This window comes from Enterobacter sp. MF024, assembly GCF_005843915.1.
GTDB classification, from domain to species: Bacteria; Pseudomonadota; Gammaproteobacteria; order Enterobacterales; family Enterobacteriaceae; genus Enterobacter; species Enterobacter barmai.
Genome location: NZ_VCBB01000003.1, coordinates 57,672 through 519,044, shown reverse-complemented (window position 1 = coordinate 519,044; position 461,373 = coordinate 57,672). Strand labels below are relative to the sequence as shown.

405 protein-coding genes, 15 tRNA genes, 3 pseudogenes and 1 riboswitch (2 of these 424 running past the window's edge) are annotated in these 461,373 nt (G+C 57.5%); of the genes and pseudogenes, 219 read left to right on the top strand and 204 right to left on the bottom strand.

Annotated elements, in window-relative coordinates:
* The 4 genes in view from FFB58_RS08960 to FFB58_RS08945 are tightly spaced (at most 34 nt apart) and all read right to left on the bottom strand, a layout consistent with a single transcriptional unit that may run on beyond the window.
* Positions 1 to 1,206, bottom strand: partial view of an FGGY-family carbohydrate kinase gene (locus FFB58_RS08960; protein WP_138369659.1) — the 5' portion only. The gene continues 294 nt to the left of window position 1, outside the view; only the first 1,206 of its 1,500 coding nucleotides appear in the window; it begins with the start codon at positions 1,204 to 1,206; its stop codon lies off the left edge, out of view.
* 14 nt (positions 1,207 to 1,220) lie between these two features.
* Entirely contained in the window at positions 1,221 to 2,639 is a 1,419-nt protein-coding gene (locus tag FFB58_RS08955; protein ID WP_138369658.1) for an L-fucose/L-arabinose isomerase family protein, read from the bottom strand.
* A gap of 34 nt (positions 2,640 to 2,673) precedes the next feature.
* A complete protein-coding gene (locus tag FFB58_RS08950) occupies positions 2,674 to 3,624 on the bottom strand; it encodes a transketolase C-terminal domain-containing protein (protein WP_138369657.1) in 951 nt (316 codons plus the stop codon).
* Entirely contained in the window at positions 3,617 to 4,447 is an 831-nt protein-coding gene (locus tag FFB58_RS08945) for a transketolase (RefSeq protein WP_039031448.1), read from the bottom strand. Before FFB58_RS08945 ends, FFB58_RS08950 begins: the two co-directional genes overlap by 8 nt.
* A gap of 718 nt (positions 4,448 to 5,165) precedes the next feature.
* On the opposite strand from FFB58_RS08945, the gene FFB58_RS08940 reads away from it, so the two are divergent.
* From FFB58_RS08940 to FFB58_RS08930, 3 genes are read left to right on the top strand one after another with little or no spacing between them, the layout of a single operon-like run.
* Positions 5,166 to 5,708 (top strand): type IV secretion protein Rhs, encoded by a 543-nt coding sequence (locus FFB58_RS08940; RefSeq protein ID WP_138369656.1) that lies wholly within the window; start codon positions 5,166 to 5,168, stop codon positions 5,706 to 5,708.
* Positions 5,705 to 6,049: a putative T6SS immunity periplasmic lipoprotein gene (locus FFB58_RS08935; protein WP_138369655.1), complete on the top strand. Its 345-nt coding sequence runs from the start codon at positions 5,705 to 5,707 to the stop codon at positions 6,047 to 6,049. The genes FFB58_RS08940 and FFB58_RS08935 overlap by 4 nt, the downstream gene beginning before the upstream one ends.
* An 11-nt stretch (positions 6,050 to 6,060) precedes the next feature.
* Positions 6,061 to 6,561: a type VI secretion system tube protein Hcp gene (locus tag FFB58_RS08930; protein ID WP_138369654.1), complete on the top strand. Its 501-nt coding sequence runs from the start codon at positions 6,061 to 6,063 to the stop codon at positions 6,559 to 6,561.
* Positions 6,562 to 6,619: 58 nt separating this feature from the next.
* On the opposite strand, the pseudogene FFB58_RS08925 reads toward FFB58_RS08930, so the two are convergent.
* Positions 6,620 to 6,757, bottom strand: a pseudogene (locus tag FFB58_RS08925) (transketolase); the annotation flags it as partial.
* Between the two features lie 174 nt (positions 6,758 to 6,931).
* On the opposite strand from FFB58_RS08925, the gene FFB58_RS08920 reads away from it, so the two are divergent.
* A complete protein-coding gene (locus tag FFB58_RS08920; RefSeq protein ID WP_039031447.1) occupies positions 6,932 to 7,882 on the top strand; it encodes a sugar-binding transcriptional regulator in 951 nt (316 codons plus the stop codon).
* A gap of 241 nt (positions 7,883 to 8,123) precedes the next feature.
* Here the strand turns inward: FFB58_RS08920 and FFB58_RS08915 are convergent, their stop codons facing one another.
* From FFB58_RS08915 to hypA, 11 genes are all read right to left on the bottom strand, one after another.
* Positions 8,124 to 9,212: an ABC transporter permease gene (locus tag FFB58_RS08915; protein WP_039031446.1), complete on the bottom strand. Its 1,089-nt coding sequence runs from the start codon at positions 9,210 to 9,212 to the stop codon at positions 8,124 to 8,126.
* A 1-nt stretch (position 9,213) separates the two neighbouring features.
* Positions 9,214 to 10,740, bottom strand: a complete 1,527-nt coding sequence (locus tag FFB58_RS08910; RefSeq protein WP_171029945.1) for a sugar ABC transporter ATP-binding protein — start codon at positions 10,738 to 10,740, stop codon at positions 9,214 to 9,216.
* Positions 10,740 to 11,348, bottom strand: a complete 609-nt coding sequence (locus tag FFB58_RS08905; protein WP_138369653.1) for a DUF2291 family protein — start codon at positions 11,346 to 11,348, stop codon at positions 10,740 to 10,742. Before FFB58_RS08905 ends, FFB58_RS08910 begins: the two co-directional genes overlap by 1 nt.
* A gap of 11 nt (positions 11,349 to 11,359) precedes the next feature.
* A complete protein-coding gene (locus FFB58_RS08900; RefSeq protein WP_138369652.1) occupies positions 11,360 to 12,301 on the bottom strand; it encodes a D-ribose ABC transporter substrate-binding protein in 942 nt (313 codons plus the stop codon).
* A gap of 135 nt (positions 12,302 to 12,436) precedes the next feature.
* Positions 12,437 to 13,081 (bottom strand): enterobactin synthase subunit EntD, encoded by a 645-nt coding sequence (gene entD / locus FFB58_RS08895; protein ID WP_138369651.1) that lies wholly within the window; start codon positions 13,079 to 13,081, stop codon positions 12,437 to 12,439.
* Between the two features lie 48 nt (positions 13,082 to 13,129).
* Complete coding sequence (flhA, locus tag FFB58_RS08890) at positions 13,130 to 15,214, bottom strand: formate hydrogenlyase transcriptional activator FlhA (protein WP_138369650.1); 2,085 nt, start codon at positions 15,212 to 15,214, stop codon at positions 13,130 to 13,132.
* Between the two features lie 51 nt (positions 15,215 to 15,265).
* The gene (gene hypE / locus FFB58_RS08885) at positions 15,266 to 16,276 is read right to left on the bottom strand and encodes a hydrogenase expression/formation protein HypE (RefSeq protein ID WP_138369649.1); all 1,011 of its coding nucleotides are present in this window, start codon (positions 16,274 to 16,276) and stop codon (positions 15,266 to 15,268) included.
* Positions 16,273 to 17,394, bottom strand: a complete 1,122-nt coding sequence (hypD, locus tag FFB58_RS08880) for a hydrogenase formation protein HypD (RefSeq protein ID WP_138369648.1) — start codon at positions 17,392 to 17,394, stop codon at positions 16,273 to 16,275. The genes hypE and hypD overlap by 4 nt, the downstream gene beginning before the upstream one ends.
* Positions 17,394 to 17,672, bottom strand: coding sequence for a HypC/HybG/HupF family hydrogenase formation chaperone (locus FFB58_RS08875; protein ID WP_138369647.1), 279 nt, complete (start codon positions 17,670 to 17,672; stop codon positions 17,394 to 17,396). Before FFB58_RS08875 ends, hypD begins: the two co-directional genes overlap by 1 nt.
* Positions 17,663 to 18,535, bottom strand: coding sequence for a hydrogenase nickel incorporation protein HypB (gene hypB, locus FFB58_RS08870; RefSeq protein ID WP_138369646.1), 873 nt, complete (start codon positions 18,533 to 18,535; stop codon positions 17,663 to 17,665). Before hypB ends, FFB58_RS08875 begins: the two co-directional genes overlap by 10 nt.
* Before the next feature lie 3 nt (positions 18,536 to 18,538).
* Complete coding sequence (hypA, locus tag FFB58_RS08865; protein ID WP_039031437.1) at positions 18,539 to 18,889, bottom strand: hydrogenase maturation nickel metallochaperone HypA; 351 nt, start codon at positions 18,887 to 18,889, stop codon at positions 18,539 to 18,541.
* Positions 18,890 to 19,121: 232 nt separating this feature from the next.
* Between hypA and FFB58_RS08860 the strand changes: the two genes are divergently transcribed.
* The 12 genes and pseudogenes from FFB58_RS08860 (at position 19,122) to FFB58_RS08805 (ending at position 31,462) form a co-directional block, all read left to right on the top strand.
* Entirely contained in the window at positions 19,122 to 19,580 is a 459-nt protein-coding gene (locus FFB58_RS08860; protein ID WP_171029944.1) for a transcriptional regulator, read from the top strand.
* 77 nt (positions 19,581 to 19,657) lie between these two features.
* On the top strand, positions 19,658 to 20,263 hold the full coding sequence (locus tag FFB58_RS08855) for a 4Fe-4S dicluster domain-containing protein (protein ID WP_138369644.1): 606 nt from the start codon (positions 19,658 to 19,660) through the stop codon (positions 20,261 to 20,263).
* Positions 20,263 to 22,095, top strand: coding sequence for a formate hydrogenlyase subunit 3 (gene hycC, locus FFB58_RS08850; protein WP_138369643.1), 1,833 nt, complete (start codon positions 20,263 to 20,265; stop codon positions 22,093 to 22,095). Before FFB58_RS08855 ends, hycC begins: the two co-directional genes overlap by 1 nt.
* 2 nt (positions 22,096 to 22,097) lie before the next feature.
* Positions 22,098 to 23,021: a respiratory chain complex I subunit 1 family protein gene (locus FFB58_RS08845; protein WP_138369642.1), complete on the top strand. Its 924-nt coding sequence runs from the start codon at positions 22,098 to 22,100 to the stop codon at positions 23,019 to 23,021.
* 15 nt (positions 23,022 to 23,036) lie between these two features.
* Positions 23,037 to 24,746 (top strand): formate hydrogenlyase subunit HycE, encoded by a 1,710-nt coding sequence (gene hycE / locus FFB58_RS08840; protein WP_138369641.1) that lies wholly within the window; start codon positions 23,037 to 23,039, stop codon positions 24,744 to 24,746.
* A gap of 9 nt (positions 24,747 to 24,755) precedes the next feature.
* Positions 24,756 to 25,301, top strand: a complete 546-nt coding sequence (locus tag FFB58_RS08835) for a formate hydrogenlyase complex iron-sulfur subunit (protein ID WP_138369640.1) — start codon at positions 24,756 to 24,758, stop codon at positions 25,299 to 25,301.
* Complete coding sequence (locus FFB58_RS08830) at positions 25,298 to 26,062, top strand: NADH-quinone oxidoreductase subunit B family protein (RefSeq protein ID WP_138369639.1); 765 nt, start codon at positions 25,298 to 25,300, stop codon at positions 26,060 to 26,062. Before FFB58_RS08835 ends, FFB58_RS08830 begins: the two co-directional genes overlap by 4 nt.
* Positions 26,062 to 26,472 carry a formate hydrogenlyase maturation HycH family protein gene (locus FFB58_RS08825; RefSeq protein WP_138369638.1) on the top strand — a complete coding sequence of 137 codons (411 nt, stop codon included), beginning with the start codon at positions 26,062 to 26,064 and terminating at the stop codon, positions 26,470 to 26,472. Before FFB58_RS08830 ends, FFB58_RS08825 begins: the two co-directional genes overlap by 1 nt.
* Positions 26,465 to 26,920, top strand: a complete 456-nt coding sequence (gene hycI, locus FFB58_RS08820) for a hydrogenase maturation peptidase HycI (protein WP_138369637.1) — start codon at positions 26,465 to 26,467, stop codon at positions 26,918 to 26,920. The genes FFB58_RS08825 and hycI overlap by 8 nt, the downstream gene beginning before the upstream one ends.
* A 453-nt stretch (positions 26,921 to 27,373) precedes the next feature.
* Positions 27,374 to 27,748 (top strand): annotated as a pseudogene (locus FFB58_RS08815) (cell envelope integrity TolA C-terminal domain-containing protein).
* Between the two features lie 208 nt (positions 27,749 to 27,956).
* On the top strand, positions 27,957 to 29,330 hold the full coding sequence (locus tag FFB58_RS08810) for a DUF6602 domain-containing protein (RefSeq protein ID WP_138369636.1): 1,374 nt from the start codon (positions 27,957 to 27,959) through the stop codon (positions 29,328 to 29,330).
* Between the two features lie 527 nt (positions 29,331 to 29,857).
* On the top strand, positions 29,858 to 31,462 hold the full coding sequence (locus FFB58_RS08805) for an ATP-binding protein (protein WP_138369635.1): 1,605 nt from the start codon (positions 29,858 to 29,860) through the stop codon (positions 31,460 to 31,462).
* Between the two features lie 379 nt (positions 31,463 to 31,841).
* Here the strand turns inward: FFB58_RS08805 and FFB58_RS08800 are convergent, their stop codons facing one another.
* The 4 genes from FFB58_RS08800 to FFB58_RS22870 form a co-directional block, all read right to left on the bottom strand.
* Positions 31,842 to 32,297 carry a hypothetical protein gene (locus tag FFB58_RS08800; protein ID WP_138369634.1) on the bottom strand — a complete coding sequence of 152 codons (456 nt, stop codon included), beginning with the start codon at positions 32,295 to 32,297 and terminating at the stop codon, positions 31,842 to 31,844.
* Between the two features lie 441 nt (positions 32,298 to 32,738).
* Positions 32,739 to 34,649 (bottom strand): tyrosine-protein phosphatase, encoded by a 1,911-nt coding sequence (locus tag FFB58_RS08790; RefSeq protein WP_138369633.1) that lies wholly within the window; start codon positions 34,647 to 34,649, stop codon positions 32,739 to 32,741.
* A 243-nt stretch (positions 34,650 to 34,892) separates the two neighbouring features.
* On the bottom strand, positions 34,893 to 35,219 hold the full coding sequence (locus FFB58_RS08785) for a hypothetical protein (protein WP_205735738.1): 327 nt from the start codon (positions 35,217 to 35,219) through the stop codon (positions 34,893 to 34,895).
* A gap of 152 nt (positions 35,220 to 35,371) precedes the next feature.
* Positions 35,372 to 38,698: a peroxidase family protein gene (locus FFB58_RS22870; RefSeq protein ID WP_171029942.1), complete on the bottom strand. Its 3,327-nt coding sequence runs from the start codon at positions 38,696 to 38,698 to the stop codon at positions 35,372 to 35,374.
* Between the two features lie 572 nt (positions 38,699 to 39,270).
* Between FFB58_RS22870 and hydN the strand changes: the two genes are divergently transcribed.
* The 6 genes from hydN (at position 39,271) to FFB58_RS08740 (ending at position 48,575) form a co-directional block, all read left to right on the top strand.
* Positions 39,271 to 39,816: an electron transport protein HydN gene (gene hydN, locus FFB58_RS08765; protein WP_039031421.1), complete on the top strand. Its 546-nt coding sequence runs from the start codon at positions 39,271 to 39,273 to the stop codon at positions 39,814 to 39,816.
* A 38-nt stretch (positions 39,817 to 39,854) separates the two neighbouring features.
* Positions 39,855 to 42,005 carry a formate dehydrogenase subunit alpha gene (gene fdhF, locus FFB58_RS08760; RefSeq protein ID WP_138369632.1) on the top strand — a complete coding sequence of 717 codons (2,151 nt, stop codon included), beginning with the start codon at positions 39,855 to 39,857 and terminating at the stop codon, positions 42,003 to 42,005.
* Positions 42,006 to 42,008: 3 nt separating this feature from the next.
* A complete protein-coding gene (hypF, locus tag FFB58_RS08755) occupies positions 42,009 to 44,231 on the top strand; it encodes a carbamoyltransferase HypF (protein ID WP_138369631.1) in 2,223 nt (740 codons plus the stop codon).
* A 14-nt stretch (positions 44,232 to 44,245) separates the two neighbouring features.
* Complete coding sequence (locus FFB58_RS08750) at positions 44,246 to 45,265, top strand: HoxN/HupN/NixA family nickel/cobalt transporter (protein ID WP_039031418.1); 1,020 nt, start codon at positions 44,246 to 44,248, stop codon at positions 45,263 to 45,265.
* 150 nt (positions 45,266 to 45,415) lie between these two features.
* The gene (gene fdhF / locus FFB58_RS08745) at positions 45,416 to 47,563 is read left to right on the top strand and encodes a formate dehydrogenase subunit alpha (protein ID WP_138369630.1); all 2,148 of its coding nucleotides are present in this window, start codon (positions 45,416 to 45,418) and stop codon (positions 47,561 to 47,563) included.
* A gap of 550 nt (positions 47,564 to 48,113) precedes the next feature.
* Positions 48,114 to 48,575 (top strand): hypothetical protein, encoded by a 462-nt coding sequence (locus FFB58_RS08740; protein ID WP_138369629.1) that lies wholly within the window; start codon positions 48,114 to 48,116, stop codon positions 48,573 to 48,575.
* Positions 48,576 to 49,564: 989 nt separating this feature from the next.
* Here FFB58_RS08740 and FFB58_RS08730 read toward each other — a convergent pair.
* Positions 49,565 to 51,805: a TonB-dependent siderophore receptor gene (locus FFB58_RS08730; protein ID WP_039031414.1), complete on the bottom strand. Its 2,241-nt coding sequence runs from the start codon at positions 51,803 to 51,805 to the stop codon at positions 49,565 to 49,567.
* Between the two features lie 255 nt (positions 51,806 to 52,060).
* Here FFB58_RS08730 and fes point away from each other — a divergent pair, with 255 nt between their 5' ends.
* From fes to entF, 3 genes are read left to right on the top strand one after another with little or no spacing between them, the layout of a single operon-like run.
* Entirely contained in the window at positions 52,061 to 53,266 is a 1,206-nt protein-coding gene (gene fes, locus FFB58_RS08725) for an enterochelin esterase (RefSeq protein ID WP_138369628.1), read from the top strand.
* A gap of 11 nt (positions 53,267 to 53,277) precedes the next feature.
* Positions 53,278 to 53,490: an MbtH family NRPS accessory protein gene (locus tag FFB58_RS08720; RefSeq protein WP_138369627.1), complete on the top strand. Its 213-nt coding sequence runs from the start codon at positions 53,278 to 53,280 to the stop codon at positions 53,488 to 53,490.
* Positions 53,487 to 57,353: an enterobactin non-ribosomal peptide synthetase EntF gene (gene entF, locus FFB58_RS08715; protein ID WP_138369626.1), complete on the top strand. Its 3,867-nt coding sequence runs from the start codon at positions 53,487 to 53,489 to the stop codon at positions 57,351 to 57,353. Before FFB58_RS08720 ends, entF begins: the two co-directional genes overlap by 4 nt.
* A gap of 142 nt (positions 57,354 to 57,495) precedes the next feature.
* On the opposite strand, the gene fepC is transcribed toward entF, so the two are convergent.
* Genes fepC through fepD form a run of 3 tightly spaced genes read right to left on the bottom strand, consistent with a single transcriptional unit; the run spans position 57,496 to position 60,286 of the window.
* Positions 57,496 to 58,296, bottom strand: a complete 801-nt coding sequence (gene fepC / locus FFB58_RS08710) for an iron-enterobactin ABC transporter ATP-binding protein (RefSeq protein ID WP_138369625.1) — start codon at positions 58,294 to 58,296, stop codon at positions 57,496 to 57,498.
* The gene (gene fepG / locus FFB58_RS08705) at positions 58,293 to 59,282 is read right to left on the bottom strand and encodes an iron-enterobactin ABC transporter permease (RefSeq protein ID WP_138369624.1); all 990 of its coding nucleotides are present in this window, start codon (positions 59,280 to 59,282) and stop codon (positions 58,293 to 58,295) included. The genes fepC and fepG overlap by 4 nt, the downstream gene beginning before the upstream one ends.
* A complete protein-coding gene (gene fepD, locus FFB58_RS08700) occupies positions 59,282 to 60,286 on the bottom strand; it encodes a Fe(3+)-siderophore ABC transporter permease (protein WP_138369623.1) in 1,005 nt (334 codons plus the stop codon). The genes fepG and fepD overlap by 1 nt, the downstream gene beginning before the upstream one ends.
* A 111-nt stretch (positions 60,287 to 60,397) precedes the next feature.
* Here fepD and entS point away from each other — a divergent pair, with 111 nt between their 5' ends.
* Positions 60,398 to 61,633 carry an enterobactin transporter EntS gene (gene entS, locus FFB58_RS08695; protein ID WP_138369622.1) on the top strand — a complete coding sequence of 412 codons (1,236 nt, stop codon included), beginning with the start codon at positions 60,398 to 60,400 and terminating at the stop codon, positions 61,631 to 61,633.
* Between the two features lie 180 nt (positions 61,634 to 61,813).
* Here entS and fepB read toward each other — a convergent pair whose 3' ends face one another.
* On the bottom strand, positions 61,814 to 62,773 hold the full coding sequence (gene fepB / locus FFB58_RS08690; RefSeq protein WP_138369621.1) for a Fe2+-enterobactin ABC transporter substrate-binding protein: 960 nt from the start codon (positions 62,771 to 62,773) through the stop codon (positions 61,814 to 61,816).
* 187 nt (positions 62,774 to 62,960) lie between these two features.
* Here fepB and entC point away from each other — a divergent pair, with 187 nt between their 5' ends.
* From entC to entH, 5 genes are read left to right on the top strand one after another with little or no spacing between them, the layout of a single operon-like run.
* Positions 62,961 to 64,136, top strand: coding sequence for an isochorismate synthase EntC (gene entC, locus FFB58_RS08685; protein ID WP_039031405.1), 1,176 nt, complete (start codon positions 62,961 to 62,963; stop codon positions 64,134 to 64,136).
* Positions 64,137 to 64,145: 9 nt separating this feature from the next.
* Positions 64,146 to 65,756, top strand: coding sequence for a (2,3-dihydroxybenzoyl)adenylate synthase EntE (gene entE / locus FFB58_RS08680; protein WP_138369620.1), 1,611 nt, complete (start codon positions 64,146 to 64,148; stop codon positions 65,754 to 65,756).
* Between the two features lie 11 nt (positions 65,757 to 65,767).
* Entirely contained in the window at positions 65,768 to 66,622 is an 855-nt protein-coding gene (locus tag FFB58_RS08675; protein ID WP_039031403.1) for an isochorismatase, read from the top strand.
* 2 nt (positions 66,623 to 66,624) lie between these two features.
* Positions 66,625 to 67,371 carry a 2,3-dihydro-2,3-dihydroxybenzoate dehydrogenase EntA gene (gene entA, locus FFB58_RS08670; protein ID WP_138369725.1) on the top strand — a complete coding sequence of 249 codons (747 nt, stop codon included), beginning with the start codon at positions 66,625 to 66,627 and terminating at the stop codon, positions 67,369 to 67,371.
* On the top strand, positions 67,372 to 67,785 hold the full coding sequence (entH, locus tag FFB58_RS08665; protein ID WP_039031401.1) for a proofreading thioesterase EntH: 414 nt from the start codon (positions 67,372 to 67,374) through the stop codon (positions 67,783 to 67,785).
* 103 nt (positions 67,786 to 67,888) lie between these two features.
* On the opposite strand, the gene FFB58_RS08660 is transcribed toward entH, so the two are convergent.
* Genes FFB58_RS08660 through FFB58_RS08650 form a run of 3 tightly spaced genes read right to left on the bottom strand, consistent with a single transcriptional unit; the run spans position 67,889 to position 70,195 of the window.
* Positions 67,889 to 69,001, bottom strand: coding sequence for a M20 family metallopeptidase (locus tag FFB58_RS08660; RefSeq protein ID WP_138369619.1), 1,113 nt, complete (start codon positions 68,999 to 69,001; stop codon positions 67,889 to 67,891).
* 13 nt (positions 69,002 to 69,014) lie between these two features.
* On the bottom strand, positions 69,015 to 69,479 hold the full coding sequence (locus tag FFB58_RS08655) for a YjiG family protein (RefSeq protein WP_039031399.1): 465 nt from the start codon (positions 69,477 to 69,479) through the stop codon (positions 69,015 to 69,017).
* On the bottom strand, positions 69,479 to 70,195 hold the full coding sequence (locus FFB58_RS08650) for a nucleoside recognition domain-containing protein (RefSeq protein ID WP_039031398.1): 717 nt from the start codon (positions 70,193 to 70,195) through the stop codon (positions 69,479 to 69,481). The genes FFB58_RS08655 and FFB58_RS08650 overlap by 1 nt, the downstream gene beginning before the upstream one ends.
* Positions 70,196 to 70,486: 291 nt before the next feature.
* Here FFB58_RS08650 and cstA point away from each other — a divergent pair, with 291 nt between their 5' ends.
* Entirely contained in the window at positions 70,487 to 72,592 is a 2,106-nt protein-coding gene (cstA, locus tag FFB58_RS08645; protein ID WP_039031397.1) for a pyruvate/proton symporter CstA, read from the top strand.
* A 59-nt stretch (positions 72,593 to 72,651) separates the two neighbouring features.
* Entirely contained in the window at positions 72,652 to 72,849 is a 198-nt protein-coding gene (locus FFB58_RS08640) for a YbdD/YjiX family protein (RefSeq protein ID WP_006809671.1), read from the top strand.
* Here the strand turns inward: FFB58_RS08640 and FFB58_RS08635 are convergent.
* From FFB58_RS08635 to FFB58_RS08620, 4 genes are all read right to left on the bottom strand, one after another.
* The gene (locus FFB58_RS08635; RefSeq protein WP_039031395.1) at positions 72,846 to 73,250 is read right to left on the bottom strand and encodes a helix-turn-helix transcriptional regulator; all 405 of its coding nucleotides are present in this window, start codon (positions 73,248 to 73,250) and stop codon (positions 72,846 to 72,848) included. The two genes, FFB58_RS08640 and FFB58_RS08635, sit on opposite strands and share 4 nt — an antisense overlap.
* Entirely contained in the window at positions 73,231 to 73,527 is a 297-nt protein-coding gene (locus FFB58_RS08630; RefSeq protein WP_039031394.1) for a type II toxin-antitoxin system RelE/ParE family toxin, read from the bottom strand. The genes FFB58_RS08635 and FFB58_RS08630 overlap by 20 nt, the downstream gene beginning before the upstream one ends.
* A gap of 190 nt (positions 73,528 to 73,717) precedes the next feature.
* Complete coding sequence (locus FFB58_RS08625; RefSeq protein WP_138369618.1) at positions 73,718 to 74,461, bottom strand: 3-oxoacyl-ACP reductase family protein; 744 nt, start codon at positions 74,459 to 74,461, stop codon at positions 73,718 to 73,720.
* 59 nt (positions 74,462 to 74,520) lie between these two features.
* Positions 74,521 to 75,618: an oxidoreductase gene (locus FFB58_RS08620; RefSeq protein WP_138369617.1), complete on the bottom strand. Its 1,098-nt coding sequence runs from the start codon at positions 75,616 to 75,618 to the stop codon at positions 74,521 to 74,523.
* A gap of 159 nt (positions 75,619 to 75,777) precedes the next feature.
* Between FFB58_RS08620 and FFB58_RS08615 the strand changes: the two genes are divergently transcribed.
* From FFB58_RS08615 to FFB58_RS08600, 4 genes are all read left to right on the top strand, one after another.
* The gene (locus FFB58_RS08615) at positions 75,778 to 77,280 is read left to right on the top strand and encodes a sugar ABC transporter ATP-binding protein (RefSeq protein WP_138369616.1); all 1,503 of its coding nucleotides are present in this window, start codon (positions 75,778 to 75,780) and stop codon (positions 77,278 to 77,280) included.
* Positions 77,277 to 78,272 (top strand): ABC transporter permease, encoded by a 996-nt coding sequence (locus tag FFB58_RS08610; protein WP_138369615.1) that lies wholly within the window; start codon positions 77,277 to 77,279, stop codon positions 78,270 to 78,272. The genes FFB58_RS08615 and FFB58_RS08610 overlap by 4 nt, the downstream gene beginning before the upstream one ends.
* Positions 78,273 to 78,292: 20 nt before the next feature.
* Positions 78,293 to 79,357: a sugar ABC transporter substrate-binding protein gene (locus tag FFB58_RS08605; RefSeq protein WP_039031389.1), complete on the top strand. Its 1,065-nt coding sequence runs from the start codon at positions 78,293 to 78,295 to the stop codon at positions 79,355 to 79,357.
* 92 nt (positions 79,358 to 79,449) lie between these two features.
* Entirely contained in the window at positions 79,450 to 80,691 is a 1,242-nt protein-coding gene (locus FFB58_RS08600; protein WP_138369614.1) for an LVIVD repeat-containing protein, read from the top strand.
* Positions 80,692 to 80,744: 53 nt separating this feature from the next.
* On the opposite strand, the gene mtnK is transcribed toward FFB58_RS08600, so the two are convergent.
* A complete protein-coding gene (mtnK, locus tag FFB58_RS08595) occupies positions 80,745 to 81,944 on the bottom strand; it encodes an S-methyl-5-thioribose kinase (RefSeq protein WP_138369613.1) in 1,200 nt (399 codons plus the stop codon).
* Between the two features lie 105 nt (positions 81,945 to 82,049).
* Between mtnK and mtnA the strand changes: the two genes are divergently transcribed.
* Positions 82,050 to 83,069: an S-methyl-5-thioribose-1-phosphate isomerase gene (mtnA, locus tag FFB58_RS08590; RefSeq protein WP_138369612.1), complete on the top strand. Its 1,020-nt coding sequence runs from the start codon at positions 82,050 to 82,052 to the stop codon at positions 83,067 to 83,069.
* 102 nt (positions 83,070 to 83,171) lie between these two features.
* Here the strand turns inward: mtnA and FFB58_RS08585 are convergent, their stop codons facing one another.
* Genes FFB58_RS08585 through FFB58_RS08575 form a run of 3 tightly spaced genes read right to left on the bottom strand, consistent with a single transcriptional unit; the run spans position 83,172 to position 85,011 of the window.
* A complete protein-coding gene (locus FFB58_RS08585) occupies positions 83,172 to 83,714 on the bottom strand; it encodes an acireductone dioxygenase (protein ID WP_039031385.1) in 543 nt (180 codons plus the stop codon).
* Complete coding sequence (gene mtnC, locus FFB58_RS08580; protein WP_039031384.1) at positions 83,711 to 84,400, bottom strand: acireductone synthase; 690 nt, start codon at positions 84,398 to 84,400, stop codon at positions 83,711 to 83,713. The genes FFB58_RS08585 and mtnC overlap by 4 nt, the downstream gene beginning before the upstream one ends.
* Positions 84,397 to 85,011, bottom strand: a complete 615-nt coding sequence (locus FFB58_RS08575) for a methylthioribulose 1-phosphate dehydratase (RefSeq protein ID WP_138369611.1) — start codon at positions 85,009 to 85,011, stop codon at positions 84,397 to 84,399. The genes mtnC and FFB58_RS08575 overlap by 4 nt, the downstream gene beginning before the upstream one ends.
* Before the next feature lie 124 nt (positions 85,012 to 85,135).
* Between FFB58_RS08575 and FFB58_RS08570 the strand changes: the two genes are divergently transcribed.
* Positions 85,136 to 86,296: a pyridoxal phosphate-dependent aminotransferase gene (locus tag FFB58_RS08570; protein WP_138369610.1), complete on the top strand. Its 1,161-nt coding sequence runs from the start codon at positions 85,136 to 85,138 to the stop codon at positions 86,294 to 86,296.
* Between the two features lie 64 nt (positions 86,297 to 86,360).
* Here FFB58_RS08570 and FFB58_RS08565 read toward each other — a convergent pair whose 3' ends face one another.
* Positions 86,361 to 87,257 (bottom strand): LysR family transcriptional regulator, encoded by an 897-nt coding sequence (locus FFB58_RS08565; protein ID WP_138369609.1) that lies wholly within the window; start codon positions 87,255 to 87,257, stop codon positions 86,361 to 86,363.
* 688 nt (positions 87,258 to 87,945) lie between these two features.
* On the opposite strand from FFB58_RS08565, the gene ahpC reads away from it, so the two are divergent.
* Positions 87,946 to 88,509, top strand: coding sequence for an alkyl hydroperoxide reductase subunit C (gene ahpC / locus FFB58_RS08560; RefSeq protein WP_032617008.1), 564 nt, complete (start codon positions 87,946 to 87,948; stop codon positions 88,507 to 88,509).
* Positions 88,510 to 88,670: 161 nt separating this feature from the next.
* A complete protein-coding gene (gene ahpF, locus FFB58_RS08555; RefSeq protein WP_138369608.1) occupies positions 88,671 to 90,236 on the top strand; it encodes an alkyl hydroperoxide reductase subunit F in 1,566 nt (521 codons plus the stop codon).
* Between the two features lie 55 nt (positions 90,237 to 90,291).
* Here the strand turns inward: ahpF and uspG are convergent, their stop codons facing one another.
* Positions 90,292 to 90,720, bottom strand: coding sequence for a universal stress protein UspG (gene uspG, locus FFB58_RS08550; RefSeq protein WP_138369607.1), 429 nt, complete (start codon positions 90,718 to 90,720; stop codon positions 90,292 to 90,294).
* A 224-nt stretch (positions 90,721 to 90,944) separates the two neighbouring features.
* Here uspG and FFB58_RS08545 point away from each other — a divergent pair, with 224 nt between their 5' ends.
* Positions 90,945 to 92,186, top strand: coding sequence for a zinc-dependent alcohol dehydrogenase (locus FFB58_RS08545; RefSeq protein WP_039031378.1), 1,242 nt, complete (start codon positions 90,945 to 90,947; stop codon positions 92,184 to 92,186).
* A 70-nt stretch (positions 92,187 to 92,256) separates the two neighbouring features.
* On the opposite strand, the gene rnk is transcribed toward FFB58_RS08545, so the two are convergent.
* Complete coding sequence (gene rnk / locus FFB58_RS08540; RefSeq protein ID WP_039031377.1) at positions 92,257 to 92,667, bottom strand: nucleoside diphosphate kinase regulator; 411 nt, start codon at positions 92,665 to 92,667, stop codon at positions 92,257 to 92,259.
* Between the two features lie 410 nt (positions 92,668 to 93,077).
* On the opposite strand from rnk, the gene FFB58_RS08535 reads away from it, so the two are divergent.
* Positions 93,078 to 93,698, top strand: a complete 621-nt coding sequence (locus FFB58_RS08535; RefSeq protein WP_138369606.1) for a flavin reductase family protein — start codon at positions 93,078 to 93,080, stop codon at positions 93,696 to 93,698.
* A gap of 4 nt (positions 93,699 to 93,702) precedes the next feature.
* Here the strand turns inward: FFB58_RS08535 and rna are convergent, their stop codons facing one another.
* Positions 93,703 to 94,512, bottom strand: a complete 810-nt coding sequence (gene rna / locus FFB58_RS08530; protein WP_138369605.1) for a ribonuclease I — start codon at positions 94,510 to 94,512, stop codon at positions 93,703 to 93,705.
* Positions 94,513 to 94,600: 88 nt separating this feature from the next.
* The gene (gene dcuC, locus FFB58_RS08525) at positions 94,601 to 95,974 is read right to left on the bottom strand and encodes an anaerobic C4-dicarboxylate transporter DcuC (RefSeq protein ID WP_039031374.1); all 1,374 of its coding nucleotides are present in this window, start codon (positions 95,972 to 95,974) and stop codon (positions 94,601 to 94,603) included.
* Positions 95,975 to 96,710: 736 nt separating this feature from the next.
* On the opposite strand from dcuC, the gene pagP reads away from it, so the two are divergent.
* Positions 96,711 to 97,286 carry a lipid IV(A) palmitoyltransferase PagP gene (pagP, locus tag FFB58_RS08520; RefSeq protein ID WP_039031373.1) on the top strand — a complete coding sequence of 192 codons (576 nt, stop codon included), beginning with the start codon at positions 96,711 to 96,713 and terminating at the stop codon, positions 97,284 to 97,286.
* A gap of 190 nt (positions 97,287 to 97,476) precedes the next feature.
* The gene (cspE, locus tag FFB58_RS08515) at positions 97,477 to 97,686 is read left to right on the top strand and encodes a transcription antiterminator/RNA stability regulator CspE (RefSeq protein WP_002439184.1); all 210 of its coding nucleotides are present in this window, start codon (positions 97,477 to 97,479) and stop codon (positions 97,684 to 97,686) included.
* Between the two features lie 219 nt (positions 97,687 to 97,905).
* On the opposite strand, the gene crcB is transcribed toward cspE, so the two are convergent.
* On the bottom strand, positions 97,906 to 98,289 hold the full coding sequence (gene crcB / locus FFB58_RS08510) for a fluoride efflux transporter CrcB (RefSeq protein ID WP_039031372.1): 384 nt from the start codon (positions 98,287 to 98,289) through the stop codon (positions 97,906 to 97,908).
* Positions 98,290 to 98,355: 66 nt separating this feature from the next.
* On the opposite strand from crcB, the gene FFB58_RS08505 reads away from it, so the two are divergent.
* Positions 98,356 to 99,144, top strand: a complete 789-nt coding sequence (locus FFB58_RS08505) for a deaminated glutathione amidase (RefSeq protein WP_138369604.1) — start codon at positions 98,356 to 98,358, stop codon at positions 99,142 to 99,144.
* Positions 99,145 to 99,269: 125 nt separating this feature from the next.
* Positions 99,270 to 99,473 carry a twin-arginine translocase subunit TatE gene (gene tatE, locus FFB58_RS08500; RefSeq protein WP_039031370.1) on the top strand — a complete coding sequence of 68 codons (204 nt, stop codon included), beginning with the start codon at positions 99,270 to 99,272 and terminating at the stop codon, positions 99,471 to 99,473.
* Positions 99,474 to 99,560: 87 nt separating this feature from the next.
* Here tatE and lipA read toward each other — a convergent pair whose 3' ends face one another.
* The 14 genes from lipA to leuS all read right to left on the bottom strand — a co-directional run bounded on the left by lipA (position 99,561) and on the right by leuS (position 114,535).
* A complete protein-coding gene (gene lipA / locus FFB58_RS08495) occupies positions 99,561 to 100,526 on the bottom strand; it encodes a lipoyl synthase (RefSeq protein WP_138369603.1) in 966 nt (321 codons plus the stop codon).
* A gap of 206 nt (positions 100,527 to 100,732) precedes the next feature.
* A complete protein-coding gene (locus FFB58_RS08490) occupies positions 100,733 to 101,686 on the bottom strand; it encodes a YbeF family transcriptional regulator (RefSeq protein WP_039031368.1) in 954 nt (317 codons plus the stop codon).
* Positions 101,687 to 101,988: 302 nt separating this feature from the next.
* Positions 101,989 to 102,630, bottom strand: a complete 642-nt coding sequence (gene lipB / locus FFB58_RS08485; protein ID WP_039031367.1) for a lipoyl(octanoyl) transferase LipB — start codon at positions 102,628 to 102,630, stop codon at positions 101,989 to 101,991.
* Between the two features lie 92 nt (positions 102,631 to 102,722).
* Positions 102,723 to 102,986 carry a DUF493 family protein YbeD gene (gene ybeD / locus FFB58_RS08480; RefSeq protein WP_003022706.1) on the bottom strand — a complete coding sequence of 88 codons (264 nt, stop codon included), beginning with the start codon at positions 102,984 to 102,986 and terminating at the stop codon, positions 102,723 to 102,725.
* 107 nt (positions 102,987 to 103,093) lie between these two features.
* Positions 103,094 to 104,305 carry a D-alanyl-D-alanine carboxypeptidase DacA gene (gene dacA / locus FFB58_RS08475; RefSeq protein ID WP_039031366.1) on the bottom strand — a complete coding sequence of 404 codons (1,212 nt, stop codon included), beginning with the start codon at positions 104,303 to 104,305 and terminating at the stop codon, positions 103,094 to 103,096.
* Positions 104,306 to 104,444: 139 nt separating this feature from the next.
* On the bottom strand, positions 104,445 to 105,569 hold the full coding sequence (gene rlpA / locus FFB58_RS08470; protein ID WP_039031365.1) for an endolytic peptidoglycan transglycosylase RlpA: 1,125 nt from the start codon (positions 105,567 to 105,569) through the stop codon (positions 104,445 to 104,447).
* A 10-nt stretch (positions 105,570 to 105,579) separates the two neighbouring features.
* Positions 105,580 to 106,692, bottom strand: a complete 1,113-nt coding sequence (gene mrdB, locus FFB58_RS08465; protein WP_039031364.1) for a peptidoglycan glycosyltransferase MrdB — start codon at positions 106,690 to 106,692, stop codon at positions 105,580 to 105,582.
* Between the two features lie 2 nt (positions 106,693 to 106,694).
* Positions 106,695 to 108,596, bottom strand: a complete 1,902-nt coding sequence (gene mrdA, locus FFB58_RS08460) for a peptidoglycan DD-transpeptidase MrdA (RefSeq protein WP_039031363.1) — start codon at positions 108,594 to 108,596, stop codon at positions 106,695 to 106,697.
* Positions 108,597 to 108,626: 30 nt separating this feature from the next.
* Positions 108,627 to 109,094: a 23S rRNA (pseudouridine(1915)-N(3))-methyltransferase RlmH gene (gene rlmH / locus FFB58_RS08455; protein WP_003858701.1), complete on the bottom strand. Its 468-nt coding sequence runs from the start codon at positions 109,092 to 109,094 to the stop codon at positions 108,627 to 108,629.
* Between the two features lie 3 nt (positions 109,095 to 109,097).
* Positions 109,098 to 109,415, bottom strand: a complete 318-nt coding sequence (gene rsfS / locus FFB58_RS08450) for a ribosome silencing factor (RefSeq protein WP_032617029.1) — start codon at positions 109,413 to 109,415, stop codon at positions 109,098 to 109,100.
* Positions 109,416 to 109,685: 270 nt separating this feature from the next.
* Positions 109,686 to 110,339, bottom strand: a complete 654-nt coding sequence (gene nadD / locus FFB58_RS08445) for a nicotinate-nucleotide adenylyltransferase (protein ID WP_138369602.1) — start codon at positions 110,337 to 110,339, stop codon at positions 109,686 to 109,688.
* A gap of 1 nt (position 110,340) precedes the next feature.
* Positions 110,341 to 111,372, bottom strand: a complete 1,032-nt coding sequence (holA, locus tag FFB58_RS08440; protein WP_039031361.1) for a DNA polymerase III subunit delta — start codon at positions 111,370 to 111,372, stop codon at positions 110,341 to 110,343.
* Positions 111,372 to 111,938, bottom strand: a complete 567-nt coding sequence (lptE, locus tag FFB58_RS08435; protein ID WP_039031360.1) for an LPS assembly lipoprotein LptE — start codon at positions 111,936 to 111,938, stop codon at positions 111,372 to 111,374. Before lptE ends, holA begins: the two co-directional genes overlap by 1 nt.
* Positions 111,939 to 111,952: 14 nt before the next feature.
* Positions 111,953 to 114,535: a leucine--tRNA ligase gene (leuS, locus tag FFB58_RS08430; RefSeq protein WP_138369601.1), complete on the bottom strand. Its 2,583-nt coding sequence runs from the start codon at positions 114,533 to 114,535 to the stop codon at positions 111,953 to 111,955.
* 215 nt (positions 114,536 to 114,750) lie between these two features.
* On the opposite strand from leuS, the gene FFB58_RS08425 reads away from it, so the two are divergent.
* Positions 114,751 to 115,233, top strand: a complete 483-nt coding sequence (locus FFB58_RS08425) for a zinc ribbon-containing protein (protein ID WP_039031453.1) — start codon at positions 114,751 to 114,753, stop codon at positions 115,231 to 115,233.
* A gap of 73 nt (positions 115,234 to 115,306) precedes the next feature.
* Here FFB58_RS08425 and FFB58_RS08420 read toward each other — a convergent pair whose 3' ends face one another.
* The 12 genes from FFB58_RS08420 to miaB all read right to left on the bottom strand — a co-directional run bounded on the left by FFB58_RS08420 (position 115,307) and on the right by miaB (position 129,482).
* Complete coding sequence (locus tag FFB58_RS08420) at positions 115,307 to 117,097, bottom strand: filamentous hemagglutinin N-terminal domain-containing protein (protein WP_138369600.1); 1,791 nt, start codon at positions 117,095 to 117,097, stop codon at positions 115,307 to 115,309.
* A 69-nt stretch (positions 117,098 to 117,166) separates the two neighbouring features.
* The gene (locus FFB58_RS08415; protein WP_138369724.1) at positions 117,167 to 118,825 is read right to left on the bottom strand and encodes a ShlB/FhaC/HecB family hemolysin secretion/activation protein; all 1,659 of its coding nucleotides are present in this window, start codon (positions 118,823 to 118,825) and stop codon (positions 117,167 to 117,169) included.
* A 357-nt stretch (positions 118,826 to 119,182) separates the two neighbouring features.
* Positions 119,183 to 120,118: a pyrimidine-specific ribonucleoside hydrolase RihA gene (gene rihA / locus FFB58_RS08410; protein ID WP_138369599.1), complete on the bottom strand. Its 936-nt coding sequence runs from the start codon at positions 120,116 to 120,118 to the stop codon at positions 119,183 to 119,185.
* Between the two features lie 122 nt (positions 120,119 to 120,240).
* Positions 120,241 to 120,966 (bottom strand): amino acid ABC transporter ATP-binding protein, encoded by a 726-nt coding sequence (locus FFB58_RS08405; RefSeq protein WP_138369598.1) that lies wholly within the window; start codon positions 120,964 to 120,966, stop codon positions 120,241 to 120,243.
* Positions 120,966 to 121,640, bottom strand: a complete 675-nt coding sequence (gene gltK, locus FFB58_RS08400; protein WP_039031355.1) for a glutamate/aspartate ABC transporter permease GltK — start codon at positions 121,638 to 121,640, stop codon at positions 120,966 to 120,968. The genes FFB58_RS08405 and gltK overlap by 1 nt, the downstream gene beginning before the upstream one ends.
* Complete coding sequence (gene gltJ, locus FFB58_RS08395; protein WP_039031354.1) at positions 121,640 to 122,380, bottom strand: glutamate/aspartate ABC transporter permease GltJ; 741 nt, start codon at positions 122,378 to 122,380, stop codon at positions 121,640 to 121,642. Before gltJ ends, gltK begins: the two co-directional genes overlap by 1 nt.
* A gap of 158 nt (positions 122,381 to 122,538) precedes the next feature.
* Positions 122,539 to 123,447 carry an amino acid ABC transporter substrate-binding protein gene (locus tag FFB58_RS08390; protein ID WP_171029941.1) on the bottom strand — a complete coding sequence of 303 codons (909 nt, stop codon included), beginning with the start codon at positions 123,445 to 123,447 and terminating at the stop codon, positions 122,539 to 122,541.
* Positions 123,448 to 123,862: 415 nt separating this feature from the next.
* Positions 123,863 to 125,401 (bottom strand): apolipoprotein N-acyltransferase, encoded by a 1,539-nt coding sequence (lnt, locus tag FFB58_RS08385; RefSeq protein ID WP_138369596.1) that lies wholly within the window; start codon positions 125,399 to 125,401, stop codon positions 123,863 to 123,865.
* Between the two features lie 5 nt (positions 125,402 to 125,406).
* A complete protein-coding gene (gene corC, locus FFB58_RS08380; protein WP_039031351.1) occupies positions 125,407 to 126,285 on the bottom strand; it encodes a CNNM family magnesium/cobalt transport protein CorC in 879 nt (292 codons plus the stop codon).
* 104 nt (positions 126,286 to 126,389) lie between these two features.
* Positions 126,390 to 126,857 carry an rRNA maturation RNase YbeY gene (gene ybeY, locus FFB58_RS08375; protein WP_039031350.1) on the bottom strand — a complete coding sequence of 156 codons (468 nt, stop codon included), beginning with the start codon at positions 126,855 to 126,857 and terminating at the stop codon, positions 126,390 to 126,392.
* Positions 126,854 to 127,900, bottom strand: a complete 1,047-nt coding sequence (locus FFB58_RS08370) for a PhoH family protein (protein ID WP_138369595.1) — start codon at positions 127,898 to 127,900, stop codon at positions 126,854 to 126,856. The genes ybeY and FFB58_RS08370 overlap by 4 nt, the downstream gene beginning before the upstream one ends.
* A gap of 151 nt (positions 127,901 to 128,051) precedes the next feature.
* Positions 128,052 to 129,482, bottom strand: a complete 1,431-nt coding sequence (gene miaB, locus FFB58_RS08365) for a tRNA (N6-isopentenyl adenosine(37)-C2)-methylthiotransferase MiaB (RefSeq protein WP_039031348.1) — start codon at positions 129,480 to 129,482, stop codon at positions 128,052 to 128,054.
* 136 nt (positions 129,483 to 129,618) lie between these two features.
* Between miaB and ubiF the strand changes: the two genes are divergently transcribed.
* Complete coding sequence (gene ubiF, locus FFB58_RS08355; RefSeq protein ID WP_138369593.1) at positions 129,619 to 130,794, top strand: 3-demethoxyubiquinol 3-hydroxylase; 1,176 nt, start codon at positions 129,619 to 129,621, stop codon at positions 130,792 to 130,794.
* Positions 130,795 to 130,890: 96 nt separating this feature from the next.
* Here the strand turns inward: ubiF and FFB58_RS08350 are convergent.
* The 15 genes from FFB58_RS08350 to nagB form a co-directional block, all read right to left on the bottom strand.
* Positions 130,891 to 130,965 (bottom strand) — tRNA-Gln (locus tag FFB58_RS08350).
* 39 nt (positions 130,966 to 131,004) lie between these two features.
* Positions 131,005 to 131,079, bottom strand: a tRNA-Gln gene (locus FFB58_RS08345).
* A gap of 39 nt (positions 131,080 to 131,118) precedes the next feature.
* Positions 131,119 to 131,193 (bottom strand) — tRNA-Gln (locus FFB58_RS08340).
* 44 nt (positions 131,194 to 131,237) lie between these two features.
* Positions 131,238 to 131,314, bottom strand: a tRNA-Met gene (locus tag FFB58_RS08335).
* Positions 131,315 to 131,330: 16 nt separating this feature from the next.
* Positions 131,331 to 131,405: transfer RNA gene (locus FFB58_RS08330), tRNA-Gln, on the bottom strand.
* Between the two features lie 33 nt (positions 131,406 to 131,438).
* A tRNA-Gln gene (locus tag FFB58_RS08325) sits at positions 131,439 to 131,513 on the bottom strand.
* A 33-nt stretch (positions 131,514 to 131,546) separates the two neighbouring features.
* Positions 131,547 to 131,621, bottom strand: a tRNA-Gln gene (locus FFB58_RS08320).
* A 33-nt stretch (positions 131,622 to 131,654) separates the two neighbouring features.
* Positions 131,655 to 131,729: transfer RNA gene (locus tag FFB58_RS08315), tRNA-Gln, on the bottom strand.
* 23 nt (positions 131,730 to 131,752) lie between these two features.
* Positions 131,753 to 131,837: transfer RNA gene (locus tag FFB58_RS08310), tRNA-Leu, on the bottom strand.
* 8 nt (positions 131,838 to 131,845) lie between these two features.
* Positions 131,846 to 131,922, bottom strand: a tRNA-Met gene (locus tag FFB58_RS08305).
* 225 nt (positions 131,923 to 132,147) lie between these two features.
* Positions 132,148 to 133,812 carry an asparagine synthase B gene (gene asnB, locus FFB58_RS08300; protein WP_138369592.1) on the bottom strand — a complete coding sequence of 555 codons (1,665 nt, stop codon included), beginning with the start codon at positions 133,810 to 133,812 and terminating at the stop codon, positions 132,148 to 132,150.
* A gap of 250 nt (positions 133,813 to 134,062) precedes the next feature.
* The gene (gene nagD / locus FFB58_RS08295) at positions 134,063 to 134,815 is read right to left on the bottom strand and encodes a ribonucleotide monophosphatase NagD (protein WP_039031345.1); all 753 of its coding nucleotides are present in this window, start codon (positions 134,813 to 134,815) and stop codon (positions 134,063 to 134,065) included.
* A 45-nt stretch (positions 134,816 to 134,860) separates the two neighbouring features.
* Positions 134,861 to 136,081: an N-acetylglucosamine repressor gene (locus tag FFB58_RS08290; RefSeq protein WP_039031344.1), complete on the bottom strand. Its 1,221-nt coding sequence runs from the start codon at positions 136,079 to 136,081 to the stop codon at positions 134,861 to 134,863.
* 8 nt (positions 136,082 to 136,089) lie between these two features.
* The gene (gene nagA / locus FFB58_RS08285) at positions 136,090 to 137,238 is read right to left on the bottom strand and encodes an N-acetylglucosamine-6-phosphate deacetylase (protein ID WP_039031343.1); all 1,149 of its coding nucleotides are present in this window, start codon (positions 137,236 to 137,238) and stop codon (positions 136,090 to 136,092) included.
* Between the two features lie 55 nt (positions 137,239 to 137,293).
* Positions 137,294 to 138,094 (bottom strand): glucosamine-6-phosphate deaminase, encoded by an 801-nt coding sequence (gene nagB, locus FFB58_RS08280; protein ID WP_039031342.1) that lies wholly within the window; start codon positions 138,092 to 138,094, stop codon positions 137,294 to 137,296.
* A 324-nt stretch (positions 138,095 to 138,418) separates the two neighbouring features.
* Between nagB and nagE the strand changes: the two genes are divergently transcribed.
* The 4 genes from nagE (at position 138,419) to chiQ (ending at position 144,504) form a co-directional block, all read left to right on the top strand.
* Complete coding sequence (gene nagE / locus FFB58_RS08275) at positions 138,419 to 140,440, top strand: N-acetylglucosamine-specific PTS transporter subunit IIBC (protein WP_138369591.1); 2,022 nt, start codon at positions 138,419 to 138,421, stop codon at positions 140,438 to 140,440.
* A gap of 179 nt (positions 140,441 to 140,619) precedes the next feature.
* Complete coding sequence (glnS, locus tag FFB58_RS08270; protein ID WP_039029308.1) at positions 140,620 to 142,287, top strand: glutamine--tRNA ligase; 1,668 nt, start codon at positions 140,620 to 140,622, stop codon at positions 142,285 to 142,287.
* A 434-nt stretch (positions 142,288 to 142,721) separates the two neighbouring features.
* Positions 142,722 to 144,128, top strand: a complete 1,407-nt coding sequence (gene chiP, locus FFB58_RS08265) for a chitoporin (RefSeq protein WP_138369590.1) — start codon at positions 142,722 to 142,724, stop codon at positions 144,126 to 144,128.
* A 43-nt stretch (positions 144,129 to 144,171) separates the two neighbouring features.
* Positions 144,172 to 144,504: a ChiQ/YbfN family lipoprotein gene (gene chiQ / locus FFB58_RS08260; protein WP_171029940.1), complete on the top strand. Its 333-nt coding sequence runs from the start codon at positions 144,172 to 144,174 to the stop codon at positions 144,502 to 144,504.
* Between the two features lie 144 nt (positions 144,505 to 144,648).
* Here the strand turns inward: chiQ and fur are convergent, their stop codons facing one another.
* The 4 genes from fur to ybfF all read right to left on the bottom strand — a co-directional run bounded on the left by fur (position 144,649) and on the right by ybfF (position 147,262).
* Positions 144,649 to 145,095 carry a ferric iron uptake transcriptional regulator gene (fur, locus tag FFB58_RS08255; protein ID WP_010428651.1) on the bottom strand — a complete coding sequence of 149 codons (447 nt, stop codon included), beginning with the start codon at positions 145,093 to 145,095 and terminating at the stop codon, positions 144,649 to 144,651.
* Positions 145,096 to 145,386: 291 nt separating this feature from the next.
* Positions 145,387 to 145,917 (bottom strand): flavodoxin FldA, encoded by a 531-nt coding sequence (gene fldA / locus FFB58_RS08245; RefSeq protein WP_039029310.1) that lies wholly within the window; start codon positions 145,915 to 145,917, stop codon positions 145,387 to 145,389.
* 155 nt (positions 145,918 to 146,072) lie between these two features.
* Complete coding sequence (gene ybfE, locus FFB58_RS08240) at positions 146,073 to 146,360, bottom strand: LexA regulated protein (protein ID WP_039029311.1); 288 nt, start codon at positions 146,358 to 146,360, stop codon at positions 146,073 to 146,075.
* Positions 146,361 to 146,488: 128 nt separating this feature from the next.
* A complete protein-coding gene (gene ybfF, locus FFB58_RS08235; protein ID WP_138369588.1) occupies positions 146,489 to 147,262 on the bottom strand; it encodes an esterase in 774 nt (257 codons plus the stop codon).
* 183 nt (positions 147,263 to 147,445) lie between these two features.
* Here ybfF and seqA point away from each other — a divergent pair, with 183 nt between their 5' ends.
* Positions 147,446 to 147,988 (top strand): replication initiation negative regulator SeqA, encoded by a 543-nt coding sequence (seqA, locus tag FFB58_RS08230; protein ID WP_039029313.1) that lies wholly within the window; start codon positions 147,446 to 147,448, stop codon positions 147,986 to 147,988.
* 24 nt (positions 147,989 to 148,012) lie between these two features.
* Complete coding sequence (pgm, locus tag FFB58_RS08225; protein ID WP_039029314.1) at positions 148,013 to 149,653, top strand: phosphoglucomutase (alpha-D-glucose-1,6-bisphosphate-dependent); 1,641 nt, start codon at positions 148,013 to 148,015, stop codon at positions 149,651 to 149,653.
* Between the two features lie 108 nt (positions 149,654 to 149,761).
* On the opposite strand, the gene potE is transcribed toward pgm, so the two are convergent.
* From potE to kdpF, 9 genes are all read right to left on the bottom strand, one after another.
* Positions 149,762 to 151,075 carry a putrescine-ornithine antiporter gene (potE, locus tag FFB58_RS08220; RefSeq protein WP_138369587.1) on the bottom strand — a complete coding sequence of 438 codons (1,314 nt, stop codon included), beginning with the start codon at positions 151,073 to 151,075 and terminating at the stop codon, positions 149,762 to 149,764.
* Positions 151,072 to 153,270, bottom strand: coding sequence for an ornithine decarboxylase SpeF (speF, locus tag FFB58_RS08215; protein WP_138369586.1), 2,199 nt, complete (start codon positions 153,268 to 153,270; stop codon positions 151,072 to 151,074). Before speF ends, potE begins: the two co-directional genes overlap by 4 nt.
* Before the next feature lie 253 nt (positions 153,271 to 153,523).
* Positions 153,524 to 153,628: a leader peptide SpeFL gene (speFL, locus tag FFB58_RS08210; protein ID WP_138369585.1), complete on the bottom strand. Its 105-nt coding sequence runs from the start codon at positions 153,626 to 153,628 to the stop codon at positions 153,524 to 153,526.
* Positions 153,629 to 153,906: 278 nt separating this feature from the next.
* Complete coding sequence (gene kdpE, locus FFB58_RS08205; protein ID WP_039029317.1) at positions 153,907 to 154,584, bottom strand: two-component system response regulator KdpE; 678 nt, start codon at positions 154,582 to 154,584, stop codon at positions 153,907 to 153,909.
* Entirely contained in the window at positions 154,581 to 157,256 is a 2,676-nt protein-coding gene (gene kdpD, locus FFB58_RS08200; protein WP_138369584.1) for a two-component system sensor histidine kinase KdpD, read from the bottom strand. Before kdpD ends, kdpE begins: the two co-directional genes overlap by 4 nt.
* Positions 157,257 to 157,832, bottom strand: a complete 576-nt coding sequence (gene kdpC, locus FFB58_RS08195; RefSeq protein ID WP_039029319.1) for a potassium-transporting ATPase subunit KdpC — start codon at positions 157,830 to 157,832, stop codon at positions 157,257 to 157,259. It lies immediately after the preceding gene.
* Positions 157,833 to 157,844: 12 nt separating this feature from the next.
* Entirely contained in the window at positions 157,845 to 159,893 is a 2,049-nt protein-coding gene (gene kdpB, locus FFB58_RS08190; RefSeq protein WP_138369583.1) for a potassium-transporting ATPase subunit KdpB, read from the bottom strand.
* 18 nt (positions 159,894 to 159,911) lie between these two features.
* The gene (gene kdpA, locus FFB58_RS08185; RefSeq protein WP_138369582.1) at positions 159,912 to 161,591 is read right to left on the bottom strand and encodes a potassium-transporting ATPase subunit KdpA; all 1,680 of its coding nucleotides are present in this window, start codon (positions 161,589 to 161,591) and stop codon (positions 159,912 to 159,914) included.
* Positions 161,591 to 161,680: a K(+)-transporting ATPase subunit F gene (kdpF, locus tag FFB58_RS08180; protein ID WP_072036638.1), complete on the bottom strand. Its 90-nt coding sequence runs from the start codon at positions 161,678 to 161,680 to the stop codon at positions 161,591 to 161,593. The genes kdpA and kdpF overlap by 1 nt, the downstream gene beginning before the upstream one ends.
* A 309-nt stretch (positions 161,681 to 161,989) precedes the next feature.
* Here kdpF and FFB58_RS08175 point away from each other — a divergent pair, with 309 nt between their 5' ends.
* From FFB58_RS08175 to nei, 10 genes are all read left to right on the top strand, one after another.
* Positions 161,990 to 162,196, top strand: a complete 207-nt coding sequence (locus FFB58_RS08175; RefSeq protein ID WP_039029414.1) for a YbfA family protein — start codon at positions 161,990 to 161,992, stop codon at positions 162,194 to 162,196.
* A gap of 314 nt (positions 162,197 to 162,510) precedes the next feature.
* Positions 162,511 to 163,923 carry a deoxyribodipyrimidine photo-lyase gene (gene phrB / locus FFB58_RS08170; RefSeq protein WP_138369581.1) on the top strand — a complete coding sequence of 471 codons (1,413 nt, stop codon included), beginning with the start codon at positions 162,511 to 162,513 and terminating at the stop codon, positions 163,921 to 163,923.
* A gap of 10 nt (positions 163,924 to 163,933) precedes the next feature.
* Positions 163,934 to 164,677 (top strand): type 2 GTP cyclohydrolase I, encoded by a 744-nt coding sequence (locus tag FFB58_RS08165; protein WP_039029323.1) that lies wholly within the window; start codon positions 163,934 to 163,936, stop codon positions 164,675 to 164,677.
* 14 nt (positions 164,678 to 164,691) lie between these two features.
* Positions 164,692 to 165,348 carry a 5-oxoprolinase subunit PxpB gene (gene pxpB, locus FFB58_RS08160; protein WP_039029324.1) on the top strand — a complete coding sequence of 219 codons (657 nt, stop codon included), beginning with the start codon at positions 164,692 to 164,694 and terminating at the stop codon, positions 165,346 to 165,348.
* Positions 165,342 to 166,274 carry a 5-oxoprolinase subunit PxpC gene (pxpC, locus tag FFB58_RS08155; protein WP_039029325.1) on the top strand — a complete coding sequence of 311 codons (933 nt, stop codon included), beginning with the start codon at positions 165,342 to 165,344 and terminating at the stop codon, positions 166,272 to 166,274. The genes pxpB and pxpC overlap by 7 nt, the downstream gene beginning before the upstream one ends.
* Positions 166,264 to 166,998, top strand: a complete 735-nt coding sequence (pxpA, locus tag FFB58_RS08150) for a 5-oxoprolinase subunit PxpA (protein ID WP_138369722.1) — start codon at positions 166,264 to 166,266, stop codon at positions 166,996 to 166,998. Before pxpC ends, pxpA begins: the two co-directional genes overlap by 11 nt.
* Positions 166,999 to 167,033: 35 nt before the next feature.
* Complete coding sequence (locus FFB58_RS08145; protein WP_039029326.1) at positions 167,034 to 167,744, top strand: DUF969 domain-containing protein; 711 nt, start codon at positions 167,034 to 167,036, stop codon at positions 167,742 to 167,744.
* The gene (locus tag FFB58_RS08140) at positions 167,741 to 168,736 is read left to right on the top strand and encodes a DUF979 domain-containing protein (RefSeq protein WP_138369580.1); all 996 of its coding nucleotides are present in this window, start codon (positions 167,741 to 167,743) and stop codon (positions 168,734 to 168,736) included. Before FFB58_RS08145 ends, FFB58_RS08140 begins: the two co-directional genes overlap by 4 nt.
* 9 nt (positions 168,737 to 168,745) lie before the next feature.
* Complete coding sequence (gene pcp, locus FFB58_RS08135; protein WP_138369579.1) at positions 168,746 to 169,390, top strand: pyroglutamyl-peptidase I; 645 nt, start codon at positions 168,746 to 168,748, stop codon at positions 169,388 to 169,390.
* Positions 169,391 to 169,402: 12 nt separating this feature from the next.
* Positions 169,403 to 170,194, top strand: a complete 792-nt coding sequence (gene nei / locus FFB58_RS08130; RefSeq protein ID WP_138369578.1) for an endonuclease VIII — start codon at positions 169,403 to 169,405, stop codon at positions 170,192 to 170,194.
* A 117-nt stretch (positions 170,195 to 170,311) separates the two neighbouring features.
* Here nei and FFB58_RS08125 read toward each other — a convergent pair whose 3' ends face one another.
* On the bottom strand, positions 170,312 to 171,598 hold the full coding sequence (locus FFB58_RS08125; protein WP_039029330.1) for a citrate synthase: 1,287 nt from the start codon (positions 171,596 to 171,598) through the stop codon (positions 170,312 to 170,314).
* 640 nt (positions 171,599 to 172,238) lie between these two features.
* Between FFB58_RS08125 and sdhC the strand changes: the two genes are divergently transcribed.
* From sdhC to sucD, 8 genes are all read left to right on the top strand, one after another.
* The gene (gene sdhC, locus FFB58_RS08120; protein WP_039029416.1) at positions 172,239 to 172,643 is read left to right on the top strand and encodes a succinate dehydrogenase cytochrome b556 subunit; all 405 of its coding nucleotides are present in this window, start codon (positions 172,239 to 172,241) and stop codon (positions 172,641 to 172,643) included.
* Positions 172,637 to 172,984, top strand: coding sequence for a succinate dehydrogenase membrane anchor subunit (gene sdhD, locus FFB58_RS08115; RefSeq protein WP_039029331.1), 348 nt, complete (start codon positions 172,637 to 172,639; stop codon positions 172,982 to 172,984). Before sdhC ends, sdhD begins: the two co-directional genes overlap by 7 nt.
* Positions 172,984 to 174,750 (top strand): succinate dehydrogenase flavoprotein subunit, encoded by a 1,767-nt coding sequence (gene sdhA / locus FFB58_RS08110; protein ID WP_039029332.1) that lies wholly within the window; start codon positions 172,984 to 172,986, stop codon positions 174,748 to 174,750. Before sdhD ends, sdhA begins: the two co-directional genes overlap by 1 nt.
* A gap of 15 nt (positions 174,751 to 174,765) precedes the next feature.
* A complete protein-coding gene (gene sdhB, locus FFB58_RS08105) occupies positions 174,766 to 175,482 on the top strand; it encodes a succinate dehydrogenase iron-sulfur subunit SdhB (protein WP_039029333.1) in 717 nt (238 codons plus the stop codon).
* A 227-nt stretch (positions 175,483 to 175,709) separates the two neighbouring features.
* Positions 175,710 to 178,517 (top strand): 2-oxoglutarate dehydrogenase E1 component, encoded by a 2,808-nt coding sequence (sucA, locus tag FFB58_RS08100; RefSeq protein WP_039029334.1) that lies wholly within the window; start codon positions 175,710 to 175,712, stop codon positions 178,515 to 178,517.
* Between the two features lie 14 nt (positions 178,518 to 178,531).
* Positions 178,532 to 179,752 carry a 2-oxoglutarate dehydrogenase complex dihydrolipoyllysine-residue succinyltransferase gene (gene odhB, locus FFB58_RS08095; protein ID WP_039029335.1) on the top strand — a complete coding sequence of 407 codons (1,221 nt, stop codon included), beginning with the start codon at positions 178,532 to 178,534 and terminating at the stop codon, positions 179,750 to 179,752.
* A gap of 87 nt (positions 179,753 to 179,839) precedes the next feature.
* Positions 179,840 to 181,006 carry an ADP-forming succinate--CoA ligase subunit beta gene (sucC, locus tag FFB58_RS08090; protein WP_032617084.1) on the top strand — a complete coding sequence of 389 codons (1,167 nt, stop codon included), beginning with the start codon at positions 179,840 to 179,842 and terminating at the stop codon, positions 181,004 to 181,006.
* Positions 181,006 to 181,875 carry a succinate--CoA ligase subunit alpha gene (gene sucD / locus FFB58_RS08085; protein ID WP_032617085.1) on the top strand — a complete coding sequence of 290 codons (870 nt, stop codon included), beginning with the start codon at positions 181,006 to 181,008 and terminating at the stop codon, positions 181,873 to 181,875. Before sucC ends, sucD begins: the two co-directional genes overlap by 1 nt.
* A gap of 82 nt (positions 181,876 to 181,957) precedes the next feature.
* Here sucD and FFB58_RS08080 read toward each other — a convergent pair whose 3' ends face one another.
* Complete coding sequence (locus FFB58_RS08080) at positions 181,958 to 182,674, bottom strand: GntR family transcriptional regulator (protein WP_138369577.1); 717 nt, start codon at positions 182,672 to 182,674, stop codon at positions 181,958 to 181,960.
* Positions 182,675 to 182,846: 172 nt separating this feature from the next.
* Between FFB58_RS08080 and mngA the strand changes: the two genes are divergently transcribed.
* The 20 genes from mngA (at position 182,847) to pnuC (ending at position 199,889) form a co-directional block, all read left to right on the top strand.
* On the top strand, positions 182,847 to 184,763 hold the full coding sequence (gene mngA / locus FFB58_RS08075) for a PTS 2-O-a-mannosyl-D-glycerate transporter subunit IIABC (protein WP_138369576.1): 1,917 nt from the start codon (positions 182,847 to 182,849) through the stop codon (positions 184,761 to 184,763).
* Positions 184,764 to 184,786: 23 nt separating this feature from the next.
* Positions 184,787 to 187,423, top strand: a complete 2,637-nt coding sequence (gene mngB / locus FFB58_RS08070; RefSeq protein WP_138369575.1) for a mannosylglycerate hydrolase — start codon at positions 184,787 to 184,789, stop codon at positions 187,421 to 187,423.
* Positions 187,424 to 188,090: 667 nt separating this feature from the next.
* Positions 188,091 to 189,659 (top strand): cytochrome ubiquinol oxidase subunit I, encoded by a 1,569-nt coding sequence (gene cydA, locus FFB58_RS08065; protein ID WP_039029339.1) that lies wholly within the window; start codon positions 188,091 to 188,093, stop codon positions 189,657 to 189,659.
* Positions 189,660 to 189,674: 15 nt separating this feature from the next.
* Entirely contained in the window at positions 189,675 to 190,814 is a 1,140-nt protein-coding gene (cydB, locus tag FFB58_RS08060) for a cytochrome d ubiquinol oxidase subunit II (RefSeq protein WP_039029340.1), read from the top strand.
* 14 nt (positions 190,815 to 190,828) lie between these two features.
* A complete protein-coding gene (gene cydX, locus FFB58_RS08055; protein WP_006177208.1) occupies positions 190,829 to 190,942 on the top strand; it encodes a cytochrome bd-I oxidase subunit CydX in 114 nt (37 codons plus the stop codon).
* Complete coding sequence (ybgE, locus tag FFB58_RS08050) at positions 190,942 to 191,226, top strand: cyd operon protein YbgE (protein WP_039029341.1); 285 nt, start codon at positions 190,942 to 190,944, stop codon at positions 191,224 to 191,226. Before cydX ends, ybgE begins: the two co-directional genes overlap by 1 nt.
* Positions 191,227 to 191,374: 148 nt before the next feature.
* Positions 191,375 to 191,779 carry a tol-pal system-associated acyl-CoA thioesterase gene (gene ybgC, locus FFB58_RS08045; RefSeq protein ID WP_032617092.1) on the top strand — a complete coding sequence of 135 codons (405 nt, stop codon included), beginning with the start codon at positions 191,375 to 191,377 and terminating at the stop codon, positions 191,777 to 191,779.
* Positions 191,776 to 192,468 (top strand): Tol-Pal system protein TolQ, encoded by a 693-nt coding sequence (gene tolQ, locus FFB58_RS08040; protein WP_072036639.1) that lies wholly within the window; start codon positions 191,776 to 191,778, stop codon positions 192,466 to 192,468. Before ybgC ends, tolQ begins: the two co-directional genes overlap by 4 nt.
* Positions 192,469 to 192,471: 3 nt before the next feature.
* The gene (gene tolR / locus FFB58_RS08035; protein ID WP_039029343.1) at positions 192,472 to 192,900 is read left to right on the top strand and encodes a colicin uptake protein TolR; all 429 of its coding nucleotides are present in this window, start codon (positions 192,472 to 192,474) and stop codon (positions 192,898 to 192,900) included.
* A 37-nt stretch (positions 192,901 to 192,937) separates the two neighbouring features.
* On the top strand, positions 192,938 to 194,308 hold the full coding sequence (tolA, locus tag FFB58_RS08030) for a cell envelope integrity protein TolA (RefSeq protein WP_138369574.1): 1,371 nt from the start codon (positions 192,938 to 192,940) through the stop codon (positions 194,306 to 194,308).
* Positions 194,309 to 194,441: 133 nt separating this feature from the next.
* Positions 194,442 to 195,734, top strand: a complete 1,293-nt coding sequence (tolB, locus tag FFB58_RS08025; protein WP_039029417.1) for a Tol-Pal system beta propeller repeat protein TolB — start codon at positions 194,442 to 194,444, stop codon at positions 195,732 to 195,734.
* Positions 195,735 to 195,768: 34 nt separating this feature from the next.
* Entirely contained in the window at positions 195,769 to 196,290 is a 522-nt protein-coding gene (gene pal, locus FFB58_RS08020; protein ID WP_032617096.1) for a peptidoglycan-associated lipoprotein Pal, read from the top strand.
* A gap of 9 nt (positions 196,291 to 196,299) precedes the next feature.
* Entirely contained in the window at positions 196,300 to 197,091 is a 792-nt protein-coding gene (gene cpoB / locus FFB58_RS08015) for a cell division protein CpoB (protein WP_138369573.1), read from the top strand.
* 162 nt (positions 197,092 to 197,253) lie between these two features.
* Positions 197,254 to 197,329: transfer RNA gene (locus FFB58_RS08010), tRNA-Lys, on the top strand.
* Between the two features lie 35 nt (positions 197,330 to 197,364).
* Positions 197,365 to 197,440, top strand: a tRNA-Val gene (locus tag FFB58_RS08005).
* A 3-nt stretch (positions 197,441 to 197,443) separates the two neighbouring features.
* Positions 197,444 to 197,519: transfer RNA gene (locus tag FFB58_RS08000), tRNA-Lys, on the top strand.
* Between the two features lie 42 nt (positions 197,520 to 197,561).
* Positions 197,562 to 197,637: transfer RNA gene (locus FFB58_RS07995), tRNA-Lys, on the top strand.
* 28 nt (positions 197,638 to 197,665) lie between these two features.
* Positions 197,666 to 197,741: transfer RNA gene (locus tag FFB58_RS07990), tRNA-Lys, on the top strand.
* Between the two features lie 354 nt (positions 197,742 to 198,095).
* A complete protein-coding gene (gene nadA, locus FFB58_RS07985; protein ID WP_138369572.1) occupies positions 198,096 to 199,139 on the top strand; it encodes a quinolinate synthase NadA in 1,044 nt (347 codons plus the stop codon).
* 30 nt (positions 199,140 to 199,169) lie between these two features.
* Positions 199,170 to 199,889, top strand: a complete 720-nt coding sequence (gene pnuC / locus FFB58_RS07980) for a nicotinamide riboside transporter PnuC (protein ID WP_138369571.1) — start codon at positions 199,170 to 199,172, stop codon at positions 199,887 to 199,889.
* Here the strand turns inward: pnuC and zitB are convergent.
* On the bottom strand, positions 199,886 to 200,824 hold the full coding sequence (zitB, locus tag FFB58_RS07975; RefSeq protein ID WP_138369570.1) for a CDF family zinc transporter ZitB: 939 nt from the start codon (positions 200,822 to 200,824) through the stop codon (positions 199,886 to 199,888). The two genes, pnuC and zitB, sit on opposite strands and share 4 nt — an antisense overlap.
* A 108-nt stretch (positions 200,825 to 200,932) precedes the next feature.
* Complete coding sequence (locus FFB58_RS07970) at positions 200,933 to 201,424, bottom strand: protein YbgS (RefSeq protein WP_039029349.1); 492 nt, start codon at positions 201,422 to 201,424, stop codon at positions 200,933 to 200,935.
* Positions 201,425 to 201,745: 321 nt separating this feature from the next.
* Here FFB58_RS07970 and aroG point away from each other — a divergent pair, with 321 nt between their 5' ends.
* A complete protein-coding gene (aroG, locus tag FFB58_RS07965; RefSeq protein WP_138369569.1) occupies positions 201,746 to 202,798 on the top strand; it encodes a 3-deoxy-7-phosphoheptulonate synthase AroG in 1,053 nt (350 codons plus the stop codon).
* Positions 202,799 to 202,864: 66 nt separating this feature from the next.
* Here the strand turns inward: aroG and gpmA are convergent, their stop codons facing one another.
* From gpmA to modE, 7 genes are all read right to left on the bottom strand, one after another.
* On the bottom strand, positions 202,865 to 203,617 hold the full coding sequence (gene gpmA / locus FFB58_RS07960; protein ID WP_138369568.1) for a 2,3-diphosphoglycerate-dependent phosphoglycerate mutase: 753 nt from the start codon (positions 203,615 to 203,617) through the stop codon (positions 202,865 to 202,867).
* A 212-nt stretch (positions 203,618 to 203,829) separates the two neighbouring features.
* Positions 203,830 to 204,870 carry a galactose-1-epimerase gene (gene galM / locus FFB58_RS07955; protein WP_138369567.1) on the bottom strand — a complete coding sequence of 347 codons (1,041 nt, stop codon included), beginning with the start codon at positions 204,868 to 204,870 and terminating at the stop codon, positions 203,830 to 203,832.
* The gene (gene galK, locus FFB58_RS07950) at positions 204,864 to 206,012 is read right to left on the bottom strand and encodes a galactokinase (protein ID WP_039029353.1); all 1,149 of its coding nucleotides are present in this window, start codon (positions 206,010 to 206,012) and stop codon (positions 204,864 to 204,866) included. Before galK ends, galM begins: the two co-directional genes overlap by 7 nt.
* Positions 206,013 to 206,014: 2 nt before the next feature.
* The gene (gene galT / locus FFB58_RS07945) at positions 206,015 to 207,061 is read right to left on the bottom strand and encodes a galactose-1-phosphate uridylyltransferase (protein ID WP_138369566.1); all 1,047 of its coding nucleotides are present in this window, start codon (positions 207,059 to 207,061) and stop codon (positions 206,015 to 206,017) included.
* Between the two features lie 9 nt (positions 207,062 to 207,070).
* The gene (gene galE, locus FFB58_RS07940) at positions 207,071 to 208,087 is read right to left on the bottom strand and encodes a UDP-glucose 4-epimerase GalE (RefSeq protein WP_138369565.1); all 1,017 of its coding nucleotides are present in this window, start codon (positions 208,085 to 208,087) and stop codon (positions 207,071 to 207,073) included.
* A 206-nt stretch (positions 208,088 to 208,293) separates the two neighbouring features.
* Entirely contained in the window at positions 208,294 to 209,763 is a 1,470-nt protein-coding gene (modF, locus tag FFB58_RS07935; protein ID WP_138369564.1) for a molybdate ABC transporter ATP-binding protein ModF, read from the bottom strand.
* Between the two features lie 68 nt (positions 209,764 to 209,831).
* A complete protein-coding gene (gene modE / locus FFB58_RS07930; protein ID WP_138369563.1) occupies positions 209,832 to 210,620 on the bottom strand; it encodes a molybdenum-dependent transcriptional regulator in 789 nt (262 codons plus the stop codon).
* Between the two features lie 127 nt (positions 210,621 to 210,747).
* Between modE and FFB58_RS07925 the strand changes: the two genes are divergently transcribed.
* The 4 genes from FFB58_RS07925 to modC all read left to right on the top strand — a co-directional run bounded on the left by FFB58_RS07925 (position 210,748) and on the right by modC (position 213,600).
* Positions 210,748 to 210,897 carry an AcrZ family multidrug efflux pump-associated protein gene (locus FFB58_RS07925; RefSeq protein WP_039029358.1) on the top strand — a complete coding sequence of 50 codons (150 nt, stop codon included), beginning with the start codon at positions 210,748 to 210,750 and terminating at the stop codon, positions 210,895 to 210,897.
* A 179-nt stretch (positions 210,898 to 211,076) separates the two neighbouring features.
* Entirely contained in the window at positions 211,077 to 211,853 is a 777-nt protein-coding gene (gene modA / locus FFB58_RS07920) for a molybdate ABC transporter substrate-binding protein (RefSeq protein WP_138369562.1), read from the top strand.
* Positions 211,850 to 212,539 carry a molybdate ABC transporter permease subunit gene (gene modB / locus FFB58_RS07915; protein WP_138369561.1) on the top strand — a complete coding sequence of 230 codons (690 nt, stop codon included), beginning with the start codon at positions 211,850 to 211,852 and terminating at the stop codon, positions 212,537 to 212,539. The genes modA and modB overlap by 4 nt, the downstream gene beginning before the upstream one ends.
* Positions 212,540 to 212,541: 2 nt before the next feature.
* The gene (modC, locus tag FFB58_RS07910) at positions 212,542 to 213,600 is read left to right on the top strand and encodes a molybdenum ABC transporter ATP-binding protein ModC (protein WP_138369560.1); all 1,059 of its coding nucleotides are present in this window, start codon (positions 212,542 to 212,544) and stop codon (positions 213,598 to 213,600) included.
* Here the strand turns inward: modC and FFB58_RS07905 are convergent, their stop codons facing one another.
* Positions 213,601 to 214,419 carry a pyridoxal phosphatase gene (locus FFB58_RS07905; RefSeq protein WP_138369559.1) on the bottom strand — a complete coding sequence of 273 codons (819 nt, stop codon included), beginning with the start codon at positions 214,417 to 214,419 and terminating at the stop codon, positions 213,601 to 213,603.
* Positions 214,420 to 214,572: 153 nt separating this feature from the next.
* Here FFB58_RS07905 and pgl point away from each other — a divergent pair, with 153 nt between their 5' ends.
* The gene (gene pgl, locus FFB58_RS07900) at positions 214,573 to 215,568 is read left to right on the top strand and encodes a 6-phosphogluconolactonase (protein WP_138369558.1); all 996 of its coding nucleotides are present in this window, start codon (positions 214,573 to 214,575) and stop codon (positions 215,566 to 215,568) included.
* A gap of 429 nt (positions 215,569 to 215,997) precedes the next feature.
* Complete coding sequence (gene tisB, locus FFB58_RS07895; protein WP_072036641.1) at positions 215,998 to 216,087, top strand: type I toxin-antitoxin system toxin TisB; 90 nt, start codon at positions 215,998 to 216,000, stop codon at positions 216,085 to 216,087.
* A gap of 53 nt (positions 216,088 to 216,140) precedes the next feature.
* On the opposite strand, the gene FFB58_RS07890 is transcribed toward tisB, so the two are convergent.
* Complete coding sequence (locus tag FFB58_RS07890; RefSeq protein ID WP_138369557.1) at positions 216,141 to 217,424, bottom strand: putative acyl-CoA thioester hydrolase; 1,284 nt, start codon at positions 217,422 to 217,424, stop codon at positions 216,141 to 216,143.
* A 224-nt stretch (positions 217,425 to 217,648) separates the two neighbouring features.
* On the opposite strand from FFB58_RS07890, the gene hutI reads away from it, so the two are divergent.
* The 5 genes from hutI (at position 217,649) to hutH (ending at position 223,915) form a co-directional block, all read left to right on the top strand.
* Positions 217,649 to 218,872, top strand: a complete 1,224-nt coding sequence (hutI, locus tag FFB58_RS07885) for an imidazolonepropionase (protein ID WP_138369720.1) — start codon at positions 217,649 to 217,651, stop codon at positions 218,870 to 218,872.
* Complete coding sequence (gene hutG / locus FFB58_RS07880; protein WP_138369556.1) at positions 218,869 to 219,807, top strand: formimidoylglutamase; 939 nt, start codon at positions 218,869 to 218,871, stop codon at positions 219,805 to 219,807. The genes hutI and hutG overlap by 4 nt, the downstream gene beginning before the upstream one ends.
* A 44-nt stretch (positions 219,808 to 219,851) precedes the next feature.
* Entirely contained in the window at positions 219,852 to 220,583 is a 732-nt protein-coding gene (locus tag FFB58_RS07875; protein WP_138369555.1) for a histidine utilization repressor, read from the top strand.
* Between the two features lie 126 nt (positions 220,584 to 220,709).
* On the top strand, positions 220,710 to 222,395 hold the full coding sequence (hutU, locus tag FFB58_RS07870) for a urocanate hydratase (protein WP_039029368.1): 1,686 nt from the start codon (positions 220,710 to 220,712) through the stop codon (positions 222,393 to 222,395).
* Positions 222,395 to 223,915 carry a histidine ammonia-lyase gene (hutH, locus tag FFB58_RS07865; RefSeq protein WP_138369554.1) on the top strand — a complete coding sequence of 507 codons (1,521 nt, stop codon included), beginning with the start codon at positions 222,395 to 222,397 and terminating at the stop codon, positions 223,913 to 223,915. Before hutU ends, hutH begins: the two co-directional genes overlap by 1 nt.
* A gap of 103 nt (positions 223,916 to 224,018) precedes the next feature.
* Here hutH and FFB58_RS07860 read toward each other — a convergent pair whose 3' ends face one another.
* Together FFB58_RS07860 and bioA are read right to left on the bottom strand one after the other, a co-directional pair.
* On the bottom strand, positions 224,019 to 224,495 hold the full coding sequence (locus FFB58_RS07860; RefSeq protein WP_138369553.1) for a kinase inhibitor: 477 nt from the start codon (positions 224,493 to 224,495) through the stop codon (positions 224,019 to 224,021).
* A 44-nt stretch (positions 224,496 to 224,539) separates the two neighbouring features.
* Positions 224,540 to 225,847: an adenosylmethionine--8-amino-7-oxononanoate transaminase gene (bioA, locus tag FFB58_RS07855; protein WP_138369719.1), complete on the bottom strand. Its 1,308-nt coding sequence runs from the start codon at positions 225,845 to 225,847 to the stop codon at positions 224,540 to 224,542.
* Between the two features lie 69 nt (positions 225,848 to 225,916).
* On the opposite strand from bioA, the gene bioB reads away from it, so the two are divergent.
* Genes bioB through bioD form a run of 4 tightly spaced genes read left to right on the top strand, consistent with a single transcriptional unit; the run spans position 225,917 to position 229,547 of the window.
* Positions 225,917 to 226,957, top strand: a complete 1,041-nt coding sequence (bioB, locus tag FFB58_RS07850; protein WP_138369552.1) for a biotin synthase BioB — start codon at positions 225,917 to 225,919, stop codon at positions 226,955 to 226,957.
* On the top strand, positions 226,954 to 228,111 hold the full coding sequence (gene bioF / locus FFB58_RS07845; protein ID WP_138369551.1) for an 8-amino-7-oxononanoate synthase: 1,158 nt from the start codon (positions 226,954 to 226,956) through the stop codon (positions 228,109 to 228,111). Before bioB ends, bioF begins: the two co-directional genes overlap by 4 nt.
* Complete coding sequence (bioC, locus tag FFB58_RS07840; protein WP_138369550.1) at positions 228,095 to 228,850, top strand: malonyl-ACP O-methyltransferase BioC; 756 nt, start codon at positions 228,095 to 228,097, stop codon at positions 228,848 to 228,850. Before bioF ends, bioC begins: the two co-directional genes overlap by 17 nt.
* The gene (bioD, locus tag FFB58_RS07835; RefSeq protein ID WP_171029939.1) at positions 228,843 to 229,547 is read left to right on the top strand and encodes a dethiobiotin synthase; all 705 of its coding nucleotides are present in this window, start codon (positions 228,843 to 228,845) and stop codon (positions 229,545 to 229,547) included. The genes bioC and bioD overlap by 8 nt, the downstream gene beginning before the upstream one ends.
* On the opposite strand, the gene FFB58_RS07830 is transcribed toward bioD, so the two are convergent.
* Complete coding sequence (locus FFB58_RS07830) at positions 229,507 to 230,211, bottom strand: ATP-binding cassette domain-containing protein (protein ID WP_138369549.1); 705 nt, start codon at positions 230,209 to 230,211, stop codon at positions 229,507 to 229,509. The genes bioD and FFB58_RS07830 overlap by 41 nt on opposite strands.
* Positions 230,212 to 230,956: 745 nt before the next feature.
* On the opposite strand from FFB58_RS07830, the gene uvrB reads away from it, so the two are divergent.
* The gene (gene uvrB, locus FFB58_RS07825; protein WP_138369548.1) at positions 230,957 to 232,972 is read left to right on the top strand and encodes an excinuclease ABC subunit UvrB; all 2,016 of its coding nucleotides are present in this window, start codon (positions 230,957 to 230,959) and stop codon (positions 232,970 to 232,972) included.
* A gap of 569 nt (positions 232,973 to 233,541) precedes the next feature.
* On the opposite strand, the gene yvcK is transcribed toward uvrB, so the two are convergent.
* Positions 233,542 to 234,450, bottom strand: coding sequence for a uridine diphosphate-N-acetylglucosamine-binding protein YvcK (gene yvcK / locus FFB58_RS07820; protein ID WP_138369547.1), 909 nt, complete (start codon positions 234,448 to 234,450; stop codon positions 233,542 to 233,544).
* Positions 234,451 to 234,675: 225 nt separating this feature from the next.
* Positions 234,676 to 234,810, top strand: a riboswitch (molybdenum cofactor riboswitch).
* Here yvcK and moaA point away from each other — a divergent pair.
* From moaA to FFB58_RS07790, 6 genes are all read left to right on the top strand, one after another.
* Positions 234,798 to 235,787, top strand: a complete 990-nt coding sequence (moaA, locus tag FFB58_RS07815; protein WP_138369546.1) for a GTP 3',8-cyclase MoaA — start codon at positions 234,798 to 234,800, stop codon at positions 235,785 to 235,787. It overlaps the preceding riboswitch by 13 nt.
* Positions 235,788 to 235,807: 20 nt before the next feature.
* The gene (moaB, locus tag FFB58_RS07810; RefSeq protein ID WP_039029379.1) at positions 235,808 to 236,320 is read left to right on the top strand and encodes a molybdenum cofactor biosynthesis protein B; all 513 of its coding nucleotides are present in this window, start codon (positions 235,808 to 235,810) and stop codon (positions 236,318 to 236,320) included.
* Positions 236,321 to 236,323: 3 nt separating this feature from the next.
* On the top strand, positions 236,324 to 236,809 hold the full coding sequence (moaC, locus tag FFB58_RS07805) for a cyclic pyranopterin monophosphate synthase MoaC (RefSeq protein WP_039029380.1): 486 nt from the start codon (positions 236,324 to 236,326) through the stop codon (positions 236,807 to 236,809).
* Positions 236,802 to 237,047 (top strand): molybdopterin synthase sulfur carrier subunit, encoded by a 246-nt coding sequence (gene moaD / locus FFB58_RS07800; RefSeq protein ID WP_039029381.1) that lies wholly within the window; start codon positions 236,802 to 236,804, stop codon positions 237,045 to 237,047. Before moaC ends, moaD begins: the two co-directional genes overlap by 8 nt.
* Position 237,048: 1 nt before the next feature.
* Positions 237,049 to 237,501, top strand: a complete 453-nt coding sequence (gene moaE, locus FFB58_RS07795; protein WP_138369545.1) for a molybdopterin synthase catalytic subunit MoaE — start codon at positions 237,049 to 237,051, stop codon at positions 237,499 to 237,501.
* Between the two features lie 58 nt (positions 237,502 to 237,559).
* Positions 237,560 to 238,267, top strand: coding sequence for a Bax inhibitor-1/YccA family protein (locus tag FFB58_RS07790; protein ID WP_039029383.1), 708 nt, complete (start codon positions 237,560 to 237,562; stop codon positions 238,265 to 238,267).
* A gap of 85 nt (positions 238,268 to 238,352) precedes the next feature.
* Here the strand turns inward: FFB58_RS07790 and FFB58_RS07785 are convergent, their stop codons facing one another.
* From FFB58_RS07785 to FFB58_RS07775, 3 genes are read right to left on the bottom strand one after another with little or no spacing between them, the layout of a single operon-like run.
* On the bottom strand, positions 238,353 to 239,315 hold the full coding sequence (locus FFB58_RS07785) for a YbhN family protein (RefSeq protein WP_039029384.1): 963 nt from the start codon (positions 239,313 to 239,315) through the stop codon (positions 238,353 to 238,355).
* Positions 239,315 to 240,556: a cardiolipin synthase ClsB gene (gene clsB / locus FFB58_RS07780; protein ID WP_138369544.1), complete on the bottom strand. Its 1,242-nt coding sequence runs from the start codon at positions 240,554 to 240,556 to the stop codon at positions 239,315 to 239,317. The genes FFB58_RS07785 and clsB overlap by 1 nt, the downstream gene beginning before the upstream one ends.
* Positions 240,553 to 241,314 carry an endonuclease/exonuclease/phosphatase family protein gene (locus tag FFB58_RS07775; protein WP_039029386.1) on the bottom strand — a complete coding sequence of 254 codons (762 nt, stop codon included), beginning with the start codon at positions 241,312 to 241,314 and terminating at the stop codon, positions 240,553 to 240,555. Before FFB58_RS07775 ends, clsB begins: the two co-directional genes overlap by 4 nt.
* 132 nt (positions 241,315 to 241,446) lie before the next feature.
* Here FFB58_RS07775 and FFB58_RS07770 point away from each other — a divergent pair, with 132 nt between their 5' ends.
* Complete coding sequence (locus FFB58_RS07770; RefSeq protein WP_138369543.1) at positions 241,447 to 241,857, top strand: YbhQ family protein; 411 nt, start codon at positions 241,447 to 241,449, stop codon at positions 241,855 to 241,857.
* Here the strand turns inward: FFB58_RS07770 and FFB58_RS07765 are convergent.
* The 5 genes from FFB58_RS07765 to cecR all read right to left on the bottom strand — a co-directional run bounded on the left by FFB58_RS07765 (position 241,819) and on the right by cecR (position 247,535).
* The gene (locus FFB58_RS07765) at positions 241,819 to 242,925 is read right to left on the bottom strand and encodes an ABC transporter permease (RefSeq protein ID WP_138369542.1); all 1,107 of its coding nucleotides are present in this window, start codon (positions 242,923 to 242,925) and stop codon (positions 241,819 to 241,821) included. The genes FFB58_RS07770 and FFB58_RS07765 overlap by 39 nt on opposite strands.
* 85 nt (positions 242,926 to 243,010) lie before the next feature.
* Positions 243,011 to 244,144: an ABC transporter permease gene (locus FFB58_RS07760; RefSeq protein WP_138369541.1), complete on the bottom strand. Its 1,134-nt coding sequence runs from the start codon at positions 244,142 to 244,144 to the stop codon at positions 243,011 to 243,013.
* Entirely contained in the window at positions 244,137 to 245,873 is a 1,737-nt protein-coding gene (locus tag FFB58_RS07755; RefSeq protein WP_138369540.1) for an ATP-binding cassette domain-containing protein, read from the bottom strand. The genes FFB58_RS07760 and FFB58_RS07755 overlap by 8 nt, the downstream gene beginning before the upstream one ends.
* On the bottom strand, positions 245,866 to 246,861 hold the full coding sequence (gene hlyD / locus FFB58_RS07750; RefSeq protein WP_039029391.1) for a secretion protein HlyD: 996 nt from the start codon (positions 246,859 to 246,861) through the stop codon (positions 245,866 to 245,868). Before hlyD ends, FFB58_RS07755 begins: the two co-directional genes overlap by 8 nt.
* Positions 246,858 to 247,535, bottom strand: a complete 678-nt coding sequence (cecR, locus tag FFB58_RS07745; RefSeq protein ID WP_138369718.1) for a transcriptional regulator CecR — start codon at positions 247,533 to 247,535, stop codon at positions 246,858 to 246,860. The genes hlyD and cecR overlap by 4 nt, the downstream gene beginning before the upstream one ends.
* 225 nt (positions 247,536 to 247,760) lie before the next feature.
* Here cecR and rhlE point away from each other — a divergent pair, with 225 nt between their 5' ends.
* Positions 247,761 to 249,119 (top strand): ATP-dependent RNA helicase RhlE, encoded by a 1,359-nt coding sequence (gene rhlE / locus FFB58_RS07740; protein ID WP_039029393.1) that lies wholly within the window; start codon positions 247,761 to 247,763, stop codon positions 249,117 to 249,119.
* Between the two features lie 95 nt (positions 249,120 to 249,214).
* Positions 249,215 to 251,392 (top strand): ATP-dependent DNA helicase DinG, encoded by a 2,178-nt coding sequence (dinG, locus tag FFB58_RS07735; protein ID WP_039029394.1) that lies wholly within the window; start codon positions 249,215 to 249,217, stop codon positions 251,390 to 251,392.
* Here the strand turns inward: dinG and FFB58_RS07730 are convergent.
* The 5 genes from FFB58_RS07730 to FFB58_RS07710 are packed head-to-tail and all read right to left on the bottom strand — an operon-like array spanning position 251,379 to position 256,717.
* Complete coding sequence (locus FFB58_RS07730) at positions 251,379 to 251,879, bottom strand: fimbrial protein (RefSeq protein ID WP_039029395.1); 501 nt, start codon at positions 251,877 to 251,879, stop codon at positions 251,379 to 251,381. The two genes, dinG and FFB58_RS07730, sit on opposite strands and share 14 nt — an antisense overlap.
* 11 nt (positions 251,880 to 251,890) lie before the next feature.
* On the bottom strand, positions 251,891 to 252,877 hold the full coding sequence (locus FFB58_RS07725) for a fimbrial protein (protein ID WP_138369539.1): 987 nt from the start codon (positions 252,875 to 252,877) through the stop codon (positions 251,891 to 251,893).
* Between the two features lie 16 nt (positions 252,878 to 252,893).
* The gene (locus tag FFB58_RS07720) at positions 252,894 to 255,434 is read right to left on the bottom strand and encodes a fimbria/pilus outer membrane usher protein (RefSeq protein WP_138369538.1); all 2,541 of its coding nucleotides are present in this window, start codon (positions 255,432 to 255,434) and stop codon (positions 252,894 to 252,896) included.
* A 14-nt stretch (positions 255,435 to 255,448) separates the two neighbouring features.
* Positions 255,449 to 256,123 carry a molecular chaperone gene (locus tag FFB58_RS07715; protein WP_039029397.1) on the bottom strand — a complete coding sequence of 225 codons (675 nt, stop codon included), beginning with the start codon at positions 256,121 to 256,123 and terminating at the stop codon, positions 255,449 to 255,451.
* Between the two features lie 57 nt (positions 256,124 to 256,180).
* Entirely contained in the window at positions 256,181 to 256,717 is a 537-nt protein-coding gene (locus FFB58_RS07710) for a fimbrial protein (protein ID WP_039029398.1), read from the bottom strand.
* A 288-nt stretch (positions 256,718 to 257,005) separates the two neighbouring features.
* On the opposite strand from FFB58_RS07710, the gene ybiB reads away from it, so the two are divergent.
* Positions 257,006 to 257,968: a DNA-binding protein YbiB gene (gene ybiB / locus FFB58_RS07705; protein ID WP_138369537.1), complete on the top strand. Its 963-nt coding sequence runs from the start codon at positions 257,006 to 257,008 to the stop codon at positions 257,966 to 257,968.
* Between the two features lie 110 nt (positions 257,969 to 258,078).
* Here the strand turns inward: ybiB and ybiJ are convergent, their stop codons facing one another.
* The 5 genes from ybiJ to mcbA form a co-directional block, all read right to left on the bottom strand.
* On the bottom strand, positions 258,079 to 258,339 hold the full coding sequence (gene ybiJ, locus FFB58_RS07700; RefSeq protein WP_039029400.1) for a DUF1471 family protein YbiJ: 261 nt from the start codon (positions 258,337 to 258,339) through the stop codon (positions 258,079 to 258,081).
* Between the two features lie 284 nt (positions 258,340 to 258,623).
* Positions 258,624 to 258,890, bottom strand: a complete 267-nt coding sequence (locus FFB58_RS07695) for a DksA/TraR family C4-type zinc finger protein (protein WP_138369536.1) — start codon at positions 258,888 to 258,890, stop codon at positions 258,624 to 258,626.
* Between the two features lie 72 nt (positions 258,891 to 258,962).
* Complete coding sequence (gene ybiX / locus FFB58_RS07690; protein ID WP_138369535.1) at positions 258,963 to 259,640, bottom strand: PKHD-type hydroxylase YbiX; 678 nt, start codon at positions 259,638 to 259,640, stop codon at positions 258,963 to 258,965.
* Between the two features lie 84 nt (positions 259,641 to 259,724).
* Positions 259,725 to 262,007 (bottom strand): catecholate siderophore receptor Fiu, encoded by a 2,283-nt coding sequence (locus tag FFB58_RS07685; protein ID WP_138369534.1) that lies wholly within the window; start codon positions 262,005 to 262,007, stop codon positions 259,725 to 259,727.
* 273 nt (positions 262,008 to 262,280) lie between these two features.
* Positions 262,281 to 262,541, bottom strand: a complete 261-nt coding sequence (gene mcbA, locus FFB58_RS07680) for a DUF1471 family periplasmic protein McbA (protein ID WP_039029404.1) — start codon at positions 262,539 to 262,541, stop codon at positions 262,281 to 262,283.
* A gap of 241 nt (positions 262,542 to 262,782) precedes the next feature.
* Between mcbA and rlmF the strand changes: the two genes are divergently transcribed.
* A complete protein-coding gene (rlmF, locus tag FFB58_RS07670; RefSeq protein WP_171029938.1) occupies positions 262,783 to 263,697 on the top strand; it encodes a 23S rRNA (adenine(1618)-N(6))-methyltransferase RlmF in 915 nt (304 codons plus the stop codon).
* Positions 263,698 to 263,746: 49 nt separating this feature from the next.
* On the opposite strand, the gene ybiO is transcribed toward rlmF, so the two are convergent.
* The 6 genes from ybiO to rhtA all read right to left on the bottom strand — a co-directional run bounded on the left by ybiO (position 263,747) and on the right by rhtA (position 270,372).
* The gene (ybiO, locus tag FFB58_RS07665) at positions 263,747 to 265,951 is read right to left on the bottom strand and encodes a mechanosensitive channel protein (RefSeq protein ID WP_138369533.1); all 2,205 of its coding nucleotides are present in this window, start codon (positions 265,949 to 265,951) and stop codon (positions 263,747 to 263,749) included.
* Positions 265,952 to 266,098: 147 nt separating this feature from the next.
* Positions 266,099 to 266,821 (bottom strand): glutamine ABC transporter ATP-binding protein GlnQ, encoded by a 723-nt coding sequence (glnQ, locus tag FFB58_RS07660; protein ID WP_039029407.1) that lies wholly within the window; start codon positions 266,819 to 266,821, stop codon positions 266,099 to 266,101.
* On the bottom strand, positions 266,818 to 267,477 hold the full coding sequence (glnP, locus tag FFB58_RS07655; protein WP_039029408.1) for a glutamine ABC transporter permease GlnP: 660 nt from the start codon (positions 267,475 to 267,477) through the stop codon (positions 266,818 to 266,820). The genes glnQ and glnP overlap by 4 nt, the downstream gene beginning before the upstream one ends.
* A 117-nt stretch (positions 267,478 to 267,594) precedes the next feature.
* The gene (glnH, locus tag FFB58_RS07650; protein WP_039029409.1) at positions 267,595 to 268,341 is read right to left on the bottom strand and encodes a glutamine ABC transporter substrate-binding protein GlnH; all 747 of its coding nucleotides are present in this window, start codon (positions 268,339 to 268,341) and stop codon (positions 267,595 to 267,597) included.
* A gap of 361 nt (positions 268,342 to 268,702) precedes the next feature.
* Positions 268,703 to 269,206: a DNA starvation/stationary phase protection protein Dps gene (dps, locus tag FFB58_RS07645; protein ID WP_039029410.1), complete on the bottom strand. Its 504-nt coding sequence runs from the start codon at positions 269,204 to 269,206 to the stop codon at positions 268,703 to 268,705.
* Positions 269,207 to 269,484: 278 nt separating this feature from the next.
* Positions 269,485 to 270,372, bottom strand: a complete 888-nt coding sequence (gene rhtA, locus FFB58_RS07640) for a threonine/homoserine exporter RhtA (protein WP_138369532.1) — start codon at positions 270,370 to 270,372, stop codon at positions 269,485 to 269,487.
* A 356-nt stretch (positions 270,373 to 270,728) separates the two neighbouring features.
* Between rhtA and ompX the strand changes: the two genes are divergently transcribed.
* Positions 270,729 to 271,247 carry an outer membrane protein OmpX gene (ompX, locus tag FFB58_RS07635; RefSeq protein WP_039029412.1) on the top strand — a complete coding sequence of 173 codons (519 nt, stop codon included), beginning with the start codon at positions 270,729 to 270,731 and terminating at the stop codon, positions 271,245 to 271,247.
* A gap of 476 nt (positions 271,248 to 271,723) precedes the next feature.
* Here the strand turns inward: ompX and FFB58_RS07625 are convergent, their stop codons facing one another.
* On the bottom strand, positions 271,724 to 273,307 hold the full coding sequence (locus FFB58_RS07625) for a phosphoethanolamine transferase (protein WP_138369531.1): 1,584 nt from the start codon (positions 273,305 to 273,307) through the stop codon (positions 271,724 to 271,726).
* Between the two features lie 278 nt (positions 273,308 to 273,585).
* Positions 273,586 to 273,711 (bottom strand): manganase accumulation protein MntS, encoded by a 126-nt coding sequence (mntS, locus tag FFB58_RS07620; RefSeq protein WP_039032705.1) that lies wholly within the window; start codon positions 273,709 to 273,711, stop codon positions 273,586 to 273,588.
* Between the two features lie 184 nt (positions 273,712 to 273,895).
* On the opposite strand from mntS, the gene mntR reads away from it, so the two are divergent.
* From mntR to FFB58_RS07595, 5 genes are all read left to right on the top strand, one after another.
* Complete coding sequence (gene mntR / locus FFB58_RS07615; RefSeq protein WP_138369530.1) at positions 273,896 to 274,369, top strand: manganese-binding transcriptional regulator MntR; 474 nt, start codon at positions 273,896 to 273,898, stop codon at positions 274,367 to 274,369.
* Positions 274,366 to 275,475: an anion transporter gene (locus tag FFB58_RS07610; RefSeq protein WP_039032703.1), complete on the top strand. Its 1,110-nt coding sequence runs from the start codon at positions 274,366 to 274,368 to the stop codon at positions 275,473 to 275,475. The genes mntR and FFB58_RS07610 overlap by 4 nt, the downstream gene beginning before the upstream one ends.
* A 103-nt stretch (positions 275,476 to 275,578) precedes the next feature.
* Entirely contained in the window at positions 275,579 to 276,670 is a 1,092-nt protein-coding gene (locus tag FFB58_RS07605) for an HlyD family secretion protein (protein ID WP_138369529.1), read from the top strand.
* On the top strand, positions 276,667 to 278,238 hold the full coding sequence (locus FFB58_RS07600) for a DHA2 family efflux MFS transporter permease subunit (protein WP_138369528.1): 1,572 nt from the start codon (positions 276,667 to 276,669) through the stop codon (positions 278,236 to 278,238). The genes FFB58_RS07605 and FFB58_RS07600 overlap by 4 nt, the downstream gene beginning before the upstream one ends.
* Entirely contained in the window at positions 278,235 to 279,758 is a 1,524-nt protein-coding gene (locus FFB58_RS07595; RefSeq protein WP_171029949.1) for an efflux transporter outer membrane subunit, read from the top strand. The genes FFB58_RS07600 and FFB58_RS07595 overlap by 4 nt, the downstream gene beginning before the upstream one ends.
* A gap of 114 nt (positions 279,759 to 279,872) precedes the next feature.
* Here the strand turns inward: FFB58_RS07595 and ldtB are convergent, their stop codons facing one another.
* Positions 279,873 to 280,793: a L,D-transpeptidase gene (gene ldtB / locus FFB58_RS07590; RefSeq protein WP_039032699.1), complete on the bottom strand. Its 921-nt coding sequence runs from the start codon at positions 280,791 to 280,793 to the stop codon at positions 279,873 to 279,875.
* 218 nt (positions 280,794 to 281,011) lie between these two features.
* Between ldtB and FFB58_RS07585 the strand changes: the two genes are divergently transcribed.
* On the top strand, positions 281,012 to 282,607 hold the full coding sequence (locus FFB58_RS07585; RefSeq protein WP_039032698.1) for an ABC-F family ATPase: 1,596 nt from the start codon (positions 281,012 to 281,014) through the stop codon (positions 282,605 to 282,607).
* 139 nt (positions 282,608 to 282,746) lie between these two features.
* Here FFB58_RS07585 and FFB58_RS07580 read toward each other — a convergent pair whose 3' ends face one another.
* Both FFB58_RS07580 and FFB58_RS07575 read right to left on the bottom strand, forming a co-directional pair.
* A complete protein-coding gene (locus tag FFB58_RS07580) occupies positions 282,747 to 285,110 on the bottom strand; it encodes a glycoside hydrolase family 31 protein (RefSeq protein ID WP_138369527.1) in 2,364 nt (787 codons plus the stop codon).
* Positions 285,111 to 285,127: 17 nt separating this feature from the next.
* The gene (locus tag FFB58_RS07575; protein ID WP_138369526.1) at positions 285,128 to 286,429 is read right to left on the bottom strand and encodes an MFS transporter; all 1,302 of its coding nucleotides are present in this window, start codon (positions 286,427 to 286,429) and stop codon (positions 285,128 to 285,130) included.
* A gap of 270 nt (positions 286,430 to 286,699) precedes the next feature.
* Between FFB58_RS07575 and FFB58_RS07570 the strand changes: the two genes are divergently transcribed.
* Positions 286,700 to 287,791, top strand: a complete 1,092-nt coding sequence (locus FFB58_RS07570) for a LacI family DNA-binding transcriptional regulator (protein ID WP_286172591.1) — start codon at positions 286,700 to 286,702, stop codon at positions 287,789 to 287,791.
* On the opposite strand, the gene FFB58_RS07565 is transcribed toward FFB58_RS07570, so the two are convergent.
* The 4 genes from FFB58_RS07565 to FFB58_RS07550 form a co-directional block, all read right to left on the bottom strand.
* Positions 287,788 to 289,050, bottom strand: coding sequence for a DUF1479 domain-containing protein (locus FFB58_RS07565; protein WP_039032694.1), 1,263 nt, complete (start codon positions 289,048 to 289,050; stop codon positions 287,788 to 287,790). The genes FFB58_RS07570 and FFB58_RS07565 overlap by 4 nt on opposite strands.
* Positions 289,051 to 289,201: 151 nt before the next feature.
* On the bottom strand, positions 289,202 to 290,017 hold the full coding sequence (locus tag FFB58_RS07560; RefSeq protein WP_138369524.1) for a Cof-type HAD-IIB family hydrolase: 816 nt from the start codon (positions 290,015 to 290,017) through the stop codon (positions 289,202 to 289,204).
* A gap of 241 nt (positions 290,018 to 290,258) precedes the next feature.
* A complete protein-coding gene (locus tag FFB58_RS07555) occupies positions 290,259 to 292,691 on the bottom strand; it encodes a formate C-acetyltransferase/glycerol dehydratase family glycyl radical enzyme (protein WP_138369523.1) in 2,433 nt (810 codons plus the stop codon).
* 4 nt (positions 292,692 to 292,695) lie between these two features.
* Positions 292,696 to 293,595 carry a glycyl-radical enzyme activating protein gene (locus tag FFB58_RS07550; RefSeq protein WP_138369522.1) on the bottom strand — a complete coding sequence of 300 codons (900 nt, stop codon included), beginning with the start codon at positions 293,593 to 293,595 and terminating at the stop codon, positions 292,696 to 292,698.
* 127 nt (positions 293,596 to 293,722) lie between these two features.
* Between FFB58_RS07550 and fsa the strand changes: the two genes are divergently transcribed.
* On the top strand, positions 293,723 to 294,385 hold the full coding sequence (gene fsa / locus FFB58_RS07545) for a fructose-6-phosphate aldolase (RefSeq protein WP_138369521.1): 663 nt from the start codon (positions 293,723 to 293,725) through the stop codon (positions 294,383 to 294,385).
* Between the two features lie 135 nt (positions 294,386 to 294,520).
* Here the strand turns inward: fsa and moeB are convergent, their stop codons facing one another.
* The gene (gene moeB, locus FFB58_RS07540; protein WP_138369520.1) at positions 294,521 to 295,273 is read right to left on the bottom strand and encodes a molybdopterin-synthase adenylyltransferase MoeB; all 753 of its coding nucleotides are present in this window, start codon (positions 295,271 to 295,273) and stop codon (positions 294,521 to 294,523) included.
* Positions 295,270 to 296,502 (bottom strand): molybdopterin molybdotransferase MoeA, encoded by a 1,233-nt coding sequence (gene moeA, locus FFB58_RS07535; RefSeq protein WP_138369519.1) that lies wholly within the window; start codon positions 296,500 to 296,502, stop codon positions 295,270 to 295,272. Before moeA ends, moeB begins: the two co-directional genes overlap by 4 nt.
* Positions 296,503 to 296,691: 189 nt before the next feature.
* Between moeA and iaaA the strand changes: the two genes are divergently transcribed.
* The 6 genes from iaaA (at position 296,692) to FFB58_RS07505 (ending at position 303,500) form a co-directional block, all read left to right on the top strand.
* The gene (gene iaaA, locus FFB58_RS07530; RefSeq protein ID WP_138369518.1) at positions 296,692 to 297,630 is read left to right on the top strand and encodes a beta-aspartyl-peptidase; all 939 of its coding nucleotides are present in this window, start codon (positions 296,692 to 296,694) and stop codon (positions 297,628 to 297,630) included.
* Positions 297,631 to 297,641: 11 nt separating this feature from the next.
* On the top strand, positions 297,642 to 299,513 hold the full coding sequence (gsiA, locus tag FFB58_RS07525; protein WP_138369517.1) for a glutathione ABC transporter ATP-binding protein GsiA: 1,872 nt from the start codon (positions 297,642 to 297,644) through the stop codon (positions 299,511 to 299,513).
* 31 nt (positions 299,514 to 299,544) lie between these two features.
* Positions 299,545 to 301,083, top strand: coding sequence for a glutathione ABC transporter substrate-binding protein GsiB (gene gsiB / locus FFB58_RS07520; protein ID WP_138369516.1), 1,539 nt, complete (start codon positions 299,545 to 299,547; stop codon positions 301,081 to 301,083).
* 47 nt (positions 301,084 to 301,130) lie between these two features.
* On the top strand, positions 301,131 to 302,051 hold the full coding sequence (gene gsiC, locus FFB58_RS07515) for a glutathione ABC transporter permease GsiC (protein ID WP_039032684.1): 921 nt from the start codon (positions 301,131 to 301,133) through the stop codon (positions 302,049 to 302,051).
* A gap of 1 nt (position 302,052) precedes the next feature.
* Complete coding sequence (gsiD, locus tag FFB58_RS07510; protein ID WP_039032683.1) at positions 302,053 to 302,964, top strand: glutathione ABC transporter permease GsiD; 912 nt, start codon at positions 302,053 to 302,055, stop codon at positions 302,962 to 302,964.
* A gap of 146 nt (positions 302,965 to 303,110) precedes the next feature.
* Entirely contained in the window at positions 303,111 to 303,500 is a 390-nt protein-coding gene (locus FFB58_RS07505; RefSeq protein ID WP_138369515.1) for a hypothetical protein, read from the top strand.
* Positions 303,501 to 303,671: 171 nt separating this feature from the next.
* On the opposite strand, the gene FFB58_RS07500 is transcribed toward FFB58_RS07505, so the two are convergent.
* Together FFB58_RS07500 and FFB58_RS07495 are read right to left on the bottom strand one after the other, a co-directional pair.
* A complete protein-coding gene (locus FFB58_RS07500) occupies positions 303,672 to 304,349 on the bottom strand; it encodes a type 1 glutamine amidotransferase domain-containing protein (RefSeq protein ID WP_138369514.1) in 678 nt (225 codons plus the stop codon).
* 83 nt (positions 304,350 to 304,432) lie between these two features.
* Entirely contained in the window at positions 304,433 to 306,862 is a 2,430-nt protein-coding gene (locus FFB58_RS07495; protein WP_138369513.1) for a membrane-bound PQQ-dependent dehydrogenase, glucose/quinate/shikimate family, read from the bottom strand.
* 179 nt (positions 306,863 to 307,041) lie between these two features.
* Between FFB58_RS07495 and FFB58_RS07490 the strand changes: the two genes are divergently transcribed.
* On the top strand, positions 307,042 to 307,479 hold the full coding sequence (locus tag FFB58_RS07490) for a GNAT family N-acetyltransferase (RefSeq protein WP_138369512.1): 438 nt from the start codon (positions 307,042 to 307,044) through the stop codon (positions 307,477 to 307,479).
* Positions 307,480 to 307,894: 415 nt separating this feature from the next.
* On the opposite strand, the gene FFB58_RS07485 is transcribed toward FFB58_RS07490, so the two are convergent.
* Positions 307,895 to 308,824 carry an NAD(P)-dependent oxidoreductase gene (locus FFB58_RS07485; protein WP_138369511.1) on the bottom strand — a complete coding sequence of 310 codons (930 nt, stop codon included), beginning with the start codon at positions 308,822 to 308,824 and terminating at the stop codon, positions 307,895 to 307,897.
* Complete coding sequence (locus FFB58_RS07480) at positions 308,824 to 309,516, bottom strand: diguanylate cyclase (protein ID WP_039029630.1); 693 nt, start codon at positions 309,514 to 309,516, stop codon at positions 308,824 to 308,826. The genes FFB58_RS07485 and FFB58_RS07480 overlap by 1 nt, the downstream gene beginning before the upstream one ends.
* 169 nt (positions 309,517 to 309,685) lie before the next feature.
* Here FFB58_RS07480 and FFB58_RS07475 point away from each other — a divergent pair, with 169 nt between their 5' ends.
* A complete protein-coding gene (locus FFB58_RS07475; protein WP_138369716.1) occupies positions 309,686 to 310,414 on the top strand; it encodes an IclR family transcriptional regulator in 729 nt (242 codons plus the stop codon).
* A 36-nt stretch (positions 310,415 to 310,450) separates the two neighbouring features.
* On the opposite strand, the gene FFB58_RS07470 is transcribed toward FFB58_RS07475, so the two are convergent.
* The 3 genes from FFB58_RS07470 to rimO form a co-directional block, all read right to left on the bottom strand.
* Entirely contained in the window at positions 310,451 to 311,785 is a 1,335-nt protein-coding gene (locus tag FFB58_RS07470; protein WP_138369510.1) for an MFS transporter, read from the bottom strand.
* A gap of 343 nt (positions 311,786 to 312,128) precedes the next feature.
* Positions 312,129 to 312,362 (bottom strand): hypothetical protein, encoded by a 234-nt coding sequence (locus FFB58_RS07465; RefSeq protein ID WP_138369509.1) that lies wholly within the window; start codon positions 312,360 to 312,362, stop codon positions 312,129 to 312,131.
* Between the two features lie 338 nt (positions 312,363 to 312,700).
* Positions 312,701 to 314,026 carry a 30S ribosomal protein S12 methylthiotransferase RimO gene (gene rimO / locus FFB58_RS07460; RefSeq protein ID WP_039029618.1) on the bottom strand — a complete coding sequence of 442 codons (1,326 nt, stop codon included), beginning with the start codon at positions 314,024 to 314,026 and terminating at the stop codon, positions 312,701 to 312,703.
* Between the two features lie 247 nt (positions 314,027 to 314,273).
* Here rimO and FFB58_RS07455 point away from each other — a divergent pair, with 247 nt between their 5' ends.
* Complete coding sequence (locus FFB58_RS07455; protein ID WP_138369508.1) at positions 314,274 to 314,873, top strand: hypothetical protein; 600 nt, start codon at positions 314,274 to 314,276, stop codon at positions 314,871 to 314,873.
* A gap of 65 nt (positions 314,874 to 314,938) precedes the next feature.
* Here FFB58_RS07455 and FFB58_RS07450 read toward each other — a convergent pair whose 3' ends face one another.
* From FFB58_RS07450 to FFB58_RS07430, 5 genes are read right to left on the bottom strand one after another with little or no spacing between them, the layout of a single operon-like run.
* Positions 314,939 to 317,041, bottom strand: a complete 2,103-nt coding sequence (locus tag FFB58_RS07450) for a dynamin family protein (protein ID WP_138369507.1) — start codon at positions 317,039 to 317,041, stop codon at positions 314,939 to 314,941.
* Positions 317,038 to 318,018, bottom strand: a complete 981-nt coding sequence (locus tag FFB58_RS07445) for a hypothetical protein (RefSeq protein ID WP_138369506.1) — start codon at positions 318,016 to 318,018, stop codon at positions 317,038 to 317,040. Before FFB58_RS07445 ends, FFB58_RS07450 begins: the two co-directional genes overlap by 4 nt.
* Positions 318,011 to 318,850 carry a hypothetical protein gene (locus FFB58_RS07440; protein WP_138369505.1) on the bottom strand — a complete coding sequence of 280 codons (840 nt, stop codon included), beginning with the start codon at positions 318,848 to 318,850 and terminating at the stop codon, positions 318,011 to 318,013. Before FFB58_RS07440 ends, FFB58_RS07445 begins: the two co-directional genes overlap by 8 nt.
* Positions 318,847 to 320,364, bottom strand: a complete 1,518-nt coding sequence (locus FFB58_RS07435; protein ID WP_138369504.1) for a dynamin family protein — start codon at positions 320,362 to 320,364, stop codon at positions 318,847 to 318,849. Before FFB58_RS07435 ends, FFB58_RS07440 begins: the two co-directional genes overlap by 4 nt.
* Entirely contained in the window at positions 320,357 to 322,018 is a 1,662-nt protein-coding gene (locus tag FFB58_RS07430; RefSeq protein ID WP_138369503.1) for a dynamin family protein, read from the bottom strand. Before FFB58_RS07430 ends, FFB58_RS07435 begins: the two co-directional genes overlap by 8 nt.
* A gap of 317 nt (positions 322,019 to 322,335) precedes the next feature.
* On the opposite strand from FFB58_RS07430, the gene FFB58_RS07425 reads away from it, so the two are divergent.
* The gene (locus FFB58_RS07425; protein ID WP_138369502.1) at positions 322,336 to 322,509 is read left to right on the top strand and encodes a glycine cleavage system protein T; all 174 of its coding nucleotides are present in this window, start codon (positions 322,336 to 322,338) and stop codon (positions 322,507 to 322,509) included.
* Positions 322,510 to 322,532: 23 nt separating this feature from the next.
* Here FFB58_RS07425 and FFB58_RS07420 read toward each other — a convergent pair whose 3' ends face one another.
* A complete protein-coding gene (locus tag FFB58_RS07420; RefSeq protein ID WP_138369501.1) occupies positions 322,533 to 323,453 on the bottom strand; it encodes a LysR family transcriptional regulator in 921 nt (306 codons plus the stop codon).
* Between the two features lie 240 nt (positions 323,454 to 323,693).
* Here FFB58_RS07420 and bssR point away from each other — a divergent pair, with 240 nt between their 5' ends.
* Both bssR and FFB58_RS07410 read left to right on the top strand, forming a co-directional pair.
* Positions 323,694 to 324,077: a biofilm formation regulator BssR gene (gene bssR / locus FFB58_RS07415; RefSeq protein WP_039029610.1), complete on the top strand. Its 384-nt coding sequence runs from the start codon at positions 323,694 to 323,696 to the stop codon at positions 324,075 to 324,077.
* 104 nt (positions 324,078 to 324,181) lie between these two features.
* Positions 324,182 to 325,300, top strand: a complete 1,119-nt coding sequence (locus FFB58_RS07410) for a PQQ-dependent sugar dehydrogenase (RefSeq protein ID WP_138369500.1) — start codon at positions 324,182 to 324,184, stop codon at positions 325,298 to 325,300.
* A gap of 1 nt (position 325,301) precedes the next feature.
* Here the strand turns inward: FFB58_RS07410 and FFB58_RS07405 are convergent, their stop codons facing one another.
* Positions 325,302 to 325,928, bottom strand: coding sequence for a glutathione S-transferase family protein (locus FFB58_RS07405; RefSeq protein ID WP_138369499.1), 627 nt, complete (start codon positions 325,926 to 325,928; stop codon positions 325,302 to 325,304).
* Positions 325,929 to 326,184: 256 nt separating this feature from the next.
* On the opposite strand from FFB58_RS07405, the gene dacC reads away from it, so the two are divergent.
* On the top strand, positions 326,185 to 327,390 hold the full coding sequence (dacC, locus tag FFB58_RS07400) for a serine-type D-Ala-D-Ala carboxypeptidase (RefSeq protein ID WP_138369498.1): 1,206 nt from the start codon (positions 326,185 to 326,187) through the stop codon (positions 327,388 to 327,390).
* A gap of 93 nt (positions 327,391 to 327,483) precedes the next feature.
* Here dacC and deoR read toward each other — a convergent pair whose 3' ends face one another.
* From deoR to FFB58_RS07385, 3 genes are all read right to left on the bottom strand, one after another.
* Positions 327,484 to 328,242 carry a DNA-binding transcriptional repressor DeoR gene (gene deoR / locus FFB58_RS07395; RefSeq protein WP_138369497.1) on the bottom strand — a complete coding sequence of 253 codons (759 nt, stop codon included), beginning with the start codon at positions 328,240 to 328,242 and terminating at the stop codon, positions 327,484 to 327,486.
* Between the two features lie 68 nt (positions 328,243 to 328,310).
* A complete protein-coding gene (ybjG, locus tag FFB58_RS07390) occupies positions 328,311 to 328,919 on the bottom strand; it encodes an undecaprenyl-diphosphate phosphatase (protein ID WP_138369496.1) in 609 nt (202 codons plus the stop codon).
* A gap of 7 nt (positions 328,920 to 328,926) precedes the next feature.
* A complete protein-coding gene (locus FFB58_RS07385; protein ID WP_138369495.1) occupies positions 328,927 to 329,655 on the bottom strand; it encodes a phosphatase PAP2 family protein in 729 nt (242 codons plus the stop codon).
* Between the two features lie 167 nt (positions 329,656 to 329,822).
* Here FFB58_RS07385 and FFB58_RS07380 point away from each other — a divergent pair, with 167 nt between their 5' ends.
* Complete coding sequence (locus FFB58_RS07380; RefSeq protein WP_138369494.1) at positions 329,823 to 331,058, top strand: MFS transporter; 1,236 nt, start codon at positions 329,823 to 329,825, stop codon at positions 331,056 to 331,058.
* Between the two features lie 117 nt (positions 331,059 to 331,175).
* Here the strand turns inward: FFB58_RS07380 and FFB58_RS07375 are convergent, their stop codons facing one another.
* Both FFB58_RS07375 and FFB58_RS07370 read right to left on the bottom strand, forming a co-directional pair.
* A complete protein-coding gene (locus FFB58_RS07375) occupies positions 331,176 to 331,988 on the bottom strand; it encodes a Cof-type HAD-IIB family hydrolase (protein ID WP_039029603.1) in 813 nt (270 codons plus the stop codon).
* Positions 331,978 to 333,195, bottom strand: a complete 1,218-nt coding sequence (locus FFB58_RS07370) for an MFS transporter (protein WP_138369493.1) — start codon at positions 333,193 to 333,195, stop codon at positions 331,978 to 331,980. The genes FFB58_RS07375 and FFB58_RS07370 overlap by 11 nt, the downstream gene beginning before the upstream one ends.
* Before the next feature lie 81 nt (positions 333,196 to 333,276).
* On the opposite strand from FFB58_RS07370, the gene FFB58_RS07365 reads away from it, so the two are divergent.
* On the top strand, positions 333,277 to 333,828 hold the full coding sequence (locus FFB58_RS07365; protein ID WP_039029601.1) for a TetR family transcriptional regulator: 552 nt from the start codon (positions 333,277 to 333,279) through the stop codon (positions 333,826 to 333,828).
* Positions 333,829 to 333,871: 43 nt separating this feature from the next.
* Here the strand turns inward: FFB58_RS07365 and FFB58_RS07360 are convergent, their stop codons facing one another.
* From FFB58_RS07360 to FFB58_RS07350, 3 genes are all read right to left on the bottom strand, one after another.
* Positions 333,872 to 334,909: an acyltransferase family protein gene (locus tag FFB58_RS07360; protein ID WP_039029600.1), complete on the bottom strand. Its 1,038-nt coding sequence runs from the start codon at positions 334,907 to 334,909 to the stop codon at positions 333,872 to 333,874.
* 169 nt (positions 334,910 to 335,078) lie between these two features.
* Positions 335,079 to 336,755 carry a hypothetical protein gene (locus FFB58_RS07355; protein ID WP_138369492.1) on the bottom strand — a complete coding sequence of 559 codons (1,677 nt, stop codon included), beginning with the start codon at positions 336,753 to 336,755 and terminating at the stop codon, positions 335,079 to 335,081.
* Positions 336,752 to 337,492 (bottom strand): hypothetical protein, encoded by a 741-nt coding sequence (locus FFB58_RS07350; RefSeq protein ID WP_039029598.1) that lies wholly within the window; start codon positions 337,490 to 337,492, stop codon positions 336,752 to 336,754. Before FFB58_RS07350 ends, FFB58_RS07355 begins: the two co-directional genes overlap by 4 nt.
* A 525-nt stretch (positions 337,493 to 338,017) precedes the next feature.
* On the opposite strand from FFB58_RS07350, the gene FFB58_RS07345 reads away from it, so the two are divergent.
* The 6 genes from FFB58_RS07345 to crtB all read left to right on the top strand — a co-directional run bounded on the left by FFB58_RS07345 (position 338,018) and on the right by crtB (position 344,316).
* The gene (locus FFB58_RS07345; RefSeq protein ID WP_138369491.1) at positions 338,018 to 338,590 is read left to right on the top strand and encodes a DUF2239 family protein; all 573 of its coding nucleotides are present in this window, start codon (positions 338,018 to 338,020) and stop codon (positions 338,588 to 338,590) included.
* 211 nt (positions 338,591 to 338,801) lie between these two features.
* Positions 338,802 to 339,722, top strand: coding sequence for a polyprenyl synthetase family protein (locus FFB58_RS07340; RefSeq protein ID WP_138369490.1), 921 nt, complete (start codon positions 338,802 to 338,804; stop codon positions 339,720 to 339,722).
* On the top strand, positions 339,719 to 340,747 hold the full coding sequence (gene fni, locus FFB58_RS07335; protein ID WP_138369489.1) for a type 2 isopentenyl-diphosphate Delta-isomerase: 1,029 nt from the start codon (positions 339,719 to 339,721) through the stop codon (positions 340,745 to 340,747). The genes FFB58_RS07340 and fni overlap by 4 nt, the downstream gene beginning before the upstream one ends.
* Entirely contained in the window at positions 340,747 to 341,922 is a 1,176-nt protein-coding gene (gene crtY / locus FFB58_RS07330; RefSeq protein WP_138369488.1) for a lycopene beta-cyclase CrtY, read from the top strand. The genes fni and crtY overlap by 1 nt, the downstream gene beginning before the upstream one ends.
* On the top strand, positions 341,915 to 343,393 hold the full coding sequence (locus FFB58_RS07325; protein WP_138369487.1) for a phytoene desaturase: 1,479 nt from the start codon (positions 341,915 to 341,917) through the stop codon (positions 343,391 to 343,393). Before crtY ends, FFB58_RS07325 begins: the two co-directional genes overlap by 8 nt.
* Entirely contained in the window at positions 343,390 to 344,316 is a 927-nt protein-coding gene (gene crtB, locus FFB58_RS07320) for a 15-cis-phytoene synthase CrtB (protein ID WP_138369486.1), read from the top strand. Before FFB58_RS07325 ends, crtB begins: the two co-directional genes overlap by 4 nt.
* Here the strand turns inward: crtB and FFB58_RS07315 are convergent.
* Together FFB58_RS07315 and FFB58_RS07310 are read right to left on the bottom strand one after the other, a co-directional pair.
* A complete protein-coding gene (locus tag FFB58_RS07315; protein WP_138369485.1) occupies positions 344,255 to 344,791 on the bottom strand; it encodes a sterol desaturase family protein in 537 nt (178 codons plus the stop codon). The genes crtB and FFB58_RS07315 overlap by 62 nt on opposite strands.
* A gap of 276 nt (positions 344,792 to 345,067) precedes the next feature.
* Positions 345,068 to 346,753, bottom strand: a complete 1,686-nt coding sequence (locus FFB58_RS07310; protein ID WP_039029554.1) for an aspartate:alanine antiporter — start codon at positions 346,751 to 346,753, stop codon at positions 345,068 to 345,070.
* 272 nt (positions 346,754 to 347,025) lie between these two features.
* On the opposite strand from FFB58_RS07310, the gene FFB58_RS07305 reads away from it, so the two are divergent.
* Positions 347,026 to 347,415: an inner membrane protein YbjM gene (locus FFB58_RS07305; RefSeq protein ID WP_039029553.1), complete on the top strand. Its 390-nt coding sequence runs from the start codon at positions 347,026 to 347,028 to the stop codon at positions 347,413 to 347,415.
* A 13-nt stretch (positions 347,416 to 347,428) separates the two neighbouring features.
* On the opposite strand, the gene FFB58_RS07300 is transcribed toward FFB58_RS07305, so the two are convergent.
* Entirely contained in the window at positions 347,429 to 347,698 is a 270-nt protein-coding gene (locus FFB58_RS07300; RefSeq protein WP_138369484.1) for a GrxA family glutaredoxin, read from the bottom strand.
* A gap of 180 nt (positions 347,699 to 347,878) precedes the next feature.
* Between FFB58_RS07300 and nfsA the strand changes: the two genes are divergently transcribed.
* From nfsA to FFB58_RS07245, 11 genes are all read left to right on the top strand, one after another.
* Positions 347,879 to 348,601 (top strand): oxygen-insensitive NADPH nitroreductase, encoded by a 723-nt coding sequence (gene nfsA / locus FFB58_RS07295; protein ID WP_138369483.1) that lies wholly within the window; start codon positions 347,879 to 347,881, stop codon positions 348,599 to 348,601.
* Positions 348,602 to 348,673: 72 nt separating this feature from the next.
* Positions 348,674 to 349,576 carry a 30S ribosomal protein S6--L-glutamate ligase gene (gene rimK / locus FFB58_RS07290; RefSeq protein ID WP_138369482.1) on the top strand — a complete coding sequence of 301 codons (903 nt, stop codon included), beginning with the start codon at positions 348,674 to 348,676 and terminating at the stop codon, positions 349,574 to 349,576.
* 61 nt (positions 349,577 to 349,637) lie between these two features.
* A complete protein-coding gene (locus FFB58_RS07285) occupies positions 349,638 to 350,114 on the top strand; it encodes a YbjN domain-containing protein (RefSeq protein WP_138369481.1) in 477 nt (158 codons plus the stop codon).
* A gap of 349 nt (positions 350,115 to 350,463) precedes the next feature.
* Positions 350,464 to 351,576: a spermidine/putrescine ABC transporter substrate-binding protein PotF gene (gene potF / locus FFB58_RS07280; protein WP_039029548.1), complete on the top strand. Its 1,113-nt coding sequence runs from the start codon at positions 350,464 to 350,466 to the stop codon at positions 351,574 to 351,576.
* 96 nt (positions 351,577 to 351,672) lie between these two features.
* The gene (potG, locus tag FFB58_RS07275) at positions 351,673 to 352,806 is read left to right on the top strand and encodes a putrescine ABC transporter ATP-binding subunit PotG (protein ID WP_039029547.1); all 1,134 of its coding nucleotides are present in this window, start codon (positions 351,673 to 351,675) and stop codon (positions 352,804 to 352,806) included.
* Between the two features lie 9 nt (positions 352,807 to 352,815).
* A complete protein-coding gene (gene potH / locus FFB58_RS07270; protein ID WP_138369480.1) occupies positions 352,816 to 353,766 on the top strand; it encodes a putrescine ABC transporter permease PotH in 951 nt (316 codons plus the stop codon).
* Positions 353,763 to 354,608: a putrescine ABC transporter permease PotI gene (gene potI, locus FFB58_RS07265; RefSeq protein WP_138369479.1), complete on the top strand. Its 846-nt coding sequence runs from the start codon at positions 353,763 to 353,765 to the stop codon at positions 354,606 to 354,608. The genes potH and potI overlap by 4 nt, the downstream gene beginning before the upstream one ends.
* 58 nt (positions 354,609 to 354,666) lie before the next feature.
* Positions 354,667 to 355,155 (top strand): YbjO family protein, encoded by a 489-nt coding sequence (locus FFB58_RS07260; protein WP_138369478.1) that lies wholly within the window; start codon positions 354,667 to 354,669, stop codon positions 355,153 to 355,155.
* A gap of 40 nt (positions 355,156 to 355,195) precedes the next feature.
* On the top strand, positions 355,196 to 356,323 hold the full coding sequence (gene rlmC, locus FFB58_RS07255) for a 23S rRNA (uracil(747)-C(5))-methyltransferase RlmC (RefSeq protein ID WP_138369477.1): 1,128 nt from the start codon (positions 355,196 to 355,198) through the stop codon (positions 356,321 to 356,323).
* A gap of 137 nt (positions 356,324 to 356,460) precedes the next feature.
* Entirely contained in the window at positions 356,461 to 357,153 is a 693-nt protein-coding gene (locus FFB58_RS07250; protein ID WP_138369476.1) for a response regulator transcription factor, read from the top strand.
* The gene (locus tag FFB58_RS07245; RefSeq protein WP_138369475.1) at positions 357,150 to 358,604 is read left to right on the top strand and encodes an ATP-binding protein; all 1,455 of its coding nucleotides are present in this window, start codon (positions 357,150 to 357,152) and stop codon (positions 358,602 to 358,604) included. The genes FFB58_RS07250 and FFB58_RS07245 overlap by 4 nt, the downstream gene beginning before the upstream one ends.
* Positions 358,605 to 358,743: 139 nt before the next feature.
* Here FFB58_RS07245 and artJ read toward each other — a convergent pair whose 3' ends face one another.
* The 6 genes from artJ to FFB58_RS07215 all read right to left on the bottom strand — a co-directional run bounded on the left by artJ (position 358,744) and on the right by FFB58_RS07215 (position 363,275).
* On the bottom strand, positions 358,744 to 359,475 hold the full coding sequence (artJ, locus tag FFB58_RS07240) for an arginine ABC transporter substrate-binding protein ArtJ (RefSeq protein ID WP_039029637.1): 732 nt from the start codon (positions 359,473 to 359,475) through the stop codon (positions 358,744 to 358,746).
* A 174-nt stretch (positions 359,476 to 359,649) separates the two neighbouring features.
* Complete coding sequence (gene artM, locus FFB58_RS07235; RefSeq protein WP_039029540.1) at positions 359,650 to 360,318, bottom strand: arginine ABC transporter permease ArtM; 669 nt, start codon at positions 360,316 to 360,318, stop codon at positions 359,650 to 359,652.
* Entirely contained in the window at positions 360,318 to 361,034 is a 717-nt protein-coding gene (gene artQ, locus FFB58_RS07230; protein WP_032617286.1) for an arginine ABC transporter permease ArtQ, read from the bottom strand. The genes artM and artQ overlap by 1 nt, the downstream gene beginning before the upstream one ends.
* Before the next feature lie 6 nt (positions 361,035 to 361,040).
* On the bottom strand, positions 361,041 to 361,772 hold the full coding sequence (gene artI, locus FFB58_RS07225) for an arginine ABC transporter substrate-binding protein ArtI (protein ID WP_138369474.1): 732 nt from the start codon (positions 361,770 to 361,772) through the stop codon (positions 361,041 to 361,043).
* A 19-nt stretch (positions 361,773 to 361,791) separates the two neighbouring features.
* Entirely contained in the window at positions 361,792 to 362,520 is a 729-nt protein-coding gene (gene artP, locus FFB58_RS07220; protein WP_039029538.1) for an arginine ABC transporter ATP-binding protein ArtP, read from the bottom strand.
* 236 nt (positions 362,521 to 362,756) lie between these two features.
* Positions 362,757 to 363,275: a lipoprotein gene (locus FFB58_RS07215; RefSeq protein ID WP_039029537.1), complete on the bottom strand. Its 519-nt coding sequence runs from the start codon at positions 363,273 to 363,275 to the stop codon at positions 362,757 to 362,759.
* A 109-nt stretch (positions 363,276 to 363,384) separates the two neighbouring features.
* On the opposite strand from FFB58_RS07215, the gene FFB58_RS07210 reads away from it, so the two are divergent.
* The 3 genes from FFB58_RS07210 (at position 363,385) to FFB58_RS07200 (ending at position 365,417) form a co-directional block, all read left to right on the top strand.
* Positions 363,385 to 363,708, top strand: a complete 324-nt coding sequence (locus FFB58_RS07210) for a heavy metal-binding domain-containing protein (protein WP_039029536.1) — start codon at positions 363,385 to 363,387, stop codon at positions 363,706 to 363,708.
* Entirely contained in the window at positions 363,705 to 364,535 is an 831-nt protein-coding gene (locus tag FFB58_RS07205) for an N-acetylmuramoyl-L-alanine amidase (protein WP_138369473.1), read from the top strand. Before FFB58_RS07210 ends, FFB58_RS07205 begins: the two co-directional genes overlap by 4 nt.
* 258 nt (positions 364,536 to 364,793) lie before the next feature.
* A complete protein-coding gene (locus FFB58_RS07200) occupies positions 364,794 to 365,417 on the top strand; it encodes a helix-turn-helix domain-containing protein (RefSeq protein WP_039029534.1) in 624 nt (207 codons plus the stop codon).
* 112 nt (positions 365,418 to 365,529) lie between these two features.
* Here the strand turns inward: FFB58_RS07200 and FFB58_RS07195 are convergent, their stop codons facing one another.
* Together FFB58_RS07195 and FFB58_RS07190 are read right to left on the bottom strand one after the other, a co-directional pair.
* On the bottom strand, positions 365,530 to 366,060 hold the full coding sequence (locus FFB58_RS07195) for a hypothetical protein (RefSeq protein ID WP_138369472.1): 531 nt from the start codon (positions 366,058 to 366,060) through the stop codon (positions 365,530 to 365,532).
* A complete protein-coding gene (locus FFB58_RS07190) occupies positions 366,060 to 367,637 on the bottom strand; it encodes a peptidoglycan-binding protein (protein WP_138369471.1) in 1,578 nt (525 codons plus the stop codon). The genes FFB58_RS07195 and FFB58_RS07190 overlap by 1 nt, the downstream gene beginning before the upstream one ends.
* A 303-nt stretch (positions 367,638 to 367,940) precedes the next feature.
* Here FFB58_RS07190 and gspC point away from each other — a divergent pair, with 303 nt between their 5' ends.
* The 15 genes from gspC (at position 367,941) to FFB58_RS07115 (ending at position 384,167) form a co-directional block, all read left to right on the top strand.
* Complete coding sequence (gene gspC, locus FFB58_RS07185) at positions 367,941 to 368,672, top strand: type II secretion system protein GspC (protein ID WP_039029635.1); 732 nt, start codon at positions 367,941 to 367,943, stop codon at positions 368,670 to 368,672.
* 13 nt (positions 368,673 to 368,685) lie between these two features.
* The gene (gene gspD, locus FFB58_RS07180) at positions 368,686 to 370,596 is read left to right on the top strand and encodes a type II secretion system secretin GspD (protein ID WP_039029532.1); all 1,911 of its coding nucleotides are present in this window, start codon (positions 368,686 to 368,688) and stop codon (positions 370,594 to 370,596) included.
* A gap of 11 nt (positions 370,597 to 370,607) precedes the next feature.
* Complete coding sequence (gene gspE / locus FFB58_RS07175; protein WP_039029531.1) at positions 370,608 to 372,086, top strand: type II secretion system ATPase GspE; 1,479 nt, start codon at positions 370,608 to 370,610, stop codon at positions 372,084 to 372,086.
* A complete protein-coding gene (gspF, locus tag FFB58_RS07170; RefSeq protein WP_138369470.1) occupies positions 372,086 to 373,294 on the top strand; it encodes a type II secretion system inner membrane protein GspF in 1,209 nt (402 codons plus the stop codon). The genes gspE and gspF overlap by 1 nt, the downstream gene beginning before the upstream one ends.
* 2 nt (positions 373,295 to 373,296) lie before the next feature.
* Positions 373,297 to 373,740 carry a type II secretion system major pseudopilin GspG gene (gene gspG, locus FFB58_RS07165; protein ID WP_032617298.1) on the top strand — a complete coding sequence of 148 codons (444 nt, stop codon included), beginning with the start codon at positions 373,297 to 373,299 and terminating at the stop codon, positions 373,738 to 373,740.
* Positions 373,740 to 374,225 (top strand): type II secretion system minor pseudopilin GspH, encoded by a 486-nt coding sequence (gene gspH, locus FFB58_RS07160; RefSeq protein ID WP_138369469.1) that lies wholly within the window; start codon positions 373,740 to 373,742, stop codon positions 374,223 to 374,225. The genes gspG and gspH overlap by 1 nt, the downstream gene beginning before the upstream one ends.
* Positions 374,218 to 374,598: a type II secretion system minor pseudopilin GspI gene (gspI, locus tag FFB58_RS07155; protein WP_039029528.1), complete on the top strand. Its 381-nt coding sequence runs from the start codon at positions 374,218 to 374,220 to the stop codon at positions 374,596 to 374,598. Before gspH ends, gspI begins: the two co-directional genes overlap by 8 nt.
* Positions 374,595 to 375,266, top strand: coding sequence for a type II secretion system minor pseudopilin GspJ (gene gspJ / locus FFB58_RS07150; protein ID WP_138369468.1), 672 nt, complete (start codon positions 374,595 to 374,597; stop codon positions 375,264 to 375,266). Before gspI ends, gspJ begins: the two co-directional genes overlap by 4 nt.
* The gene (gene gspK, locus FFB58_RS07145) at positions 375,263 to 376,276 is read left to right on the top strand and encodes a type II secretion system minor pseudopilin GspK (protein WP_138369467.1); all 1,014 of its coding nucleotides are present in this window, start codon (positions 375,263 to 375,265) and stop codon (positions 376,274 to 376,276) included. Before gspJ ends, gspK begins: the two co-directional genes overlap by 4 nt.
* A gap of 15 nt (positions 376,277 to 376,291) precedes the next feature.
* On the top strand, positions 376,292 to 377,437 hold the full coding sequence (gspL, locus tag FFB58_RS07140) for a type II secretion system protein GspL (protein ID WP_138369466.1): 1,146 nt from the start codon (positions 376,292 to 376,294) through the stop codon (positions 377,435 to 377,437).
* Positions 377,434 to 377,919 (top strand): type II secretion system protein M, encoded by a 486-nt coding sequence (locus FFB58_RS07135; protein ID WP_138369465.1) that lies wholly within the window; start codon positions 377,434 to 377,436, stop codon positions 377,917 to 377,919. Before gspL ends, FFB58_RS07135 begins: the two co-directional genes overlap by 4 nt.
* Entirely contained in the window at positions 377,916 to 378,701 is a 786-nt protein-coding gene (locus tag FFB58_RS07130) for an A24 family peptidase (protein WP_138369464.1), read from the top strand. Before FFB58_RS07135 ends, FFB58_RS07130 begins: the two co-directional genes overlap by 4 nt.
* Before the next feature lie 256 nt (positions 378,702 to 378,957).
* Complete coding sequence (locus tag FFB58_RS07125) at positions 378,958 to 381,645, top strand: glycosyl hydrolase family 18 protein (RefSeq protein WP_138369463.1); 2,688 nt, start codon at positions 378,958 to 378,960, stop codon at positions 381,643 to 381,645.
* A 96-nt stretch (positions 381,646 to 381,741) separates the two neighbouring features.
* Entirely contained in the window at positions 381,742 to 382,185 is a 444-nt protein-coding gene (gene iagB, locus FFB58_RS07120) for a type III secretion system invasion protein IagB (protein WP_039029521.1), read from the top strand.
* 137 nt (positions 382,186 to 382,322) lie between these two features.
* Positions 382,323 to 384,167, top strand: a complete 1,845-nt coding sequence (locus tag FFB58_RS07115; RefSeq protein ID WP_039029520.1) for a chitinase — start codon at positions 382,323 to 382,325, stop codon at positions 384,165 to 384,167.
* A gap of 183 nt (positions 384,168 to 384,350) precedes the next feature.
* Here the strand turns inward: FFB58_RS07115 and FFB58_RS07110 are convergent, their stop codons facing one another.
* From FFB58_RS07110 to poxB, 4 genes are all read right to left on the bottom strand, one after another.
* On the bottom strand, positions 384,351 to 385,364 hold the full coding sequence (locus FFB58_RS07110; protein WP_039029519.1) for an NAD(P)-dependent oxidoreductase: 1,014 nt from the start codon (positions 385,362 to 385,364) through the stop codon (positions 384,351 to 384,353).
* A 91-nt stretch (positions 385,365 to 385,455) separates the two neighbouring features.
* Complete coding sequence (locus tag FFB58_RS07105; protein ID WP_138369462.1) at positions 385,456 to 386,892, bottom strand: SDR family oxidoreductase; 1,437 nt, start codon at positions 386,890 to 386,892, stop codon at positions 385,456 to 385,458.
* 9 nt (positions 386,893 to 386,901) lie between these two features.
* A complete protein-coding gene (gene ltaE, locus FFB58_RS07100) occupies positions 386,902 to 387,903 on the bottom strand; it encodes a low-specificity L-threonine aldolase (RefSeq protein ID WP_138369461.1) in 1,002 nt (333 codons plus the stop codon).
* 38 nt (positions 387,904 to 387,941) lie between these two features.
* Positions 387,942 to 389,660: a ubiquinone-dependent pyruvate dehydrogenase gene (poxB, locus tag FFB58_RS07095; protein ID WP_138369460.1), complete on the bottom strand. Its 1,719-nt coding sequence runs from the start codon at positions 389,658 to 389,660 to the stop codon at positions 387,942 to 387,944.
* A 152-nt stretch (positions 389,661 to 389,812) separates the two neighbouring features.
* Here poxB and FFB58_RS07090 point away from each other — a divergent pair, with 152 nt between their 5' ends.
* Complete coding sequence (locus FFB58_RS07090) at positions 389,813 to 390,247, top strand: DoxX family protein (RefSeq protein ID WP_138369459.1); 435 nt, start codon at positions 389,813 to 389,815, stop codon at positions 390,245 to 390,247.
* Positions 390,248 to 390,323: 76 nt separating this feature from the next.
* Here FFB58_RS07090 and hcr read toward each other — a convergent pair whose 3' ends face one another.
* From hcr to aqpZ, 4 genes are all read right to left on the bottom strand, one after another.
* Positions 390,324 to 391,292, bottom strand: coding sequence for an NADH oxidoreductase (hcr, locus tag FFB58_RS07085; protein WP_138369458.1), 969 nt, complete (start codon positions 391,290 to 391,292; stop codon positions 390,324 to 390,326).
* An 11-nt stretch (positions 391,293 to 391,303) separates the two neighbouring features.
* Positions 391,304 to 392,956, bottom strand: a complete 1,653-nt coding sequence (hcp, locus tag FFB58_RS07080; RefSeq protein WP_039029513.1) for a hydroxylamine reductase — start codon at positions 392,954 to 392,956, stop codon at positions 391,304 to 391,306.
* A 143-nt stretch (positions 392,957 to 393,099) separates the two neighbouring features.
* A complete protein-coding gene (locus tag FFB58_RS07075) occupies positions 393,100 to 393,999 on the bottom strand; it encodes a lysine exporter LysO family protein (RefSeq protein ID WP_138369457.1) in 900 nt (299 codons plus the stop codon).
* Between the two features lie 223 nt (positions 394,000 to 394,222).
* Positions 394,223 to 394,876 carry an aquaporin Z gene (aqpZ, locus tag FFB58_RS07070; RefSeq protein ID WP_286172628.1) on the bottom strand — a complete coding sequence of 218 codons (654 nt, stop codon included), beginning with the start codon at positions 394,874 to 394,876 and terminating at the stop codon, positions 394,223 to 394,225.
* Between aqpZ and FFB58_RS23050 the strand changes: the two genes are divergently transcribed.
* Both FFB58_RS23050 and FFB58_RS07065 read left to right on the top strand, forming a co-directional pair.
* A complete protein-coding gene (locus tag FFB58_RS23050) occupies positions 394,770 to 394,991 on the top strand; it encodes a hypothetical protein (protein WP_286172629.1) in 222 nt (73 codons plus the stop codon). The genes aqpZ and FFB58_RS23050 overlap by 107 nt on opposite strands.
* 297 nt (positions 394,992 to 395,288) lie before the next feature.
* On the top strand, positions 395,289 to 396,947 hold the full coding sequence (locus FFB58_RS07065) for an ATP-dependent endonuclease (protein ID WP_138369456.1): 1,659 nt from the start codon (positions 395,289 to 395,291) through the stop codon (positions 396,945 to 396,947).
* Here FFB58_RS07065 and FFB58_RS07060 read toward each other — a convergent pair.
* On the bottom strand, positions 396,944 to 397,900 hold the full coding sequence (locus tag FFB58_RS07060) for a VirK/YbjX family protein (protein WP_138369455.1): 957 nt from the start codon (positions 397,898 to 397,900) through the stop codon (positions 396,944 to 396,946). The two genes, FFB58_RS07065 and FFB58_RS07060, sit on opposite strands and share 4 nt — an antisense overlap.
* A gap of 159 nt (positions 397,901 to 398,059) precedes the next feature.
* On the opposite strand from FFB58_RS07060, the gene macA reads away from it, so the two are divergent.
* Positions 398,060 to 399,175 carry a macrolide transporter subunit MacA gene (gene macA / locus FFB58_RS07055; protein WP_138369454.1) on the top strand — a complete coding sequence of 372 codons (1,116 nt, stop codon included), beginning with the start codon at positions 398,060 to 398,062 and terminating at the stop codon, positions 399,173 to 399,175.
* Positions 399,172 to 401,112, top strand: coding sequence for a macrolide ABC transporter ATP-binding protein/permease MacB (macB, locus tag FFB58_RS07050; RefSeq protein WP_138369453.1), 1,941 nt, complete (start codon positions 399,172 to 399,174; stop codon positions 401,110 to 401,112). The genes macA and macB overlap by 4 nt, the downstream gene beginning before the upstream one ends.
* Positions 401,113 to 401,252: 140 nt before the next feature.
* On the opposite strand, the gene cspD is transcribed toward macB, so the two are convergent.
* Positions 401,253 to 401,474, bottom strand: coding sequence for a cold shock-like protein CspD (cspD, locus tag FFB58_RS07045; protein ID WP_032617324.1), 222 nt, complete (start codon positions 401,472 to 401,474; stop codon positions 401,253 to 401,255).
* A gap of 323 nt (positions 401,475 to 401,797) precedes the next feature.
* On the opposite strand from cspD, the gene clpS reads away from it, so the two are divergent.
* The 3 genes from clpS (at position 401,798) to FFB58_RS07025 (ending at position 405,674) form a co-directional block, all read left to right on the top strand.
* Positions 401,798 to 402,118 (top strand): ATP-dependent Clp protease adapter ClpS, encoded by a 321-nt coding sequence (clpS, locus tag FFB58_RS07040; RefSeq protein ID WP_032617325.1) that lies wholly within the window; start codon positions 401,798 to 401,800, stop codon positions 402,116 to 402,118.
* 30 nt (positions 402,119 to 402,148) lie between these two features.
* The gene (gene clpA, locus FFB58_RS07035; RefSeq protein ID WP_039029507.1) at positions 402,149 to 404,425 is read left to right on the top strand and encodes an ATP-dependent Clp protease ATP-binding subunit ClpA; all 2,277 of its coding nucleotides are present in this window, start codon (positions 402,149 to 402,151) and stop codon (positions 404,423 to 404,425) included.
* A gap of 835 nt (positions 404,426 to 405,260) precedes the next feature.
* A complete protein-coding gene (locus tag FFB58_RS07025; protein WP_286172584.1) occupies positions 405,261 to 405,674 on the top strand; it encodes a hypothetical protein in 414 nt (137 codons plus the stop codon).
* 76 nt (positions 405,675 to 405,750) lie between these two features.
* Here FFB58_RS07025 and infA read toward each other — a convergent pair whose 3' ends face one another.
* From infA to trxB, 6 genes and pseudogenes are all read right to left on the bottom strand, one after another.
* Entirely contained in the window at positions 405,751 to 405,969 is a 219-nt protein-coding gene (gene infA, locus FFB58_RS07020; RefSeq protein WP_001040187.1) for a translation initiation factor IF-1, read from the bottom strand.
* Positions 405,897 to 406,070 (bottom strand): annotated as a pseudogene (locus FFB58_RS23045) (hypothetical protein); the annotation flags it as partial. The gene infA and the pseudogene FFB58_RS23045, both read right to left, overlap by 73 nt.
* 185 nt (positions 406,071 to 406,255) lie before the next feature.
* Positions 406,256 to 406,963, bottom strand: a complete 708-nt coding sequence (aat, locus tag FFB58_RS07015) for a leucyl/phenylalanyl-tRNA--protein transferase (RefSeq protein ID WP_138369450.1) — start codon at positions 406,961 to 406,963, stop codon at positions 406,256 to 406,258.
* Between the two features lie 47 nt (positions 406,964 to 407,010).
* Positions 407,011 to 408,732, bottom strand: a complete 1,722-nt coding sequence (gene cydC, locus FFB58_RS07010) for a cysteine/glutathione ABC transporter ATP-binding protein/permease CydC (RefSeq protein WP_138369449.1) — start codon at positions 408,730 to 408,732, stop codon at positions 407,011 to 407,013.
* Positions 408,732 to 410,498 (bottom strand): cysteine/glutathione ABC transporter permease/ATP-binding protein CydD, encoded by a 1,767-nt coding sequence (gene cydD / locus FFB58_RS07005; RefSeq protein ID WP_138369448.1) that lies wholly within the window; start codon positions 410,496 to 410,498, stop codon positions 408,732 to 408,734. The genes cydC and cydD overlap by 1 nt, the downstream gene beginning before the upstream one ends.
* A 113-nt stretch (positions 410,499 to 410,611) precedes the next feature.
* The gene (gene trxB / locus FFB58_RS07000; RefSeq protein ID WP_039029502.1) at positions 410,612 to 411,580 is read right to left on the bottom strand and encodes a thioredoxin-disulfide reductase; all 969 of its coding nucleotides are present in this window, start codon (positions 411,578 to 411,580) and stop codon (positions 410,612 to 410,614) included.
* A 550-nt stretch (positions 411,581 to 412,130) separates the two neighbouring features.
* On the opposite strand from trxB, the gene lrp reads away from it, so the two are divergent.
* The 10 genes from lrp to FFB58_RS06945 all read left to right on the top strand — a co-directional run bounded on the left by lrp (position 412,131) and on the right by FFB58_RS06945 (position 426,312).
* A complete protein-coding gene (gene lrp / locus FFB58_RS06990) occupies positions 412,131 to 412,625 on the top strand; it encodes a leucine-responsive transcriptional regulator Lrp (protein WP_000228469.1) in 495 nt (164 codons plus the stop codon).
* A 133-nt stretch (positions 412,626 to 412,758) separates the two neighbouring features.
* Positions 412,759 to 416,628: a DNA translocase FtsK gene (gene ftsK / locus FFB58_RS06985; RefSeq protein WP_138369447.1), complete on the top strand. Its 3,870-nt coding sequence runs from the start codon at positions 412,759 to 412,761 to the stop codon at positions 416,626 to 416,628.
* 127 nt (positions 416,629 to 416,755) lie between these two features.
* Positions 416,756 to 417,370, top strand: coding sequence for an outer membrane lipoprotein chaperone LolA (lolA, locus tag FFB58_RS06980; protein WP_039029500.1), 615 nt, complete (start codon positions 416,756 to 416,758; stop codon positions 417,368 to 417,370).
* Between the two features lie 9 nt (positions 417,371 to 417,379).
* Positions 417,380 to 418,723: a replication-associated recombination protein RarA gene (gene rarA, locus FFB58_RS06975; protein ID WP_138369446.1), complete on the top strand. Its 1,344-nt coding sequence runs from the start codon at positions 417,380 to 417,382 to the stop codon at positions 418,721 to 418,723.
* A 93-nt stretch (positions 418,724 to 418,816) separates the two neighbouring features.
* On the top strand, positions 418,817 to 420,109 hold the full coding sequence (gene serS / locus FFB58_RS06970; protein WP_138369445.1) for a serine--tRNA ligase: 1,293 nt from the start codon (positions 418,817 to 418,819) through the stop codon (positions 420,107 to 420,109).
* Positions 420,110 to 420,316: 207 nt separating this feature from the next.
* Positions 420,317 to 422,761, top strand: a complete 2,445-nt coding sequence (gene dmsA / locus FFB58_RS06965; RefSeq protein ID WP_138369444.1) for a dimethylsulfoxide reductase subunit A — start codon at positions 420,317 to 420,319, stop codon at positions 422,759 to 422,761.
* Between the two features lie 10 nt (positions 422,762 to 422,771).
* Positions 422,772 to 423,389: a DMSO/selenate family reductase complex B subunit gene (locus FFB58_RS06960; RefSeq protein ID WP_039029496.1), complete on the top strand. Its 618-nt coding sequence runs from the start codon at positions 422,772 to 422,774 to the stop codon at positions 423,387 to 423,389.
* Between the two features lies 1 nt (position 423,390).
* Positions 423,391 to 424,254 carry a dimethyl sulfoxide reductase anchor subunit family protein gene (locus FFB58_RS06955; protein ID WP_138369443.1) on the top strand — a complete coding sequence of 288 codons (864 nt, stop codon included), beginning with the start codon at positions 423,391 to 423,393 and terminating at the stop codon, positions 424,252 to 424,254.
* 273 nt (positions 424,255 to 424,527) lie between these two features.
* Entirely contained in the window at positions 424,528 to 425,676 is a 1,149-nt protein-coding gene (locus tag FFB58_RS06950; protein ID WP_039029494.1) for an MFS transporter, read from the top strand.
* A gap of 123 nt (positions 425,677 to 425,799) precedes the next feature.
* On the top strand, positions 425,800 to 426,312 hold the full coding sequence (locus tag FFB58_RS06945) for an anti-virulence regulator CigR family protein (RefSeq protein WP_039029493.1): 513 nt from the start codon (positions 425,800 to 425,802) through the stop codon (positions 426,310 to 426,312).
* A 34-nt stretch (positions 426,313 to 426,346) separates the two neighbouring features.
* Here FFB58_RS06945 and pflA read toward each other — a convergent pair whose 3' ends face one another.
* The 4 genes from pflA to ycaO all read right to left on the bottom strand — a co-directional run bounded on the left by pflA (position 426,347) and on the right by ycaO (position 432,647).
* Entirely contained in the window at positions 426,347 to 427,087 is a 741-nt protein-coding gene (gene pflA, locus FFB58_RS06940) for a pyruvate formate lyase 1-activating protein (RefSeq protein WP_039029492.1), read from the bottom strand.
* A 203-nt stretch (positions 427,088 to 427,290) separates the two neighbouring features.
* Positions 427,291 to 429,573 carry a formate C-acetyltransferase gene (gene pflB, locus FFB58_RS06935; RefSeq protein ID WP_039029491.1) on the bottom strand — a complete coding sequence of 761 codons (2,283 nt, stop codon included), beginning with the start codon at positions 429,571 to 429,573 and terminating at the stop codon, positions 427,291 to 427,293.
* A 51-nt stretch (positions 429,574 to 429,624) separates the two neighbouring features.
* Entirely contained in the window at positions 429,625 to 430,482 is an 858-nt protein-coding gene (gene focA / locus FFB58_RS06930) for a formate transporter FocA (RefSeq protein ID WP_039029490.1), read from the bottom strand.
* 404 nt (positions 430,483 to 430,886) lie between these two features.
* Positions 430,887 to 432,647, bottom strand: coding sequence for a 30S ribosomal protein S12 methylthiotransferase accessory factor YcaO (ycaO, locus tag FFB58_RS06925; protein WP_138369442.1), 1,761 nt, complete (start codon positions 432,645 to 432,647; stop codon positions 430,887 to 430,889).
* A gap of 138 nt (positions 432,648 to 432,785) precedes the next feature.
* Here ycaO and FFB58_RS06920 point away from each other — a divergent pair, with 138 nt between their 5' ends.
* The 13 genes from FFB58_RS06920 (at position 432,786) to FFB58_RS06860 (ending at position 447,656) form a co-directional block, all read left to right on the top strand.
* The gene (locus FFB58_RS06920) at positions 432,786 to 433,478 is read left to right on the top strand and encodes a DUF421 domain-containing protein (RefSeq protein ID WP_039029488.1); all 693 of its coding nucleotides are present in this window, start codon (positions 432,786 to 432,788) and stop codon (positions 433,476 to 433,478) included.
* A gap of 162 nt (positions 433,479 to 433,640) precedes the next feature.
* Positions 433,641 to 434,729 carry a 3-phosphoserine/phosphohydroxythreonine transaminase gene (gene serC / locus FFB58_RS06915; RefSeq protein WP_138369441.1) on the top strand — a complete coding sequence of 363 codons (1,089 nt, stop codon included), beginning with the start codon at positions 433,641 to 433,643 and terminating at the stop codon, positions 434,727 to 434,729.
* A 70-nt stretch (positions 434,730 to 434,799) separates the two neighbouring features.
* Positions 434,800 to 436,083 (top strand): 3-phosphoshikimate 1-carboxyvinyltransferase, encoded by a 1,284-nt coding sequence (gene aroA, locus FFB58_RS06910; RefSeq protein WP_039029486.1) that lies wholly within the window; start codon positions 434,800 to 434,802, stop codon positions 436,081 to 436,083.
* A gap of 183 nt (positions 436,084 to 436,266) precedes the next feature.
* Positions 436,267 to 436,950 (top strand): (d)CMP kinase, encoded by a 684-nt coding sequence (gene cmk, locus FFB58_RS06905; protein WP_039029485.1) that lies wholly within the window; start codon positions 436,267 to 436,269, stop codon positions 436,948 to 436,950.
* A 111-nt stretch (positions 436,951 to 437,061) separates the two neighbouring features.
* Complete coding sequence (rpsA, locus tag FFB58_RS06900; RefSeq protein ID WP_032617357.1) at positions 437,062 to 438,735, top strand: 30S ribosomal protein S1; 1,674 nt, start codon at positions 437,062 to 437,064, stop codon at positions 438,733 to 438,735.
* Positions 438,736 to 438,855: 120 nt separating this feature from the next.
* Positions 438,856 to 439,143: an integration host factor subunit beta gene (ihfB, locus tag FFB58_RS06895; RefSeq protein ID WP_039029484.1), complete on the top strand. Its 288-nt coding sequence runs from the start codon at positions 438,856 to 438,858 to the stop codon at positions 439,141 to 439,143.
* Positions 439,144 to 439,356: 213 nt separating this feature from the next.
* The gene (locus FFB58_RS06890; protein WP_138369440.1) at positions 439,357 to 441,621 is read left to right on the top strand and encodes a ComEC family protein; all 2,265 of its coding nucleotides are present in this window, start codon (positions 439,357 to 439,359) and stop codon (positions 441,619 to 441,621) included.
* Positions 441,622 to 441,657: 36 nt separating this feature from the next.
* Positions 441,658 to 443,406, top strand: coding sequence for a lipid A ABC transporter ATP-binding protein/permease MsbA (gene msbA, locus FFB58_RS06885; protein WP_039029482.1), 1,749 nt, complete (start codon positions 441,658 to 441,660; stop codon positions 443,404 to 443,406).
* A complete protein-coding gene (lpxK, locus tag FFB58_RS06880; RefSeq protein WP_138369439.1) occupies positions 443,403 to 444,407 on the top strand; it encodes a tetraacyldisaccharide 4'-kinase in 1,005 nt (334 codons plus the stop codon). Before msbA ends, lpxK begins: the two co-directional genes overlap by 4 nt.
* Positions 444,408 to 444,422: 15 nt before the next feature.
* On the top strand, positions 444,423 to 445,652 hold the full coding sequence (locus FFB58_RS06875) for a winged helix-turn-helix domain-containing protein (RefSeq protein ID WP_138369438.1): 1,230 nt from the start codon (positions 444,423 to 444,425) through the stop codon (positions 445,650 to 445,652).
* 45 nt (positions 445,653 to 445,697) lie between these two features.
* Positions 445,698 to 445,880 (top strand): protein YcaR, encoded by a 183-nt coding sequence (gene ycaR / locus FFB58_RS06870; protein WP_039029479.1) that lies wholly within the window; start codon positions 445,698 to 445,700, stop codon positions 445,878 to 445,880.
* A complete protein-coding gene (kdsB, locus tag FFB58_RS06865; RefSeq protein WP_039029478.1) occupies positions 445,877 to 446,623 on the top strand; it encodes a 3-deoxy-manno-octulosonate cytidylyltransferase in 747 nt (248 codons plus the stop codon). Before ycaR ends, kdsB begins: the two co-directional genes overlap by 4 nt.
* Positions 446,624 to 446,762: 139 nt before the next feature.
* Positions 446,763 to 447,656, top strand: a complete 894-nt coding sequence (locus tag FFB58_RS06860) for a YcbJ family phosphotransferase (RefSeq protein ID WP_039029477.1) — start codon at positions 446,763 to 446,765, stop codon at positions 447,654 to 447,656.
* Here the strand turns inward: FFB58_RS06860 and elyC are convergent.
* Complete coding sequence (gene elyC, locus FFB58_RS06855) at positions 447,633 to 448,412, bottom strand: envelope biogenesis factor ElyC (RefSeq protein ID WP_039029476.1); 780 nt, start codon at positions 448,410 to 448,412, stop codon at positions 447,633 to 447,635. The genes FFB58_RS06860 and elyC overlap by 24 nt on opposite strands.
* Positions 448,413 to 448,536: 124 nt before the next feature.
* Between elyC and cmoM the strand changes: the two genes are divergently transcribed.
* The 7 genes from cmoM (at position 448,537) to FFB58_RS06820 (ending at position 459,175) form a co-directional block, all read left to right on the top strand.
* The gene (cmoM, locus tag FFB58_RS06850; RefSeq protein WP_138369437.1) at positions 448,537 to 449,322 is read left to right on the top strand and encodes a tRNA uridine 5-oxyacetic acid(34) methyltransferase CmoM; all 786 of its coding nucleotides are present in this window, start codon (positions 448,537 to 448,539) and stop codon (positions 449,320 to 449,322) included.
* Positions 449,319 to 450,641 carry a chromosome partition protein MukF gene (gene mukF / locus FFB58_RS06845; RefSeq protein WP_039029474.1) on the top strand — a complete coding sequence of 441 codons (1,323 nt, stop codon included), beginning with the start codon at positions 449,319 to 449,321 and terminating at the stop codon, positions 450,639 to 450,641. The genes cmoM and mukF overlap by 4 nt, the downstream gene beginning before the upstream one ends.
* Positions 450,622 to 451,326, top strand: coding sequence for a chromosome partition protein MukE (gene mukE, locus FFB58_RS06840; protein WP_039029473.1), 705 nt, complete (start codon positions 450,622 to 450,624; stop codon positions 451,324 to 451,326). The genes mukF and mukE overlap by 20 nt, the downstream gene beginning before the upstream one ends.
* Positions 451,326 to 455,774, top strand: coding sequence for a chromosome partition protein MukB (gene mukB, locus FFB58_RS06835; RefSeq protein WP_039029472.1), 4,449 nt, complete (start codon positions 451,326 to 451,328; stop codon positions 455,772 to 455,774). The genes mukE and mukB overlap by 1 nt, the downstream gene beginning before the upstream one ends.
* 184 nt (positions 455,775 to 455,958) lie before the next feature.
* Entirely contained in the window at positions 455,959 to 457,782 is a 1,824-nt protein-coding gene (gene ldtD / locus FFB58_RS06830; protein ID WP_138369436.1) for a L,D-transpeptidase, read from the top strand.
* Positions 457,783 to 457,960: 178 nt separating this feature from the next.
* Positions 457,961 to 458,509, top strand: coding sequence for a YcbK family protein (locus FFB58_RS06825; protein ID WP_039029470.1), 549 nt, complete (start codon positions 457,961 to 457,963; stop codon positions 458,507 to 458,509).
* A gap of 18 nt (positions 458,510 to 458,527) precedes the next feature.
* The gene (locus FFB58_RS06820; protein ID WP_039029469.1) at positions 458,528 to 459,175 is read left to right on the top strand and encodes an MBL fold metallo-hydrolase; all 648 of its coding nucleotides are present in this window, start codon (positions 458,528 to 458,530) and stop codon (positions 459,173 to 459,175) included.
* Positions 459,176 to 459,294: 119 nt separating this feature from the next.
* On the opposite strand, the gene FFB58_RS06815 is transcribed toward FFB58_RS06820, so the two are convergent.
* Both FFB58_RS06815 and FFB58_RS06810 read right to left on the bottom strand, forming a co-directional pair.
* The gene (locus FFB58_RS06815; RefSeq protein ID WP_039029468.1) at positions 459,295 to 460,485 is read right to left on the bottom strand and encodes an amino acid aminotransferase; all 1,191 of its coding nucleotides are present in this window, start codon (positions 460,483 to 460,485) and stop codon (positions 459,295 to 459,297) included.
* A 184-nt stretch (positions 460,486 to 460,669) separates the two neighbouring features.
* On the bottom strand, positions 460,670 to 461,373 hold the 3' portion of the coding sequence (locus FFB58_RS06810) for a porin (protein ID WP_039029467.1). The gene runs 376 nt beyond the window's last position; the window shows 704 of its 1,080 coding nt (coding positions 377–1,080); the start codon falls outside the window, past its right edge; its stop codon occupies positions 460,670 to 460,672.

The following is a 461,373-nucleotide window of genomic DNA, read 5'->3' as shown; positions in this document are numbered from 1 at the left end:
ATGGACGCGCATCGCCTCAACGACATCAGCAATCTGATAGGCAATCGACTCCAGCGCCGCGCGGATCAGGTGCGCGCGTTTCACGCCGCGGCTCAGGCCGTGGATCATCCCCCGGGCATTCTCATCCCACCAGGGCGCGCCAAGGCCGGTCAGCGCCGGCACAAAATAGACCCCGAGCGTCGAGTCCACCGAGCGGGGGAGGGTGTTGAGCTCATGAGCCAGCTCCGCCTGCGACAGTTCGCTTAGGCCGGTGCTGTCCGCCATCCAGGCCACCGCGTCGCCGGTGTGGGGAATATTGCCCTCCAGCCCGTAGACCAGCGAATCGCCGTCATGCCATGCCACGGTGGTGGCCAGGGCGCTGACGTCATTGCGGGCGGAATCCACCGGCGCCATCACCGACGAGCCGGTGCCGTAGGTCGCTTTCACGCACCCTTCCGCGCCCAGGCCGTGGGCAAACAGCGCGGCGTGGGAGTCGCCGATCATCGCCATCACCGGCAGTCCGTCAGGAATGGACGGGCAGCCGCGGGTGTAACCAAACAGGCCGCTGGAGGGTTTGATGTCAGGCAGCGCCGCGCGCGGAATGCCAAACAACGCCAGCATCTGTGGGTCCCAGTCGGCGCTGTGCAGGCTCATCAGCTGGGTGCGGGCGGCGTTGGCGTAGTCGCAGCTGAAGGCGTCCCCCTGCGTCAACTGCCACAGCAGCCAGCTGTCCACGGTGCCGAGGCAGATCTCGCCCCGGGCGGCGCGCCGTGCGCCGTCGGGGGTATTATCCAGCAGCCAGCGCATTTTTGAGGCCGAAAACAGCGGCGCGATGGGCAGGCCCGTTGCCGCCTTGATCTGCGGGCCGTGGCCCTGCTCACGCAGTTGATGACAAAAGGCCGCGGTACGGGAACACTGCCAGCTCAGCGCCGGGGCGATAGGGTTACCGGTCGCCCGATCCCAGCCCACCACGGTTTCACGCTGGTTGCTGATTGCCAGCGCGGCAACCCGTTCCACCCCGACGGTGGCAATGGCGCGGGCCACCACCTCAAGGGAGGCCTCCACCAGCATTTCGGCGGATTGTTCCACCCAGCCTTCGTGCGGCGTCTGGATCGCCAGCGCCCGGGAGAAACTCGCCACCACATTCCCGTTCCCATCCAGCGCCACCGCTTTGGCGTTGGTGGTGCCCTCATCGAGCGCGATGATGATGTCCTTGTTCACCGACATAGCGGCCTCCTGCCTTAGCGATGGAGATAGGTTGAAACGCCGAGGTAGCGGGTGAATGCCTCGTGCAGGATCTCCGCGCTGGCGGAGTGGTTCATCGCCACGTGATGCTCAAAGCCGTTGCGGCAGATCCAGTTCAGCAGGTTCTCCAGATGCGGCACCTGAATCACCGCCCGGCAGCCCACCGTATCCAGCGGATCGTCCACCGACTGGCCCTGGCCCACGTAGGCTTTAATCTCCCCGGTCAGATCGTCGGTGCTCAGACGGAAGTAGGTCAGCGGCCCGCTTTTCAGGCGGCCATGCACCGCGCCGCAGGTGTTCTCTTTCCCGACCGTGGTGCCGATGATGTCGGCGGTGCCCATGTGCGGCGATTCGAGGCTGGAGGCGGCGAAGTTACCGCAGTGGAACAAGACGCATTTGTCGCGATCGTCGCCGAAGTTGTTATTCCAGTCGGCAATCGAGGCGGGGTTCATGTTGCTGCTGGCGAGGGCGAACATGGAGAGCGCGCCCATCACGTCCACTTCACAGGCGCTCGGCATCAGCTGGCCGGACATGACGCTCATGATCGAGCAGACGTTGATCCCGAGGTTCTCCTGCAGGGAGGTCCAGCACTGGATCGCCGTGGTGTCGATGTCGTTGGCGACCACCCACTCGCTGATCACCACAAACAGCTTCGCCATGGTCACCAGCTTCTCCGGTGGAATGCGGCTGGCGTCGGCGTTGTCGATCAGGATCCGGCGTTTTTCATCCACGCGGATGTCGTCATCGCGCAGGGTTTTGATCCGGGTAAAGACTTCAGACAGGTCGAGGGTTTCCACGGCAATGCCCAGGCGTTCCAGTAATTTTTCGCTGTAGCGCACGGTGTTAAAGCCCGCCGGACGGGCGCCAATCGCCCCCACGCGCACGCCGCGCATGCTGCTCACCACGCGGCAGACCTGTTCGAAACGCCTCAGATCCTGCTCAAACACCTCGCCGTTGAGGGCGCAGACGTGCTGGGTGGTGAGGGTAAAGGGAATGCCGTACTGACGCAGGTTATTGCACAGGGAGATCTTGCCGCAGAAGCTGTCCCGGCGGGTCGCCAGCCCCATTTTATCGAGGTTGTCCTCTTCGGCCTGCACCAGCACCGGCACGTTCAGGCCGGAGAGACGCAGGGTTTCGGCGATGGCTTTTTCATCGCCAAAGTTAGGCAGCAGCACCACCACGCCGTGAATGCGGTCGCGATGGGCACGAAACAGTTCGGCGCAGGCTTTGGCGTCCTGACGGGTTTCCACCCCGCCGAGCTCGGTCTGGCTGGGATCGAGCATAATGGTGTTGATACCCAGGCGGCCAAACAGGGCGATGGCCTGCTCGCGTGCTTCCGCCACCAGATAGCTCGGGAAAAATCCGCGGTTGCCGATGACCACGCCCATCGTCAGTTGTTGAGGAATTCGGGACATTGCTTTTCTCTCCAGTAAGATGTTGTTGTTATTTTCAGCAAACCTGTCGCGTCAGCATTTCCCGGGCGTGCTTCACCACCCCAGCGACATCAATCTCATGCCGTGCCCGCGTTGACGCTCTGTCGGCGGCAATCGCGTATTGTCCATCCGGGATCCCCAGACGTTTCAGCGGCACGGCGCAGCCCGCTTCGGCCAGCACTTCGGCCACCAGGCTGCCGACGCCGCCGTTGACGTTATGCTCCTCGACGCTTACCACCGCCTTGCAGGGGGCGAGGGCGGCCAGCAGCTGTTGGGTATCACAGGGACGAATAGATGGAACGCTGATAACAGTGGCGTCAATACCTTCTTCCGCGAGTTGTGCGGCAGCTTCCACAATTTCATGCACCGTCGATCCCATCGCCACCAGCGCCACGTCGTGACCCGTGCGCAGAACGTCAATTTTGCCCGGCGCAAAACGGTAGCTGTCGTCATGCAGTTCCGGCAGGGCTTTGCCGTCGAGGCGGATATAGACCGGGCCGACGTGGTCAAGGGCGTAGTCGATGATCTGGCGGCACTCGTTTGGGCTCGAGGGGGCGTAAATTTCGATATTGCCGAAGCCGCGCATGATGGCGATATCGTCGATGCTGTGGTGGGTACTGGCGAGGGGGCCGTAGCTGGCACCCGCGTTCAGGCCGAACAGCTTCACATTGGTATTGTTGTAGCAGATGTCGACTTTGATCTGCTCGTTAGCGCGGGAAATCAAAAACGGCGCCGCGTTGCAGGTGACGGCAATCTTGCCGCCGATTGCCAGACCGGCCGCTGCGCCAACCAGCGTCTGCTCGGCGATGCCGACGTTCACCAGACGCCCCGGAAAACGCTGAATAAACGGGGAGATTTTTGCCGTGGAGGTCGAGTCCGCCACCACCGGCACCAGGTCCACGCCGCGTTCAACGGCATCAATAAAGGCATCAACCATCACCGTGGCGAGGTGTTCGCTATTACTCATCTTTCAGTTCCTCCAGCGCCAGTTCAACTTCTTCCCCTTTCGGCACCCGGTGGTGCCATTCAGGCCGTCCCTGAATAAATGAAATCCCCGCCCCCTTGGTGGTATGGGCGATCACCACGTGCGGTTTGCCGTTGGGCTTCAGCCCCTCCAGGGTGGCGACCACGTCGGCCATGTCGTTGCCGTCGCAGGCGGTCACTTCCAGACCGAAGGCTTTCCACTTCTCATCCAGCGGATCGGTGTTGAGGATCTCTTTGGTGGAGCCCGCCAGCTGGAGGTTATTTTTGTCGTTGATAATAAAGAGGTTATCCAGCTGGTAGTGGGAGGCCACCAGCGCGGCTTCCCAGTTGCTGCCTTCCGCCAGCTCGCCGTCGCCGGTCACCACAAACACCCGGCGCTTGCTGTTGTTGCGTTTTGCCGCCAGGGCGATCCCCACCGCCACCGGCAGGCCATGACCCAGCGCGCCGGTGTTCAGCTCAATACCCGGGGTTTTATGTTTCACCGGATGGCCGGGCAGGTGAGAGTCGGCGTGCTGATAGGTGGATAACCACTCGACGGGAATAAACCCGGCTTCGGCCAGCACGCAGTAGTAACCGCCTACCGCGTGGCCTTTCGACTGGATGTAGATATCGCGTTCATCGCTCTCCTGAAGTGCCGGGGAGCAGTTCAGGATGCGGAAGTAGAGGGCGGTGAGCAGTTCGACCTGCGACAGATCGGCCCCGGTATGGCCGCCCGCCGGGCTTTCGGCATTCAGCACGATGATCCGGCGACGAATCGAGCGTGCCCGGGTTTCGAGCTCCGCGATGGAGAGCGAAAACGGATTCATAACATACCTCCTGAATTTATAATCTATTGTGAATAATTATTCCAGCCAAGTAAAAGACCGCTCTGCCAGGAATGATCTTTGCAGGTTTCATTCTCTGAAACAGCAGGTTTTTGCCCCTCATGAATATATATTCAGTGCTGATTTATTATTCATAAGATGTAAGATATGCCCAGTCAGAGGGTTTGTCTACGGTTTGAGCGGGCAAATTTCGAAGAAAGGAGAAAAGGATCACATTTGCCTGGCGGACGGAGCGGAATAACGCAATCGCGGTGCGCCATACCGCTGCGTAATACTGTTTTTTACACCAGTTGTTTCAGAATGATCCTCGTCGATAGGGGGACTAATGGCGAAGATTCAGCAGGACACATTTGTCGTTGCAGGGTCGCCGGTCTACATAAGGGCTGTAGAAGGCTATAGAGAAAATGGTTTGGCAAGACCTAAGACAATTGTAGTAATTTTTATTTCAAAGGGTTATGAAGGCAGACTAATAAAACATGTTGACCTCAGTCATGCCGGATTAATGGGCCGTTTAAACACCAATTTGAATTGTTTAAATAGTAGCTATGTTAACGTAAAGATAGAAAGGTGCTCCGTTTAGCCTTTAACGATATGAAATATGATAAACGAGACCGATATATTATCTATTTTTATTCAGTACATAAACAATTGTACATTTTTATGCCAATGATATGATAAACCCTTGTTATTGGAGGGATAAATGTCAAATGGAATAAATCGCGGAGGTCTGCGGTTATTGACCCTTGGTGAAATTAACCTGGCCCGCACGCTCTACGCTTTCAGTATTCGTTATAACGAAGTATGGATTCACCGCAGCAGCTATCTTCCTTTCAATATGCAGGCGAACAACGTCGCCATGGCGCCAAACGGCGAAATATATTTTCAGGAAGGGGTGTATGAGCCTGATATTTCACAGCCACACGTCAAAAATGATCGCATAGGCGGTCAGCACATATTTCTGCATGAAATGATGCATGTCTGGCAACACCAGCGCGGGATGATGGTAAGAATGCGTGGCGCATTCTCATGGGCTGTTGATTACAACTATGAGCTCAATAAATCAAATCTGATGGACTACGGCATAGAAAATCAGGCATGTATCGTGAGTGATTACTGGTTGCTGAAAACCTATGGATTCGGTAATCGAAATGACCTGTATCGCCTCAAAAACTATGACCCGTCAGAGCCTACTCTCAAACTCATGGCTCGATATCAGAAAGTGCTTGGGAGTTTCCCGCATTGAAACGCTACTTATCCTTGATTCTGTTATCTGTAACCCTTGTCGGATGTGGTAAAGGTGATCGTGCAGCCCCCTGGCGCTCTATCATCGTTGATAAGGGGCATGTTTGCTTTTCAGTGGATAAAACCGACGTCCTGAGTCGCTATAACATTTCTTCAATGCAGGGCGGAGAATACAAAGAATTTGCCACTAATGAGCACGTTGCTCTCTCCTATCCAGACTCCTGTTTAAATCTGATGCTTAGGCCAGGTTATACCTATGGCGTGTCGTACACGCTGAATGGTTCAAATTATCGCTACGTGTTCTTTATCGACAACGACTGGAACGTCTCAAGTAATCAATAAGGGAAATAACGATGTCATTACCAGCTTATATGTATCTCTATGATGAAAATGGACAGCTGCTCAAAGGCAGTTGTATGGCGCTAGACCGTGAGGGTGCAATTGAAATTATGAACAGCAGTTACGGTGTGTACCAGAACACATGCCGCAACACGGGTAAACTTATGGGCTCGCGCGAACACAACGCTTTTACCCTGCACAAAGAGATTGATAAAACCTCGCCATATTTTGCGGTTGCAGTCTGCCAAAGTAAGCGGCTGCAAAAGGCAGTAATACACTATTACGACATCAACGAGGCTGGCATTGAATACGAGATTTACAGAATTACGCTTACCAGCATTGTGATCATGTCAGTTAATGCTTCTCATGCTTATATCCCGGGTTCTCGCACACCAGGAATGATGGAGAATATCGCAATTTCCTATTCAGGAATTGAGTGGTTTTATATCGAAGGGAATATCAAGTATGACGATGACTGGAGCCGCCCAGTGGGTTACAACCAGCAGAAAAATTAGCTTGGGGTGCGGAGATAAAGCCGGTTTTCATAATTCCCGCCAGATGGAGATTGCTTTAATCATTGATGATGTACAGGTTATCCAGCTGGTAATGCGCAGAGACCTGCGCGGCTTCCCAGTAACTGCCCTCGGCCAGTTCACCATCCCCGATCGCTACAAACACCCGACGTTTGCTATTGCTGCCTTTCGTCGCCAGTCGGCTCCTTAGCAGGGAGTGCAGCGCCATAACCGGGGTTTGTCTACGGTTTGAGCGGGCAAATTTCGAAGAAAGGAGAAAAGGATCACATTTGCCTGGCGGATCGGGCGGGTGCTTGCTTGTTAAATATTCAGTGATGAATAAAAATAACGACAGCCGATTAAGGGGAACGTTATGTCGAAACAGGATGAACAGCGATTGCTGGTGAAGATCGCCACACTTTACTACAGCGAGAATAAAAAGCAGTCCGAGATTGCCTCCCTGCTGCACCTCTCGCAGTCCTTCGTGTCGCGGGCGCTGACGCGCTGCCAGAAAGAGGGGCTGGTGAAGATTACCGTCGTTCAGCCGACCAATATTTTCGTCTCGCTGGAAAAGGCGCTTGAAGAGCAGTACGGCATCCGCCAGGCCATCGTGGTGGACGTGGGGGAGGACCCGACTAACGCCCAAATCAAACACGCCATCGGCAGCGCGGCGGCGCACTACGTTGAAACCCGCCTGCGCCCGGAAGACCTGGTGGGGATCTCCTCCTGGAGTAGCACCATCCGCTGCATGGTGGATGAGATGCACCCGCAGAATATCCGCGCCGCAGGGGTGATCCAGCTGCTGGGCGGGGTGGGCCCGAACGGCAACGTGCAGGCGACGATCCTCACCCAGCAGCTGGCGGCGCACCTTGGCTGCCCGGCTGGGCTGCTGCCGTCCCAGAGCATCGAACACTCCGTTGAAGAGCGCGCCCGGCTGGTGAGCAGCCCGGACGTGGCGGCGGTGGTGGGAAAATTCGCCGAAGTGGACGTGGCGATTGTCGGCATCGGCGAACTGGAGCCGTCACAGCTGCTGAAAAACTCCGGCAACTACTACACCGAAGAGATGCTCAAACTGCTGGCCGAACGCGGGGCGGTGGGGGATATCTGCCTGCACTACTACGACGCCAACGGCGAGCCGGTGCTGAGCGCGGAAGAAGATCCGGTGATTGGTATGGAGCTGGCGCAGATCCGCGCCTGCCCGCAGGTGATTGCCCTGGCCGGTGGGGAAGAAAAACGCAACGCCATCCGCGGGGCGCTGGAAGGGAAGTATATTGATGTGTTGATCACCGATTACCCGACGGCGCGGAGTTTGTTGAAAGCATAGAAAAATGCCCGGCGGCGCTGCGCTTGCACGGGCCTACAGGGTTTTCCAGGCCGGGTAAGGCGAAGCCGCCACCCGGCACAAAGACCGCACCCATGCCCGGATTGCAGATTTTGTAGGCCGGGTAAGGCGAAGCCGCCACCCGGTACAAATCCCGCACCCATGCCCGGATTGCAGCTTTTGTAGGCCGGGTAAGGCGAAGCCGCCACCCGGCACAAAGACCGCACCCATGCCCGGATTGCTTTTACTTCCCTTCCATCACCGCCTTTTGCGCTACCACGGCTGCTTTCTGCTGCATCCGGTTTTGCATCTGGTCGATGATCACCGCCACGATAATCACTATTCCTTTGATCACCATCTGCCAGAACTCGCTGACGCCCATCATCACCAGGCCGTCGGCCAGAAAGCCAATCACAAAGGCCCCGATCAGCGTCCCGAGAATGGTGCCGCGGCCGCCGGCAAGCGACGTGCCGCCCAACACCACCGCGGCGATGGCGTTCATCTCAAACGCGGTGCCGTTCGCCGGATGGCTCGCCAGCAGCTGCGCGGAGACCACAATCCCGGCGATGGCGGCGCAGAAACCGGACAGGGTATAGACCAGTACTTTCACCTGCTTGACCCGCACCCCGGAGAGTTCTGCCGCACGCTCGTTATCACCGATGGCGTACACGTGGCGGCCAAACGGCAGGCGGCGGGCGATATAAGCGATCACCAGCGCCAGGACGATCATCATCCAGATGGCCCACGGAATGCCGAGCAGCGTTCCGGCGCCAATCTCATCGAAACCGGTATTCCCCAGCTGCGGGTTGCCGGAGAGCCCCGGGAAGGTCTGGCCATCGGAGGTCAGCATCGCCGCCCCGCGCAGCACGTACATGGTGCCGAGGGTGCAGATAAAGGGCGCGACGTTGTAGCGGGTGATGATCCAGCCGTTCATCGCCCCTATCAGGGCGCCAATTAGCAGCACAACGGGCACGATCACCCACACGCTCGGGAAGATGGCGATGCCAAACATCGGCAGCACAATCCCTTTGGTGATCATCCATCCGGCGATCATCCCGCACAGCCCGAGGGTTGCGCCAATGGACAGGTCGATCCCGGCGGTGATGATCACGAAGGTGATCCCCAGCGCCAGGAAGGCGTTGATGGCGATATGCTTAATCATGATCACCAGGCTGCCGGCGGAGAGGAAGCCCGGCACGGTCATGGTGAAGAAGCCGACAATCAGGAACAGCGCAATGAAGGTGCGCATTTTCAGCAGCAGGAGGAGGAGTTTTTCCCGGGAAGGCGCGGCCCCTTTTTGCGGCGTCAGCGCGACAGACTGTGTTGTTTTCATCTTAGAACCCCTGAGCACTTGCGGTTACCAGTGCCGATTCTTCGGCCCGATCGCGAACAATATCGGCGGTGAGTTTGCCGCCGGACATCACCAGAATGCGGTCAGATACCGCCATAATCTCTTTCAAATCCGAGGTGGAAAAGACCACCGCAATGCCCTGCTGCGAGAGCTGCACCATCATGCGGAACACGTCGGCTTTGGCCCCCACGTCGATGCCGCGCGTCGGCTCGTCGAGGAACAGCACTTTCGGGTTGGTCAGCAGCGAGCGGCCAATCACCACCTTCTGCTGGTTGCCGCCGCTGAGCGCCTGGATCTCCACCTCCGGAGTCGAGACCTTAATCGACAGGTTGCCGATGGTGCTGGCCACCACCTCCTGCTCGGCCTTTTGCGCGATGGCAAAGCCGCGCTGCAGCCGACGCCACAGGCTGGCGATGGTCAGGTTGCTGGCGACCGACGAGCCGGGGAAAATCCCGGTGCGCTTGCGGTCTTCCGGTACCAGGCTCATCCCCATGCGGATGCGCTCGGCGGTGGTCAGGCGCTGGGGCACCGGTTTACTGTCGAGCCACAGCTTGCCGAGATAGTTGCGTTCGGTGCCGAGCATGCACTCGAACAGCTCGGTGCGCCCGGCCCCCATCAGGCCGTAGATCCCGACGATCTCCCCGGCGTTCACCTGGAAACTCACGTCGTTCACCACCGTATTCCCGGCGGCGTTCACGCAGGTGATGTGTTCCGCCTCCAGCACCGGCGCGCCAAAGGTGCGGCCCGGCTCGAGGAAGTTGCTCACCGGATCGCTGCCCAGCATCTCGCGCACGATCCAGGGCACGTCGATCTCCTGCACCTGCGCCTCGGCCTGGAACTTGCCGTCGCGCAGAATGGTGATCACATCCCCTATCGCCATCAGCTCTTCCAGCCGGTGGGAGATATAGATGATGGTGACCCCCTGGCGGGTCAGCTCGCGGATCACCCGAAACAGGATCTCCACCTCGGTTTTGCTGAGCGCCGAGGTGGGCTCGTCGAGGATCAGGATGTCGGCGTCCTCGGCCAGCGCCTTGGCGATCTCAATCAGCTGCTGCTGCCCGACCTTCAGGTTGCCCACCAGCTCGCGCGGAGAGATAGGCTGATCGAGGCGTTTTAGCAGCTCTGCGGTGCGGGACTCCTGCTCTGCCTCGTTGATCGGCATGACCCCTTTTTGCAGCTCGCGGCCAAGAAAAACGTTCTCCGCCACGTTGAGGTTTTCAAACAGGTTCAGCTCCTGGTGCACCATGCCAATCCCGTGGCGGGCGGCATCCCGGGTGCTGGCGAACGTCACCTGTTTGCCGTTGAGCCACATCTCGCCGAGGCTCGGCTGCTGGACGCCAGCAAGGATCTTCATCAGCGTCGATTTCCCGGCGCCGTTCTCGCCGATGATCACGTTCACTTTGCCGCGCCAGACGCGGTAATCGACCTTATCCAGCGCCACGGTGCCGGGGAACAGCATCGAGATCCCGCGGGTGCTGAGGATAATGTCATCTGCCGGGCTCTCGCTCATCACGGCGTCTCCTGTTTCAGTTCCAGCGCCGTCGCATCAACCGCTTTGCCCGCGTTCAGGGTGGCGGCGAACAGGACGGTGGCGTCTTTGCCGCTCCAGCTGTCGTCGATTTTCGGCAGATGCTTCACCGCCTCGCGGTTCAGGGCGCGGGAGAGCTGGGCATACTGCACCTGGTTGGTAAATTCATCGAAGCGGAACCCGGCGGCGTCACGGATGGCGTTGCCGCGCATCACCGGCCCGCTCTGGATCTCCACCGGCTGGCCGTTTACCGTCATCACCAGCTTCTGCTCGCGTTCGTTGCTGGCATCCACGCGCTCCACCTTGCCGGTGAGGCGCACGAAGACGCTCTGCGGTTTGGCTGAAGGCGCGTTCAGCTGGGTGGAGAGGGCGCTGGCGTCCAGGGCATGATCCCTGGCGACGTCGAGGATCCGCGGCTGCCAGGTTTGTTGCGCGATCTGCTGTGGGGTCTTGTTGTCAAAGCTCGCTTTGGCATTGGGATCGGCAGGCATAATCGGCTTGCCGAACTCATCCAGATCCACCACGGTGCAGGCCGTCAGCAACAGGGCGGCAGCGCCTGTCAGCGCGGCGCCCCATTGTGTTAAACGCATACTGCCTCCGCTTATTTGCTGAGGTTAAACAGGTTCAGCTTGCTGGCGTTGGACTCGTCGATCAGCACGCAGTCCATCAGCTGCTTCTCGTCTTTTTGCGCTTTGCCGTTTTTCAGGTAGTAGTCGGCCTGCTCAACGGCCATCTGGGCCTGCTGCCAGCCCGGCTGCAGCACCGTGGCTTTGATGTTGCCTTTTTTCAGGATCGAGTCGCGGGTGTAGTCACTGCCGTCAAAGCCGACCACAATCACGTTGTTTTTCCCGGCGGCCTTCAGCGCGGCTTCGGCCCCCAGCGCCATGGTGTCGTTACCGGAGATCACGCCCACGATATCCGGGTTGGTCTGCAGGATAGCTTCCATACGGGTGAAGGCTTCGGTCTGGCTCCAGTTGGCGGTCTGCTGCGCCACCATCTTCATGTCCGGGTAGTCGTCGATCACATCGTGGTAGCCCTGGGAGCGCACGCCCGCGTTGGTGTCCGACGGACGACCCAGCAGCTCAACGTATTTACCTTTGCCGTCCAGCAGCTTGACGAACTTATCTGCACCGAGCTGCGCACCCTGATAGTTGTTCGAGACAATCTGCGCCACCGCCACGCCGGTTTTGTTGATTTCACGATCGATCAGGAAGGCAGGGACGCCTGCCGCTTTGGCCTTCTCCAGCGGACCGACGGTGGCATCTGCCCCAGCGTTGTCCAGAATGATCGCTTTCGCCTTACGGGCGATGGCGGTCTCAATCAGCTGGTTTTGTTTGTTCACGTCATCGTCGTGCGAGGCAACGAGCGTGGTGTAACCCAGCTCTTTCGCCTTCGCCGCCGCGCCGTCGGCTTCAGCCTTGAAGAACGGGTTGTCGTGTGAGGGGGTAATAATCGCAATGAGTCCGTTATCGGCGGCAAACAGAGAGCCGGAAGCGGCGATCATTGAGGCCAGTAAAGCGGATTTTACAAAGGTCTTGTTCATTCTTTTTCTCCACATTGAATATTTATTCAATAATGATTTATTATTCAATGTAACGATAAGTCTGCCTGATTAAACTGTCTACGGTTCAGGCCGCTAATTTGTTTAAAAGGAGAAAAGGATCACGATCCTGAGCAATTATTCATCACAGATCAGGGTGACAACCCTGGCGTCTAAACGCAGCCAGTGCGCGGTAAATGCCTGATTTTGTGCAAAGGGGGGAAGAGGGCGGGTGAGCGTTAGGCTCAGGGTGTCGGCGTTCATGGCCGTGACGCGGGCGGACTCAAACCCCATCCAGGCCAGCACCTGAGGAAAGAGCGCTTTGAACAGACTCTCTTTGGCGCTGAACGCCAGGGTAAAGGCCAGGGCGAAGGGAAGACCGCACCCGGCCAGCACCCGGGCTTCCTGAACATCAATCACTCCGTCCTGAATCTCGCGGGCTTCGCTTTCATCGATAATCGCCTCGCAATCAACCCCAATAAGGCCACTATCGCGGCAGATCGCCACAGCCAGCGTGCCGCTGTGGGAGAGGCTACCGCTCACCCCCACAGGCCACAGCGGTTCCCCGCTACTGCCGATGGCGGGAATGGCCTGGCGGTTCAGGGCATGGAAGGCGGCGATGCGCCCGGCCAGATGGTCGGCTTTGCGCTTGCGCCCGGCGTCAGCCAGCTGGTGGTGATGCGGGAGCCAGAGCAGATCGGCGTCGGTAAAGGTGGCCGGATCGAAGGTGATGCGGTGAAGGGTCTGCCCGGCGAGAAGAAATGTGGAGTGGTGAGTGTGCATGTTCTTCTCGCCGTGGACAAAAGGAGAGGTATTTTAGCCTGGTGTGACTCAGGAGAGGACGTTTTTGTCGATCCCCAGGCGTTTCATCCGCGACAGCAGGGTGGTGCGCTTGAGCCCCAGACGCTGGGCTGCGCCCCGTGGCCCGGCGATCACCCCGTTGGTCTCTTTCAGCACCCGCAAGATGTGCTGATACTCCTCTTCCCCTTCGCGGATATCGCTGACGGGCGCTTCCGGCGCGGCACTGCTGGCGCGCTGGAAATCGATATCCGGCATCGAAAGCTGCAGGACGTTGCCGCGCGTCAGCAGCACCGCCCGCTCAATGACGTTTTCCAGCTCGCGCACGTTGCCGGGCCACTCCATCCGGCTGAGCTGGCGCAGGGTGTCCGCCGGAATGCTGTCGATGTTGCGCCCCAGCCGGTGGGCAATCTTGAAGGTGAAAGATTTCACCAGCAGGGGAATATCTTCCGGGCGCTCGCGCAGCGGCGGGAGGTAGATCGGGAAGACGTTCAGGCGGTAGTAGAGATCGCTGCGGAACTCGCGGTCGGCCACCATCTTCGTCAGGTCGCGGTTGGTGGCGGCAATCAGGCGCACGTCGGTGTGGATGATGCGGTTGCTGCCGAGGCGCTCAAACTCCTGCTCCTGCAGCACCCGCAGCAGTTTGGGCTGGAGTTCGATGGGCATATCGCCCACTTCGTCGAGGAACAGGGTGCTTTTGTCCGCCAGCTCAAAGCGGCCGATGCGCTGGGCGCTGGCCCCGGTAAAGGCCCCGCGCTCGTGACCAAACAGGTCGCTCTCCAGCAGGCCGGCAGGCATCGCCGCGCAGTTCATCTTCACCATCCGCCTGTCGCTGCGTCCGCTCAGGTTGTGGATGGCGCGGGCGATCAGCTCCTTGCCGGTGCCGGTCTCGCCGAGGATCAGCACGGTGCTGTTGCTCTGGGCAACCATCTCCACCTGCTTCATCACCGTCATCATGGCGCTGCTGCGGCCGATGATCTCGCCGAAGTCGGTGGCGACGTTGTTGATCTGCTCGGTCAGGGCCAGGTTCTCGTCGATCAGCCGCTCCTTGAGGTGGCTAATTTCCCGGTAGGAGAGGGCGTTATCCACGGCGATGGCGACACGTTCGGCGATCTGGTTCAGCAGTTTGAGGTTGGTGGGGGTGAACACCTGGGCCTTGCACTGGGCCAGCTTCAGGGTGCCGAGCACGCGGTCGCGGAACATCAGCGGGAACAGGCACAGGGTCTGATCCTGCTCGCCCCACATATCAAACAGCATGCGTTCGTAGGGGGCGTGCTGATCCCGGTGGTGCAGGTTAAGCATCAGCATCTGCTTGTTACGCATCACTTTTTCAGACAGCGTACCCTTTTCATCCACCTCGCTCTGGTCGTGCAGGGGGGCATCTTTGTCCAGATAGTGGGTGGAGTAAACGATGAGCTTCCCTTTACGGTCGCTGCGAAGCACCATGCTGATGGAATCAATGCCGAAGTTGCGCTGAATTTCGCGGGACACTTCCATCACCAGCTCATCAAGGTCGAGCTTCGACAGCACGGCGTTGGTGATGGCGACCAGCAGGCGAAAATCGTTACGCTCCCGCCACAGCAGATCGTAGTTATCGCTGTTGTGCAGCCGGGCCTGGATCTGCTCGACGGCCAGCCCGGCCGCCTGGGTCAGGGTCTGCAGGCGGGAAAAATCAGTATCCGTCCAGGACACATCCCGGGCGCGCAGAAACTCGCAGCCGCCCAGAATGCGGCCGTCGGCGGCAATCGGCGTCAGGCAGTAGTGGGCGAACGAGGGATAGCGGTCGAGGGCGGCCAGCTGCGGCCAGGTCTCCTGGAAGGTCGCCGCCGTGCAGTGCAGCACGTCCGGGCGCGAAAGCATGCGGCGGAAAGGGCCGTTCGCCAGCATCGGCTCATCTTCATAGCGGATATCGCAACCCTGGTCGTCGGTGCAGTAGAGATAAACCCGGCGCGACTCCGACTGCCAGAGCAGAATGTGGACGCTATCGGCGAGGTTTATCTGCCGGACGTGCTGGGTCAGCGCCTGCGCCAGGGCGCAAAGATCGGTCTGTTGCAGCAGGGTACGGGTAATATCGAACAGTCCTTGATCGATGGGATCGTTCGTGGGTGTATACGACATGCGTTATATCCAGAGTATCCAGAAAAATGAGCGGCTTATGCGCCGCCCGAATCAGCAAATACGCGGCAGTGGCTCGCTGTGGGGCAAATTCAGCGTCCGTTTTACGCCGTACAGCCCGGTGAGTCGTACCCCTTTGTGCTCAACCACCTCGCCGATAATGGCGGCGTTCATTCCCAGAGGATGTGCCCGCAGCAGCGCCAGCACCCGTTCGGCGGCCTGGCGTTCCACCACGATAGCCAGCTTGCCTTCGTTGGCGAAGTTGAGCGGATCAAGGCCCAGCAGCTCGCACGCGCCGCGCACGGCGGGTTTCACCGGCAGGCTGCCTTCCTGTATTTCAATCCCACAGCCGCTGCTGGCGGCAAATTCGTGGGCTACGGCATTCACCCCGCCGCGGGTGGCATCGCGCAGGGCTTTGATGCCGGGCTCGCCGCGTAGAGCCTGAATCAGCGGGGTCAGCACCGCGCAGTCGCTCTGCAGATCCCCTTCCAGGCCTAAGCCTTCGCGCAGATTCAGGATCGTGGCGCCATGATCGCCCAGGGTGCCGCTGACCAGTAACACATCACCGGCGTGAATCTGACGCATCCCCCAGTTTAACCCCTCGGGAACGGAACCGATACCTGCGGTATTAATAAACACCTTATCCGCCGCGCCGCGCGGGACGACTTTGGTATCGCCGGTGACGATGGTGATGCCCGCCGCCGCGGCGGTGGCGGCCATGCTGGTGACGATGCGCTCAAGCGTCGCCATCTCCAGCCCCTCTTCGAGGATAAACCCGCAGGAGAGCCAGCGCGGAATGGCTCCGCTTACCGCCACGTCGTTGGCGGTGCCGCAGACCGCCAGCTTGCCGATATCGCCGCCGGGGAAGAACAGCGGGTCAATCACGTAGCTGTCGGTGGAGAAGGCCAGCCGGTCGCCGTGGGCGGTCAGCTCGTGCAGCGGAATGCGGGCCTGATCTTCCTGCTCATCAAGCAGCGGGTTGCTGAAGGCGCGCATAAAAAGCTCGCCGATCAGCTGCTGCATCGCCTGTCCGCCGCTGCCGTGGGCGAGGGTAATCTGTTTCAACTTTCACACTCCTGAGAACGGTACTGATACCAGGCGCTGCACGCCCCTTCCGATGAGACCATCAGCGCGCCAAAGGCGCTTTGCGGTGTACATTTCCCGCCAAACAGCGGGCACTGCGCCGGTTTGCAGCGTCCGGTTAGCACCTCGCCGCAGCGGGCTTCGGGGTCGTCGCACACCGCCTGCGCCTGGGGGTTGAAGTGACGCTCGGCGTCGAACTGGCGATACGCCTCGGTAAGATGCACGCCGGAGTGGGAGATCACTCCCAGCCCGCGCCATTCGCTGTCCCCTTCCACGCCAAACACCTCGGCGATGGCGGCCTGGGCCACGGCGTTGCCCGCTTCCGGTACGATGCGGCGGTACTGATTTTCCACCTGGCTTATGCCAGCGATTTTCTGCTCCACCAGCATCAACACGCCCTGGAGCAGATCCACCGGCTCAAAACCGGCCACCGCCAGCGGGCGCTGATGATCGGCGGGGATAAAATCGTAGGCGTGAATGCCAATCACCATGCTGACGTGTCCGGGGGCCAGGAAGGCGTCGATGCCGTTTTCCGGCTGCTCCAGCAGGCTTTTCAGGACCGGGATCAGCGTGATGTGCTGGCAGAAAAAGAAGAAGTTCTGCACGTTCGCCGCTTTTGCCTGCCGCAGGGTCAGGGCGGTGGCGGGCATGGTGGTTTCAAACCCCAGCCCGAAGAAGACCACTTTGCGATCCGGGTTCTGCTGAGCCAGCTTCAGGGCGTCGGCGGGGGAGTAGATGATCCGCACGTCCGCCCCGCGCATCCGGGCATCCAGCAGCGAGCCGTTTTTGCCCGGAACCCGCATCGCGTCGCCGAAGGTGCAGAAGATCACCTCCGGGTGGCTGGCGATTTCGATGCAGGTGTCGATCCGCCCCATCGGCAGGACGCAGACCGGGCAGCCGGGGCCGTGAATAAACTCAATGTTGTCGGGCAGGAGCTGGTCCAGCCCGAACTTAAAGATGGCGTGGGTGTGCCCGCCGCACACCTCCATAATGCGCAGCGGACGCGCGGCGGTGTAGGTTAAAAGCTCAGCCCTGGCTTTCAGGGCCGCGATCAGCTGCATTACCTTTTGCGGGTCGCGGTATTCATCAACAAAGCGCATCACCGGGACTCCTCGCCAAACAGCAGCGACCCGACGTCCGGCTCCACTTCGAACATATTTTGCAGGGCGGCGAGGGTATCCAGCGCCTCCGCTTCATCAATCACGCTCATGGCAAAGCCGACGTGGACCAGCACCCACTGCCCGAGACGGCTGTTGCCGCTTTCGTCACAATCGCCCACCAGGGTCAGATCCACGTCGCGCAGCACGCCGCAAACTTCGACGCTGGCCTGCATTCCGTCATGAATGGCGCTGATTTTTCCAGGAACGCCTATGCACATCGTTGCGCCTCCAGCCAGGCAAGCCAGGCGTCCATCCCGTCGCCGCGGGTGGCGGAGACGAGCAAAATCTCAATCTCCGGGTTCACTTCCCGGGCGGCGGCGAGGCATTTTTCCACGTCAAAGCTAAGGTACGGCAGCAGGTCGACCTTGTTGAGCAGCATGATCGACGCGGCGGCAAACATATGTGGGTACTTCAGCGGCTTGTCCTCGCCCTCGGTGACCGAGAGCACCGCCACCTTATGACGCTCGCCGAGATCGAAGCTGGCCGGGCAGACCAGATTGCCGACGTTTTCAATAAACATGATGCCGCCATCCGCGAGCGGCAGGCGCGCCATCGCGTCCCCGATCATCTGCGCGTCGAGGTGACAGCCCTTGCCGGTGTTCACCTGAATGGCGGGCGTGCCGGTGGCGCGGATCCGCTCGGCGTCGTTAACGGTCTGCTGATCGCCTTCGATCACCGCGCAGGGCACCTGCTGCTGTAAGCGCTTTAAGGTCTCGGTCAGCAGGGTGGTTTTACCGGAGCCGGGGCTGGAGACCAGATTGAGCGCCAGCTGGTTGCGGGTGCTGAACAGGGTGCGGTTGCGCCGGGCAATAGCACTGTTTTTGCCGAGCACGTCCATCTCGATGTCGACCATTTTGCGCTGGCTGAGGCCGGGCGCATGGGTGCCCGCTTCGCCGTGGCCGTAATGCAGCTGGCCTTCAAGCGGCTCGGCAGGGGCAAAACCCTGAGCGTCCACGCGGGTGATGCGCAGCGCCGGGCGTGTGGCCGGCGCAAAGGGGGCGCTGCGAAAAGCGGAGTGAGGATTATGCTCGTCGCCTTCAATATAGAGGTTGCCCTGATCGCAACCGCAGGTGGTACACATGGTTTACTCCTGTTCAATTTCCAGACGCGTGATATGCAGCCCGTCGTCGGCGACGATATTCAGGTTTGCTCCGCCGCACTGCGGGCAGAGGCGTACGCGGTGGGTCACCAGCTCGACGTACGCTTTGCAATCCTGGCACCAGCACTCCGCCTGCTGCTCTTCGAGATGCAGGGCGCAGCCTTCGGCGACCGTCTCCCGGCAAACCAGCTCAAAACAAAACTGCAGGGCGCTGCTCTCCACGCAGGAGAACGCCCCGACGCGCAGCCAGACGCCCGTCACGCGTTTGGCCTGATGCTGATGCGCCTGTTTTTCGATCAATTCCAGCGCCTGCTGGCAGAGGGTGATTTCGTGCATTGTGCTGTTCCCGGTGAAGTCTGGCCGGATAAAGCAATATTGATGCCATGTTTACGCGATGCGTGGCGAGAGGAGACAGGCCGCGCGGTCAAAGATGACGAAATGACATGTCATTTTTTGTGATCGCGGCGGCTTTAAAAATTATTTTCATTAAAAATCAATAAATTAAAAAATGGCACGAAACGTGCTTAAGGAAGCCAACTCTTTACACATTACGCATCAGGTACGTCACATGACACTTTCCGAATTAAGTGAGAAAGCCAATATCATCGCCGGACAGCAGCGGGTACTTCGCTCCCACTGGAACCACTACGGCAATTCATTGATTCAGGCCATCACGCTCTCTAAAGCCAGCCTGCACCTTACCGTGGGCTGTAACACCGACAATGGGCTTGGCTTCTGGCTGTTCGACCACTTCCTCATCCGCGTGACGCCCGAGCAGGCGTTCAACGGCCACATCTTCAATTACACCGTCGAAGCGCGCGACAACCCGGAGTGCGTGCTGATTGGCCGCGCCCGCCTGAGCGACGACGGCATGCTGGACGACGCGATCAACATCGACCAGCGCGAAGCGGTTCTGGACCATTTCCTGAATAAAATCAGCGGGATTTATGCCGCGCTTTATCAGGCAACGCAACGCGGCGAATCCCTGACCCTCGCCGTACTGGCGCAGCACCACGCTGCGGTCTGAGCAGGGTGTCGACAGGTGTCGAAAATGACACTTCCGCCCGTTTTTCGTCAAAAATGACTATCACCAGAGGAAACCAGGTGAATCGTTTTGTAATTGCTGATCCCTCGCTCTGTATCGGCTGCCACACCTGTGAGGCCGCCTGTTCAGAAAACCATCGCCTGCATGGCCTGCAAAGCCAGCCGCGGCTGAAAGTGATGCGTAACAGTAAAGACTCTGCGCCGCAGCTGTGTCATCACTGCGAAGATGCCCCCTGCGCCCAGGTCTGCCCGGTTAACGCCATTACCCGCGCCGACGGCGCTATCCAGCTGAATGAAAGCCTGTGCGTCAGCTGCAAGCTGTGCGGCATCGCCTGTCCGTTTGGCGCCATTGAGTTTGCTGGCAGCCGCCCGCTGGCGATCCCCGCCAACAGCAACACCTCGAAAGCGCCGATGGCCCCACCTGCCCCGGCCCGCGTCAGCCCGTTCCTCGACTGGGTACCGGGCGTGCGCGCCATCGCGGTGAAGTGCGACCTGTGCAGCTTCGACCCGGACGGCCCGGCGTGCGTGCGCACCTGTCCGACCAAATCCCTGCGTCTGGTGAATAACCAGGACATCGCCCGCGCCAGCAAGCGCAAACGCGAGCTGACGATGAATACGGATCTGGGCGATCTGTCGTTGTTCCAGTCGCAACAAGGAGAGCGCTGATGAATGCCTTTTCGTTAATTGACCTGTCGCTGACGTGGTATCTGACAAGCGCCGTGCTGGCGCTTGTCTTCAGCGCCAACCGCACCCTCAGCAGCGCCGTTACCGGCTTTGGCGGGGCGATCGCCAGCGCCATGGCGGTGATGGCGGGGGCGATTTCGCTGCTCGCCGCGCCGCAGCTTGCGGTGCAACAGGGGCAGATCCCCTGGCTGCACATCGGCATGCAGATGAGCGGCATCCGCGCGGTCTGGCTTATCGCCATCGGCCTGCCGGCGTTTCTCATCAGCCTCTATACCGTCGCCTGGCACCGTCCTGCGCAGTCCAGAAGCACCGGCCTGCTGACCAACCTGCTGATGGCTACCGCCGTTGCCGCGATCATGGTCGATAACCTCGGCTGGCTGGTGGTGATGGCGGAAATCATGGCCCTGTGCGGCGCGTTTCTTACCGGCTGCGCCAAATCTGGCAAGCTGTGGTTTGTGCTGGGACGTCTGGGGACGCTGCTGCTGGCCTTCGCCTGCTGGCAGGCGTGGCGCTACTACGGCACCCTGGATTTCGCGGCGATGGGGGCGATGGCATCCGGACAGGCACCGGGGGCCAGCATCTGGCTGCCGGGTCTGGCGGGCTTTGGCCTGCTGGCGGGCGTCATTCCGCTGCACGGCTGGGTACCTCAGGCCCATGCTAACGCCAGCGCCCCGGCTGCCGCGCTCTTCTCCACGGTGGTAATGAAGGTGGGCCTCTACGGCATGCTGACCGTCGCCCTGAGTGGGGCCCTGCCGCCGCTGTGGCTCGGCGTGCTGCTGCTGGTGATGGGCATGATCACCGCCTTTGTCGGCGGCCTGTACGCTCTGATGGAGCACAACATCCAGCGCCTGCTGGCGTACCACACCCTGGAGAACATCGGCATTATCCTGCTCGGCCTGGGCGCGGGCGTCACCGGCATTGCGCTGCGCAGTCCGCTGCTGGTGGCGCTGGGCTTTACCGGCGGGCTCTACCACCTGGTGAATCACGGCCTGTTTAAAACCACGCTGTTCCTCGGCGCGGGCGCGGTGTGGTATCGCACCGGCCATCGCGATATCGAGAAGCTGGGCGGCATCGGCAAAAAAATGCCGCTGATCTCGCTCTCAATGCTGGTGGGGCTGATGGCGATGGCGGCGCTGCCGCCGCTGAACGGCTTTGCTGGCGAATGGGTGATCTACCAGTCCTTCTTTAACCTCGGCGGTCACGAGGCCTTTGTCGCCCGCCTGCTGGGGCCGTTGCTGGCAACGGGACTGGCGATCACCGGCGCGCTGGCGGTGATGTGTATGGCGAAAGTCTACGGCGTCACCTTCCTCGGCGCACCGCGCACTCCTGAAGCGGAAAACGCCTCCTGCGCACCGGGGATGATGACCTTCAGCACCCTGCTGGCAGCGCTCTGCTGCGTGGCGGGCGGCGTGGCCGCGCCCTGGTTGCTGCCGGTGATTAGCCGTCTGTTCCCGGTGAACGGCGGGGCGGTGAACAACGTTTCCCAGCCGATGATCACCCTCCTGCTGCTGGCGGGGCTGCTGCTGCCGTTTATCGTGCTGGTGGTGTTCAAGGGCAATCGCCTGCCGAACCGCTCCCGCGGCTTCGCCTGGGTGTGCGGGTACGATCACGAGCAGTCGATGGTCATCACCGCCCACGGCTTTGCCATGCCGGTTAAAGAGTCCTTCGCGCCGGTGCTGAAGCTGCACAAATGGCTCAACCCGGTTCGCTTTATCCCCGGCTGGCAGTGCGACTGCACCGCCGTGCTGTTCCACCGTATCGCCCTGATTGAGCTGGCGGTGCTGGTGGTGGTTGTCATCTCCCGAGGAGCCTGAACATGACTTTGATATACGCACTGATTCAGGCGCTGGTGCTGTTTGCCCTCGCGCCGCTGCTGGCTGGCATCACCCGCGTTGCGCGTGCCCGGATGCATACCCGCCGCGGGCCGGACGTCTTCCAGGAGTACCGGGATCTCATCAAGCTGCTGGGTCGCCAGAGCGTGGCGCCTGCCGCCGCGGGCTGGGTCTTCCGCCTGATGCCCTTTGTGATGGTGGGCGTGATGTTTGCCATCGCCTCGGCGCTGCCGGTGATCACCCTGGCCTCGCCGCTGCCTGCGCTGGGCGATCTCATTACCCTGATCTACCTCTTCGCCATTGCGCGTTTCTTCTTTGCCATCGCCGGGCTGGATACCGGCAGCCCGTTCACCGGGATCGGTGCCAGCCGCGAAGCGATGCTCGGGGTGCTGGTGGAGCCGATCCTGCTGCTCGGCCTGTGGGTCGCCGCTCAGGTGGCGGGCACCACCCACATCAGCGCGGTCACGCAGACCATCTACCACTGGCCGGCGGCGCACAGCGTGACGCTGATCCTGGCGATGTGCGCCTGCGCGTTCGCCACCTTCATCGAGATGGGCAAGCTGCCGTTTGACCTCGCCGAAGCGGAGCAGGAGCTGCAGGAAGGGCCGCTGTCGGAGTACAGCGGTGCGGGCTTTGCCCTGCTCAAGTGGGGCATCAGCCTGAAACAGCTGGTGGTGCTGCAGATGTTCGTCGGGGTGTTTATCCCCTGGGGGCAGATGACGCAGTTCTCCATCGGCGGCCTGGTGCTGGCGGTGATTATCGCCGTGGTCAAGCTGGTGGCGGGCGTGCTGGCGATCGCCCTGTTTGAAAACAGCATGGCGCGCCTGCGCTTTAACGCCACCTCACGGATTACCTGGACCGGTTTCGGTCTGGCATTTTTAGCTTTCGTCTCCTTGCTGGCGGCGTGATTTTAGAGAATAACCATGTCTGAAGAAAAAGTTGGTCAACACTATCTCGCCGCACTGCATCAGGCCTTCCCTGGCGTGGTGCTGGATGAAGCCTGGCAGACCAAAGACCAGATCACCGTCACGGTGAAAATTAACTACCTGCCGGAAGTGGTCGAGTTCCTGTATTACCAGCAGGGCGGCTGGCTGTCGGTGCTGTTTGGTAACGATGAACGCCAGCTCTGCGGCAGCTACGCCGTCTACTACGTGCTGTCGATGGAGCAGGGCACCCGCTGCTGGCTCACCGTGCGCGTGGAAGTGGACGCCGATAAGCCGGAGTTCCCGTCCGTCACCCCGCGCGTGCCTGCCGCCGTCTGGGGCGAGCGCGAAGTGCGCGATATGTACGGCCTGATCCCGGTCGGGCTGCCGGACGAGCGCCGCCTGGTGCTGCCGGACGACTGGCCGGACGAACTCTATCCGCTGCGTAAAGACAGCATGGATTACCGTCAACGCCCGGCGCCGACCACCGACAAAGAGACCTACGAGTTCATCAACGAACTCGGGGATAAGAAAAATAACGTGGTGCCGATTGGCCCGCTGCACGTTACCTCCGATGAGCCGGGCCACTTCCGCCTGTTCGTCGACGGCGAGAACATCATCGACGCCGACTACCGCCTGTTCTACGTCCATCGCGGCATGGAGAAGCTCGCCGAAACGCGGATGGGCTACAACGAAGTGACCTTCCTGTCGGATCGCGTCTGCGGCATCTGCGGCTTCGCCCACAGCACGGCGTACACCACCTCTGTCGAGAACGCGATGGGGATCGTGGTGCCGGAGCGCGCCCAGATGATCCGCGCCATCCTGCTGGAGGTGGAGCGTCTGCACTCGCACCTGCTCAACCTCGGCCTGGCCTGCCACTTTGTCGGCTTTGACTCCGGCTTTATGCAGTTCTTCCGCGTGCGCGAGACCTCCATGAAGATGGCGGAGATCCTCACCGGGGCGCGTAAAACCTACGGCCTGAACCTGATCGGCGGCATCCGTCGCGACCTGCTGAAAGAGGATATGATCGCCACCCGCCTGCTGGCCCAGCAGATGCGCCGCGAGGTGCAGGATCTGGTGGATATCCTGATGAGCACGCCGAACATCGAACAGCGCACCCTGGGCATCGGCCGCCTCGACCCGCAGATCGCCCGCGACTTCAGTAACGTCGGCCCGATGGTGCGCGCCAGCGGCCACGCCCGCGATACCCGCGCCGATCACCCGTTTGTCGGTTATGGCCTGCTGCCGATGGAAGTCCACAGCGAGCAGGGCTGCGACGTCATCTCCCGCCTGAAGGTGCGTATCAACGAGGTCTTTACCGCCCTGAACATGATCGACTTCGGCCTTGACAACCTGCCGGGCGGCGCGCTGATGGTGGAGGGCTTTACCTACATCCCGAACCGCTTTGCGCTGGGCTTCAGCGAAGCGCCGCGCGGGGATGATATCCACTGGAGTATGACCGGCGACAACCAGAAGCTCTGGCGCTGGCGCTGCCGGGCGGCCACCTACGCTAACTGGCCGACCCTGCGCTACATGCTGCGCGGCAACACCGTCTCCGACGCGCCGCTGATTATCGGCAGCCTCGACCCGTGCTACTCCTGCACCGATCGCATGACGGTGGTCGACGTGCGCAAGAAGAAAAGCAAGGTGGTTCCGTACAAGGAACTGGAACGCTACAGCATTGAACGCAAGAACTCGCCGCTGAAATAAGGACTTGCCATGTTTACCTTTATCAAAAAAGTGATCAAAACCGGCACGGTCACGGAGTCGTACCCCCTCCAGCCGATTGCAGTGGATAAAAATCTGCGCGGCAAGCCGGAGCACGACCCGCAGCAGTGTATCGGCTGCGCGGCCTGCGTGAACGCCTGCCCGTCTAACGCCCTGACGGTGGAGACGGATCTGCAGTTCGGCCAGTTGACCTGGCAGTTCAACCTCGGGCGCTGCATCTTCTGCGGACGCTGCGAAGAGGTCTGCCCGACCACTGCCATCAGGCTCTCTCAGGAGTACGAGCTGGCGGTGTGGAGCAAAGCGGATTTCCTGCAGCAGTCGCGCTTTGACATCTGCAATTGCCGGGTCTGCAAACGCCCCTACGCGGTACAGAAAGAGATTGATTACGCGATTGCCCTGCTGCGCCACAACGGCGATAAGCGCGCCGAATCGCATCGCGAGAGTTTTGAAACCTGCCCGGACTGCAAGCGCCTGCAGGGGCTGACCCCGGCGGACAAGATCCAGCTGACCCGGGAAATGGAGGAAGCGACACGATGAGCGAACTATTAGGGCCACGTAACGAACAGGGAATGCCGGTCCCGGTGACGGTGGACGAGTCCATCGCCAGCATGAAGGCCTCGCTGCTGAAAAAAATCAAACGCTCCGCCTACGTCTACCGCGTGGACTGCGGCGGCTGCAACGGCTGCGAGATTGAGATCTTCGCCACCCTGTCGCCGATTTTCGACACCGAACGCTTCGGCATCAAGGTGGTGCCATCCCCGCGCCACGCCGACATTCTGCTGTTCACCGGGGCGGTGACCCGCGCGATGCGCTCCCCGGCGCTGCGGGCGTGGGAGTCTGCGCCCGATCCGAAGATCTGCATCTCCTACGGGGCCTGCGGCAACTCCGGCGGCATCTTCCACGACCTGTACTGCGTCTGGGGCGGCACCGACAAAATCGTCCCGGTGGATGTGTACATCCCCGGCTGCCCGCCGTCGCCAGCCGCCACGCTTTACGGCTTTGCCATGGCGCTGGGGCTGCTGGAGCAAAAAATCCACGCCCGCGAACCAGGAGTGCTGGACAACCAGCCCGCCGAGATCCTGCATCCTGAGATGGTGCAGCCCCTGCGGGTACGCATCGACCGCGCCGCGCGCCGTCTGGCGGGCTACCGCTATGGCCGCCAGATCGCCGACGACTTTATGCGTCATCTGATCGAGGGCGACGAAAGCGTGGCGCGCTGGCTGGCGAGCGAGAACGATCCGCGACTGAACGAGATCGTCGCCAACCTCATTGAGGTGGTCGGGCAGGAGCGTGTGTGATGAGTGAGACGGTGGTATTCAGCCAGCTCAGCCGCAAGTTCATTGACCAGAATGACGACACTCCCGCCGATGCCCAGCAGGTGATCTACTACGGGCTGGCCATCGGCCACCATCTGGGGGTGATCGACTGCCTGGAGGCGGCGCTCACCTGCCCGTGGGAGGCCTATCTGGACTGGATCGCCACCCTGGAAGCGGGGAGCGAGGCGCGGCGTAAAATGGAGGGCGTGCCGCGCTACGGGGAGATCGTCATCGACAGTAACCATATTGTGATGCTGGCCAGCGCCTTTGACGCCGCAATCGCGCGCCAGACGGCGCAGCAGCAGGAATGGAGCCGGGCGATGCTCGGTATGCTCCACGCCATTCACCAGGAAAACGCTATCTACCTGATGGTGAGGAGGCAACGTGACTGATGTTTTACTCTGCGTCGGCAACAGCATGATGGGCGACGACGGTGCCGGTCCGCTGCTGGCCGAGATGTGCCGGGAAGCGCCGCGCGGCGACTGGGTGGTGTTCGACGGCGGCAGCGCCCCGGAGAACGACATCGTGGCGATCCGCGAGCAGCGCCCGGCGCGGCTGTTGATTGTAGATGCCACCGACATGGGGCTCAACCCCGGCGAGATCCGCCGCATCGACCCGGACGACATCGCCGAGATGTTTATGATGACCACCCACAACATGCCGCTGAACTACCTGGTGGATCAGCTGCGCGAAGATGTGGGGGAGGTGGTATTTTTGGGGATTCAACCGGATATCGTTGGATTTTATTATCCGATGACGGAGAAGGTTAAAGCTGCCGTCGAGAGGGTTTATGAAAGCCTGCTGGACCGGGATGGGGTGTGGGTGTTTGGGGAGTTGTAGCGCGTAATCACGAAGGTAACTCTCTGGAAATGCCCGGTGGCGGCTAGCGCCTTACCGGGCCTACTTATTGATAGAGCGGGTTTTGTAGGCGTCAGCCGTCGACCGGCAGAAGCGAGCACAATGTTTAAACCAGGTTGCTGACTGCGTGTACCTCTCTGAAAATGCCCGATGGCGGCTTACGAAAAATGCATCAATTATTGATAGAGCGGATTTTGTAGGCCGTGCAAGGCGTCAGCCGCCGCCCGGCAGAAGCGAGCACAATGTTTAAACCAGCTTGCTGACTGCGTGTATATCTCTGAAATACCCGATGGCGGCTTACGCCTTACCGAACCTGTGCCTCTGTTTTTTTTTAGTTCTGATTTTCGTGAAATGCTAAACCGACATTAACTTTGACGGCTATATGAGAATGGGAGTTAAGGCGTGAGGTTGCGTGAAAGCGTAGGAAAGATATTTATGCTTGCCGTTGTTTTCAGCCTGGCGGCAGGTTGTGTGCCGTTACATCCTGCTGGCTGCCATAAAACCACCGCGATGGGTAACTGCGGTTCTGGCCGCTGGGACGATCGGGATGAATGGGGTGCGCAGGCACGGGGAATTAAGGCGGCGATAGAAGAGAAAATCGCTGAGCCAGAACGCTGGAAGGGCTAGAAATGCAGGCTGCATATAGAGTTTGCGCAGGATGGTAGGGCGTTGAAGGTATCAACGAGCGATGGCGATAAAGGGTATTGTGAGGCGGTGAAATTGGCTGCTCAAAAGGCGAAGTTTTCGGGGTTTAGTAATCTGGAAGTTTATCGGGATTTTGAGAAGGTGGGGTTTGATATGCGGGGGTAGGTGGCAGACTGCTAGGGGGATGTCCGCTTCGTGCCAGAAACGGAAGTTGCTAAAACAGTTTGTGTGGATCACGGGGTCATGGTCATTGAGACAGAATCATTGATAGAATGAATAAAAAATCATATAAACAAATACCTACCAATTTATCTTCTATATAAATCCGAAAAGATAGGCAGCAACCCTCAACAAACTTTAGGAAGTTTTTATTATGCTGGAAAACCAAGATAGAAAAAAACGCAAAACAGCTGTACAAAAAAAAGAGAGGGCAGATTTTGCCGAGAGAGAGGCAAGAACCAAGGAATGGATATCAGACCAAGCTACACGTGCGAGTAAACTACGGTCTAAGGATAAGGAGTTCCATGGTTTGGAACGTGAGTTTATGTACCTGCAGAACAAAATGCAGCAAGATTTCGAAATCTCCAGAGATATCAAACACCCCAGAGATGTTGGCACAGTCAGAGAAGAATTGTTAAGGGCGTTTTTTACAGATAATAAGCTTTTACCTCTTAGCTATGGCATTTCAAAATCAAGTGTTCGCGCTGCATCAACTTCTGGACACCTCAGTAATGAAATAGATATTCTTTTTTATGATGCTTTCAATTCTTTTACGCTCATGCAACGACAGGACATCTACGAAGTTTTACCTGTGGAGTATTGCTACGGGGCCATTCAGGTTAAATCAAAACTCACAAAAAAAGAACTGGAAAGCGCATTTAAAAACATAGCCTCATTCAAAAGATTAAAAAGGAATGGGGTTGAGGAAAAATTCATTATTAAATCAGGGAGGGAAATTCAAAATAATGGATTTGGAATTATATTTTCCTATGACACTGATATGGACTGGGCCGATATAGTATCAGAACTGAGAAAACATGCTGCAAGTCATGATAAAAACTTACTTCCTAATGCAATATTCATCCTTTCGAAAGGGTTTTTCTTATATGGTGATGAACGTTTTGCAAGCGCGTACAATTCTGACATGAAGAATTTTGAGAATATAATTGTGTACGGAAATTCAGATCGTCAAGGATGTTGCTTATATCAACTTTATGATATTGTTTTTAGCTTACTCGACAGTACGAAATCACAAAAGGCACTTCCCAGCCAGTATCACAGGCTTCCACTAACTGCTGGTGATTATTCTTATGAATATTCACTCGGTCATTTTGTGGAATTTAGTCACTGTGAAACTCATGGAGATTATGCAAGGACCTTTACTCCAGAAAAACTCGAAAAATTAATCAGTTGGTGCGAAAAGGCGGAGCCGATTAACTGGGTAAAAGCCACAGGCATAGCTTACGGAAATGCGGGTGATAACGATGAAGCATACAAGCGACAACCTGGCAGTGTAATAATTTACAACCCAGAAGACTTACCTCTTAGCGACATCCTGGTTGCAGATAAAAAAATGATCGTTGATGGCAATGAAGTACTCATTAAAGTCCTTGCGTATGACGCAATAAAAAGTAGTGGAATGAACATTCTCATACCTTATTATTATCAATTTACGGAAAGGTTAATTCAATACTGTCCGAAATGTAAAAAACAAGAACAAACGGCAGATTCAGTCAATGAGGAATGACACTATCATTACTTCTTTTAACTAGATAATTTAACTCATAAAAGAGGGGGTTATAAACGTGTTTGGGATATTTGCCACCTATTTAAAATAGTTCACTGCCAATTTTATGAAAGTAGATAAGAATTAATTTGGGTAATAAGACTGGCTGACGCTGTTGTTTTAGAGTCTGTTCTCTAGTGTTGCGATCAGACCTGAGCCGCCAGGCCCGAGATGCACCGTGTAAGGATGCATCTTGGGCCTGGCAGTTAGCGCAGTAAGGCTGACGCCCCGGATAGCCAGAGATCCGAAGGGGCCAAAGAAGTTTTCAGAGGGAATGGCATCTAAGTGCCAGGAGCGGACGTAACCTGCGCAATGTTGCGTTAATATGCTGGAGTTAGATCTCTAACCCTGCGTAAGCATTAACATTTTTTTATTATGGAGATCATTTAGGCTTGATAAAGTCGAAGATTTTGTTACCTTACTCACCGATAATCTAATATGCACCTCTTCCCTAATAAACTTAGAATTTTAAATGGATGAACTAATCTATGCGGATAAAAAAATTAAGATTATTCAATGGATACAAGCGCTTTCATGACTTGACCATTGATTTGGGGGAAAATCCCGCCAGAATTATCGCGTTGGTAGGACCCAATGGATGCGGGAAAAGCAGTGTTTTAGATGGCATTCTTTTTCACCATAGTGCGTTCGGTTCATTGGGTAACAAAGGAAATAAAGACCACGTTTATCATTCTATGCATAATGATCCGTCGTTTAATTATGAAAGCATCTCAATTGAATTTACTAGCGGTACTTATTACAATGCAAGGCAAAGTAGAAAGGGTAAAGAAAATACTTTATTTTCCTTCCGGAGTCCTTATAGATACAATTCTTATTTGAACGTAACGGAAAGCAGAGCAGTTGGTGAGATATATTTAAATAATTATGGTGCATCTTCTGCTTCAGATCTCGACGATAAGATGGAAGAAAACTATCGCAGGCTAAATATCAAGCTTAATAAATACATGCATGATCAAGATTGTAAACCTAGCGAGGCCAAGGAAAAAATCATAGGGGATTTGAATCAATCAATAAAAAACTGCTTAAGTCTTGAGATCGATAATCTAGGAAATATTGAAAGCTCTCAAGGGATGATTTATTTCAGGAAGCATGATCATCCAAAACCATTTTCATTTAATGTACTGTCATCAGGGGAGAAAGAGGTCGTTGACATCCTGCTTGATTTATATTTAAGACAAGATGAATATAATGATACCATTTATCTTTTAGATGAGCCTGAATTACATATAAATACTTCTATTCAGAAAAAACTAATTATCGAGATCAATAGACTTATTGGTAAGGATTGTCAGATCTGGTTAACAACTCACAGTATCGGTTTTATGCGTGCTCTACAGGACGAACTCAAAGACGAATGCCAAATAATATACTTTGATGAGAGTAACAATCTCGCTGCTGAAGTTAAAAAATTAACACCTACTAACAAAAACTCTGACATGTGGCGAAAAATTTTCAGTGTTGCGCTGGATGATCTCGTTCACCTATTAAGCCCTAAACGAATAGTCTACTGCGAAGGGCGTGATAGTCCGGGTCGGGGTGGCATGGAGAGAGGCTTGGATGCCAAAGTTTATAATACCATCTTCAATGGAAAATACCCTGACACATTATTTGTTTCAAGTGGTGGTAACACTGAACTTGATCAAAGAAGTGAAATCGCCATAGCAATCTTATCTAAAGCTTTACCACATTTAGAAGTGTTAGTTTTAAAAGACAGGGATTCCGGTTCTGGTCGTTGCATTTCTGCTGAGGAAAGGAATGTATATCTTGAAACAAACCCTAAAAACCACCGAATGTTAAATCGCTGGGAAATAGAAAACTATCTATTTAGTAAAGATGCCTTGATGAGTTATTGCAAAAAAAATAATTTCATATTTGACGAGGCTGAATATGATAAAACCGTTAATAATATTAATGACGACAGTGTAAAAGAGCTTTCTAGTCACATGAGAAATTTTTGCGGAATAAAGACGAGTTTGAATCCTGAAGTCTTCAAAATAAAAATCTCTGAGTGCATGGATAATACCTCTGATACATATATTGATCTTGAGAAATCTATATTTTTACTCGAGTGATTTATGGTGTTTAGCGCGATTTAAAATAAATCGCGCCTCTTGAGTTTAATCTATGGCTAATTAGTTGTAATAGTAGTTAATAAATACTTATTATATCTATATTAAATGTCACTGAAAATTACCAATTACCACTTGCCGAATTATAGTTCCACACATAATTTAATTTTGCGCCTAATTTTTTTGAGTTTTTGTTAACATGTTTTACAATCAATTTAAATATTAAAACCCCTGCCTCCATTGTATATTCATCATTGTTCATTACGTCACAGTTTTAGGTCCGCTCATCGCTCTTAACGGACACTCAAACGCATTAAGGGGCCTGCCACAGCCCCTTTTCACAACCTCAAATCAGATCGCGTTCACCGAATTCCAGTCAAATTCAATGCACACTAATATAAGGCTCCTTCACAAACTCATCCAACAACCAGACCAGATCATGCAGCAACCCCGCCAGTTCTTTCTCAACACTAGCAGGCAACGTTCCACCCAAAATGGCATGCACCAAAGCCAGCGCATAATCCACCTGGGGAGCGGTATCCTGCCAGCAGTCCGGCATACAGGAGGTGAGTGTTTCCCCCTGGATCAAGTGCGCGAGAATGTGTGGCGGGAGATCCGCATCGCAAAGTTCACGCAACTGGCGCAGGGCATGCAGCAGACGTTCGCAGAGCGCAGTGCGGGAAGAACTGTCGTCACTTTCAATCAGTATGCTCGCCAGCGCAGCGCAGTGATCGGCGACCTCAAAGATATCCGATTCAGCGGTAAGGGGCAGGGGGATGAGGTGATCAATAACGCTTTCGTCAGAGTGACGGTAAGTAAAAGTTTGGGTTGTCGCCATATTAGGCATCCTCTCTGTATTAAATGAATTAACCACCCTAAGAGTTCCTACGCTCAAAGGAGGTAGCACTGACGGAGGTAGGAATGCCGCCTACAGAGGAAAACGGCCAGTCTCGCGACTGCTCCGCCAGTGCCACCGTGATTTTACGGGATATGCACTGTCACGACATATAAATATCGCTCTGTAGAATGCGGGTTCCTACGCCCGGTTGCGGATGTGCCGCAACGCAGTCACTTTACGAGCCTGATAACGGGAATAAAAGCGTTAACCCTGAATTACATAGGGTTACTTTGAGGTTTGCGAGGCGCCTTCCAGAAAGGCCATGCCGGGGGCGCTTCGCTTGCCCGGCCTGGGATGCTACCGGCAATGTGCGAGAGGCAGCCTTAAAGTCTTCCGGCTGCGTTTTCATCTTCGCAACCGGAAAGCCGAATCCGTGAATGATTAAAATGCTATTGCGACGTCTAATTGACCTGTAACACCGTCGCTGTGAGTATCTGCTGAGAGATAATCCACGCGCGTCGCGACCGTGATGTTACGGTATTCCCCGTTAAGACGCAGACCCGCTTTGTACAGATTTTTGCTGCCGAACGAAGAGGTTTGATCAACACCTATTTCATAAAGCGTCCCGTGACTGCTCGCGTTATCGTCATTCAGCAAACGTTCATAGCCCACATTGATGCCCGGCGTTAGCGCCCAGCTTCCCACCTGTTGCGATAACAGGGCTATGCCCAGATCGGCGGTTGCGCTGGTTTGTGTTTCATTAACGCCTGCCATATCCAGCGCCAGTTCACTGCCTTTCTCCTGAAATCCATCAATCGAGAGGTGAGTGACCTGCACTCCCAGCGCGGGATCGAGCGTCAGTGAGGATGCCGTTGTGAGCCAACCTACTGAGGCCCGGCCGCTGTAGTACTGACCACTGCTGTCCCCTTGAGCCGTCCCTAAGCCACCCCCCAGATGTCGCTCGCTCTCATAATCGATGTATCCCGCACTCCCTTGTATACCCGCCCACGGACCGCTATTGAGTGAACGGAAACCATAGCGAGCACCGAGCGTTGCCGAGGTGGTATGCGTTTTCACCTCCCCTCCTGCCGCTGAAACAGAGCCATGGCTGTAACCGATGGCACCGTTAGCGGTTGCGGAGTCATTAAAGCGGTGCGTGACGCCAACAAGCGCTCCGTTGGTATGCTCATTACTGGAACTTGCGCCGTCGTGGCTGTCTGTTCCAAGGTAATTTGTCAGCCCTTGCAGCCAGACCTGAGACTGCTCAGTTTGAAGGTTACGGCCCGTAATCTGTGGGGCAATGGCGTCGTACTGTCGCGATGGCTGACGCAGCAGATAGCTTTCGGCATCAGCATGAACCTGGCCGCCAATTTGTTTTTCCACGCCGCCTAAGGATCTCTGAACGATGGCATTCTGGAGATAATAGTTGTACGCGGTGTAGTGTCCGGAGAGTGCCGAATCCTGCAGAGCATTTAGCACGCTGGCCCCAGCCCCCGCATTACCAGACAGATTTTCCTGACCGGGCAGCGTCAAATAGCGCACCATCTTGCCTCTGAGCACATAAATTGTGGCCTGGTCGAGGCCCAGCCCGTCTTTGAGATAACTGTCCATTGAACCATAGCTGGCGACGACCTGATCCAGGCCTGCCTGTAACCAGTTTGCCCGCACACCCATCAGTGCGCCGTACGTCTCTTTCATCGAGGCCGGGAGCATGGCGACGGTGGCATTAAGGCGTGCTGCTGTGTAGTCGTTGGTGGCGAGATAGTTCGCCATAATATCGTCCTGACTGACGCCGGCTATTGATTGCAACACCGCACTAATCCACCCCGTGCGATCCTTGCCAGCCGTGCAATGATAGAGCGCAGCCTCATCCGCGTTAGCCAGCTCCCGAAAGACTTCGCCGAGTCCCTGACGGGCATAATCGCTGGTGACAAAGTTACGCTCTCCGTCTTCCATCATCGCGTCCACATCGCCGACGGTCATCTTACTGAGATCAATCACGAACGTGCCGTTATTCCCGATGAGATCGATGTTCACATATCGACTGCCATCAGGCAGCGTATCGGCCTGCGCGGCCACTTCCGTCGGAGATCGCACATCAATCACCGTGGAAATCGCCAGGCTGTTGAGCGTGGCAAGATCGTCGCCCTGCGGCGTCAGAGCATTGGAGCGATAGAACACGCCGGAGCGCATCTCACCGTTATAGGTGGTGGTGTAGGCCGTATCGATTCCGGCGACATCACGGAAATTATCGATCCCGGCGAGACGGGGCGTGGTGAGGACAGTTTCAGCCTGAGCGGTAGTGCAGAGCAGGCAAATCAGGACAGCCAGAGGACGTGCGGACGATTTCAAAGCAATACTCCTTGCAATTAAATGTTAACAAGGCGCGGAGTATATTGAGGAAATGTTGCGTTAATGTTGCAAAATAAATCATCTTATTAATTGTGAAGGGTGACGAGTGATGCGCCTTCCAGAAAGGCCATGCCGGGGGCGCTTCGCTTGCCCGGCCTACGATGCTTGCTGCGCCTTCGGCTGCCACAGCGAACGCGCCAGAAATGTCATCATCATAAGTACAGATCAGGAATGGTTGTTAAATCAGCCAATCTTCCAGAACGGGCGACTGCAGATTTTTTTAACATTCCAGTATTTGACCTGGTTGTTGCCATATTTATTGACGACTTCATCGGAGTTTACGGCCGCGTCAGGAACAAAGTCTGCAGGGACCTGAACAGCCTTGTTTCCTGAGACGATATAGTAATACTTTCCAGCTTCGGGAATGATTGAGGAGTGAGTGCTTTGAATAAATCGTCCGGAACTTTCGAGTTGCGACACAGAGTACAGGACATCCGGTTTTACCTTACTTACCACTATGTTCCCTTTAGCCTGAAAAACATTTGAGTCAAGTTCATAGCGATCGGACATATCGTAGCAATTATCTTTGCTGTTGAGGGTATAAGACCCCAGATAGATGGTCCCTACATTAGAGATTATTGTGCAGGCACCAGCACAAGCCTAATAACAAAACTAAAAAATGCAGTTCTGTTGGCCTGTGCTGGCGCGCCTTAGCCTTCCCCTTATCCGATCAGCACAAAATCATGCATATCGACGGTGTTAGCCTTTACGTTCTCCAGCGTAATGATATTGCCATTAGCAGGGTTGCCGAGGGTAATCAGGGTGCTGTTACCCGCTCCCCCGGCAATACTGACGCTGCTGGCAAAATTCGCCGCGCTAATGCCCAACGCACTCAGATCGAGATAGTCCTGTCCGCCGCTGGGATTGCTGTCGAAGCCGCCGGTAATACGGTCTCGCCCGAAGCCTGCGCTAAAAACGAAGGTGTCATTTCCGGCACCTCCGTTCAGGATATCATCACCCTGGCCGCCCTCGAGCCTGTCGTTACCCGCTCCGCCTGTCAGCTTATCGTTACCGGCTCCGCCCTGAAGGTTATCGGCGCCGTCACCCCCATCGAGGGAATCATTTCCCGCGCCGCCGTTCAGCTGGTCGTTTCCTCCCATCCCATACAGCGAGTCATTGCCGCTGCCACCGGTGATGGTGTTGGCAGTGGCATTCCCTCTGCCGGTGAAAGCGCCTGTCCCGGTGAACACCAGGGTTTCAACGCTGGTGGTGAGCGTGTAATTGTTGAGGGTGGTCTGGACAACATCATTGGTCCCGCTATTGAGATCTTCCTTAACGACATCCTTCGCGTTATCGACCAGATAAATATCGTCTCCGGCACCGCCTGCCATGGTATCGGCCCCTGCGCCACCCTCGAGCCTGTCGTTGCCCGCTCCGCCTGTTAGCTTATCGTTACCGGTCCCGCCCTGAAGGATGTCGGCACCGTCACCTCCATCAAGGGTGTCATTACCGCTGCCGCCGTTGAGGCTATCGTTACCGGCTCCCCCGTTCAGCGTGTCGTTACCGGCCCCACCGTTCAGCACGTCGTGACCGATCCCGCCATTGAGGATGTCATTGCCGTTCCCGCCGTTGAGGACGAGGTTGTTGTTGGCAACAACCGGCGGTTTACCGAGCTGGCTGGTCCCGAAGATGTCCTCGGGAAGATTGGTCAGGCCGGTGTTGCGTGCCACGATGGCGGCAAAGCCCTGCTCCTCGAGGACGTCGTAGAAGTCCAGATGCTCCACGCGGTCGATATAGTAGAGCCGGTCACCTTCCTGAATGCGGTCAAGTTGCTCGTGGATGATGACCCAGAAGGTCTGGCCCACCACGCCGCCGTTGATGTGCTTCTCGGCGAGCCCGCCCACGAACAGATCCACCCTGTCGATGCCCTTGACGGTGTTGCCGTTAACAAACTGATAGCCAGGGTTGGCCGCCAGGAAGCCGGCAATCTGTGAATCCTCCAGCACGAGGTCCGGATAGGCCTGTTTGAACTGCGCAATGACGGTGTCGCTGAGGTTGTTCCGGGCCTGGAAGTCCTCCCATGAACTGTATGGCGTGAGATCGCCAGCAAAGCTGACCGCCTCCTTCACGTAGGGATCGCGGGAGGCCAGCAGGTCGGCGCGGATCTGGTTCATCGAACCCAGACCAACGTCCCACTCGCGGGCGACGTCGAAGGCGAACACGTCAGCACTCATGCGCACCAGGTCGTTTCGCACAGCGTCGACGATATTGACGTCGACCTCCTCCGCCGCCTGGACAACACCTCCGGCGATGATCCCGGCGGCACCCAGTTGCTCATAGCCTGGTTTTGGAGAGTAGGGCAGTTGCGATGCAGGGAATTTGAACGCGCTGGTGTCGTTGGTCGGGTTGAGGAACGCGTCGAACAGCGGCACCTCCGTGGCATTGCCCTGCGCGTCGAGCACCGTCAGCGTCTGGCCGATCAGCGAATGACCGAACCGGTAAGCGGCCACCGCGAACTCGTGCGAGACGCGGGCATCCGTTTCCGGGTTGTACTCGACGAAGCCGTGATCGCCTTCGCCTCTCATGCCGCCCAGCAGCTTGTCGGCAAAGTCGGTGTAAATAACGCGCTGATATTCCGCCTCGTTGATGATCTTGGCCGCCTGGAACAGCTCTTCCGCGGTTCCCACAAATCCGGCGTCGAGCAGTCCGTTGACGTGGAAGTTGTGGTTCCGCGCCCAGATGTTGTGCACCGCAGTGAGGGCGATGTTCTCGTTCGCCCGTCCGTCACCCGCCACGTAGTGGTCGAGCAGGTTGATAAAGGGGTTGGTGTCGAGCAGCAGCGCAAAGCCGCTTCCCATGAAATTAGCCGTCATGGCAGGGAGCATCGACTGGTTGATCGTGCCATTGCTGTCGACCAGTCCGGCGTAGTACTCCCGGAAGGTGGCGTTGTGATCCCCCGCCAGCGAGGTGTCGGAGAACAGCGTGTTGTTGTTCCAGTGATGCAGGATCAGTTCTCTCAGCGTAGGCAGCAGCTTAAAGTTCGGATTGGAAGGGTCAAGTCCGCCCTCCAGCAGCTTGCCCGTAAACCCGCCCAGCCCGTCGCCTTCGCGCAGGAACTGGCCGACGAGCTCGTTCGAGCCGTAAGTCTGGTTCTGGTCAGCGAATGGCGAGGTCTTATTGAGATGCTGCGGGATGCCGTTGGCATCAATGCTGTCAACGGTGCCACGCGTCAGGTCCGCAGGATTGGGCACCGAGCCCGGCGCGCCAATCTGGATGGTTCCGTTCCCGCCCTTGGCGAGGAAATCGAGACCGTGATCGAAGTACTGACCGAAGGCTGTGAACAGGCTGTTCACGTTGGCGGCGTTGCCGGAAAGCTCTGCTTCCTGGGTGCCAAGGGCATCGCTGATGGCACGCGGATCCAGCCCGGCGAACAGGGGGTTGATGTCGCGGTTGTGCGTCGTCTCGTTGTAAGCGCCGTAGTGCGCGTCGGTGAGTCGTATAAACGGCTGATCGGCTGAACCATAGTCAAGGTGAGTACGGTTATTGCCGGTGCCTTCGAGATCGCGGATCCCGAGAGCATCGTTGTCTTCACCGCCTTCACGCCCGTTGACGAGCTCCTTCAGGCTGGCGACATCGCTGGCAGTGAGCGGGAAGGCACCGTCGCCGGCTACATCGTCTTCGCCGCCGCCCCCTGCATCATCGTCATCCCCCGATGATTTCTGGCTCGCCAGGATGACGGGGTCGGCCGCTTTTTTCACTTCAACCGTGGATAAGAGGGTGGCGGTCTGGTCAGGGATAATCTTTGACGGCGGCGACGCTGTCCCGGTGTATTCCGCTTTATAGGAGGGAGCAAACAGGCGCTGGAAGCTGTGATCTGTCGTATCAGGCTTGTCCTGTCGTGTGACCAGATTACTGAATCCAACATCCGGGGGGCTCGTACTGATTGGCACCTGACGGAGTATATTGGCGTTGGCGCCGTCGAAATACGCTTGTGTTATCGCGTTCTGCTGGAGGAGATATTTAAGGTCATGCTTTTTGACATTGTTCATGTTCATTACTCTCAATAATGATTATGACAAGGCATGGAAATGCGCAGCCCGCATTACATGCCTGGATTTGCTATATAACAGATGCACTTAGCTTCTCTTGTAATATCGCGACGCGTCCCTGGCTAAATTAATAAAGTCAAAAAGCAACAGCCTTCAATAACTATCCAGCGATCCAATAACAGATGTGAACTTTTCCAGGAAGATATTTGAGGAAACCCCGATAATAATTGATTATTAATTTGGCTGCGTTAAAAACAATAAGATGAAAGTTTAAAGACAGTTCTGATAAATAATACGTTACTATCACCGCTTCGCTGTTATGGCGATACGAACGTATATCCAGGGTAATTATAATAATCGTAAGCGTGCTTATTTATTCGCGAAAATAAGTGAGTGAATAGCGTTGTATTATCACAGGATGGTCATTCACTACCCCAACGTCACTCCTGTCATCGTCACTTCTGACGACGACACCTCCCCATCAAACGAAAACCCTGTAAATTCAATATATTAAAATATGGCGCGATTTATGCATACCTTTCCGCGCTTATAATCATTGCCGGAGTTAAAGGATGAATCGCTTTATCATTGCCGATGCCAGCAAATGCATCGGCTGTCGTACCTGTGAGGTGGCCTGCGTTGTTTCCCACCACGACACCCAGGACTGTGCGTCGCTGACCCCGCAGAACTTCCTGCCGCGCATTCACGTCATCAAAGGCGTCAACGTCTCCACCGCCACCATGTGCCGCCAGTGTGAAGACGCCCCCTGTGCCACCGTCTGCCCGAACGGGGCGATCACCCGCGATAACGATTTTGTGCACGTCCACCAGGAGCGCTGCATCGGCTGCAAAACCTGCGTGGTCGCCTGTCCTTACGGCGCGATGGAAGTGGTGCTGCGTCCGGTTGTCCGCAGTATCGGCAGCGGGCTGAACGTGATGTCGGAAAAAGCCGAAGCCAACAAATGCGATCTCTGCCATCACCAGCCGGACGGCCCGGCGTGCGTTCAGGCCTGTCCGACCAACGCCATTGTCTGCATCGACAGAAAAAAACTTGAGCAGCTGAGCCTGGAGAAACGCCGTCGGGCGGCTCTGGACAATGTCTCTTCCATGATGCTGTAAGCATTGCTTTCTTTTCACTTTTAGCAGGTCTGTTACTGATGAAAAAAATCACCAGCGTTTGCCCTTACTGCGGTGCGGGCTGCAAATTAAAACTCGTCGTTGAGAACAATAAAATCGTCCGTGCCGAAGCGGCAGAGGGCGTCACTAACCAGAATCAGCTGTGCCTGAAGGGCTATTACGGCTGGGACTTTCTCAACGACACCCGCATCCTGACGCCGCGTCTGACGCAGCCGATGATCCGCTACCAGAAGGGCGGCAAGTTTGAGCCGGTCTCCTGGGAGGAGGCCATTCGCTACACCGCCCGGCGTCTGGGGGAGATCAAGGCGAAGTATGGCCCGCGCGCCATCATGACCACCGGCTCGTCGCGCGGAACGGGGAACGAAACCAACTACGTGATGCAGAAGTTTGCCCGCGGGGTGCTCAACACCAACAACGTCGACTGCTGCGCCCGGGTGTGCCACGGGCCGAGTGTTGCCGGGCTGCAGGAGACGCTCGGCAACGGGGCGATGAGCAACTCCATCAGCGATATCGAACACTCAAAATGCCTGCTGATCTTCGGCTACAACTGCGCCGACTCGCACCCCATCGTCGCCCGCCGGGTGATCAAAGCCAAACAGAACGGCGCGAAGGTGATCGTCTGCGATCCGCGCAAAATCGAGACGGCGCGCATCGCCGACCGCCATCTGCAGATCAACAACGGCTGCAACATGGCGCTGGTCAACGCCTTCATCTATACGCTGCTGGAGGAGAACCTCTACAACAGCGACTACGTGGCGCGCTACACCGACGGGCTGGAAACGCTGCGTGAAACGGTGCGCGACTACGCTCCGGAAAATGTCGAAAGCATCACCGGCGTCAGTGCCCGGCAAATCCGCGATGCGATGCGCATTTATGCCGCCGCGCCGTCCGCCACCGTGATGTGGGGCATGGGCGTCACCCAGTTTGGTCAGGCGGTGGACGTGGTGAAAGGGCTCTCGACCCTGGCGCTGCTCACCGGCAACCTCGGGCGCGAACACGTGGGCGTCGGCCCGGTGCGCGGCCAGAATAACGTCCAGGGGGCGTGCGACATGGGGGTCATTCCCAACCAGTTCCCCGGCTATCAGGACGTGACCGACCCGCAGGTGCGCGAGAAATTCGCCCGGGCGTGGGGCGTCGATCCCGAGCGGATGGATGACCAGGTGGGCGTGCGCATCACCGAAGTGCCGCACCTCGTGCTGGAAGGGAAGGTGAAAGCCTATTACATCATGGGGGAAGATCCGCTCCAGACCGAGGCGGACCTGGGCCTGGTGCGCAAAGGCTTTGCGGCCCTCGACTTTGTGGTGGTGCAGGACATCTTTATGACCAAAACCGCCGAGGCGGCGGACGTGCTGCTCCCCGCCACCTCCTGGGGCGAACACGGCGGGGTCTTTACCTGCGCTGACCGCGGCTTCCAGCGCTTCGAAAAAGCCGTCGAGCCAAAGTACGACGTGAAGCGCGACTGGGAGATCGTCAGCCTGATCGCGACAGAGATGGGCTACCCGATGCACTACCGCGACAACCAGCAGATCTGGGACGAGATGCGCGAGCTCTGCCCGCTGTTCTACGGCGTGACGTACGAAAAAATGGGAGACATGGGCCACGTCCAGTGGCCTTGCCCGACGCTCGACCATCCGGGCACGCCGTGGCTCTACGAGGGCAACCGCTTCGACACGCCGAACGGCAAAGGCCAGCTGTTTGCCGCCCCGTGGCGCAAACCTGCGGAAATGCCGGACGCCGACTACCCGCTGGTGCTCTGCACCGTGCGCGAGGTGGGGCACTACTCCTGTCGCTCCATGACCGGCAACTGCGCCGCGCTGCAGGCGCTGGCAGATGAGCCGGGCTTTGTGCAGATGAACCCGCAGGATGCGGCAAATCTGGGTATTCAGGATCGCCAGCTGGTGTGGGTCAGCTCCCGTCGCGGGAAGGTGATCAGCCGGGCGGACGTCAACGAGCGCATCAATCAGGGCGCGGTCTACATGACCTATCAGTGGTGGATTGGGGCCTGTAACGAGCTGACCCAGGACAACCTGGATCCCATTTCGAAAACGCCGGAAACCAAATACTGCGCGGTCAAAATCGACGCCATCGCCGATCAGCCCTGGGCGGAAAATTACGCCCAGACCACCTATCACGACATGAAATCACGCCTGCGTGAGGCGGTAGAGAGTTAATCAATGAGTATAAACGGCACGCTGGTGCGCATTCGCGGCAAAGTCCAGGGGGTGGGATTCCGCCCCTGGGTCTGGCAGGTGGCGCAGCAGCTGGGGCTTAAGGGCGACGTCTGCAACGACGGGGCAGGGGTGGAGGTGCGCCTCGTCGGTGAGGCGCAGGCCTTTATCCGCCAGCTTGCCGAGGGATGTCCGCCACTGGCGCGCATCGACGACATCAGCCAGCAGCCCTGGCGCTGGGCGCAGCGCCCGGTGGACTTCACCATTCGTGCCAGCGCCCACGGCCAGATGACCACCCAGGTGGTGCCGGATGCTGCCACCTGCCCCGCGTGTCTGGCCGAAATGAACGATCCGCGCGAGCGCCGCTACCGCTACCCGTTTATCAACTGCACCCACTGCGGGCCGCGCTTCACCATCATCCGGGCGATGCCCTACGACCGCCCGGCTACCACCATGGCGGCGTTTGCGCTCTGTCCGGCCTGCGAGGCGGAGTACCGCAACCCCGCCGACCGGCGCTTTCACGCCCAGCCGGTGGCCTGTCCGGACTGCGGGCCGCAGATGAGCTGGGTGAGCGGCGAGGCGCGAGAGGAGCGGGAGTCCGCCCTGCAGGCCGCCGTATCAATGCTGAAACAGGGGGGGATCGTGGCGATAAAGGGGCTGGGTGGTTTTCATCTGGCCTGCGATGCGCAAAACCCTGCGGCGGTGAATACCCTTCGCGAGCGCAAACGCCGCCCGACTAAGCCGCTGGCGGTAATGATCCCCGAGCGTCTGGCGGTGTGGCTGCCTGCTGACGTGCAGGCCCTGCTGCGCTCCCCGGCCGCACCGGTGGTGCTGGTGGCTAAACACACGCTGTTTTGCGAGGCCATCGCCCCCGGCCTTAACGAGGTGGGGGTGATGCTGGCCGCCAACCCGCTCCAGCACCTGCTGATGCAGGATCTCGATCGCCCCCTGGTGATGACCTCCGGCAACCTCAACGGCTGTCCGCCAGCGTTGACCAACGACAAAGCCCTGCGCGATCTGGCCGGGATCGCCGACGGCTGGCTGCTGCACAACCGCGATATCGTCCAGCGCATGGACGACTCGGTGATGCGCGCCAGCGGCGAAATGCTGCGCCGCGCCAGGGGCTTTGTGCCGGATGCGCTGCCGCTGCCGCCCGGTTTTGAGCATGCGCCGTCGCTGCTCTGTCTCGGGGCGGATCGCAAAAATACCTTCTGCCTGGTGCGCGGCGGGCAGGCGGTGCTGAGCCAGCATCTGGGGGATCTGCATGACGACGACGCGCAAGCTCAGTGGCAGCAGGCCCTGACCGCCATCCAGGGGGTCTGGCAGTTTACCCCCGAGCGGGTGGTGACCGACGCCCATCCCGGGTATCGCTCCACGCAGTTAGGGGAGGCGATGCCCTGTCCGCAGCATCGCGTGCTGCATCACCACGCCCACGCCGCAGCCTGCATGGCGGAGCACGGCTGGCCGCGCGACGGCGGGGATGTGATTGCCCTGGTACTGGACGGCATCGGCCAGGGCGAGAACGGCGCGCTGTGGGGCGGGGAGTGCCTGCGGGTGAACTACCGCACCTGCGAAAAGCTGGGCGGACTGCCTGCGGTGGCGCTGCCCGGCGGGGATCTGGCCGCGCGCCAGCCGTGGCGCAACCTGCTGGCCCAGTGGCAGGCGTTTGTGTCGGAGTGGCCGACCCTGCCGCAGGCCGCGCTTCTTCAAAACAAACCCTGGCAGCCCCTGGCCCGGGCCATTGAACGCGGGATCAACGCGCCGCTGGTCTCCTCTGCCGGGCGGTTGTTCGACGCCGTGGCAGCGGCGCTGAATTGCGCCCCGGAACAAATCAGCTATGAAGGGGAGGCCGCCTGTCGGCTGGAGGCGCTGGCTCTCTGCGCCGCGCCGCAGAGCCATCCAGTTACGATGCCGGTGCGCGACGGCGAGCTGGATATGACCACCTTCTGGCGGCAGTGGCTGAACTGGCAGGCGTCTGACGCTGAGCGGGCATGGGCCTTTCACGACGCGCTGGCTAAAGGGCTGGCGACGCTTGCGGGCGAACATGCCCGGCGGCTGGAACTTTCTACCATTGTGTGCAGCGGCGGAGTGCTGCACAACCGCCTGCTGCGGGAATGTCTGCAGTTCTGGCTGAGCGATTTTACCGTGCTGTTTCCCGGGCGGCTTCCCGCCGGTGACGGGGCAGTGGCATTTGGGCAGGCAGTGATTGCCGCCGCGATTTTTTCTTGAATCTGGATCTGACTATGTACATGAAATATTTCAATAACCATCCCAAAGCCATGGCGCTGATGCTGGCGTTGATCGCAACCAACATTCTGGCGTGGGCGCTGGCCTTTTACCTCTTTCACGCCACGCCGTCGCTGCTGGCGGCCAGCCTGCTCGCCTGGTGCTACGGGCTGCGCCACGCGGTGGATGCTGACCACATCGCCGCCATTGATAACGTCACCCGCAAGATGATGCAGCAGGGCAAACGCCCCTGCGGCGTGGGGGCCTGGTTCTCGCTGGGGCACTCGACGATTGTAGTGCTGGCCTCCATTGCCATCGCCGCCACCGCCACGGCGTTCAGCCGCAATATGGAGTGGTTCCACGAAACCGGCGGCACCATCGGGACGGCGGTCTCGGCTTTCTTCCTGCTGGCGATGGCGCTGGTGAACCTGGTTATCCTTCGCGATGTCTGGGGCAGCTTTAACAAAATGAAGCGCGGCGAAAGCGTGCCGGATGCGGTGTCGTTTGCGCAGGGCGGGGTGATGAACTGGCTGTTCCGCTCGGCGTTCCGCCTGGTTACCCGCAGCTGGCACATGTATCTGGTGGGCTTCCTGTTCGGCCTTGGGTTTGATACCGCCACCGAGATCGGCGTGCTGGGGATCTCCGCGGCGGGTGCCTCCAGCGGCATGTCGGTGTGGGCGATTATGGTCTTCCCGCTGCTGTTCACCAGCGGCATGGCGATGATCGACACCCTCGACAACCTGATTATGGTGGGCGCATACGGCTGGGCGTTCAACAAGCCGCAGCGCAAGCTCTACTACAACATGACCATCACCGGCACCTCGGTGGTGGTGGCGCTGTTTATCGGCGGGCTGGAAGCGCTGGGTCTGCTGGCGGATAAGCTGGGTCTGGAGGGCGGCCTGTGGAACGGCGTCGCGGCGCTGAACGACAACCTGGGCAACGCCGGGTTTATCGTGGTCGGGCTGTTTGTCGCCTGCTGGCTCATCTCCCTGATTAACTACCGCTTTAAAGGCTACGACGCCCTGGTCGTCCGCTAACGTCATCCCTGTCCGTTCGTCATGACACTTTTGACGAACGGACCTCTCACCTTCATTTATCCCACTATTTTTCAATGGCTTAATTTAATATTTCAGGCTGGCATAGTTAATGCATAGCGCTGGGGACATATTACCAACGGAGTAACACCGATGAAGAAAGTCGTCACGGTTTGCCCCTATTGCGCATCGGGTTGCAAAATTAACCTGGTGGTCAATAACGGCAAAGTCGTCAAGGCTGAGGCAGCACAGGGTAAAACCAACCAGGGCGATCTCTGCCTGAAGGGGTATTACGGCTGGGATTTTATCAACGACACCAAAATCCTCACCCCGCGCCTGAAATCGCCAATGATCCGTCGCGAGCGCGGCGGCAAGCTGGAAGCCGTCTCCTGGGACGAAGCGCTGGACTACGTTGCCGGCAAGCTCAGCGCCATTAAGGCCGAGCACGGCCCGGACGCGATCATGACCACCGGGTCATCGCGCGGCACCGGGAATGAAACCAACTACATCATGCAAAAATTTGCCCGCGCGGCAGTCGGCACCAATAACGTCGACTGCTGCGCGCGCGTCTGACACGGCCCATCGGTTGCAGGTCTGCACCAGTCGGTCGGTAACGGCGCAATGAGTAACTCCATTGTCGGTATTGAGAATGCCGATATGGTCTTTATTTTTGGCTACAACCCGGCGGATTCGCACCCTATCGTGGCGAACCGCGTGATCAAAGCCAAACGCAACGGGGCGAAGATTATCGTCTGCGATCCGCGCAAAATTGAAACCGCGCGCATTGCGGATATGCATCTGGCCCTGAAAAACGGCTCCAACATCGCGCTGCTTAATGCGATGGGGCACGTGATTATTGAAGAACAGCTGTACGACCGCGCGTTTGTGGCGGCACGTACCGAGGGCTTCGAGGAGTATCGCAAGATCGTCGAAGGCTATACGCCGGAGTCCGTTGAGGCGGTCACCGGGGTCAGCGCGGCGGAGATCCGCCAGGCGGCGCGGATGTACGCGGCGGCAGAAAACGCGGCGATCCTCTGGGGAATGGGCGTGACCCAGTTCTATCAGGGGGTGGAAACCGTGCGCTCGCTCACAAGCCTGGCGCTGCTGACCGGCAACCTCGGCAAGCCGTCCGCAGGGGTTAACCCGGTGCGCGGCCAGAACAACGTGCAGGGCGCGTGCGACATGGGTGCGCTGCCGGATACCTATCCGGGCTATCAGTACATCAATAAACCGGAAAACCGGGCCAAGTTTGCCAAAGCCTGGGGCGTTGACTCGCTGCCTGCCCATACCGGGTATCGCATCAGCGAGCTGCCTCACCGGGTGGCCCACGGCGAAGTGCGCGCCGCGTACATCATGGGGGAAGATCCGCTCCAGACGGATGCCGAGCTCTCTGCGGTGCGTAAGGCGTTTGAGGAGCTGGAACTGGTCATCGTGCAGGACATCTTTATGACCAAGACCGCTGCCGCCGCCGATGTGATCCTGCCGTCCACCTCCTGGGGTGAACACGAAGGGGTCTACACCGCCGCCGACCGTGGTTTCCAGCGCTTCTTTAAAGCGGTCGAGCCGAAGTGGGACCTGAAAACGGACTGGCAGATCATCAGCGAAATCGCCACGCGGATGGGCTACCCGATGCACTACAGCAATACCCAGGAGATCTGGGACGAGCTGCGTCATCTGTGTCCGGATTTCTACGGTGCCACCTACGAGAAGATGGGCGAGCTGGGTTATATCCAGTGGCCGTGCCGTGACGAGTCCGAGGCCGATCAGGGGACCGATTACCTGTTCGAAAAAGAGTTCTCCACCCCGAACGGGCTGGGGCAGCTCTATACCTGTGACTGGGTCGCGCCGATCGACAAGCTAACGGAAGAGTATCCGCTGGTGCTCTCGACCGTGCGTGAAGTGGGGCACTACTCCTGCCGCTCGATGACCGGTAACTGTGCCGCGCTGGCAGCGCTGGCCGACGAGCCGGGCTATGCGCAGATCAACACTGCCGACGCGAAGCGTCTGGGTATTGAAGATGAGGCGCTGGTGTGGGTCACCTCGCGTAAAGGGAAGGTCATCACCCGCGCGCAGGTGAGCGATCGACCGAACAAAGGTGCGGTGTATATGACCTACCAGTGGTGGATTGGCGCCTGTAACGAGCTGGTGACGGAGAACCTGAGTCCGATTACCAAAACGCCGGAGTATAAGTATTGCGCCGTGCGCGTGGAGCCGATCGCCGACCAGCAGGCTGCGGAGCAGTATGTGATTGATGAGTATCATAAGCTGAAGACGCAGCTCAGGGAGATGGCGGTTGGGTAACCGGATGGTTTGGGGGGGGGGTATTATTTTGTAAGCCCGTGCAAGCGTAGCGCCGCCGGGCGGGGTTTATTCCCTCTCCCCTCTGGGGAGAGGGTTAGGGTGAGGGGAACACATCGCACCGCAACAACAACGCCGGGTGGCGGCTTCGCCTTACCCGGCCTACAGACGGATGCTGGTTTTGTAGGCCCGTGCAAACGTAGCGCCGCCGGGCGGGGCCTGGCTGTTTCCATGTAATATTTTCTGTTGCTTTAAATCTTTGCGAGGCGGCTTCCGGGAATGGTTTTTCTGGGTTGTCGCCTGAAATATATCGCCGTATCTTCCTGTTGCGCCTGCAAAATCAGGCGTCAGGATTGGAACCCTGACTGACTTTATCGATGACATAAGAGGCCTTATGTCGTACGCTCTGCTGCACTTCAATGGTGGGCTGGCGGGGGCATCGTAAGATGCGCCGGTATCCGATAAAGCCGGTAGTTCCAACCTCGCTCAGTCCACCGCCACGAGATTGGAACCTCTGACGGTGGGTTTAAAAACTTTATCGGAGGCTGCCACTATGGCTACAACCCCAACCCAGGCTCACCCATTATTTACCGTACCTTTCTCCCACAACACTGATTTCACCGTGCTGGCGAATCACTGCGAGCGGTTTGCTCAAAACCTGCTGGAAACCGAAGAACCCGCCGAGAAGCTGGCGCTGTGCGCTCGTCTTTCGGCTTGTCTCGCGCTGTTGCAGCCGACACTCAATGAGCCTATCCCGGCGCACATGGTGGAACATTTCACCCTTACCGATCTGCCTTCCCGACTGCCTGCATTTGAGCCGGAAAGCGACCAGCTTGGTATGTATTGCCAGACTGTCACGCAGCTTTTAATCAGTAATATCCTGCCGCCGGAGATGGGGCGCGTAATGGAAGGGTTGTTGTATGAGCTGGTGAATTTTTACGCCGACACGCTGAGTGCGCCGCGCTGGCTGCAAACGCCGGATGGACGTGTGACAATTGATGTGTTGATCAACTGATTTGTAGGCCGGTTTTGTAGGCCCGTGCAAGCGTAGCGCCGCCGGGCGAGGTTTATTCCCTCTCCCCTTTGGGGAGAGGGTCAGGGTGAGGGGAACATGCGGATGCTGTGGTGGTTCCGTTCACCATACGTTCGCTGCTTCTCTGTAAACCACGTCACCCGTGAACGTGTAAAGGGGGCTATCGCCGCCCCCTTTACAATCCCGGCTCCCGGCAGGAAAATCGCCGCTTCGCGGTGCCCTCGGCTTATTCCCTCCGGCTATCGGGTCGGGCGTGATCCTACATCCCTGTAGGTCACGCCCTCTCGGCGCATCCCTGCGCCTCGCCCCGGCCTACGGTCAACGCCTCAGCGACTTTCAGCCGGACTCTGGCGTCGCTGTAAGTCTATTATTCTTTTCACTTTCTTCATCGCTGGCTTTTGGGCTTGGGGTTTTGTAGGCCCGTGCAAGCGGAGCGCCGCCGGGCAATGCACGGAGCCGCGTGGAGGGAGAGGGGAACACATCGCACTACAGCAACAACGCCGGGTGGCGGCTTCGCCTTACCCGGCCTACGAAACCCGCGGGGAAATGTTTTAGCAATGAAATAATTACAGGATTATAAGAGGCTTACAGCGGCACCCTGGTCCGGCTGAAAATCGCCGAAGCGTTTCCGGAAGGCCGGGGCGAGGCGCAGGGATGCGCCGAGAGGGCGTGACCTACAGGGATGTAGGATCACGCCCGACCCGAAAGCCTGTAGGAATAAGCGGAGGGTATCGCGAAGCGACGATTTTCTTGCCGGTAGCCCGGGTAGCCAGGGCGGTGGCGATTGAGCCGCCCTGGCACGTTCACCGGTTCAGAAGTAACAGAGAAGCACGGCTCTGGAAGTGAACGGAACCACCACAGCAGCCGCATGTTCCCCTCACCCTAACCCTATCCCCAAAGGGAAGAGGGGATAAACCGGGCACGGTGCGATAACAAAGAAAAAGGCAACCTAAGTTGCCTTTTCACGCTCATCAGAACCGCGTATTCACACTCATAAACCAGGTCCGCCCCGGCTCATTATAGGTATACGCCCCTGCACCATACATATACGCCCCCGTCGTGGTATTCCCGGTCGTCTGGGCATTACCCGCACGCCACTGGCGTTTATCGAAGACGTTATCCACGCCGCCGGTCAGGCTCACGTATTTGGTCACGTCCCAGGTCGCGCTCAGGCCGACGATGCTGTACGGGCTCACTTCATCCGTCTCAGACCCGACCGCCGGCTCACCTTTGTAGTTGTATTTCTTCGGCTGCTGCTTGCCGTACCAGGTGAAGGTGGACTGCAGCGACACATCCTGCTGTACCTGCCAGCTCAGGGTGGAGTTCAGCGTGTACTCCGGGATGATCGACAGACGATCGCCGGTCTCCTTGTTCTTGCTTTGCAGCATGTAGGTGATGTTGTTGGTCCAGTTGATGGTGTCGCTGACCGGCACGTTCAGGGTGCCTTCCAGACCTTCTACCACCGCCTTCGGCACGTTTTCCCACTGATAAATATCGGTTTTCGTCTTACCGGCAGAGGTCTGCCCAATCGGCGCGTAGCCCGCTTCAATCTTGTCGCGGTAGTCGTTGCGGAACCAGGTCACGCCCGCCAGCCAGCCGTCGCGTTTCCACTCCAGGCCGATCTCTTTGTTGATGCTGGTTTCGGCTTTCAGATCCTCGTTACCCAGCATGTAACAGCCCACGCCGTCGGCGCTCGCATAGCAACCCTGGCCCTTGCTGTAGAGCAGGTAGTTCGGGTTGGTCTGGTACAGGCTCGGCGCTTTATAGGCCCGGGCGATACCCATCTTCAGGGTGAAATCATCCCCCAGCCCCTGAGAAAGGTTCAGGGACGGGCTCCAGTTGTTGCCAACGATGGAGTGATGATCGAAGCGCAGTGCCGGGGTCAGCATGGTGCTGTCGGTCAGCTCCATGTTGTTTTCCGCGAACAGGGAGAAGATTTCCGCATCGGAGTACGGGCTGCGGTTGTCGGTCATCCCCGGGATCGCACCGCCCTGCAGGGCCTGGCCGTTGGAGGACATATCCTTCATCCGCTGCTGATCCCACTCGGTGCCCAGGGTCAGGTTCTGGTTGACGATAAAGTCGATCGGCAGGTTGATCTCGCTGTGCAGCATCACGTCGGAAAGATCGGTATCGGTGAACTTATCGCTGTTAAACAGCCCCTCCAGTCCGCCCGCCAGCCCTTCGCCCAGACGGGAGTTGCGGGTGTGCTCGTACTGCGCCCAGTTGTTGGTGGTGATACCGTTATCCCAGCCGCCGGTCCAGGTCAGAGCGAAGTTCTGGCGATAGATACGGTTGGTCTCTTTGCCGTAATTTTTCTTCACCAGCCCGTTGCTGCTGTTGTCGTTGTTGGTGTTCTGGGTATCACCGGCATAGAGGTTGTTCTGACGGCTGTAGCCTGCTTCGAACTGCAGGGCCTGCATCGGGGCGAATTCCCAGCGCAGCACGCCGTTAACGTCTTTATTCTCAACGCCTTCGCGTCCGGCAGGCAGCGTGTCGGCATAGGCGCCGGTACGCTCAGACTCATGACCCTGGTTGATATCCCAGGCGTCGGCCTGGGTTTTATCCAGGTTGCCGTACAGACGGAAGCTGAACGCGTCGCCCAGCGGACCGCTGAGGCTGAAGTTAGTGCGTTTGGTGGAACCCTCTTCGTTATGCTCAGGGGCATTCAGGTAGGTGTTCCAGGAGCCATGCCACTCGTTGCTGACCTTTTTGGTGATGATGTTCACCACGCCGCCCGCCGCGCCGTTACCGTAACGCGCCGCAGCCGGGCCGCGGATCACTTCGATGCGCTCGATCATCTCTGGCGGCACCCAGCCGGTATCGCCGCGGGTGTCACGCTCGCCGCGCCAGCCCAGACGGATCGAGTTACGGCTGGTCACCGGCTTACCGTCGATCAGGATCAGGGTGTTTTCCGGGCCCATGCCGCGAATATCAATCTGGCGATTGTTGCCGCGCTGGCCGCTGGTGGAGTTACCGGTGAGGTTGACGCCCGGCATGGTACGGATGATCTCGGACACGTCGCGCGCCGACGGATTTTTACGGATCTCATCGGCGGTGATGGTGGACACGCCCGGCGCCTGCAGGTTCTGCTCGGCGGCAGTGATCACCATCGTATCTTCGTGCCCGGCGGTTTCGGCTGCCATCGCAGGCAGTGCCACACCATAAATCCCCAGATTGACCAGTAAGGCCAGTGAGTGAAGCTTGTTATTCATTGTATGTCCTGCTTTTCGATGCCGCGTTCCCCATGGCTCCGTTCCCGAATGGGTGAGGAGGCGGCAGGATGTCGCCCGCAGTCTGCGAAAACCTCTCGATCCTGAGTCAGTACGCAGCGCATGGCATGGTTATTTAAAGTTCGCGCTTCCCACAGCGCGCCCATACGCTATTGCAAATGAAAATAGTTATCAATAATATTATCGATATTGTTTATCTTTAATCAAAAAAACAGAACAGTTCATGGGGTTAAATCGGTGACGACGCTGGAGACGGGAAGTGATGCCTGGTGGCAGTCGAAACAGGGGCCCGAAGGGGTGCGGGAAGGGGACCATTATCGGGTGACGTTTTACTGGCGCGACCCGAACGGCACGGAGCAGGCCTCGCCGCTGAAAAGGGTGTGGCTCTACATTACCGGCGTGACCGATCACCACCACAACGCCCGCCCGCAGACGCTGGTGCGCATCAGTGGCACCGACGTCTGGCAATGGCAGGGCGAGTTCAGCCCCAACTGGCGCGGCAGCTACTGTTTTATCCCCTCTGAACATGATGACGACTTTGCTGATGCGGTGTTTGCCACCGACCCGCCGGACCGCATGGCCCTGCGCGAAGGCTGGCGCAAACTGCTGCCAAAGGCCATCGCCGATCCGCGCAACCCACAGCACTGGCGCGGCGGCCGCGGCCACCCGGTCTCGGCGCTCGAAATGCCCGAAGCACCGCTCCAGCCCGGCTGGGATCGCCCCGATACGCCGTATCAACCTGCTCAGTGCATTACCTGGCAGAGCGCAAAACTCGGCAACACCCGCCGGGTGTGGATCTTCACCACCGGCGAACAGACCCCGCACGAACGCCCGCTGGCGGTGCTGCTCGACGGCCAGTTCTGGGCCGAGAGCATGCCGGTGTGGCCTGCGCTCACGGCGCTCACCCTTGATGGCCAGCTGCCGCCTGCGGTCTACGTACTTATTGACGTCATCGATACCGCCCATCGCACCCGCGAACTGCCCTGTAATCCCGATTTCTGGCTCGCCGTTCAGGATGAGCTCCTGCCGCAGGTGCAGGCGCTGGCCCCGTTCAGCGAGCGGGCCGATCGCACCGTTGTCGCCGGGCAGAGCTTCGGCGGCCTCTCCGCCCTGTATGCCGGGCTGCACTGGCCGGCGCGCTTTGGCTGCGTGCTCAGCCAGTCGGGATCCTTCTGGTGGCCGCATCGCGGTGGTCAGCAGGACGGGGTGATTATCGAACAACTTAAAAACCAACAACTTTCAGCGCAGGGACTGCGCATTGTCCTTGAGGCGGGGCGACGTGAACCGCTGATTTTTCGCGCCTGTGAGGCGCTTTATGCCGGGCTACAGCAGACACAGCAGCCGGTTTTCTGGCGTCCGGTGGACGGCGGACATGATGCACTTTGCTGGCGGGGAGGGCTGACGCAGGGGCTGATGACTCTCTGGCAGCCGCTTATTCAATAACGGAGTCTGGTATGGAATTCAGTAACCCCTTCGACGATCCGCAGGGTCTGTTCACTATTGTGCAAAACGCCCAACAGCAGTACAGCCTGTGGCCGCAGCAGTGCGCCTTGCCCGAAGGCTGGCGCGTGGCCTGTGAGCCGCAGTCGCAGGAAGCCTGTCAGCAGTGGCTTGCCGCCCACTGGCAAACCCTGATCCCGGCCCATTTTGCACAGGTGAAATCATGAGCGCACAACATCCTCTCGTGGCCGCCCAGCCGGGGATCTGGATGGCGGAACAGCTTTCCGACCTGCCCAACGCCTGGAGCGTGGCCCACTACGTAGAACTGACCGGCCCGGTTGATGCCCCCCTGCTGGCGAAAGCGGTGGTGGCCGGGATGATGCAGGCCGACACCCTGCGTACCCGCTTTAGCGAAGATAACGGCGAGATTGGGCAATGGGTGGACGACAGCCTCATCCTGCCGGAACCGCACATTCTCGACCTGCGCGCCGACGGCGATCCGCACGCGGCAGCCCTGGCGGTTATGCACGCCGATCTCAACCAGAACCTGCGCGTCGACAGCGGCCAGCCGTTGGCCTTCCATCTGCTGATTCAGGTGGCGGACAACCGCTGGTACTGGTATCAGCGCTATCACCATTTAGTGGTGGATGGCTTCAGCTTCCCGGCCATTACCCGCCAGATCGCCGCCATTTATCGTGCCTGGCTGAAAGGCGATGCCACGCCGGATTCACCCTTTACGCCGTTTGCGGAAGTGGTGGAGGAGTACCAGCGCTATCGCGACAGCGAGGCCTATGCGCGCGACGGCGCGTTCTGGGCGGAGCAGCGCAAACAGCTCCCGCCGCCGGTCTCGCTCTCCAGCGCGCCGCTGCCGGGGCGCGCCGCCACGACCGACATTCTGCGCCTGAAGCTGACCGCCGATCGTCACGCCTTCAGCCAGCTGGCAAACGCCAGCCAGAGCCAGCGCACCGACCTTGCGCTCGCGCTGGTAGCCCTCTGGCTCGCCCGCCTGACCGGGCGCATGAACTACGCCGCCGGGTTTATCTTTATGCGCCGGATGGGCTCCGCGGCGCTCACCGCCACCGGCCCGGTGCTGAACGTGCTGCCGCTGGCGGTGAACATCAACCCGCTGGAGACGCTGCCGGAGCTGGCCCAGCGCCTGGCCGGACAGATGAAAAAGATGCGTCGCCATCAGCGTTACGACGCCGAGCAGATCGTCCGCGACAGCGGGCGTGCCGCCAGCGACGAGGCGCTGTTTGGTCCAGTGTTTAACGTCAAGGTCTTCGATTATCAGCTGGAACTCGACGGCGTGCAGGCGGTGACGAACACTCTCGCCACCGGTCCGGTGAACGACCTGGAGATGGCGCTGTTCCCGGACGAGCAGGGCGGGTTGAGCATTGAGATCCTCGCCAACAAGCAGCGTTACGATGAGGCCACCCTGGTGCGCCACGTCGAGCGCCTGCATGGCCTGCTGGCGCAGTTTGCCGCCAACAGCGATCTGCGCTGCGGCGAGGCCGAAACCGTATCAGACGACGAATACCGCCTGCTGCAGAACATCAACCAGACGGCGGTTCCGCTGCCGCTCACCACCCTGAGCGCGCTGGTGGCGGAGCAGGCGGCGAAAACCCCGGACGCCCCGGCGCTGGCCGATGCGCAGGTGGAGCTCACCTACCGCCAGATGCGCGAGCAGGTGGTGGCCCTGGCAAACCAGCTTCGCGAGCGTGGAGTGAAGCCCGGCGACAGCGTGGCGGTGGCACTGCCGCGCTCGGTGTTCCTGACCCTGGCCCTGCACGCCATCGTCGAAGCGGGGGCCGCGTGGCTGCCGCTGGATACCGGTTATCCCGACGATCGCCTGCAGATGATGATCGAGGACGCGAAGCCGTCATTGCTGATCACCACCGACGACCAGCGCCCGCGCTTTGACCATCTGCCAGTAACGATTTTTAGTTACAACACACTATTACCTGTTGCGGACTTTGAACCTCTGCACCTGAGCAGGCCGGAACAGACCGCCTATATCATCTTCACCTCCGGCTCGACAGGGCGGCCGAAAGGGGTGATGGTCGGCCAGACCGCCATCGTCAACCGCCTGCTGTGGATGCAAAACCACTACCCGTTAACCGCCGAAGACGTGGTGGCACAAAAAACGCCGTGCAGCTTTGACGTCTCGGTATGGGAGTTCTGGTGGCCGTTTATCGCCGGGGCGAAGCTGGTGATGGCCGAGCCGGAGGCGCACCGCGATCCGCTGGCGATGCAGGATTTCTTCGCCAGATACGGCGTCACCACCACCCACTTTGTGCCGTCGATGCTGGCGGCTTTTGTCGCCTCGCTGACCCCGGAAAACGTCGCCTGCTGCGCCAGCCTGAAACAGGTGTTCTGCAGCGGCGAAGCCCTGCCGACCGAGCTGTGCCGGGAGTGGGAGCAGCTTACCCACGCCCCGCTGCATAACCTGTATGGCCCGACCGAAGCGGCGGTGGACGTCAGCTGGTATCCGGCCTATGGCCCGGAACTGGCGGCGGTTACGGGCAACAGCGTGCCGATTGGTTTCCCGGTATGGAACACCGGCCTGCGTATTCTGGATGCGATGATGCGCCCGGTGCCGTTCGGCGTGGCGGGAGATCTCTACCTCACTGGCATCCAGCTGGCGCAGGGCTATCTGGGCCGTCCGGATCTGACCGCCAGCCGCTTTATCGCCGATCCCTTTGTCCCTGGCGAGCGCATGTACCGCACCGGGGACGTCGCCCGCTGGCTTGACAACGGTGCGGTGGAATATTTAGGCCGCAGCGACGATCAGCTGAAAATTCGCGGCCAGCGCATTGAGCTCGGAGAAATCGACCGGGCGATGCTGACCCTGCCGGACGTGGCCCAGGCGGTGACTCACGCCTGCGTCATCAACCAGGCGGCGGCTACCGGCGGCGATGCCCGTCAGCTGGTGGGCTATGTGGTTTCTGAGTCGGGCCTGCCGCTGGATCGCGATGCGCTGCTGGCGGCCCTGAAAAGCCAGCTGCCGCCGCATATGGTGCCGGTGGTGATTTTGCAGCTGAGCGCGCTGCCGCTCAGCGCCAACGGCAAGCTGGATCGCAAGGCGCTGCCGCTGCCGGAACTGACGGTTAAAGCCCAGGGGCGCGCTCCGGAAACCGATGCCGAATGGACCATTGCCGCCGCGTTCTCGGCCCTGCTGGGGTGTGAGATCAACGACACCGAGGCGGATTTCTTTGCCCTCGGCGGCCACTCGCTGCTGGCGATGCGTCTTGCTGCCACCCTCAGCCGCCACTTTGCCCGTCAGGTAACGCCCGGCCAGGTGATGGTGGCCTCGACGGTGGGCAAGCTGAGCGCTCTGCTGAGCTCAGAGATGAGCGACGAGCAGGCGCAGCGTCTGGGTTACGAGACCATCTTGCCTCTGCGCGAAAGCCACGGCCCGACGCTGTTCTGCTTCCATCCTGCCTCCGGCTTTGCCTGGCAGTTCAGCGTGCTGGCCCGCTACCTGAGCCCGCGCTGGTCGATCACGGGTATCCAGTCGCCGCGACCGGGGCCGATGCAGGACTGCGCCACCCTGGACGAGGTGATCGAGCAACATCTGGCGACGCTCCGCGCGCAACAGCCGCACGGGCCTTACTATCTGTTCGGCTATTCCCTGGGCGGCACGCTGGCGCAGGGGATTGCCGCGCGTCTGCGGGCACAGGGAGAGGCCGTGGCGTTCCTCGGCCTGCTCGATACCTGGCCGCCGGAGACGCAAAACTGGTCCGAGAAAGAGGCTAACGGTCTGGATCCGGAAGTATTAGCGGAGATCGAGCGTGAGCGGCAGGCGTTTCTCGCCGCCCAGCAGGGTCAGGCGTCCGGGGAGCTGTTCAGCGCCATCGAGGGTAACTACAGCGATGCGGTGCGCCTGCTGACCACGGCGCACAGTTCATCGTTTTACGGCAAAGCGACGCTGTTCGTCGCCGAACGCACGCGAACCATGGATCCGCATAAAGCCTGGGCAACCTGGGTGGGAGAGCTGGAGGTGTATGCTCAGGACTGCGCCCACGTGGACATCATCTCCCCGCAGGCGTTTGAGCAGATAGGACCGGTGCTGAAGGAGATTCTGGGGTAGTTTCCCCTCACCCTAACCCTCTCCCCATAGGGGAGAGGGGATCACACGGAGCCGTCTTTTCACCCTCGCTCCTTTGGGGACGGATCGCACGGAGCCGTCTTTTCACCCTCGCCCCTTTGGGGAGAGGGCCGGGGTGAGGGGATCAGACCGCACGTTTCCCCAGCGGCACTACCAGCGGCGTACCTGCTACCGGATCGTCAATAATCATGCAGCGCATACCGTAGATCCGCTCGATCAGCTCGGGGCTAACAATCTCTTTCGGCGCGCCTTCCGCCACAATCTTGCCGTCGCGCAGGGCGATCAAATGCGTAGCATAGCGGCAGGCCTGGTTCAGGTCATGCAGCACTGCCGCCAGGGTAAAGCCCTGCGTGCGGTTCAGATCGCTCAGCAGTTCCAGCAGGTCAATCTGATGGCTGATATCCAGCCAGGTGGTCGGCTCATCCAGCAGCATGATCGACGTCTCCTGGGCCAGCACCATCGCAATCCACGCCCGCTGGCGCTGTCCGCCGGAGAGGGTGTCGACACTTTGCGCCGCCAGGTCGGTAATACCGGTCGCCTGCATCGCTTTGGTGACCGCCGCCTCATCCTCTTTGCGCCAGCGGGTAAACAGCGGCTGGTGCGGATAGCGCCCGCGCGCCACCAGCTCCTGGACGGTGATATCCCCCGGGGTGGTGGCGTTTTGCGCCAGCAGCCCGACCCGGCGCGCCACCTCTTTGCTGGCAAAGCGCTGGATCTGCTCCCCGTCGAGAAACACGTTACCGTGCAGCGGCGTCATCAGGCGGCTCAGGGTGCGTAACAGCGTCGACTTTCCGCAGCCGTTGGGGCCGATAATGGCGGTGAAGTGGCCATCGGGGATCGCCACCTGCAAATTCTCAGCCACGGTTTTTTTACCGTAGCCGAGGGTCAGATTTTCGCCGCGCAAGCGGGTTGCAGTCTCTGTCATTTCTTGCGGGACTCCTGAACAAGCAAGACGATAAGGTAGATCCCGCCAAGACTGACGGTCACCACGCCCACCGGAAGTTGATACGGCATAAACAGCTGCTGGGCGCAGAGATCCGCCGCCAGCAGCAGCAGCGACCCGCACAGCGCCGACTGGGTTAACCCCCAGCGGGCGGTGCCGCTCAGACGGCGGGCGATGTGCGGCGCGACAAGGGCAATAAAGGAGATCGGCCCGGCGATGGCGGTGGCCGCGGCGGTTAATACCACCGCCACCAGCATCAGCATCAGCCGCGAACGCTCGACGCTGACCCCCAGCGCACAGGCGCTGTCGTCGCCCATCTCCAGCAGGCGCATGCGCTTCACCAGCAGCAGGGCGCAGATAAACATCAGCACGATCAGCGGGGCGGCGGGCAGGGTTTTGGCCCACGTCAGGCCGTTGAGCGACCCGGCGAACCACAGCCCGGCCGAGAGCGAGGTCTCCAGCGAGGCCTGCAGCAGAAGCCAGGTGTTAAACGCCATCAGCATGGCGCGCATGCCGATACCGATGATGATCAGGCGGAAGGTCTCAATGCCGTCGCGCCAGGCCAGCGCCCAGACGACAAGCGAGGTCAGAATGCCGCCCGCCATCGCCGCCAGGGTAATGGCCGTCAGATGCTGACCAAACAGCACCATCGCCACCAGCACGCCGCTCCAGGCCCCGGTGTTAAAGCCCATCACGTCCGGGCTGCCGAGGGGGTTGCGCATCAGCGACTGGAAAATCGCGCCGCTGATCCCAAGCGCCGCGCCCACCAGCAGCGCCATCGTCACTCGCGGCAGTCGCCATTCGTTGACCACCATGGTGATATTGCGCGGGGCACTGCCGGTCAGGGCATTGAGCACCTGAGTGAAGTCAAGCATCACCGCCCCGCTCTTAAGGCTGAATATCGCCACGCCGAGGCTGACCAGCACCAGCAGCAGGCAACTGATAACTAAACGTCGGGACGGGGCCATCACAGGGCACCTCCGCGCTGGCGGCGAACCAGGAAGATCAGCACCGGCGCGCCGATAAAGGCGCTGACCACCGAGACGCGCAGCTCACCGGGCACCAGCAGACGCCCGAGAATATCGGCAAACAGCAGCAGGGCAGGGGTGGCGAGCAGCGTGACCGGCAGGGACCAGCGGTGATCGGCCCCCACCAGCCAGCGCGCCATGTGGGGCATCATCAGTCCGATAAAGGCGATGGGACCCACCACCGCCGTGGCGCTCCCGCACAATACGGTGATGGTCAGCAACCCCAGCAGCTGGGTGCGCGCCACGCGACTGCCCAGGGCGGTGGCCGTGTCGCTGCCGAGGCTCAGGCTGTTCAGCGCCCGGCTTAACAGCAGCGCCACGGCGGCGGCAATCAGCACCGGCACGCTCACCACCTGCAGGGTTTGCAGAGTACGGATATCCAGCGAGCCCGCCTGCCAGAAGCGCAACTGATCGTAGACGTCCGGGTTGAGCAGGGCGATGCCGTTGGAGAGGCCGTCCAGCACCGCGCCCAGCGCCACGCCCGCGAGCGTCAGACGCACCGGGCTGAGCTGGCCCCCGCCCTGGCTGCCGGTAAAGGCCACCAGCAGGGAGGCGGCAAAGGCGCCGCACAGGGCCATCACCAGCTGTTCGCCGGGGGAGGAAAAACCAAACAGCGCCGCGCCCAGCACGATGGCGAAGCTCGCCCCGGCGTTGACGCCGAGAATGCCGGGATCGGCCAGCGGATTGCGGGTCAGGGTTTGCATTAACGCCCCGGCGAGACCGAGGGCGGCACCGGCCAGCAGCCCGGCGAGGGTACGCGGCAGGCGGGCATCCCGCACGATAGTGCAGTCGGCGCTTTGACAGGTGGCGGAGAAGGCATCGACTACCACCGAAAACGGCAGCGGTTTGGCACCCACCAACAGACTGAGGGCGATCGCCAGCGTGAGCAGTAACAGTAAGCCGGGCACGGCAACGGCGCGTGACGCGGAAAGGGAGTACGACATAGCTACATCCATGATTTGATAATGATAGTAATTATCGTTATCTATCTTATTTAGCTATGTTAGCATGTGCGGCCATGGAATTGGTACAAAAGAAACCATTAAGGCTTTGTAATGACCCGACAATCCTGGCTGCTCAATCTGAGCCTGCTGAAGACCCATCCGGCGTTTCGTGCTGTTTTTATTGCCCGTTTTATCTCCATTTTATCCCTTGGCCTGCTCGGCGTGGCCGTACCGGTCCAAATCCAGATGATGACCCACTCCAGCTGGCTGGTGGGGCTCTCCGTCACCCTGACCGGCGGGGCGATGTTTATCGGCCTGATGGTGGGCGGGGTGCTGGCGGATCGCTACGAGCGTAAGAAGCTGATCCTGCTGGCCCGCGGCACCTGCGGGGTGGGATTTGTCGGCCTGTGTCTGAACGCCATGCTGCCGGAGCCGTCGTTGATCGCCATTTACGCCCTCGGCCTGTGGGACGGCTTTTTTGCCTCCCTTGGGGTAACGGCGCTGCTGGCGGCGACGCCAGCGCTGGTGGGGCGCGAGAATCTGATGCAGGCGGGGGCGATTACGATGCTCACCGTGCGTCTGGGATCGGTGATCTCGCCGATGGTCGGCGGGCTGCTGCTCGGCACCGGGAATGTGGCCTGGAACTACGGTCTGGCGGCGGCGGGCACCTTTATTACCACCTTAACCCTGCTGCGTCTGCCTTTACTGCCGCCTCCGCCGCAGCCGCGGGAACATCCGCTGAAATCCCTGCTGGCGGCGATCCGTTTTCTGTTCAGCAATCCGCTGATCGGCGGCATCGCCCTGATGGGCGGCCTGCTGACGATGGCGAGCGCGGTGCGGGTGCTCTATCCGGCGCTGGCGCTGGAGTGGCAGATGAGCGTGTCGCAGATCGGTCTGCTGTATGCCGCCATCCCACTGGGCGCGGCCTTTGGTGCGCTTACCAGCGGCAATCTGGCGCAGAGCGCGCGTCCGGGGCTGATTATGCTGCTGGCGACCCTGGCCTCGTTTATCGCCATTGGCTTCTTTAGCCTGATGCCGGTCTGGGCGCTGGGCGTGGTCTGTCTGGCGCTGTTCGGCTGGCTGAGCGCGGTCAGTTCGCTGTTGCAGTACACCCTGATCCAGACCCAGACCCCGGAAGCGATGCTCGGGCGCATCAACGGCCTGTGGACGGCGCAGAACGTCACCGGCGATGCCATTGGTGCGGCGATCCTGGGTGGCCTGGGGGCGATAATGACCCCGGTGGCCTCGGCGAGCAGCAGCGGATTTGTGCTGGCGTTAGTGGGAGTGATGTTGCTGGTGGTGCTGGCGGAGTTACGCCGGTTCCGGCAGGAAGTTGCCACGGTTTAACGCGGTGGAATGTGCCGGGTGGCGGCTGCGCCTTACCCGGCCTACAAAACCCACAACCGCCCGGACCGTAGGCCCGGTAAGCGCAGCGCCACCGGGCATCAGGCCGCACGGTACAAACCCCGCACCATTCGAATCGTAGGCCCGTGCAAGCGCAGCGCCGCCGGGCATCAACAGGCACAATTACTTAAACAACGTCTCTAAACGTTCTAACACCCGCGTCGCACTGAAATAATCCAGACGGAAAGTCTCCGTGCCCAGCGCCCAGACGCGCTTGTTTTGCACCGCTGGCAGATGGGCCAGCAGCGGGTTGGCGTAAATCGCATCCACGTCCTTTTGGTCGCCGGCAAACAGGAACAGCCCTTCGCCGTTCAGCCCGGCGGCCAGGTTTTCCCCCCCTAACTGCACGATGTCGTGGCGCTTGCCCTGGCTCTGGGACGGGTTCAGCCCGGCGGGCAGGGTGGCAAGGGAGAAGCCCAGCTGTTGCAGCAGCTTGCCCTGCGCCGATTCGGCGGTCCACAGGTTGGCGCTGTGGGCGGCGGCGGTGTAGACGATGGCGTTGACCGGCTGCGGCGGCAGCTTCATCTGCTGCTTCACTCGGGCGAGCTGCTTATCGAACTCGGCAATTCGGGTTGCAGCCTGCTTCTCCTGGCCGGTAATGGTGCCGAGCTGGGTCAGCAGCGCCTGCCAGCTTTTGTCGTCGTAATTGATGATAAGCGTCGGGGCGATGGCGGAGAGCTGATCGTACAGCGCGACGGCAGAATCGCCCCCGGTGGCGCTGATCAGGATCAGATCCGGCATCTGGGCGGCAACGGCTTCTGCGCTCGGCTCGCCGATATAGAGCCGCGCCAGCTTACGCTGTTTCGCGATATCGCCCCACTGGCGCAAAAAGCCCCGATCGTCCGCGACGCGGTTGTTTGGCGTGGTAGCACCGCTGGCGACCACCGGGGCGTCAATCGCCAGCAGGGAGCCGGTGAGGGTCACGCTGGTAGAGACAATGCGCGTCGGTTTGCTCTCCAGAGTGTGCGTTCCACGGCTGTCAGTGACCTGACGCGGCCAGTCGGCGGCGACGGCTGAGGTTAATCCTGAAAGTAAAAGGCTGATTAAAAGCAGGGTGTTACGGCATGCGGCGGGCAGTTTCACTAAGGGGCATCCTGTTTTTGTTGAAGTTAATGCTTCTCATTTTCATGAATGAGGCGCAGGGATGCAAGCGATAGTCGCACAAGTTGCGCGCTCTGCGGTTGACACCATCGCGCTCTGGGATTAGGTTAGCCAGCGAAAATATAAATGATAATAATTCTTACTGCTTTTATCATTTCAGGAGGATGATATGGATACGTCACTGGCTGAGGATGTTCAGCACACCGCGACCCGGCTGCAAAAAGACAGCTTCTTTTTTATGTCGCCTTATCGCAGTTTCACCACGTCTGGCTGTTTTGCCCGTTTCACTACCCCTGCCGTCAACGGCGACGATCCGGCGAGCGCGTTTCAGCAGCAGCTGGCGCAGGCCTTTGCCGATGCCAAAGCTGCCGGGATTGCTAACCCGGTGATGGTCGGGGCCATCCCGTTCGATACTCGTCAGCCGTCGTCGCTGTTTATCCCCCAGCAGTGGCAAAATTTTGCCCGCCCGGCGCGCCAGCAGTCTGCCCGCTATGCCGCCCGGTCGACGCCGCTGACGGTGAAATCCCGCACCGAGATCCCGGCGCAGTTAGCCTTTGAGGATATGGTGGCCCGCGCCGCGGCGCTGACCGCCACCCCGCGCGTCAACAAAGTGGTGCTCTCCCGGCTTATCGACATTGCGACGGCGGAGAACATCGACAGCAGCGCGCTGCTGGAAAAACTGATCGCCCAGAACCCGGCCAGCTTTAACTTCCACGTCCCGCTGGAGGACGGCGGGGTGCTGCTGGGGGCGAGCCCGGAACTGCTGCTGCGTAAAGAGGGAGCGCACTTTAGCTCCCTGCCGCTGGCCGGTTCCGCGCGTCGTCAGCCGGATGACATTCTCGATCGCGAGGCGGGCAACAAGCTGCTGGCCTCGGAAAAAGATCGCCACGAACACGACCTGGTCACCCAGGCGATGAAAGCGGTGCTGGCTCCGCGCAGCCATCAGCTGACCATGCCGGCGTCTCCGCAGCTGGTCACCACGCCGACCCTGTGGCACCTGGCTACCCCGGTGGAAGGCGAGGCGCGCGAGCACGAAAACGCCCTGACCCTGGCCTGCCTGCTGCACCCGACCCCGGCCCTGAGCGGCTTCCCGCACCAGGCCGCGAAAGAGCTGATTGCCGAGCTGGAGCCGTTCGACCGCGAACTGTTCGGCGGCATCGTCGGCTGGTGCGACAGCGAAGGCAACGGCGAGTGGGTGGTCACCATCCGCTGCGCGCGCATTCAGGCTAACAGCGTGCGCCTGTTTGCCGGTGCCGGGATTGTTCCGGCCTCTTCGCCGGTGGCCGAATGGCGCGAAACCGGTGTGAAACTGACCACCATGCTCAACGTTTTTGGCTTGCACTAAGGATTAAACATGACCCTTCCCTTTACCCGCTGGCCCGATGATTTTGCCCGCCGCTATCGTGAAAAAGGTTACTGGCAGGATCTGCCCCTGACGGACATTCTGACCCGTCACGGCGACAGCGAGGCGCTGGCGCTTATCGACGGCGAACGCCGCATCACCTATAGCCAGTTCCGGCACGCCGTCAATAACCTCGCGTCTGCGCTGCAGGCGAAAGGGATCAAGCGTGGCGAAACCGCGCTGGTGCAGCTGGGCAACGTCGCCGAGTTCTACATCACCTTTTTCGCGCTGTTGCAGGTGGGCGTGGCCCCGGTAAATGCGCTGTTCAGCCATCAGCGCAGCGAGCTGAACGCCTACGCTTTGCAGATCAAACCTGCGCTGCTGATTGCCGACCGCGAACATGCGCTGTTTGCCGGCGACGATTTCCTGAACACCTTTGTCGATCAGCACCGCTCCGTGCGCCTGGTCTGGCTGCGCGGTGATGAGGGGGAACACGCCCTGGAGGCGGCCATTGACCGCCCGGCGGAGAACTTTATCGCCACCCCGACCCCGGCGGACGAAGTGGCCTTCTTCCAGCTTTCCGGCGGCAGCACCGGCACGCCGAAGCTGATCCCGCGCACCCACAACGACTACTACTACAGCATCCGTCGCAGCAACGAGATCTGCGGTATCACCGCGCAAACCCGCTACCTGAACGCGCTCCCTGCGGCGCATAACTTCGCCATGAGCTCCCCGGGCACGCTCGGGATCTTTATGGCCGGAGGCTGCGTGGTGCTGGCTCACGATCCGAGCGCCACGCTCTGCTTCCCACTGATCGAAAAGCATCAGGTTACCGTCACCTCGCTGGTGCCGCCTGCGGTCAGCCTGTGGCTGCAGACCATCAGCGAAGGGGCGGGTAACGCCCAGCTGGCGTCGCTGGAGCTATTGCAGGTTGGCGGGGCGCGGCTTTCCGCAACGCTTGCGACCCGCATTCCGGCCGAGATTGGCTGCCAGCTCCAGCAGGTGTTTGGCATGGCCGAAGGGCTGGTGAACTACACCGCGCTGGACGATTCGCCGGAGCGCATCATCAATACCCAGGGTCGCCCGATGTGCCCGGATGATGAAGTGTGGGTGGCCGATGAGCACGGCAATCCGCTGCCGCGCGGCGAGGTGGGGCGTCTGATGACCCGCGGGCCCTACACTTTCCGCGGCTATTTCAACAGCCCGGAGCACAACGCCAGCGCCTTCGATGAGAACGGCTTTTACTGCTCTGGGGATCTGATCGCCATTGACGAGCAGGGCTACATCACCGTGCAGGGGCGCGAGAAAGATCAGATCAACCGTGGCGGGGAGAAGATTGCCGCCGAAGAGGTGGAAAACCTGCTGTTGCGCCACGAATCGGTGATCCACGCCGCGCTGGTCAGCATGGAGGATAGCCTGCTGGGCGAGAAGAGCTGCGTGTATCTGGTGGTGAAAAAGCCCCTGCGCGCGGTCGAGGTGCGCCGCTTCCTGCGCGAGCAGGGCGTGGCTGAATTCAAGCTGCCGGATCGCGTGGAGTGCCTGGAGGCACTGCCCCTGACGCCGGTAGGCAAAGTCGATAAAAAACAATTACGCCTGTGGCTGGCCGAACGGGCGCAGGGCTGAGGAGCAAGACGATGGCAATTCCAAAATTAACCGGTTACGCGCTGCCAGGCGCGGCAGATCTGCCGACCAACAAAGTGAGCTGGACGCTGGAGCCTTCCCGCGCGGCGTTGCTGATCCACGATATGCAGGAGTATTTCCTCAACTTCTGGGGCGATAACTGCCCGATGATGGCGCAGGTGGTGGCGAACATCGCCCGCCTGCGCGACTACTGCAAGCAGCAGGGCATTCCGGTTTACTACACCGCCCAGCCGAAAGAGCAGAGCGATGAAGATCGCGCCCTGCTGAACGACATGTGGGGGCCGGGCCTGACCCGCTCGCCGGAGCAGCAGCGCATTGTCGCACAACTGACGCCCGATGAGGCCGACACCGTGCTGGTGAAGTGGCGCTACAGCGCATTTCACCGCTCGCCGCTGGAGCAGATGCTGAAAGAGACCGGGCGCGACCAGCTGATCATCACCGGCGTGTACGCCCATATCGGCTGCATGACCACCGCCACCGACGCCTTTATGCGCGACATTCAGCCGTTCTTTGTTGCCGACGCGCTGGCGGATTTCACCCGCGACGAGCACCTGATGTCGCTCAAGTACGTGGCCGGTCGTTCCGGGCGCGTGGTGACCACCGACGAGCTGCTGCCGTCCATTCCTGCCTCGAAAGACGCACTGCGGGAACTGATCCTGCCGCTGCTGGATGAGTCCGACGAGCCAATGGATGACGAAAACCTGATCGACTACGGTCTGGATTCGGTACGCATGATGGCTCTGGCGGCGCGCTGGCGCAAAGTGCATGGCGATATCGACTTCGTGATGCTGGCGAAAAACCCGACCCTGGATGCCTGGTGGGCGCTGCTCTCCCGCGAGGTGAAATGATGCTGGATTTCACGGGGAAAACCGTCTGGGTGACCGGGGCCGGAAAAGGCATCGGTTACGCCACCGCCCTTGCGTTTGCCGAGGCGGGGGCAAGGGTGACGGGCTTTGACGTCGCCTTCCCGCAGGCGCGTTATCCGTTTGCCACCGAAGTGCTGAACGTGGCTGACGCTGTTCAGGTAAGCGAGGTCTGCGGGCGCATGCTGGCGACGGTTGATCGTCTGGACGTGCTGGTTAACGCGGCCGGTATTTTACGCATGGGGGCAACCGACCAGCTGTCGCAGGACGACTGGCAGGAGACGTTTGCGGTCAACGTGGGCGGGGCGTTTAACCTGTTCCAGCAGACGATGGGCCAGTTCCGTCGTCAGCAGGGCGGGGCGATTGTCACCGTAGCATCCGACGCGGCGCACACCCCGCGCATCGGCATGAGTGCTTACGGCGCCTCGAAAGCGGCGCTGAAGAGCCTGGCCCTGACCGTTGGCCTTGAGCTGGCGGGCAGCGGCGTGCGCTGCAATCTGGTCTCGCCGGGCTCCACCGATACCGACATGCAGCGCACCCTGTGGGTGAGCGACGACGCCGAGCAGCAGCGCATTCGCGGCTTTGGCGAACAATTCAAGCTGGGGATCCCGCTGGGCAAAATTGCCCGTCCGCAGGAGATCGCCAGCACCGTGCTGTTCCTCGCCTCCGACCATGCCAGCCACATTACGCTGCAGGATATCGTGGTGGACGGCGGCTCCACGCTGGGGGCCTAGATGATCTGGAAACGTCATTTATCGCTGGAGGAGCTGAACGCCTCCAGTCAGAACACCCTGGTGGCGCATCTGGGGATCCTCTACACCCGTATCGGTGACGACACCCTGGAAGCAGACATGCCGGTGGATGCCCGCACCCATCAGCCGTTTGGTTTATTGCACGGCGGCGCGTCGGCGGCGCTGGCGGAGACCCTGGGGTCGATGGCTGGTTTTCTGATGACCCGCGACGGGCAGAGCGTGGTGGGAACGGAGCTCAACGCCACCCACCACCGGGCGGTATCGCAGGGGAGAGTGCGCGGAGTGTGTCAGCCGTTGCACCTCGGGCGCACCAGCCAGAGCTGGGAGATCGTGGTATTTGACGAACAGGGACGGCGCTGCTGTACCTGCCGGTTGAGTACGATGGTGTTGGGGTAGAGTGAGATTGTGCGTGCTGGCCCCTCACCCTAACCCTCTCCCCATAGGGGAGAGGGAACGATTACACCCTCTCCCCTATGGGGAGAGGGCCGGGGTGAGGGGTTTACAACATGGACACCACACGCTTCAACAACCTGATCCGCGGCGCGATCGAGGCAATCTCCAGCCACTCCGCCGGGCTGTGGAATCCGGCGCCGATCGGGCCAAAACCGTCTAAGGTCGGGATGCCCAGCGCGGCGGTATGGTTGGCATCGCTGCCACCGCCCACCGCCTGCCAGGTTATGGCGATCCCTTCTTCGCGTCCGGCGTTTTCAACCTTCTGCATTAATGCCCGGGTGTCGTCGCTGGTGGCCATCGCCGGTTTGTGATTCACACGGGTGAGGGTGGTGGTGACTCCGTCAAGGAAGCCTTTCGCGCATAACCCCTCCAGCGTCTGATGCACCCGGTCATACTCGTCGTTTTCCCAGAAACGCACGTCCAGCTCGGCACTCGCGCTGTCTGCCACCACGTTGCCCGCGCTGCCGCCCTGAATCACCCCGACGTTAAGGGTCGTGCCGCGATCCCAGTCTGTTAACCCGTTAATGGCAATAATCGCATTAGCCAGCGCCGTTATCGCCGAGCGGCCTTTCTCCGGGTCGTTACCCGCGTGCGCCGCCACGCCGCTGAAGTGCAGCTGGTAGCCCGCCATCCCTTTGCGGGCTTTCACCAGCGAGCCGTCGGCGCGCGCCGCTTCACACACCAGCACGCAGCGGGACCGTTTTGCCAGCTCGCCGATCCATTCGTGGGAGTGCACCGAGCCGGTCTCTTCGTCCGGGTTCATCGCCACGGCAATGGACAGCCGCGCTTTGTCAGCCGCGTCCAGCCCGCGCATCGCCCACAGAATATTCAGCAGGCCGCTTTTCATGTCCGAGACGCCAGGGCCGTACAGCCGTGTTTCATCCTGACTCAGCGGACGCGCTGCCGCCGTGCCCGGCGCAAATACCGTATCGAGATGGCCCACCAGCAGCACGTCAAACTGCGCCGCCTGCGGCTGGTTGGTGACAAATACGCCAGGGCCTACCTGGTTGCCGAGATCCACCTGCTCAGCATGCCAGCCTTCGGCCTGCCACAGGCGCTGCATAATGCCCGCCACCGTCGCGACGCCGTCGAGGGTTCTGGTGCCGCAGTCGACGTTGACCAGGGTTTTCAGCTCTTCAATGTAATGTTCAAGGTTCATGCGAGGTCCTTTTTCAGAGAATAATGCGCATCAGCAGCATGGCTAAGAAGGCGTTGATGACGGAGATGCCGATCATCAGCGGAATACGGGTGGCGCGGGTGCCAATCACTCCCAGGATGCGCCCGAGGTACTGCACCTGGGAGCCCATCAGGTAGATGGCCGGGGCGAGGATCGCCAGATGCTCGCCGGTGAGAATGCCTTTATCAAACAGGCCGATGGCGACCCCGATCCCGCCGCCCATCGACATCCAGCCGCCAATCAGCACCGCGGCGGCCTCGCCCGGCAGGCCGAACAGCCCCATCAGCGGGGCGAAAACCATCCCCAGCCCTTTTAACGCCCCGGTGATCTCCAGGGCTTTGATAATGATGAAAGCCATCACCACGTTCGGCAGGGTGCTGCTGGTGGCGATGCTCCAGCCCTTGCGGGCGCCTTCGACGAAGACGTCGGTAATAACAGGATTTGATTGTGGGGCGCTCATCAGGCTTCTCCTTGTGCCGGGGCAGAGGCGGGGGCTTTGTTCTGGAATCTGACTATCAGGCGCATCATGTTGGCGCCGACGATTTTCATGATGAACATCACCCCGATACAGGCTCCGATGGAGGTCGGCACTGCCGCCGTACCGTCGATGGCCACCAGGGTGAAGAGGATCGCGCCGGACGAGAAGAAGTTGGTGATCATCGCCCCGGCGGAGAACTGGAACATGGCGAAAACGTCTTTTTCGTTCTCGGTGATCTGCCCCTCGTCGGCGAGGTTGCGGGTCAGCGACGCGCCCACGTCGGTGCTTTGCAGGCTGCCGATCATCGCCAGACCGGTGGTGCCCGGGATGCCCAGCAGCGGTCGCAGTAGCGGGGTTAGCAATTTACGCGCGGCTCGCAGGGCACCATAGTGCTCCAGCACGTTGATCATGCCGAGCGCAAACATCACCGCCGGAATAAGCCCGAGGGCAAACAGAAAACCATCCATCGCGCCGCTGCCGCCGGTGCCGCGAAAGGCGCTGGTGGCGGTGGTTAAGGTGCCATCATCAAGACTCGCTTTACTCACCACCTTGCCAAACGCGCCGTTGAGGGTGGTGAAATCGAACACGCCGTACCACTCTTTACCGCCCAACAGGCCGGAGAAAAAAACGGCGGCAAACGCCAGAGCAAAATAGGCGCCGGGACCAACCTTGTACTCCTCAGGGTGTGAACTTTTCATTTCCTTTTCCTTGTTTATGTGAGGTCTCGCCTGGCTATTCTGGTGAGAAAGACCACAAAAAAACTGATGTAAATCATCCTGTAATTGCGGATAAGGGGAAATTTGCGCGAAGTGTGAAGTGGGTATTAAGCGAGACGGCGGGCGTACAGGGTGAAAGTGATCGGCTTAACACTGTTATGTAAATGACTGGTTGGATGTCTGTTTTTACGTGTAGTTGAGTTGTTAAATCTTAAGCGAGTGTTATAGATACAAAATGTAACATCTCACTTCTGCGATGATGGAAACCATATCATGAATAACTCAGGGAAATACCTCATATGGGCAGGGCTCTCCGTGGTGGGGGCCTTTGCGTTGGGCTATATCGCCCTCAACCGCGGTGAACAGATTAATGCGCTGTGGATAGTCGTCGCAGCGGTCTGTATCTATCTGATTGCCTATCGTTTTTACGGCAAGTTTATCGCCCGCAACGTGCTCTCGGTTGATCCGACGCGCATGACTCCTGCGGTGCGCCACAACGACGGGCTGGACTATGTGCCAACCGATAAAAAAGTGCTGTTCGGTCACCATTTTGCCGCGATTGCCGGAGCCGGGCCGCTGGTCGGGCCGGTGCTTGCCGCGCAGATGGGCTATCTGCCGGGGATGATCTGGATCCTCGCCGGGGTTGTACTGGCCGGGGCCGTGCAGGACTTTATGGTGCTGTTCGTCTCCACCCGCCGCGACGGGCGTTCGCTCGGCGAGCTGGTGAAAGAGGAGATGGGCCCGACCGCTGGAGTCATTGCCCTGATCGCGACCTTTATGATCATGGTGATCATCCTTGCGGTGCTGGCGATGATCGTGGTGAAAGCCCTGACCCACAGCCCGTGGGGAACTTATACCGTCGCCTTTACCATTCCGCTGGCGATCTTTATGGGCATCTACATTCGCTATCTGCGCCCGGGGCGCATCGGTGAAGTGTCGGTGATTGGCCTGTTCTTCCTGGTGTTCGCCATTATCTCCGGCGGCTGGGTGGCCGAGAGCCCGACCTGGGCGCCGTACTTTGACTTTACCGGCGTTCAGCTGACCTGGATGCTGGTGGGCTACGGCTTTGTGGCGGCGGTACTGCCGGTGTGGCTGCTGCTGGCCCCGCGCGACTACCTCTCCACCTTCCTGAAAATCGGCACCATTGTCGGGCTGGCGATTGGCATTCTGATCATGCGCCCGACCCTGACCATGCCTGCGGTGACCAAATTCATTGACGGCACCGGCCCGGTCTGGACCGGCAACATGTTCCCGTTCCTGTTTATCACCATCGCCTGTGGCGCGGTCTCTGGCTTCCACGCGCTGATCGCCTCCGGCACCACGCCGAAGATGCTGGCCAATGAAAGCCAGGCCTGCTTTATCGGCTACGGCGGCATGTTGATGGAGTCCTTCGTGGCCATTATGGCCCTGGTCTCGGCCTGCATTATCGATCCGGGCGTCTACTTTGCGATGAACAGCCCCATTGCGGTGCTGGCGCCTGCCGGTACGGCGGACGTGGTGGCCTCTGCGGCCCAGGTGGTCAGCGGCTGGGGCTTTGCCATTACGCCGGAGACTCTGACCCACATTGCTAACGAAGTGGGCGAGCAGTCGATTATCTCTCGTGCGGGCGGTGCGCCGACCCTGGCGGTGGGGATGGCCTACATTCTGCACGGCGCGCTGGGCGGCCTGATGGACGTGTCGTTCTGGTATCACTTTGCGATCCTGTTCGAAGCGCTGTTTATCCTGACGGCGGTGGATGCGGGGACGCGTGCGGCGCGCTTTATGCTGCAGGATCTGCTGGGGGTAATCTCCCCGGGCCTGAAGCGCACCGAATCGCTGCCTGCTAACCTGCTGGCGACGGCGCTCTGTGTGCTGGCGTGGGGCTACTTCCTGCATCAGGGGGTAGTCGATCCGCTGGGCGGCATCAACACCCTGTGGCCGCTGTTCGGTATCGCGAACCAGATGCTGGCCGGTATGGCGCTGATGCTCTGCGCGGTGGTGTTGTTCAAGATGAAACGTCAGCGTTACGCCTGGGTGGCCCTGGTGCCAACGGCCTGGCTGCTGATCTGTACCCTGACCGCCGGCTGGCAGAAAGCCTTCAGCCCGGATGCGAAAGTGGGCTTCCTGGCTATCGCCAACAAGTTCCAGGCGATGATCGACAGCGGCAAGATCCCGGCGCAGTACACCGAGTCGCAGCTGTCCCAGCTGGTGTTTAACAACCGTCTGGATGCCGGGCTGACCATCTTCTTTATGGTGGTGGTTGTGGTGCTGGCGCTGTATTCTCTGAAGACCGCGATGGCCGCCCTGAAACAGGACAAGCCAACGGCGAAAGAGACGCCGTATGAGCCGATGCCAGCCAACTATGAAGAGATTGTGACCCAGGCGAAAGGGGCGCATTAACCCGTGTGCCGGGTGGCGCTAGCGCTTACCCGGCCTACATTTTCTGTGAGATAAAAGAAATGTTCGACACCCTATCCAAAGCCGGTAAATATTTAGGTCAGGCAGCAAAGATGATGATCGGCGTGCCGGATTACGATAACTACGTCGAGCATATGCGCGTCAATCACCCCGACCAGACGCCAATGACCTATGAGGAATTTTTCCGCGATCGCCAGGATGCCCGCTACGGCGGCAAAGGCGGGGCGAAGTGCTGTTAACCCTCTTTCGGTAAATACAAACTGATCTGTTCCTGCTTACAGCCATAAATGGCGGCCAGTTTTTCACGGGTGCGTTTTTGCGGGCGGGAGTCAACGGCTTCCAGCTGTGACACGGCGGACTGGCTGATGCCCAGTTTGTCGGCGACCTCCTGCTGGGATAAGCCGCGATGAATGCGCCAGGCTGCCTGCAGGCTGACGTTTTCGCTATGCATCACGTTGCAGACCTCCCCTGGTAAACCCACATTATCGTAAATATCTGATTCGTATGGGATGTCTTCCCATTCGTTTTCATCGTCGTCATCGTACTCCAGCATGGCTAAGCGCATGCGAAAATACTCGCTGTACGGAATGACGGCATATTGCGCTTTTCCTTCTTCATCCTTAATTAACTGAACAGTCATATTCCATATGCTCCTCATGAAGATAGGTCGTTGTTGTTCGACGCTTAACGGATACCACGTAACAGGTATCGCTTTGCTGATTCTCTAACGTGTAGATGACCCTGTAATCACCCACTCGCAAACGATGGTGGTTTTCGGGTGAGGACAATTTTTTTATATCTGCTACGGGAGAGGCGTTGTCATCCAGACCTGCCAGCCTCAACTCAATGCGCTTCCGATAACGGGGATCAATTTTCGCCAGCTGCTTCTCTGCGGTTTTTGACCAGACAATCTTCATCCGTACCTCCACTGTACGCCCACACAAAATATAAGGAAATAATAAGACTATTAGATAAATTCCGAATTACTTATGGGCTACTGTAGGGCGGTGGGCAGGGCGAAAAAAGGGGCAGATAACGGTTCGTCGAGGCGGGTCGAAAACGCCTCTGCCAGAGAACAGAGGCTTACATCAGAACTGCGAGCGGGCGTCAGGCGTTCAGCCCGCCGTCCACGTCCAGACCGGTACCGGAGATCTGCCCGGCGGCGGGGCTGGCGAGAAAGGTTACCGCAGCGGCGACATCATCCGGCTGACCGTAGTGGCCGAGCGCAATAAGCTGACGCTGGGAGGCGGCCTGCTCGCCGTCTTCCGGGTTCATGTCACTGTTGGTCGGGCCGGGGTGGACCAGGTTAACGGTGATCCCGCGCGGGCCGAGGTCGCGCGCCAGCCCTCGGGTCAGCGAGTTGAGCGCCGATTTGGTCATGGAGTAGACGGCAATACCCGGCTGGGCCACGCGGTTAGCCAGACAGCTGCCGATGTTGATGATCCGCCCGCCGTCGGACATATGGACCAGCGCCTCCTGAATGGCGATCACCACCCCGCGAATGTTGACGTTGATAAGGGCATCAATATCCGCCAGGGTCATGGATTCCAGCGGGCCGCCGCGGGCGATCCCGGCGTTGTTCACCAGAATATCCAGCCCGCCAAGGCTGCGCGCCGCCTGGGTGACGGCGTCCTGAATCGCCTCTGCGCTGGCGCTGTCCGCCTGGATCGCCTCGGCGTGCCGTCCCAGCGACCGGATTTCATCCGCGACGGCCTGGGCTTTATCGACGGATTTTTCATAGGTGATAACCACATCGGCACCCGCCCGGGCCAGCGACAGCGCAATGGCACGGCCTAACCCACGGCTGGCACCGGTAACCAGCGCCTTCTTACCTGTTAAATCGATCTGCATGATGACCTCAACTCAAGTGATGAGAACCATCATTAGGTATAGAGGGCGTTTGCCCGACGTCAATGCGCCGGGTGGCTGAGGTTTTCGACTTTTTCAAACGCCGCGCGCAGAACCTCAGGCGACAGGGCGATCGGCAGGGCGTGGATCGACTCCACCGGGCGCAGGGTATGGGCGATCACCCGGTCCAGCTCCTCGCGGTTGTGGATGTCTATCTCCAGCTCGCGCAGGGTGGTGGGCAGGTTAAAGCGCTGGTACGCCGCCGCCAGTTCGCGCAGCACGTCGTCCTGACCAAGCAGGGCGCTCTGCACCAGTATCCCGTACGCTACCTTGGTGCCGTGGAGGAATGGCGCGGTCTGCGGGAGTACCGTTAAGCCGTTATGCACCGCATGTGCCGCCGCCACGCGGGTAAAGCGCTCGCCGAGCCCGCCGACCATCCCGCCGCCCGCGATGATGGCGTCCACCACGTCATGAAATTCCCGGGTCACTTCGCGGCGGGTCTGATCGGCCAGCGCCTGCTCGCTGTGTTCCAGCAGCACGTCGCGGATCGCCAGCGCCCCGTTAATGCCAAGTCTTACCGTCAGCGGCAGGTGTTCGGGCACAGGTGCCAGCACCACCGCTTCATACCATTTCGCCAGGGTATCGCCGATCCCGGCCAGCAGATACTCCGCCGGGGCGTTGAGGACGATCTCGGGTTCAACCAGCACCAGGTAGTTGGCATCGTTAAAGATCTCAAAATGCAGCGCCTGCCCGGCATCGTTGTACCACACCGACAGCGGGGTCCATGCCGCGCAGGTGGCGGCGATGGTCGGAATAGCCACCAGCGGCAGACCCAGACGACGGGCCACCGCTTTGGCGGTATCCAGCAGCGCGCCGCCGCCGACGCCAATCACCACGCTGCGGTCATCCCCCGCGGCCTGCGCCAGGTCATTCACATCGCGCTCGCTGCAGTGGCCTTTAAACAGCAGCTGCTTTGCCCCCGGGGCGTTAAAGCTCTCCGGCAGGAACGGGCGGGCACCGGCAATGGCGCGTTCACCGTAGATCCACACCGCCCGGGAGAGTTGCACCGGGGTGAAAAAATCGTCCAGCCGGGCCAGGGCGCCGCGGTGGGAGTAGTAGTTTGCCGGGCCGGGAACGACGCGGATGTCAGTGTTGCTCATGATGTTGTCCTTTTTGCGAAGCGCTAACCTGATGTTATGTCTGGACATCCGGATGGCTAATACTTTTTTGCTTTATCTTATGCTTTTTCCGTCGTTGCCAGCCAGACAAGGCTGTGAAAAATTCTATAAATCAAACGATTAATTACAGGATAGCAGTGGATGACAACCAGTCGCCTCGAGATGCGTGGCATCAGCCTGGCTTTTTCTGGCTTTCAGGCGTTGTCGCGCGTTGATTTCACGTTGACGGGCGGATCGGTGCACGCGCTCACGGGCGCGAACGGCGCCGGGAAGTCCACGCTGATGGCGGTGCTGTGCGGGACGCACGGGCGCTACGAAGGCGAGATCAGCATTAACAATCAGCCCGTCGCCATTCGCGAGCCGGTGGATGCCAAACAGCTGGGCATCCATCTGGTGCAGCAGGAGGTGGACGTGGCGCTGATCCCCGGCCTCAGCATTGCCGAAAACATCATGCTCGACCATCTGGCGCAGCCGGGGCACCGCTTCCGCTGGGGCACGATGCGCGAGCAGGCCCGCCAGGCACTGGCGCAGCTGGACGTCATCCTCGACGTGCGGCGCTCCATCGACAGCTGCACCCTGGCGGAAAAACAGCAGATTTTGCTGGCGCGGGCGCTCTCCCATCACTGCCGCTTTTTAATTCTGGATGAACCCACCGCGCCGCTGGACGCCCACGAAAGCGAGCGGCTGTTCGCCGTGGTGCGCCGACTGCAGCAGCAGGGGATCGGGGTGGTGTTTATCTCCCACCGCATTCACGAGCTGAAGGCGATCTGCGACACCTTAACGGTGCTGCGTGACGGCAAGCTGATTGAGTCCGGCCCGATGGCGGAGCTCAGCGGGGAAGCGATTGTCGAGAAGATGCTCGGCCATGAGCTGAGCGATATCTACCCGCCAGCGCGACCGCCGCACAGCCAGGAGACGCTGCTCCGCGTGGAGGGGCTGCACGACGAAGGGCTGCTGAAGGATATCTCCCTGCACCTGCGCAAGGGCGAGATTCTGGGCATCGCGGGGCTGGCGGGAGCCGGGAAAACCGAGCTCTGCAAGGCGCTGTTTGGTGCCAGCAAAAGCCAGGTGGCGAAGGGCGAGCTAAACCATCAGGCGTGGAAGCCGCGCGATCCGGCGGATTCCGTCCTGCGCGGGCTGGCGCTGGTGCCGGAAGAGCGGCGCAAAGAGGGCATTTTTATCGATGAGCCGGTGAGCATGAACCTGGCGGTGTCAGCGGATAACACCTTTTCGCGCTGGAGCCTGTTTGGTCATCGCCAGGCGTGGCGCTGGGCGGAAGAGGTGATTGCCCGGGTGGGCGTGCGTGCCCGCGGGCCGGGGCAGGTGCTGCGCCGTCTGTCGGGGGGCAACCAGCAAAAGGTGGCGATCGGCAAATGGCTGCGCGGCAACGCTCAGGTGCTGATCTTTGACGAGCCCACCAAAGGGGTGGACGTGAAGGCCAAAACCGATCTGTTCCAGCTTATTGACGGCCTGGCGCGGGAAGGCAAAGGGGTGATTTACGCCTCGGGGGAGTTTGCCGAACTGGTGGGCCTGTGCGACCGCATCTGCGTGTTGTGGGACGGGCGCATCGTGGCGGAAGTCGAGGGGGCAAACGCCCGCGAAGAGACATTACTTTATTATTCAACCGGAGGAACGGCGTCGTGAGCAAGGCCCTTTCAGTGACGGCGGCGGCGTCTGGCCGTCAGCAAATTTTCGATTTTCTCTACAAATGGGGCATGTTGCTGACGGTGGTCGCGCTGGTGGCCATTTTCGGCGTGGCGTCAGAGAACTTCCTCGATCCCAACAACATCATCAACATTCTGCGCTCCATCGCCATCGTGACGGTGATTGCCGTCGGGGTCTCTGTCTCCCTGACCATCGGTGGGTTCGACCTTTCCGTGGGCTCGACGGCGTCGCTGGCCAATGCGCTGGTGATCTCGCTCTTTGTCTGGCACGGGTTTGGTACCACCGAATCCATTCTGATCACCCTCGCGCTCTGTACCCTGGTGGGGCTGTTTAACGCCTTTTTGATCGTCATCCTGCGCATTCCCGACATGCTTGCGACCCTTGCCAGCCTGTTTGTGATCCAGGGCGTGGCGATGACCTACAGCTACGGCGGGTCGATCACCGAAAATATGGTGCTGCCGAGCGGCGATATGGCGGAAGGGACCATTCCGGCGGCGTTTGGCGCGCTGGGCCAGGTGCCGACCATCGTCATCATCATGCTGGCGGTGACGCTGCTGGCGCAGCTGGGGCTGTCGCTGACCACTCATGGCCGCCGGATGTACGCCATTGGCGGCAACCCGGAAGCGGCGCGTCTGTCCGGCATTCGCACCACCCGTTACAAAGTGGCGGCCTACGTGATTGCCTCGCTGCTGGCGGGCCTGGGCGGCATTCTGCTGGCCTCGCGCATTGGCTCCTCGCAGGTGAACGCGGGCGGGGGCTACCTGATGGATGCGGTGGCGGCGGCGTGGATCGGCTTTTCGCTGGCGGGCTCCGGCAAACCGAATGCGCTGGGGACCCTGGTGGGGGCGGTGATCCTCGGCGTGCTCTCGAACGGGCTGGTGATGCTCTCGGTGCCCTATTACGCGATGGACATTATAAAAGGGCTGGTGCTTGCAGTGGCGCTGGCGATTACGTACGTACAAAAACGCTAACAACACAACGGGATAACAGAATGAAAAAAGTTGCACTCTCTTTGCTGACGCTGGGATTACTGAGTTCACTGCCGGGCTATGCGGCAACACCTGCGCCGGTTCCGGCGGCCATTGCTAACCACGACGGGCAGATCCGCATCGCGGTTATCCGTAACCTCGGCTCTGACGACAACACCACCCAGTTTGTGGCCGGTGCGATCCAGGAAGGGAAAAAGCTCGGCTTTAAGGTCAGCACCTTTTTAAGCAACGGCGACGATGCCAAATTCCAGGACTTCGTTAACCAGGCGATCAGCCAGAAATATGACGGGATTATTCTCTCCCAGGGTCGCGATCCGTACTCCACCGCGCTGGTGAAAAAGGCGGTGGATGCCGGGATCAAGGTGGCGGTGTTTGATACCGCGGTAAACGGTGAGATCCCGGGCGTGACCGTCACCCAGCAGGACGACGCCTCCCTGACCAACCTCTCATTCGGCCAGCTGGTGAAAGATTTCAACGGCAAGGCCAATATCATCAAGCTGTGGGTGGCAGGCTTCCCGCCGATGGAGCGCCGTCAGACCGCCTATCAGGAGCTGCTGAAGCAGAACCCGGGCATCAAAGAGCTGGAGTCCATCGGCGCGGTCTCCTCCGACGTGCAGGGTGACACCGCTAACAAGGTGGGCGCGGTGCTGGCGAAATACCCGAAAGGCAAGATCGACGCCATCTGGGGTACCTGGGATGCCTTCAGCCAGGGCGCGTATAAGGCGCTGAAAGAGAACGGCCGCACCGAGATCAAACTCTACAGCATCGACATCTCTAACCAGGATCTGCAGCTGATGCGCGAAGCGGGCAGCCCGTGGGTGGTGAGTGTGGCGGTGGATCCGAAGCTGATTGGCGCCACCAATGTGCGTCTGATCGCCAACAAAATTGCCGGGGAAGCGACGCCTGCCACCTATGACTTTAAAGCCGCGGCCATTCCGCAGGCGCTGCTGTCGGCCCAGCCGGGTGCGGTGAACGTGGCGTCTCTGGGCAAGATCATTCCAGGCTGGGGCCAGACCGAAGACTTTATCGCCCCGTGGTTCGCAACATTGGAAGCGAAGGCAAAATAAACATTGCCGGGTGGCGGCTGCGCCTTACCCGGCCTACATTTCGCACCTGTATGCCCGGTAAGCGCAGCGCCACCGGGCGAAAGGACTCAAATATGTCTTCATTACCTCAACCCGAATACAGCCGTAATATGCGCTTAATCGGCCACAGCGATCAGGGCGGACGCCCGGACGGCGTGCAGCTGATGGTGCATCGCGGCTTCGCGTATATTGGCCATATGGTGTCCCAGGGCTTTTCCATTGTGGACGTCCGTGACCCGAAAAACCCGAAGGCGGCAGGCTTTGTTCCCGCGCCGCCCGGCACCTGGAACGTGCATCTCCAGGCCCACGACGATCTGCTGCTGGTGATTAATGCCCGGGATCTGTTTGCCGATGCCCGCTTTGCGGACGAAAAGGTCTACTACACCCGCCAGGTGGGAGAGACGGTCAGCGACGTACAGGACAGAGGCTGGAGCGCCGGGCTGCGCGTCTTTGATATCTCCACCCCGGATAAGCCGCGGGAGATCGGTTTTCTGTCGCTGAGTGGTATTGGCATCCACCGCATCTGGTACGTGGGCGGACGCTGGGCCTACGTTTCGGCGCTGATCGACGGCTTTACCGACTATATCTTCCTGACCATCGATCTGGCGGATCCGCGCAAGCCGCAGGTTGCCGGGCGCTGGTGGCTGCCGGGAATGAACCAGGCGGCAGGGGAAACCCCGGACTGGCCGGAAGGCAAACGCTACGCGCTGCACCACGCCATTATCGCGGGCGATACCGCCTACGGCAGCTGGCGCGACGGCGGTCTGACGCTGCTGGATGTGAAAGATCGCAGTCAGCCGAAGCTGATCAGCCATCGCAACTGGAGCCCGCCGTTTGGCGGCGGTACCCATACCGCGCTGCCGCTGCCGGATCGCGACTTGTTAGTGGTGCTGGACGAAGCGGTGCTCGACAATCAGGAGGACGGCGAGAAGTTGATCTGGCTGTTTGATATTCGCGAGCCGTCGAACCCAATCAGCATCGCCACCTTCCCGCAGCCAGCTGAGCGGGACTACGTGGCGAAAGGGGCGCACTTCGGGCCGCACAATCTGCATGAAAACCGGCCCGGGAGCTTTGTCAGCTCGACGCTGATTTTCGCCACGTATCAGAACGCCGGGGTGCGCGCGTATGACATCTCCGATCCGTATCGTCCGGTGGAAACGGGGGCGCTGGTGCCCGCCGCGCCGGAAAAGATGATGGATACGCGGCCCAACCGTCCGCAGGTGATCCAGTCCTGTGATGTGTTTGTTGATGCGCAGGGGATTATTTACAGCACGGATTACAACGGCGGGTTGTCGGTGATTGAGTATTTAGGGTGAAGGAAAATCGTAGGCCCGGTAAGCGTTAGCGCCACCGGGCAAACAGACCGCACCTAACTGTACTGACGCACCCGCGCCAGCAGATCGTCCACGCTGTCGATGCGATCGGCAATCACAATCAGGGCCTTGCCCAGGGTAATGGCGTGGCGCAGGCATTCGTGGCGCATCTCGTCATCACGGATGGTGTCGATATCCGCCACGTGCGACAGGCCCACGCTGCGGCGGATCAGTTCGGTGCCGCAGAAGCCAATGGCGTCATGCCAGACCTTTTTCAGAAACGCGCTGGCATATCCCGGCACGCTGAGCGCGGCATCGCGGGATTTTTCTGCAGCCAGGGCCTGGAAACGTTCGGCAAAGGTGGTCCAGAGCTGCTGAATATCAATCAGACGCTGTTCACGTCCGGCGGCCGCGTCGCGGATGCCCAGATGACCCGGCAGGCCGCAGAAGTTCAGCAGCAGGTTGCCGATGGCCGTGCCGATATCAAACCCAATCGGGCCGAAATAACCAAACTCCGCATCAATGGCCTTCAGGCTGCCCTCAGCGACAAAAATCGAGCCGCTGTGGATGTCGCCATGCAGCAGCGCTTCGGCCTGGGAGAAGAAGCGGTGCTTCAGGGCGGCTACGGCAATTTTCAGCTGATCGTCGTTGCGCAGGGCGGCGACGTCGCTCTCCAGCGCCGCCGGGTAGTTATTACGCTCGTGGATCTGGTACGGATCGTTGAAGAACAGATCTTCGGTGATCTCGCACATTTCCGGGTTGATGAACTGCGCCACCTGCGCTTTTTTGGCGTGCGGGTGCAGGTAGAAATCGCTGGTGTGGAACAGGGTGTGGGCGAGATATTCACCCAGCTGGCGCGCCGCCTGCGGGTAGTAAACGTTGTTGATAAGCTCGCCGCGCCAGATCTTATGACTGGAAAGATCTTCCATCACCATTACCGCCAGCTCCGGATCGAAGTGGTGGATTTTCACCGTATGCTGCGGGCTGTGCTGATAGTGTTCTACCAGGGTTTGCGCTTCGAGACGGGCGCGGTCCAGCGTCAGCGGCCAGGATTCACCCACGCAGCGCACGTAGGGCAGGGCCTGCTTAACGATGATGCGGCTGACGCCCTGGTTATCGAAAATTTTAAATACCAGATTGAGGTTACCGTCGCCTACCTCCTGCGCCTCCACTAGCGAGGAGGGATCATCGAGGCCTCCAAACTGTTGGGCATACGCCACGGCGTCCTGAGCGGTAAAGGTATGGTATTGCGACATTGCCTGTTCCTCATCTGTTCCGGTAATAAAGACATTTAGACGTCTATACATCTGAATTTTATCCTGACACAATGTGCTACAACAACGCAACAGAGAATTAACGACATGCAGAGATTACAGACGACCAGCCTGCGGGTGACGGAAAATCAGCTATTTATTCTCGACCAACAGGCGCTTCCGCAGGAGAAACGCTGGCTGGATGCGACAACGGTAGAGGCGCTGGTGGGGCATATTCACGCCCTGCGCGTGCGGGGCGCGCCGCTGATTGGGCTGTCTGCCAGCCTGCTGTTAGCCCTGCTGGCGGAGAACGGCCAAAGCCGGGATGAACTGGCGTTGGCGCTGGAGACTCTGCGCGCCTCACGCCCGACGGCGGTGAACCTGATGAACAATCTCGACCGCATGAAGCAGGCGCTGTGGCAGGAGAATTTTGTCCCGGCGCTGGTGGCGGAGGCGCTGCGCCTGATCGACGAAGATAAGCAGCTCTGTGACGCCATCGCCCGCGCGGGCAGCGAGCTGGTGAAACCGGGCAGCCGTCTGCTGACCCACTGCAACACCGGCGGGCTGGCGACCGCGGGCGTGGGCACGGCGCTGGGGGTGATTGCCCTTGCGCATCAGCAGGGCAACGTCAGCAACGTCTGGGTGGATGAAACCCGTCCGCTGCTGCAGGGCGGCAGGCTGACGGCCTGGGAGCTCGGCGAGCTGGGCGTGCCGTACAGGCTAATCACCGATTCGATGGCGGCCAGCCTGATGGCCAAAGGGCAGGTAGATGCGGTGTGGGTGGGGGCAGATCGCATTGCCGCCAACGGCGATGTGGCGAATAAAATCGGCACCTATTCCCTGGCGGTACTGGCGAAATTCCACGGCATTCCGTTCTATGTTGCTGCTCCGCAAACGACGCTCGATCCGAACTGCCCGAACGGGGAGGCGATCCCTATTGAACAGCGTGATGCCCGGGAAGTGACCGGCGTAGCGGGGAGCTTCGGGGCGGTGCAGTGGGCACCGGTTGATGCAGAGGTGTATAACCCGGCGTTTGACGTTACGCCTGCGGCGCTGATCAGCGGCTGGGTGCTGGATAGCGGAGTGGTGTGGCCTGAGGATGTGGCGGGCGGGGTGTTTGGGGCATAGTGCGGTCTGAGTAATGCCGGGTGGCGGCTTCGCCTTACCCGGCCTACAAAACCTGGTTTTGTAGGCCCGTGCAAGCGCAGCGCCGCCGGGCATGGCACGTTGCTAGGGCAACCTTGGATACGCATCCGCAATGGCGTCGCCCGTAAACTGCGCCACCCAGCCTTCGGGGTTATCGAAGATGCGAATGGCGGTAAAGTTCGGCTCGGAACCCATATCAAACCAGTGCGGCGTCCCGGCGGGAACGGAGATCAGGTCGTTTTTCTCGCATAAAACCTGATAAACCTGGTCGTCAATGTGAAGGCAGAACAGCCCGGCACCTTCCACAAAGAAACGCACTTCATCTTCGCCGTGGGTGTGTTCATTAAGAAACTTCGCACGCAGGGCCTCTTTTTGCGGGTTATCCGCACGCAGGCTGATCACGTCCCAGCTCTGATAGCCCTTTTCCGCCACCAGCTTGTCGATGGCGTGCTGGTAAGCATTAATCACCGCCTCTGGCGCCGGATCGCGGCCTAAGTCACGGTCGGCTTCCCAGCGCTCAAAGCGGACGCCACGGGCGTTAAGCTGTTGTGCGATGGCGTCGGCATCAGTGCTGTGCCACTGCGGCTGTCTGGCTTCTTTGTCGGAAAAAATGGTCAATGCGCTCATGAAGGGATCTGCTCCGGATTGATGTCGTCAAATTGATGCACCTGATGATGGTGGCTGGCACCGTCATCATCGCCGCGAATCAGCTGCAGGGTACGAAAGCCGGCCTGTTCAGCGGCGTCCAGCTCCTGATGAATATCCGACAGGAACAGGATCTGCGAGGGCGCGACGTTAATCTGGGCCGCAATGTTCTGATAAGACTGCACCTCGCGCTTGGCACCCACGTGGGTATCAAAGTAGCCGCTGAACAGATGAGTAATATCACCTTCGTCGCTGTAGCCAAATAACAGTTTCTGCGCCGCCACGGAGCCGGAGGAATAAACATAGAGATCAATACCCTGCGCTTTCCATTTTTCAAGGGAAGGCAGAACGTCCGGATAGAGATGGCCGGTGAAGTCGCCGTTGAGGTAGCCCTCCTGCCAGATGATCCCCTGCAGCGCTTTCAGCGCCGTGGATTTGCGATCTTCGTCCATAAACGCAAACAGGGTGTCAATCAGTTCGCGGGTGCTGGCCTGCGGCGCGGCAATCTCTTCACGCAGGTTGTCCAGAATGGTGTTGACCGGCTCGGCATACTGCTGCGCATTAACAAACGCGGCCAGCCGCTCGCGCGCGTAGGGGAACAGGACATTATGGACAAAACGAATATCGCTGGTGGTGCCTTCAATATCCGTCACAATCGCGCGAATCATACTCTCTCCAGTTGTCGTAAACGCATCTCGCACTCGAACAGGAATTCGAGGCCTTCAAGATGACGCCGGGCTTCTGCCACGTCGCGTCCCCAGCAGGTTAAGCCATGACCGCGCAGAAGAAAACCATGATTCAGCGGGCGCTCCCGGGCGTAATGGGCGATACGCGACGCCAGCGCGTCGATATCCTGGTCGTTATCAAAGAGGGCTACCGGGACGGTATCCAGATGCGTGGTCTGTCCGCTGAGCGATTTTTGCATCTCAAAGCCGCTGATGTGTAATTCAGGCCCTTTGACCAGCCGTGACAGTACCGTCGCGTTGACCGTGTGGACGTGCAGCACCGCGTTTGCGTCCGGGAAGAGGCGATAGACCAGCGTATGCAGACCGGTTTCGGCGGAGGGCTTTCGCCCGGAGGGGGCGCGGTTGGTGGCAATTTCAACCTGCAGGAAATCAGCGGTTGTCAGGCTGCCTTTGTCTTTACCGGATTCGCTGAGCCAGCACCAGGTGTCGTCCTGGCGTATGGACATATTGCCGCCGGTGGCGGGGGCCCAGCCCTTTGCGCCGATCCAGTGGCAGGCTTCGACCAGGGCGGTGAGTTGCAGGTTGTCTGTCATCTTCCTTCTTACCTCTTCGGTCAGGAATATCATTATGGTTTAGACGTCTAAGCGTCTTGATTGCCAAATACTAGCATCGTGTTATAGTGGCAGCAACATTTGTGTTACATACAGGCCCGTCGAAATGAGTAATAACCCACTGATTCCACAGAGCAAACTCCCCGGTCTCGGCACCACCATCTTTACGCAGATGAGCGCTCTGGCGCAGCAGTTTAACGCCATCAACCTGTCGCAAGGTTTTCCCGATTTCGATGGGCCAGAGTATCTCCAGCAACGGCTGGCTTACCATGTGGCGAACGGCGCAAACCAGTATGCGCCGATGACCGGCGTGCAGCCTCTGCGTGAGGCGATTGCCGACAAAACCGCGGAGCTGTATGGCTACAAACCGGATGCCAACAGCGACATCACCGTCACCGCTGGCGCAACCGAAGCCCTGTACGCCGCCATTACGGCGCTGGTGCGCTCGGGCGATGAGGTGATCTGCTTTGAACCCAGCTACGACAGCTATGCCCCGGCGATTGAGCTGTCGGGTGGCGTAGTGAAACGTGTGGCGCTGCAGCCGCCGCATTTCCGCCCGGACTGGCAGGCCTTTGCAGCGCTGCTTGGCGAGAAAACCCGGCTGGTGATCCTCAACACCCCGCATAATCCGTCGGCAACCGTCTGGCAGCAGGCTGATTTCGCCGCCCTCTGGCAGGCCATTGCGGAGCGTGAAATTTATGTCCTGAGCGATGAAGTGTATGAGCACATCTGCTTTGCCGACGCGGGGCATGCCAGCGTGCTGGCCCATCCGCAGCTGCGGGAGCGGGCTGTAGCTGTGTCATCGTTTGGCAAAACCTTTCACATGACCGGCTGGAAAGTGGGGTACTGCGTGGCGCCTGCGGCCATCAGCGCCGAGTTGCGCAAGGTGCATCAGTTTCTGACGTTCGCCGTCAATACCCCGGCCCAGCTGGCCATTGCTGATATGCTGCGCAACCAGCCGGAACATTACCGCGAGCTGCCGGACTTCTATCGTGCACGCCGGGATCGCTTTATCGACGCACTGAGCGACAGTCGTCTGGAGATCCTGCCCTGTGAAGGCACCTACTTCCTGCTGGCGGACTACAGCGCGATTTCCGATCTGGACGACGTCAGTTTTTGCCAGTGGTTAACCAAAGAGGTGGGGGTAGCGGCGATCCCGTTATCGGTGTTCTGTGCCGATCCGTTCCCGCACAAGCTGATTCGCCTCTGCTTTGCCAAGCAGGAAGCCACGCTGCTGGCGGCGGCGGAGCGGTTAAACGCGCTTTAAAAACAGGATGGGAGGCTGAACATTCAGGTTGTTATTTACTTCAACCGGAATGTTCAGCAATTATTTAATTTATTACCGACTTTATAAACTGGGCAAAGATATCGCTATTAAGCGCCGTTTTGTTATAGAGCATGTATAAATTTGCGGTAGGCAGTTCAATCGGCGTATCGAATTTCCGGATATTCATCGTATGACGGTATTGCTCATAGGTGCTTTCCGGCAATATTCCAATTAAATTTGACGAACTTATTATCGATATTAAGGAAATAAAGGAGTCGCTGCGAAATGCAATGCTTCTGTTCGGCATGACCCGGTCAGCAATCGCATGAAATTCTCTTACCCCTGGTTTATCGCTGATCAGCTGGGTGAACTTTTCATTTTGCATCTCCTCAATCGTTGCGCTCTCGCCAAGGCGCGGGTGATCGTTGCGACACACATAGATAAATTTCATCGTCTTAAAATGGGTGCAAACAACCGAGTGATTTTCTATTGGGGTGAAGTTAAATATCAGGTCTGCTTTTCTGTAGGCCAGTAAATCTTCAGCGCTTTCTCCTGATAACAACACATCCTGCAACTCAACGGTATAGTTGTACTCTTCCATCAGCGAAAGTACCGGGTTCAGTATGTTATGCGGCGTCAGGATCTGCGGGCAAAAGATATGAATCTTCTTTTTCAGCCCGGGCATGTTCATCATGTTAATGGTCTGCTCAATCTGGTTGAGGTTTTGCTCCAGATGCAAATGCAGATTGATACCTACCGTGGTATGCGTAATGCCTTTACCTGACCGGATGAACAGCGGATCGTTAATCTGATTACGCAGTCGTTGTAACGACTGGCTGACGGCAGAAGGGGTGATAAAAAGCGTTTCTGCTGCCTTGCTGATACTCAGGTGCTGATAGATGCACTCAAATATAACCAACAGATTAAGGTCAAACTTTTTAAGATCGTAGAGATTAGCCATGTTTCATCCTGAGTAGACTTTTTGTTACTGCGGTTATATACACAATGATTATAGAAGTTAGTTAGCCATTCACCATCCATTTGATCGGATAACTTAACTGAATTTAAATTCTGACTTAATATATCATGGCTGTAGATTAATGAAATAAAGGCTACGCATTTATTGGAATAAATTTATCTGCGAAACGCTGGCGGAAGTATTGAATTTCTCCCACCCGCCTGGTATTAACGCGATCCCATCATAGTGTTCGATGGTTCTTTATCGGCAAGTCCGACCACCTGCTGTCATTCCTGCTGAACGATCATGTAACAGATTGCCGGGCGAACGTCTGAATTCTTTATAAAACAACGGCAAAGCTGTGATTAGATAAAACCTATCGCAGCCATAGATATTACAACGGCTTTGCCAATTGCCCTTTGGTGGGGTGGGTGGTGTAATCCACTTCGCTGTTACGACCTTGCTAAAGGTGATGTAGAGCGCAACACATCGCCAGCTTTGGCTGGCACCGAAGAGCCCCTGGGTTAGTCGGGTATCAGGGCCGCCGTCAGGCGGCCTTTTTACTTTGGTCCATCAGGGTTTCGTAAAACGTTGTTAGGTATTGCTGATTGATTTGATACGGCAAACGCATTAGCCGGTTTGCTTAAAGTTGGTTACCTTAGCTCTCAACGAAAACACGGAGGAAGTACAGATGTCTTTAATCAACACCAAAATTAAACCTTTCAAAAACCAGGCGTTCAAAAACGGTGATTTCGTAGAAATCACTGAGAAAGACACCGAAGGCCGCTGGAGCGTGTTCTTCTTCTATCCAGCAGACTTCACTTTCGTTTGCCCGACCGAACTGGGTGACGTTGCAGATCACTACGAAGAACTGCAGAAGCTGGGCGTGGACGTTTACTCTGTCTCTACCGACACCCACTTCACCCACAAAGCATGGCACAGCAGCTCAGAAACCATCGCGAAAATTAAATACGCGATGATCGGTGACCCGACTGGCGCCCTGACCCGTAACTTTGAAAACATGCGTGAAGACGAAGGTCTGGCCGATCGTGGCACCTTTATCGTTGACCCGCAGGGCATTATCCAGGCCATCGAAGTTACCGCTGAAGGTATTGGCCGTGACGCATCCGACCTGCTGCGCAAAATCAAAGCGGCTCAGTACGTTGCTTCTCACCCAGGCGAAGTATGCCCGGCGAAATGGAAAGAAGGCGACGCGACTCTGGCTCCATCCCTGGACCTGGTTGGCAAGATCTAAATCTGTAAAGCCCGGCGGCGCTACGCTTGCACGGGCCTACCGATTCGCTTTTAACGGGTGCGTCGCACCCGTTATTCCCTCAACACCATGATGCAAGTTGCATTCAGGCAGCCCGGATAAGGCCGCTTGCATGATGATGTTTTTTAAGCAGGAGATGAATAATGCTCGACACAAATATGAAAACCCAGCTCAAAGCCTACCTTGAGAAGCTGACCAAACCTGTTGAGCTGATTGCCACGCTGGACGACAGCGCTAAATCGGCAGAAATCAAGGAACTGCTGGCGGAAATCGCCGACCTGTCTGAAAAGGTCACTTTTAAGGAAGATAACGGTCTTGCTGTGCGCAAACCTTCTTTCCTGATCACCAACCCAGGCTCCACTCAGGGTCCGCGCTTTGCCGGTTCCCCACTGGGCCACGAATTTACCTCACTGGTGCTGGCACTGCTGTGGACCGGTGGCCATCCGTCAAAAGAGGCGCAGGCACTGCTTACGCAGATCCGCGACCTGGACGGTGATTTTGAGTTCGAAACCTATTACTCGCTCTCATGCCATAACTGCCCGGACGTGGTGCAGGCGCTGAACCTGATGGCGGTACTGAACCCGCGCATCAAACACACCGCTATTGACGGCGGCGTGTTCCAGAACGAAATCACCGATCGCAACGTGATGGGCGTTCCGGCGGTCTTTGTGAACGGTAAAGAGTTTGGTCAGGGTCGTATGACGCTGGCAGAAATCGTCGCCAAAGTGGATACCGGCGCAGAAAAACGTGCCGCAGAAGAGCTGAACAAGCGTGATGCCTATGACGTGCTGATTGTCGGTTCTGGTCCTGCGGGGGCGGCGGCTGCGGTTTACTCCGCCCGTAAAGGTATTCGCACCGGTCTGATGGGCGAGCGCTTTGGCGGTCAGGTACTGGATACGGTGGACATTGAAAACTACATCTCCGTACCGAAAACCGAAGGCCAGAAACTGGCTGGCGCCCTGAAAGCGCACGTCAGCGAATATGAAGTGGATGTGATCGACAGCCAGAGCGCCAGCAAACTGGTGCCTGCGGCGCAGGAAGGCGGCTTCCATCAGATTGAAACCGCGTCTGGCGCAGTGCTGAAAGCGCGCAGCGTGATCATTGCCACCGGCGCCAAATGGCGCAATATGAACGTGCCTGGTGAAGATCAGTATCGCACCAAAGGGGTGACCTACTGCCCGCACTGCGACGGCCCGCTGTTTAAAGGCAAGCGCGTGGCGGTCATCGGTGGGGGCAACTCAGGTGTGGAAGCGGCTATCGACCTCGCCGGTATCGTTGAGCACGTCACGCTGCTGGAGTTTGCGCCGGAGATGAAGGCCGATCGGGTCCTGCAGGATAAAGTACGCAGCCTGAAGAACGTCGATATCATCCTGAACGCGCAGACGACCGAAGTGAAAGGCGACGGCAGCAAAGTGACCGGGCTTGAGTACCGCGACCGCGTGAGCGGCGATGTGCACAGTGTGCCACTGGCCGGGATCTTCGTACAGATTGGTCTGCTGCCAAACACCACCTGGCTGGAAGGCGCGATTGAGCGCAACCGCATGGGCGAGATCATCATTGATGCCAAATGTGAAACCAGCGTGAAGGGCGTATTTGCGGCGGGCGACTGCACCACCGTGCCGTACAAACAGATTATCATCGCTACCGGCGAAGGGGCGAAAGCGTCACTGAGCGCCTTTGATCATCTGATTCGTACCAAAACAGCATAAGAACGTAAGACAACACCTGCAATGTGAAGAGGCTACCCTGGGGTAGCCTCTTTTTTTATCTCACCACCAGCACCGGAATGTAGGCGTGGCGGATGACGTTAGAGGCGTTCGAGCCCAGCAGATGGGTGGAGATGGACGGGTTACGTGACCCGATCACCACGATATCGGCTTTCAGCTCGCTGGCCACCTCGTTGACCACGTCGCGCACGTTACCAAAACAGACATGGGTGCGGATCCGTGAGGGATCGATGCTGAAATGGCTGACCATGGTCTGCAGCCGGGTCTTCGCTTCCTGCTCGATATGCTCTTCGAAGCGGCGCATATCGGCGGCGAAGCGATGCAACCCGAAGGTGGCAGAGCCCGGTAATACATGCAGTAAGTGAATAATGCCATCCTGCTGCGCGAGGAATTCAGCGTGGCGAATCGCCTTGTCGCTCAACTCCATCTCAAAAACATCCACCGGCATAATAATCGTCTGGTACATACCCGTTTCTCCCTGTTATTTACGCTTAATCCATTCAAACACAAAATATAAATAGATTCTGATACCTCGGTGACACTTTTTAATATCGCTTCGTTTGCTGGCGTTTTGCCGCATCGCTTCCTTGCCAGGATTATTCCCAAAGCCGTCCATTTCCCCTGTATATCCCCGGCGATAGCTACCCTTTGAAGGTAAACCCGTCTTTTTTCTCTGAAACCGGAGGTCAAATGAAAGCATTGACGTACCACGGTCCACACAGCGTTAAAGTTGAAACGGTACCCGATCCGGCCATCGAACAGGCTGATGATATCATTCTGCGCATCACCGCAACCGCGATCTGCGGTTCTGACCTGCACCTCTATCGCGGGAAGATACCGAAGGTAAAACATGGCGATATCTTCGGGCATGAATTTATGGGCGAAGTGGTGGAGACCGGACGAGAGGTCAAAAACCTGAGCAAGGGCGACCGGGTGGTGATCCCCTTTGTTATTGCCTGCGGCGACTGTTTCTTCTGCCGCATGCAGCAGTATGCCGCCTGTGAAAGCACTAACACCGGGCAGGGCGCGGCCCTGAATAAAAAGCAGATCCCGGCCCCGGCGGCGCTGTTTGGCTACAGCCATCTTTATGGCGGGGTGCCCGGCGGCCAGGCGGAGTATGTTCGCGTGCCAAAAGGCAACGTTGGCCCCTTTAAAGTGCCGCCGGTGCTTTCAGACGATAAAGCGCTGTTCCTCTCCGATATCCTGCCTACCGCCTGGCAGGCGGCCAAAAATGCCCAGATCACCCGGGGCAGCAGCGTGGCGGTATTTGGTGCCGGGCCGGTGGGGCTGTTGACCCTTGCCTGCGCGCGCTACCTGGGCGCCGAGCAGCTGTTTATTGTCGATCACCACGATTACCGGCTGCGTTTCGCCGAGATGCGTTACGGCGCTATCCCCATCAACTTTGATCGCGACGAGGACCCCGCCGAGAAGATCATCGAGCAGACCGCCGGGAATCGCGGCGTGGACGCGGTGATCGACGCGGTAGGCTTTGAGGCGAAAGGGAGCACCACGGAAACGGTATTAACCAACCTCAAGCTCGAAGGCAGCAGCGGCAAGGCCCTGCGGCAGTGTATCGCGGCGGTGCGGCGCGGCGGGATTGTCAGCGTGCCGGGCGTCTATGCCGGATTTATTCACGGTTTTCTGTTTGGCGATGCCTTCGACAAAGGGCTCACCTTCAAGATGGGGCAAACCAACGTTCACGCCTGGCTTGGTGAGCTGTTGCCATTAATTGAGAAAGGGCTGCTGAAACCCGAAGAGATCGTTACCCACTATATGCCGTTTGAAGAGGCGGCTCGCGGCTACGAGATCTTTGAAAAACGTCAGGAGGATTGCCGGAAAATCATTCTGGTGCCCGGTGCGCAAAGCGCGGAAGCGGCAAAAGATCGGGTTACAGGACTGGTTAACCCTGTGCCTGGGGACACGCTTTTGTAATGAAAGAGAACGGAAAGAGGATGCCCGGGCATCCTCTGGGTAAAGCGCTTAAACGCTTATTCAGATGGGATTAGCGCAGGTATTCGCCCGCCGCTTCAGGCTGCCAGAGCAGTTCCAGCACCTCCAGATGCGTGGCGGTACCGCCCGGCAGCTCCCAGTGGATGGTATCGCCGGTACGCAGTCCAATCAACGCGGCACCCACCGGCGCCAGCACCGACAGCTGCGTGCTGCTGTCGGTCATCTGCGCCGGGTAAACCAGCGTGCGGGTGCGCACTTCGCCGTTGGTCAGATCGCGAAACTTCACCTTGCTGTTCATGGTCACCACGTCGGACGGCATGTCCTGCGGAGCGCACATCTGGGCGCGATCCAGTTCTGCGTTCAGCGCATCCGCGATGGGCAGCGATGCAAAGGCCGGTTGCTCCAGCAGGCGGTCGATACGTTCAGCATCGAGTTCGTTAATGATAATTGTGGGTCTGGACATTATTTACTCCATGTCGTTAATGCTGCGACAGCCGCAGAAGAGATGCCAAAAGAAAACCCTCGCCATCCGGTAGCGAGGGTTTAACTACCCCTGATAATACTGAGTCTGCGCCCGGGTTTGAAGTGATGGTTGTCACATTCATGGCGTGGATGTAGTCCGGGGGCATCAGCTGGGTCGATAGTATGAAATTCAAGCGAAAAAAGTGATCCTTCTGAAATTTGGATTATCCTTCTAATGCGCAGGTTATGTAGCGTGACACACCCATAACAGCAGAACAACGAAGACTGTAGCACCTAATTCAGTCTTACTTTTCTACGGATTGCGTTACGCTGATCCTCTTGGGGCAGGGGGATGAGCGAAGCGTAATCCGTGCCTGCCGGTGTGAATCATGAACCTAACCAGAGAGCGCTATGTACTTCTACCAACCTTCCCAGGGACACGGCCTGCCGCACGATCCTTTAAACGCCATTGTTGGTCCACGTCCGATTGGCTGGATTGCGTCATGCGATCCTGAAGGACGCCCCAATCTGGCGCCTTACAGCTTCTTCAACTGTTTTAACTACCACCCGCCAATCATTGGCTTTGCCAGCTCGGGCTGGAAAGACAGCGTGCGCAATATTGTCGAGACCAAAGAGTTTGTCTGGAATCTCACTACCCGCGATCTGGCCAGCGCCATGAATGAGACCTCGGCCAGCCTGCAGCACGGTGAGGATGAGTTTCTGCGTGCCGGGCTGACCAAGGCCGAAAGCCGGCTGGTGAAGGTGCCGCGCGTTGCCGAAAGTCCGGTCAACTTTGAGTGCCGCCTGTCGCAGTGTATCCAGCTTACTGCCGCCAGCGGCGCGCCGGTCGATACCTGGCTGGTGCTGGGGGAAGTGGTGGGGATCCACATTGACGAAAGCCTGCTGCATGAGGGGATCTATCAGACGGCGAAAGCGCAGCCGGTGCTGCGCGCCGGTGGCCCGACGGCGTACTTCGCCATTAGCGAGGATCAACGCTTTGACCTGGTCCGCCCGGACGCGCGAAAAGGGTAAGGCCTCAGTAGCCGATTTTGTCGATCACAAACTGTTTCCCGCAGTTGCCCGGATGCGGCTGCGGGGCAAATGAGGCTGTGGCCAGCGGGGCGTTGATGCTGGCCGCGGTGAGCGACATCTGCATCTCCGTGAGATACGCCGGGTTGCCGCTGCAGCTGAGCTTAACGGCTTTGACCGTGGCGGGCCCCCAGCTCCTGGCGACCGCGGCATCGAAGGCGCTGCGGGTGACGGTTTTGCCGTAGTTCTCTGCGAGGAACTGCCCCAGCGGGCTGGCTTTCACTTCCTGGTTCATGCGTACCATGGTGCCGAAATAGGCGTCCGGATCGAAGCCGAAGCAGACCCCGTGTTTGGCATATTCGTAACGCTCAAGGCAGGAGTTACCGCCTGCACCGGGCATCACCTCGTTCAGCTTAGCGGCACCGGTCAGCGACAGGCCGGTCTCTGCGGCGTCGCATTTACGGCTGGCTTTTGCCTCCGGCATATTCGGGATGGGGCGGGTTGCGCAGCCATAGCGCATCCAGCGACGATCGTCGACGCCGCGGGCCGCGATAGACTTCGGCAGGCCCGGCCACAGGCCATGCACGGTGAGGATGGTCGTTTTGTCGTCACGCTCTTTTTGCAGGCGACACTCGTCCGGCGCTGCGCGGTTGCGGTCATGCAGGCTCTGGCAAAAACCAGACTGCCATGAGAGCGCCAGGACGTAGCGATCGAAATCTGCATATTGCGTCGCCTGAAGCGGGGCTGCCAGGGCTGGCAAAGCGCACAGCGCGACTGCGGTTGCGCTGACAGGCAAAACGAAATCCTTTCTGAACATGTCAATTCCTGATGGTTGTAAGCAAAAAATTGCTGGGAGTTATTAAAGCACAAAAAGCGCCCGCAGGCGCTTTATGCTGTGGGATGGCTTAACCCACGGCGGTGCCAGGCACCAGCACTTCAGTGGCAATAATGACGATGACCAGCCCAACCAGCACCGGAACAGAGGTGCGTTTCACCACTTCGAACGGCGAGATTTTTGCCATCCCGGCCACGGCGACTACCACGCCGGACACCGGGGAGATGGTACGGCCCAGGTTGGAGGCCTGCAGCATTGGGATGGTGAGATAGGCCGGGTTGATGCCGGACGAGTGCGCCAGCTTCGGGATCATCTCCACAAAGGCATAGAACGGCGCGTTACCGGAGCCGGTGGTCATCGCCGCCAGCATGGTCAGCACCACCAGCACCATCATCAGGATAATGCTTGCTGAACCGAAGGAGGTGGCAATCGAGATCAGGCTCTGGATAAAGCCGATGGTGCTCAGTCCCTGGGCAAAGACCCCGGCCGCAACCAGCAGCATGACCACGCCGGCGAAGGCGTCCGCCATGCCGCGATAGGCCACTTCCAGGCCGCTAAAGACCTTCTGGGTATTGAAGCCGCGCACAAATTCCAGCACCGCGGCAATCAGCATGCAGAGCACCAGGATGGTGATGATATGCAGCTCCGGGCCCCATTTGCCGTCGAAAATCAGTACCCCGATAATCGGCGTGAACGGCAGAATGGCATAGAAGGAAGGGGCGGTAGTGGTGATTTCGCTGACGTCGAGACGCTCGTGAGAGATGTTCTCTTTTTTATCGAGGTAGCGCTGCCAGAAGAAGTGCGCAATCGCCATGCCGATAATGGCGGCAATCGAGATCGGCAGGGTGGTTTTAAAGGCGAAATCGATGAGCGGCATCTCGGCGGCTTTGGCGGCCAGCACCACGTCACCGGAGGTAGGCGAGAGAATTATCGCCGCCGGAGAGGCACAAATAGCCGCTGCCGCACCGCGGCTGATCCCCACGTTGACCATCACCGGGAACAGGGTCGCCATCAGCAGTACGCCGAGGCCGGTTGCCGACGAGACGGCCAGCGACATCAGACAGGCCACGAAATAGGCGGCAATCATCAGCAGGTAAGGGGAGTTGATGTAGCTCAGCGGCTTCGAGGCCAGCTTGACCACCATATCGTTGGCGCCGATGTGGGTCATATAGGCGGCAAACCCGCAGAGCATCATGATCATCATCCCCAGATCGCCACCGCGGCTCATCAGCAGGATTTTGATGTACTCAATGATGTCGGTCGCCGTATAACCGGTGCTGGTGGCGCTGGACGGAAGCACCTTATGGCCCATCAGGGCGCTGACGATCAGCAGGGCAAGACCGCCGACAAACAGCACCCCGGTAGCGGAGTAACCTTTAATGATGTAGCGTGCGACGCCGACAATGACTATCACCCCGATCAGGAGCTCGATAAACGTTAGCATGGATCCCTCTGTTTCCCGCCGCCCCAGAGCGAAAGGATAAATAAACAATGAAAATAAGGTGACAAAATGTGCCGAAATAATGGCCCGGCCTCGCTGACTAAAATCAATAAATCTACTACTAAAGGGGCGTTCCTCCCGATTTTGCTGCTGCTGCGCGATTTATCTGCGCTGGTTGGTCCTGTTGCGGGGCCTTTGTCGCTCGGTGCGGATGACCAGGGGACAGGCAGGGTATTGCGTTGCTGAAAATAGTGCTACTGACATAATAAAGATTATATTTGTGTTGGTTTAGCTGAGGTTTAAAATGTCTTAGATAAACGTGTCATGATGACGAGTTAATGTTTTGTTTTCCGCCGCATAAATTGTGAATTTATCGTGCTCAGAATGCATGGCATAGTTCAGCATTATTATGCTGCTGTATTTAATAAAATGATGATTCATTGAAGAAACCGATTTATACCTCCATGTCCATCTACGGTAGTGCACAGCCGCCTCGATGCCCTAAGGCAGCGGTGGCGGGCCACCGGCAGTGGTGTTAGCTGTACTTTGCTGTATAAGTTGTTGCATCAACATAATATTTCTTAATCAGCGCTTAATTACTCCTTAAGCGTGTGTTGTATTACCAGGAGTATTCTTATCCATTCAAGTTAATAATTAAGATTTACGCCAATGCCGTCAGATTTTCATTCATCTATTCTGTGCAAGAACACGCAGTGAATATGAGAATGGTAATTTTATTGTGAAATTTTTTAATAAGCCTGTCCTTATTTTTTCTTTTATTTTTGCTCAGTTACCTTTTTCTACTGCGGCAACGGCTAAAGACGTACCTCCTCTCAGAGCCTGGGTCAAAACTATCCACAACGATATGGTTGAAACCTGGGAAGAACCCCAGCATTACGATCTTTATGTACCCGCCATCACCTGGCATGCCCGCTTTGCTTACGACAAAGAGAAGACCGATCGCTACAACGAGCGTCCGTGGGGGGCTGGCTTCGGTCAGTCACGCTGGGATGAAAAAGGGAACTGGCACGGCCTTTACGCGATGGCGTTCAAAGACTCATACAATAAATGGGAGCCCATTGCAGGCTACGGCTGGGAGAAAACCTGGCGTCCGCTGGCCGATGATAACTTCCATGTGGGACTTGGCTTTACCGCCGCAGTGACGGCGCGCGATAACTGGAATTACATCCCCATTCCGCTTGCCCTGCCGCTGGCCTCCGTAGGGTATGGTCCGGCGACCTTCCAGATGACCTACATCCCCGGAACCTATAACAACGGTAACGTTTACTTCGCCTGGATGCGGTTCCAGTTTTAACTGAAAAAACTTTACGTACTGGCGATTTAATAGCCAGTTGTTGAATCGTAAAGGATAAAAATTGGGGCGCAAAATTTAACGCGACTTTTGTCACTTTTCTTCAAAAAGGCGCTGGACAAAACCGCTCACAATTGTTGTACTGATACCCGACACAGCATTTGTGTCCAATTTTCATGTAAAGGTAATTTTGATGTCTAAGATTAAAGGTAACGTTAAGTGGTTTAATGAGTCCAAAGGATTCGGTTTCATTACTCCGGAAGATGGCAGCAAAGACGTGTTCGTACACTTCTCTGCAATCCAGAGCAATGGTTTCAAAACTCTGGCTGAAGGTCAGCGCGTTGAGTTTGAAATCACTAACGGTGCCAAAGGCCCTTCTGCTGCTAACGTAATCGCTCTGTAATTCAGACGAGACAGCCAGAATTTCAAAACCCGCTCATTGAGCGGGTTTTTTTCGTTTTGTCTTAGCTGAACAAGTACAGTCTCAAAAAGCTGGCAACGATCGCCAGGCTCAGCAATACCATCCCCGCGCTTGTTATTTTCTCTTTCATGGCGACACCCCTCAGTGTATGTGGTGACAGGGTGCCTGAGAAAAATTAAGCCAACATTAAGGCCTGGGTATTTAATGCGCGTTAACCGCAGAAATTAACCAGAATGCGAGCGCGGTCATCATTAGCGAGCCCAGCAGGTTGACGGCGATGTTCAGCAGCGCCCATGCCGCCCGCCCATCCTGTAACAGAAACACCACTTCTGCTGAAAATGTCGAGAAGGTGGTCAGCCCGCCGCAGAAGCCGGTGGTGATCAATACTTTCCAGACCGGATCGATGTGAGTCATTCTGTTGAACCACGCCAGCCCCAGGCCAATAATAAATGCGCCCAGGAGATTGGCTGTCAGCGTGCCGAACGGGATCTGCTGATGAAGCGGATTAAAGCGCATGCTCAATAGCCAGCGCGCTACGCTTCCTGTGCCCCCACCGATAAAAACGGCTAAAAGTAGTTGAAACACGAACAATACCTGCTGTTTGATGTGTAAGGGCTATGAGTGTAACGCCGTTTAATGCAGGGGGAAAATATGTACGTTGCGGTTGGACAATTTGCAGTAACAGCGGACTGGCAAAAAAATGCCGGAACCTGCGTTTCACTGATGGCTCAGGCGGCAGAGCAGGGGGCATCATTGCTGGTGCTGCCGGAAGCGCTGCTGGCGCGGGACGACAACGATCCTGACCTCTCCGTGAAGTCAGCCCAGCAGCTTGACGGAAGTTTTCTGACGCTGCTGCTGGCGGAGAGCGCGCGTAATAACCTGACCACGGTGCTGACCGTGCATGTCCCTTCTACTGCGGGCAGAGCGATTAATACTCTTGTTGCCCTGCGCGGCGGCAGGATCGTTGAGCAGTACGCCAAACTTCATCTTTATGATGCGTTCAGTATTCAGGAGTCCAGACTGGTTGATGCTGGCTCGGTTGTACCGCCGCTGATTGAAATCGACGGCATCCATCTTGGATTAATGACCTGCTACGATCTGCGCTTTCCGGAGATGGCGTTGAACCTGGCGCTGGCGGGGGCAGAAGTGCTGGTCCTGCCTGCGGCCTGGGTCAGAGGGCCGCTCAAGGAGCACCACTGGTCTACGCTGCTGGCAGCCCGGGCGCTGGACACCACCTGCTATGTGATAGCGGCAGGGGAGTGCGGCAATAAGAATATCGGCCAGAGCCGCATAATCGATCCTCTTGGCGTAACGATAGCGGCAGCCGCCGAGGGGCCTGCGCTGCTGCTGGCAGAGATTAGCCGGGAGCGTATCATCCAGACGCGCCAGCAGTTGCCGGTTCTGCGCAACCGACGCTTCGCGCCGCCGCAATTATTGTGAGTTTTTTAAACAACGCTTGATTCACCTTGTTACAGATTGCTATTGTGTGCGGGCGTCAAATGACCGTTAATAAGGTCGGGTTTTTAAGGCGCGCAATGCAGCCTGTTTACGTCAAGAAGGTATCTATGGGTGAAATTAGTATTACCAAATTGCTGGTGGTAGCCGCACTGGTTGTCCTGCTGTTTGGTACCAAAAAATTACGTACGCTGGGCGGAGACCTGGGTGCTGCCATCAAAGGCTTTAAAAAGGCGATGAATGACGATGACGCAACGGCGAAGAAAACTGCCGACGCGGATATCGCAGCCGAGAAACTCTCTCACAAAGAGTAACGGCAATTGCCATATGGCTTTTGAAAGAAAAAAACCGGCCTGTAAGCCGGTTTTTTTATGGGGGAACTGTAAACTTTTGTGACGGGTTTACTTCACTTCTTCGCCTTTCGCCTGCATATCGGCATGGTAAGAGGAACGCACGAACGGACCGCAGGCAGCATGGGTAAAGCCCATCGCCATCGCTTCGGCTTTCATCTCGTCAAACTCTTCAGGGCTTACGTAACGCTGCACCGGCAGGTGATGGCGGCTTGGCTGCAGATACTGGCCCAGGGTCAGCATGGTGACGCCGTGGCGACGCAGGTCGCGCATCACTTCAACAATCTCTTCGTTAGTCTCACCGAGACCGACCATCAGACCTGATTTAGTCGGGATATCCGGATGGGCTTCTTTAAAGCGCTCCAGCAGCTTCAGCGACCAGTTGTAATCTGCGCCCGGGCGAACCTGACGATAGAGGCGTGGTACGTTTTCCAGGTTGTGGTTAAACACGTCTGGCGGATTGGCGTTGAGGATCTCAAGCGCACGGTCCATACGGCCACGGAAGTCAGGAACCAGCGTCTCAATCTTAATGGACGGGCTCTTTTCACGAATGGCATTAATACAGTCAGCAAAGTGCTGAGCACCGCCGTCGCGCAGATCGTCGCGGTCAACGGAGGTAATAACCACATAGCGTAATGCCATGTCGGCGATAGTCTGGGCCAGTTTCTGCGGTTCATTGGCATCCGGGGCGACAGGACGACCATGGGCAACGTCACAGAACGGGCAACGGCGGGTACAGATGGCGCCGAGGATCATGAAGGTCGCGGTACCGTGGTTAAAGCACTCGGCAAGGTTCGGGCAGGAGGCCTCTTCACACACGGAGTGGAGGCCGTTTTTGCGCATCGCCGCTTTGATTCCCTGAATACGCGAAGAGTCTGCCGGAAGTTTAATTTTCATCCATGCCGGTTTTCTTAACAGCGCTTCGCGCTCCGTAGCCACGTTTTTAACCGGGATTAGGGCCATTTTATCGGCATCACGGTATTTAACACCGCGTTCCATCACAATGGGTTTACTCATAGCGTGCGTCTTCCAGTTGCGAAAATCGAAGGAAAGCGTTTCAATTCAAGGGAATGTTGTATTTATCAACTATTTTTGAACGAACGACAGGCAGTATATCATTGATACGGACGATAAAGCAGCCTGCCCGGTCGCCAAATTGTAAAATAGTTGTTGTTTAGTGCTTTTTGCGTGGTTCTGCGCAACTTTACGTGGGATGGCCCCGATTAAAAGGCCTGGCGGATAACGTTTATCAGATTTTCCAGCACCGGGTCGCGCATGCTCAGCTTATTGTAATACAGCGAGATTTCGACGGACTCGGCATTCAGCGGGGCGAAGGGGATCTGTTCCACCGGCCAGCAGTGACGCACCATATTAAACAGGCGCTCCGGGATGATACCCAGCAGATCGCTACTGCCAACCAGGGCGGCAATGGTAAAAATATTGTAACTGCTGAAATTCACCAGACGTTCCGGGAAAATATCCTGAACGCGCTGTCGCAGCCCGTTGAGGTTTTGCCCCTCCATCAGCAGCAGCGTTTGCTCGTAGCGCTGCAGATTTTCAACCGTAACTTCCTCCTGCAGCGCCGGATGCCCTTTGCGACAGATCAGAAGTAGCTTATCTGCAAACAGCACGTGGCGGCTTAAGGCCCGGGCATTCAGGGTGTTGCTGTCCACGATCAGATCGGTCTGAAACTGGCTGAGCTGCGCTTCGGGGTCATTAACCGAGATATTGCGTAACATCAGCTGAGGCGCATGCGTCTTCACGGCCTGGTAGATCAGGGGCATCACCAGCGCGCCTATGGCTGGCGTTGTGCCAATGGTGATGATTCGCTGCTTGTCGTAGCTGCCGGTTAAATCCAGCGCCCCGAGGATGGATTCAAGCCCCTGACTGATATATTCATGCAGATGCGTGGCATAGGCGGTAGGCGTCACGCCCTGGCCTTTACGGATAAACAGCGGGTCGGGAAAAATGGTGCGCAATTTCTGGATAGACTGACTAATTGCTGAGGGAGTGAGATTCAGAATTTTCGCAGCATTAACGATCCCTTTGTGCACATATACGGCCTCAAAAATCGTCAATAAATTAAGATCTATATTACGTAAAGTCCGAAAAATTTGTGGCTTTGCATCACTGCCTGGATCGCTCAAGCGCTTTTCTGGAAGATTATTATTATCCACGCTGTCCCTCCGTATGTATTCACAATATAAATAATAGTTGAATTTAAATAATGTGCTTATTGTTATGCTTAAACAGTTTCAAGGAATTAAGAATGTTAAGTAAACTCATGGGGTTGTCTGGTTTTTGCGCAGGCATAATCGCACCGACCGGGTGGCCCTGTCGATGTAGAAAGCAGGCGATCGCGTATACGCAGTTAGGTTGCGGGTGTTTTGAAAATATAGAATCTGTGAATTAATGTAAAGGATAAATGCAGTGGAATAAGAGTGGCTCATAAAATAAATGAGCCAAATGCGGAAAGTCATTAAGCAGGGATATATTTATGCGGCGGATTGTTTAGCAGCGCTAAAAAAGAGTTAACTAAATGTGGTTGTACGATTTCGGGCGTAATGTTCTCTACCCACTGGCGCATTTGCGCCATTTCCATCCCGGCATAACCGCAAGGATTGATGCGCTGGAAAGGCGAAAGATCCATATTAATATTGAGGGCAAGACCGTGAAAAGAACACCCTTTACGAATTCGCAGACCGAGAGAACATATTTTCATTTCGCCGACATACACGCCCGGGGCGTCTGCGCGCGGGTGCGCTTCAATATCAAATTCAGCCAGCGTATTGACCACCGTCTGTTCAAGTAGCGTCACCAGTTCACGCACGCCGAGCTTCCTGCGCTTCAGGTTGAGCAGAACATACATCACCTGTTGACCCGGCCCATGATAGGTAATCTGCCCGCCACGATCGCTCTGGACAACCGGAATATCGCCAGGCATCAACAGATGCTCGGCTTTGCCCGCCTGACCCTGGGTAAATACGGGGGGGTGCTCTACCAGCCAGATCTCATCCGGCGTGTTCTCGTCGCGTGTGTCAGTAAATTCATGCATAGCCTGGGAGACAGGCTCATAGGGCTGCAGCCCAAGCTGGCGAACGAGAAGGGTGTCCTGATACAAAACGATCTCTCCGAACGAAGGAAAAAACTGTAGCGGGGAGTATATCACAGAGGTGAAACAGGTTACCCGGCGATGCGGGTAACCGAAAGGCGTTACAGCACCATGCGAACGATATCGATGTTGCCGAGCTCTTCATACAGGGTCTCGACTTGTTCAATATGGGTGGCAGTGATGGTGATCGAAACGGAATGGTAGTTGCCTTTGCTGCTGGGTTTCACCGTCGGAGAGTAGTCACCTGGCGCATGGCGCTGTACTACCTCAACCACCTGATCAACCAGCTCAGGCAACGCCTGTCCCATTACTTTGTAAGTAAAAGGAGTAGGGAATTCAAGCAGTTCATTAAGTTTGGTTTTCATGGGAGCTCCGGCAGTACGTCAAAAAAATAATAACTCCCACGTCGGGTGGGAGTTATCAGGTTACATAGTATATGGGGACAGAAATCACACTTTCAAGTGTTCAATTCTTAACCAAACCAGTGATGGAACATCAATTTAATGTAATCAATGATTTTGCCGAAGAAATTGCCTTCAGGGATTTCATCCAGCACCACGAGAGGGCGCTGATCGATGGTTTTACCATCGAGCTGGAAGTTGATGGTGCCGACAACCTGGTTTTTCTGCAGCGGGGCGTGCAGCTCGCTGGAGTTCAGCACATAGCTGGCCTTCAGGTCTTTCATACGGCCACGGGGAATGGTCAGGTAGAGATCTTTATCCACGCCCAGTGAGGCACGGTCGTTATCACCGAACCAGACCGGTTCAGAGGCGAACTCTTTACCTGCTTTCAGCGGGTTCACGGTTTCGAAGAAGCGGAAGCCCCAGGTCAGCAGTTTCTTGCTTTCGGTTTCACGCCCTTTGAAGGTACGGCCGCCCATTACCGCAGAGATCAGACGCATCTGGCCCTCTGTCGCTGAGGCCACCAGGTTGTAACCCGCTTTATCGGTGTGACCGGTTTTGATGCCGTCAACGTTCAGGCTGTTATCCCACAGCAGGCCGTTGCGGTTGGTCTGACGGATACCGTTAAAGGTGAACTCTTTCTCTTTGTAGATGGTGTATTCGTTCGGCACGTCACGGATCAGCGCCTGGCCAATCAGCGCCATATCGCGCGCAGAGCTGTACTGACCGTCCGCATCCAGGCCGTGAACGGTCTGGAAGTGGCTATTTTTCAGACCCAGCGCGCTCACGTAGCTGTTCATCAGACCAACGAAAGCGTCCTGGCTGCCGGCGGCAAAATCGGCCATTGCCACGCAGGCATCGTTACCGGACTGCAGATTGATACCACGGATCAACTGAGAGACGGGAACCTGCATGCCCGGTTTCAGGAACATCAGTGATGAGCCTTTGAATACCGGGTTGCCGGTGGCCCACGCGTCGTTGCCGATGGTGACAAGGTCTGTCTCTTTGAATTTACCTGCTTTCATCGCCTGGCCGATGACATAGCTGGTCATCATTTTGGTCAGGCTGGCCGGGTCGCGACGTGCGTCAGCGTTCTGTTCAGCCAACACTTTGCCGGAGTTGTAGTCGATCAGGATGTAGGATTCCGCGTCGATCTGCGGAACGCCCGGGATCATGGTCTTGATATTAAGGTCATCGGCGTGAGCAACAGAGAGCGTGGCTGCGCAGAGCGCCGTAGTGAGCGCCATGCGCTGCATAAAACGAGCGGAGAAAGTGGTCTTCATGGTCAGAACAACGACATCCGTGATGGAATTAAAAAAAGTGCCTTACTATAGCAAATGCTATACAGGCAGGCATCCGACTTTCAGCATGAGAGTGTGAATCAGCATTACAAATACTGACAATTCGGATACCGCTGATTAATCATTTCGCAACAGCGATAAACGACTGTAACTGCGCTTCATTCTGCAGGCGTTGCTGTAACGCAGCGGCCTCAGATTTGTTGGCAAACGGGCCAAGCTGGATACGCCAGACCGCGCCATTTTGCTCAACGCGACCCGGAACGCCAAACTGCTGGCCGAGACGCTGCTGATACTGCTGAGCACGCGCCCGATCGCTCACTGCGCCAACCTGAACGACATAGCCACCGGCCTGAGCAGGGGCGGAAACAGGGGCCGCAACGGGAGCCTGAACTGGGGCAGAGACAGGCGCCGTGACCGGCGCCGTCTGGTTCACCGGGGCGGTGACAACCGGCTGTGGCGCTGGCGGTTCACTGCCTTCCAGCACGCCAGAGGCGAGGGTCGTCGGTGCACCGAGGAAGCCGCTGCTGCTGACCGGCGCGCCCATGCTGTCTTCGCTTTTCAGCGTGTCGTTGCTGATGGGGCGCACGTCACCCTCTGCAGGCATCGGTTCGGATGCGGACGACGCGCTACCCATACCGCCGCTCAGGTCGGGACGCGCGGGCAGGGCATAAGTCTGTTTAGCCACAGTGGTACAGGCCATACCCGGGCCGGACAGAGAGCCGTCCTGGGCGACAATAATCGGGTCGATCCGGACTTTGGTGTTATTTGAGGTGTTCAGACGGTCAGCCGCTGCGCGTGACAGCGAAATAACGCGGTCGTTGCCGTAAGGGCCACGGTCGTTGATACGCACCACAATCATCCGGCCATTCGCCAGGTTAGTAATACGCGCGTAGCTCGGAATGGGGAGGGTGGGATGCGCAGCCGTCAGCTGCATCGGATCGAAGGCTTCACCGGATGCGGTCAGGTTGCTTCCCGGCTCGGCATCATAAATCGCCGCCAGGCCTGCCTGACTGAATCGGGACAGATCCTGAACGATTTTGTAGCTTTTACCGTCACGTTCGTAATCCTGATTCGCGGTAGCGCTCAGTGGTTCAAAACGCGGATCGGCTCCGCTGATCTCAACCACCGGTCCATTACATACGGCTGGCTGCGGCGGCGCGACGGTCGCTTGCTGCTGACCATCGTCACTTGTACAGGCTGCCAGTAAACTCACTGCGATGCAGATCCCAGACCACTGCTTACGCATTGCGTGCCCCTTATACGCTTTTTGACAACATTTTTCTGTGTGTGTGGATCGACATGACGATCCCGAACCCGGCCATCAGTACAATCAGGGCCGAGCCTCCGTAACTCACCAGGGGAAGCGGTACGCCAACCACCGGCAGAATACCGCTCACCATACCAATATTTACGAAAACATAAACGAATAAAATCAACATCAAGCCACCGGCCATGACGCGACCAAAGGTGGTTTGCGCGCGGGCGGCGATCCACAATCCACGCATGATTAGCAGCAGATAGAGCGCCAGCAGAATCAAAATGCCCACCAGGCCCAACTCTTCGGCCAGAACCGCGAAGATAAAGTCGGTATGACGTTCCGGCAGGAACTCAAGCTGTGACTGAGTACCGTGCAGCCAGCCCTTACCGCGCAGGCCGCCAGAGCCGATCGCAATCTTCGACTGTATAATATGATAGCCTGCTCCGAGCGGGTCGCTCTCCGGATCAAGCAGCATCATCACGCGCTGACGCTGATAATCGTGCATCAGGAAGAACCACAGGATCGGGATAAAGGCCGCGACCAGCACCACCGCAATCCCGATAAGCCGCCAGCTCAGCCCGGAGAGGAACAGCACGAACAGGCCGGAAAGGGCGATAAGAATCGAGGTGCCGAGGTCCGGCTGGGCTGCAACCAGCAACGTAGGCAGGAAGATCAGCACCAGCGCAATCGCAGTATTTTTCAACGACGGCGGACAAACATCACGGTTGATGAAGCGCGCCACCATTAACGGGACGGCGATTTTCGCAATCTCGGAGGGCTGAAAACGCACGATACCCAGGTCGAGCCAGCGCTGCGCGCCTTTCGAAATAGCCCCAAAGGCATCTACCGCCACCAGCAGAATAATACAGAAAATGTAGAGATAGGGCGCCCAGCCTTCATAGACGCGCGGCGGGATCTGCGCCATCACCACCATGATCACCAGACCCATGGTGATCTGGCCGATCTTACGTTCGGTCATCCCGAGATCCTGACCGCTGGCACTCCAGATAACCAGAGCGCTGTAAACCAGCAGCGCCAGCAGGATCAGCAGCATGGCCGGGTCGATGTGGATCTTGTCCCACAGCGATTTTTTATTCGGATTATCGGTCACGATTATTGGTCCTCCGCGCCAGCGGCAGCCGGGCTCTCGCTCGGCAATTCAGTGTTGTTGTCACCCAGCATAATGTGGTCAAGGATCTGGCGCATAATGGTACCGACCGCCGGGCCGGCACCGCCGTTTTCCAGAATAATCGACACCGCAACCTGCGGGTTATCATAAGGAGCAAACGCAATCATCAGCTTGTGGTCACGCAGACGTTCAGCAATTTTGTGTGCGTTATAGGTTTCGTTCGCCTTCAGGCCGAAGACCTGCGCGGTACCGGATTTTGCCGCGATTTTATACGGAGCCCCGGCAAAGTACTTGTGCGCCGTACCGTTCGCGCGGTTGGCAACGCCGTACATCCCGTCTTTGGCAATTTCCCAGTAGCCGGAGTGGATATCACCCACCGGCGGCTCATGCGGCTGCGACCATGGCACTTTTTTGCCGTCTTCAACGGTGCTCATCAGCAGGTGCGGCACTTTCACCACCCCGTCGTTGATAAGGATCATCAGCGCTTTGTTCATCTGAATCGGGGTCGCGGTCCAGTAGCCCTGGCCGATCCCCACCGGAATGGTGTCACCCTGATACCAGGGCTTTTTAAAGCGTTTCAGCTTCCATTCGCGGGTTGGCATGTTGCCGGAGCGCTCTTCCGACAGGTCGATCCCGGTGTAATGGCCATAGCCAAATTTGCCCATCCATTCGGACAGACGGTCGATACCCATGTCGTAGGCGACCTGGTAGAAGAAGGTATCCGCCGACTCTTCCAGCGATTTGGTGACGTTCAGGTGGCCGTGGCCCCACTTTTTCCAGTCGCGGTAGCGTTTTTCGGAACCCGGCAGCTGCCACCAGCCCGGGTCGAAGAGGCCGGTATTGCGGGTGATCACCCCTGCGCTCAGGGCGGAGACCGCCACGTACGGTTTAACCGTTGACGCAGGCGGATAGACCCCCTGCGTCGCGCGGTTGACCAGCGGCGTGTTCGGATCGTTGAGCAGGCCAGAGTAGTCTTTACTGGAGATACCATCGACGAACAGGTTCGGGTCATAGCTTGGGGTCGACACCAGCGACAGAATGCTGCCGCTGCGCGGGTCGCTCACAATGACCGCCGCACGGCTGCCCGCCAGCAGGGTTTCAATATACTGCTGGAGTTTGAGATCCAGGGTCAGATAGATGTCATGCCCAGCCTGGGGCGGCACCTCTTTCAACTGGCGGATCACACGGCCGCGGTTGTTGACCTCAACTTCTTCGTAACCGGTCTGACCGTGGAGCAGGTCTTCGTAATAGCGTTCAATACCCAGCTTGCCGATATCGTGCGTTGCCGCGTAGTTGGCGAGCTTGCCGTCTTTATCCAGCCTGTCGACGTCTTTATCGTTAATTTTCGAGACATAGCCGATGACGTGCGTCAGCGCGGAACCGTACGGGTAGAAGCGACGCTTGTAGCCCTTAACTTCCACGCCGGGAAAGCGGTACTGGTTTACGGCGAAACGGGCAACCTGCACTTCGGTGAGGTTGGTTTTTACCGGGATTGACGTAAAGCGATGCGAGCGCGAACGCTCTTTTTTGAAGGCGGCGATATCGTCATCGTTCAGATCCACCACGCTGCGCAGCGCATCAAGCGTCTGCTGCACGTTATCGACCTTCTCAGGCATCATTTCAATCTGATAGATCGTGCGGTTCAGCGCCAGCGGCGTACCGTTACGGTCATAGATAATGCCGCGACTGGGGGCGATGGGGACGAGTTTGATGCGGTTTTCGTTGGAGCGGGTCTGGTAATCGGTAAAACGGACAATCTGCAGATTATAGAGGTTGGCGATCAGCACGCCCGTCAGCAGCAAAATCCCCAAAAAGGCGACCAGCGCCCGGCGCACAAACAGCGCGGACTCAGCCGTATAGTCGCGAAAAGAATTCTGTAGTTTCATCCGCTGCTTAATCTACCCAAGACTTAATCATTACTCACGGTGATAAGGGTGGTTGGTCGTGATGCTCCACGCGCGATAGAGGCTTTCAGCAACCAGAACCCGGACCAGCGGGTGGGGAAGCGTCAACGCGGAGAGAGACCAACTTTGTTCTGCTGCCGCTTTACAGGCGGGAGATAATCCCTCCGGACCGCCAATTAACAGGCTGACGTCGCGACCGTCCTGCTTCCAGCGCTCCAGTTCGTGCGCCAGCTGCGGCGTATCCCAGGGTTTACCCGGAATATCGAGAGTGACGATGCGGTTTTTGCCTGCGGCAGCCAGCATCAGTTCACCCTCTTTATCGAGAATACGCTTGATATCCGCGTTTTTGCCGCGTTTGCCAGCGGGGATCTCCACCAGCTCAAACGGCATGTCTTTTGGAAAACGACGCAGATATTCAGTAAACCCCGTTTGTACCCAGTCGGGCATTTTTGTACCGACGGCTACCAGTTGCAGCTTCACGCATTAACCCCAGAGTTTTTCCAGCTCATACAGGCGACGGCTCTCTTCCTGCATGACGTGGACAATCACATCGCCAAGGTCAACGACGACCCAGTCAGCGGTGGCTTCGCCTTCAACGCCGAGCGGCAGCATGCCGGCAGCGCGAGATTCCTGAACCACATGGTCAGCGATGGAAGCAACATGGCGAGTGGAGGTGCCGGTGCAGATAATCATGCAATCGGTGATGCTTGATTTGCCCTGAACGTCGATGGCAATGATGTCCTGACCTTTCAGATCATCAATTTTGTCGATAACAAAATCCTGGAGTGCTTTACCCTGCAAGTTTTCCCCCTGGGAGAGTGAGATTGAATAACTGTAAATTCGTAGCCAGACAGTATACCTGAACTGGCTGCAGTGTCGGGACAAATGTCACCGGACGGGCATGCGAAGGCGGGTATCATCCCACCCTATGCCGGAGATTGCATCGCCATTTTTGTAAAACAGTTTTTGTAAAACCGTGCTGGCGGGAAGTCTGGCAGCGGAGGATATCAGCCTGGACGGGGGTGTCAATGGCGAGAGCGCGAATGGCACGCTTTTTCTCCCGCACGCCAGTCAGTTGCTGCTTTTCTGATACAGGCCCTGCTGCTGAATGTAACTTAACACCGGCAGCGGTAACATCTCATCACAGGGGAGTCCCTGCTGCAGACGCTGGCGGATAAGCGTCGCTGAGATATCAAACCAGGGGGTTTCCGCGAGGTAAATTTTGCCGGCCGGCAGATTGTGCAGATCCTCAACCTGATACGTCAGATGCTGCTCCAGCCACAGCTGGTGCTGCTCCTCTTTCATCGTCAGGGGATAGCCCGGACGACGGCAGACGATTAAGTGGCTGTTATCGAGGATCGTCTGATACTGATACCAGGTGGGGAAATTGAGCAGCGAGTCCTGACCGATAATAAACGCCAGCGGTTTTTCCGGCCCTTGTTCGCTGCGCCAGGCCTGTAAAGTCTGCGCGGTATACGAAGGGCTGTCCCGGCGCAGCTCTCGCTCATCAAGAACAAACAGCGGCTTATCGGCAATAGCCAGCGCCAGCATCTCTTTGCGCTGGGCGGGAGTGGCTTCTGGCTGCGGGCGATGCGGCGGCACGTTGTTGGGCATTATCGTGACGCGCTGCAGGCCAATCTGGTTGGCGAGGATCTCGACCGGTTTCAGATGCCCGTAGTGGACCGGGTCAAAGGTGCCGCCATACAGTGCCTGTAAAGAATGCATCTCAACCTTCTATAAAGATATCGGCCAGCGCCTTGTGGCACAGCAGCAGGGAGAGGCTTTCCAGCTCAGACCAGATCGACTGACCGTAATCCTGCTTCAGGGTCAGCTCGGTGCGCGTCAGAAGCTGAACGGCCTGGCGCAGCTGTTCCGGGCTCAGTCGGTTCAAGGCTTCAGTTGTCATGCCGCGGCGATTCTGCCAGACCCGGTGCTTATCAAACAGCGCGCGCAGGGGCGTATGTGTTGACTGACGTTTCAGCGTAACCAGCAGCAGCAGTTCGCGCTGCAGGGTGCGCAGCAGAATAACCGGCTCGCTGCCTTCGAGACGCAGCTGCTGCAGGATATGCAGAGCGCGTTTGCTCTTTGCGGACAGCAGGGCATCGACCCAGTGGAAAGGGGTGAAGTGCGCCGCGTCGTTAACCGCCTGCTCAACGCGCGGTAAGGTCAGTTTGCCATCCGGCCAGAGCAATGACAGACGTTCCAGCGCCTGGGCAAGGGCCAGCAAATTGCCTTCGTAACAGTAACAGAGTAGCTGGTTCGCGGCGTCATCCAGCTGCAGATTCAGCTGTTTTGCCCGGGCCGCTACCCATTTGGGCAGATGTGCCTGCTCCGGGGTCTGGCAGGATACCTGCACCGAATGGTTTGCCAGCGCGGTAAACCAGGCGGCATTCTCCTGCGCCTTAGTTAGCTTGTTGCCACGAACAATCAGCAGCAGATCGCTGTGCAGCAGGCTAACCAACGTGGCAAGCTGTTCGTTGATGGCCGCGTTAGGGCCATTTTCCGGGAGCTGAATAAGCAGGGTTTGCCGGGCGGCAAACAGGCTCATCGCCTGGCAGAGCGAGAAAATTTCCTGCCAGTCGGTGCTGTTATCCAGAGTGAAACTGTGGTGCTCCTCAAAGCCCTGGCTGGCCGCAATCTGACGAACGGCGTCCTGGCTCTCCTGAAGCAAAAGTGGGTCGTTTCCGAGCAGTAGATACGCCGCGCGCAGCCCTTCATTGAGCTGCGCGCGGAGTTGTTCAGGGTACAACCTGAGCATTACTGACCCAGCGTCGTGGAGACGCGAGATGAGGATGCCGCAGGTGTAGCCTTCTGGGCGTTCTCTTTTTCAGCGGAATGGACGCTCGGCAGCTTACGGATCAGCTGCTCCGCTGCCTTGTCATACATTTCGTTCACGATAATGGTCTGCTCAGCGTCTTTCGCAAGGGCTGTCTGCGGGTTATCGAAGAACGAACGGTAGACCTTGGTGCTGATTGGGTAAATATCGCTACCCGGGATCAGAACCGCAGCGTGCACTTCCATCACCATCTGGTATTCCGCAGTACGACCATCCTGGAAGATGGAGGCGGTGTCCTGGCTCAGGGTAGAGCTTAAGACGCGGAACGACGGGATATCCTGGCGCAGCGTACTTTTCTCGATCAGATCAACGCCGTTAAGGCGCAGCTGGTTACGAATGGCACGGCTAAGCGGACCATTAGGATCCCCCGAATCGAAAATCATCGTTTTCATCTGTTCCGGCACCTGTGTGGTGTTGCGCAGGTGCCAGCCACATCCGGCGGTGACCAGCACCGCCAGCGATAACAGTAATGTTGCCAGTTGTCGCACGCTTCCTCCCGCGCTTAGCCAACGACCAGGTTCAGCAGTTTACCAGGTACGTAGATCACTTTACGTACGGTAACGCCATCAAGATACTTCGCCACCAGATGCTCCTGGCCAGCACGTTCGCGTACCTGCTCTTCGGTTGCATCAACCGGAACAGTGATTTTACCGCGGACTTTACCGTTTACCTGCACAACGACCAGGGTGGTGTTTTCAACCATTGCGGATTCATCCGCCACCGGCCACGGTGCATTGTCGATATCGCCTTCGCCGTTCAGCTCCTGCCACAGGGTAAAGCTGGCGTGTGGGGTGAACGGGTTCAGCATACGTACGACCGCCAGCAGCGCTTCACGCATGATGGCACGATCCTGCTCGCCGTCCTGCGGGGCTTTCGCCAGCTTGTTCATCAATTCCATAATAGCCGCAATTGCGGTGTTGAAGGTCTGACGGCGACCAATATCATCGGTCACTTTGGCAATCGTTTTATGAACATCGCGACGAAGCGCCTGCTGATCTTCAGTCAGTGCAGCGGTATCCAGCGCCGGGGCGTCACCCTGAGAGGTGTGCTCGTAAACCAGTTTCCAGACACGTTTCAGGAAGCGGTTAGCCCCTTCAACGCCGGACTCCTGCCACTCAAGGGTCATATCTGCCGGAGAGGCAAACATCATGAACAGACGCACGGTGTCGGCACCGTAGCGCTCAACCATCACCTGCGGGTCAATGCCGTTGTTTTTGGACTTCGACATTTTGCTCATGCCGGTGTAAACCAGCTCGTGGCCCGCGGCGTCTTTCGCCTTAACGATACGGCCTTTCTCGTCGCGCTCAACGATGGCATCAACCGGGGAGACCCAGTTACGCTCGCCGTTCGCGCCCACGTAGTAGAAGGCGTCTGCCAGCACCATGCCCTGACACAGCAGCTGTTTCGCTGGCTCGTCAGAGTTCACCATGCCTGCGTCGCGCATCAGCTTGTGGAAGAAGCGGAAGTAGAGCAGGTGCATGATGGCGTGTTCGATACCACCGATGTAGATATCCACCGGCAGCCAGTAGTTTGCTGCTTTGGAATCCAGCATGCCTTCCTGATACTGCGGGCAGGTGTAGCGCGCGTAGTACCAGGAGGACTCCATAAAGGTGTCGAAGGTGTCGGTCTCACGCAGCGCAGGCATACCGTTAACGGTGGTTTTCGCCCACTCAGGATCGGCTTTGATCGGGCTGGAGATGCCATCCATAACCACATCTTCCGGCAGGATCACCGGCAGCTGATCTTCTGGCGTTGGCATCACGGTACCGTCTTCCAGGGTAACCATCGGAATCGGTGCGCCCCAGTAACGCTGACGGGAAACACCCCAGTCGCGCAGACGGTAGTTAACTTTACGCTCGCCGACGCCCAGCGCGGCCAGTTTGTCAGCAATGGCGTTGAAGCCTTCTTCAAAGCTCAGGCCGCTAAATTCGCCGGAGTTAAACAGGGTGCCTTTTTCAGTCAATGCCTGTTCGGACAGGTCCGGCTCTGAGCCATCCGCAGCCAGGATAACCGGCTTGATCGCCAGGTTGTATTTAGTGGCAAATTCGTAGTCGCGCTGATCGTGACCCGGAACGGCCATAACTGCGCCGGTACCGTACTCCATCAGAACGAAGTTGGCGGCCCAGACCGGGATCGCTTCGCCAGTCAGCGGGTGCGTCGCGTAGAAACCGGTGGCAACGCCTTTTTTCTCCATCGTTGCCATGTCGGCTTCGGCCACTTTGGTGTTGCGGCATTCGTCGATGAAGGCTGCCAGTTCCGGATTGTTCTCTGCCGCTTTCTGCGCCAGAGGGTGACCTGCGGCAACGGCCAGGTAGGTCGCACCCATGAAGGTGTCCGGACGGGTAGTGTAAACGGTCAGAGTCTGATCGTAGTTCTCAACGTTGAAGGTGATCTCCACGCCTTCAGAGCGGCCGATCCAGTTGCGCTGCATGGTCTTAACGGTATCTGGCCAGTGGTCCAGATTATCCAGATCGTTCAGCAGTTCGTCGGCGTAAGCGGTGATTTTGATAAACCACTGTGGGATCTCTTTACGTTCAACCTTGGTGTCGCAGCGCCAGCAGCAGCCGTCGATGACCTGTTCGTTAGCGAGAACGGTCTGATCGTTCGGGCACCAGTTAACGGCAGAGGTTTTCTTGTACACCAGGCCTTTTTTATACAGCTCGGTGAAGAACTTCTGCTCCCAGCGGTAGTATTCAGGGGTGCAGGTTGCCAGCTCGCGGCTCCAGTCATAGCCAAAGCCCAGCATCTTGAGCTGGTTTTTCATGTAGGCGATGTTGTCGTAGGTCCATGGCGCTGGCGCAGTGTTGTTTTTTACCGCTGCACCTTCTGCAGGCAGACCAAACGCATCCCAGCCGATTGGCTGCAGGACGTTTTTGCCCAGCATGCGCTGATAACGGGCGATCACATCACCGATGGTGTAGTTACGCACGTGGCCCATGTGTAGTCGGCCAGAAGGATAGGGAAGCATCGACAGGCAGTAATACTTCTCTTTGCTCTCGTCTTCGGTGACTTCAAAAGTGCGCTTCTCGTCCCAGTGTTGCTGGACTTTCGATTCTATCTCTTCCGGGCGGTATTGCTCTTGCATGGCAGCCAGTGGTCCTGTGTTCAATACAGCTACAAACGTAGCCAATGGATGTGGTAATTCAGATCCGCATAGCATAGCCCAAACGCCCGCGTCAAAACAGCCTTTACCACTAAAAGCGACTTGCAGGTATTTACGCAGAGTGTGGATGACCTGACAAAGCGGGGCGCAAATAAGGTCTATCATTAGAGAGGTTTACTTACCCGGGAGGCAAAATGATGAACAAGGTTGCTCAATTTTACCGTGAACTGGTCGCCACATTGACAGAACGTCTGCGGAACGGTGAGCGTGATATAGATGCGCTCGTCGAGCATGCACGCGTTAAGGTGATGCAGACGGGTGAGTTAACGCGCACCGAAGTGGAAGAGGTGACACGCGCGGTTCGCCGCGATCTGGAGGAGTTTGCCCGTAGCTATGGCGAGAGCCAGGATGAGGCCAACGACAGCGTATTTATGCGGGTGATCAAAGAGAGCCTGTGGCAGGAGCTGGCGGACATCACCGATAAAACCCAACTGGAGTGGCGCGAGGTATTCCAGGATCTCAACCATCACGGGGTGTATCACAGCGGTGAGGTTGTCGGGCTGGGGAATTTGGTGTGTGAGAAGTGCCATTTTCATCTGGCCATCTATACCCCAGAGATGCTGCCGCTCTGTCCAAAATGTGGCCACGACCAGTTCCAGCGTCGGCCATTTGAACCTTGAATCCGTAGTAAAAAGTTATCTACTTTACAGTAAATCGGTGCGCAAAACTTGCGCACCGTTGTTAAAGTACTGCTTATCTGGCAGTGATTTCTGTCGCTTTAAAGTTCTGATTGCCGCCCATGTTTGATGCATATTTATGGGAAGAATCCAGAATCAGTTTGTTAGCGGTCAATGCACCAACGCCACAGGTTTTTAAATTCAGGAAACCACATTTATAACCACCGTTCTCAACTTTTTTGGCAGTCAAGTTCAGCGTATTCTGAGCCGTAATATGGCCGCGGTTAATAATGTTGCCTTTATTTTGCGTACTCAGGGTGAGATCGCCCCAGGAGCGAATCAGCGCTTCGTTATACAGATCGCCGGAGGTAATGACGCTAACCCCAGTACCCTCGATATGACCGTAGTTATCAGTTTTATTATTCTGAATCATGACCGTAGTATACGTACCTCCCATATAACCGGAGTTGTTCAACCAGTTGCTTGCCGTAGTCAGACTTTTGCTCGCCTTAATTTGGCTATTAGCGTGTTGGGTGATGGTGCCGTTAGTCTGAATGAGAATATCGCCACCGGACATTGAGCCTGAATTAATGATTTCACCTGAGGAGAGTTGGTTGTCTTTGGTCGACGTAATTTGCAAAGTTTCAGTGCCATAAATATAACGGTCTGAAGTGAAACTGTTTCCGCCGAAGGTGAACGCGGTATTGGCACCGTACATTGATCCACCTTTTTGAGTAATATTACCCGCTGCGGAGATGGTCAGCCTATTTCCAGAATGAATATATGCTGCACCCATATTTTCCAGATTGCCTTTGGTGGCAATTACAAGCTCGTTAATTGCTTTAATGGTACCTTTGTTAGAGAGATCACTGGCTGCTGAAACGGCCATTTGGTTACCGCTGAAAATCGTGCCGGTATTAACCAGATTATTGGCGCTATTCAGTACGGCAATATTGGCGCTTGAAATATTACCTGTGTTTTTTATTTCTCCCGCAGACATTATCTGGGTCACCATACCATTGTTGGTAATTGAGCGTTCGTTTACCAGCATACCATTGCTGGCCATAGACAGAACGCCCTTCGCAACAATTGCGCCAGTATTGCGTACACCAAAGCCGAGATTATTGCCCACCATGGTAATATTGTCGGCTTTAACACCTCCCATCGCACTGACGTCAATGCTGTATTCAGGGAAGAGCATCTGTTTCAGGGTGGCTGTTTTTCCGGCGGAGGTGATCTGACCAGTGCTATTATTCAGGGTGAAGTTACCGGCGCTTATCATGGCATTTTTAACATTAACCTGGCCGTTGAGGCTGATAACGTCAGCCAGCAGAGCGGCATAGTTTTCTGCAGCGTTCATGCCATTACCATCAATGCTAATTTTGCCGCCAGTGACGGTGTAGCTGCCGATAGCCCCGGCGTCGGTCATGTTGACTTTACCGGTTGTCATAACCACTTTATTGGCGTTGACAAAGCTACAGCCGGAGCAGGAGATGCCGTTCGGGTTAGCAATGACGACATCGGCTCTCTGACCATTGACCTCGATAAAACCGTTCAGGGCGCTGGATTTATTAGAAGTTACTTCGTTAAGAATGACGGAAGCGCTTCCGTTAGCCAGATTATTGTTCCTGGCAATATTACCCAACGTGCCGTGAACAACATCGCTCGCGCTGTTGTTCAGAATGGCACCTTTATCACTCACGTTAAATTCACGGTACATATTATGCGAAACACCGGCAGCATTAGGTGCTTCGATATCAATGACTTTTGCGCCAGATAAATGGTTATAGCTGAAAGGATCGGCGTTTACGCCAGTTGCTGAAAGTGCTGCCGCCAGGGCGACATAGCTGATTTTAAATTTAAACATGTGATTATTCCTTTAATGAAAATATTTCCGAAAATTACTGCTAAATAAACGAGTGATTCTTTATGTTGTTTAGTACCTCCATTGCAATGAAAAACCCATATTAAGCGCATCAGTATGATAACTCTCGGGTTTCACAAGTGGTGTGCCGATAAAAAGGTCGTATTGAGTCGCCAGTTTTTCCCCACGCAAACCCACTACCGCGCCGGATAATACTTTTCCGGATTGATACCGATCGCTGCCGATAATTTTTCCTGCATCAAGACCGACATAAAATTGCTGGTCGGGTGTTGGGATGTTCCAGATAAAATCATTGCGCAGATACCATCCCTGGTTACTGGATAGCGTGCTTTCACCATCAAACCCTCTTACTGACCAGCGGTTGCCAATATTAAATAAATTATCGCTGGATAAGGTATCAGGGCTAATTTGCAGACTAAAATGCGGAGCCCAGGCGAACTTTTCTCCGGTATTGTCAAACTTCATTAATGCTTTAATGTCGGCACGAACGACGCGTGCCTGTTTATTATATAAACCCGCCTTTTCTTCAGGCGTTGGCGTTGAGCTCAGCCAGCCTAACCGATGCTGCATCGTTATTCCGGCATCGACGATCTTTTTGTTGAAATAGTGCTGGTGGCGTACACCCAGTTCCCAGGCGGGATTTTGCTTACGCATTACCATCAATTCCTCACCGCCAAAATAGTAACGGGAACGGCTTTTAGACACTCGTGCGCTCAGCGAGGTTTTTTGGTCCCGGGTATGAGAGATCAGTCGTTCCAGCGTGGCGCTGTAATAACGGTTCTTGCTTTCATAATCTACCGTTGAGTAATTCCCCCTGAACTGTTGCAGGTAGGTGCTGTGAGACGCATAAACGCTAAGATTCCAGTAGCCGAAGGGAACAGAGTAATAGAGGCTGCTGTTATGGTTGCCGTCATTTTTCTGCTGATATTCCACATCGCCGCCTGCAGCGAGATAAAGGATATCGTCAAGGGTAGTCAAATCATAAAGGTACAGCGCAGCACCGCCCTGATAGCGTCCACTGGCGCGGCTTCCCGCATCATCCAGCCAGGCGCCGAGTTGCCACATTTTATCCAGCTTGCGGGTAATGACGATGTCGGTTTCGCCGTACTGCTTCCCGGGCTGTAATTTCATATGAGCCGATGTGCCAGGGAGGCGCTGGAGATTCGCCATACCCATTTCTAAGTCTTTCAGATTTAATATGTTATCTGAAGAGGTGGGCATTGTGTTCCACAGACGGGTTTCGTCATTTTCGGTTTTCGCATCATATGCTATTTCTCCTACCCGGCCATAAACCAACGTCAGGATTAGAATGCCATTCGCCATATCCTGAGAAGGGATATCAATCAGTGAAGTAATGTACCCACGCGCGATAAGTTCATTTTGTAACGCGTGCGCCAGTAGTTGAATGCCATTTATGCCAAGGCATCGTGATTTCGCCTGGGCGGTCAATTTGCCGAGCATTCTGCGGGTGAGGGCTGCGTCATCTGATTCGATGACCACGTCATTAATATATTTGCAGACGGACTCTTCAGGAAACTTAAGCATTTTCTCACCGGTATAAATGCTGCCGGGTGTATATTCCTGCTCCATCGGTTTTAACGCCGTCTGGCGTGCTTTGTCCTGTTCCGATTGTGTGGTGGCTGGATGACTATTACTGGCGTAGACATGTTTACCCCCCCCGGCATAAATAAACAGGCCAGTAATAAGCATAACGCAAGTTTTTCGCATAAAAGAAATCCATTTCATTTGAAGTTGATTTAATGACTTAATCATTCAGAGTTCCATCCCTGAATTAACGCCGTTTTTATGGTCGAGGTTATCGGAATAATAATAGAAATAAAGTGAATTATATTTTGAGGAGTACTTAATTCCGATTTACTTACTGACAATTTACTGGGGTGATACCTTTATAAAAAGATGAGGGATAATAGCGAAAGCGTTAGCGCGGTGCTACGTGTCTTTTTCTTAATTCTTTATGAATTGATAGCTGAAATTATGATCTTAATAGATGTGCTGAATGATTCATCTCTGCGCTCTGGTCCTGGGACAAGAGCGCAGGCTTTTGAATTAATTGTAGAATGCAAGTCTCTGCGCCAGCAGATCAACAAAGGCGGCACGGTTTATATCTGTTAACACCGTGGCGTTAGGGGAGTTACCGGTTAAAAAGTAATAATCCACGACGGTCATACCCTGGGTATATTTCCCCTGCGTCTCGACGCCAACCCAGCGCTCGATAGCGGTGAACATATCGGGTTTAAGTAGCCAGGCGATGGTACAGGGATCGTGCAATGGCGCCCCGTGGAAACCCCATTTTTCCGCTTTATGGTAAGCCATAAAGAAGTCCAGCAGCTCCGCCACTGTGGTCGCCACCGGGTTACCAATACGGCGAAAACGCTCAATATCCTCCGCCATAATTTGCGCCTTGTGCGTCACATCCAGCCCGGCCATTACTACCGGGATGCCGGACTGAAAAACGATTTCGGCGGCTTCGGGGTCGACATAAATGTTGAATTCCGCCGCGGGCGTCCAGTTGCCCAGCCCCATCGCGCCGCCCATGATCACAATCCGGGCGATTTTTGTGTGCAGTTCAGGGTGAGCGTTCAACAGCAGAGCGACGTTAGTCTGCGGGCCGGTTGCCACCAGCGTCACCGGTTCAGGGCTTTCACGCAGTACCTTTGCCATCAGTTCCACGGCCGTGCAATCCTGCGGGGCAAAATCGGGCTCAGGCAGGGCAGGGCCATCAAGACCGCTTTCACCGTGCACGTTGTCGGCAATAATCAAATCGCGCATCAGAGGCTTGGTTGCCCCACCAGCCACCGGAATATCGCTGCGTTTTAAAAGCGTCAGCATTCGCAGCACGTTGCGCAGGGTTTTGTCCGGAGTCTGGTTTCCGGCAGAAGAGGTCACCGCCTTGAGTTCCAGTTCTGGTGAGGCGAGGGCGAGGACGAGAGCGATCGCGTCATCATGACCCGGGTCGCAATCGAGGATAATAGGTAGTGCCATTGAATTCTCCATTTCTCAGTGTTGTTTTGTGACAAGGCTAACGCTGAAGAGAGGAGCAGACGAGGCAAACAGATGAAAAGCGTGAAGCGGTGCGCAATCTGAGCAATTGCGCACCAGAGGGATTAATGCAGAATTTTGGCGAGGAAGTCTTTAGCGCGTTCGGACTGAGGGTTGGCAAAGAAATCTTCCTTGGCCGAATCCTCGACGATTTTGCCTTCATCCATAAAGATGACGCGGTTCGCCACTTTACGCGCAAAGCCCATTTCGTGGGTCACCACCATCATGGTCATCCCTTCATTGGCCAGCTCAACCATGACGTCCAGCACCTCGTTGATCATCTCAGGATCGAGTGCCGACGTGGGTTCATCAAACAGCATGGCCACCGGATCCATGCACAGCGCGCGGGCAATCGCCACGCGCTGCTGCTGGCCGCCGGAGAGCTGCGCCGGGAACTTATCGGCATGTGCAGAAAGCCCTACGCGCTCAAGCAGTTTCAGGCCTTTCTCGCGTGCTGCTGCTTTGTCGCGCTTGAGGACTTTTACCTGGGCCAGGGTCAGGTTCTCAATGATCGACAGATGCGGGAACAGTTCAAAGTGCTGGAACACCATCCCGACGTTGGAGCGCAGCTTCGCCAGGTTGGTTTTCTTGTCATTCACTTTGGTGCCGTTGACGGTGATCTCGCCCTGCTGCACTGGCTCAAGGCCGTTCACGGTTTTGATCAGCGTGGATTTACCGGAGCCGGACGGCCCGCAAACCACCACCACCTCGCCCTTTTTCACTTCCGTGGAGCAGTCGGTCAGCACCTGAAAGTGCCCATACCATTTAGAAACATTTTTCAGGGAAATCATTACACTGTCCTTTTCTTCAGCCAGCTGACCAACAGCGACGCGCTTAAACTAATTGCAAAATAGACCGCACCTGCGAACAGGATCATCTCAACCTGAGTACCATCGCGCTCGCCGATGGTGGAGGCGGTACGGAAGAAGTCTGCCAGGCTCAGTACATACACCAGCGAGGTGTCCTGGAACAATACGATGCCCTGGGTCAGCAGCAGCGGAACCATGGCGCGGAACGCCTGCGGCAGAATGATGAGCTTCATCGACTGCCAGTGGGTCATGCCTAACGCCAGCGCGGCGCTGGACTGCCCGCGGGAGATACTCTGGATCCCGGCACGGATAATCTCCGAGTAGTACGCCGCCTCAAACATGGAGAAGGCCACCATCGCCGAGATCAGGCGGATGTCAGATTTCGGCGACAGGCCAAGCACGTCCTGCAGCAGACCGGGTACGATGAGATAGAACCACAGCAGCACCATCACCAGCGGGATGGAACGAAACACGTTGACGTAGGCCGTTGCAAACCAGGCGACAGGCTTAAAGCTCGACAGGCGCATCACCGCCAGCAGCGTACCCCAGACAATCCCGACCACCACCGCCGTCAGGGTGATCTTCAGGGTGATAATCAGCCCATCAATCAGGTAGGGCAGGGAAGGAACAATAGAACTCCAGTCAAACTCGTACATTATTTGCCCCCCAGGTTGCCCGGCAGGCGAACTTTACGTTCGACCAGGTTCATCACCAGCATAATCACAGCGTTAATCAGCACGTACGCCAGGGTAATGGCGGTAAAGGATTCCCACGCGTGGGCGGAATAGTCCAGCAGTTTACCCGCCTGCGCGGCCATATCCACCAGACCGATCGTGGAGGCGATGGCCGAGTTTTTCACCAGGTTCATCATCTCCGAGGTCATCGGCGGCACAATCACGCGATAGGCATTCGGCAGCAGAACATAGCGGTAAGCCTGCGGCAGGGTCAGACCCATCGCCAGTGCGGCATTTTTTTGTCCGCGTGGCAGCGACTGGATCGCCGCACGTACCTGCTCACAAACACGGGCAGCGGTAAACAGGCCGAGGCAGAGCATCGAGGAGACAAAGAACTGAACGTTCGGATCCAGTTCAGATTTGAACCACATGCCGATATCTTCCGGTAACAGTTCAGGAATGACCAGATACCAGGTAAAGAACTGCACGATTAACGGAACGTTACGGAACAGTTCGACGTAGAGGGTTCCCAGCGAAGAGAGAAAACGGTTAGGGACGGTACGTAAAATACCGAACAACGAGCCGACGAGAAACGCAATAATCCAGGCGGTGATCGACAGTGCAACCGTGACCTGAAAACCGCTCCACAGCCAGCCAAGATAGGTGGTGTTGCCGAACGGGGCTTGCTGCAGGAAAATGCCCCAGTTCCAGTCAATTGACATAGTAAACTCCAGAAAAAAAAGGGTAGCAGCGCTACCCTCGAAGATTGGTGAGAAGCTTTAATGTTCGCGCTGAGTGGGGAACGACCACTCAACGTTTAGTCTGTCCGCGCTTCCCGACAATCGAGAGGGCAGGAGATCCCGCCCCTTAGTGGTTCTAATTAGTTAAGTGCCTTGTCATTCGGTTCTTTAAACAGCGCTTTCATGTCGTCAGACAGTTCAAAGTTCATGTTCAGATTCTTTGGTGGGATTGGGTTCTTGAACCACTTATCGAACCATTTTTCCGCGTCGCCAGAGGTCTGAACCTGAGCGATGGTGTCATCGACCAGTTTCTTAAATTCCGCATCGTCTTTACGCATCATGCAGCCATAGGCCTCTTTGGACTGCGCGGTGCCCACGATCTCCCAGTTGTCTGGTTTCTTCGCTTTAGCACGTTCACCGGCCAACAGGGCATCATCCATCATAAAGGCAACTGCGCGGCCGCTTTCCAGGGTACGGAAAGAGTCACCGTGGTCTTTGGCGCTGATGATACGCATGTCCATTTTCTTCTCTTCATTCAGCTTGTGCAGCAGAACTTCAGAGGTGGTACCGGAGGTCACAACCACCGCTTTGCCTTTCAGGTCGTCAAAGTCTTTAATCTCGCCGCCTTTTTTGGTCAGCAGACGGGTACCCACCACGAAGATCGTGTCGGAGAAGGCAGCCTGTTTTTGACGCTCAAGGTTGTTGGTGGTGGAGCCACACTCAAAATCGAAGGTGCCGTTTTGCAGCAGCGGGATACGGTTTTGTGAAGTGATTGGGATCAGCTTCACTTCCAGATTCGGTTTGTTCAGCTTTTTCTTCACCGCGTCAACGATCGCGTTGGAGTAATCCTGTGAGTAGCCCACGACTTTTTGCGTGTTGTCGTAGTATGAGAACGGAACAGATGACTCACGGTGGCCGACCACAATCACGCCGTTTTTAGCGATTTTTTCCAGGGTGCCGCCTGCTGCCGGAGCAGCATCTTCAGCGTGAACCACGCCTGCGGACAATCCCATCACCAGCATTGCTGTGGCCAGTTTACGTAATTGCATATCCAACTCCTTTTTTATCAGCGTCAGAGACGCATTGATATTCGGTGTGATGTTGTTATAGCTCGCGCGATACGAGTGCAGTGTTATACATGTTTGTTAACATTTAGTTTGGCTTAATGTAAAGATTTTGCTGCGTTATTGTTTATTTTTGCGAAGCGCGCCGCACCATTCAGAGGCATAAATCTTTCGTTGCACCGTTTCGGTGCTACCGGTGAGCTATGCTGGTGCGACAAGGTTTCACATTAAGCCAAATCGCGTTTACGTGAATAAATAAAGCAACAGGCGTGCCAGAATTAACCCCCACCCCGGCCCTCTCCCTGAAAGGGAGAGGGAGAAAGGCAAGCAGGATGGGGCAAATATGAAAGGACGATCCCCTCTCCCCTAAGGGGAGAGGGTTAGGGTGAGGGGGAAAAAGCTACTTACAACGCTGGCGCAAACTCATCAGCAAAGCGCCGAAACCGAACAGGGCGGTGAGGATCCACAGCGGCCAGTTGCCGGTGCGGGCGTACGGCGTCAGCCCCGTGGCGGGTGTGACTTTTGCCGTCAGTACGTCGCGGGTGAACTGCGGGAGCATGGCCTGAATTTCGCCCTGCGGGCCAATCACGGCAGTGATACCGTTGTTGGTGCTGCGCAGCAGAGGACGCGCCAGCTCCAGGGAGCGCATCCGCGCCATCTGGAAGTGCTGCCATGGACCAATCGACTTACCGAACCAGGCATCGTTAGAGATAGTCAGCAGGTAGTCAGTGTTCGGGCGGAAATTATCCCGCACCTGTTCACCCAGGATGATCTCGTAGCAGATGGCGGCGGTCAGCAGAAATCCGTGTGCGCTCAGCTGAGGCTGAACGTAAGAACCCCGGCTAAAGGAGGACATCGGCAGATCGAAGAACGGTGCCAGCGGACGCAGAATCGACTCCAGCGGCACAAACTCACCAAAAGGTACCAGGTGATTCTTGTTGTAGCGGTTAGTCGACTCGTAGCTGTACGGGTTGTCTTTCCCAAGCGTAATGATGGTGTTGTAAGTGTCGTAACGGTTTTGCTTGTTCAGACGCGCGTCAACGATACCGGTGATCAGGGTGGAGTTTCGCGCCCGCAGCAGATCGTCCATCATGGCAAGAAAACGCTGCTGGTTAATCTCCAGATCCGGAATTGCCGACTCCGGCCAGATAATCAGCTGGGATTTGCCCATCTCTTTCTGGGTGGCATCCAGATAAATTTTCAGGGTGTTGATCAGCTGGCCTTCATCCCATTTCAGCGACTGAGGGATATCGCCCTGAACCATCGACACCTGGGTTGCGCGTTCCGGTTCAAGAGTGAACCACTGGATATAACGCAGCGGGAAAGGCAGGGCAAAGAGCACCAGAGCCATCACCAGCGGTCGCCAGTTGCGCTGCACCAGCGCCAGCACCAGCAGGCCACTCACCACCATCAGCAGGAAGTTGATCGCCTCGACGCCCATCACCGGCGCCAGCCCTTTCAGCGGGCCGTCTATCTGGCTGTAGCCAAACTGTAGCCACGGAAATCCGGTCAGCACCCAGCCGCGCAGGAACTCGGTTACCTGCCAGACCACCGGGGCGGCAATGGCCACACGCAGCCAGCTGGTTTTCGGCCACAGGCGCGAGAGGATCCCGGCGAACAGACCGGTGTACAGCGAGAGGTACGCCGCCAGCAGCACCACGAGGAAGACGTTCACCGGGCCTGGCATGCCGCCAAACTGGGCAATGCTGACGTAAACCCAGTTAATACCGGCGCCAAACAGGCCCAGACCCCAGAAATAGCCAATCGCCGCCGCCTGAACAGGGCGTCGGTTAAGCGTCAGCCCCTGAAGTCCCATCAGGGAGAGCAGGGCAGCAGGCCAGAAGTCGTAAGGGGAAAAAGCCAGCGTACCGCTGGCTCCGAGGATTAGCGCCAGCAGCAAACGCGTGCGCTGGCGTTCAAACAGTGGGGCAAATGCCATTTAAATCAATCATCCAGTGTGGGTTGCGGAGCATCGTCCGGCATTCTTACATGAACCTGAATAATACGTCGACTGTCGGCCATCGCCACCTTGAACTGGTAACCGTCTATTTCCACGGTCTCGCCACGCGCTGGCAGGTGACCAAACGCCTGCATTACCAGCCCGCCGATGGTATCCACCTCTTCATCGCTGAAGTGGGTCCCGAAGGTGTCATTGAAATCTTCGATTGGGGCGAGCGCACGCACGGTCCAGGTGTGGCGGCTCAGCTGACGGAAGTCGATATCCTCTTCTTCGTCATACTCGTCTTCGATTTCACCCACGATCAGTTCAAGAATATCTTCGATGGTGACCAGGCCCGAAACACCGCCAAATTCATCGATAACAATCGCCATATGGTAGCGCTGGGAGCGGAACTCTTTCAGCATGCGGTCAACACGCTTGCTCTCCGGAACAACCACCGCCGGGCGTAACACTTTTTCCATGCTGAAGGCTTCGGAATCGCTGAGCATAAACGGCAGCAGATCTTTAGCCATCAAAATCCCTTCGATGTGATCTTTGTCTTCGCTGATCACCGGGAAACGCGAGTGAGCGGATTCGATGATGACATCGAGGCACTCGTCCAGGGTCTGGTTGCGTTTCAGGGTAATCATCTGGGAACGCGGGATCATGATATCGCGAACGCGCTGGTCGGCGATGTCCATTACCCCTTCGAGCATCTCGCGCGTATCCTCATCGATAAGCTCGTTTTGCCCGGAGTCACGGATGAGCTCCAGAAGGTCGTCACGGTTTTTAGGTTCCCCGTGGAACAGCTGGCTCAGAAGGAGGGAGAAAAATCCTTTTTTGCTGTTTGGTGTGTCGCTACTGTGTGAATTGTCGTCGCTCATGGCGTTTGTTAAGGGTTCTCATGTTGGTCTATTGATTGCCGCCGCGGACTTTTGTCATACGCAACGGCACATTATGCCAGCAGGGCGCAAGCGCGCCCTACAGACTACTCTTTCTCGGCAATGTACGGATCCTCATAGCCCAGAGCAAGCATTATCTCTGTCTCGAGGGATTCCATCTCTTCTGCTTCGTCATCTTCAATGTGGTCGTAACCCAGCAGATGCAGGCTGCCGTGCACTACCATATGCGCCCAGTGGGCCTCGAGCGGCTTCTGCTGCTCCTGCGCTTCCTGCTCCACCACCTGACGACAGATGATCAAATCACCCAGCAGCGGCAGTTCAATGCCCGGCGGCGCTTCGAACGGGAAAGAGAGGACGTTAGTCGGCTTATCTTTCCCGCGGTAGGTCAGGTTCAGCTCGTGGCTTTCTGCTTCATCCACCAGGCGAATCGTCACTTCCGACTCTTCCTGAAACTGGGGGATGACGGCATTCAGCCACGCCTGGAACTGGCTCTCTTCCGGCAGGCCGGAAGACTCTTCACATGCCAGTTGTAAATCGAGGATCACCTGACTCATTTCTGCTCTTGCTCCTGGGCTTCGCGTTTGCGCTCCGCTGCCTGTTCTGCTTTACGTTTTTGATCTGCTGCTTCCCACGCTTCATACGCCGTGACGATACGGGCTACCACCGGGTGGCGCACCACGTCTTCGCTGTGGAAGAAGTTAAAGCTGATTTCGTCCACTTCGCTCAGCACTTCGATGGCATGGCGCAGACCGGATTTGGTGCTGCGCGGCAGGTCGATCTGGGTGATGTCGCCGGTGATCACCGCTTTGGAGTTAAAGCCAATACGGGTCAGGAACATCTTCATCTGTTCGATGGTGGTGTTCTGGCTCTCATCCAGAATGATGAACGCATCGTTCAATGTGCGCCCGCGCATGTAGGCCAGCGGGGCTACTTCGATGACGTTACGTTCGATCAGTTTTTCGACCTTCTCGAAGCCAAGCATCTCGAACAGCGCATCGTACAGCGGACGCAGATACGGGTCGACTTTCTGGCTCAGATCGCCGGGTAAAAAGCCGAGCTTTTCGCCCGCTTCCACCGCAGGGCGGGTAAGCAGAATACGGCGGATCTCCTGGCGCTCCAGGGCATCCACGGCGGCCGCTACCGCAAGGTAGGTCTTACCCGTACCCGCCGGGCCGACGCCGAAGGTAATATCATGGTCGAGAATATTGGCGATGTACTGCGCCTGGTTTGGCGTGCGGGGCTTAATTACCCCACGCTTGGTTTTGATATGGATGGCTTTGCCATATTCCGGAACGCTCTCAGCGCTCTGCTCCAGCACGCGCGCTTCTTTGATCGCCAGATGGATCTGTTCCGGCTCAATATCCTGGATTTCGCCGCGCATTGGCGCGGTATCGACGTACAGGCTATTGAGAATATCCGCAGCTGCATTAACGCAGATGGCGCGGCCGGTGAGTTTGAAATGGTTATCGCGACGGTTAATCTCGATACCCAGACGTCGCTCCAGTTGTTTGATGTTGTCATCAAACGGCCCGCACAGGCTCAGCAGGCGAGCGTTGTCTGCTGGCTCAAGGGTAATTTCACGCGTATCTATATTCAAACCGTTCCTCTTAATGTCTCGGGTGTCATAAGGCAGTGGGTCTGTCTTATGAAATTATTCACGCCACAGGTTAAAGGCGCAAGCATTGCGAAGGATATGGGGGAGAACAGGGGGAAATGCAAGGCCTGCCAGAAACGGCAGGCCTCGGAGATTATGGCTGATAAACGCCGACACCCAGATCGCTTTCTTTACGGGTACGGGCAATGACCGACTCTGGCGATTCAACGACCCGCAGGCCCATTTCATCTTCGGTGCGCACCAGTTTTCCACGCAGGGAGTTGGTCAGCACTTCAAGGATCTCGATATCAACAAACTTACCTACCAGATCCGGCGTGCCTTCGAAGTTCACCACGCGGTTGTTCTCCGTACGGCCAGAGAGCTGCATGATGCTCTTACGTGAAGTGCCTTCTACCAGCACGCGCTGAACGGTGCCGAGCATCCGACGGCTCCAGGCGTTCGCCTGCTGGTTGATGCGATCCTGCAGAATATAGAGACGCTGCTTTTTCACCTCATCCGGCACGTCATCAACCATATCGGCGGCAGGCGTGCCTGGACGGGCAGAGAAGATGAAGCTGTAGCTCACGTCGAAGTTCACATCACCAATGACCTTCATGGTGCGCTCAAAATCCTCGTCCGTTTCACCCGGGAAGCCAACGATAAAGTCAGAGCTGATCTGGATATCCGGGCGCGCTTCACGCAGCTTGCGGATAATCGCTTTATATTCCAGCGCGGTGTGGGTACGGCCCATCAGGTTCAGCACGCGGTCAGAACCACACTGGATAGGCAGATGCAGGAAGCTCACCAGCTCTGGCGTATCGCGGTAAACATCGATGATGTCATCGGTGAATTCGATCGGGTGGCTGGTGGTGAAGCGGATGCGGTCGATACCGTCGATAGCCGCGACCAGACGCAGCAGTTCAGCAAAGGTGCCGGTGCTGCCGTCATAGTTCTCGCCGCGCCAGGCGTTAACGTTCTGCCCGAGCAGGTTAACTTCGCGCACGCCCTGGGCCGCCAGCTGGGCGATCTCAAACAGGATGTCGTCGCATGGACGGCTGACTTCTTCGCCGCGGGTATAAGGCACCACGCAGTACGTACAGTACTTATTGCAGCCTTCCATGATTGAGACGAAGGCGGTCGGGCCATCCGCGCGCGGTTCCGGCAGACGGTCGAATTTTTCGATTTCCGGGAAGCTGACGTCGATGATCGCCTTGCGCTGGCCGGTCCCGCGTACGGAGTTGATCATCTCCGGCAGACGGTGCAGGGTTTGCGGGCCAAAAATTATGTCGACGTAGTGGGCGCGCTGACGGATCAGCTTGCCTTCCTGGGAGGCGACACAGCCGCCGACGCCGATGATCACTTCGGGTCTTTTCTGTTTGATCAGCTTCCAGCGGCCTAGCTGGTGAAAGACTTTCTCCTGCGCCTTCTCACGGATCGAGCAGGTGTTCAGCAGCAACACGTCTGCCTCTTCCGCCACGTCGGTGAGTTGATACCCATGGGTGGCATCCAGCAGATCGGCCATCTTGGATGAATCGTATTCGTTCATCTGACAGCCCCAGGTTTTAATATGGAGTTTTTTTGTCATCGACTTGCTCGTGCTCAGGATTGCAGGGCGCGTATTGTAATGCTTTGGTGCGGTTGTGACCAGTATGAAGCTTGTCAGCCTCAAGACCAAAAAAATCCGGTAAACTTAGGGGATTATCAAATAAGGACAAATGACCATGACAATCCAACAAGCCGGGATCGCCGTTGTCGGCGGCGGTATGGTCGGCGGCGCGCTGGCGCTGGGGCTGGCGCAACAGGGGTTTGACGTAACGGTGATCGAACAGGCGATGCCGCCCGCTTTTGACGCTTCACAGCATCCGGATGTGCGTATCTCAGCGATCAGCGCTGCGTCGGTTGATCTGCTTCGCGGGCTGGGGGTCTGGGACGCGGTGCTGGCCATGCGCGCCCATCCGTATCGCCGCCTGGAGACCTGGGAGTGGGAAAATGCCCATGTGGTATTTGACGCCACGGAGCTTAAGCTCCCGCTGCTGGGCTACATGGTAGAAAATACGGTTCTGCAACAGGCGCTCTGGCAGGCACTGGAGGCGCATCCGCAGGTTACGCTGCGCGTCCCGGCGTCGGTGAAAAATCTTCACCGCCACAACGACCAGCATCTGGTTGAGCTGGATAACGGCGAGCAGCTGGCGGTGAAGCTGCTGATTGGTGCCGACGGCGCGAATTCCCGTGTACGCGAGCTGGCGGGGATCGGTATTCATGCCTGGCAGTATCAACAGTCCTGCATGCTGATTACCGTCGCCTGCGAGAACGATCCCGGTGACAGTACCTGGCAGCACTTTACGCCGAACGGCCCGCACGCCTTTTTGCCCCTGTTCGATCGCTGGGCATCCCTGGTGTGGTATGACACCCCGGCACGCATACGCCAGCTGCAGGGGTTCACGATGGAACAGCTGCAGCGCGAAATCGCCCACCACTTCCCGGCGCGTCTGGGTAAGGTGACGCCGGTCGCTGCAGGGGCGTTCCCGCTGACGCGTCGTCATGCGCTGAAATATGCCCGCGAAGGGCTGGCGCTGGTCGGGGACGCGGCGCATACCATTCATCCGCTGGCGGGGCAGGGGGTTAACCTGGGCTATCGTGACGTAGAGGCCTTGCTGGACGTACTCAGCAACGCCCGCAGCCATGGCGAAGCCTGGGCCAGCCATCAGGTGCTCAAGCGTTATCAGACCCGACGAATGGCGGATAACTTCATTATGCAATCAGGGATGGATCTGTTTTACGCCGGATTCAGCAACGACCTTGGGCCGCTGCGTATTCTGCGGAACATCGGGTTGATAGCGGCACAGCGGGCGGGTGCCCTGAAGCGTCAGGCGCTGAAGTACGCCTTAGGGCTTTAACACTCTTCCATGCCGGGTGAGGCGAAGCCGCCACCCGGCATTTAAATGCAGGAACGCAGAAAAGCAAAAAGCTCGCCGAAGCGAGCTTTTTTTGTGTGGCTGGGGTGCAGGGATTCGAACCCCGGAATGCTGGTATCAGAAACCAGAGCCTTACCGCTTGGCGACACCCCAATTGCGTTAAACAATACATCATTTAACGACTTTGTAAAATGGCTGGGGTACGAGGATTCGAACCTCGGAATGCTGGTATCAGAAACCAGAGCCTTACCGCTTGGCGACACCCCAATTGCGTTAAACAATACATCATTTAACGACTTTGTAAAATGGCTGGGGTACGAGGATTCGAACCTCGGAATGCTGGTATCAGAAACCAGAGCCTTACCGCTTGGCGATACCCCAACAATTTTTTTGGTTTTACCGACCGGAATCGATACAACCTTATATGGTGGCTACGACGGGATTCGAACCTGTGACCCCATCATTATGAGTGATGTGCTCTAACCAACTGAGCTACGTAGCCAGACTGCTTTCTTCGATGGCTGGGGTACCTGGATTCGAACCAGGGAATGCCGGTATCAAAAACCGGTGCCTTACCGCTTGGCGATACCCCAATAACCGCGGAGAACCGCAAAATCGAAGAAATATGGCTGGGGTACCTGGATTCGAACCAGGGAATGCCGGTATCAAAAACCGGTGCCTTACCGCTTGGCGATACCCCAATAACCGCGGAGAACCGCAAAATCGAAGAAATATGGCTGGGGTACCTGGATTCGAACCAGGGAATGCCGGTATCAAAAACCGGTGCCTTACCGCTTGGCGATACCCCAATAACCGCGGAGAACCGCAAAATCGAAGAAATATGGCTGGGGTACCTGGATTCGAACCAGGGAATGCCGGTATCAAAAACCGGTGCCTTACCGCTTGGCGATACCCCATCCGTGCAACGCTTACCTGGGAATGGTGCGGGAGGCGAGACTTGAACTCGCACACCTTGCGGCGCCAGAACCTAAATCTGGTGCGTCTACCAATTTCGCCACTCCCGCAAAAAAGATGGTGGCTACGACGGGATTCGAACCTGTGACCCCATCATTATGAGTGATGTGCTCTAACCAACTGAGCTACGTAGCCATCTTTTTTTCGCGTTACCTTATCGGCGTTGCGGGGCGCATTATGCGTATAGACCCTTGCAGCGTCAACACCTTTTTCAACGAAAATCTCTGGAATGTGACTGTTTGGTTAGGTTGCGAACAGCATGGCCGATTATTCGGCAATTATTGGTTATTAATCGTTTTTGTCCAGCGAAACGCGAGGCAAAAAAAGAGGCCCCGAAGGGCCTCATGGCGATCTGATGAATTACTTATAGGCGGACTGATGCACACCCACGGCACGCCCTGATGGATCGTTCATGGTTTTGAATGCTTCATCCCACTCAATGGCTTTCGCAGAGGAGCAGGCGACGGAAGGGCCGCCAGGAACACACTCTGCTGCGCTTGGCAGCGGGAACAGCTCTTCGAAGATCTCACGGTACAGATAAGCTTCTTTCGAACCCGGCGTGTTGTACGGGAAGCGGAAGCTGGCGGTTTCCAGTTGCTGATCGGAAATCTGCTTAGCGGCCACCTCTTTCAGGGTGTCGATCCAGCTGTAACCTACGCCGTCAGAGAACTGCTCTTTCTGACGCCATGCCACACTTGCCGGCAGGTAAGATTCGAAGCATTCACGCAGAACGTGTTTCTCCATCTTGCCGTTGCCGCACATTTTATCCTGCGGGTTGATACGCATTGCCACGTCGAGGAATTTTTTATCCAGGAAAGGCACGCGCGCTTCAACGCCCCAGGCAGACATCGCTTTGTTAGCACGGGCGCAGTCAAACATGTGCAGCGCCTGCAGTTTACGCACGGTCTCTTCGTGCAGCTCTTTGGCATCCGGCGCTTTGTGGAAGTACAGGTAGCCGCCAAAGACCTCATCTGAACCTTCGCCGGAGAGCACCATCTTGATGCCCATCGCTTTGATTTTACGTGACATCAGATACATCGGCGTGGAGGCGCGGATGGTGGTCACATCATAGGTTTCAATGTGATAGATAACGTCGCGAATCGCATCCAGCCCTTCCTGCACGGTGAAGTGAATTTCATGGTGCACGGTGCCTAGGTGGTTTGCCACTTCCTGCGCGGCTTTCAGGTCGGGTGAACCTTCCAGGCCGACGGCGAAGGAGTGCAGCTGCGGCCACCAGGCTTCGGAGCGCTCCTGATCTTCCACGCGACGTGCAGCGTATTTTTTGGTGATCGCCGAGATAACGGACGAGTCCAGACCGCCGGAGAGCAGCACGCCGTATGGCACGTCTGACATCAGATGGCTTTTTACTGAATCTTCCAGCGCCTGACGCAGTTCGTTTTTATCCGTGACATTGTCTTTAACGGCATCGTAGTCGAACCAGTCGCGCTGATAGTACTGGCGAATTTCGCCATCCTGGCTCCACAGGTAGCTGCCCGCCGGGAACTCTTTAATGGTGCGGCAAACCGGCACCAGGGCTTTCATTTCAGAGGCGACATAGAAGTTGCCGTGCTCATCGTGGCCCATATACAGCGGGATAATCCCGATGTGATCACGACCAATCAGATACGCATCTTTTTCGCTGTCATACAGAGCGAAGGCAAACATGCCCTGCAGATCGTCCAGGAATTCCGGGCCTTTCTCCTGGTACATCGCCAGGATCACTTCGCAGTCTGAACCGGTCTGGAAGGTATAGCGATCGCCGTATTCCGCACGCAGCGCCTGATGGTTGTAGATTTCACCGTTGACCGCCAGCGCGTGGGTTTTTTTCTCGTTATATAACGGCTGGGCACCGGCGTTGACGTCCACAATCGACAGACGCTCATGCGCCAGAATCGCTTTGTCGCTGGCGTAAACACCGGACCAGTCCGGGCCGCGATGGCGCATCAGACGGGACAGTTCCAGTGCTTTTTTACGCAGTTCGACTGCGTCAGTTTTGATATCCAGTACGCCGAAAATTGAACACATAACCTTCTCCATTAACCCTGTTGCAGTGTGATGTTGCTTGCTTATGAAAATGCCGCAAAAGGGGAGGGGCGGCAAGCGTTTTGCCGGGTAAAAAACAAAAAGTGCAATGTCGATTGTCGAATGTTGAAAAAAGCGTACGTATTGAGCTGGTTTATTGATGATTATTCAGTACCTGGCGTTTTCTATTAGATGGAGGGCTGTTTTAGTGGCGGTAAAATGAAAAAACCACGTCCGGGGACGTGGTTTCGGGTTACAGAACATCAATTTCCGCGACCGAGGGATAAATCCAGCTCGGCCTGAACGGCATTGAATCGATGTCGTCCAGAGTGGATACCCCCGACAACACCAGAATGGTTTCCAGTCCGGCCTGGAAGCCCGCCAGAATATCGGTGCGCAGGTTGTCACCCACGATCACCGTATCTTCCGAGTGAGCCTGCATCTTGTTAAGCGCCGCACGGATGATCCAAGGGCTGGGCTTACCGACATAAAAAGGCAGGCGGCCGGTCATCTTCTCGATGCCGGCGCAGAGCGCCCCGCAGGCCGGATAAAAGCCGCGGCCGTGGGTATCCGGGTTGGTGGCGATAAAGCGGGCGCCGTTGGCGACAAAGAAGGCCGCCTTGTGCATCATCTCCCAGTTATAGGAGCGCGTTTCGCCAACGATAACGAAGTCTGGATTGACATCGGTGATGGTGAAGCCCGCTTTATAGAGCTCATGGATCAGTGCGCCTTCGCCGACCACATAGGCCTTTTTGCCTTCCTGACGCTTCAGGAAATCTGCGGTAGCCATTGCGGAGGTATAAAACACGCTGTCGGGGACATTAATACCGGCGGTGGCAAAACGGTTCGCCAGATCCTGTCCTGTCTGCGACGGGAAGTTGGTGAGCAGAACCAGCGGCATGCCTTTTTCCATGATGCCGTTAAGAAATTCCGCTGCGCCCGGTACGGCAACGTTGTCGTGCATCAGCACGCCGTCGATATCACAAATAACATTCTTAATAGTCATGAACTTCCCGACATCCAAAAAAGAAGGCGACACTATAAAACGCTGTCAGCTTTCCAGCAAACGCTGCAACAGGATACCGTTAAGCATGGCGCGTTTTACCAGCGCAAAGGCGCCAATCGCGGAGCGGTCGTTCAGCGCGGAGCGAACGACAGGCAGATTCTGGCGAAACGCCTTCAGCGCCTGAGTATTGATGCACCCTTCGATAGCGGGCAGCAGCACTTTTTCGGCTTCGGTAATTTCACCGGCGATCACCACTTTTTGTGGGTTAAACAGGTTGATCGCGATAGCAATGGTTTTGCCCAGATGGCGGCCAACCTGTTCGATCACTTCACAGGCCAGTGCATCACCTTTATTGGCGGCCCGGCAGATGGCGTTGATTTTGCAGTCATCGAGCGTGACCCGGCTCTGATAACCCTGTTCCAGCAGGTGGCGGACGCGATGTTCAATGGCGGCGTTAGCGGCGACGGTTTCCAGACAGCCAAAGTTGCCGCAGTGGCAGCGCTCACCCAGCGGATCAACCTGAATGTGGCCAATCTCGCCCACGTTACCGTTACGGCCGATAAAGATGCGCCCGTTGGAGATGATACCGGCACCCGTACCCCGGTGAACGCGCACCAGAATTGAGTCTTCACAATCCTGGCTCGCACCAAAGTAGTGCTCCGCCAGGGCCAGGCTGCGGATATCGTGGCCGACAAAGCAGGTGACGGCGAAGCGCTTTTCCAGGGCGTCGATCAGCGCCCAGTTCTCCACCTGAATATGCGGCATATAGCGGATCACCCCGCTCTCGGGGTCGACGAGCCCGGGCAGGATCACCGAAATGGCGATCAGCTCGCGGATTTTGCGCTGGCAGGATTCGATGAACTGCTCGATGGCGTTGAGCAGGGCATGTTCAAGGGTCTCCTGGGTGCGTTCCGGCAGCGCGTAATGCTCTTCAGCAACGGCCTTGCTGCTCAGATCGTACAGGGTCAGGGTGGCGTCATGACGCCCAAGGCGTACGCCAATGGCGTGGAAATTGCGGGTTTCGGTAACGATGGAGATAGCGCGACGGCCCCCGGTGGAGGCCTGCTGATCCACTTCTTTGATCAACCCGCGCTCAATGAGCTGACGGGTAATTTTGGTCACGCTGGCGGGGGCAAGCTGGCTCTGTTCTGCAATCTGGATCCGTGAGATGGGTCCGTGCTGGTCGATCAGTCGATATACCGCCGCACTGTTTAGCTGCTTTACCAGATCAACGTTGCCAATTTGAGCTTGTCCGCCAGGTGTCATACTTTTGTTTACTCTGTAACGACCTCGTTACCATTAACGATGGTCTTGATGATTTTATAATCCTGTGTGAATGCGGTGAGGTTAGCGACCATACCCGGAGCAATACTGCCCAGCTGTTTGTCTACGCCAATCGCGCGTGCCGGATAAAGCGTCGCCATACGCAGCACTTCATCAAGAGCAATGCTGCAGTGTTCAACCAGATTACGCACGCCTTCGATCATGGTCAGAGCCGAACCGCTTAACGTTCCGTTCTCATCCACACAGAGTCCATTCCGGTAGTATATTGTTTTACCAGCAAAAATGAACTGTTCAATATTTGCCCCTGCCGGTGCCGTTGCGTCGGTCACCAGGCACAGCTTGTCGCCTTTCAGACGTTTGGCGTTACGCACGTTGGCGTAATCGACGTGTAAACCGTCGGCAATGATGCCGCAGTAGACGTCTGGCTCATCGAAGATCGCCCCGGCCAGACCCGGCTCACGCCCGGTAATATACGGCATGGCGTTATAAAGATGCGTTGCGAAGGTGATACCCGCGCGAAAGCCCACTTTGGCCTCTTTCAGCGTGGCGTTGGAGTGGCCGGCAGAGACCACAATGCCCGCGCCCGCCAGCTTGCGGATCACTTCCGGGTCGACCATTTCTGGCGCCAGGGTCACTTTGGTGATCACATCCGCATTCGCGCACAGGAAATCAACCAGCTCGTTGTCAGGTTGACGGACGAAATCCGGATTATGGGTGCCTTTCTTAACGATATTCAGCCACGGACCTTCAAGGTGCAGGCCCAGCGCCTGGTGCGGGTATTTCGCCAGGTATTCACGCATCACGCGAACGCCTTGCTTCATCAGGTCGTCGCTGGTGGTGATCAGCGTTGGCAGGTAGCTGGTGCAGCCCGATCTTTCATTGGCGCGCTGCATAATTTCCAGCGTTTCAACCGTTACGGCGTCTGCGGTATCGTTGAACTGCACGCCGCCGCAGCCGTTAAGCTGTACGTCGATAAAACCGGGGGAGATGATTGCTCCATTGAGCGAGCGTTGTTCGATGTCCGCTGGCAGTTCGGCCAGTGGGCAGACACGTTCAATCAGGCCATTTGCGATCACAATCGCATGGTCATCCAGAATTTCATGGCCGGTATAAATCCGACCGTGGGTTAAAGCGTACATAACGACCCCCGGTTTAAAATAGCATCCCGTCTCTGCAGGCAGAGACGGCGTCACATTACAGACCTTTAATGTTTTCTGCTTCTAATTCGTTGAAATATTTTAACGTCTTGACTTTCAGTTCCATGGTGGACGGCTCATCACACACCACAACCGCTTTCGGATGCAGCTGCAGGCAGCTGATGGTCCACATGTGGTTGACGTTGCCTTCTACTGCCGCCTGAAGCGCCTGCGCTTTTACGCTGCCCAGCACCAGAATCATCACTTCTTCCGCGTCCAGCAGGGTACCCACGCCAACGGTCAGTGCGTATTTTGGCACCTGGTTAACGTCGCCATCAAAGAAACGGGAGTTTGCCACACGGGTGTCATGGGTCAGTGTTTTGATGCGGGTACGGGAGGCCAGGGAAGAGGCTGGCTCGTTAAACGCGATGTGGCCATCGTTGCCCACGCCACCCATGAACAGATGGATTTTGCCGTAAGCACGGATTTTTTCTTCATAATGACGGCATTCAGCGTCGATATCCGGTGCATTACCATCCAGCAGGTTAATATTTCCCGGTTTAATATCAATGTGATCAAAGAAATTACGGTGCATGAAGCTATGGTAGCTTTCCGGATGATCTTTTGGCAGGCCAACGTACTCGTCCATGTTGAAGGTAACCACATGTTCGAAGCTAACCTGGCCCGCTTTATGCATCTCAACCAGGGCTTTATAGGCGGTAAGAGGTGTGCCACCGGTAGGCAGACCGAGTACAAAAGGACGATCGGCTGTAGGTTTGAACGCGTTAATACGGTTTACGATATGGCGAGCAGCCCATTTGCCGACTTGTTCTGCGGTTGCCAGGGGGATCAGTCTCATTATTCACCTCTGAAGTTTAGTAAGAGTTGGCGGATTGCTTGTCGGGGCATGATCTAAGCCTAACCTGGTTCACACCGAGAGGGGGCAATTCGTCTTGATTTTTCGTATCATAAAATAAGTTTTCGCTGTTTGCCAGTCCAGGGGAGGGGGATAAACAATATTTGGTGACAAAACTCACAAAAAGTACGCGTTTAATTTGCGATACGAATTAATTTTCCACACACTCTCAAAGCCAGTGAATCATCAACTGTATTTACAAGTTAGTGACACAATAAAAACACAGCTGAGAATACACCGTTAACGGGGTCTCATAGGGGGAACAAATTGAGCATTTTAGGTTACTTACAAAAGGTAGGCCGCGCCTTGATGGTGCCGGTCGCCACGCTGCCAGCGGCAGCGATTCTCATGGGTATCGGTTACTGGATTGACCCGATAAGTTGGGGCGGTGATAACGCCCTGGCTGCTTTGTTAATCAAATCGGGCGCCGCCATTATCGATAACATGTCCGTACTGTTTGCCATTGGTGTGGCTTATGGTATGTCCAAAGATAAAGACGGTGCTGCGGCGTTGACCGGTTTTGTGGGCTTCCTTGTGCTGACCACGCTCTGCTCCCCGGCTGCGGTTTCAATGATCCAGAAGATCCCTGCGGACCAGGTTCCAGCAGCGTTCGGTAAGATCAGCAACCAGTTCGTGGGTATCCTGGTGGGTATCATCTCCGCTGAACTTTACAACCGCTTCAGCGGCGTTGAGCTGCCAAAAGCGCTCTCCTTCTTCAGCGGTCGTCGTCTGGTGCCGATCCTGACCTCCTTCGTGATGATCGCTGTGGCCTTCATTCTGATGTACATCTGGCCGGTGATCTTCGACGGTCTGGTGAACTTCGGTGAGCACATCCAGAAACTGGGTTCCGTCGGTGCGGGCGTGTATGCGTTCTTCAACCGTCTGCTGATCCCGGTCGGTCTGCACCACGCGCTGAACTCCGTATTCTGGTTTGACGTTGCGGGCATTAACGATATCCCTAACTTCCTCGGCGGTGCACAGTCGATTGCTGCTGGCAAAGCAGAAATCGGTATTACGGGTCGTTATCAGGCGGGCTTCTTCCCGATTATGATGTTCGGTCTGCCGGGTGCAGCGCTGGCTATCTACCACTGCGCGCGTCCTGAGAACAAAGCAAAAGTTCTGGGTATCATGATGGCGGGCGCATTCGCGGCCTTCTTCACCGGTATCACCGAGCCGCTGGAATTCTCCTTCATGTTCGTGGCACCCGTACTGTACGTCATCCACGCTGTACTGACCGGTATCTCCGTGTTCATCGCAGCAAGCATGCATTGGATTTCAGGTTTTGGTTTCAGCGCAGGTCTGGTGGATATGATGCTTTGGGTGCGTAACCCACTGGCAACACACTGGTATATGCTGATCCCACAAGGTCTCGTGTTCTTCGCTATCTACTACGTGGTGTTCCGCTTCACCATCACCAAATTCAACCTGATGACTCCGGGTCGTGAGCTGGCGGTTGCCGGTAGCGAAGCCGATGGTCAGGACGTGAACGTGAGTGCTGCTACCACCGAAGACGTTTCTGGTCTGGCGCGTCAGTACATCGCTGCGGTTGGTGGTTCAGACAACCTGACCGGTATCGATGCCTGCATCACCCGTCTGCGTCTGAACGTGAAAGACTCCTCTCTGGTCAACGAAGCGATGGCTAAGCGTCTGGGCGCGTCTGGCGTTATCCGCCTGAACAAAACCAGCGTGCAGATTATCGTTGGCTTCGTGGCTGAGAAGATCGCTAATGCAATGAAAACCACCGGTCCTGTCGCTGCCGCTGCCGCATCTCCGGCGCCTGCCGCCGCACCTGTTGCCGCTAAGCCACAGGCTGTTGCCAACGCCACCACCATCGCAGCGCTGGTTTCGCCAGTGACCGGCGACGTGGTTGCCCTGGAGCAGGTTCCTGATGAGGCCTTCGCCAGCAAAGCGGTGGGTGATGGCGTAGCGGTTAAACCAACGGATAAAACCGTGGTTTCTCCGGCAGCCGGTACCATCGTTAAAATCTTTAACACCAACCACGCATTCTGCCTGGAAACAGAGAAAGGCGCGGAGATCGTTGTCCACATGGGTATCGATACCGTTGCGCTGGGTGGCCAGGGCTTTAAACGCCTGGTCGAAGAGGGTGCAGAAGTGGTTGCGGGTCAGCCGGTTCTGGAGATGGATCTCGACTTCCTGAACGCCAATGCGCGCTCCATGATTAGCCCGGTTGTCTGCAGCAATATCGACGACTTCAGCGGCCTGGTTATCAAAGCGCAGGGTCAGGTGGTTGCCGGTCAGACACCTCTGTATGAAATTAAAGGCAAATGAGTGCTCCTGAGTAAGCGTTAATGCCTGAGCGGCGGGGATATCCCCGCCGCTTTTTTTTGCAGCAATCGCCCCCATAATTCTCTCCAGAGACCTTTTTTTGCGTAACTAAAGGTTGTCACTACGGCCGGCTTATAAGATCATATGCCGTTATACGTCGTTTACGCTTTGAGGAATCCACGATGAGTGAGGCTGAAGCCCGCCCGAGCAACTTTATCCGTCAGATCATTGATGAAGATCTGGCCACTGGTAAGCACACCACTGTTCATACCCGTTTTCCGCCGGAGCCGAACGGCTACCTGCACATTGGTCATGCGAAATCGATCTGCCTGAACTTCGGCATCGCGCAGGACTACCAGGGTCAATGCAACCTGCGTTTCGATGACACCAACCCGGTGAAAGAAGATATCGAATACGTAGAGTCCATTAAGAACGACGTGCAATGGTTGGGCTTCAACTGGTCTGGCGACATCTGCTACTCCTCTGACTATTTTGACCAGCTGTATGCCTACGCCGTAGAGCTGATCAACAAGGGGCTGGCCTACGTTGACGAACTTTCCGCTGACGAAATCCGCGAATACCGTGGCTCCCTGACCGCGCCGGGCAAAAACAGCCCGTACCGCGATCGCAGCGTGGAAGAGAACCTGGCGCTGTTTGAAAAAATGCGTGCCGGTGGCTTCGAAGAGGGTAAAGCCTGCCTGCGTGCCAAAATCGATATGGCGTCGCCGTTTATCGTTATGCGCGATCCGGTGCTGTACCGCATTAAGTTTGCCGATCACCATCAGACCGGCAGCAAGTGGTGCATCTACCCGATGTACGACTTCACACACTGCATCAGCGATGCGCTCGAAGGCATTACTCACTCCTTATGTACGCTGGAGTTCCAGGACAACCGTCGTCTCTACGACTGGGTGCTGGATAACATCTCCATCCCGGTACATCCGCGTCAGTACGAGTTCTCTCGTCTGAATCTGGAATACACCGTGATGTCCAAGCGTAAGCTGAACCTGCTGGTCACCGACAAGCACGTTGAAGGCTGGGATGACCCGCGTATGCCGACCATCTCCGGTCTGCGTCGTCGTGGCTATACCGCTGCCTCAATCCGTGAGTTCTGCAAACGCATCGGCGTGACCAAGCAGGACAATACTATCGAGATGGCGTCGCTGGAATCCTGTATCCGTGAAGATCTGAACGAAAACGCGCCGCGCGCAATGGCCGTTATCGATCCGGTGAAACTGGTTATCGAAAACTACCCGCAGGGCGAAAGCGAGCTGGTGGCCATGCCTAACCATCCGAGCAAGCCGGAGATGGGCAGCCGTGACGTGCCGTTCAGCGCCGAGATCTGGATCGATCGTGCCGACTTCCGCGAAGAAGCGAACAAGCAGTACAAGCGTCTGGTGATGGGCAAAGAAGTGCGCCTGCGTAATGCCTACGTGATTAAAGCCGAGCGTGTTGAAAAAGACGCAGAAGGCAATATCACTACTATCTTCTGCACCTACGATGCCGAGACCCTGAGCAAGGATCCGGCTGATGGTCGCAAGGTGAAGGGCGTGATCCACTGGGTGAGCGCAGCACATGCGCTGCCGGTTGAAATCCGTCTGTACGATCGTCTGTTCAGCGTGCCAAACCCGGGTGCGGCAGAAGACTTCCTGGAAGTGATTAACCAGGATTCGCTGGTGATCAAACAGGGCTTTGCTGAGCCATCCCTGAAAGAGGCCGTTGCCGGTAATGCGTACCAGTTTGAGCGTGAAGGCTACTTCTGCCTCGACAGCCGCTACGCCACCGCGGACAAACTGGTATTTAACCGTACCGTCGGTTTGCGTGATACCTGGGCGAAAGTCGGTGAATAACTGATTATTGTTTGAAAAACGCCGCGCACCGCGGCGTTTTTTTTTGCATCACGATCAAGCTCTTAATCATATAAATGTTCGCGATGCGAATTAATTCCATTTATTAAAACTATTCTCTTTCTCTTCCTTTGCGCAAATTCCACGTAATAGCTTCCGGATAAGCTGCTTAAATCCTGCATGTTAAAAATAAATCGCTCATTCCGAACATTATTTTAATTAAAAATTCTCCTCCATTCGCTTTGTTACAAATGGCAATCAAATATGTGCGCTTTGTCATAATCCTGACTTTTGATCGCGGAAAAGCATTGATAATTCGCGTCGCGAAAAATAGTCTAAAGGCAGGAGATGTAAGCGGGTATTTCCGGTTGCCTCCACTTTTAACTTTTTGTTTTTCGCCGTTTAAGGCGCTTTAAATACGTCAAAGAGGATTAATTATGCGTACGTTTAGTGGCAAACGTAGTGCGCTTGCGCTGGCTATTGCCGGTGTTACAGCAATGTCAGGCTGGATGGTTTCTCCGAAAGCCCAGGCCGAAGGTTTTATTGATGATTCAACCCTCACGGGCGGTGTCTATTACTGGCAGCGTGAACGTGACCGTAAAGATGTCGAGGCAGATAAATACAAAACTAACCTGGCTCACTCCACCTGGAACGCCAACCTTGATTTCCAGTCCGGCTATGCTGCCGACATGTTCGGTCTTGATTTAGCGGCCTTCACCGCCATCGAAATGGCAGAAAATGGTGACAGCGGCCACCCGAACGAAATTGCATTCTCCTCCAGCAACAAAGCTTACAAAGAAGACTGGTCCGGCGATAAGAGCGGGATCAGCCTGTACAAAGCGGCTGCAAAATTCAAATATGGTCCGGTGTGGGCGCGCGGCGGCTGGCTGCAGCCAACCGGCCAGACCCTGTTAGCACCGCACTGGAGCTTTATGCCGGGTACTTACCAGGGCGCGGAAGCCGGGGCGAACTTTGACTACGGTGACAGCGGGGCGCTGAGCTTCTCGTACATGTGGACCAACGAGTATAAAGCCCCATGGCACCTCGAGATGGACAAGTTCTATCAGAATGACAGAAAGACCCGCGTCGATTATCTCCAATCCTTTGGCGCGAAGTACGACTTCAAAAATAACCTGATTCTGGAAGCCGCTTTTGGTCAGGCTGAAGGCTTCATCGATCAGTACTTTGCCAAAGCCAGCTACAAGTTCGATATCGTGGGCGGCCCGCTCTCTACCAGCTATCAGTTCTACGGCACGCGTGATAAAGCCGACAGCGGCACCGTAAATGATATTTACGACGGCACGGCATGGCTGCAGGCGCTGACCCTGGGTTACAAAGTCGGTCAGGTCGATTTACGCCTGGAAGGGACTTACGTGAAAGCGGAAGGCCAGCAGGGCTATTTCCTGCAGCGTATGACCCCAACCTATGCATCCTCCAACGGTCGTCTGGACGTGTGGTGGGATAACCGCTCCGACTTCAACGCCAACGACGAAAAAGCGGTCTTCTTCGGGGCGATGTACGACCTGAGCAACTGGAACCTGGCAGGCTGGAGCGTCGGGGCCTCTTATGTCTACGCATGGGATGCAAAACCAGCCGACTGGCTGATCAACAGCGCGGGCCAGCGTGAAGATATCGCCTCTAACAAGATCAAAGAGTCTGCCTACAGCCTGGATGCGATCTACACCCTGCAGGACGGTCGCGCGAAAGGGACCATGTTCAAACTGCACTTCACGCAGTATGACAACCACTCCGACATCCCAAGCTACGGCGGCGGTTACGGCAACATCTTCCAGGACGAGCGTGACGTGAAGTTTATGGTTATCGCACCGTTCACCATCTTCTGATGACTAACCCGGCGGGGGATAACCCCGCCGACCGGAGACCGCTATGCTGAAAAAAATCGTACTGGTCGCGCTGCTGGCATCAGGACTGACCGCCTGCGCACAACCGCAGACCCAGAAAGAAGACACCCGTCTTAAAGAGGCCTACAGCGCCTGCATCAATACTGCTGAAGGTTCACCAGAAAAAATCGAAGCCTGCCAGAGCGTGCTGAACGTGCTGCGCGAGGATAAGGCGCACGAACAGTTTGCGACCCAGGAGACCGTGAGAGTGGCCGATTACCAGGCCTGTATCATGGCGCGTAAAACGGGTAACAATCAGGACGTCACCAAAAACTGCGATAAGATCTGGCAGGAGATCCGTAGCAACAACGGTAAGTAAAGCTGTTTGCCACGCCCGGTGGCGTTGCGTTTACCTGAGCCTGCACATTCACAGGCCCGGTAAACGTAGCGCCGCCGGGCTTTTTTACGTTATTACAGGCAAAAAAAAGCCAACCCTCAGGTTGGCTCAGTGTGTGCGGATGAATTATTTCGCGTCGTGCGCGTGGTCATCTTCGCGGCAGTCACCTTCGGCGCAGTGGCCATACAGGTACAGACTGTGGTTGGTCAGACGAATGCCATGACGTGCGGCAATTTCACGCTGACGGGATTCGATAGAGTCGTCGCTGAATTCGATCACTTTGCCGCAGTCCAGGCAAATCAGGTGATCGTGGTGATGCTGCTGCGTCAGTTCGAATACGGATTTACCGCCTTCGAAATTATGACGCGTAACGATGCCTGCATCGTCGAACTGGTTCAGTACACGGTAAACGGTAGCCAGACCAATCTCTTCGCCCATGTCGATCAGACGTTTGTATAAGTCTTCCGCACTGACATGATGGTTATCCGGACCCTGAAGCACTTCCAGGATTTTTAACCGTGGAAGCGTGACTTTCAGTCCGGCCTTCTTTAATGCGGTGTTGTTGTCAGTCATGCGGAATCTGTCCTGTTGCTAAACGATTCACTTCTAAAGAAGAAGTGACAGAAAATGCACCTGGGATAATGCGTCTCATTATAGAACTGCCATGACGTAATGAAAACTGCAAGTCTCAAGTAAAGTATGCTTATAAAAACGTGGTACCGCCAACAAACTTGTTACAGGGTGACCCGTTTGAACCTGGATCATTGTACAGGTATGACAGCAAAAGTTAAAAATTTGTAGCAATTATTTTGATTGCTTATACCTATCAATGCGGCGCAACTTAATCATTGCGCCGCAGCTTCATCAGGCATTAAGAATATCGTCGAGGTGCAACTCTTCGCGGACCTGCTTAACCCATTTATCTACACGCTCAGCGGTCAGTTCCGGCTGGCGGTCTTCATCAATGGCGAGACCGACGAAGTTGTTATCATCGGCCAGACCTTTGGACGCTTCGAAGTGGTAACCGGCCGTTGGCCAGTGGCCGACGATGACGGCGCCGCGCGGTTCAATGATGTCGCGAATAGTGCCCAGCGCATCGCAGAAGTACTCCGCGTAGTCTTCCTGATCGCCACAGCCGAACAGGGCAACCAGTTTGCCGTTGAAATCGATCTCTTCCAGAGACGGGAAGAAGTCGTCCCAGTCGCACTGCGCTTCGCCGTAGTACCAGGTCGGGATGCCCAGCAGCAGGATATCGTAACCTTCGATATCTTCTTTGCTGCTTTTCGCAATGTCATGCACATCGGCAACGTCTTTACCTAGCTGTTTTTGAATGTTTTTTGCGATATTTTCGGTGTTACCCGTGTCGCTGCCGAAAAAAATGCCGATGATTGCCATGAGTAAAATAACCTCTTGAAACTTAATGGTATGGTGGCGCAATTTAGCCACGGATAAGGGCAATCATAGCAGAACAGAGAAGCCTGCGGAAACTGCTATCACCCAGGACTGCACTCTGTGCTACATGAAAGCAACAAGAAGGGGAGTTTTCTGACTTACGCTTTACCGTGCCATTTCTCAAGCTGTGAAATCAGCATCTCTTCAATAAGCTCACTGCGGCTGATCTCACGGGCATTCGCCAGCTCGTTCAGCGCATCGACGGCGTCAGCATTCAGTTTCAGCTCGACGCGTTTAAGCCCGCGGCTTTTATCGCGTTTAAGCTGATTGCGCTTGTTGATGCGCAGCTGTTCATCACGCGAAAGCGGATTGGTTTTCGGTCGTCCCGGGCGACGCTCATTCGCGAACAGATCTATTGTCGTGCGGTCCGTGTGTTCTTTGGCCATGATTTTGAGACTTCGGGGGAAACAAGACACCCTGCTAATGCCCGGGCGATAAGCGCGCCATCATACATCACCGAAAACGGCACGCCAACGACTGGAGGCCCACGGGCGACCAGTCGCTCTCTTTTTAATCAATTATTGATGTCAGCGAGGTACCGACGGATGGCGCGCAGCACCGCGTCCGGTTTTTCGGCATGAACCCAGTGCCCGGCCCCGGCAATCACATGCGCACGCGCCAGGGGGAATTGCGCCAGCAGCGCATCACGATACGCTTCGGTTACATAGGGCGAGTTGCCGCCGGTAATAAAGAGGGTCGGGTGCGGCCACGCCGGAACCGACTCCCAGCCGACGATATGGTCATACTGATCCCACAGCACCGGCACGTTGAAGCGCCACTCGCCGTCCACAAAGGATTTCAGCAGGAACTGCACCACGCCTTCTTCGTCCAGATGCTCACGCATCAGCGCGGCAGCCTGCTGGCGGGTGCTGACGCCCGCGTCCGTCACGGCATTAATGGCGGCGAAGATCTCATCGTGGCGGCGCACGTCATAATCTACCGGCGCTACGTCGATCACCACCAGGCCGGCGATACGCTCTGGCGCAAGAGCCGTCAGCGCCATCACCGCTTTGCCGCCCATCGAATGGCCAATCAGGATCGCTTTTTCGATATGGTGTTCATCCAGCGTATCCAGCAGATCCTGCGCCATGTCAGCGTAGGTCATCTGCGGCGAGCGCGGCGACAGACCGTGGTTGCGCATATCCACCTGCAGCAGCGCGTGGTCGGTCACCAGATCCCGTGCCAGCACGCCAAGGTTATCCAGGCTACCAAACAGGCCATGAACCAGGACGATGGGAGAATTATTGTGCGGCGATTGTGCAGATTGCGCTCGGGTATTCAATTTCATGGCAAAGTTCTTTTTTTACGTATGTCAGGTTAGGGTATCATGTTGACCATTCTGCCGCCCGGCTGCAAGGAAACAGTTAATTCTGACTTTTGCCGCCATTCTGGCTTGACGCTATCCGCTGTTGGGTTTTGAACTTATACTCCCAACGACTTGTATTCAGATAAGATATCGCACTGGATTAAGATGAAAACAATCGAAGTTGATGACGAGCTTTATCAGTATATTGCCAGCCAGACGCGGCATATCGGTGAGAGCGCGTCCGACATTTTACGGCGCATGCTGAAAATTGCCGCCGCCTCTCAGCCTGCCGCTCCGGCCATCAAAGAGACGCGCCAGCCTGTTGCCGTAGCGCAGGAAAAGCCGCTGTCGCCTGTCAAAGACAAAGTGCGTGCGATGCGCGAATTGCTGCTTTCTGACGAATACGCTGAGCAGAAGAAAGCAGTTAACCGCTTTATGCTGGTGCTGACTACACTCTATTCACTGGATAACAACGCGTTTGCCGATGCGACGGAATCCCTGCATGGCCGTACCCGCGTCTATTTCGCGGGTGACGAGCAGACGCTGTTACAGAATGGCAATCAAACTAAACCCAAGCACCTGCCTGGTACACCGTACTGGGTGATCACCAATACCAATACCGGACGTAAGCGCAGCATGATCGAACACATCATGCAGTCGATGCAGTTCCCGGTGGAATTGATTGATAAGGTTTGCGGTACTATCTAACCCTTGCATCAGAAGGACCAGGCAATGGCAAATCACAATCGTGCGGGTCAACCTGCACAACAGAGCGATTTGATTAACGTCGCCCAGCTTACCGCGCAGTACTACGTGCTGAAGCCGGAAGTGGGTAACGCAGAACACGCAGTTAAGTTTGGTACATCCGGCCACCGCGGCAGTGCGGTTCGCCACAGCTTTAACGAGCCGCATATTCTGGCCATTGCTCAGGCCATTGCGGAAGAGCGCGCTAAAAATGGCGTCACCGGTCCGTGCTACGTGGGTAAAGATACGCACGCCCTGTCAGAGCCTGCTTTTATTTCCGTGCTGGAAGTGCTGGCCGCTAACGGCGTGGACGTCGTGATTCAGGAAAACAACGGCTATACGCCGACCCCTGCCGTCTCTAATGCCATTCTGGTGCATAACCAGAAGGGTGGGGCGCAGGCTGACGGCATTGTGATTACGCCGTCCCACAACCCGCCGGAAGATGGCGGTATCAAATACAACCCACCCAATGGCGGCCCGGCTGACACCAACGTCACCAAAGTGGTGGAAGATCGTGCCAATGCCCTGCTGGCCGACGGCCTGAAAGGCGTGAAGCGTATCTCCCTGGACGAAGCGATGGCCTCCGGCCATGTGAAAGAGCAGGATCTGGTGCAGCCGTTCGTTGAAGGGCTGGCGGATATCGTCGATATGGCGGCGATCCAGAAAGCCGGTCTCAAACTTGGCGTCGACCCGCTCGGCGGTTCCGGTATCGAATACTGGAAACGTATTGCGGAGCACTACAAGCTGGATCTGACCATCGTTAACGATCATGTCGATCAGACCTTCCGCTTTATGCACCTGGATAAAGACGGCGCAATCCGTATGGACTGCTCCTCCGAGTGCGCAATGGCCGGTCTGCTGGCGCTGCGCGACAAGTTCGACCTCGCGTTTGCTAACGACCCGGACTACGATCGTCACGGTATCGTCACCCCTGCGGGCCTGATGAATCCAAACCACTATCTGGCCGTGGCGATCAACTATCTGTTCCAGCATCGTCCACAGTGGGGCGCAGAGGTTGCCGTAGGCAAGACCCTGGTCTCCTCCGCAATGATCGACCGCGTGGTTAACGACCTGGGCCGTAAGCTGGTGGAAGTGCCGGTTGGCTTCAAATGGTTCGTTGACGGCCTGTTCGACGGCAGCTTCGGCTTTGGCGGCGAAGAGAGCGCGGGCGCATCCTTCCTGCGCTTCAACGGCACGCCGTGGTCCACTGACAAAGACGGCATCATCATGTGCCTGCTGGCAGCGGAGATCACCGCCGTTACCGGTAAGAACCCGCAGGAGCACTACGACGAGCTCGCAGCCCGTTTCGGTGCCCCGAGCTACAACCGTCTGCAGGCCTCTGCCACCTCCGCCCAGAAAGCGGCGCTGTCTAAGCTGTCACCAGAGATGGTCAGCGCCAGTACCCTGGCGGGTGACCCGATCACCGCGCGTCTGACCGCAGCACCGGGTAACGGCGCGTCGATTGGCGGCCTGAAGGTGATGACCGAAAACGGCTGGTTCGCGGCGCGTCCATCCGGTACGGAAGATGCGTACAAGATCTACTGTGAAAGCTTCCTCGGCGCGGAACACCGCCAGCAGATTGAGAAAGAAGCGGTAGAGATTGTCAGCGAAGTACTGAAGAACGCGTAATCATCAAAAACGGCAACCCGGTTGCCGGTATTCTTAGGCCCGGTAAGCGTTAGCGCCACCGGGCTTTTTTGTGCCGGGCGGCGCTGCGCTTGCCCGGCCTACGGTTTTTTAGCTCATTTTATTCTTCAGCTCAAAACGCGGTGAAACCAGCCCGTAGAGCGTCCAGCCCATAAAGGTCACCATCGCCCCGTACAGCATCGCTTCCTGCCCGGAAGAGTAGAGCGCGTAGAAGCTGTAAATCGCCCCCACCAGCGCCACGATATTGGCAATTTTTGCCTTGCCCGGGTCGACTTTTGCCACCTTCTGAATGATCACCAGCGCCGCCATCGACAGAATGTACGGGATGATATTGGTCACTACCGCCAGGTTGACCAGCACGTTGAACTGGCTGTTCAGCGACGGGCTAATGGTCATTAACGACAGACCGCTCTGGAAAATCACAATCGCCAGCATTCCCTGCACCGGTGCATCGGCTTTGGTCACGCGGGAGAAGATTTTCGGGAAGTAACCCGCATCAGCCGAGGTTTTGAATACCTGAGCGATGGTGAACTGCCAGCCGAGGAGCGAACCGCAGCAGGACATCACCATCAGGCCCATGATCACTTTCCCCACTTCCGGGGTGAACATCTGGGCGAAGGCTAAACCGAACGGGGCGGTGGAGTTGGCCAGATCCATGTTAGGCACAATCCCTGCGATCACGTTGGTGGAGACGATATAGATCACCGCCGCGCCCAGGGTGCCGCCCAGCACCGCAATCGGTACGTTCTTTTCCGGGTTCTCCACCACTTCGGCGTTAGCACACGCCGACTCCAGCCCCAGTAAGGCCCAAAGCGTCATCGCGATGGACGAGCCCACTGCGGTAAAGAACGGTACATGGTGTGGGTTCCAGGAGTTGGCGTACAGCGTCGGACTGAACCAGAACCAGCCGATAATGCACAGTCCCACCACCGGGATAATGACCCCCCAGACGGTGATGCTGCTGAGCTGTCCGGTAATGCGTGCCCCGCCAAAGTTGGCGACGGTGCACAGCCACAGCACGCAGATAGTGGCGATGCCGATCTGCACCGGGCTGAGCGTGGCACCGAACAGCTCTGTGCCATAGCCCACCGCCGAAATCGCAATCGCGACGTTAGCGATCAGCAGCGACACACCGTAGGTATAGTTGGCCATAAAGTTGCCCGACTTGCCGAAGGCATACTCGGCATAACCGCCCATCCCGCCTGATTTGCGGCTGAACATCCCGCACTTGGCGAAGGCCCACGCCAGCGCCATCGAGCCTACCGCCGTCACCAGCCAGGAGATAATCGAGATGGTACCCACTTCCGCGAGTTTGGTTGGCAGCATGATAATGCCCGATCCCATCATGTTGACCATGGTGAGAATAGTGAGCTGCACCACGCCCATTTTGTTGGACTTACTCATAATGTCTCTCCTTTCAGCAGCGCAGGCTGAGCGGCAGGTTGTTTGATGACATAGCAGCGAACCTGCTTGCGTCCGTCACACTCTTCGACGTACACGCCCTGCAGCTCCGGCGCAAAGCCCGGTAGCAGGTTGATCCCCTCTTCAAGCGCTGTGAAGTAGCGCAGCACCGAACCGCCCCAGATTTCGCCCGGGACGACGCACAGCACGCCCGGCGGATAAGGAAGCGCACCTTCGGCGGCAATCCGACCCTCCGCATCACGCAGAGAGACCAGCTCGACCTCGCCGCGCAGGTAGGCAAAGTTCGCCTCCTGCGGGTTCATCATCACCCGCGGGAAATGCGATTTACGGAACATCTCTTTTTGCAGTTGTTTCACGTTATGACGGGCGTAAAGCTCGTGCATCTCCAGGCAAATCTGGCGCAGGGTATAACCGGCGTAGCGCTCCGGATACTGCTTACAGATCGACGGCAGCACCTCCTTCAGCGGGGCATCGGTCTGGAGCAGCTTCTCGAAGCGCACCAGCTGGGCGACCAGCTGCTGTAGTTTGCCCATGTCCTCGGCTGGCGTGAGCAGGAACAGGATCGAGTTGAGATCGCATTTTTCCGGAACGATGCCGTTTTCACGCAGGAAGTTAGCCAGAATGGTGGCCGGCACCCCAAACTCCTCGTACTCGCCGGTGCGGGCGTTGATGCCGGGCGTGGTCAGCAGCAGCTTGCACGGGTCAATAAAGTACTGGTGCTCGGCATAGCCTTCAAAGGCGTGCCAGTTTTCACCTGGAACGAAGTGGAAGAAGCGCAGGTTGGTGGCAATGTCGGCGGTGCTGGCGCTTTCCCATGGACGTCCATCCACCGTTTCCGGCACAAACGGGCGGATAAACTGACAGTTTTGTAGGATCAGCTTGCGCGCTTCGATACCGTTTACCACGCAATCCATCCACATGTTGCGGCCGCTCTGGCCCTCATGCATGCGGGCGTTGATATCCAGGGCGGCAAACAGCGGATAGAACGGGCTGGTGGAGGCGTGCATCATAAAAGCGTTATTCAGGCGTTTATGCGGAACATAGCGCTGCTGGCCTTTGATGTGCCGGTCTTTTTTGTGGATCTGCGACGTCTGCGAGAAGCCTGCCTGCTGTTTATGCACCGACTGGGTGACCAGAATTCCCGGGTCGTTCTCGTTCAGCTCCAGCAGCAGTGGTGAGCAGTCGGCCATCATCGGGATGAACTGCTCGTAGCCCACCCAGGCGGAGTCAAACAGGATGTAATCGCACAGGTGACCGATCTTATCCACCACCTGACGGGCGTTATAGATGGTGCCATCGTAGGTACCCAGTTGGATCACCGCCAGGCGGAACGGGCGCCGATCGCGGGTGCGACCGGGCGCAACTTCTGACACCCGTTCCCGCAGATAGCGCTCGTCAAAGCAGTGGGCGTCAATACCGCCGATAAAGCCGTACGGGTTACGTGCGGTTTCCAGATACACCGGTGTTGCGCCCGCCTGCAGCAGCGCGCCGTGATGGTTGGATTTATGGTTATTACGATCGAACAGCACCAGATCGCCGGGGGTGAGCAGGGCGTTCAGTACCACCTTGTTGGATGAAGAAGTGCCGTTCAGCACGAAGTAGGTTTTATCCGCATTGAAGACTTTCGCCGCATGCTGCTGGGCGATGCACGGCGCACCTTCGTGGATCAGCAGATCGCCCATCGCCACGTCGGCATTGCACAGATCGGAGCGGAACAGCGTCTCGCCAAAGAAATCAACAAACTGATTTCCCGCAGGGTGACGGCGGAAAAACTGCCCGCCCTGATGCCCCGGGCAGTCAAAGGCGCTGTTACCCTGCGCGACATAGTCCACCAGCGCGCGGAAGAACGGCGGGCGTAGCTGGGTTTCGTACTTCTGAGCGGCCGCTTCCAGTTGTCGACCGTAGAAGTCATTGCAGTTGTCAGCGCATTCAAATACACCCTGAATGCGCGATAAATACTCTGCAGGAACAATTTCCTCTTTATGCGTGGAAATAAAAACGGGAATACCAAATCCCGTAGCGTCTATTTTTTCGATGGTGCCATTGTAAATATCGCTCACCGCCAGTACGACTGCCGCGACATCAATATAATCTGAGTCGTTCACGTCCACCATCTCGCGAGTGGTGGTAAAGCAGTGCGGGCAGGTACGGCTGGTGGCAATTTTTAACGTTTTCATCTTTCGCTCTTTATTTTAAGTAATAGAGGTCCTTCGATTTCTCATTAAAAAGAAATCGCTATTTTCCGGAAAAAAGCAAAGTTGGGCCTCTGATAAAAAATCAGTGCATTGCTTTTTGGTGAATAAAATCCAGTCCGCCCGGTTACGGATGAGTCTGAATCAAGATGGGTAAGCGCACGGGTTCGCAGTCAACTGACTGTAAAGACGAACTTTTCAGGAGTAGCTGTAAGCAGGTGCGCCAGAAGTCGAAGGACTACCGGGCGTTGAAGAGATGAAAGTCGAAGCAGTTGCGGTGGGCAAACTTCATTATATGAGTGACCCGTCTTATATGGGGCATAAAACGATTGTTATTTTCCATTTCCATTTTTCCTTTCAGTAATTGAAAGCGGGGTCATTTTATCCGGAAAGGAGAGGTAAACCGTGAAGACGATCAACATTAAGCGATCGTTTAAAAAATAATTATCCGCATTTTACCTTGATGGCAGATCAAAATGCTGTTTTGTAGGTGTTATGTTAATGTGCTGTATTTTTAATGTTTTGAATGACATGAAATAAGAATAAATAAACCTTTGGCTGTTATTTAAATATCAACAGGCAGGGTAATTATTTTTAAGTCAAATTAAAATGAATGGTTATTCAAAGCATAAACCGATAACCGATACCGGTTTCAGTTAATAAATGGCGGGGGCGCGCGGGATCCACTTCGAGTTTCTGACGAAGATGCCCCATATATATGCGCAGGTAGTGACTATGCTCCACCGCATTCGGTCCCCAGACCTGGCTTAACAGCTGACGTTGGGTAAGGACTTTGCCGTGATTGTTGAGCAGAACCGCCAGCAGGCGAAATTCGATGGGCGTCAGGTGGATTTCCGCGTTCCCCTGCTGAATACGCCGTGCCGCCAGATCTACGCGGATATCGGAAAAGGTATACACCGGGTCGACGGGGGCGGTGGTTGCGTGGCGGCGCAGGGCAACGCGCAGTCGCGCCTGAAGTTCGCCAATGCCAAACGGCTTGCTGAGATAGTCGTCGGCACCGGCATCGAGGGCGGCAATTTTGTCGGTCTCTTCCAGACGCGCGGAGAGCACGATGATCGGCATCTGGCTCCACTGGCGCACTTCGCGGATAAAATCGAGGCCGTCGCCGTCCGGCAGACCTAAGTCGAGGATCACCAGGTCCGGCTTGCGGGTGGCGGCTTCAATCAGGCCCCGCTGTAGCGTCCCGGCGTCATGAACGCGCAACCCTTCGCCTTCCAGCGCGGCGCGCAGAAAACGGCTGATGGCGAGTTCATCTTCAACAATCAGGACGTTAATCACAAATCCTCTGGAAATTCATTCAGTTCGGGTGGCGTATCGAGCGGCAGTGTAACACAAAATACCGCCCCGCCTTCGGGGCGGTTATGGGCCGTGATGGTGCCGCCGTGTACCTCAACAATCGCCTGGCAAATCGCCAGCCCCAGCCCCACGCCGGGAATGGCAGACTCCTTATTACCCCGGGCGAACTTATCAAAGATAGCCTGTTCCTGGCCCGCCGGAATGCCCGGACCACTATCCCATACCTCCAGCTGTAACGTATCGGGCGTGACGCTGGCCTGGATGCCAATTTGCGCTTTGCTGCCCGCGTATTTAGCGGCGTTCTCCAGCAGGTTGATCAGCACCCGCTCGAACAGCGGCCCGTCAACGTGGATCAACGCCAGCGGGGCCGACATCTCCAGCGCGATATGCCGCCCCCCGAGCCCCGGCTCCAGCATTTTTAAGGCGCTGCCAATTACCTCTTCCAGCGTCAGCCACTCTTTTTTCAGATTAAAGCCGCCGGACTGGATCCGCGCCATATCCAGCAGGTTATTCACCAGCCGGGTGGTGTTGAGCACGTGCTGGCGGATCTCGCTGGCCTGCATGGCGTGGGGGGAGCCTTCTGCCGCCAGGTCGAGGGTCAGGATCTCCGACTGGCCGAACAGCACCGTCAGCGGCGTACGCAGATCGTGGGAGAGTGCCGCCAGCAGCGAGTTGCGAATGCTCTCACGCTCGCTGGCTAACCGCGCCTGCTCTTCGCTGGCGGTGAGCGCCAGCCGCTCCAGGGCGCTCGCCACCAGCAGGGTAAAGGTCTCCAGCAGCCGCTGCTGCTCGGGGATCATCAGCTGCCGCAGGTTGGATGGCTCCACAACTACCACCCCCTGGCTCTGTAACGGCAGGATCTGCCAGGGCACGCCCGGCAGAGTGTCGGTGCCCGCACCCGCAGGCTGGCCTTTATCGAAGCTCCAGCGGGCAATGGCCTCATCCCACGGGGTCATCCCTGAGGCCGGGGTCAGCGGGCCCAGCTTGCCCTCCGCATCCGGGAGCAGGATCAGGCTGCGGGCGTTGAAGGTGGAGTGAATAAACTGCTGGCTGGTCTGGACGATATCCTGCGGCGTACGGCCTACCGCCAGCGCTTTCGACATCTCATACAGATGGCGGGTGCGCTGCTCGCGATAGCGGGCGATCCGCGCCTGATAGCGCACTCCCGCCGTCAGGTTACCGATAAGCAGACCCACCGCCAGCATCACGGCGAAGGTGAGGACGTACTGGACATCCGACACTGCCAGGGTGCCGCGCGGGGCGATGAAAAAGAGATCGAAGCTGATGACGTTGATGATCGTCGCCAGCACCGAGGGCCAGCGGCCGTAAAACAGCGCCACGACGACGACCCCCAGCAGGTAGATCATCACCAGGTTGGCAGCATCGAAGCCGGGTAGCCACTGGCAGGCAACAAAGGTGATCAGGGCGCAGAGCAGCACCGCCACCAGACAGCCGCGCAGCTGGATCCGCCATTTGTCGCTGAACGTCCGGTTATCCGGGGTTCTGGCGGGCAGGGGGGCCGGTTTGTCGTCCAGGGCGACGATCAAGAGATCGAGGTCGGGAGCCCGCTGCGCCAGCCTGTCGGCAAAGCTCTCGCGGCTGAACCAGCGGCGGCGGGCGCGCCTGCCGATGACAATCTTGCCGAGGTTGTGCTCCCGGGCGTAGCGCAGAATGGCTTTCTCTTCCGCCTGCTCGGCCAGGGTGGCGGTTTCGGCGCCCAGCTCCTGGGCCAGGCGCAGGGCGCTGAGAATGGCGCGGCGCTGGTTCTCCGGCAGACGGTGCAGCTGCGGCGTCTCGACGTAGACGGCGTGCCAGACGCTGCCAAATTTAGCCGCCAGACGCGCGGCGGTGCGCACCAGCTTTTCATTACCGCTGCCGTGACCAATGCAGAGCAAAATCGCATCCCGGGTATGCCAGACTTTCTCCTCGCCCTGACGGTCGCGCCAGGCCCGCATCTGATCGTCCACCCGGTCGGCGGTGCGTCGCAGCGCCAGCTCGCGCAGGGCGATCAAATTACCTTTACGGAAGAAGTGCTCAATTGCCCGCTCGGCCTGCCCGGCGATGTAGACCTTGCCCTCATGCAGGCGCTGGCGCAGATCGTCCGGAGGCAGATCAACCAGCATCACCTCGTCCGCTGCGTCGAAAAACGGGTCCGGGACGGTCTCCCGCACCTGAATGCCGGTGACGCCGCTGACCACGTCGTTGAGGCTCTCCAGGTGCTGGACGTTCACGGTGGTGAAAACATCAATGCCCGCCTCCAGCAGCTCCTCGACATCCTGCCAGCGTTTAGGGTGGCGCGAGCCGGGGGCGTTGCTGTGTGCCAGTTCGTCCATCAGGATCAGCGCCGGGCGGCGGGCGAGGGCGGCATCGAGATCGAATTCCGTCACCAGACGCCCACGATGATGGATGCGCCGGGGCGGCTGGGTGGTCAGCCCGGCCAGCAGGGCGGCGGTCTCCTGACGTCCGTGAGTTTCCGCCACGCCGATCAGAATATCGAGCCCCTGGGCGCGCAGACGCTGGGCTTCGCTCAGCATGGCGAAGGTCTTCCCGACGCCCGCGCAGGCGCCGAAGAAGATTTTCAGCTTGCCGCGATGGGGCGTGGCGGCCTGCTCCAGCAGTTTGTCCGGGTCCGGGCGCTGAGGCTCGTCGATCATTTACTCTTTCCTTAGCGCGTCCAGCGCCAGATTTAATTCAACGATATTCACCACCGGATTGCCCATGGCGCTGAACAACGGCTTTTGCGTATGCGCGGCAACCAGCTGACTGAGCTGTTCGCTGCTGATCTGACGCGCCTGCGCGACGCGCGGGATCTGCCAGGCAACGGCCTGCGGGGTTAGGCTGTAGTCCAGCCCGCTACCGGAGGCGGTCACCAGTTCAACCGGCACCGCCGGGCTGGCCTGCGGGTTGGCGGCGCGCAATTGCGCTACCCGCGTGCGAACGGCGTTATCCAGCGCGGGGTTGCTGCCCGCCAGGTTGCTGCCGCCCGAGGCCATAGGATTATACGGGCTCTCTGCCGTAGCGGAAGGACGCCCGTGAAAGTAACCCGCCGCGGTAAAGTTCTGTCCAATCAATCGGGAACCGCGGATCTCCCCCTGCTGGCGGATAAGCGATCCGTTGGCCTGGTCGTGAAACCACCACTGACCCAGCGCGGTGGTCACCAGCGGATAGAGCCCGCCGGTGATCAGGGCCAGCAGAATAAACAACAGTATAGCGGGGCGTAACATAGCCATTTGATTTTCCTCTTAAACCAGCCCAAACAGAGTCAGCACGACGTCGATGGCTTTAATGCCGATAAAGGGCACCACCAGCCCGCCCAGACCGTAGATCCACAGATTGCGGCGCAGCATGGCGGCGGCGGTGAGCGGTTTGTAGCTCACGCCTTTCAGCGCCAGCGGGATCAGGAAGATAATGATCAGCGCGTTGAAGATCACCGCGCTCAGAATTGCCGAGGCGGGGGAGTGGAGGTGCATGACGTTCAGGGCATTCAGCTGCGGATAGGTCGCCGCGAACGCCGCCGGGATGATGGCGAAATATTTCGCCACGTCGTTGGCGATACTGAAGGTGGTGAGCGACCCCCGGGTCATCAGCATCTGTTTGCCGATATGCACCACCTCGATCAGCTTGGTGGGGTTGGAGTCGAGGTCGACCATATTCCCGGCCTCTTTTGCCGCCTGGGTACCGGAGTTCATCGCCACCGCCACGTCCGCCTGGGCCAGAGCCGGGGCGTCGTTGGTGCCGTCACCGGTCATCGCCACCAGGCGTCCTTCTCCCTGGTACTGGCGGATCAACGCCAGCTTAGCTTCCGGTGTCGCTTCAGACAGAAAATCATCCACCCCGGCCTCGGCAGCAATAGCGGCGGCGGTCAGGCGGTTATCCCCGGTGATCATCACCGTTTTAATACCCATCTTACGCAACTGGGCAAAGCGCTCCTTGATGCCGCCTTTGACGATGTCCTTCAGGGCGATCACCCCCAGCACGGTAGCGCCTTCCGCCACCACCAGCGGTGTGGCCCCCTGACGGGCGACGTTCTCCACCAGGGTATCGACCTGCGGCGGGAAGTGGCCGTTGTTGGCCGCGATATGACGGCGAATGGCGTCCACCGAGCCCTTGCGGATCAGGCGATCCTGAATGTTAATCCCGCTCATCCGGGTCTGCGCCGTAAAGGGGACAAAGGTGGCATGCAGGCTCTGCACGTCGCGCTGGCGCAGATTGAAGCGCTGTTTGGCGAGAACCACGATGCTGCGGCCTTCCGGCGTTTCGTCCGCCAGCGAGGCCAGCTGTGCGGCGTCGGCCAGCGTTTTTTCATCCACGCCCGGGGCGGGAAGAAACTCGGAGGCCTGGCGGTTGCCCAGGGTGATGGTGCCGGTTTTATCCAGTAGCAGCACGTCGACGTCGCCTGCCGCCTCGACGGCCCGTCCGCTGGTGGCGATCACGTTAGCCGCCAGCATCCGGCTCATGCCCGCCACGCCGATGGCCGACAGCAGGCCGCCGATAGTGGTGGGGATCAGGCAGACCAGCAGGGCAACCAGCACCGTGACGCTCACCGCCGTCCCGCCATACGACGAGAAGGGCCACAGGGTCGCCGTCGCCAGCAGGAAGACGATGGTTAGCGCCACCAGCAGAATGGTCAGGGCGATTTCATTTGGGGTTTTGCGCCGCTGGGCGCCTTCCACCATGGCGATCATCCGGTCGAGGAAGGTTTCTCCCGGGTTGACGCTGCACTGGATCACCAGCCAGTCGGAGAGAATACGCGTCCCGCCGGTGACCGAGGCGAAATCGCCGCCGGACTCACGAATGACCGGCGCAGACTCCCCGGTAATGGCGCTCTCATCCACCGAGGCCCCCCCTTCGATGACCTCCCCGTCGCAGGGAATAATGTCTCCGGCTTCGACCAGCACGATATCGCCTTTGCGCAGCGCATCCGCCGGCACCCTGTCGGTGGCGGCACCGTATTTCGCTTCGCGTAGCTTGCGGGCGAACGCCGTCTTCTGGACCCCTTTCAGGCTGTTGGCCTGGGCCTTGCTGCGTCCTTCTGCCAGCGCTTCAGCCACGTTGGCAAACAGCACGGTGAACCACAGCCACAGGCTGATCGCCGCGGTAAAGGTGGCGCTCCCGGCCAGTAACCCGGCCGCCATGGCTATGGCAAGCAGGGTGGTCAGCAGGCTTCCCAGCCAGACGATAAACATCACCGGGTTGCGCCACTGCACGCGCGGATCTAATTTTTTTATCGCATCCATCAGCGCCTGGCGAACCAGAGAAGGTTCGAGCAGGGCCAGTTGCTTACGACTCATGACGATTACTCCGTTAAATCAGCGTAAAGAGAGATGTTCCGCAACCGGGCCTAATGCGAGGGCGGGAATAAAGGTAAGGGCGCCTACCAGCAGGACGGTGCCGATCAGCAGGCCGACAAACAGCGCGCCGTGTGTGGGCAACGTGCCGCCCGAGGCGGGCTGGCGGGTCTTGTTGACCAGCGATCCGGCGATGGCCATTACCGGCACAATCACCCCAAAGCGGCCGATCAACATGCAGAACGCCAGCAGGCAGTTCCAGAACGGCGAGTTGGCGCTGAGGCCCGCAAAGGCGCTGCCGTTGTTGTTTGCCGCGGACGAAACCGCGTACAGCACCTCGCTGAAGCCGTGGATCCCGGGGTTGAAGATGCCGCTGCGTCCGGCGTCGGTCATCAGCGCCAGCGCGGTACCGAGCAGCACCAGCGCCGGGGTGACGAGGATCGCCAGAGCTGTCAGCTTCATCTCGCGCACGTCGATTTTCTTGCCCAGATATTCCGGGGTGCGGCCAATCATCAGCCCGGCGATAAACACCGCCAGCAGCACGAACAGCAGCATGCCGTACAGGCCCGATCCGACGCCGCCAAACACCACTTCGCCAATCTGCATCAGCCACAGCGGGATCATCCCGCCCAGGGCGGTGAAGGAGTCATGCATAGCGTTGACCGCGCCGCAGGAGGCAGCGGTGGTGATCACCGCATACAGGCTGCTGGCAAGAATGCCAAAGCGGCTCTCTTTCCCTTCCATATTGCTGTTGCTGTCGGCCCCCAGCAGCATGAAGTGGCTGTTGCCCTGCCATTCCGCCCACATCACCAGCGCCGCGCAGACCACAAAGATGGCGGACATGGTCCAGAGGATCGCGTGTCCCTGGCGGCGATCGCTCACCGCCTCGCCAAAAGCAAAACAGAGCGCGGTGGGGATCAGGAAGATCGCCAGCATCTGCACGGCGTTGGTCAGGGCGGTCGGGTTCTCAAACGGATGGGCGGAGTTGGCATTAAAGAATCCACCCCCGTTGGTACCCAGCATTTTGATCGCTTCCTGGGAGGCCACCGGCCCCATCGGCAGCAGTTGTTTAGCCCCTTCCAGCGAGGTAAACGGCTGATACGCCAACAGGTTCTGCAATACGCCTTGCTGGATAAACAGCAACGCGATGACCAGCGACAGCGGCAGCAGCACCCACAGGGTGATGCGGGTCAAATCGACCCAGGCGTTGCCAAGCGTAGTGACATTCTGACGAGCAAAGGCGCGGATCAGGGCGAAGATCACCGCAATGCCGCTCGCCGCTGAGAGGAAGTTCTGTACCGTCAGTCCCACCATCTGGCTGAAATAGCTCAGGGTGGTTTCACCGGCATAAGACTGCCAGTTGGTATTGCTGACAAAGCTGACGGCGGTATTGAGCGCCAGATGCCAGGAGAGCCCCGGAAGCTGCTGCGGATTGAGCGGCAGCCAGCCCTGAAGCATCAGCATGGCGAAAAGCACCACCAGGCCCACCCCGTTCAGCAGCAGGATAGCGAGCAGATAGTGCCGCCAGCCCATTTCATCGGCACCTATTCCGAGCAGGCGCAATAAACCTGCGTCAATGGCCTGCACGCCGGGCAGCGGCAGGCCGTTAATCATCCGTGCCAGCCACATCCCCAGCGGTCGGGCGAGCGCCAACAGCACCAGCAGGAAGCTGGCAATAAGCAGAAATCCCTGAGAGGCCATCAGAATGCCTCCGCATTAAGCAGGGCATAGATCAGATACCCCAGTAACAGAAACACCAGCACGATGCCCGCAATGATACCTGCACTCACAATTCACCTCCGGGTGACATTAGATATGGTGCAAACGGTAAATTTTCTGGCGCAAAGATTTCGCAAAAATCAGGCGGGGAGGTGTAAAAAAAGTATAAAAATGGCTAAGACCATAATTTAACTAATGGTTAGTATTAATTTAACTTTTATGTAACTCAATTACGGCGTGAATTGTAAATATTCACTAAATGGATGAAAAAGAGTGGTCGGATGAGTAGTAAAATTACAGCCAAAGCGTTACTATTTTCATCAGTTAATCAGTTTTACTTTTCCGGAGAAGGTTTCCGGCCAGAGAAAGGGGAGAAAATGATGGAATTTTACAAAGCGTATCCGGCACATATCGTTTTTATTCGCCGCACTTTCGCTGTGTTAGCGGGTGTTCTGGCGTTACCAGTTATGCTTTTCTGGAAAGATCGTGCCCGTTTTTACAGCTATCTGCATCGCGTCTGGGCTAAAACCAGCGATAAGCCGGTGTGGATGGATCAGGCTGAAAAAGCCGTTTGTGACTTTTACTAAGAAAGACTACACACAGCAATTGCAGTAATAAAAAAACCGCCACAGCAATGTGGCGGTTTTTTTTATCCCTCGGGATTCGCGGTCCGTAGGGATGATTCAAACAAGCACTACCAGAGAAGTTAATCTTAACCTTAACCGCCCTCAGGCGAAATTTGCGTTATCTAAATGAATTCTGAAAGGGCTGCCACAGCCGGTCCATAGTCTCGTTAAGGCCGCCATCAGGGCGGCCTTTTTTATTTCAGTATGGCTACACTTGTTAAAGGGAAGTATCCTCGGTGACTTGTAGATGTTACAGACGATAATACTGGAGTGTTATGGCCACCCATCTGGTCTGGTTTCGCGCCGATCTGCGCATCCACGATAACCTGGCGCTTGCCGCCGCCTGTCGCGACAAAAAAGCCCGCGTGCTGGCGCTATTTATCGCCACGCCACAACAGTGGCAGCAGCACGCCATGGCCCCACGTCAGGCCGCGTTTCTTCATGCCCATCTCAAGGGTTTGCAACGGCAACTGGCCGACAAAGGCATTCCGCTGCTGTATGAGGAGGTTCCTGATTTCGCTGCCCAGGGTGAAAAAGTGGCCCAGCTTTGCGACAAGCATGATGTCACCCATCTTTTTTATAACTACCAGTACGAACTCAACGAGCAGCAGCGCGACCTCCAGCTGGAGCGCGCATTGCAGGACGTCACCTGTCAGGGATTTGATGACAGCGTGATCCTGCCGCCGGGCAGCGTGATGACCGGCAATCACGAGATGTACAAGGTCTTTACGCCGTTTAAAAATGCCTGGCTACGGCGGCTGAAAGAGGGGCTGCCCGAGTGTGCGGCGGCGCCTGCCGCCCGTGAAGGTGAAAAGGTTACTCCGGCAGAGCTGGATTTCGACTATCCAAAACAGCCCTTCGATACTGACCTCTTCCCGGCGAGCGAGAAAGAGGCGATTGCCCGCCTGCGTCAGTTCTGCCAGCAAGGGGCAGGGGAGTATGAGGCGCAGCGTGATTTCCCGGCCATCGAAGGCACCAGCCGTCTCTCAGCCTGTCTGGCGCTGGGGGTACTTTCTCCCCGTCAGTGCCTGCACCGATTGCTGGCAGAACAACCCCAGGCGCTGGAGGGTGGACCGGGTTCCGTATGGCTTAACGAGCTCATCTGGCGAGAGTTTTACCGTCACCTGATGACGTATCACCCTGATTTATGTAAATATCGGCCATTCATCCGCTGGACGGATAACGTCAAATGGCAGTCTGAGGACGCCCAGCTGAAGGCGTGGCAATATGGACAGACCGGCTATCCCATTGTCGATGCCGCCATGCGCCAGCTGAATGAAACCGGCTGGATGCACAACCGCCTGCGCATGATCACCGCCAGCTTTCTGGTCAAAGATCTGCTTATCGACTGGCGCGCCGGGGAACGGTACTTTATTTCGCAGCTGATCGATGGCGACCTGGCCGCCAACAACGGCGGCTGGCAGTGGGCGGCGTCGACCGGAACCGATGCGGCCCCCTATTTTCGTATTTTTAACCCGACAACCCAGGGGCAGAAGTTTGATGCCGACGGCGTGTTTATCCGCCGCTGGCTGCCGGAACTGGCTACCGTACCGGACAAGGCCATCCACGATCCCTGGACCTGGGCGGACAAGCAGGGCGTCACCCTCGATTATCCGCGCCCGGTTGTCGACCATAAACAGGCGCGCGTTGCCACGCTGGCCGCGTATGAAGCCGCCCGTAAAGCATAAGGGAGTAATAATGAAAAACAGTGAACTGGAACGCCTGATTAACGACAAACTCAACAGCACCAGCTTCAGCGACTACGCGCCGAACGGCCTGCAGGTGGAAGGGCGTGAGCAGGTGCAGAAAATTGTCACCGGCGTAACGGCAAGCCAGGCGCTGATCGATGAAGCGGTGCGTCAGAATGCCGATGCGGTGATTGTTCACCACGGCTATTTCTGGAAAGGTGAATCGCCGGTTATCCGCGGCATGAAGCGCAATCGCCTGAAGACCCTGCTGGAAAACGACATCAACCTCTATGGCTGGCATCTGCCGCTGGACGCCCACCCGGAATTGGGGAACAACGCCCAGCTGGCGGCGCTGCTCGGCATTACCATCATGGGTGAAATCGAGCCGCTGGTGCCCTGGGGTGAACTCTCCATGCCGGTACCGGGTCTGGAGCTGGCGTCGTGGATCGAGGCCCGGCTGGGGCGTCGTCCGCTGTGGAGCGGCGACACCGGGCCCGATACCGTACAGCGCGTCGCCTGGTGTACCGGCGGCGGGCAGGGCTTTATTGACAGCGCGGCGCGTTTTGGCGTCGATGCTTTCATCACCGGCGAAGTGTCCGAGCAAACCATTCACTCCGCCCGTGAGCAGGGGCTCCATTTTTATGCAGCAGGCCACCACGCCACGGAACGCGGCGGTATTCGCGCCCTCAGCGAATGGCTGACAGAAAATACCGACCTGGATGTCACCTTTGTGGATATCCCTAATCCAGCCTGATGAGAGGTATATAAGTGCAGCGAGCACGTTGTTATCTGCTAGGCGAAACCGCCGTGGTACTGGAGCTGGAACCGCCAGTGACCCTGGCGACGCAAAAACGCATCTGGCGCTTGACCCAGCGGCTGGGTGAACTCCCTGAAGTGGTGGAAGCCATTCCGGGGATGAATAACATTACCGTGGTGCTGCGCAATCCCCACTCGGTGGCGCTGGATGCGATTGAGCGTCTGCAGCGCTGGTGGGAAGAGAGCGAGGCGCTGGAGCCGGATTCCCGCGCCATCGAAATCCCCGTTGTGTACGGCACCGCCGCGGGCCCTGACCTTGGCGAAGTGGCCCGGCATGCCGGGCTTTCGGAGAAACAGGTCGTGGAGCTCCATTCATCCGTTGATTATGTAGTCTGGTTCTTAGGTTTTCAGCCGGGGTTCCCTTATCTGGGCGGGCTGCCCGAGCAGTTGGCTACCCCACGTCGCGCCGAACCCCGGTTGCAGGTGCCGGCGGGTTCAGTGGGGATTGGCGGGGCGCAAACCGGGATTTACCCCTTAGCCACACCCGGCGGCTGGCAGCTGATAGGACACACCTCTCTGCCGCTGTTCGATCCCAGTCGTGACGAGCCGGTGCTGCTGCGCCCTGGCGATACCGTGCGGTTTATCCCGCAGAAGGAGGGGGTATGCTAAAAATAGTTCGTGCCGGGCTCTATACCTCGGTGCAGGACGGCGGACGCATCGGTTTTCGCCAGTCGGGGATCAGCTACTGCGGTGCGCTGGATAAACCGGCATTGCAGATTGGTAATCTGCTGGTGGGCAATGACCCGGACGATGCCGCGCTGGAGATCACTCTCGGGCAATGCATTTTTGAGTTTGAACAAGACGGCTGGTTTGCCCTGACCGGAGCAGGCTGTGACGCCCGGCTTGACGGCGCGGCGGTCTGGACCGGCTGGCGTCTGCCGGTAAAAGCCGGGCAGCAGCTCACCCTTAATCGTCCCCGTCGCGGCATGCGTAGCTATCTGGCGATCGCGGGCGGCATTGAGGTGCCGTCGGTCATGGACTCCCTGAGTACCGATCTGAAAGTGGGCCTGGGCGGACACGAAGGGCGTCTGCTGAAAGATGGCGATCGCCTGAAGATCCGTGCCGGTGGACGCGAATTCCGCGAAGCGCAGGGCGTGAAACAGCTGCTATGGGATAACCGCGTGCGCGCCCTGCCAGGGCCGGAATACCATGAGTTTGATCAGGCTTCGCAGGATGCGCTCTGGCGTCTGCCCTGGCAGCTCAGCCCGCAAAGTAACCGCATGGGCTATCGTCTGCAGGGGCAAAAACTGCAGCGTACCACCGAGCGCGAACTGCTCTCCCACGGCCTGCTGCCGGGCGTCATTCAGGTGCCGCATAACGGGCAGCCTATTATTCTGATGAACGATGCCCAGACCACCGGGGGCTATCCGCGGATCGCCTGCATCATCGAAGCCGATATGTACCACCTGGCCCAGGCGCCGCTCGGACAGCCGATCCACTTTGTCCCCTGTACCCTGGAAGAGGCTCTGGAAGCACGACGCATCCAGAAGCAATACATCGAACAGCTGGCGTGGAGGTTGCATGATCGCGGTTGATTTAAATGCAGATTTGGGTGAAGGGTGCGGCAGCGATGCCGCGCTGCTACAGCTGGTGTCGTCAGCCAACATCGCCTGCGGGTTTCATGCCGGTGATGCCGAAACCATGCTGGCCTGCGTGCGCGAGGCGCTGAAAAACGGGGTGGCCATCGGGGCGCACCCCAGCTTCCCGGATCGGGAGAACTTCGGCCGCACGGCAATGACCCTGCCGCCGGAGACGGTGTATGCGCAAATGCTGTATCAGATTGGGGCCCTGGCGGCGATCGTTCGCGCCGAAGGCGGGCAGCTGCGTCACGTGAAACCCCACGGCATGCTCTATAACCAGGCGGCGAAGGATCGCAATCTTGCCGATGCGATCGCCCGCGCTGTGGCGACCGTCGACCCGGATCTGATCCTGGTTGGGCTGGCCGGGAGCGAGCTGATCCGCGCCGGAACGCGCTATGGCCTGATCACCCGGGAAGAGGTGTTTGCCGATCGCGGGTATCAGCCGGATGGTAGCCTGGTGCCGCGGACTCAGGCCGGGGCATTGATTGCCGATGAAGAGCAGTCCCTGGCGCAAACCCTGGAGATGATCCAGCGCGGCCGGGTGAAAAGTATTACCGGTGAATGGGCAACCGTACACGCACAGACGGTCTGCATTCACGGTGACGGTGAACACGCCCTGGCCTTTGCCCGTCGCCTGCGTCAGGAATTTGAAGCAAATAATATAAAAATCAGTGCATAACGCACATTTGCAAACACAACAACAGGAAAGAGAACATGGCAGAGACGCTGTCCCTGTGGCCACTCATCGGTATCGCGGTGATTGTGGTCGGGTTTCTTTTACGCTTTAACCCGGTGCTGGTGGTCATTGTCGCCGGGATCGTCACCGGCCTGGCGGCGCATATGCCGGTCGCCACCATTCTGGAAAAACTGGGTGAAGGGTTCCTGAACACCCGCAACCTGCCCTATATCCTGCTGATCCCGCTGGCGGTTATCGGTCTGCTGGAGCGCCACGGGCTGAAAGAGCGGGCCCAGGCGTGGATCGCGAAGATCCACAGCGCCACCGCCGGTCGTCTGCTGATCGTCTACCTGTTTGTCCGTGAAGCTTCGGCAGCGATGGGGCTGACCAGCCTCGGCGGGCATCCGCAGATGGTGCGCCCGCTGCTGGCACCGATGGCAGAAGGGGCCGCAGAGAAGAAATATGGCGAGCTGCCGGGGGCGGTGCGTTATCGCCTGCGGGCCATGTCGGCGGCCACCGACAACGTCGGGCTGTTCTTTGGCGAAGACATCTTCGTTGCCTTTGGCGCCATCATCTTTATGCATAATTTCATGCTGGAATCCGGCGGCATCCAGACCGAGCCGCTGCATATTGCCCTGTGGGGGATCCCGACCGCGCTCTGCGCCTTTGCGATCCACGCCACCCGACTGTACCGCCTGGATAAGCATCTGGAGCGCGAACTGGCGAAAGTGCAGGGAGAGGTGAAATGAATTTCCAGCAAAGCTATCTCTACTGGCTGGCAGGCCTGATCCTGCTGATCGTGGCGCTGATGTCGTTTCGCGATAAAGACAACCCTCGACGCCTCACCACCGGTCTGTTCTGGGGCATTTACGGCCTGCTGTTCCTGCTCGGCAACTGGACCTACGATCTGGTGGGCGACAAGCGCACCGTCCATATCGCCGTGGGTCTGGCGGTGGTCGTCCTGGCGCTGATCGCCGGTTTTGGCGGCGTGCGTCTCGGCAGCTATCACCAGCGCACGGCAGAAGAGCGCGAGGGCAGCGCGAAGCGACTGGGCAATCGCCTCTTCTTACCGGCGCTGGCCATTCCGGTGGTGACAGTGGTGGGCGTGCTGATGTTTAACCACATCCCGGGCCTGCAGGAGACGCTGTTCGGGCCGGGCAACCACTCGACGCTGGTCACGCTGTTCTCGATGACCGTCGGCTCGCTCATTGGCCTGGGGATGGCGGTCAAAATGACCCATGAGAAAGTGCATCAGCCTCTGCAGGAGGCGCGCCGTCTGCTCGACTCCATCGGCTGGGCCTTTATTCTGCCGCAAATCCTCGCCACCCTTGGCCTGCTGTTTACCGCCGCCGGCGTCGGGGAGGGGATTTCTTACCTAACCCAGACGTATCTGGCGGTGGACAGCCGGTTTATCGCGGTGGCGGTTTATGCCGTGGGCATGGCGCTGCTGACGATGGTGATGGGCAACGCCTTCGCTGCCTTCCCGATTGTCACCGCAGGGATCGGCATCCCGATCCTGGTCCTGCAACACGGCGGCAACCCGGCGGTGATGGCGGCGATTGGTATGTTCTCCGGCTACTGTGGCACGCTGATGACGCCGATGGCGGCTAACTTCAACATCGTGCCCGCCGCGCTGCTGGAGCTGCCCGATAAAAATGCGGTCATCAAAGCGCAGGTGCCTACCGGGGTGCTGCTGCTGATCGCCAACGTATTCCTGCTCTACTTCCTGATGTTCCTGTAAGGAGAAATGATGCGAACAGTTTTAATCACCGGTTTTGAGCCTTTTGGCGGCGAGAGCGTTAACCCGTCGTGGGAAGTGGTGAAACAGCTTGATGGCGCGATTATTGATGACTGTCGCGTGGTAGCGCGGCAGTTGCCCTGCGTGTTTGGCGAGTCGTTATCGGTGCTGAACGCGGCCATTGACGCGCTGCAGCCCTCCGTCGTGCTGGCGATAGGCCAGGCCGGGGGCCGGGTGGATGTGACCGTTGAGCGGGTGGCGATCAACGTCGATGACGCCCGCATTCCCGATAACCGGGGGCAACAGCCGGTGGATGTCGCCATTGTCGACGGCGGTCCGGCCGCCTGGTTCAGCACCCTGCCGATTAAAGCGATGGTGGCGGCCCTGCGGGAGTCAGGCATTCCTGCTTCTGTTTCCCAGACGGCTGGCACATTCGTCTGCAACCACGTGATGTACGGCGTGCTGCACAAGCTGGCCCACAGCCCGGACGTGAAGGGCGGGTTTATCCATATTCCTTACCTCCCCGAGCAGGCGGCAGCGCACCCCGGCGCCCCGAGCATGGCGACGCACACCGTGAAGCAGGCCCTGGAGATCGCCATTGCGGTGGCGCTGCGTCAGGAGCACGACATCAAAGTGGTGGGCGGAGCGACGCACTAGAAAGGAGACATCATGCCAGAAGGACCAGAGATCCGCCGCGCGGCGGATAGCCTGGAGGCGGCGATAAAAGGCAAACCGCTCACCGACGTGTGGTTTGCTTTTCCTCAGTTAAAAACCTTTGAATCCCGGCTTATCGGCGAGACGGTCACGCATCTGGAGACACGCGGCAAAGCGCTGCTCACCCACTTCTCCAACCAGCTTACGCTCTACAGCCATAACCAGCTGTATGGCGTCTGGCGGGTGGTGGATACCGGTAAACTGCCGGAGACGACCCGTGTGCTGCGCGTCAAACTGGAGACGGCGGACAAAACCATTCTGCTCTACAGCGCCTCGGATATTGAGATGCTGCTGCCGGAGCAGCTTACCACCCATCCCTTCCTGCAGCGGGTGGGGCCGGATGTGCTGGATTTACGCCTGACGGCAGAGGATGTGAAAGCGCGGTTGTTGTCGGCAAAATTTCGCAATCGCCAGTTTTCCGGACTGCTGCTGGACCAGTCGTTTCTTGCCGGTCTGGGCAACTATCTGCGGGTAGAAATTTTATGGGAGGTGGGGCTGGCGGCGAGCCACAAAGCCTCGCAGCTCAGCGACGCGCAGCTGGATGCGTTATCCCACGCGCTGCTGGATATCCCGCGTCTGTCGTATAACACCCGCGGAGTAGTGAATGAGAAGAAGCATCACGGGGCGTTGTTCCGGTTTAAGGTGTTTCATCGCGCGGGGAAAAAGTGTGAGCGCTGCGGTGGGGTGATTGAGAAAACGACGCTCTCTTCGCGACCGTTTTACTGGTGTCCTGGGTGCCAGATGTAAAAAAGCCGGGTGGCGGAGGTAAAAGTAAAACGGTAACCCTCAGGTTACCGTTTTTAATGTTTGCACCCTCTCCCTGTGGGAGAGGGCCGGGGTGAGGGCAGCAGGCTGCTTCAATCCTTAGCGTTTGGTCACGTCAGACTCGAAATTACGCTGCTCGTAGCCGGTATACAGCTGGCGAGGACGCGCAATTTTCATGCCTTCGGTGTGCATTTCGTTCCAGTGTGCAATCCAGCCCACGGTACGCGCCATCGCGAAGATAACGGTAAACATGGAAGACGGAATGCCCATCGCTTTCAGGATGATACCGGAGTAGAAATCGACGTTCGGGTAGAGTTTCTTCTCGATGAAGTACGGGTCGTTCAGCGCGATGTGTTCCAGCTCCATCGCCACCTGCAGCAGGTCATCTTTGGTGCCCAACTCTTTCAGAACTTCATGGCAGGTTTCACGCATTACGGTTGCGCGCGGATCGTAGTTTTTGTAAACACGGTGACCGAAGCCCATCAGACGGAAGGAGTCATTCTTGTCCTTCGCACGACGTACGAATTCAGGAATGTGCTCAACGGAGCTGATCTCTTCCAGCATCTTCAGTGCCGCTTCGTTCGCGCCGCCGTGTGCCGGTCCCCACAGGGAGGCAATACCTGCTGCGATACAGGCGAACGGGTTCGCGCCGGAGGAGCCAGCGGTACGCACGGTAGAGGTAGATGCGTTCTGCTCGTGGTCAGCGTGCAGGATCAGGATACGATCCATTGCGCGTTCCAGAACCGGGTTCACTTCGTACTCTTCGCACGGCGTGGCGAACATCATACGCAGGAAGTTACCTGAGTAGGAGAGGTCGTTGCGTGGATAAACAAACGGCTGTCCGATGGAGTATTTGTAGCACATCGCTGCCATGGTTGGCATTTTGGACAGCAGACGGAACGCGGCGATATCACGGTGACGCTGGTTATTCACGTCCAGCGAGTCATGGTAGAACGCAGCCAGCGCGCCGGTGATCCCGCACATAACCGCCATTGGATGTGAATCGCGGCGGAATGCATGGAACAGACGGGTAATCTGCTCGTGGATCATGGTGTGACGGGTAACGGTGGTTTTGAACTCATCGTACTGTTCCTGCGTCGGCTTTTCGCCGTTCAGCAGGATGTAGCACACTTCCAGGTAATTGGAGTGGGTCGCTAACTGGTCGATGGGGAAACCGCGGTGCAGCAGGATACCTTCGTCACCGTCGATGTAGGTGATTTTGGACTCGCAAGATGCGGTGGAGGTAAAACCAGGGTCAAAGGTAAACATACCTTTAGAACCAAGACTACGGATATCAATAACATCCTGACCGAGCGTGCCTTTTAGCACATCCAGTTCGATAGCAGCGTCACCATTTAGGGTGAGTTTTGCCTTAGTATCAGCCATTTACGGTCTCCTTAGCGCCTTATTGCTTAAGACTGCCCATAACCGGATTTGCATTCAGCTGATTTATCATTGTTACCAGTTTGTTATTTGGCTCGCCGCTCAGCTCACGAGGAGAAACCAGGGTACAGAGCAATGGCGCTAGCAGGTAAACAAATGAGAAATCAGAGAAATAACAGCAAATCAGTGTTTGTGCAGTCCGAATTATTCAAACCTGTATATCACTAATAACTGTCCTGATAACTTCGGTCAATACCATCACACTGTTACATAACTTATTCTCAGGTGAAAGAGAGACCTCATAACTTTTGCGCATTATATGCCTTTTCTGGTGATGTTTGTAACAATAATGTTTAACATTTGTCAAATCAGATGATTAAAAATTAAAAAGATGTTGTTATCGTGACCCTGATCACTGTTCCGTATAAAACCCGACAAACTGTATGTAGGTTAATTGTAATGATTTTGTGAACGGCCTATACTGCCGCCAGGTCTCCGGAAAACCCTGCAATCCCGAGCCAACCAGCGTTGTAACGTGTCATTTGAGCATCTGGAAGCAATGTTTTGCATGACGCACAGTTATATAAAAGGCACGCTGTCTGACCCGCATCGCAGTCCGGAGGAAGGAAACTATAAGAACAGCATGTGGGCGTTATTCATGATAAGAAATGTGAAAAAACAAAGACCTGTCAATCTGGATCTAAAAACGATCCGATTCCCCGTAACGGCAATAGCGTCCATCCTTCATCGTGTATCCGGTGTGATCACGTTTGTCGCGGTGGGTATCCTGTTATGGTTGCTGGGTACCAGTCTCTCGTCTCCGGAAGGATTCCAGCAGGCCTCTGACATCATGAACGGTTTCTTCGTGAAATTTATCATGTGGGGCATCCTGACCGCGCTGGCTTATCACGTCGTCGGCGGCGTTCGTCATATGCTGATGGACTTCGGCTATCTGGAAGAGACCTTCGAAACCGGCAAGCGTACCGCTAACATCTCCTTTGTTATCACTGTCGTGCTTTCACTTCTCGCAGGAGTTCTCGTATGGTAAGCAACGCCTCCGCATTAGGACGCAACGGCGTACATGACTTCATTCTGGTCCGTGCTACCGCTATCGTTCTCACCCTCTACATCATCTACATGATCGGTTTCTTTGCCACCAGCGGCGACCTGACGTGGGAAATCTGGACCGGTTTCTTCGGTTCTGCTTTCACCAAAGTGTTTACCCTGCTGGCGCTGTTCTCCATTCTGATCCACGCATGGATTGGCATGTGGCAGGTACTGACCGACTACGTTAAACCGATGGCAATTCGTCTCGCGTTGCAGCTGGCAATCGTCGTTGCCCTGGTGGTTTACGTCATTTATGGATTTGTTGTGGTGTGGGGTGTGTGATGAAACTTCCTGTCAGAGAATTTGACGCTGTAGTGATTGGAGCCGGCGGCGCAGGTATGCGCGCGGCGCTGCAAATTTCCCAGAGCGGCCAGACCTGTGCGCTGCTCTCTAAAGTCTTCCCGACCCGTTCCCATACCGTATCCGCGCAGGGTGGCATCACCGTCGCGCTCGGTAATACCCATGATGATAACTGGGAATGGCATATGTACGACACGGTGAAAGGCTCCGATTACATCGGTGACCAGGACGCCATTGAATATATGTGCAAGACCGGCCCGGAAGCGATTCTGGAGCTGGACCATATGGGTCTGCCATTCTCCCGCCTGGAGAACGGCACCATTTATCAACGTCCGTTTGGCGGCCAGTCGAAAGACTTCGGCGGCGAGCAGGCGGCACGTACCGCCGCAGCGGCAGACCGTACCGGTCACGCCCTGCTGCACACGCTGTACCAGCAGAACCTGAAGAACAAAACCACCATCTTCTCCGAGTGGTATGCGCTGGATCTGGTGAAAAACGAAGATGGCGCAGTAGTGGGTTGTACCGCTCTGTGCATCGAAACCGGTGAAGTGGTCTATTTCAAAGCCCGCGCAACCGTGCTGGCGACCGGCGGCGCAGGCCGTATTTACCAGTCCACGACTAACGCCCATATCAACACCGGTGACGGCGTCGGTATGGCGATCCGCGCTGGCGTGCCGGTGCAGGATATGGAGATGTGGCAGTTCCACCCAACCGGTATCGCCGGTGCGGGCGTGCTGGTCACAGAAGGCTGCCGTGGTGAAGGTGGCTACCTGCTGAACAAACACGGCGAGCGCTTCATGGAGCGTTATGCCCCGAATGCGAAAGACCTGGCGGGTCGTGACGTGGTGGCGCGTTCCATCATGATCGAAATCCGTGAAGGTCGCGGCTGTGACGGCCCGTGGGGCCCACACGCCAAGCTGAAGCTTGACCATCTGGGTAAAGAGGTTCTGGAATCCCGTCTGCCGGGTATCCTGGAGCTGTCCCGCACCTTCGCGCACGTCGACCCGGTTAAAGAGCCGATCCCGGTTATCCCAACCTGTCACTACATGATGGGCGGTATTCCGACCAAAGTGACCGGCCAGGCGCTGACCGTGAACGAGCAGGGCGAAGACGTGGTGATCCCGGGCCTGTTCGCGGTAGGCGAAATCGCCTGCGTATCCGTACACGGTGCCAACCGTCTGGGCGGCAACTCTCTGCTCGACCTGGTGGTGTTTGGTCGTGCGGTGGGTCTGCATCTGCAGGAGTCCATTGCTGAGCAAGGTCCACTGCGTGATGCCACCGAAGCGAATATCGACGCCTCTCTGGAACGTCTCAACCGCTGGAACGGTAACCGCAACGGCGAAGATCCGGTGGAAATCCGTAAGGCGCTGCAGGAGTGCATGCAGCACAACTTCTCGGTGTTCCGTGAAGGCGACGCGATGGCGAAAGGTCTTGAGCAGCTGAAAGCGATCCGCGAGCGTCTGAAAAATGCCCGTCTGGACGATACTTCCAGCGAGTTCAACACCCAGCGCGTCGAGTGTCTGGAGCTGGATAACCTGATGGAAACCGCGTACGCGACGGCGGTCTCTGCAAACTTCCGTACCGAAAGCCGTGGCGCTCATAGCCGCTTCGACTTCCCGGATCGTGACGACGAAAACTGGCTGTGCCATTCCCTGTATCTGCCAGAGTCGGAATCCATGACACGTCGTAGCGTCAATATGGAACCGAAACTGCGTCCGGCGTTCCCGCCGAAGATTCGTACTTATTAATGCGGAGACAGGACAATGAAACTCGAATTCTCAGTTTATCGTTATAACCCGGATGTAGATGACGCTCCGCATATGCAGGATTACACCCTGGAAGCGGAAGAAGGCCGTGACATGATGCTGCTGGATGCTTTAATGCAGCTGAAAGAAAAGGATCCGACACTGTCATTCCGTCGTTCCTGCCGTGAAGGGGTATGTGGCTCCGACGGTCTGAACATGAATGGCAAAAACGGTCTGGCCTGTATCACCCCGATTTCGGCGCTCAACCGTCCGGGACAGAAGATTGTTATCCGCCCGCTGCCGGGCCTGCCGGTCGTGCGCGATTTGGTGGTGGACATGGGGCAATTCTATGCACAATATGAGAAGATTAAGCCTTACTTGTTGAATAATGGGCAAAATCCACCCGCTCGCGAGCATTTACAGTCGCCAGAGCAGCGTGAAAAACTCGATGGCCTGTATGAGTGTATCCTTTGTGCATGTTGTTCGACCTCTTGCCCGTCGTTCTGGTGGAACCCGGACAAGTTTATCGGCCCGGCTGGCCTGCTGGCAGCGTATCGCTTCCTGATTGACAGCCGCGATACCGAAACCGACAACCGCCTGGAAGGGCTGAGTGATGCTTTCAGCGTATTCCGCTGCCACAGCATCATGAACTGCGTCAGTGTATGTCCTAAGGGGCTGAACCCGACGCGCGCTATCGGCCACATTAAGTCGATGTTGTTGCAGCGCAGTGCGTAAGTAACACGAGGGGGCGCTGTTCCCCTCACCCTAACCCTCTCCCCAAAGGGGAGAGGGGATGGAATGCAGAAACCTTTAAAAACTGCCCTGAAGTTTAGACAGTTTCTAAAGGTTCCTTCGCGAGCCGCTATATAGAGAAGAGCTCGCAGGTGAACCCCGGCACGTACACGTGGTGTGCGTGGTAGTTTCTACGGCGAAATAAGCATAAAAATGCTTAAGGGATCACGATGCAGAACGGCGCAATGAAAGCCTGGCTGGACTCTTCATTCCTCTCTGGTGCAAACCAAAGCTGGATTGAACAGCTCTATGAAGACTTCTTAACCGACCCTGATTCAGTGGACGCTAACTGGCGTTCCATGTTCCAGGAGTTACCTGGAACGGGTGTCAAACCGGATCAATTTCATTCCAAAACACGTGATTATTTCCGTCGTCTGGCGAAGGATGCCTCACGTTACTCGTCCGCCATCTCCGACCCTGACACCAATGCAAAGCAGGTTAAAGTCCTGCAGCTGATTAACGCCTATCGTTTCCGTGGCCACCAGCATGCGAATCTGGATCCGCTGGGACTGTGGCAGCAAGAGCGTGTGGCCGATCTCGACCCGGCTTATCACGACCTGACCGAAGCGGATTTCCAGGAAACCTTCAACGTCGGCTCTTTCGCTATTGGCAAAGACACGATGAAGCTGGGCGATCTGCTGGAAGCGCTGAAGCAAACTTACTGCGGCTCCATCGGCGCAGAGTACATGCACATCACCTCAACCGAAGAGAAACGCTGGATCCAGCAGCGTATTGAATCCGTTGCCGGTAAATCCACCTTCAATGCCGAAGAGAAAAAACGCTTCCTGAGCGAACTGACCGCAGCAGAAGGCCTGGAGCGCTACCTCGGGGCTAAATTCCCGGGCGCAAAACGCTTCTCGCTGGAAGGCGGCGATGCGCTGGTGCCGATGCTGAAAGAGCTGATCCGCCACGCGGGCAACAGCGGTACCCGTGAAGTGGTACTGGGCATGGCGCACCGTGGTCGTCTGAACGTGCTGATCAACGTTCTGGGCAAAAAGCCGCAGGATCTGTTCGACGAATTCGCGGGCAAACATAAAGAACACCTCGGTACCGGTGACGTGAAGTACCACATGGGCTTCTCATCGGATATCGAAACCCAGGGCGGCCTGGTGCACATGGCGCTGGCGTTTAACCCGTCGCACCTTGAGATCGTCAGCCCGGTGGTTATCGGCTCCGTACGTGCGCGTCTGGATCGTCTGGACGAGCCAAGCAGCAACAAAGTTCTGCCAATCACCATTCATGGCGATGCGGCGATCACCGGTCAGGGCGTGGTTCAGGAAACCCTGAACATGTCCAAAGCGCGTGGTTACGAAGTGGGCGGTACCGTTCGCATCGTGATCAACAACCAGGTAGGCTTCACCACCTCTAACCCGCTGGACGCGCGTTCTACGCCATACTGCACCGACATCGGTAAAATGGTACAGGCGCCGATCTTCCACGTTAACGCGGATGACCCGGAAGCCGTTGCTTTCGTTACCCGTCTGGCGCTGGACTTCCGTAACACCTTCAAGCGTGACGTGCTGATCGACCTGTTCTGCTACCGCCGTCATGGCCACAACGAAGCGGACGAGCCGAGTGCAACCCAGCCGCTGATGTACCAGAAAATCAAAAAGCATCCGACCCCGCGCAAAATCTACGCTGACAAGCTGGAAGCGGAGAAGATTGTTGCCCTGGAAGATGCTACCGAGATGGTTAATCTTTACCGCGACGCGCTGGATGCCGGCGAATGCGTGGTGAAAGAACTGCGTCCGATGAACATGCACTCCTTTACCTGGTCGCCGTACCTCAACCACGAGTGGGATGAGAGCTACCCGAACAAGGTCGAGATGAAGCGTCTGCAGGAGCTGGCAAAACGCATCAGCACCGTACCAGAAGCAATCGAAATGCAGTCCCGCGTACAGAAAATCTACTCTGACCGTCAGGCGATGGCGGCAGGCGAGAAGCTGTTCGACTGGGGCGGCGCAGAAAACCTGGCGTACGCAACGCTGGTTGATGAAGGCATTCCGGTACGTCTGTCCGGTGAAGATGCCGGTCGTGGCACCTTCTTCCACCGTCATGCGGTGATTCATAACCAGACCAACGGTTCTACCTACACCCCGCTGCAGCACGTGCATAACGGCCAGGGCCAGTTCAAGGTCTGGGACTCCGTGCTGTCAGAAGAAGCGGTACTGGCGTTTGAATACGGTTACGCCACGGCAGAACCCCGTACCCTGACCATCTGGGAAGCGCAGTTCGGCGACTTCGCCAACGGTGCGCAGGTTGTTATCGACCAGTTCATCTCCTCTGGCGAGCAGAAGTGGGGCCGTATGTGTGGCCTGGTGATGCTGCTGCCACACGGTTACGAAGGGCAGGGCCCGGAGCACTCCTCCGCGCGTCTGGAGCGTTATCTGCAACTCTGCGCCGAGCAGAACATGCAGGTTTGCGTCCCGTCTACCCCGGCACAGGTTTATCACATGCTGCGTCGTCAGGCGCTGCGCGGGATGCGCCGTCCGCTGGTGGTGATGTCACCGAAATCGCTGCTGCGTCACCCGCTGGCAGTCTCCACCCTGGATGAGCTGGCGAACGGCACCTTCCTGCCGGCGATTGGCGAGATTGACGAGCTGGATCCACAGGCGGTTAAGCGCGTGGTGATGTGTTCTGGTAAGGTTTACTACGACCTGCTGGAACAGCGCCGTAAGAACGATCAGAAAGATGTCGCCATCGTGCGTATCGAACAGCTTTATCCATTCCCGCATCAGGCGATGCAGGAAGTGCTGAAACAATATGCTCACGTACATGATTTTGTCTGGTGCCAGGAAGAGCCGCTCAACCAGGGCGCATGGTACTGCAGCCAGCATCATTTCCGTGAAGTGATTCCATTTGGGTCTGCCCTGCGTTACGCAGGTCGCCCGGCCTCCGCCTCTCCGGCGGTAGGGTATATGTCCGTTCACCAGAAGCAGCAACAAGATCTGGTCAATGACGCGCTGAACGTCGATTAATTAAAGGATACATAATGAGTAGCGTAGATATTCTTGTTCCCGACCTGCCTGAGTCTGTAGCAGATGCGACCGTCGCCACCTGGCACAAAAAACCGGGCGATGCCGTTAAGCGCGACGAAGTGCTGGTAGAAATCGAAACTGACAAAGTGGTACTGGAAGTACCGGCTTCGGCGGATGGTGTTCTTGATGCCGTACTGGAAGATGAAGGGACAACCGTCACTTCTCGCCAGATCCTGGGGCGCCTGCGTGAAGGCAACAGCGCAGGTAAAGAGTCCAGCGCGAAATCTGAAGAGAAAGCCTCTACTCCAGCCCAGCGCCAGCAGGCCTCCCTGGAAGAGCAGTCTAACGACGCGCTCAGCCCGGCGATCCGTCGCCTGCTGGCTGAACACAACCTCGACGCGGCTGCCATTAAAGGCACCGGCGTTGGCGGTCGTCTGACCCGTGAAGACGTTGAAAAACATCTGGCTAAAGCGCCAGCTGCGCCGGAAGCAAAAGCCCCGGCAGCCGCACCAGCAGCACAGCCTGCTCTGGGCGCCCGTAGCGAAAAACGCGTGCCGATGACCCGCCTGCGTAAGCGTGTGGCCGAGCGTCTGCTGGAAGCGAAAAACTCCACCGCAATGCTGACCACCTTCAACGAAGTGAACATGAAGCCAATCATGGACCTGCGTAAGCAGTACGGTGACGCGTTTGAAAAACGTCACGGTATCCGTCTGGGCTTTATGTCCTTCTACGTGAAAGCGGTTGTTGAAGCGCTGAAACGCTACCCGGAAGTGAACGCCTCCATCGATGGCGATGACGTGGTTTATCACAACTACTTCGACGTGAGCATGGCCGTTTCTACCCCACGCGGCCTGGTGACCCCGGTTCTGCGTGATGTGGACACCCTGGGCATGGCTGACATCGAGAAGAACATTAAAGAGCTGGCAGTAAAAGGCCGCGATGGCAAGCTGACCGTCGACGACCTGACCGGCGGTAACTTCACCATTACCAACGGCGGCGTATTCGGTTCCCTGATGTCTACTCCGATCATCAACCCACCGCAGAGCGCGATCCTTGGCATGCACGCCATCAAAGATCGTCCTATGGCGGTTGACGGTAAAGTTGAGATCCTGCCGATGATGTATCTGGCGCTCTCCTACGATCACCGTCTGATCGACGGCCGCGAGTCCGTGGGCTTCCTGGTCGCCATTAAAGAGCTGCTGGAAGATCCAACTCGTCTGCTGCTGGACGTTTAGTTTTTAGCCGTACTGCCCGGCGGCGCTTTGTCTGCCGGGCCTACAAAAGCATGACCTAACGATTACCCTGAAGGATGGATAGAACACATGAACTTACATGAATATCAGGCAAAACAGCTGTTTGCCCGGTATGGCTTACCGGCTCCGGTGGGTTATGCCTGCAATACCCCTCGTGAAGCAGAAGAAGCCGCCTCTAAAATCGGTGCGGGTCCTTGGGTAGTAAAATGTCAGGTTCACGCTGGCGGCCGCGGTAAAGCGGGCGGTGTGAAGGTTGTTAACAGCAAAGAAGAGATCCGTGCCTTTGCTGAACATTGGCTTGGCAAACGTCTGGTGACCTATCAAACAGACGCGGGCGGCCAGCCGGTTAACCAGATCCTGGTTGAAGCGGCAACCGATATTGCAAAAGAACTGTACCTCGGCGCAGTCGTAGACCGTAGCTCCCGTCGCGTGGTGTTTATGGCCTCTACCGAAGGCGGCGTGGAAATCGAAAAAGTGGCGGAAGAGACCCCGCACCTGATCCACAAAGTCGCTATCGATCCGCTGGCGGGCCCAATGCCTTACCAGGGTCGTGAGCTGGCATTCAAACTGGGTCTGGAAGGCAAACTGGTGCAGCAATTCACCAAGATCTTCATGGGCCTGGCAACTATCTTCCTGGAGCGCGACCTGGCGCTGATCGAAATCAACCCGCTGGTCATCACTAAGCAGGGCGATCTGATCTGCCTCGACGGCAAACTGGGCGCTGACGGCAACGCGCTGTTCCGCCAGGCTGACCTGCGCGAAATGCGCGACCAGTCTCAGGAAGATCCACGTGAAGCGCAGGCTGCACAGTGGGAACTGAACTACGTGGCACTCGATGGCAACATCGGCTGCATGGTTAACGGTGCGGGCCTGGCAATGGGCACCATGGACATCGTTAAACTGCACGGCGGCGAGCCGGCAAACTTCCTGGATGTGGGCGGCGGCGCAACCAAAGAGCGCGTGACCGAAGCATTCAAAATCATCCTCTCCGATGACAATGTGAAAGCCGTTCTGGTTAACATCTTCGGCGGTATCGTACGTTGCGACCTGATCGCTGACGGTATCATCGGCGCGGTAGAAGAAGTGGGCGTGAACGTCCCGGTTGTTGTCCGTCTGGAAGGTAACAACGCTGAACTCGGCGCGAAAAAACTGGCTGACAGCGGCCTGAATATTATTGCAGCGAAAAGTCTGACGGATGCAGCTCAGCAGGTTGTTGCCGCAGTGGAGGGGAAATAATGTCCGTTTTAATTAATAAAGATACCAAGGTTATCTGCCAGGGCTTCACCGGTAGCCAGGGTTCATTCCACTCTGAGCAGGCGATTGCTTACGGTACGCAGATGGTTGGCGGCGTAACCCCAGGTAAAGGCGGCACCACTCACCTGGGCCTGCCGGTGTTCAACACCGTGCGTGAAGCGGTAGAAGCGACTGGCGCAACTGCCACCGTGATCTACGTTCCGGCTCCGTTCTGCAAAGACTCCATCCTGGAAGCGATCGACGCAGGCATCAAACTGATCATCACCATCACCGAAGGTATCCCGACGCTGGATATGCTGACCGTGAAGGTGAAGCTGGACGAAGCGGGCGTGCGCATGATCGGGCCAAACTGCCCGGGCGTGATCACCCCAGGCGAATGCAAAATCGGCATCATGCCGGGCCACATTCATAAGCCGGGCAAAGTGGGTATCGTCTCCCGTTCCGGTACGCTGACCTATGAAGCGGTTAAGCAGACCACCGACTACGGTTTCGGCCAGTCCACCTGTGTGGGCATCGGCGGCGACCCAATCCCGGGCTCTAACTTCATCGACATCCTGAAGCTGTTCCAGGAAGACCCGCAGACTGAAGCGATCGTCATGATCGGTGAAATCGGCGGTAGCGCGGAAGAAGAAGCGGCTGCTTACATCAAAGATCACGTGACCAAGCCAGTGGTTGGCTACATCGCGGGTGTCACCGCGCCGAAAGGCAAGCGTATGGGCCACGCAGGCGCCATCATCGCGGGCGGTAAAGGTACTGCGGACGAGAAATTCGCAGCGCTGGAAGCAGCAGGCGTGAAAACCGTTCGCAGCCTGGCTGACATCGGTGAAGCACTGAAATCCATCATTAAGTAAATCCTCTCTGCTCCCCGTGCGGGGAGCTTTGACATAATAAATGTCCGTTTCGACATGGTTGGCCATCGTAAGATGGCCTTTTTTATTGCCTGCGCCGGGCCACCAGCGTGAATTTATAGTCGTCAGTGTTAAATACGTTGCGGCTGTATTCGAACACCCGACCATCTTTCAAAAATCCACGAGATATTTTCTCCAGGATCGGTTTTGCCGGATCGAGCCCCAGCGTGGCGATCGCCTCCTGTGATGGCATGATCGGCACCAGCTCCTGCTCGCTGCGATCGATAACCATCTTTTTGATCTGCTCAATATAGTGATATTTGGAGTTCTCCATCACTTCCCAGGTGAGGTCAGGGAACATGGTGAGAGGCATCCATGTCTCTTCGAGGTTGACCGGTTTTAGCTTAATGAAGCGCACGCGCTTGACGTGCCAGACCTTGTCATCCGGACTAAGGGCTAATTTCGCGGCCAGTTTCGCGTCCGCCTTCACCACTTCGAAGATGGTGACATCGCTGTGCGTATCGACGTTGCGATCCGCCAGTTTTTCGTAAAAGCCGGTGAGCTGATAAATGTCGTAATTGACGCGCTCTTCTTTTACATAGGAGCCGCTGCCCTGAATGCTTTCGATGATCTGCTCATCGGCGAGCAGTTTTAAAGCCTGCCGCACGGTGACCCGGCTAACGTTAAACGCCTCCTGAAGGCTGGATTCCGTCGGCAATGCGTCGCCAGGTTTCAACTCTCCGGCGCTAACTTTCTCGCGGAACGCATCGGCTATCTGCCGGTACATCGGTTTATTACCCATTTTGTTATGCCTGTTTAATACCATTACCGGGAATTATGCCTTTAGCGGACAAGTTGTAAATAATACAAATAAAATACAAATTGTGATTGTTAGTGAAAGTGATCACATAAATGTATTATCTGTTCTGCCAGAATTCACGTCAGACAATAACAACGTAAGGGTAAGGATCTTTATGAACCTGACGACTCTGACTGATTACCGTGCTGTCTGCGTGAAGGCACAGTTTACTGACCGCGATCGCGCCATCCACGAGCTCGCGATGCGACTGGTAGATCTGGGTAAAATTAGTGACGCGGATGCTTTTCTGGCGGAGGTTATCCATCGGGAATCACTTGGCCCGACCGCGCTGGGAGAAGGGCTGGCTGTGCCGCATGGCAAATCGGCAGCCGTGAAAGAAGCAGCCTTTGCCGTGGCAACCCTCAGCGAACCGCTGGAATGGGAAGGGGTGGACGGTCCGGAGAATGTGGAGCTGATTTTTCTGCTCGCCATTCCTCCTGCTGAAGCCGGGTCAACGCATATTGAGATACTGACGGAGCTGACGTCTCGTCTGGCGAATGATGCCCTGCGGGCACGCATGATGGCGTCCACGACGGCAGAAGAGTTGCTGGCCGCGCTGGACGATACGCCGCAGGCTGAGGAGAGCGCAATATCGTCCAGCGCAGCGACCATCGTCTGCGTGACGGCTTGTCCGGCTGGGATTGCCCATACCTATATGGCAGCGGAATATCTCGAAAAAGCCGGGCGTAAGCTGGGCGTAAACCTGGTGGTTGAAAAGCAGGGCGCGAACGGCATCGAAGGGCGTATTACTCCTTCGCAGTTGAAGGATGCAAAAGCGTGCATCTTTGCCGCCGAGGTGGCAATTAAAGAGAGCGAGCGCTTTGAAGGCATCCCCACCATTTCCGTTCCCGTTGCGGAACCCCTGCGCCACGCTGAAGCCTTAATTGAGCGTGCGCTGGCATTAAAGCCTGCTTCTGGTGAGCGCCAGGCGCAGGTTGAAACCGAAGCTAAAAAGAGTATCAAAACAGAACTCAAGCAGGCGCTCCTCAGCGGTATCTCCTTTGCGGTACCGCTGATTGTCGCGGGAGGCACAGTGCTGGCCGTGTCGGTTCTGCTGGCACAAATTCTCGGTCTGCAGCACCTGTTTGATCAGGAAAACTCATGGCTGTGGATGTACCGCAAACTGGGCGGCGGCATGCTGGGCATATTGATGGTGCCCGTCCTTGCGGCCTATACCGCCTACTCGCTGGCGGATAAACCGGCTCTGGCACCCGGCTTTGCTGCGGGTCTTGCCGCCAATATGATCGGCTCTGGTTTTCTGGGCGCGATCGCAGCGGGGCTTATCGCGGGCTACCTGATGCGCTGGGTGAAGCATCACATCCGTCTGAGTAACCGCTACAACGGCTTTTTAACCTTCTATCTCTATCCGGTGCTCGGCGTGCTGGGTGCCGGTAGCCTGATGTTGTTTGTGATCGGTGAACCGGTGGCCTGGCTCAATAACTCGCTTACCGCCTGGCTGAATGGTCTGTCCGGTGCGAATGCGTTGTTGCTGGGGGCTATTCTCGGCTTTATGTGCTCGTTCGATTTGGGCGGACCGGTTAACAAAGCCTCTTATGCGTTCTGCCTGGGGGCGATGGCCAACGGAGTCTATGGTCCCTATGCGATCTTTGCCTCAGTCAAAATGGTCTCGGCCTTCACCGTGACGGCCTCAACGATGCTGGCACCGAAACTGTTTAAACAGTTCGAAATTGAAACCGGTAAATCAACCTGGCTGCTGGGGCTGGCGGGCATCACCGAAGGGGCCATTCCGATGGCGATTGAAGACCCTTTCCGGGTGATAGGCTCGTTTGTTCTGGGCTCAATGGTGACAGGGGCGACGATCGGTGCGATGGGTATCGGGTTGTCCACGCCGGGCGCAGGCATTTTCTCCCTCTTTTTACTCCACGATGCCGGGCTTGGCGGTGTCATAGCCGCCGCGGGCTGGCTTGGTGCGGCACTTCTGGGTACGGCAATCTCCACGCTCATTTTGCTGCTCTGGCGGCGTCAGGCGGTGAAGAGCGGCCAGTATGTGACTCAGGACATCGCATCTTAAACACTCACTAACAGGAAACGAAGATGAAAGCTGTATCTCGCGTTCATATCACGCCACATATGCACTGGGACCGTGAGTGGTACTTCACCACCGAAGAGTCGCGTATTCTTCTGGTCAATAATATGGAGGAAATCCTCACGCGTCTTGAACAGGATGCGGAGTATAAATTCTACGTACTCGACGGTCAGACGGCTGTGCTGGAAGATTATTTTGCGGTTAAACCGGAAAACAGATCCCGCGTGAAAGCGCTGGTTAAAGCCGGAAAACTCATTATCGGCCCCTGGTATACCCAGACGGATACCACCCTTGTTTCCGGCGAATCTATCGTTCGTAATCTGATGTACGGCATCCGTGACTGCATGGCTTTTGGCGAGCCAATGAAAATTGGTTATCTGCCAGACTCCTTCGGCATGTCCTCCCAGCTGCCGCACATTTATAACGGCTTTGGCATTACCCGCACCCTGTTCTGGCGTGGTTGTTCCGAACGTCACGGCACCGATAAAACGGAGTTTCTGTGGCAGAGCCAGGACGGCAGTGAGGTCACGGCGCAGGTGCTACCGCTGGGCTACGCGATTGGTAAGTACTTACCGGAGGATGAGAGCGGGCTGCGTAAACGCCTCGACGCTTACTTTGATGTACTGGAAAAAGCCTCCGTGACGAAAGAGATTTTACTGCCTAACGGTCACGATCAAATGCCGCTGCAGCAGAACATTTTTGCAGTGATGGATAAACTGCGTGAAATCTACCCGCAGCGTAAATTTGTCATGAGTCGGTTTGAGGAGGTGTTTGACCATATCGACGCACACCGCGATGAACTGGCGACGCTGAAAGGGGAGTTTATTGACGGTAAATACATGCGCGTACACCGGACCATCGGCTCCATGCGAATGGATATCAAAATTGCCCACGCCCGTATAGAGAATAAAATCGTCAACATCCTTGAGCCGCTGGCGACGCTTGCCTGGACGTTGGGGTTTGAGTACCACCACGGTTTGCTGGAAAAGATGTGGAAAGAGATCCTCAAAAATCACGCTCACGACAGTATTGGCTGCTGCTGTAGTGACAAAGTGCATCGTGAGATTATGTCCCGTTTTGAGCTGGCCGAGGATATGGCCGACAACCTGACTCGCTTTTATATGCGCAAGATTGTCGACAACATGCCGAAAACGGAAGAAGACAAACTGGTGATGTTCAACCTGACGCCCTGGCCGCGTGAGGAAGTGATTAACACCACGATACGTCTGCGCGCCAGCCAGTTCCGCCTGCTCGATGACAAAGGCAATGAGATCCCCTATTTCCTCCGCTGCGCGCGTGAAATCGACCCCGGGCTGATCGACCGCCAGATTGTGCATTACGGAAATTACGATCCCTTCATGGAATTTGACATCCAGATCAGCCAGATCCTGCCCTCCATGGGCTACCGAACGCTCTACATTGAAGCGCATGCAGCCGGTAAGGTGCTTGCGCCTGGTAAACTCCCCGAGGCGTTACTGGAAAATGCGTTCTGGCAAATAACCTTAAATGACGATGGTACCCTGCGACTGCTCGACAAAGAGTCCGGGCTAATTTATGACCGTGCGCTGGAAATTGAAGAGAGTTCTGATGATGGAGACGAGTACGATTACTCGCCGTCACGCGAGGAGTGGAGGCTCACTTCAGCTCACGCAGAGCATAATGTCGAGGTGATCCATGAAGCCTGGCAGAGCAGGGCGGTGCTCCACTATCGTATGGCCATTCCGGCGAATCTGAAGGAACGATCCGCGCGCCAGCAAACGGGCTCTCTCAGCGCTGAAATGACCATTACGCTGAGCCACAACAGCCGGCGTATCGACGTTGAGGTGCATCTGGACAATCAGGCGGATGACCACCGCATTCGGGTCCTCATCCCAACCCCATTCGTGACGGACGAAGTCTTAGCCGATACCCAGTTTGGTTCTCTGACGCGTCCCGTACATGATGAAGCGATGGCAAACTGGCAGGAAGAGGGGTGGAAAGAAGCGCCGGTGCCGGTGTGGAATCTGCTCAATTATGCGGTGCTTCATGAAAGACGTAACGGCATAGCGCTTTTCACCGAGGGACTTCGCGAATTCGAAATAACGGGTGAGCGTCAAAAAACCTTTGCCCTGACGTTGCTGCGTGGCGTGGGGGTGCTTGGAAAAGAGGATTTACTCCTTCGTCCAGGCAGACCGTCAGGGATCAAAATGCCGGTGCCTGATTCCCAGATGCGCGGCCGGTTAATCTGTCGCTTTAGCCTGATGAGTTTTAATGGTACGCCCGTAAGTGCAGGCATCGCCCAGCAGGCGAAGGCATGGCTTACTCCCGTGCACTGTTATAACAAGATCCCCTGGGACGCAATGAAACTCAACAGCGCAACCTTTACGACGCCGGGTAGCTATAGCCTGTTAACGCTGGCGCCGAATGAGTGTGTGCTCAGCGCGCTTAAAAAGGCTGAAGATCGTGACGAAATGATTATTCGTCTGTACAACCCGTCGGAGACCCACTCCTGCAATGTCGCTTTATCCTTGAATCGCGCGATTAATGCGTGTTTTGAGACGGACATGAATGAGCGAATCAATGCACTGAATCAGGAGGGAAGGGGCATTGTCGGGGCGTTCAGACCAGGACAGTCGCGAACATTTAGCGTTAAGATAGAGAAATAACGCGCAACATACTGGAAGGCTGCAGACACTGTGGCCTTTATTCATCAAATAGTCACACAGTGGTGTTAATTTAAAGTTTCTTAAAGTGAATGAAGTGTAATTTCGCTAATAACAGAGTAATAAAAAATACTGTGAGGCGGATAACACTCTATACTTATTTGCCTCCAAACCTTCTTTTCTCTTTCTGCGTTAATAAAAATCACATCTGCTTATATTATCCCCTGTCTTTTATAACTAATAACACCCCCTTATATACATATTTTTAACATGGATTTTACTATCGCTCTCACAAGTACACATCTTTAACAGCTGTGTTTGTTTGTTGATTTAAATCAATGTTTAATCCTTGGAAAAAGGCTCCAAAAAGCGTTAAATTGTTCCGGATCAAAATGGCCGAAAAGTGGTAGTTTTGCTATAAATTGATCACCGTCGAAAAACGTAAATCTGATTGAATAAAAACCTGTTTATTGTAAGGGTTTTGCAGCGTATTATATTTACGGGATCAATTTGGGTTTTTTTAACGTATTTGTAACCTTACGTCATCAGTTTATCCTCTCTCGGGGTAAAGCGACGATAAAGTTGCGAATAATTTGTATTGGGGCATGCGTGTGAATCCTTATTTAAGGTTTCACTCTCGGAGTCTTCATGCGATGAGCAAGGAGTCATAATGTTAGACGTAGTCGAACTGTCGCGCTTACAGTTTGCCTTGACCGCGATGTACCACTTCCTGTTTGTGCCACTGACGCTCGGTATGGCGTTCCTGCTGGCAATTATGGAAACGGTTTACGTCCTTTCCGGCAAACAGATTTATAAAGATATGACCAAGTTCTGGGGCAAGTTGTTTGGTATCAACTTTGCGCTGGGCGTGGCAACCGGTCTGACCATGGAGTTCCAGTTCGGGACTAACTGGTCTTACTATTCCCACTATGTAGGGGATATCTTCGGTGCGCCGCTGGCCATTGAAGGTCTGATGGCCTTCTTCCTCGAATCCACCTTTGTAGGTCTGTTCTTCTTCGGTTGGGACCGTCTGGGTAAAGTCCAGCATATGGCTGTAACCTGGCTGGTGGCATTAGGCTCTAACCTGTCTGCGCTGTGGATCCTTGTGGCTAACGGCTGGATGCAGAACCCAATCGCGTCTGATTTCAACTTCGAAACCATGCGTATGGAGATGGTCAGCTTCTCCGAGCTGGTGCTGAACCCGGTCGCGCAGGTGAAATTCGTTCACACTGTGGCCTCCGGCTATGTCTGCGGCGCGATGTTCGTGCTGGGCATCAGCGCCTACTACATGCTGCGTGGTCGTGACTTCGCCTTTGCCAAGCGCTCTTTCGCCATCGCGGCGAGCTTCGGTATGGCAGCAATCCTCTCCGTTATCGTGCTGGGTGATGAATCCGGTTACGAAATGGGCGACGTGCAGAAAACCAAACTGGCAGCGATCGAAGCAGAGTGGGAAACCCAGCCTGCACCGGCCGCCTTCACCCTGTTTGGTATTCCCGATCAGGATGCGCAGGAAAACCACTTTGCTATTCAGATCCCTTATGCGCTCGGCATCATTGCCACCCGCTCTGTGGATACGCCGGTTATCGGCCTGAAAGACCTGCTGGTGCAGCATGAAGAGCGTATCCGTAACGGGATGAAAGCTTACACCCTGCTGGAGGAGCTGCGTGCCGGTTCCACCGATCAGTCCGTTCGCGATCAGTTTAACGACGTGAAAAAAGACCTCGGCTATGGCCTGCTGCTGAAGCGCTATACCCCGAACGTCTCTGACGCGACGGAAGAGCAGATCCAGCTGGCGACCAAAGACTCCATTCCACGCGTAGCGCCGCTGTACTTCGCGTTCCGTATCATGGTTGGCTGCGGCATCATCATGCTGTTGATCATCGGCGCTTCCTTCTGGTCGGTCATTCGTAACCGTATCGGTCAGCGTAAATGGCTGCTGCGTGCTGCGCTGTACGGCATCCCACTGCCGTGGATCGCCATCGAATCCGGCTGGTTTGTTGCCGAGTACGGCCGTCAGCCGTGGGCAATCGGTGAGGTACTGCCAACCGCCGTGGCGAACTCATCCCTGACCGCAGGGGATCTGATCTTCTCCATGCTGCTGATTTGTGGCCTGTACACGCTGTTCCTGGTGGCTGAACTGTTCCTGATGTTCAAGTTTGCGCGCCTTGGCCCAAGCAGCCTGAAAACCGGTCGCTACCACTATGAGCAGTCCACCGTGGCTTCTCAGCCGGCACGCTAAGACAGGAGTCGTCAAATGATCGATTATGAAGTATTGCGTTTTATCTGGTGGCTGCTGGTCGGGATCTTACTGATTGGTTTTGCGGTCACTGACGGTTTCGACATGGGGGTGGGCATGCTCACCCGCTTCCTCGGTCGTAATGATACCGAGCGTCGAATTATGATTAACTCCATCGCCCCGCACTGGGACGGTAACCAGGTGTGGCTCATCACCGCAGGCGGCGCGCTGTTCGCTGCCTGGCCGATGGTCTACGCGGCTGCGTTCTCCGGCTTCTATGTGGCGATGATCCTGGTGCTGGCGTCCTTGTTCTTCCGTCCGGTTGGTTTTGACTACCGCTCGAAGATCGAAGACACCCGCTGGCGCAACATGTGGGACTGGGGCATCTTCATCGGGAGCTTCGTGCCGCCGCTGGTAATCGGCGTGGCGTTCGGCAACCTGCTGCAGGGCGTGCCGTTCCACCTCGATGAATACATGCGCCTGTACTACACCGGCAACTTCTTCCAGCTGCTGAATCCGTTCGGTTTGCTGGCGGGCGTGGTCAGCGTGGCGATGATCCTCACTCAGGGTGCAACCTATCTGCAGATGCGTACCGTGGGTGAACTGCACCTGCGCTCCCGCGCGGTATCACAGATTGCGGCTCTGGTGACGCTGGTTGGCTTCGCGCTGGCAGGTGTGTGGGTCATGTTTGGTATCGACGGTTACGTGGTGACCTCAGCGATTAACCATACTGCGCCATCGAACCCGCTGACTAAAGAAGTGGCTCGTCAGGCAGGCGCCTGGCTGGTGAACTTCAACAACACCCCAATTCTGTGGGCCATTCCGGCGCTGGGCGTGGTGCTGCCGCTGCTGACTCTGCTGACGTCTCGCATGGAAAAAGGCGCACTGGCATTCATCTTCTCTTCACTGACGCTGGCGTGCATTATCCTGACCGCCGGTATCGCGATGTTCCCGTTCGTGATGCCATCCAGCACCATGATGAACGCCAGCCTGACGATGTGGGATGCCACCTCCAGTCAGATGACGCTGAATCTGATGACGTTTGTGGCGGCCGTGTTCGTACCGATCATTCTGGCTTACACCGCATGGTGTTACTGGAAAATGTACGGTCGTATCACGAAAGAACATATCGAAAGCAACACTCACTCTATGTATTAAGGAAGGAGCTGAATATGTGGTATTTCGCATGGATTTTAGGAACGCTTCTGGCCTGTGCATTTGGTGTGATTACCGCCCTGGCGCTTGAGCACGTTGAAGCGTCCAAAGCCGGTGAAGAAAAACACTGATGATCGCTTATCTCTACGCGATCATGGACAAGCGCCCGTTAAGGGCGCTTTCCTTAGTGATGGCTTTACTGCTGGCGGGCTGTATTTTCTGGGATCCGTCGCGCTTCGCGGCGAAGACCAGCGAGCTCGAGATCTGGCACGGTTTTCTTATCATGTGGGCAGTATGCGCTGGGGTGATCCACGGCGTTGGCTTTCGTCCTAAAGCCGTACACTGGCAGGGCATCTTTTGCCCGCTGATCGCTGATGTGGTCCTGCTGATTGGACTTATTTTCTTTTTCAGCTGAATAAGAATTATCCGTTAAAATTATGGGTCTACCCAGGCCCATAAAAATTTACTCTCCGTTTACTTTCCCCCATTCCAAACCACCATTCCCGCGCGTATAGTAGCGAAGTTCAAAAGCTCTAAACTTTTTTGCATTACCGGGATGTAAAGTGAATACAACGCTATTTCGATGGCCGGTTCGTGTCTACTACGAAGACACTGACGCCGGTGGTGTGGTTTACCACGCCAGCTACGTTGCCTTTTATGAACGAGCACGCACTGAAATGCTGCGCCATCACCACTTTAGCCAGCAGGTTCTGTTGGCGGAGCGAGTTGCCTTCGTGGTACGCAAGATGACGCTGGAGTATTTTGCGCCTGCCAGACTCGACGATATGCTCGAAGTCCAAACGGAAATAACATCAATGCGCGGAACCTCACTGGTTTTCACGCAGCGGATCGTCAACGCAGAGAACACAGTACTGAACGAAGCTGAAGTCCTGATTGTCTGTGTTGATCCACTCATCATGAAGCCTCGTGCGCTTCCTAAGTCTATTGTCGCGGAGTTTAAGCAGTGACTGACATGAATATCCTTGATTTGTTCCTGAAGGCAAGCCTTCTGGTTAAACTTATCATGTTGATTTTGATTGGTTTTTCAATCGCATCCTGGGCCATCATTATCCAGAGAACCCGTATCCTCAACGCCGCAGGCCGCGAAGCGGAAGCCTTTGAAGACAAGTTCTGGTCTGGTATCGAACTTTCCCGTTTGTATCAGGAAAGCCAGGGCCGTCGTGAAAACCTCTCCGGCTCCGAGCAAATCTTCTATAGCGGATTCAAAGAGTTCGCGCGCCTGCACCGGGCTAACAACCATGCACCGGAAGCGGTCGTTGAAGGGGCATCCCGTGCGATGCGCATTTCGATGAACCGCGAGCTGGAAACGCTGGAAACGCATATTCCTTTCCTGGGCACCGTCGGCTCCATCAGCCCGTATATCGGTCTGTTTGGTACGGTCTGGGGGATCATGCACGCCTTTATCGCCCTGGGTGCGGTAAAACAGGCGACGCTGCAAATGGTTGCACCGGGTATCGCAGAAGCGCTGATCGCGACCGCTATCGGTCTGTTCGCGGCGATCCCAGCGGTTATGGCCTATAACCGTCTGAACCAGCGTGTGAACAAACTGGAACTGAACTACGACAACTTCATGGAAGAGTTCACTGCGATTCTGCACCGCCAGGCGTTTACCAGCACCGAGAGCAACAAGGGGTAAACCATGGCCAGACAGCGTGGACGGGGTCGTCGCGAACTAAAGTCCGAAATCAACATTGTACCGCTGCTGGACGTGCTGCTGGTGCTGCTGCTGATCTTTATGGCGACAGCACCCATCATTACCCAGAGCGTTGAGGTTGATCTGCCGGACGCGACAGAATCTCAGGCTGTAAGCACCAATGACGATCCACCGGTCATCATTGAGGTATCCGGGGTTGGACAGTACAGCGTGGTGGTGGAAAAAGATCGTATGGATCAGCTGCCGCCGGAGCAGGTCATTGCTGAAGCGCAACGACGTCTGCAGTCCAATCCGAAAACAGTCTTCTTAATCGGTGGTGCGAAAGACGTGCCTTACGATGAAATAATTAAAGCGCTGAACCTGTTGCATAGCGCGGGCGTTAAGTCAGTCGGCTTGATGACGCAGCCTATTTGATCATCTGCGTACACAACAGAGTTTTTGGGAACCAATAGTGTCAAAGGCAACCGAACAAAACGATAAGCTTAAACGGGCGATAATTATCTCGGCGGTGCTGCATGTCATTCTTTTTGCAGCACTGATCTGGAGTTCGTTCGATGAGCATCTGGATGCCGCTGCCGGCGGGGGTGGAGGTTCATCCATCGATGCTGTGATGGTCGATCCCGGCGCGGTGGTGCAGAACTATAACCGCCAGCAACAGCAGCAGGCGAGTGCGAAACGTGCTGAAGAGCAACGCGAAAAGCAGGCGCAACAGCAGGCGGAGGAGCTGCGTGAAAAGCAGGCCGCCGAGCAGGAACGTCTGAAGCAGCTTGAGAAAGAACGTTTGCAGGCGCAGGAAGCGGCGAAAGAGCAGGCGGAGCAGCAGAAACAGGCTGAAGCCGCAGCGAAGAAAGCGCAGGAGCAGCAGAAGCAGGCTGAAGAGGCGGCAGCAAAAGCCGCAGCAGATGCCAAAGCGCAGGCGGAAGCTCAGGCCAAACAGGCTGCTGAAGCGGCAAAACAAGCCGCTGATGCCGCTGCGTTAGCCGCGAAAAAAGCCGCTGCCGATGCCCAGAAACAGGCTGAAGCCGAAGCAGCAAAAGCGGCTGCTGACGCGAAGAAAAAGGTAGAAGCAGAAGCGGCTAAGAAGGCCGCGGCAGAAGCCCAGAAAAAAGCCGAAGCAGAAGCCGCTAAGCAAGCTGCTCAGGAAGCCGAGAAGAAAGCGGCTGCCGAAGCAGCTAAAAAAGCCGCCGCAGCAGAAAAAGCCGCAGCCGCTGAAAAGGCCGCTGCCGAAAAAGCAGCAGCTGATAAGAAAGCCGCTGCTGCAGAAAAAGCAGCCGCAGATAAAAAAGCGGCTGCTGCAGAAAAAGCAGCCGCAGATAAAAAAGCGGCTGCAGAGAAGAAAGCGGCTGCCGATAAAGCTGCTGCTGACAAAGCTGCCGCCGCGAAAGCTGCTGCTGCGAAGAAAGCTGCAGCAGAAAAAGCGGCTGCATCTGACGTAGACGACCTGTTCGGTGATTTGAGCTCAGGTAAGAATGCGCCGAAAGGCAGCAACAGCGGTAGCGCAGGTGGTGCTTCTCCTGCTAAAGGAAGTAAGCCGGGGCAAGGCGGTGCATCTCAGGCTGAGATCGCGTCGTACATTGCGCAGGTACAGGCGGCCATTCGTGGGCATCTGTACGACTGGGATAGCTTCAAAGGTAAAACCTGTACGCTTCGGGTAAATCTGGCCGCGGACGGGACAATCCTCAGCGTGAAGAAAGAGGGTGGGGACGAGGCCTTCTGCCAGCAGATGTTATCTGCAACCAGCAGGATGACGAAATTCCCGAAACCGCCTTCACAGGCTGTGTTTGAAACGTTCAAAAATGCACCACTGGACTTCAAACCTTAAGTTGAATTTTCCCTGTGCAAACGGGGAAAAACAGGCCAGGTTTAGTCTTAGCGTTCTGGTAGTTTTGTTTATTTGGGTTTGTTAACATTCTGCTAAATTATGCGGGTAAGGTTACCCGGATATGGGAGATATGATGAAGCAGGCATTACGTGTTGCAATGAGTTTTTTAATGCTGTGGGCAGCGGTGCTGCACGCAGAAGTGCGTATCGAAATCACCCAGGGGGTGGATTCGGCACGTCCAATTGGTGTGGTTCCGTTCCAGTGGAAAGGGCCAGGTGCTGCGCCGGAAGATGTGGGTGGCATTGTTGCTGCTGACCTGCGCAACAGCGGTAAATTCAACCCGTTAGATCGTTCTCGTCTGCCACAGCAGCCGGGCACTGCTGCAGAACTGCAACCGGCGGCCTGGTCTGCGCTGGGTATTGATGCGGTCGTTGTGGGGCAGGTTACGCCTAACCCGGACGGCGGTTACACCGTTGCCTATCAACTGGTGGATACCGGTGGCGCACCGGGTACCGTGCTGGCACAGAACACCTACAAAGTGAACAAGCAGTACCTGCGCTATGCAGCTCATACTGCAAGTGATGAAGTCTTTGAGAAGCTGACCAGCATCAAAGGCGCATTCCGCACCCGTATCGCTTACGTTGTGCAGACCAACGGCGGCCAGTTCCCGTATGAGCTGCGCGTCTCTGACTACGATGGCTACAACCAGTTCACCGTTCACCGTTCACCGCAGCCGCTGATGTCACCGGCCTGGTCACCGGACGGTTCTAAGCTGGCCTACGTAACCTTCGAAAGCGGTCGTTCAGCGCTGGTTATCCAGACGCTGGCTAACGGCGCGGTACGTCAGGTTGCCTCTTTCCCACGTCACAACGGCGCACCAGCGTTCTCGCCTGACGGTTCTAAACTGGCGTTTGCCCTGTCTAAAACCGGTAGCCTGAACCTGTACGTGATGGATATCGGCTCTGGCCAGATCCGTCAGGTGACCGACGGTCGCAGCAACAACACCGAACCAACCTGGTTCCCGGACAGCCAGAACCTGGCCTTTACCTCTGACCAGGCAGGTCGTCCACAGGTTTATAAAGTCAATGTTAACGGCGGTGCACCGCAGCGTATCACCTGGGAAGGTTCTCAGAACCAGGACGCAGACGTGAGCGCTGATGGTAAGTTCATGGTAATGGTTAGCTCGGCCGGTGGTCAGCAGCACATTGCTAAACAAGATCTGGGCGGGGGCGGCGTACAAGTTCTGTCGTCGACTTTCCTGGATGAAACGCCAAGTCTGGCACCTAACGGCACTATGGTTATCTACAGCTCTTCTCAGGGGATGGGATCCGTGCTGAATCTGGTTTCTACCGATGGGCGTTTCAAAGCGCGTATTCCGGCAACTGATGGACAGGTAAAATCACCTGCCTGGTCGCCGTACCTGTAATAATAATTAATTGAATAATAAAGGAATCATAGAAATGCAACTGAACAAAGTGCTGAAAGGGCTGATGATCGCTCTGCCTGTTATGGCAATCGCAGCGTGTTCTTCTAACAAGAACGCCAGCAACGACCAGAGCGGCGAAGGCATGATGGGTGCCGGCACCGGTATGGACGCAAACGGCAACGGCAATATGTCTTCTGAAGAGCAGGCGCGTCTTCAGATGCAACAGCTGCAGCAGAACAACATTGTTTACTTCGATCTGGACAAGTTCGACATCCGTTCTGACTTCGCTGCGATGCTGGATGCGCACGCTAACTTCCTGCGTAGCAACCCGTCTTACAAAGTCACCGTAGAAGGTCACGCGGACGAACGTGGTACTCCTGAGTACAACATCTCCCTGGGTGAGCGTCGTGCTAACGCCGTTAAAATGTACCTGCAGGGTAAAGGCGTTTCTGCTGACCAGATCTCCATCGTTTCTTACGGTAAAGAAAAACCTGCAGTACTGGGCCACGACGAAGCGGCTTACTCCAAAAACCGTCGTGCCGTACTGGTTTACTAAGAGAATTGCATGAGCAGTAACTTCAGACATCATCTATTGAGTCTGTCGTTGCTGGTTGGTATAGCGGCCCCCTGGGCCGCTTTTGCTCAGGCACCAATCAGTAGTGTCGGCTCAGGCTCGGTAGAAGACCGGGTCACCCAACTCGAGCGTATTTCTAATGCTCACAGCCAGCTTTTAACCCAACTTCAGCAGCAGCTCTCTGACAACCAGACCGATATTGACTCACTGCGCGGACAGATTCAGGAAAGCCAGTACCAGCTCAATCAGGTTGTGGAGCGTCAGAAGCAGATCATGCTGCAGATTGATAACCTGAATAACAGCGGCGCAGCAGCGCAACCGGCAGCAGGGGATCAGGGGGCAGCCGGTGCGCAGGCAACACCTCAGGCTGATACGTCAGCCTCGACAGCGGCGCCTGTACAGAGCGGTGATGCGAATACTGACTACAATGCGGCAATCGCCCTGGTGCAAGATAACTCGCGTCAGGACGAGGCTATGGCGGCGTTTCAGAACTTCGTCAAGAAATACCCCGATTCAACCTATCAGCCAAACGCTAACTACTGGCTGGGGCAGTTGAATTACAACAAGGGTAAAAAAGACGACGCGGCATTCTATTTTGCCTCTGTCGTTAAAAATTATCCGAAATCACCGAAAGCACCTGACGCGATGTACAAGGTCGGGGTGATCATGCAGGACAAAGGCGACACCGCAAAAGCGAAAGCCGTTTTCCAGCAGGTGGTCACTAAGTTTCCGGGCACCGAAGGTGCAAAACAAGCGCAAAAACGCCTTGCTGCGATGGGTTGATTGCCGCATGACCAGAAATCGCTTTTTTTCTGGTCTTGCAGCATAATTCGTAAGCAGTTAAGTGATATTCATCAAAATTTTAGTTGCGCAGAATTCTTAAATCAGTAATATATGCCGCCGTTGCCAAGGGATATCAAACACCCCGGAAGCAGCCAAAATAGTGGGTCGTTAGCTCAGTTGGTAGAGCAGTTGACTTTTAATCAATTGGTCGCAGGTTCGAATCCTGCACGACCCACCACTAACTCAGTAGTAAGTAGTATCCAGCGTAGTATCGGGTGATTAGCTCAGCTGGGAGAGCACCTCCCTTACAAGGAGGGGGTCGGCGGTTCGATCCCGTCATCACCCACCACTCGGGTCGTTAGCTCAGTTGGTAGAGCAGTTGACTTTTAATCAATTGGTCGCAGGTTCGAATCCTGCACGACCCACCAATTTTTATTGGTTCCGAGTAAAAATTTCAGGCGTACCCAAACGGGTCGTTAGCTCAGTTGGTAGAGCAGTTGACTTTTAATCAATTGGTCGCAGGTTCGAATCCTGCACGACCCACCAGCCTGAAAAAAGTAGTACATCCCGCAAGGGGTCGTTAGCTCAGTTGGTAGAGCAGTTGACTTTTAATCAATTGGTCGCAGGTTCGAATCCTGCACGACCCACCAATTTTAACATGCTGTTCTGATGTTAAACGTGAAGGATAACGTTGCTTTAGCAACGGCCCGAAGGGCGAGGCGAAGCCGAGTCATCCTGCACGACCCACCAATGTAAAAAGGCGCCCTAAAGGCGCCTTTTTGCTATCTGTTATTCCTGCGCCTGGAACACATGCCTGATGGCGCTGCGCTTATCAGGCCTACGTAAATATCATTCATTCATCAAATGCTACTGTCACGCTTTTGATGTGACTTTTCACCTCAAATTCGCTATCTTGTTTAGTATATAAAACACAATTGCCGTCACTTTGGTCATCATCGCTAAAGCATGGCAAATTTGTTAAGCCAGTAAAACGAGAAGCCAAAATGAGTGTGATGTTTGATCCTGAAGCCGCTATCTACCCCTTCCCGCCAAAGCCTGTTCCGCTGAGCCTGGATGAAAAGCAGTTTTACCGTGAAAAAATTAAGCGCCTTCTAAAAGAGCGAGATGCGGTCATGGTGGCGCATTATTACACCGACCCTGAAATTCAGCAGCTGGCAGAAGAGACGGGCGGTTGTATTTCGGACTCCCTTGAAATGGCGCGCTTTGGCGCAAAACATCCTGCTTCAACGTTGCTGGTGGCCGGGGTCCGTTTCATGGGTGAGACGGCAAAAATCCTCAGCCCGGAAAAAACCATCCTGATGCCGACCCTGAATGCGGAATGCTCGCTCGATCTGGGCTGCCCTATCGATGAATTCACCGCCTTCTGCGATGCGCATCCGGACAGAACGGTTGTGGTCTACGCCAACACCTCTGCGGCGGTCAAGGCGCGTGCCGACTGGGTTGTTACTTCCAGTATCGCCGTCGAATTGATTGAACATCTCGACAGCCTGGGCGAGAAAATTATCTGGGCGCCGGACAAACACCTGGGTAACTACGTCCAGAAACAGACCGGGGCGGATATTCTGTGCTGGCAGGGCGCCTGTATCGTGCATGACGAATTCAAAACCCAGGCCCTGGCGCGCATGAAAGGTCTTTATCCGGATGCGGCTATTCTGGTGCATCCAGAATCACCGCAGGCCATCGTCGATATGGCGGATGCCGTTGGCTCAACCAGCCAGCTGATCAACGCCGCGAAGACGCTGCCGCACAGCCAGCTGATTGTGGCGACCGATCGCGGTATCTTCTACAAAATGCAGCAGGCGGTGCCTGGTAAAGAGCTGCTGGAAGCGCCGACCGCAGGCGAAGGGGCAACATGTCGCAGCTGCGCGCACTGTCCGTGGATGGCCATGAACGGGCTGAAGGCAATTGCGGACGGTCTGGAGTCGGGCGGGGTAGCCCATGAGATCCATGTCGATGCGGCGCTGCGGGAAGGGGCGTTAATTCCGCTTAACCGCATGCTCGATTTTGCGGCTACACTACGTCCTTAAACTACGTAAACGTAACGCTCAGGGGAAAAGATGGATTTTTTTAGCACGCAAAACATTCTGGTACATATACCGATTGGCGCTGGCGGCTATGACTTGTCATGGATTGAGGCCGTAGGGACGATTGCAGGTCTGCTCTGTATCTGGCTTGCCAGTCTGGAGAAGATCGTCAACTACGCGTTTGGCCTGGTGAACGTCACGCTTTTTGCCATTATCTTCTTTCAGATCCAGCTGTATGCCAGCCTGCTGCTGCAGCTGTTCTTCTTTGCCGCCAATATCTACGGCTGGTACGCATGGTCGCGGCAGAACAGCCAGCAGGAGGCGGAACTGCAGATCCGCTGGCTGCCACTGCCAAAGGCCATCGGCTGGCTGGCCGCCTGCGTGGTGGCGATTGGCCTGATGACGGTCTATATCGACCCGGTGTTCGCCTTCCTCACCCGCGTGGCGGTCTCGGCGATGAATGCCCTCGGAATGAACGTCACCATGCCGGAGCTACAGCCTGACGCCTTCCCGTTCTGGGATTCGTGCATGATGGTGCTCTCCATTGCCGCCATGATCCTGATGACCCGTAAATATGTCGAAAACTGGCTGCTGTGGGTGATCATCAACGTCATCAGCGTGGCCATCTTTGCCCTGCAGGGTGTCTATGCCATGTCGCTGGAGTATCTGATCCTCACCTTCATCGCCCTGAACGGCAGCAGGATGTGGATTAACAGCGCGCGTGAACGGGGTTCTCACGCGCTGTCGCGTTAATGGTGGTGATGATGAGCGTGGCCGGGCTCAATCTCGTTGAGGTGGCAGTCCGGTCCGTTACAGGGGGTGTATTCCATCTGGATGGTGCTGTGCGCGATGGCGTAGTGGTGCTCCAAAAAGTGCTGGATACGCCCCAGTAATGCATCATGATCGTGGGGAGGGATAACCTGAACGTGCAGCGTCATCAACGGTTTTTCGCCCACCATCCAGACATGAATATGATGAACATCGCGCACTTCCGGTATGGAGCGCGTTAAGTTTCGTTTCAGCGCCGGGATATCCAGCGTCTTCGGTGCCCCTTCCAGCAGCTCATTCACACTCTCCTGCAACAGACGCCAGGCGCTGCGTAGCACCAGACACGACACTAAAATTGAGAGGATCGGGTCGACCGGCGTCCAGCCTGTCCAGAGGATCACCAGCGCCGCGACGATGGCACCCACCGAGCCCAGCAGATCCCCCAGCACGTGCAGCGCTGCGGCGCGTACGTTGAGATTTTTCTCTTCGCTGCCGCGATGCAAAAGCCAGAATGCCAGAATATTGGCCACCAGCCCGGCGACGGCAACCACCATCATGGTCATACCCGCGACAGGCTGAGGATACCGGAAGCGCTGAATGGCTTCCCAGACAATCAGGAAAGTGATCAGCACCAGCGCCAGAGCATTGACGAAAGCGGCAAGCGTCGTGAGGCGCAGCCAGCCAAAGGTGCGTCCACTGCTGGGAGGACGACGGGCGAACACCACCGCCAGCAGGGCAAACAGCAGGGCTGCCGCGTCCGTCAGCATGTGGCCCGCATCGGCCAGCAGCGCCAGCGAGCCTGAAACCAGCCCGCCGATCACTTCGATGACCATAAAGGTCGCGGTTACGGCAAACGCCAGCATTAAGCGTTTAGCATTTTCATCCTTTGAAGAAGGGGCATGCGTGTGGGTGTGCGCCATGAAAAATTTCCCGGTTAATTATTATTTTAAGTGTAGAGTTTTTAACATTTTGCACAAAAAATAAAGGAGAGCCTGAGCTCTCCTTCATCATATCCGCGTTAGCGTTAATTACTGGGTAGTACCGTCAGTTTTTTGTTCTTGCGGGGTTCGTTCGCTATCGACTTTGCCGGATTGATCCGGACATTTACCGTCTTTACACATCGAGTTCTTGTGCTGATCGTCCTTGGTCATGCCGTCATTACCCATTTTGCTCGGGTCGTCGTTACCCATGACGGAGTTAGTGCCGCCAGTGGTTGAGCTGTTGCCGGTGCCGTTGGTCACTCCGGTGCTGCTGGAGTTTGTCCCATCAGGGTTCAGCATGGTGCCGCCTGTACCCGTGGTGCCGGTTGTACCGGATCCGGTATTAATCTGGCTGTTGCCGGTATTATTTGGCGCAATATTCTGACGTGCATCAGGTGCAACTGCCCCTGCGTCAGCCGCGGCATTTGCCTGGCCATTGTTGCTGCCAGAGCCGGCGGCGGAATCAGCGGCCAGCGCAGCACCACTTGCCATGGTAAGGGAAGCGGTCAGGAAAAGGGTTGCGAGTTTAGTCATTTTCATCATGCTGCTCCTGTTCTGGTCGTTATGTTCTGGATAACTTCTTTCCACAGTGCATATGCGAAATCGATATACCGCTCAGTGGTTAAAGATGCCATGATTCAAACTCAGGTCAGTATGGAATCGCGATAAAATAAATAAATGCAGTGCATACAGTTAAAAAGTTTAGGGTGTATCTCGTTTTTCGCTACTTTGTGGCGTTTTTTAAGCGAATTCCAGGATTTATCTGTGCGTAGTGTAAAAGCGAGTTTACACTTCCTGACTGACAAGATAGATTGGAGGGATTGCATTCATTTATAAAAGTATGGCAACGCTGGAACGAACATGAATTATCAGAATGACGATTTACGTATTAAAGAGATCAACGAGTTATTACCTCCTGTAGCGCTCCTTGAGAAGTTTCCTGCCACCGAAAACGCCGCCAACACCGTTTCTCATGCCCGTAAAGCGATCCACAAGATCCTGAAAGGCAATGACGATCGTCTTCTGGTGGTGATCGGTCCGTGTTCCATTCACGATCCTGCGGCGGCAAAAGAGTACGCGGCACGTCTGTTGACGCTGCGCGAAGCGCTAAAGGATGAGCTGGAAATTGTCATGCGCGTCTATTTTGAGAAGCCGCGTACCACCGTGGGCTGGAAAGGGCTGATCAACGATCCGCATATGGATGGCAGCTTCCAGATCAACGACGGCCTGCGCATCGCCCGTAAGCTGCTGCTGGACATCAACGACAGCGGTCTGCCGGCGGCGGGTGAGTTTCTTGATATGATCACCCCGCAGTACCTTGCCGACCTGATGAGCTGGGGTGCTATTGGCGCGCGTACCACCGAATCTCAGGTTCACCGCGAGCTGGCGTCAGGGCTCTCCTGCCCGGTTGGCTTCAAAAACGGCACCGATGGCACCATCAAAGTGGCTATCGACGCCATTAACGCTGCCGGTGCGCCGCACTGCTTCCTCTCCGTCACCAAGTGGGGCCACTCCGCCATTGTGAATACCAGCGGGAATGGCGATTGCCATATCATCCTGCGTGGCGGTAAAGAGCCTAACTACAGTGCGGTACACGTTGCCGAAGTGAAAGCGGGCCTGGATAAAGCCGGTCTGGCCGCGCAGGTGATGATCGACTTCAGCCATGCCAACTCCAGCAAGCAGTTCAAGAAGCAGATGGACGTAGGCACCGACGTCTGCCAGCAGATTGCCGGCGGTGAGAAGGCGATTATCGGGGTGATGATTGAAAGCCACCTGGTGGAAGGCAATCAGAATCTGGAAGGCAGCGAGCCGCTGGTTTACGGTAAGAGCGTCACCGATGCCTGCATCGGCTGGGACGATACCGAAACCGTGCTGCGCCAGCTGGCGAACGCGGTGAAAGCCCGTCGCGGATAAAAAAATGCCGGATAGTTATCCGGCATGCACTCTTTAAGGCCCGGTCATCACAACCGGGCTTTTTTATTACTTCGCTTTACCCTGGTTCGCGACCGCAGCGGCTTTTGCCGCGATCTCGTCAGCGTTACCCAGATAGTAGTGCTTAACAGGTTTGAAGTTCTCGTCGAACTCGTAAACCAGCGGCACGCCAGTTGGGATGTTCAGTTCGAGGATCTCGTCTTCGCCCATGTTGTCCAGGTATTTCACCAGCGCACGCAGGGAGTTACCGTGAGCAGCGATGATCACGCGCTCACCGCTTTTCAGGCGTGGCAGAATGGTTTCGTTCCAGTAAGGCACAACGCGATCGATGGTCAGCGCCAGGCTTTCGGTGGTTGGCAGCTCAGCGTCGGTCAGGGATGCATAACGCGGATCGTGGCCCGGGAAACGCTCGTCATCTTTGGTCAGCTCTGGTGGAGTGATAGCAAAACCGCGACGCCACTGTTTAACCTGCTCGTCACCGTATTTTTCTGCGGTTTCGGCTTTGTTCAGACCCTGCAGCGCACCGTAGTGACGCTCGTTCAGTTTCCAGGATTTCTCAACCGGCAGCCAGGCCTGATCCAGTTCGTCCAGCACGTTCCACAGAGTGTGGATGGCACGTTTCAGCACGGAGGTGTAAGCAAAATCGAAGGTGAAGCCTTCCTCTTTCAGCAGTTTGCCTGCTGCTTTCGCTTCGCCAACGCCTTTCTCGGACAGGTCAACATCATACCAACCGGTAAAACGGTTTTCGTTGTTCCACTGGCTTTCGCCATGACGTACCAGAACCAGCTTAGTTACAGCCATATTATACTCCTCCAGAACAAGCATTATTTGAATGATAACAATTCTCATTATATTGCCGCGGTTATCCCGCGGGCAACGCTTAACCCTAACCATAGCGAAAATAGCGTCGGAGTGTAAGATGCTTGTGAATGAGGGGTTGTGATTTTGTCGGCGACTGGCGCTATTTTCAGCAAGATGGGTAAAAAAAAGCCCTCCTGCAGGAGGGCTCCGTTTTATCGTGCGATAAAGTGATATTCCGTGACGCTGATATACTCTTCGCCCGGGCGCAGCACGCAGTCGGGCTGCGGCCAATCCGCGTGGTTCGGGCTGTCGGGTAAGAACTCGCTTTCCAGCGCCAGACCTTGCCAGACACGGTATTCCCCGTCTTCGCGCGCCGGGGTGCCCTCGAGGAAATTGCCGGAATAGAATTGCAGGGCAGGGGCGGTGGTGTAGACCGTCATCTGCAGCTTTTCATCGGCAGACCAGAGCTGTGCCGCAGGCTTGCTCAGGTCGCCCTCTGCATCCAGCAGGAAAGCATGATCGTAACCGTTCACTTTGCGCTGATCGTCATCCGCCAGGAAGTCCTGAGCGATGGCTTTGGTGGTGCGGAAATCAAAGCTGGTTCCGTCTACCGCTTTTAACCCCTCGTGCGGGATCCCCATCTCATCCACAGGCAGATAGCTTTGCGCCAGCAGTTGCAGGCGGTGCTGGCGCACGTCGCTGCAGTTACCGTCGAGGTTGAAATACGCGTGGTTGGTCAGGTTGACCGGGCAGGGCTTATCGACGGTGGCGCGGTACTCAATGGCGATACGGTTATCAGCCGTTAAGCGGTAATGCACGGTCGCCGCGCAGTTGCCCGGAAAACCCTGATCGCCGTCCGGCGAGTCGAGGGCCAGCAGCGCTTCGCCGTCGTTCTGCTGCAGGATGCGCCAGCGACGTTTATCAAATCCGTCCGGGCCGCCGTGCAGCTGGTTTTCGCCCTGGCTTGGCAGCAGGTCAAAGCGTACGCCGTCCAGCTCAAAGCGGCTTTTAGCGATACGGTTGGCATATCGGCCCACTGAGGCGCCAAGGAAGGCCGTTTGCTCAACGTACTGCTCAGGCGACGCGCAGCCGAGCAGGGTTTCACGCACGCTGCCGTCGGTCATCGGGACACGGGCGGAGAGCAGCGTCGCGCCCCAGTCCATCAGGGTAACGACCATCCCTGCCTCGTTGCGCAGGGTGATCAGGCGATACGGCAGGCCGTCAGGGGCAAGAACAGGGGTTTCGTTTAGCACTGGCCAGCTCCTTGTGAGGCATTGCAGACGTAGAAGGTCTCTTTGATACCGGTTTTGGCTTCATACTGTTGTTCAACGGCTTGCTGAACCACCGGCACCAGCTCTTCTGGCACCAGCGCCACCACGCAGCCGCCGAAGCCGCCGCCGGTCATACGCACGCCGCCCTGTTCGCCAATAGCCGCTTTCACAATCTCCACCAGGGTGTCGATCTGCGGCACGGTGATTTCGAAGTCATCGCGCATGGAGGCGTGCGACTGCGCCATCAACTCACCCATCCGCAGCAGATCGCCTTTCTCCAGCGCCGACGCCGCTTCGACGGTGCGGGCGTTTTCGGTCAGGACGTGACGAACGCGTTTTGCCACCACCGGATCCAGTTCGTGCGCCACTTTATTGAACTCGGTCAGCGAGACATCGCGCAGGGCGGACTGCTGGAAGAAACGCGCCCCGGTTTCGCACTGCTCGCGGCGGGTGTTGTACTCGCTGCCGACCAGGGTGCGTTTGAAGTTACTGTTGATAATGATCACCGCCACGCCTTTCGGCAGGGTGACCGCTTTGGTGCCCAGCGAGCGGCAGTCGATCAGCAGCGCGTGGCCTTTTTTGCCCAGCGCCGAAATCAGCTGATCCATGATCCCGCAGTTACAGCCGACGAACTGGTTCTCTGCTTCCTGGCCGTTAAGGGCGATCTGCGCGCCGTCCAGCGGCAGATGATACAGCTGCTGGAAGACGGTGCCGACGGCCACTTCCAGCGACGCGGACGAACTCAGACCCGCACCCTGGGGAACGTTGCCGCTGATCACCAGATCCGCACCGCCGAAGTTTTTGTTGCGCTTCTGCAGATGCTTCACCACGCCGCGAACGTAGTTAGACCACTGCTGGCTGTCATGCTCAACAATCGGCGCATCGAGGGAGAATTCGTCGATCTGGTTGTCGTAGTCGGCGGCCATCACGCGCACCTTGCGGTCGTCGCGTTTCGCGCAGCTGATCACCGTCTGGTAATCAATGGCGCAGGGAAGGACAAAACCGTCGTTGTAATCGGTGTGTTCGCCGATCAGGTTAACGCGGCCTGGCGCCTGAATGGCGTGAGTGGCGGAATAACCAAATTTTTCAGCAAACAGGGCGTGGGTTTTATCTTTCAGACTCATTGTTATTCTCCGGATTCGCGAAAATGGACATCACTCACTGCACGCAGACGCTCTGCGGCCTGTTCAGCCGTCAGGTCACGCTGGGTTTCTGCCAGCATTTCGTAGCCGACCATAAACTTACGCACGGTGGCGGAACGCAGCAGCGGCGGATAGAAGTGGGCGTGCAGCTGCCAGTGCTGATTCTCTTCGCCGTTAAACGGCGCGCCGTGCCAGCCCATGGAGTAGGGGAAGGAGCACTGGAACAGATTGTCATAGCGGCTGGTCAGCTTTTTCAGCGCCAGCGCCAGATCGCTGCGCTGGGCTTCGCTCAGATCGGTGATGCGCAGAACGTGCGCTTTCGGCAGCAGCAGGGTCTCGAACGGCCAGGCTGCCCAGTAAGGCACCACCGCCAGCCAGTGCTCGGTCTCCACCACGGTGCGGCTGCCATCAGCCAGCTCGCGCTGGACATAGTCCAGCAGCATCGGCGACTGCTGCTCGGCGAAATAGCTTTTTTGCAGGCGATCTTCCCGCTCCACTTCGTTCGGCATGAAGCTGTTGGCCCACACCTGACCGTGAGGATGCGGGTTGGAGCAGCCCATCGCCGCGCCTTTATTCTCAAAGACCTGTACCCACGGATAGCGCTGTCCCAGCTCGGCGGTCTGCTCCTGCCAGGTTTTTACCACCTCGGTCAGGGCTTCTACGCTCAACTCCGGCAGGGTTTTGCTGTGATCCGGCGAGAAGCAGATCACCCGGCTGGTGCCGCGCGCGCTTTCGCAGCGCAGCAGCGGGTCGTCGCTCTGCGGGGCGTCCGGCGTATCGGTCATCAGGGCGGCGAAGTCGTTGGTAAAGACGAAGGTGCCTTTGTAGTCAGGATTAATATCGCCCGTGACGCGGGTGTTGCCCGGACAGAGGAAGCAGTCCGGGTCGTGCTGAGGCAGCGTCTGCTGGGACGGCGTCTCCTGCGCCCCCTGCCAGGGGCGCTTGGCGCGATGCGGGGAGACCAGGATCCACTGCCCGGTTAACGGATTGAAGCGACGATGCGGGTGATCGACGGGGTTAAATTGGGTCATGACAGATCCTTAGTCCGGATAACCCTGCGGGTGGCGAGACTGCCAGCGCCAGGTATCCTGTGCCATTTCGTCAAGCGTGCGGGTGACACGCCAGTTAAGCTCTTTATCAGCCTTAGATGCATCAGCCCAGTAGGCCGGCAGATCGCCGTCGCGACGCGGGGCGAAGTGATAGTTCACAGGCTTGCCGCAGGCCGCGCTGAAGGCGTTGACCACATCCAGCACGCTGCTGCCGACGCCTGCGCCGAGGTTGTAGATATGGACGCCCGGTTTATCCGCCAGCTGCTGCATGGCGGCGACGTGGCCGTCGGCAAGATCCATCACGTGAATGTAGTCGCGAACGCCGGTGCCGTCCGGGGTAGGGTAGTCGTTGCCGAACACCGCCAGTGAGTCACGACGACCTACCGCCACCTGGGCGATATACGGCATCAGGTTGTTCGGAATACCCTGCGGATCTTCACCCATATCGCCTGACGGATGCGCGCCAACCGGATTGAAATAACGCAGCAGGGCGATGCTCCACTCCGGCTGGGCTTTTTGCAGGTCGGCCAGGATCTGTTCCACCATCAGCTTGCTTTTGCCATACGGGCTTTGCGGGGTGCCGGTCGGGAAGCTTTCGGCGTATGGGATTTGCGGCTGGTCGCCATAAACGGTGGCGGAGGAGCTGAAGATCAGGTTTTTGACGCCCGCCGCGCGCATGGCGGAGACCAGACGCAGCGTGCCGTTGACGTTGTTATCGTAGTATTCCAGCGGCTTCGCCACGGATTCGCCCACGGCTTTTAGCCCGGCAAAGTGGATCACCGTATCAATGGCGTGATCGTGGAGGATCTCGGTCATCAGCGCTTCGTTACGAATATCGCCTTCGACAAAGGCAGGCTGTTTACCGGCCAGGCGTTCCATGACCGGCAGCACGCTGCGTTTACTGTTGCACAGGTTATCAAGGATGATGACGTCGTGGCCATTTTGCAGCAGTTGTACACAGGTATGACTTCCTATGTAACCGCTACCACCTGTTACCAGAACTCGCATATTTCGCTCCATTAGGCTTATGGTATGAGATAATCCTAGCATAACAGAGAGCAGTAAACTGTGACATGGGATAAAATAGTGGAATCGTTTACACTGCCCGTCACGCTGCCACTGTTGCGCTAAAAAAAGATTGTAAATCAAAGAGGCAGGTGAGGGGTGTTGCGGGTTGTCCGAAAAAGAGCGGGGGCATGGCCCCCGGCACGCTATCAGACAGGTCCAGTCTGGTAACGATAGCTGTCGCTCTCGGCGACAAACTCCAGTCGATGGGTGATACAGGCGGGGGCGTCTTCCGCATGGTGAGAGACGAACAGCAGCTGCGTTTCACCTTCACTGATAAGGACATCAACAAAGCGGCGAATCAATTGGCGGTTCAGCGGATCCAGCCCCTGCAACGGCTCGTCAAGGATCAGCAGCGTCGGGTGTTTCACCAGCGCACGCACAATCAGCGCCAGCCGCTGCTGGCCCCACGAAAGACTGCTGAACGGCGCGTCAGCCACCCGGTTATCCATTCCGAGAATATCCAGCCACTGTTGCGCCAGCTTGTGCTGCCGGTCAGACACCGCCTGGTAAATACCGATAGAGTCGAAATAGCCGGAGAGGATCACGTTGCGTACCGTGGTGCTCACGCGGTAGTCGAGATGCAGGCTGCTGCTGACATAACCGATATGTTTTTTAATATCCCAGATGGTTTCGCCGCTGCCGCGACGGCGGCCAAAGAGGGTTAAATCGTTGCTGTAACCCTGCGGGTGATCCCCGGTAATGAGGCTCAGCAGGGTGGATTTACCCGCACCGTTGGGGCCGACAATCTGCCAGTGTTCGCCGGGATTCACCGTCCAGCTTAAATGGTTGAGGATCGGACGATCGTTATACGACACCACGCCGTCATTAAGCACAATCCGCGCCTCACCTTCGGGTAAACCGTGGCGCGCCGACGGGGCATCCGGTTCGGGCAGGGTGACGCCGTTGAGTTTTTCACTGTGCGCCAGCTGGGCAATCAGGGCCTGGTTCAGCAGGGCGGCTTTTTCACCAGACGCCGTCAGGGTGCAGTCGGCCAGCACGCCGGCATTCTGGACAAAATCGGGGATCTCGTCAAAACGGTTGAGCACCAGCACCAGGGTATATCCCTGCTGATTGAGCGAGGCCAGCAGGTCCGCCAGCTGCCCCCGGGACTTCACGTCGAGGCCGTCAAAAGGTTCATCGAGGATCAGCAGGTCAGGCTCGGCCATCAGCGCCTGGCACAGCAGCGTTTTGCGGGTTTCGCCGGTGGAGAGGTATTTAAAGCGACGGTCCAGCAGGTGGGTGATGGCGAACTGTTCCGCCAGCTGGTGGCAGCGGGCATCATCTTTCACCTCATCCTGGATGATTTCGGCGGCCGTTCGGCCGGTATCCTCTTCATCGGGGCTGAGCATATCGGTGTTGTTACGCTGCCACTCGTCGCTGACCAGTTTCTGCAGCTGCTCGAAGGAGAGGCGGGTCACGCGGGTGAAGGCGCTCTGGCGTTCGCCTTTCAGCAGCGTCAGTTCCCCGGCCAATGCCCGGGCGAGGGCCGATTTGCCGCTGCCGTTACTGCCCACGAACGCCCAGCTTTCACCGGCATTCAACGTAAAATCAGCGAGGGTAAGCGTACGCGTGTCGCTAAGACGAAACGTGCCTTGCGAAATTTGCAATGATGACATGATTTATCCCGTTTTTTGCAGCAATATGCATCAGGGATAACTCAGTGTCGGCACGAATGTCAATGCGCTTAGCACAACGTGGCGATAATCACCCGGTCGGCATTAAAATATGCGGTCGCCTCAGCACCTTCTTCTAAATCCCGGCTCTCGGCCAGCGGCACGGTGGCGCAGAGGGTCTGGCCGTCCGGCAGGGTCATCAGCACTTCACACTGCTCGTCGCCGCGATCGATATGGTTGATAACCCCCTGCAGCTGGTTATCCGCCTCTTTTGCAGCCTCAGGATCCAGAGTAATGTTCACCCAAGGCGCTTTCAGCAGGACCAGCACCTCTTTGCCCTCGTCCAGCCCCAGACGCTTGCCGCTCTGGGCGGTGATGGCCACTTTCAGGCGGGTAGAGCCATCGGCGAGCAGGATGTCCACATGCTGCTGCACCTGGTCGTTATCCCGGGCGGTGACCGTGCCAAACCACTGGTTACGGGCGCTGGTTTGCAGAGAGAAACGCGAGATGGCGCCGAGCAGGCTGTCCAACGGCAGGGCGTCGTCGTCGCTTAAGACATTGAAGGCTTTCTGCTGGATCTGCGCCAGCAGATCATAGAGCTGGATCAGGCGTTGCCCGTAGCGCGTCAGGATCGCACCGCCGCCGCCTTTGCCGCCGGTGGCACGCTCGACCAAGGTCTGTTCGCTCAGGGTGTTCATCTCGTTGATGGCATCCCACGCGCTTTTATAGCTGATACCGGCATTCTTTGCCCCCTGGCTGATGGAGCCGGTTTGCTCAATCTGTTTGAGCAGGGCAATGCGGCGGGGATCGGCGAACAGCTTTTGCGAAAGGCGTAGGGTGAGGAGAATTTCGGCCTGCATAACAATGTCCTGGCAAAAGGGATATTGTGACGTAATTCGTTACATGCGCAAACTGTACCGCACAAAAGGGGATGTAATTCTCGCTTTTCCGGTTAGAATAAGGCATTCACATTGTCTGGAGAAAGCCATGTTAGAGTTGCTGAAAAGTCTGGTATTCGCCGTGATCATGGTCCCAGTGGTGATGGCTATCATCCTCGGTGCCATCTACGGCCTGGGTGAGGTGTTTAACATCTTTTCCAATATCGGCCACAGAAAACAGCCGAAAAAGCAGCATTAATTTTCTTTAAAAACGCCCGGTTCTGCCGGGCGTTTTGCTCTCAAGTTTCCCCCTTCTTCGCCGATATTATTTTCGGTGCAAAATTGATTTACTCCCTGATCGGTAGGATTTAACGCTGGGAAAACCCTACGGTTATCGTTATATTTCAATTTATATAACGACACTCAAAGGAGTTAACGATGACACGTACAGGCTTACGCTTTATTGCCGGGGCAACACTGACCCTCTCCCTGACCGGGCATGCGCTGGCAGATGAAGGCAAAATCACGGTATTTGCGGCAGCGTCTTTGACCAACGCGATGCAGGATATTGCCACAGCGTATAAAAAGGAGAAAAACGTCGACGTCGTGTCGTCATTTGCCTCTTCCTCTACGCTGGCACGTCAGATTGAAGCGGGTGCCCCTGCCGACCTGTTTATCTCTGCCGATCAGAAGTGGATGGATTATGCGGCAGAGAAGAAAGCGATTGATACGGCCAGCCGTGAAACCCTGCTGGGCAACAGCCTGGTGGTGGTAGCGCCAAAATCCAGCGCGCAAGGCGACATCACCATCAACAAAGAGACCAACTGGACCAGCCTGCTGAAAGAGGGGCGTCTGGCGGTGGGCGACCCCGATCACGTTCCGGCGGGCATTTATGCTAAAGAAGCGCTGCAGAAGCTGGGAGCCTGGGAGACGCTGTCGCCAAAACTGGCACCGGCAGAAGATGTGCGCGGCGCGCTGGCGCTGGTTGAGCGCAATGAAGCGCCGCTGGGGATTGTTTACGGCTCTGATGCCGTTGCCGGTAAAGGCGTGAAGGTCGTGGGTACCTTCCCTGAAGACTCGCATAAGAAAGTGGAATATCCTGTGGCCATCATTGATGGACATAAAAACGCAACCGTCAGCGCCTTTTACGATTACCTGAAAGGGCCGCAGGCGTCTGCCATCTTTAAACGTTACGGATTTACGACTCACGAATGATATTGACCGATCCCGAATGGCAGGCCGTGCTGCTGAGCCTGAAAGTCTCTTCCCTCGCGGTTGCATTTAGTTTGCCCTTTGGGATCTTCTTCGCCTGGTTACTGGTTCGCTGTAAGTTTCCAGGCAAAGCGCTCCTCGACAGTATTTTGCACCTGCCGCTGGTGCTGCCGCCGGTGGTGGTCGGTTATTTACTGCTGATTGCCATGGGGCGTCGCGGGTTTATCGGCGAGCGGCTCTATGAGTGGTTTGGCCTGAGCTTTGCCTTCAGCTGGCGCGGCGCGGTGCTGGCGGCGGCGGTGATGTCGTTCCCGCTGATGGTGCGGGCGATCCGCCTGGCGCTGGAAGGGGTCGATCTTAAACTCGAGCAGGCGGCCCGCACGCTGGGGGCCGGGCGCTGGCGCGTCTTTTTCACCATCACGCTTCCCCTGACGCTGCCGGGCATTATTGTCGGCACCGTGCTGGCGTTTGCCCGCTCGCTGGGCGAGTTCGGCGCTACCATTACCTTTGTTTCCAATATTCCGGGCGAAACCCGCACCATCCCGTCGGCCATGTACACTCTGATCCAGACTCCGGGTGGCGAAGGTGCCGCTGCGCGTCTGTGCATTATCTCCATCGTGCTGGCGCTGGTCTCGCTGCTGGTGTCGGAATGGCTGGCTCGTCTTAGCCGCGAACGGATGGGGAAATAATCATGCTGGAAATCAATTTTACCCAGACGCTGGGCGAACACTGCCTGACCCTCAACGAGACCCTGCCTGCCAGCGGCATTACCGCTATTTTTGGCGTCTCCGGCGCGGGCAAAACCTCGCTGATCAATGCGATTAGCGGCCTGACCCGGCCCGAGTCAGGGCGGATCGTACTTAACGACCGGGTGCTGAACGACGTTGAAAAACGCATTTATCTGGCGCCGGAAAAGCGCCGGATTGGCTACGTCTTCCAGGATGCGCGGCTCTTCCCGCACTACAAAGTGCTGGGCAACCTGCGTTACGGCATGGCAAAAAGCATGGCCGGACAGTTTGATAAGCTGGTGGCCCTGCTGGGTATTGAACACCTGCTTGACCGGCTGCCGTCGTCGCTCTCGGGCGGGGAAAAACAGCGCGTGGCGATAGGCCGGGCATTACTCACCGCCCCGGAACTGCTGCTGCTGGACGAGCCGCTGGCCTCCCTCGACATTCCCCGCAAGCGAGAGCTGCTGCCGTACCTGCAGCGTCTGGCGCGCGAAATCAATATTCCAATGCTCTACGTCAGCCATTCGCTGGATGAGATCCTGCATCTGGCCGATAAGGTGCTGGTGCTGGAAAACGGCAGCGTAAAAGCGTTTGGTAATCTGGAAGAGGTGTGGGGCAGCAGCGTAATGCATCCGTGGCTGCCGCAGGAGCAGCAGAGCAGCATTCTGAAGGTGAGCGTGCTGGAGCACCATCCGCACTACGCCATGACCGCGCTGGCCATTGGCGATCAGCATGTCTGGGTCAACAAGCTGGATAAACCGCTCCAGACCAGTCTGCGCATTCGCATTCAGGCATCCGATGTTTCGCTGGTACTGCAGCCGCCGTTGCAGAGCAGTATCCGTAATATCCTGCGGGCGAAAGTGGCCCAGTGCTTCGACGATAACGGCCAGGTGGAGGTGCAGCTGGAAATTGGCAGCCGCACGCTGTGGGCCCGCATCAGTCCGTGGGCCAGGGATGAACTGGGGATCAAACCTGGCCTCTGGCTCTACGCGCAGATTAAGAGCGTGTCGATCACCACCTGATCACTGCAGATGGGTATAGATGAATTCGGCGATGCTGTTCGTGGTGTTATCGCCGATCACCACGTTGGCGCGCGCTTTGACGGCGTCGTCGGCATTACCCATCGCCACCCCGGTGCCTGCCGCTTCCAGCATGCTGATGTCGTTGTAGTTATCGCCAAATGCAATAACGTCTTTCATTGATCCTCCGATGGATTCCACATACTGCGTGAGGCGTTTGCCCTTGCTGTTGCCTTTGCGGGCAATATCCACCTGATCGTGCCAGGACCATTCGCACTCAAGCCCCAGGGTCTGCTCGACATGCTTTGCAAAGTCGTTCAGTTTTACGGTGTCCTCGTCGGTCAGGGCAAATTTCCAGATAGCCTCAACCTCCCGGGCCGCCTGCGCCAGCGAAGGCACCTGAGTGAATACCGGACGCTGGGCTTCCGGCAGCGACTGCGCCCAGTTGCTGGTGCGGATGACGTGGCCGGTAGGGCGCTCATAAACCATCGCGTTGTCGACATACATCAGGCCGTGAATGGCGTGTTCATCGAGCAGGTCAATCAGTTGCAGCGCCTGCGGGACCGGCAGCGGATCGGCTTGCAGAACCTTTTTTGCTTGATAATCATACAAATAGGTTCCATTACAACAAATTGCAGGTGTATCCAGCGCCAGTGCCTGATAAAAAGGATGAATAGCAACGTGATGACGACCCGTTACGATGAGGAGCTGGTATCCCACCTCCTGGGCACGTTTCAGTGCTTCAAGCGAAGAGGGGAGCAGGGTTTTTTGCGGGGTTAACAGCGTACCGTCTAAATCCAGTGCAATCACACGCGAGGTCATTTGATATTCCGGGTTAATGTTGAAAGTCAGGGATGTGCAGATGGTACACCGCGCAACTATCGCTGCAAAATTCCTGGTTAAAATTCAGCATTCACCGTTAAAAAAGACTATCCTGGTACATTACTTTTACGCGCAGTGAGGAAAGGAGCATTCATGAAACAAACCGTTTATACCGCCAGTCCTGAAAGCCAGCAGATCCATGTCTGGCGTCTGAATCCCGAAGGTACGCTCACCCTGGTTCAGGTTGTCGATGTTCCCGGCCAGGTTCAGCCGATGGTGATCAGCCCGGATAAACGTTTCCTGTATGTGGGTGTTCGCCCGGAGTTCCGCGTACTTGCGTACCGTATCTCTCCTGAAGATGGCACCCTGACGTACACTGCCGAAGCCGCGCTGCCGGGCAGTCCGACGCATATCTCCACGGATCTGCAGGGACGCTTTATCTTTAGCGGCTCCTACAATGCCGGTTGCGTCAGCGTGACCCGCCTTGACGACGGTATTCCTGCTGAGACCCTTGAGGTGGTTGAAGGGCTTGAAGGTTGCCACTCGGCCAACATCTCTCCGGATAACCGTACCCTGTGGGTACCGGCGCTGAAGCAGGATCGCATCTGCCTGTTTACCCTGGGCGATGACGGCAAACTGACCGCGCAAAACCCGGCGGAAGTGACCACCGTTGAAGGTGCGGGCCCGCGTCACATGGCCTTCCATCCGAATCAGAAGTACGCCTACGTGGTGAATGAGCTGAACTGCTCGGTAGACGTCTGGGCGCTGAGCGATCCGCACGGCAAGATTGAGTGTGTGCAGACCCTGGATATGATGCCGGCAGATTTCACCGATACCCGATGGGGCGCAGACATTCACATCACCCCTGACGGACGTCACCTCTATACCTGCGATCGTACCTCCAGCCTGATCACCATCTTTAGCGTTTCTGAAGATGGCAGCGTGCTGGCTATCGAAGGCTACCAGCCGACCGAAACGCAGCCGCGCGGCTTTAATGTCGATCACAGCGGTAAGTTCCTGATTGCGGCAGGGCAGAAATCGCACCATATCGCGCTGTATGAAATTCAGGGCGAGCAGGGACTGCTGGAAGAGAAAGGACGTTACGCCGTCGGTCAGGGGCCAATGTGGGTGGTCGTTAACGCTTACTAAGACGGATGAAATAAAAACCTCGCAGATGCGAGGTTTTTTTATGCCCGGTGGTAGCCGGGTGAGCACATCGGAAACACCAACCTCTGTATCTTAATTCCGGCCCGACCCTATGTAAAATCAACTAACGTCGGCTTGAGAGCATACACTTGCAGCATTAATGTTATTTAATTGAAATATATTAAATTTTGCTGAAATCTAAATGAAATCTTAATCTCCATAAAACTGTTTTTATATACAGTTCCCGAAGACTACAATACCGCCGTTGGTTCGATATGAGCAGTTCCGCAAATCAGGTTTCTTAAAGTCCTGGCTGGCGGGTGGTGCCGTCAGTACCTTAACTGTGGAGCATATCGGAAACACCAACAACCACTGGCGACAGGCAGCGGAAAGGTAAGTCAGTGGAAGTGCTCCTGACCAAAGGAGTGGCGTATGAGCAGTATGGGATGGATGATTCTGTTCCTGCAACTCATGGTTGCAGTTCTGCAACTGCTGGATGCGTATCTTAAAACCGGTGCCTGACGCGTTCAGCCGCAGCATCAAGGGGGAGTTGCTCCCCCTTTTTGCTAATCAGATTACTGCTTCGGCTCTGCAATCACCTTGCTGCCCACACCGCGGTTGTTGTATTCCCACATGCGGTTGAAGTTAGCGTCGTTGAGGTTACGCTGCACGTTGCCTTTATCATCTACCGCACCGGTGTTACCCGCATACGGACGCTGAGAGATGGCGGCGTTGCCCCAGGGTTTTGCCATGTTGAAGCCTTCGTTGATCACGCTGTCGCGGATCACCACCTGACCGTTTGTGCCTGAATCGACATCCAGCGAGCGGCCCAGCTGCGCTACGCCATCGCCCATTGCGGTAAAGCGGCTGTTTACCGCCAGGAAGCCGTAGAACAGGTTGGACTGCGTCGCCGGCGCGAAGACGTAGCCTTCCTGCTGGGTACGGGTATTCATGACGCGGAAATCGGTGTTATCAAACACCACGGCACCGCGACCAGAGACAATATCCACATCCCCTTCAATGTAGCTGTTGGTCACCAGCGTACGGGTGATGCGGTTATTTTTCAGGGTGTTCTCAACGCCGCTGTTGGTGACGAAGAAGGTGTTCTGGCGACCCAGGATATTCACCTTGTCGATTTGCACCTGATCGCCATCGCTGCGCAGAGCCACCGCCTGGTGGTTACCGGCATCGACGCTGTCGCCCAGATTGTTTTCGATGGTCAGGTTCTGCAGCTGCAGGCCGTTGTTCTGCGACCAGAAGACCGCGGAACACATCAGGCCAACAGTGGCGCTGTGCTTGCTCTGGCAACGGTCGAACATATACCAGGCGGGTTTACCCGGCATGTATTTACCACCCGGATTGACCAGATGACGCCAGGTCGTGGTGTCCATCTCAGAGTCGATTGCCAGACCAATTTTGACATCAATTGGCTTCTCACCCGTACCGTACAGCGTCACGCTGCCCGGTGCGGCAGGCACATACACGGTACCTTCGTACTCGCCCGGTAAAATGGCGATGTACTGGCGGGAGCTGCTGTGCTTAGCAATGGCTGCATCAACTGCCGCCTGAATGGTGGTATGGGTAACGCCCTGGGTTCCCGCCGGGCCAACCACAAAGTTGGGCTGCGCAGGCAGGCGGATGGCATAAGGACTCCACGGCGCTGCGTTCGGATCCATGGCCGTAAAGTAGCGCGCCTGCTGGAAGTTTTTCGCTTCATCAGCAGAGAGGATCGGACGGGAAGCCGTGCCCGGCGCGGCCTGCTCTGATGGCAGCTGATCCGGCGGGGTAGAGCTGCACGCTGACAGCGTCACGCCAAATGCGAGTGCCAGCGCCAGACGAGAAATCCTGGAAATGTTCAAGGGAAGCTCCTGCAAAGCATATCAATAGGGGAATAACCGAAATAGCCTGCTTTTTTATACTAAGTTGAGCGAAACGGGAAGATTAAAAGGCATAAAAGTTACTTTTTATTCCCATGCTTAGCGGGAAAGTTGTCACAAATAAATAACAATTTGCGTAAAGGCGATTGACAGGGCGGCAGGAATGAAAATAAATGTCTATACAACCCATGACAAGTGGAAGCCCGATGCTGCAACTTCATCCCGACGATCTAATCTGGCGTAACCTGCGCCTCGCAACGCTGGATCCTGACCACGGCACGCCTTATGGCCTGCTGGAGAACAGGGCGTTAATCGTGCGTGCAGAGACCATTCTGGCGATTGTCCCCGAATCTGATTTGCCCCTGGATCTGCCCAACGCCGTCGATTTAGAGGGGCGGCTGGTCACGCCGGGGCTGATCGACTGCCACACGCACCTGGTGTTTGGCGGCGATCGCGCCGCCGAGTGGGAGCAGCGGCTGAACGGCGTCTCCTATCAGACCATCAGCGCCCAGGGCGGCGGGATTAACGCCACGGTGACCGCCACCCGGGAGAGCTCAGTTGAGCACCTCAAACAGCTGGCGCAGCAGCGCTTAAACCGGCTGATGCGCGAAGGGGTCACCACCGTTGAAATTAAGTCGGGTTACGGCCTCAACGACGAAGCCGAAGAGAAGATGCTGCGCGTGGCCCAACACCTTGCCCGAACCAATCCCGTGGAGATCAGCCCGACGCTGCTGGCGGCGCACGCCGTGCCGAAGGAGTATCGCCAGGATCCAGATGCCTGGGTCGACCATGTTTGTCGGCACACGCTGCCCGCGCTGTGGGAAAAAGGGCTATTCGAAGCCGTGGATGTGTTCTGCGAGAACGTCGGGTTTACGCCAGAGCAGAGCGAACGGGTGTTTCAGGCGGCACAGATGCGGGGGATCCCCATTAAAGGCCATGTGGAACAGCTCTCTAACCTCGGCGGCACCGCGCTGGTCAGCCGTTATCACGGGCTGTCAGCCGATCATATTGAATACCTCGATGAGGCCGGCGTCGACGCGATGGCGCAGAGCGGCACCGTAGCGGTATTACTCCCCGGCGCCTTTTACTTTTTACAGGAGCGCCAGCGCCCGCCGGTTGCGCTGCTGCGGGAGCGGGGCGTGCCGATGGCGGTTGCCACGGATTACAACCCCGGGACCAGTCCGTTTGCCAGCCTGCATCTGGCGATGAACATGGCCTGCGTCCAGTTTGGCTTAACCCCGGAAGAGGCGTGGGCAGGGGTAACGCGCCACGCCGCGAAAGCGCTGGGCCGCGGCGAAACCCACGGCCAGCTCAAGGCCGGGTTTGTCGCCGACCTGGCGATCTGGGATGCGAAAAACCCGGTGGAGATGGTTTATGAGCCGGGACGTAACCCGCTTTATCAGCGCGTATTCAGAGGAAAAACAGCATGAGTCTTTGGCAGCCGGTTTCACCTGACGTCTGGCAGGGGCGCGACGACAGCAGCGAGGCCAGCAACGCGCTGCGCCTGTTTCAGACCGTCAGGCAAAGCGATACGCAGCATCCGTCCGGGGAAGACATTGCGTTGCTGGGCTTCGCCTGCGACGAAGGGGTCAGACGCAATCAGGGCCGCCCCGGAGCCGCTCAAGCGCCGGATGTCCTGCGCCGCGCCCTGGCGAATATGGCGAGCCATCAGGGGCACGAGCGATTGATCGACATGGGCACTATCGGCGTTGATGGCGACGCGCTGGAGACCGCCCAGCAGGCGCTGAGCGAGACGGTCACCGCCTGCCAGCAGTCGGGCATGCGCACCCTGGTGTTGGGCGGCGGACACGAAACCGCCTGGGCGCACGGGCGCGGGGTGCTGGATGCGTTTCCCGGCGAGCGGGTGGTGATTATCAATCTCGACGCCCATCTCGATCTGCGTCATGCCAGCCAGGCCACCTCTGGCACCCCGTTCCGCCAGCTGGCCCTGTACTGTGCGGAACAGCAGCGTGAGTTTCACTATGCCTGCCTGGGCGTCAGCCGGGCGGCGAATACCCTGGCGCTGTGGGATGAGGCTGCGCGCCTTAACGTCACCCTGGTGGAAGATCTCGATTTTCAGCAGCAGGCGCTGACCGCTCTCACACCGCTCCTTGAACAGGCGGACCGGGTTTATCTGACTATCGATCTCGACGTCATGCCTGCCGGGGAAATGCCCGCCGTGTCGGCCCCTGCCGCGCTGGGGGTTCCGGCCCGGGATCTGCTCCCGGTCATTGAAAAGATCTGCCGCAGCGGCAAACTGCAGGCGGCGGATCTGGTGGAGTTCAGCCCTGGCTTCGATCGCGACGGCCAGGGAGCGAAGCTCGCCGCACGGCTGGCGTGGCAAATCGCTCACTGGTGGGCTTAAAGCGTGTATATACTCGACTTTTTATGACGGCTTAAGGAATTGCTATGTTCTCTCGCGCTCCGCAGCAGGCCAGTGCGCCAGCCCCTTTCTATGAAAAGGTAAAACAGGCGATCAGTCATCAGATCGCCACCGGCGTATGGCGTCCGCACGATCGCATCCCGTCCGAGGCCGAGCTGGTTGCCCAGTTCGGCTTTAGCCGGATGACCATTAACCGCGCGCTGCGGGAGCTGACCGACGAGGGGCTGCTGGTGCGCCTGCAGGGTGTTGGGACCTTCGTGGCCGAGCCTAAGGGGCAGTCGGCGCTGTTTGAAATTCGCAGCATTGCCGACGAAATTGCCTCCCGCCACCATCAGCACCGGTGCGAGGTGCTGTTCCTCGAGGAGACGCAGGCCAGCGCCGCCCAGGCCACGGCGCTTAACGTCAAAGAGGGGACGCGCATTTTTCACTCCCTGATGCTGCATTACGAAAACGACATCCCGGTGCAGATTGAGGATCGCAGCGTTAACGCTGCCCTGGTGCCGGAGTATCTGCAGCAGGATTACACCACCACCACGCCTCATGCTTATCTGTCGCTGATCGCCCCGCTGACCGAAGGGGAGCACATCGTTGAGGCGGTGCGCGCCACGCCGAAGGAGTGCGAGCTGCTGCGCATCAAAGAGCACGATCCCTGCCTGCTGATCCACCGTCGGACCTGGTCAACGTCGCACATCGTCTCCCATGCCCGGCTGCTGTTCCCCGGCAACCGCTACCGGCTGCAGGGCCATTTCATGTCATAGGCCGAAAAGCGTGATTGCTGACGCAATATAATAAAAATGTATCGTAATTGTTAAAACCGGCCTTGTGCGCACTTGTCTATACAAGTATATCTTAGTGTATATTCTGTCCCCAACGAGGAGCACACAATGTCGTCAGGTAAGTATCGCCAGCAAGAGATCCGCGCCCCACGTGGCACCCGGCTGAATGCCAAAAGCTGGCTCACCGAAGCCCCGCTGCGCATGTTAATGAACAATCTCGATCCTGAGGTGGCGGAAAATCCTCACGAGCTGGTGGTGTACGGCGGTATTGGCCGCGCCGCGCGCAACTGGGAGTGTTACGACGCCATTGTCGCCGCGCTCACCGAACTGGAAAACGACGAAACCCTGCTGGTGCAATCCGGCAAACCGGTCGGCGTATTCAAAACCCACAAAAACGCCCCGCGCGTGCTGATCGCCAACTCCAACCTGGTGCCGCACTGGGCTACCTGGGAACACTTCAACGAGCTGGATGCGAAAGGGCTGGCGATGTATGGCCAGATGACCGCCGGGAGCTGGATCTACATCGGCAGCCAGGGCATTGTCCAGGGCACCTACGAGACCTTCGTTGAAGCGGGTCGCCAGCACTACAACGGCTCCCTGAAAGGGCGCTGGGTACTGACGGCAGGCTTAGGCGGCATGGGCGGTGCACAGCCGCTGGCGGCGACCCTCGCCGGTGCCTGCTCCCTGAACATCGAGTGCCAGCAGAGCCGCATCGATTTCCGTCTGCGCACCCGTTACGTTGACGAGCAGGCTGAGTCGCTGGATGACGCCCTGGCGCGGATCAAAAAATACACCGACGAAGGCCGGGCGGTCTCTATCGCCCTGTGCGGCAACGCCGCCGATATCGTGCCGGAACTGGTGGCGCGCGGCGTGCGTCCGGACCTGGTTACCGACCAGACCAGCGCTCACGATCCCCTCCACGGCTACCTGCCGAAAGGCTGGAGCTGGGAAGAGTATCAGCAGAAAGCGCAGCAGGATCCCGAAGGCACCGTGCTGGCGGCGAAGCGCTCCATGGCCGACCACGTCAACGCGATGCTGGCCTTCAGCCAGCAGGGCGTGCCGACGTTCGACTACGGCAACAACATTCGCCAGATGGCGAAAGAGATGGGCGTGACCAACGCCTTTGACTTCCCTGGCTTCGTCCCGGCCTACATCCGTCCGCTGTTCTGCCGCGGCATCGGCCCGTTCCGCTGGGTAGCGCTCTCTGGCGACCCGGAAGACATCTACAAAACCGACGCCAAAGTGAAAGAGATCGTCGCCGACGATGAGCACCTTCATCACTGGCTGGATATGGCCCGGGAGCGCATTAACTTCCAGGGCCTGCCGGCGCGTATCTGCTGGGTAGGGCTGGAGTGGCGTCAGAAGCTGGGCCTGGCCTTTAACGAAATGGTCCGCAGCGGAGAAGTCTCTGCGCCCATCGTCATTGGCCGCGACCATCTCGACTCCGGTTCGGTCGCCAGCCCGAACCGCGAAACCGAAGCGATGCAGGACGGCTCCGACGCGGTCTCCGACTGGCCGCTGCTGAACGCGCTGCTCAATACCGCCAGCGGCGCGACCTGGGTCTCGCTGCACCACGGCGGCGGCGTGGGCATGGGCTTCTCCCAGCATGCCGGGATGGTCATCGTCTGCGACGGCACCGATGAAGCCGCGGCGCGTATTGCCCGCGTCCTGCACAACGACCCGGCAACCGGCGTTATGCGCCATGCGGATGCCGGATATGACATAGCCATTGCCTGTGCGAAAGAGCAGGGGCTGAACCTGCCGATGATCGCTGCTAACCAAGGAAAGCACTGATGAATGCCTTAACACTGACGCCCGGCACTCTGACTCTGGCGCAGCTTCGCCAGGTCTGGCAGCAGCCGCTCCAGCTGACTCTCGACGACGCCGCCCATCAGGCGATTAACGACAGCGTCGCCTGCGTGGAAGCCATTGTCGCCGAAGGGCGCACCGCCTACGGCATTAATACCGGCTTTGGCCTGCTGGCCCAGACGCGCATCGCCACGCACGATCTGGAAAACCTGCAGCGTTCGCTGGTGCTCTCCCACGCCGCGGGCGTCGGCGAGCCGCTGGACGACGACATTGTGCGTCTGATGATGGTGCTGAAAATCAACAGCCTGGCGCGCGGTTTTTCCGGCATCCGTCTGAGCGTGATCCAGGCGTTGATTGCGCTGGTCAATGCTGGCGTATATCCGTGGATCCCGGCTAAGGGTTCGGTGGGGGCATCCGGCGATTTAGCCCCGCTGGCGCACATGTCACTGACCCTGCTTGGCGAGGGTAAAGCCCGCTACCGTGGCGAGTGGTTACCGGCCGCAACCGCCCTGCAAAAAGCGGGGCTGGCCCCGGTGACGCTGGCGGCAAAAGAGGGACTGGCGCTGCTGAACGGCACTCAGGCCTCCACCGCCTTTGCCCTGCGCGGCCTGTTTGAAGCTGAAGATCTGTTTGCCTCGGCGGTGGTCTGCGGAGCGCTGACCACCGAAGCGGTGCTTGGCTCCCGTCGTCCGTTCGATGCCCGTATCCACGAGGTACGAGGCCAGCGCGGGCAGATCGACGCCGCCGCGCTGTTCCGCCACGTTCTCACCGACACCAGCGCCATTGCCGATTCGCATCACAACTGCGAGAAGGTGCAGGATCCGTACTCCCTGCGCTGTCAGCCGCAGGTGATGGGGGCCTGCCTGACCCAGCTGCGCCAGGCGGCCGAGGTGCTGCTGGTGGAATCCAACGCCGTTTCCGATAACCCGCTGGTCTTCGCAGCGGAAAACGAGGTGGTCTCTGGCGGTAACTTCCACGCCGAACCGGTGGCGATGGCGGCAGATAATCTGGCGCTGGCGATTGCCGAGATCGGCGCGCTCTCTGAGCGCCGCATCGCCCTGATGATGGATAAACACATGTCCCAGCTGCCGCCGTTCCTGGTGCGTAACGGTGGGGTGAACTCCGGGTTTATGATTGCTCAGGTGACCGCCGCCGCGCTGGCGAGCGAGAACAAGGCGCTGTCGCACCCGCACAGCGTTGACAGCCTGCCGACCTCGGCCAACCAGGAAGACCATGTTTCGATGGCGCCAGCGGCAGGTCGTCGTCTGTGGGAGATGACCGTCAATACCCGTGGCGTGCTGGCGGTGGAGTGGCTGGCGGCCGCTCAGGGTTGCGATCTGCGTGATGGCCTCACCTCCAGCCCGCTGCTGGAGCAGGCGCGTCATATTCTGCGGGAGAAGGTTGCGCACTATGATGATGACCGCTTCTTTGCCCCGGATATCGATGCGGCGATTGAATTGCTGAGCAAAGGGAGCCTGGTGGGGTTGTTGCCGAGATTCCTGTAAAAACACCTATGCAAAACCGTAGGCCGGCTTAGGCGAAGCCGCCACCCGGCAAATGCCCGGCGGCGCTGCGCTTGCGCGGGCCTACGGTTTCACCCGGCTATTTTTACGAATACATCGCCGTAATCGACGCACTACCCAGGCTGTGGAAATGGACGTTAAAGCCCACCATTGCACCGCTCGCCTCTTCATTCACCTCGATTTTTTCCACGTTCAGGGCATGCACCGTAAAGATATAGCGGTGGGTTTCGCCTTTTGGCGGTGCCGCGCCGCCGTAGCCCGCTTTGCCAAAATCGGTGCGGGTCTGCACCGCGCCGTCCGGCAGGGCGACCAGCGAAGAGCCGGAACCCTGCGGCAGCACGCGGGTGTCGGCCGGGAGATTGGCGACAACCCAGTGCCACCAGCCGGAGCCGGTCGGGGCGTCCGGGTCATAACAGGTGACGACAAAGCTTTTGGTGCCCGACGGCACCTCGTCCCAGGCCAGATGCGGAGAGATATTATCCCCCTCATAACCCATGCCGTTAAACACGTGGCGCAGGGGGAGTTTATCCCCGTCGCGCAGATCCTGACTGATAAGTTTCATGCTGTTCCTCCGTATTAAGCTCTGCCAGAAGTGTAACGCATAAACTAAACAGTAAAGTGCGCAGGCTCCTGAACGGCATCCACCACGGCGCGGGTCAGCTTGCTGAGTTGGGCGCGGCTTATCACATACGGCGGCATCAGATAGATCAATTTCCCGAACGGGCGCACCCAGACCCCGCGCGCCACAAAGAAGCGCTGCAGCGCCGCCATATTCACCGGATGGGTGGTTTCGACGACGCCAATCGCCCCTAATACCCGCACGTCGGCCACATACTCAGACTCCCGCGCTGCCGCCAGCTCCTCGTTGAGCTGGGTTTCGATGGCGGCGACCTGGGTCTGCCACTCGCCGCTCTCCAGCAGCGCCAGGCTTTCGCAGGCGACGGCGCAGGCCAGCGGGTTACCCATAAAGGTCGGGCCGTGCATAAAGCAGCCCGCTTCGCCGTTGCTGATGGTCTCGGCCACCTGGCGGGTGGTGAGGGTGGCGGAGAGGGTCATGGTGCCCCCGGTCAGGGCTTTGCCGAGGCACAGGATGTCCGGGGTAATGCCCGCGTGCTCGCAGGCAAACAGCTTGCCGGTACGCCCGAAGCCGGTGGCGATCTCATCGGCAATCAGCAGAATGCCTTCCCGGTCGCACATCCTGCGAATGCGCTTCAGCCACTCGGGATGGTACATGCGCATTCCGCCCGCGCCCTGCACGATGGGCTCGAGGATCACCGCCGCAATCTCGTGGCGATGGGCGGCCATCAGGCGGGCGAAGCTGACCATATCCATTTCATCCCACTCGCCGTCGAAGCGGCTCTGGGGTGCCGGGGCAAACAGGTTTTCCGGCAGATAGCCCTTCCACAGGCTGTGCATCGAGTTGTCCGGGTCGCAGGCCGACATCGCCCCGAAGGTATCGCCGTGGTAGCCGTTGCGGAAGGTGAGGAACCGCTGGCGGGATTCGCCCTTAGCGTGCCAGTACTGCAACGCCATCTTCATCGCCACTTCCACCGCCACCGAGCCTGAATCGGCAAGGAACACGCACTCCAGCGCGTCGGGGGTCATCGCCACCAGACGACGGCAGAGGTCCACCGCGGGCGGATGGGTGATCCCGCCGAACATCACGTGCGACATGCGGTCAATCTGCGCCTTCATCGCCGCATTCAGCCGGGGGTGGTTGTAGCCGTGAATGGCCGCCCACCAGGAGGACATCCCGTCTACCAGCTGCTCGCCGCTGGCCAGGGTCAGCTCGCAGCCGTGGGCTTCCGTCACCGGATAAACCGGCAGGGGCTGGGTCATGGAGGTGTAGGGATGCCAGATGTGGCGCTGATCGAATGCGAGATCGTCCGTTGTCATAATCGACTTGTAAACCATTTTGAAAACATTTAGGTTTACAAGCATAAACCGAAACCATCCTGAACTAAACCTCTTTGGAGATGCCCCATGGCTCACCAGGCTCGCTGGACAATGTCGCAAGTCACTGCTTTATTTGAAAAACCCCTTCTTGAACTGCTGTTTGAAGCGCAGCAGATCCACCGTCAGCACTTCGATCCGCAGCAGGTTCAGGTGAGCACGCTGCTGTCGATCAAAACCGGTGCCTGCCCGGAAGACTGCAAATACTGCCCGCAAAGTGCGCGCTACAAAACCGGCCTCGAATCCGAGCGGCTGATGGAGGTGGAGCAGGTGCTGGAGTCTGCCCGCCAGGCGAAAAATGCCGGTTCAACCCGTTTCTGCATGGGCGCGGCGTGGAAAAATCCCCACGAGCGTGACATGCCGTACCTTGAGCAGATGGTGCAGGGCGTGAAGGCGATGGGCCTCGAAGCCTGCATGACGCTCGGCACCCTGGACGACACCCAGGCGCAGCGCCTTGCATCGGCGGGGCTGGATTACTACAACCACAACCTCGACACCTCCCCGGAGTTCTACGGCAATATCATCACCACCCGCACCTACCAGGAGCGCCTGGACACCCTGGACAAAGTGCGTGATGCGGGCATTAAGGTCTGTTCGGGCGGGATCGTGGGCCTGGGTGAAACGGTAACCGACCGTGCCGGTCTGCTGCTGCAGCTGGCTAATCTCCCGACCCCGCCGGAGAGCGTGCCGATCAACATGCTGGTGAAGGTGAAGGGCACCCCGCTGGCGGACAACGACGACGTCGACGCCTTTGACTTCATCCGCACCATTGCGGTGGCGCGCGTGATGATGCCAACCTCGTACGTGCGTCTCTCTGCCGGTCGCGAGCAGATGAACGAGCAGACCCAGGCGATGTGCTTTATGGCCGGGGCCAACTCCATTTTCTACGGCTGCAAGCTGCTGACCACGCCGAACCCGGAAGAGGACAAAGACGTCCAGCTGTTCCGCAAGCTGGGGCTGAACCCGCAGCAGACCGCCGTTCTTACAGGCGATAACGAGCAGCAGCACCAGCTGGAACAGCAGCTTTTCAACGCCGATACCGACCAGTTCTACAACGCGGCGACGGTATGACCTGGCAACAACGTATTGATGCCGCCCTCGATGCCCGTCGGGCGGCAGACGCGCTGCGCGTTCGCACAACGGTGGAGAACGGCGCAGGCCGTTTTCTCACCCGCGACCAGCGGCGCTACTGCAATTTTTCCAGCAACGACTATCTCGGCCTGAGCCAGCACCCGGCCATTATCCGCGCCTGGCAGCAGGGGGCGGAGCAGTACGGGGTAGGCAGCGGCGGCTCCGGCCACGTCAGCGGCTATACCACCGCGCATCAGGCGCTGGAGGAGCATCTTGCCGACTGGCTTGGCTATCCCCGCGCGCTGCTGTTTATCTCCGGCTTTGCCGCCAATCAGGCGCTGATTGCTGCCCTCACCGATAAAACCGACCGTATTGTCGCCGACCGCCTGAGCCATGCCTCGCTGCTGGAGGCGGCCAGCCACAGCCCGGCGCAGCTTCGCCGTTTTGCCCATAACGATGTCGCCCAGCTGGCCTCCCTGCTGGATAAACCCTGCGACGGCCAGCAGTTGGTGGTGACCGAAGGGATTTTCAGTATGGACGGCGACAGCGCTCCGCTGGCCGATATCCATGCTGCGGCCCGGCGTCACGGCAGCTGGCTGCTGGTGGACGATGCCCACGGGATTGGCGTCACAGGCCCGCAAGGGCGGGGCAGTGCGGCCAGCCAGGGCGTCAAACCCGAGTTGCTGGTGGTGACCTTTGGCAAAGGCGTCGGGGTGAGCGGCGCGGCGGTGCTGTGCAGCGATTCTGTCGCCAACTATCTGCTGCAGTTTGCCCGGCATCTGATCTACAGCACCAGCATGCCGCCTGCCCAGGCGGTGGCGCTGCGGGCGGCGTTTGACCTTATTCGCAGCGACGAAGGGGAGGCGCGTCGGCAGCGACTGGCGGCCCATATCCACCAGTTCCGCGCAGGCGTGCGTGACCTCCCGGTGGAGGTCACCGCTTCCCAAAGCGCCATTCAGCCGCTAATTGTGGGTGAAAATGACCGCGCCCTGCACCTGGCGCAGACCCTCAGAGAGCAGGGGATCTGGGTGACGGCCATTCGTCCGCCCACCGTCCCGACGGGAACCGCGCGCCTGCGCCTGACCCTGACGGCGGCGCATGAAGCGTCCGACATCACCGCGTTACTGGAGGCGCTGCATGGCGCAAGTGAATAAACAGGCGATTGCCGCTGCTTTTGGCCGGGCGGCGCAGAGCTACTCCCGTCATGACGCGCTCCAGCGGCAAAGCGCTGACGGACTGCGGGCGCTGCTGGCAGACACCACTTTTGCCAGCGTGCTGGATGCTGGTTGCGGGCCGGGCAGCAACAGCCTGGCCTGGCGCAGTGCCGGAAGCCTGGTGACGGCGATGGATCTCAGCGCCCCGATGCTGGACGAAGCGCGGCGCAACCAGGCGGCCGACTGCTATCTGCAGGCCGATATCGAAGCCATCCCCCTGGCGGACGGGCAGTTTAGCCTTGTCTGGAGCCATCTGGCGGTGCAGTGGTGCACCAGCCTGCCGCAGGCGCTGGCCGAGCTCTGGCGGGTGGCGAAACCCGGGGGCAAGGTGGCCTTTACCACCCTGCTGAAGGACTCTCTGCCGGAGCTGAATCAGGCCTGGCTTGCGGTGGACACGCAGCCGCACGCCAACCGTTTTCTGACCGGGGAACAGGTCGCCGGGGCGTTATCCGGCTGGCGGCACCGCTCTGCGATCCAGACCGTCACCCTGCTGTTTGACGATGCCCTCAGCGCCATGCAATCCCTGAAGGGGATCGGCGCCACCCATCTGCATGCCGGGCGGGCCGGGAAGCCGTTAACCCGCGGGCAACTGCAGACCCTGGCGCAGGCGTGGCCGCAGCGTGAAGGAAAATTCCCGCTCTCTTATCAACTTTTTCATGGAATTATCGAACGTGACTGAACGCTATTTCGTTACCGGCACCGACACCGAGGTCGGTAAAACCGTGGCCAGCACCGCACTGCTGCAGGCGGCGCGGGCGCTGGGCCGCAATACCGCAGGATACAAGCCGGTCGCCTCGGGGAGCGAGATGACCCCCGAGGGGCTGCGTAACAGCGACGCGCTGGCGCTGCAGCACAACAGCAGCGTGGCGCTCAGCTATCAGGCGGTGAACCCTTACACCTTCGCGGAGCCCACCTCGCCGCATATCATCAGCGCCGACGAGCAGCGCCCTATCGAATTCAGCGCGCTCACTGCCGGGCTACGTGCGCTGGAGAGCCAGGCCGACTGGGTGCTGGTGGAAGGGGCTGGCGGCTGGTTTACGCCGCTTTCAGACGAGCAGACCTTTGCCGACTGGGCGATTGCCGAGCGGCTGCCGGTGATCCTGGTGGTGGGGGTGAAGCTGGGCTGCATCAACCACGCGATGCTCACCGCCCAGGCGATCCGCCAGGCGGGGCTGCATTTTGCGGGCTGGGTGGCCAACGTGGTGGTGGCCCCCGGCAAACGCCACGGGGAATACATGGCGACGCTTAAACGCGTGCTGCCCGCACCGCTGCTGGGGGAGATCCCCTGGCTTGGCGACGAGGCCGACACCGCGGACATCGGGCGTTATCTCTCTCTTAACGCGCTGACGCCGTCGGCCCCATCCAGTGGGCGATAAGCGGGGCATCCAGCTCGCTGACCCGGCCCTGGGCCACGTTGCGCCCGCGATACAGCAGGCAAAAGCGATCTGCCACCCGGCGGATCAGCGACAGGTGCTGCTCGGCCAGCAGCACCGATAATCCCAGCTCGCGGCTAAGCCTGAGCAGCAGCTGCGCCAGCTTGACGCTAAACTGCTGGCTGGCGCCGCGGCTGGGCTCGTCGAGGATCAGCAGGCGAGGGCGGGTCACCAGCGCGTTCGCCAGCGCCAGCTGATACTGTTGGTCGTCGTTAAGCCCTGACGCCCGCAGCTGGCGTAGTGGGTAAAGCTCCGGGAAGAACTCAAAAATATCGCTGCTCACCGGCCCACCTTCGTTCCCTTTCGCCATCCGCGCGATATGCAGATTCTCCTCTATCGTCAGCTGCGAAAAGATCCGCCGCTCCTGCGGGACAAAGCTAATGCCTGCGCCCGGGCTTAATTCGCAGGGGGAGGCCCCGGCGTCATGCCAGACCATCGAGCCGCTGGCGATGGGCAGCAGGCCAGCGATACAGCTTACAAGGGTTGTTTTCCCCATTCCGGGCAGCCCGACCACCCCGGTACAGACGCCGGGGGGCAGGTCGAGATCAACGTTCCACAGGGTGTGGCGATCCCCGTAATACTGATTCACGGCACGCAGGCTCAACATGGTGTTTCTCCTTAACAGACGTTGATGACCTCAGAAACACTGCAAGACTCTTGCCACCGCCCGTAAAAAGGCGATTAAACATCTCTTTTTCGGAATCCACTCAGAAAGCAGCCTCAGCGGGGAGGGAACCTGCACTACGTCGGTGCCACGAAGGGTGCGACTGGTGCAGCCACCATTTGAACGAAATGTGAGCAATCTCTCATCAATTCGTTATCTGATTTTCGGCATCAGATCGCCAAAATTGGGCGATAAAAATTTTTTACCGTCGCGCTGTGGGCAAAAACCGGGAATTAGCTGAGTCACGCTCCGTATGGCCTGGAAGCAGTTATCCACTATTCCTGTGGATAACCATGTGCATTAGAGTTAGAAAACACAAGGTAAGCGAGAGAATACGCGGCCTGCGCCTGAATTGATGCGAAACGCGTCTTTTTGAAAATTTGAAATTGAATCAAAGCGTTAAATAAAATCAATCTCTGTCATTAAACTGTCAACGTAATGCGCTAAAGTCCGGCGTCTCGCCTTGACAAATGTTAAAAATTAAAAAGTTCTGGGGATAACCCTGCATTGATGGAATTTTATCCCGTCGCAGCCTAAATTTTGTTCAACTTTGTTTGAATCCTGACCTGAGTGGCACAAAACAACGTGGTTGCCACTGGCTTTATATCCAGTATAATTTACTGGCAAAAATAGCCATCCAGAGTAAAATTACTCACCTGCCGTATCAACCATCATCAGGTCGCCGTTCATGAGTAAACCGTTCAAACTGAATTCCGCTTTCCGTCCTTCCGGCGATCAGCCTGAAGCGATTCGCCGTCTGAAAGAGGGGCTGGAGGATGGGCTTGCGCACCAGACGCTGCTGGGGGTGACCGGGTCGGGTAAAACCTTCACCGTCGCCAACGTGATCGCCGATCTGCAGCGCCCGACCATGGTGCTGGCCCCGAACAAAACCCTGGCGGCGCAGCTCTACGGCGAGATGAAGGAGTTCTTCCCGGATAATGCGGTGGAGTACTTCGTCTCTTACTACGACTATTACCAGCCGGAAGCCTACGTCCCGAGCTCCGATACCTTTATCGAAAAAGACGCCTCGGTGAACGAACACATCGAGCAGATGCGTCTCTCCGCCACCAAAGCGCTGCTTGAGCGCCGTGACGTGGTGGTCGTTGCCTCGGTGTCGGCGATCTATGGCCTGGGCGATCCGGATCTCTATCTGAAGATGATGCTGCACCTGACCGTGGGGATGATCATCGATCAGCGCGCCATCCTGCGCCGCCTGGCCGAGCTGCAGTACACCCGTAACGATCAGGCGTTCCAGCGCGGCACCTTCCGCGTGCGCGGCGAAGTGATCGATATTTTCCCGGCGGAGTCGGACGACTTTGCGCTGCGCGTGGAACTTTTCGATGAAGAGGTGGAGCGGCTGTCGCTGTTTGACCCGCTGACCGGGCATGTTGAATCCACCATTCAGCGCTTCACCGTCTATCCGAAAACCCACTACGTCACCCCGCGCGAGCGCATCGTGCAGGCGATGGAGGACATCAAGGTTGAGCTGGCGGATCGCCGTAAAACGCTGCTGGAGAGCAATAAGCTGCTGGAAGAGCAGCGTATCAGCCAGCGTACCCAGTTCGATCTCGAGATGATGAACGAGCTGGGCTACTGCTCCGGTATCGAAAACTACTCCCGCTATCTCTCCGGTCGCGGGCCGGGCGAAGCGCCGCCAACCCTGTTTGATTACCTGCCGGCGGATGGTCTGCTGGTGGTGGACGAATCCCACGTCACCATTCCGCAGATTGGCGGGATGTATCGCGGCGACCGGGCGCGTAAAGAGACGCTGGTGGAGTACGGCTTCCGCCTGCCGTCTGCGCTGGATAACCGCCCAATGAAGTTTGAAGAGTTCGAGGCGCTGGCCCCGCAAACCATCTACGTGTCGGCAACGCCGGGCAACTACGAGCTGGAGAAATCGGGCGACGAAGTGGTGGATCAGGTGGTGCGTCCGACCGGCCTGCTGGATCCGATTATCGAAGTGCGTCCGGTTGCTACCCAGGTGGACGATCTGCTGTCTGAGATCCGCGCCAGGGCGGCCATCAACGAGCGCGTGCTGGTCACCACCCTGACCAAGCGCATGGCGGAAGACCTGACCGAATACCTCGAAGAGCACGGCGAGAAGGTGCGCTATCTGCACTCGGATATCGACACCGTGGAGCGTATGGAGATCATCCGCGATCTGCGCCTGGGCGAGTTCGACGTGCTGGTAGGGATCAACCTGCTGCGTGAAGGGCTGGATATGCCGGAAGTGTCGCTGGTGGCGATTCTGGACGCCGATAAAGAGGGCTTCCTGCGCTCCGAGCGATCGCTCATCCAGACCATTGGCCGTGCGGCGCGAAACGTCAACGGCAAAGCGATTCTGTACGGGGATAAGATCACCCCGTCGATGGCCAAAGCGATTAGTGAAACCGAACGCCGTCGCGAGAAGCAGCAGCGCTACAACGAAGAGCACGGCATCACCCCGCAGGGGCTGAACAAGAAAGTGGTGGATATCCTGCAGCTCGGCCAGAACATCGCTAAGACCAAAACCAAGGGCCGCGGCAAGTCGCGCTCGCCGGTTGAGGCCGATACCGTGGCGCTGACGCCGAAAGCGCTGCAGCAGAAAATTCACGAGCTGGAAGGGCAGATGATGCAGCACGCCCAGAACCTCGAGTTCGAGGAGGCCGCGCAGATCCGCGACCAGCTGCATCAGCTGCGGGATTTGTTTATTGCGGCGTCGTAGGTAAAAGCAAAATGGCAGCCGAAGGCTGCCATTTTTAGGGTTTGCACCTTATCTCTGTGGGATGAAGAATCCCCAGTAATTTTCGTATGTTTACCGCGATGAAATAATTTCAGGATAATAAGGGATTTACAGCGACTACCTCGTCCGGCTGAAAATCGACGAAGCGTTGACCGCAGGCCGGGGCGAGGCGCAGGGATGCGCCGAGAGGGGGCGACCTACATGGATGTAGGATCGCCCCCGACCCTAAGCCTGCGGGAATAAGCTGAGTGCACCGCGAAGCGGCGATTTTCCTGGCCGGGAGCCGGGATTGCTAAGGGGGCGGCGGCGAACCCACTTAGCACGTTCACGGGTGGCGTGGCTGACAGAGAAGCACAAAACATACAGTGAACGGAACCACCACCACAGTCACATGCTCCCCCTCACCCCAACCCTCTCCCTGAATGGAGAGGGGGCAGATCGTGCCATTATTTTTTTGTGGGGATCCCTCACCCCTGTGGGAGAAGGCCGGGATGAGGGCATCAGACCGCACCAGCTTGTAGGTCCGGTAAGCGCAGCGCCACAAACCGCACTCAACCCAACGCCTGTATCGCCTTCTCCAGCGCCACGCGCAACAGATGCCGGTCATGGCGGTACTTGATGTCGCTGGCCTCAAGCGGCTCCTGCACCACCACCCGGCCTTCCATACCTGAGACATCCTCTTTCGGCCCGACCACCACCGCATCGATAATCTTTTTCCCCACGTACTGCTCCATCAGCGCCAGCTTGTCGGCCAGCGAAAGTCCCGCGGCAGCCGGGCTGAGCTCGCGGCCCAGATTACCGATATAGACCACCGGGGCAGGGGTGCGCCGCATTGCCTGGGCCAGCTCTTTAATCAGCAGCAGCGGCATCAGGCTGGTGTAAAAACTGCCGGGGCCGATAAGGATCAAATCCGCTTCGCCAATTGCCTCCACCGCTTCGCGGGTCGCCGGAACGGAGGGATAAAGCATCAGCTCCTTTGGCGGCGTGGGAAGCTGATCGATATTCACCTCGCCATACACTTCATGGTCGTTGCAGTCGATTGCCATCAGATCGACCGGAAGTTCGGACATTGGGATAAGAAACGCATCCACTTTAAGCAGGTTGCGAATTAAATTGATCGCCTCCAGAGGCCGCACGCTGAGGTGATCCAGCGCCTTTAACATCAGGTTTCCGAGGTTATGCCCGGAAAGTTCGCCATTTCCGCCAAAACGATACTCAAACATCGCCGAAGCCACGCTCTGTTCGGTGATAAGCTGATTCAGACAGTTGCGCATATCCCCCCAGGCGATACCGCCTTCGGAGCGCCGGATGCGTCCGGTTGAGCCGCCGTTATCGGTGGTGGTGACGATCCCGGTCAGGCGGGAGCCAAGCGACGACAACGAGGACATGACCCGGCCCAGTCCGTGGCCTCCGCCGAGAGCGACCACCCGGTCAAGATCCGCAAAAGTGCGATTGCGCATAAAAATTCCTTAATAAGACCAACGCGTAAACAGTAACTCAACTACTCCTAAATGACGATGCTGCGACCGGCTCAAAATGACGTATATCAATGCAAAAGTATGATAATTGAGTATTCTAATTCGAAATTGCACGATTAGCTCGCTATATACAAGTTTATATAGCGAAAGCCGACGATAGCGAAACTCTGTTTAACACGCTAATATCGGCATAACCACGTTTTCATTACTGAAAACATACACTCTAGCCCTGGCACCTGTGTCGACAGATATGGTGCCCTGGCCGTGGCGGTTTCGCCACCAGGGTACAGGAAGAAATGACTGTGCCTCCCGTATCAGGAAAGGTGTACATGGCTTCACAACTTACCGATGCATTCGCGCGTAAGTTTTTTTACCTGCGTTTGTCGATTACCGATGTGTGCAACTTCCGTTGCACCTACTGCCTGCCGGATGGCTACAAACCCGGCGGCGTCACCAATAACGGCTTTCTCTCCGTGGAAGAAGTGCGCCGCGTCACGCGCGCGTTTGCCGCCATGGGAACCGAGAAGGTCCGTCTTACCGGCGGCGAACCCTCGCTGCGCCGGGACTTCACCGATATCATCGCGGCGGTGCGTGAAAATGACGCCATCCGCCAGATAGCGGTCACCACCAATGGTTATCGTCTGGCGCGCGATGTCGCGCAGTGGCGCGATGCGGGCCTGACGGCGATTAACGTCAGCGTCGACAGCCTCGATGCCCGTCAGTTTCATGCCATCACCGGCCAGGATAAATTCCACCAGGTGATGGACGGCATCGATGCGGCATTTGCTGCTGGCTTCGAGAAGGTGAAGGTCAACACCGTGCTGATGCGCGATGTGAACCATCATCAGCTGGACACCTTCCTGGCGTGGATCAAACCCCGCCGCATTCAACTGCGCTTTATCGAGCTGATGGAGACGGGTGAGGGCAGCGATCTCTTCTCCCGCCACCACATCTCCGGCATGGTGCTGCGCGATGAACTGCTCAGGCGTGGCTGGATCCACCAGCTTCGCCAGCGCAGCGACGGCCCGGCGCAGGTCTTCTGCCACCCCGACTACGAAGGGGAGATCGGGCTTATCATGCCGTATGAAAAAGACTTCTGCGCCAGCTGTAACCGCCTGCGCGTCTCGTCGGTAGGTAAACTGCACCTGTGCCTGTTTGGCGACGGCGGCGTCGATCTGCGCGATCTGCTGGCCGATGACGCGCAGCAGGCGGCGCTGGAAGGCCGCATTTCTGACGCGCTGATGCACAAAAAGCAGACCCATTTCCTGCATCAGGGCAACACCGGGATCACCCAGAACCTGTCATACATTGGCGGGTAATCGCTACAAGGAACCAGAAGATGAGTCAGGTAAGCGCTGAATTTATCCCGACGCGTATTGCTATTCTTACCGTTTCCGAACGCCGCGGCGAAGAGGATGACACCTCCGGGCACTGGCTGCGCGATGCGGCCCACGAGGCGGGGCATCACATTGTCGACAAGGCGATCGTGAAAGAGAACCGCTACGCCATTCGCGCGGAAGTGTCGCGCTGGGTAGCCAGTGACGACGTCCAGGTAGTGCTGATCACCGGCGGGACCGGTTTTACCCCGGGCGATCAGGCCCCGGAAGCGCTGCTCCCGCTGTTCGATCGCGAAATCGAAGGCTTTGGGGAAGTGTTCCGCATGCTCTCTTTTGAAGAGATCGGCACCTCAACCCTGCAGTCTCGCGCCGTCGCGGGGATCGCCAACAACACGGTGATTTTTGCCATGCCGGGTTCAACCAAAGCGTGCCGCACCGCCTGGGAAAACATCATCGCCCCGCAGCTGGATGCCCGCACGCGTCCCTGTAATTTCCATCCTCATCTGAAGAAGTAAGCTATGTCGCAACTGACCCACATTAACGCCGCTGGCGAAGCGCATATGGTGGATGTCTCCGCCAAGGCCGAGACCGTGCGCGAAGCGCGCGCGGAAGCGTTCGTCACCATGCTCCCGGAAACCCTGGCCATGATCGTTGACGGCAGCCACCACAAAGGGGATGTCTTCGCCACCGCGCGCATCGCCGGGATCCAGGCGGCAAAACGCACCTGGGAGCTGATCCCGCTGTGCCATCCGCTGATGCTCAGTAAAGTGGAGGTCAACCTGCGGGCAGAGCAGGAGCATAACCGCGTGCGCATTGAGTCGCTGTGCCGCCTGACCGGGAAAACCGGGGTGGAGATGGAAGCCTTAACCGCGGCCTCCGTGGCGGCGCTGACCATCTACGACATGTGCAAAGCGGTGCAGAAGGATATGGTTATCGGCCCGGTTCGCCTGCTGGCGAAAAGCGGCGGTAAATCGGGTGATTTCAGGGCACAAGAGAATGATTAAAGTACTGTTTTTTGCGCAGGTGCGTGAGCTGGTGAACACCGACAGCCTGACGCTGGATATTCAGGTCGATACCGTGGAAGCGCTGCGGGCGCATCTGGCGGCGCAAAGCGATCGCTGGGCGCTGGCGCTGGACGCAGAAAAACTGCTGGCGGCGGTAAACCAGACGCTGGTGGAGTTCACCCATCCGGTGAAGCCTGGCGATGAGGTGGCCTTTTTCCCACCGGTTACCGGGGGCTGAGATGGCGGAGACCAAAATTGTTGTCGAGGCGGCGCGTTTCAACGTCGGGAGCGAATACAGCTGGCTGGCGGAGCGTGACGAAGACGGGGCGGTGGTCACCTTCACCGGCAAAGTGCGCAACCACAATCTGGGCGACAGCGTGAAGGCGCTGACCCTTGAGCACTATCCCGGCATGACCGAAAAGGCGCTGGCGGAGATCGTCGACCAGGCGCGCGAGCGCTGGCCGCTCGGCCGCGTCACCGTGATCCACCGCATCGGCGAGATGTGGCCGGGCGAAGAGATCGTCTTTGTCGGCGTGACCAGCGCCCATCGCGGCAGCGCCTTTGCGGCGGGCGAGTTCATTATGGATTATCTGAAAACCCGCGCCCCGTTCTGGAAGCGCGAAGCCACCCCAGAGGGCGATCGCTGGGTCGAGTCCCGCGACAGCGACAAGGAAGCCGCCAGCCGCTGGTAGCCGGATTGCCGGGATGTGTTAGGCTTTAACTGTGTGTCCACTTAAAAAGGAGTGCGTTATGGACAGATTTCCCCGTTCCGATTCCATCGTTCAGCAGAGCCGTACCGGGCTGCAAACCTACATGGCCCAGGTCTACGGCTGGATGACCTGCGGTTTGCTGCTCACCGCGTTTGTCGCATGGTTTTCCGCGAACACCCCTGCGGTGATGATGTTTGTCTTCTCCAGCAAGATCACCTTTTTTGGCCTGATTATCGCCCAGCTGGCGCTGGTGTTTGTCCTCTCGGGGCTGGTGCATAAGCTCAGCGCAGGGATGGCCACCACGCTGTTTATGCTCTATTCGGCCCTGACCGGCCTGACGCTCTCCAGTATCTTCATCGTATACACCTACTCCTCGATTGCCAGCACTTTTGTGGTCGCGGGCGGGATGTTCGGCGCGATGAGTCTTTACGGCTACACCACCAAACGCGACCTGAGCGGGTTTGGCAATATGCTGTTTATGGCGCTGATTGGGATTGTGCTGGCGTCGCTGGTGAACTTCTGGCTGAAGAGTGAAGCGCTGATGTGGGCGGTGACCTATATCGGAGTGATTGTCTTTGTCGGCCTGACGGCGTATGACACGCAAAAGCTGAAAAACATCGGTGAGCAGATCGACGTGCGCGACAGTTCAAACCTGCGCAAATACTCGATTCTTGGAGCGTTAACCCTCTATCTGGACTTCATCAACCTGTTCCTGATGCTGCTGCGTATTTTCGGCAACCGTCGTTGATTGTGGTGCCCGGCGGCGCGTTGCTTGCCGGGCCTACAGAACCCGTAGGCCGGGTAAGCGCAGCGCCACCCGGCATAGCCCGCACTTACTTCACCATCTCTCTCTCATTTTTGGCGCGTAATTTCTTGGCCCGGCTCTCCAGCACCAGATAACAGACCGTTGCCAGCCCCAGCGGCAGGAAGTAATAGAGCATGCGGTAGGCCAGCAGGGCGGCGATGATGGTGCCGTGAGAAACGTGCTCCCCCGCTAAAAGGGCAATAAACACCGCTTCCAGCACGCCAATCCCGGCCGGGATATGAACAATTACCCCGGCGATACTGCTCACCAGCAGCACCCCCAGCACGAAGAAGTAGTTCACGTCTTCGCCCATCAACAGCCAGATAATCGCCCCCATCGCCATCCAGTTGGCGGCGGAAATCCCCATCTGCGCCAGCGCGAAACGCCAGGAGGGAAGCACCAGCTTCTGCCCCTTGATGGTCATATGACGCCGCTTAGCGAAGGCGCAGGCCCACAGGTAGAAAGCGATTACCAGCAGCAGCACGATGCCGAGAATGCGCAGCGTCGACTGATCGATATACCAGTGATCGGGCAACTGCACCACGCCCGCGGTGAAGATCACCCCGCCGAGCAGGATGTAGCCCAGCCAGTTGGTGGTGATACTCAGGGAGAAAATGCGGGTGATGGTGCCGCTGGGCAGCCCCAGGCGGGAGTAAAGCCGGTAGCGCATGCCAATGCCGCCAACCCAGGTACTCAGGGTCAGGTTAAAGGCGTAGCAGATAAACGACACCAGCATGACCTGACGCTTTGCCAGCTTATGCCCGCAGTAGACCCGCCCCAGCAGATCGTAACAGCCATACAGCAGGAAGCTCAGCACCACCAGGGCCACTGCGCCCATCAGCGACAGACGGTCGTAGTCGCGGATAACCTTCCATACTTCGGCCCAGTCGACCTTTTTGGCGTAAACCACCAGCAGCACCGCAACGGCAATGAAGAACACCCAGGTGAGGATCTTCTTTGCCAGATGCCAGCGCGAATGTTTTTTGCTCATCAGGGTTTTACCCCCGTATTGCCTGCCTCGACGCGATCCTGCGTCTCCATCTCAGGCTGTACCGGCGGCGGCACCTGCGCCAGCTTCGGCGTATGGGCCGGCAACCAGCCGACCAGCGCCGGGAAGTGGCGCAGGAAGTGGAACACCACCACGCTCTTGCCCAGATTCCACCAGGTGCGTTTCGGCACCATCGACTCATCCACCCGCACGCAGTCTTCGGCGATGATGGCGGTGAGGTTGTCGCGCAGGGTCTGGTTAAACTCGCGATCGTGAATGATCAGGTTTGCCTCCAGATTCAGCGACAGGCTGAGGGGATCAAGGTTGCTGGAGCCGACGGTCACCCAGTGATCGTCCATCAGCGCCACTTTGCCGTGCAGGGGACGGCGGCGATATTCGTAAATCTCGACGCCTCCTTTCACCAGATAGTTGTAGAGCAGACGCGCGCCCACCGTGACAATCGGCATATCCGGCTCGCCCTGCACAATCAGCCTGACCCGCACGCCGCGCCGCGCCGCGTTGCGCATGGCGTGCAGCAGGCGATAGCCCGGGAAGAAGTAGGCGTTGGCGATGATCACTTCGCGCCGGGCATTGGCCAGCATCTTCAGATAGTGGCGCTCAATATCGTCCCGGTGCTCTTCATTATCGCGCCAGATAAACAGCGCCTGGGCTTCGCCCGGTTTGGTGTTCTCTTCCGCGCGATGACGCCGCTTCCACCAGCGACGAACCGCCGCTTTGCCGGGCAGGTTTTCCACGACAAACTGCAAAATATCCTGCACTACCGGCCCTTCGACCTGGACGGCATAATCCTGCTTGGCCTCCGGGCCATAGTCCGACATATGTTCTGCGGAGTAGTTAATCCCGCCGACAAACGCCACCTGCTCATCCACCACCACAATTTTACGGTGCATGCGGCGGAAGACGTTGGTGCGCATACCAAAAAGTGGCGGGCGCGGATCGTAGTAGCGGAATACCACCCCTGCCGAGGTCAGTTCCCCGACGAACTCGTCGCTGAGGTCGGGGGAGCCGTAGCCGTCGAGCAGCACTTCGATATGCACCCCGCGCTGGGCGGCGCGCAGAAGAACCGCATGCAGCTTTCGCCCTACGTTGTCTTCAAACCAGATAAAGGTCTCGAGGAGCACCCGGCTCTGGGCTTTCTCGATGGCGGCAAATACCGCCGGGTAATATTGATCGCCATTCTCCAGCAGCTTTATCCGGTTGCCGCTTTGCCATGAACATTTCATAGATGAATCTCCGCACTTAACGGCGCATGGTCGGAAAGGTGACGCCAGTTGCTCAGGGCCAGCGCGGTGGGGCTGCTGGCATGAGCGTTTTTGACATAGATCCTGTCCAGACGCAGCAGCGGGAACCTCACCGGGAAGGTGCGGGCAGGCCTGCCGTGGGCGAGGGTGAAGATCTCCTCCAGCCCGGCCTCCGCTTTTAGCGGATGGTTGGCGCGCTGGCGCCAGTCGTTAAAATCGCCCGCCACCACCACCGGCTCCCCTTCGGGCAGGCCGTTGACCCACTCGGACATCATCTGCAGCTGCGCCTGGCGATGCGCTTCGCGCAGGCCAAGGTGAACCGAAGCCACGTGCAGCGGCCTGTTCAGCTCCGGTATGCCGATTCGGCAGTAGAGCAGCCCGCGCTTTTCGCTCTCGCCCACCGACACATCATGATTTTCATAGTGTTCGATCGGGTAGCGGGAGAGAACGGCATTGCCGTGATGCCCCTCGGGATAGACGGCGTTGCGCCCGTAGGCATAATCGCTCCACATGGTGTCGGCGAGAAATTCGTAGTGGCTGGTATCGGGCCAGTTTTCCACATGCAGGGGATGCACTTCGTGCGCGCCCATCACTTCCTGCAGGCAGACAATATCCGCGCTGACGGTGCGCACGGCGTCACGCAGTTCGGGCAGAATGAAACGGCGGTTAAACGCCGCGAATCCTTTATGAATGTTGATCGTTAACACTTTAAGCGAAAAATGCCGGGTTTGTTGGGCCATACATTCCTTCCCGCGTCACTATCCTGATGAAAATAAAGTGTAGTCGTCGTCACAAAAAGGTGCTGTGTTACGGAATTTTCCGTAAAGTGCGATAGTCTGAACATGCAGAGTAAAATCCTTCAGGAGAGTGCCATGAAGTGGCAACAACGCATACGCGTCGCAACCGGCCTGAGTTGCTGGCAGATTATGTTGCATTTATTGGTCGTGGCCGTACTGGTAATGGCCTGGATGAGCGGGACCCTGGTGCGGGTCGGCTTAGGATTATGCGTGCTGTACGGCGTGACCGTCCTGTTGATGCTCTTTTTACAGCGTCATCATGAAGAGCGCTGGCGCGAAGTGGCGGATGTGCTCGAAGAGCTCACCACCACCTGGTATTTCGGTGCGGCACTGATTGTGCTGTGGCTGCTCTCCCGCGTGCTGCAAAACAACCTGCTGCTGGCCCTGGCAGGTCTGGCTATCCTCGCAGGACCGGCGGTCGTTTCCCTGTTAGCGAAAGACAAAAAGCTACGCGATATTGCGTCTAAACATCGCGTACGCCACTGAGCCCGTCACGGCCGCTATCACCAGTAGCGGCCACAAACTCCCCCACACAATATCCAGACTCGCATCCTTCAGATAGATCTGCTTGGTAATATCGGTAAAGTGCCGGATCGGGTTCACCCAGGTTAAATTCTGCAGCCACACCGGCATGTTCTCCACCGGCGAGACGTAGCCCGAGAGCAAAATGGCGGGCATCATAAAGACGAACACCCCGATAAACGCCTGCTGCTGGGTCGAGCAGAGCGCCGAGATCAGCAGCCCAAACCCCACCAGCGACAGCCCGTAAATCACCATCGTGAAGTAGAAAAGCAGCAGCGATCCGGCAAAGGGAATGTGATAGGCCCAGATGCCAATCGCCAGCACGATGCTGGCCTGGAAGGTAGCGACAATCAGGGCCGGAACCGCCTTGCCGACGAAGATTTGCCAGGTGGACAGCGGGGAGACCAGCAGCTGATCGAAGGTGCCCTGTTCGCGCTCGCGGGCCACCGACAGCGAGGTGACGATCATCACCCCGATGGTGGTGATCATGGCGATCAGCGATGGCACCACAAACCATTTGTAATCAAGGTTCGGGTTATACCAGTTGCGCACTACCAGCTCGCTGTTATTCGGTTTCGGTTTGCCCTCCATCAGCTCCTGCTGATAATCCTTCACCACCTGTTGCAGGTAGTTGGCGGCAATCTGCGCGCTGTTGGAGTTACGCCCGTCGAGGATCAGCTGCATCGGCGCCGTCTGCAGGGTGTCGAGATTGCGCGAAAAATCGGCCGGGAAGCGCACCAGCAGCAGCGCCTTTTGCGTGTCGATGGTGGGCTGGATCTCCTGCGGGCTCTTAAGGAGCAGCACATGGGTAAAGGCTTTGGCGCGGGCAAAGCGCTGGGTCAGCTCCACCGAGTGTTTGCCGTTATCTTCGTTATAGATGGCGATGGTGGCGTTCGTCACCTCCAGCGTCGCCGCCCACGGGAACAGCAGCACCTGGATCAGCACCGGCAGAATCAAAATCGCCCGGGTCTGCGGCTCGCGCAGCAGCGACTGCAGCTCTTTGCGGATCAATGTCCATAAACGGTGAAACATAATAGCTCCTCAAAACGCCACAAAATCAACAGGCCCCGTAGGCCCGGTAAGCGCAGCGCCACCGGGCACAACCGATGCAGGACGGCTAATCCAGCCGCCGTTTGGTTTTCATCCACGTCAGCCCAATAAACATCACCGCTGACGCTATCAAAAACAGCAGGTTCACAATCAACACCACCGGGATATTGCCCGCCAGGAACAGGCTTTGCAGGGTGCTGACGAAATAGCGCGCCGGGATGATGTAGGTCACCGCGCGGATCACCGCTGGCATACTGTCGATCTGGAAAATAAACCCGGACAGCATAATCGACGGCAGAAACGCGGCGTTCAGCGCCACCTGGGCGGCATTAAACTGGTTGCGGGTGATGGTGGAGATAAGCAGCCCCATCCCCAGGGTGCTGAGTAAAAACAGGCTGGTGATGACGAACAGTATGAGCAGCGAGCCGCGATAAGGTACGCCGAGAATAAAGACTGACACCAGCATGCAGAGCAGCATCGCCAGCATCCCGAGGAAGTAGTAGGGGATCAGCTTGCACAGCAGCAGCTCGGTGCGCGTCACTTCGGTGGAGAGCAGCGCCTCCATGGTGCCGCGCTCCCACTCGCGGGCGATCACCAGCGAGGTGAGGATCGCGCCGATCACCGTCATGATAATGGTCACCGCGCCGGGGATAATAAAGTGCTGGCTGATGGCCGCCGGGTTAAACCAGTACCGGGTCTGGACGTCGATTAATGGCTCGAATTTTTCGCCGCGATCTTCCGCCCGCTGCATCTGCCACAGCTGCCAGATCCCTTCCGTATAGCCCTGCACGAAGTTGGCGGTGTTGGGCTCGCTGCCGTCGGTGATTACCTGGATGGGGGCAGTGTCGTTCGCCTGCGCCATGCGGGCCGCGAAATCTACCGGTATGACAATCAGGCCGCGAATGCGCCCGGCCTGCATCATCTGGGTTAACTGCTGGCGATCGTCGCTGATGGTGGCGTCGATATAGGGCGAGCCGGTCAGAGTATGGGTAAAGTCGAGCGCCTCTTCGCTGTGCTGCTCCAGCAGAATGCCGACCCGCAGCTTGCTGGAGTCGAGGTTAATCCCGTAGCCAAAGATAAACAGCAGCAGCAGGGGGATCACCACAGCAATCAGCCAGCTGCTGGGGTCGCGGACGATCTGCCGCGTCTCTTTGATGCACAGGGCGCGGACCCGACGCCAGGAGAGGGCGGTATCAGACATGGCCGTGCTCCTTATCCCAGTCGTTGATGAGCGTAATAAACGCCTGTTCCATGGTGGGGTCGGGCTGCTGCTCGTCTGCCACCTGAGCCTTAAGATCGTCCGGCGTGCCGTGGGCAATCAGCTTGCCGCGATAGACCAGCCCAATCCGGTCGCAGTACTCCGCTTCATCCATAAAGTGGGTGGTCACCATCACCGTCACCCCTTTTTCCACCATGCTGTTGATATGCAGCCAGAACTCCCGGCGGGTGAGGGGATCGACGCCGGAGGTGGGTTCGTCGAGAAACAGAATGTCCGGCTCATGCATCAGGGAGCAGGCCAGCGCCAGCCGCTGCTTGAACCCGAGGGGCAGCGCGTCGGTGGCCTGGCTGGCCACCTGGCGCAGGCCAAAGGCCTCGCTCATGCGGCTGATTTTTTCACTCTGCGCCCGCCCGCGCAGCCCGTAGACGCCGGAGAAGAAGCGCAGGTTCTGCTCCACGGTCAGGTTGCCGTAGAGGGAGAATTTTTGCGCCATATAGCCCAGATGCTGGCGCGCCTTGCCGGAGCTGACCTTCAAATCCATATCCAGCACCAGCGCTTTACCGGCAGTAGGCACCAGCAGGCCGCACATCATTTTAAAGGTGGTGGATTTGCCCGCGCCGTTGGGGCCCAACAGGCCGAAGATTTCGCCGCGTTTCACCGCAAAGTTAACGTCATCGGTGGCGGCAAAATCACCGAACTTTTTGGTCAGGGATTTCGCCTCAATCACCGTCTCGCCGGGCGTGCCCTCCACGGTATGCAGAATGGCCCCCAGCGGCGATTCGGCGGTGTCTGCGCCGCCGAGCAGATCGATAAAGGCATCTTCGAAGCGCGGGGCGGTCTCTTCGATAGCCAGATCCGGCAGATCCGCGTTATGGCGCAGATCGTCAGTGCTGGCCTCTTTTTTAAGGATCACCCGCACCGATTTCCCCTGGATCATGCCGTCGCTCACCTGGGGCAGCTTCAGCACCCGCTGCAGCAGGCGGCGGTTGTTCTCATGAGGGGAGTGTAGCAGCACGCTGCGCCCGGTCATGCTCTGCGTGAGTCTGGTAGGGTCGCCCTGATAGAGCAGCTCCCCTTCGTTCATCAGCAGCACGTCCCGGCACTGCTCCGCTTCGTCGAGATAGGAGGTGCTCCAGAGGATCAACATCCCGTCGCCCGCCAGCTCGTGCACCATCTGCCACAGCTCGCGGCGGGAGATGGGGTCGACGCCGACGCCGGGTTCGTCCAGCAGCAGCACCTTCGGTTCCCCCACCAGGGTGCAGGCCAGCCCCAGCTTCTGCTTCATGCCGCCGGAGAGCTTGCCTGCCAGCCGCCCGGTGAAGGGGCCCAGCGAGGTAAACTCAAGCAGGCGCTGAAAGGTTTTCTCCCGCGTTTCACCGGTGACGCTGCGCAGGTCGGCGTAGAGGGTCAGGTTCTCCATCACCGTCAGATCTTCATACAGACCGAACTTCTGCGGCATATAGCCCAGCATGGCGTGCAGGGCGCGATCGTCCTGGACCGGATCCAGTCCCAGCACGCTGGCGGTACCTTCGTCGGGCTTCAGCAGCCCGGCCAGCATCCGCATCAGGGTGGTCTTGCCCGCGCCGTCCGGGCCGACCAGCCCGGTGACGTAGCCCTTCTGCAGCGTGCAGTCGAGGGGCGCGACGGCGGGTTTGTCCATCCCGGCAAAGCGTTTCACCAGGCCGGTAAGCTGGATCACCGCATCACTCATGGGTTTGTCCATTGTCGAAGCTGACGGTCACCGGCATCCCCTGGCGCAGGGCGTCGTCGGCATCGGTGACGACAATGCGCAGGCGATAGACCAGGTCGGTGCGCAGGTCCGGGGTTTCAACGGTTTTTGGCGTAAATTCGGCGGTGGGGGAGACAAAGCCGATTTTCCCGCGATATGGCTTGTCCGGGCGACCGTCGGTGTAGAGCAGCACCTCGCGCCCCGGTTTAGCCTCTCCGAGGCTGGCTTCGTTCACATAGGCCCGCACCCATACCGGGCGGGTCAGCGACAGGGTCAGCACCGTGCTGCCTGCGTTGAGCATGCTGCCGGGCTCCACGGCGCGGGTCATCAGCGTGCCGTTGGCCGGGGCGACCAGCGTGGTGTCGTGCAGATCCAGCTCGGCCTGTGCCAGCTGGGCCTGAGCCTGTTCGAGGCTGGCTTTGGCCTGGGCGATATCCTGCTCGCGGTTACCGGAGCGGTACTGACGCAGCTTGTCCTGAGAAGATTTCAGGGTCGCCAGAGCCTGATCCCGCGAGGAGCGGGCGTTCTCCAGATCGTTGGCCGATACGGTGCGGCTTTTCCACAGCCCCTGCTGGCGATTGAAGAAATTCTGCGCGTAGTCATAGGCGGCCTGCGCCTGCTTAACGGCAGCGGCGGCCTGGGCGACCTCTTCATCACGGTAGCCCGCCTGCATTAAGTCGTACTGCGCCTGGGCCACGGCAACGCCCGCTTTGGCCTGCAGCAGGGCGTTCTGGTACGGGGCTTTATCCAGCTCGCCGAGCGTCTGCCCGGCGGTGATGGCATCGCCTTCATCCACGCTCAGATCCGCCAGCCGTCCGCCGACGCGAAAGCTCATATTCACGGTGCGGATATCGACGTTCCCGTACAGGGTCAGCGTTTTATCCTGCTGGCTCTGATACCACAGCCAGCCGCCGATACCGGCTGCCAGCACAACCACCACGGCCACAATAATGGCGACAGGTTTCTTCATGACTCCAGGCTCCTTTGCGTTAAACCCTGCAGGATCAAATCCACATGACAGGTGATGACCTGACTAATCTGCAGCGCTTTATCCTCATCAAATTCGGTCCAGCCGGTGCGTAACAGAATGGTCTCCCGCCCGAGACGAAAGGCGAGCACTTCCCCCAGCAGGGCGTGGGTATGCAAAATGGTCTGCGTATCCTGTGCGTCGCGGCCGGTATAGGCCGCCACCAGCCGGGTCAGGTGGGAGTGCATCGGGGCGATAACCTGATCGTGCACCAGCTGATAGGCGGCGGAAGGGGAGAGCTGCTCCCGTGAGATAAACTTGCTCAGGTTCAGCGTATCGTCATGGGTCAGCAGCTGGATCATGTTGTTGCAGGCGTTAAGGATCAGCCCGCGAATGGCGGCGCGATCCGGTGAAGGCTCTGCCAGCAGCGCGGTGGCCTCCTCGACGTGCGGGCGAAAATGGCCGCCAATGAAGTCGGCGATCCACTGGGCGCAGGCGAGGTAAAGATCCTCTTTCGAGCCAAAATAGTAGGTGATGGCGGCGATATTCTGCCCGGCCTGGGCGGCGATATCGCGGGTGGTGGCATGCAGCCCATATTCGCCAAACTGCGCCAGCGCAGCGGCGATTAACTGGCTTTTGGCCTGCTCGCCTTTGGTGGTGGTCGGGATCGGATTCATAGCGGACACAAAATTAATCAATCGATTGATTAAGATTATGACTGTTTTTTGACCTTGTCCAGTTTTGTTGCCTGGGGAAATCGCCTCCGACGGGATAATTTATGCGCCATGTCACAAAAGCTGCTACACTCCGCTGCTTCGCGACACCGTGGTTTTTGTCCTTCTATTTGTCACTATCTCCCTGAAAACTACACCTGAAAATGGTCGGGGCGGTTCGGAGTTGTTATGTCTTTTGATACCCTTGGCCTGGACCCGGAAATTCTGCGCGCTGTAGAAGAGCAGGGCTACCGCGAACCTACCCCTATTCAGCAGCAGGCCATTCCCGCCGTGCTGGCCGGTCGCGATCTGATGGCCAGCGCCCAGACCGGAACCGGTAAAACCGCCGGCTTTACCCTGCCGCTGCTGCAACGCCTGATCCAGAAAGAGCCGCACGCCAAAGGCCGTCGCCCGGTGCGCGCCCTGATCCTGACCCCGACCCGTGAACTGGCCGCCCAGGTGGGTGAGAACGTGCGTGAGTACAGCCGCTATCTCAACATCCGCTCGCTGGTGGTGTTCGGTGGGGTGAGCATTAACCCACAGATGATGAAACTGCGCAGCGGCGTGGACGTGCTGGTGGCGACCCCGGGCCGTCTGCTCGACCTGGAACACCAGAACGCCGTGAAGCTCGACAGCGTGGAGATCCTGGTCCTCGATGAAGCCGACCGCATGCTCGACATGGGCTTTATCCACGATATTCGTCGCGTGCTGGCAAAACTGCCTGCCCGCCGCCAGAACCTGCTTTTCTCTGCCACCTTCTCCGATGAGATCAAAGGCCTGGCCGAAAAACTGCTGCACAACCCGCTGGAAGTGGAAGTGGCGCGTCGCAACACCGCCTCCGAGCAGGTGACCCAGCATGTGCACATGGTGGACAAAAAGCGCAAGCGCGAGCTGCTTTCCCAGATGATTGGCGAAGGCAACTGGCAGCAGGTGCTGGTCTTCACCCGTACCAAGCACGGTGCGAACCACCTCGCAGAACAGCTGAACAAAGACGGGATCCGCAGCGCGGCCATCCACGGCAACAAGAGCCAGGGGGCACGTACCCGCGCGCTGGCCGACTTTAAATCCGGCGACATCCGCGTGCTGGTGGCAACCGACATCGCCGCCCGCGGCCTGGATATCGAAGAGCTGCCGCACGTGGTGAACTACGAGCTGCCGAACGTCCCGGAAGATTACGTTCACCGTATCGGTCGTACCGGTCGCGCGGCGGCCACGGGCGAAGCGCTGTCGCTGGTCTGTGTCGATGAACTCAAACTGCTGCGCGACATCGAACGCCTGCTGAAAAAAGAGATCCCGCGTATTGCCCTCGACGGCTACGACGTGGACCCGTCGATCAAAGCCGAGCCAATCCAGAACGGACGCCAGGGCGGTCGTGGTCAGGGCGGTGGACGCGGGCAGGGCGGCGGCGGTCGCGGTCAGCAGCCACGCCGTAGCGAAGGCGGCGCGCCGAAAGCGGCCAGCAAGCCACCGCGTCGCGACGGTGATGCGAAACCGGCAGGTGAAGGCCAGCGCCGACGCCGTCCGCGCAAACCTGCCAGCGCGCAGTAATCTGGAAGCCCGGTCGTAAAGCCGGGCTTTTCTTTTGCGGCTCGCTTAAGAAAGTGCCACAATAGTGGCTGTTTATACAGTATTTCAGGTTCATCATGGCTTTAACCGCCGCGCTGAAAGCGCAAATTGCCGCCTGGTATAAGGCGCTGCAACAGCAGATCCCCGACTTTATTCCCCGCGCTCCGCAACGGCAGATGATTGCCGATGTGGCAAAAACACTCGCCGGTGATGAGGGTCGACATCTGGCAATTGAAGCCCCGACCGGGGTCGGTAAAACCCTCTCCTACCTGATCCCCGGCATCGCCATTGCCCGGGAAGAGCAAAAGACGCTGGTGGTGAGCACCGCCAACGTCGCCCTGCAGGATCAGATCTACAGCAAAGACCTGCCCCTGCTGCGCAAAATTATCCCCGAGCTGCGCTTTACCGCGGCCTTCGGGCGCGGGCGCTATGTCTGCCCGCGCAACTTAGCGGCGCTGGCCAGCACCGAACCCACCCAGCAGGATCTGCTGGCGTTTCTCGATGACGAGCTGACCCCCAACAACAAGGCCGAGCAGGAGCAGTGCGCGAAGCTGAAAACCGATCTGGACGGTTACAAATGGGATGGCCTTCGGGATCACACCGATCAGGCCATCAGCGACGATCTGTGGCGCAGGCTCAGCACCGACAAGGCCAGCTGCCTGAACCGCAACTGCCACTACTATCGCGAATGCCCGTTCTTTGTCGCCCGCCGGGAGATCCAGGAGGCCGAAGTGGTGGTCGCCAACCACGCCCTGGTGATGGCGGCGATGGAGAGCGAAGCCGTCCTGCCGGACCCGAAAAACCTGCTGCTGGTGCTGGATGAAGGCCATCACCTGCCGGACGTCGCCCGCGATGCGCTGGAGATGAGCGCCGAAATCACCGCCCCGTGGTTCCGCCTGCAGCTGGATCTGTTCTGCAAGCTGGTGGCGACATGCATGGATCAGTTCCGCCCGAAGACCATTCCGCCGCTGGCGATCCCGGAGCGCCTCAGCGAGCACTGCGAAACGATATACACCCACATCGCCTCGCTGAATAACATCCTCAATCTCTATCTTCCTGCCGGTCAGGAGGCAGAGCACCGCTTTGAGATGGGTGAACTGCCGGATGAAATCATGTCTCTTTGCCGCGAACTGGCGCAGCTTATCGAAAAACTGCGCGGGCTGGCGGAGCTGTTTTTAAACGATCTGAGTGAGAAAACCGGCACTCACGACGTGGTGCGTGTCCACCGGGTGCTGCTGCAGATGAACCGCGCCCTGGGCATGTTTGAAGGGCAGAGCAAGCTGTGGCGGCTGGCGTCGATGGCCCAAGCCTCCGGCGCCCCGGTCACCAAGTGGGTGACGCGGGAAGTCAGGGAGGGGCAGGTGCACCTCTTCTTCCACTGCGCGGGGATCCGCGTCAGCGATCAGCTGGAAAAGCTGCTCTGGCGCAGCGTCCCGCACGTGGTGGTCACCTCCGCCACGCTGCGCTCCCTGAACAGCTTCTCGAGATTGCAGGAGATGAGCGGCCTGAAGGAGAAAGCGGGGGATCGCTTTGTGGCGCTTGATTCGCCGTTCAACCACTGCGAGCAGGGCAAAATCGTCATTCCGCGCATGCAGTATGAGCCGCTGATCGACAACGAAGAGCAGCACCTCGCCGAGATGGCGGCCTACTTCCGCGAACAGCTGGAGAGCAAAAAGTACCCCGGCATGCTGGTGCTGTTCGCCAGCGCCCGGGCGATGAATCTGTTTTTAACCTTTGTTACCGACCTGCGCCTGCTCCTGCTGGTGCAGGGGGATCAGCCCCGCTACCGGCTGGTGGAGCTGCACCGCAAGCGCATTGAGGCCGGGGAGCGCAGCGTGCTGGTGGGGCTCCAGTCCTTTGCCGAAGGGCTGGATCTGAAAGGGGATTACCTGACCCAGGTCCATATTCATAAGATTGCCTTTCCGCCTATCGACAGCCCGGTGGTGCTCACCGAGGGCGAGTGGCTGAAAAGCCTGAACCGCTTCCCGTTTGAGGTGCAGAGCCTGCCCGCGGCGTCGTTCAACCTGATCCAGCAGGTCGGGCGTCTGATCCGCAGCCACAGCTGCTGGGGCGAAGTGGTGATCTACGATAAACGTCTGCTGACCAAAAACTACGGCAAACGGCTGTTAAACGCTCTGCCAGTCTTCCCTATCGAGCAGCCAGAAGTGCCTGAGGTAAAAAAACGCCCGGCAAAACTGGCCGCCGGGCGGAAGAAAAGCGTCCATGCTAAGAGGCGCGGTCCTACTGGTAAGTGAAGGTAATCAGCACCACGCTGGTAAACTGTCCGGCGGTGACGGGGGTTTGCGAGGTGTAATAGCGCGCCGCCATCGGAAAATCAGCGCTGTGGGTGACCGGGTCGATCACCGCATTAAATCTCGCTTGCGGGGCCAGAATGATGGAGTCGGTGCGATCCGCCAGCTCCAGCGCCAGTCCTGTTGCCGTACCGGTGTTGGCAAACTTGAACGGGTGGTGTTGATCACGCTGCCCGTCGACGCTGATGGTCGCCAGCGCCAGGTTTGGCGGGCAGTTCGACAGGGTAATATCAAAATTCTTCCACTCTCCGACATCACCGATGGCCTTAAAATCACTGGCGATGGCCTGACCCAGGTCAACCACCTTATTCTGGCTGGTGCTGTCTAACTGACAGGCGGTGTCGTAAATATTGCCCTGGATGCTGAGTGACACATCGGTGGCCTGCGCGCAGGCGCTGGCAAGCAGGACTAAAAGGGCGACGTATTTCATCGGAGTCCTCTTCATCGGTATTCAATGTCGATGGTGGCGACGACGTTGGCTTTGCCTGCCGTCACCGTATCGCTGAGCTGGTAATACTGCGCCTGGAAGGGCAGGCTGAACGGCTGGCCCGGCACTGTCTCGCCGCCAAAGGGGATCGGGTAGTCGTAGCGCATTCCGGCGCCGCCCACCAGCAGTCTCACGCCCACGCCGGTGGCGCTGTCGCTGCCGGGAACGAGGTTCAACACATCGTCACCCGTGCCAATATTTGTTGCCCCGTTGGGGCTGGTGATTTGGGCGGTCATCGTCTCCACGGCGTTACAGGTGGCGTTCAGGCTGAACGTTTTCCAGCCGGTATAACTCCCTACCTGGGTGAACTGGGTTACCGGGAAATCGCCCAGGGTGACGATCAGGCTGGATTGATCCACCGAGCAGGTTGTCGCCTTCAGCGCCAGATTACCGCCATAGCGCACGGCATTCAGATGCCCCAACTGTTCATCGGGATAGATCCCAAGCGACCAGATGCCGTTGCGTATGGTCATCGTCTGCTGGCTGCTGGTGTTCGCCGTTTTGACCAGCTGCAGGGTCAGAGGCACATTAAAGCTGCCGGAGCCATCATTGCTGACGTAGCCCAGCGGCGTACTTCTGCTGTCGCAGTGGAGCGCACGGCCGCGCACCGGCTGCCCGGCGCTGTTCAGCAGTTCGATGCCAATCCCCTCCACGCCGGTACGGTACACCCCCGGCATGCCCGGCACCTCTTCCCCTTCACCAAGATGGCAGGCGGTAATGGGTTTCCCGCTATCGGCAGCGTCACAGCTGCCTTTCACCGTATGCGATTGGGCCGAGCCGGGGATCGCATTGCCGACGGCAAGGGTGTCAGGCACCGTCAGCGTACCGGGTGTCGCGGTCCAGGGCAGATCCGCCGTGGTACAGGCCGCTTTCGCCTGGGGCATAAACAGCCACAGGGCGGCAAACAGGGCCAGCACGCCGCTAAATCGCAGTGGTTTCATCTTCTCTCCTCGCCGTTCAGACGCATTGCGCGGTGGTGTTGATCACCGGATCGCTTGAGTGGGACGGCAACTGATAGTGGGCGGAGCAGTGGGCGCTGGCGCCTCTGCCCCAGCTGACGTTGACCGTGCCGCGCTCATGCATCCCGGTCAGGTAGACCTGTCCGCCGTCGCCGACAATAAACTCGCCATTCTCATGGGCCGGGGCGGCGGTGGCGCCAAACGGCACCGGATGCCCGTCGGACCGGGTGAGGGTCAGCAGCACCCGGCTGCCAACGCGAGTATCAAAGCTGGCGCGCACCACCGCCCCCCGGGTCGGGGTAACCACTTTCGTTGCCTGACCGACGTCCGCCCCTGAAGGCAGGCTTTCGGTATCCAGGGTGACGGTGTTGTGATGGTAGGGCGTAACGTAGGGCACGATGGCGTAGCCGCGATAGTCGGTTTTGACCCCGGTCTGGTTGTCGACCCCGGTTCCGCTGGCACCCGGCGCCTCGACCAGCGCCACGGTATCGCCCATCGGCTGGCCGAAGGTGACGCCGTGAGCATGGGCAATCACGCTGCCCTGCACGGCGACATTAAGCTGGTGCTGCTGGTTATCCTGGGAATACCCGGCCGTCATCTCGCCGTAGGTCGCTTTGTAATCGGTATTCAGGTTGCTGCTGTAACCCGAGTTGTGGCTGTGGCCCTGCTGCACGCCCCAGCTGAGATTGTTGCCGGCAAGGGCGGTGCCGCTCAGGCCGACGCTCTGGGTAGTGTCATGTTTGCTGTTGTTGAGGGTGTAGTTAACCCAGGTATTTTTCAGCCAGTGATCCAGCGACACCGAGACGTTCAGGCCGATGGTCTGTTCGTTTTTCTGCTCATCATCGTCCTCGTTATCCTGGGTATTTTTGCTCAGGCCATAGTTGAGGCCGTAGCTGATGCCGTTCCAGCTGCCGTTGTAGCCCACGCTAAGCGAGGTCATGCTCTGGTCGCTGTGCCAGTAGTTTTCTTTCACCAGACTCAGGGTCAGCGAGCCCAGCGAACCGCCCAGCGACTGATCGACAGTAGCCTCCTGACGGTCGCGGCGCCCGTCGGGGGGCGTCCAGTCGTCATCTTTGGTGTAAGAGTTCATCACATCCGACATCGTGGCGTATCCGTCGCTGTTATAGCGATAACCGGCCAGCGAAAAGTGGGTGCCGGTGGTGGCGAAGTCTTTGCTGTAACGCACCCGCCAGGCGCGGCCCTGGGTGGATTTTTCCCCCTGCATGCGCGATTTCGCTGCGGTCACATCCACCGAAAACGCCCCGAGGTCGCCGATGTTTTTCCCGGTGCCGAGCGCCAGGGCATCGTAATACTGACTGGTCTGCATGCCGCCATAGAGGGTGATATCGTACGGCAGGCCGTAGATCCCGGTGCCCTGCAGGAACGGCGTTTTCTCCACGCTGTCGTCATAGCTGCGATAGCGTCCGCCGGTCAGGCTGTATTTGAATCGTCCTTCACGCTGCAACACCGGCACCGAGGCGTAAGGCACCACAAAGTGCTGCTCGCTGCCGTCGGTCTCTTTCACGGTGACGTTCAGATCCCCGCTGCCCCCGGTGGGGTAGAGATCGTTAATCTCGAACGCCCCCGGGGCGACATAGTTCTGATAGATCACATACCCGTTCTGGCGAACCACCACCTGGGCATTGCTGTGCGCCACGCCACGAATGCGCGGCGCGAAGCCTTTCATGCTGTCCGGCAGCATATCGTCATCCGAGGCGATCTGCGCCCCGGTGAACGACAGGCTGTCAAACACGTCCGACGGGGTGGAGCTTTGCCCGAAGGTGACGACGCTGCCCAGCGACAGGATGTTGCGCTGGGCATAGCTGTACACCGAGGAGAAATCGTGCTGCGTCGAGTCATCGTCCCGGGTCTGGCTCCAGGTGGTGTAGTTGCGAAAACGCCAGGCACCCAGATTCACCCCCGGACGCAGGTTCAGGTATTCGTTGCGCTGGTGACTTCCGTCATCCCCCCGGCTGTGGGTATCCCCGGCGGAGTAGCTGTAGTTCAGCAGAAACGCGTTGATGCCGTTGTCCATCTCTTCCGGGGGCACATACCCATGCGGAACCGGGATGATGGCCGCCTGCGGGATGCTCAGCAGCAGCTGCTGCTGGCCGGGGCGGAAGGTGGCGCTGGCGTCTGGTAACCCAGAGAGATCGACACAGTCATCACCCTTTGTGACGCTGAATTTATCGCTCTGGATACCCAGGCTTTTGAGGGTCTCCACGGACAGGCAGGGCTGGAGGATGCTCTCTCCTTTTGCCGACTTTTGCAGCTCAAAGGTGATTTTCTTGTTGGCGATTTTGTTGTTATTCACATACACATCCACCTGGTACTCCCCCGGCGCGATGCCCGGGCCCGACTCGTACAGCGAGAGGTCGGGTTTGCCCTGGTCGGGGGCGTCGATATCAAGCATTGCCGGGTTGAAGTAGTCCTCCGCCAGCACCTGCTGCACGCCAAGGCCCAGCGCCGCACAGCCCAGCGCAATGCGCAGGGTGCGGGCATGGTTACGTGGCGCTTTGGTTGTATAGTCCCAGGGCATGGCGGTTCCGGCAGTTACTGGAGGCTGGCAGACCAGGCGTGGCTCACCGCGCCATAGTCGTTGATGATTTTCCAGCTGACACGGGTTGCGCTGATCCCACCCGGCACGGCGAAATGCGCGTCGCTGTCGGGGGCGACCCAGCTGATGTTGTCGACTTTTTTGCCGCCCAGCGTGATCTCCTGGAAATTCATGTAAAACGGCGTCGGGTTGCTGACGATGAGATTGTTGCCCTGTTTATGCCAGCGCAGTTTATCCGCCACCTCGTCCGGTTTTCCGGCGATCCCCGCCGGGCGGTAGATCAGCTTAATGCGCGTTTTGATGGCAATTTGCAGGGTGTTGGTGTTCTCGTGATGCGCGGTGGACGGAATCGATTTGATGTTCAGCCAGTAGAGCGATTCGCGATCGGTGGGCAGATTGCCGCCGGTATGCACCACGCGCAGGACATTGTCCTGGTGGCCATCCAGACGGAACAGCGGCGGTGTGATCAGGAACGGCGCTTTTTCCCGGGCGTGATCCTGGCTCTCTACCCAGGATTGCACCAGGTAGTCGAGGTTATCGGGGTTAGAAATTCCCAGCGACGCTTCTTTTTTATCTCCCTGATAAATTAAGCGGGTCCCTTCAATAATGACCCCGGCGTGCGCGGCGGTTGTCATTAATAACAGGGAGGCGATCAAAACAGATTTACGCATGATGGGACTCTGAATCAAAAAGAACGGCGCCCGGTCGCATAACCAGGCGCCGCCTTATTAGTTGTACATAACGGTAAAGGTGGAGACGGCATTAGCCGGGCCGGCGGTGATGGTGCTGCCGGTCTGGATATAGCGTGCGCCAAAGACCAGGTCGTTGGTGGTAGTGCCCGACTGCAGCGTGTAGCTGGTGGACGGGCTGTATAAGCTCAGTGGATTCTCGGTTTTGTCCAGCAGCTGGATACCGACACCGGTCGCCGCGCCGGTACCCGGCGTGACGGCCAGTACGTTGGCATTGGTGCTGTCAGCAGAGCCGCCGAAGGTGATGGCGGCGCTGGTGATGGTTTCCGGGCAGTCTTTCAGCTGAATGTCGAAACGGGTGGCCGACGTGGTGGAGCCCGAGCCGGTAAAGGCCGTTTGCGACACTTTGCCCAGGGAAACATCCAGCGGGCTGCTGACGCCGTTGACCACCTGACAGGCGGAATCGATGATTTCGCCGGTGAAGTTAATTTGCCCCTCGCCGCTGTTTGCAGCCCAGGCAGAGACAGAACAACATAACGCAGTGGCAATAAAAGTGCCGGTAACGATTTTACGCATAATAATTCCTGAATAAATGCCGGTGTTAATAACATCCGTTGTGATTAATTGATAAATAAAGGGGCGAAACTTTATTGGCGCTAATTTACGTAAGTTTTGGTTGGCTATTAACTACTGCCCTGGCCACTAATGATTTGAATTGGGGTTGTATTATTATTTTTTCTTTAATTACAGAATGATGGCTTGAGATGGAAGGGAAAGGGGGCGCAAAATCGATAAGAGAAATGTCTGTCCGCCGTCACCTTATCGACGCTATAGTGTTAATAAGATGTCGCAAGGAGAGTTGTCGTGGATTATCGCAAAATTATCAAAGAGGTTGGGCGAGGCAAAAATCACGCCCGCGACCTGGATCAGGATACCGCCCGGGGTCTTTACACCCGGATGCTGAACGGCGACGTGCCGGACCTGGAGATGGGCGGCATTTTGATCGCGCTGCGTATTAAGGGCGAAGGCGAAGCCGAGATGCGCGGCTTTTATGAGGCCATGCAGGCGCAAACCCTGCGCCTGACGCCCCCGGTTGCTAAGCCGATGCCGGTGGTGATCCCCAGCTACAACGGCGCGCGCAAGCAGGCCAACCTGACGCCGCTGCTGGCGATCCTGCTGCACAAGCTCGGGTTCCCGGTGGTGGTGCACGGCGTGAGCGAAGATCCGACCCGCGTGCTGAGCGAGACCATCTTCACCCTGCTGGGCATTGAGCCGACCCGTCACGGCGGCCAGGCGCAGGCGAAGCTGGACGGGCATCACCCGGTCTATATTCCGGTGAGCACCCTCTGTCCGCCGCTGGAAAAACAGCTGGCGATGCGCTGGCGCATGGGGGTGCGTAACAGTGCCCACACCCTGGCGAAGCTGGCGACGCCCTTTGCCGAAGATGCCGCGCTGCGCCTTTCCAGCGTCTCGCACCCGGAATATGTCACCCGCGTGGCGACCTTCTTTGCCGATATCGGTGGCCGCGGGCTGCTGATGCACGGCACGGAAGGCGAAGTGTATGCCAACCCGCAGCGCTGCCCGCAGCAAACGCTGATTGATGCGGCGGGTACCCGGGTGGTGCTGGAGCGTGGGGAAGAGAATAGCAATGTCTCTCTGCCGCAGGCGAAAGATGCCGAAACCACCGCGCGCTGGATAGAGAGCTGCCTTGCCGGGCGGGAAGCGGTGCCGCACTCCCTGAAGCTGCAGATGGCCTGCTGCCTGCTGGCGAGCGGCCAGGTGGAGACGGTCGATGCCGGACTGGCTCGGGTTAACCAGAGTTTTTAAATAAAAAAAGCCCGTCCAGCGATGGACGGGCCAAAAAAACAACAAAGGGTCAATGAGGGTTGGAGCAGCCCGCCAGCGAACCGGCGAGCGGGGCAGAGATAAGGGTCAGGTTATTTGTAGATAACCGCAGTGCCGCTCAGTTTGTTGTTGGTGTTAGCGGAGGTAATGGTGTAACCGGTCGCGCCAGCCGCTTCTGCTTTAGCCGCCAGGCGTGCTTCCAGACCGTCCAGGGTGGTCGCGCCTTCTGCACTGACCACACCGATTTTGTTCATGCCGCTTGCCTGGGCCGCAGTCACAGATTCCGCAGCGAAAGCACCGAAGGAGAGAGTTGTCAGGGCAAGAGCAGCAACAGCATATTTGATGGTTTTCATGGTTAATATCTCGCAGGTTATTCTGTTAAGGGGACGTTGTTCCGTCGATGTGATAAGTATCACGCTTTTTTGCGAGAGATAAAATGAAGAGAATTGACGTCATCCTTCGAAAAATTTGAATGACAAATAAGTTATTGAATATTAATAAATTCAATGAATGGATTTACGTTTCTTGCCGTTGCGCTTTACAGACGAGGCGATGAGGGCACGTTTCGACAAACCAGGGGCTCAAATTCGTGCGCAAGCAAGTAATCGCTTGCGTGGCCCCGCAGCCGTCATGCCAGTCATCGCAGCTGGCTGTCTTTGGATCCTCTGCGATTATATCCTGCGTGGGATGCATTATGTGAATCTTTCTCCTGCTGACAGGCGATGCACAGCCGCACGCCGGGCACGGCCTTGCGCCGCGCTTCGGGGATCGGTTCCTCGCATTCCTCGCAGAATTTCAGGCTCTCGCCTCGCGGAATATCGCCCCGCGCCCGGGCCACTGCGTCTTCAATGGTACTGTTGATCTGTTCGTTAACGGCGTCATCATTCGCCCAACCGGAAGCCATAAACCCCTCCTGACAGGTTATTGCGCTGTACAGTAACTATGGGGTCAAAAAACGTACAATCAAGGCAGGTGCCTAGATTTCAGACCATTCGCGCAGCAGGTTGTGATAGAGATTCAGCAAGGACAGCACTTCGTCACTTTCGCCGTGGCGGGTGCGCAGGGTCTGGATATTGCGGTCGAGGTCGAACAGCATCGCGCGCTTTTTATCGTCGCGGATCATCGACTGGATCCACATAAAAGAAGCCACCCGCACGCCGGCGGTCACCGGGGTCACGCAGTGCAGGCTGCTGGAGGGATAGAGCACCAGATCCCCCGCCGGGAGCTTCACGCTGTGCTGGCCGTAGGTGTCGTTCACCACCAGTTCACCGCCCTCGTAGCTGTCGGGGTCGCTTAAAAAGAGGGTGGCGGAGAGATCGGTCCGCATCCAGCCGCTTTGCGGGTGGCTACGCACGGCACCGTCAACGTGAAAGCCGTAGGTCTCCTGCTGCTGGTAGCGATTAAACAGCGGGCTGGAGATCTGGCGCGGCAGGGCGGCGGCAAAAAAGAGCGGGTGCTGATTCACCGCCTGTAACACGCTGGCCTGCAAGGTGACGTACAGCGGGCTTTGGGTGTCCACCTGCTGGTTGTTTTTTACCTGTGCGCCCTGGTTGCCCACCGTGGCGCGCCCGTCGATCCACGGGGCTTGCTCCAGCTGGGCGCGGAACTGCGCCACCTCATCGGCGTTCAGCACGCCCGGAATGTGATACATCATAAAGATTCTCCGTAGCGTGGGGCTAACGCCCCACGCGCTAACAGAAGTGCACTGAAACGTGGGGGGCAGCCCCCCCACGAATGATCAGAAGTGCATGTTCGCCGTTAACATAAAGGTGCGCGGTTCGCCCGGATGGTAGCGGTAACCGCTCTTGTTGATGGAGGCGACATAGTCCTCATCAAACAGGTTGTAGACGTTGAGCTGCATATCGAGGTTGCGGTTGACGCGATAGCCCAGTTTGGCATCGGCCACCCAGTAACCTTCGGTAAACGACGGGGTACCCACCGCGCCGTCAGAGCCGCGGTGCATGCTGCCAATATAGCGGGCGCCTGCGCCAACGGAGATGTCATCCGTTGCCTGGTACTGGCTCCACAGCGTGAAGGCGTGTTCCGGGGTATACGGCAGGGAAGAGGTGCCATCCTGCGCCACGTTGTTGCCGGTGCGCACGCTGGCGCGCTGCTGGGTATAACCGCCGATCACCTGCCAGGCCGGGGTGATGTTACCCGCTGCCGACAGTTCATAACCCTCGACGCGCTTTTTACCGTACTGCGAGTAAGTGCCGTCATCGTTCTGCTCAACTTCGTTTTCGATGTCGGTGCGGAACACCGCCGCGGTCAGCAGGAGACGTTTATCCAGCACTTCCCACTTGGTGCCCAGCTCGCTGGTTTTGGCCTTCTGCGGCTTAAAGTCGGTGCGGTTGGCGCTGCTGCCGGTGCCACCCTGCGCCAGGGCGAAGTTATTACCACCCGGCGGCTGCTGAGAGATGGCGTAGTTCACGTAGATGTTGCCGTGCTCGGTCAGATGATAAAGCGCCCCGGCTTTCCAGTTCACCAGATTGCCCGAGGTGGCCGTATCCACGGTAGTCACCGGGGAACCTTTCGGGGTCCCGGCCGGGCAGGCGACCGCCCCGCGACCGGTGCCGCCGCAGACGCTGGCGCTGTCATATTCGGTGTGGTACGTATCGAGACGAATGCCGCCGTTGAGCTCAACATCACGGGTGATCTGCAGCGTATCAAAGGCGTAAATCCCGAAGGTATCGGTCTGGCCATTGGCATTGGCGCCGTTGTTGTTCAGGCCGCCAATATCGACGTTGCTGTTCGGGTGATAGATATTGACCGGCGGCGGGGTGATGGCATCCACGCCGTAGTTGGTCTGGTTTTCACGGGTGAACTCCACCCCGGTGCTGATATCGTGGCCGACGCTGCCGGTATAGAATTTGGTCGTCAGGTTGGTCTGGTTGGTGAGGATCTTGTTGCTGACATCTTTGGTATTGGCGAGACGCGACCAGGTCCAGGTGTCCACGTTGTTGCGGTCAGGCTGGGTAATGTTGCTGGCGCCACCCATCACGGCGGTCATCAGATAATCCTGTTTCACCCGGGACCAGCGCGTGGTGTTACGCAGGGTGGTGTTGTCGTTGAAGTCGTGCTCAAAGCGCATCGTGGCGGTGTCGGACGTGGAATCGTCGTAATCGGAATCGGTGCCGTAAAAGTTGCTGGTGTCCACCTTGCCTGAGTGATTCAGCGCCGCAGTGCCCGCAGAGGGTGCAGAGTAGCCCGGCAGCCCGATGGTCGGAATGCCGCCGTCCGGGGTGTTGTGCTGGGTCACATGCAGGTAGTTCAGATAGAGACGGTTTTCCGTTCCCAGGCCAAAGGCGAGGGAAGGGGCCACGCCGTAGCGTTCGTTTTTGACGTTATCGCGCCCTTCATCGTGAGTCTTTTCACCCATCAGGTTCAGACGAAACGCCGAGGTATCACCCATCACCTGGTTGATATCGACCGTACCGCGGCGCATCCAGGCGCTGCCGATGCTGGCGGAGGCATCAATGCCTGAATCCAGACGCGGCTGTTTGCTGATCATATTGATCGAGCCGCTCGGGGCGCTACGTCCGTAATCGCTGCCGGATGGCCCTTTAATCACTTCCACCTGTTCGGTGTTGAAGGTATCGCGCGTCGTGGTGCTGATATCGCGAATACCATCAACGTAAATGCTGTTCGAGGTGTCCACGCCGCGCATGTAAACCGCATCGCCGGTGGTGGAGTTGCCGTTTTCACCGGCGAAGAATGCGCCCACGCCCGGGACGTTTTTCAGGGCATCGGTCAGGTTAGTGGTGCCCTGATCTTTGAGCACCTGCTCGGATATTACGGTCATGGTGCGGGTGGTATCGGCCACCGGACGGCTGAATTTGGCGTCGGCGGACTTCTGCGGGGCATACAGCGAAGGCTGTGCCGCTTCGACTATCAGGGTGTCGTCAGCTTTATCGTTATTCTCCGCCGCAACTGCAGAAGCCACGGGAGTAAGACCGATACACAGACCCGCGAAAAAGGTCAGCGAGTTAAAGCTGTTCGGAACGTTGCGATTTTTATCCATATTGTTTAGCGACTTATAATTTTTAGTATTGAGTTTTCATTACGCTGTCAGGCAGGTCTGGGCCTGTTCCTGTGCCACGTGAATAACCGTAATGAACCTACAAATGATAATAATTGTGATAAACATTATCATTTGGCGTGACTTTTTATCACTGTCGCCAACAAAAGGAAATACGTAAATTTACATTGGCTACTAAAAATCTTCACAAAGTGGAGTTTGGGCAAAAAATGAACTGCACCCCGGGGGATGCAGTATGCAGTGCAGAGAGGGGAACTATTTGTAGATGGTGGCGGTACCAAACATGGTGTTGTCGCCGCTGGCAGAGTTGACAACATAGCCTTTAGCACCCTGTTCACGCGCTTTTTCAGCCAGTTTATCCTGCAGGTCATCGAGATTTCTTGCGCCAGAAGCCTGCACGGTTCCGGCGGGTCTCAGTTGACTGGTATCGCCGCTGCTGAGTGATTCGATCGACCATGCAGCAAACGACGCACCTGCCAGTGAAGCGGCAGCCAGCATTACCAGGTATTTTTTCATAATCACTTCCTCTGATTGACAACGGGTGATGCACACTAAGTGTAGAACGGGTCAGAGTGTGATTTAGTGCAAAAAATTGATGATGATCTGCTTATTTTTTGAACAACATATTTTGACAATTCCATGACAAATCAGATACATACAGGTGACTGATTTTTGGTGGTTTATTCTGTCGCGCAGAGAAATATTTACCGTTGCGCCCGCAACGGGTATCTTACGCCGCTGTTTACAGGAGAACGCCATGACACCCGAAAAGCCGGGGTTGCACCCACGCAACCGCCACCGTAGCCGTTACGACATGAATGCCTTATGCGAAAGCTGTCCGGCGCTGCGCGAATTTATCACCCGGACGCCAGCAGGGGAGCCGACGGTGAACTTCGCCGATCCGCAGGCGGTAAAGACGCTGAACAAAGCGCTGCTGATGCATTTCTACGGTGTGGCCCAGTGGGATATTCCGGACGGCTATCTCTGCCCGCCGGTGCCGGGGCGTGCCGACTACATTCACCATCTCGCCGATCTGTTGGCGGAAGGCAATAACGGTGAGGTGCCGGCTCAGGCGACGATCCTCGATATCGGCACTGGCTCGAATCTGATCTATCCGCTGATTGGCGCGCATGAGTACGGCTGGCGCTTTACCGGCAGCGAAGTGGACACTCAGGCCTTCGCCAACGCCACCGCCATCATTAACGCGAATCCCGGCATGAGCCGCGCCATTCGTCTGCGTCGTCAGAAAGAGGCCTCGGCGATCTTCGCAGGCGTGATCCATAAAAACGAACAGTACGATGCCACCCTGTGCAACCCGCCGTTCCATGATTCGGCGGAAACCGCCCGGGCAGGCAGCGAGCGCAAGCGCCGTAACCTTGGCCAGGCGGCCGACGGCGCGCTGAACTTTGGCGGCCAGCAGCAGGAGCTGTGGTGCGAAGGGGGGGAAGTGGCCTTTATCACGAAGATGATTACCGAGAGCGCCCAGTTTGCCCGCCAGGTGAAGTGGTTTACCACTCTGGTCTCCCGCAGCGAGAACCTGCCGCCGCTCTACCGCGCCCTGACCGACGTCGGCGCGGTTAAAGTGGTGAAAAAAGAGATGGCCCAGGGTCAGAAGCAGAGCCGCTTTATCGCCTGGACCTTTATGGATAACGCCAAACGCCGCCAGCGTTAAGCGTCTTTCCCCTCACCCTAACCCTCTCCCCACAGGGGAGAGGGAACAGTCAGGTGCGGTTCTGGATCTGGGTGTTCTCCCCCGTCGGCGACGGCAGGAGCTGATACATCTGCACCGGCATCCGCACGTGAGCCAGATCGAAGTGCTTTTTCACCATGCTGTCGAGGGCGAAGCGCACCGTCCACTGCTTCAGCGGCTGGGTGGTGAAGGACACGCGCAGGGTAAAGGCGGTGCTGGTCAGGCCCACAATCCCGGCAAATGAGGGCTCACCGATAATCAGCCCGCGAATATCTTCCCTTTCCAGCAGCTCATCCACCGCCGCTTTCAGCGCGCCCTGCGCTTTTTCGGCATCTTCATGCCTGTCCACATCGTAGTTCGCCACCACCGACCCGATGCCGCGCACGAAGTTGGCGAAGGTGGTGATCGAGGACCACGGGATGATGTGGTACGCCCCGGTATCCTGCCGCACCCCCACCGAACGAATCGACATCCGTTCCACCGTGCCGGTGAGCGGCCCGATGGTTACCAGATCCCCGGTATTCATCCCGTTTTCAAACTGGATAAAGATCCCGGTGATGATGTCCTTCACCAGCGTCTGGGAGCCAAAGGAGATCGCCAGCCCAAGTGCACCGGCACCCGCCAGCAGCGGGGCGATATTGACGCCAATTTCCGACAGCACAATCATGATGGTAATGGTGCTGATGATCACCGCCAGCGCGTTGCGAAACAGCGTCAGCAGGGTGCGGGCGCGGGCGCTCGGCAGCGGGCGGCCATGAATATCCGAGGAGAGCCGGTTCTCGATCAGGCTCGCCAGGAGGGTCCAGCCGATGGCGGAGAAGAAGAGGATCAGCGCGATGCGGATCAGAATATCCACCGTCTTTTCACCCGCGCCGTTGTGCAGCCAGTTCCAGAAGTCGAACAGTCCCCAGGCGCTGAGCAGCAGCATGATGGCGACGCAGACCGTCAGGATCCGCGCCACCTTCAGCGAGACGCCGATCCAGCCGTTAAGCCGCTTCTGCAGCTCGGGGTAACTGCGCTGCACGTGCGGCGACAGGGTGATGGTTTTCGCCAGCCAGCGCGAAAGCAGCCCCGAGACGAACGCAGCAACGCCGACGATTGCCAGGCTGCGGAAGGTAGCTCCCATCATAAACTTCAGGCTGTTGCCCGGATCGAACAGGGAGAAGAAACAGAGCACGATAAAATAGGCGCTCGCCAGCCAGTGCCACACCAGGGCGAAGGCGCGAATAAACAGGCTGAAGAAGGCGAGAGAGCGGTCGGCGAGATGAAGCAACCCCTCGGTGATGGCGCGCTTGTTGTGAAAGATCAGGTACAGCGCCCAGACGGTGATGCAGAGCATAATCAGCACGTTTGCCAGGGCGCCAATCTGCACGTTGACCTGATTAGAGATAATCGGCACCGCCACCAGCAGGCCATAGCCGATGATGCCGCTCAGAAGGCTAAGGCGCAGGGACCAGTAATGCGCGGCGCTGTCGTTAATGGCGAAGGGACGCAGGTCGGGCACGCGGGGGCAAAATATCAGGCGCAGGATCGCCTTAAAGAACTCAATCAGCGCGAAGGCATTGAGGAACAGCGCCTGCTGGAAGGCAATGGTGGGATTGCCGGTGTTAAGGGACTCGCTCAGGATCTGGCCGATAAACAGGGTCAGGGCCAGCAGCAGCAGATCGATAATAAAGGCCCCGGCGATGGTCAGCGGCAGGTGAATCCAGCTGCTCGTTTCCCGGTTCTTTTTGCGCCCCCAGCTGCCCATTCTGCGGTACAGCGGCCAGGCGCAGAGCCTCACCAGCCAGTAAAAAGCAAAGACCAACCCGGCCAGGATCAGGAACTGCTGTGCGGCGGCGGTGAAGGTTTGCGGGTTAAAGGCTTTATGCGGGGAGCCAATCAGGTTGCGGTAGAGCTGGGCGAAGCGGGTGGCGAGGGCGTCGCCATAATGGCGGCTGATATCGGTGACGTTCTCCAGCACCGTTTTCTCGTCGGCTATCTCCGGCGGGGTGATTTTGGGCACCGGCTCCTGGGGCGGCGTGGCGGCCACGCTGCGCAGCTGGCTTATCAGCTCCTGGCGTGAGGCGTCGTTTTCCAGCACGTCGGCAAGCGCAGAGTAAGCCGCCTTTTTCTGCTCAACGTCCGGCTCTGCCGGTGGGGGTGTTTGCGCCGTTGCGGCAGGCATGCCCGGCAGGCTGACGGCCTGGGCAGGCAGGCAAAACAGGCTTATCAAAAGCAGCAGGATCCAGGGCACGGTGTCCTCCGGTGACAAAAATGTGCAAAGTGATAAGTATAGAAGGCGGGCGGAAGCGGGGGGCTTTTGGGAGAATTCCGGGGGAAATCGTTGGAACCGTAGGCCGGGCAAGCGCAGCGCCGCCCGGCAACAGCAAGGGTACTGTTATTACGAAACGTGCTGGAGGAACTCCTGCAAACGCTGGCTCGGTGGGTTCTCAATCAACGTCTGCGGATTGCCATCTTCGGCAATACGCCCTTTGTCGATAAAGATCAGACGCGAGGCCACTTTCTCGGCAAAGCCGATTTCGTGGGTCACGATCACCATCGTCATGCCTTCTTCTGCCAGGTCCTGCATAACCTTCAGCACTTCGTGGCGCAGCTCCGGATCGAGGGCAGAAGTTGGCTCATCGAACAGCATCATTTTCGGCTTAACCGCCAGCGCACGGGCAATCGCCACGCGCTGCTGCTGACCGCCGGAGAGCTCGGACGGGTAATGATGCCCGCGCTCTGCCAGACCGACCTTCGCCAGCAGCTCTTTTGCAAGCCGCTCGGCTGCTGCTTTGTCGGCGCCGCGCACGCGCAGGGGGCCAAACATCACGTTTTCCAGCGCCGTCAGGTGCGGGAAGAGGTAAAACTGCTGGAACACCATGCCCGCTTCCTGACGGATCAGGCGCTCGTCCACTTTCGGGTCGTTAACCTTCAGGCCATCGACAATCAGATCGCCGCTGGTAATCTCTTCCAGCTTGTTGATGCAGCGCAGCAGGGTGGATTTACCGGAGCCGGACGGCCCGATAATCACTACCACTTCCCCGGTCTGGATAGTCAGGTCGATGTTGTGCAGCACCTGGGTCTGACCGAAGTGCTTGGAGACGTTTTTAAATTCAATCACAGGATTTTCATCCTTCTTTCAAGACGACGCAGCACGAAGCTCAACGCCAGCGTAATAATCAGATAAACCACGGCCACGGCGCTCCAGATCTCCAGCGCGCGGAAGTTACCGGCAATGATCTCCTGGCCCTGACGGGTCAGCTCAGCCACGCCGATAACGATGAACAGCGAGGTGTCTTTAATACTGATGATCCACTGGTTACCCAGCGGTGGCAGCATGCGGCGCAGGGCCAGGGGTAGGATCACGTGGCGGATGGTTTCGCGACGGGAGAGACCCAGCGCCAGACCAGCCTCGCTGAAGCCTTTGTGGATCGACAGTACCGCACCGCGGGTGATCTCGGCGATATAGGCGCCGGAGTTGATCATGATGGTGACCACCGCCGCGCTGAACGGATCGATGCGCAGGTCGGTAAAGGCCATCGGCAGGGCGAAGTAGATAAACATCACCTGCACCACAATCGGCGTGCCGCGAATAACTTCGATGAAGACCAGTGCTACGTGGTTGGCTATCCAGCCGCCGTAGGTGCGGGCAAAACCAGCGACGAGGCCGATAATCAACCCGCCAACCAGACCGAGGACCGAAATCCACAGGGTCATTTTGGCGCCTTCAAGCAAGAGAGGAATGGCAGGCCAGATGGCGCTCCAGTCAAACTGCATGATGTATTCCTGTATACCGTGGTGAAAACAAAAAATGAGTCAGGGAGTTGACTCAAATTGTAGGCCCGGTAAGCGCAAGCGCCACCGGGCGGTACAGTTCCTGTTTAACAGGCTGTTTTATTTAGGTTCAGTGCCGAACCATTTTTTATAGATTTCGTTGTAAGTGCCGTTCTCTTTCAGGGTTTTCAGCGCGCCGTTAACCTTAGTACGCAGCTCGTCGCTGCCTTTCGGGAAGGCGATACCGTATTCCTGAGCTTCCAGAGACTCACCGACCGCTTTGAACTTGCCGTTACCTGCGGTTTTAATGAAGTAAAGGATGTTTGGCGTGTCGTGCAGAACCGCGTCAGCACGGTTGGTGCCCAGTTCCATATAAGCGTTGTCGATGTTCGGGAACTGGCGCAGGTCTTTGGTTTTGATGTTTGCTTTCGCGTAATCAACAGAACCGGTACCGCTCTTCACCGCGACCACTTTGCCGTCGAGATCTTTCGCGCTCTTCACGTCGTTGTTGTCGGCTTTAACCATCACCAGCAGGCCGCTTTTGTAGTAGCCGTCAGAGAAGTCGATGGCTTTTTTACGTGCGTCAGTAATGGTGATACCGGCCAGCGCCAGGTCAACGTTTTTGGTTTGCAGTGCCGGAACGATACCGCTGAAGTCCATTGGCTTCAGGGTGTAATCCAGTTTCAGCTCTTTGGCGATAGCCGCCCACAGATCCACGTCAAAACCAACGTACTGGTCGCCCTGTTTAAATTCGAACGGTACGAAGGCGGTGTCGGTAGCAACAATCAGTTTCTTATCAGCAGCCTGCGAAGAGACCGCAAAAGCCAGGGTAAGTGCAGCCAGTGAAACTTTTAATACAGACTTCATAGCATTTCCTTTTATATCCACGGGGCGATCCCCTGCGAGAACGAACGGCTCTATGAAAAAATCGTGCCAACTTTACAAGGTGTTGTTTTTGCAAGGACGGTACGGATTTCATTGCACAAAAAAGGTAGCAAAGGCAGCAAATTGCACCATAACGAAGCACTGTTTTGGTGCATCGAAATGCCATCACTAACGGTTATGCTATTTAGCGCAAATATTGACGAGAAAACAATCTTTCGTTAACGATTGTGTGAGGTGATTATTACAAACACTTTACTTTTGCGGTGGGGGAGGCGAAATGTCTGCACCATGAAAGTGCAAAACCCCCGCCGAAGGCGAGGGTCTGATAGCAAAATGCTATGGATTACTCGATGTTAGACTCGATGAACCACAGGAACTGATCCAGGTCGCGGGAGGCCGCGGTCAGGATGTCGGCGGTATCTTCGTCTTTAGCGTCGCCAATGGCTTTACGCACGTCGTTCGCGACCACGGCATAACGATCCGCCAGCTCTTTCAGGTGATCCTGAACGCTGTGGATATCCAGCGGGTAGCTTTTCAGTGGGGTTTTGCTGTTAATAACCTGGGTGGTACCCAGCGCCACGCCGCCCAGCTGTACGGCACGCTCAGCCATAGTGTCCAGGTGAGTAGTCAGTGCGGTGCGGAAGCCATCCAGCATCTCATGCACAGCAATAAAGTTGGCACCGCGCATATTCCAGTGGGCCTGTTTAGTAATCAGGGACAGGTCAATAAACTGGATCACCTGGCGATTCAGCAACTCAATCGTCGCTTTCTTCTCGCTGTCTGACACATCGTTACGGGTATACAGCAGATTAGGTGCTTTTGTTTTTACCAGTTTAGCGGTAGGCATAATCTCATTTCCTCTTGATGTTGGCGTCCAAAGTTATTTCGAAATCAAGTATAGCACCGGCTATAGATAGCGCGACCGGGTGCTGCCTATCGGTTTAATAGTGAAAGCGTGGTTGTGATATGTAACTCATTGAAAAATAGAAAATAGTTATATTTATGCGTAAATTAATCTTATTTTTTAACGAGCTGGCGGGGAGTAAGACGATATTTCAGAATAATGACGGCCATTGCGAATAAGAATATTTCGCCGGAAACCGTTTCCCGGCGAAATAACGCCTGCTAGCGGATATCCACCTCTTCGACTTTACTCTCCCGGCGCAGGGTGAGGGTCGAACCCATCGAGGCGGCAATGATGGAGCAGAGCGCCAGCGTCTGGGTAAAGGTCAGGGATTCTCCGAGGAACACCATCCCGGACATCGCCGCCAGGGCAGGCTCCATGCTCATCAGCGTGCCGAAAATGCGCGTTGGCAGACGCGTCAGGGCAATCATCTCCAGCGAGTAAGGGAGGGCGGTGGAGAGCACCGCTACCGCCAGCCCCACCGGCAGGATCGACCACTGCCAGATGGATTCGGTGGCCTGGGCCATGCCCAGCGGAACGAAAATGATGGCGGCAATGAGCGAACCCAGCGCCACGGTGGCCGGGCCATGCTCCTCGCCGGCACGCTGTCCGGTGAGAATATAGATAGCCCAGCAGGCACCGGCCCCCAGCGCCAGCGCCGCGCCGGTGAGATCAACGTGCGAGACGTCCTGGCCCAGCGGCAGCAGGAACCACAGGCCAAGCACCGCCAGCACCACCCAGATAAAGTCCACCGGACGGCGGGAGGAGAACAGGGCCACCGCCAGCGGACCGGTAAACTCCAGCGCCACGGCGATCCCCAGCGGCACCGTCTGAATCGACAGGTAGAAGAGGTAGTTCATCGCCCCCAGCGACAGCCCGTAAAACAGCAGGGGCAGGCGCTGCTCTTTTTTGAAGCGCAACCGCCAGGGTTTAAAAATCACAACCAGGATCAGGGTGCCGAGCGCAATACGCAGCGCCGTCACGCCAGGGGCGCCTACCACCGGGAAGAGCGATTTTGCCAGCGAAGCGCCGCTCTGAATGGAGAGCATGGCGATGAGAATGACGATTACGGGCAACCAGACTGGCGCCCTGCGAGACAACCCAGGCATCCTTTCTCCTGTCAATTTCTGTCAAAGGAAGTAAAGAGAGGGAGTGTAAAGGAAATAACGCCGTACGGTTGAGACTTCGTTGAAAAAAAGTCGTCGTAAATCCGTAAAATGGCGGTCATACGACAGGCTGATTTCTGTAACAGATTAGGAATTGTCTGGATGAATGTATTGTGACTGGCGCGCACTATTAGTGAAATGAAACACAAATGTGGTGTTTTTTGAATAAGATAGCTGCTGGTGGAAATGTTTAGTTACATGAAAACCCGCGTTAGACATCACGAATCACAAAGAGTTTCACAAGTTTTTTTGATATATTTAAAACTTACGGATTTACTTGAAGCACATTTGAGGTGGTTATGAAAAAAATTGCATGTCTTTCAGCACTGGCAGCTGTTCTGGCTGTTTCCGCAGGTTCCGCAGTCGCAGCGACCTCTACCGTAACTGGCGGTTACGCTCAGAGCGATATGCAGGGCGTGATGAATAAAACCAACGGTTTCAACCTGAAATATCGCTACGAGCAAGATAACGACCCACTGGGTGTTATCGGTTCCTTCACCTACACTGAGAAAGATCGTAACGATAACGGTGCTTACAATAAAGCTCAGTACTACGGCATCACTGCAGGTCCAGCTTTACGTCTGAACGACTGGGCAAGCATCTACGGTGTTGTGGGTGTTGGCTACGGTAAATTCCAGCAGACTGAAAACCAGGGCTTCAACCGCTCTGCAACCAACAGCGACTACGGCTTCTCCTATGGCGCAGGTATGCAGTTCAACCCAATGGAAAACGTTGCACTGGATGTCTCCTATGAGCAGAGCCGCATCCGTAACGTTGACGTTGGCACCTGGATTGCGGGCGTAGGTTACCGCTTCTAATCACTTCGGTGAGCCAGTAAAAAAACCCGCTTCGGCGGGTTTTTTGTTTTTATCCCTCTCCCTGTGGGCTGAGGGATCCCCACAAAAAAAGTGGCACGATCTGCTCCCTCTCCATTCAGGGAGAGGGCTGGGGTGAGGGGGAATATGCGACTGTGGTGGTGGTTCCGTTCACTGTATGTTTTGCGCTCCTCTGTCAGCCGCGTCACCTGTGAACGTGCTAAGTGGGCTCGCCGCCGCCCCCTTAGCAATCCCGGCTCCCGGCAAAGAAAATCGCCGCTTCGCGGTTCCCTCAGCTTATTCCTTTCGGCTATCGGGTCGGGCGTGATCCTACATCCCTGTAGGTCACGCCCTCTCGGCGCGTCCCTGCGCCTCGCCCCGGCCTGCGGTCAACGCTTCGGCGATTTTCAGCCGGACCAGGGAGTCGCTGTAAGTCGTTTATTATTCTGTGGTTATGTTATTGCTTTGAGAGCAAAAATTTACCGACTCTTCGTCTCAAACACATCCGTTCCCAGATGGTTGTAATCCACTTTCTGCAGCTTAAAGTTGGTCACATACACCGGCGGTGCCTTGTCGTTCGACAGGAAGCGGTACTTGTTGTCGATCTCTTTGGCGCTGATCCCCGTCCACTGCGAGAAGAAGCTTAAGAAATCATTCGCCGAGCGGCGCGCTTTGATAATGCGATGGGCCTTATCATCACTCGACAGCACCATAAACGGCACCTGGAAGTTCTGCTGGAACGCATCGTCGTGCGCCAGATACTGCACCTCTTTTCCGCGCTCTTTAAACGCCAGCCCGTGATCGGAGAAATAGACCATCGAGAAACTGTCACCGGTATTTTGCAGCTGGGCATAAAGCTTGCTGAGCAGGTCGTCGGTTTGCGTCATGGTATAGAGGTAGCACGAGGTCTCTTTCGACTGCACGAACTCGGCGTATTTCCCCTGGGTGCGATCGCAGGCCTGCGGGTGCGAACCCATCAGATGCAGCACGATCAGCTGCGGCTGGGTACGATGGCTGCTGAAGACCTGTTCGGTCATCTTCAGTAACGCCTCATCCCGGGTGTTTTTATCCGCCTCAAAATCCCCGCTTTTCAGGAAATGCACTTCGTCCGCGCGTTTGGCGATGCTGGCGATGGCGGTATCGTACTCGCCAATCTGCCCCTGGTTGGAGAACCACCAGCTCTGGAAGCCCGCGCGGTTCGCCAGGGTGACAAAGTTATCCTGATACTGCGGCTTATTGTCCACCACCCGGTTAAGGGTCAGCCCGAGCGACTTCTGCGTGGAACCGCTGGCGGCGATGTAGTCGGTAAACAGGGTGCCGTTAACCTTGCTGGCAAACGGGGTGTTATCCCAGTGGCCGCCAAAGGCACCCAGCGCGTCGCGGCGGGCGCTTTCACCGATCACCACCATATAGATGTGATACTTCGGCTTCACCGCCAGCACGTTCCAGGTGTCCTTCATCTGCGACAGCTCGGCCATCCGGGTCTGCTCTTCAACCACTTCCTGGTTGTTCACCACCACATCTTTGACAAAGCGAAACACCGGATAGCCGGTATCTTTCAGCTTGAACACCCCGCCCCAGGCCAGGTTCTGCACCGGGGCGACAAAAAAGGTCACCACGCTGAACACCAGACAGAGGCTGTCGATTTTGCCCCACGCGTTTTTAGGCTGCGGTTTACGCCGCACGGCAATCACGCCCAGCGCAAAGATAAACAGGGCGACGATATAGCTGTACCACGGGAAGATGGTGAGGATCTCCGTCGACTCTTCCATGTTGGTGGAGTGCATCGCCAGCAGGGTATTAAAGTTTGGCGCGCCGTAGGCCTGACCAAAGGGGAAATACATCGCCGCCACCAGGGAGCAGATCCCGACCACGCCTTTTTGCAGGCGAGGGGCGCAGAGCCACAGCAGATGCAGGACACAGGTGAAGGCGACGGCATACAGCAGGCTGAATTCGTAGCCCAGGGCAAAGTTAATCAGCAGCGACTGTAAAAAATAGAATCCCGTCCACGGGCTTAAGGCCCGGCTGCGGGTAATGAGCGTGTCTTTCAGGGTTAAATTCATAGGTCACTATCGTGAAAACGCCATGTGCTCACCCTGGCGCCAAGGGTCAAAACCTGCCTGAGAATGCGTAGAAGGGGGATTGAGGTCCGCATCTGCGAGCCGCAAAAAGTGCAGGGCTGCAAGAAGATAGAGCCAGCGAGGTATAACGTCAACAGATATAAAGGGGATGTTTTGCGAAGGGGGCTGCAATTCCGTAAAAAAATCGGGGAATAAGCTTCCGCCGGAAAGTATAGCGGCGATAAATGACAGAAAAATGAAGCGGCGTACCGCGACGCCGCTTAGTGGGTGGGTTTGTTCTGCTCTGGCTTGCCGTTAATGATGTCGCAAATCATATTCAGCAGCATTAAGCGTACTTTAAAGGGAGAGTGGCTAAACACGCGCATACACCTCTTGAATTCGTTCATGATGACCTCCTGCGGGTTGATCCCTTCGATCCGTGAAGGGTGACTGCATTACATACAGATATAGCACAGGCTATATTATATGGCTATGGCTATATCGTTAATTTTTTGTGCTTAGGGGGCGATGGTTTACAATGTCCGCTTATGCATTGATACGCTTGATGTGTCATCGGATTGAGGAAGCACAATGAACCGCCGTGCAGGTAAACCAACAACAAAAAAAATGACGCAACTGGTCAATGTAGAAGAGCATGTCGAAGGGTTTCGCCAGGTTCGCGAGGCGCATCGTCGCGAACTGATTGATGACTATGTGGAGCTGATCTCAGATCTGATCCGCGAGGTAGGGGAGGCCCGTCAGGTGGATATGGCCGCGCGTCTTGGCGTCTCCCAGCCAACGGTGGCAAAAATGCTCAAGCGCCTGGCAACGGTAGGCCTGATCGAAATGATCCCCTGGCGCGGCGTGTTTCTGACCCCGGAAGGGGAAAAGCTGGCGCAGGCGAGCCGCGAGCGCCACCAGATTGTTGAAAACTTCCTGCTGGTGCTCGGCGTCAGCCCTGAGATTGCCCGCCGGGACGCCGAAGGGATGGAACATCACGTCAGCGAAGAGACGCTGCAGCAGTTCCAGGCCTTTACGCTGAAATACGGATCCTCCCCAGAATGACCCTGCCTGGCCTGCGGGCGCTGGCCCGCGATCGTTTCTTTCATTTACTGCTGATTGTTGGGGCTGGGCTCAGTTTTCTGGTGCCCTTCGCCCCGGAGCGCTGGCCTGCCGCCATCGACTGGCACACCATTATTACTCTCGCCGGGCTGATGATGCTGACCAAAGGGGTCGAGCAGAGCGGCTTTTTTGACGTGCTGGGGCGCAAGATGGTGCGCCGTTTCGCCACCGAGCGGCGGCTGGCGCTCTTTATGGTCTTCTCTGCCGCGCTGCTGTCGACCTTTCTGACCAATGATGTGGCGCTGTTTATCGTGGTGCCGCTCACCCTTACGCTGCGCAAACTGTGCGAGATCCCGGTTAACCGGCTGATCATCTTTGAAGCCCTGGCGGTGAATGCCGGGTCGCTGCTGACCCCGATTGGTAACCCGCAAAACATCCTCCTGTGGGGGCGCTCCGGACTGTCGTTCGCCGCCTTCACCTGGCAGATGGCGCCCCTGGCGCTGGTGATGATGCTGACCCTGGCGCTGCTGTGCTGGTTTGCTTTTCCGGCAACGGCGCTGCGCTATCACAGCGGCAGCGCTTTAGCGCAGTCGAAACCACGGCTGGCGTGGAGCTGTCTGGCGCTCTACCTGGTGTTTCTGGTGGCGCTCGATCTGAAGCAGGAGTTGTGGGGCGTGCTGCTGGTGGCGGGGGGCTTCCTGCTGCTGGCGCGTCGGGTGCTTATTAGCGTCGACTGGACGCTGCTGCTGGTGTTCATGGCGATGTTTATCGACGTGCATTTGCTGATTCAGGTTCCGGCCCTGCACGGCGTGCTGCAGAACGTCACCCATCTGTCGCAGCCGGGGCTGTGGCTGACCGCCATCGGGCTGTCGCAGTTTATCAGCAACGTGCCTTCCACCATTCTGCTGCTTAACTATGTGCCGCCGACGGCGCTGCTGGCCTGGGCGGTAAACGTCGGCGGCTTTGGCCTGCTGCCGGGATCTCTCGCCAACCTCATCGCCCTGCGGATGGCAAACGATCGCCGGATCTGGTGGCGCTTCCATCTCTGGTCCCTGCCGATGCTGGTCTGGGCCGCCCTTGTCGGTTTCGGATTATTCCTTCTCATATAGTGCCATATTTGTCAGTTTTTCCTGGCAAATGTATAGCAACGTCCTAACTTTAGTGAGCGGTATAAATTGTGATACCGCTCACAAACAGGACGGATGCTGTTCTATGGCAGAAGAAAATCACTTCTCTGAAAACACCGATAATAAAGAGACTGAACGTAAACGCCCCGGCAAAAAGCCGCTAATTATTCTGGGTATTGTGGTGATCGTGATGGTCATCGTGGCGCTGGTATGGTGGTTTATGACCCGCAATCAGGAGACCACCGACGACGCCTTCACCGAAGGTGACGCTGTCACAATTGCCCCAAAAACCGCAGGCTATGTCACAGAACTGCGGGTGCGGGATAACCAGCGGGTGAAAAAAGGCGATCTGCTGGTGACCATCGATCCCCGGGACACGGCTGCCCAGCGCGATCAGGCCAAAGCCCAGCTTGGTCTCGCCGAAGCCCAGCTGCATCAGGCTCAGGCGCAGCTCGCCCTCTCGAAGGTGCAATATCCCGCCCAGCGCGATGAAGCCAGCGCCCAGGTGATCAAAGCCCAGGCCGATCTCGCTAATGCCCAGGCGGAATACCGCCGCCAGCGCGGCGTCGATCCCCGCGCCACCACGCAACAGAGCATCGACGCGGCCAACGCCCAGCTGCGCAGCGCCCAGGCTCAGCTTGCCAGCGCCAAAGCCCAGCTAGAGGTGGCCTCCCAGGTGCAGCTGCAAATTCGCCAGCAGGAGACTAACGTCGAAGCCCGGGAACGTCAGGTTGAGCAGGCGCGCGCCCAGCTGGAGACCGCCGAGCTGAACCTCTCCTACACCGAGGTCCGCGCCCCCTTTGACGGTTACGTCACCAAACGCAACGTCCAGACCGGCACCCTGGTGCAGGCGGGCACCGCGCTCTTCTCGCTGGTTTCGACCGATATCTGGGTGGTCGCCAACTTTAAAGAGTCCCAGCTGGAGCGGATGCGCCCTGGCAACAAGGTGACGCTGAGCGTTGACGCCTGGCCGGATCTGGAGCTGGAAGGGCATATCGACTCCATCCAGCAGGGGAGCGGCTCGCGCTTTGCCGCCTTCCCGTCGGAGAACGCCACCGGTAACTTCGTGAAGATCGTCCAGCGCGTGCCGGTGAAAATCGTTATCGATAAAGGGCTGGATCCCAACATGCCGCTGCCGCTTGGCCTGTCGGTTGAACCGAAGGTCACCGTGGAATGACCGACCACAGCCACGAAAACTGGCGGCCCGCCAGCAACCCGTGGGCGGTGGCGATTGTCGTCACCCTCGCGGTGTTTATGGAGATCCTCGACACTACCATCGTCAACGTGGCCTTGCCCCACGTGGCGGGGTCGCTTTCGGCCAGCTACGACGAATCCACCTGGGTGCTCACCAGCTATCTGGTGGCCAACGGCATCGTGCTGCCCATCTCGGCGTTTCTGAGCCGGGTCTTTGGCCGCAAGCAGTTCTTCCTGATCTGCATCGTGATGTTCACCGTCTGCTCCTTCCTGTGCGGGATCGCCACCGAGCTGTGGCAGATCATTCTTTTCCGCATCATGCAGGGCTTCTTCGGCGGTGGGCTCCAGCCTACCCAGCAGTCGGTGCTGCTCGACTACTTTAAGCCGGAAGATCGCGGTAAAGCCTTTGGCCTGTCGTCCATCGCCATCATCGTTGCTCCGGTGCTCGGGCCAACGCTCGGGGGCTGGATCACCGATAACTACTCCTGGCGCTGGGTGTTCTTTATTAACATCCCGGTGGGGATCGTGACGGTGCTGGCCATCTACCAGCTGCTGGAGGATCCGCCCTGGGAGAGCAAATCAAAAGAGAAGATCCCCATCGACTGGACGGGGATCGGGCTTATCGCGCTTGGACTGGGCTGCCTGCAGGTGATGCTCGACCGGGGTGAGGACGAAGACTGGTTTAACTCGAACTTTACCCGCACCTTCGCCGTGCTGACGCTGATCGGCATTATCGGGGCCATCTACTGGCTGCTGTACGCCAAAAAGCCGGTAGTGGATCTGCACTGCATGAAGGATAAAAACTTCGCCGTCTCCAGCCTGCTGATGGCCGGTATGGCGATGATCCTTTACGGCAGTTCGGTGGTGATCCCCCAGCTGGCGCAGCAGGATCTGGGCTATACCGCCACCTGGTCGGGGCTGGTGCTCTCGCCCGGCGCGATCCTCATCGTTCTGACCATTCCGCTGGTGCTGAAGCTGATGCCGATCGTGCAGACGCGCTGGATCATCGCCTTCGGCTTTACCTGCCTGGCGGTGTCATTCTTCTGGTCGCGCACGCTGACGCCGGACATCGACTTCGAGACGCTGGTGCTGTTCCGCAGCGCCCAGTCGATTGGGCTGGGGTTCCTGTTTGTTCCTCTTACCACCATCGCCTTTATCTCGATCCCCCGACAGTTGAACGCCGACGCCGCGGCGCTCTTTACCATGTTCCGCAATGTGGCGGGGTCGGTGGGTATTTCGCTCTCGACGGCGGCCATCACCGAGCGCTCGCAGGCCCACAGCGCCCATCTGGCGACGCACACCTCGGCGTTCGACGAGCCGTTCCAGCAGACGCTGCGCGAGATGGCGCAGGCGGTGCAGAACTTCACCACCCAGGTGGGCGATCCCGCCGGTATCGCCGCCGGGCGTATGTACCAGGTGATGATCGAACAGTCGCGTTTCCTGGCCTACGTGGACGTCTTCACCATTCTGAGCGTCGTGGCCCTCTTATTGATCCCGTTTTGTTTGTTGCTCTCGCCGGTTAAGAGCGAGGGGAGTGCAGGAGCACACTGATGATTCGACGTTTAAGTCCCCTGATGTTAATGCTGATGCTGGCGGGCTGCGCCGTGGGGCCTGATTATCAGCAGCCCGTACCGCAGACCCCGACCCACTGGAACGATCCGGGGGACCGGGGAGTGAAATCGCAAGCCGCATCAAGCGCGACCAACCCTCGCTGGTGGAAAACCTTCGCCGATCCGCAGCTCGACAGCCTGATTGAGCGCGCCATCGCCGGTAACCTGTCACTGCAGCAAACCGTGCTGCGCATCGCCGGCGCGAGGGAGCAGATCAACCAGGCGGGCGGGGCCTTCTTCCCGGCGGTGAACGGCAATCTGCAGGCCACCCGGCAGCAGCTGGGGCTGGAAGGGGAGCTGAAATCCCACGGCGTCTACGACCAACTGGACGACGTCGATCCTGAACTGCGCGGCGCGCTGGGGCCGCTGACCCAGCCGATTAACCTTTATCAGGGCAGCTTTGACGCCCAGTGGGAGCTGGATCTGTGGGGCAAAGTGCGCCGTCAGGTTGAGGCCGCTAACGCCCAGCAGCAGGCGGCCATCGAGCAGCGCAACGACGCCCTGGTGTCGCTGGAGGCGGAAGTCGCCCGCGCCTGGCTCCAGCTGCGCGGGGCCCAGAGCTCTATCGCCACCCTCAACACCCAGATCGAGAGCGCCCGGCAGACGCTGGAGCTGACCGACAGCCGCCAGCGCGGCGGCCTGTCGCCGCAGATGGACGTGGAGAACGCCCGCGCCCAGCTCGGCAACCTAGAGGCGCAGCTTCCGCAATATGAAGCCCAGGCGCGACAGGCGATGAACGGTCTGGCGATCCTGCTCGGCAAACCGCCGGGCGCGCTGGACGGCGAGCTGCAGGCCAGCAAACCGCTGCCCGCGCTGCCGGAGATTGTTCCCACCGGCATTCCTTCCACCCTGGCGCGACGCCGTCCGGACGTGCGGGAAGCCGAAGCCAGGCTTCATGCCGCCACCGCGCAGATCGGCGTCTCGGTGGCGCAGCTGTTCCCCAGCGTCTCGCTCAGCGGCCAGTTTGGCCTGCGTAACAGCGAAGCCAGCTGGCTGACCGACTGGAGCAGCCACTTCTACAGCGTCGGGCCGCAGGTCTCCATCCCCATCTTCCAGGGCGGTCGGCTGGTCTCCAGCGTGAAGGTTGCCCGCGCCCAGCAGGGCGCCGCCGTGCTGGATTACCGCCAGACGGTGCTCACCGCGCTGGGGGATGTGGAAAACGCGCTGGTCAGCTACCGCACCGACCAGAAGCGGGAAGCAGGATTAAGCAAAACCATTGATGCGCTGCAAAACGCCTTCGATCTGGCGAGCAGCAGCTACCGGCAGGGGATCGCCACCTTTATCGACGTGCTGGATGCCCAGCGCCAGCTGGCGCAGGCGCAGCAGCAGCGCGATCAGGCCCGGGTGCAAAGTGCGCTGGATCTGGTGGCGCTGTATAAAGCGCTCGGCGGCGGATGGGAGCCGTATCAGGAGGTGCAGTTGCCGGACTATGCGGTGTTTGGGGATGCGGTGAGGGGATGATTTAGCCCTGTAGACCCGGCAAGCGTAGCGCCGCCGGGCGTTGCCGCACGCAGCATTAACAGGCAATAAAAAAGCGGGCTTCGAAGCCCGCTTTTTTGATTTTACATTCGGCAATCAGTTCAAACGAACCGGCATCCCGGAACGATTCTGAATCGCCTGATCCACAATAGTGGCATCCACATCCGGCTGACCGGTGATGGCCTGCACGTTGCTGGTCAGGGTCACTGGCACCGTCACGTTGTTATTGATCTGGTCTTCGCTGGTAGACAGCGGGTTATGCACTTCGAGGTAACGGCTGCCATCCGGCTCGGTGGTGGCTTTAACCGGCTCGTTAATGAACTGCACGCGAGTCCCTACCGGCACGTTTTCGAACAGGAATTTGATGTCGTCGTTACGCAGACGCACGCAGCCGTGGCTCACGCGCAGACCGATACCGAAGTTGGCGTTGGTACCGTGGATCGCATACAGACGGCCAATGTACAGCGCATACAGACCCATTGGGTTATCCGGGCCAGCAGGAACAACGGCTGGCAGCGGCTCGCCCGCGGCGATGTATTCCGCGTGCATTTTCGCGGTTGGGGTCCAGGTTGGACCTGCTTTCTTACGCTCAACTTTGGTGGTCCAGTTCATCGGGGTATCTTTACCCAGCTGGCCGATACCGATAGGCAGCACGATCACGGTGTTGGTGCCTTTCGGGTAGTAGTACAGACGCATTTCGGCGCTGTTGATAACGATACCTTCATGCACAGTATCCGGCAGGATCAATTGCTGAGGAATGTTCAGCACGGTACCGCCTTTCGGCAGGTAAGGGTCAACACCCGGGTTGGCTTCCATCATGTTGGAGAGGCCGAGCTGATATTCTGCTGCGAAATATTCCAGCGGCTGGGTGTTGCCTTCTTCAATGGTCACAACCTGGTTCTGACCCACCAGACGGCTACCGTCGGTTGGCAGTGGATAGGTGACAGCAGAAGCGGTCTTGCAAAACCCTACTACGGCAAACGCCGCTGCAAAAAGCGAAGTTAATTTCATATTCATGGTGTGCGAGGTATCTGTGCCACTTGGCAGGTTATTAAAAGTCAGAACGGTTCAGGGAGCGCATTATATGTGCATTCCCCCCCGCATGGAATTCGGATGTGTACTAAATCACACTTTTTTCCGTTTCGTTAAAGTTTAGCGGCATGTTGTTACACGGGATCTCATTTCGGAATTGTGGCATAATGCCGGGTTTATCACACTTCTCGCAGGAATCTCCCGTGTTAGTTACCAGCAACGTCACTATGCAGTTTGGCAGTAAGCCGCTGTTCGAAAACATTTCCGTCAAATTTGGCGGCGGCAACCGTTACGGCCTGATTGGTGCCAACGGTAGCGGAAAATCCACCTTCATGAAGATCCTCGGCGGCGATTTAGAGCCGACCCTGGGTAACGTTTCTCTCGATCCGAACGAGCGCATCGGTAAGCTGCGTCAGGATCAGTTCGCCTTCGAAGCGTTCACCGTTCTTGACACGGTGATCATGGGACACGTTGAGCTGTGGGAAGTGAAGCAGGAGCGCGACCGCATCTACTCACTTGCCGAAATGAGCGAAGAAGACGGCTATAAAGTGGCCGATCTCGAAACCCTGTACGGCGAAATGGACGGCTACTCTGCCGAATCCCGCGCCGGTGAACTGCTGCTCGGCGTCGGTATTCCGGTTGAACAGCATTACGGTCTGATGAGCGAAGTCGCGCCAGGCTGGAAGCTGCGTGTTCTGCTGGCGCAGGCGCTGTTCTCTAACCCGGACATCCTGCTGCTCGACGAACCAACGAACAACCTGGACATCGACACCATTCGCTGGCTGGAGCAGACGCTGAACGAGCGTAACAGCACCATGATCATCATCTCGCACGACCGTCACTTCCTGAACATGGTCTGCACCCACATGGCCGATCTGGACTACGGCGAGCTGCGCGTTTATGCGGGCAACTACGACGAGTACATGACCGCCGCGACCCAGGCGCGTGAGCGTCTGCTGGCCGACAACGCCAAGAAAAAGGCGCAGATTGCGGACCTGCAATCCTTCGTCAGCCGCTTTAGCGCCAACGCCTCTAAATCGCGTCAGGCCACCTCGCGTGCCCGTCAGATCGACAAAATCAAGCTGGATGAGGTTAAAGCCTCCAGCCGCCAGAACCCGTTCATCCGCTTCGAGCAGGATAAAAAACTGTTCCGTAACGCGCTGGAAGTGGAAGCCCTCACCAAAGGCTTTGACGATGGCCCGCTGTTTAAAAACTTCAACCTGCTGCTGGAAGTGGGCGAGAAGATTGCGATCATCGGCGCCAACGGCGTGGGTAAATCCACCATGCTGAAAACCCTGGTGGGTGAGCTTCAGCCTGACAACGGCACCGTGAAATGGTCTGAGAATGCGCAGATTGGTTACTACGCGCAAGATCACGCCGAAGATTTCGACAACGACCTGACCGTTTTCGACTGGATGAGCCAGTGGAAATCCGAAGGCGACGACGAGCAGGTGGTACGCAGCTTCCTGGGGCGTCTGCTTTTCAGCCAGGACGACATCAAAAAGCCGGCGAAGGTGCTCTCCGGTGGTGAGAAGGGCCGTATGCTGTTCGGTAAGCTGATGATGCAGAAACCGAACATTCTGGTGATGGACGAACCGACCAACCACCTGGATATGGAATCGATCGAATCGCTGAACATGGCGCTGGAGATGTATCAGGGCACCCTGATCTTCGTCTCTCACGACCGTGAGTTCGTGAGTTCCCTGGCGACCCGCGTGATTGAAATTACGCCAGAGCGCGTGGTGGACTTCAGCGGTAACTACGAAGATTATCTGCGCAGCAAAGGCATCGACAACTAAAGCATAGCCCGGTGGCGCTACGCTTACCGGGCCTACGAATGTGCGGTCTGCCACGCCGGGCGGCGCATGCGCTTGCCCGGCCTACAATTTCGTGCAGATTTTGTAGGCCGGGTAAGGCGTAGCCGCCACCCGGCATTTTTCAGAGCACCCACTCACCCCCTTCAACCCCATTCACCAGCAGCTTACGTTTTTCCCCTGCCGGTAACGACACCTTCAGCGCTTTCCACGCCGGACGATAGTCTCCGCGCGCACCGACGTTCAAATTTATGGTTGCCCCGTCGCAGACCATCTCCCACTCCACCCACAGCGCGTTGCCGCTCTGGTAGCCCCAGCTTTCGCCGTCGTCTTCAAACAGCAGGCCGGATGTCGTGCCCACGCCTTTCAGCGGGAACAGTTTCAGTTCGCGGGTATCGTCTTTCTCAGCGCTCACATGGGTAATGCGCTCGCTGAGCGGCAGACCGGCACCGGCGCGAACCAGCAGCGGCAGTTTTTCCAGCGGCGCGTCGCGGACGATCCACTGCCCGCCGGAGAACCACTCCTGGGTGTAAAAATCGTACCAGCCGGTTTCGTTATCCGGCAGCCAGACCCGGCGCTCGCGCTGCCCGGCTTCGACGACGCTTGCCACCAGCAGGTCGCGGCCCAGCAGGAAATCGTCGCACTCCTCAAAGGTCTGCGCATCGTGCTCGTGATCGAGGAAGGTCGGGCGCAGCATGGGTTCGTCATCGGCATGCGCCTGCCACAGCAGGGTGTAAAGATAGGGCAGCAGGCGATAGCGCAGCTCAATGGCACCGCGAATGGCCGGCGTGACGCCCGGATACATCCACGGCTCGTTCACGGTGGCATCATCATTCCACGAGTGAATGGTAAAGCGCGGATGCATCACGCCGTTTTGCACCCAGCGGACAAACAGCTCCGCGTCCGGCTTATCGCCGGAGAACCCGCCCACGTCATGACCGACGTTAAACAGCCCCGATAAGCTCATCCCCACACCCATGCGGGTGTTGTAGCGCAGGGTGTCCCAGTTGGTGCGGTTATCGCCGCTCCAGGTCTGGACGTAACGCTGCATCCCGGCGCAGCCGGAGCGGGAGATCAGGTACGGGCGTTTTTCCGGCGCGAAGCGCTGCTGGGCCTCCATCGAGGCGCGCATCATCAGCAGCGGCATCACCGGGCGAATATGCTTGATGGCGATCTCCTTGCCGAAGCCAAAGCAGCGCGCTTCCCCGTCCCACACCTCGAACTCATTGTTGTCGTTCCAGGTGGAGTCGATGCCCATCTCCAGCAGCTGGGTGGTCACCCCTTGCTGCCACCACTGCACGGTCTGCGGGTTGGTAAAGTCGAGGTGCGACCCTTCGTCATCCCAGAAGCTTGAACGTTCTGGCGCATCGGTTTCTGAATCGCGGATGAACAGACCCCTTTCCGCCACTTCGTTATAGCGCGGATGGTCCTGCAGCAGGCACGGCTTGATGTTCGCTGCAAGCTTCAGCCCGGCATCGTGGAACGCCTGGCTCATCATCTTCGGCTGCGGCACCTTGTCGTAGTTCCAGTTGAAGACGTAGCGCTTGCCGTTGATGGAGGTATAGCCGGAAGAGAGCTGGAACGAGTCGCAGGGAATGGCGTGCTCTTCGCACAGGCGGATAAAGTTCATCAGCTGGTTTTGCGCGTCCGGGGCGTCGGTGTAGTGCATGGTTGACCCGCTGTAGCCGAGGCTCCATTTCGGTCCGAACAGCGTTTTCCCGGTGAGGCGCACGAAGGCTTTGGTGACGTCCAGCACCCGTTTGCCGGTAAAGATGTAGTAATCGATATCGCCCGCTTCCGCCTGCCAGCGGCGATAGGCGGTGTGGTAGTTGTCGATCTCGTTGCCCAGATCCAGCCAGCAGCTGCTCAGGTTGTCGTAGAACAGGCCATAGCTCACGTCGTCCCGGCGGGTGATGGTGAACGGGATGTGCTTATACAGCGGGTCGGTGCTGACCGCGTTATAGCCCATCGCGTCCAGGTTACGCATCTCATAGCGCTTGCCGTTGCGCTGCAGATCGCCCGCTTTTTCACCCAGGCCGTAAAAACGTTCATCCTTGCGGCGGCTCAGGTAGTGCGCCGCGCCGTCGCCGTGGGCGTTCAGCAGATAGGCGCTGGTCGGACGGTCATTTACCAGCGGCTGCCACTCCCCGGCCTCGTTGCGATAGTGCCACTCCAGCCACAGCGGCTGGTGGACGGTGACGCGCAGCTGTTCGGTGGCAACGGTCAGCACATTGTCCTGCTGCGTCAGCGTCCAGGCAGGGCAGGTGAACCCGCTCAGATCGTCGCGGCGGCGGCCTTCCCAGGGCACGTCCTGCTCCGGAGCGATGCTCCAGGTGCGGTCCAGCGCCAGTTCGCCTTTGCGTTTAATCAGTACCCGGAACAGGTTCTGTTCCAGCACATACAGGCACAGGCGGTGCTGCTCATCGACCAGCAGTTCCAGATGGTTCGCAGACTGTTTCTCGACGGTCCAGTTTTTCAGGGTTTTCATATGCAATACATCCACTATCAGGCGCGCTTGGCGCGACGTTCAGCAATAAATGCCACCAGGAAGAGAGCGCCAATCAGGTCGAAGAACCCCATGGCAATAAAGAGCGGGTTAAAGCCGATTTTGTCGGCGGTAACACCAATCAAAAGGGAGAACAGGAAGCTGGCGATCCACGCCGCCGAGCCGCGCATGCCGTTGACGGTTGCCATCTGGCCCTTATCAAACGACTCCACCACCAGGGCGCTCAACATGCAGGAGATGATCTGATGCCCGAAACCGCCGATGGAGATCAGCACGATGGTGATATAGGGGTCGCGGGTAATAGCCACGATGCCTAAGGAGATCATCAGAAACGCGCCGGTCACCGAGCTTGCCACCACCGAGTTAACGCGGGAGCAGCCGAACAGGCGGGTATAGAGACGGGTCAGGTAGCCGCTCGCCACGCTGCCGAGATCGGCGGCCAGGAACGGCAGCCAGGCAAACATCGCGATCTGCTTCAGATCCATGCCGTGCTCTTTGGCGAGATACAGCGGCACCCAGAAGCTCAGCACCGCCCAGGCCGGTTCCGCCATAAAGGCCGGAATGGCGATACCGTAAAAGCGCTTGTTTTTCGAGACGGTTTTCAGCGCGGTGAGGAAGGGCAGTTTGACCGCAGGCGGCTCGTTATCCTGCTTGATAAAGGCCAGCTCATCCTTGCTCAGGTTCGGATGCTGCTCCGGGTTGTGGTAAAACGCCCACCAGAGGATCACCCACAGCAGCGCCAGCACGCCGGTAAACATAAACGCGCCCTGCCAGCCAAAGGAGGCGTGCGCGAAGTAGATGATAGGCGGGGCCAGCATCGCGCCGATGGAGAAGCCCACGCCCGCCCAACCGGCGGCCACGGGACGTTCCGATTTCGGGAACCACTCGCCGATGGTTTTGGCGTTCGCCGGAGTGGCGGCCGCTTCAGAGGCACCCATAAAGAAGCGCAGGATCGCCAGATGCAGCCAGCTTCCGGCGCCCGCATGGAAGATACACATCAGCGCCCAGATCCCGGCGCAGACCATAAAGCCAATCTTCAGGCCGATGACGTCAATCAGCCAGCCGCACAGAGGCTGGAAAATGGTGTAGGCAATCTGGAACGCGCCAACGATCCAGGAGTATTGCTCGGTGGTGATCCCGAGACTCTCTTTGAGTTCAGGCGCGAGAATACCCAACGAATTTCGGGTGATGTAGTTAACGGTCACGCCCATTAAGAACAGCACCAGCACGTACCAGCGCAGGTTTTTAATGACGCGACGGGTTTTGCTGGTCGCAACGGTGTTATTGATGCCCTGACTCATTTTACTCTCCACAAGACGGACGGTAGGGGGACGGAGGTTCAGGTGTCACACAGATTTTTTATCTCTTTGATTGTTATCAGTTTTAATGCTTAGCCTGGTATATAACTAGTATGGAAGTTGTGTGACAGGTTCACCTTAAGAGAGAAATCAGGCGGGCAAAAGCGCATTTTGTGCAACTTTTCTCATAATCGTCTTTAATTATTTGGCATTCTGGCTCTAACCCCAGTAACCGTCTGTTAACTACGCTATGAAAATTTTTTCATTTCGCAAATGGAGCCAGATCACAAAATGGATAAAAGGCTAAGAATCGCTGAAATTGCCCGCCGGACCGAACTCTCTGTCAGCACCGTTTCCCGGGTGCTGGCGGGGAAGGCGAACACCAGCGAAAAGGCGCGTACCCGGGTGCTGGACGCCGCGCGGGAGCTGGGCGTGCTGGACGGGATGGCGGCAGGACGTCTGCTGCTCAACAGCCTCGTGGTCTTTGCGCCCCAGCGCGCTTTTGACGAGCGGTCCGACATCTTTTATTACCGGGTGATCCAGAGCGTGAGTAAGGGCCTGGCCTTGCATGACGTGCGCCTTCGCTACTGCGCCCTGGAAGAAAATGACAGCGACGCGCAGCTGTTTCTCGCGCGCATGAACGAGCCGGACACCCAGGCCGCTATCCTGCTGGGTATCGACGATCCGCATATCCACGATCTGGCCATCGATCTGGGTAAACCCTGCATGCTGATTAACTGCCGCGACCGGCATATGCGCCTCCCTGCTGTCACGCCCGATCACCGCGCCATCGGCGAACGCGCGGCGGAATACCTCTTTGAGATGGGGCACCGTGAGGTGATGAACGTGCTGTGCCTGCGCCGCTATACCATGGAGCTGCGTCTGGCGGGGATCCGTGACGCCTGGCAGTCGCACAACCTGAAGTTTAACGACAAGCGCGATCTGCTGGTGGCTCCGAGCTTCAGCGCCCGCGAAACCGAACAGCTGGTCAGCCACTGGCTCAGTGAACGTCAGGGAAAAGACCTGCCCACGGCATTTTTAGTCGGCGGGGATTTTATGGCGGCGGGGACCATCAACGCCTTACAAAAGCAGGGATTGCGCGTCCCTCAGGATGTGTCGGTGATGAGCATTGACGGCTTTAATCTGGCGGCGATTCAGGATGTGCCGTTAACGGCGGTGCATGTTCCCCGCGATGAACTGGGAACCGAAGCGGTGCATATGCTCCAGCAACGGCTGATGCGCCCGGACGCGCCGGTGGGGACGCTGCTGCTGAACGGCACGCTGACCGTGCGGGAGTCGGTACGGCGGATACGTCAGGGGAAACGACGCACCGCCGTCGAACGGGAAGGGTTATACGACAGTTAAGCCATACCCAGCGCGCGCTTGCCGTGAATGTTCAGATCATCAACGGTGAAGCGCGACTGCCAGTCAGACTCATAATCCTCGCGCGGGAAATCGCCCGGCGAGGCGCCGGTTTCCAGCGCCGCTTTCACCTTCTTCGCGTAGGCGAGGTTTTTCTCGCACATCGGCGCCGCCGGAATGTACATCACGTTGCCCCAGCCCTGCTGGTCTTCAACCGGGGCCACCGAGTGGATCACATCGCAGTGCCACCACACGGAATCACCCGCTTCCAGCGCCGGAATGCTGGTCAGGGCTTCAATTAACAGCGGATGCCACTTCTCGGAAATCGGCAGCACGCGCCCCGGGGCCACGCCGCAGAGTTCATCTTCCGGCACATCGTCCAGCAGCGGACGCAGCAGAATGTAAGCCATCGCTTCCGGGATCGGCACCACGTGCAGCAGCCCCTGATTTGGGATCATGTCGGAGAGCGCCGTCCAGCCCTGGAAGGTGCGGAACACCGAGCATTTGGTGGTGTTGTCCACGGTGTACTCTTCCACCTCGGTGCGGTGGGCGGCATCCCAGGGATCGTACCTGTCGATATTGCCGTCGAAGACGCGGGCGAAGACCTGCTGATAGGCCGGGAGCAGCCAGCGCTCCAGCGCGCCGGAGTCGGTGTGCGCCCCGAGGCCTTTAGAGGTAGTTCCCGGCGGACGGCGGCGAATGCGGTCCGGGTAGATCACGCTGACGTCCGGGTTGAACCACTGCTTGCCGTTGCTCTCGAAAGTCCATAAACGGTTCAGGAACGACTGCACCTGGGCCATCTCTTCGCTCTGACGGGCTTCCATCTGGGCGTGTGACCAGTAGATCGGGTAGATCTCCGGACGGGAGGCGGTGAGGGAGCCAAAGAAGTTATCCCCCGGGCCTTTGTAGACGTCGTCAAAACGGTTGAGATCCAGATAGTCGAGCATCGCGTTATCCCACGCCAGCGCCTTCTCGCGCGGGAAATGACCTTTGATCACCGCACAGCCCCGGCGTTTGACCGCCTCGCGCTGTTCCGGGCTGATGTTACCGCTCTGCACGTCCGCAAAGGGGATCACCGGCCAGACAGGATCGCCATTGCGCTTCAGGGTGTTAATTTCCGCCACGCGGCTGGCGATCCTGGCGCTCAGGCGATCGAACACGCCCTGCACGTCGCCAATCTGCGCCCGCAGCTCACGTTTCATCTGGCGGATGGCCGCTTTGTGGTCGGAAGGCAAGGTTTCACTGGTAAAGGTTAAGGTCATAACAGCCTCGCTATCTTTCATTCGAAAGTAAAAGTGATTACAAGTGATACTTTAGGTTAAAAATAAGTTAAAGCAAGTTAAATAACTTGATGAAGTGCACAACACGGAGAGAAAGAGGGGGAGAGCGCCGGAGATGACTCCGGCGGGGAAATCAGTTGCTGAAGGGCGGGGTATTGTCGAGGACGGCCTGAATCACGTTCAGCGCGCCCTGGTGGTTGTTGTCATCGGCCTGATAGCGGGTGATGGCTTTGATGCTTTCGCCCGCGTTACCCATGGCGAAGGAGTAGTTCACAAACTTCAGCATTTCGGCGTCGTTACCGCTGTCGCCAATCGCCACGCACTCCTGCGGGGAGATGTGCCAGCGCTTCAGCAGGCGGCTCAGGCCGCTGGCTTTATGCAGGCCGGGGATAATCAGATCGACAAAGCCAAAGCCGCTGGTCACCGGCTTCATAATGCCGTCGAGGGAGACGTGCAGGGCGTCGATCAGGTTCGGAATATCGCTGTCGGGCAGGTTCAGGGAGAACTTGAACAGCACGTCGTCGATGTCGCGATAGTCGCTGATGCGCTGCAGGCGGTGATAGTGTTTTGACATCAGCGCGATGAAGTCCTCTGGTGCCTTATCGCTGACGTAAGCACTTTCCAGCCCGCAGGCAACGAAGTTCAGGGAGGTATCCTTCAGCAGCTCGCCGATGACAATCTGCGACTCGTGCTTCGTCAGTTCACCGTGGAAAATCTGCTCGCCGTGATCGAACACCAGCGCGCCGTTTTCCGCCACGAAAGAGATCTGCGATTTCAGTTCCGGGAAAAAGGAGATGAGCTGGTAATACTGGTTGCCGCTGGCGACAACGAACTCAATATTACGGGCCTGAAGTTGCTGGAACTGCGCCTGAAAGCGGTCACGATCGTACTGCTTGGCGTCATCAAGAAAAGTTCCGTCCATATCGGTGACGATAACTTTAACGGTCATACATTGAGCTCCTGAATCACTGCGTTCGAAACATTCTAATAACAAGGTGACGTGGAGCACAAATTTAATTTTCGAATGAAAGTGAAAAAGCCGGGTGGCGGAGGTAAATGCAAAACGGCAACCTGGGTTGCCGTTTTTGATGTTTGCACCCTCTCCCCGTGGGAGAGGGCCGGGGTGAGGGCAACAGCGCGCGCTATTCCCCCTCACCCTAACCCTCTCCCTCAAGGGAGAGGGGATCTCATTACAACGTATGCTCAGTACGCGCAATAATATCGTCCTGCGCATCCGGTGACAGGGCAGTAAAGAACGCCGAGTAACCCGCCACGCGCACTACCAGGTCGCGATACTGGTCCGGGTGTTTCTTCGCTTCCAGCAGCGTTTCGCGGGAGACGATGTTGTACTGGATGTGCCAGCCTTTATGCACCTCAAAGAAGGTCCGCAGCAGCACCATCAGCTTCTGACGGTCGCTGTCGTTATCCAGCGTTGCCGGGTTGAGCTTCTGGTTCAGCAGCACGCCACCGAGGATCGCTTCGGTCGGCAGTTTCCCGACAGAGCCGATCACCGCCGTTGGCCCCAGATGGTCAGTACCGGAGGACGGGCTTGCCCCTTCGGCCAGCGGAGTATGTGCCTTACGACCGTCCGGCGTTGCCATGGTGGCCGCACCAAACGGCACGTTGGCGGAGATGGACGAGGTCCCGGCGTAGTAGTTGCCGCCAATCGGGCCACGGCCATAGCGTGGGTTGTGGTACTGCTTCAGCTCTTCGATGTAGGTCTGATACGCCCGGGCCAGCAGCAGATCCACGCTGTCATCGTCGTTACCGTACTTCGGCGCGCCGTTGATCAGACGCTGGCGCAGCTGCTCGTGGGTCAGCCCCTCGTAGTCATCCGCCAGGGCCGCCGCCAGCTGCTGCTGACCAATCGCACCCTGTTCAAAGACCAGTTTCTTCACTGCCGCCAGGCTGTTGCCGAGGTTGGCGATGCCTACCTGCAGGCCGGAGACCCAGTCGTACTTCGCGCCGCCCTGCTTGATGCTCTTCGCGCGCTCGATGCAGTCATCCACCAGCGCCGAGCAGAGAATGTCGTGGACGTTCTCTTCCAGCATGGTGTCCACCACGTACTCAATCTCGATGGATTTGCGGGTGTAGTACTTAATCTGGCGATCCCAGGCGGCCATCACTTCGTCGAAATTGTTGAAGTTACCGGCAGAGAGCGCTTTAACCTGCGGCAGGAACACTTTGCCGCTGGTGGCGTCGCGACCGCCTTCCATCGCTGCCAGCATCACGCGGGCGAAGTTGATAAAGCTCATCCCGGTGCAGCGGTAGCCCCACTTGCCGCCAACGGCGGTTTCAATGCAGCCGATGGCGGCGTAGTCGTAGGCGTCGGCTTTTTCGATGCCGAGCTTGATGAACTCAGGGATAACGATCTCATCGTTGTTGAAGGCCGGCATCCCGAAGCCGCAGCGGATCACCTGCACGCAGGCGTCGAGGAAGTCGTTGCTCATGCCCGCGTGATAGCGCACGCTCAGGTTCGGCTGGGTGGAGCGCAGACGGCCGCAGGATTCCAGAATCGCGTAGGAGAGCGGGTTCACCGCGTCCATTGCCACATCGTTCACCAGGATCTGCCCGCCGATGGTGACGTTCTGGTACAGCGGGCTGCCCGCCGAGGCTTTAGAGTGCGAGCCGGAGCGGATCTTGTTTACTTCCAGCAGCTTCAGCCAGCAGCTGTGCAGCAGCTCGATGGCGTGTTCACGATCCAGAGACTGGTTCAGCTCCACGTCGCGGCGGTAGTACGGATAGAGATACTGGTCCATGCGGGCGAAGGAGACGGAGTGGCCGTTGGACTCAATCTGCAGGATCAGCTGGATGAAGTAGCACAGCTGTAATGCCTGCCAGAAGGTTTTTGGCGGTTCGTGGGCTATGACATCGCAGTTTTCCGCCATCGCCAGCAGCTCGTCGCGGCGGCTAACGCGGGTTTCGGTGGTGGCCATCTCACGCGCCAGATCGGCAAAGCGCTCGATATGCAGGCTCACCGCTTCCAGCACGATATCGATCGCTTTCAGGAACTGGTCGCCGTGCAGGTCTTCCAGGCAGGTAAGGTTGATGCGCGAGCGGCGCTCGTCCACCTTGTGGCGCAGGCCGTCGAGCCCTTTTTCCAGCACTAACGGGAAGTTTACCGCCAGGTGCGCGTCGCCGGAGGTCATGTTGCCTTCCGCTTTGATAATCCCGGTTTCCAGCAGGCCTTTCTGCTCGTCGGTGAACATGCCGTAGCAGCGATCCTGCACCGTCTGGCCGCGCCACCACGGGCAAATTTCATGCAGAACGCGTTTGTTCTCTTCGCTGACCGCAAAGCCCGCACCCGGACGGTCGGCCAGATCGTCGATCTCTTTTTCAATCCACGAGACGGTGTATTCCGGGAAGATCGGCGCGGCGCGCACTTCGCTTGCCTGGTTGCCGATAATCAGCTCGTCATGTTTGATCCAGATAGTGCGCTGCGCCAGGTGATGGGCCAGCGCCAGCGCGCGGCGAACCGGGATCGGCTTGTCCATATGCTGCTGGTACATTTCGGTGTAGTGCTGGGCGCGTTCGGTACAGACCGGCGGCTTAACAATATGGACCAGGGCAGTTTTATGCGCCTTAATGCGATCGCTCAGGGTAGTAAGATTCAGCTGTGTCATAACATTATCCTCGTAAGGTCGCGGTTAACCCTTTCTGGGCGGCGTACTGCCGGGCAAAGTCCAGTAAAGCAGGATTATCGAGCGGTTTATCAGGGGCAGAGTAGGGTTGGCCGAGCAGTGTGTACTTGTTCATGCCCAGCGTGTGGTATGGCAAAAAATGGATGTCGCGGACGTTCAGTTCGTCGGCGGCAAAATTGGTAATGGCGGTAATCGACGCTTCATCGGCGTTAAAGCCCTGGATCAGCGGCACGCGAATGGTGAGCTGTTTTCCGGCGGCGGCCAGGCGCTTGAGATTCTCCAGCACCCGTTTTGCCGAGCCGTCGGTCCACTGCTTAAACACCGCCCCGTCGACGTGTTTCAGGTCGGCCAGGAACAGATCGATGTACGGTAACGATGGTTCGATATAGTGCCACGGCACGTGCAGGCAGGTTTCCACGGCGGTGTGGATCCCCTGCTCATGGCTGGCCTGGAACAGCTGGCGCGCCATGTCCGGGTTCATAAAGGGTTCGCCTCCGGAGAGGGTGATGCCGCCGCCGCTGCGATCGTAGAAAGGCTTATCGCGCAGAACGGTCGCCATGATCTCCTCCACCTGCTTATCTTCGCCGCAGACGGTGAGGGCCTGGGTCGGGCAGCAGTCGGTGAGGGCATCGAGGTGGGTATCGTCGAGTTTTTCGCGGTGGATCACCAGGCCATTCAGCGTGCGGTCGATCACCGCAGGCGCCACCTGCTGACAGAGGTTGCACCCCTCCAGGCACAGGCGAGCGTCGAACAGCAGATCCCGGGAACGGTCGCGGCTTTCCGGATTCTGACACCAGCGGCAGCCCAGGGAGCAGCCCTTCATAAAGACCACGGTACGAATTCCCGGGCCGTCGTGTGTCGAATAACGCTGAATGTTGAAGATCATAATGTCGCCTCTTGTTGCGTATGAAGATTAAATGACTTTCGAATGAAAGTTATCTTGACGCAAATCAACTCAGAAGCAGGTTTTGCCGTGGTAGGGTTACGGCATAGTCATTTTTGAGGATCTCATCATGGAACTGTATCTCGACACATCCGACGTGATTGCCGTTAAAAAGCTGGCCCGCGTGTTTCCGCTGGCAGGCGTCACCACTAACCCAAGCATCGTCGCCGCCGGCAAAACGCCGCTCGACGTTCTACTGCCTCAGCTGCAGGAGGCGATGGGCGGCCAGGGCCGTCTGTTTGCCCAGGTGATGGCGACCACCGCAGAAGGTATGGTGGAAGACGCGCTCAAGCTGCGCACTATCGTCGCCGATCTGGTAGTAAAAGTGCCGGTAACGGCAGAAGGGCTGGCGGCCATTAAGATGCTGAAAGCGCAGGGCGTACCGACCCTGGGGACTGCGGTCTACAGCGCGGCGCAGGGGATGATGGCGGCGCTGGCGGGGGCGGAATATGTCGCGCCATATGTGAACCGGGTGGATGCCCAGGGCGGGGACGGCATTCAGACCGTGGCCGAGTTGCAGCAGTTGCTGACGCTCCACGTGCCGCAGTCAAAAGTGCTGGCAGCGAGCTTCAAAACCCCGCGACAGGCGCTGGACTGCCTGCTGGCAGGCTGTGAATCCATCACCCTGCCGCTGGACGTTGCCCAGCAGTTGATCGCTTCTCCGGCGGTGGATGCGGCGATTGCGAAGTTTGAGCAGGACTGGCAGAAAGCCTTTGGACGGACGTCGATCTAGTGGTATCGCCGGGCGGCGCTGCGCTTGCCCGGCCTACAAAAGCTGATTCGTGCACGCTGATTCCCTCACCCCGGCCCTCTCCCAAAGGGAGAGGGAGCAAACACTAAAACGGCAACCTTTGGGTTGCCGTTTGCGTTAACCTCCGCACACCTCACACCCCGGATTACGCATCAGCTTCATCTCGCGGAACTGGCAGGTCATCGCGTCGTACATCACGATTTTCCCCGCCGCTGGCGTGCCGTAATGGGTCAGCACTTTGATGGCCTCCATCGCCTGCATCGAACCGATCACCCCCACCAGCGGAGCCATTACGCCGGCTTCCACACAGGTCAGGGCATTCTCGCCAAACAGACGGCTCAGGCAGCGGTAGCAGGGCTCGCCCTCGGCATAGGTAAAGACGCTGATTTGTCCTTCCATACGGATAGCCGCCCCGGAGACCAGCGGCGTTTTATGGGCGAAACAGCCCGCGTTGAGCTGATTGCGAATGGTGACGTTATCGGTGCAGTCGAGAACCAGATCGTGACGGGCAATCTGTTCAGACAGCGCAGGCTCATCCAGCAGGGCATCGAGCAGGGTGAACTGGACGTTGGGGTTGATGCGCGACAGCGACGCCCGGGCCGACACCACTTTGGGCTCGCCGAGGGTGGCATCGCTGTGCAGCGTCTGGCGTTGCAGGTTGGAGAGCGACACGGTGTCGAAATCAAGCAGCGTCATGCGCCCGACGCCAGCGGCGGCCAGATACTGCGCCGCAGCGCAGCCCAGTCCACCCAGGCCGACCACCAGCACGTTCGCGGCCTTTAACGCCTCCTGACCGTCGAAATCAAAGCCGCGCAGCACAATCTGGCGATTGTAGCGCAGCATCTCGTTGTCGCTCAGTTCCATGCTCAGCCTCCGAACAGGGCGTTAAACGGCTCAACCTCAACCCATTCACCCGCTTCCACGTTGCCGCGCTCGCGCTCCAGCACGATAAAGCAGTTGCCCTGGCTGAAGGAGCTGAAAATATGCGACCCCTGATGACCGGTGGTGCTCACCTCCAGCTCGCCGTCGGCGTTACGCGTCAGAATGCCGCGCTGGAAGTCGAGACGACCCGGTGATTTTTTCAGCCGGGTGGCGGCGCGAACGCGCTGGCGGGCAGGCAGGCTTTGCGCCCGGTTGCCGGAGAGCTTCGCCAGCAGCGGCTGCACCAGCTGATAGAAGGTGAGCGCCGCAGAGACCGGGTTGCCCGGCAGGCCGCAGAACCAGCTGTTCGGCAGCGTGCCGAAAGCGAAAGGTTTGCCCGGCTTGATCGCCAGCTTCCAGAAGCCGATCTCCCCCAGCTCGTCGAGGATGGTTTTGGTGTAATCCGCTTCGCCCACCGATACGCCGCCGGAGCTCAGCACCACGTCGGCCAGGCGATCCGCTTCAATAAAGGCGGCGCGCAGCTGCTCTGGATCGTCAGGAATAATGCCGAGGTTAATCACCTCGCAGCCCAGCTGCTCCAGCATCAGATGCACCGCCAGGCGGTTCGTGTCGTAGATCTGCCCCTCGGCCAGCGGCTGGCCCGGCAGCTGAAGCTCGTCCCCGGTAGAGAACACCGCCACGCGCACCTGGCGCACCACGGCAATCTCCGGGATACCCAGCGACGCCAGTACCGGCAGCTCGGCGACGGTCAGCTTCGTGCCCGCCGGGAAGACGGTTGCGCCCAGGGTAATATCTTCCCCGCTGCGACGGATATTCTGACCCGGCTTAACGCTGGCGGTAAAACGCACGCCGTCGTCGGTCTGCTCGGTCTCTTCCTGCATCACCACCGCATCGCAGCCTGGCGGCACCGGCGCGCCGGTCATAATGCGGATGCAGCTTCCGGCAGGCCATTCACCCTGGAAAGGCTGACCGGCAAAGGCTTTACCCGCTACCGGCAGCGCAGTGCCCGCCGCCAGATCCGCCAGACGCACGGCGTAGCCATCCATCGCTGAGTTATCAAAGCCCGGCACGTTCAGGGGCGAAACGATGTCGGCGGCGGTCACGCGGCCAAAACAGCGCAGCAGGGGCAGGGTTTCCTGCTCTGACAGCGGAGAAATTCGATCGAGCATCTGGGTGAGTGCCGTCTCAAGCGGCATCAGTCCGGCGGTAAAATCCATGGGTCACTCCAGCGGGAGAATAACGAAGGCGGCCATTATGGCAGAAAAGTGCCGTTAACTGTATGACACCATGGGCTTACCCTTTACATCACAGTGTCGTCTTTCTATATTCAAAAATTATATGAATCATAAGCCACGATAATGATATTTATAAAAAAAGCGGCAACTATCGGCCCAAAGGTGAAGTGAATGGGGAATGCAGTCATCGCAATCCACGGCGGCGCCGGGGCAATTACCCGGGCGCAGCTCAGTCAGGAGCAGGAGAAGCGCTACATCGAGGCGCTCTCTTCGATTGTGGAAACCGGCCAGCGAATGCTGGAGGCGGGCGAGAGCGCGCTGGATGTGGTCACCGAGGCGGTGCGCCTGCTGGAGGAGTGTCCGCTGTTTAACGCCGGGATTGGCTCGGTGTTTACCCGAGACGAAACCCACGAGCTGGACGCCTGCGTGATGGACGGCATTACCCTGAAGGCGGGTGCCGTGGCCGGGGTCAGCCATCTGCGCAACCCGGTGCTGGCCGCCCGTCTGGTGATGGAGCAGAGCCCGCACGTGCTGCTGGTGGGCGAGGGGGCCGAGAAATTCGCCTTCGAAAAGGGCATGGAGGCGGTTTCGCCAGAAATCTTTTCCACGCCCGAGCGCTATCAGCAGCTGCTGGCGGCGCGCAGTGCGGGGGAAACCCGGCTCGATCATGCCGCCCCGCTGGATGAGTCCACCAAAACGGGCACCGTCGGTGCCGTGGCGCTGGATAAGGCGGGGAATCTGGCCGCCGCCACCTCCACCGGCGGAATGACCAACAAACTGCCCGGTCGGGTGGGCGACAGTCCGTTGCCCGGCGCGGGCTGCTATGCCAATAACGCCAGCGTGGCGGTCTCCTGCACCGGCACCGGGGAAGTGTTTATTCGCACCCTGGCCGCCTATGACATCGCCGCGCTGATGGATTACGGCGGCTTAAGCCTGGCCGAAGCCTGCGAGCGGGTGGTGATGGAAAAACTCCCGGCGCTCGAAGGCAGCGGCGGGCTGATTGCCGTCGATCGCGAGGGTAACGTGGCATTACCCTTTAACAGTGAAGGCATGTACCGTGCCTGGGGATACGCAGGCGATACGCCGAGCACCGGAATTTACCGTGAATAAGGGGAAGAGGGATGCCGCACAGCGATGAACTGGACAGTCAGCAGGTGCTGGCGGTGCACAACCTTAACGTCGCCTTTCCCGACGAGCGGCAGACGATCCCGGCGGTAAAACAGCTCTCTTTTTCGCTCAAACGCGGCGAAACCCTGGCGATTGTCGGCGAATCCGGCTCCGGTAAATCGGTCACCGCGCTGTCGTTGATGCGCCTGATTGAACAGTCCGGCGGGCTGGTCGAGTGCGACCGCCTGCTGCTGCGCCGTCGCAACGGGCAGGTAAGCGATCTCACCACCCTGAGTTCATCCCAGATGCGCAGCGTGCGCGGTGCCGACATCGCCATGATTTTCCAGGAGCCGATGACCTCCCTCAACCCGGTCTTCCCGGTGGGAGAACAGATCGCCGAGTCGATTCGCCTGCATCAGGGGCTGAGCCGTGAGAATGCCCTGATTGAAGCCCGGCGGATGCTGGAGCAGGTGCGCATTCCCGAGGCGGACACCATTCTGTCGCGCTATCCGCACCAGCTCTCCGGCGGCATGCGCCAGCGGGTGATGATCGCCATGGCGCTCTCCTGTCGCCCGGCGGTGCTGATTGCCGATGAACCCACCACCGCGCTGGACGTCACCGTTCAGGCGCAGATCCTGCAGCTGATTAAAGTGTTGCAGGAGGAGATGGAGATGGGGGTGATCTTTATCACCCACGACATGGGCGTGGTGGCGGATATCGCCGACCGGGTGCTGGTGATGTACCAGGGCGAGGCGGTGGAAACCGGCACCGTGGAGCAGATTTTCCACGCCCCTGAGCACCCATACACAAAAGCGCTGCTGGCGGCGGTGCCGCGCCTGGGGGCGATGAACGGCAGCGATTTGCCGCGGCGTTTTCCGCTGATCTCTCTGGCCGAACCCGGCCATCAGGAGGCCGAAACCGAGCAGGATACCGTGGTGCCCGGCGAGCCCATCCTGCAGGTGCGCGACCTTGTGACCCGCTTCCCGCTGCGCGGCGGCCTGTTGAACCGCGTTAAGCGCGAAGTCCACGCGGTGGAGAACGTCAGCTTCGACTTATGGCCGGGCGAAACGCTCTCCCTGGTGGGTGAATCCGGCAGCGGAAAATCGACCACCGGACGGGCGCTGCTGCGGCTGGTGGAGTCCCAGGAAGGCACCATCACCTTTAACGGGGAACGCATCGACACCCTGCCCGCCGGGAAACTGCAACACCTGCGGCGGGACATTCAGTTTATTTTCCAGGATCCCTATGCCTCCCTCGATCCCCGCCAGACCGTGGGCTATTCGATTATGGAGCCGCTGCGGGTGCATAACCTGCTGGACGGGGAAGCCGCCCAGCGGCGGGTGGCGTGGCTGCTGGAGCGCGTGGGGCTGAAGCCGGAACACGCATGGCGCTATCCCCATGAATTTTCCGGCGGCCAGCGGCAGCGGATCTGTATTGCCCGCGCCCTGGCGCTGAACCCGAAGGTGGTGATTGCCGATGAGTCCGTCTCGGCGCTGGACGTCTCCATCCGGGCGCAGATCATCAACCTGCTGCTCGATTTGCAGCGGGAGATGGGCATCGCGTTTCTGTTTATTTCGCACGATATGGCGGTAGTGGAGCGCATCAGCCACCGCGTGGCGGTGATGTATCTCGGTCAGATTGTTGAGATAGGCCCGCGTCGGGCGGTATTTGAGGATCCACAGCATCCCTACACCCGCAAGCTGATGGCGGCAGTGCCGGTGGCCGATCCGGCCCATCGTCAGGCCCGGCGGGTGCTTTTGCAGGATGAACTACCGGGCAACATTCGCAAGCGAGGGGAGTTCACCGAGCGCGTGGAGTTGCGGGAGGTGAGCCCCGGCCATTTCGTTGCGCCGCCGCGGCAGGACAATGCTTTTTCGCGTTTATAACTCAGACAGCAGGGAACAACAGGAGAGTACAATGACAAAATTTGTTGCTCGCAGATGGCTGTTAGCCGCGAGCGTAACGGCAGCCCTGGCGGCCTCGCCGGCTTTCGCAGCAAAAGATGTAGTGGTGGCGGTGGCCTCCAACTTCACCACCCTCGATCCTTATGATGCCAACGACACGCTCTCCCAGCAGGTGGCGAAGTCGTTTTATCAGGGGCTGTTTGGCCTTGATAAAGAGATGCAGGTGAAAAACGTGCTGGCCGAAAGCTACAAGGTCTCTGACGACGGGCTGGTCTACACCATCAAGCTGCGCAGCGGCGTGAAGTTCCAGGACGGGACCGACTTCAACGCAGAGGCGGTGAAGGTCAACCTCGATCGCGCCAGCAATCCGGAAAGCAGCCTTAAGCGTTATAACCTGTATAAAAACATTGCCAGCACCGAGGCAGTCGATCCCACCACGGTGAAAATCACCCTCAAGGAGCCGTTCTCCGCCTTTATCAACATTCTGGCGCACCCGGCCACGGCGATGATCTCCCCCGAGGCGCTGAAAAAGTACGGCAAAGAGATTGGCTTCCATCCGGTGGGCACCGGGCCGTATGAGCTGGTGACCTGGAACCAGACCGATTTTGTGAAGGTGAAGAAGTTCGCCGGATACTGGCAGCAGGGGCTGCCGAAGCTGGACACCATCACCTGGCGTCCGGTGGTGGATAACAACACCCGCGCGGCGATGCTACAGACCGGCGAAGCGCAGTTTGCCTTCCCGATCCCTTACGAGCAGGCGGCGCTGCTGGGCAAAAACAGCAAGCTGGAGCTGGTAGCCAGCCCGTCGATCATGCAGCGCTACATCAGCATGAACGTCACGCAAAAGCCGTTTGATAACACGAAAGTACGCGAGGCGATCAACTACGCCATCAACCGCGACGCGCTGGTAAAAGTGGCCTTTGCCGGTTACGCGACCCCGGCGACCGGGGTGGTGCCGCCATCCATTGCCTACTCCCAGCAGTATCATCCGTGGGAATACAACCCGACCAAAGCGCGGGCGCTGCTGAAAGAGGCGGGCTTCCCGAACGGCTTCAGCACCACGCTCTGGTCGTCGCACAATCACAGTACCGCCCAGAAGGTGCTGCAGTTTACCCAGCAGCAGCTGGCGCAGGTGGGCATTAAGGTGCAGGTGACGGCGATGGATGCCGGGCAGCGCGCTGCCGAAGTGGAAGGCAAAGGGCAGAAAGAGAGCGGGGTGAGGATGTTCTACACCGGCTGGTCGGCCTCCACCGGCGAAGCCGACTGGGCGCTGTCGCCGCTGTTTGCCTCCCAGAACTGGCCGCCAACCCTGTTCAACACCGCGTTCTACAGCAACCCGCAGGTGGATAAAGATCTGACCGATGCGCTGAAAACCACCCAGCCGGAAGAGAAAGCGAAGCTGTACAAAGATGCGCAGGACACCATCTGGAAGGAGTCGCCATGGGTGCCGCTGGTGGTAGAGAAGCTGGTTTCGGCGCACAACAAGGCGCTGACCGGGTTCTACATCATGCCGGATACCGGCTTTAGCTTTGACGACGCGGATCTGAAATAAAGCACTCATTCCCGCAGGTATCCGCCTGCGGGATGAGAGGAATGTGCATGCTGAATTATGTGATTAAACGCCTGCTGGGCCTGATCCCGACGCTGCTGATTGTCGCGGTGCTGGTCTTTTTATTTGTGCATATGCTGCCAGGCGATCCGGCGCGGCTGATTGCCGGCCCGGAAGCGGATGCCACGGTGATTGAGCTGGTGCGTAAGCAACTGGGGCTCGATCAACCGCTTTACCGGCAGTTCTGGCACTACATCACCAGTGTCCTGCAGGGGGATTTTGGCACTTCGATGGTCTCCCGGCGGCCCGTGTCCGAAGAGATTGCCAGCCGCTTTATGCCCACCTTCTGGCTGACCCTTGCCAGCATGGCCTGGGCGGTGCTGTTTGGCCTGATGGCGGGTATTGTGGCGGCCGTGTGGCGCAACCGCTGGCCGGACCGGCTGGGGATGGCGCTGGCGGTTACCGGGATCTCTTTCCCGGCCTTTGCGCTGGGGATGCTGCTGATGCAGGTCTTTTCCGTGGAGCTGGGCTGGCTGCCCACCGTGGGGGCGGACAGCTGGCGGCACTATATCCTGCCTTCGCTGACGCTTGGCGCGGCGGTGGCGGCGGTGATGGCGCGCTTCACCCGCGCCTCGTTCGTCGACGTGCTGAACGAAGACTACATGCGTACCGCCCGGGCGAAGGGGGTCAGCGAGAAGTGGGTGATCCTCAAGCACGGCCTGCGCAACGCGATGATCCCGGTAGTGACCATGATGGGGCTGCAGTTCGGTTTTCTGCTCGGCGGCTCAATCGTGGTGGAAAAGGTCTTCAACTGGCCGGGGCTCGGGCGTCTGCTGGTCGATTCTGTCGACATGCGCGACTACCCGGTGATCCAGGCGGAAGTGCTGCTCTTTTCGCTGGAATTTATTCTTATCAACTTAGTGGTGGATGTCCTGTATGCCGCCATTAATCCGGCTATCAGGTACAAGTAAGATGCGACTGTTAAACTGGCGTCGGCAGGCGATGTTAAAGGCCATGCCGGGCCTCAAACCGGATCGGATCCGCACCCCGTGGCATGAGTTCTGGCGACGCTTTCGTAAGCAGCCGGTGGCGATGGCCGCCGGGCTGTTTGTGCTGCTGCTGATCCTGGTGGCGGTGCTGGCGCCCTGGATCGTGCCTTTCGATGCCGAGAACTACTTTGATTACGACCGTCTCAACGAAGGTCCGTCGATGATGCACTGGTTTGGCGTGGACTCGTTAGGGCGCGACATCTTCAGCCGGGTGCTGATGGGGGCGCAGATCTCGCTGGCGGCAGGGGTGTTTGCGGTGCTGATCGGCGCCGCCATCGGCACGGTGCTGGGCCTGCTGGCGGGCTACTACGAGGGCTGGTGGGACCGCATCATCATGCGCATCTGCGACGTGCTGTTTGCCTTCCCCGGCATTCTGCTGGCCATCGCGGTGGTGGCGGTGATGGGCAACGGCATGGCCAACGTGATTATCGCCGTGGCGATCTTCTCCATTCCGGCCTTTGCCCGCCTGGTGCGCGGCAATACCCTGGTGCTGAAGCAGCAGACCTTTATCGAGTCGGCGCGCAGCATTGGCGCCAGCGACACGACGATTCTGTTCAACCATATTCTGCCGGGCACCGTCTCCTCTATCGTGGTCTATTTCACCATGCGTATCGGGGTGTCGATTATCTCGGCGGCCAGCCTGTCGTTCTTAGGGCTTGGCGCGCAGCCGCCAACCCCCGAGTGGGGCGCCATGCTCAACGAGGCGCGGGCGGATATGGTGATTGCCCCGCACGTGGCATTGTTCCCGAGCATGGCAATCTTCCTCACCGTACTGGCGTTTAATTTGCTGGGAGATGGTCTGCGCGACGCGCTGGATCCGAGAATTAAGGGATAACCTACCAAATATTGTAGAACTCAATGTGAAAAGGGTTTTTATTCAGTAATTTATAAAATGCCGTGTAAAAGGTTTGCTGGAGTTAACGATTTGTAAAAATTATAATAATTAATGATTGAATAACGTTAAATATTGTAAGGATTACAATGAAAAAGCTTCTTTTATGCGGCATGGTTTTACTTTCTACCTCTTGCGCTGATTTCCAGAAAAACATGAGTGACGGGATGAAAGCGGTCAATTCGGCCCTGACGCCGAAATCTTCCACCGGCACGCAAACTGCGGCAGCGGCAAAACAGTCCGGCACCATCACCAACGAACAGTGCAAAACCAGCGTGGGGAAATCACGTGACTATTTTGAACAGATTGTTGGCTTCAAACTGAACGAGACCAACTCTTCGGGTTATACCTCGTTCTCCGAGACCTACAACCTGCGCATTTCCGATCGTAAAGACCGTTTTGGCGGCAACTTCGCTATCTGCATCATCTCAATCGATCCGCAGACCAACAAGGTCACCACCTTCTCAATGCCAACCTGATTCAGGCGTTGTGCCTGCATTTTGCCGGGTGGCGCTGCGCTTACCCGGCCTACAAAACCTGCAAAAACCTGCGAGCCCGTAGGCCCGTGCAAGCGCAGCGCCGCCGGGCAATGCCAGCCGAGCGCACATCACCACAGGACCGTGCAAGCTAAGCGCCGCCGGGCGAGGGGACTAACCCAGGGCAGCGAGCAGCGCTTTTGCCGCGGCTTCGGAGCTGGCCGGATTCTGGCCGGTGATCAGCTTGCCGTCTTCGACAACAAATGAACCCCAGTTCGGGCCTTTCTCGTAGCGCGCACCCAGGGCGCTCAACTCATCTTCCACCAGGAACGGGACGATGTCGGTCAGTTCGACGTCGGCCTCTTCACCGTTGGTAAAGCCCGTCACCTTGCGGCCCTTGACCAGCGGCTCGCCGGATTCACTTTTAACATGGCGCAGCACGCCCGGCGCGTGGCAGACGAAGCCGGTCGGTTTGCCCGCGCGGGTGAAGGCTTCAATCAGGGCGATGGAGGTCTGTGACTCCGCCAGATCCCACAGCGGGCCATGGCCGCCGGGATAGAAGACGGTGTCAAAATCGTCCTGACGTACGCTGTCGAGCTTCAGGGTGTTGGCGAGCGCCTGCTGTGCAGCCGGATCGGCTTTGAAGCGATCGGTCATTTCAGTCTGGAAGTCGGGGAGATCGCTTTTCGGATCGAGCGGTGGCTGACCGCCTGCCGGGGAGGCCAGCACCACGTCGGCACCTGCATCCTTGAAGACGTAGTACGGGGCGGCAAACTCCTCCAGCCAGAAGCCGGTTTTCTTACCGGTGTTGCCCAGTTCACTGTGAGAGGTGAGAACCATTAATACTTTCATTGCTATCTCCGGTGATGTGGATAGCTATAAAGGTAGCCTGGTTCAGCGAAGCCATCCCCGGAGGGATGGCTGTTTCGGAATGATTACGGTAGCTTATACGCAATCACGTAGTCGCCGCGATCCGGCGAGTTCCGCGCGCCCCCGGCGGTGATCAGCAGATACTGCTTCCCGTCCACCGGCGATTTGTAGCTGATTGGCGTGCTCTGGCTGCCCACCGGCAGGCGGGCTTTCCACACCTCTTTACCGGTCGAGGTATCGAAGGCGCGCAGGTAGTAATCCTGGGTAGAAGCGATAAACACCAGCCCGCCCTGGGTCGCCATGGTACCGCCGATGGTCGGCATCCCGATCGGGATTGGCAGCCCCATCTTCACGCCAAACGGACCGGTATCCTTCACCGTACCTACCGGCACCTGCCAGGCAATCTTCTGGGTTTTCAGATCGACGGCAGTCAGCGTGCCAAACGGCGGCTTCTGGCAGGGGATTTCAACCGGCGACATAAAGCGCACTTTGGCGTTAATGGCGTACGGCGTACCGGCCAGCGGCACCGGGCGGCTGATGGCGGCGGCTTCGTTGCCGTCGTTTTTCGCGCCCTGAATCTCCGGGGAGGCCGGTATCAGCTGCACTTCCAGACCCACGCGCATATCGTTGATAAACAGGTACTGATTCACCGGGTCAATCGACAGACCGCCCCAGTTCATGCCGCCTAACGAGCCCGGCAGGTTCAGCGACGGGTCATCACCCGGCGGGGTAAACAGGCCGTTGTAGCGCTTCGATTTAAACTCGATACGGCAGATCAGCTGGTCGAACGGCGTCGCGCCCCACATGTCGGACTCTTTCAGTACGTCCGCGCCGATGGTCGGCATACCCACCGAGAACGGCTGAGTTGGGGAGTAGATCTCTTTCGGGATCTGGCCCTGAGTCACCTTGCGCTCTTCCACTTTGGTCAGCGGCTTGCCGGTAGCGCGATCCAGCACAAACAGCTGGCCGGATTTAGTGCCGAAGATCAGCGCCGGGGTGGTTTTGCCATTGCCGGTCGGGAAATCAGTGAAGGTCGGCTGCATCGGGACGTCAAAGTCCCACAGATCGTTATGAACGGTCTGGTAAACCCACTTCACCTTACCGGTGCTGGCGTCCACGGCCACCATCGAGGCACCAAACTTACGATCGAGATCGTTGTGCTTCACGCCCCACAGGTCCACCGCCGCGCTGCCGGTTGGCATAAACACGGTGTTGGACTGCGGATCGTAAGACATCGGGGCCCACACGTTCGGGGTGGAGCGGGTAAAGTTTTCATTGGCCGGAGGTGCCTGCTGCTCGTCCGGTTTGCCCGGATCGAACGCCCAGCGCAGCTGGCCGGTGATGACGTCGAAGCCACGCACCACGCCGCCAGGCATATCCGTCGCCACGTTATCCGCCACGCGACCGCCGACAACAATGGTCGTACCGGCGAGCGTCGGGGCAGAGGTCGGGTAGTAGAGGCCGGTATCCGCCCCTTTACCCATCTGCGCGCTCAGGCTGACGCGGCCGTGGTTGCCGAAGTCTTCGCAGAACTTACCGGTATCGGCATCCAGGGCCACCAGTTCCGGCGTCACGCTGTTCATGATGATACGGCGTTTGCACTGGGCATCTGCGGGTAGTGAAGCGGCCGCCACCGGAGAGGAGTCCGGCAGGGTGGGCTGCTGCAATGGGGCGCTGGCATCAAAGTAAGCCAGGCCGCGACAGCGCATCCACTTTTTCTGCTTCGCGTTGATCTCGGTTTTCCACAGCTCTTTACCGGTGGTGGCATCAACCGCAATCACGTTGTTATGCGGGGTGCAGAGGAAGAGCATATTGCCGATCTGCAGCGGGGTCTGCTGATCTTCCGCGCCGCCACCGTTCGGGCTGACGGGGATATCGCCGGTGCGATAGGTCCAGGCCACCTGCAGGTCTTTGACGTTATCGCGGGTGATCTGGTCCAGAGCCACAAAGCGCGATGCGCCCGGCGTGTTGCCGTAGTTCGCCCAGTTTTTCTGTTCTTCGCCAGGTTTCACCGGGGTGAGGGGAAGCTGTTCGCCCGACGCCGTCACCGGATCGTGCGGGACAAACATGCCGCCGACGGTAGCGGCAAAGGCCACTGCCAGCACCGCCGCAAGCGCGCCTGCGCCTTTCCAGCACGGGAATTTACCGGCACGACGGAGCAGCGCTGGCAGGGAGAGCGCCACCAGGATCCCGATGCCCGCCAGGGTCAACAGACGCGAGACCAGAGGCCAGAAATCGAAGCCGACATCCCACAGGGCCCACAGCGCAGTGCCCGCCAGAACCACAAAATAGAGGGCCGCGCCACTCAGGCGCTGGCGCAGGATCTGCACGCCCGAGATGATGAGCAGACAGCCGCTGATCAGAAAGTAGGGGCTGCCCTTAACGCTGACCAGCTTTCCACCGTACCAGGCGAAGAATATCCCCATCGCCAGAATTATGACGCCCAGAAGCCCCAGCAGCACTGCTGCGGTTCTGGACAATTTTTGAACGGACATAAATGTTCCCTGATGTTGACTAAAAATGAGTGATATCACTCAAAAGTGACGATTTATAATCTAAGGCGCGCGAGTGTACAACATCTAGGTAACAATATATTTACCAGAAATAGCTTTATTCTCCTGTCCGGGAAGGAGGACAATCCTGGTAAATCTCAGACACATCAAGGAACAGAGCGATGGTTAAGGTACGTGACGCGCAGGCGGAGGATTTTGAGGCATGGTTACGGCTGTGGAACGGCTATCTCGATTTTTACGGCACCAGGCTGGATGAGGCGGTGACGCTGGCGACCTGGCGTCGGGTGCTCGCGGCGGATTCGGGGCTGTTTTGCCGTCTGGCAGAAACCGAACAGGGCGTGGTGGGATTCGCGATTTGCGTGCTGCATGAAGGGACCTGGGTGACGCAGCCCCTGTGCTATCTGGAAGATCTGTTTGTGGATGACGCGGCGCGCGGCAAGGGCGCGGGCAGGGCGCTGATTGAAGCCGTGATTAGTGAGGCCCGGGAGAAAGGGTGGTCGAAGGTTTACTGGGTCACCCGGGAGGGCAATCCTGCCCGGGCGCTGTATGACAAGCTGGCAACGGTGGATGATTACGTTCGGTACAGGATTACGGTTTAGGTGTTTGCTCCCTCTCCTCTTTGTGGAGAGTTTCGTAGGCCGGGTAAGGCGGAGCCGCCACCCGGCATTGCTGCGCCGGGCGGCACTGCGTTTGCCCGGCCTACGTTCTGAGTCCCTCAGCGCATCAATTGCCATGTGCAGCCAGCGCGGCGCGGTTGTTTCGTAGGCCGGGTAAGGCGAAGCCGCCACCCGGCATTGCTGCGCCGGGCGGCACTGCGTTTGCCCGGCCTACGTTCTGAGTCCCTCAACGCATCAATTGCCATGTGCAGCCTGCGTGGCGCGGTTGTTTCGTAGGCCGGGTAAGGCGGAGCCGCCACCCGGCATTGTTGCGCCGGGAGGGCGCTTTAAGACAAGCTCGCAACGGTGGATGATTACGGTTTAATAATCATCCAGGTTTAAGCTCGATAGCGGAACCTTAGCGGCTTGTGTTTAAAACCTGCAAAATATTCCCGGCCGCGACGGTGCCCATTTTGATATACGAGGCTTCACTCACGCCGCCAATATGAGGGGAAATAATCACATCTTCTCTCCCTTGCCAGATATGGGGGGCCGCCAGCGGCTCGACCGTAAAGCTGTCCAGCGCAGCGCTTCGCAGGATCCCCTCGTCCAGGGCGTGAATCAGGGCGTTATCATCAATCAACCCGCCGCGTGCGGTATTAACCATAATCGCGCCTCGCTTACAGCGGGCGAGCGTTTCAGCGTTAACCATACCGCGATTGTCCGCGGTTAAAGGGCAGTGCAGGGAGATCACGTCCGCGCTGGACATCAGGTCATTTAGCGTCTCTGCACGCTCGCAGGAGGACGGCAGGGTTTTCGCAAAGGGATCGTAGGCCAGCACGCGCATGCCGAACGCGTTGCCCACCGTGGCAACCCGGGAGCCAATCGCCCCCAGACCAATCAGGCCCAGGGTGAGGCCTTCCAGCTCCAGAGATTTATGCGTGGATTTATCCCAGTGGCCGTCGCGCAGACGTTTATCGAGGGAGACAACGGACTTGGCGCAGGCGAGGATCATGGCCCATGTGTGTTCCGCCACGGCGGCGGCGTTGGCACCGGGCGCAGAACAGACGGCAATATTCCGTTCAGCCGCTGCCGCCTGATCGATGATGTCAATGCCGCTGCCATGCTTGGAAATGACCTTCAGCCCCGGGGCTGCGTCCATAATACGGGCCGTGATCTTGCCGTAACGCACCAGGATCGCCACAGGATTATACTGCTCGCAGAGCGCGATCAGCTGCGCTTCCGTGGGCTGGCGACCGGCATACACCATCTCATAGTCACCCAGCATCGCGACGGCCTGCTCAGCCAGATCGCTTCCGGTAACCAGAATGACCTTTTTATTGCCCATTACAGCGTCTCCCCGTCGGTTAACATTCCTGCTTTGCGCAACGCGTCATTCAGCCAGTGCGGGCGCAGATCGCCTTTGCGAATGGCCTCAAGGCGGCGGGTTTCGGTCTCCAGCTTCTCTTTGGCCAGGGTGATAACCTGCTGCACTTCATCGCGTGGAATGACCACCACTCCGTCGATATCCGCCACCACCAGATCCCCGGGACGCACGGTCGCACCGGCAACGGAGATGGCATGGTTCACCCGGCCCGGGATTGATTTGGTGGGGCCACACGGGTTAAGGCCCGCAGAAAATACGGGGTAATTGCCCTTACTCAGGGTGTCGGCATCACGCACCGCACCGTCAATGATGATCCCGGCAATGCCGCTGGCCTCGGCCTGAGTCGCCATGATTTCACCCAACAGGGCGCAGCTGATATCGCCCTTGCCATCCACCACCAGCACATCGCCTGGCTGGGCAACCGCCATCGCGGCATGAATCGCCAGATTGTCACCAGGGCGTACTTCAACAGTAATGGCCGGGCCGGCAACGGCCATATGCGGTGCCAGGGGTTTGATACGTCCGTGCAGCGTCCCGCGGCGCCCGGCAACGTCTGCAAGGATGGCGGCCTGATACTCGGCGGCCTGGCGGACCTCTTCTTCTGACACACGACTGAACTCGCGATTGATCATTGGTTTCTCTGTAGCGGACATGAATGTCTCCATATTGTTTTACTGTGTACAATGCAGGTGTACAATACAAAACAACTATAGCGGTGTTGATTCGCTTTTAGCCAGAGCTACATTGGCGTTTGTGATGTAAACACGAAGTGACTCACAAAATTTGCGGTACACTCTTTGCCGACCAGAACAGGAGAAAATGATGGGTAATGAAGGCGTTGTGGCGGTTGAAAAGGCACTGGCTTTACTGGATTGTTTTCGTCCCGGAGACGAGAGCCTGACGTTGACCGCGCTGGCACAGTTGTCGGGATATCATAAAACCACCGTGTACCGGTTGATGAATTCTCTGGAACGCATGAATTACGTCGTCAGACATGATGATGGCAACTATGCCCTGGGTCCGCGTCTGCTTTATCTGGGTAAGCTCTACGAGCAGTCGTTCCACCTCTCACGCGTGGTGCAGCCGGAGTTACAGGCCTTATCCATGGCATCACAGGAGAGCGCAAGCTGGTACGTGCTGGAGGGCGGGCAGCGTCTTTGTCTGTTTCGTGCAGAAGCCTCTCACGGGCTGCGCCACAGCAATCTGCCGGGCAGCCAGTTCCCGCTGGATAATTCCGCCATCAGCAAGGTGCTCCGCCACTGGGGGTTGAATGAAGCCTTGCCGGAAGGCGAGCCGTCGGTGCCGCTCTACACCTCAGGGGCGCGCGATCCCCACACCGCCGCCTTTGCAATGCCGGTGTTTGGCGTGCATGACAAACTTATTGCTGCCCTGGCGCTGACCGGGCCGTCGTCAAGGCTGACCGAAGATCGCCGGGATCGGGAAGTAAGCCAGCTGATGAAGGCCACCGCCAGCCGCCTTTCGTTGAAGATGGGAGCCAGCAAGCCATTTTGCATTGCGTTCTACGGCGAAACAGAAGAGCTGGAGAGCTGATGCCTGCACGCGGGACCGCAGTCCCGCGTGGCCATCTTAATGGGTCAGCTGGTTTTCCTGGCGCACGTGACGGCGAGCCTGACGCCCCATTACCAGCACCGCAATGCCCCCCGCAATACACAGACCTGCCAGTGGAAGCATCGCCAGCGTATGGCTGCCGGTGCGTTCATTGATGATGCCGTAAGCGTTCACCATCACCACACCGCCAATCAGGTTAGCAATGGCCCCGATGGCGGCCAGCCCCGCAGCTGCCGACGTGCTGTTCATCCAGCCCGACGCCAGCGCCCAGAATGGACCTTTCATCGAGTACGCCCCAATCAGCATCACGCTGAGGATCGCAATCGTTACCGGCAGAGAGATGCTGACAAACGCCGCGAACACGCCTGCTGCAATTAAGAACAGGGTCAGCGCGGTATGCCAGCGACGCTCGTTGCTGCGGTCTGAGCTGCGTCCCCATACGATCATCAGCACCGATGCCAGACCGTAAGGGATGGCGTTGAGCAGACCGGTGGTCAAGTTATCGAGGTGGAACGATTTCAGAAGCTGCGGTGACCAGACGCTGATGGTGGTACCTGCCGAGGACGCACCGGTGTAGATCAGCGCCATCAGCCAGATGTGACGGTGTTTCAGCAATTGCCAGGTCGTCTGGTGGCCGATATTTTTTGACTGCTGACGTTCACTTTCAAGGGTGGACTCCAGCCACTCTTTTTGTTCAGTGCTCAGCCAGCTGGCCTGATGCGGGCGGTCACGGAGAATAAACCAGGCCACAATCCCCAACAGCACGGCCGGTAAGCCTTCAATGATGAACAGCAGATGCCAGCCGCGCAGACCCATCCAGCCATCCAGCGTCAGGATCAGGCCGGAGAGGGGAGAGCCGATAAAGTTGGCCAGCGGGATCGCCACCATAAACGAGGCGATGATCCTTGCCCGGTAGCGGGACGGGATCCACCAGGTGAGATACAGCACCACGCCCGGGAAAAAGCCTGCCTCTGCCGCGCCGAGCAGAAAACGCACGATATAGAGCGATGTGGTGCTCTCAACCAGCGACATGCACATTGATACCACGCCCCAGCTAATCATAATGCGCGGGATCCACAGTCGCGCGCCGACCTTCTGCATTGCCAGGTTGCTCGGCACTTCAAACAGGAAATAGGCAACAAAGTAGAGACTGCTGGCGAAGCCAAACGCGGCCTTGCTGAGGCCGAGATCTTCGTTCATCTGCAGCGACGCCATGCCAATGTTTCCGCGATCGATAATCGAGACCAGGTAGCTGACGATCAGAAACGGGAGGATGCGCCAGATAACCTTGCGCATGGTCTCTCTTTCTATGGCTTCAGTGGCCGTAACGGGGTTACGAGTGTGCTCTGTCATTATTTCCTCGCAGGGTTTCATTATGTTTATCAGGAAATTCTCAGCAAAGTAAGCAGCCCTTCTTGTTGTTAACCGGCTTGCTGCTTTTTGTTTGTTGTACTCTGTACAACATGGTTTTATCAAACAAAACCACTATAGCGGTGACGCGTTCTTTTTATCCAGTTAATGGAAGGTTTAAATGATGTAAATAAGAGGTGACTCACAGATGAGAGGGTGTGGGTATACAGAGAGGGGAGGGGCGAAATAATGAAGTTTTGTAGGCCGGGTAAGGCGCAGCCGCCACCCGGCAGTGCATTGTTGCGCCGGGCGGCACTGCGTTTGCCCGGCCTGGGGATTCAGTCCATCAGCGCATCAATTGCCATGTGCAGCCAGCGCGGCGTGGTTGTTCCGTAGGCCGGGTAAGGCGGAGCCGCCACCCGGCAGTGTTGCGTCGGGCGCACAGCGCCAGCTTCTCGGCAGGTTCGTCGGTTTCCAGCAGGGTTTGAGCAAAACGCTCGCAGTGATTCGCCAGCACGGTGAAGTCAGTGTTGTGGGAGAAGGGGACGGTGAAAATTGGGTGAGCATGGTTTGTAGACATAGGGAATCTCCTCAAAATTAATAAACCCTGTAATTTTGCGAGAGGCCAATCCCGACGCCTGTTTTTGCAGGCGCAACAGGAAGATACTGCGGGGAGATCGAAGCGACAACCCAGAAAAATCATTCCCGGAATCCGCCTCGCAAAGTTTTAAAGCAACGGAAAATATTACATGGAAACAGCCAGGAACCGCCCGGCGGCGCTACGCTTGCACGGACCTACAAACGGATACCGATTTGTAGGCCGGGTAAGGCGAAGCCGCCACCCGGCGATGTTATTGCGGTGCGATGTGTTCCCCTCACCCCATCCCTTTCCCTGAATGGAGAGTGAGCAAAGCGAAATTAAACCCGCGTACCCCAAAGGTCATACTCGTCGGCGTTCTCAACCTTCACGCGCACGATATCACCCGGTTTCACTTTGGTTTCACCGTTCAGGTAGACCGCGCCGTCGATTTCCGGGGCATCGGCCATGCTGCGGCCAATGGCGCCTTCTTCATCCACTTCGTCGATGATGACCATGATTTCGCGGCCCACTTTCTCCTGCAGACGTTCAGCAGAGATCTGCTGTTGCAGCTGCATGAAGCGGTTCCAGCGCTCTTCTTTTACCTCTTCCGGCACCTGATCCGCCAGTTCGTTGGCGGTCGCGCCTTCTACCGGGCTGTACTTGAAGCAGCCCACGCGATCCAGACGGGCTTCTTTCAGGAAGTCGAGCAGCATCTGGAAGTCTTCTTCGGTTTCACCCGGGAAGCCAACGATAAAGGTGGAGCGCAGGGTCAGATCCGGGCAGATTTCACGCCACTGTTTGATGCGTGCCAGCTGGCGGTCAACGGAGCCAGGACGCTTCATCAGCTTCAGAATACGCGGGCTGGCGTGCTGCAGCGGGATATCCAGGTACGGCAGGATTTTGCCTTCGGCCATCAGCGGGATCACGTCGTCCACGTGCGGATACGGGTAGACGTAGTGCAGACGGGTCCAGATGCCGAGCTTAGCGAGCTGTTCGCACAGGCCGACCATGCTGGTTTTCACCGGCTCGCCGTTGTGGAAACCGGAGCGGTGCTTCACGTCCACGCCGTAGGCGGAGGTGTCCTGAGAGATCACCAGCAGCTCTTTCACGCCGGCATCGGCAAGACGTTTGGCTTCGGCCAGCACTTCACCAATCGGACGGCTCACCAGATCGCCGCGCATGGACGGGATAATGCAGAAGGTGCAGCGATGGTTGCAGCCTTCGGAAATTTTTAAGTACGCGTAGTGACGCGGGGTCAGCTTCACGCCCTGTTCCGGCACCAGGCTCAGGAACGGGTTGTGCTTTGGTTTTGGTACATAGTGATGCACATGTTCCAGCACCTGCTCGTAGCTGTGCGGACCGGTGATTTCCAGCACCTTAGGGTGCACTTCGCGGATTTGATCGACTTTGGCGCCCAGACAACCGGTGACAATCACCTTGCCGTTCTCGGTGAGTGCTTCACCGATGGCTTCCAGAGACTCCTGTACGGCGCTATCGATAAAGCCGCAGGTGTTAACGATCACCATATCGGCGTTGTCGTAGCTTGGCACCACGTCATAGCCTTCGGTGCGAAGTTCGGTCAGGATACGTTCGGAATCCACCAGGTTTTTCGGGCAGCCCAGGGAGACGAAGCCGATTTTCGGCTGGTGGGTAACATTGCTCATAGATTAAAAAGTAGTCAGTTATGGAGTTATCAGGGCAGGGATTGTACAGATTTCTTCGCAGGAATTACAGGGGAGATATGTGCGCATCCGCGAAACATAAGTGGGGAATATTTCTGTAAATTCTGGCGGTCATTTTCTCTGTTGAATTTGTATTATAAAAGCATAAGGTTTTGCTTAAAGTTCTTTTTTGCTTTGCCGATAACCAGTCAAATCAACGATCTAATTAAATTGGCATTCAGGGATATCCATGGCAGTTAACGGTGATATAAAGGTTCTTGAAGAAGCTTTAACAGACTTTTTTGCTCATAAAAACACGAAGGAAAAGCTCTCTCATATCCTCGATAAAAAAGCGAATGACTGGGAAAAATGGCTGCAGATTGAGTTTGAGTATTTTCTTGAGCACTATTTAGACTTTTCAGCAAAGCGGGAACTGCGCGCTAATACCGACAAAAGACATCAAAGTGGCCGACAGCATGTGATTGTCGATCTCATTTTCAGGAAAAAGCGCACGCGTCTGGACCGGTTTATTTATGTCGAGTTTAAGCTCGCCCGACGCGCAACCGAGCTGGTCGAGAGCATCGCGACAGATTTAGTGAAGAATTATGAAGTGGTGAATTCCCATTTCGCGAAAGCCAGACAGAAGCGCCGCTCAATATGGGGCGTCGGTTTTTACCGGGATTTCTCGCCGCTGACGGTAAGCCGGGCCGATGAAAGGTTAAACGGCTTGAAAGAGAACGGCTTTAGCTTCCGACATGACCCGGTCTATATCTGTAAATGCAGGGGCAGCAAGCACAAAGACGACTGCCACGCGATTGGGATGGTGATTGTGGGTGCCGGGGCAGACTAATCATTTTTCGCCGTACCGGGATCAACGGCTGGCCATACCCAAGCCAGCCCGTAACCTAATAACCTTTACCCCAACTGACGCAACAGCTCGCGGTACGCCGCCGTCTCGCTCTCTTTACGCGCAAGCCCTTGCTCAATTTCGCTGAACTCCTGTTGCAGGCTCTTGCTGAGCGTCTCCTGCAGACCGCTTTTCAGCGTTTCAAGCTGGTCAAAAATGGACTGTGCCCCGGCGTCTAGCTGCTTCGCCAGCTTGTCAAACATCGACCCCAGTGCCCGATCCAGCGCCTGCTGCAGCTTCTGCTTATCTTCACTGCTTTTGATTTCGCCCTGGAAGGGGATCATCACCTGGGATTCATCCGCTTCCAGCACCAGTTCCGGCAGCGACAGCGCGTGAATGGCGCTTTCCAGCGCACCGCGGAACAGGGCAGGGTCAAACTGCTCGCTGTTGGTGTTCAGGTGATTAACCAGCGCGCTGCGGAGGCTCTTTTTCAGCGCAACAGGTTCAATGAGATGGTTGAAATGCTGACGGATCTGGCTGGCACAGTTGCGGCTGTACTGGCGAACCTGCTCGATAGCATCCTGAGCGTTAAAGTACTGATAAGCCACAGAAGTGGTGCCATATTCGGTGCGGGAACTTCCCCAGGTCCAGGGTTTGTACCAGGTCGAATTGCTGACCTCATACGAATACCGCTCCAGCTGGTAGCCGGTATGCGACTGCAGCTGGCGGGAGCGGGCAATGTCCTCGCTCAGCCTGCCGCTGACGTACAGCGTCTCCGTACGCGCCTTGTGCAGCGTGTCGCCTATGATAGCGCGCAGCTCGTTGGTAATGCCCTCCAGCCGTTTACGACACAGTGCCTGCTGTTGCCGCAAGCTCTGCAGATCCTGGTTCTCGAGGCTGGAAATGCGGTCGGTAATGCGACCGCGCAGGCGGGCGACGATCTCATTGAGCTGCCCCTCCGACTCGCGGGTAAAGCCTTCGCGCTGCGCCGCCAGCAGCGGCAAACGATCCTGACGCGCCTGCTGCCACTCCGCCTGCAGAGGGGCGAAGTTGGCGATACGTTCCCAGTCGTGCTGAGAAAAGTTCTCCGGCCAGCAATCCCCGGCCATCGCCTCCAGCTCGCCAAAGGTGTGCGTCATGCTCTGGCTCCACTTCTCCTGCGGCCAGTGGGCGAATCCCCAGGCAAAGGTGCTGGCGAATACCGGGCTGGCTAACCGCTCCAGGATCCCGGCGCGCGCTTCGTTGCCGTTTTCACGCTGGAACGCCACCAGCTGTTGCGTTTTATTCTGCGCGATACGCAGCAGGCGGGTCTGGATGTTCTCTTCCGTCTCCGCCAGCGAATCGCGATCGTAGCCGTCGTCGAGGATCACCGAGTCATACTGGCCAGCGACCAGCACCAGCCGTTTCACCCCTTTGCCCGGGAGCTGCTCACCCAGCAGGCGGATATCCGCGTCGTCCAGAAACTGGCTGCAGCGGGAGAGGAAAAAGACCACGTCGCAGTTGGCCATGTAATCGCGCGTTTTTTGCGAGCGGCTCTGCACCGGGTCGTTCATCCCCGGCGTATCCACCACCTCGAAGCCCTTCAGCGCTTCGTCCGGCAGGGTGAGCACCGTGGATTTGACCAGCGCGGTAAACTGGCCGTAGTTGCCGGTAAACTGGTTTAACAGCCCCTGCAGTTCGCTGATGTCGCTGGCGTGAATCACCTCGGTGTGGTTTTCAAGGCGCGCCACCTTTTGCCAGTGGGCGGTGAAGTCTGTCAGCTTCTCCGCTGACATGCCGAGCAGCTCCTGGGCCACTTTCTGGCTGTCGCTGCCCGCTGCCAGGCGAGCCTGCTCTTCAATCTGCTGCCACTCCTGTTGGCTGTAGTACTCCACCTGCAGGCTGTGCTGTTCGCCGTAGCCAATGCGGGTCAGGTTGGCGGTTTTCGGCGTGGCGGCTTCGGGCAGGATCGGGCGACCGTCAAACAGCAGGGTATTCAGGAAGGTGCTCTTCCCGGCTTTGACCTGGCCCATAATCCCGATGTTGAGCGTCTGCTCTGTGCGCTGCCAGCGTGCGAGTTTTTGCTTATAGTCCTGCGCCAGCGCCTTTAGCGCGCCCTGTTCGGCGGTAAAGGCGTGCGGGGCGCAGGCGGCGAGGGCGTGTTCAATGCGCTGTTGAAGTGTGGTGGTCATTTGGGGCCCTTAATGAAGCAGCTGTCGGGAATGGAATGTTCGACGTTGTTATTACGAAGGAATTGATAGACTTTTTCTGAGATTCCGCTGAGATCGGTACCAGGTATGGAAAGTATTCTCAAATGTTTCAGACGACATATTGTGTCAGGCAAATGTTCAATTTTCCCATAACTGCCGGTTCGAATTATCGACAGTTTGGCTGGCAAGGTGCTGATAGCTGGGAAATCGGTAATGTTGTAAGAATCAAACACCAGGGCTTGTAGATTTTCCAGCAGCGAAAAACCACTCGGGAATGGAGTAACCTTTTTCCAGTCCGTAGAGTAAAGATTGATCTCGTCGAGTTGCAGTAAGTCGCTGATTTTCTCACACGGTATCAAACGGCTGAGATAGTTTTCACTCACCCAGGACTTTAACCCCAGGAAAAGCAGCTCAATATAATCCGCCAGAAACTCCCGCCAGACGCGGATCTCGTTAAGCCCCAGCAGCAGCTCTGAGGCCTTTTTCTCAGCCACCGGCAGGCCCAAAATCAGGCAGGCGATATAGACCAGGTTCTCCATCTCCTGCTGGCTGATGTCCAGCATTGCCGCCAGCGCTTCAAGCAGCGCGGTCTGGCTGGTGGTCAGCGGCCCGTTTACCCGGCAAAACACCAGACAGTCGAGCAAGAAACAGACCTGCCCGCCGCAGTCGCGCATGGCGTTGAGCGCCTCTTCCAGCCCCTCTTCACCGAGTCGGGTCGCCAGCCGGCACAGCTCAGCCTGACGTCCTTCCATGCCCATCGCCGGCAGCCAGAGTTCGAGCATGCGCTGCTGATCTGCGCTGATGGGGCTGTGGCTGAGCATCACCATAAACAGCAGGGCGCAGTAGTGGCGGCGGTTGTTTTCGTTTTCGTCCGCCAGGGTGTGCGCACTGTACGGGTTCTCTTTCAGACGCAGTCGATCCAGCTGCTGCAAAATCGCTAAAGAGCTAATCTCAGTCATGGTGAGTCCCTGTTAAAAAGCTTTGCCAGGCGTTAAATGCCGGAGGGAGGGGGATTATTTCGAAGAGAGGTTCGCCGTTTTTGCCGTATTCATCGTTGGCGTCCTTGCTGGCATCCATAACGATACGGGTGACCAGGCCGTTTGCCGGAACCAGCGCAAAGCGGCACAGCGTCATACCCGCACAGAAGCCCCAATATGATCCAGAAGGGGAACTTTTTTGCTTGAAAACGTAGCTCCCTTTTTTCACAACCTGATTAATCTGCGGCATGCCATTGCGTACGATTTTGTCTTTAAACTGCATGTCTTCTTTGAAAAGGTTCTCCACCTCTGCTGTCTTCACCACCGTCACCGCGCCAGCAAAAGCCTCAGCCGAGGTCTTAATCCCCAGCAGCCGCAGGCTCCAGAAGTTTATCAACTGGATCTGCTTGTCCGTCAGGCCACATATTTTCGCCAGCCAGCCCAGACGCTCAACCTGCTGCGGCTCCAGCGGCCCGACAATGCGCTGCAGGACGGCAAAATCAAACAGCAGCGCCTGCGCCGCCTTGTTCTGGCCGAGGTGGCGGACGATACGGACCAGTCCCTCGCTATCCAGCTTCGCTGACTGCTGCAGATAATGGGCCAGCGGGAAAGCAGGGCGGATGGCCGCGATCAGCATCATTATCAGCCGCACCTGCGCTTCACTCAGCGCGCCTTTTTCCAGCAGCAGTGCCGCCAGCAGGGTTAAATAGTCGTCCTTCATTGCCGCGTCATGGTCGGCGATAAAATGGGCGTCCAGCGGCTCAAGCTGCACGCGCGCTGCACTCACCAGTGCATCAAAATGTCCGGTCGTCATGCGTTGTCTCCATTGCCCAGGGCCTGTAGCGAGGCGTAGCGCGTACTGTCGCGCTTGAGCAGTTCATCGAGGCGGGTGAGGGGTTTGTTTGCCATCAGCGGCTGCCACAGTTGCTGATTGCCGGGATCGTTACGGCGCAGGACAAGGTCGAGGTTATCCATAGGCAGATTGCGGGTGAGCGGTCGCCACAGCTCGGGGTCGACCTCGTGGAGTTCCACACCGCACTCGTCTGCCAGAGCGTGCAGCAGGGTCTGCAGGTCGACCGGGGCATATTCCAGCATCGACAGGCTGTCCGGCTCTTCCAGCGGGATCGCTAGGCGTTGGCCGAGCGTTTTCAGGATGCTGAAGAAACTCTGCTGGATCTCGCTTAGCGCCTGGCAGACCTCCTCCAACTGGTACAGATTGCCCCGGCTGTTGCGCTGAAGGCTCTGGATATCGGACTGAACGCCCGCATCATCGCTAAGGGTCAAAATACGGTTGAACTTGCTGAGCTGCCGTTGCCCCTCCTGACGCGCCTCATCCAGATAGTTTTCATACGCCATAAACTGGCGTTTGAACTGCTGCGTAAAGCCCGGGTCGCGCCAGACCTGATCCCACTGCGTCAGGTACTCCGTCAGCGGGGTGATGGACCACGGCTGGCGCGGACGGGTGGAGAAGGGCAGCACGTCCAGCACTTCAATGCCGCGCTGGGCCAGCGTCTGGCGCACAAGACTGACAATATTGCCGATAGCCTCCGGGGGATGTTTGTCGGCACGGCTGACGACGATTAGTTTGGGGATCCGTTTATCCAGCGAAGCCAGAAACGCGATGTCATCTTCGGTGATGGTGCCCTTATCCGCCGGCACCAGCCAGATGATAAACCGGGCGCTGTTAAGCTGACTGCGCGCCACGCTGGCGTCGGTACGGGCGCTGCCCTCTTCATCGGCCTTGCTGTAGCCGGGGGTATCCAGCAGTGCCAGGTTCTCCCAGCTAAAGCCGTTATGGGCTACCACCACGGATTTCAGCATCCGGCTCACCTGACTGCCGTAGCGTTCGCGCTCCTCGTGGGTGAGGGTACGAAACTGGCTGTGGCTCAGCGTAATCAGGCGGTTAAACAGGTTGATGGCGTTGACGTCTGGGGTGTCGTGTTCGCCCTGCACCAGATAGGTGGGCAGGGATGTGGTGGGATCCACCTCGGTGACCAGGCACTTACGGTCGCCCACCAGGGCGTTAATCAGGGAGGATTTCCCGGCGCTGAAGCTGCCCCCGAGCCCGACCACCACTTTGCCCGCCAGCACCGGGTATTCACAAAATTCGCGAAACCGCACCATCTCGTGGCGCAGGGCGCGCAGAATATCGGTGAACGTGGGTGGGCTGCCGCGCCGGGCCAGCGCCGGCAGATCCTGCTCGATCAGGTCTTCCAGCGCCAGCAGCAGGGCTTCGTCATCTTTTGCCGCGCCACCAGGGCGATCTTCACAGGCCTCGCAGAGCAGGGCGTAGCGATCGCGCAGCGTGGCCTCGTCCAGCTTATTCATGGTTAAACTCCTGTAAGCGGGCCAGCAGTTGCTTCAGGGCCGCGCTGTCCTGCTGCCAGGTTTGCTGGCGCTGCGCCTCGGCGGCTTGCTCTTTCTCTAGTTCGCGGGCCTTGAGATCCAGCGTCTGCTGCACTTTCGCCATCTCCCGATCGGCGGAGCGGGAAATGCTCAGCATCACTTCATCAATGGTGTTGCTGAGCCCGCGGGCGATGTCCGGCGCCGCCGTTGAGCAGCAGGACGGGATCACGGTGTTGAGCACGTGACGGCGCGCCTCTTCCTGCTGTTGGCGCTGAATCAGCTCCTGGCTGCCGCGCTGGAACAGGCTCTCCAGCGCCGAAACGATCAGCGGGGTTAACACTTTGCCCATCGGGATGCGGGTAATCAGGTTAATGGCCGCAGGCAGGATCCAGGCGAGGGTGTTTTTGATGAGCTCTGAAGCCGACTCGCTGGCCTTAAAATTCTGTGAGAAGTTCATGGCCTGGATCTGCAGCCCGTCCTGCAGTTGCAGGTTGTTCAGCTCATGCTGAATAACGGGGCGGAGATAGCGCTCAACGCCCTGCGACCACGACATACGCAGGGCATGACCAATCGTCCCGCTCACGTCCTCGCCGTTGAGCAGCGCCCTGGTCAGCGTCTCAAGCTGGCTGTTCAGGCGGCTGGCAAAATCATCCACAATGGCGCGTTCGGCGATGTTGCGCTGGTCGTGCAGCCGCGTGGTGATCTGTTTGACCTCCTCCTGCAGGCGTTGATACTGCAGGGTAAGCAGTTCGCGCTCGCCGGCGATCTCTTCCAGGGTCTGGTTATGGCTCTGCGCCAGCTGCTCGATACGCGCCAGCAGATCTTGCACGCACTGCTGCACCGGCAAGCCAATGGCCCGGTGCCAGAAGCGCTGTTGTAGCGGCAGCAGCACCGGGAGCGCCGTCGCCCATTCGCTGGCGTTCCGGCGCTGCGTGCGGCACACGGCGAGCAGCGGTTTCCGGGTCAGGGCTTCAATCTGCTGGCGGACATGGCCAACCACCGCCTCTACGTCCTCCGGGGTTTTCTTGTCGCATTTGGTGACGATCAGCATCATCGGCTTGTCGTGGATCGCCAGCTCTTCCACGATCTTACGCAGGCTCTCTTTCAGCACGCCCTCGTCGACGCTGACCACCACCGCATAAGCGGCGCTGCGATCGAGGTAGTTATCAATCGCCAGCGAATGCTGAGTAATCCCGGATTCCCAGCCCGGCATATCCACCAGCGTCAGTCCGTCCAGCGCGGCGAGCACCGGGCTCGCCAGGGCGACGTCGACGACGTTCTGTGGATCGTGCTCGCCAAAGTTCTGGGTGCGTAATGCTTCACGGCTTAACGGCTGCGGCGAGGCGTTTTTACGGCGCAGGGCAAGGGACTCCTGTGGCGCATAGCGTATTTCCGTGGGCAGGCTGGTTTCAGGATCGATGGCGACCGACAGCAGGTTTTCCTGCAACAGCGAATTGATGAGCGACGATTTACCGGCGCTGAAGGCACCGATGAGCGGCAGACGCACGGAGAAAGTGCGGATGTTCTCTTCAATAACGGTCAGCTGTTGTGCAGGGAATTCATAGTGCTGCCAGTAAGCACGCAGCGCGAGGAGTTCAGAATCGATAAGGGTGGATTCTGGCTGGGAGAGCATCATATCTTTCCTTTAATAATCAGCGTACATCTGGTTATTAACGGCAGTTGCGCAGAAAAATTAAGGTTAATCGCGCATTCATTAAGATTTATGTTACTGCCGTGATGATTAGCGTACTTTACGCGAGGAGACTGACACGGGATGTCACTGCATCAGCGAAGCGGGGAAAAATTTCTTGGTGAAATTGTTACTGGCTTCAATGGCTTAATTCGAAATTATCTCGTTTAGAATTACTTATCCCGGCTTTAAGGGGCCCTTATTGGATTGGTTAAACAGATAACTTATCTTTCACCTCGTCGATTACTTAAATGAGGTACGTTATGAGAGATATTTATCTGCAATCTAAATTAGAAATGGCCAAAACCCTCCACACCTACGGCGTCGAATTATCCTGTATTTCCGTTGCCACAGGCCTGACCCAGTCAAAATTAGTCAATGAATTAAAAATTGCCGATGACAGCGAATTCGGCAAGCATAAAATCAAAAAATACTAACGTGTATTTTATTCTCTGAAAATTCAGGTCGGGTTATTTACTGAGAAATCGGCCAGCAGAGAATAGAGCAGTTTATTCATCTCTTTTCTGAAAGAAGAGTAAATACTGAATTGCGGTAGCGTGAAGGGCGTGTCCAGTTTCTTCAGGTTATACATCCCGGCATACGTCGAAAAGACCTTTTCCGGGATAATGCCCAGGCAATCGGTCTGAGAAACAATCAGCAGGATGGACGCGAAAGAGGTCGTCAGCAGGCAGCGCTCGCTGGAACGGAATTTTTTATCAACGATGCTCCGGTGATAAATAATCTTTTCGTTTTTGGTGTTGTAGCCCACAAGGTTGGCCTCCCTGAACATCTCTTCCGTTACCGTATCCCCATAAAGAGGATTATCTTTTGCAGCAATCAACACCAGCGTCATATCACTCATCTTCTGGCAAGAAAGATTACTGCTCTCAACAGAAAAGGTGGAGAACACCACATCCGCCTGGCGCATATTCAGCAGTTCGGTAATTTTCGCTTCGTTGAGATCGGCGGTGCGGTGCAGCAGGCTGATATCCGAATTCATCCTGACAATCTTTTCCGTGAGATCGGGTACGACCAGCGGCGAAATAAAGGATTCGGTATAGAGCGTCAGCCTTCTCTTTTTAATCTGTGACGAGAGCGGAAGCAGGGTGGCAAGTTTATCGATGATCGGCAGGATATTATCGTACAGCTCATCCGCATACACCGTGGGCAGCAGAATATTGCCGCTGCGGACAAACAGGTTATCGCCCATCTGCTCGCGCAGTTTTCGCAGCGACTGGCTGACGGCGGAGGGCGATATGTCCAGCATATCGGCCACTCGGGAGATACTGCCCACGCTGTAAATCAGGCAAAAGAGGGTCAGCAGATTCAGGTCGATCCGGGTTAACGAGACGATCTTTTCTGACACCGGAAAGGTTTGCATACGCCCTCTGTATCACCGCGCGACCCTCTGAAAAATAGCAGGTTGCGCGCCCGCTGCTGTGAGTGAGAAGTATGATTTTGAATTTACCCGCGCTACAGGCCTTCTCGCTGCTGCCTGGACGCGGCGATTTAACATTGTAAATTATGCAAAACAGTCGCGTATTATTGACCTGACGCATTAAATTGTACAAAAAACAGCCATAATCTAAAGGTGTTCTAAGCTGACAAGGGGGGAAATAGCATGTCCGTTGACAGACTAAAACGCGATCTTCTGAACAAGATGATCAACGCCCGAATTGATCTCGCGGCCTATCTGCAGTTGAGGAAAGCGAAGGGGTACATGTCAGTCAGCGAAAGCGACCATCTGCGTGACAACTTCTTTGAACTTTGTACTTATATGCGTGAAAAAGCGCCTGAACTGAGAGCCTATTGTAATCCCGAGGAGCAGGCTATGCTCTATCGCGCCGCCGGTTCGCTCACTACCGCAGGCGTCTGTATGATGACCGGCAACCACGATTGCCCGACATTTATCGCCGTCAACGCAGAGAAGCTGGAAAACTGTCTGAACGATCTCACTCTCTGCATCCAGTATCTGAAATCGCATGCACCGCTGATTCGGAGCTGACCCCGGGGGAGGCAACTCCCCCAACTGCTTAAGTTTTTGTAAAAGTAAGAGTGCCCCTGCGCTGAGTGGCTACCTTTAAGGCATATGTCGAAAAGGAGTGCATTATGCGTCGATCCTCGCTTATTTCCCTGCCAATGTTGCTGATATCCGCCTCGCTGTGTGCGGCACCCGCCGACGTGAAGGTCGAAGTGCTGCAAAATAAACTCGATCACCCCTGGTCGCTGGCGTTCCTGCCGGGAGATCAGGGCATGTTGATCACCCTGAAAGGCGGCCAGCTTAAGCGCTGGCAGGCGGGTAAGGGGCTTTCCGATCCCATCGTCGGCGTGCCGAAGGTCTGGGCTAATGGCCAGGGCGGACTGCTCGACGTGGTGCTGGCACCCGACTTCGCGACCTCGCGCCGGGTCTGGCTGAGCTATGCCGAAGCGGGGGATGACGGAAAAGCAGGTACGGCGGTGGGGTATGGCCGTCTGAGCGACGATAATACGCGGCTGGAGGCCTTTAAGGTGGTCTTCCGCCAGCAGCCAAAACTCTCTACCGGTAATCATTTTGGCGGTCGGCTGGTGTTCGACGGCAAAGGCTATCTCTATATCGCGCTGGGCGAGAATAACCAGCGGCCTACCGCCCAGGATCTGGACAAGCTGCAGGGCAAGGTGGTGCGCCTGACCGATCAGGGTGCGGTTCCGGGCGATAACCCCTTCGTAAACCGTAACGATGCGCGGCCGGAAATCTGGTCTTACGGGATCCGCAACCCGCAGGGGATGGCGATGAATCCGTGGAGCGATACCCTGTGGCTTAACGAGCACGGCCCGCGCGGCGGGGATGAAATTAACATCCCGGAAAAAGGCAAAAACTACGGCTGGCCGCTGGCGACGCACGGCATCAACTACAGCGGCTTGCCGATCCCGGAGGCCAAAGGTGAGCACGTGGAAGGCACCGAGCCGCCGCTGTTTGTCTGGAAGCAGTCCCCGGCCCTGAGCGGGATGGCCTTCTATAACAGCGATGTTTTCCCGCAGTGGAAAAACAAACTGTTTATCGGCGCGCTGAAGGACAAGGATGTGATCGTACTGAACGTTAACGACAAAAGGGTAACCGAAGAGGGGCGCATTCTGGGGGATCGCGATCGGCGGGTCCGCGATGTGCGGGTCGGGCCGGATGGCTATTTATACGTGCTGACCGATGAGTCGGACGGGCAGCTGTTAAAAGTCAGCCCGTCCGGGAAATAGCTTAAGTAACCGGGATCATCACCACGTTGCGGTAGGCCGGGCGCTCGCTCAGCTTAGCCATCCAGCGTTCCAGATGCGGGCGCGCAGCCCAGTCCAGGCCAACGTTGGTGAGGTTCCAGACAAAGGGCGCGACGGCGATGTCGCCCACGCCAAAGTCGTCGCCCGACAGCCACGGCTGTGTCGCCAGGGTGTCATCCAGCATGGCGAGCAGGGATTCGCAGCTCTCTTTTGCGGCATTAATGGCCGGGTAGTTACGCTCGGCTTCCGGGGTTCTCACCAGCCCCATCAGGATCACCCGGTGGGCAGGCGACAGCGTCTGGTTGGCCCAGTCCATCCACTTTTCCCCAACGGCACGCTTTGCGGGAGCATCGATCCAGAGTCGGTTCTGGCCATATTGTGCGGCGAGGTAGCGCACGATGGCGTTGGATTCCCACAGCGTCAGGTCGGTTTCGTCATCGCGCAGCAGCGGAACCAGGCCATTGGGGTTCATCGCCAGATACTCCGCGTCTTTATTCACCCCGAACTCCAGTCCCGCCATGATCTGGTTAAAGGGTAAATCGAGCTCTTCCAGCGTCCAGAGCACCTTTTTGACGTTGGTTGAATTGTTCCTGCCCCACAACGTAATCATAATAACCCCTTATAATTAAAGCCGATCTTAAGATAACATCCGAGTGTATGGCTTCACATGGTGAGATAAACCCAACAAATACGCAACAGAGGCGAAAAAAATCGATGAGGTCAAAGCGTATCGGGTTGTTATTGCATAAACTTTAAAAACTTTACCAGGATTTGGTTTTTTTTAAGGCTTTAGTACGTTATTACTCATCGCTTCTTACGGCACGGTAGTGTGACGTGATTTTTGGAATGGAAATTCGGGTGGCAACATGATGCGAAAAACTTCTTCTTTACGCGGTCTGGTAGCGGGTTCTGCGCTGCTGGTCCTTTTTGCACCTTCGCTGTACGCAGCGGAACAGGCGGCGCCAGAGGCCCCGCCGGTTGATGCGCGCGCCTGGATATTGATGGACTATGCCAGCGGCAAAGTGCTGGCCGAAGGCAATGCGGACGAGAAACTCGACCCGGCAAGCCTGACAAAAATCATGACCAGCTACGTGGTGGGGCAGGCGCTAAAAGCGGGCAAAATCAAGCTCACCGACATGGTGACCATCGGCAAAGATGCCTGGGCGACCGGCAACCCGGCGCTCCGTGGCTCCTCGGTGATGTTCCTCAAGCCCGGCGATCAGGTGGCGGTTTCCGACCTGAATAAAGGGGTAATCATTCAGTCGGGGAATGATGCCTGCATCGCGCTGGCCGATTATGTGGCCGGCAGCCAGGATTCGTTTATTGGCTTGATGAATGGGTATGCGCAAAAATTAGGCCTCACTAACACCACCTTTAAAACGGTTCACGGCCTGGATGCGCCGGGCCAGTTCAGTACCGCCCGGGATATGGCGCTGCTGGGTAAGGCGCTGATTCATGACGTGCCGGAAGAGTATGCGATCCACAAAGAGAAAGAGTTCACCTTCAATAAGATCCGCCAGCCGAACCGTAACCGCCTGCTCTGGAGCAGCAACGTGAACGTCGACGGCATGAAAACCGGTACCACGGCAGGGGCAGGGTATAACCTCGTGGCGTCAGCCACCCAGGGCGATATGCGTCTGATCTCGGTGGTGCTGGGCACCAAAACCGACCGCATCCGCTTTAACGAGTCGGAAAAACTGCTGACCTGGGGCTTCCGCTTCTTCGAAACCGTCACGCCGATTAAGCCGGACGCGACCTTTGTCAGCCAGCGCGTCTGGTTTGGTGACAAGAGTGAGGTCAATCTCGGCGCCGGGGAAGGCGGTTCCGTGACCATTCCGCGCGGCCAGCTTAAAAACCTGAAAGCCAGCTACACCCTGACCGATAAACAGCTCACCGCACCGTTGAAGAAAGGCCAGGTGGTGGGCACCATCGACTTCCAGCTGAACGGCAAATCCATCGAACAGCGTCCGCTGGTGGTGATGGAAGCGGTGGAAGAGGGCGGCTTCTTCGGCCGGATGTGGGATTACGTAATGATGAAATTCCACGAGTGGTTTGGCGGTTGGTTTAAGTAGTTGAAAACAACGCCGGGTGGCGGCTTCGCCTTACCCGGCCTACAAATATCGTAGGCCCGCGCAAGCGCAGCGCCGCCGGGCACTAGCCCGCACTCAGTACATCAGCTTAATCTGCTGCGCCTTAGCATAAGAAACCAGCTCCTCATCCGGACGACAGTTGCTCACGATGGCGTTAAAACGCGTCAGTTCGCCCATTCTTGCCGGGCGCACTTTGCCAATCTTGCTGTGATCCACCACCAGCACATGGTACTGAGCCATATTCATCGCCCACTGTTTGACCGGCAGCTCGTCGAGATTAAAGCAGGTCGCCCCCTGGCGGACATGCACGCCCGCCGCGGAGTAAAAGGCGATATCCGGGCACAGGTTATTGAGCGTGTCCTGCAGATTCAGCGGTTTGAAAATCGCATTGCTGGCGTGGAACTCCCCGCCGCAGAGGATCACCCGGCACTCTGGCTTTTCCTGCAACGCGAGGAAGGTGTTCAGAGAGTAGCAGACGCCGGTAAACGGCAGGTCGTTATCAATGGCTTCGATGATCCACGGCGTGGTGGTGCCGCAATCGAAAAACAGCGTCTGGTGGGGCTGCACCAGCGAGGCGGCAAGACGCGCGGCTTTGCGTTTCTCTTCCACCAGGCGGGTCTTTTGATCGCTCAGCAGATAGTGGCTGGCGCTGCGGGGCTCAAGGACGATATAGCCGCCAAGCAGTACCACGGGGCCACTTTCACTGTTGAGATCGCGACGAATGGTCATCTCGGAGACACCCAGCAGCGCGGCGGCTTCTTTCAGGTGCAATTTGTCGCTGCGCTTGAGCGCATTAATCAGTTGAGCCAGCCGTTCGTCACGTCGTGTTTCCATAGGTCCTCGGAGCCATAAATGAACCCCCGTTACGCCGGGGGGCTCAAGTTTAACTCGCTAAACCCGAATTAGTCACGTATCCAGCCTTTACGAATAGGCAGGGCAAAGCAGAACCGGTGCAGCTGCGAAAGACGTTGATAGATAACGTCACCGCACAGATTCCACAGGATCTGCGCGCTCAGACAGCCCAGCATGCCGACCATCAGTCCGCCCAGCATGTCCATCGGCCAATGCACGCCAAGGTAGACGCGGGACCAGGCGATGGTGCAGGCCACTATCATCAGGACGATGCCCGACCAGACGCGATGCCAGAACAGGAACGCCAGCGCAAAGGTGAAGATGACGGTGCCGTGATCGCTCGGGAAGGAGTCGTCGGCGGCATGATGCAGGAAGTTATAGCCGACACGATCGACAAACGGGCGGTCATGCGGGAACATATGCCCCAGCAGCCAGGACGCCGCCAGGCTAATCAGCAGCGCCATGGCGATCTTAATCACCAGTTGGCGCTGGGCACTTACCTGCTTGCGCGGCCCCCACAGCCAGAGGATCGCAATCAGCGCCGGAACGATGCTAATCAGATCTTTCGCCACAAAGGTGGCGAGTTTGATGCTCCACTCCGGTGAAGCAGGTGTGGCGTTGATCAGTTCAAACAGTCCGTAGTTCAGATTTTCTAACATACCCTCGTCACTCTTTTGCAAACCAGGCGGAAACAAGGCCGTAGGCCACCACCTGTGAAAACCACACCCACCAACCTGCCCACAGGTTATGGGAGAAGAAATGTGCCCCGCGCATCACCTGGCCATAGCCCATGACCAGCCCGAGCACAATACCCGCTACCACCATTCCCCAGGCCAGGCGCGGACGCTCGCGCCAGAAGGCGAAGAACAGCCCCATCACCATAAAGCCGCTTGAGGCGTGTCCGCCCGGGAAACAGCGGCCAGGGCCACTGCCGGCGGGGGCGGTATCAAACAGGGGATACGACAGCGCTTTGCCGCCGTACCCAACCAGATCCCAGGGGCAGCTGTGATGGCTGATGGCTTTCATTACGCCAACCACCGCCGTGCCCAGCCCCATTAACAGAGCCCCGGTTACCAGCCGGGCGTTGCGTCGGTACGCGCCGTAAAGCAGCGTTCCGGCGGCCAGGGCAATGGTCAGGTATTTCGCCAGTCGATGATTGAGCAGATCCAGCAGCGCGTTCTGCTGCAGCGAAAAGTGCTGAGTCGCCGCGTCAAACCAGTAGCCCGTCAGCATCCGGTCGAGGGTCTCATCCCGTGAAAGCCACGTGAAAACCCCGGCCAGAACCAGCAGCGCAATAAGCTGATAACCATAAAAACGTACCGGCAAGCGGTAAAGGGGTTTTGTCTTAGAACTCTTTAACTTAGACAATTCTGAGGCGGAGGAAATCTGTGTCATAATTAAGGTCAATGACTGGAAAAGCCCAAGCATACGGATGCCAACTTAAGGAAACCTTAAACGACGGCGATTTGTGCCTTATTTCTGAACTGCCGCGTGAATCTGCTATCTCTGGCGCGGCCATTTCATTACACTCTGCGCGATTTTTTATCGGATATTGAGACTCCATGATAAACCGTTCTTCTTCTGGCACTCGCCTGGGGCGTCAGGCGTTGCTGTTCCCCCTGTGCCTGGTGCTTTACGAATTCTCCACCTATATCGGCAACGATATGATCCAGCCCGGCATGCTGGCGGTGGTGGAGCAGTACAACGCCGGGATCGAGTGGGTTCCCACCTCCATGACCGCCTATCTGGCGGGGGGGATGTTTTTACAGTGGCTGCTCGGGCCGCTGTCGGATCGTATTGGCCGTCGTCCGGTGATGCTCACCGGGGTGGCGTGGTTTATCGTCACCTGCCTGGCGACCCTGCTGGCGCAAACCATCGAGCAGTTTATGGTGCTGCGTTTTTTACAGGGGGTCAGCCTGTGCTTTATCGGCGCGGTCGGCTATGCCGCCATCCAGGAGTCGTTTGAAGAGGCGGTGTGCATCAAAATCACCGCCCTGATGGCTAACGTGGCGCTGATTGCGCCCCTGCTGGGCCCGCTGGTGGGGGCGGCCTGGGTCCACGTTGCACCGTGGGAGGGGATGTTTGTGCTGTTTGCCGCGCTGGCGGCGATCTCTTTTTACGGCCTGCACCGGGCGATGCCGGAAACCGCCACCCGTATTGGCGAGAAACTCTCCTTGCAGGAGCTGGGGCGCGACTATAAAGAAGTGCTGAAAAATGTCCGCTTCGTGGCGGGAGCGCTGGCCATTGGCTTTGTCTGCCTGCCGCTGCTGGCGTGGATCGCCCAGTCGCCGGTGATCATCATCAGCGGTGAAAATCTCAGCAGCTACGAGTATGGCCTGCTGCAGGTGCCGATTTTTGGCGCGCTGATTGTGGGTAACGTCGTGCTGGCCCGCCTGACCTCACGTCGTACCGTGCGCTCGCTGATCATTATGGGCGGCTGGCCGATTGTCATTGGTCTGGTGGTGGCAGCGGTAGCGACGGTGGTGTCATCCCATGCCTATCTGTGGATGACCGCCGGGTTAAGCATTTACGCGTTTGGTATTGGACTGGCGAATGCCGGGCTGGTGCGCCTGACGCTGTTTGCCAGCGAGGTGAGTAAAGGTACTGTATCGGCGGCGATGGGCATGTTGCAGATGCTGATCTTCACCGTGGGTATCGAAGTGAGCAAACACGCCTTCAGCAGCGGCGGCAACGGGTTGTTCAGCCTGTTTAACCTGGCAAACGGCCTGCTGTGGCTGGCGCTGATGTTTGTGTTCCTGAAAGATAAGCGGGTGGGGAGTGCGTTACAGCCGGAGTAAGCATTCAAGCCGGGTGGCGGCTTCGCCTTACCCGGCCTACAAAAACGGGCGTCGTGTTAACATACGGCCCGATATCGTAGGCCCGTGCAAGCAACGCGCCGCCGGGCATTACCCTGCTTAGTTGAACGGTGCTTCCCGGCTCAACACGCGGTCGATAACCTCCAGCACCCCTTCTTCATTATTGTGCGGCGCTTCATAGCGGGCGACCGCTTTGATGTGATCCCGGGCGTTGGCCATGGCAAAGCTAAATCCGGCCTGGCTCAGCATCTCCACGTCGTTACCGCTGTCGCCAAAGGCCACCACTTCGCTGTCGTCAATGCCCCACAATTCCTGAAGCAGGCGCAGGCCGTTGGCCTTGTGGATCCCCGGCAGGATCAGGTCGATGTTGCCGTGCCCGGTGGTGACCGGCACCATAATATCGCTCAGCTTCTGGTGGATCATCGCCTGGATGCGCGGTATCTCTTCGTCCGGCAGATTCAGCCCGAATTTAAAGAAGATATCGTTGAAGTTGTCGAAGTTATCCACCTTTTCCAGACGGTGATAATACTTCGCTGCCACGTCATGGAACGCCTCGCCATAGTGCTTGAGGGTATAGGCGCTGTCTTTGCCGCAGGCAATCACTTCTACTTCGGGAATTGAACAGAGAAATTCCGCCACGGTGGCGAACTGCGCCTGGGTCAGCTCGCCGTTATAGACGTCTTCACCGGCATTCACCACCCAGCCGCCGTTTTCGGCGACAAAGGCAATCTCATCGGCGATCTCCGGGAAAAAGGAGATCAGCTGGTAATACTGGTTGCCGCTGGCGACCACAAACCGAATGCCCCGTTCCTTCATCTGCGCATACTGGCGCAGGAAGCGCGCGCGATTGTACTCCTTCGCATCGTTCAGGAAGGTGCCATCCATATCAACCGCAATCATTTTAACGCTCATATCCATTCTCCATGACAGATCCAGCCTGTGCGGCCGGTTTGGCGACCGCCCGGGCAACCAGGGCGGCAATCATCACTAATCCCAGTACCACCATCATGGCGCTGCGTAAGCCATAATGTTCGCCGAGGAAGCCCAGCAGCGGCGGGCCCACCAGGAAGGCGAGATAGCCGGTGGTGGCAACCACGCTGACGCGGGTCGGCGCATCCGGGCCGGTATCGCTGGCCGCCGAGATGGTGAGCGGGAAGCCGAGCGAAGCGCCAAGTCCCCACAGGATCACCGACACGCCGGCAATCCAGTCGACATCGACAAAAATAATCAGCGCAATGCCCAGCCCGCCGAGCAGGGCGCTGGCGCGCACCACCGTTACGCGGCTGTAGCGGTCGATAAACCAGCCGCCGGTAAAGCGCCCGACGGTCATGCCGAGGGTAAACCCGGCGTAAATCAGCGAGCCGGAGGTGGGGCTGAATCCGTGACCGTCCACCATCAGCAGCGGCAGCCAGTCGTTGGCGGACCCTTCGGCAAAGGCCATTGCCAGCACCACCACACCAATCAGCATCAGCTGCATATCGCGATAGAACGGCAACCCTTTCTCACCGGTTTTGCTCTCGCCCGCCTGGTTTTTGCCGTTGCCGTCCGGGATCGCGGTGATACCCAGCAGGACCGGGGCGATACAGACCAACGCCGCCAGCAGAATGTGCAGATTCGCGGCGATGCCGGCGGCGGTGAGCGCCATACCAACACCCGCGCCTGCCAGCGTGCCGAGGCTGTAAAAGCCGTGCATCATCGGCAGCACGGTTTTGTTCATCTCGCGCTCGATGGTGGCGCCTTCCACGTTGATGGCCACTTCGGCGGCACCAAAGCTGCCGCCAAAGACGGTGAGCCCGAGGGCAAACGCCAGCGGGGAGGCGAACCACAGCGCAACGCTGAGCATAATCATACCCACAATCGCGCAGCACATGGTGGTGCGGATCACTTTCCGCGTGCCGAAGCGCTTAACCAGCCAGGCGGAGCAGAGAATGCCGCTCATGGAGCCAATCGACAGGCCAAACAACACGATGCCCATCTCCGCCGTTGAGACCGACAAAATGTCGCGGATAGCGGGGGTACGTGTGGCCCAGGAGGCCATTAACAGGCCGGGAATAAAAAAGAACATAAACAGCGCCCACAGGCGGCGTTGCAGAATTTTGCGCGATGAGATGACGGTCATGATTTCTGTACCAGAGGGACAACACAGGAGACAACACTAGCAAGGTTGTGTACATTTGTACATAAATTCGCTGAGGTAAATATGAACAGACGACCTAACGATCCGCAACGGCGGGAAAGGATCCTGCAGGCCACCCTGGACACCATTGCCGAACACGGCCTGAACGCCGTCACCCATCGCAAAATCGCCAGCTGCGCCGGGGTGCCGCTGGGGTCGATGACCTACTATTTTGCCGGTATGGACGCGCTGCTCGAAGAGGCCTTTACCTGGTTTACGCAGCAGATGTCGGTGCAGTACCGCGAGTTTTTTGCCGGTGTAACGGGCCCGGAAATGGCCTGTGATTCCATCACCACCCTGATCTACAGCTCTGAAGTCACCACGCCGCACAATATGGAGCTGATGTACCAGCTGTACGCCTTTATGAACCGCAGCCCGTCGTTAAAAACCGTGATGCAGGACTGGATGAAAACCAGCCAGACCGTGCTGGAGCAGTGGTTTGATCCAGTCACCGCTCGCGCGCTGGATGCCTTTATCGAAGGGATGACCCTGCACTTTGTTACCGACCGACAGCCATTATCGCGGGAAGAGCTCAGGGCAATGGTGGGAAGGATTGCAGGGGAGAGTGCAGTCTGAAAGCGCCGTCATGTACCCTGCCAGGGTACATGACGGGCCTGATTTATTTAATGAGGAACGGACCGCGGATAATGTCCGACAGCCATACGCCAATTTTATGCGCGACGTAGATGCAGATGCAGGTATAAATAACAGCCGCCAGCGGGTTTGGAATAGTAAATTGCAGTCCCAGTAAGCCGATGAATAAAGGAATCAGCGATTTAACGATATATTCGAGGCCGCAAATGTTTAACGTATTTTTCCCGACGTTAATAACATACTTTGATTCACAAATCGCTTTTGCAACAAACACGCAGGTCAGTATTAAACACAGCGTTGTGAAGATGTTATTAAACATGCCAACAGCCGCATAACCTGCAAGCGAGGGCTGAATTTTCTGTAAAACAGCTAAGAGCAGTGAACCTGAATTGAACAATTGATACGCAGTGATCAACCCCAAAACGGCAAATAAGACCGCACCGGGAACGGATTTGGAAAATGCCTTACTGTTCTGCAGCGTGCTGAACAAGCATCTCCCGGCGGCAAGTGACCACCAGTACGCTAACGCGGAGTCAACGTTAAAAATCCATTTGGGATCAACCAAAGGGTTATGCCCTAATACAGTTTGTGATAACACATAGGCAATCAACGACAGGATGAGCAGCACGACAGGGTTTGTCGTGATTCTCGAAAAGATAAAGTCGATGATAAAAATAGTGAACAGACAATTAATAAACCAAAGGCTGCCGACCGCAGGCGCGTTTCGGATGCCAAAGATAATCTCAATGACGCTTCCTTTTAATCCTTCAATACCACTGCCCGATCCCAACCCGGTTATCAGCAATGTCATAAAGGCAAAAGCAAAGTAGGGCAGGAGCAGTCGCCTGGCTTTATTGATCGTAAACTGGACGAAATTTGATTTCGCTTTATGGGCTGCAAAGAATCCGGCCGCGAAGAAAAACAGTGGCACATGAAAACTAAAGACAAAAGGATAAAGTTTTCCTGCGTAAGTCCCTAAATGCCCTAAATATATTGCCGATATCCCTAAGAACTTCATGGCATCTACCCAGTCATATCTGGGTTTAATAGTAGACAAATTCATTTATCAGCCTTGAATAAAAACAGTATCGTGAATGGCAGGATTTATATGAAACTTATAAGTTAACTGCATCGCAAGTCTATCATTCATCCTGAATACCGGGAATGGAAAAGTTCTTTCACTATCTGCAGTTGAAATCAATTTAACAGCGGGGCTATCCCCGCCCTGAGTCCTACTCATGGCGCGAACTATAGCCAAAATCAAACCCCAGCAGCACGTTTTCTCGCAGGAACTGGTTAATCGGATAACTGTAGCTTTGCCCGATGCTGACGGCATGAACAACGCGCAGCACCGTCCCGCCGCTCAGGGGCAGGGGTTCATCAGTAATCGAGATCCTGGCTCCTGCTAATCCGTCCTTTAAGTTCTGATAGGCCTGTGATTCGGTGATGTCGTTATTAATGACGCTGAACGTCACCAGCAGGGCTGCAATCAGCCCCACCGGGAACAGCAGCGGGTGATGATTCATAAAGAACAGGGTACGCGAGGTGCGGCGGGTCAACATCGCCGCCGTCAGGGGGACCAGCAGCAAATAGAGCAGCTTAGCCAGATGGGTGAGGGCACCCACCAGAGAGAAGATCAGCGCAACCGGCGGCACAATTACGGCACGCGCCGCATCTTCCCCCAGCTTTTCATTGACGCCGCCCGGACTATAGCTTGTTGCCGCCGCGCGTAGCTCAGGGAGCTGTTGCCTTACTGCCTCGTCAAGATGCGGGGCGTGCAACTCTAAGGCAAAACTTTTTAGCTTGTCGGTAAGCGGATACTCTTCACGCACTCGCGTACCGGCCGGGAGCAGCAGCTTCTGGCGTAATTCTTTCTGCACCACCTCCTGGCGGAAAAAGACGGCCCAGTCGAGTCGTTTAGGCAGGGTGACGCCTTTATAGACCACGGTCCGCTGGGCGAGATATTTCTGTCTTGCGGCTTTCGCCACGGCAGCGTTAAAACCGGCGCGGTCGGACGGCGTCCAGTCACCGGTGACGGGCACGCCCTGTCCGCGAACATGGTTGCGCACGCTGGCGTAGTAACGGCGTGGCACGTTCCAGGTTTTCAGGCGTTTCGCCTCGAGCGAGCGCTCGTAGCGTTGCCAGGCTCTGGACTGCTCCTGGCGCACCGTTTCGCTGATATCCATCTCATCGTTGTAATAGGCAGTGAACTGCTTGTACACCTCTTCACGCGCCTGCTGCCAGGCTTTGTAATAGCCGAGGACGCCGCCCTCCCGGGCGCTGATGTTGTCGCGCAAGTTCTGCTCCATACCGCTTTCCAGCAAATTACGGTAGCGGTCGGAGGCGCTCAGCAGGATCGGCAGCGTTGCCAGAAATGCCTTTCCTGAAGGGCTGGTCCAGGTTTGCACCTGGCTGCCGTTGCTCTCCAGCGGGATGCCCTGCAGCGTCTGCTGTCCTTCAATCAACGCATGCTGGTAAAGCTGCGCCAGGAGCGACATCTGACGAAACTCCCCGGTGCTTTTTGAAACCTGGCGTTCAATCACCCACTCCACGGCATGCCAGGTGACGGTACCGGTCACCAGGCAGATCAGCAGCACCGCGCCAATACTCGCTTTCGCGCTCGGCAAGCGGCCTTTTTTCTTCAGTCGGACAATGGCCATGAGCGAGAACTGAAACGCCAGCAGCGCTGCGGCGATGGCGGTTAATGTCCGTCCGTAGCGTTCCATATTGTGAACTTCTTCAGCGGTCGACACGCTGCCAACCAGGTCCAGCAGGCGGGAGTTGAACGCCAGTTCACAGATGAGATAGGTGAGGGTAATGCCCGTCACCAGCCAGTTTTGCCAGGAGGGGAGGGCCGAACGCTTGATCCGGTCCTGCGGCCAGGTTTTTTGCTGCACCTGCTCAGTCATGACTTAAGCTCCAGGCTGGTCTGGCGGGTTTTGGTCGGGGCATAGATCTCATTTGGCACGGAATTGTCCAGCTCTGGCTGAGCAACTTTAGGTGGGAGAGGTTCCACCGCTTTTGTCGGCGTGCGCTTTACCGGCTTCGCCACGGGCTGTGCTTTGGCTTTGCGGGTCGTACTGGTCTGCTCGCGGGTGTTGCTCTGCACCGTTTTTGCTTTCTGAACCGGCAGGCGACGATGGTAGACCTCGCCATGCTGCCAGTTGAACTGTTCGATACGGTTGTCGGTGGCGAAGTTCAGCTGCAGTTTGTCGGCGCTGGCGGTGATATCCGGGCCGGTATCGCAAACTCCCGTGAAGGCCCACTCCTGCGAACGGGTATTTTGCAGGTCGACCAGACGATACTGCGCCGGGCAGGAGGGCGTCGCCACTTTCACCAGCAGCAGCGTATGCCCTTCGATGTGATACTGATTGACGATCCGCGCCCAGCTCACCCCCTCCAGCGGGCGCTCAATCATCAGATTGCTCCATTTCAGGCTGTAGCGGCCGTTCAGTTCCCTTAACGCCCCCGTTGAACCATCTGCCAGTGTGAACTGACCGACTTCGTTACCCAGCACGCTCGCCAGATCGGTTTTGAAAAGGATTTTGCCGTTTTTGTCGTAACGCATGGAGCAGCCACTTAATGCGATGATGACGGCCAGTACCAGCAAGCTACGCAGAGGGAGGTTATGGAGTGACATACGCATTAAATAATTCCGTTGTGTTCGTTTTTTTATTAAGGGGCAACGCTACCGGTGTGGCACAGGTATTTTGTCGAAGGTGGTTTCGGCGATCGCTATATAGATTTCCCTTAAGAGAAGATCGGCCAGAAAAACGTATTCTGATGGAGGAAAAACAGGGTTGTCCGCTGCGCTGGATATTGCACGGCGCTCGTCCATGAGAAAAAACTCAAAAAATTTAACATCTTAAAAGAATGCGTCAATCTCCAATTCTGGTAGTCACCGGGGATGATTTACGCCGGTTGAATGCGCTTCGGCGAATATTTGCGCAGCAGAATTTTTATCAGGAAAACTGAGATTTTAGTCAGCGCTATTATTTTGCAGATGCGTTAGCCTTAACTTTTCCGCCCGCCACCGTTCTTCTTCAAACGAATATGACGCCCTTAATCTCCCCCGCCAGACCGCGTGAGACATATTTTTACCCGGGTAAAATTGACGAGGAGTAAAGCCTGCTCCAGGCTTTATATTTTTACCCGGATAAAAAGGTAAAACATGCCCGCTATCACCCTTACCGCCTTCTGGCGGAACCAGCAAATCGCGCACGGCAGCCTGAGCGAACTGTTGCAGCAGCTACAATCCGCTAACATCGGCAGTGAAACCGTTTTCATCTTTAACGATCGCAGCGGAAAACGCCTCGATATTCACGTTAACGGGGATATTGCCAGCGCCCTGGCGGTTTACCCGGAGCTGGCGGAAAGCAACGTTGTTAAATCCCGCGGACGGCCAAAACTGGGCGTGTCGGCGAAAGAGGTGACCCTGTTGCCCCGTCACTGGGAGTGGCTGGCCACGCAACCCGGCGGAGCGTCCGCCACGCTGCGCAGGCTTATCGATCAGGCGAGGAAAACCGCCAAACCGGTGGATAACAAGCGTCAGCGGCACGATCGCGCCTATCACTTTATGTACGAGATGGCGGGGGATCTTTTTGGCTATGAGGAGGGCATTCGCGCGCTGTTTGCCGACGATGAGGCGGCGTTTATGGCGTGTATTGCCGGCTGGCCTGAGGATCTCCGCCGGTACGCGCTGCGGTTAGCCTTTGGGAAAGACGAGGAGAGTCAGGGTAGCTGAAAATCTCTACAAATGTAAATTTTTGTGCAATTTACTGCGAGTTATTAATTTTAATTACCTGATTTTAATGGAATTGCATTTCATCTTTGGTTTCTCTTCTCCCGCGGGGCAACAAAACGCAGAAGGATACGCTACGCTTTGTAAACCATCCTGCGGCAAGCGTTTTTTACCTCTTCTGCGGACGTCGCCACCAAACACCGGGGAAGCCACTATGACCCTTAGTCATGAAGATGATGTAAAAATGCTGTTGTCTGCGTTTGAGCAACGTCTCGAACACCTTCTGCCCGCGGGGGAGCAGGAAGGGCAGGTCTATGCCGCCATGCGCGATGCCACGCTGGTCGCCGGTAAGCGAATGCGCCCCCTGCTGCTGCTGCTGGCGGCGCGGGATATGGGCTATAAAACCGATTTAACGGGCCTTCTCGATCTGGCCTGCGCCATTGAGATGGTCCACGTCGCCTCCCTGATCCTCGATGACATGCCCTGCATGGACAATGCCACGCTCCGACGCGGGCGGCCGACGATTCACTATCAGTATGGCGAACACGTGGCGATCCTGGCGGCGGTGGCGCTGCTCAGCCACGCTTTTTGCGTTATCTCCCGCGCGCCTTTGCTGACCCATGAGGTTAAAGCGCGCGCGACGGCTGAGCTTTCGTCGTCGGTTGGACATATGGGGCTGGTGCAGGGGCAGTTTCGCGATCTAAGCGAGAGCCGTCAGAGCCGAAATGCCGATGAGATCCTGCTGACCAACGAGCTCAAAACCAGCAGCCTGTTCAACGCCACCCTGCAGCTGGCAGCCATTGCGGCCGACGCACCGCCTCAGGTGAGTGAGCGTCTGCGCTTTTTCGCCCGCGACCTCGGCCAGGCCTTCCAGCTGATTGATGACCTGACGGATGGTTCAAACGCTAACGGCAAAGATCCCCATCAGGATAAAGATAAATCGACGCTGGTCGCCGTACTCGGCGCCGAAAGCGTGTTCCTGCGCCTGCGCGAGCACGTGCGCAGCGCCGATCAGCATCTCGCGACCGCCTGTCAGCCGGGAGATACCACCCGGCACTATGTTCACGCCTGGTTTGAAAAACAGCTGACGCTGATCAGCCAGAGCCTGTCGTTATCCCTGTCGGAGTGTCAATGAGCAGCCTGTCGCAACGTAAAAGCGATCATCTCGATATCGTACTGAACGGCACGCCCGGCACAAAAAAGTGTACCAGCGGCTTCGAAAAATGGCGTTTCGGGCACTGCGCCCTGCCCGAACTGCACCTTGATGAGATTGACCTTTCGACCTCGCTGTTTGGCCGCACCCTGAACGCACCGCTGCTGATAAGCTCCATGACCGGCGGCACCCGCCGGGCAAGCCAGATCAACCAGCATCTGGCCACCGCCGCGCAGGCGCTGGGCCTGGCGATGGGGGTAGGGTCCCAGCGCGTGGCGCTTGAGAGCGAGGCCAGGCACGGCCTGACGCGCGAGCTGCGCGCCTTTGCCCCGGATATTGTGCTGATGGCGAACCTCGGCGCGGCGCAAATCGCCGGGCGACAGGGGCTCGACTATGCCCAGCGCGCCGTCGAGACCCTCGCGGCGGATGCGCTGATTATCCACCTCAACCCGCTGCAGGAGGCGCTGCAGCACGGCGGGGATCGCAACTGGTGCGGGGTTATCGACGCTATCCATCGCACCGTGGAGGCGCTGCATGTCCCGGTGGTGGTCAAAGAGGTGGGCAACGGGCTTTCGGTGCCGGTAGCCCGCCAACTGGCTGCGGCGGGCGTGGCGATGCTCGACGTTGCCGGTGCCGGGGGCACCAGCTGGGCGGCGGTGGAGGGCGAACGCGCCGTCACTGCGCATGCCCGGGAAGTGGCGATGGCCTTTGCCGACTGGGGCATTCCCACCGCGACGGCGCTGCAGGATCTGCATCAGGCGCTGCCCGACATGCCGCTGGTGGCCTCGGGCGGGATCGCCAACGGCATCGAGGTGGCAAAAGCGATCCGCTTAGGCGCAAGCGTAGTGGGCCAGGCCGCCGGAGTGCTGCACAGCGCGTTGACCTCCAGCGAGGCGGTTATCGACCATTTTCAGGTGATCATCGACCAGCTGCGCGTCGCCTGTTTCTGCACCGGGAGCGCAAACCTGGCGCAGCTGCGTCAGGCCACGCTGGTGGCCCAGACCTGATGGCGCCAGCGTGGGACATCATCCTGGCAGGGGGCGGGCTGGCAAACGGGCTGATTGCCTTACGCTTGCGACAGCAGCGCCCCGAACTGCGCGTGCTGCTCCTCGAGGTCGACAGCCAGCCTGGGGGGAATCACACCTGGTCCTTTCATGAGGCCGACCTTACTCCGGAACAGCATCAGTGGGTGGCCCCGCTGGTGGCGCACCGCTGGCAGGGCTACGACGTCCGCTTTCCCGGACTCAGCCGTACCCTTGCCGGAGAGTATCTCAGCATCACCTCCACGCGTTTTGCCGATGTGCTGACCGGCACCTGTGGCGACACTCTGCATACCCACGCCATTATCACCGCGCTCACCCCGACGTCGGTGACGCTTGCCGACGGCACAACACTGCAGGCCCGGGCGGTCATCGATGGCCGGGGCTACAGGCCGGACAGGCATCTCCACACCGGCAGCCAGTCCTTTCTCGGGCAAGAGTGGCGTCTGAGCCAGCCTCACGGCCTGACGCGACCGATCCTGATGGACGCCACGGTCAACCAGCAGGGCGGGTATCGCTTTGTCTACACGCTGCCGCTTTCCGCCACTGAACTCTTAATCGAAGACACCCACTACGTTGACGCCGCTCGCCTGGATCTGGACGTCGCCCGGCAAAACATCGCTGACTATGCCCGTCAGCAGGGCTGGGCGCTGGAGCGCCTCAACCGTGAAGAGCAGGGCCATCTGCCGATTATGCTGGCGGGGGATTTCCCGGCCAGCTGGCAGGAGAAGGCTAAACAGCCGTGCAGCGGCCTGCGCGCCGGGCTGTTTCATGCCACCACCGGCTATTCGCTGCCCCACGCGGTGGCGCTGGCCGAGGCCATTGCCGCAAGCGCGGAGATCGACGCGGCGGCACTTTTTTCTGTTATTCATCGCTACGCCCTGCGCCAGTGGCGCGAGCAGCGCTTTTTCCGCACCCTTAACCGCATGCTGTTCCTGGCGGGGGATGCCGATAAACGCTGGCAGGTGATGCAGCGGTTTTACTCTCTTAACGAAGGGCTGATCGCCCGCTTTTACGCCGGGCAGATAACCCTGGCCGATAAAGCGCGGATCCTGGCAGGTAAGCCCCCGGTTCCCGTCGGCGAAGCGATGCTCGCCATACTGAAACTCACTCCCCGGATGCGAGCGTTTCACCATGAATAAAACAGTGATTATTGGCGCCGGTTTCGGCGGATTAGCGCTGGCCATTCGGCTGCAGGCGCAGGGCATCGACACCCTTCTGCTGGAGCAGCGGGATAAGCCCGGCGGGCGCGCCTACGTTTATCAGGATAACGGCTTCACCTTTGACGCCGGGCCGACGGTGATTACCGATCCCAGCGCCATCGAAGAGCTATTCACCCTGGCCGGCAAACGCATGGCGGATTATGTCGAGCTGCTGCCGGTAACGCCTTTCTATCGCCTGTGCTGGGAGACGGGCGAAGTGTTTGATTACGACAACGTGCAGACCCGGCTGGAAGAGCAAATCCGCCGTTTCAATCCGCGCGACGTGGAGGGCTATCGCAAGTTTCACGCCTACTCCCGGGAGGTGTTTAACGAGGGGTATCTCAAACTCGGCACGGTGCCGTTCCTCTCATTTCGCGACATGCTCCGCGCCGGGCCGCAGCTTACCCGTCTGCAGGCCTGGCGCAGCGTCTACAGCATGGTCTCGCGTTTTATCGAGAACGAACAGCTGCGCCAGGCGTTCTCCTTTCACTCCCTGCTGGTGGGGGGCAATCCGTTTGCCACCTCGTCGATCTATACCCTGATCCACGCCCTTGAGCGTGAGTGGGGCGTCTGGTTTGCCCGCGGCGGGACCGGGGCGCTGGTGCAGGGGCTGGTGAAGCTCTATCAGGATCTGGGCGGCGAACTTCAACTGAATGCAGAGGTGACCCGGCTGGAGGCCGAGGGGGATCGCATTAGCGCCGTGACGCTGAAAGATGGCCGGACGATCCCGACCGCGGCGGTGGCCTCCAATGCCGACGTGGTGCATACCTATGAAAAGCTGCTGGGGCATCATCCGACGGGGGCGGCGCGTGCGGCGTCCCTTAAGCGCAAACGCATGAGTAATTCGCTGTTTGTGCTCTATTTTGGCCTGAACAAGCAGCACGATCTGGCCCATCATACGGTCTGTTTCGGGCCGCGCTACAAAGCGCTGATCGACGAAATTTTCAATAAAAACGCCCTGGCGGAGGATTTTTCCCTCTACCTTCACGCCCCCTGCGTCACCGATCCCTCCCTGGCCCCGCCGGGCTGCGGCAGCTATTACGTGCTAGCCCCGGTGCCCCATTTAGGCACGGCGGATCTCGACTGGGCCGTCGAGGGGCCGCGCCTGCGCGACAGGATTTTTGCTTATCTCGAAGCCCACTACATGCCGGGGCTGCGCAGCCAGCTGGTGACCCACCGCATGTTTACCCCGTTTGATTTTCGCGACCAGCTGGGTGCGCATCTGGGATCCGCCTTTTCGGTCGAACCGATCCTGCGCCAGAGCGCCTGGTTCCGGCCGCACAATCGCGACAGCCGGATCCCCAATCTGTACCTGGTCGGCGCCGGTACGCATCCGGGAGCCGGTATCCCCGGAGTGATCGGCTCGGCAAAAGCGACGGCAGGACTGATGCTGGAGGCGCTCTCCCGATGAACACGACCCTGATGGATCACGCCACCGACACCATCGCCGTGGGCTCGAAAAGTTTTGCCACCGCGGCGAAGCTTTTTGATCCCGCCACCCGACGCAGCGTGCTGATGCTCTACGCCTGGTGCCGGTACTGCGACGACGTGATCGACGGGCAGGAGCTGGGGTTTAGCGCCGCGCCTGTGGACAGCGCCGAGGCAGAAAAGCGTATGGAGATGCTCAAAAACCAGACCCGACGCGCCTGGGAGGGGGCGGAGATGAGCGAGCCCGCCTTTGCTGCTTTTCAGGAGGTGGCGCTGGGCCACAACATCCCGCTCCAGCTGGCGTACGATCATCTCGACGGCTTTGCCATGGACGTGCGCGAGACCCATTACGAGACGTTAGACGACACCCTGCAGTACTGCTATCGCGTGGCGGGCGTGGTCGGATTGATGATGGCGAGGGTGATGGGCGTGCGCGACGAGGCGGTGCTCGATCGCGCCTGTGATTTAGGCCTGGCGTTCCAGTTGACCAATATCGCAAGGGATATTGTCGATGATGCCCGGGTTGGCCGCTGCTATCTGCCCGCTCAATGGCTGGCAGAGGCGAAAATCGACCCGCAGGCGCTTGCCGCATCGCAGACCCGCGAACCGCTGGCGGCTCTTGCCCAGAGGCTGGTGGCGGAAGCCGAGCCTTATTATGCCTCTGCCCGGCAGGGGCTGGCCGGGCTGCCCCTGCGATCCGCATGGGCAATTGCCTCGGCGCACGGGGTGTACCGCGAAATTGGCGTGAAGGTGAGCGCGGCGGGGGCCCGCGCCTGGGATACCCGGCAGGGCACCAGCGACCTTGAGAAAGCAGGCTTACTGCTGAAAGGCGCCGGGCTGGCGCTTACTTCTCGTTTTGCGACGCCGACGCCGCGCCCGTCCGGGCTCTGGCAGCGCCCTCGCTAGCCGCGCGATGCGCCTTGCGCTGGCGTAACGTGGCCTGCAATTTGTCTATTGGCGGCGCATAGAGAAAACCAAAGGAGACGCAATCCTCTTTGCCCCGTACCGCGTGGTGCAGACGGTGCGCCAGATAAAGACGCTTGAGATAACCCTTACGGGGAATATAGCGAAACGGCCAGCGCTGATGCACCAGCCCGTCATGCACTATAAAGTAGAGCGCGCCGTAAGCCGTCATCCCGGCCCCAATCCACTGCAGCGGCCATATGCCCCAGGTTCCCAACGCAATCAGCACAATCGCCAGCACGGCAAACACCACGGCGTAGAGGTCGTTCACCTCAAACCAGCCCGTGCGCGGTTCGTGATGCGATTCGTGCCATCCCCATCCCCAGCCATGCATGATGTACTTGTGGGCAAGGGCAGCGATTAACTCCATGGCGGCAACGGTTAAAAGCACAATCACTGTGTTGTACAACGCGAGCATTGGGGCTCCTTGGGCTCGGGATGAATTTAGCTGACAGTTAAGCGTAACACCTAATTGGGGAAAGGGTGGGAAGGCTGATGGGAAGCGACGTTGTGAATGGTGAGGGGGCGGATTTCAGGCAACAAAAAACCCATCAACCTTGAACCAAAACGGCGGGGTTGATGGGCTCCACAAATTGGGGACATCAAAGAAAAGCAGTGGCAATAGTTATGACTGACGTCTGGGGGAAAAGTTCTGCGCATAGCGAAAATTTTTTCGCCATTGCGCAAATTTTTTTTATCCCAGCCCCGGCCAGATGATGATGATTAGCGTCCCCGCGAGGGTTAACAGCACGTTAGCGATAGCATAGGTGCCAGCATACCCCAGCGCGGGAATGTTGCTCCGCGCGGTATCGCTGATGATTTCCATCGCCGGGGCGCAGGTACGGGCCCCCATCATCGCGCCAAACAGCATGGCGCGGTTCATGCGCAGCACATAGGCGCCGAACAGGAAACAGATAACCACTGGCACCAGGCTGACGATCAACCCGGCCACCAGCATCTGCCAGCCTACCGCGCCCAGGCTGTGGCCAATGCCGCTGCCCGCGCTTAAGCCGACGCCCGCCATAAACACCATCAGGCCGAACTCTTTCACCATATTCAGCGCGCCCTGAGGGATATAGCCGAAGGTCGGATGGTTAGCACGCAGGAAGCCGAGCATGATCCCGGCAAACAGCAGACCGGCAGCGTTGCCGATACCAAAGCTAAAGTTGCTGAACTGGAAGGTGATCATCCCAATCATCAGGCCGACGATAAAGAAGGCGCAGAAGGCGAGCAGATCGGTCACCTGGCTGTGAATGGAGATAAAGCCGATGCGGTCGGCAACGGTCTTCACGCGGCGCGTGTCGCCGCTCACCTGCAGCACATCGCCTTTGTTCAGGACGATGTTGTCATCGATAGGCATCTCAATCTGGCTGCGGATCACCCGGTTAAGGAAGCAGCCGTGGTCGGTCAGCTTAAGCTGTGCCAGGCGGCGGCCAACGGCGTTGTGGTTTTTAACCACGATCTCTTCGGTGACGATGCGCATGTCGAGCAGGTCGCGGTCGAACACCTCTTTGCCGTTACGGAAGCTGGGGTCGAGACGGGCGTGGGCATCCGGGTAGCCGACCAGGGCGATGTCGTCGCCCATCTGCAGCACCGCGTCGCCGTCCGGGTTTGCCAGAATGCCGTTGCGGCGGATGCGTTCGATATAGCAGCCGGTCTGGCGATAAATGCCCAGCTCGCGCAGGTTTTTGCCGTCCGCCCAGGCTACCAGCTCCGGGCCGACGCGGTAGGCGCGGATCACCGGCAGGTAGACTTTGCGTTTGCTGTCGGTATCGAGACCGCGCTCGCGGGCGATTTGCTGGGCGCTGGTCTGCAGATCCTGATGCTGCAGTTTAGGCAGATAGCGTGCGCCGACGATCAGGCTCACAAGGCCGATCAGATAGGTCAGGGCATAGCCGAGGCTGAGGTGATCCAGCGCCAGGGAGAGCTGGGCGTTATCCAGGCCGAGATGACGTAACGTATCCCCCGCGCCAACCAGCACCGGCGTGGAGGTCATCGAACCGGCCAGCATCCCCGCCGTCAGGCCGATATCCCAGCCAAACAGTTTGCCTAAGCCTAAGGCGATCAGCAGGGCGCTGCCGACCATCACCAGCGCCAGCATCAGGTAATTTTTGCCGTCGCGGAAGAAAATAGAAAAAAAGTTGGGGCCAGCTTCAACACCGACGCAAAAAATAAACAGCATAAAGCCTAAATTAAGCGCATCAGTGTTAATACTGAAATGCTGCTGGCCTAATAATAATGAGACGACTAAAACGCCAATAGAATTACCCAGTTGGATTGACCCCAGGCGTAATTTACCCAGGCAGAGGCCCAATGCCAGCACCACAAATAACAGCAGGATGTAATTGCCGTTTAACAATTCTGCGACGTTTATGTTCACGAAGGATAACTTCTTGTTTACCAGTAAGTGGTTGAAGGGACAGGTGATTTAGGCTACTGTTTGCCCAGCGTTGAGGAGCGCCTGGCTCCTGACCGCACACTATAATATATATCGCAAAATAATACCAAACTATTACTTTATTTATAACAGACAGCAACATCTGACAGCGATTGCGTTTCGACGCGCCGTTCGGGCAGGGAATGCCATATAACTCATCTGACTGTGTGTCCATCGGACGATAAATGAATTTGCCCGCGAAGTAGGGGGACGATTTGAATATTAAACGTAATTGGTTTGGGGTGGCCTGCTGTTTTTTGCTTTTTACCGGCGTATGCGTCTGCCTGAGGTTTAACGTCAGAGGGGCATTTATTGCCGCCGGGCGTCCTGAGCTGGGATTATTGTTCTTTACCCTGCCGGGCGCTGCCGCCAGCTTTCTTTCCCGTGGAGGGGAGGTCATCCGCCCGCTGGTGGGGGCGATGCTCGCCGCGCCAATCTGTCTGGTGGTGCTGCGCCTGCTGTTTATCCCGTCGCGCACGATAGTGCAGGAGATGGCCTGGTTGCTGAGTGGAATTTTCTGGTGTGCGTTGGGGGCGTTGTTCTTTATGTTTGTGCGTCGGGCGCTGGAGAACCGCCGCCTGAGACTAAAAGCGCCCTCAGAGTGAGGGCGCGAAAGGCTTACTGGGCAGCGAACAGCCCCAGGTGCTCTTTGGCGTAGGCTTCAAAATCGGTAAAGCCGCCGATGTGGTTCTGATCGAGGAAGATCTGCGGTACGGTTTCAACCGGCTTACCGACGGTTTTTTCCAGATCGGCTTTAGTGATGCCTTCCGCATGAATGTCCACGTAGCGGTAGTTAAAGTCTTCACGCTCGGCGGTCAGTTTTTCTGCCAGATCTTTTGCGCGCACGCAGTATGGGCAACCCGGACGTCCAAAAATTACTGCAAACATGTTCTCTCTCCTGAAACTAAGCCAGACGGCGAATGACGCTATATTGCCGATAACTATCGGTAATGAAAAGCAGGTTCTGCCTCTCAGATTGATATCTTCAGGCTATGTTTGGCCAATTACAGCCTTCGGTTCTTTGCCTATACTGGCGATATTGTCAGTAACGCCCAACAGAGAGACCGCATGACGCCAGTAATTGATCTTCTTCGTTCCCACCGCTCCATTCGCCACTTTACCGACCAACCCATCAGCGATGCCCAGCGCGAGGCGATTATTGCCGGTGCGCAGGGAACCTCCAGCTCCAGCTTCCTGCAGTGCAGCTCCATCATCCGCATTACCGACCCGGCGATGCGCGAACAGCTGGTGACCCTCACCGGCGGGCAGAAGCACGTGGCCCAGGCGGCGGAGTTCTGGGTGTTCTGCGCCGACTTTAACCGCCATCTGCAAATTTGCCCTGAGGCGCAGCTCGGCCTTGCTGAGCAACTGCTGCTGGGGGTGGTGGATACCGCAATGCTGGCGCAAAACGCCATGACGGCGGCAGAGTCGCTGGGGCTGGGTGGGGTTTACATTGGCGGCATCCGTAACAGCATTGAGGCGGTGACCGAGCTGCTGCAACTGCCGAAACACGTTCTGCCGCTGTTTGGCCTGTGCCTGGGCTGGCCCGCGGATAACCCGGACGTTAAGCCGCGCCTGCCTGCGGCGATGGTGGTGCATGAAAACCACTACCAGCCTGTGGACCCGGAGGTGCTGGCGGAGTACGACGAAGAGCTGGCGAATTACTACCTCAGCCGAGCCACCAACAACCGTCGCGACACCTGGAGCGACCATATCCGTCGCACCATCATCAAAGAGAATCGTCCGTTTATTCTCGACTATTTGCACAAACAGGGCTGGGCTACGCGATAAGTCCATTCATCCCGCGCCTGCCTGCGTGTATGATACGCAGGCTTTTACCAGGTAATGTCTGAGAGGTGCAGGGTGAAAATTGCCATATTGTCCCGGGATGGAACGCTCTGGTCGTGTAAACGCCTGCGTGAAGCGGCGCAGCAGCGCGGCCATCTGGTGGAAATCCTCGATCCGCTGTCCTGCTATATGAATATCAGCCCGGCGGCATCTTCAATTCACTATAAAGGGCGCCAGCTGCCGCATTTCGACGCGGTTATTCCGCGCATTGGCTCGGCAATCACCTTTTACGGCACCGCCGCGCTGCGCCAGTTTGAGCTGCTCGGCAGCTATCCCCTGAATGAATCCGTGGCGATCACCCGGGCGCGCGACAAACTGCGCTCCCTGCAACTGCTGGCCCGCCAGGGGATCGACCTGCCAATCACCGGCATTGCCCACTCCCCCGATGACACGCACGATCTGATTGAGATGGTCGGCGGCGCGCCTTTGGTGGTCAAGCTGGTTGAGGGCACCCAGGGGATTGGGGTGGTGCTGGCCGAAACCCGCCAGGCGGCAGAGAGCGTGGTGGATGCGTTTCGCGGTCTGAATGCGCACATTCTGGTGCAGGAGTACATCCAGGAGGCGAAAGGGCGCGATATTCGCTGCCTGGTGGTGGGCGATGAAGTAGTCGCCGCCATCGAGCGTCAGGCGAAAGAGGGCGATTTTCGTTCAAACCTGCATCGGGGCGGGGTTGCCCGCGTAGCGGAGATCACCCCGCGCGAGCGTGAGATGGCCCTGCTGGCCGCCAGAACGCTGGGGCTCGACGTTGCCGGGGTCGATATCCTGCGCGCCGACCGTGGGCCGCTGGTGATGGAAGTGAACGCCTCGCCAGGGCTGGAAGGCATTGAGAAAACCACCGGGATTGATATCGCCGGGAAGATGATCGGCTGGATTGAACGCCATGCCACGCCGGAGTTTTGCCTGAAAACGGGCGGATAACTGGCCTGCAGCGCATTGATGCCTGGGCCAGGCACTATTTTTTTAAAGGGGTTCCACCGTTATGGATTCACTCGTAGTACCGACACTTGATACGTTACGCCAGTGGCTGGATAACATGGGCGTCAGCTTTTTTGAATGCGACACCTGCCAGGCGCTGCATCTGCCGCATATGCAAAACTTTGACGGCGTGTTCGATGCCAAGCTCGATCTGATCAATGATGTCATTCTTTTTTCCGCGCTGGCAGAGGTCAAACCCTCGGCGCTGCTGGCGTTAGCATCGGATTTGTCCGCCATCAATGCCAGTTCTTTGACGGTGAAGGCATTTCTCGATATACAGGATGATAATCTGCCAAAGCTGGTGGTTTGCCAGTCTTTCTCCGCATCCGTAGGGCTGACCTTCCCGCAGTTCGCGGCCTTTATCCAGCAGAGCGAAGAGCAGATATCGATGGTGATGCTTGAAGCCAGCGCCCATCATCTGCTCTACAACGCGGAAGAGGGCGCAGAGCCGCCTGAATCGGCGGGCAATTTTCTGCACTAAACCTGTCTGACATTTAGGCAGTCGCTGTCGTGGCGGCTGCATAACACCCTCTTTTCTGCTGGATTTAACCTTTCTTTAAAGAATTATTCACCGCCATCCCGCCAATTCGGCTTATCACATAGATACTTCTTGCATAAAAAATTGTTAAAAGGCGTTTTTTAATCTGAGCTATAGCTACGGAGACAAGCTACAGTTTATTCTTGCGATGCCGTTAAACGCGAGCAGATACAGCCACCTGAGTAACATCTTCTGCTGCTGGCGGAGTGATAAATCATGCACGTTTCTTGCATAGACTAAGAGTGTTCATTTTTGGTGCGTTTGTTAACGCGCTTTCAGAAGGATTAACGCTATGATCGCTTTAAATAAAAAATGGTTATCGGGTCTGGTTGCGGGCGCGCTGATGGCGGTCTCCGCAGGTACGCTGGCGGCAGAGCAAAAAACGCTGCATATCTACAACTGGTCTGATTATATTGCCCCGGACACGGTGGCCAATTTTGAAAAAGAGACCGGGATTAAAGTCGTCTATGACGTCTTCGATTCTAACGAAGTTCTGGAAGGCAAACTGATGGCGGGCAGCACCGGCTTTGACCTGGTCGTGCCTTCAGCCAGCTTCCTGGAACGTCAACTCTCCGCCGGCGTGTTCCAGCCGCTGGATAAAAGCAAACTGCCGGACTGGAAAAACCTCGATCCTGAGCTGCTGAAGCTTATCGCGAAACACGACCCGGACAACAAATACGCCATGCCGTATATGTGGGCCACCACCGGTATCGGCTATAACGTCGAAAAAGTGAAGCAGGTGCTGGGTGCCGATGCGCCGGTCAACAGCTGGGATCTGGTGCTGAAGCCAGAGAATCTGGAAAAACTGAAAAGCTGCGGCGTGTCGTTCCTCGATGCTCCGGAAGAGATTTTTGCCACCGTGCTGAACTACCTCGGCAAAGATCCGAACAGCACCAAAGCGGATGATTACACCGGCCCGGCCACCGATCTGCTGCTGAAGCTGCGTCCAAATATCCGTTACTTCCACTCCTCCCAGTACATCAACGACCTGGCGAACGGCGATATCTGCGTCGCTATCGGCTGGGCAGGGGACGTGTGGCAGGCGGCTAACCGCGCTAAAGAAGCGAAAAACGGCGTAAATATCGCCTATTCAATCCCGAAAGAGGGGGCGATGGCCTTCTTCGACGTCTTCGCCATGCCGGCTGATGCGAAAAACAAAGACGAAGCCTATCAGTTCCTGAACTATCTCCTGCGTCCGGAGGTTATCGCCCACATCTCTGACCACGTCTTCTATGCCAACGGCAACAAAGAGGCCACCAAACTGGTCAGCGCCGAAGTGCGTGATAATCCGGGCATCTACCCACCGGCTGACGTGCGCGCCAAGATGTTTACCCTGAGCGTGCAGGAGCCGAAGATCGACCGCGTGCGTACCCGCGCGTGGACCAAAGTGAAAAGCGGTAAATAACCGTTTGTCCCAGGCCGGGAAAGCCCAGCGCCCCCGGCAACAGGCGCACCGTTCTGGTGCGCCTGCACCATTTTGATTGATGCCGGAGAGCACCCCGTGAACGACGCGATCCCCCGCCCGCAGGCGAAAACCCGTAAAGCGCTGACCCCGCTGCTGGAAATCCGTAACCTGACCAAATCATTCGACGGTCAGAACGCCGTGGATGATGTCAGCCTGACTATCTACAAAGGTGAAATTTTTGCTCTGCTTGGCGCATCCGGTTGCGGGAAATCGACGTTGCTGCGCATGCTCGCCGGGTTTGAACAGCCCAGCGCCGGGCAGATCGTGCTGGACGGCGTTGACCTCTCCCGGGTGCCGCCGTATCAGCGCCCGATCAATATGATGTTCCAGTCTTACGCCCTGTTCCCGCACATGACCGTGGAGCAGAACATCGCCTTTGGCCTGAAGCAGGACAAACTGCCAAAAGCAGAAATCACCGCCCGCGTGGCCGAAATGCTGAGCCTGGTGCACATGCAGGAGTTTGCGAAGCGTAAGCCGCATCAGCTCTCCGGCGGTCAGCGTCAGCGCGTGGCCCTGGCCCGCAGCCTGGCGAAGCGGCCAAAACTGCTCCTGCTCGATGAGCCGATGGGGGCGCTGGATAAAAAACTGCGCGACCGTATGCAGCTGGAAGTGGTGGATATTCTCGAGCGCGTGGGCGTGACCTGCGTGATGGTGACCCACGACCAGGAAGAGGCGATGACCATGGCCGGTCGTATTGCCATCATGAACCGCGGCAAGTTCGTGCAGATTGGCGAGCCGGAAGAGATCTACGAGCACCCGACCACCCGCTACAGCGCCGAATTTATCGGCTCCATGAACGTCTTCGAAGGGCTGCTGAAAACGCGTGAGGAAGACGGGCTGGTGCTCGACTCCCCGGGGCTTATCCACCCGCTGAAAGTGGCGGTGGATAACTCGGTGGTGGATAACGTGCCGGTCTACGTGGCGCTGCGTCCGGAAAAAATTACCCTGTGCGATGCCCCGCCCGCCGATGGCTACAACTTTGCCGTGGGGGAGGTGGTGCATATCGCCTACCTGGGCGATCTCTCCATCTACCACGTCCGCCTGAAGAGCGGCCAGATGATCAGCGCCCAGCTGCAGAACACGTATCGCTACCGCAAAGGGCTGCCGACCTGGGGTGACGAGGTGCGTCTGTGCTGGGAAGCCGATAGCTGCGTTGTGCTGACGGTATAAGGAAGGGCCATGAACAAACCTGAACCTGCGACCCGCGCTGCGGCGGGCATTGATACCAGCTGGCTGACCCGCCTTCAGATGGCCCACGGCCGCAAGCTGGTCATCGCTATGCCGTATCTGTGGCTGATCCTGCTGTTCCTGCTGCCGTTCCTGATTGTGTTCAAAATCAGCCTGGCGGAGATGGCGCGGGCGATCCCGCCTTACACCGATCTGGTGGAGTGGGCGGACAGCCAGCTGGCGATCACCCTCAACCTGGGCAATTTCCTGCAGCTGACCGACGATCCGCTCTACTTCGACGCCTATCTGCAGTCGTTGCAGGTGGCGGCCGTCTCGACACTCTGCTGTCTGCTGCTGGCCTATCCGCTGGCGTGGGCGGTGGCCCACAGCAAACCCTCAACGCGTAACATCCTGCTGCTGCTGGTAATTCTACCCTCGTGGACCTCGTTCCTGATCCGCGTCTATGCCTGGATGGGGATCCTGAAGAACAACGGCGTGCTGAATAACGTCCTGATGTGGCTGGGGGTTATCGATCAGCCCTTGACCATCCTGCACACCAACCTGGCGGTCTATATCGGGATTGTGTACGCCTATCTGCCGTTTATGGTGCTGCCGATCTACACCGCCCTGACGCGCATCGACTATTCGCTGGTGGAAGCGGCGCTGGATCTCGGCGCCCGTCCGCTGAAAACCTTCTTCAGCGTCATTGTGCCGCTGACCAAAGGCGGAATTATCGCCGGGTCGATGCTGGTGTTCATTCCGGCGGTGGGGGAGTTCGTGATCCCGGAACTGCTCGGCGGCCCGGACAGCATCATGATTGGCCGCGTGCTATGGCAGGAGTTCTTCAATAACCGCGACTGGCCGGTGGCCTCGGCGGTGGCGATTGTGATGTTGCTGCTGCTGATCGTGCCGATCATGTGGTTCCACAAGTATCAGCAGAAACAGATGGGAGACCACGGATGAACAACTTACCGGTAGTGCGCTCTCCGTGGCGGATCCTGATCCTGGTGCTCGGCTTTACGTTCCTGTATGCGCCGATGCTGATGCTGGTGATCTACTCCTTCAACAGCTCCAAGCTGGTGACGGTGTGGGCGGGCTGGTCAACGCGCTGGTACGGCGAGCTGTTCCACGACCAGGCGATGATGAGCGCCGTGGGGTTAAGCCTGACCATTGCCGCCTGCGCGGCGACGATGGCGGCCATTCTCGGCACCATTGCCGCAGTGGTGATGGTGCGTTTTGGTCGTTTTCGCGGGGCCAACGGCTTTGCCTTTATGATCACCGCGCCGCTGGTAATGCCGGACGTGATCACCGGCCTGTCGCTGCTGCTGCTGTTTGTGGCGATGGGGCACGCCATTGGCTGGCCGTCCGATCGCGGCATGCTCACCATCTGGCTGGCCCACGTCACCTTCTGTACCGCCTATGTGGCGGTGGTGATCTCCTCGCGTCTGCGCGAGCTGGATCACTCCATTGAAGAGGCGGCAATGGATCTCGGGGCGACGCCGCTGAAGGTGTTTTTCATCATCACCCTGCCGATGATCATGCCGGCGGTGATCTCCGGCTGGCTGCTGGCGTTTACCCTGTCGCTGGACGATCTGGTGATCGCCAGCTTCGTCTCCGGCCCGGGGGCCACCACGCTGCCGATGCTGGTCTTTTCCAGCGTGCGCATGGGGGTCAACCCGGAGATCAACGCCCTGGCGACGCTGATTCTCGGCGTGGTCGGCATCATCGGCATGATCGCCTGGTATCTGATGGCGCGGTCTGAAAAACAGCGTCAGCGCGATATCCAGCGTGCAAGACGCGGCTGAAGCTCCTAAAATCTGCAGAGAAGCGTAATTGGATGCCGCGTTAACGCGGCATCGTTTCATGGAAGACATCACGTTGGGATTTTTCACGAAAACTAGCCGGTCACATGCCCGTCTGAACGTTCCTGCCCTGGTGCAGGTGGCGGCGCTCGCCATTATCATGATCCGCTGCCTCGATGTATTTATGATTTTCAACACTTTGGGCATGCGCGGGCTGAGCGAGTTTATCCACCGCAGCGTGCAGACGTGGAACCTGACCCTGGTCTTTTTCGCCAGCCTGATGCTGGTGTTTATCGAAATCTACTGCGCCTTTTCGCTGGTCAAAGGGCGTAACTGGGCGCGGATCCTCTATCTGCTGACCCAGATTGTCGCCACCGGCTACCTGTGGGCCGCGTCGCTGGGTTACGGCTATCCCGAGCTGTTCAGCATTCCCGGCGAGTCCAGAGGCGAGATCTTCCGCACCCTGGTGATGCAAAAACTGCCCGACCTGCTGGTGCTCGGCCTGCTGTTTGTGCCTGCGGCCAGCCGACGGTTTTTCAATCTGCAATAACGTGTATAATCGCTGCCCCCAGACGTATTAAGGTTTCGTTATGCAGTGCGCACTCTATGACGCCGGTCGCTGTCGCTCCTGTCAGTGGATTGAACAGCCGGTCTCTTCTCAGCTTTCCGCCAAAATGGCCGACCTCCGGACCTTGCTGTCCGGAATGCCGGTGGCGGAGTGGTGCGCGCCGGTCAGCGGGCCGGAGCAGGCGTTTCGCAATAAAGCCAAAATGGTGGTCAGCGGCAGCGTCGAAAAACCGCTGTTTGGCATGCTGCACCGGGACGGTACTCCTGTCGATCTCACCGACTGCCCGCTCTATCCGGCCTCGTTTGCCCCCATCTTTGCCGTCCTGAAACCCTTTATCGCCCGCGCGGGTCTTACGCCCTACAACGTCGAACGTAAGCGCGGCGAGCTGAAATACCTGCTGCTCACCGAGAGCCAGCTTGATGGCGGGATGATGCTGCGCTTCGTCCTGCGCTCAGAGGCCAAACTGCCCCAGCTCCGCGCGGCCCTGCCGTGGCTGCAACAGCAGTTGCCGCAGCTGAAGGTGATCGCTGCCAATATTCAGCCGGTGCATATGGCGATTATGGAAGGCGAGGAGGAGATCTTCCTCACCGACGCCCAGGCGCTGGCGGAGCGTTTTAACGACGTGCCGCTGTGGATCCGCCCGAAGAGCTTCTTCCAGACCAACCCGACCGTCGCCAGCCAGCTGTACGCCACGGCGCGCGACTGGGTGCGTCAGTTACCGGTTAACCATATGTGGGATCTCTTCTGCGGCGTCGGCGGCTTTGGTCTGCACTGCGCCACCCCGCAGATGCAGCTTACCGGGATCGAAATCTCCGCCGAGGCGATCGCCTGCGCCACCCAGTCGGCCACAGAGCTGGGGTTAACGAATTTGCACTTCCAGGCGCTCGACTCCACGCAGTTCGCCACCGGGCAGGGCAGCGTACCGGAGCTGGTGCTGGTCAACCCGCCGCGTCGCGGCATCGGCAAGGCGCTGTGCGACTACCTGAGCCAGATGGCGCCGCAGTTTATTATCTACTCCAGCTGCAATGCCCGGACGATGGCGAAAGACATTGGCGATCTGCCCGGTTATCGGGTTGAACGGGTGCAGCTGTTCGATATGTTCCCGCATACTGCCCACTATGAAGTGTTGAGTCTGCTGGTTAAGTTCTGAGGGGTGTATTCCCTCTCCCCTATGGGGAGAGGGTTAAGGTGAGGGGATCAGCGCGCACAATGTTAAACAAAATGTGAACGTTTCCCGCCGTAGAAATCAGGTAAGCTTTAGCTGTTAAGATTCAATAAGGCTGACCGATGAAGCAGATCCTGCTGGTAGAAGATGACGGCGATATCGCCGCGTTACTGCGTCTCAATTTAGAAGACGAAGGTTACGTGATTACCCACGAGGCGGACGGGGGCAGGGCGCAGCACCTGCTCGGACAATCCCACTGGGACGCGGTGATCCTCGATCTGATGCTGCCCAACGTTGACGGGCTGACCCTCTGCCGGGCGATCCGCGCCCGGGACCACTATCTGCCGGTGATTATCATCAGCGCCCGCAGCAGCGAAACCGAGCGCATTCTGGGCCTCGAAACCGGGGCCGATGACTATCTGGCGAAACCCTTCTCGGTGCAGGAGCTGGTGGCGCGCATCAGGGCGCTGTTCCGCCGTCAGCAGGCGATGGGGCAGCAAACCTCCGGGCTTATCAACGCTCACGGGCTGATCATCGACCCGCTGGCCCGCAGCGTGCTGCTGCGTGGCGAGGTGGTTGACCTCACGCCACGGGAATTCGATCTCCTCTACTTTTTCGCCCGTCATCCCGGGGAGGTTTTCTCCCGCCTGGCCCTGCTTGAGCAGGTGTGGGGATACCAGCACGAAGGGTACGAGCACACCGTCAACACCCACATCAATCGCCTGCGGGTAAAAATTGAGAAAGACGCCGCCGAGCCGGAGATCATCCGCACCGTCTGGGGAAAAGGCTATCTGTTTGCGGAACGTCCGCTATGATCCGCCGCCTCACTCTGCTGTTTATTCTTCTGCTGACGGGCTGTGCGGCGGTGGCCTGCGCGGTCCAGCTCTGGACCAGCATGCAGTACGGCAACGCCATGGTGCAGCGCCTCTCCGGCGGGCTGGCACAGCATATCGCCCAGCGGGAAACGCTGCTGGATGCCAACGGCCAGGTCGACCGCACCCGGCTCAAGCCGCTGTTTGACCGCCTGATGACTTACAACCCGAGCGTGGAGCTCTACGTCCTCTCCCCGGACGGGCAGATCCTCGCCGATGCCGCGCCGCCGGGGCACATCAAACGGCAGAAGCTCGCCGTTGCGCCGGTACAGCAGTTCCTGAGCGGCGGGATGATGCCGGTCTACGGGGACGATCCGCGCAGCCTGACCGGGGAGAAGGTCTTCAGCGCCGTGCCGCTGCATCAGGACGGCGTGCTGCGCGGCTATCTGTATATCGTTTTGCAGGGTGAAGAGCTGAACGCTCTGGCGGAGCAGGCGTGGCAGAAAACGCTCTGGAGCACGGTGCTCTGGTCGCTGCTGCTGGTGGCGCTCTTCGGCGCGCTGGCGGGCGGCCTGGTCTGGTACTGGGTGACACGGCCCGTGAAGCAGTTAACCGACGAGGTGAGCGGCCTGGATCGCGAAAGTATGCACGTCATCAAGCAGCTCGCCACCCAGCCCCTGCAGGCCGCGCCCTCTGACGAAGTGGCCCTGCTGCGCAATACCTTTATCGAGCTGGCGCAGCAGATTGCCAGCCAGTGGGATCAGCTGGCCGACAGCGACCGGCAGCGCCGGGAGTTTATCGCCAATATCTCCCACGATCTGCGCACCCCGCTGACCTCACTGCTGGGGTATCTGGAAACCCTGTCGCTGAAATCCGGCACCCTGTCCGCGCAGGAGACGCAGCACTATCTCTCCATTGCCCTGCGTCAGGGCCATAAGGTTCGCCATCTGTCGCAGCAGCTGTTTGAGCTGGCGCGCCTTGAGCACGGCAGCATCAAGCCTCAGCGCGAACGCTTTGCCATTGGGGAGCTTATCTCCGACGTGGCGCAAAAGTTTGACCTGGCGGTGGAGACGCGCCAGCTTCGGCTGCATATCGACGTGCCGCGCCAGCTGCCGATGATCAATGCCGATCTGTCGATGATCGAACGGGTGGTCACCAATCTGCTGGATAACGCGATTCGCCATACGCCGCCGGGGGGCGAAATCGGGCTTAAAGTGTGGCTGGAGGGTGAGCAGTTGCAGGTTGAGGTCAACGACAGTGGGCCGGGGGTGGATGAACACCTGCGCGATGGGCTCTTTATGCGGCCGTCAGCGCTGAGCCAGCAGGCCTCGCGGGATAATCGCGGCGGGCTGGGGCTGTTGATTGTCAAAAGAATGCTGGAGCTACACGGCGGGGGGATCAGGCTGATGGAGGCGGCGAAAGGGGCGCGTTTTCGCTTCTATGTGCCGCTTTGAGTAATGCCGGGTGGCGCTACGCTTACCCGGCCTACAAAACCGCACCGTACCTAGGCCGGGTAAGGCGTAGCCGCCACCCGGCATCAGACCGCACAGTCTGTAGGCCCGGTAAGGCGTAGCCGCCACCCGGCAATCAATCTTACTGCGGGAACCACTGGTCGCTGATTTTCTGATACGTGCCGTCGGCTTTAATCGCTTTCAGTGCGCCGTTCAGTTTCTCCACCAGGGCTTTATTGTCCGGACGAACCGCGATGCCCAGACCGGTGCCGAAGTACTGCGGATCGGTCACTTTATCGGTAGCGGTACCCAGCTGCGGGTTGGTTTTCAGCCACTCGTTCACCACCGCGGTGTCACCGAATACGCCGTCGATACGGCCATTTTTCAGGTCGATAATTGCGTTCTGGTAGCTGTCATAGGCCACGGTTTTCACTTCCGGGTGCTTATCCTGCAGGTATTTCTGGTGCGTGGTGCCGTTTTCCATGCCGATGCGCTTGCCTTTCAGCTGCTCAAAGGAGGTGTACTGGCCTTTTTTGGCGATCACCACCGCAGAGTTGGCGTAGTATGGTTCGGTAAAGGCAACCTGCTTGCTACGCTCCGGAGTGATGTCCATGCCGGAGATCACCGCGTCATATTTTTTGAATTTCAGGGCCGGGATCAGGCTGTCAAAGGCGTGGTTAGTAAAGGTGCACTCGGCCTGCATCTGGGTACAGAGCGCTTTTGCCAGGTCGATATCAAAACCGACGATCTGGTTGCTGGCATCCAGCGATTCAAACGGTGGATACGTCGCAGAAACACCGAAGCTGATCTTATCGGCGGCAGAGGCGCCAGCGGCGAAGGTAGCGAGTAAAGCGGCCAGAACTAACTTTTTCATCATGAAGCTCCCGTCTGTCAATCTTGTCATTATATGCCGTGTCTGCGGCTGAACGTCACAATGCCATCTAATGAATTTATATGCAATAAAAATGATTAAGTATTTTTTGAGAAATAAAAAAAGACGGACAGTAGTTAGACTTGTCCGTCTTTTTTAAATCAACCTTATGCAGTTTTAATTGCGGCGTTCGAAGGCCAGCGCCCGGCGTTCAACTAAACGCATCAGCAGGGTCAGCAGGCCGTTGACGATGAGATAGATAATGCCGGCAGCGCCAAACACCATCACATCGTATGTCCGTCCGTACAGCAGCTGTCCGTGACCCATCACCTCCATCAGGGTGATGGTATAGGCCAGCGACGTGCTCTTGAACACCAGCACCACTTCGTTGGAGTACGAAGAGAGGGCGCGTTTGAACGCGTACGGCAGCAGGATCGCCAGCGTGTCTTTCTTGCTCATCCCCAGCGCGCCGCAGGACTGCCACTGCCCATCCGGAATAGCGCGGATCGCGCCGTAGAACAGCTGCGTGGTATAGGCGGCGCTGTTCAGCGACAGGGCGAGCAGGGCGCACAGCCACGGCTCGGAGAGCAGATGCCACAGCACCGGATATTCCTGCAGCGTCGGGAACTGGCCCGGGCCGTAGTAAATCAGGAAGATCTGCACCAGCAGCGGCGTGCCGGTAAACAGGGTAATGTAGCCGCGCACGATCCACACCAGCACCGGCGTTTTCAGCGTCAGGATGATGGTGAAAATCAGCGCCAGGATCAGCGCCACGATAATCGAGGCCACCGTCAGCGTCAGGCTGGTGTGCAGCCCTTTCATCAGTTCGGGTAAATACTCAAGCATCAGCCTGGTCTCCGTTCAAAACGCGTCGCACGCAGGTCAATACGCTTGAGGATGTACTGACTGAGCAACGTGATCACCAGGTAGATGGCCGCCGCCACGATGTACCAGGTAAAGGGCTCCTGGGTACGGGTGGCAATGCTTTTGGTCTGCAGCATCAGGTCGTTAACGCTGATTAAGCTCACCAGCGCGGTATCTTTCAGCAGCACCAGCCACTGGTTGCCGAGCCCCGGCAGGGCATGACGCCACATCTGCGGCATCACCAGACGGAAGAAAATCGCGGTTTTCGACAGCCCCAGCGCCTGACCGGATTCCCACTGTCCCACCGGCACCGCTTTCAGCGCGCCGCGCAGGGTTTGCGAGGCGTAGGCGGAATAGAGCAGGGAGAGGGCGATCACGCCGCACAGGAACGGGCTGACGTCGAAGTTCTCGATCTGCATCTGAATCGGGATCTGCACCACGCCCAGGTTGAGCGTAAAGCCGTCCGACAGCATCAGCAGCAACTGCGAAGAACCAAAGTAGATAAACAGCACCACCAGGATTTCCGGCAGGCCGCGCAGCAGGGTCACCAGTGCTGAGCCGGTCCAGGCGACAGGTCGCCACTTAGCCGACTCCCACACGGCAAAGATCATCGCCAGCACCAGGCCGATAATCAGCGCACAAACGGCAAGGCCGACGGTCATCCCGGCGGCGCTTGCTAATGGAAAAATTTCGTTCATCAGATCTTACTTCTGGAACCATTTGTTGTAGATGGAATCGTAAGTCCCATCTTTCTTCACTTTTTCCAGCGCAGTGTTGAATTTCTGCTGCAGCTCGGTGTTGCCCTGACGGACAGCAATGCCGAGACCGGTGCCGAAGTAGTCTTTATCCGTCACTTTATCGCCCACCGCGGCCAGCTTGTCGTTCGCTTTCAGCCATTCGGTCACTACAGCGTTGTCACCAAAGACGGCATCAATACGGCCATTCTGCAGATCCAGACGGGCGTTCTGATAGCTGTCGTAAGGCACGGTGGTGATTTCCGGGTGCTTATCCATGATAAATTTCTGGTGCGTGGTGCCGTTCTGTACGCCCACTTTCTTGCCTTTCAGCGCGTCGATAGAAGCGTATTTACCCTTCTGGCCGATGAACAGCGCGGAGTTTTCATAGTAAGGGGTGCTGAACAGAACCTGCTTTTCACGTTCCGGGGTGATGTCCATACCGGCCATGACCGCGTCGATACGGCGGAATTTCAGGCTTGGGATCAGGCTGTCGAAAGACTGGTTAGCGAAAGTACAGGTGGCGTCGATCTCTTTACACAGGGCGTTAGCCAGATCCACATCAAAGCCGACAATCTGGTTATTCGCATCCATAGATTCAAACGGAGGGTAGGAGGCTTCCGTGGCAAAACGAATGGTCTGAGCTGCGGTGGCAGAGAGGCTAACGCTTGCAAGCAGCGCGGCAATCACTATTTTTTTCATTGTCGTTCTCTCGATTCGATTAGTGAGACAGATAATTTCTGAATGCGTCGGTCTGCGGCTCGGCAAAGCAGCGCGCATCCCCTTGCTCCACGATATGACCGTTTTCCATATAGACCACACGGCTGGCGGTTTTACGCGCCACTTCCACTTCGTGGGTCACGATCACCTGGGTAATGTTGGTCTCCGCCAGCTCGCGAATAATGCTGACGATCTGGGCGGTGATTTCCGGGTCCAGCGCGGCGGTCGGTTCGTCAAAAAGCAGAACCTGCGGCTCCATCATCAGGGCGCGGGCAATGGCCACACGCTGCTGCTGACCGCCGGAGAGGTGCAGCGGATAACGATCGCTGTAGGGCTTCAGGCGCAGACGCTCCAGCAGCTTCTCGGCACGCGCCAGCGCCTGCTCTTTGGAGAGGCCCAGCACGCGGCACGGCGCTTCAATCAGGTTTTGCTGCACGGTGAGGTGCGGCCAGAGATTATATTGCTGAAACACCATGCCGACGTTCTGGCGCAGATCGCGGATCGCTTTCTCAGAGGGCGCTTTAGCAAAATTAAAGTGATTACCCGCGATATCCAGGGTTCCGGAGCGGGGCATTTCAAGCAGATTGAGGACGCGAAGCAGCGAACTTTTACCCGCGCCGCTTGGGCCTAACAGCACCAGCGTCTCGCCCTCAGGGCAATTGAGTGTGATGTCGAACAGCGCCTGGTGTGCGCCGTAAAAGCAGTTAATGCCGTTTAGTTGAATACTCATCGGGGCAGTCTTTACTCATCCAGGCAATCTATAGCAATTGAGGCCGCAAATAGTACCGTTGACAGAATAGTTATGCAATATAACTGCGTTAAAAGTTAAATATAAACCGTATCTATATCTAAACATAGCACAAAATAGCGGAAGGTAATGTCGGCGAGAATAAATGTCGGCATTCCTCACGAAATGCCAGACATTTTACGGGGTTTTACCTGCTTAACGGGTTGAAGCGCGCCCGTTTAGCGGTTTTCAATCGACTGGCGCAGCGTGCCAGCCGGGGCGTGGACGCTGCCGCCGAGGTAGCGCACGTCGTCGATCGCCCAGCACTGCCCTTCGCGGATCATCAGCACTTCATCCTGCCAGGTCTGGCTGCCCTGCGTCAGCTTGACGCGTAGCGGAATATTGCGCGCATCGGTATTCGGGATGGTCGAGGCGCTGGAGACTTCGGCCTTTTCAGGGGCGGTGGTGCGGCTGGAGAACGGATCGTCTTTCAGCAGGCTGCTGTGCTGCGGATCGCGGCTGGCATCGCTCAGCAGCTGGGCCAGGTTATCGCTCAGGTACGGGCGCAGGGCGGTAAAGTCGTTGCTGCGGTGCGTAATGCGGTAGTCATAGAATTGTTGAGCCACGGCATCCGGCCCGCCGGTAATGCAGCTGCCGCTGCGGGTACCGATGTCCTTAAAGGCCGGGGTGACTGGCGTAGTGCAGGCGCTGAGCAGCAGCGCGCAAGGCACTAAAAGCGTCAAAGCAGAATAGCGCATGATGATTTCCTTATTAGGCTGCAATAATTAACTAACCTTTAAATGATAGCGTAACGAGCAGATAATGGTTTTGTTCTTAAACGGTTAGGTACGTAACACGGAGACGAAAATGCAATTTTCAACCACCCCCACTCTGGAAGGACAACCCATCAGCGAATACTGCGGCGTGGTGACCGGTGAAGCGATTCTCGGTGCCAATGTTTTCCGGGACTTTTTTGCCGGGATCCGCGATATCGTCGGCGGCCGCTCCGGCGCCTATGAAAAAGAGCTGCGTAAAGCCCGTGAAATCGCCTTTAAGGAGATGGGTGAACAGGCGAAAGCCATGGGCGCAGACGCCGTTGTGGGCATCGATATCGACTACGAAACCGTCGGCAAAGACGCCAGCATGCTGATGGTCAGCGTCAGCGGTACGGCGGTGAAAACGCGCCGATGAAGCAGGCATTTGCGCCCGTCCTGCTGGTTCTGCTGCTGGCAGGCTGTGCGGCAGAAAAAGGGATTGTTGAAAAAGGGGCCTATGAGCTGGATACCCGGCGACAGGCCCAGGCGGCCTATCCGCGCATCAAGGTGCTGGTTATTCACTACACCGCCGACGATTTTGACAGCTCTCTGGCGACGTTGACCGATAAAAACGTCAGCTCCCACTATCTGATCCCGGCGATCCCGCCTCTGTATAAAGGAAAGCCGCGGATCTGGCAGCTGGTGCCTGAGGGCTCCCTGGCCTGGCATGCCGGGGTCAGCTTCTGGCGTGGCGCCACGCGTATAAATGACACCTCTATTGGCATTGAGCTGGAGAACCGCGGCTGGCAAAAAATCGACGGACAGAAACGCTTTGTGCCCTTCGAACCGGCGCAAATCGCCGCCCTGATCCCGCTGGCGAAGGATATTATTCAGCGTTACGACATCAAACCGCAGAACGTGGTGGCCCATGCGGACATCGCCCCGCAGCGCAAAGACGATCCGGGGCCGCTGTTCCCCTGGCAGGCGCTGGCGCAGCAGGGGATTGGCGCCTGGCCGGATCCCGCCCGGGTGGCGTTTTACCTGAACGGGCAACCGCCTTACCAACCCGCGGACAGTGCTGCGCTGCTGAGTTTATTATCCCGCTATGGCTATGATGTGCCAGATAATATTTCACAAGCACAGCAGAAGCGGATAATTATGGCCTTTCAAATGCACTTCAGACCGCAATTATGGAATGGTGTAGCTGATATAGAAACAATTGCCATCGCTGAAGCATTATTAGAGAAATACGGACAGGGTTAATCCTTGAAAAAACCGCTTCTTGCGTATTTTTATCTTATTTTTCTTGAGATTAATCTTAAGTTCAATCTCGATTCATTTTTAGTTAATTGACTTAAATTTACCCGAATATAATATGTACACATAGCTTGCTAAGCAATTTGGCAAAGTAAATATTATTTGAGAGTAAATCTCACCCAAAAAACTTCTAAGAATTTATCCGGTGTGACTTTTCTGGCGCAGCGGTTCGCTTTATCCATAAAAATTGAAACAGGCATAATAATGTTAAACGTATATTGTAAAAATAGTCGCCCGGAAAAGGCGATTGACGCAATTATTGCTGCTACAGCAGATTACCCCGATAAAACGTTAAAGAAATGGCAGAAGATTATTACCGCCGATTCTGAATACGTGCACGTTATGATCAGCGGCGAAATAGAAATTCGCCGACGCTCTGATGAATTGAGCATGTTTACCATGCGCAAAGCCGGTTTTTTAGGGATCTCCACTATCTATAACAGAGCCTCACACATGTACGGCCTGGTCCGCGACACCACCGTTATCCGCACCATCAAACGTGAAGAGTTTGAACGTATTATCAGCGAGAAAAACCTGTGGCCAGAGTTCAGCCAGCTCCTCATCTGGTATATCGACGTGCTGAGTAAGCGCGATGACATTCTGGTTGCTCGCAGCGCCTATTCCGTAGTTCGTGAATTCCTTATCGAAATAAATGAACTGATTGTTCACCAGAATCGCGATATTAACGTTTACGATTACATTCAGGAATACACCAGCCTGGCCCGCAGCACCATTATTAAAATTCTCTCAGACCTGAAAAAAGGTCACTATATAGTGGTCGAGAAAGGTAAGTTGAAAAATATTACCAGCCTGCCAGAACGCTACTGATTATCTGCTAAGAATCTCCATCGGGTAACGCCGGTGGGGATTTTTTTAGCATATGAGTATCTATATTTTCCGTTTTTAACGCTGCCGTCTGGTTTATCACCCGATTATCCGTCTATGTGTCGGATTGCGTCTCATCCACCGGTTCATCCGGCACTTTCCCCTGCGAAATATCCTGCTGCTGTTCTTTTAACGCTTCCATAAACCGCTCTTTTAACGACACGGAATCTGTCTCTTGTTCAGCACCATGGACATCGGGCAAGGGTTCACTGGAAATATCACTGTCCGGGGCTTGCTGCCAGTCTGAAGATTTATCCATGTCAGGATCGTCTGATGGCATCGGCGGCGCGGTATATTTTTCGGGTACAGGTTTCGGCTGCGGGAACGGCTTTGAAACGTACACATAATGCATATCCGAAATCTTCGTGTCCGGCTGCGCGACGCTCACCGGTTTGGGTTCCGGCGCCGGATGCCGCAGATTCCAGTAAATATGGGCGTACAGCCCGGCCATTAAAATTGCCCCCAGGCAGCATAAACAGGCCAGAGTTCTGAGCAGTATTTTATTGATTGAGGGGAGGCGGTAGGAGAACCATACCGCCTCGCCGGTATTAAAGCTGCGCTGTGCAGCGAGGCAAATAGTAGACATTATTGCGTTTTTCCTTTCGCCAGGGTGTGGGTCGCGGTGTCTGCGGTCGGCGTCAGTATCGTCGGCGTCGTGTTATTCACCCGCATCAGCTGCATCAGGGTCTCTTCACCCGGCATGCCGTCAACGTTCAGCTGGGTCTGCGCCTGGAATTCGCGGGTGCGCTTCACCAGCGCCTGCGTCCAGGATTGGGCATGGGTTTCAGGCTCATGCAGCGCCTGGCTGAGTTGCGTATCGATCCAGGCCAGATCCTTGCTGCTGCTGGCGGCTCCGACTTCATCCTGTCCTGCCGGCGTCAGTCGGTGCAATAAGGTGTAATTCCCGGTGGCGTGGGCGTTAAACCAGCTGCGCTTCACCTGCCAGGTTCGATTATTCATCAGCAGATCAAGGGAATCCGCGCCTACTCGCGCGACGACCGCATAGTTGAGGTGATCCCCGGTTCGCAGCTCGCTCACCCACGGATACCCCTCTTTTTCCAGCGCCGTCAGCGCGGCGTTCCCCTGTTTACAGGCGAGATTCACCCGGGCGGCATTCTGGCAGAGCGCCTCCTCTGAGGAAGGATCGTAGCCCCACATGGTGTAGAGCTGATGCATGGCGTCCGGTGAATTGACCACCTCTTTCTCAAGCGTCGGCACGACCGGCGCTTTTTGCGTATGGACAGGCTGTTTCCAGCTCACGGGCACCGGCAGGTGCACAGGGAGTTTTGCCGTGATGGCGGAGGAGAAGTACCAGCCGCTGGCGGCAAAGAGCACGCTGGCGAACAGGCCAACCGTCGCCAGGGTTTTGCCGTGCGTCTTACGCGGCAGCACTTCGCCCGCCGCCAGACGTAAATGACGGGCTCCCACCGCAGGGGCGCGCTCGGTCCAGGCCGCCAGCAGCGACAGGTGTGCCAGCGCGTTCAGCTTGCTCACCGACCCTTTGGTCAGGGCATGCATCCGGCGCACGCGGGCAGGAATAAAGGGCGAGGTTTCGGCCCCGTGCTCCTCGGCCTGCGCCTGAACATAGCTCAGCACTTCGCGGCAGGTAAGCGGGCGCAGGGTATGGCGGGTATGCACCCGGGACGCGAGGCCAGAGTGGTTCATCAGACGCGCTTCCTGGTCCGGGGTACCGGTCAGGACCAGCGTTAACGACAGACCAGACTCCTGCGCCCGGGAGAGCAGCATGCCCAGCGCTTCCCAGCAGTTATCCCGCATCGCCTGTACCGCCGCGACAGTCAGGACCAGACCGGATTTTTTACAGGACGGATATTTCTCCTGCCACTGGCGCAGCACACCGTCAATGGCGTGAATTTTGTTGCTGGCATCTTTTGCCTGGGCGCTGAGTTTATACAGCAGGCCCTTCGCGTTCAGTTTCGGAAAAGCATTAACCGCCACCCCGGCGGCGCTTTTCGCCAGCAGGTGAGCGGTGAAGGTGTTCAGCAGCTCCTCGTCATCGCCAAACAGCGCCACAATGCCAGGCACGGTCGATTTCTCTGCCAGCATGCCGAAGACATCCTGATGATAAGGCGCAAAGAATGTGCCGCAGGGGCGGGCTGCGCTCCTGAAGGGGTGGCGGGTAAATTTAAAATGACTGAGGAACATAACGCTTCACCGTTGTATTTCATTGACCAAATGTCAGGCAGGAAAGTAAGGGAAGGGGAGAAGGGGGTCAATTTTGCCCGAGGAGAAAAATAACCTGTGCTGATTGGCTAACATCGGTTATTTGCTGGGTCAATAATTTTCTTTATTAAAGTTAACGGCGAACCCGATGGAGCGGGAGGCACATCATTATTACTATTTCCGGGTTTTCAGGTGCAGCGCCAGGCTGCTGATCCCTGCATTGACTAAAAGGTCAGTTTTAAAATGAAAATGCAGTTCTATTCCCGATATATTGCGCCCTGCGTGATGTTTGTCCTGCTGATATTCAGCGGCCAGCAGGGGTATGTCGTTTTTAAAGAGTATAAAAAGGTGGCTGATTCCGATCCGGATAACGCGTCCGCGCAGTCCCGTACGCAGCAGGCAGAGCAGGCCTTTGCTCTTTTTCAGCCTGCGGTTAACCAGGCGGTGACGCAGCAGGTGGCGAAAAAGAGCCTTTCGGCTGAGGTCGACGGCATCATCAGCAGCGACGAGGCGTGGCTTTCTTTCGCCGTCATCAAAACGCCTGGCGGACAGAAGAGTTTGCGTGAAGGCGACCCCCTGCCGGGCTACAGCGATGCGTTTATAGAAGAGATCAATAGCGACAACGTGGTGGTGAATTACGAAGGCGACCGGCAGGTGCTGGCGTTAAAACGCCCGGACTATTTTAAAGGCGATATTAATCCCTCTCCGGCAATAAAGCCGAAAATCGATGCCGGGGCCGATAATTTACATCTCGACGATTATTTAGTGCTGAAGCCTTATATCGAAAAGGGTCAGCTCGAGGGCTATCAAATAAAGCCAAAAAATGCCTCCTCCTTTTTTAGCCATAGCGGGCTGGAAAAGGGCGATGTGGTAGTGAAAGTGAACGCCGTCGATATGACGCGCGCGGAGCAGGCGAAAAGTATTATCGCCAGCTGGTCGAAAATGAGAGAAGCGGAAGTCGTAGTCAGACGCCACGCTCACCTTGAAAATATTCGGGTTAATGTTTTAACCAATTAACAAGTGTAATGAGATGAAGAAATTTCCCTGGGCATGTATTGCGCTGACAGCCGCCTCTTTTATTTCCAGTTCCGTGATGGCGGCGAACTTTAGCGCCAGTTTTAAGAACACCGATATTCGCGAATTTATCGATACGGTAGGCCGTAACCTGAATAAAACGATCCTCGTCGATCCGTCCGTTCAGGGCAACGTCTCGGTGAAGACCTATAACGTGCTGACGGAGGATGAGTATTATCAATTCTTCCTGAGCGTGCTGGATCTGTATGGCCTGTCGGTGATCCCGATGGATAACGGCATGGTGAAAGTGGTGCGCTCCACGGTGGCGCGCACTGCGGGCGTACCGCTGGCGGACAGTAAACACCCCGGCAAAGGGGATGAGATCATCACCCGCGTGGTGCGGATGGAAAACGTGCCGGTGCGTGAGCTGGCGCCGCTGCTGCGCCAGCTGAACGATGCCTCCGGCATTGGTAACGTGGTCCATTTTGAGCCCTCCAACGTGCTGCTGCTGACCGGTAAAGCCTCGGTGGTGAACCGGCTGGTGGATCTGGTGGAGCGCGTGGATCGCTCCGGCATGCAGCGTCGCGAAATTGTCCCGCTGCGCTATGCCTCGGCCAAAGAGCTCTCCGACATGTTGAATAACCTCAACAACGAAGAGCAGAAAGGCCAGAACGCGCCGCAGCTGGCGACGAAAGTGGTGGCCGATGACGAGACCAACAGCCTGGTGATCAGCGGCTCGGAAGATGCCCGCTCGCGCACCCGCTCGCTGGTGAATCAGCTCGATCGCGAGCAGAACAACGAAGGCAATACCCGCGTCTTCTACCTGAAATATGCCAGCGCCAGCAAAGTGGTGCCGGTACTGACCGGGATTGGCGAGCAGCTGAAAGACAAAGCCCCGGCGGCGAAAAGCAAAACGGCGAGCACCAACAGCGATCTGAATATCACCGCCGACGAAGCCACCAACTCACTGGTGATCACCGCCCAGCCTAACGTGATGAACTCGCTGGAAAAAGTGATCGACAAGCTCGATATCCGCCGTCCGCAGGTGCTGGTGGAAGCGATCATTGCCGAAGTGCAGGACGGCAACGGCCTCGACCTGGGCGTGCAGTGGACCGGCAAACATGGCGGCGTGCAGTTTGGCGCCACCGGTATGCCAATCAGCCAGATCAAGAGCGGCGCCATCAAAGGGGCCAGCTTTACTGGCCTGGCGACCGGCTTCTTTAACGGTGACTTTGGCGCGCTTATGACCGCTCTTGCTACCGACGGTAAAAACGACATTCTCTCCACCCCGAGCGTGGTCACCCTGGATAACAAAGAGGCGTCGTTTAACGTCGGTCAGGACGTGCCGGTGCTGTCCGGTTCCCAGACCACCAGCGGCGATAACGTCTTTAACTCGGTGGAGCGTAAAACGGTCGGTACCAAGCTGAAAATCGTTCCCCAGATCAACGACGGCGACATTATTCATCTGAAGATCGAGCAGGAAGTCTCCAGCGTTGACGCCAGCGCGACGGAAGACGCCAGCCTCGGCCCAACCTTCAACACCCGTACCATCAACAACGAAGTGATGGTGCACAGCGGGCAGACGGTGGTTCTCGGCGGATTAATGGAGAACGTCACCAAGCAAAACGTTTCGAAAGTGCCGCTGCTGGGGGATATTCCGCTGGTGGGGCAGCTGTTCCGCTACACCTCGCAGGATACGTCGAAACGTAACCTGATGGTCTTTATCCATACCACCGTCCTGCGTGACGACGACAGCTACAGCGCGTCGTCGAAAGAGAAATATGACCAGATCCGCGCGCGTCAACAGCAGCGTATGGAAGAGAAAAAGCTGGGCATTATTTCCAATAATGATAACGCGGTGCTGCCGGCCTACCCGTCTAAGGGCTCCGCCACCACGGCGGCCACCCGCAATCCGTTTAAAGAGTAAGGGGGTGGCAGATGGATGAACTCAGCAACGCCTTATGCACCAGCAGCTTTGCCAAGGATAACGGCGTCCTGTTTTATCAGGATCAGGTCTATGTCCGGGACGATGCCCCGGCGTTTGCCCTGCTGGAGATGCGCCGGGTGCTGGCGCGCTCCTTTACGCCGGTCATTCTGACGCCGGAGGCCTTTGACGAGATGCTGGCCAAAATCTGGCAGCAGAACAGCGGCGTCTCCCAGCAGCTGGTGGATGATATGGACGCCGATATCGATCTGATGGCGCTCACCGAGGAGATCCCCGACAACGAGGATCTGCTGGATAACGACGAAAACTCGCCGGTGATCCGCCTGATCAACGCCATTCTGGGCGAGGCGGTGAAAGAGGGCGCGTCGGATATTCATATCGAAACCTTCGAGCGCACGCTGAGCATCCGTTTTCGCGTCGACGGCGTGCTGCGCCCGGTGCTGCAACCGGCGCGCAAACTTGCGCCGCTGCTGGTGTCGCGCATCAAGGTGATGTCGAAGCTCGATATCGCCGAAAAGCGTCTGCCGCAGGATGGGCGTATCTCGCTGCGTATCGGGCGCAAAGCCATCGACGTGCGTGTCTCCACTATTCCCTCGCAGTACGGCGAGCGGGTGGTGATGCGTCTGCTCGATAAAAGTAATCTTAAGCCGGACATTAACAAGCTGGGGCTGATAGACGAAGAGCTACAGCAGCTGAAGGGACTGATTGGCCGTCCGCACGGCATTATCCTGGTCACCGGCCCGACCGGTTCCGGGAAAAGTACCACCCTGTACGCCATTCTGTCGGCGCTGAACGGGCATGAGCGCAATATCCTCACCGTTGAAGATCCCATCGAGTATGAGCTGGAAGGGGTGGGGCAGACCCAGGTCAACCCGCGCGTGGACATGACCTTTGCCCGCGGGCTGCGCGCGATCCTGCGCCAGGACCCGGACGTGGTGATGATCGGTGAAATCCGTGACGGCGAAACCGCGCAAATTGCGGTGCAGGCCTCGCTCACCGGCCACCTGGTGATGTCCACGCTGCACACCAACAGCGCGGCAGGGGCCATCACCCGTCTGCGCGACATGGGGCTGGAGTCATTTTTGATCGGTTCATCGTTGCTCGGTGTCATTGCCCAGCGTCTGGTGCGTCGGCTGTGCGTGCACTGCCGGACCACCAGTCCGCTGGACGCCAATGAGAAAGCGCTGTTCAGCTTTATGGACGCGCCGCCAAAAGCGATTTACCGCGCCGTGGGCTGCGAGCACTGCCGCCAGAGCGGGTATCAGGGCCGCGCCGGGATCCACGAGTTCCTGGTGGTAGACAGCACTATGCGCCGGGCGATTCATGAAGATAAAGATGAAATGGCCATCGAGACCGAGCTGTTCAGACAGGCCTACAGCCTGCGCGAAAACGGCCTGCTGAAGGTTATCTCCGGCGTCACCTCGCTGGAAGAGGTGATGCGCGTCACCGCCGAGCGCGGGGGAGATGAATAATGGCGTGGTATGCGTGGACGGCCACCAGTGCGGCGGGAAAAACCCAGCGCGGCACCCTGCAGGCCGAGGGGCCAAAGCAGGTTCGCCAGACCTTGCGCGAGCAAAAGCTGATGCCGGTGAGCATCACGCCGACCCGGGAGCCCTCCAGTGCCGGGAGCGCGCAGAAGGGGATCAAACTCTCCACCCCGGTGCTGTCGATGTTTACCCGCCAGCTGGCGACGCTGGTGAACGCCGCCCTGCCGCTGGAGAGCGCCCTGAAGGCGATTGCGAAGCAGTCGGAAGATAAAAAGCTGGCGGCGATGGTGAGCGAGATCCGCGACAAAGTGGTGGAAGGGCATACGCTGTTCGACGCCTTCAGCCAGTTTCCGCGCACCTTCGACAAACTCTACTGCACCCTGGTGATGGCCGGGGAGAAAACCGGTCATCTAGGCGACGTGCTGGAAAAACTGGCGGAGTACAACGAGCAGCGCCAGAAGATGAAAAGCAAGCTCAGTCAGGCGATGGTCTACCCCATCACCCTCACGGTGGTGGCGGTGGCGGTGATCTGCATCCTGCTGGTGGCGGTGGTACCGCAGGTGATCGAGCAGTTTACCCATATGAAACAGCAGCTGCCGATCACCACCCGCACGCTGATCGCGGTGAGTGATTTCCTGCAGGCGTACGGCATCTACATTGGCGGCGGGCTTGTCGCCGGATTTATCGGCTTTAAAAGCTGGCTGAAGAACGCGAAAAATCGCTTTCTCTGGCACCGCTGGCTGGTTAACGCCTCGCCAATCAAAAAACTGGTGTGCGCCATCAACAGCGCGCGCTACATCCGCACCCTGAGCATCCTGCAGGCCAGCGGCGTGCCGCTGCTGGAGGGGATGTATATCGCCATGGACGGGATTGAAAACCTCCATGCCCGTCAGGTGCTTGAGCAGGCGGCGGACACCGTGCGTCAGGGGGCATCGTTATATGCCGCGCTGGAGCAGGCGAAATTATTCCCGCCCACCATGCTGTACATGATCGCCTCTGGCGAAGAGAGCGGCGAGCTGGGCAACCTGATGGACAGGGCAGCTGAAAACCAGGAGTCCGCATTACAGCATCGAATTACCTTAACGCTGTCGGTATTCGAACCGGCGCTGGTGGTCTCAATGGCGACCATTGTTCTGTTTATTGTGATGTCAATATTACAACCGCTTCTGCAACTTAATAATATGGTAGGTTAATCATGGCGATGAAACGTAAAAACCTGGCACGCCAGGCGGGCTTTACTTTGCTCGAATTAATGGTGGTGATTGTTATTCTCGGCGTGCTGGCCAGTATGGTGGTGCCCAATTTAATGGGGAATAAAGAGAAAGCCGATACCCAGAAAGCCACCAGCGATATTGTCGCCCTGGAAGGTTCGCTGGATATGTACAAGCTGGATAACCACCGTTATCCCACCACGGAACAGGGCCTGCAGGCGCTGGTCACCAAACCTGAAATCGCGCCAATCCCGAACGGCTACCGCGCCGATGGCTATATTCGCCGTCTGCCGCAGGATCCCTGGGGCAGCGATTATATTCTGGTGAGCCCGGGCGAGCATGGCGCCATCGATGTATTTTCCGCAGGGCCGGATGGCGAAGCCAATACCGCAGACGATATTACCAACTGGTCATTCGATAAAAAATAATGAACAGGCAACGCGGCTTTACCCTGCTTGAAATTATTCTCGCGCTGGTGATATTCGCCAGCTGCGCCATGATGGTGGTTTCCACAATACCGTCGCGCAGCGGTGCGGATATATTTGGCCAGCAATTAAAAGCCGTTGTTGAATATGGTTCCGATCGTGCGGTAATGGACGGAAATATCCTGGGGCTGGTCATCACGACGGATAAATATCAGCTGATGACGCTGGAAGAAAAAAACGGCGAACGCCGCTGGGTTCCGCTGGCGCAACGACGTATCAACACCGGGGGTGATTTCCCGGAGGAGATGCACGTTTCGCTCACCCCGCAGCGCCTGGCCGCGACCCCTGATGCCGAACCGCAGATCGTCTTTTTACCGGACGGCGAGATGAGCCGTTTCACCCTGACGTTACAGAGCGCCGATAAAGAGCACCACTTCCGGGTGGTGTCCCAGGGCGCGCCACCGGTTACGGTAGAAAACGATGGCTAAACCTGATGCATCGCAGCGCGGCATGACGCTGCTGGAGGTGATGGTCGCCCTGGTGATCTTCTCCACCGCCGCGCTGGCGCTCATGAACTCGGTCTCCCTGAACGTGCGTTTTACTCACGGTCTTGCCGATACCCTGCAGGCCAGCTGGGTCGCCGAGAATCAGCTCGCCGAAGCGCAGCTCACCAAAAGCGAGTTTCCCGATGCAGAGCAGAAGGGGACCGAGCTGATGGGCGGGCGCAACTGGACCTGGCACATGCAGCGGGTTAAAACCGCCGATAAGCGCTGGGCGGATGAGATCCTGGTCTATGCCGAAGGGGATGAGAGCCAGCCGGTTGTGGCGATGCGGGTTCTGCCGCCGGGAGAGGAAAAGTGAAAAAACGGCAGAATCAGCGCGGGTTTACGCTGCTGGAGATCATGATTGCCCTGACCATTTTTGCGGTGATCAGCACGCTCGCCTGGCAGATCCTCGATGGCGCAATGCGCACCAGCAACGCCACCGATCGCAGCGCGACCCGGCTCAATCAGATCCAGCGCGCCTGGAGCCTGCTGGAGCGTGATTTTTTTCAGCTGCAGGCCCGCGCGCCGCGCAATGAACCCGAGGTATTTCGCCAGGACGATAACGCGATTGAGCTGACCACCCTCAACGGCGTCAGCGGCAACGTTCAGTTAGAGCGGGTGCGCTGGCGCTTTGAAGATCACCGGCTGTGGCGTGACGTCTGGCCGACGATAGACAGCCCGGCGGGCGTCAAACCGGAAGAGGTGCCGATTGTCTCTGAGGTGAAAGCCGTTCAGTGGCGGTTTTTCAGCGAATCATGGCAAAAGCGCTGGAGTGAAAGCGCGCATCAGCCGGATGGCGTTGAGCTGACGCTGACCATGGAGAGCGGTGATACCTGGCGCTGGGTCTTTACCACCCCGGGCGACATGCCGCAGCCGCAGGTCGCCGTAAAAGAAGCAGAGAAACCTGCTGATAAACCAGAAGGCGCACCGCCTGAGGCCGCGCCAGAGCAGGCCGCAGAACCCGCGCCGGGGAGCCAGCCATGAGTCAAAACACGCTGAAACAGCAGCGGGGCGTCGCCCTGCTGGTGGTGCTGATCCTGCTGGTGCTGATGTCGGCGCTGGCATCGAAAATCAGCCAGCAGTTCAGCCGTAATCTGCAGAAAACTCACTATCAGGTGAGTCAGCAGCAGCTGCGCTGGGCAATTCAGCGCCAGGAGCAGGCGGTGAAAGAGCGGTTGCAGACCGCCGCCAGCGGCGAGAATCCTCTGGAGCCGGACGGCGAATGGCATCAGCCCCTTGAGACACAGGGGGAGTTTTACACGGTGGTGAGCCAGGTTGAGGATGCCCAGGACTGCTTTAACGTCAATAACCTGCTTACCGAGGAGAAGATGGCGAAAGAGCAGGCTGCGTCACCCTTGCCGGAGAAATCGTCTGAACAGCTGACGGTCGAGCAGCTGCTGGCCGACGCCGGACTGGATCAGACCACCGCGGAGCAGGTTTATCAGCAGCTGGTGGACTATCTGGATGGCGACAGCGTCACGGCGAAAGAGGCTCAGGAGACCGACGCCTGGGCTGGCGTTCAGCCCGCGCGCCTACCGGCCAACCAGATGATGCGCAACATCAGTGAAATCAGGCTGCTGCCGGCATTCCCGGCGGCGGCCTATGCCAAAGTCAGCGCGCTGCTGTGTGCCCTGCCGGACGCCAGCAGCAAAATTAACGTCAACACCCTCAAGCCGGAGCAGGCAAAGCTGCTGGCGGCGCTGTTTGCGGGAAAACTGACGGAGGATGACGCTACCCGGCTGCTCGCCGCACGCCCGGAGGCGGGGTGGGAAAACATGGAGGCCTTCAGCAAGGCGCTGGAGCAAAACCTCCCGCAGCTGAAGGATGATTTAACTCAGGTTGCCGAACGGGTGGCCGTTAACAGTCGCTACTTCCGGGTCAACTACACCGGCAACACCGACGATTTAACGCTGCGCGTGGTCAGCCAGCTTCAGGTCAACACTGAAGCGGGCGAGATCGTCACGTGGCAGCGTCGTTACCGAATGATTGAATAACAAAAGCCGATACCGATGAAAAAGATACTTTTTATTCGTCCCGATAGCCGTGAGGACGGGACGATTGCGTGGTGCGAATCCGGAAGCCAGCAGGTGAATACGCTCAGCGGCATGGCAGCGCTGGCGACCCTCGCAGACCATCCCCTGGCCTCGCGCGTCTGTCTGCTGCTGCCCGCCAGCGAGACGATCTTCCGCCACTTCTCCCTGCCAAAGAAAGGACTCGGCTCCCAGGCGACGCCGTTTTCGTGGATGGCGGAAGAGACGCTGATCGGTGACGTCGACGACCTGCACTGGACGGTGTTAAGCAAAAAAGGGTGTGAAGTGGACGCCGTTGCCATCGATGCCCGGCGCCTGCGCGGCTGGCTCGCCTGCTTTGAGCAGGCCGGGCTGAAGGTGGTCCAGGCGCTGCCTGACGCCTGGCTGCTGCCGGTTGCGGACGGGGGAACCACCCTGATGTCGCTGGAAGATAGCTACTGGCTGCGCTTTGCCACCGGGGAGGCGTGCGAAGCCGACGCCGCGCTGCTGCCGCTGCTGTTGCAGAAAACCGCGGGCGGAGAGGTGCGCTGTTATGGCGATGCCCCTGCCGGCGTGGCGGTGGATGAAACCCTGCCCTGGCAGCATCCGCTTGCGCTGATCCAGCCCCAGTGGCAGGGCTGTCGGGCCAACGTGCTGCACGGCGAGTTTAGCCCCAATGGTGCCCGGAACGGCACGCCCAAAGGGTTGAAAGGGGCGATGGTGGCGCTGGCGCTGCTCAGCGTCGGGCTGCTGCTGGGGCCGAGACTGGCGATGGCCCTGATGCTGGTGCAGCAGGAAAACCATCTCCAGCAGGAGATCGCCACGGTCTATCAGTACCATTTCCCCAGCCTGCGTCAGCAAACCAATATTAAGTATCACTTTGGTCAGAACCTGAAGAAGGTCAGTAAAGGCGTCTTCCTGCAGATGGACGACCTGAATACGGCGAAACAGCGCGTGCCGGGTATGGAAGTGAACCTGCTGGATTATGACAGCGCGCAAAACAGCTGGACGCTCAGCGCCAGCAGCCAGGACAGCGCCTCGCTACAGGCGTTTATTTCACAGACCAGTGCGGATTTTGATTTCTCGCTCCAGCCGGTTTCAACGGCAGCGCCCTTTACCGCCATGATCACGGGGAAACATAAATGAAAGCACGTGTCGCTCCATTCAAAGCGCGGTATCAGAATTATTCTGCCCGTGAAAAGCAGCTGATTAAATTCGGCGCCGCGGCGCTGTGTTGTGCCGTCGTCTATTACGGCGGCATGGTGCCGCTGGATAATATGATTAAAAATAGCCAGGCAACGTTAAAGCGCCAGACAGAAACCCTGACCTGGATGCGCAGCGAAATAGATAAAAATCACCTCCAGGTGCAGCAATTAAAAACAGATAATCCGCGCAGCGTGGTAGAAAACAGCGCGCAGGAAATTAAGCTGCCGTTAAATGACGTGCGCCAGGAAGGGCAGGGATTATCATTTGTTGTACCCCGGGTGGATATTAATGAGCTGAAAAACTGGCTGCGTGAAATTAATGCCGCCGCGGGTATCCGGCTGGAGAAAATGAAGCTGACGCCTGTCGACCACCAGCGTGACGTTAAAGCGGAGATCCAGCTTAGCTGGAAAAAAGCCTCATGATCGCCTTTGCCCTGTTCCGGGAGAGCAGCCCGGCGCTTTTCAGCCTGATGAGCGCCGTGTTCGGCGCGATTATCGGCAGCTTTCTTGGAGTAGTGGCAGAGCGTATTCCGCCGATGCTGCTCGATGATGAGACGCGGATTAACTTACTCTTTCCGGCCTCGCACTGCCCGGCGTGCCAGCACGATTTAGCCTGGTGGGAAAATATCCCCCTTGTAAGCTGGCTGGCGCTGCGTGGGCGCTGCCACCATTGCGCCAGCGCAATTCCACTGCGCTTATGGTTACTTGAACTCTTTTCCTTTCTGTTTTTTGGCGCCACCGCCTGGTGTATACCGGATATCCCGGCGCTGTTTTCACTCTGGCTGTTAAGCGCCTTTTTGCTGCCGCTGGCCATCATTGACGGGCGGCACATGCTGCTGCCGGACTGCCTGACCCAGCCCCTGCTGTGGGCCGGGCTGCTGGTTCACCTTGTTCACCCGACGCTGCCTCTTCGCGATGCCATCACAGGCGCGATGGTGGGCTATCTCTCCCTCTGGCTACTTTACTGGGCGTTTCGCCTGACGACCGGCCGCGAAGGTCTTGGCTACGGAGATTTTAAGCTGCTGGCGGCGCTGGGTGCCTGGTGCGGCTGGCAGGCGCTGCCCACGGTGATATTGCTGGCGTCGTTAACGGGGCTGATGGGGTATTTCATTTTTATTAAATCCGGCAATAAAACCGCGCAAATTCCCTTTGGTCCCGCGCTGGCCTTTGCGGGGCTTATTACCTTTATTCTGCAAATTTCCTAGCTCATTGCCTGAGTAATCCTGTCAATTCTTTTTTGAAATTTTTTCGACAAGGTAATCGCGTGAATCATCATTTTTTTGCGAATACCATTTACGCTATGAACTGCATGCATTGCTAATTTCTTTCGAGATTACAAAGAAACTTAAAAACATTACAAGTGGCGATGTATTTAAGCTTTTTACAATCCATGCTGGTTTTATTTCATGTTTACGGAAGACATGACTTTTACGTTCACAAATAAGTTATCGGGAAATGAGAATGAAATTTTTGAAGCCTAAATACCTGGCACTTTTTGTTGCGGCGGCAGCCAGCCCTGTATTTGCAGCAATTCCAGGTGTGCCGTCGTTGACCAGTGGAAATGATAAATTTTCCATTATTGAAGTGGATCAATCCGCTCAGGATTATAATAACCTGGTAAAAGTTCACGACGGTGCCGATGTTAAGGTTGAGTGGAACGTCTGGAGCGGCGATGCGCCAACCTCAGCGAAAGTGCTGCTGGACGGCCAGGAAGTCTGGTCTGGTGCGAGCAGCACCTCTGGCTCCGCAACTTTTAAAGTCAAGAAAGGCGGCCGTTATCAGGAGCAGGTTCAGGTATGTAACAGCAGCGGCTGCAACACCAGCGCCAGCAAACTGATCATCGTGGCGGATACTGACGGTAGCCACCTGCAGCCGTTAACCACTACCCTTCACGAGAACAACAAAGCGTTCGCCAAACACACCGATAAAGTGGTTGCGGCCTATTTCCCTGAGTGGGGCGTTTACGACCGTAACTTCACCGTCGATAAAATCCCGGTTGCCAACCTGAACCACATCCTCTACGGCTTCATTCCAATTTGCGGCGGCGATGGCATCAACGACAGCGCCAAATCCTCCGGCGCGCTGGAATCCCTGAAACGCGCCTGTGCTGGCCGTCAGGATTACACCGTGGCCATTCATGACCCGTGGGCGGCTCTGCAAAAACCTCAGCAGGGTGTGACCGGCTGGGACGAGCCGTACAAAGGCAACTACGGCCAGCTGATGGCAATGAAAAAAGCCAACCCGAACCTGAAGGTTCTGCCTTCCGTTGGCGGCTGGACCCTCTCCGACCCGTTCTTCCAGATGGACAACAAAGTGCTGCGCGACCGCTTCGTCGGCTCAGTGAAAGAGTTCCTGAAAACCTGGAAAGTGTTTGACGGTGTGGATATCGACTGGGAATTCCCGGGCGGCGGCGGTGAAAACGCTAGTCTCGGCGATCCGCAGAAAGATAAGGCGACTTATACTGCGCTGATGCACGATCTGCGCGCCATGCTGAACGAGCTGTCAGCCGAAACGGGCCGTACCTACGAACTGACCACCGCTATCGGTGCCGGTAAAGATAAGATCGAAGATGTCGATTACACCACGGCCCAGCAGTATATCGACCACATCTTCCTGATGAGCTATGACTTCTACGGCGGGTGGAGCAACACCGATCTGGGTCACCAGACTGCGCTGTACGGTGCTTCCTGGAAACCGGACACCAACTACACCACCGATAACGCGGTGAAAGCGATGCTCGACCAGAACGTACAGCCGGGCAAAATCGTGGTGGGTGCGGCGATGTACGGTCGCGGCTGGACTGGCGTCCATGGCTACACCGGCGACAATCCGTTTACCGGTACTGCCACAGGTAAAATCCCTGGCACCTGGGAAGCCGGGATCGTTGACTATCGCGTGATTGCCAACCAGATGAAAGGCAAGCCAGGCTGGGAGTACAAATACGACACCGCGGCAGAAGCGCCATACCTCTTCAACAAGGCGACCGGCGAGCTGCTGAGCTATGACGATGCCCGTTCCGTTGAAGCCAAAGGTAAGTACGTTCTGAACAAAAACCTCGGCGGTCTGTTCGCATGGTCTATCGAATCCGATAACGGCGACATCCTGAACGCCATGAACGAAAGCCTGCTGGGCGGCTCCTCCTCTGATGAGCCAGCGGACACCAACCATGCGCCGGTTGCTACCGCCGCTGACCAGACCGTCACCGGCCCGGTTACCGTGACCCTGGATGGCTCTGCTTCTTCTGACCAGGACGGCGATGCGCTGACCTACAAGTGGACGCAGATTGCCGGGACGACGGTTAGTATCGCCAACAGCACCTCCGCTAAAGCCTCCTTTAGCGTGCCGGCTGTGACCAGCGACCAGACTCTGGCCTTCCGCCTGACCGTTACCGACGCTAAAGGCCTGTTCAGCACCGCGAATGTCCAGGTTGTGAACAAAGCGCCAAAAGCGAACCAGGCTCCTGTGGTTAACCCAATGCAGGACGTTACCCTGGAAGCGGGCCAGACCCAGTCCCTGCACGCTCAGGCATCCGATCCGGATGGCGATGCACTGACCTACAGCTGGAGCGTACCGGCAGAGCTGAACGCGGCCGGTGCTAACACCGACAGCGTACGCATCACCGCGCCAGAAGTGACCTCTGAAACCAGCTACACCCTGAGCGTGATGGTGGGTGACGGTAAAGACAGCGTGCACTCAAGCGTACAGGTTAACGTTACGCCGAAAGCCGCCGATCCAGCGGATGACGTAACCCCACCGGCAGACGACGTAACGCCGCCAGCCGATGAAGACACCACGCCGTCTGACGAAGGCGCGGCAGGTAGCTGCGATAACCCTGTTGATGCCAACGCCAGCAAATATGCCGCGTGGAGCAGCAGCAAGGTCTACAACGGTGGCGATACCGTCAGCTTCGACAACCTGGTCTGGAAAGCGAAGTACTGGACGCAGGGCAACCAGCCTGGCTTCGGTGTGGATGCATGGGAACTGGTCAGCCAGGTGAAATTCGGCTGGAAATCTGATGTGGTTTACAACGGTGGCGACACCACGACTTATCAGGGTTCCGTATACCGTGCCAAGTGGTGGACCCGTGGTGACAACCCGGCCAACAGCGATGTGTGGGTGAAAGAAGGCGCAGCAACAGACTGCAAATAATCATCCTTCTCTGAGAGTGCGGAGGGGCTTCTCGTCCGCACTCACTGACCGCGCCTCTCCGGGCGGTCAGTACACCAGCGGCAGGCGGTTGAGGAAATGAAACGTTTTATTTTTCTGTTGTTATTAATCAGCCAGGGCGCATTAGCCAACTGCTGGAATTCTGCCGGGCAATATTACCATGTCGACCCCTGGTTATTATTTGCCATTGCGGACGTAGAGTCCGGATTAAATCCCAATGCGGTCGGTTATAACCATGATGGTTCACGTGATGTTGGGTTGATGCAAATAAACAGTTCGCATTTTTCAGAGCTGGAAAGAAAAGGCATTGATGAGTACCGGTTAATGGCTGAACCCTGCACCTCTATTATGGTCGGTGCATCCATTCTCTCCGGCATGATTAAAGTCTACGGCTATAACTGGGAAGCGGTAGGGGCTTATAACGCCGGGCTGAAACCCGAAAATTTCCCCCAGCGCAGAATATACGCCAGAAAGGTCTGGGCTAAATACCAAAGAATAAAAAGGATGTCGCAGTACCATTAATCAGCCTGCTTTTTTTGAAGAATATCTGACAGGTGTTCTTCACAAAAAATGTTGCCGTCCCGGATTTATTTATTAATGGATTAATACATAAATCGAGACCGTACTGGTTATTATCGTTTTTAACAGGAACAACGTAAATGAATAAAAGGACATTACTGAGCATTCTGGTCGCGGGCGCGTGCGTGGCACCTGTCATGGCGCAGGCAACCATGCTCAAAGCGGAAAGCAGCGAACCCTATACCATGAAAGCCAGCGACCTGGCCAAAAAGGAAAAGGCGTTAACGGATTTCCCGCTGATGAAGTCGGTCAAGGCGACTATCCGTACTCTGGATAACGCCCAGGTGGAGCTGATTGAGCCGGGTAAAGCGACCAACCCGGATAACGTGAAGCGTGTTGAAAGCATTCTGAAGGAGAGCGACTGGGAGTATCTCTTCCCGCTGCGCGCCAAAGATTACAGCTACAGCAACTTCCTGAAGGCGGTAGGTAAATTCCCGGCACTGTGCGACAACTACACCGATGGTCGCGACAGCCTGGCCATTTGCCGCAAAGAGCTGGCAACCATGTTTGCCCACTTTGCGCAGGAGACCGGCGGGCATGAGTCCTGGCGTCCTGAAGCTGAATGGCGCCAGGCGCTGGTTTACGTCCGCGAGATGGGCTGGAGCGAAGGCCAGAAGGGCGGCTATAACGGCGAATGTAACCCAAGCGTGTGGCAGGGCCAGACCTGGCCGTGCGGCAAAGACAAAGACGGCGATTTCCTGAGCTACTTTGGCCGCGGTGCAAAACAGCTCTCCTACAACTACAACTACGGTCCATTCTCGGAAGCAATGTTTGGTGATGTCCGCACGCTGCTGGACAAGCCGGAGCTGGTGGCCGACACCTGGCTGAACCTGGCGAGCGCCATCTTCTTCTTCGCCTACCCGCAGCCGCCGAAACCGAGCATGCTGCAGGTTATCGACGGTACCTGGCAGCCTAACGATCGCGATAAAGCTAACGGCCTGGTGCCGGGCTTCGGCGTGACCACCCAGATCATCAACGGCGGCGTGGAGTGCGGCGGTCCGACTGAAATTGCCCAGTCTCAGAACCGTATCAAGTACTACAAAGAGTTCGCCAACTACCTGAAGGTTCCGGTGGCGGAAAACGAAGTGCTGGGCTGTGCCAACATGAAGCAGTTCGATGAAGGCGGCGCGGGCGCACTGAAAGTGTACTGGGAACAGGACTGGGGATGGAGCGCGGATACGCCGAGCGGTAAGACCTACTCCTGCCAGCTGGTGGGTTATCAGACGCCATTCAGCGCATTTAAAGACGGCGACTACACCAAATGCGTGCAGAAGTTCTTTAACGTCAATATCGTTAATGACGACGGCACTCCGGTAACGCCGGGCGATGATACGCCAGCGGACAACACCCCGGCTGACAATACTCCGGCAGACAACACGCCAGCGGATAACACCCCGGCAGATGAGACCCCGGCAGATAACACGCCAGCGGTCGTCAACCATACGCCGGTAGCGGTCATCTCCGGCCCGATTGGGGCAGTTGATGCAGGTGCGCAGGTCTCCCTGAGCGCAGAAAACTCCACCGACGAAGACGGTAACAAGCTGACCTACACCTGGCGCTCCCAGGACGGCCAGACCGTAAGCGGTGAAGACAAAGCGGTGGTCACTTTCACTGCGCCAGAGTCCGCGACGGCTCAGCAGTATGAGATCAGCCTGGACGTCAACGACGGCGAGCTGAGCAACACCACTACCTATCTGCTGAACGTCAAAGCGAAAGCGCAGACGCCAGCGGGGGATGAAGGCAGTTCCGACGCTTATGCGGCGTGGAGCGCCAACAGCAAGTACAACGCAGGCGATATCGTGAACAACCACGGTAAACTGTTCCAGTGCAAGCCGTTCCCGTACAGCGGATGGTGTAACAGCGCTCCGGCATACTATGAACCAGGCGCAGGCCTGGCATGGGCAGACGCCTGGACCGCACTGTAAAAGCAAAACGGCAACCGAAAGGTTGCCGTTTTAGTTTCGCCGGGTGGCGGCTTCGCCTTACCCGGCCTACAAAACCAGGCCTTGTAGGCCGGGCAAGCGAAGCGCCCCCGGCACCGCGAGTGAGGGAACCAGACCCCGTAGGCCGGGCAAGCGAAGCGCCCCCGACGCCCCGCAGCAGATTGATTAACGATGTAACTTCCCGTGATCCCGCAGCCATGCCGCGGTACGCACAATCCCCTCATCCAGCGTCACCAGCGGCTTATAGCCCAGCTCACTCTCCGCGCGCTGCGTGTCGAGGGTAAAATCAAAGTTCAGCTTCGACACCCCGTAGTGCGTCAGCGCAGGCTCTTTGGCGGCTTTATTCCCCAGCCGCTCCATGCTGCGGGCAATAATATCCAGCATCGGGTAGGGGACGGAGCGGATCCGGCAGTGAATATTCAGCTCGTCAATCAGCTTCTGCACAATGCTGCGCAGCGAGCGCGGCTCACCGTTGGTGATGTTGTACGCCCGGCCGGACGGCAGACCGTCGCAGGCGCTCTGGCTCGCCAGCCACATGGCATGAATGGCGTTGTCGTAATAGGTCATGTCCACCAGCGCATCTCCGCCGCGCGGCAGCAGCACGCTGCCGTAGTGGTGCATCATCTGCGCCAGGCGCGGGATAAACACTTTGTCGTGGGGGCCAAACAGGCTCTGTGGACGCAAAATGGTAAAGCGGGTGTGCGGGTTGGACTGCGCCAGCAGATCGATCACCTCTTCGCTGGCGGCCTTGCTGCGGGCAAACTCGCAGGCGAAGCGCGCCGGACGAAAATCTTCCTGGATATCGCGATGATGGTGATAGTCGAAATAGAGCGACGGGGAGGAGATATGCACGAAGTTGCGCACGCCCCAGGCCACGGCCCACTCGCCGAGACGGCGGGTAGCGCGCACGTTGGCCAGGTCAAAGGCTTCCTGGGTTCCCCAGGGCGAGGTAAAGCTGGAGCAGTGCCACAGCGTATCGATTCCGGCCAGCATCACTTTTGCCTGGGAAGAGACCAGTTCCGTCAGGTCGGCATGGACAAACTCTGCGCCCATTTTTTGCAGCAATTTACCCATCGCTTCATTACGGCCGGTGGCCCGGACGCTGACGCCTTTATTGCGCAAAAACTCCACCGCATTGCGGCCTAAACCGCTGGTGGCGCCGGTAACCAGTACCTTCATATCGATCCACTGTATTGAAAGAATTTCGTGCGCATTCTTCCGTGAATTACGGCGGTATGCAATGGGAAACGTGAAAGATTCGGAGTTTTAATTACTCTTTTTCTGAGTTTTGTTCTGCCAGAACGGCAATGCGCCGCGCCATTCCCCGGAAGATAAACAGGTGGGCCGGGATCATCAGCAGCCAGTAGAACAGACCCGGCATCCCGTGCGGGTGCCACCAGGCACGCACGTCCAGTTCGCGGTGGTCGCCCTTGTCCTTCAGGGTAAAACAGAGCCGCCCGAGGCCGGGGGCTTTCATGCCAAACAGCAGCGCCAGCTGCTTCTCTGGCTCAACGATAATCACCTTCCAGCTGTCGACGCTATCGCCGGTTTGCAGCCAGGGCGCGGCCGGACGACCTTTCGCCAGCTTATGCCCGACCAGCAGGTCCATCATCCCCCGGGTCTGCCAGAGGATATTGCCAAAGAAGTAGCGCTCTTTGCCGCCGATCTGGTTTACCACCTGCCACAGGGCGTTCAGGCTGGCAGAGGTTTTCACCGTATAACCGGCCTGTTTCGGGTAGTAGCCATATTCCGGACGCCAGCGGGCGAAGGCCTGGGCGTCGTAGCCCCAGTCGCTGGAGTTCACCAGCTTCTCCTCCTCCTTCAGCGTGTTGCGCACCGCATCATCAAAGGGGATCAGCGTTTGCGGGATCAGCGTGCGCAGCTCGCGGTCATCCGCCAGCAGATCGTGCTTCAGCCCCTGGATTAAGGCTTTGGCAGTGGTCGGCGGCACGGAAGTGATGACGTTTAAAAACCACACCGAGATCCAGCGGGTCGGGAAGGGGATGGGGATCAGCGGACGGCGGCGGCCGCTCACCCGCATAAAATGCTCAAACTGCTGCTGGTAGCTCAGCACCTCGGGGCCGGCGGCCTCCAGCACCCGGTGCTCAGATGCCGGATGTTCCAGCAGCTCAACCAGATAGTGCAGCAGGTTCTCCAGCGCAATCGGCGTGGTGCGCGAGCGCACCCAGCGCGGTGGCGTCAACACCGGCAGGTTGTAGACCATATCGCGCATCACTTCGAAGGCGGCTGAGCCCGCGCCGACGATGATCCCCGCCCGCAGCTCGGTGAGCGGTATTCCCGCGCTGCGCAGGGTGTCGGCGGTCACTTGCCGGGCGCGCAGATGGTCGGACTGCTCATGCGCCGGGGCCTGCAACGAACTGAGGAAAATTATCTGCTTAACCGGGTGTTCCAGCAGCAGGTCGCGGACGTTCATCGCCACCTGGCGCTCGTGGGCAATAAAATCGCCCCCTTCGCCCATGCTGTGGACCAGATAGTAAAGGGTATCGACCCCCTCCAGCAGCGACGCCAGCGTCTGCGGCCAGTTGAGGTCGATAGTATGGCAGGTGACGCCAGGCAGGTTTTGCTTCTGCAGGCGCTCAATGCTGCGCGCCGCCGCCCGTACCTGATGCCCGCGTGCGCTCAGGGCGGTCACCAGATGTTGACCGATATACCCGCTGGCACCCAGGACCAGAATACGTTGCGTCACCTGAGTTCCTTAGCGCTGCAAAAACGCCTGCCAGTGGGCAACCACGTCTGCCAGCTGCTCGCGGTTGACATCGAGGTGCATCACCAGACGCACCACCGGCGAGGCGTTAATCAGCACGCCGCGCGCCTTCATAAACTCACCCAGCGCCGCCGCGTGTTCATCGCCGACGCGGATAAACAGCATGTTAGTGTCGTGACGCATCACCTCAGCGCCGATCTCGCGCAGCTGCGTCGCCATCCATGCCGCGTTATCGTGATCGTCCTTCAGGCGGGCGACGTTATTTTTCAGGGCGTACAGACCCGCTGCGGCGAGGATCCCGGCCTGGCGCATGCCGCCGCCGGTCATTTTACGCCAGCGGTTGGCGCGCTTAATGTAGTCGGCGTTGCCCACCAGCAGAGAGCCCACCGGCGTACCCAGCCCTTTGGAGAGACAAATGGTGAACGAGTCGCAATATTGCGTTACCTCTTTCAGCTCGCAGCCATACTCCACCACGGCGTTAAAGATGCGCGCGCCATCGACGTGCAGCCCCAGCCCGCGCTCGCGGGTAAATTCCCACGCCGCTTTCAGGTACTCACGCGGCAGCACTTTGCCGTTATGGGTGTTTTCGAGGCTGAGCAGTCTGGTGCGGGCGAAGTGGATGTCGTCGGCTTTGATTTTGGCGGCGACCTTGTCCAGCGGCAGGGAGCCGTCAGGGGCGGCATCAATGGGCTGCGGCTGAATGCTGCCGAGCACCGCCGCGCCACCGGCTTCGTAGAGGTAGTTATGCGCCCCCTGGCCGACGATATACTCTTCGCCGCGCTCGCAGTGGCTGAGCAGGGCCACCAGGTTGGCCTGGGTGCCGGTCGGCAGGAACAGAGCGGCCTCGTGGCCGCTCAGCTCTGCGGCATAGCGCTGAAGCTCGTTAACGGTGGGGTCATCGCCGTAGACGTCATCCCCGACCGGCGCGGCCAGCATCTCTTCCAGCATGGCACGGCTCGGTCGGGTGACGGTATCACTGCGTAAATCAATCATGGCATTTCCTTATTATTTTAAAGGCGATGCCGATTGTTTTACCTGAGCCAGTTGGTTTTGGCTAGCTCCAAAACTTCGTCGCCGCGGCCGCTGATAATGGCGCGCAGCATGTACAGGCTAAAGCCCTTCGCCTGCTCCAGTTTGATCTGCGGCGGAATGGCCAGCTCCTCTTTGGCGACCACCACGTCCACCAGCACCGGGCCGTCGGTGGCGAAGGCGCGCTGGAGCGCATCATCCACTTCCGAGGCCTTCTCCACGCGAATGCCGGTGATGCCGCAGGCTTCGGCGATGGCGGCGAAATTGGTGTCGTGCAGATCTGTTCCGTCGGTCAGGTAGCCGCCCGCTTTCATCTCCATCGCCACAAAACCCAGCACGCTGTTGTTAAAGACGACGATTTTGATCGGCAGCTTCATCTGCGCCACCGAGAGGAAATCCCCCATCAGCATGCTGAACCCGCCGTCGCCGCACATCGCCACCACCTGACGCTCCGGCGCGGTGGCTTTCGCCCCCAGCGCCTGCGGCATGGCGTTGGCCATCGAGCCGTGGTTAAACGAGCCCAGCAGTCGGCGCTTGCCGTTCATTTTCAGGTAGCGCGCCGCCCAGACGGTGGGGGTGCCCACGTCGCAGGTGAAGATGGCATCGTCGGCGGCATAGTGGCTGATCTGCTGCGCCAGATACTGCGGGTGCAGCGCCTTATCGCCGGGCTTCGCCAGATCGTCCAGCCCTTTGCGGGCATCGCGATAGTCGCTCAGGGCCTTATCCAGGAACTTACGGTCGGTTTTCTCCTCCAGCAGCGGCATCAGCGCGCTCAGGGTCGCCTTGATGTCGCCCACCAGCGCCATATCCACCTTGCTGTGCGCCCCGATAGCGGCCGGGTTGATGTCGATCTGAATGATTTTGGCGTCGGTGGGGTAAAACGCGCGATAGGGGAACTGGGTGCCGAGCAGCACCAGGGTATCGGCGTTCATCATGGTGTGGAACCCGGAAGAGAAGCCGATCAGCCCGGTCATCCCCACGTCATAGGGGTTATCGTACTCCACGTGCTCTTTCCCGCGCAGGGCATGCACGATGGGTGCTTTGAGGGTGCCGGCAAATTCCAGCAGCTCCTCATGGGCTCCGGCGCAGCCGCTGCCGCACATCAGGGCGATATTGCTGGAGTAGCGCAGCAGCTGGGCCAGTTTTTTCAGCTCGCCCTGAGCAGGGGTCACCACCGGCTGCGGGGCCGGATACCAGTGGGTGCTGGCCTGTTCCGGCGCCGGTTTCAGCGCCACGTCGCCCGGCAGCACAATCACCGAGACGCCGCGCTTGAGAATGGTGTTGCGCAGGGCCAGAGCCAGCACCTGGGGGATCTGTTCCGGGGATGAGACCAGTTCACAATAATGGCTGCATTCCCGGAACAGCTCCTGAGGATGCGTCTCCTGAAAATAGCCGCTGCCGATTTCGCTCGACGGAATATGCGCGGCGATGGCGAGGACCGGGACATGGTTGCGATGGCAGTCAAACAGGCCGTTAATCAGGTGCAGGTTACCCGGCCCGCAGGATCCGGCGCAGACCGCCAGCTCGCCGGTAAGCTGCGCCTCGGCCCCGGCGGCGAACGCGGCGACCTCCTCATGGCGGGTCGGCATCCATTCGATGGTGCCCATCCGGTTCAGGCTGTCGCTCAGACCGTTAAGGGAATCACCGGTCACGCCCCAGATCCGTTTAACCCCGGCCTGCTCCAGCATTTTCGCAATATAGTTCGCCACGGTTTGTTTCATGGTAGTCCGTCTCCTGAATGTGATAACGCTTTCAAGCTTAGATGAAACTGACCGGCGTGCCCGCGAAATCTCCCTCATTAATAGTTGCTTTCAATGTGCAATATTTCGTCATATTCTGACGGCAGTTAACTTAAAAAATGGAGTAAATTCAGATGGTTAAATCATTGTTAATTGCTGTTAATAAAACGCTAACGCATGACGATTTTGGCAGACTGTTGCTGCGCCTGGCCGTAGGTGGATTGATGCTGTTTCACGGGATGCATAAAGCGATCGATGGGGTGGGGGGGATTGCAGGCATGCTGGTGGCAAAAGGGCTGCCGGGCTTTATCGCTTATGGGGTGTTGATTGGCGAAGTGGTGGCCCCGCTCCTGATTATTCTCGGCATTCTCACCCGTCCGGCGGCGCTGGTGCTGGCTTTTACCATGGTGGTGGCCTGGCTGATGGTGGGCACCGGGAAAACCTTCGCGCTGGATGCGGTAGGGGCCTGGGCGATTGAGAGTCTGGTCTATTTCTTTGTTGGCGCGCTGGCCGTGGCATTTTTAGGGGCAGGGCGGTATTCGGTGGTGAGCGATCCGGCGTGGAAGTAAAAAATCCCCGATATGATATCGGGGATTGTTGTCTTTTGTAGGCCCGGTAAGCGCGAGCGCCACCGGGCGTTTTTCATCAGGCCAGAACCAAATCTCCCTGCGGATGACAGGAGCAGGCCAGCACATAGCCTTCTGCCACTTCGGCATCCGTCAGCGTCATGGTGCTGGTGACGGTATAATTCCCGTCCACCACCTTCGTTTTACAGCATCCGCAGACGCCCGCTCGACAGGCGGCCACCACCGGCACGTTATTGCTCTCCAGCGCGTCCAGCAGCGTGCTGCCCACGCGGCCAAAGAAGGTTTTTGCGGGCTGCAGCTTGGTAAACTTCAGCCCGCTGGTGGCGGCCTCTGCCACCGGCGTAAAGAACTGCTCTTTGAAGAAGCGGGTCACGCCCAGGGCTTTCACCTCTTCTTCAACGATGTCCATGTACGGCGCCGGACCACAGGTCATGACGGTGCGGGCGGCGATATCCGGCACGCTTTGCAACAGCTCGCGGCTGAGACGACCGGCGACAAATCCCTCGGTGGCGTTGTTTTCCGCCACCAGCGTGACCGGATAATTCCGCCATTCGTCGGCAAAAATCACATCCTGCGGCGAGCGGACGCTGAAGATCACCTCCACGTCAGCCTGCGGACGGTTCTTCGCCAGCCAGCGACGCATCGACATCACCGGCGTGACGCCGCATCCGGCGGCCAGCAGCAGGAATTTATCTTCCGGCTTATCGTCACAGGTAAAATCACCCTGCGCGTCAGACAGCCAGATGTAATCCCCACGCTTCACGTCGTGCGTCAGCCACTGCGAGCCTGCCCCCTCATCAATGCGGCGGACGGTCAGCGTGATGTACTCGCTGATGCCAGGCGTTGAGGAGATCGTGTACGCCCGCAGCGTATCCGCTGAGTTACGCACGCTGACCAGCGCATACTGCCCGGCACGGTATGGATAATAGTCGTGGCACAGCAACGAAATCGTCCAGACATCCGGCGTTTCCTGATGGATGTGGTGAACCTGCATCCGCCATGGGCACTGATGGGTTGGCATAGTCATTCTTTTACTCCTTACGCGCTCAGCAGCTGCTTCATGTCTTCTTCAACGGTGGTCACGGAACGCAGACCAAACTTCTCGTTGAGCACCGCCAGCAGATCCGGGGTAAAGAAGCCAGGTGCGGTCGGGCCGGTGACGATGTTTTTCACGCCCAGCGACAGCAGGGTCAGCAGGATCACAATCGCTTTCTGTTCGAACCAGGAGAGTACCAGCGACAGCGGCAGGTCGTTCACGCCACAGCCCAGTTTTTCTGCCAGGGTGACGGCCAGGATGATGGCAGAGTAAGCATCGTTACACTGACCGGCATCGATCAGGCGCGGCAGGCCTTCGATATCGCCGAACTCCAGCTTGTTGAAGCGGTATTTACCACACGCCAGGGTCAGGATCAGGCAGTCGTCCGGAACGCTGGTGGCGAAATCGGTGAAGTAGTTACGTTCGCCGCGCGCGCCGTCACAGCCGCCGACCAGGAAGATGTGGCGCAGTTTTTCGCGGCTCACCAGGTCGATCAGGGAATCCGCCGCGCCCAGCAGGGTCTGACGACCGAAACCAACGGTGATCAGGTGAGGAATTTCGCTGTACGGGAAGCCCGCCATCTGCTGCGCCTGGGCAATCACCGGACCAAAGTCGTCGCCTTCGAGGTGGCTCACGCCCGGCCAGCCGACGATGCTGCGGGTCCAGATACGATCGTCGTAAGCCCCCACGGTTGGGTCGATGATGCAGTTAGAGGTCATCACGATGGGGCCTGGGAAGCGGGCGAACTCCACCTGCTGGTTCTGCCAGCCGCTGCCGTAGTTACCGATCAGATGTTTGAATTTACGCAGCTCCGGGTAGCCGTGGGCGGGCAGCATCTCACCGTGGGTGTAGACGTTGACGCCGGTGCCGTCGGTCTGCTCCAGCAGGTTGTAGAGATCTTTCAGGTCGTGACCGGAAATCAGGATGCATTTCCCTTCGGTCGCTTTGACGTTGACCTGAGTCGGGGTCGGGTGGCCGTATTTGGTGGTTTCACCGGCGTCCAGAATGCTCATCACTTTGAAGTTCATCTGGCCGATTTCCATGGAGCACTCCAGCAGAGCGTTCATGTCGGAAGGCCAGGTGCCCAGCCATGCCATGATTTTGTGGTACTGGGCGTAGATGTCGTTGTCGTACTGATCCAGAACGTGGGCGTGCTCCATATAGGCCGCGGCGCCTTTCAGACCGTACAGGCACAGCAGGCGCAGGCCGAGGATGTTTTCGCCAATCGCGGCTTTGTCTTTATTCGGGGTAAATTCTGCCGCCTGGCGCTGCAGGTCACCCAGGTCATCGCTCACCAGCTGCAGGTCGGCCATTGGGTTATCCACGCGGGCACCGGCATCGGCAGCCAGGCACTGCGCTTTCAGGGCTTCGCGCAGGGCGATGGCTTCGCGGGCGTAGCCCACAATGCGCGGGGAGTCGAAGTTAACGTTAGTCAGGGTTGAGAAGAACGCGCGCGGGGCGAAGTTATCCACGTAATGGTCGATGATGCCATATTCCCGGGCTTTCAGCGCCCAGGCGGATAAACCCTGCAGGGAGGCAATCAGCAGATCCTGCAGATCGGAAGTTTCTGCGGTTTTACCGCACATGCCCTGTGCGTAAGAGCAGCCGTTGCCAGCTGGAGTACGGATAGTTTGTTCACATTGCACACAAAACATAATCACACCTGTTAAAGTTATATTTAATATACATGTTTAAGGTTATGCCTGAGGCGATACGGAGAAAAGGGCTTTCTGCTACAAACTGGAGGGAGATTGATTTAGCGCAATTTTGGCGGCAGCAGGCTACCGCCAAAGAAGTATCAGGCGGAGAAGAACGCCATCATGACGGGCACCAGCAGGCTTAAAATAAAGCCGTGTACGATGGCGGCAGGCACCATCTCCAGCCCGCCCGAGCGTTGCAGAACCGGCAGGGTAAAGTCCATTGAGGTGGCGCCGCACAGCCCCAGCGCCGTGGAGCGACTGCGGCGAACCAGACCCGGGATCAGCATAATGGCGATCAGCTCCCGCGCGAGATCGTTAAAGAAGGCGGCGCTGCCAATCACCGGCCCAAAGGATTCGGTTAACAGAATGCCGGAAAGGGAATACCAGCCAAACCCGGAGGCCATCGCCAGGGCGGTATTGAGCGGCAGGTCGAGAACAAAGGCGTTAATGACCCCGCCCACCATTGAACTGCCCACCACAATGACCGCCACCATCATGCCGCGGCGGTTGAGCACGATCTGCTTCAGGGTCATGCCATTATTTCGCAGCTGAATACCAATAAGGAACAGCAGGAAGATCAGCGTATATTCACTGGCCTCGGTGGCGTGCTGTAAAAAAGCATATCCGGTGAGCCCCAGCAGAAAACCGAGCAATACCACGCCGCATAATTTTAATGACTCCAGCGCCATCGCAATACGTGAGGGTAATTTTTCCTGATGGTGATGGTTTTTCCACGGAATGACGCGCTCCAGCCAGAAAAGCGCCGCAATATTGCAGGCCAGGATAACCACCATGGTAATAACAGAATAGTGAAGAATAGAGAGCAGATTGGTCGCCAGATTATCGAGGAAGGCGAGGCTGATCCCCATAAAAAAGAGAATGACGTAGACAATCCAGCTCAGTAAACGGTTGATCAGTTTTAGCGCTGACAGATGATGAAGCGGAATGAGATAGCCCACGATCAGCGGGAGGAGAATGATTAAGAGTCCTGAAAACATGAACAACCGGTCCTTTATTTGAGTGGCGCTGAGACACTACCCAATTAAGGCTGTTCAGTAAAGATGAAAACAGTGCCGGGCGGCGCTTCGCTTGCCCGGCCTACGAAATACTGTCCTGTAGGCCGGGTAAGGCGTAGCCGCCACCCGGCACCATAACGCGCGAAATGCACTGTCTGTAGGCCGGGTAAGGCGAAGCCGCCACCCGGCACCACAACGCGCAATATTAATCGCGTTTTTCCAGCAGGGTACGGTACAGCACGCCGCCGAGGATCCCGCCAACAATCGGCATCACCCAGAACAGCCACAGCTGCTGCAGCGCCCAGCCACCCTGGAAGATAGCTACCGCGGTGCTGCGCGCCGGGTTAACGGAGGTATTGGTCACCGGAATGCTGATCAGGTGGATCAGAGTCAGCGCCAGGCCAATCGCAATCGGCGCGAAACCGGCCGGGGCATGCTTGTCGGTTGCGCCGTGGATCACCAGCAGGAAGCCCGCCGTCAGCACGATTTCAATCACGATGGCAGAAAGCATGGAGAAGCCGCCAGGGGAGTGCTCGCCAAAGCCGTTGGAGGCAAAACCGCTGGCCGCAGCGTCAAAGCCTGCTTTACCGCTGGCCACCACATACAGAATAGCGGCAGCGATAATCCCGCCAATCACCTGGGCAATAATATAGCCAAGAACCTCTTTCGCCGGAAAACGACCGCCCGCCCACAGACCTAATGTTACCGCCGGGTTAAAGTGACCACCGGAAATATGCCCTACAGCATAGGCCATGGTTAAAACCGTTAATCCGAAGGCCAGTGAAACCCCGACAAAACCAATTCCCAGTTCCGGGAACCCTGCTGCCAGCACGGCGCTGCCGCATCCACCAAATACCAACCAGAATGTACCAAAGCATTCAGCTGCTAATTTTCTGAACATAACCACCTCAAAGAAAAATGAGCGCAATCCTGCGCCATTGTTATTTATCGCCAAAATTAGCGATGATTTTTAAAGCGCCACTATTCTAAAAATGAATATTCACTCTCACCAGTCATATAAATACGGTAAGTTTGATGTAGGGCAATGTGTTGCGCTTCCTTGCTAAATTAAGGCGTGTAAAGCAGAGTTGAATTTTCGGCAGCAAGAATATTCCGCCGAAATCGTTATTTCAAATGAAAGTTACTGGTTAAATTCTTAATTTTCGATCATGCCGGTCTTTATTCCGCCGACGACCGGGTGTCCGTCCGGGCCCGCTGGCGTTATACTCCTGATAACTTAAAGGAAAAAGTTTATCTCTCCCGGAGGGTACATGTTACTTGAACGTGTGGAAATCGTGGGGTTTCGCGGCATTAATCGTCTGTCGCTGATGCTTGAGCAAAACAACGTGCTGATCGGGGAAAACGCCTGGGGTAAATCCAGCCTGCTGGATGCCCTGACGCTGCTGTTGTCGCCGGAAACGGACCTGTACCATTTTGTCGGGGAAGATTTCTGGTTCCCGCCCGGAGATGTGCTGGGACGCGAACATCATCTGCATATCATCCTCACCTTTCGTGAAGCCGAGCCGGGCCGCCATCGCGTCCGCCGCTATCGCCCCTTAGCCGACTGCTGGGTGCCCTGTGATGACGGCTACCAGCGCATTTTTTACCGTCTGGAAGGCGAACTGGCTGACGATGACAGCGTCCTGACCCTGCGCGGTTTTCTTGATAGCACTGGCCATATCCTGCCGCTTGATGACATCGACGAGCGGGCGCGCCATCTGGTTCGACTGATGCCGGTGCTGCGCCTGCGCGACGCCCGCTTTATGCGCCGTATCCGCAACGGTACGGTGCCGAATATGCCCGATGTGGAGGTCACCGCCCGGGAGCTGGACTACCTGGCCCGGGAACTGGTGGCTCGTCCGCAGAACCTGACCGACGGCCAGATCCGCCAGGGACTGTCGGCGATGGTGCAGCTGCTGGAACACTACTTCTCCGAGCAGGGTACTTCGCCGGTGCGCAACCGGCTGATGCGGCGGCGCTCCCATGACGAGCAGCGCAGCTGGCGTTATCTCGACATCATCAACCGGATGATTGACCGGCCCGGCGGCCGCTCGCACCGGGTGATCCTGCTGGGGCTCTTCTCGACGCTGCTGCAGGCGAAAGGCACCGTCCGGCTGGACCGGGATGCCCGCCCGCTGCTGCTGGTGGAAGATCCCGAGACGCGCCTGCACCCGATCATGCTCTCGGTGGCATGGCACCTGCTGAACCTGCTGCCGCTCCAGCGCATCGCCACCACCAACTCCGGGGAGTTGCTGTCTTTGACCCCGGTGGAACATGTCTGTCGGCTGGTGCGTGAGTCGTCGCGGGTCACGGCTTACCGCCTCGGACCGGGGGGCATGAACGCCGAAGACAGCCGTCGCATCGCCTTCCACATTCGCTTCAACCGCGCCTCCTCGCTGTTTGCCCGCTGCTGGCTGCTGGTGGAAGGGGAGACCGAAACCTGGGTGATAAACGAGCTGGCCCGTCAGTGCGGCCACCACTTCGATGCCGAGGGCATCAAGGTGATTGAGTTTGCCCAGTCGGGCTTAAAACCGCTGATTAAATTTGCCCGACGGATGGGCATCGAATGGCACGTGCTGGTGGATGGCGACGAGGCGGGCAAGAAATATGCCGCTACCGTGCGCGGGCTCATCAATAACGACAGGGAAGAGGAGCGCGAACACCTGACGGCGCTGCCCGCCATGGACATGGAGCATTTCATGTACCGGCAGGGCTTTTCCGACGTCTTTCACCGGGTGGCGATGATCCCCGATGATATCCCGATGAACATGCGGCGGGTGATCATGAAGGCCATTCACCGTTCGTCGAAGCCCGATCTGGCGATTGAAGTGGCGATGGAGGCGGGACGGCGGGGCGTCGAGGCGGTGCCCACGCTGCTGCGGAAAATGTTCTCCCGCGTGCTGTGGCTGGCACGCGGGAGAGCGGATTAACGGCGGGTCGCCTCGTTTACCTGGTCAACCAGGCTGTCCAGCAGGGCAAAGCGGCGGCGGTATTCGGCGCGTTTTTTGCTGGCGATCTCCTCCATCGGCTTGCGCGGCATGGCGAGTGGCAGCCTGAAGTTACCCTCGCTGTCGCGCTCCCCGCCAACGGAGAGCCAGAAGCTGTCGTAGTCGGCCAGCAGTTTCCCCTCTTTTTTCTTGCGATAGCGCCAGCTGCGATAAATATGGGTGCTGTTGCTGACGGCAATAATCTGATCCACGGCCAGGGCGCTGCCCAGCGTCATGGCGGCCTCCACCAGCAGGCGTTTCGGGAACAGGCCGTGGCAGGCTTTGGTGGCGCTCTGGATCGCCTCGTGCGGCACAAAGGCTTTTGCCCCCTGCATCCCGCCGATAAACAGCGTGGAAGTGCCATTAATCTGACACAGCGTAAAGGTCATCTCTGCCAGCACCGTCTGCTGCGCATCGCAAAACGCCAGCGTCGCCTCTCCCTCTTTATCGAGAAACGCATCGGCGCACAGGCGCACGGTAAAGGGCTGGTCGTCTTTTCCGGTGAGGGTCAGCAAGGTGATCCCCTCCCGGGAGAGATAGCCGTTCATCAGCGCAGCCGGGAGCCGCTTCTGCATGGTCTGATAGTGCCAGTTCAACGCCTGCAGCGTTTGCTGGCGGTTCATCGCCACCGAGAGCCAGGGGCGATGCAGGCGGCAGGGCAGCCCCGGCTGAGCCTGCAACATTTGCAGTAATTGCGGCTGTTTTGAAAGGTGCGACAGCAGACGCGCGGTGCTGAACGGCGTCATCAGCGAGCGCAGCATGAACTTGCGGCGATAGGCCGGGTTGCGCCAGGCGAGGCCGGGGGTTAATGTCCCGGATGCCAGATGCTGGAATAGCTGCCAGGCTGATTTAGGTTGCGGCTGATGTGTATAAGATGACTCTGCGATGGACGACATGATAAATACCGGTCTTGTTGCCAGGCTTTTATTTCAGCAGGGACTTTATCAACCTCTCCTCAACGATTTTTATCCATCCGGAAAAGCAGGGGTTTCGTTGAGGAATGGTTTAGTTAGAATCAACAGTTATGTAAGCCGGAATAGCTATTTGGAATATTTATGAAATTAAAGGGAAAGCGCAGGAAGCTGTTTCTGCTGCTGGTGCTGGTTGTACTGGTGGGTGGATTCTGGCTGTGGCGGGTGCTTAACGCACCGGTGCCGCAATATCAGACACTGATTGTCCGTCCGGGCGAGCTGCAGCAGAGCGTGCTGGCTACCGGCAAGCTGGATGCGCTGCGCAAGGTTGACGTGGGCGCCCAGGTCAGCGGCCAGCTGAAGACGCTGTCGGTGGAGATTGGCGACAAGGTGAAAAAAGGGCAGCTGCTGGGGGTTATCGATCCGGAGCAGGCTGAAAACCAGATCAAAGAGGTGGAAGCGACCCTGATGGAGCTGCGCGCCCAGCGTAGCCAGGCAGAGGCGGAGCGGAAGCTGGCCCAGGTAACCCTGAACCGCCAGCGGCAGCTGGTCACCACTCAGGCCATCTCGCAGCAGGATCTGGATACCTCGACGACAGAACTGGCGGTGAAGCAGGCGCAGATTGGCACCATCGACGCGCAGATCAAACGCAACCAGGCCTCGCTGGACAGCGCGAAAACTAACCTCGATTACACCCGCATCGTTGCGCCGATGGCCGGGGAAGTGACGCAAATCACCACCCTGCAGGGGCAGACGGTGATTGCCGCCCAGCAGGCGCCGAACATCCTGACCCTCGCGGATATGGGCACCATGCTGGTGAAGGCTCAGGTTTCTGAAGCGGATGTGATCCACCTTAAACCGGGGCAAAAGGCCTGGTTTACCGTGCTCGGCGATCCGCAAACCCGCTACGAAGGGGTGCTGAAAGATATTCTCCCGACCCCGGAGAAGGTCAACGACGCCATCTTCTATCACGCCCGTTTTGAAGTGCCTAACCCGCAGGGGGTGCTGCGCCTGGACATGACCGCTCAGGTGCATATTCAGCTCTCCGGGGTGAAAAACGTGCTGACCATTCCGCTGGCGGCGCTGGGCGCCCCGGTGGGAGACAACCGCTATAACGTGAAGGTGCTGCGTAACGGCGAAACGCGCGAGCGTGAGGTGAGCCTCGGCTCGCGTAACGACACCGATGTGGTGGTGGTTAAAGGGCTGGAAGAGGGTGAAGAGGTGGTCATCAGCGAGAGCCAGCCGGGGGCGGCTAAATGACGGCCCTGCTGGAGCTGAATGATATCCGCCGCAGCTATCCGTCCGGCGACGGGCCGGTGGAGGTACTGAAGGGCATCACTATGCGGGTAGAGGCTGGGGAAATGGTGGCGATTGTCGGAGCCTCGGGTTCCGGTAAATCGACGCTGATGAACATCCTCGGCTGCCTGGATAAGCCCACCAGCGGCACCTACCGCGTGGCGGGCACCGATGTCGCCACCCTGGACAGCGACGCGCTGGCCAAACTCCGCCGGGAACATTTCGGCTTTATTTTTCAACGTTACCATCTGCTCTCGCACCTGAGCGCGGCGCAAAACGTTGAAGTGCCGGCGGTCTATGCGGGCGTGGAGCGTAAAAAACGCCTTGAGCGAGCCCAGGCGCTACTCACCCGGCTCGGGCTGGGGGAGCGGGTGGATTATCAGCCCTCGCAGCTCTCCGGCGGCCAGCAGCAGCGGGTCAGTATCGCCCGGGCGCTGATGAACGGCGGGCAGGTGATCCTCGCCGATGAACCGACCGGGGCGCTGGACAGCCACTCCGGGGAAGAGGTGATGGCGATCCTGCACCAGCTGCGGGATCAGGGGCATACGGTGATTATCGTTACCCACGATCCGCAGGTGGCCTCCCAGGCCGGGCGCATCGTCGAGATCCACGACGGCGAACTGGTCAGCAATCCACCCCCCGGGCTCAATGCCACCCGGCGTCAGGAGGTGGCGCTCCCGCCCCCGTCCGGCTGGCGGCAGTTTGCCAGCAGTTTCCGCGAAGCGCTGACCATGGCCTGGCTGGCGATGGCCGCCAACAAGATGCGTACCCTGCTGACCATGCTCGGGATCATCATCGGTATCGCCTCGGTGGTATCGATTGTGGTGGTAGGCGACGCCGCCAAACAGCTGGTGCTGTCGGATATCCGCTCCATCGGTACCAACACCATCGACGTCTATCCCGGTAAAGACTTTGGCGATGACGAGCCGCAGTACCAGCAGGCACTGAAATATGACGATCTGGCGGCGATCCAGAAGCAGCCGTGGGTCAACTCCGCCACCCCGGCAGTGTCGCAGAACCTGCGTCTGCGCTACGGCAATATCGACGTGGCGGCCAGCGCCAACGGCGTCAGTGGGGACTACTTTAACGTCTACGGCATGACCTTCAGCGAAGGGGGCACCTTCAATGCGGAGCAGCTCGCAGGGCGGGCCCAGGTGGTGGTGCTGGATGCCAACTCCCGGCGGCAGCTGTTTCCCAATAAAGCGAAGGTGGTGGGCGAGATCGTGCTGGTGGGCAACATGCCTGCGACGGTGATCGGCGTGGCGGAGGAGAAACAGTCGATGTTTGGCAGCAGCAAGATTTTGCGTGTCTGGCTGCCTTACACCACCATCTCCGGGCGCATTATGGGGCAGTCATGGCTCAACTCGATCACCGTGCGGGTGAAAGACGGCTACGACAGCGCCCAGGCGGAGCAGCAGCTTGAGCGCCTGCTCTCCCTGCGCCACGGGAAGAAAGATTTCTTCACCTGGAACATGGACGGGCTCTTGAAAACGGCTGAAAAGACCACACGTACTTTACAGCTCTTTCTCACCCTGGTGGCGATCATCTCCCTGCTGGTGGGGGGAATAGGGGTGATGAATATTATGCTGGTGTCGGTGACGGAGCGGACGCGCGAAATCGGCATTCGCATGGCGGTAGGTGCCCGGGCCAGCGACGTGCTGCAACAGTTTTTAATTGAGGCGGTGCTGGTCTGTCTGGTGGGCGGGGCGCTGGGGATCACGCTCTCGTTGTTAATCGCCTTCACGCTGCAGCTGTTTTTACCCGGCTGGGAGATCGGTTTTTCACCGATGGCGCTGCTAACCGCCTTCCTTTGTTCTACCTTTACCGGGGTGCTGTTTGGCTGGTTGCCGGCAAGAAACGCCGCGCGGCTGGATCCGGTGGATGCGTTAGCCCGGGAGTAAGTGCGTTGGCCAACAATAATTTGTAGGTCCGTGCAAGCGCAGCGCCGCCGGGCGTCAGGCCGCACAACCGCACACAAATAAAAATGCCAGCGCATCGGGCTGGCATTTTGAGTGCGGGGTGTACACAATGAAACAGAGGGCTATGCCACCACTTCTGCTTCGATGGGCACAATAACGCTGGCATGATTGCCTTTTGGCCCGAGGTGTACATCGAACCGGACGGCCTGCCCGGCTTTCAGCGTTCTGTATCCATCCATCTGAATGGTGGAGTAATGCGCGAAGATGTCTTCGCCGCCGCCTTCAGGGCAGATAAAACCAAACCCTTTGGCGTTGTTAAACCACTTAACTGTACCCGTTTCCATGCTTCGACATCCTTCGTAAATCTTATTGAGTTAGATGTAATGAACCGGTGGTGAAGTGGGGGCTGCTCAAAACCTCGCCAACTCACGCTTGTACAATTTAGATAAACCAAAGGCAGCGTCAAGCATTTGGCGGGGAAGGGAGGGGAAAAATGCGTCAAAATTTGAAGCAGTTAACGCTATTGCCAGGTATTGTGACAGACATCGCGGATGGCAATAATAGATGTGAGTTATCTGACATCTGAGGTAGATTCAGGTTATGTATAGCCTCCTGTCAGCTTCAGAAAGACGCGACCGGAGACCGTAAACGAAGATGACGACTGACAATGGGTAAGACGAACGACTGGCTCGATTTCGACAAGCTGGCGGAAGATAAAGTGCGCGACGCGCTAAAACCGCCATCTATGTATAAAGTTATGTTAATGAACGATGATTACACGCCGATGGAATTTGTTATTGACGTGCTACAAAAGTTCTTTTCTTATGATGTTGAACGTGCAACGCAACTGATGCTTACGGTTCACTATCATGGCAAAGCCATCTGCGGTGTTTTTACTGCAGAAGTCGCCGAAACCAAGGTGGCAATGGTGAACCAGTATGCAAGGGAGAACGAGCATCCGTTGCTGTGTACGCTGGAAAAAGCCTGAATAAGGCAATGAAAATTGGGGGAGGTGCCTATGCTCAATCAAGAACTGGAACTCAGTTTAAACATGGCTTTCGCCAGAGCGCGTGAGCACCGACATGAGTTTATGACGGTCGAGCACCTGCTGCTTGCACTGCTCAGTAACCCATCCGCCCGCGAAGCGCTTGAAGCCTGCTCCGTGGACCTGGTGGCGCTGCGTCAGGAACTTGAAGCCTTCATCGAACAGACCACACCTGTACTGCCCGTTAGTGAAGAGGAGCGCGATACACAACCCACGCTCAGCTTCCAGCGTGTACTCCAGCGTGCGGTATTCCACGTCCAGTCCTCCGGACGTAGCGAAGTTACCGGTGCAAACGTGCTGGTTGCCATCTTCAGCGAGCAGGAGTCGCAAGCCGCGTACCTGCTGCGCAAACACGAAGTCAGCCGCCTTGATGTGGTGAACTTCATCTCTCACGGAACGCGAAAAGACGAGCCGAATCAGGCATCGGATTCCGGCCATCAGGCCAACAGCGAAGAGCAGGCAGGCGGGGAGGAACGTATGGAAAACTTCACCACCAATCTTAACCAGCTTGCCCGCGTCGGCGGTATCGACCCGCTGATTGGCCGCGACAAAGAGCTGGAACGAGCGATTCAGGTACTGTGCCGCCGCCGTAAGAACAACCCGCTGCTGGTGGGTGAATCAGGCGTGGGTAAAACCGCTATCGCCGAAGGGCTGGCCTGGCGCATTGTGCAGGGCGACGTCCCGGAAGTGATTGCCGACTGCACCATCTATTCGCTGGATATCGGTTCCCTGCTGGCCGGCACCAAATACCGCGGTGATTTTGAGAAACGTTTCAAAGCGCTGCTGAAACAGCTGGAGCAGGATACCAACAGCATCCTGTTTATCGACGAGATCCATACCATCATCGGCGCCGGTGCGGCATCGGGTGGCCAGGTGGATGCCGCCAACCTGATCAAACCGCTGCTCTCCAGCGGCAAAATCCGGGTGATTGGCTCAACCACCTACCAGGAGTTCAGCAATATTTTCGAAAAAGACCGCGCCCTGGCGCGTCGCTTCCAGAAAATCGACATTACTGAACCGTCGGTTGAAGAAACGGTGCAGATCATCAACGGCCTGAAACCGAAGTACGAAGCGCACCACGACGTGCGTTATACCGCGAAAGCGGTGCGTGCGGCGGTGGAGCTGGCGGTGAAATACATCAACGACCGTCATCTGCCGGATAAAGCGATTGACGTGATCGACGAAGCAGGCGCGCGTGCGCGTCTGATGCCGGTCAGCAAGCGTAAGAAAACGGTCAACGTGGCGGATATCGAATCCGTGGTGGCCCGCATCGCGCGTATCCCTGAGAAGAGCGTTTCTCAGAGCGACCGCGATACGCTGAAAAACCTCGGCGATCGCCTGAAAATGCTGGTCTTTGGGCAGGATAAAGCCATTGAGGCCTTAACCGAAGCCATTAAGATGGCCCGCGCCGGACTGGGGCACGATCATAAGCCTGTCGGTTCCTTCCTGTTCGCCGGTCCGACCGGGGTGGGGAAAACCGAGGTAACCGTTCAGCTCTCCAAAGCGCTGGGCATTGAGCTGCTGCGCTTTGATATGTCCGAGTACATGGAGCGTCACACCGTCAGCCGTCTGATCGGTGCGCCTCCGGGATACGTGGGCTTTGACCAGGGCGGCCTGCTCACCGATGCGGTGATCAAGCATCCGCACGCGGTTCTGCTGCTCGATGAGATCGAGAAAGCGCACCCGGACGTCTTTAACCTGCTGTTGCAGGTGATGGACAACGGGACGCTGACCGACAACAACGGGCGCAAGGCGGACTTCCGCAACGTGGTGATGGTGATGACCACCAACGCCGGGGTGCGTGAGACCGAGCGTAAGTCCATCGGCCTGATCCACCAGGATAACAGCACCGATGCGATGGAAGAGATCAAGAAGGTCTTTACGCCGGAGTTCCGTAACCGTCTGGACAACATTATCTGGTTCGATCATCTGTCTACTGAGGTGATCCATCAGGTGGTGGATAAGTTCATCGTCGAGCTGCAGGTTCAGCTGGATCAGAAAGGGGTCTCCCTGGAAGTGAGTCAGGAAGCCCGCAACTGGCTGGCAGAGAAAGGCTACGATCGTGCGATGGGTGCACGTCCGATGGCGCGTGTGATTCAGGACAACCTGAAAAAACCGTTGGCTAACGAGCTGCTGTTTGGTTCGCTTGTGGATGGTGGGCAGGTGACGGTGGCCCTGGATCAGGCGAAGAATGAGCTGACGTATGATTTCCAGAGTGCGGCGAAGCATAAGCCGGAAGCGGCTCACTAACGCTGTTATGTGATGATAAAAACCGGGTGAAAGCCCGGTTTTTTTATGGCTCGTTATGGGGGAGTTTGTAGGCCCGTGCAAGCGTAGCGCCGCCGGGCAATGCACGTTGGTAACATGTGGCGGCTGTGGTGGTTCCGTTCACCTTACGTTTCTTGCTTCTCTGTAAACCACGTCACCCGTGAACGTGCCAGGGGGGCTCGCCGCCTCCCCCCTGGCAACCCCGGCTCCCGGCAAAGAAAATCGCCGCTTCGCGGTCCCCTCAGCTTATTCCTTCAGGCTTTCGGGTCGGACGTGATCCTACATCCATGTAGGTCACGCCCTCTCGGCGCATCCATGCGCCTCGCCCCGGCCTTGCGGAAACGCTTCGGCGATTTTCAGCCGGACCTGGCCACCGCTGTAGTTGCTAAGTCAACCTTGCGCTCTGTCATCGCTGTACGCTCGATCGGTTCCCTCTCCCTGAGGGAGAGGGTTAGGGTGAGGGGAGGCCGCCCGCACCCTAATTAAAAATTTTGCGAGGCGTTATCCAGAAATGAAACCGGTGTATTGCTGGATAAAACTACAGTAATAGAATGGCGATGCACCTGCAAAATCAGGTGCCAGGATTGGCGTCCTGAACAAACTTCGGAAATGATGTTGCATGCGCAACATTAGCGGTTTCGTTCACTCTTTTGAAAGCTGCGGATATAATCCGTACGTTCAGATTATGGTGGGCTGGGCCTGGGCTTCTCTGAAGCGCCGATTTTTCCGAGGGTAGTCGGTACGCCAACCTGGTTCAGTCCACCGCCTGAGTTGGCGTTCGGGTGGTCAGAAAAAATTACTTTCGGAGATTATGATTATGGATAATTACAGTATCACCCAGCTTTACAGCGAACTCGAACTCAGCACCCCAGATCTCTCCACCCTGGCCGCGCGTTGCAATTTGCTCACCGAAATCCTCGTCGATTGCGACTCACTACCGCAAACGCAGCCTGTCTGCCGCTGCCTTGCGGCATACCTGGACGCATTCAAAAATGAGCTGGAAAATTCGATGACAGATTTTCGCGTGCTGGATGAGACGGAGATCCCGCCCACGCACAGGCAAGAGTGGCTGCTGGACAGCACCGAATCCCAGTGCGATTACTGCCGGGCCTTAAACCATGTACTGCTGGTGTCGCACTTCGATCGCGAAATGCTCCCGCATCTCACCGGGCTGCTGCACGAGATCAGCCACGCGATGCTGGCCGATCTGACCGTGGTGCATATCCACTAAGACGCGACGGCATAAAAAAAGGCCGGGATTACCCGGCCTTTATTATTCTCACTACGCCATTCGCGGCGAAAAACTCTTAGCGACTACGGAAGACAATGCGGCCTTTGCTCAGGTCGTACGGGGTCAGCTCAACAGTCACTTTGTCGCCCGTCAGAATACGGATATAGTTCTTACGCATTTTACCGGAGATATGCGCGGTAACGACGTGACCGTTTTCCAGTTCTACGCGAAACATGGTGTTAGGCAACGTTTCGAGAACGGTACCCTGCATTTCAATATTGTCTTCTTTGGCCATCTAATCCTCTGGGGTATCACTACCAAGTTTTGAACCGGCAAGATAATGCCGAAATTCATCAATTAAGTAAAGATTTGCGCGTTTAAAACGCAGCAAAGCAGTTTCAGCGTATTACCCGGACGTCACGGATGAACCGTACGAAAAGCGCATACGTAAAGGGGAGGTGGCAGGATAAACGATAGGGCGTTATCGGATGCGAACTATTCCCAAACGGCGGCGGGGCAACAGGCAGAACCTACTCTGCGGCAGAATTATAGCACCTTGAGGAAAAATATGCGGAAAACATTTATCTTTGGGGCATAAATAACGTCGCTGGCACCCAGAAGTTCTGCGGTAATTTTTGCATGCGCAGGGTTGCCAGCTGTGCCAGATATTCATGGCGGGAGATCTCGACCGCGCCCAGAGAGGCGGTATGTTCGTTCAGCACCTGGCAATCAACTAATTTCCCGCCGCTGCGGGCAAAACGCTCGCAGAAAACCAGCAGTGCGGTTTTCGAGGCGTTAACCGCCCGGCTGAACATCGATTCGCCGCAGAACAGCGTGCCCTGCGCTACGCCGTACATCCCGCCAACCAGTTCATTCTTATCGTCCCACACCTCAATGGAATGGGCATAACCCAGTTCGTGCAGGCGATGGTAGGCGTCGATCACCTCCGGCGTGATCCAGGTACCTTCAAAACGATCGTTGGCGCACCCCTGGATCACCTGGCCAAACGCGTGGTTGAGGGTGACGCGATAAGGGGAGCGCGCGTGAAAGCGTTTCATGCTGCGGCTGATATGAAATTCCGCAGGCCACATAACGGCGCGGGGGTCGGGCGACCACCATAAGATCGGATCGCCGGGAGAAAACCACGGAAAAATCCCGCGCTGGTACGCCATCAGTAAACGCGACGGGCTCAGATCGCCGCCCAGGGCCAGCAAACCATTGGGTTCGCGCAGCGCCCCTTCCGGAGAAGGGAACGCAAGAGAGTGACGAGAAAGCTGGACCAGGCGCATGACAACAAAACTCCAGTACGCAAAGTGGGGATCGGTTCAAATATAGACTACAGACGTTGTTTAAACTGGTAGTAGCGGCCCTGTTTTGCCAACAGTTCAGCGTGATTACCTTGCTCAATAATGTGTGCGTTGTCCATCACAATAATTTGATCGAAATCCGCCAGGCCGCGCAGGCGGTGCGTCACCATCAGCACCGTTTTGCCTTGCATCTCTTCTTTCAGTAAATCAAGGATTTGGCGCTCGGTTGTGGCGTCCAGCCCCTCGGTCGGTTCATCCAGCAACATCAGCGGCGCATTGTGCAGCAGCGCGCGGGCAATCGCCAGACGGCGCAGCTCGCCACCGGAAAGCTGACGGCCGCCTTCGCCCAGCCAGCTGTTGAGCCCTTCGTCTTCCAGCAGCTTGTGCAGACCCACTTTTACCAGCATCGCACCCAAAACTTCATCGGCGGTGCCGGGGGCCGCTAATAGCAGGTTGTCACGCAGGGTGGCGCTGAAAAGATGGACCCGCTGCGGCACCACGCTTACCGTTTTGCGCAGGGCTGGCTCGCTCATCTGCATCAGGGGCGTGTCGTTGAACAGGATCTCTCCCTTCGCTGGATCCCAGGCGCGGGTCAGGAGCTGCAGCAACGTGGATTTACCGCAGCCCGTGCGTCCCAGCACCGCAACGTGGGCACCTGCGGGGATCGTCAGATTAATATGGTCCAGCGCGGGCTGGGCCTGAACGTCGTAGGCAAAGCTCACATCCGCTAGACGCAGAGCCAGCTGCTCAGGCACTTCAGACGCAGCGGTGCTGAACTGTACCTCAGGCTCCTGACCGGTGATTTGCGTGATGCGCAGCGCCGAGGCCACCACCTGTCCCAGGTGCTGAAACGCACCGGTCACCGGAGCTAGAGCTTCGAACGCCGCCAGCGCACAGAAGACAAAAAGCGCAATGAGCGGGCCCGGCTGGGTGTTATCGCCCACGCCGCCAGAAGCCATCCACAGCATCGCCATTACTGCGCCTCCGCCAATCAACAGCATCAACGCCTGTGACAGGGCCGTTAACTCGGACTGCTTGCGCTGGGCTTCGTGCCAGTTAAGCTCGGTATTTTCCATCTGCGCGCGATAGCGACGGCTGGCACCAAAGATCGTCAGCTCCGCCTGACCCTGCAGCCAGCCCGTCAGCTGCTGGCGATACTCGCCGCGCAGACGGGTCAGGTTTTCGCCGGTCGGTTTCCCGGCCCGGTAAAACAGGGGCGGTAATACAAAGAGCGTCGCGAGCATGATCCCGCCGAGTACCAGCGCAATGTGAACATCCAGCAGGCACAGCCCGAGGGTGACGACCACAATCACCACCAGCGCACCCACCAGCGGGGAGATGACGCGCAGGTAGAGGTGATCAAGAGTATCGACGTCCGCGACAACGCGGTTAAGCAGTTCGCCCTGGCGATAGCGCGCCAGTCCGGCAGGGGAGAGGGGGAGCAACTTGCTGAAGGTGGTTACGCGCAGGTGTTGCAGGACGCGGAAGGTCGCGTCATGGCTGACCAGACGTTCAAAGTAGCGCCCGGCAGTACGGGTGATCGCCGTGCCGCGCACCCCGGCGGCAGGCAGCATATAGTTGAAGCTGTACAGTCCGGCAAACCCGGCTACCGCCGAGGCAGAGAGGAACCAGCCGGAGAGCGTTAACAGGCCGATGCTGGCCAGCAGGGTGACAATCGCCAGCACCACGCCCAGCGTCAGCATCCATTTGTGGCGCATATACAGCGCCAGATAAGGCAGTAAAGCGCGCATCAGATCTCCTCCTGACGGTTTGCCAGCAGGGCCGCAAACGAGCCCTGTGCCGCTGAAAGCGTAGCGTAATCGCCCTGCTCAACAAGCTGGCCGTTTTCCATTACCCAAATCTGATCCCACTGAGCGATGCCCTCCAGCTGGTGGGTTACCATCAGCGTGGTCTGCTGCTGCGATGCGGCATCCAGGGCCAGCATCACGCGCTGTTCACTGTGCGCATCCAGGCTGGCGGCGGGCTCATCCAGCAGTAAAAGCTGGCACGGGTTGAGCAGGGCGCGGGCCACGGCAATACGCTGCGCCTGACCGACGGAGAGCCCCGCCGACTGATCGCCCACCACCGTGTCCACGCCATTCGGAAGAAGGGGGAGAAACTCGCTGACCCACGCCCGATCGAGCACCGACTGCAACTCTTCTTCGCTGGCGTCCGGGCGCGCCAGCAGCACGTTTTCCCGCAGCGTGGCTGCCGGAAGCTGCGGGTTCTGACCCACCCAGCTTAAGTGGGTGCGCCACTCGTCAGGATCGAGCGCAGAGAGCTCAACCTGGTTGATTCGCAACGAGCCGCTGTAGGCCATAAAGCCGGATAACGCATTCAGCAGCGAGCTTTTGCCCGAGCCGCTGGTACCCACCAGCACCACCCGCTGGCCTGCCGCCAGGGTGAAGTTTAATGGCCCTGCCAGTACTTTGCCCTCCGGCGAGAGGACGCAGAAATCTTCGGCCTCCACGCTTACCGGTTTGCTGGTGCTCAGGGTCACGTCGCCGCGCTGCGGATGGGCCAGCGGCGTTTCAAGGAAGGTTTTCAGGCTGTCGGCCGCGCCCACTGCCTGCGCTTTCGCATGATAAAAGGTGCCCAGATCGCGCAATGGCTGGAAAAACTCCGGCGCCAGAATCAGTGCCAGGAAGCCTGCCGAGAGGGTCACAGCGGTACCGTAATGACCGAAATCGAGGGCGCCCAGGTAGGAGAAACCAAAATAGACGGCAACCAGCGCAATCGACAGGGAGGTAAAGAACTCCAGCACCCCGGAGGAGAGAAACGCCAGGCGTAACACTTCCATGGTGCGCTGGCGGAAATCCTGGGAGGCGTGGCGGATGTTTTCGGTTTCGGCTTCGCCACGACCAAAAATACGCAGCGTCTCCATGCCGCGCAGGCGGTCAAGGAAATGGCCGCTAAGCCGGCCGAGCGCCAGGAAGTTGCGGCGGTTGGCGTCGGCGGCCCCCATACCGACCATCGCCATAAACAGCGGGATCAGCGGGGCGGTACCCAGCAGGATCAGCGCGGCAACCCAGTTATAAGGGAAAATGGCGAGCACAATCAGCAGGGGAACAAAAGCGGCCAGCGCCATCTGGGGCAGATAGCGGGCATAGTAGTCGTGCATATCATCGATTTGCTCTAGGATGAGCGTCGCCCAGCTTCCGGCAGGCTTGCCCTGGATCCAGGCGGGCCCGGCCTCCTGCAGCCTGTCGAGCACCTGGCGGCGAATTTCATAGCGGATATTCTGTCCGGCGTGAAAACCCACGCGCTCACGCAACCAGACCACCCAGGCACGCAGGATAAAAACAAGGATCAGCACAATGAAAGGCAGTAACAGAGCCTCCCGCGGGATATTTTCCATGATCATATGATTAAGAATGCGGGCCAGCAGCCATGCCTGGCCAACAATCAACAGTCCGCTGATAAACCCTAAAAGACGGGAAATATTCAGCCAGCGGCGGGAAAGAACGCTTTGCTGTTTAAGCCAGCGTGTTAACTCTTGTTGACGGGTTTTTTCCATTGCGTGCTTTGCAGGTGATGTTATTAGGTATTGGGCACGGCAATGTTACATCGCAGAGACAATAAAGGCGACTTATCGCCGCCTTTTTTACGTTTGTTGCTGATTTGTAAAAATTATTTACTCTGATCGGCCAGTCCGTCGAGATATCGTTCTGCATCCAGCGCGGCCATACAACCGGTGCCCGCAGAGGTGATTGCCTGACGATAAATGTGGTCCATTACGTCGCCCGCAGCGAACACGCCCGGGATGCTGGTCTGGGTGGCATTGCCATGAATACCGGACTGCACTTTGATGTAGCCGTTCTCCAGCTCCAGCTGACCGTCGAAGATCGCCGTGTTCGGGCTGTGGCCGATGGCAACAAACAGACCCGCCACTTCCAGCGTTTCGACGTTGTCGGTGTTCTGCGTATCACGGATGCGCAGACCTGCAACGCCCATCTGATCGCCGGTCACTTCTTCAAGGGTGCGGTGGGTATGCAGCACGATATTGCCGCTGGCCACTTTGTCCATCAGACGCTTGATCAGGATCTTTTCCGCGCGGAAAGTATCACGGCGGTGAATGAGGTGCACTTCAGAGGCGATATTCGCCAGATACAGTGCCTCTTCAACCGCGGTGTTGCCGCCGCCGATGACCGCGACCTTCTGGTTGCGATAGAAGAAACCGTCGCAGGTTGCGCAGGCAGAAACGCCGCGGCCTTTAAACGCCTCTTCAGACGGCAGGCCCAGATAGCGGGCAGAAGCACCGGTCGCGACGATCAGCGCGTCGCAGGTATATTCCGCGTTATCACCGATCAGGCGGAACGGACGGTTTTGCAGATCGACCTTGTTGATGTGGTCAAAAATGATTTCGGTATCAAATTTGGCGGCATGCTCGTGCATGCGTTCCATCAGCAACGGCCCGGTCAGGCCTTCAGGATCGCCTGGCCAGTTTTCTACTTCGGTCGTGGTGGTCAGCTGACCGCCTTTTTCCATGCCCGTGATCAGTACCGGTTGCAGGTTAGCGCGTGCAGCGTAGACCGCTGCGGTGTATCCCGCAGGTCCAGAACCAAGAATTAGAAGTTTGCTGTGTTTGGCCGTGCCCATGAGATCCCCATTGTTGTTGGCAGACATTTTCCCGGATTGTAGGGAATTTGTTGCCGTAAAAAAAGGGCGCAGCGATTTTGTTAACGATGTGTGTAATAGAAAGCGCCAATCAACCGCCGCGCGGGAAAGGTGATTTTATAACAATAATGGTAGGTAATCGGTCGAAACTGCGGCGATAAAATGAGGATTAATCGCCGGACGTAATGAATATCCGGCATGTTGTACTAAAAATCGATGTTTTGCTTTGACAATCCCCTGCGCTTTTGCGAAAACATTCAAGGAAGAAAAAAAACGGTCTTTGTGTTTCGCATAGTCATGCACAAAATCACCATTTTTACCGGGTCAGCGAAATCTACGCATGGTGTGGACAGATGCCATACGTGATGTTGATGGCCGCCTCTGGGCAACGGTCTTCATACCACATAACCCCAATCAGCATCGCGTAAACTAAAAAACAGGCGATGCGGTTAACCGCGGGGAAAGACTCTGAACAGTGAAGTGCACAGGGTCCTGGCAGGAGTTAGGGAAGGAATACAGAGAGACAATAATAATGGTAGATAGCAAGAAGCGCCCTGGCAAAGATCTCGACCGTATCGATCGTAACATTCTTAATGAATTGCAAAAGGATGGGCGTATTTCCAACGTCGAGCTTTCAAAACGTGTGGGACTTTCCCCGACGCCATGCCTTGAGCGTGTGCGCCGACTGGAAAGACAGGGTTTTATTCAGGGCTATACAGCACTGCTGAACCCGCATTATCTGGATGCCTCACTTCTGGTATTTGTTGAGATTACTCTGAATCGTGGTGCGCCGGATGTGTTTGAGCAATTCAATGCCGCCGTGCAAAAACTTGAAGAAATTCAAGAGTGTCATCTGGTTTCCGGTGATTTCGACTACCTGTTGAAAACCCGCGTACCTGATATGTCCGCATACCGTAAGCTGCTTGGCGAAACCCTGCTGCGACTGCCTGGTGTGAACGACACCCGTACCTACGTGGTAATGGAAGAAGTCAAACAGAGCAATCGTCTGGTTATTAAGACGCGCTAACACGGAACAGGTGCAATATCAGCGTACTTTGATTACACTCCTGGTAATCCATACAGCAACAGTGTCGGGCCTCCCGGCACTGTTGTCCGTTTAGCACTCAGGCAGGAATTGCCTGATACCTGGAGAGCCTGTTTTGAGCCAGGAATATACCGAAGACAAAGAAGTCAATTTAACCAAGCTCAGCAGTGGACGCCGACTCCTTGAGGCGTTACTGATCCTTGTTGCTCTTTTTGCCGTCTGGTTGATGGCAGCCTTACTCAGTTTCAACCCCTCCGATCCCAGTTGGTCACAGACCGCATGGCACGAGCCTATTCATAATTTAGGCGGCGTACCGGGCGCATGGCTGGCGGATACGCTGTTCTTTATCTTTGGCGTGATGGCGTACACCCTCCCCGTCATTATTATTGGCGGCTGCTGGTTCGCCTGGCGCCATCGCCAGAACGATGACTACATCGACTATTTTGCCGTCTCGCTGCGTCTGATAGGCGCGCTGGCGCTGATCCTCACCTCCTGCGGTCTGGCGGCGATTAACGCCGACGACATCTGGTATTTTGCCTCCGGTGGCGTGATTGGCAGCCTGCTGAGCACCGCGCTGCAGCCGATGCTGCACAGCAGCGGTGGCACGCTGGCGCTGCTCTGCGTCTGGGGCGCGGGGCTGACCCTCTTCACCGGCTGGTCCTGGGTCAGCATCGCCGAGAAAATCGGCAGTGTGATCCTCAACGTCCTGACCTTTGCCAGCAACCGCACCCGTCGTGACGACACCTGGGTCAACGACGAAGAGTATGAAGACGACTACGAAGATGCCGAGCCGAGCGCCGAGCGCCGTGAGTCTCGCCGCGCCCGCATTATGCGCGGGGCGCTGGCGCGTCGTAAGCGTGTGGCAGAGAAATTCGCCAATCCCTTAGGCCGCAAAACCGATGCGGCGTTGTTCTCCGGCAAACGGATGGACGACGAGGAAGAGGTGGCTTACAGCGCCCGTGGCGTAGCCGCCGATCCGGATGATGTGCTGTTCTCCGGTAATCGTGCCCTGACATCCGATTATGATGAGTACGATCCGCTGCTCAACGGCCACTCAGTGGCTGAGCCGCTTGCCGCCGCCGCTGCCGCCACCACGGCAACCCAGGCTTTCGCTGCGCCGGTGGATCCGGTGACCCCGACTCCTTCTGTACCAGAGATGCCGTTACAGCCGCCTGTAGTTGACTGGCAGGCTGAGCCAGGCGCGCCTGCCGCCCCGGCGTATGCTCCTGAGCCAGACCCTTATGCCGCCCCTGCACCGCAGGAGCACTGGCAGCCGCCTTATCAACCTCAGCCTGCTTATGCGCAGCCGCAGTACGAGCCGCAGCAGCCCGTGTATCAGCCGGAACCGGTGTATCAGTCCGAGCCGGTCTATCAACCTGAACCTGTTTATCAGCCTGAGCCTGTTTATCAGCCTGAGCCGGTTATCGCTCAACCGATTATTGAAGAGCCGCCGGTCGAAGAGGTGAAACCGTCCCGTCCGCCGCTTTACTATTTCGAAGAGGTGGAAGAGAAACGTGCCCGCGAGCGTGAGCAGCTCGCGGCCTGGTATCAACCGGTGCCTGAGGCGGCACAAGAGCCAGCCCCGGTTAAAGCTGCTGAAACTCCAGCTGTTCCAGTTGTGGAGCCAGTCTCTACCGTCGCACCTGTTGCCGCCAGCGTACAGCAGGCGACAAGCGCAGGCGCCGCTGCGGCCAGCGCTGCAGCACCGTTATTCAGCCTGGCAACCGGTGGCGCACCGCGTCCACAGGTGAAAGAGGGGATTGGTCCTCAGCTGCCGCGTCCTAACCGCGTGCGTGTTCCTACCCGCCGTGAGCTGGCCTCGTATGGCATCAAGCTGCCTTCCCAGCGGATAGCGGAAGAGAAAGCGCGTGAGGCCGGACGTCAGCATTACGAAGATGAACAGTACGAAGAGGATGCCGATGAAATGCAGCAGGAGGAGCTGGCCCGCCAGTTCGCTCAGCAGCAACATCAGCGGTATGGCGGTGAGGATTATCAGGCTGAGCCGCAGCACTTTGACACTCAAAATGACGAAGATGATGCCGCCGAGACGGAGCTGGCTCGCCAGTTCGCCGCCACGCAGCAGCAGCGTTATTCCGGGGAGCAGCCGACGGGGGCTAACCCGTTCTCGCTGGCGGACTTTGAATTCTCGCCAATGAAAGATTTGGTGGATGATACGCCGAGCGAACCGCTGTTCACGCCGGGCGTGATGCCGGAAGCCGAGCCGCCGCGTCAGGCATTCACGCCGCCGCAACCACAGCAGTATGCACAGCCTCAGCAGCCTGTTCAGCAGCCGCCACAGCAGTATGCACAGCCTCAACAGCCTGTTCAGCAGCCGCCGCAGCAGTACGCACAGCCTCAACAGCCTGTTCAGCAGCCGCCGCAGCAGTATGCACAGCCTCAACAGCCTGTGCAGCCGCAGCAGCCAGCGCCTCAGTCTCAACAGAGCCTGATCCACCCGCTGCTGATGCGTAACGGTGACAGCCGTCCGCTGCAAAGACCGACCACGCCGCTGCCGTCATTTGACCTGCTGACACCGCCGCCAACGGAAGTTGAACCGGTCGATACCTTCGCCCTCGATCAAATGGCGCGCCTGGTAGAACTGCGTCTGGCTGATTTCCGTATTAAAGCGGATGTGGTGAACTATTCGCCTGGCCCGGTGATCACTCGTTTCGAGCTGAACCTGGCGCCGGGCGTGAAAGCCGCGCGTATTTCCAACCTCTCTCGTGACCTGGCGCGTTCGCTCTCCACCGTGGCCGTGCGCGTGGTTGAGGTCATTCCGGGCAAACCTTATGTTGGCCTGGAGCTGCCGAATAAAAAACGTCAGACCGTTTACCTGCGCGAAGTCCTGGATAACGCCAAATTCCGCGATAACCCGTCGCCGCTGAGCGTGGTGCTGGGTAAAGACATTGCCGGCGAGCCTGTGGTGGCCGATCTGGCGAAAATGCCACACCTGCTGGTGGCGGGTACGACCGGTTCCGGTAAGTCTGTTGGGGTGAACGCCATGATCCTCAGCATTCTGTATAAAGCGCAGCCGGAAGATGTGCGTTTCATCATGATCGACCCGAAAATGCTGGAGCTCTCGGTTTACGAAGGTATTCCGCATCTGCTGACCGAAGTGGTGACCGACATGAAGGACGCCGCCAACGCCCTGCGCTGGAGCGTCAACGAGATGGAGCGTCGCTACAAGCTGATGTCTGCGCTCGGCGTGCGTAACCTCGCCGGATATAACGAGATCATCGCAGAAGCGGCGAAGATGGGCCGTCCAATTCCGGATCCGTACTGGAAACCGGGCGACAGCATGGATGCTGAGCATCCGGTGCTTGAAAAACTGCCGTACATCGTGGTGCTGGTGGATGAATTTGCCGACCTGATGATGACCGTCGGCAAGAAAGTGGAAGAGCTGATCGCTCGCCTGGCGCAGAAAGCGCGTGCGGCAGGTATTCACCTGGTGCTGGCGACCCAGCGTCCGTCGGTGGATGTCATCACCGGCCTGATTAAAGCCAATATCCCGACCCGTATCGCCTTTACCGTGTCGAGCAAAATCGACTCCCGTACCATTCTCGACCAGGGCGGCGCAGAGTCGCTGCTCGGCATGGGTGATATGCTCTATTCCGGGCCTAACTCGACCTCGCCGGTGCGTGTCCACGGCGCGTTTGTTCGCGACCAGGAAGTGCATGCCGTGGTGCAAGACTGGAAGGCGCGCGGTCGTCCGCAATATATCGAAGGCATCACCTCTGACAGCGAAAGCGAAGGCGGCGGTGGCGGCGGCTTTGACGGCGGTGAAGAGCTGGATCCGCTGTTCGATCAGGCGGTCAACTTCGTCACTGAAAAACGTAAAGCCTCGATTTCCGGGGTTCAGCGCCAGTTCCGCATCGGCTACAACCGCGCAGCGCGCATCATCGAGCAGATGGAAGCCCAGGGCATCGTGAGCGAGCAGGGCCACAACGGCAACCGTGAAGTGCTGGCACCGCCGCCGTTCGAGTAATGCCCCCGATTGCAAAGATGGGTAAAGCAGCAAAATTTAAGCATTTTCTTCTGTCGCCTGCCTGCGGGCAGGTCCAGAATAGTGACAGAAACCCCCATTTCGGGAAGACGCTTTGTAAGGATGAACAATGAAAAAAATCGCAATCACCTGTGCATTACTGACTGGCTTTGTGGCAAGCAGCGTCTGGGCTGATGCCGCCAGCGACCTGAAAAGCCGCCTCGATAAAGTGAGCAGCTTCCACGCCAGCTTCACGCAGAAAGTGACCGATGGCAGCGGCAACGCGGTGCAGGAAGGTCAGGGTGACTTGTGGGTTAAACGTCCGAATCTGTTCAACTGGCATATGACCCAGCCGGATGAGAGCATCCTGGTTTCCGACGGGAAAACCCTGTGGTTCTTCAACCCGTTTGTTGAGCAGGCCACCGCTACCTGGCTTAAGGATGCCGCCAGCAACACGCCGTTTATGCTGATCGCCCGTAACCAGAGCAGCGACTGGCAGCAGTACAACATCAAACAGAACGGCGATGACTTTGTGCTGACCCCGAAAAGTGGCAGCGGTAATCTGAAGCAGTTCACCATTAACGTGAGCAGCAACGGGACCATCAATCAGTTCGGTGCGGTTGAGCAGGACGATCAGCGCAGCAGCTATCAGCTGAAATCCCAGCAGAACGGGGCGGTTGATGCATCTAAATTCACCTTTACCCCGCCGAAGGGCGTCACGGTGGACGATCAACGTAATAAGTAAGAGGCGTGCGTGAGCAACCTGTCGCTCGATTTTTCAGATAATGCGTTTCAACCTCTGGCCGCCCGTATGCGGCCAGAAAATTTAGCGCAGTATATCGGCCAGCAGCATCTGCTGGCTGCGGGCAAGCCGTTGCCGCGCGCTATTGAAGCCGGGCATCTGCATTCGATGATCCTCTGGGGGCCGCCAGGCACAGGTAAAACCACGCTGGCCGAGGTCATTGCCCGCTATGCCGATGCGGACGTCGAGCGTATTTCCGCCGTCACCTCCGGGGTGAAAGAGATCCGCGAAGCCATCGAACGGGCGCGACAGAACCGCAATGCCGGGCGCCGTACCATTTTGTTTGTCGACGAGGTGCACCGTTTCAACAAGAGCCAGCAGGATGCTTTCCTGCCGCACATCGAAGATGGCACCATCACCTTTATCGGCGCCACCACCGAAAACCCCTCGTTTGAACTCAACTCGGCACTGCTGTCCCGCGCCCGCGTCTATCTGCTGAAGTCGTTAACCACCGAAGACATCGAGCAGGTGCTGACCCAGGCAATGACCGATAATGCCCGGGGCTACGGCGGCCAGGATATCGTCCTGCCGGACGAAACCCGTCTTGCCATTGCTGAGCTGGTAAACGGCGATGCACGCCGGGCGCTGAATACGCTCGAGATGATGGCAGATATGGCCGAAGCCGACGACAGCGGTAAGCGGGTTCTGCTCCCGGCGCTGCTGACCGAAATTGCCGGCGAACGCAGCGCGCGTTTTGATAATAAAGGCGATCGTTTTTACGACCTGATCTCAGCGCTGCACAAATCGGTACGCGGCAGCGCGCCCGATGCCGCGCTCTACTGGTATGCGCGCATTATTACCGCCGGGGGCGATCCGCTGTACGTGGCCCGTCGCTGCCTGGCGATTGCCTCGGAAGATGTGGGTAACGCCGATCCACGCGCCATGCAGGTGGCACTCTCCGCATGGGACTGCTTTACCCGCGTCGGGCCTGCCGAAGGCGAGCGTGCCATTGCGCAGGCGATTGTCTATCTGGCCTGTGCGCCGAAAAGTAATGCCGTCTATACCGCCTTCAAAGCGGCGATGTCCGATGCCCGCGAGCGTCCTGATTACGATGTCCCTGTACATCTGCGTAACGCCCCTACCAAACTGATGAAAGAGATGGGTTACGGTCAGGAGTATCGCTATGCCCACGACGAGCCCAACGCCTATGCCGCCGGGGAGGAGTACTTCCCGCAGGAAATGGCACAAACACGCTACTATCACCCCACAAACAGAGGCCTTGAGGGCAAGATTGGCGAAAAGCTCGCCTGGCTTACCGGACAGGATCAAAATAGCCCTATAAAACGCTATCGTTAGGGCTATCGTTGCGGTAATGTTGGCAATGTATCTGATGACCGCAGGCTGCGGTCATTTCCTCCTATTTTTTAATTCGATAAGCACAGGATAAGCATGCTCGATCCCAATCTGCTGCGTAACGAGCCAGACGCAGTCGCTGAAAAACTGGCACGCCGGGGCTTTAAACTGGATGTAGATAAGCTGCGCGCTCTTGAAGAGCGTCGTAAAGTTCTGCAGGTACAAACAGAAAACTTGCAGGCAGAGCGTAACTCTCGATCGAAATCCATCGGCCAGGCGAAAGCGCGCGGGGAAGACATCGAGCCATTACGCCTGGAAGTGAACAAGCTGGGTGAAGAACTGGATCAGGCAAAAGCTGAGCTGGACGTTCTTCAGGCCGAAATTCGTGATATCGCCCTGGCGATCCCAAATACCCCTGACGACAGCGTCCCTGTCGGCAAAGACGAAAACGACAACGTCGAAGTGAAACGCTGGGGCACGCCTCGCGAGTTCGACTTCGAGGTTCGCGATCACGTGACGCTGGGCGAAATGCACGCGGGCCTGGACTTTGCCGCTGCGGTTAAGCTGACCGGCTCCCGTTTCGTGGTGATGAAAGGTCAGATTGCCCATCTGCATCGTGCGCTGGCCCAGTTCATGCTGGATCTGCACACCGAGCAGCACGGCTACAGCGAAACCTACGTACCCTACCTGGTTAACCACGATACGCTCTACGGCACGGGCCAGCTGCCGAAATTTGCCGGCGATCTGTTCCATACCCGTCCACTGGACGAAGAAGCAGACAGCAGCAACTACGCGCTGATCCCAACGGCAGAAGTGCCGCTGACCAACCTCGTGCGTGACGAAATCATCGACGAAGATGACCTGCCGATCAAACTGACTGCACACTCTCCGTGCTTCCGTTCTGAAGCGGGCTCCTATGGTCGTGATACCCGCGGTCTGATCCGTATGCACCAGTTCGACAAAGTTGAAATGGTTCAGATCGTTCGCCCGGAAGAGTCCATGGCGGCGCTGGAAGAGATGACCGGTCACGCGGAGAAAGTGCTGGAGCTGCTGGGTCTGCCGTACCGTCGTGTGGCGCTGTGTACCGGTGATATGGGCTTTGGCGCCTGCAAAACCTTCGACCTCGAAGTCTGGGTTCCGGCGCAGAACACCTACCGTGAAATCTCCTCTTGTTCCAACGTAGGTGATTTCCAGGCTCGCCGCATGCAGGCTCGTTGCCGTACTAAATCCGACAAGAAAACCCGCCTGGTGCATACCCTGAACGGTTCCGGCCTGGCAGTGGGTCGTACCCTGGTGGCGGTGCTGGAAAACTATCAGCAGGCTGACGGTCGTATCGAAATCCCTGAAGTGCTACGTCCGTACATGAAAGGCCAGCAGTACATCGGTTAACATGTTTTTAAGTAAAAAAGCGCCTCAGGGCGCTTTTTTTATGTCCCGCTTTTGATGTCAGGCAATATCCCCTCCCTCTAAAGTAGTAATACTTGCCAAACAGTTGGTTAGCGAAAACGTCTGCTAACGCATGCTTTCCTTATATAAAAAACTATATAGCGACTTTGTCGCACCTTTGAACTTTGTGAGCAATCAAAGTGAGAGTCTATGAAAATGAAAACGCCTGAAGCGCTGCTGGCTGCCGAGGTGAGTCGACGTGGGTTGATGAAAACCACGGCGATTGGCGGCCTGGCTGTTGCCAGTAGCGCATTCACATTGCCTTTTTCACGTCTGGCATCGGCGGCTGAAGCCGCAACTGCAGTAAAATCCGATGAGAAAGTGGTCTGGAGCGCCTGTACGGTAAACTGCGGCAGTCGCTGTCCGCTGCGCATGCATGTCGTGGACGATGTGATTAAATACGTTGAAACCGACAATACCGGGGATGATAACTACGAGGAATTACATCAGGTTCGCGCCTGCCTGCGTGGCCGCTCGATGCGCCGTCGCGTCTATAACCCGGATCGACTGAAACAGCCGATGAAGCGAGTGGGTAAACGCGGCGAAGGCAAATTCGAACCCATTAGCTGGGAAGAGGCCTTTGACACTATCGCCGGGACGATGCAGCGTCTGATTAAGGATTACGGTAACGAATCCATCTATCTGAACTACGGCACCGGCACCCTGGGTGGAACCATGACCCGCTCCTGGCCGCCGGGTAAAACCCTCATTGCCCGCCTGATGAACTGCTGCGGGGGCTATCTCAATCATTACGGTGACTACTCCACCGCGCAGATTGCCGCTGGCCTGAATTACACCTATGGCGGCTGGGCCGATGGCAACAGCCCGTCGGACATTGAGAACAGCCAGCTGGTGGTGCTGTTCGGCAATAACCCTGGCGAAACACGTATGAGCGGCGGGGGAGTAACTTATTACATTGAACAGGCGCGGCAAAAATCGAACGCCCGGATGATCGTCATTGACCCACGTTATACCGATACCGGGGCAGGGCGCGAAGATGAGTGGATCCCGATCCGCCCGGGAACCGATGCGGCGCTGATCTCCGCCCTGGCGTGGGTGATGATCGATGAGAACCTCGTCGATCAGCCTTTCCTCGACAAATATTGCGTCGGCTACGACGAAAAAACGCTGCCGGAAGGGGCGCCGGCAAACGGCCACTACAAAGCCTACATTCTCGGCCAGGGTAATGACGGTATTGCCAAAACCCCTGCCTGGGCCGCGGCTATCACCGGCATTCCCGAGGCGCGCATCGTCAAACTGGCGCGTGAAATCGCTGGGGCGAGGCCTGCATTTATCTCTCAGGGCTGGGGCCCGCAGCGCCATGCCAACGGCGAACTTGTCTCCCGCGCCATCGCCATGCTGGCAATTTTAACCGGCAACGTGGGGATCCACGGCGGCAACAGCGGCGCGCGTGAAGGCTCGTATTCGCTGCCGTTTGTGCGTATGCCGACCCTGGAAAACCCGGTTCAGACCAGTATCTCGATGTTTATGTGGACCGATGCCATTGAGCGCGGCCCGGAGATGACCGCCACCCGCGACGGGGTACGTGGCAAAGATAAACTCGATGTGCCGATCAAGATGGTCTGGAACTATGCCGGTAACTGCCTGATCAACCAGCATTCGCAGATCAACCGCACCCACGAGATCCTGCAGGATGACAAAAAGTGCGAGCTAATTGTGGTGGTGGATTGCCATATGACCTCTTCGGCGATGTATGCCGATATTCTGCTGCCGGACTGCACCGCATCTGAACAGATGGACTTCGCCCTGGACGCCTCCTGCGGCAACATGTCGTACGTGATTTTTGCCGACCAGGCGATCAAACCGCGCTTCGGCTGCAAAACCATCTATGAGATGACGACCGAACTTGCGAAACGCATGGGCGTTGAGCAGCAGTTCACCGAAGGGCGTACCCAGGAAGGGTGGATGCGCCACCTGTATGAGCAGTCCCGCCAGGCCATTCCGGAGCTGCCGTCATTTGATGAATTCCGCCAGCAGGGCATGTTCAAAAAGCGTGACCCGGAAGGGCATCACGTGGCCTATAAAGCCTTCCGCGCCGATCCTGCCGCCAATCCGCTGACCACGCCGTCAGGCAAGATTGAGATCTACTCCGCCCAGCTGGCGCAGATCGCCGCAACGTGGGAGCTGGAGAAAGACGACGTGATCGATCCGCTGCCGGTTTACAGCCCTGGCTTTGAAAACTACGACGATCCGCAGAGCAAAGCGTTCCCGCTACAGCTGACCGGATTCCACTATAAGGCGCGTACCCACTCCACCTACGGCAACGTTGACGTCCTGAAGGCGTCCTGTCGTCAGGAGATGTGGATCAATCCGCTGGATGCAAAATCGCGCGGGATCGCCAACGGCGACCGGGTGCGGATCTTTAACGGACGCGGCGAAGTGCATATCGAAGCCAAAGTGACGCCCCGTATCCTGCCGGGTGTGGTCGCGTTAGGTGAGGGCGCCTGGTACAACCCGGACGCCAACCGCGTCGATCAGGCTGGCTGCATTAATGTGCTCACCACACAACGCCCGTCGCCGCTGGCGAAAGGTAATCCGTCTCACAGTAACCTCGTTCAGGTTGAAAAGGCGTAAGGAGTAGCCGATGACCACTCAGTATGGATTTTTTATTGATTCCAGCCGCTGCACCGGGTGTAAAACCTGCGAGCTGGCCTGCAAGGACTACAAGGACCTGACGCCGGATGTCAGCTTCCGCCGTATCTACGAATACGCGGGCGGCGACTGGCAGGAGGACAACGGCGTCTGGCACCAGAACGTCTTCGCCTACTATCTGTCCATTGCCTGTAACCACTGCGAAGATCCCGCCTGCACCAAAGTGTGTCCGAGCGGCGCGATGCACAAGCGCGACGACGGCTTTGTGGTGGTGAATGAAGATGTCTGCATCGGCTGTCGCTACTGCCATATGGCCTGCCCGTACGGTGCGCCGCAGTACAACGCCGCCAAAGGGCATATGACCAAGTGCGACGGTTGTCATGACCGTGTAGCCGAAGGCCACAAGCCGATTTGCGTTGAATCCTGCCCGCTGCGCGCGCTGGATTTTGGTCCGATTGCCGAGCTGCGCCAGAAATACGGCAAGCTGGCTGCCGTCGCGCCACTGCCGTCTGCGCACTTCACGAAGCCGAGTATCGTCATTAAACCCAATGCCAACAGCCGACCAACGGGTGACACCACCGGCTACCTGGCCAATCCAAAGGAGGTGTGAGATGGGAAGCGGATGGCATGAATGGCCGTTGATGATTTTTACCGTCTTCGGACAGTGCGTGGCGGGCGGGTTTATCGTCCTTGCGCTGGCGCTTTTAAAAGGCAATCTGAATGCGGGACAACAGCAGCGACTGGTGCTGAGCATGTTTGGCCTGTGGGTGCTCATGGGGATCGGTTTTATCGCCTCTACGCTGCACCTCGGTTCACCGATGCGCGCGTTCAACTCCCTGAACCGCGTGGGAGCCTCTTCCCTCAGCAATGAGATCGCCAGCGGGGCGCTCTTCTTTGCTGTCGGTGGTCTGGGCTGGCTGCTGGCTGCGCTGAAAAAGCTGCCTGCCGGTCTGCGTAGCCTGTGGCTGATTGTCACTATGGTGCTGGGCGTGGTGTTCGTCTGGATGATGGTTCGGGTCTATAACACTATCGATACCGTGCCGACCTGGTACAGCGTCTGGACGCCGATGAGCTTCTTCCTGACGATGTTTATCGGCGGGCCGCTGCTGGGCTTCCTGTTGCTGCGCGTTGCGGGTGTAGACGGTTGGGCGATGCGTTTACTACCCGCCGTGTCGCTGCTGGCGCTGGTGGTGAGCGCGGTTGTTGCTTTGATGCAGGGCGCAGAGCTGGCAACAATTAGCAGCTCCATTCAGCAGGCTTCTGCCCTGGTGCCGGATTACGGCTCGCTGATGGCCTGGCGCGTGGTGCTCCTGGCGGCGGCACTGGTCTGTTGGGTAGTGCCGCAGCTCAAAGGCTATCAGCCTGCGATCCCGCTGTTGTCACTGGCATTTGTGCTGGTGCTGGCGGGTGAACTGATTGGCCGCGGGGTGTTCTACGGCCTGCATATGACTGTTGGAATGGCTGTCGCCAGTTAATTTTGATTTTCGTTATATAAAGCCGGGACTTAGTGCCCGGCTTTTTTATTTTCAATCATGAAATTTTTCAACTGTCGTTTGGTTTCAATTTTAGTCAGACATAAATAAAAACAAATACATAATTAATATTGATAGCAGGCATTGCATTAGCAGGATGAGTTTTTTCAATCGACAAGGAACATATCGTGCGTGCGGCCTAAACAGGTGGATTGACTTTGTTTTTGCCAGTGGCATGATGCGCACGAAATCTGAACTTCCTCACGGTTTTTATCCATGTCGACCTATACCCGGCCAGTGCTCCTGTTGCTCTGTGGCCTGCTTTTGCTGACCCTGGCGATCGCGGTGTTAAATACGCTCGTCCCGCTGTGGCTCGCCCATGAAAACTTACCGACCTGGCAGGTGGGTATGGTCAGCTCGTCCTTTTTTACCGGCAACCTGCTGGGAACATTGCTGACAGGAAGCCTGATCAAACGCTTCGGTTTTAACCGCAGCTACTATCTGGCATCGCTTATTTTTGCCGTCGGATGTGCCGGGCTGGGGCTGATGGTTGGCTTCTGGAGCTGGATGGTCTGGCGCTTTATCGCCGGCGTCGGCTGCGCCATGATTTGGGTGGTGGTGGAAAGCGCCCTGATGTGCAGCGGCACCTCCCGCAACCGCGGTCGCCTGCTGGCGGCCTATATGATGGTCTATTACGTGGGTACCGTGCTTGGCCAGCTGATGGTCAGCAAACTCCCGACCGACCTGATGAGCGTACTGCCGTGGGTAACGGGCATGGTGCTGGCGGCGATCCTGCCGCTGCTCTTTACGCGCATTGTGAACCAGAGCAGCGAGCATCAGGAAGCGACTCACGTCTGGCCAATGCTGAGATTGCGTCAGGCGCGTCTGGGCGTTAACGGCTGCATCATCTCCGGGATTGTGCTGGGCTCACTGTATGGCCTGATGCCGCTCTACCTGAATCATCAGGGGGTGAGTGATTCCGGGATTGGTTTCTGGATGGCGGTGATGGTCAGCGCGGGGATTGTCGGCCAGTGGCCGGTGGGGCGTCTTGCCGATCGCTTCGGGCGTCTGCTGGTGCTGCGCGTCCAGGTCTTCGTGGTGATCATGGGTTGTCTTGCCATGCTCAGCAACGCCGCCATGGCACCGGCTCTGTTTATTCTCGGCGCTGCTGGCTTCACGCTCTATCCGGTTGCAATGGCCTGGGCCTGTGAAAAGGTGGAGCACCATCAACTGGTGGCCATGAATCAGGCGCTGCTGCTGAGCTATACTATCGGCAGCCTGCTGGGACCAACCTTTACCGCCATGCTGATGCAGAACTATTCCGACAATCTGCTGTTTATCATGATCGCCAGCGTGTCGTTTATTTACCTCTTAATGTTGCTGCGTAAAGCGGGCGAACATCCAACCCCAGTGGCACATGCCTGAATAAATAAAAGCCTGTCGATGACAGGCTTTTTTGTCTTTGTCACATCTAAGAGTTTTACGCATTGTTTGTTTATCGCGCCAGGCGATAATTCAGATGCGTTCTACCACAAAAAGGCAGCGATCATGTCTACTCGTCGTTTTACCACTACCGCGCTGGCCGTAGTGTTATCTTTATCATTTGCAACTGCACCTGTTATGGCTAATCCAGGCAATGGAAATGGCCATGGCAATGGCGGTGGGCAAGGTAATAGCGGCAATCATGGTAACGGGAATTCAGGTAAAGGGAATTCCGATAACCATGGTAATAAACAGAATAATGGCAACCAAAATCCGGGCAAATCAAATAAAAGCGTCAGTGATGATGTGAATGCCCGCGTTAGTTACGATCATGCTCGTCATCTGGCGCTGAACTATGGCTTAACAGGCTATGATTCGCTTCCGCCGGGGATTGCGAAAAACCTGGCACGCGGTAAACCACTGCCTCCGGGTATTGCGAAAAAAACCGTTCCGGCCTCGATGCTGGGTCAATTGCCTTCTTACCCTGGCTATGAATGGCGGGTAGTGGGGAAAGATCTGGTATTAATTGCGCTGAGTACTGCGATTGTGACAACCATTATTAATGGTGTCTTCGACTAATAAATAAAACGCCCGGTGAAAACCGGGCGTTTTGTTAATACATGACCTTGTGACCGTACTGCTCCAGAATACCTTTTACGCGCTCCATGGTCTCTTTTTTCGGTGGCTTCACGCCATCCAGTTTGTACTCTTCGCCCATTGCCACCCATTTATGTTTGCCCAGCTCGTGATACGGCAGCAATTCAATTTTCTCGACGTTACCCATATCACGCGTGAACTCACCCAGGCGGTGGGCAGAGTCGTCATCATCTGACCAGCCCGGCACCACCACATAACGGATCCAGGTTTTGATGCCTTTGGCGGCAATGTATTTCGCGAACTCTAACGTGCGGTGGTTGGAAACACCCACCAGGTTCTGGTGGATCTCGTCATTCATCTGCTTGAGATCGAGCATCACCAGGTCGGTGACTTCCAGCAGTTCGTCGATCACCGGATCGTAGCGGCGAACAAAGCCGTTGGTATCCAGGCAGGTATGAATGCTCTCTTTGTGGCAGGCGCGGAACCAGTCGCGCACAAACTCGGCCTGCAGGATTGCTTCCCCGCCGGATGCGGTCACGCCGCCGCCGGAAGCGTTCATGAAGTGGCGATAGGTCACCACCTCTTTCATTAATTCTTCAACGGTGACTTCTTTGCCGCCGTGGGTATCCCATGTATCACGGTTATGGCAATACATGCAGCGCATCAGGCAGCCCTGGAAGAAGGTAATAAAGCGGATGCCCGGGCCATCGACGGTGCCACAGGACTCAAAGGAGTGAATGCGACCAATAGTTGACATTGCGGTGATATCTCCAGGTTCGGCCCGTCCAGGGCCTGTTTATGTGCACAGCTCAGGCGGCTGTGTCGAGTCTGTTTTGGCTGTTATCCATTCATTATAGATAGCGGGCAAAAGAGACTGCGGAGCGGGAGGTGTTAAAAAGGCCCCACTTGCGTGGAGCCTTTATTGTACGCCTTTTACCGCGCGATTTCAGTCAAATCCACTTACATGGACTGAGTGAAAGTACGGGTAATAACGTCTTTCTGCTGCTCTTTAGTCAGTGAGTTGAAACGCACTGCGTAGCCAGATACACGGATGGTCAGCTGAGGATATTTCTCAGGGTGTTCCATCGCGTCGAGCAGCATTTCACGGTTCATGACGTTCACGTTCAGGTGCTGACCACCTTCGATGGACGCTTCGTGATGGAAGTAACCGTCCATCAGACCCGCGAGGTTAGTTTTACGCACTTCGTCGTCTTTACCCAGCGCATTTGGCACGATAGAGAAGGTGTAAGAGATACCATCTTTAGCGTAAGCAAACGGCAGTTTTGCAACGGAGGTCAGAGAGGCAACAGCACCTTTCTGGTCACGGCCGTGCATTGGGTTAGCACCTGGTCCGAATGGCGCGCCAGCACGACGTCCGTCTGGGGTGTTACCGGTTTTCTTACCATACACAACGTTAGAGGTGATGGTCAGAACAGACTGAGTCGGGATAGCGTTACGGTAGGTATTCAGTTTCTGAATTTTCTTCATGAAACGTTCTACCAGGTCAACCGCCATGTCATCAACGCGAGCGTCGTTGTTACCAAACTGCGGATATTCGCCTTCGATTTCGAAGTCAATAGCCAGACCGTCTTCGTCACGAATCGGTTTAACTTTCGCATATTTGATAGCGGACAGGGAGTCAGCTGCCACGGACAGACCTGCGATACCACATGCCATGGTGCGAACCACGTCACGGTCGTGCAGCGCCATCAGAGAAGCTTCGTAGCTGTATTTGTCGTGCATGTAGTGGATGACGTTCAGCGCGGTGACGTACTGTTTAGCCAGCCAGTCCATGAAGTGATCCATACGATCCATGACTTCGTCATAGTTCAGCACGTCGCCTTTGATTGGCTCAGACTTAGGACCCACCTGCAATTTCAGTTTTTCATCAACGCCGCCGTTGATTGCGTACAGCATGGTTTTCGCCAGGTTTGCACGCGCACCGAAGAACTGCATTTGTTTACCAACGATCATTGGGCTTACGCAGCAAGCGATAGCGTAGTCATCGTTGTTAAAGTCAGGACGCATCAGGTCATCGTTCTCGTACTGCAGAGAAGAGGTGTCGATGGACACTTTAGCGGCATATTTTTTGAAGTTCAGTGGCAGTTTTTCAGACCACAGAACGGTGATGTTCGGCTCCGGAGACGGCCCCATGGTGTACAGGGTGTTCAGGAAACGGAAGCTGTTTTTGGTTACCAGGGTACGGCCATCAACGCCCATACCGGCGATGGATTCAGTTGCCCAGATTGGGTCACCAGAGAACAGTTCATCGTACTCAGGGGTACGCAGGAAGCGAACCATACGCAGTTTCATGACCAGGTGGTCAATCATTTCCTGAGCGTCTTGTTCAGTGATTTTGCCTGCTTTCAGGTCACGTTCGATGTACGCATCCAGGAAGGTGGATACGCGACCGAAGGACATTGCTGCACCGTTCTGAGACTTAACGGCGGCCAGGTAGCCGAAGTAGGTCCACTGGATAGCTTCCTGAGCGTTGGTCGCAGGACCAGAGATATCGCAACCGTATTTCGCTGCCATCTCTTTGATCTGACCCAGCGCACGGTGCTGTTCAGCGATCTCTTCACGCAGACGGATAGTGGCTTCCAGGTTTACGCCATTTTCCAGATCGGACTGCAGAGACAGGAACTGGGAGTATTTGTCTTTCAGCAGGAAGTCGATACCGTACAGCGCAACGCGACGGTAGTCACCGATGATACGGCCACGGCCATACGCATCTGGCAGACCGGTCAGAACGCCAGATTTACGGCAGTTCAGAATGTCTTTGGTATAAACATCGAATACACCCTGGTTATGGGTTTTGCGGTATTCGGTGAAGATTTTTTTCAGCATTGGGTCCAGCTCGCGATCGTACGCTTTGCATGAACCTTCAACCATTTTGATACCACCGAACGGAATAATCGCACGTTTCAGTGGCGCTTCAGTCTGCAGACCAACGATCTTCTCGAGGGACTTGTTGATATAGCCCGCGTCGTGTGAAGTGATGGTGGACGCGATGGAGGTGTCGAAATCAACAGGCGCGTGAGTGCGGTTTTCCTGCTTAACGCCTTCCATAACGCTGTCCCACAGGGCAGTGGTCGCGTCGGTAGCACCGGCCAGGAAGGATTCGTCACCTTCATATGGGGTGTAGTTCTTCTGGATGAAGTCACGAACGTTGACTTCATTCTGCCAATCACCTTTGGCAAAACCTTCCCATGCTGTGGCTAACTTTTCATTAAGTTCGGACATGTAACACCTACCTTCTTAAGTGGATTTTTTATTTACTGCCTGAGAAAACCATTAATGATGGTTATCGCCACGCAGGTAAATGACCCAGTATGTCAACCCAACCAGCAGACCACCGCCGATAATGTTCCCGATTGTGACTGGGATCAGGTTATCAGTAATGAAGTTCATAACGGTCAGGTGAGAGAAATTGTCCGGGCTGGAACCAATTGCGGTCCAGAACTCCGGGCTGGCAAAGTCACGGATTACGATACCGAAAGGGATCATAAACATATTTGCAATGCTGTGCTCAAAGCCGCTGGCGACGAACATCGCGACAGGCAGAACCATGATCATGGCTTTATCCATCAGGCTGCGTCCGGAGTAGCTCATCCAGACCGCCAGGCAGACCATCAGGTTTGCGAGGATGCCAAGGGCAACGGCTTCAATAAATGTATGGTGGACTTTGTGGTCGGCGGTTTGCAGGACGTTTAGCCCCCACGCGCCGTTGGCGGTCATGTATTCTCCCGACAACCACATCAACAGAACAAAGAGCAGACAGCCAACCAGGTTACCAACGTAAACGTTGAGCCAGTTTTTGGCCAGTTGACCCCAGGTGATCCTGCCGCTGGCCTTCGCCACGACGATAAGTACCGTCGAGGTAAAGAGATCGGCGCCGCAAATCACGCACAGAATCAGACCCAGTGAAAAACAGATGCCGCCAATCAGCTTAGAAATACCGAAAGGCATCGCGGCTGTACCGGTGGTCGCAGTAATATAGAAAACAAAGGCGATGGAGATGAACACCCCAGCGGTAATCGCCAGGAAGAACGTCGTCAACGGTTGTTTCGTTGCTTTATAGACACCCGCTTCTTCGGCAACTTTCGCCATAGCAGCTGGGAGTAATAGATCAAAAGGGTTGTCAGCTTTCACACTAACTCTCTCTTTATTAAGTCGGCGACGAGATACTAACAAAGCATTATAGAAGAGAAATTGATGTAGATCATATCTCGCCTGGCTTATAGGCCCGCAAAGTGCGTGGTTTTACAGTAAATGCGGAGTAAGTGTTTGATTATCCAAATAAAAATAAATTTTAAAAGTTACAAAATGATTTGATTTTTTTCTCCTGACCCTGTCGATGACAGTTAATTAGAATGGAGTATTTCATATTAAAAGTAACAATAACCGTCAGGCCGCTATTATTATAGCTACCAATATTTAACTTAATTATTACAATTAAAAATTTATTACCGCACATAAAAAACGGGGCAATAAAATTGCCCCGTAATATAACGTAGGTGATTGTATTCGCCTACTGTTTGTAATGGTATGTAACCTTATTTAGCCCAGTATGCGCTTTTGGCCTTTTGCAATTTCTCATAGGCTTTCAGTAACGACTGGTGGGCAGGGAAGGCTTTCAGATCGCTGTCCACGGCCTGCAGGCCATAGAATGGCGCTTCACCGCTCAGGGCTGCGCTGGCGTTCTCTACCGCCTCGGCACCGTACATGCGGGTAAAGGCGTTCAGGTACTGCAGCGGCTGACGATCTTCTTCCTGCGCCAGCAACAGCAGGGTCTGCAGGCAACGGTAGTAGTTCGCACGCTCTGCGCTGAACACCGAGGCGTTGAACTCGATGGTCCACTCGGTCCAGATCAGCGCCTGTTCCAGGTCGCCGCCCGCCAGCGCCAGCATCGCTTTCAGTTCGCCGATACGCAGGGTGTACCAGCCATTGTCTTTGCCCGTCGCCAGACCCAGCAGCTCACGCACGCGGGTAAAGTCGTCGTGACCTTCGTCGTCCAGTTGGGTAATGAGGTTCAGATAGTCCTCTTTCTCCCATGCGCTCTCCGGCAACGCCAGCAGAGTTTCGCGCAGGTGCGCACCCATGCTGTTGTTCGCCAGCCACAGATCTTCCACCGGATAGATGTCGGACATGCCCGGCACCAGAATACGGCAGGCGTAAACGTCCAGGTGCTCGTAATCGGCGATATACACTTCCTGATTTTCAGCAGTGAAGATGGCCATCAGCGTGGCGAACTCTTCTTCTGTGCTGCCTGAGAAGCTCCAGTCAACAAACGGATAATCCGCGTCCTGCTTGAACATATCCCAGGAGATAGAGCCGCTGGAGTCGATGAAGTGCGTTTCCAGGTTGGCATGTTCCGCCACTTCTTCATCATCGAACGTCGGCGGTGTAAACACGTCGAGATCTTTCAGGCTGCGGCCCTGCAGAAGTTCGGTAACGGTACGCTCCAGCGCCACGCCGAAGTCCGGGTGAGCACCGAAGGAGGCGAAGCAGGTGCCGTTCGCCGGGTTGAACAGTACCACGCAGATGACCGGGTACTTACCGCCCAGTGAGCCGTCGTAAGCGAAGATCGGGAAGCCTTCTGCTTCCAGTTTGGCGATGGACTCCACCACGCCCGGGTAGCGGGCCAGCACGTCAGCCGGGATCTCCGGCAGGCTGATAGATTCGGCGATAATGCGGTTTTTAATGTGGCGCTCAAAGACCTCTGACAGACCCTGAACACGCGCTTCGTTGCGGGTGTTACCGGCTGACATGCCGTTGGAGACATACAGGTTGCCAACGATGTTCATCGGAATATAGACGGTTTGCTCGTCAGACTGACGGGTAAACGGCAGGGCGCAGATCCCGCGATCTTCATTACCTGACTGCAGATCGACCAGCATGCTGGCGGTCAATTGATTATCCAGATCGTAGAACGCGCGCAGACGATCGTCGAGGATCCCTTCCGGCAGTTCATCGTCTTCGGTCAGCGGGAACCATTTCTCATTTGGGTAGTGAACAAACGGGCCATTAGCCACGGTTTCGCCCAGCCAGAAATCGGCAAAGAAGTAGTTAGTAGACAGACGTTCAAAATACTCACCCAGCGCAGAGGCCAGCGCCGCTTTTTTGGTCGCGCCTTTACCGTTGGTAAAGCACAACGCACACTCTTTATCGCGAATATGCACAGACCAGACGTGGGGAACCGGATTAAGCCAGGAGGCCTCTTCGATGTTAAAACCCAGGTCGGTCAGTTTTTGCTGGAAGCGAGCAATGGAGTCTTCCAGAGCGGCGTCTTTGCCGGGGATAAACGTTTGAGTCATGGGGATCACTTATATCGTACGGAAAGCGCGCAATGATACGGGTTTTACATGACTGGCGCTATCCTCCCGGCGGTTTCGGCGAAAATAAAAGGCTGAGCTATGCTTACCTTCAGTAACCTACTGTAAAGGAATATAAAAATGAAAGCATTCGATCTTCACCGAATGGCCTTTGATAAAGTTCCACTCGAGTTTTTAGGCGAGGTCGCGCTGCGAAGTCTCTATACCTTTGTCCTGGTATTCCTGTTCCTCAAGCTTACCGGGCGACGCGGCGTGCGTCAGATGTCACTCTTCGAAGTGTTAATTATCCTGACGCTGGGGTCGGCAGCGGGGGACGTGGCATTTTATGACGATGTGCCGATGGTTCCCGTCTTTGTCGTTTTCGTCACCCTGGCGTTGCTCTACCGGCTCGTGATGTGGCTGATGTCGAAAAGTGAAAAGCTGGAAGATCTGCTGGAGGGAAAACCGGTAGCCATTGTCGAAGAGGGCCAACTGGCCTGGGAAAAAGTGAAGCGCGCCAATATGACCGAGTTTGAGTTCTTTATGGAACTACGGGTGAGCAGCGTTGAGCAGCTTGGACAGGTTAAGCTTGCCATCATGGAGACTAACGGACAGATAAGCGTCTACTTTTACGACGATGACGAGGTCAAGCCTGGGCTATGCATATTGCCGGATGAATTTGTGGAACGTTTTATGACGATACCGGAAGTCGGTGATTATGCCTGCCGCCGTTGTGGCCATGTTCAGACTCTCCAGGCCGGGGCGCATCAATTATGCCCACGCTGCACGAATCCGGAATGGACGAAGGTTAGCCGGGCCAGACGCATCACCTGACAGCGATTTTGTCGGTTTTGTGACAGCCCGCTGGCAGAATGTATTGTGTGACGGCGGGCACATTTTCCTGGTCATAAGTTTTAGACATTGCGGCGCGTGTCACTGAATGATAAAACCGATATCCACAGTTATAACTTATGGCTTTTAGCGTGGTGAGGGTAAATGGCTCAGGTCTTTAATTTTAGTTCAGGTCCGGCAATGTTACCGGCGGATGTGCTCAAACAGGCTCAACAGGAGCTGTGTGACTGGAACGGTCTTGGCACGTCGGTGATGGAAGTCAGCCACCGTGGTAAAGAGTTTATTCAGGTGGCGGAAGAGGCAGAAGCAGATTTTCGTTTCCTGCTGAATATCCCCTCAAACTACAAAGTATTATTCTGCCACGGCGGGGGGCGCGGTCAGTTTGCGGGCATCCCACTGAACCTGCTGGGTGACAAAACCAAGGCAGACTATGTTGATGCCGGTTACTGGGCAGCGAGCGCGGTAAAAGAAGCGCACAAATACTGCACCCCGAACGTCATTGATGCCAAAGTCACCGTTGACGGTTTGCGCGCGGTGAAACCGATGAGCGAATGGCAACTTTCTCGTGATGCGGCCTATCTGCACTACTGCCCGAATGAAACTATCGACGGTATTGCCATCCACGAAGAGCCTGCCTTTGGCGATGACGTGGTCGTGACCGCCGACTTCTCCTCTACTATTCTCTCTTCCCCGCTGGATGTCAGCCGTTACGGCGTGATCTACGCAGGCGCACAGAAAAACATTGGCCCGGCCGGTCTGACGCTGGTGATCGTGCGTGAAGATTTGCTGGGTAAAGCCCACAAATCCTGCCCGTCAATTCTGGATTACAGCGTGCTGAACGATAACGACTCCATGTTCAACACCCCGCCGACCTTCGCCTGGTACCTTTCTGGCCTGGTTTTCAAGTGGCTGAGAAACAACGGCGGCGTGGCGCAGATGGATAAGATCAACCAGCAGAAAGCTGAGCTGCTCTACAGCGTCATCGACGGCAGCGACTTCTACCGCAACGACGTGGCCAAAGCGAACCGTTCCCGCATGAACGTGCCGTTCCAGCTCGCCGACAGCAATCTTGATAAGCTGTTCCTGGAAGAGTCTTTCGCCGCCGGTCTGCATGCGCTGAAAGGCCACCGCGTGGTTGGCGGAATGCGTGCGTCTATCTATAACGCCATGCCGCTCGAAGGCGTTAAGGCCCTGACCGACTTCATGACCGACTTTGAACGTCGTCACGGTTAATCGCGCCAGTGTTCACCCCTGCGGCCTGGCTGCGGGGTTTTTTATTATGATGAATTGAGAATTAAATTTCATGGAATCCCTGACGTTACAACCTATTGCCCGGGTAGATGGCACCATCAATCTGCCTGGTTCAAAAAGTGTCTCGAACCGCGCCTTGCTGCTGGCAGCGCTGGCAAACGGCACCACTGTTCTCACTAACCTGCTGGACAGCGATGACGTTCGCCATATGCTCAATGCGCTGAAAGCGTTGGGAGTCCACTATACCCTGTCCGCCGATCGCACCCGTTGCGAAGTCACCGGCAACGCCGGTGCGCTGCACTCCGCCGACGCGCTGGAACTTTTCCTCGGCAATGCCGGCACGGCAATGCGCCCGCTGGCTGCGGCCCTGTGTCTGGGCAGCAATGACATCGTGCTGACCGGCGAACCGCGTATGAAAGAGCGTCCGATTGGCCATCTGGTGGATGCGCTGCGTCAGGGCGGCGCGCAGATCGATTATCTGGAGCAGGAAAACTATCCGCCGCTGCGTCTGCGCGGTGGCTTTACCGGCGGCGAAGTGGCGGTGGACGGCAGCGTATCCAGCCAGTTCCTGACCGCACTGCTGATGACCGCGCCGCTGGCGCCGCAGGACACCACCATCGCCATTAAAGGTGAGCTGGTTTCTAAACCCTATATCGATATCACGCTGCATCTGATGAAGACCTTCGGCGTTGAAGTCGAAAACCAGAACTACCAGCGTTTCGTGGTGCGCGGGACGCAGCAGTACCAGACGCCGGGCAATTACCTGGTGGAAGGCGATGCTTCATCGGCCTCCTACTTCCTGGCGGCAGGCGCCATTAAAGGCGGTACCGTTAAAGTGACCGGTATTGGCCGCAACAGCGTGCAGGGTGATATTCGCTTTGCCGATGTGCTGGAGAAGATGGGCGCGGTGGTCACCTGGGGCGATGACTACATCTCCTGCACCCGCGGTGAACTGAACGCCATTGATATGGACATGAACCATATCCCCGATGCGGCGATGACCATTGCCACCGCGGCGCTGTTTGCCAAAGGCACCACCACGCTGCGCAACATTTATAACTGGCGTGTGAAAGAGACCGATCGCCTGTTTGCCATGGCGACCGAGCTGCGTAAAGTGGGTGCCGAAGTGGAAGAGGGCGAAGACTACATTCGCGTGACCCCTCCGGCGAAACTGCAGGTCGCGGAGATTGGCACCTATAACGATCACCGCATGGCGATGTGCTTCTCGCTGGTGGCGCTGTCGGATACACCGGTCACCATTCTGGATCCGAAATGCACCGCGAAAACCTTCCCGGACTATTTCGAGCAGCTGGCGCGCATCAGCACCCTGGCCTGATAAACCCATGCCGCACCGCCCGGTGCGGCATTTCCTTACGCTTCCTGACGTTGCCATCGCCCATTTCTTCTACACTCAGCTTCAATCATTCCGTAATTTGCACGCAAAGGTAACAGTTGTGCACATTGGCGCGTATAATGCGCGGCGTTCACACAACGGTATGCCTAATTTAAGGAGAAAAAGATGACGGCAATTGCCCCGGTTATCACCATTGACGGGCCAAGTGGCGCAGGTAAAGGCACGCTGTGCAAAGCGATGGCGGAAGCACTGCAATGGCATCTTTTAGATTCGGGCGCAATCTATCGTGTGCTGGCGCTGGCTGCGTTGCACCATCATGTTGATGTCGCTTCTGAAGAGGCTCTGGTGCCGCTGGCCGCCCATCTGGATGTGCGTTTTGTCTCCACCAACGGCAATCTGGAAGTGATTCTTGAAGGGGAAGACGTGAGCGGAGAGATCCGCACTCAGGAAGTGGCGAACGCCGCCTCTCAGGTCGCTGCTTTCCCACGCGTTCGCGAGGCGCTTTTACGCCGCCAGCGCGCGTTCCGCGATGCCCCTGGCCTGATCGCTGACGGACGCGACATGGGAACCGTGGTTTTCCCTGACGCGCCGGTGAAAATTTTCCTTGACGCTTCCTCGGAAGAGCGTGCGCAGCGCCGCATGCTACAGTTGCAGGAAAAGGGCTTTAGTGTTAACTTTGAACGTCTTTTGTCTGAGATAAAAGAGCGCGACGATCGCGACCGTAATCGCGCCGTTGCACCGCTTGTTCCCGCAGATGATGCATTAGTTCTGGATTCTACCAGTTTAACTATTGAGCAAGTGATTGAAAAAGCGCTACAATATGCGCGCCAAAAACTGGCAATCGCGTAATCGCGACCGATTTAGCAGTACCCCCGCTGCAATGGATTGACGGCGGGTATGTGAAACAACCCCATCCGGCACGGAGCCAGGTGGACGTTAATATTAACCTGAAGATTAAACATGACTGAATCTTTTGCTCAACTGTTTGAAGAATCCTTAAAAGAAATCGAAACCCGTCCGGGTTCCATCGTTCGTGGTGTTGTTGTTGCTATCGACAAAGATATCGTACTGGTTGACGCCGGTCTGAAATCTGAGTCTGCCATTCCGGCAGAGCAGTTCAAAAACGCCCAGGGCGAGCTGGAAATCCAGGTTGGTGACGAAGTTGACGTTGCTCTGGATGCAGTAGAAGACGGCTTCGGTGAAACCCTGCTGTCCCGTGAGAAAGCTAAACGTCACGAAGCTTGGATCACGCTGGAAAAAGCTTACGAAGAAGCTGAAACTGTAGTCGGTGTTATCAACGGCAAAGTCAAAGGCGGCTTCACTGTTGAGCTGAATGGTATTCGTGCGTTCCTGCCAGGTTCACTGGTAGACGTTCGTCCAGTTCGTGACACCCTGCACCTGGAAGGCAAAGAGCTTGAGTTCAAAGTAATCAAGCTGGACCAGAAGCGTAACAACGTTGTTGTTTCCCGTCGTGCCGTTATCGAATCCGAAAACAGCGCAGAACGCGATCAGCTGCTGGAAAACCTGCAGGAAGGCATGGAAGTCAAAGGTATCGTTAAGAACCTCACTGACTACGGCGCATTCGTTGACCTGGGCGGCGTTGATGGCCTGCTGCACATCACCGACATGGCGTGGAAACGCGTTAAGCACCCAAGCGAAATCGTGAACGTGGGCGACGAAATCACTGTTAAAGTGCTGAAGTTCGACCGCGAGCGTACTCGTGTATCCCTCGGCCTGAAACAGCTGGGCGAAGATCCATGGGTTGCTATCGCTAAACGTTACCCAGAAGGTACTAAACTGACTGGTCGCGTTACCAACCTGACCGACTACGGCTGCTTCGTCGAAATCGAAGAAGGCGTTGAAGGCCTGGTTCACGTTTCCGAAATGGACTGGACCAACAAAAACATCCACCCATCCAAAGTTGTTAACGTTGGTGATGTAGTGGAAGTTATGGTTCTGGATATCGACGAAGAACGTCGTCGTATCTCCCTGGGCCTGAAGCAGTGCAAAAACAACCCATGGCAGCAGTTCGCGGAAACCCACAACAAGGGCGACCGTGTTGAAGGTAAAATCAAGTCTATCACTGACTTCGGTATCTTCATCGGCCTGGACGGCGGCATCGACGGCCTGGTTCACCTGTCTGACATCTCCTGGAACGTTGCAGGCGAAGAAGCAGTACGTGAATACAAAAAAGGCGACGAAATCGCAGCAGTTGTTCTGCAGGTTGACGCAGAGCGTGAGCGTATCTCCCTGGGCGTTAAACAGCTCGCAGAAGATCCGTTCAACAACTGGGTTGCACTGAACAAGAAAGGCGCAATCGTAAACGGTAAAGTGACTGCAGTTGACGCTAAAGGCGCAACCGTAGAACTGGCTGACGGCGTTGAAGGTTACCTGCGCGCTTCTGAAGCTTCACGTGACCGCGTTGAAGATGCAACTCTGGTTCTGAGCGTAGGCGACGACGTTGAAGCTAAATTCACCGGCGTTGATCGTAAGAACCGTGCAATCAGCCTGTCTGTTCGTGCTAAAGACGAAGCTGATGAGAAAGATGCAATCGCAACTGTTAACAAACAGGAAGATGCAAACTTCTCCAACAACGCAATGGCTGAAGCTTTCAAAGCAGCTAAAGGCGAATAAGTTACTCGTAGAGTGACTTGACAGATTGCAGGATTCGTCCTGTAATCAATAACAAAGGGCGGCTACGGCCGCCCTTGTTTAAGCTGTTTAGCTAATTGGTTTGAAGGAACCGGAGGAATCATGACCAAGTCAGAATTGATTGAAAGACTTGCCAGCCAGCAATCGCATATTCCTGCGAAAGCAGTGGAAGACGCTGTAAAAGAGATGCTGGAGCATATGGCTACCACTCTTGCACAGGGTGAGCGCATTGAAATCCGCGGTTTCGGTAGTTTTTCTCTGCACTATCGTGCTCCACGTACCGGGCGTAACCCGAAGACTGGCGACAAAGTAGAGCTGGAAGGTAAATACGTTCCGCACTTCAAGCCTGGTAAAGAACTGCGCGATCGCGCCAATATTTACGGCAACTGAGTTTAGCCTGCGGGCGAAACTGAGTGACCATCAGAAAAGCACCTGCGGGTGCTTTTTTCGTTTCTCAACTCCGGATCCGGAATCCGCGCCGCAAATCTTGCAGCTCTTTGCTGCAAACCGTTGATTTACGCCAGCCTGCCTCGCAATCGCGCAATTTCACACCTGACATATCTACTCTGTGACCGCACACTGCCCTGACACAGGGAGGTGTAAATGCGTTTAACTGCATTAGCGACATGTCTGATCCTGGCTATCCTGCCACTGCTCTGGCTGCCCACGCTGCCTGCACTACCGGTTATTCAGACTATAGCGATTGCCGGACTCCTGCTCGCGTTAATTCGCCATGACTTTGCCCGCTACAGTGGCTTCTGGCTGCTGTTTTTTGCCTGGGGGGCGCTTGCTGCACAAAGTACGGTCTGGCCGATGCAGAATTTGACCCGAGGTCCGCAGAAGGCTGGAGTAGAGATCGTCGCGGTTGAGAGCGATACGGCGTATCGGGCCCGCATTATCCAGCTTGATGGTAAAGCAGTTGTGCCTGCGGTGGGCGTTACGTTGTATGGCAATACATTGCCGCAGCCGGGATGTGCCGGACAGCGCTGGAGCATGACTTTGTCGTTACGCGCCGTTCACGGGCAACTCAACGATGGCGGGTTCGATTCTCAACGCTATGCCCTGGCGCAGCATCAACCCCTGACCGGGCGTTTTACCCACGCTGAAGTGACAGATGCCCGCTGTAGCTTACGCGCCCGCTATCTCGCCTCGCTGACAACCACGCTCTCAGCGTATAGCTGGGGGCAGGTTCTTATGGGGCTGGGCATGGGGGAGCGGCTGGCGGTCTCGGCAGACGTCAAAGACCTGATGCGGGAAACCGGTACCGCGCATCTGATGGCGATTTCGGGTTTGCACATTGCGCTGGCGGCGTCGGTTATCTGGCTGCTGGTGCGGGGTATGCAATTTTTTATCCCGGTACGCTGGATGAGCTGGCGAGCCCCGTTGGTGGCGGGGTTCTGCTTTGCCGCCTTTTACGCCTGGCTTACCGGAATGCAGCCACCCGCGTTGCGCACCGTCGTCTCACTGGGAGCCTGCCTGGCACTGCAGTTGAGCGGCCGCCTCTGGTCTCCCTGGCAGATCTGGCGAGTCTGCATCGCCGCCATTTTGCTGGCCGATCCGCTGGCCGTACTGTCGCACAGCCTGTTGCTGTCTGCCTTTGCGGTAGCGGTGCTGATTTTCTGGTATCAGTGGGTGCCTGCGCCACGCTTGTCCGCCCCATGGGCAGTCCGGGCCGGGGTTAACCTGCTGCACCTGCAGCTCGGCATGCTTTTACTGTTGCTGCCGGTGCAGATCGTCGTGTTTCATGGTTTTAGCCTTTCGTCCCTGGTCGCGAATCTGGTGGCGGTGCCGCTGGTGACCTTTATCTCGGTGCCGCTGATTTTGCTGGGGATGGGACTGCATCTTCTGCCCTGGCCGCCTGCAGAAAATATGGTCTGGATGCTTGCGGATGGTTCACTGTCGCTGCTGTTTGGATTTTTAACCACGCTGCCGGACGGCTGGATCACGGTCGATAAACGCTGGCTGTGGCTGACCCTGCTGCCGTGGGGGGCAATCATTGCCTGGCGGATGCGCGGTGCACGAACGTATCCAGTTGTGTGTGTATCAGTACTGGTGCTGGCGACCAGTCCGCTTTGGCGAGAAAACAAAGCTGAGGGCTGGGCCGTGCATATGCTGGATGTCGGGCAGGGGCTGGCAATGGCAATCGAGCGTCAGGGGAGGGTGATTCTCTATGACACCGGTCCTGCATGGCCGGGTGGAGACAGCGCGCAACAGCTGATTATTCCCTGGCTACGGTGGCACCATTTACGCCCGGAGGGGGTGATTGTCAGCCATGATCACCTCGACCACATCGGTGGTCTGGTATCACTACGCAAGGCGTGGCCGGAAATGTGGATAAGAAGCCCGCTGGGCTGGGCCGGGCATGACCCCTGCATGCGCGGTGAGCGCTGGCAGTGGCGGGGCCTGACCTTCAGCGCACACTGGCCCCTCGCCACCACCCCGCAGCGCGGCAATAACGGTTCCTGCGTGGTTAAGGTTGAGGACGGCACGCATAGCCTGTTGTTAACAGGGGATATTGAGGCGCAGGGAGAAAAAGCGATGCTCAGTCGTCACTGGCCATATCTTGCGTCTACACTTATCCAGGTGCCGCACCATGGCAGCAATACCTCTTCGTCGCTTCCTCTGGTGCAGCGGGTTGGTGGGCATATCGCCCTGGTGTCTGCATCCCGCTATAACGCGTGGCGACTGCCTTCAGTAAAAGTGGCTCGCCGTTACAGAAAGGAGGGGTATATGTGGTTAACAACCCCCCGTTCAGGACAACTTACCGTCTCGTTTTCGCAACATGGCTGGCAAATCCATAGCTTACGGGATCAAATTTTGCCCCGTTGGTATCATCAGTGGTTTGGCGCGCCCGGAGATAACGGGTAGAATATGCGGCTATTTCAACAAATGCTGGTTTTTTGAATGCATAACGACAAAGATCTCTCCACGTGGCAGACCTTCCGCCGACTCTGGCCGGTGATTGCACCCTTCAGAACGGGCCTTATCGTGGCGGGCGTAGCGTTAATCCTCAACGCAGCCAGCGATACCTTCATGTTATCGCTCCTCAAACCGTTACTGGACGACGGTTTTGGTAAAACGGATCGCTCAGTGTTGCTATGGATGCCGCTGGTGGTTATCGGCCTGATGATTTTACGCGGCATCACCAGCTATATCTCCAGCTACTGCCTCTCCTGGGTATCGGGCAAAGTGGTGATGACCATGCGCCGCCGCCTGTTCAGCCACATGATGGGCATGCCGGTAGCGTTCTTTGACAAGCAGTCGACCGGTACCCTGCTGTCCCGCATCACCTACGATTCCGAGCAGGTGGCTTCCTCCTCCTCCAGCGCGCTGATCACCGTGGTGCGTGAAGGGGCCTCGATCATTGGCCTGTTCGCCCTGATGTTCTGGTACAGCTGGCAGCTGTCCCTGATCCTTATCGTGCTGGCGCCGATTGTGTCGATTGCCATCCGCGTCGTCTCGAAGCGTTTTCGCAGCATCAGTAAGAACATGCAAAACACGATGGGGCAGGTGACCACCAGCGCAGAGCAGATGCTGAAAGGCCATAAAGAGGTACTGATCTTTGGCGGCCAGGACGTTGAAACCAAGCGCTTCGATAAGGTCAGCAATAAAATGCGTCTGCAGGGGATGAAGATGGTTTCTGCCTCTTCCATTTCCGATCCGATCATTCAGCTGATTGCCTCCCTGGCGCTGGCATTCGTGCTGTATGCCGCCAGCTTCCCGAGCGTAATGGAAACCCTGACCGCCGGTACCATCACCGTGGTCTTCTCATCGATGATTGCCCTGATGCGCCCGCTGAAATCGTTAACCAACGTTAACGCCCAGTTCCAGCGCGGGATGGCAGCCTGTCAGACGCTGTTCGCTATCCTCGATTCCGAACAGGAAAAAGACGAAGGCAAACGCGTGATCGAACGCTCAACCGGCGATGTGGAATTCCGCAACGTGACCTTTACCTATCCGGGTCGCGATACGCCTGCGCTGCGCAACATCAATCTGAAGATCCCGGCAGGCAAGACCGTGGCGCTGGTGGGCCGCTCTGGCTCGGGTAAATCAACCATCGCCAGCCTGATCACCCGCTTCTACGATATTGATGAAGGTGAGATCCTGATTGATGGTCACGACCTGCGCGAATATACCCTGCAGTCGCTGCGTAATCAGGTCGCGCTGGTCTCCCAGAATGTGCATCTGTTCAACGACACCGTAGCCAATAACATCGCTTACGCCCGTACTGAAGAGTACAGCCGCGAGCAGATCGAAGCGGCGGCGCGGATGGCCTATGCCATGGACTTTATCAATAAGATGGATAACGGTCTGGATACCATTATCGGCGAAAACGGCGTGCTGCTCTCCGGCGGTCAGCGCCAGCGTATCGCCATTGCGCGTGCGCTGCTGCGTGACAGCCCAATACTGATCCTCGATGAAGCTACCTCGGCGCTGGATACCGAGTCCGAACGCGCCATCCAGTCTGCGCTGGATGAGTTGCAGAAGAACCGTACCTCGCTGGTGATCGCTCACCGCCTGTCGACCATCGAAAAAGCCGATGAAATCGTGGTGGTGGAAGATGGCTACATCGTCGAGCGGGGCAGTCATGCCGACCTGCTGGCCCATCAGGGCGTATATGCGCAGCTTCATAAGATGCAGTTTGGCGCATGATTGCTCGCATCTGGTCGGGTGAGTCTCCGCTCTGGCTGCTGCTGTTGCCGCTCTCCTGGCTGTATGGCCTGGTCAGCGGCCTCATCCGCCTGAGTTATAAAGTGGGGCTCAAACGGGCCTGGCGTGCGCCGGTGCCGGTGGTGGTGGTGGGGAACCTCACCGCTGGCGGCAACGGTAAAACGCCGGTGGTGATCTGGCTGGTGGAACAGCTGACCCAACGCGGTATTCGCGTGGGCGTTGTCTCCCGGGGATACGGCGGCAAGGCGGAGCGCTATCCGCTGCTGCTGACCGCGCAAACCACCACGGCGCAAGCGGGCGATGAGCCGGTGCTGATCTTTCAGCGCACCGGCGCGCCCGTCGCGGTTTCGCCGGTGCGCAGCGAAGCGGTGCAGGCTCTGCTGGCTCATGAAAATATCCAGATCGTCATTACCGACGATGGCCTGCAGCACTACGCCCTGGCCCGGGATAAAGAGATTGTGGTGATCGATGGCGTGCGCCGCTTTGGTAACGGCTGGTGGCTACCTGCCGGGCCAATGCGCGAGCGCGCGTCGCGTTTACAAACGGTGGATGCGGTTATCGTTAACGGCGGCACGGCGCAGGCGGGAGAGATCCCCATGCAGCTGCGCCCGGGGCTTGCCGTGAACCTGCAGACCGGTGAGCGGCGCGATGTAGCTGAGCTTAACAATCTGGTTGCGATGGCCGGTATCGGGCATCCCCCGCGCTTTTTCTCCACCCTGGAAGCCTGCGGCGCGACGCTTCAGAGTACGGTGCCGCTGGCCGACCACCAGGCGCTGAGCCTGGAGCAGGTTGCGGCCTTTACCGCGCCCGGCCAGACGCTGATCATGACCGAAAAAGATGCGGTGAAATGCCGCGCCTTTGCCCGGGATAACTGGTGGTATTTACCGGTTGATGCACAACTGCAAGGCGAAAAGCCTGAGCGACTGCTTCAGGAACTGATTGCCCTCGCAGGGCAGACAAATGAGGTTTCGCCCGCGCACTAACTGACAGGAAAAAGCATGGCTTTACCGCAACTCACGCTTTCAGCCGCACGTCATCTCCATCTTGCCGCCCAGGGGCTTTTGAAAAAGCCCCGTCGCCGCGCCCGGCCCGCCGATATTCTTACTACCATCCAGCGCATGTCGCTCCTACAGATCGACACCATCAATATCGTCGCCCGCAGCCCTTATCTGGTCCTGTTCAGCCGCCTCGGCCCTTATTCACCCGACTGGCTGGATGACGCCCTGCGTCAGGGAGAGCTGATGGAGTACTGGGCGCATGAGGCGTGCTTCCTGCCGCGCAGCGACTTTGCGCTGGTGCGTCACAGAATGCTCGCCCCCGATAAAATGGGCTGGAAATACCGTCAGGCCTGGATGCAGGAACATGCGGATGAAATTGAACAACTGATCGCGCATATTCAGGAGAAGGGCCCGGTTCGTTCCGCCGATTTTGAACATCCCCGCAAAGGGACGAACGGATGGTGGGAGTGGAAACCGCACAAGCGTCATCTTGAAGGGTTGTTTACTGCCGGAAAGGTAATGGTGGTCGAAAGGCGCAACTTCCAGCGCGTTTACGATCTCACCCACCGGGTGATGCCACAGTGGGATGACCGCCGGGATATGCTGACCCAGGCGGCGGCAGAAGCCGTGATGCTGGAAAACAGCGCCCGTAGCTTAGGTCTTTTCCGCGCTCAGTGGTTAGCCGACTATTACCGCCTGCGCCAGCCGGTGCTGGCGCCACTGCTTGAGCGCTGGCAGGCGCAGCAGCAGGTCGTTCGCGTCGAGGTTGAGACCCTGGGCGAGATGTGGCTGCATAGCGATCTGCTGCCGCTGCTTCCCCTCGCCCTGGAGGGGAAACTCACCGCGACCCACAGCGCTGTCCTGTCGCCGTTTGATCCGGTGGTCTGGGATCGCAAGCGCGCGGAGCAGCTGTTTAATTTCAGCTATCGGCTGGAGTGCTACACCCCGGCGCCGAAACGTCAGTATGGTTATTTCGTCCTGCCGCTGCTGCATAAAGGGCAGCTGGTGGGGCGGATGGATGCCAAAATGCACCGTAAAACCGGCGAGCTTGAGGTCATCGCGCTTTATCTGGAAGAGGGCGTTAGGATCGGCGCTGGGCTGGAAAAAGGGCTCATCACGGCAATCAGTGATTTTGCGGGCTGGCAGGGGGCAACACGCATCGTGACAGGCCATCTTCCTGACGGCCTTTTCCAGTCCTGTCGAAGTGGCTGGGAAATAGACGCGGTCTGAAAAAGGAATATGGTAAGCTTTACCGATTATTGATACGGAGGAACTATGGATCACCGTTTACTGGAAATTATTGCCTGCCCGGTGTGCAACGGCAAACTCTACTACAGCCAGGATAAGCAGGAGTTAATCTGCAAACTGGATAGCCTGGCCTTTCCCCTGCGCGACGGCATTCCCGTCCTGCTGGAAACCGAAGCCCGTTCGCTGGCGGCTGAAGAGAGCAAACCATGAGTTTTGTTGTCATTATTCCGGCTCGCTTTGCCTCCACGCGTCTGCCGGGTAAACCGCTGGTCGATATCAACGGCAAGCCGATGATCGTGCATGTCCTTGAACGTGCGCGTGAGTCCGGCGCGGAGCGGATCATTGTCGCCACCGATCATGAAGACGTGGCGCGTGCGGTGGAAGCGGCGGGCGGCGAAGTGTGCATGACCCGCGCCGATCACCAGTCCGGTACCGAGCGTCTGGCTGAAGTGGTTGAAAAATGCGGCTTCAGCGACGACACGGTGATTGTTAACGTGCAGGGCGATGAGCCGATGATCCCGGCGGTCATTATTCGTCAGGTAGCTGAAAACCTGGCCCAGCGTCAGGTGGGTATGGCGACGCTGGCCGTGCCGGTTCACAGTGCGGAAGAAGCTTTCAACCCGAACGCCGTGAAGGTGGTGCTGGACGCCGAAGGCTATGCGCTCTATTTCTCCCGCGCCACCATTCCCTGGGATCGCGATCGTTTTGCTGAATCCCGGGATAACATTGGCGACACTATCCTGCGTCATCTGGGCATTTATGGCTATCGTGCCGGCTTTATCCGCCGATACGTCACCTGGCAGCCGAGCCCGCTGGAAAACATCGAAATGCTCGAGCAGCTGCGTGTGCTGTGGTACGGCGAGAAGATCCACGTCGCCGTCGCGCACGAAGTGCCGGGTACAGGCGTTGATACGCCGGAAGATCTGGCCCGCGTTCGCGCTGAGCTGCGTTAATCCCCGCTATCCCCTCTTCTGAGGGGATTTTTTTGCCTCGTTTTTCTGAATTTCTGCTACAGAATCGTCTCATAAGAGTGACATCCGCCCGTCAGGCGCTCATTATAAAAGCAGTAGTCTTAATGGGGGTAATCTCAAAATGGAACAGCTGCGAGCCGAACTCAGCCATCTGCTGGGTGAAAAACTGAGCCGTGTGGAATGCGTGCATGAAAAGGCGGATACCACGCTGTGGTCGTTGTACGACAGTCAGGGAAACCCCATGCCGCTTCTGGCGCGAAGCTTCTCTACGCCGGACGTTGCCCGCCAGCTGGCATGGAAAATCTCCATGCTGGCCCGCAGCGGCACGGTCAGAATGCCAACCGTGTATGGCGTGATGACCCATGAGGAACATCCCGGTCCTGACGTCCTGCTGATTGAACGCCTGCGCGGTGTTCCGGTAGAAGCCCCCGCGCGCACACCGCAACGCTGGGAGCAGCTTAAGGATCAGATTGTCGAAGCGCTGCTGGCCTGGCACAGGATGGACAGCGGCGGGCTGGTCGGCGCGGTGGACAGCACCCAGGAAAACCTCTGGCCGCTCTGGTATCGCCAGCGGGTCGAGGTGCTGTGGGGAACGCTGAACCAGTACCACAACACCGGCCTGACCATGCAGGATAAACGGATCCTGTTTCGCACCCGGGAGTGCCTGCCAGCCCTGTTTGAGGGGTTCAACGACAACAGCGTGCTGATCCACGGTAATTTTACCTTGCGCAGCATGCTCAAGGATCCGCGCAGCGATCAGCTGCTGGCGATGGTCGGCCCCGGGGTGATGCTGTGGGCCCCCCGGGAGTATGAGCTGTTTCGCCTGAGCGAGAGCGGACAGGCGGAGGACTTGCTCTGGCACTATCTGCAGCGCGCGCCGGTTTCAGAGGCATTCGTCTGGCGGCGCTGGCTGTATATGCTGTGGGATGAAGTGGCGCAGCTGGTAAACACCGGGCGCTTTAGCCGCGCCAGCTTCGACCTGGCCTCGAAATCACTGCTCCCCTGGCTCGCCTGACGCGCCTTTCAGCCACTGCCAGACGCGCCCGAGGGTCTCATAGCCCACGCGATCGCTGTGCATCAGCCATACCGGGGACGGAATAATCCGTTCCCACGGGTTGAGCGGGGCGCTGATGGCCAGCTGGTTCGCGGGCGCGGGCAGCGGATGCAGTCCCTGACGCTCAAAGAAGATCATCGCCCGCGGCAGATGGGAGGCCGACGTCACCAGCAGGAACGGGGCATCGCCAATCGCCTGCTTAACCGCCGCGGCCTCCTCCTCGGTATCTTTCGGGCTGTCGAGGGTGATAATCGCCTCGCGCGGCACGCCCAGCGACTGCGCCACGCGCGCCCCCGCTTCGGCGGTACTCACCGGATTGCTCTGCGCCGCTGCCCCGGTAAAGATCATCTTCGACCCCGGATTAGCCAGCCACAGCCGCATCCCCTCGTTGAGGCGCGGCAGGCTGTTGTTGATCAGATTCGAACTCGGGGCCCAGTCAGGATCCCAGGTATAGCCCCCGCCGAGCACCACGATGTACTCAACTTTTTGATCTCCCTGCCATGTAGGGTATTTGTCTTCCACCGGACGTAACAGCCCGTCAGCCACCGGCTGCAGGCTCAGCAGCGTCAGCACCAGCCAGCCTGCCGTAATCAAAATTTTGCCGGTTTTCTGGTAGCGGCTGACCCACAGCAACCCCAGGCCCAGCGCGATGCACAGCAGAAGAAGAGGGAGGGGAAGCATCATGCCGCCAATATATTTTTTTAGGGTAAAAAGCATCCTTTCTGGCTCCTTTTTTGACCATATAGCCGATGATTGTCAGCGATATTACACCAGAGAGGTTCATTCTCCGCCCGGCTGTGACAAAATAGCGGTTTTGCAGTTAGCGGGTGGAGCTCTCCCAATGCGGGATCGCAATTTTGATGACATCGCGGAAAAGTTTGCCCGCAATATTTACGGCACGACCAAAGGCCGGCTGCGGCAGACGATCCTCTGGCAGGATCTGGACATCCTGCTGGCCAGTTTTGACGAGAAGAAACTGCGTGTCCTCGACGCTGGCGGCGGTGAAGGCCAGACGGCGATAAAGATGGCTGAACGTGGACATCACGTCATCCTTTGCGATCTCTCGGCGGAGATGATCGCCCGCGCCGAAAGCGCCGCGGCGGAAAAAGGTGTGAGCGATAACATGCAATTTATACATTGCGCCGCTCAGGACATCGCACAACATTTGGAAACCCCGGTTGATCTGATATTGTCTCATGCGGTGCTGGAATGGGTGGCCGACCCCCAGGCGCTGCTGAAGACGCTGTGGTCGATACTGCGCCCTGGCGGCGCGCTGTCGTTGATGTTCTACAACGCCAACGGCCTGTTGATGCGTAACGTGCTGGTGGGTAATTTCGGTTATGTGCAGCAGGGCATGTACAAAAAGAAACGCCGCACGCTGTCACCGGACTTTCCGCGCGACCCGCAGCAGGTTTATAGCTGGCTGGAAACCGCCGGCTGGCAGATTACCGGGAAAACCGGCATAAGGGTGTTTCATGATTATCTTCGCGATAAACAGAAGCAGCATGACTGTTTCGACGCCCTGACAGAATTAGAGACGCGGTACTGTCGCCAGGAGCCTTACCTTAGCCTTGGCCGTTATATACATGTCACCGCGCACAAGCCGCAGAGCAAGGATAACTTATGAGTGAATTTTCCCAGACAGTCCCCGAACTGGTTGCCTGGGCCCGAAAAAACGATTTCTCCCTCTCGCTGCCGGTAGACAGACTCTCTTTTCTGCTGGCGGTCGCCACGCTGAACAGCGAACGGCTGGATGGAGAAATGAGCGAGGGCGAACTGGTGGACGCGTTCCGCCACGTCAGTGATGCGTTTGAGCAAACCAGCGAAACCATTAATGTGCGTGCCAATAACGCGATTAACGATATGGTGCGTCAACGTCTGCTGAACCGCTTTACCAGCGAACTGGCGGAAGGGAATGCCATTTATCGCCTGACGCCACTGGGCATCGGCATTACCGACTACTACATTCGCCAGCGCGAATTCTCGACCCTGCGCCTCTCGATGCAGCTCTCCATCGTGGCGGGCGAACTGAAGCGTGCGGCCGATGCCGCCGACGAAGACGGCGACGAGTTCCACTGGCACCGCAACGTCTACGCGCCGCTGAAATATTCCGTGGCCGAGATTTTCGACAGCATCGATCTGACCCAGCGCATCATGGACGAACAGCAGCAGCTGGTGAAAGACGATATCGCCCAGCTGCTGAACAAAGACTGGCGCGCGGCGATCTCCAGCTGTGAAATGCTGCTGTCAGAAACCTCCGGCACCCTGCGTGAACTGCAGGATACCCTGGAGGCGGCGGGCGACAAGCTGCAGGCCAACCTGCTGCGCATCCAGGACGCCACCCTGGCCCATGACAACCTGCATTTTGTTGATCGTCTGGTCTTCGACCTGCAAAGCAAACTGGACCGCATCATCAGCTGGGGCCAGCAGGCGATTGACCTGTGGATCGGCTACGACCGTCACGTGCATAAATTTATCCGTACCGCTATCGATATGGATAAAAACCGCGTGTTCGCCCAGCGTCTTCGTCAGTCGGTACAGACCTATTTCGATGCGCCGTGGGCATTGACCTACGCCAGCGCCGACCGTCTGCTCGATATGCGTGACGAAGAGATGAGCCTGCGCGACGAAGAGGTTACCGGCGAGCTGCCAGCCGATCTGGAATATGAAGAATTTAACGAAATTCGGGAACAACTTGCGGCAATGATCGAGGAGCAGCTGGCGATCTTCAAAGCCAAAAACACACCGCTGGATCTCGGTCTGGTGGTGCGTGACTACCTCGCACAATACCCGCGCGCCCGCCATTTCGATATCGCCCGCATCGTGGTCGATCAGGCGGTTCGCCTGGGCGTCGCGCAAGCAGATTTCACCGGCCTGCCGCCGAAGTGGCAGCCGATTAACGATTACGGAGCCAAGGTACAGGCGCATGTCATTGACAAATATTGAACACGTGATGCCAGTTAAACTGGCCCAGGCGCTGGCAAATCCGATCTTTCCGGCGCTGGACAGCCAGCTGCGTGCCGGTCGTCACATTGGTCTCGACGAGCTGGATAATCACGCTTTTTTGATGGATTTTCAGGAATACCTGGAAGAGTTCTACGCCCGCTATAACGTGGAGCTGATCCGCGCCCCGGAAGGGTTCTTCTATCTGCGCCCGCGCTCCACCACGCTGATTCCGCGCTCGGTGCTGTCCGAGCTGGACATGATGGTCGGGAAGATCCTCTGCTACCTCTATCTCAGCCCGGAGCGTCTGGCTAACGAAGGCATCTTCACCCAGCAGGAGCTCTATGACGAGCTGTTGACCCTGGCTGACGAAGGCAAGCTGCTGAAGCTGGTGAACAACCGCTCCACCGGCTCTGACGTAGACCGTCAGAAGTTGCAGGAAAAAGTGCGCTCCTCCCTGAACCGTCTGCGCCGTCTGGGGATGGTGTGGTTTATGGGCCATGACAGCAGCAAATTCCGCATTACCGAATCGGTATTCCGCTTCGGTGCTGACGTACGTGCAGGCGATGACGCCCGCGAAGCGCAGCTGCGCATGATCCGTGATGGCGAAGCGATGCCGGTGGAAAACCATCTGCAGCTCAATGACGAGCATGAAGACACTCAGCCGGATAGCGGGGAGGAAGAGTAATGATTGAACGCGGTAAGTTTCGCTCACTGACGCTGGTTAACTGGAACGGTTTTTTTGCCCGCACCTTTGATCTCGATGAGCTGGTGACCACGCTCTCGGGCGGTAACGGGGCAGGGAAATCCACCACCATGGCGGCATTCGTCACGGCGCTGATCCCTGACTTAACCCTGCTGCACTTCCGTAACACCACCGAGGCCGGTGCCACCAGCGGTTCGCGCGATAAGGGCCTGCACGGTAAGCTGAAAGCGGGTGTCTGTTATTCCGTGCTGGACGTGATCAACTCCCGTCATCAGCGCGTGGTGGTTGGCGTCCGTTTACAGCAGGTCGCCGGTCGCGACCGTAAAGTGGACATCAAACCCTTTGCCATTCAGGGGCTGCCAACCTCCGTCCAGCCAACCGCGCTGCTGACGGAAACCCTGAACGAACGCCAGGCGCGCGTGCTCACGCTCCAGGAGCTGAAAGACAAGCTGGAAGCCATAGAGGGCGTACAGTTCAAGCAGTTCAACTCCATTACCGATTACCACTCGCTGATGTTCGATCTGGGCATCGTCGCGCGCCGTCTGCGCTCCGCATCGGACCGCAGCAAATACTATCGCCTGATTGAGGCCTCGCTCTACGGCGGGATCTCCAGCGCCATTACCCGCTCCCTGCGTGACTACCTGTTACCGGAAAACAGCGGCGTGCGTAAGGCCTTCCAGGATATGGAAGCGGCGCTGCGTGAGAACCGCATGACGCTGGAAGCGATCCGCGTGACCCAGTCGGACCGCGATCTGTTCAAGCACCTGATCAGCGAAGCCACCAACTACGTGGCCGCCGACTATATGCGCCACGCCAACGAGCGCCGCATTCATCTCGATCAGGCCCTTGAGTATCGCCGCGAGCTGTTTACCTCACGTCAGCAGCTGGCGTCCGAGCAGTACAAACACGTTGAGATGGCCCGTGAGCTCTCCGAGCATAACGGGGCGGAAGGGGATCTGGAGGCCGATTACCAGGCCGCCAGCGATCACCTGAACCTGGTCCAGACCGCGCTGCGTCAGCAGGAAAAAATCGAGCGCTATGAAGCGGACCTCGATGAGCTGCAAATTCGTCTCGAAGAGCAGAACGAAGTGGTGGCGGAAGCTGCCGACAAGCAGGAAGAGAACGAAGCCCGGGCCGAAGCCGCCGAGCTGGAAGTGGATGAGCTGAAAAGCCAGCTCGCCGACTATCAGCAGGCGCTGGACGTCCAGCAAACCCGCGCCATTCAGTACAACCAGGCGCTGCAGGCGCTGGAGCGCGCGAAAGCGCTCTGTCATCTGCCGGATCTGACGCCTGAGAGCGCGGATCAGTGGCTGGAAACTTTCCAGGCCAAAGAGCAGGAAGCAACCGAAAAACTGCTGAACCTCGATCAGAAAATGAGCGTGGCGCAAACCGCGCACAGCCAGTTTGAACAGGCTTACCAGCTGGTGGCGGCGATTAACGGTCCGCTGGCGCGCGCTGAGGCGTGGGAAGTGGCCCGCGAGCTGCTGCGTGATGGCGTGAACCAGCGTCACCAGGCTGAGCAGGTTCAGCCGCTGCGTATGCGTCTGAACGAGCTGGAACAACGCCTGCGTGAACAGCAGGAGGCGGAACGCCTGCTGGCCGAGTTCTGTAAGCGTCACGGCAAACGGGTCGATATTGACGATCTGGAAGGCTTACATCAGGAGCTGGAAGCCCGCATCGCGTCGCTGTCCGACAGCGTCTCCAGCGCCAGCGAACAGCGCATGGCGCTGCGTCAGGAGCTGGAGCAGCTGCAGTCGCGTATTCAGACGCTGATGCAGCGCGCCCCAGTCTGGCTGGCGGCTCAGAGCAGCCTCAGCCAGCTGAGCGAGCAGTGCGGCGAAGAGTTCGAATCCAGCCAGGACGTGACGGAATATCTGCAGCAGTTGCTGGAGCGCGAGCGCGAAGCCATTGTTGAACGTGATGAAGTGGGCGCGCGCAAGCGGGCGGTCGATGAAGAGATCGAACGTTTAAGCCAGCCGGGCGGGGCGGAAGACGCCCGTCTGAACACCCTGGCAGAACGCTTTGGCGGCGTGCTGCTGTCAGAAATTTATGACGACGTCAGCCTGGAAGATGCGCCGTATTACTCCGCGCTCTACGGCCCGTCCCGCCACGCTATCGTGGTGCCGGATCTGTCGCTGATCGCCGACCAGCTTGAAGGGCTGGAAGATTGCCCGGAAGATCTCTATCTGATCGAAGGGGATCCGCAGTCGTTCGATGACAGCGTATTTGGCGTCGATGAGCTGGAAAAAGCGGTGGTGGTGAAAATCGCCGATCGCCAGTGGCGTTACTCGCGCTTCCCGTCGCTGCCGCTGTTTGGCCGCGCCGCGCGTGAAAGCCGTATTGAGAGCCTGCACACCGAGCGTGAAGCGCTGTCTGAACGCTTTGCCACGCTCTCGTTTGACGTCCAGAAAACCCAGCGTCTGCACCAGGCGTTCAGCCGCTTTATCGGCAGCCATCTTGCCGTGGCCTTTGAAGCCGATCCGGAAGCCGAAATCCGCAAGTTCACCACGCGCCGTAGCGAGCTTGAACGCGCGATTTCAGCCCACGAAAACGACAACCAGCAGAGCCGCGTCCAGTTCGAGCAGGCCAAAGAGGGCGTCGCTGCCCTGAACCGCATTCTGCCGCGCCTCAATTTGCTGGCGGACGACACCCTCGCCGATCGCGTGGATGAGATCCAGGAGCGTCTCGACGAAGCCCAGGAAGCCGCGCGCTTTGTGCAGCAGTACGGCAACCAGCTGGCGAAGCTCGAGCCGATGCTCTCCGTTCTGCAGAGCGACCCGGAACAGTTCGAACAGCTGAAAGAAGATTACGCCTGGTCACAGCAGGTTCAGCGCGAAGCCCGTCAGCAGGCCTTTGCCCTGACCGAAGTTTCCCAGCGCCGGGCGCACTTCAGCTACTCCGATTCGGCTGAGATGCTCAACGGCAACAGCGATCTGAACGAGAAGCTGCGCCAGCGTCTGGAGCAGGCGGAAACGGAACGTACCCGCGCCCGTGAGGCGATGCGTAGCCATGCTGCCCAGCTGAGCCAGTACAACCAGGTACTGGCGTCGCTGAAAAGCTCCTATGACACCAAGAAAGAACTGCTGACCGACCTGCATAAAGAGCTGCAGGATATCGGCGTGCGTGCCGACAGCGGGGCAGAGGAGCGGGCGCGCATTCGTCGTGACGAACTGCATGCCCAGCTCAGCAATAACCGTGCGCGTCGCAATCAGCTTGAAAAAGCGCTCACCTTCTGCGAAGCGGAGATGGACAACCTGACCCGTCGTCTGCGCAAGCTGGAGCGTGACTATCACGAGAAGCGCGAGCAGGTAGTGACCGCCAAAGCGGGCTGGTGTGCCGTGATGCGGATGGTGAAAGACAACGGGGTTGAACGTCGTCTGCACCGTCGCGAGCTGGCGTATCTCTCCGGCGATGAGCTGCGTTCCATGTCGGATAAGGCGCTGGGCGCGCTGCGTCTGGCGGTGGCGGATAACGAACACCTGCGCGATGTGCTGCGCATGTCCGAAGATCCGAAGCGTCCTGAACGTAAAATTCAGTTCTTCGTGGCGGTGTATCAGCATCTGCGCGAGCGCATTCGCCAGGATATCATCCGCACCGATGACCCGGTTGAAGCCATCGAACAGATGGAGATCGAGCTGGGCCGTCTGACGGAAGAGCTCACCTCCCGCGAGCAGAAGCTGGCCATCAGCTCCCGCAGCGTGGCCAACATCATCCGTAAAACGATCCAGCGCGAACAGAACCGTATCCGCCAGCTCAACCAGGGCCTGCAGAGCGTGTCGTTCGGCCAGGTTAACAGCGTGCGACTGAACGTTAACGTGCGTGAAGCTCACGCCACGCTGCTGGACGTGCTGGCCGAGCAGCACGAGCAGCACCAGGATCTGTTCAACAGCAACCGCCTGACCTTCTCCGAAGCGCTGGCGAAGCTGTATCAGCGTCTGAATCCGCAGATCGACATGGGCCAGCGCACACCGCAAACCATCGGTGAGGAGCTGCTGGACTACCGTAACTATCTCGAGATGGAAGTGGAAGTTAACCGTGGCTCCGACGGCTGGCTGCGCGCAGAATCCGGGGCCCTGTCCACCGGGGAAGCGATCGGTACCGGGATGTCGATTCTGGTGATGGTGGTCCAGAGCTGGGAAGACGAATCCCGCCGTCTGCGCGGCAAGGATATTTCGCCGTGCCGCCTGCTGTTCCTCGATGAGGCTGCGCGTCTGGATGCCCGCTCTATCGCCACGCTGTTTGAGCTGTGCGATCGTCTGGATATGCAGCTGATTATCGCGGCGCCGGAAAACATTAGCCCGGAGAAAGGGACCACCTACAAACTGGTGCGTAAGGTCTACCAGAACAGCGAGCACGTGCACGTTGTTGGTCTGCGCGGTTTTGCCCCGCAGCCCCCGGAATCCCTTCCCGGCACGGCTGATGCCATTTGAGGATTCTGAAAGTTAACCATGGCGGCCCCCGGGCCGCCCTTTTTTTATCCCTTGAGCTTGTACTGGCGGCTGCGTTAACTTTAAACTTCTTTACATAAGGTAAGGCTGGTGCCGTTCTGCCTTCCTATAATGAAGTGAAGCCCCGGTGTTGAGGGCGTGACGTACAGCAAACAGGGGGCAAGGGATGTTGCTGAATAAAATGTATGGTCGTCGGCTGTCGGCGCTGAGTTTGTGCCTGACGGTTTTAGTTGCTCCACTGTTTAATGCCCGGGCCGACGAGCCCGAACTGGTTCCTGTCGACAGCTCCGCCACTATGGGCGCACAGCCTACGTCGCTGTCGCAGCCGCTGGAACAATCGCCTGCTACCGCCATGATGGCCGGTATCCAGCCGCTGCCAGCGGATGTTAACGCGGAACAGCGCCGTCAGGAGCTGATCGCGGCCCTGCCTGCCGGTTACACTCCGGCTTATCTCAATCAACTGACGCTGCTGTATGCTGCACGCGACATGAAGCCCATGTGGGACGATCGTGAAGCGGTGCGTGCGTTCCAGCAGCAGCTTGCCGAAGTCGCTATCGCCGGTTTTCAGCCGCAGTTTACCGCCTGGGTTGAGCTGCTGACCCAGCCTGCCGTCACCGGGATGGCGCGTGACGTAGTGCTCTCCGATGCGATGATGGGCTACCTGCAGTTTGTGGCAGGGATCCCGGTCAACGGCAACCGCTGGCTCTACAGCAATAAACCTTACAAGCTGGCGACGCCGCCGCTGTCGGTGATCAACCAGTGGCAGCTGGCGCTGGATAACGGCACGGTGCCGCATTTCATTGCCGGGCTTGCCCCGTCGCACCCGCAGTATGCGATTATGCACCAGTCGCTGCTGCAGCTGGTGGCTGACACGCAGCCCTGGCCACAGCTACAGAGCACGGCCAAACTGAGCCCCGGGCAGTGGAGCAGCGACGTGCCGGCGTTGCGTGAAATCCTCAAACGCTCCGGCGTGATCGACGGCGGGCCAAAAATTGCCCTGCCGGGTGACGATCCCCAGAGCGTGGTCGTTAGTCCGTCGGCTCCGGCGGTCGAGAAGAAAAAGAAATCTCTCTCCAGCAAGCCGGCCGCCTACGACCGGAGTCTGGTTGAGGCGGTAAAAGCCTTCCAGACCAGCCAGGGGCTGGGGGCTGATGGCGTTATTGGTCAGGGAACGCGCGATGCGCTGAATATGACCCCAGCACAGCGTGCCGGGGTGCTGGCGCTGAATATCCAGCGTCTGCGTCTGCTGCCGGGAACCTTGTCTACCGGCATCATGGTAAATATTCCGGCCTTTTCGCTGGTCTATTATCAGAACGGCAGCGAGGTGCTGGCCTCACGGGTGATTGTCGGTCGTCCGGATCGCAAAACGCCAATGATGAGCAGCGCCCTGAATAATGTGGTGGTTAACCCGCCGTGGAACGTGCCGCCTACGCTGGCGCGCAAAGATATCCTGCCGAAGGTGTGGAACGATCCGGGTTATCTTGAACGCCACAACTATACGGTACTGCGCGGCTGGAACAGTAAAGAGGCGATTGATCCGTGGCGCGTAGACTGGGCGACCATCACGCCTGCGAATCTGCCTTTCCGCTTCCAGCAGGCACCCGGGGCGCACAACTCCCTGGGCCGGTATAAGTTCAATATGCCCAGCTCGGATGCGATCTATCTGCACGATACCCCTAACCACAACCTGTTCCAGAAGGATGTTCGCGCGCTGAGTTCCGGCTGCGTGCGCGTCAATAAGGCGTCAGAGCTGGCAAATATGTTGTTACAGGATGCGGGCTGGAACGACACACGTATCTCCGACGCGCTGAAGCAGGGCGACACGCGATATGTGAATATCCGCCAGAATATTCCGGTTAATCTGTACTATCTGACCGCCTTCGTCGGCAAGGATGGCCGGACCCAGTATCGTACAGATATTTACAATTATGATGAGACTGCCCGGTCTAACACACAAATCCTGACCAAAGCAGAACAATTAATCAGGTAAATGAAGAAGTTCGGACAATTCTGGTAGCCTGAGTGAAAAAATAAACGGGGCATTGCGGCTGCAAGCCCCGTATTTCCTGGGTTGTGGTGCCTTGACGATGACAGGTTTGCCCGGTAATGTGCCCTTCGTGCGCTGTAAAGCATCTATACGATAACATTGACCTGTAGACCTGATTACCATGGACAAATTCGACGCAAATCGCCGTAAGTTATTGGCGTTAGGTGGCCTTGCGCTGGGCGCGGCCATCTTACCCACGCCATCATTTGCCACGCTCTCTACCCCTCGACCACGCATTTTGACGCTAAATAACCTGCATACAGGTGAGTCAATAAAAGCCGAGTTTTTTGATGGTCGGGGCTATATTCAGGACGAATTAGCCAAGCTGAATCATTTCTTCCGTGATTTCCGCGCTAATAAAGTCAAAGCCATCGATCCAGGATTATTCGATCAGCTTTACCGCCTACAGGGTTTGCTGGGCACCCGCAAACCCGTACAGCTCATTTCCGGTTATCGCTCTCTTGATACCAATAATGAATTACGCGCCCACAGCCGCGGTGTAGCGAAAAAAAGCTATCACACCAAAGGGCAGGCGATGGATTTTCATATTGAAGGCGTTTCGTTAGCCAATGTTCGCAAAGCTGCGTTATCTATGCGCGCAGGTGGTGTAGGATATTACCCACGTAGCAACTTTGTGCATATTGATACCGGGCCATTGCGGCACTGGTAATAACAAATCAGGAGCAGTATGAACTATCGTATTATTCCGGTCACCGCGTTTTCCCAGAACTGTTCGCTTATCTGGTGTGAACAAACCAAACTGGCAGCCCTGGTCGATCCCGGTGGCGATGCAGAGAAGATCAAACAGGAAGTCGCTGCCGCTGGCGTGACCTTAATGCAGATCCTGCTGACCCACGGCCATCTCGATCACGTAGGCGCAGCGGCTGAACTGGCGCAGCACTATGGCGTGCCGGTGATTGGCCCGGAAAAAGAAGATGAGTTCTGGCTGCAGGGATTACCGGCCCAAAGCCGCATGTTTGGTCTTGATGAATGTTTGCCGCTGACCCCGGATCGCTGGCTGAATGAAGGCGAGAGCGTAAACGTAGGTAATGTGACGCTACAGGTCTTGCATTGCCCGGGCCATACGCCTGGCCACATCGTCTTCTTTGATGACCAGTCGCGTCTGCTGATTTCCGGCGACGTGATCTTCAAAGGCGGTGTAGGGCGCAGTGATTTCCCGCGTGGGGATCATGGTCAGCTGATTCGCTCAATTAAAGAGAAATTATTACCGCTGGGCGATGATGTCACCTTTATCTCCGGCCACGGCCCAATGTCGACGCTGGGCTACGAACGGCTGCACAACCCCTTCCTGCAGGATGAAATGCCGGTCTGGTAAAGAAGAATTGAAAAAGCCTGCTTTGAGCAGGCTTTTTTTTGCCCGGCGGCGCTAACGCTGCACGGGCCAGGGTGATCTTTTGTAGGTCGGGTAAGCGATAGCGCCACCCGACACAGTTTTTACAGCACCGCGACAATCGCTTCGCACAGTGGCGCCATGTTATCTGGCGTCATACCCGCCACGTTCACACGACCTGATGCCACCGCGTACACGCCAAACTCTTCGCGCAGACGCAGAACCTGCTCTTTGGTCAGGCCGCTGAATGAGAACATGCCGTTCTGCTTGATGATAAAGCTGAAGTCGCGATCCGCGCCTTTTTCCGCCAGGGTGTTCACGAACAGCTGACGCATGCGCTGGATGCGCTGACGCATATCGTTCAGTTCCTGTTCCCAGATGGCGCGCAGGGCGTCATTGCTGAGGATGGTCGCAACCACAGACGCACCGTGAGCCGGTGGGTTAGAGTAGTTGGCACGAATAACGGATTTCATCTGGCTGAACGCACGGTCAACGGTCTGCTCATCGGAAGCGACCAGCGTACACGCGCCTACGCGCTCGTTGTACAGACCGAAGTTCTTGGAGTAGGAGCTGGCAACAATCAGCTCTTTATGGACTGCTGCAAAGGCGCGCAGACCTTCAGCATCCTCTTCCAGACCACGGGCAAAGCCCTGGTAAGCGAAGTCGAACAGCGGCAGCCAGCCTTTTTCAACGGAGAGCTTCGCCAGCTGTTCCCACTGCTCAAGCGTAGGATCGATGCCGGTTGGGTTATGGCAGCAGCCGTGGAACAGAACTACATCGCCCGCCTGGGCTTCGCTCAGGCTGGACAGCAGGCCGTCGAAATCCAGGGAGTGGTTCGCCGCATCGTAATAAGCATATTCACGCACTTCCAGACCCGCAGAGTTAAAGACGCTCTTGTGGTTCGGCCAGCTCGGGTTGCTCACCCACACGGTTTTAACGCCGGTATTTTTAGCGAGGAAATCCGCCGCCACGCGCAGTGCGCCAGTACCGCCAGGGGTCTGCGCCGTGCGGGCACGTTTATCGCTGACAATCGCGCTGCCTTTGCCGAACAGCAGTTCCTGCGTGCAACGGCCAAATTCCGGAATACCATCGATGCCGAGGTAGTTTTTGGTATTTTCATTTTCCAGCAGATACTGCTCAGCCTTTTTAACGCTGGTCAGTACCGGGGTCTTGCCGGTCTCATCTTTATAGACACCAATACCCAGGTTAATTTTTCCAGGGCGGTCATCGGCACGAAACAGATCGGCCAGGCCCAGAATAGGGTCGGCAGGGGCGGCGGTAATGTTCTCAAACATGACGAAGTTCCATTGTGGTTACGGAAGTGAAATCCGCTATCAGGTTAACGATAGTTCTACAAAATGCCAACCGTTTGCTACAAAAAGCGTGCGGCTTTTCAAAAGTCGCCATTTTTAGCTTTCAGGCATAAAAAAACAGGGCCGAAGCCCTGTTTTTTAGACATATAACAAAGTGGTGTACTGATTAGAACTGGTAAACGATACCTACACCCGCCTGGTCGTCGGTAGACAGGCCAGTTGCTTCAGCGTAGTTGTTGTCATCCAGCAGGTTGAAGCGGTACGCAGCGTACACGTTCATGTTCTTGTTGAAGTAGTACCAGGTACCCACTTCTACGTATTTAACCAGGTCAGCATCGCCGCCGCTGAAACCGTTACGAGCGGTCAGATCTTTACCTTTGGACTGTACGTAGCCCACGGATGGACGCAGACCGAAGTCGAACTGGTACTGAACCACAGCTTCGAAGTTCTGAGTTTTGTTAGCGAATTCGCCGTCATTTTCACGGGTCATGTTCTGAGATTCGCCGTACATTACCGCTGCGTACAGGTTGTTTGCATCATACTTCAGGGAGGTTGCCCAGCCTTCAGCACGTTCGCCTTTACCGTCTGCACTCTGCGCAGTAGAGCGGTCTGAGTTAGAGTAGGCTGCGGTTACGTTGAAACCTTCAGCGAAGTCATAGCCCAGAGAGTAGCTGCCGCCGTCGCCGTTCTGACGGCTGGTGGTGTGGCCAGATTCGTTTTTACCCTGGTACTGCAGACCCAGCGCCAGGCCATCAACCAGACCGAAGAAGTCAGAGTTACGGTAGGTAGCCAGACCGGTGCTACGTGAAGTCATGAAGTTGTCGGTTGCAGCCAGGGAGTCGCCGCCCCAGATAACGAACATATCGGTTG

What these genes read in the sequence shown, in the direction of transcription:
- FFB58_RS08955 (WP_138369658.1), bottom strand. Translation starts at nt 2,639, where the DNA reads ATGTCCCGAATTCCTCAACAACTGACGATGGGCGTGGTCATCGGCAAC.
- FFB58_RS08950 (WP_138369657.1), bottom strand. Translation starts at nt 3,624, where the DNA reads ATGAGTAATAGCGAACACCTCGCCACGGTGATGGTTGATGCCTTTATT.
- FFB58_RS08945 (WP_039031448.1), bottom strand. Translation starts at nt 4,447, where the DNA reads ATGAATCCGTTTTCGCTCTCCATCGCGGAGCTCGAAACCCGGGCACGC.
- FFB58_RS08940 (WP_138369656.1), top strand. Translation starts at nt 5,166, where the DNA reads ATGTCAAATGGAATAAATCGCGGAGGTCTGCGGTTATTGACCCTTGGT.
- FFB58_RS08930 (WP_138369654.1), top strand. Translation starts at nt 6,061, where the DNA reads ATGTCATTACCAGCTTATATGTATCTCTATGATGAAAATGGACAGCTG.
- FFB58_RS08920 (WP_039031447.1), top strand. Translation starts at nt 6,932, where the DNA reads ATGTCGAAACAGGATGAACAGCGATTGCTGGTGAAGATCGCCACACTT.
- FFB58_RS08915 (WP_039031446.1), bottom strand. Translation starts at nt 9,212, where the DNA reads ATGAAAACAACACAGTCTGTCGCGCTGACGCCGCAAAAAGGGGCCGCG.
- FFB58_RS08910 (WP_171029945.1), bottom strand. Translation starts at nt 10,740, where the DNA reads ATGAGCGAGAGCCCGGCAGATGACATTATCCTCAGCACCCGCGGGATC.
- FFB58_RS08905 (WP_138369653.1), bottom strand. Translation starts at nt 11,348, where the DNA reads ATGCGTTTAACACAATGGGGCGCCGCGCTGACAGGCGCTGCCGCCCTG.
- FFB58_RS08900 (WP_138369652.1), bottom strand. Translation starts at nt 12,301, where the DNA reads ATGAACAAGACCTTTGTAAAATCCGCTTTACTGGCCTCAATGATCGCC.
- entD (WP_138369651.1), bottom strand. Translation starts at nt 13,081, where the DNA reads ATGCACACTCACCACTCCACATTTCTTCTCGCCGGGCAGACCCTTCAC.
- flhA (WP_138369650.1), bottom strand. Translation starts at nt 15,214, where the DNA reads ATGTCGTATACACCCACGAACGATCCCATCGATCAAGGACTGTTCGAT.
- hypD (WP_138369648.1), bottom strand. Translation starts at nt 17,394, where the DNA reads ATGCGCTTTGTTGATGAATACCGCGACCCGCAAAAGGTAATGCAGCTG.
- FFB58_RS08875 (WP_138369647.1), bottom strand. Translation starts at nt 17,672, where the DNA reads ATGTGCATAGGCGTTCCTGGAAAAATCAGCGCCATTCATGACGGAATG.
- hypB (WP_138369646.1), bottom strand. Translation starts at nt 18,535, where the DNA reads ATGTGTACCACCTGCGGTTGCGATCAGGGCAACCTCTATATTGAAGGC.
- hypA (WP_039031437.1), bottom strand. Translation starts at nt 18,889, where the DNA reads ATGCACGAAATCACCCTCTGCCAGCAGGCGCTGGAATTGATCGAAAAA.
- FFB58_RS08860 (WP_171029944.1), top strand. Translation starts at nt 19,122, where the DNA reads ATGACACTTTCCGAATTAAGTGAGAAAGCCAATATCATCGCCGGACAG.
- hycC (WP_138369643.1), top strand. Translation starts at nt 20,263, where the DNA reads ATGAATGCCTTTTCGTTAATTGACCTGTCGCTGACGTGGTATCTGACA.
- FFB58_RS08845 (WP_138369642.1), top strand. Translation starts at nt 22,098, where the DNA reads ATGACTTTGATATACGCACTGATTCAGGCGCTGGTGCTGTTTGCCCTC.
- hycE (WP_138369641.1), top strand. Translation starts at nt 23,037, where the DNA reads ATGTCTGAAGAAAAAGTTGGTCAACACTATCTCGCCGCACTGCATCAG.
- FFB58_RS08835 (WP_138369640.1), top strand. Translation starts at nt 24,756, where the DNA reads ATGTTTACCTTTATCAAAAAAGTGATCAAAACCGGCACGGTCACGGAG.
- FFB58_RS08830 (WP_138369639.1), top strand. Translation starts at nt 25,298, where the DNA reads ATGAGCGAACTATTAGGGCCACGTAACGAACAGGGAATGCCGGTCCCG.
- FFB58_RS08825 (WP_138369638.1), top strand. Translation starts at nt 26,062, where the DNA reads ATGAGTGAGACGGTGGTATTCAGCCAGCTCAGCCGCAAGTTCATTGAC.
- FFB58_RS08810 (WP_138369636.1), top strand. Translation starts at nt 27,957, where the DNA reads ATGCTGGAAAACCAAGATAGAAAAAAACGCAAAACAGCTGTACAAAAA.
- FFB58_RS08805 (WP_138369635.1), top strand. Translation starts at nt 29,858, where the DNA reads ATGCGGATAAAAAAATTAAGATTATTCAATGGATACAAGCGCTTTCAT.
- FFB58_RS08800 (WP_138369634.1), bottom strand. Translation starts at nt 32,297, where the DNA reads ATGGCGACAACCCAAACTTTTACTTACCGTCACTCTGACGAAAGCGTT.
- FFB58_RS08785 (WP_205735738.1), bottom strand. Translation starts at nt 35,219, where the DNA reads ATGTCCGATCGCTATGAACTTGACTCAAATGTTTTTCAGGCTAAAGGG.
- FFB58_RS22870 (WP_171029942.1), bottom strand. Translation starts at nt 38,698, where the DNA reads ATGAACAATGTCAAAAAGCATGACCTTAAATATCTCCTCCAGCAGAAC.
- hydN (WP_039031421.1), top strand. Translation starts at nt 39,271, where the DNA reads ATGAATCGCTTTATCATTGCCGATGCCAGCAAATGCATCGGCTGTCGT.
- fdhF (WP_138369632.1), top strand. Translation starts at nt 39,855, where the DNA reads ATGAAAAAAATCACCAGCGTTTGCCCTTACTGCGGTGCGGGCTGCAAA.
- hypF (WP_138369631.1), top strand. Translation starts at nt 42,009, where the DNA reads ATGAGTATAAACGGCACGCTGGTGCGCATTCGCGGCAAAGTCCAGGGG.
- FFB58_RS08750 (WP_039031418.1), top strand. Translation starts at nt 44,246, where the DNA reads ATGTACATGAAATATTTCAATAACCATCCCAAAGCCATGGCGCTGATG.
- FFB58_RS08740 (WP_138369629.1), top strand. Translation starts at nt 48,114, where the DNA reads ATGGCTACAACCCCAACCCAGGCTCACCCATTATTTACCGTACCTTTC.
- FFB58_RS08730 (WP_039031414.1), bottom strand. Translation starts at nt 51,805, where the DNA reads ATGAATAACAAGCTTCACTCACTGGCCTTACTGGTCAATCTGGGGATT.
- FFB58_RS08720 (WP_138369627.1), top strand. Translation starts at nt 53,278, where the DNA reads ATGGAATTCAGTAACCCCTTCGACGATCCGCAGGGTCTGTTCACTATT.
- entF (WP_138369626.1), top strand. Translation starts at nt 53,487, where the DNA reads ATGAGCGCACAACATCCTCTCGTGGCCGCCCAGCCGGGGATCTGGATG.
- fepC (WP_138369625.1), bottom strand. Translation starts at nt 58,296, where the DNA reads ATGACAGAGACTGCAACCCGCTTGCGCGGCGAAAATCTGACCCTCGGC.
- fepG (WP_138369624.1), bottom strand. Translation starts at nt 59,282, where the DNA reads ATGGCCCCGTCCCGACGTTTAGTTATCAGTTGCCTGCTGCTGGTGCTG.
- fepD (WP_138369623.1), bottom strand. Translation starts at nt 60,286, where the DNA reads ATGTCGTACTCCCTTTCCGCGTCACGCGCCGTTGCCGTGCCCGGCTTA.
- entS (WP_138369622.1), top strand. Translation starts at nt 60,398, where the DNA reads ATGACCCGACAATCCTGGCTGCTCAATCTGAGCCTGCTGAAGACCCAT.
- entC (WP_039031405.1), top strand. Translation starts at nt 62,961, where the DNA reads ATGGATACGTCACTGGCTGAGGATGTTCAGCACACCGCGACCCGGCTG.
- entE (WP_138369620.1), top strand. Translation starts at nt 64,146, where the DNA reads ATGACCCTTCCCTTTACCCGCTGGCCCGATGATTTTGCCCGCCGCTAT.
- FFB58_RS08675 (WP_039031403.1), top strand. Translation starts at nt 65,768, where the DNA reads ATGGCAATTCCAAAATTAACCGGTTACGCGCTGCCAGGCGCGGCAGAT.
- entH (WP_039031401.1), top strand. Translation starts at nt 67,372, where the DNA reads ATGATCTGGAAACGTCATTTATCGCTGGAGGAGCTGAACGCCTCCAGT.
- FFB58_RS08660 (WP_138369619.1), bottom strand. Translation starts at nt 69,001, where the DNA reads ATGAACCTTGAACATTACATTGAAGAGCTGAAAACCCTGGTCAACGTC.
- FFB58_RS08655 (WP_039031399.1), bottom strand. Translation starts at nt 69,479, where the DNA reads ATGAGCGCCCCACAATCAAATCCTGTTATTACCGACGTCTTCGTCGAA.
- FFB58_RS08650 (WP_039031398.1), bottom strand. Translation starts at nt 70,195, where the DNA reads ATGAAAAGTTCACACCCTGAGGAGTACAAGGTTGGTCCCGGCGCCTAT.
- cstA (WP_039031397.1), top strand. Translation starts at nt 70,487, where the DNA reads ATGAATAACTCAGGGAAATACCTCATATGGGCAGGGCTCTCCGTGGTG.
- FFB58_RS08640 (WP_006809671.1), top strand. Translation starts at nt 72,652, where the DNA reads ATGTTCGACACCCTATCCAAAGCCGGTAAATATTTAGGTCAGGCAGCA.
- FFB58_RS08635 (WP_039031395.1), bottom strand. Translation starts at nt 73,250, where the DNA reads ATGACTGTTCAGTTAATTAAGGATGAAGAAGGAAAAGCGCAATATGCC.
- FFB58_RS08630 (WP_039031394.1), bottom strand. Translation starts at nt 73,527, where the DNA reads ATGAAGATTGTCTGGTCAAAAACCGCAGAGAAGCAGCTGGCGAAAATT.
- FFB58_RS08625 (WP_138369618.1), bottom strand. Translation starts at nt 74,461, where the DNA reads ATGCAGATCGATTTAACAGGTAAGAAGGCGCTGGTTACCGGTGCCAGC.
- FFB58_RS08620 (WP_138369617.1), bottom strand. Translation starts at nt 75,618, where the DNA reads ATGAGCAACACTGACATCCGCGTCGTTCCCGGCCCGGCAAACTACTAC.
- FFB58_RS08615 (WP_138369616.1), top strand. Translation starts at nt 75,778, where the DNA reads ATGACAACCAGTCGCCTCGAGATGCGTGGCATCAGCCTGGCTTTTTCT.
- FFB58_RS08605 (WP_039031389.1), top strand. Translation starts at nt 78,293, where the DNA reads ATGAAAAAAGTTGCACTCTCTTTGCTGACGCTGGGATTACTGAGTTCA.
- FFB58_RS08600 (WP_138369614.1), top strand. Translation starts at nt 79,450, where the DNA reads ATGTCTTCATTACCTCAACCCGAATACAGCCGTAATATGCGCTTAATC.
- mtnK (WP_138369613.1), bottom strand. Translation starts at nt 81,944, where the DNA reads ATGTCGCAATACCATACCTTTACCGCTCAGGACGCCGTGGCGTATGCC.
- mtnA (WP_138369612.1), top strand. Translation starts at nt 82,050, where the DNA reads ATGCAGAGATTACAGACGACCAGCCTGCGGGTGACGGAAAATCAGCTA.
- FFB58_RS08585 (WP_039031385.1), bottom strand. Translation starts at nt 83,714, where the DNA reads ATGAGCGCATTGACCATTTTTTCCGACAAAGAAGCCAGACAGCCGCAG.
- mtnC (WP_039031384.1), bottom strand. Translation starts at nt 84,400, where the DNA reads ATGATTCGCGCGATTGTGACGGATATTGAAGGCACCACCAGCGATATT.
- FFB58_RS08575 (WP_138369611.1), bottom strand. Translation starts at nt 85,011, where the DNA reads ATGACAGACAACCTGCAACTCACCGCCCTGGTCGAAGCCTGCCACTGG.
- FFB58_RS08570 (WP_138369610.1), top strand. Translation starts at nt 85,136, where the DNA reads ATGAGTAATAACCCACTGATTCCACAGAGCAAACTCCCCGGTCTCGGC.
- FFB58_RS08565 (WP_138369609.1), bottom strand. Translation starts at nt 87,257, where the DNA reads ATGGCTAATCTCTACGATCTTAAAAAGTTTGACCTTAATCTGTTGGTT.
- ahpC (WP_032617008.1), top strand. Translation starts at nt 87,946, where the DNA reads ATGTCTTTAATCAACACCAAAATTAAACCTTTCAAAAACCAGGCGTTC.
- ahpF (WP_138369608.1), top strand. Translation starts at nt 88,671, where the DNA reads ATGCTCGACACAAATATGAAAACCCAGCTCAAAGCCTACCTTGAGAAG.
- uspG (WP_138369607.1), bottom strand. Translation starts at nt 90,720, where the DNA reads ATGTACCAGACGATTATTATGCCGGTGGATGTTTTTGAGATGGAGTTG.
- FFB58_RS08545 (WP_039031378.1), top strand. Translation starts at nt 90,945, where the DNA reads ATGAAAGCATTGACGTACCACGGTCCACACAGCGTTAAAGTTGAAACG.
- rnk (WP_039031377.1), bottom strand. Translation starts at nt 92,667, where the DNA reads ATGTCCAGACCCACAATTATCATTAACGAACTCGATGCTGAACGTATC.
- FFB58_RS08535 (WP_138369606.1), top strand. Translation starts at nt 93,078, where the DNA reads ATGTACTTCTACCAACCTTCCCAGGGACACGGCCTGCCGCACGATCCT.
- rna (WP_138369605.1), bottom strand. Translation starts at nt 94,512, where the DNA reads ATGTTCAGAAAGGATTTCGTTTTGCCTGTCAGCGCAACCGCAGTCGCG.
- dcuC (WP_039031374.1), bottom strand. Translation starts at nt 95,974, where the DNA reads ATGCTAACGTTTATCGAGCTCCTGATCGGGGTGATAGTCATTGTCGGC.
- cspE (WP_002439184.1), top strand. Translation starts at nt 97,477, where the DNA reads ATGTCTAAGATTAAAGGTAACGTTAAGTGGTTTAATGAGTCCAAAGGA.
- FFB58_RS08505 (WP_138369604.1), top strand. Translation starts at nt 98,356, where the DNA reads ATGTACGTTGCGGTTGGACAATTTGCAGTAACAGCGGACTGGCAAAAA.
- tatE (WP_039031370.1), top strand. Translation starts at nt 99,270, where the DNA reads ATGGGTGAAATTAGTATTACCAAATTGCTGGTGGTAGCCGCACTGGTT.
- lipA (WP_138369603.1), bottom strand. Translation starts at nt 100,526, where the DNA reads ATGAGTAAACCCATTGTGATGGAACGCGGTGTTAAATACCGTGATGCC.
- ybeD (WP_003022706.1), bottom strand. Translation starts at nt 102,986, where the DNA reads ATGAAAACCAAACTTAATGAACTGCTTGAATTCCCTACTCCTTTTACT.
- dacA (WP_039031366.1), bottom strand. Translation starts at nt 104,305, where the DNA reads ATGAAGACCACTTTCTCCGCTCGTTTTATGCAGCGCATGGCGCTCACT.
- rlpA (WP_039031365.1), bottom strand. Translation starts at nt 105,569, where the DNA reads ATGCGTAAGCAGTGGTCTGGGATCTGCATCGCAGTGAGTTTACTGGCA.
- mrdA (WP_039031363.1), bottom strand. Translation starts at nt 108,596, where the DNA reads ATGAAACTACAGAATTCTTTTCGCGACTATACGGCTGAGTCCGCGCTG.
- nadD (WP_138369602.1), bottom strand. Translation starts at nt 110,339, where the DNA reads ATGCATTCTTTACAGGCACTGTATGGCGGCACCTTTGACCCGGTCCAC.
- holA (WP_039031361.1), bottom strand. Translation starts at nt 111,372, where the DNA reads ATGCTCAGGTTGTACCCTGAACAACTCCGCGCGCAGCTCAATGAAGGG.
- leuS (WP_138369601.1), bottom strand. Translation starts at nt 114,535, where the DNA reads ATGCAAGAGCAATACCGCCCGGAAGAGATAGAATCGAAAGTCCAGCAA.
- FFB58_RS08425 (WP_039031453.1), top strand. Translation starts at nt 114,751, where the DNA reads ATGAACAAGGTTGCTCAATTTTACCGTGAACTGGTCGCCACATTGACA.
- FFB58_RS08420 (WP_138369600.1), bottom strand. Translation starts at nt 117,097, where the DNA reads ATGTTTAAATTTAAAATCAGCTATGTCGCCCTGGCGGCAGCACTTTCA.
- FFB58_RS08415 (WP_138369724.1), bottom strand. Translation starts at nt 118,825, where the DNA reads ATGCTTATTACTGGCCTGTTTATTTATGCCGGGGGGGGTAAACATGTC.
- rihA (WP_138369599.1), bottom strand. Translation starts at nt 120,118, where the DNA reads ATGGCACTACCTATTATCCTCGATTGCGACCCGGGTCATGATGACGCG.
- FFB58_RS08405 (WP_138369598.1), bottom strand. Translation starts at nt 120,966, where the DNA reads ATGATTTCCCTGAAAAATGTTTCTAAATGGTATGGGCACTTTCAGGTG.
- gltK (WP_039031355.1), bottom strand. Translation starts at nt 121,640, where the DNA reads ATGTACGAGTTTGACTGGAGTTCTATTGTTCCTTCCCTGCCCTACCTG.
- gltJ (WP_039031354.1), bottom strand. Translation starts at nt 122,380, where the DNA reads ATGTCAATTGACTGGAACTGGGGCATTTTCCTGCAGCAAGCCCCGTTC.
- FFB58_RS08390 (WP_171029941.1), bottom strand. Translation starts at nt 123,447, where the DNA reads ATGCAATTACGTAAACTGGCCACAGCAATGCTGGTGATGGGATTGTCC.
- lnt (WP_138369596.1), bottom strand. Translation starts at nt 125,401, where the DNA reads ATGGCATTTGCCCCACTGTTTGAACGCCAGCGCACGCGTTTGCTGCTG.
- corC (WP_039031351.1), bottom strand. Translation starts at nt 126,285, where the DNA reads ATGAGCGACGACAATTCACACAGTAGCGACACACCAAACAGCAAAAAA.
- ybeY (WP_039031350.1), bottom strand. Translation starts at nt 126,857, where the DNA reads ATGAGTCAGGTGATCCTCGATTTACAACTGGCATGTGAAGAGTCTTCC.
- miaB (WP_039031348.1), bottom strand. Translation starts at nt 129,482, where the DNA reads ATGACAAAAAAACTCCATATTAAAACCTGGGGCTGTCAGATGAACGAA.
- ubiF (WP_138369593.1), top strand. Translation starts at nt 129,619, where the DNA reads ATGACAATCCAACAAGCCGGGATCGCCGTTGTCGGCGGCGGTATGGTC.
- asnB (WP_138369592.1), bottom strand. Translation starts at nt 133,812, where the DNA reads ATGTGTTCAATTTTCGGCGTACTGGATATCAAAACTGACGCAGTCGAA.
- nagD (WP_039031345.1), bottom strand. Translation starts at nt 134,815, where the DNA reads ATGACTATTAAGAATGTTATTTGTGATATCGACGGCGTGCTGATGCAC.
- FFB58_RS08290 (WP_039031344.1), bottom strand. Translation starts at nt 136,081, where the DNA reads ATGACACCTGGCGGACAAGCTCAAATTGGCAACGTTGATCTGGTAAAG.
- nagA (WP_039031343.1), bottom strand. Translation starts at nt 137,238, where the DNA reads ATGTACGCTTTAACCCACGGTCGGATTTATACCGGCCATGAAATTCTG.
- nagB (WP_039031342.1), bottom strand. Translation starts at nt 138,094, where the DNA reads ATGAGACTGATCCCCCTGGCAACCGCAGAACAAGTCGGCAAATGGGCT.
- glnS (WP_039029308.1), top strand. Translation starts at nt 140,620, where the DNA reads ATGAGTGAGGCTGAAGCCCGCCCGAGCAACTTTATCCGTCAGATCATT.
- chiP (WP_138369590.1), top strand. Translation starts at nt 142,722, where the DNA reads ATGCGTACGTTTAGTGGCAAACGTAGTGCGCTTGCGCTGGCTATTGCC.
- chiQ (WP_171029940.1), top strand. Translation starts at nt 144,172, where the DNA reads ATGCTGAAAAAAATCGTACTGGTCGCGCTGCTGGCATCAGGACTGACC.
- fur (WP_010428651.1), bottom strand. Translation starts at nt 145,095, where the DNA reads ATGACTGACAACAACACCGCATTAAAGAAGGCCGGACTGAAAGTCACG.
- fldA (WP_039029310.1), bottom strand. Translation starts at nt 145,917, where the DNA reads ATGGCAATCATCGGCATTTTTTTCGGCAGCGACACGGGTAACACCGAA.
- ybfE (WP_039029311.1), bottom strand. Translation starts at nt 146,360, where the DNA reads ATGGCCAAAGAACACACGGACCGCACGACAATAGATCTGTTCGCGAAT.
- ybfF (WP_138369588.1), bottom strand. Translation starts at nt 147,262, where the DNA reads ATGAAATTGAATACCCGAGCGCAATCTGCACAATCGCCGCACAATAAT.
- seqA (WP_039029313.1), top strand. Translation starts at nt 147,446, where the DNA reads ATGAAAACAATCGAAGTTGATGACGAGCTTTATCAGTATATTGCCAGC.
- pgm (WP_039029314.1), top strand. Translation starts at nt 148,013, where the DNA reads ATGGCAAATCACAATCGTGCGGGTCAACCTGCACAACAGAGCGATTTG.
- potE (WP_138369587.1), bottom strand. Translation starts at nt 151,075, where the DNA reads ATGAGTAAGTCCAACAAAATGGGCGTGGTGCAGCTCACTATTCTCACC.
- speF (WP_138369586.1), bottom strand. Translation starts at nt 153,270, where the DNA reads ATGAAAACGTTAAAAATTGCCACCAGCCGTACCTGCCCGCACTGCTTT.
- speFL (WP_138369585.1), bottom strand. Translation starts at nt 153,628, where the DNA reads ATGGAAAATAACAATCGTTTTATGCCCCATATAAGACGGGTCACTCAT.
- kdpD (WP_138369584.1), bottom strand. Translation starts at nt 157,256, where the DNA reads ATGATCGACGAGCCTCAGCGCCCGGACCCGGACAAACTGCTGGAGCAG.
- kdpC (WP_039029319.1), bottom strand. Translation starts at nt 157,832, where the DNA reads ATGGCTATGTTACGCCCCGCTATACTGTTGTTTATTCTGCTGGCCCTG.
- kdpB (WP_138369583.1), bottom strand. Translation starts at nt 159,893, where the DNA reads ATGAGTCGTAAGCAACTGGCCCTGCTCGAACCTTCTCTGGTTCGCCAG.
- kdpA (WP_138369582.1), bottom strand. Translation starts at nt 161,591, where the DNA reads ATGGCCTCTCAGGGATTTCTGCTTATTGCCAGCTTCCTGCTGGTGCTG.
- FFB58_RS08175 (WP_039029414.1), top strand. Translation starts at nt 161,990, where the DNA reads ATGGAATTTTACAAAGCGTATCCGGCACATATCGTTTTTATTCGCCGC.
- phrB (WP_138369581.1), top strand. Translation starts at nt 162,511, where the DNA reads ATGGCCACCCATCTGGTCTGGTTTCGCGCCGATCTGCGCATCCACGAT.
- FFB58_RS08165 (WP_039029323.1), top strand. Translation starts at nt 163,934, where the DNA reads ATGAAAAACAGTGAACTGGAACGCCTGATTAACGACAAACTCAACAGC.
- pxpC (WP_039029325.1), top strand. Translation starts at nt 165,342, where the DNA reads ATGCTAAAAATAGTTCGTGCCGGGCTCTATACCTCGGTGCAGGACGGC.
- FFB58_RS08145 (WP_039029326.1), top strand. Translation starts at nt 167,034, where the DNA reads ATGGCAGAGACGCTGTCCCTGTGGCCACTCATCGGTATCGCGGTGATT.
- FFB58_RS08140 (WP_138369580.1), top strand. Translation starts at nt 167,741, where the DNA reads ATGAATTTCCAGCAAAGCTATCTCTACTGGCTGGCAGGCCTGATCCTG.
- pcp (WP_138369579.1), top strand. Translation starts at nt 168,746, where the DNA reads ATGCGAACAGTTTTAATCACCGGTTTTGAGCCTTTTGGCGGCGAGAGC.
- nei (WP_138369578.1), top strand. Translation starts at nt 169,403, where the DNA reads ATGCCAGAAGGACCAGAGATCCGCCGCGCGGCGGATAGCCTGGAGGCG.
- FFB58_RS08125 (WP_039029330.1), bottom strand. Translation starts at nt 171,598, where the DNA reads ATGGCTGATACTAAGGCAAAACTCACCCTAAATGGTGACGCTGCTATC.
- sdhC (WP_039029416.1), top strand. Translation starts at nt 172,239, where the DNA reads ATGTGGGCGTTATTCATGATAAGAAATGTGAAAAAACAAAGACCTGTC.
- sdhD (WP_039029331.1), top strand. Translation starts at nt 172,637, where the DNA reads ATGGTAAGCAACGCCTCCGCATTAGGACGCAACGGCGTACATGACTTC.
- sdhA (WP_039029332.1), top strand. Translation starts at nt 172,984, where the DNA reads ATGAAACTTCCTGTCAGAGAATTTGACGCTGTAGTGATTGGAGCCGGC.
- sdhB (WP_039029333.1), top strand. Translation starts at nt 174,766, where the DNA reads ATGAAACTCGAATTCTCAGTTTATCGTTATAACCCGGATGTAGATGAC.
- sucA (WP_039029334.1), top strand. Translation starts at nt 175,710, where the DNA reads ATGCAGAACGGCGCAATGAAAGCCTGGCTGGACTCTTCATTCCTCTCT.
- odhB (WP_039029335.1), top strand. Translation starts at nt 178,532, where the DNA reads ATGAGTAGCGTAGATATTCTTGTTCCCGACCTGCCTGAGTCTGTAGCA.
- sucC (WP_032617084.1), top strand. Translation starts at nt 179,840, where the DNA reads ATGAACTTACATGAATATCAGGCAAAACAGCTGTTTGCCCGGTATGGC.
- sucD (WP_032617085.1), top strand. Translation starts at nt 181,006, where the DNA reads ATGTCCGTTTTAATTAATAAAGATACCAAGGTTATCTGCCAGGGCTTC.
- FFB58_RS08080 (WP_138369577.1), bottom strand. Translation starts at nt 182,674, where the DNA reads ATGGGTAATAAACCGATGTACCGGCAGATAGCCGATGCGTTCCGCGAG.
- mngA (WP_138369576.1), top strand. Translation starts at nt 182,847, where the DNA reads ATGAACCTGACGACTCTGACTGATTACCGTGCTGTCTGCGTGAAGGCA.
- mngB (WP_138369575.1), top strand. Translation starts at nt 184,787, where the DNA reads ATGAAAGCTGTATCTCGCGTTCATATCACGCCACATATGCACTGGGAC.
- cydA (WP_039029339.1), top strand. Translation starts at nt 188,091, where the DNA reads ATGTTAGACGTAGTCGAACTGTCGCGCTTACAGTTTGCCTTGACCGCG.
- cydB (WP_039029340.1), top strand. Translation starts at nt 189,675, where the DNA reads ATGATCGATTATGAAGTATTGCGTTTTATCTGGTGGCTGCTGGTCGGG.
- cydX (WP_006177208.1), top strand. Translation starts at nt 190,829, where the DNA reads ATGTGGTATTTCGCATGGATTTTAGGAACGCTTCTGGCCTGTGCATTT.
- ybgE (WP_039029341.1), top strand. Translation starts at nt 190,942, where the DNA reads ATGATCGCTTATCTCTACGCGATCATGGACAAGCGCCCGTTAAGGGCG.
- tolR (WP_039029343.1), top strand. Translation starts at nt 192,472, where the DNA reads ATGGCCAGACAGCGTGGACGGGGTCGTCGCGAACTAAAGTCCGAAATC.
- tolB (WP_039029417.1), top strand. Translation starts at nt 194,442, where the DNA reads ATGAAGCAGGCATTACGTGTTGCAATGAGTTTTTTAATGCTGTGGGCA.
- pal (WP_032617096.1), top strand. Translation starts at nt 195,769, where the DNA reads ATGCAACTGAACAAAGTGCTGAAAGGGCTGATGATCGCTCTGCCTGTT.
- cpoB (WP_138369573.1), top strand. Translation starts at nt 196,300, where the DNA reads ATGAGCAGTAACTTCAGACATCATCTATTGAGTCTGTCGTTGCTGGTT.
- nadA (WP_138369572.1), top strand. Translation starts at nt 198,096, where the DNA reads ATGAGTGTGATGTTTGATCCTGAAGCCGCTATCTACCCCTTCCCGCCA.
- pnuC (WP_138369571.1), top strand. Translation starts at nt 199,170, where the DNA reads ATGGATTTTTTTAGCACGCAAAACATTCTGGTACATATACCGATTGGC.
- zitB (WP_138369570.1), bottom strand. Translation starts at nt 200,824, where the DNA reads ATGGCGCACACCCACACGCATGCCCCTTCTTCAAAGGATGAAAATGCT.
- FFB58_RS07970 (WP_039029349.1), bottom strand. Translation starts at nt 201,424, where the DNA reads ATGAAAATGACTAAACTCGCAACCCTTTTCCTGACCGCTTCCCTTACC.
- aroG (WP_138369569.1), top strand. Translation starts at nt 201,746, where the DNA reads ATGAATTATCAGAATGACGATTTACGTATTAAAGAGATCAACGAGTTA.
- gpmA (WP_138369568.1), bottom strand. Translation starts at nt 203,617, where the DNA reads ATGGCTGTAACTAAGCTGGTTCTGGTACGTCATGGCGAAAGCCAGTGG.
- galK (WP_039029353.1), bottom strand. Translation starts at nt 206,012, where the DNA reads ATGAGTCTGAAAGATAAAACCCACGCCCTGTTTGCTGAAAAATTTGGT.
- galT (WP_138369566.1), bottom strand. Translation starts at nt 207,061, where the DNA reads ATGACCCAATTTAACCCCGTCGATCACCCGCATCGTCGCTTCAATCCG.
- galE (WP_138369565.1), bottom strand. Translation starts at nt 208,087, where the DNA reads ATGCGAGTTCTGGTAACAGGTGGTAGCGGTTACATAGGAAGTCATACC.
- modF (WP_138369564.1), bottom strand. Translation starts at nt 209,763, where the DNA reads ATGTCATCATTGCAAATTTCGCAAGGCACGTTTCGTCTTAGCGACACG.
- modE (WP_138369563.1), bottom strand. Translation starts at nt 210,620, where the DNA reads ATGCAGGCCGAAATTCTCCTCACCCTACGCCTTTCGCAAAAGCTGTTC.
- FFB58_RS07925 (WP_039029358.1), top strand. Translation starts at nt 210,748, where the DNA reads ATGTTAGAGTTGCTGAAAAGTCTGGTATTCGCCGTGATCATGGTCCCA.
- modA (WP_138369562.1), top strand. Translation starts at nt 211,077, where the DNA reads ATGACACGTACAGGCTTACGCTTTATTGCCGGGGCAACACTGACCCTC.
- modB (WP_138369561.1), top strand. Translation starts at nt 211,850, where the DNA reads ATGATATTGACCGATCCCGAATGGCAGGCCGTGCTGCTGAGCCTGAAA.
- modC (WP_138369560.1), top strand. Translation starts at nt 212,542, where the DNA reads ATGCTGGAAATCAATTTTACCCAGACGCTGGGCGAACACTGCCTGACC.
- FFB58_RS07905 (WP_138369559.1), bottom strand. Translation starts at nt 214,419, where the DNA reads ATGACCTCGCGTGTGATTGCACTGGATTTAGACGGTACGCTGTTAACC.
- pgl (WP_138369558.1), top strand. Translation starts at nt 214,573, where the DNA reads ATGAAACAAACCGTTTATACCGCCAGTCCTGAAAGCCAGCAGATCCAT.
- tisB (WP_072036641.1), top strand. Translation starts at nt 215,998, where the DNA reads ATGAGCAGTATGGGATGGATGATTCTGTTCCTGCAACTCATGGTTGCA.
- hutI (WP_138369720.1), top strand. Translation starts at nt 217,649, where the DNA reads ATGCTGCAACTTCATCCCGACGATCTAATCTGGCGTAACCTGCGCCTC.
- hutG (WP_138369556.1), top strand. Translation starts at nt 218,869, where the DNA reads ATGAGTCTTTGGCAGCCGGTTTCACCTGACGTCTGGCAGGGGCGCGAC.
- FFB58_RS07875 (WP_138369555.1), top strand. Translation starts at nt 219,852, where the DNA reads ATGTTCTCTCGCGCTCCGCAGCAGGCCAGTGCGCCAGCCCCTTTCTAT.
- hutU (WP_039029368.1), top strand. Translation starts at nt 220,710, where the DNA reads ATGTCGTCAGGTAAGTATCGCCAGCAAGAGATCCGCGCCCCACGTGGC.
- hutH (WP_138369554.1), top strand. Translation starts at nt 222,395, where the DNA reads ATGAATGCCTTAACACTGACGCCCGGCACTCTGACTCTGGCGCAGCTT.
- FFB58_RS07860 (WP_138369553.1), bottom strand. Translation starts at nt 224,495, where the DNA reads ATGAAACTTATCAGTCAGGATCTGCGCGACGGGGATAAACTCCCCCTG.
- bioA (WP_138369719.1), bottom strand. Translation starts at nt 225,847, where the DNA reads ATGGTTTACAAGTCGATTATGACAACGGACGATCTCGCATTCGATCAG.
- bioB (WP_138369552.1), top strand. Translation starts at nt 225,917, where the DNA reads ATGGCTCACCAGGCTCGCTGGACAATGTCGCAAGTCACTGCTTTATTT.
- bioF (WP_138369551.1), top strand. Translation starts at nt 226,954, where the DNA reads ATGACCTGGCAACAACGTATTGATGCCGCCCTCGATGCCCGTCGGGCG.
- bioC (WP_138369550.1), top strand. Translation starts at nt 228,095, where the DNA reads ATGGCGCAAGTGAATAAACAGGCGATTGCCGCTGCTTTTGGCCGGGCG.
- FFB58_RS07830 (WP_138369549.1), bottom strand. Translation starts at nt 230,211, where the DNA reads ATGTTGAGCCTGCGTGCCGTGAATCAGTATTACGGGGATCGCCACACC.
- uvrB (WP_138369548.1), top strand. Translation starts at nt 230,957, where the DNA reads ATGAGTAAACCGTTCAAACTGAATTCCGCTTTCCGTCCTTCCGGCGAT.
- yvcK (WP_138369547.1), bottom strand. Translation starts at nt 234,450, where the DNA reads ATGCGCAATCGCACTTTTGCGGATCTTGACCGGGTGGTCGCTCTCGGC.
- moaA (WP_138369546.1), top strand. Translation starts at nt 234,798, where the DNA reads ATGGCTTCACAACTTACCGATGCATTCGCGCGTAAGTTTTTTTACCTG.
- moaB (WP_039029379.1), top strand. Translation starts at nt 235,808, where the DNA reads ATGAGTCAGGTAAGCGCTGAATTTATCCCGACGCGTATTGCTATTCTT.
- moaC (WP_039029380.1), top strand. Translation starts at nt 236,324, where the DNA reads ATGTCGCAACTGACCCACATTAACGCCGCTGGCGAAGCGCATATGGTG.
- moaD (WP_039029381.1), top strand. Translation starts at nt 236,802, where the DNA reads ATGATTAAAGTACTGTTTTTTGCGCAGGTGCGTGAGCTGGTGAACACC.
- moaE (WP_138369545.1), top strand. Translation starts at nt 237,049, where the DNA reads ATGGCGGAGACCAAAATTGTTGTCGAGGCGGCGCGTTTCAACGTCGGG.
- FFB58_RS07790 (WP_039029383.1), top strand. Translation starts at nt 237,560, where the DNA reads ATGGACAGATTTCCCCGTTCCGATTCCATCGTTCAGCAGAGCCGTACC.
- FFB58_RS07785 (WP_039029384.1), bottom strand. Translation starts at nt 239,315, where the DNA reads ATGAGCAAAAAACATTCGCGCTGGCATCTGGCAAAGAAGATCCTCACC.
- clsB (WP_138369544.1), bottom strand. Translation starts at nt 240,556, where the DNA reads ATGAAATGTTCATGGCAAAGCGGCAACCGGATAAAGCTGCTGGAGAAT.
- FFB58_RS07775 (WP_039029386.1), bottom strand. Translation starts at nt 241,314, where the DNA reads ATGGCCCAACAAACCCGGCATTTTTCGCTTAAAGTGTTAACGATCAAC.
- FFB58_RS07770 (WP_138369543.1), top strand. Translation starts at nt 241,447, where the DNA reads ATGAAGTGGCAACAACGCATACGCGTCGCAACCGGCCTGAGTTGCTGG.
- FFB58_RS07765 (WP_138369542.1), bottom strand. Translation starts at nt 242,925, where the DNA reads ATGTTTCACCGTTTATGGACATTGATCCGCAAAGAGCTGCAGTCGCTG.
- FFB58_RS07760 (WP_138369541.1), bottom strand. Translation starts at nt 244,144, where the DNA reads ATGTCTGATACCGCCCTCTCCTGGCGTCGGGTCCGCGCCCTGTGCATC.
- FFB58_RS07755 (WP_138369540.1), bottom strand. Translation starts at nt 245,873, where the DNA reads ATGAGTGATGCGGTGATCCAGCTTACCGGCCTGGTGAAACGCTTTGCC.
- hlyD (WP_039029391.1), bottom strand. Translation starts at nt 246,861, where the DNA reads ATGAAGAAACCTGTCGCCATTATTGTGGCCGTGGTGGTTGTGCTGGCA.
- cecR (WP_138369718.1), bottom strand. Translation starts at nt 247,535, where the DNA reads ATGAATCCGATCCCGACCACCACCAAAGGCGAGCAGGCCAAAAGCCAG.
- rhlE (WP_039029393.1), top strand. Translation starts at nt 247,761, where the DNA reads ATGTCTTTTGATACCCTTGGCCTGGACCCGGAAATTCTGCGCGCTGTA.
- dinG (WP_039029394.1), top strand. Translation starts at nt 249,215, where the DNA reads ATGGCTTTAACCGCCGCGCTGAAAGCGCAAATTGCCGCCTGGTATAAG.
- FFB58_RS07730 (WP_039029395.1), bottom strand. Translation starts at nt 251,879, where the DNA reads ATGAAATACGTCGCCCTTTTAGTCCTGCTTGCCAGCGCCTGCGCGCAG.
- FFB58_RS07725 (WP_138369539.1), bottom strand. Translation starts at nt 252,877, where the DNA reads ATGAAACCACTGCGATTTAGCGGCGTGCTGGCCCTGTTTGCCGCCCTG.
- FFB58_RS07720 (WP_138369538.1), bottom strand. Translation starts at nt 255,434, where the DNA reads ATGCCCTGGGACTATACAACCAAAGCGCCACGTAACCATGCCCGCACC.
- FFB58_RS07715 (WP_039029397.1), bottom strand. Translation starts at nt 256,123, where the DNA reads ATGCGTAAATCTGTTTTGATCGCCTCCCTGTTATTAATGACAACCGCC.
- FFB58_RS07710 (WP_039029398.1), bottom strand. Translation starts at nt 256,717, where the DNA reads ATGCGTAAAATCGTTACCGGCACTTTTATTGCCACTGCGTTATGTTGT.
- ybiJ (WP_039029400.1), bottom strand. Translation starts at nt 258,339, where the DNA reads ATGAAAACCATCAAATATGCTGTTGCTGCTCTTGCCCTGACAACTCTC.
- FFB58_RS07695 (WP_138369536.1), bottom strand. Translation starts at nt 258,890, where the DNA reads ATGGCTTCCGGTTGGGCGAATGATGACGCCGTTAACGAACAGATCAAC.
- ybiX (WP_138369535.1), bottom strand. Translation starts at nt 259,640, where the DNA reads ATGATGTATCACATTCCGGGCGTGCTGAACGCCGATGAGGTGGCGCAG.
- FFB58_RS07685 (WP_138369534.1), bottom strand. Translation starts at nt 262,007, where the DNA reads ATGGATAAAAATCGCAACGTTCCGAACAGCTTTAACTCGCTGACCTTT.
- mcbA (WP_039029404.1), bottom strand. Translation starts at nt 262,541, where the DNA reads ATGAAAAAATACCTGGTAATGCTGGCTGCCGCTTCACTGGCAGGTGCG.
- rlmF (WP_171029938.1), top strand. Translation starts at nt 262,783, where the DNA reads ATGACACCCGAAAAGCCGGGGTTGCACCCACGCAACCGCCACCGTAGC.
- glnP (WP_039029408.1), bottom strand. Translation starts at nt 267,477, where the DNA reads ATGCAGTTTGACTGGAGCGCCATCTGGCCTGCCATTCCTCTCTTGCTT.
- glnH (WP_039029409.1), bottom strand. Translation starts at nt 268,341, where the DNA reads ATGAAGTCTGTATTAAAAGTTTCACTGGCTGCACTTACCCTGGCTTTT.
- dps (WP_039029410.1), bottom strand. Translation starts at nt 269,206, where the DNA reads ATGCCTACCGCTAAACTGGTAAAAACAAAAGCACCTAATCTGCTGTAT.
- rhtA (WP_138369532.1), bottom strand. Translation starts at nt 270,372, where the DNA reads ATGCCTGGGTTGTCTCGCAGGGCGCCAGTCTGGTTGCCCGTAATCGTC.
- ompX (WP_039029412.1), top strand. Translation starts at nt 270,729, where the DNA reads ATGAAAAAAATTGCATGTCTTTCAGCACTGGCAGCTGTTCTGGCTGTT.
- FFB58_RS07625 (WP_138369531.1), bottom strand. Translation starts at nt 273,307, where the DNA reads ATGAATTTAACCCTGAAAGACACGCTCATTACCCGCAGCCGGGCCTTA.
- mntS (WP_039032705.1), bottom strand. Translation starts at nt 273,711, where the DNA reads ATGAACGAATTCAAGAGGTGTATGCGCGTGTTTAGCCACTCTCCCTTT.
- mntR (WP_138369530.1), top strand. Translation starts at nt 273,896, where the DNA reads ATGAACCGCCGTGCAGGTAAACCAACAACAAAAAAAATGACGCAACTG.
- FFB58_RS07610 (WP_039032703.1), top strand. Translation starts at nt 274,366, where the DNA reads ATGACCCTGCCTGGCCTGCGGGCGCTGGCCCGCGATCGTTTCTTTCAT.
- FFB58_RS07605 (WP_138369529.1), top strand. Translation starts at nt 275,579, where the DNA reads ATGGCAGAAGAAAATCACTTCTCTGAAAACACCGATAATAAAGAGACT.
- FFB58_RS07600 (WP_138369528.1), top strand. Translation starts at nt 276,667, where the DNA reads ATGACCGACCACAGCCACGAAAACTGGCGGCCCGCCAGCAACCCGTGG.
- ldtB (WP_039032699.1), bottom strand. Translation starts at nt 280,793, where the DNA reads ATGAATATGAAATTAACTTCGCTTTTTGCAGCGGCGTTTGCCGTAGTA.
- FFB58_RS07580 (WP_138369527.1), bottom strand. Translation starts at nt 285,110, where the DNA reads ATGAAAACCCTGAAAAACTGGACCGTCGAGAAACAGTCTGCGAACCAT.
- FFB58_RS07575 (WP_138369526.1), bottom strand. Translation starts at nt 286,429, where the DNA reads ATGAGTCAGGGCATCAATAACACCGTTGCGACCAGCAAAACCCGTCGC.
- FFB58_RS07570 (WP_286172591.1), top strand. Translation starts at nt 286,700, where the DNA reads ATGGAGCCAGATCACAAAATGGATAAAAGGCTAAGAATCGCTGAAATT.
- FFB58_RS07565 (WP_039032694.1), bottom strand. Translation starts at nt 289,050, where the DNA reads ATGACCTTAACCTTTACCAGTGAAACCTTGCCTTCCGACCACAAAGCG.
- FFB58_RS07560 (WP_138369524.1), bottom strand. Translation starts at nt 290,017, where the DNA reads ATGACCGTTAAAGTTATCGTCACCGATATGGACGGAACTTTTCTTGAT.
- FFB58_RS07555 (WP_138369523.1), bottom strand. Translation starts at nt 292,691, where the DNA reads ATGACACAGCTGAATCTTACTACCCTGAGCGATCGCATTAAGGCGCAT.
- FFB58_RS07550 (WP_138369522.1), bottom strand. Translation starts at nt 293,595, where the DNA reads ATGATCTTCAACATTCAGCGTTATTCGACACACGACGGCCCGGGAATT.
- fsa (WP_138369521.1), top strand. Translation starts at nt 293,723, where the DNA reads ATGGAACTGTATCTCGACACATCCGACGTGATTGCCGTTAAAAAGCTG.
- moeA (WP_138369519.1), bottom strand. Translation starts at nt 296,502, where the DNA reads ATGGATTTTACCGCCGGACTGATGCCGCTTGAGACGGCACTCACCCAG.
- iaaA (WP_138369518.1), top strand. Translation starts at nt 296,692, where the DNA reads ATGGGGAATGCAGTCATCGCAATCCACGGCGGCGCCGGGGCAATTACC.
- gsiA (WP_138369517.1), top strand. Translation starts at nt 297,642, where the DNA reads ATGCCGCACAGCGATGAACTGGACAGTCAGCAGGTGCTGGCGGTGCAC.
- gsiB (WP_138369516.1), top strand. Translation starts at nt 299,545, where the DNA reads ATGACAAAATTTGTTGCTCGCAGATGGCTGTTAGCCGCGAGCGTAACG.
- gsiC (WP_039032684.1), top strand. Translation starts at nt 301,131, where the DNA reads ATGCTGAATTATGTGATTAAACGCCTGCTGGGCCTGATCCCGACGCTG.
- gsiD (WP_039032683.1), top strand. Translation starts at nt 302,053, where the DNA reads ATGCGACTGTTAAACTGGCGTCGGCAGGCGATGTTAAAGGCCATGCCG.
- FFB58_RS07505 (WP_138369515.1), top strand. Translation starts at nt 303,111, where the DNA reads ATGAAAAAGCTTCTTTTATGCGGCATGGTTTTACTTTCTACCTCTTGC.
- FFB58_RS07500 (WP_138369514.1), bottom strand. Translation starts at nt 304,349, where the DNA reads ATGAAAGTATTAATGGTTCTCACCTCTCACAGTGAACTGGGCAACACC.
- FFB58_RS07495 (WP_138369513.1), bottom strand. Translation starts at nt 306,862, where the DNA reads ATGTCCGTTCAAAAATTGTCCAGAACCGCAGCAGTGCTGCTGGGGCTT.
- FFB58_RS07490 (WP_138369512.1), top strand. Translation starts at nt 307,042, where the DNA reads ATGGTTAAGGTACGTGACGCGCAGGCGGAGGATTTTGAGGCATGGTTA.
- FFB58_RS07485 (WP_138369511.1), bottom strand. Translation starts at nt 308,824, where the DNA reads ATGGGCAATAAAAAGGTCATTCTGGTTACCGGAAGCGATCTGGCTGAG.
- FFB58_RS07480 (WP_039029630.1), bottom strand. Translation starts at nt 309,516, where the DNA reads ATGTCCGCTACAGAGAAACCAATGATCAATCGCGAGTTCAGTCGTGTG.
- FFB58_RS07475 (WP_138369716.1), top strand. Translation starts at nt 309,686, where the DNA reads ATGGGTAATGAAGGCGTTGTGGCGGTTGAAAAGGCACTGGCTTTACTG.
- FFB58_RS07470 (WP_138369510.1), bottom strand. Translation starts at nt 311,785, where the DNA reads ATGACAGAGCACACTCGTAACCCCGTTACGGCCACTGAAGCCATAGAA.
- FFB58_RS07465 (WP_138369509.1), bottom strand. Translation starts at nt 312,362, where the DNA reads ATGTCTACAAACCATGCTCACCCAATTTTCACCGTCCCCTTCTCCCAC.
- rimO (WP_039029618.1), bottom strand. Translation starts at nt 314,026, where the DNA reads ATGAGCAATGTTACCCACCAGCCGAAAATCGGCTTCGTCTCCCTGGGC.
- FFB58_RS07455 (WP_138369508.1), top strand. Translation starts at nt 314,274, where the DNA reads ATGGCAGTTAACGGTGATATAAAGGTTCTTGAAGAAGCTTTAACAGAC.
- FFB58_RS07450 (WP_138369507.1), bottom strand. Translation starts at nt 317,041, where the DNA reads ATGACCACCACACTTCAACAGCGCATTGAACACGCCCTCGCCGCCTGC.
- FFB58_RS07445 (WP_138369506.1), bottom strand. Translation starts at nt 318,018, where the DNA reads ATGACTGAGATTAGCTCTTTAGCGATTTTGCAGCAGCTGGATCGACTG.
- FFB58_RS07440 (WP_138369505.1), bottom strand. Translation starts at nt 318,850, where the DNA reads ATGACGACCGGACATTTTGATGCACTGGTGAGTGCAGCGCGCGTGCAG.
- FFB58_RS07435 (WP_138369504.1), bottom strand. Translation starts at nt 320,364, where the DNA reads ATGAATAAGCTGGACGAGGCCACGCTGCGCGATCGCTACGCCCTGCTC.
- FFB58_RS07430 (WP_138369503.1), bottom strand. Translation starts at nt 322,018, where the DNA reads ATGATGCTCTCCCAGCCAGAATCCACCCTTATCGATTCTGAACTCCTC.
- FFB58_RS07425 (WP_138369502.1), top strand. Translation starts at nt 322,336, where the DNA reads ATGAGAGATATTTATCTGCAATCTAAATTAGAAATGGCCAAAACCCTC.
- FFB58_RS07420 (WP_138369501.1), bottom strand. Translation starts at nt 323,453, where the DNA reads ATGCAAACCTTTCCGGTGTCAGAAAAGATCGTCTCGTTAACCCGGATC.
- bssR (WP_039029610.1), top strand. Translation starts at nt 323,694, where the DNA reads ATGTCCGTTGACAGACTAAAACGCGATCTTCTGAACAAGATGATCAAC.
- FFB58_RS07410 (WP_138369500.1), top strand. Translation starts at nt 324,182, where the DNA reads ATGCGTCGATCCTCGCTTATTTCCCTGCCAATGTTGCTGATATCCGCC.
- FFB58_RS07405 (WP_138369499.1), bottom strand. Translation starts at nt 325,928, where the DNA reads ATGATTACGTTGTGGGGCAGGAACAATTCAACCAACGTCAAAAAGGTG.
- dacC (WP_138369498.1), top strand. Translation starts at nt 326,185, where the DNA reads ATGATGCGAAAAACTTCTTCTTTACGCGGTCTGGTAGCGGGTTCTGCG.
- deoR (WP_138369497.1), bottom strand. Translation starts at nt 328,242, where the DNA reads ATGGAAACACGACGTGACGAACGGCTGGCTCAACTGATTAATGCGCTC.
- ybjG (WP_138369496.1), bottom strand. Translation starts at nt 328,919, where the DNA reads ATGTTAGAAAATCTGAACTACGGACTGTTTGAACTGATCAACGCCACA.
- FFB58_RS07385 (WP_138369495.1), bottom strand. Translation starts at nt 329,655, where the DNA reads ATGACACAGATTTCCTCCGCCTCAGAATTGTCTAAGTTAAAGAGTTCT.
- FFB58_RS07380 (WP_138369494.1), top strand. Translation starts at nt 329,823, where the DNA reads ATGATAAACCGTTCTTCTTCTGGCACTCGCCTGGGGCGTCAGGCGTTG.
- FFB58_RS07375 (WP_039029603.1), bottom strand. Translation starts at nt 331,988, where the DNA reads ATGAGCGTTAAAATGATTGCGGTTGATATGGATGGCACCTTCCTGAAC.
- FFB58_RS07370 (WP_138369493.1), bottom strand. Translation starts at nt 333,195, where the DNA reads ATGACCGTCATCTCATCGCGCAAAATTCTGCAACGCCGCCTGTGGGCG.
- FFB58_RS07365 (WP_039029601.1), top strand. Translation starts at nt 333,277, where the DNA reads ATGAACAGACGACCTAACGATCCGCAACGGCGGGAAAGGATCCTGCAG.
- FFB58_RS07360 (WP_039029600.1), bottom strand. Translation starts at nt 334,909, where the DNA reads ATGAATTTGTCTACTATTAAACCCAGATATGACTGGGTAGATGCCATG.
- FFB58_RS07355 (WP_138369492.1), bottom strand. Translation starts at nt 336,755, where the DNA reads ATGACTGAGCAGGTGCAGCAAAAAACCTGGCCGCAGGACCGGATCAAG.
- FFB58_RS07350 (WP_039029598.1), bottom strand. Translation starts at nt 337,492, where the DNA reads ATGCGTATGTCACTCCATAACCTCCCTCTGCGTAGCTTGCTGGTACTG.
- FFB58_RS07345 (WP_138369491.1), top strand. Translation starts at nt 338,018, where the DNA reads ATGCCCGCTATCACCCTTACCGCCTTCTGGCGGAACCAGCAAATCGCG.
- FFB58_RS07340 (WP_138369490.1), top strand. Translation starts at nt 338,802, where the DNA reads ATGACCCTTAGTCATGAAGATGATGTAAAAATGCTGTTGTCTGCGTTT.
- fni (WP_138369489.1), top strand. Translation starts at nt 339,719, where the DNA reads ATGAGCAGCCTGTCGCAACGTAAAAGCGATCATCTCGATATCGTACTG.
- crtY (WP_138369488.1), top strand. Translation starts at nt 340,747, where the DNA reads ATGGCGCCAGCGTGGGACATCATCCTGGCAGGGGGCGGGCTGGCAAAC.
- FFB58_RS07325 (WP_138369487.1), top strand. Translation starts at nt 341,915, where the DNA reads ATGAATAAAACAGTGATTATTGGCGCCGGTTTCGGCGGATTAGCGCTG.
- crtB (WP_138369486.1), top strand. Translation starts at nt 343,390, where the DNA reads ATGAACACGACCCTGATGGATCACGCCACCGACACCATCGCCGTGGGC.
- FFB58_RS07315 (WP_138369485.1), bottom strand. Translation starts at nt 344,791, where the DNA reads ATGCTCGCGTTGTACAACACAGTGATTGTGCTTTTAACCGTTGCCGCC.
- FFB58_RS07300 (WP_138369484.1), bottom strand. Translation starts at nt 347,698, where the DNA reads ATGTTTGCAGTAATTTTTGGACGTCCGGGTTGCCCATACTGCGTGCGC.
- nfsA (WP_138369483.1), top strand. Translation starts at nt 347,879, where the DNA reads ATGACGCCAGTAATTGATCTTCTTCGTTCCCACCGCTCCATTCGCCAC.
- FFB58_RS07285 (WP_138369481.1), top strand. Translation starts at nt 349,638, where the DNA reads ATGGATTCACTCGTAGTACCGACACTTGATACGTTACGCCAGTGGCTG.
- potF (WP_039029548.1), top strand. Translation starts at nt 350,464, where the DNA reads ATGATCGCTTTAAATAAAAAATGGTTATCGGGTCTGGTTGCGGGCGCG.
- potH (WP_138369480.1), top strand. Translation starts at nt 352,816, where the DNA reads ATGAACAAACCTGAACCTGCGACCCGCGCTGCGGCGGGCATTGATACC.
- potI (WP_138369479.1), top strand. Translation starts at nt 353,763, where the DNA reads ATGAACAACTTACCGGTAGTGCGCTCTCCGTGGCGGATCCTGATCCTG.
- FFB58_RS07260 (WP_138369478.1), top strand. Translation starts at nt 354,667, where the DNA reads ATGGAAGACATCACGTTGGGATTTTTCACGAAAACTAGCCGGTCACAT.
- rlmC (WP_138369477.1), top strand. Translation starts at nt 355,196, where the DNA reads ATGCAGTGCGCACTCTATGACGCCGGTCGCTGTCGCTCCTGTCAGTGG.
- FFB58_RS07250 (WP_138369476.1), top strand. Translation starts at nt 356,461, where the DNA reads ATGAAGCAGATCCTGCTGGTAGAAGATGACGGCGATATCGCCGCGTTA.
- FFB58_RS07245 (WP_138369475.1), top strand. Translation starts at nt 357,150, where the DNA reads ATGATCCGCCGCCTCACTCTGCTGTTTATTCTTCTGCTGACGGGCTGT.
- artJ (WP_039029637.1), bottom strand. Translation starts at nt 359,475, where the DNA reads ATGAAAAAGTTAGTTCTGGCCGCTTTACTCGCTACCTTCGCCGCTGGC.
- artM (WP_039029540.1), bottom strand. Translation starts at nt 360,318, where the DNA reads ATGCTTGAGTATTTACCCGAACTGATGAAAGGGCTGCACACCAGCCTG.
- artQ (WP_032617286.1), bottom strand. Translation starts at nt 361,034, where the DNA reads ATGAACGAAATTTTTCCATTAGCAAGCGCCGCCGGGATGACCGTCGGC.
- artI (WP_138369474.1), bottom strand. Translation starts at nt 361,772, where the DNA reads ATGAAAAAAATAGTGATTGCCGCGCTGCTTGCAAGCGTTAGCCTCTCT.
- artP (WP_039029538.1), bottom strand. Translation starts at nt 362,520, where the DNA reads ATGAGTATTCAACTAAACGGCATTAACTGCTTTTACGGCGCACACCAG.
- FFB58_RS07215 (WP_039029537.1), bottom strand. Translation starts at nt 363,275, where the DNA reads ATGCGCTATTCTGCTTTGACGCTTTTAGTGCCTTGCGCGCTGCTGCTC.
- FFB58_RS07210 (WP_039029536.1), top strand. Translation starts at nt 363,385, where the DNA reads ATGCAATTTTCAACCACCCCCACTCTGGAAGGACAACCCATCAGCGAA.
- FFB58_RS07205 (WP_138369473.1), top strand. Translation starts at nt 363,705, where the DNA reads ATGAAGCAGGCATTTGCGCCCGTCCTGCTGGTTCTGCTGCTGGCAGGC.
- FFB58_RS07200 (WP_039029534.1), top strand. Translation starts at nt 364,794, where the DNA reads ATGTTAAACGTATATTGTAAAAATAGTCGCCCGGAAAAGGCGATTGAC.
- FFB58_RS07195 (WP_138369472.1), bottom strand. Translation starts at nt 366,060, where the DNA reads ATGTCTACTATTTGCCTCGCTGCACAGCGCAGCTTTAATACCGGCGAG.
- FFB58_RS07190 (WP_138369471.1), bottom strand. Translation starts at nt 367,637, where the DNA reads ATGTTCCTCAGTCATTTTAAATTTACCCGCCACCCCTTCAGGAGCGCA.
- gspC (WP_039029635.1), top strand. Translation starts at nt 367,941, where the DNA reads ATGTTTGTCCTGCTGATATTCAGCGGCCAGCAGGGGTATGTCGTTTTT.
- gspD (WP_039029532.1), top strand. Translation starts at nt 368,686, where the DNA reads ATGAAGAAATTTCCCTGGGCATGTATTGCGCTGACAGCCGCCTCTTTT.
- gspE (WP_039029531.1), top strand. Translation starts at nt 370,608, where the DNA reads ATGGATGAACTCAGCAACGCCTTATGCACCAGCAGCTTTGCCAAGGAT.
- gspF (WP_138369470.1), top strand. Translation starts at nt 372,086, where the DNA reads ATGGCGTGGTATGCGTGGACGGCCACCAGTGCGGCGGGAAAAACCCAG.
- gspG (WP_032617298.1), top strand. Translation starts at nt 373,297, where the DNA reads ATGGCGATGAAACGTAAAAACCTGGCACGCCAGGCGGGCTTTACTTTG.
- gspH (WP_138369469.1), top strand. Translation starts at nt 373,740, where the DNA reads ATGAACAGGCAACGCGGCTTTACCCTGCTTGAAATTATTCTCGCGCTG.
- gspI (WP_039029528.1), top strand. Translation starts at nt 374,218, where the DNA reads ATGGCTAAACCTGATGCATCGCAGCGCGGCATGACGCTGCTGGAGGTG.
- gspK (WP_138369467.1), top strand. Translation starts at nt 375,263, where the DNA reads ATGAGTCAAAACACGCTGAAACAGCAGCGGGGCGTCGCCCTGCTGGTG.
- gspL (WP_138369466.1), top strand. Translation starts at nt 376,292, where the DNA reads ATGAAAAAGATACTTTTTATTCGTCCCGATAGCCGTGAGGACGGGACG.
- FFB58_RS07135 (WP_138369465.1), top strand. Translation starts at nt 377,434, where the DNA reads ATGAAAGCACGTGTCGCTCCATTCAAAGCGCGGTATCAGAATTATTCT.
- FFB58_RS07130 (WP_138369464.1), top strand. Translation starts at nt 377,916, where the DNA reads ATGATCGCCTTTGCCCTGTTCCGGGAGAGCAGCCCGGCGCTTTTCAGC.
- FFB58_RS07125 (WP_138369463.1), top strand. Translation starts at nt 378,958, where the DNA reads ATGAAATTTTTGAAGCCTAAATACCTGGCACTTTTTGTTGCGGCGGCA.
- iagB (WP_039029521.1), top strand. Translation starts at nt 381,742, where the DNA reads ATGAAACGTTTTATTTTTCTGTTGTTATTAATCAGCCAGGGCGCATTA.
- FFB58_RS07115 (WP_039029520.1), top strand. Translation starts at nt 382,323, where the DNA reads ATGAATAAAAGGACATTACTGAGCATTCTGGTCGCGGGCGCGTGCGTG.
- FFB58_RS07110 (WP_039029519.1), bottom strand. Translation starts at nt 385,364, where the DNA reads ATGAAGGTACTGGTTACCGGCGCCACCAGCGGTTTAGGCCGCAATGCG.
- ltaE (WP_138369461.1), bottom strand. Translation starts at nt 387,903, where the DNA reads ATGATTGATTTACGCAGTGATACCGTCACCCGACCGAGCCGTGCCATG.
- poxB (WP_138369460.1), bottom strand. Translation starts at nt 389,660, where the DNA reads ATGAAACAAACCGTGGCGAACTATATTGCGAAAATGCTGGAGCAGGCC.
- FFB58_RS07090 (WP_138369459.1), top strand. Translation starts at nt 389,813, where the DNA reads ATGGTTAAATCATTGTTAATTGCTGTTAATAAAACGCTAACGCATGAC.
- hcr (WP_138369458.1), bottom strand. Translation starts at nt 391,292, where the DNA reads ATGACTATGCCAACCCATCAGTGCCCATGGCGGATGCAGGTTCACCAC.
- hcp (WP_039029513.1), bottom strand. Translation starts at nt 392,956, where the DNA reads ATGTTTTGTGTGCAATGTGAACAAACTATCCGTACTCCAGCTGGCAAC.
- FFB58_RS07075 (WP_138369457.1), bottom strand. Translation starts at nt 393,999, where the DNA reads ATGTTTTCAGGACTCTTAATCATTCTCCTCCCGCTGATCGTGGGCTAT.
- FFB58_RS23050 (WP_286172629.1), top strand. Translation starts at nt 394,770, where the DNA reads ATGGTTAAAACCGTTAATCCGAAGGCCAGTGAAACCCCGACAAAACCA.
- FFB58_RS07065 (WP_138369456.1), top strand. Translation starts at nt 395,289, where the DNA reads ATGTTACTTGAACGTGTGGAAATCGTGGGGTTTCGCGGCATTAATCGT.
- FFB58_RS07060 (WP_138369455.1), bottom strand. Translation starts at nt 397,900, where the DNA reads ATGTCGTCCATCGCAGAGTCATCTTATACACATCAGCCGCAACCTAAA.
- macA (WP_138369454.1), top strand. Translation starts at nt 398,060, where the DNA reads ATGAAATTAAAGGGAAAGCGCAGGAAGCTGTTTCTGCTGCTGGTGCTG.
- macB (WP_138369453.1), top strand. Translation starts at nt 399,172, where the DNA reads ATGACGGCCCTGCTGGAGCTGAATGATATCCGCCGCAGCTATCCGTCC.
- cspD (WP_032617324.1), bottom strand. Translation starts at nt 401,474, where the DNA reads ATGGAAACGGGTACAGTTAAGTGGTTTAACAACGCCAAAGGGTTTGGT.
- clpS (WP_032617325.1), top strand. Translation starts at nt 401,798, where the DNA reads ATGGGTAAGACGAACGACTGGCTCGATTTCGACAAGCTGGCGGAAGAT.
- clpA (WP_039029507.1), top strand. Translation starts at nt 402,149, where the DNA reads ATGCTCAATCAAGAACTGGAACTCAGTTTAAACATGGCTTTCGCCAGA.
- FFB58_RS07025 (WP_286172584.1), top strand. Translation starts at nt 405,261, where the DNA reads ATGGATAATTACAGTATCACCCAGCTTTACAGCGAACTCGAACTCAGC.
- infA (WP_001040187.1), bottom strand. Translation starts at nt 405,969, where the DNA reads ATGGCCAAAGAAGACAATATTGAAATGCAGGGTACCGTTCTCGAAACG.
- aat (WP_138369450.1), bottom strand. Translation starts at nt 406,963, where the DNA reads ATGCGCCTGGTCCAGCTTTCTCGTCACTCTCTTGCGTTCCCTTCTCCG.
- cydC (WP_138369449.1), bottom strand. Translation starts at nt 408,732, where the DNA reads ATGCGCGCTTTACTGCCTTATCTGGCGCTGTATATGCGCCACAAATGG.
- cydD (WP_138369448.1), bottom strand. Translation starts at nt 410,498, where the DNA reads ATGGAAAAAACCCGTCAACAAGAGTTAACACGCTGGCTTAAACAGCAA.
- trxB (WP_039029502.1), bottom strand. Translation starts at nt 411,580, where the DNA reads ATGGGCACGGCCAAACACAGCAAACTTCTAATTCTTGGTTCTGGACCT.
- lrp (WP_000228469.1), top strand. Translation starts at nt 412,131, where the DNA reads ATGGTAGATAGCAAGAAGCGCCCTGGCAAAGATCTCGACCGTATCGAT.
- lolA (WP_039029500.1), top strand. Translation starts at nt 416,756, where the DNA reads ATGAAAAAAATCGCAATCACCTGTGCATTACTGACTGGCTTTGTGGCA.
- serS (WP_138369445.1), top strand. Translation starts at nt 418,817, where the DNA reads ATGCTCGATCCCAATCTGCTGCGTAACGAGCCAGACGCAGTCGCTGAA.
- dmsA (WP_138369444.1), top strand. Translation starts at nt 420,317, where the DNA reads ATGAAAATGAAAACGCCTGAAGCGCTGCTGGCTGCCGAGGTGAGTCGA.
- FFB58_RS06960 (WP_039029496.1), top strand. Translation starts at nt 422,772, where the DNA reads ATGACCACTCAGTATGGATTTTTTATTGATTCCAGCCGCTGCACCGGG.
- FFB58_RS06955 (WP_138369443.1), top strand. Translation starts at nt 423,391, where the DNA reads ATGGGAAGCGGATGGCATGAATGGCCGTTGATGATTTTTACCGTCTTC.
- FFB58_RS06950 (WP_039029494.1), top strand. Translation starts at nt 424,528, where the DNA reads ATGTCGACCTATACCCGGCCAGTGCTCCTGTTGCTCTGTGGCCTGCTT.
- FFB58_RS06945 (WP_039029493.1), top strand. Translation starts at nt 425,800, where the DNA reads ATGTCTACTCGTCGTTTTACCACTACCGCGCTGGCCGTAGTGTTATCT.
- pflA (WP_039029492.1), bottom strand. Translation starts at nt 427,087, where the DNA reads ATGTCAACTATTGGTCGCATTCACTCCTTTGAGTCCTGTGGCACCGTC.
- pflB (WP_039029491.1), bottom strand. Translation starts at nt 429,573, where the DNA reads ATGTCCGAACTTAATGAAAAGTTAGCCACAGCATGGGAAGGTTTTGCC.
- ycaO (WP_138369442.1), bottom strand. Translation starts at nt 432,647, where the DNA reads ATGACTCAAACGTTTATCCCCGGCAAAGACGCCGCTCTGGAAGACTCC.
- FFB58_RS06920 (WP_039029488.1), top strand. Translation starts at nt 432,786, where the DNA reads ATGAAAGCATTCGATCTTCACCGAATGGCCTTTGATAAAGTTCCACTC.
- serC (WP_138369441.1), top strand. Translation starts at nt 433,641, where the DNA reads ATGGCTCAGGTCTTTAATTTTAGTTCAGGTCCGGCAATGTTACCGGCG.
- aroA (WP_039029486.1), top strand. Translation starts at nt 434,800, where the DNA reads ATGGAATCCCTGACGTTACAACCTATTGCCCGGGTAGATGGCACCATC.
- cmk (WP_039029485.1), top strand. Translation starts at nt 436,267, where the DNA reads ATGACGGCAATTGCCCCGGTTATCACCATTGACGGGCCAAGTGGCGCA.
- rpsA (WP_032617357.1), top strand. Translation starts at nt 437,062, where the DNA reads ATGACTGAATCTTTTGCTCAACTGTTTGAAGAATCCTTAAAAGAAATC.
- ihfB (WP_039029484.1), top strand. Translation starts at nt 438,856, where the DNA reads ATGACCAAGTCAGAATTGATTGAAAGACTTGCCAGCCAGCAATCGCAT.
- FFB58_RS06890 (WP_138369440.1), top strand. Translation starts at nt 439,357, where the DNA reads ATGCGTTTAACTGCATTAGCGACATGTCTGATCCTGGCTATCCTGCCA.
- msbA (WP_039029482.1), top strand. Translation starts at nt 441,658, where the DNA reads ATGCATAACGACAAAGATCTCTCCACGTGGCAGACCTTCCGCCGACTC.
- lpxK (WP_138369439.1), top strand. Translation starts at nt 443,403, where the DNA reads ATGATTGCTCGCATCTGGTCGGGTGAGTCTCCGCTCTGGCTGCTGCTG.
- FFB58_RS06875 (WP_138369438.1), top strand. Translation starts at nt 444,423, where the DNA reads ATGGCTTTACCGCAACTCACGCTTTCAGCCGCACGTCATCTCCATCTT.
- ycaR (WP_039029479.1), top strand. Translation starts at nt 445,698, where the DNA reads ATGGATCACCGTTTACTGGAAATTATTGCCTGCCCGGTGTGCAACGGC.
- kdsB (WP_039029478.1), top strand. Translation starts at nt 445,877, where the DNA reads ATGAGTTTTGTTGTCATTATTCCGGCTCGCTTTGCCTCCACGCGTCTG.
- FFB58_RS06860 (WP_039029477.1), top strand. Translation starts at nt 446,763, where the DNA reads ATGGAACAGCTGCGAGCCGAACTCAGCCATCTGCTGGGTGAAAAACTG.
- elyC (WP_039029476.1), bottom strand. Translation starts at nt 448,412, where the DNA reads ATGCTTTTTACCCTAAAAAAATATATTGGCGGCATGATGCTTCCCCTC.
- cmoM (WP_138369437.1), top strand. Translation starts at nt 448,537, where the DNA reads ATGCGGGATCGCAATTTTGATGACATCGCGGAAAAGTTTGCCCGCAAT.
- mukF (WP_039029474.1), top strand. Translation starts at nt 449,319, where the DNA reads ATGAGTGAATTTTCCCAGACAGTCCCCGAACTGGTTGCCTGGGCCCGA.
- mukE (WP_039029473.1), top strand. Translation starts at nt 450,622, where the DNA reads ATGTCATTGACAAATATTGAACACGTGATGCCAGTTAAACTGGCCCAG.
- mukB (WP_039029472.1), top strand. Translation starts at nt 451,326, where the DNA reads ATGATTGAACGCGGTAAGTTTCGCTCACTGACGCTGGTTAACTGGAAC.
- ldtD (WP_138369436.1), top strand. Translation starts at nt 455,959, where the DNA reads ATGTTGCTGAATAAAATGTATGGTCGTCGGCTGTCGGCGCTGAGTTTG.
- FFB58_RS06825 (WP_039029470.1), top strand. Translation starts at nt 457,961, where the DNA reads ATGGACAAATTCGACGCAAATCGCCGTAAGTTATTGGCGTTAGGTGGC.
- FFB58_RS06820 (WP_039029469.1), top strand. Translation starts at nt 458,528, where the DNA reads ATGAACTATCGTATTATTCCGGTCACCGCGTTTTCCCAGAACTGTTCG.
- FFB58_RS06815 (WP_039029468.1), bottom strand. Translation starts at nt 460,485, where the DNA reads ATGTTTGAGAACATTACCGCCGCCCCTGCCGACCCTATTCTGGGCCTG.